The organism is Bacillus sp. REN16 (genome assembly GCF_020731355.1).
GTDB lineage: Bacteria > Bacillota > Bacilli > Bacillales > Bacillaceae_L > Ferdinandcohnia.
In genome coordinates this window covers 1-330,691 of the sequence record NZ_JAJFZK010000007.1, presented here as the reverse complement: position 1 = coordinate 330,691, position 330,691 = coordinate 1, and the positions used below count along the sequence as shown (strand labels likewise).

The window sequence follows — 330,691 nt, the reverse complement described above, 5'->3', positions numbered from 1 at the left end:
TATCCTAATTCTTGCCAAGGAGGATTGTTTTGAAACCTATTTACACAACTTTTTCCGCACCGTCGTACAAGTTACTATTTAATAGTTAAAGTCCATTAAACCTTCTTGTGGGAGCTTGATTTAAGTGGCTCCTCTTCTTTAATTTAAGCAGAAAACTTTGTCCGTTTTTTAATAACAGTTGCTAATTACTTTTATATCTGTTATTATAAATAAGAATTATCTTTGTTCTTTTTCAGATTAAGAATGTATTTTTGTTTTTCGTCTAAGGTATTTGAACAAGATAGTAACACATGTGTGATCGTCACACTAGGAGGCAAATTATTATGGAACAAGGTAAAGTAAAATGGTTTAACGCAGAAAAAGGTTTTGGATTCATCGAGCGTGAAGGTGGAGAAGACGTATTCGTACATTTCTCAGCTATCCAAGGCGAAGGCTTCAAATCTTTAGACGAAGGTCAAAGTGTAACATTTGATGTAGAACAAGGACAACGTGGTCCTCAAGCATCTAACGTTAGAAAAGCTTAATAATAGCCATTAACTGCTAAGAGGTATGCCAATTTCGGCATACCTCTTTTTTAATTTTCGTTGCTGCTAGAGATAAGGGTTGTAAATTATCATAAAAAGCTGGGTGTATTTCCNGTAAATTATCATAAAAAGCTGGGTGTATTTCCCTGCTTAGTCCACTTTCCTTAAAACCACTGTTTGCATAGGTGCCATTCTGGATCCTAAGAGCATAGCCAGTTCATATTTTTCCCCATCAATTATGTATATAATTTTACTATAATAGAATTTGAAATAACGAAAAGGAAGTAAGCGATGAAAAGAAAATTAATAGGTAGTGTTCTCGTATTTTTAATTCTTTTTCTAATGATATTCAGCACGTATAAGTTAATGAATTCAAGGTCATTTCAATTATTTGGAGGGCTCACACAGCAAGTTGAAACTGATCAAAAGGTAGTTGCACTCACATTTGATGATGGTCCAACTGGTAATGTAAATGAAATTCTGCCGCTTCTCGAGAAGCATGATGTGAAGGCGACCTTCTTTTTAATTGGCAAGGATATAGAAAAATACCCGGAAGAAGCCAAAAAAATCGTGGAAGCAGGGCATCAGGTTGGAAATCACACGTATTCTCATAATCGTATGATTTCTAAATCCCCATCCTTTATAAAAGAAGAAATCGAAAAAACGGATCGGCTGATACGTGAAGCAGGGTACGAGGGTGAAATTGATTTCCGTCCACCAAACGGGAAAAAGCTCGTAGGTTTACCTTACTATCTTAATAAACAAAATAAAGACACCATTACGTGGAACATAGAGCCAGAAACGTATTACTCTTCTACCCAGGATAGAGTGAAATATGTAAAAGAATCAATTGAGCCAGGTTCAATTATTCTAATGCATCCAATGTATGATGATATTGAGAAGGTGCTTGCAGAGATTGAAGGAATCATTCAAGTGTTAATTGAAGAGGGATATTCGTTTGTAACTGTTAATGAGCTGCAAGACATGTAGCTCCTTTTGGTAAATTTTATCCAAATACAAAAAAAGAACCACATTCAGATATGAATTGGTTCTTTTTTCCGTTTGTTAGACACCCATTTTTCTGCGGGTATTGCTCGGCTTTTTCGTTTGTTGGCTTTTCATTTTTTTTGTTGAAAGGTCACCATTCATTTTTCCTTTACCAGCTGCTGCCTGGTTCTTTTTGTTTTCAAGTTGCTGCTTCATTGCTTCTTGCAGACTGATTTTCTTTTTTGGTGCTTCGGATTGATTATTCTCGGTCATAGTGATAACCTCCTTATTTATAAAAATGGTCGTTAATACAGTATAATCTATTTTGGCTTGTTAAGAAAGAAGTACAGAAAAAACAAATGCCTCCACTTGAAATTGTAAAGAATACCCAGTATTGATATGTGAAACCTTTTCCGTTTAGTATCGTATATAAGTTATGCCAGAAAACGGAGGGGATTATTTGAAGAAACGTTTTTTAGCCTTTTCTCTAATGGGATTGATTTTTCTTGGGGCATGCTCCATCCTTGAGGATGTTAATAATACTGTAACGTATGTAAATGAGGCAACAGATTACGTTAATGAGGTTAGTACGTTTATTAATGAAGCACCAGCCCTAGCAGAACAGGCAGTTACGGATGAACAGTCAATGGTCGATCTTGAGACAAAGCTTACCGAAATGCAGGATGATATGGTATCATTCAACTCACTAGAGCCGCCAGAAATGGCAGCAGATCTTCATCAGCAAATCGTCGATTACAACCAACAAGCAGAAGAGGGCATAAATCTATATATAGAAAATATTGAGAATGGACAAATTGATCCAGCTCTTTTTGAAAATAGTGAGATGTTTCAAACCTTACAAAACGTAACCAATACAATTGATCAAATTAAACAATTGGGTGAATAAAACAAGGCGCATCTTAATAAAAGGTGCGCCTAAGTTTTGTTTAAAAGGATATTTTCGATCATAATTAGAGTTATTCTTGTTTTTTCTTTTTCCTGAGGATGAACCAAGCAATCAAAATAGCAACAATTGGAAGGATGATTGGTGATAATCCTATAACGAATACGACTAAACCCGATAAAACGGATATGATTCCGTTAATTGTATTTACAAATAAACTTTTTGCTTTTTGCCAAGTATTTAAGGAGCTGTTGTCCTTGATGGAATCAATTTTAACTAATTCCTCTTCTAGATGAATTGTAACGGTTGAATAGTCAACATTATTTTTTAGATAGTTCATTCTTCCTAAAATTTGTTCTTTTTCTTCTTGTACCTTTGAAAGATCATTTGATATTTTTAAAAGGTCTTCTGTTTTTTCCGCCTGATCCATTAAGGTTAACAGTCTTTGTTCCACAGCTTCTTTTGCTTTTAATCGTGATTCAAGGTCCACAAATTCCTCAGTTACATCATTACCCGATATACTTTTTTCAACTACTTTTATACTGTTTTTTTCTACATCATTAATATAGGATTGGAAATGTGACTGAGGTATTTTAATGACAATGGTGCCATTAATCGATTCCGTTCCAGCATCATATGTTGAGGATTCCACCACATATCCGCCAAGATCAATGGCCTTTTGTTGAAATTCCGCTTCTACGGAATGAAACTTTTTTACTTGGATGGACAGATTTGCATGGTATATGAACATGCGGTCGTTTTTAATTGTATCGCTTCCGTTATCACTTGCTTTATATTCAGGCTCTGTGACTGGTTGAACACTCATTTCTTCTTTGCTTGATTCTTGATCCATTTCTGTATGCCGCTCATCCATAGTGGCACGATCTGCTTTGCTTTCTGAACTTTGGTTACTGCATCCAGTTACTAACACTAGAAGTAACACGAGCAATTTAAAGAAAAGAGTGCCTCTTCTCATCCATAGTCCCCCTTTGGTCTTTACCCTATTAGACGGATAATAAAAAAATTTGTTTCACATTGATTTGGAATTTTGCATATCAAACTCTCTATGCAAATAAAAAATGACCTTGCAGCCGCTCTTTGCAAGGTCATTTCATGATGTGTAAAGTGGATTAACATATCGGGTTCCGTTAACTATCACAAACATTAAAAATGTAAGTTAAAATGAGTGCCAATTTGGCATACATTTTATCTTACAAAAGTACTTAGAAACATAAGAAATCCTATCCTTAATTGAATAACCCAGTGATATTTAAAATAAGCGGAGATATTTCCGTTAAATGCAGAATAGAGCTCTTTTCGGGGTTTATAGGGGGAAATTTTCCGCTTATGCAAAGAAAAATCCCCAATTTTTACGTTACTTGAGTCAATAGGGGAAATTTCTCCTCTTATTTACGCTATTTTTTAGCTTATTTACAAATTAAGAGGAATTTCTCCCTCTATTTTTAAAAATCCGGTGCGTAAGCTGCCCCTAACCTCTTTTCCAATCAAAAATGGCTCGGTGAACTGAGCCACCTTATTTTTAATTACAAAAACAGATACAAGAAGCAGTACAAAATGGGCTACATTTTCGGGTTTTGCGACAGGAAACGGAACCCGTTAGGATTAACAACCTCTTTTTAATAAACAAAATAAATCAAAATTGAAGTCACAACCCCAATCCAAACAGCTAGCAAAATACAATATCCCATAATATGACGAATATGAAGACCGACAATGCTTAAGATTGGCAATGCCCAGAATGGTTGAATGAGATTTGTCCATGCATCCCCCCATCCGACTACCATTGCAATAACACCCGGTTCTACTCCTAACTTCATCCCAGCCGGGACTGAAAGCGGTCCTTGAAGTGCCCATTGCCCCCCACCAGATGGGGCAAGCATGTTGACAAGTCCGGCAGTCCAATAGGTAAAGACACCAAATGACTCCGTAATTGAAACGGAAGTTATCCCCTTAATAATGATATCTGCAAGCCCTGAGCTCCCAAGGAGTGCAATGATCCCTGCATAAAAAGGAAATTGTAGGATAATAGGCGAAATGGAACCAGCTGCTTCTTGAAATGCTTTCCCATATTGACTGAGAGAACGATGAAAAATCAAACCTAGTGATAAAAACAAAATATTAATAAGATTTAGATTGATATCAGTGCCATTTGCAAATTGTAAAACCGTATAAATAATGCCTACCAAACCGATTAAAATGCCAAGTATAGGCGTATTTTCTAAGCGAAGGGCGGGCGTATTTTCATCTGCCACCTCTGTTGTAACAGTCAGTTTTTCCTTTTCTTTTACAGTATATGGAATGATATTCTTTTTTGGAGCCATAAGAAGAATGAAAATAGGCATGGTGATAACTAGGGTTAAAAGGATAATGATGGTACCCGGATGAAAAATCGTTTCAGAGGTTGGAATAACCCCCATGACATCGGCAAGAAAATGATTTTCGGTTGCAACCGTTAACCCAATGGAACTTGAGAGACCAGCTGTGTAAAGTGCGGTTGGAGCATATGCACATGCTACCAACAATGGAAAATGAGCATTTTGATTTCGTTTTCCAACCTCACGAGCAACAATCGCCCCAACAATAACAGCTAACCCCCAGTTAATATAATAGGCAGCGGACGTAATTAAAAATGTAAAGAGGTAAGCTTTATTGGCGGTATTAGCTTTTGCAGAAATAGCTTCTAATCCTCTTCTGATAAATGGAACTGAAGCAAGTACCATCCCCGTCATAAGCAAGAGCACCATTTGCATCGTAAAAGCTAGATAAGTCCAAAATCCATCCCCATACGACTGAAACAAATTCATTGGATCAGCCGGAGTTGTAAAGAAGGCTAAAACAAAAACAAACAAAGTCATCAACACAGCAATAACAAATGCATCAGGCAAGTACCGCTGAATGACACGAGAAAATCGTTCTGACAATCTGTTTAACATTTTTTCCCCTCCTTTTATTACAAAAGTATGAGGGGAGGGAATGTATTATGACCAGGTTGTTCATCAACCACCCGTGTAAAATACGCAACCATATTGATATCAAAACATAAACTAGTAGTCTTTAATCATAATTGTTGAATAATAATATTTATAGGTAAAATTGGATTGAAAATGGTCGCTGCAATTAGCCCAACCATACTCAGAAAGCAGAGGTTCAAAGATTAGCGAATCTAGGGAGGGGAAGGTTTGAATCCAATATCAAGTGTCTACATGCCAAGGGCTATTTTTTATGGTTATGATTCCTTTAAACAAGTTGCGGTTGAAACAAGGAAACTAGGAAAAAGAGCACTTATCATAAGTGATAAGGTTATGGAGAATCTTGGGGTTGTCGATGAATGCAAAAGTATGTTAAATGAAGAAGAGATTAATTGTACTACCTATTTAGGAATTGATTCGGAACCGATTGATATATTCGTAAATGAAGCGCTCGAAATATGTAAACAAAATAATTGTGACGTCATAATCGCATTAGGTGGTGGGAGCTGTATTGACACTGGTAAAGCTGTTGCGGTAATTGCGACTAATGGGGGAGATATCAGTGATTTTATGGGGAATAAAAAAATAGCTGATAAAAAGGCAATTCCTCTCATTGCAATTCCAACCACTGCTGGTACTGGCTCTGAAGCAACAGACGTGACCGTTATTACCAATACAAAAAATGATGTAAAAATGATGATTAAGCAACCAACGTTTTTACCGGAAATAGCAATTGTTGATCCAACACTCACACTTTCTTCTCCAAAACACATCACTTCAGCAACGGGGGTTGATGCCCTCACTCACGCCATCGAAGCATACATATCAAGACGTTCACATCCATTCACAGACACACTTGCTTTATCCGCAATTAAATTGATTTACGAAAATATAGAAGAAGTATATAAGAATGGCAGTAATCTGGCAGCGAGAGAAAAAATGTCTTTGGGAGCCTTAAAGGCCGGCATCGCATTTTCAAATGCTTCTGTTTGCTTAGTTCATGGAATGTCACGACCAATAGGAGCCCTCTTTCATGTCCCGCATGGAGTGTCAAATGCCATGTTGCTACCGGCAATTTTGGAATTTAGTAAATCTGCCTGCATTGATCGTTTAGCTAGTGTTGGACTATTTATTAAACCAGAGTTGAGCGGTTATTCTAGTGAAGAAATTGCAAATATAGTTGTCCAAGAAATCAAGAAACTCTGTTTTAACTTGAATATCCCGAACATGAAGGAGTGGGGGATTAAAAAACAAGAATTAGACAATGTTGTAGGAAAGATGGCGAAAGACGCGATTGAAAGTGGAAGCCCCTCAAACAATCCAAGAATTCCAACTGAAGAAGAAATTATTGAATTATATCAAGGTTGTTTTGATTATGATATGGGTGAAGGGATAAATGAATCAAATAATGTAATCCATAAAAACTAGTTCGTAACTTCCGAACTAGTTTTTTTATGTTATATCACTACTTTCATATTACTTTCTTGGGTAAAAAGAAGGATTTTTTGACAAAGGGATGGAAACTATTCAACAATAGACAAAAAATGTCGAGGCGACACTTGAGAAATGCAAAGAAAAACTTATGGTAGAATATTGATAAAAAGATTAATAAAGGGGAATTTGAAATGACTGTTCACCAGAAATTAGTACGTGACCGTATACCTGAAATCATAGAAAACACAGGCAAAAAATTTTCAACACGAGTACTTGCAAATGATGAGTACCTTATAGAACTACGGAAAAAGGGCTTTGAAGAGTTAGAAGAGTATGTTAATGCTTCGGATAAAGAAAATGCTTTAGAAGAGCTTGCAGACCTACTAGAAATCATTCATGCATTAGCAGTTGCACATGAATCTTCATTTAATGAAGTAGAAGCAATACGTGAAAGAAAAGCACAAAAACGTGGTGGTTTTCAAGAAAAAATTTTTTTGATTGAGGTTGAAGATGACTAAAATTGATTTAATTACTAGAAATCTAATAGAACATTTACTTGTTCAGATTGAGAAGTCTTCGAGCATTTTTATTTTGACTTCGTTTGTAATGAAATCAGGTGTTGAAGTCTTAAATGAATCTTTGAGACGTGCTGCCGAACGCGGGGCAGATATAAAAATTTGTACTGGGGATTACCTGTTTGTAACCCAACCAGATGCATTAAAGAATCTAATTGGTATTCATAAAAATATTGAGGTTCGGCTTTGGAGAAGTAACGGGACCTCTTTTCATCCAAAATCCTACATTTTTCAAAATGGAAATGAGGGTGTGTTGGTTGTTGGTTCATCTAACCTGTCTCGTTCAGCATTAACTTCCGGTATTGAATGGAATTTAGCTGTAGATTCTTCCAATAAGAATCATACTTTTCTAAAGGCAATTGATCAATTTTCTTATCACTTTTTACATGAAAATACGGTAAGCGTCAATCCTGAAATCGTAAAATTATATCAAAATGAATATGAGAAGTATCATCAAAAGAATCCTTCTCTAGTAAATACATGGACGCAACTTGAAGAGTTAGATTTAATGCTTCCTAGCCAAAAGCATAAAATTGAAGCTGATAACATAAAAGAAGAAACTGTTGCTTATGGGGATATAAAGCCCAGGTTTGCCCAGGTAGAAGCACTTGAGGAACTAGAGAAAACCCTTGAAGAGGAATATTCAAGTGCTCTGGTAGTTATGGCTACTGGACTAGGGAAAACGTATTTAGCGGGTTTTTTTGCCCGGCATTTTCAACGTGTTTTATTTATTGCCCATAGAGAGGAAATCCTCTATCAGGCGCAAAATTCTTTTAAGAATATCTTACCTAATAGAAAAAGTGGTATTTTTAATGGTAATAGTAAAGAGCGTGAGGCTGATCTGGTTTTCGCCTCAATTTATACCTTGTGTATGAAACATCATCTGGAGGCTTTTTCAATTGATGAATTTGATTTGATAATAGTCGATGAATTTCACCATGCAGCCGCTGACTCCTATCAAAGGGTAATTAACTATTTTAATCCAGTTTTTTTATTAGGTATTACCGCTACACCTGATCGGAATGACAATAAGGATGTATATGCAATTTGTAAGGGAAATGTTGCCTATCGAATTGACTTTTTAGAAGCAATCCAAAGACAATGGTTAGCACCATTTAGTTATTATGGGGTTTACGATGAAACCGATTACTCACAAATAACCTGGTTAGGTAGTAAATATGCTGAGGACGAACTCCTTAAGGTGCAGCTTCGAAAAGAAACTGCAGATAATATACTTCGATCATGGGAAAAATATAAAAAAACTAGAACAATAGTATTTTGCTCATCCATTAAACAAGCAGAATTTCTTGCAACGTATTTTAATAATCATGGCTACCGAACCGTAGCATTACATTCCCAACAGCAATCAATTGGACGAAAGCAAGCTATAAGTATGCTAAAGGATTCAGAATTAGATGCTATCTTTACTGTAGATTTATTTAATGAGGGTGTGGATATTCCTTCGGTAGATACCTTATTATTTGTGCGTCCGACTGAATCATTAACAGTATTCACTCAACAAATTGGTAGAGGACTACGTCTGCATTCCGAGAAAGACTATTGTGTAGTTATAGATTTGATTGGAAACTATCGTAATGCCGATGTTAAACTAAGCCTGTTTGATATAAAAAATGACGATAAAAAGAACACAAAAAATAATATCCACCCTACAATTCCGGAAACGTGTTCAATAAATCTTGATGTTGAAGTTATAGATCTGTTGAGCGAGTTAGTGAATAAAAGAGAACCCAGAAAAGAAAAGCTGCTTTATAGTTATATGGATTTAAAGATCACTCTTGGTATCAGACCAACCTATTTAGACTTGCACTTAAAAGGGCAGGCAGATGCTTCACAATATAGGTCAGAATTTAAATCATTTGCAGGATTTTTATATTGGGCAGACGAGTTATCAGAAAGAGAAAAAGAAACTTACAAAAGGTATGAACCATGGTTAATAGAGGTTGAAAAAACAGGTATGGCAAAGAGCTACAAGATGGTTGTGCTACTTGCTATGTTATCTAGAGGTGACAACAAATGGTTTAAACCCATTACTCCAGAGGAAGTTGCACCATTTTTTCACAGATATTTAACTGAAAAGGAATATCGTAAAAATATTGATTTCTCAGACGGTGAAACAAAAAGGTTATGGGACTATGATGAAGCAAAGGTTGCGAAACTTATCGCCAAGATGCCTATGACCAAGTGGAGTGGTAGTTCAAAAGGACTGGTTAATTTTAGTGATAATCAATTTTTTATCGCGTTTGATGTCCTAGAAGAAGATCTTGAAACCATTTATAAATGGACAATGGAAATCTGTAAATATCGTTTGCATTATCATTTTGAAAGAAAAGCCCAAAGGCGAGAAGAGTCTTAGTGACTCTTCTTTTTTTAGTGATATTACCTATGAATTTATCAAAAATGTAAAATATTGTGATATAATCTAGAAAAATATAGAAAATTGTATTTTTTGGTTTTACATAATTACTAGGGGGAAAGTGATGGGACTACTAATAAGTTTAATAATAATTGCCATTCTAGCCATTCTTGGATTACCTAAAGTTAAAGGTTTTCTAGGTGAAGCGTCCGTACGCATATATTTAAACAAGCTTGATAAAGAGAAATATCAGGTATTTAATGATGTCCTGATACCACTGGGGTGAACATGGGGACGGTTCCGGTGTTCTCCTATTTTTTTCCATATTGGTGTGGCAGAGGGAGGTCCCTCGTCCCAATTTTCAACAATGAAGTTTGCATTTTTTATAGGAAGGAGGAGTTTGGGTGGAGCAGTTATTGCCTTTTATTCACGAGGTGGGCTTTCCCGTTGTCGTGACACTCTATCTATTGCATCGGATCGAAACGAAGCTAGATGGAGTCATCGACTCGATTCAAATGCTGCCACAAAGCATGAAGGCCGACCCGACATATGAAATGAAGAAAAATATATTGTAAAATTTGGGCACCTGACTGTAATATCGTTGGGTGTCCATTTTCATATTCGAGAAAAAAATAAGTATTTTCTTGAGTAATCAGAGATTATTTTATTCTTTTAGCTGCCTAAAATAATATAAGAGTTCTCCATTCTCGGTTTCCGCTATGATTATTCCAGATTTCCCATCGTTTGTATTATAAAGGGCTGTTCCTCTAGGCAATTTGTTTGCCGAAAAATTCCACATGAAGATAAGTGCTTTATTGGCTTCTCCTATTTTCTCTCCTTTTTGAAATTTCCCTTTGTCCTTTTCAAACCACTCCAGTTCTGTTACATTGGAGTACAAATTTCCTTTATATAGCATTATATCCCGATCTTTATTCATAACATCAATTAGCACAGATCCCAACAAAAGCACGAAGCATATTGAAAATAGAACTATTATGATTTTTCTCATGAAAATCCCACCTTTATTCTTGTGGATACAAAAAATTGGTAACTTACTAGTTTTAGGTTAGCAGGTAAAGGTAATATATTAAAGGGAAGTATTGTTGAAAAAACGGAACATTTTCTAGTTATTTAAAAAATTTAGTAATTCCTTATAAAGTGATTATTAATGTTATACAAAATGTATGATTAAATAAGGTGGAACATACTTATTAAAACTGTGAACGGGGAAAGGGGATATAACAATGAGTAACGAGATTAATATCGGGATGATTGGTTACAAATTTATGGGGAAAGCACATAGCCATGCCTATCGCGATCTTTCCCTATTTTTTCCTGACCGGCTTCGTCCTAGGATGAAAGTTATTTGCGGACGAAATGAGAAAGCGGTCTCAGAAGCGGCCTCTCAGTTTGGGTGGGAGGAGTATACGAGTGATTGGAGCACGCTTATCGAGCGTGATGATATTGATTTGATTGATATTAATGCGCCAAGTGATGTACATAAGGAAATCGCGATTGCGGCGGCAAAATCTGGAAAACATATTTTTTGCGAAAAACCATTGGCCCTTTCCTTACAGGACTCTCGTGACATGCTTGAAGCTGCGGAAGCAGCAGGTGTTAAGCATATGATTGGCTTTAATTATCGTTTTACACCAGCCGTGAGACTTGCGAAAAAGTTGATTGATGAGGGTGCATTGGGCGACATCTATCATTTCCGTGCGTGGTTCCTTCAGGATTGGTTAGTGGATCCGAATTTTCCTTTAGCATGGAGACTTCAAAAGGAAATAGCTGGTTCTGGTGCGCACGGGGATTTGGGAGCACATCTCATTGATTTAGCCCATTACTTAATCGGCGATATGACTGAAGTGATTGGGATGAGTGAGACTTTTATAAAAGAAAGACCCATTCCTGAAAAGATGACAGGACTATCTGCAACCGGAAGTAGTCAAGGTGAAAAAGGACCAGTTACTGTTGATGATGCAACATTATTTATGGCTCGGTTTGCAAATGGTGCGTTAGGAAGTTTTGAAGCGACTCGTTTTGCGACTGGTCATCGAAGTACAAATTCGTTTGAGATTAATGGAAGTAAAGGTAGTGTGATTTTTGATTTCGAGCGTTTGAATGAGCTCCAGGTTTATTTTTCAGATGATAGAAAAGATACTCAAGGCTTCCGTAGAGTTTTAGCAACAGAGCCAACCCATGAATATATTGATCGTTATTGGCCAGCAGGACATACGATTGGGTATGAGCATACATTTATCCATGAAATCGTAGAATTGATGGATGCGATTCGAGAAGATCGGCAGCCAGTACCTAATTTCAAAGATGGTGTTAAATGCCAGGCAGTATTAGAAGCAGTCGAACTTTCAATAGAAAAACGTCAGTGGATAAAAATATCAGACTTGTAACTTTATTCAGCATAAATCGCATATTTACTTTTGTAATAGAAATGTAAAATCTAGTATACACTTTATGGGTCTATGACTCTTGCAGAATAAAGTTACAGCCTCCGGCGGATGCCACAATTTTTCAAATGAAACTTTTCGAGCGAGCTCGAAAAAAATCAGGCGCAAATACGCCAAGGCGCATTTGATTACAGGAAGGTGTGTTCATTTATGGAAAAAAAGGCGTTAATCGTATGGGGTGGATGGGATGGTCATGAGCCTGAACAAGTTGCCCACATTTTTAAAAGAATACTTGAAGATGAGAATTTTGATGTAGAGGTGTCAAATTCACTAGATACGTATGCTGATTCTGAAAAACTGCAATCCTTAGATTTACTCGTTCCACATTGGACAATGGGGCAGATTGAGAAAAAATATGTTTCTTTGATTTCGCAAGCAGTTGCGAGTGGAGTTGGCATTGCTGGCTGTCATGGGGGAATGTGTGACTCATTCCGTAATAACGTTGATTGGCAGTTCATGACGGGTGGAAACTGGGTGGCTCATCCAGGAAATGACGGGGTCGAGTATATGGTGAACATCAAACATAGCTCTAGTCCGTTATTAGAGGGATTGACAGATTTTAAAGTTATTAGTGAACAGTACTACCTTCATGTTGATCCTGCGGTTGAAGTGCTTGCCACAACAAGATTTCCAGTTGTTGATGGGCCACACGCGACCAACAAAGCAGTTGATATGCCAGTTGTTTGGACGAAACGCTGGGGACAAGGGCGGGTATTTTATAGCTCCTTAGGTCATCATGCAGATATAATCGAAATGCCAGAAGTTTCACTGATTATGCGCCGGGGCTTTTTATGGGCAGCAGAAGGGAAGCAGAAAGCTAGTCAATTAGCTAAATCTCAAGATGTACGCGCATACACGGGAATGGGAGATAGCCTGTAAGGGAAATATCAAATAAATTCTTAAGCCAATCAAATGGGGGAACAAAATGAGCAAACTTAACGTTGGTATCATCGGCTGTGGGACAATTAGCTCAATCTATATGGAAAATATTCAAAAGTTTGATCATCTGGTTCTACTTGTCTGTGCAGACTTAGATGTGGAGCGGGCAAAGTTGCAGGCAGCGAAATATGGGGTGCCTAAAGCATGTTCTGTAGAAGAGTTATTGGCAGATTCTGAAATACAGTTGGTGATTAATTTAACAATTCCGCGTGCACATGCATCTGTTAGCCTGCAAGCTCTTGAAGCAGGGAAGCATGTCTATACGGAAAAACCTCTTACGGTCTCCCGTGAAGAAGGCAAACAAATCTTAGAAACAGCTAAGAAATATAATCTGCTAGTAGGGGGTGCCCCAGATACATTTTTAGGTGCTGGAATTCAAACAGCGATTCATTTGATTGAAAATGGTGAGATTGGTGTTCCAATTGGAGCATCTGCCTTTATGATCAATCGAGGGCATGAACATTGGCATCCAGATCCTGCCTTTTATTATGATCATGGAGGGGGACCGATGTTTGATATGGGACCCTATTATTTAACGGCATTGGTGGCACTGTTAGGCCCAATGAGGCGAATTTCTGGCTCAACAAGGATTAGTTATCCGATGCGAACCATTATAAGTGAACCGAAAAAAGGGACTAAAATAGAAGTAGTGACTCCAACCCATATTTCGGGGACGATTGATTTTGAAACAGGAGCGATAGCAACGATTACAACAAGCTTTGACGCATTTGGCGGGACATCTCTGCCGCCGATTGAAGTATATGGAAGTGAAGGAACACTCCTAGTCCCAAATCCAAATCATTTTGGGGGACCAGTAAAAATAAGAAGAAAAGACGAAAAAGAATTTGTGGAAGTTCCGCTTATTTTTGAAACACCAAAGAATAATCGTGGGATCGGTGTATCCGATATGGCAAATGCTATTTTACATAATGAACCTTTTCGTGCAAATGGTAAACTTGCCTATCATGTTCTTGAAGCCATGCATGGATTTCATGATTCTTCGGATAATGGCAGGCATTATTTGATGGAGAGTACGTGTAGGAAACCTGTCAAAATGGATCGAATGTAGAGCACAAAACTAAGCTGCCCCAATTGGTGCAGCTTAGTTTCTCTTAATCATTCATACCTTTTCCATCGAGGATTTGTTGCTCGTATTTTTCAATTCTAGCCACACGCGTTTTGGATTGTTTGGCACCTGAAATGAAATAAATGTATGCATTCTGGCGCCCAGGTGTTAACCCTTCAAACGCCGTTTTTAAGGCAGGGTTTTCATCAAATTTCGCTTTTAGTTCCTCTGGAATTACATAATCTGTGTTCTTTTTTAATTCTACTTTCAAACCGGCTTTTTCTACCTCGATAGCCTCAAGAATATACTCTTTAATAAATGGCTCTTGTTCGATGATTTCTTGAAGATTTTTGAATCGAATTTGCCTTGCTGCTTGTACATTTTCCGTTTGCTGAATTAATATTCCGTGAGGATCCTTTAACAAGGACCCTTTATGGAACAGGAGCGCACAGTATTCTTTGAAACCATGCATAAGGACGACGTTTTTTCCCTCATACATGTAACAGGGGTGCATCCACTTAATATCTTCAGTTAGTTCAAATTCAAGGATGATTTCTCTTAACTTCTCAAATTCTACCTTCCATTGCTTGGCCTTTTTGATGAATCCATCAACCTTACGATTCCTATTACTCTCTGTCATTTAGGTACAACCACCCTCTATTATTCTTATTTGCCTATCATAGGATATTCATTGGAATTGTGTCAAGATGGGCGTAAAAAGGGAAAGTGGGGCCAAAATCCGACCCCGCCTTAATTGTTTGTTGCCATTCTGCCAAGTGGTCCATCTTCATCAATAATATCTTGGATGTCATAGACGGAGATTGGAAACATTGGGAAGCCAAAGACATATGGAGTTAGGTCATAGAGTTGAAAATAAATGACAAGTGTTTTATCAGCAATATAAAATTCCTGGTTTGGGCTTATCGTTGTAAATTCAGAGATTAACTCAATCTTACGTTCCTTAATTTGTTCATGAATAAGATCTGACAATCGTTTTACGTAATCACTGCCTGGTTTAAAGAGATCTTTTAGGTCACAACGTCTTCCTTTTTTTAAATCAAACGTTAATGATCGGATAAATGTCATGCCGTGCGCAGCTCTGTCATGGTAGGTGTAGTTCGATTGGGTCAGACTTAGCACCTGTCTTTGATTGTTTTTGATTTCATAAGACCCCAGCATTTCTTTTACGGTAGAGGGCATGTCTCCCACTTGAAATGAAATCAATGACTGTACCTGTTGAATAATCGATTGATTAATAAAATGTTGAAGTTGTTGATTTTTCATTTGATTGGCCTGGGGGTAATAGACCCTTTTCTGTAGTCCGAATCGATATGCTTGTGTGTTTATGCTGACTGGAAATGAAATAGGCATTCGTCACACTCCTTTTTGTCTTATCATATTCCTTTTAACGAAAGTGTGTGAAAGGTTTAAGGACAATATATATTGAGCAAAATTTTGGATCGGAAAAACAAGGCCTCAAAAAATATGAATGAGCTGTCCCCTATCGAGCGGGTGCTTTTATATATTGACCATTCATCTGCTAAAGATGTCTCTTTAGCGGAGGCCGCAGAAAAGGCCCACTTAAGCACGAGCTATTCTTGCAAGTTGTTTAAGAAGGAAACAGGAACAAATTTTAGCGATTATATTGTGAATGTACGTTTACAAGAGGCTGCACGTTTACTTGAACATACCTCTCTGCGAGTATCGGAAATTGCCGCGAGACTGTGATACTCCGATCTGGCATACTTTAGCAATTGTTTTAAAAAACTAAATGGCATGACCCCAAGCCAATTTCGGAAAAACAAATCTAGTTGAAGACAAAGGGACAGGTGCTGTTCCTTTGTTATTTTTTAAAAAGAATGACTTTTGAACCCAGAAAACATCACACCAAGCGCAATATCAGGCAAATTCCCCCAATTTACGACTTCCTATTTCCCTTGTTATATATATTTCGATAAAATAGTACTAATAGATTATTGTAAAGACGTGGGACTAGTTGCTGTGGTCAAAGGAACCCTTGATCCAATCCTGTGTCCCGAAAGGATGATTGTTTTGGACGTTACGATGAAAAAAGTGATAGAGGCTAGTTATTTGACAGCGGATTCTGCTGCTCAATATCGGACTATATTACGATATTTTTATCATCAGCATGAGCGAATGCGAGACTTTATTGCACCGGAAGAAATTTTAGAATATATGCGCTCGATTCCTCATTTTTCTGATTATCAGGAAGATCAGTTGCATCAGCAACTGGCGCAACTTGTGAAGTGGAACAATTTGATTGCCAGACAAGATATGACAAATGCGAAGACGGTTGAAGAATACAAGAAGAAACGTTTTCGCTATCAGTCTACCCCATACACAATTGAGATTGAAAGAATGCTTGTTGTTCTTGAAAAAAAGGTAGGAGATACTTTCCAAGGTTCATTGGAACGATCCCAGTTTGATCGACTACTACAAGCAATTATCGGCTTAGAGCATGAACTCGATCCCCATTTAACAAAAGATGCTGAAGAATATATGAGGATGTGGGAGGATGTTTTTCGTTATTTCCAAACGATCCGTACAAGTACTGCTGATTATATCGCTTATATAAATAGTGAACAAACAGACCAAAGGATGCAAACCGAAGCCTTTCTTGTTTATAAAAATCAGTTTACAACCTATTTGAGGGATTTTATTGTTTCATTACAAAAAACCTCCCTTCAAATTGGTGAGAGATTACATGAGTTATCACCACAAAAATTAAGTCCATTTTTTGAAAAATTAATTGAACATCGTAAGTCTATTCCACGCTTGGAGGATGTTTCATCAGAAGTCGAGGAATGGCGTGTAGAGTACAAAGAATACTGGGATTCCTTACGGCAATGGTTTTTAGGTTCCAGTACCCATGAAAGTGAATTGGACATGTTACAATGGCAAACAAATGAAATGATACGTCGAATGACAAGATATGTTCAACGAATTGGTGAAAGACAACAACATTTTCGAAGTCGGAAAAATGATTACCTGCATTTGGCGAATTGGTTTGCAAATAGTACAACATTAGATGAGGCACATAAGCTATCTTCAGTTGTTTTTGGGGCAATGACGATCCAACATCTTCAACTTGAGGAAGGTACTACCGATAATTTGCATTCCGATACATGGGAAGAGGCGCCAATTCATTTATCCATAAAACCGAGAACAAATCGATATCGGGAAAAGACGAAGCCCGGTGCGATGACTTCTAACACATTAAAGAAAATGCAACAGCGGGAAGAGTATTTGGAAGAGCGCAGGAAAGAACGAGCGCTTATCGATCAATATATGCATGAGGGAGTCATCTTGTTATCAGAAATTTCACAGGTAGATCCCTTTGTTCGTAAGGTGTTGCTTAGTTGGATTGGTAAATCAATGGCAAATAAAAATCGTAAGGTAAAAACAGATTATGGAATGGTTGTAAAGGTAACAATGGATAATAGTAAAAGAATTTTACTAGAATCAGAGGATGGCACATTGAAAATGCCTGATGTACGTTTTGAATTTGAGGAGCAAGGAAGTGAATTGGGATGAGGGAGCAAACGCTTGAGTTTGATGAGAAAGCAAGCCATGGCATGGACCTCTTATTTAATTATTACTGGATTTTACGTGCCGATCATCCGGAATGGTATCAGCTTATTCGCGAACGTGAAAAGGTTATCCGTCGCTATATCAATGAGAAGTTCGGACTAAGACTCATTGTCCATCAGCATTTTATCAAGCTTGAGAAAATCCCCGTTGAACCTCAAGGCTGGATGGGGATAAGTCATTTTCAGGAGCCAATGGATTATGCCATTTTTTGTTGTGCACTGTCATTTCTTGAAGGGAAATCTGTGGATGAACAGTTTTTATTGTCGGATATAAGCCAAGAGATTCAGGCGGATTATCCTGGGGAATTTGCGCTTGATTGGACACTTTATATCCACAGAAAATCGCTTATTCGTGCGATTAAGGTATTACTCGATTTCCAATTAATCCGAACCATTGACGGAGATATTGGTCGATTCGATCACGATGAAGAACAGGAAGTATTATACGAAGCGACTGTTTACAGCCGCTATTTTATGCGTTCATACCCAGATGATTTTGTAAGTTATAAAAATTGGGAAGAGCTATTAAATGAGGACTGGAAACTCAATCAAGAAGATGAACGTAGAAAAAGAGTTTATCGGAAGCTATTCTTTTCACCATCTCTGCATCGTGTTGATCTTCAAGATCCTGACTTTTTATACATTCGTAATTACCGGAACCGATTAGCTGAGGATATTGAAAATCATAGTGATTACAAATTGCATGTCTATAAGAATACAGCCTTTTTATCGGTGGCCGAGCCGAAACAGTACCAGCAAGTATATCCAAATTCAAAGGCGTCAACAGATATTCTTTTACAACTATCTGACTATCTTCACCAACATCTTGATCAGTTTACTCCAAAGGAAAACGGGGAAATTGTGATGACTGAAGGAGAGCTTGATGCCGTTCTAGAAAATCTGCGTCAACAGTATGAAAATGGCTGGGCCAAATATTTCCGCGAAAAAACGACTAGCACTGTTCGATCTGAATTAATAGCCGCCATGAAGAACTGGATGATGGTTGAAATCGAAGAAGAAAGTTCCTTAATTAAAATGAAGCCAATCTTAGGGGTGTTGACAGGCTCGTACCCTGATGATTTTGAAGGAGGAGAAGTCTAAATGGCAACCAATAGATGGGTGATGAATCGGGCAGGTCTATTAAACTTTTGGTACTACGATGAAGAGATTTTTCATTTTGAAGATGGAAAGCTCCTTTTACGAGGTTCGAATGGTTCTGGGAAATCAGTAACGATGCAAAGTTTCCTACCTGTTTTATTAGATGGAAAAAAGACACCAGATCGTCTTGACCCATTCGGCTCTAAGGCTAGAAGAATGGAAGATTATTTACTAGGTGAAAAAGAAGTGGTTGATCGTGATGAACGGACTGGTTATTTGTTTATCGAATATAAAAAAAGAGATACCGAGCAGTATATTACAACCGGGATTGGGATGCAGGCGAAACGAAATAAAGGAATCAAATCTTGGTATTTTTTGATTACAGATAATCGTCGGGTAGGTCACGATTTTCACCTTTCGCAGAAATTTGCCGGGGATATGGTACCACTTTCAGCAAAAGAATTAGACAATCGTATTGGCAATGGTGGCTTTGTTGTTAATACGCAACGCGAATATATGGAGCTTGTGAACAAATACGTATTTGGCTTTAATTCGATAGATGCCTATGAGGACTTAATAAAATTATTAATTCAATTAAGAAGTCCAAAGCTCTCGAAGGATTTTAAACCAACTGTTATCTATGAAATCTTAGAATCAGCTTTACCACCACTTACGGATGATGAGTTAAGGCATTTGTCAGATACGATTGAAAATATGGATCAGGCAGCCCAGCAGCTGGAACAATTAGAAAGAGAATATGATTCTATTGCAAGGGTTGCATCTGTATATGATTCCTATAATAAATTTATTTTAGCAGAACGGGCAAACCAGTGGCAGCGTGCAGAAAAGAAGAGTACATCTGCTAAAAAGCAGGTTGAAGAACTTACGAAACAGCTCGAGGATTATGAAAAGGAAATTACAAAGCTTACCGAAGATAAAACGACATACCTCCAACAAAAATATATCGCTGAGCAGGAGAAAAACTCTTTACAAAAGCATGAGGTATGGTCCTTAGAGGAAAAGAAATCCGAAAAAGAAAAAGATTCTCTTTCGTTAACACAAGAAATAGGTAAGCTAGAAAATAAGTGGGCAGACCAAAATAACAAATTGAATCGGTTCTGGAAGGAAAAAGAAGAAAATGAAACAAGGCTTGTTCAGCAAAAAGGAAGGGCTTCGGAATTACTTGAAGAACTTGATGCAGAGTCCAAAGAATCCGCTTTTGCACAGCATGAGGTCAATGTGAACGACTTTGAACGAGCACAAACCGAATCTTTTGATTTTACTGTTTGGTTAAAGGAAGCAAAAGAACATCGCGCCCTTTTGGTCCAATTGGAAAAACTAGCAGTGGAACAAACAAGGCTGGGGGAGGAATATTCCCGTCTTGGGCGCCAATCCTCGGAAAAGAAGAGAATTGTGGATGAATGCCAAAAAGAAATAGATCACCTCGAGAAGTGGTTTGAGGAACAACAACAACAACTCGAGAGTGCTGTTTTCAAATGGATAGAAGAACGGCCAAAATTAGAATATCCATTAGAAATGCGCCAGGAAATTGCAAGATCCCTGCAAGGTCTCTATGACCGGAATCGTTTCGATCAGGTTCGTGATAAGTTGTATTCAGCGATCCATGATTATGAGGCAGAGGTTAAAAAGAACATTGCCATTACATCAGATAAAATGGACCGTAAGCAAACGGAAATAACGGAAGCAGCAGAAGAATTATCACGTATTAAAAATCAAAAAATGGTTGATCCGGAAAGGGCAGCGGGAACGAATGAATTCCGTGGAAAATTGGAGGAGGAGGGACAAGCTTTTCTACCATTTTATGCAGCTGTTGAATTTCGTGAACATGTTACGGAGGAGCAAAAAGAGCGAATCGAATCGGCCTTGAAAAGGGTAGGTATGTTAGATAGCTTAATTACAGATCACCCATTATCACCTAAACAGGATGCAGTGCTTGTGGCCGAACCACGTCTTTTGGGTTATACACTAGCTGATTATTTAATGCCAGATGTTGACGAAAACAGTCCAATTTCAAAAGAAAAAATTGATGAAGTTCTCAGAAGTATATCACTAGAAAAAGATGGAAGTGGATTTCACGTTGATATTGATGGTTCATACTCTTTAGGCTGTTTAGTTGGTCACGCACCATATGAAGAAAACTCAAAATTTATTGGACGTGCATCAAGGAAACGACATCAAAAGGAACAAATTCAACTTTGGATGGAATTGGTTATTACGCTGGAAACAGAGCTATCTGATTTACAAAACGAGTTAAACAGATTTGTGGTAGAACAACAGCTGATTGATAGATGGAAGAAAGAACTTCCTGATGACAAAGATTTAGCGGAATTGAATGAACAAATCGTAGAAAAGAAACAAGAATTCAAACGTGAACAGGATCTTCTTCGCCAAATTGATGAGGACTGGAAAAATGTATATGATCATCTTAATGATGTAAAGAAACAATTACGTGAACATGGCATTCATCTGAACATATCCTTGACAAAGGCGGATATTTCAACAGCTTTAGAAGCTGCGGAAAGTTATTCCGAACATCTTAACCAGTTTCAAAATGTATCCATCCAAATTTTCTTTACAAAGAAAGAGGTTTCAGATATTCTATCGCGAATCGAAGAAATAGAGGGTGATTTGGATGAGATTGCCGGGGAACAAAATATTCGAAAATCCCAGTTGAATCAAATCAAGGCTGAAATTATTTCAATTGAACAACAGCTTCAATTACAGGGTATTAATGAAGTTAGAAGACGTATCCAAGAGGTTCAGTTAGCATTAAAAGAGGCAGAAAACCAAATTCAACTTATTTCGGATGCTTTACCGCAAACGAAAGCAAACCAAAGTCTATGCTTTGAAAAGCTTCAAGAAGCTAAAAATGATCTTCTTTTTTGGCAGAACATGAATCGTGAGTGGGAAAAAATTGTGGAGAAGGAAAAACAGCAAGGCTTTGTGCCGGTTGATGGAAATGATGCTGCGACTCTTTTTGAACAATTAGAACCCGTATTTACAAAGTATGAACGGTCAAAGCTACTAGAGCAACTAACTAAGGTCTTCTTCAATGAACAAACGCATTTAACTGAATACAGAATGTTTGAATATACAGAAGAAGCAGATCTTCCAGAGTGGTTTCATAACGATTATGGTGACCAATATGAACCATTTAAAGCGGAGTGGATTTCGTTAAAAGGAAGACGCGTGATTCAGATGGAATATAGGGGACAGCGTGTCAATCCTTATTTTGTTTCATCTGCTTTAACGAAAGAACTAGAGGAGCAAAAAGGCTGGCTTGATGAACAGGACAGACAGTTGTATGAAGATATTATTGTAAATACTGTAGGCACAATCCTTCGCAACCGAATCCAAAGAGCACAGCAATGGGTGAAGAAAATGGATAAAATTATGGCGGATCGTGATAATTCCTCGGGATTAATTTTCTCGATAGCGTGGAAACCATTAACTGCGGAATCAGAGCAGGAGTTGGATACGAGCGAACTTGTTCAGCTTTTACAGAGAAACAGCAAATTTTTAAGTGAAGAGGATTTAAACAAAATCACCAAACATTTCCAATCACGGATTGCCAAAGCTAAAGAACTTATTCAATTAAAGAATGAAGGCTCAACACTTCATCAAGTTCTTAAAGAAGTCCTGGATTATCGCAAATGGTTTACATTTGTCCTATCTTTCAGTCGTGTTAACGAACAAAAGCGAGAGTTAACAAACAATGCCTTCTTTAAATTTAGCGGTGGGGAAAAAGCAATGGCGATGTACATTCCTCTATTCACTGCAGCATATTCACGCTATAAAGAAGCTGGTGATATGGCACCATATATTATTTCACTAGATGAAGCATTTGCAGGTGTGGATGAAAATAATATTCGCGACATGTTTGAAGTCGTAGAACAGCTCGGTTTCAATTATATTATGAACTCCCAGGCACTTTGGGGAGACTATGACACGATTTCAAGCCTGTCTATTGCAGAATTAGTACGCCCAAAAAATGCAGATTTTGTGACGGTTATTCGTTATCAATGGGATGGAAAGAAAAAATCCCTTGTTATCGATGAGGAGCAAGGGTTTGCGGAGCTTGTAACCAATGAATAATAGAGTAAATGTATTTAAAGGAGAACGGGGTTTTATTCAGCTTTTTCACTTATTTAAAGAAAAATATCGCTCCCTCGGCAGAATCGGAGGAACCGTTAGAATAAATGGATTTGATCGAAGTGAACTAGAATCAATTGCAGGTTTTTTAGGTAAACCCATAGGGGAAATTTTACAAAAGGGAACCATTTCCTTATTAGACTTTGAAAAAGAGTTAGCAAATACCGGGTTTGAAGATTTTACTTTACTATCTTTACTGGAAGAAGTCCTGCACGAAAAAATCTTAACAAAACAGGAAGAGTTAGAGATTGCCCGAGATCAAGAAGCTGCTTTTTTCAATTCGATAGATTCCCCCGATATGAGCTGGTGGATTGATTGGATTCGGTCTAAACAGCCAGACACAAGATGGATTTGGTCGTTATATAAAATGGACAGGGACAATCTTCGAGAAATGATTCAAACGATTTGTAAGGCGTTCTCAAAACTGCCAAAAGAAGGAGAGTTTGAAAGACTTCCCTTCTTTTCTCAACGGATCACTGGAAATCCACACTACTTTGACAATAATGAAGTAGGAGGCAAACTATTTATTCATTGTTTGTATGTTGATCAACTCCTTCATTGGAGCACGGATTTAGTTATGCCTAAAAGCATCGAGGAATTAAATGATTTATTGGCAGAATATCGATTAATGCGCGATGATTTGTGGAATTTTGTAACTTGTCAAAGTTTACTTGCATCCCGTAATGATGAAGTCCACCCTGTTTGGAAAGCAGCAGCTATGTCCCAAACAGTTATGAACATTCCAATGAAAGAGTTGACGAAAATAGACAGGGTTGTACCTGTCAAAGGGAATAGGGTTTGGGTAGTTGAAAACTCTAGTGTTGCTTCAACTTTAATGGATATAGTTCCTGATGCCCCCATTGTCTGCACACATGGTCAAGTAAGGATGGCAGGCTGGAGATTATTAGACCTATTAGTAGCAGAAAACTGCCTACTATATTATTCCGGTGATTTGGACCCAGAGGGAATATCAATTGCAAATCGGCTCAAAGAACGATATAAGGAAAATGTTCTTTTATGGAGAATGGATAAGAAATCCTATCTAGATTCACTTTCAAATGAAGATATTTCAACTAGACTGAGCAAACTTGACCGAATTTCTTCACCGGAATGGGAAGACGTGATTTCCGCCATGAAGGAAACAAAACTCGCAGGATATCAAGAAGCACTCGTGCGAGAAATGGTTAATGATATAAAGGAAATGTACACATTTAGGAATTAAAATAAATGACAGATGGGCGTGCTACCTGATTTAAAGGTGCATGCCCTTTTTGGTGGCTAATTTGTTCCTCACTCCTCTAGTACTTTTCTCATGCTAAAAACTTACAACTAATTCCCTGTGTCGATTTATGTAAAATATAGTAGAATGATAGATGGAAATAAAAACAGATCGAATGAGGGAAGAGGAATAGCATTGAAGAAGATTATTATCGGGTTGATTCTTATATTAGTGGCGTCCTCTCTATTTTTTACGAGGGAAGCTTTTTCTGATATTTTACAAGAAAGCTATACTTCGATTAAGGAAGTTGTCGTTGGAAAAATTGCTTTAAGTAAAGAAAACGATGAGGAAATCGTGTCGGCACCTGAAACTCAAACAGCAGGTGAACAGACGGAAGTGGCTCCAGAGGATGTGAAACCTGCCATTGATCCAAATGATCCGTTTCTATTATTAGTAAATAAAGAAGTAGGAGTGTTAGATGAAACATATGTACCACAAAATCTTGCGGTTCCCAATGTAGCATTTTCCACTTCCGTAGCTGAGCGTAAGCAGATGGTAAAAGAAGCTGCGGACGCATTGGAACAATTATTTGCTGCTGCAAGTAATGACGGAATTACATTACATGCACAATCTGGCTACCGCTCTTTTGGTACACAGGAATATCTTTATGATTCTTATGTTCGTGCAAATGGAGAAGAAGCAGCGAGTACTTTTAGTGCTAAACCGGGGCAGAGCGAACACCAAACCGGTCTTGCGATGGATGTAACAAGTGATAGTGTCGATAACCAGCTTGTACAAGAATATGGAGAAACGGTAGAAGGAAAATGGCTTGCTGAGCACGCAGAAGAGTATGGATTTATCATCCGCTTTCAACTTGGGAAAGAGGATATCACCGGCTATATGTACGAGCCGTGGCATCTTCGCTACGTTGGTGTCGAACATGCGAAATATATGACAGAACACGGACTTACATTAGAAGAGTATCTAGGAGTCACTGAAAAATAGATTTGAAGAGCTTCTCCTCTACGAGCATGGAATTAGTACAAACTCCTTGCTTGCCTGGCTACAAAATATAACAAACTCCTTTCATTTAAAAAAAGTGGGATGTCATATGAATCGCGACATTCTAAAGCTTGTGCAGGAATCACCACTGTCTGTTGTTAAATCAGAACGATATATGCTTAATGCTATTCACCTTATTTGGGCAAAGCCGGTGGAGTAATAAGGTCAGCATAAAAAAAGGCGAATCGAACTCAAGATTCGTCTTATTTTATTGTAAAAAAATGGGTATTATAAAAGTATTACATATTCGGGAGTGTATTTGATGCACCTAGTCTATAACGCGCTATTCCTTTTTGTCGCCATGAAATGGGGTGATTGGAGAAGGTGGCGAGAGTATTACCCAACCATTTTATTTTTTATTGTGGGGGATCTTTTAAAAAATTTATTGTTTCATGATTATTGGATTTGGACGTATCAGGAAACGATAATTGCAAAAGAGATCCTAAGCAACCATACATTTATTTCTTTATTAATTATGTTTGTGTGCTATCCGTGCACAACATTAATCTTTCTCGGTCATTTTCCCGAAAAAGTGTGGAAAAAGTTACTTTGGATTATGACATGGGTGTTTCTATTTTCAATCGTCGAATTCTTCAATTTGAAGTACCTCCATTTAATCGAACACCATCATGGCTGGTCGTTGGGATGGTCGATTCTTTTTAATTTTGTGATGTTTCCGATGCTAAGGCTCCATCAGAAACAACCCCTAATAGCATGGGGAATCTCGGTTATATGGATAATCTTTCTGTTAAATATGTTTCCGATTCCTATGAAGTATATAAAATAAAAAAATGGTGGTTACGCGAAGTCGGGTATCGGCACCAATTCGGGAATAAAAAAACAAGGGAGAAGCATTCATCCGCTACTCCCTATAACACACTTACGTCCACCACATCTCTCCAATAGAGTCCTTTACCCTTTACCATAACAGGTTTTATGGTTTGAATGGCTTTAGTGAATCCTTCTTCGACTGACATTAAACCGTCTTCATGCTCAATGCTTACGACGTAATCATAGCCAAAGAGACGAAGGGTAATTTAACCGTTTTCAAAAATACAGAATCTGCTTCCGAAGCAATGTGTTTTTGAGGGTGGAGAGGATTCCCGTGACAACTTAAGGCACTAATTGTTTCCTCAGCGCATGCCAGCGAAGTTGACAATTCGCCGAGGTTTATATCATGTACTCCATGGGGCCATTTCTCCAATGGATGGCATAGGTCCTAAGGATATCAAAATACCTCCTCTGTTTGAAATTTTTTCCATGAATTCTTTTTGTTTTTGTTCATTATCTAATAGTTCATCAACTTTACAGTGGGCATCGCCAGGATAACCACCTGTGCCTAATTCAATTGCTTCGATTCCTTTTGCGGCAACATGGTCCAGCATATCGTCAAGACTTTTTTCCGAAAATAAAACCGTGAAAACCCCTAACTTCATAAAGTTTCCCCCTAAAGATAATATATTGTAATCCGTTACATCCTATTATAACAAAAAAAGTAAAAAATCAGTATTCAAAATTATTGAATTATAGGTTCTTGGTTATACCTTGACATAAATATTCAGAATACTTACAATCGTAATTGTAATCGATTACAATTTTCTATCATAGTATTGAAAGCGGGGACCAACAATGGCGAATATTCAACAGGTAGCTCAAAAAGCTGGTGTATCCGTTGCAACGGTTTCAAGGGTCCTTAATAATGCAGCATCTGTTCGTCCAAAAACAAGACTGAAGGTTGAAAATGCGATTAAAGATCTAAATTATGAACCAAGTATGCTTGGAAGAAATCTACGAAACTCCGAAAGTCGACTATTATTAGTCTTACTGCCGAGTATTTCAAATCCCTTTTACACAGAAATCATTAATGGGATTCAAAATACTGCAATCGCCAATAACTACAATATACTTCTTTGTGAAACAGATTCAAATCCAGAGCGGGAAAACATATATTTTAATATGGTTAAGAACAAATTGGCTGATGGAGTCATTTCGATGGATCCAACCGTTAATATGCAAAAGCTGAATGAATTAGCAGAGAATTACTCTGTCATTCTTTGTAGTGAGTACGAAGAGGGAGGGGGTATCCCATATGTCACAATCGATAATGAATTGGCCGCTTATCAGGCCGTTAAGCATTTGATTAAATTAGGTCATCGTAACATCGCACTCATTAATTCAGATGAAAAGTATTTATATGCTAGACAGCGTCGAAATGGTTATGAGAAAGCTTTGAAAGAATTTGGTATCCCGATTCGTGAGCAATGGATCTACCGCTCAAAGGAACTTGAATTCCGGAATGGCGTTCAAGCAATGAGAATCATGTTTCAACTAGAGGAAAAGCCAACAGCGGTTTTTGCTGTTTCAGATACATTGGCAATTGGTGCGCTTAAAGGAATTAATGGATGTGGCTTACATGTTCCGAATGATGTTGCAATCGTTGGGTTTGACAATATTAGCTTTTCAAAAATGACAAATCCAACCTTAACAACGATTTCTCAGCCAATGTATAAAATGGGCTGCTATGCAGCAGATATGCTGATAAATAGAATTCAGGGAGAGAAAGTAGAAAGTGTTGTTTTAGACCATGAATTGATCATTCGTAAGTCAACGATGGGGTAATTTTCTTTTTAGTGAAAAAACAGATGAGGGAGGTTTTCATTCGTGGGTATTAAAGTAGGCATTATCGGCTGTGGTTCAATATCAAGATTCCGACACGCACCTGAGTATAAAGCAAATCCACATGTCGAGGAAATCGTCTTTTTTGACCGTAAACCTGAAAGGGCTGAAAGCCTGGCTAATGAATTTGGTGGGAGAGCTGTCAAAACACTTGAGGAACTCCTCAATGATCCATCCATTGTCGCAATTAGCGATTGTTCTTCTAACGAGGTCCACCATGTTTACACGACTAAAGCATTATTAAGCGGGAAGCATGTTTTATGCGAAAAGCCTTTAGCTATTAGTGTCAAACATGCTGAGGAGATCCTTGCAGCTGAACGGAAATCTGGAAAGAAATTAATGGTTGATCATAACCAGCGCTTTACCAAAGCCCATCGAAAAGCGAAAGAGATTTTAGATAACAAAGAGTTAGGTGAGGCTTTAACCTTTAAAACAACCTTTGGTCATCAAGGACCAGAAAACTGGGGTGTAAATAAATCAAACTCCACTTGGTTTATTAAAAAAAACCGTTCTCACTCAGGTGTTGCAGGTGATTTAGGAATTCATAAAATTGATTTAATCCATTACCTGCTAGATGATGAAATAGAAGACGTTCATTCATTTTATGGTGCATTGGATAAAGTGGATGAAAACGGATCGCCAATTGAGGTTTGCGATAATGTTGTCTGTGCATTAAAGACGAGAAAAGGGCGTTTAGGAACGGCCTCGTTTTCGTGGACATATTACGGTTCAGAAGATAATTCCACAATCATTTATTGTCAAAAGGGAATTATGAAAATCTATCATGATTCTGAAGTGCCGCTAGTGGTAGAAAAAAAAGATGGCACGATAAAAAAGTTTGAACTAGAATCAATTCAGACAAATGATAACCAAACAAATACTGGCGTGATTGATGCATTCATTCATTCAATTATTCATGACGTTACGCCTCCTGTTACAGGTGAACAGGCAATGGTATCACTTCGAGTAGTTGATAAAATAATCGGTTCATAAGTTTCATACACTAATGTGTGGAGAAATTAAGATAATTCCTCCTTTGGAAAAAATGATTATTAATACCTAAAAATAATTGACTGAATATTGTTTATCTTATACTATGAATGTAATGGATTACATTCATTATAAGTATGGCTTTGTATGAATAGTAATCGAAGGGTTGTACTAGGTATTTGTAATCAATTACATATTGGACAGGAGGGTGGACATGCTACGACAGCTTGCGATTAACTCCAATACATATCGTGGCTTTTCAATTGAGGATGCAGTAAAAGGAGCAAGTAAAGCAGGTTTCACACAAATCGAATTAGCGGCAGTTGCACATACTCCCCATGTATTACCTGATATGTCAAGAGAACAGATTAATGAGATTCTTTCATTGCTTCAAACGTATGGGATGAAATGCGTGGGAATTGGTGCCCACAGCAATGTCATGGATGCAGAAGGAATCGATCATTTATTAAAAAGTGTAGACCTTGCTGTAAAGTTTGACTGTAAGTATCTGATTACAGCCACAGGGGATGCACATCATGATGCAAATTTGATTGAGGATGAAGAACTCCTAGTTAGGAATTTAGAACCAGTTCTTTCGAAGTGTGAAAAATTCAACAAGGTGCTATTACTTGAAACACATGGAAATAACTATGCTACCGGGCAATCACTTAAGAGCCTAGCTAAAACTTTAAATAACCGTGTAAAAATCAATTACGATACGGCCAATGTCATGTTCTACGGAAACATTTTGCCATATGAAGATCTAGAATCATCCGCTGATTGCGTGGATTTCATTCATTTAAAGGATAAATTGGGTTCTTTTAATGAATGGAATTTTCCTGCAATCGGAGATGGGGATGTAGATTTTAAGAGGATATTTAAAACCTTAACAAATGCAAATTTTAAAGGTCCGATAAGTGTTGAAATTGAATTTACACCTTCAGGTCCAGCAAATCTTAAAGAAGTAGATGATTCTGTAAGAAAATCCTTCGAATATCTTTCAAGATTACTAGGATAAGAGGAGAAAAGATGAGAAATATTGGGCTTGTTGGTTTAGGGTTCATGGGAAAAACGCATTTAGAGGCCTACCGTCATCTTAAGAATTGCAGAGTAACAGTCATTTGTTCGAGGAATGAGGTAAAGGATAAAGATCTTATTCAAAATTATAACGGGTCTTTTGTTTCAGATTATGAAGAATTAGTTTGGAATAAGGAAATTGATATTATTGATATTTGTGTTCCTACTTTTTTGCATGAGGAATATATTATCAAGGCTGCTAGAGCAGGAAAACATGTTATTTGTGAAAAACCATTAAGCCTCACAATGGAATCTGCAAATCGAATTATGAATGAAGTAAATAAAAATGATGTCAAACTATTTGTCGGTCATGTCCTTCGATTTTGGCCCGCATATAAGGCGATTAAATCTTTGTCTCAAACAGACAAATTAAAAGATATTCAAATCATTCATGCAAAGAGATTAGGTCAAGTACCTAAATGGAGTGATTGGTTTTTATATCCTGAAAAAAGCGGTGGAGCCTTATTTGATCTTCATATCCATGATATTGATTTCGTCTACTATTTATTGGGTGCGGTGGAGTCGGTATATGCTGTTGGAACTAAGAATAAATATGGAGCTTGGGACCATATCATGACCACACTTACTTTTATGAATAAGAGTAAAGCCTTTGTTGAAGCATCTCAGCGAATGCCAACAGGGTATCCTTTTACAATGTCATTGCGGGCACAAGCAATTCAAGGAACTCTGGAATTTAGCTTGATTGCTGGTGAAAATATTGAAGATATTGAAGATGATGCCAATCAATTCATTTATTATCATAGCGAAGAAAGTTCAGTCCTTCCTGTTGAAAGAGGGGATGCCTTTCAAAATGAACTTTCCTATTTTGTGAACTGCATTGACAAGGACGAAGAGAATATTACGGTGCCTTTGCAAGATGTACTATACACATTGAAGCTGCTGCAAGCTATTGAAGAGTCCTTAGAAACAGGAAAACAAGTCTCAGTTTAGCGTAATCCTACATACAACAAGGGTCCTCAAGAAAACACAACATGATATTAACTCCTGGATGAAAGCGCTTATATACTAGTAGGAAATATATTAGGTTTCAATTCTATTTTGAAATAGATTACTAGTTAAAAAAGGGGGTTATTTTTATGAAGAAAGCTTTACGTTTATTATCGTTGCTAGTTTTATTGTTAATTCCAATGTTGAGTGCATGTGGTAATTCAGAGCAAACTGGTGACACAAAAACTGGGGATTCTGGAGATAGTTCAGGCAAAAAGTACAAGGTTGGTATTTTAGCACCAGCTGTAACACACGGATGGGTTGCGGCAGTTGCTTATCATGCGGAAGCTCGTGCAAAGGAACTTTCCAGTGAAATCGAATATCAAATTCAAACAAGTAGTAATGCAGCAGAGATGACTTCGCAATTAGATGATTTAATGACTTGGGGTGCGGAAGCTATTGTTGCGTTCCCACAATGGGAAGGTATGGAAGTACCTATTCAACGTGCACTGGATGAAGGCATCAAGATCATAAACTTTGACATTGTCATCGATGCTGAAGGTGTTTATCGTGTAGCGGGAGACAATAAGGATATGGGCATTCAAGGTGCGAATTATGTTGTTGAAAAAATCGGTAAAGAAGGTAATGTCGTTATTCTAGAGGTTCCAACCTCAGGCTCAGTTTCCGAATTACGCAAGAATGGATTTGTTGAAACAATTGAAGAAATCGCTCCAGATATTAAGCTTCACACGTATGCGACTCAGTTTACAAGAGAAGATGGGTTGAAGGATTTTGCGGATATTTTAACAAGCCTTGATAAAATTGATGCTGTCTATTCCTTAGATGATGAAACATCAATCGGTGTTTTACAAGCGATCAAGGAAGCGGGAAGGACAGATATTAAAGTCGTAACTGGTGGCGGTGGAATGCAGGAATATTTCAACATGATGCCAGAGAATGAAGACATCTGGATTCAGTCTGCACTTTACAGTCCAGCTATGGTTAAAGATGCAGTTGATGTGGCACTTAAGGTTTTAAAGGGTGAAGATGTTGAAATGGAAACTATTATTCCGACAACAATCGTTGACAGAGACAATTACAAAGAATTCCTAGATGAGGGTTCACCTTATTAAGTACTAGTGTTCATAAATCATGGGGGCTATGGCTAAAATGCATAGCCTTTCTCTATACCTTCTTTGTGAGAGTTGTAAGTGATATTAAAGGTTTGGAAGTGATTACATGATAATTGAGATGTCACATATTCGAAAATCCTTTGGAAGCAATGATGTACTTAAGGACGTTTCATTTACCTTAAAGGGCGGTGAAATTTGTGCATTGCTTGGAGAAAATGGCGCTGGGAAATCGACACTCATGAACATATTGGGTGGGGTATTGCAAATGGATTCTGGCTCAATCAATATTGATGGGAACGAAGTGGAATTTGCAGCACCAGCACAATCTCAGGATGCAGGAATTGCCTTCATTCATCAGGAACTGAACTTAATCAATGATTTACCAATTTATGGAAATATGTTCCTCGGGCGTGAGCTAAAAACGAAAAGGGGGAGCCTGGATTTAGAAAAAATGTATCAGGAAACAAAAGAAATATTTAAAAAGATGAACGTTGATCTTGATCCGAATAAATTGGTCCATGATCTTGATGCTTCTTATAAACAAATCATTGAAATATGTCGGGCTATCAATGCAAATGCATCCTTCATTATTATGGACGAACCGACCACTTCTTTAACTGACCAGGAAATTGAAAGGGTATTTGCAATGATGAGAACATTAAAGGAGCATAATGTCGGTATCATTTTTATCTCTCATAAACTAAATGAAGTTATGGAAATTTGCAATCGTTATCTTGTGCTACGCGATGGAAACTTGGTGTCTGAAGGAAATGTGAGTGATGTGACAACAAATGATCTTGCGCGTTATATGGTGGGATATGATGTGAGAACCGAGTCTTTAGTTAGGGAAAAGAGGCATGGAAACGAGATTCTGCGTGTAGAAGGGTTAACTTCAGGTAATATGTTTAAGGATATTAGATTTTCAATAAGAGCTGGTGAAATAGTAGGTTTTACAGGACTGCTAGGAGACGGCAGAAGTGAACTTTTCCAATCTATTTTTGGAGCCAATCAAATTTCATCTGGAAAAATAGTCCTAAATGGAAAAGAAGTTAAAATAACGAGTACTACTAAAGCGATTAAGGAAGGAATTGCGTACCTTCCTAGAAATCGTAAAGAAAATGCAATTATTAAGGATATGAACATTTTAGAAAATGCCTCCATTGTTACATGGCCAACATTTTCAAAACATGGCACGATCAATACGAAAAAACATCAGGAGATCTTTGAAAAGCAGAGGAAAGCATTACGATTAAAAATGGGAGAGCTTAAAGATGGTATCACAAGTCTCTCAGGAGGTAACCAACAAAAGGTTGTCCTAGCGAAATGGTTGGCAGCTAACCCAAAACTTCTGATTTTGGACAATCCTACCCAGGGTGTTGACGTAGGTGCAAAAGAAGATATATATGATATTATCTTGAAACTGGCTGAAGAAAATATTGCTGTTGTCGTTCTTTCCAGTGAAGCGCAGGAAATTATTCGCGTCTGTGACCGGGCAATCGTCATGTACCATGGAAAAATTCAAGGAGAAGTCGCTGGAGAAGACATGAATGAGCATTCCATCATGAGTCTTGCAACTGGTGGGGATTTAACCTAAGGGAGGTGTAAGCAAGTATGAAGCCAAGTATAGATCAGCCAACGATAAAAAATAAGAAAAATTTCTTTGAATGGTTTACATATAAATGGTCAAACGATCCCTTGTTCAGTATTGCAATTGCATTAATTATTATGATTATTTTACAAACATTGGTTCTAGGTTTTGACTACAATTCGTTTGGGGAATGGTTTCAATCATGGACTAACAACTGGATAAATATTTTACGGAACAATGCTGGTACAGCTATTGTTGCTCTTGGGATGACCTTCGTAATTATGACAGGTGGAATTGATTTAGCAGTAGGTTCTACCTTAGTTGTCACGGGTGCGTTCTCGATGATGCTGCTAGATACGGGTACAAAAGGGTTCTTGGGGATAATAGGAATAACTGGTGTGCCGGCATTTATCATCACGATTCTTTTCGTATTATTAGCAGGATATCTTCTGGGTTCACTGATTGGAGTTAGCATTACCAAGGGGAATGTTCCCCCATTTATTGCTACATTAGGAGCCATGATGATTTTTAGAAGTGTTACTCAGCATTTTATGCAAGGGTATAATCCTACTATACCAGTAGAATTTTTACAGATTGCAAGCTTTAAAATTGGAAATTACATGATTATGCCAATTATTTATTGGGCGGTCATTGCCTATATACTTTACTATGTATCGAAAAGAACCACATTTGGCAGGCATATCATTGCGGTTGGATCAAATGAACGAGCTGCAAAGCTTTCAGGTATTAATGTGGAAAAAGTTAAGCTGCGCGTATATGCGTTGATGGGACTGCTCGTTTCCATTGCAGCCATTATTCAGGTTTCACGAATTGGATCAATGGACTTTTCGAATGCAGGAAGAGGAATGGAAATGGATGCAATTGCTGCAGCAGTTGTTGGAGGAACAAATATGATGGGGGGAAGAGGTTTCATCCTTGGAACTGTCTACGGTATGCTCATAATTGCCGTTATGAATAATTTACTTAATCTCTTCGGGGTACCTCCGTTTTTAAGAGAAGCATTTAAAGGCGTGATCGTCATCGCAGCCGTTTTATTGCAGAAAAAAGAGAAAGCCTCATGAAATATTAGAAAAAAGTCAGACTGTAGGCAAACTTGTAAAACTTCAAGTTTAGATGCAGTTAGGCAGAGAATATGAATAAAGTAAATGGATGAAAAAAGGAGAGAATGTTTTGTAACTCAAATTTAATGAGTTGAAATTAAGTAAACCGGCATGCGGGCTTAGAATGGGGAGGGTATGTTAAGCTAGATCAGTTCTCCAAGTTTACTGAAAAAGAAGTGTTAGCTTTACATGGAGTGGGACCAACTGCGATTAACGAGATTAGGAAAGCTCTTGCGGAAAAGGGACTAACTTTTAAAATTGAGACCAAATAGAAAAACGCGGGGGTCATTCCCCGCGATTTTCATGACCATTGCGCTTTTTATTTTGATTATAAATATACCGGATCATCTTCATGGTTCTACTAGCTTGAATCATAATCACAATTGTATAGATGGTCGTTAAAATAACTCCTAAGATTGCAATCCAAAACAGTGTTGTGATTTTCGTAGCTCTACTAAACATATCAATCCCCCTAATCTTTAGTCTATTTGTAGCTTTTACGGCTGAGTTGTAATTATCCATTTTTCTTGGATTTTCAACTTTAAGGAGGATTCTTATCTTTTAAATAGAACTATTTAGGTAGATTTTTTTTCGAGCGAATAAAAGCTTCAGCCGAGTCATCGAGCAATCTTTCACGATTCATGTCTTCGTTAACATCTGAATCAACTTCCATCTCAGACTTAAAAACGCCATCATATGTATCATCTGGCTCAAAAGGATTGGATTTGTCTTTTGTCATTTGCATTCACTCCTTAGTGGTAGTGTAAGCAACTTAACCCAAACATACTCTACTTTCTAATAGGTCTTTCAAGCGTTAAAATTTCGTCATCAAGAGAGGCAAATTGTTGATCAACTACTGCTTTAACATCATGGACGGCAGCATTGTAGATATGTGGAGCTAGTTTTTCTTTCACAAAATGTAAGACTTGTTCTGCCGCAAACTCACTGATTTCCTCCTCTCTTTCAAGTGTGAAAAATTCCTGTATTTCGGAAATCATCATTTGCTGTTGTTCTTTCGTAAGCTTAATAAACATTAAAAACACTCCTTGTAAACTTATTACTTTAAAGATACATATGAAATGTTATAAATGAAAGGCTTTATTTTTAGATATATTTATGGCAAGTGCTTAGAGAAAATGGGAAATGCAAATATAAAAGGATGAGCCCGTTTAAGCTCATCCTTTTCCTATTAATAGATGCGATCTCCGTTGAAGATTGAGTTTTTAACAACTACATAATCAACGTGGCGGATGGAATCTAATTTGTTTCCACCTGAATAAGAGATAGCAGATTGTAGGTCTTGTTCCATTTCTTTTAATGTATCTTTTAATGAGCCTTTGTGCTCAACATAGATTTTCTTGCCTTCTACGTTCTTCTTTTCACCTTTTTGGAACTCTGAAGCTGAGCCGAAATATTCTTTCACAAGTTTACCTTCCACTTCTTTTGTTTCACCAGGTGATTCTTCATGTCCAGCGAAGAGGGAACCGATCATCACCATTTTCGCGCCGAAGCGTACGGATTTCGCGATATCACCGTGAGTGCGGATACCACCATCTGCAATGACAGGCTTAGTTGCAGCCTTTGCACACCAGCGAAGTGCAGCCAGCTGCCAGCCGCCAGTTCCGAAACCAGTTTTGATTTTGGTGATACAAACCTTACCAGGTCCAATCCCAACCTTCGTTGCGTCTGCTCCTGCATTTTCCAATTCTCTTACTGCTTCTGGTGTACCAACGTTACCAGCAATGACAAAACTTTTTGGCAGATGCGCCTTAATATGCTTAATCATTTCAATAACTGAGTTTGAATGACCATGCGCGATATCAATTGTGATGTATTCTGGTACAAGGTTCTCTTCAGCAAGCTGTTCGACGAATGTGTATTCCTCAGGCTTCACACCAACACTTATTGAAGCAATTAAACCACGAGAATGCATATCTTTAATAAAGTCTACACGTTTTTCTGGATTGAAACGGTGCATGATATAGAAATAGCCATTTTCAGCTAAAAACAAAGCGATTTTTTCATCTATTATAGTCTGCATGTTTGCTGGAACAACCGGAAGTTTAAATGTGTGGCCACCAAATTCCACTGTTGTGTCACACTCTGAACGACTGTTTACAATACATTTTGCAGGTATTAACTGAATATCTTCGTAATCAAATACATTATCCATTTAAAAACACTCCTAAAACCGAATATTATTTTCGTTGTTATTTAATAATGTTCGTACATTAGATAATGTACATGATTTTTAAACCGATGTCAAAGCTTTTTTAGTATTTGTATCCGAACAAGATTTAAACAATAAAAAAGCCTGCGATATTCGCAGGCCAGAATCTATAAAATTTCGTCCGATTCTGAATCAGAATACACGGAGATTAATATGACGGCTTTTGTATCTCCTATATTTTTTACAAAATGGGGGACACTGGCATTCCAACTAAAGGAGTCACCTTCTTCGACGATGATGGAATCATCGCCTTGTTCAGCAAGGATTTTACCCTGTAAGACCAAATGGCATTCTTCGCCTTCATGGGCGTTCGGTTCACCCATTGATGTACCAGGTGGACATTCGACTATCATCATTCGCAACCCCCCTTTTGAAGTGAGATGCTCCACTTGCAAATGATTAAAAGTCGTTATTTTACGTGCATCCTTACGAACCACTCGCATATGTTCTTTCTTTTCTAGTAAGAGGTAGGGAAGCGGTACCTCTAGAAAATCTGAAATTGCTTTTAAAGTGTTAATGGAAGGGGATGTATTGTTGTTTTCAACATTGCTGATAAAGCCCTTTGATAGGCCAGTACCTTCACACATTTGGGCAATGGTTATTTTTTTTCGATTTCGTATCGAACGAATTTTTGCACCAATATCCATAATTTGTACCTCACATTTTATCTGGTTGGTTTAATAGTAGCAAATAATAGGTTGACACTCTACTAAGCATTACTTCTGTAATACACGGAGGTAATGCTTTTTTTATTGAAAGCTTACATTTATAGTGACAACCTCAGACCTTGAGCCGAGTCTTAGCGGAGGTCCCCAAGTTCCAAAACCAGAAGATACGATTGAATGTAAATTTCCTTTTTTCAATAGGCCATAATCATTTTCATACAGCATACCGGTAATCAGGTTCCCGGGAAAAATCTGTCCGCGATGGGTATGCCCTGACAGAATTAAGTCGATTCCGTTACCTAAGGCTGCGTCTAATTGATTCGGTTGATGGTCTAGCATAATCATCGGTTTTGCGGAATCAAGTGAAGAAACAAGACTCTCTATATCGTCACGATTTTTATCTGTATCATCATTTCTTCCTATTATAAAGAAGTCATTTTCAATCATGGTCACTTCATCTGTTAAAACCTCAATACCTAGTTTCTCTATTTCTTCGACAATTTTTTCATTATCACTTCCATAGTAATCATGATTTCCGAGGGTGGCGTAGACCCCAAGCGGTGCATCAATTTTTTTCAGAGTTTCACCCATGTTCCCTTTTAAAAAGGGATCAATGTGATCATCAATGAGATCGCCGGGAAGTAACACAATGTCAGGTCGAGTTTCTTCTATTAAATGGACAAATTTTTCAAGGTGTTTTTTGCCTACAATGTTCCCTAGATGGAAATCAGATGCCATTACTATTTTTAGATCATTTCGTTCGACATTTTTGTCGATTGATATATCATAGGTTTTCAATACTGGACTCCATGCATAGAAAGTCCCGAAACTGAAGATTAAGATGTACAAACTGATTACCCCAAATCCAATCATTCGAATGCCTTTCCTTTTTAATAGAAAGAATAATAGGGTTGCAATCGGTAAAAGAATGAGTCCAAATCCTGATAAAATCAACCAAAAATAACCAATAGTCTGAAGGATTGCAGATGAAGCAGCAAAACCAACAATAATGGTTAACGAGAAAATGAGAACGACTGTTATGTATGTCTTTTTTTGTCGAAAATTAAATGAATGTTTAAGCCAAACCCATCCCATATACCCAAAAAAGAAACTCATCCCACAATAAAGCAAAAGAAATAGGAGAATCGCAAGAATAAACATAGTTCCTTAAGCCCTTTCCAATTAAGTTTGTTCCTATTATAGTAGTATAATTGAAACTCATTGTTTCGTCTTGGCTTTTGTTTATTTTAGAAAATAAAGTTGTCATAAATTAGAAAAAAATATCGTATTTATAAATATTTGTGAAACATTGTACAGGCAATGATGTAAAGGATTTCAAAAGTTGAAAGAAAATTTCGGGGTTTTCCAGATCTCTTGACTTTTCAAATAATCGTAGTAAAGTAAGTGAATGTATCGCAAATGTAAATTTTATTAAGCATGTTAATAATTTGTTCATATTTGATTGGTAAAATAGTTTTTAGGATTTTGGTTCTTAAAACTAATTCTTGTTTAGATTGAAGGTAGGTGCAATCAATGAAAAAGAACATTCTAAAACGTAGTCAAAATATCTTCACTGGCTTTTTTGGCTTTTATTTATTAGCGGTGGTATTCCTATGGTTAAAAACATATATTTCGCAATCAACTGAGTTTAACTTAAATATTGATAATACATTACAGACCTTTCTATTATTATTGAATCCACTTGGATCGGCATTATTCTTTTTAGGTTTTGCATTTTTAGGTAAAGAGAAAAAGAGATACAGAAGACTTCTTATTATCTATTTTCTAATGTCTTTCCTTTTATACGCAAATATTTTATATTACCGATTCTTTAGTGACTTTATTACATTACCAACTTTGTTCCAAACTCAAAACTTTGGTGATGTGAGCGGAAGTGTTACTTCACTTTTAAAACCATATGATTTCTTGTTCTTTGTTGACTTTATTGTTTTACTGGGACTAGTATTATTCAAAGTCGTGAAGGTTGAAACGGCAACAAGCGTGAGAGGTATAAAAGTAGCTGCATTATTTGCTTTTGCGATCTTAATTTCAGCTGTTAACCTTACTCTTGCAGAGGCCGATCGTCCACAGCTTTTAACACGTGGATTTGACCGCCACTATATTGTGAAATATTTAGGTATGTACAACTATACGATTTATGATGCTGTGCAAAGTACAAAGGCTTCAACACAAAGAGCATTAGCGGACAGTAATGACAGTATTGAAGTGATTAACTATACAAAAGCAAACTATGCTGAACCAAATCCTGCGTATTTTGGGGCAGGTAAGGGCATGAACGTGATTTATCTTCATCTTGAGTCTATGCAAAATTTCTTAATCAATTACAAGCTGCATGGGGAAGAGGTAACACCATTCCTTAACTCATTAACAAAGGATGAAAATACACTTTATTTTGATAATTTCTTTCATCAGACTGCACAAGGTAAAACAGCTGATGCGGAGTTTATACTTGAAAACTCATTATATGGCCTTCCACAGGGATCTGCTTTTACAACGAAAGGTATGAACACATATCAATCAGCACCAGCAATCCTTGGACAAGAGGGATATACGTCTGCTGTATTCCATGGTAACTCAGGAAGCTTCTGGAACCGAAATGAAATCTATAAATCATTTGGATTTGAACATTTCTTTGATTCAAGTTATTATCAAATGAATCCAGAAGATTTAGCTGAATATGGATTAATGGATAAACCATTTTATGAGCAATCGGCAGATTTACTAGAAACATTACCACAGCCATTTTATACAAAATTTATTACAGTAACGCATCACTATCCATATCGTATTGATGATGAGGATGCAACGATTGCGCCTCATACAACAGGTGACGTTTCCGTTGATCGATATTTCCAAACTGCACGTTATGCAGATGAGGCGTTAGAGCAATTTTTCAATGATTTAAAAGAAAAAGGTTTATACGATAATTCGATTATCGTTATGTATGGTGACCATTATGGTATTTCTGAAAACCATAATAAAGCCATGAAGCAAGTTTTAGAAAGAGAAGAAATTACATCATTTGATAATGCTTCCCTTCAACGGGTACCATTGTTTATCCGTGTTCCGGGTATGGAGGGTGGAGTTCAACACCAATATGGTGGTCAAATCGACCTTCTTCCAACTCTTTTACACTTACTTGGAATTGATACAAAAGATTACGTTCAATTCGGAACGGATTTATTGTCTGAACAACATGATCAAGTCGTTCCTTTCCGTAATGGTGATTTCGTAAGTCCGACCATTTCTGCGATTGATGGTAAGTTTTATGACTCAGCAACTGGTACTGAAATTATAGAAGACGAGCTAGATACTGCGAAAAAGCTCCAAGAAATTGTTGAAGAAAAATTAGCAACATCTGATAAGGTTGTAAATGGGGACTTGTTGCGATTCTATACACCTGAAGGCTTTAAGCCGGTTGTTCGTTCAGATTACAATTATTTGATTGACGGTGAAGAATCAGCTGAATAATAGAAAGGAAGCTACCTAAGCATGGTTCTTAGGTAGCTTTTTTTAATGGATGACTTGATGAAATAGGTGACGAACAACTTAGTTTTGTTCGTTGAGGGATTTTCGGGTAGGATATACATAAGTGAAAAATGGGGAGAAGTAGTGATGGATAAGACTAAATATAAAGGTGATCGCAGATACAAGGTTGCCAAAAAAGAGGCATCGATTGGTATAGGCTTAGCGGTTTTTAACTTTTTGTGGTGGTTTGGCTTTGCATATGGATTAGGTTCGAAGCCTGTTTCAGAATATACATATATTGCTGGTTTACCTAGCTGGTTTTTTTACAGCTGTGTGATTGGATTTCTAGTTGTCGTTTTTTTAGTAATCATTCTTGTAAAAATTGTTTTTAAAGAAGTACCGTTTGATGATGAAGAGGGAGGGGACGCTTTATGAATTGGGAAGTATTAATCCCTTTCCTAGGATTGTTAGTGATCATTTTTATAATTGGTATTTATGCGGCGAGTCGCCTGAAGGATAACGCAGGATTTCTGCAAGATTATTTTTTGGGAAGTCGTGAGCTAGGCGGTTTTGTCCTTGCAATGACAATGGTTGCTACATATGGAAGTGCCAGCAGCTTCATTGGTGGTCCTGGTGCCGCATATAGTATTGGGCTTGGCTGGGTGCTTCTTGCCATGATTCAAGTGGTCACCGGGTATTTTGTGCTTGCTGTTTTAGGGAAAAAGTTTGCGATTGTGGCTCGTAAAATAAATGCTGTAACTCTTATTGATTTTTTAAAAGAGCGTTATAATTCGAAGTGGGTTGTTTTGCTATCATCGGCTAGTATTATCATCTTTCTATTTGCTTCAATGATTGCTCAATGGGTTGGGGGGGGCAGATTAATTGAGTCCTTAACGGGATTGTCTTATACCACTTCATTATTTATTTTTGCCATTTCGATTTTAGTATACGTGACGATTGGAGGCTTTCGTGCCGTTGCTCTCACAGAGACTATCCAAGGGATTATCATGTTTTTTGGTACACTCATCATCTTAATTGGAACAATTATTGCTGGTGGTGGTGTCCCAGCGATTGTTAAGGAGCTAATCGCGGAAAATCCAAATCTTGTTTCACCGTTTGGTCATGATCGTTCACTTACGCCATTATATTTATCTTCATTTTGGATTCTTGTGGGAGTAGGGGTAGTTGGATTGCCGCAGATTGCTGTTCGGGCGATGTCATATCGACATGCAAAAGCCATGCATCAAGCGATGATCATTGGAACAATTGTTGTTGGATTTATCATGCTTGGTATGCATTTATCAGGAGTATTTGCTAGAGCGATCATTCCGGGGGTTGATGTTCCGGATACAGTGATGCCTTTACTTGCAATGGAGGTATTACCACCATGGTTGGCCGGAGTTGTTCTTTCTGCACCGATGGCAGCAATCATGTCTACCGTTAACTCGTTATTATTAATAGTAGGTTCCTCAATTGTAAAGGATGTATATTTGAACTACATAAAGCCGGATGCAACAGACGTTGCTGTAAAAAAAATAAGTATGAGTGTAACGGCAGTCGTAGGTCTAATTGTGTTTTTCCTTGCCATCAATCCACCTGATTTGCTGATCTGGTTAAATCTCTTTGCTTTCGGGGGTCTTGAGGCAGCTTTTATTTGGCCGATTGTGCTAGGATTGTATTGGCAAAAAGGGAATAAGTACGGAGCCATTTCCTCAATGCTAGTTGGGGTGGGAAGCTATATTCTCATCCATACGACTGTTCCAGAAGTTTTTGGCATGCATTCAGTAGTCTTGCCCGTTCTTTTCTCATTCATTACCTATATCGTGGTTAGCTTACTTATTAAGGAGAAAGACCTTGAACATTTACGAAATATTGATGCGAAGTTTTCATAATCTTAATGTTAGTATGGTAAAAAACAATAACCCCACAATCTGTGGGGTTATCGTCTGTAAACACTTTCGCATGTGTTAGGCTGTGGTTCATAATAACAATGATTTTTAAATTGTCCTGCAAATGGTTGACCATACCATGTTGGCGGACATGGAGCATACGGATTAAAGTACCAAAGAGAATACTTGGAAGGATGTTGTCTCCAATGGGTTAAAGTTTGTCTAGCCAACTTTTTTTCAACCTCTCTTGCTGGATTATAAAACAAATTTCCTTTTTGTACGGCCTCAAAGGAAAAATTTCCTCCCTGCACTTGAAAAATCACATCACGTATTGACCTTACATCTTTAAAATCCAAACAATCGGCTACTGCACGATTTACAATGACATTACCAACCATCAGCATCCCTAGTCGTCCTTCGGCTTCTGCCTCTGCCCTCATCATCCTTGCCACTAAATCGACGTCTTTGTCTGTATATTTAACTCTTGCCATTTTTGATCACCTCTAAAAGCATTGTATGAAAATCACCTCAAAAAAAGTCGCTTTTCCCTTCTTTTTTATCATATTCGACTTGTACATCTAATGAATCATGTCCAATTTAGTCGGACAACATCTTTCTTTACACTTTTTTTATACTTTTCTAGTCAGATTTTTTACACCTGATACCTATACTAAGTTTATCAACACCGGAAGGGATGAATAAAAATGGCGGAAACGATCCTAAAAGCAACCAATGTTTCAAAAATATATGGCAAACACAAAGCACTCGATAAAGTATCAATCGAAATAAAGCGTGGGATGATTTACGGCCTAATCGGCGAAAATGGCGCAGGAAAATCGACGTTCATGCGCACCATTATGGGGTTAATCACAATAGAAGAGGGAAATATCGAACTTTTCGGGGAAACCGGTACAAAGGGCTTGCAGCATGCTCGAAGAAAGATGGGGCAATCGATTGAAACACCGGCACTTTATCCAGAATTAACAGCCAGAGACAATCTAAGGGTTCAAGCAGCAAACGGAGGAGTGAGTGACCGAGAGATTGATGAATTGCTTCGCCTGATGAATATTAGTCATACTGGTAAGAAGAAAGCTAAAAACTTTTCACTAGGAATGCGTCAACGTTTAGCGATTGCCGCAACACTAATTACAAATCCCGAGTTCTTAATCTTAGATGAGCCGACAAACGGTCTTGATCCATCAGGAATTGTTGAAATGCGTGAAATTATACAACGTTTAGTGACAGAACGAGGAATTACCGTTCTACTTTCCAGTCACTTACTTGATGAACTTTCACAGATTGCCACACATTACGGAATTTTGCATGATGGAAAACTAATAAGTGAACTTTCAAAAGAGGAGTTGGCACGCCAAACTCGCATGTACATCGAATTAGAAACATTAGAGGTTCACAAAGCAATTGTTGTGCTTGATGAATTAGGAATAACAGATTATGAAGTTATTAATCATAGTGAAATTAATATATTCGAACACTTAGATGATGTGGCGGCAATCAATCGTTCTTTAGTCCTAGCTGATGTGAATGTTTCGCGAATTGGTACAACTAGGCAAAAACTCGAAGATTATTTCTTACAATTAACAGGGGGAAACACGCATGCTTAACCTTTTAACAGCTGAAAGAATTAAATTATTTCGCAGTAAAAAATTATGGATCGTCCTGAGTATTTTATCCTTACTTCCGATTTTTCAAGCCGCAAATAGTAAATTAACCGTGCATTATGGAACAAAACTTGTCCAAGCCATAGATACAGTCATCAATGGATCAACTGGTATTTTGATGATTGATAAAAATGGATTAACGGTTTTACTTGTTATGAGTGCTTTTATCAGTTTTTTTATTGGGGAAGAATTTCAAAACGGGACGATTCGAAATGCGTTGTCATTAGGTCGCAGCCGTACGCATTATTATCTGTCAAAATTGGTGATTGCTGCACTTCTTTCGCTCGTTGGTGTTATCGTCTTAACCATACTAGGTATGATCAGCTACTCAGTGGTCTTTGGCTTTGGTGAAGTAGCTGGGATTAGCGATTATTTTAGCTATGCTCTAAAATCTTTTACTACACTCTATTTATTAATTTTGGCAAACGTATCAATCTATATAATGATCAGTTTTCTGACAAAAAGTAGTGGAATTTCACTTGTTTGGAGTTTTATTTATACGATTGCAACTGGTTTTGTCCCTGGAATTTTCCAGCAGACTGAACATTTTAAGCAAGTCACTTATTGGTTTACGGAATCATTTTTATTCTATTCGAATTTCGCAGCACCTGCGGATATCACAAAATATCCTGAGATGATATTAGTAAGTATCATCACAATCATGGTATCATCAGTTCTAGGAATTCAATTTTTTAAACGAACAGATATTAAGTAGGTTTGATAAAAATGGCAACCATTTTAATTATTGAAGATGATATGGCGATTCATTCACTTATTAGGGAAGCACTAGATTTGAATGGATTTAAAACCCTAAACGCATACTCGGGTACTGAGGGAAAATTGTTATTTGAACAATATCACGTTGACCTAGTCCTCTTAGATTTGATGCTTCCCGGTATGAATGGAGAAGAATTTCTTCAACAGGTTCGGCAGAATTCAACTATACCTGTGATTGTCATTTCGGCAAAAAATGACCAAGAATCGAAATTGGAACTTTTGACGAACGGGGCAGATGATTACATTACAAAACCATTTGACCTAAAGGAACTTCTTGTTAGAATTCAGATTCAATTGCGTCATGCCGCGAAGACTTCTGACAATAATATGAAAGAAATTCATTATAAGAATATCAGTGTCAACCTAGACACGCGTGAAGTGAAGAACAACGATCAAATCCTACATTTGACTGGGAGGGAATACGCTATCCTTCTCCTATTTCTAGAGAATCCACAAAAGGTATTCAGTCGCTCCAATATTTATGAGAGTGTGTGGAATGAACCATTTTTTGATAATGATAAAACGATAAATATGCATATCAGTAATTTGAGAAATAAACTAAACTCGGATGATCAAAGCTATATTAAAACAATATGGGGCATAGGCTTCAAATTTGAATAACGTAAAACGTAAAGGAGCGTAAATGTAATGTGGGGATGGTTTTTTGTCATACTGGCATTGTCGCTCCTTCTTTATCTTTACTTCTTAAAACAAGAATTGAAGAAATTGAAATATGAGCTAAAGCGAATTCCTGCTCGTTCAGGGTTTGGAAGTAGGCTTTCTTTGGATTTTCGTGAGAAGACATTGATGCAATTAGTCGATGAGTTAAATCAAATGATAGATATGTTTGAAGAAAAAAACTGTCAGGCAAAACAGATGGAAGAGAATGTGAGGTTATCAATTGCTGGTCTCTCGCATGATTTACGAACTCCACTTACTTCGATTAATGGCTATGTTCAACTTTTACAAGTGATATCTGATGAGACAAAGAAGATTCATTATCTTAAGATTATCGAACAGTCTGTCAAACGCCTTATTGAAATGACGGATCAGTTTTATGATTTAGCGCGTATTGAAACAAATCAAAAAGAAATTTCATTAACCTCGATTTCACTTTCTAACCTAGTTGAAGAAATCTTTTTAACATATTATGAACAATTCGAAGAAAAGAAAATTGGACTCCAATTTCCCGAACACTTTAAGGACCGACCCGTGATTGCTGATAAAATAATGCTGATGCGCGTGATTCAAAACATTGTTCAAAATATCCTTCGTTACGCTAAAAGTAAAGCGGTTATCAGTTATGGGACGGAAGGTGACTTTTTAACTTTTACGATAAAAAATGATATTCAAACAGAAAGCAAAGTGGCTGTTGAAAAAGTATTTATGCGTTTCTATACAGAGGTAACCAGTCGTACAAATACAGAAACAAGCGGGTTAGGACTGTATCTTTCTAAAAAATTAGTTGAAAAGATGTATGGAGAAATGAGTGCAGAGCTGAATGGGAATTGGTTTGTACTAAAAATCAAACTTCCTGTTAATCGAATACAACCATAATTCTCATTTTAAGAGGGCGCAGATCATCGAATCTAACGCCTTTTTCGTTTGGGAAAAAAACATCTGCTACGCCGATTGTAAAAATATGAAACTTTATAGCAGTTATAACCGTAAAAATATATAGGAAGGTTAGGCAGCATTCCTGAGTCAAACTTAGAAATAATTACACAAGGAGTTGCTTTTGTTGAGTGAGAGTGAAATAAAATTGGAGAATCAATTATCTCCTGCATTTCCTAAAATACGTATGATTAATGAAACTATAACAAACGTAGTAGGTTTTATTATTCTAGGAGTCTTATTTTGGTTGAATCATTATTTTTCATGGCCAAAATGGGCATTTTGGATTTTGATTGCTATACTTGTGTTCGCCGTTCTTGGTACGATATGGTCCTTTATCGAACCAAAATTACTATATCGAACCTGGAGTTATCAATTTAATGATGAATACCTTCAGATAAGCTACGGTGTTTTAACAAAGGAATGGGTAACTGTTCCGATGACGAAAATCCAGTCAGTTTCAACAAGTCAAGGTCCCATTATGAAACGTTATCAAACTAGGTCCATTAAAGTAGAGACAATGGGCTCTTCCCATACCATTCCTGCTTTGGAAGAGGATGTTGCCCTCGAGTTAAGAGAGAGATTGGCAGAATATGCAAAGTTAAAGGAAGTGGATGAATGATGCGCTATCATCCACTAAGTGTCGGCTTTCGAATCTATCAATTTATAAAAAGCAGTTTCATCGTTATTTTGCTTTTATTTGTTTTAAGAAGGGATTCAGATTCTTGGATTTTTGTGTATGGAAGATATGCTTTTCTCTTGTTTGCTGTAATAGGGCTACTTCACATTGTGATAAGTTGGTTTGTCGAAAAATATGAGTGGAAAGGCCGTGCGTTCCATATTCATAAGGGGATTTTTGTCAGACGTAATAGTACCATTCCGTTCTCTAAAATTCAAAATGTGACAAGAAAAACATCTGTATTTCATAAAATTTTTGGATTAACATCCCTTACATTTGAAACCGCTATGGATGGGGAGGATGATGCAGTCAAGTTTGAGGTATTATCAAAGAAACATGCCCATTTTTTAATTAATTTAGTTCAGCCTGCTAAGCAACCAGTAGTCACAGAAGAACATGAAAACAAAGAGGCAGAACAGGCAATTGTTCAAGTACCGAGTCGAACGGTTCATTTTACACCAGAGAAAAGGGACTTGTGGAAAGCGAGTTTTACTTCTTTAAGTTTCCTTGCGATTATTCCGATCGTTTTTGCTTCGCTAGATTATTTGGAGACATTTTTACCAGATGCCGATCAGCTAAACGGCTTATTTGAAGTGGTACTAGCTAGCAAATGGCTGTTTGTCATGATCTTGGTTTTGGCTGTTATCGTTGCCATTAGTTTTGGTGTTGCTAGGACATTTATCCGTTATGGCAAATATGAAATCTCGTCTGATGATCGATATATTTATATTGACCGTGGGGTACTTGATGAAAGTTATTTTGCGATTGAAAAGAAAAAAATTCAGGGATTAGAAATGAAACAAACATTTATGAAGCGTATATTTGGGTTAGCTGAAGTAAAATTAATCAGTTCGGCCAATCCGAATAAAGGGGATGAATCCCTGAATGTCAACTCACTTTATCCGTTTTTACCAGTCAAAAAGGCATATGAGTTAATCAAGGAATTGCTTCCAATCTATCAGTTGAATGAAACTAAATTAGACAGGTTACCACGCAAATCCTTGTGGGTTAAACTATTGAAACCAAGCTGGTTTTGGATACTGGCAACGATTGGATTATGCTATTTTAAGCCTAATGCATTTGGACTTGACCAGATGTGGTGGATCTTATCGCTCGTTTTACTATGTTTGATTATCATTCTGCGAATTCTCGAATTTCTCCATACACGTTATGCTTTGAATGATGACCAAGTACAATGGTGGCATGGTGGACTAACGAGCCGTATGTTTATAACGAAACGAAGACATGTTATTGAAATGTCCTATTCTCAGACACGACTACAAAGGCTCTTCCGTGTTGCCTCTATAACTACGATGAATCGTTCAACACCGACACATATTGAAACCATACAGGATATTCCCCTGCCATTTGCGGTTATCTTTGAAAGCTGGTATTTGGAGCGGCAGGAGGAAGTGGAGATTGTGGAGGGCAACGGTGGTAATCCCATTGTTCCAATTTAGAAACAAGCACGGAATGATTTTCCATGCTTGTTTTAATTGATTTTAATGTAGAGTTTCTTCCTTTTGATCAACGTATAGTGATCCGTCCTGTTGCACTTCTGCATACATCACGTCAGAAGGAGTGATTACACCGGCTTGCTTAAGCTGTTGGTCCAGCCAGTTTTTTGATAAATTGAGTTTCGTTAAATTATTTGTTAACACCCTCCCGTCAGCGATAACTTCTGTTGAGATTGGATAAATTTTTGTCAGAGAAGGAGGAATATTCATATCGCTTTTGGTCATGGTCTGCTTTCCTTCTTTTTTCAGAACAGAAAGCATTCCATTTGTTTCAAATATGGCGTAGTCTACATCTGCCATTGAAAAGACATTTTCTTGTCTTAACATCGCACTTAATGTGTCAAGATCAAGGCGACTTTTTCGAAGTGTCTTATCCATGATTTTCCCATCTTTAATCACGATAAGGGGATCTCCGGTTGTAATTTTTCTTGCCTTTTTCGATTTTATATCGATATAACTCATGAAAAGTGTAAAAAGAGCCCATCCGCTCAGGGCGATAATTCCGTTTAGGATACTTAAATCTTTCGTCGTGATCCAGTTGGCCGCAAGTGAACCAATCGCTATCGCAGACACAAAATTAAAAAATGTCATCTGGCTAATTTCTTTTCTTCCCATTATTCGAGTAAGCGTAAATAAGATAATAAATCCAAGGAAAATTCGTAAAACTAATTCTGGAATGTCCATTTATTTCGCTCCAATCTTTAAATTGCATCATTAACATTTTTTGTTAGTCGTCTTGTCTTTATTCCTTAAATATGGGTTTGAAAAAAACGTAAAACAGTAATTTGATAGTTGACAATTGTATGAAAAAAATGGTAATCTTCAAGAACACTAATAAAAATTTTACAAAGGAGGAAAGGACAATGAGAGAACTAAATGCACGTAACATAAACAATAATTGCATACATTGTCCATACCTTTAATTTGTAGGATTGTAGATTCCGAATACAATAAAAGGTATAGGTACGCCTACTTTACCTTTATAGAGATGCATCCTCTTTTTAGGGTATGCATCTTTTTTGTGTGGAATCCTTTAGTGATAATGGATGAAAGGGAGTAGTGACATGTGGAACAAACGAAGAGTATTGATCTTCAAAAAGGAGTTACTGGATAGTGGGTAGCTTGGGTCTTACAGCCGTGAAAGAGAAAGAGGGTATGGAATATGTTTGATGTATTAGGTAAGCTTGGCTGGTTTTTTAAAAAATATTGGTTGCAATACACAATTGCCATAGTCCTGTTAATGATTGCCACTGTGTTGGAAGTTATTCCGCCATATTTACTTGGCTCAATTATTGATATTTTAACAGCAGGTGAAATGACAAAAGCAGTACTGCTTCAATATATTTTAATATTTGCAGCCATTATTGTAGCTGGCTATTTCTTGAATTTCTTTTGGCAATACCGATTATTCGAAGGTTCTTTAAATCTGGAAAAGTTAATGCGCCGAAAGCTGATGCTTCAGTTTTTAAAAATGACACCAACTTTTTATGAGAAGAACCGTACAGGTGATTTAATGGCACGTGCCACAAATGATTTGAATTCAGTTTCGCTAACAGCGGGTTTCGGAATTATGACCTTAATTGACTCCACCTTGTTTTTGGGAACCATTATTTTTGCAATGGGCATCATGATTTCATGGAAATTAACCCTCTTTTCAATGCTGCCAGTTCCAATTATGGCTGTGCTCATTCAATACTTGGGGAAAATTGTACATGAACGATATATGAAAGCACAGGATTCATTTGGTGAATTGAATGATAATGTGCTAGAGTCTGTTGCAGGTGTCAGAGTCATTCGCGCTTATGTACAGGAAAAAAAGGATGAAAGTTTCTTTGCTGATAAGAGTGAAGAGGTTTACCAAAAAAATATCCACACTGCAAAGATCAATGCCTTGTTTGGGCCGATTACCAAGGTTGGAACGGGTATCAGCTATGTTGTAGCCCTTGGATATGGTGCGTTTCTCGTAGCAAATGGTGAAATGACAGTAGGTCAACTTGTTACCTTTAATGTCTATTTAGGTCTTGCTGTTTGGCCAATTTTTGCGATTGGCGAGCTAATTAACGTCATGCAACAAGGGAATGCTTCACTTGATCGTGTACAAGAAACACTAAATTATGAGGCAGATGTAAAAAACACGAATAACCCTGTTGCTATTTCGACACCGAGTACCATTGGGTTTCAAGATTTATTGTTTCAGTATCCAACAAGCCAGGTGAAAAATTTACAGAAGATAACGTTGGCACTAAAAAAAGGAGAAACACTTGGTATCGTAGGGAAAACAGGTGCTGGAAAAACAACATTTTTACGGCAATTACTACGCGAATATCCATTGCAGGAGGGGCAACTAAGCATTGCTGGAATTGATATCGCGTCACAAACGAAGGAACAAATACTTGATTGGATTGGATATGTTCCACAGGATCACGTGTTATTTTCACGGACGATTCGGGAAAACATTTTGTTTGGTAAAGAAGATGCTACAGATGATGAAATCGATAATGCGATTCACTTAGCATACTTTAAAAAGGACTTAGAAAACTTACCGAGGGGGCTTGAAACTCTAGTAGGTGAAAAAGGAGTATCCTTATCTGGGGGACAAAAGCAACGCGTGTCTATTGCCCGTGCGCTTATAAAAGATCCTGAAATTTTAATCCTAGATGATTCACTATCTGCTGTTGATGCGAAAACAGAGGCACGGATCATCGAAAACATTCAGAACGAGCGAAGCGACAAAACAACGATTATTACAACACATCGTTTATCAGGCGTTCAACATGCTGATCAGATTATCGTGCTGAATGAGGGACAAATTGCAGAGCAAGGTACTCACGAAGAGCTCCTAAGACAAAATGGCTGGTATAAGGAACAATTTGACCGTCAGCAGCTAGAGGGGGACGGCGCATGAGTACAGGTAAACGGTTAATAAAATATGCGATGTATTATAAGAGACCTATTTTTCTTGGGCTATTTTTCTTAACAATTGCAGTCTTTGCAGATCTTGCAGGTCCGTTTATTGCAAAATATATTATCGATGAATATATGGTTGTTGGAAATATTGAAATTAAGCCGATTGCTTGGTTACTCTGCTTATATTTACTATTAGCAATCGCAACAGCGATTCTGCGCTACTTTATGTATATTTATTTACAAATAGGGGCGAATCGGGTGATACAAAAATTGCGGCAGGATGTATTTGGTCATATTCATACATTGCCGATTCAATACTTTGATCAACGGCCAGCTGGAAAAATTGTGGCGCGCGTTACAAATGATACAGAAGCGCTTCGGAATTTATACGTGCAGGTTCTTTCGAATTTTGCGACAAGCTTTATTTCGATTGCGGGAGTATATATTGCACTGTTCATCCTGAATTGGAAAATGGCAATGATCGCATTGCTTATGATTCCGCTCATTTACGTATGGATGATTTTATACAGGAAATATGCATCTCAGTATAATAAAGTGATTCGTAAAAAAATTGCGGACATCAATGCAATGATTAATGAATCTATTCAAGGGATGACCATTATTCAAGCATTCCGTCGTGAAAAGCAAATGACGAAAGAGTTTGATGAAATGAATGATGAGCATTATGCTTATGGGCGAAAATTATTGTTATTGGACTCTGCCACTTCATTTAACTTAGTTAATACATTACGACTGATTATGTTTATGATTTTCATTTTTTATTTTGGAACGCAATCATTATCACTCGGTGAGGTTGCATCAGCGGGTACGTTGTATGCCTTTGTGGATTACTTAACAAGACTATTTAATCCTATAACGAATGTAGTAAATCAGTTTTCTCAATTAGAGCGCTCCCTTGTTGCGGGGAAACGCGTGTTTGATGTATTAGATTTGAATGGGGAAGTGGTATCAGAGGAAACAATGCCTAGATATGATGGCCATGTTTTATTCGATGATGTCACCTTTGCCTATAAAGATGATGAATATGTATTAAAGCATTTGTCTTTTGAAGCAAAACGTGGTGAAACGGTTGCCTTAGTTGGCCATACCGGTTCTGGAAAAAGCTCCATCATGAACCTGCTATTTCGATTCTATGATCCTTCAAAAGGAAAGATTTATATTGATGGAATCGACATTACAACATTGCCAAGACAAACAATCCGTCAACATATGGGGATCGTTTTACAGGATCCGTATTTGTTTACGGGGACGATTGCTTCGAACGTGAGCTTAAATGACCCGAAGATAACACGGGAGAAGGTAGAGAAGGCATTAGAAGCGGTTGGTGCGGAACGAGTCCTTAAGAACCTGGAAAAAGGGATTGACGAACCTGTGATAGAGAAGGGAAGTACACTTTCATCAGGTCAACGTCAACTAATCTCATTTGCTAGAGCACTTGCCTTTGATCCTGCGATCTTAATACTAGATGAAGCGACATCTAATATTGATACTGAGACAGAAGAGATTATTCAACACGCGATGGACGTTCTTAAGCAAGGACGTACAACGTTTATTATTGCTCACCGTCTTTCAACAATCAAAAATGCAGATCGCATTCTCGTATTAGAGCAAGGGGTGATTAAAGAACAAGGTACCCATGATGAATTATTAGCTCATGGCGGCATTTATGCCCAAATGTATCAAATGCAAGCACAATCATTATATGCTTAAATTTTTGGGACCATCCGGCAACAGAGCGCGGGTGGTCCTTTTTATAAGCCCTATTGTTTGATATCTCTTTCTTATCTTGTAATAATAAAAGTAGTACATGTAAGAAAGGGGCCAGATTGATGAGAGTTTGTGTTGTCGGAGCTAATGGACAAATCGGTAAACAGGTAATTAATTTATTAAAGGAAAGTGGTGAGTATACACCACTTGCAATGGTTCGCAAACAAGAGCAAATAGACTATTTTGAACATCTAGGTGTCGAAACTGTCTTTGCAAGTATTGCTGATAGTGTGGGGAAAATAGCTGAAGCAATATCAGGTTGTGATGCGATAGTTTTTACTGCCGGTTCTGGTGGCCACACAGGTCCAGATCAAACACTATTAATTGATCTTGATGGTGCAGTGAAGACGATTGAAGCAGCAGAACAAACCGGTGTAAAGCGATTTGTCATGGTTAGTGCATTAGGAGCCAATAAGCGTGAAAAATGGAATGAGGCCATCCGCCCATACTATGTCGCAAAGCATTATGCAGATCGACTTCTCATGCAAAGTGATTTAACCTACACTATTATTCGACCTGGCGGCTTATTGAATGATGAAGGAACTGGGAAGATTGCAATTGGAGAGAATTTAACTAGAAATACAATTCCTCGTGCGGATGTTGCAAAAGCAGTAGTTGCTTCCTTAACTGAAGAACGTACATACCATCAAGCCTTTGACCTGGTTAGTGGTGATGAACAAGTCGCAGATGCATTGAAAAAATTATAGGATATGATTACGCTTGCGGCTAAAAGTCGCAAGCGTTTTTACTTATCGATCTGCTGGAAACACTAATCCCATTTGGCTTCGGGCTTCATCAAGAATTTCCATCACAGCAAGTGAGTTTTCATATGTGTTGATGTCAGATTCCAAATCCCCATTTTTAATATGTTTAATAAATTCCTTTGCCTCATAATACATTGTGTGCTGATCAGGGAGCTTTGAGATATCCTCGACTCTGCCGTCGCGATAGCGAATTTCCACCTTCTCGGGTGATGAAATTTTATCAATGAGAATGCTGCCATTTTCACCTTGAATTTCCGATGGGATATAGGAATTGGTGATTTTCGAAAACATCATCATGCCCTCCATGTCTTTGTAGTGGGCTAGAATACTCCCTTCGCCATCCACGCCCGAATCAAGCATTAGTCCGCTTGCTTTAATTGCATCAGGTTTCCCAAATAATTGCACCATCGGATATACACAGTACACTCCAATATCCATTAATGATCCATTTGAAAATTCAGGTTTGAAGGCATTTAAAACCGTTCCTTCCTTATAGGCATCATAGCGGGATGAATATTGACAATAGCTTGCGAAATAGCGGCGAACCGGACCGATTTTATGCAAGTTCTCCCGAATACTTGAATATGAAGGGAGAAATCCTGACTTCAGCGCTTCCATTAATAGCACATTGTTTACCTTAGCTGCATGAATCATTTCCTTTAGTTCTCTCGTGTTTGAGGCAATCGGTTTCTCACAAAGAACATGTTTACCATGATTCAATAGAATGATTGCTTGAGAGGCATGGAAGGAAGTGGGACTTGCGATGTAAACCGCATCAAATACATCAGATTGTGCCATTTCTGTGATTGATGAAAAGGTATAGGGTGCTTGATATTTTTCGGCAAATTCCTTTGCGCGTTCCTCTGTTCGAGAATAAACAGCAGTTAGCGAAAAATCATCGATTGCCTTTGCTGCTTCCAAAAATGCATCTGTTATCCAGTTGGTTCCGATTACTCCAAAACGAATCATAAATTTTCCTCCATATGTAAAAATTAAAGCAAATACATTATAACAAACATTCACCTATTGAAAAAAATGATAAAATGATTAATGCGGAATATTTTGGAATGGGATGAGGAAATTGAAAGTATTTTTTAGTTCATTACAATGGCTAGCCTTTATCATAGCTAGTTCGATTGTGGCACCAATCGCGATTGCAGCCCTATATGGGATGGACGCTTCTGAAACGGCAAGCTTCGTTTCGCGGACATTCCTTGTACTTGGATTATCCGGTTTGGTTCAAGTGTATTTTGGGCATCGCTTGCCGATTAATGAAGGTCCAGCAGGTCTATGGTGGGGCGTGTTTATTATTTATGCTGGTTTAGGGCCGACCTTGTACGGATCGGGGGAAGAAACGCTTCGGGCGATAGAAGCGGGGATTTTGGTCAGCGGGATTTTATTTATGCTTTTAAGTGTGCTCGGGATAATTGATCGACTCTCAAAGCTATTTACACCTGTTGTGACAGGGACATATTTAATTTTACTATCATTACAGCTAAGTGGTTCATTTTTAAATGGCATCTTCGGAGTTGGCTACCGTGGCGAAGAAACAGTAAATCTAAAAATCGCGGGTATTTGTCTTTTTATTGTTCTTTTTACGTTTGTTTTTGCAGAAAAAGGACCTCGGGTCTTAAGGCAATACTCCGTACTTATTAGCTTAGCCCTTGGTTGGATCATTTTTGCTGTCTTTGGACTAACAGAGCCAGTCAAGATCACATCAAATAAATTAATGGAAGTTCCACCTGTTTTTGCCTTCGGTAAACCAGTTTTTGATAGTGGAATGATTGCTACATCGATCCTTGTGACTCTGTTACTTTTAACAAATTTAATCGCAAGTGTAAGGGTTGTCGAGCAGGTGCTGCAATCGCAAAACATTAAATTAGCAAAAACAAGATATCGGCCAGCTGGATTTATGGCTGGAATTAACCAAATGTTAGCAGGACTCTTTTCAGCAGTTGCACCTGTACCTATATCCGGGGCTGCAGGTTTCATTGCAACTACGAAAATTAATACTAGGCTGCCATTTATTGTCGGCAGTTTTATTTTAGTCGTAATTAGTTTCTTTCCTAAAATTATGAATTTCGTTTCGGGCTTGCCTGCACCCATTGGTTATGCAACGGTTTTTATTATATTCGCAAATCTTATGCTGCCAGCATTAGCCGGATTTGAAAATCTGGTCAATAAAAGTCAATCCAGAATGATTATTGTGTTTTCGTTGTTCGTTGGGGTGGGTTCAATGTTTGTGCCATCAAGTGCTTTTCAGGATGTACCACCTATTTTAACGTCAGTTTTAAATAATGGGCTTGTTCTTGGAACAGTCGTTGCTATTTTGATCGAACAAACGGTTACAAAACTTGGGGCTAAAAAGAGAGAAAGTGCCTAGTCGAAAGATAGACAACTGTGCTACTATAAAGAAAAATCTGTTAATAGCAAAGTATTTTTCATATACTTTGCTTTTCGCAAACCTGTTGATAGTTGAGTAGAGGTGACCTGATGGATACGGTAAAAATGTATACGGCTTTTACGAAAAAAGCTTTTATGAGATCTGCCGCCTACCGATTTGATGTATGGACAAGGCTGGTTTCAAATATCATCTTTTTGTTAATGTGGATGTCGATTTGGTATGCGCTGTATGCTGGAAAAGAAGAAGCAAGTGGAATATCGTTAACCGCCATGCTTACTTATGTTGTCGTCAGTCAGTTTTTAACAGCAGTCAATGGTGCTGGTACACCTTTGTGGGAGTTACAGGAAAAAGTTCGAACAGGGGATATCGCACTCGAACTAATGAGGCCATTTGATGTGCCTTTACGATATTTGTTTGCGGATTTTGGTAGTGTTGCGTTTTATATGTTGACCGCATTAGTTCCGTTATATATTCTTTTGTTTTTCTTTGTCGATTTGAGCCTTCCAACTTCGTGGGCGACATGGATTTTATTTATTATTTCAGGTTTTTTAGGCTTTTTAATTCGGTACTGTATCGAGCTGACTTTTGGCCTATTTACGTTTTGGCTTATTGAAACAGGAGGAATCGAGGATATTTTCTATTTTTCCGTTTCACTATTATCCGGCTCAGTCATTCCACTGTGGTTTTTCCCGGGATGGTTGCAAACGTTTGCGTCATATTTGCCATTTCAAGGAATCTATTTTATACCGAATGCTATTTTCATAGAAGAAATTTCGGGTAGTGCTGTGTTTCTATCAATTGGGATTCAGTTATTTTGGGTGGCCGTGTCTTACGGAATCCTCCGATTTGTTTGGCGTAAAGCATCAAACAAAGTGATTGTGCAGGGAGGGTAACACATGAATAAAATAATCGATTACATTCAATTATATTTTAAACTTGTAGGGGCGGGGGTCCGTGCCCAAATGCAGTATCGCTTTGCATTTATCATGCGGATTGCCGGAATGGTTGCGGCCTACACGGGAACTGCCGTGACGATGTGGATTATGCTTTATCAATTTAAAGAACTTGGAAAATGGAATTTCTATGAACTACTCTTTTTATTTGCACTTGCTGTTCTATCATGGGGATTTTGTATCATTCTCTTTTTCCATTTTAGAAGCCTGGATACGTATATTGTGAATGGAACGTTTGACCGATTTCTCGTGCGTCCTATCAATCCATTCTTTCATTTTATGGCGATGAAATTTGATATTGGAGCAGCTGGTCAATTCATTTTCAGTATTCTTGTTTTCATCTGGGTGGGCAATGCCCTTGATATTCATTGGCAATTTGGAAAAGTCCTATTTCTATTAGGTGCAATTATCGGTGGGATATTAGTTCAAGGGGGTCTGCTCGTTTTTATTTCAGCTATTGCCTTCTGGACCACAAAATCAGAGCGGTTTTATTGGGTTGTGATGTATCCTGCTCGAAATTTAACAAACTATCCGCTTTCGATTTATCCAAAAATAGTCCAATGGGTAACAGCGTTTGTCGTTCCATTTGGATTTGTGAACTACTTCCCGGCAGCGGTGATTTTAGATAAGGAAACACCCAATTTCCCATCTTATATCGGGTATTTAACACCACTTGTGGGAATCGTATTTTTTTTACTAGCGTATAATGTGTGGATGCTTGGGTTAAGTCGATATAAAAGTGCTGGATCTTGATAAAAAGGGGGTTGTGTCATGGCTATCATTGAGGTTGAAAATTTAAGGAAAGAATTTAAGATTGCAAAAAGGGAGACCGGTTTTGTTGGAGCATTAAAAAGTGTTGTCAATCGGCAATTTGAAACAAAAGAGGCGGTTAAAGACATTTCATTTTCGATTGAAAAAGGGGAAATGGTTGGCTATATTGGACCAAATGGCGCCGGCAAATCAACGACAATAAAAATGCTTACAGGAATTCTTGTGCCATCAAGTGGTTCAATTCGTGTAAATGGGATTGTGCCTTATGAAAATCGTAAGGAAAATGCGAAAAACATCGGGGTTGTATTTGGGCAACGAACCCAGCTTTGGTGGGACCTGCCGACGATTGAATCATTTGAATTACTAAAGGAAATATACCGTGTTCCTGAACCGCGATATAAAGAAAATATGGCTACTTTTTCAAATATATTGGGCCTTGGTGAATTTCTCAACACGCCTGTTCGCCAGCTTTCACTAGGTCAGCGAATGAGAGCGGACATTGCCGCTTCTCTTTTACATGATCCAGACATTCTGTTTTTAGATGAACCCACGATTGGACTCGATGTCGTTGCAAAAGAAAAAATGCGGGAATTTATACAAGAAATCAATAAGCTTCGAAATGTCACGGTGATCTTAACAACCCATGACATGGAAGACATTGAGAAGCTCTGTAAACGAATGGTTCTGATTGATCATGGCCAAAAGGTGTATGATGGAGAGATTGCTGCGGTTAAGTCACGCTACGGAAAAATGCGAACGCTAATAGTCGATGTCGAGGAAAATGGGGTTGATTTACGGGTTTCGAATGGAGAGGTCTGTAAGGAGGAAGGGAATCGAAAATGGATCCGTTTCAATCGAGATAATTTTTCCGCGTCAGATGTGATTTCACAAATTACACAAACCCATAATATTACCGATTTGACGGTAGAAGAGCCTGAAATCGAGTCAATCATCAGTCGAATTTATCAGGAAGGCTTTGTGAAAGAAGAAGTTCCGGTGAAAGTTTGATAAATTGATATGTAAAGGCCCTACGAAGAATCATTTCGTAGGGCTAATTTGTGTGTTATGGCTGATATTTTAATTTTATGGCCAATAGCGGGGGCTTTATGGCCATTATTTCATTTTTATGGCCAATAATTTTATTTTTTGGCTTTTAGCTTAAAAATGACAAGAAATCCTTCAATCTAAAAAAACAAATACGCCATTCCAACTATAATCGGTAAAGTGATAAGTGTACGTTGTAAAAAAATAAGCACTAAGTCCAGGAATGAAACTGGTATTTTGGAGCCGAGTAACAATCCACCGACCTCGGACATATAGATTAACTGCGTTATCGATACACCAGCGATTACAAATCGTGTAAGATCATTCTCGATATCTGCACCGATTATGGATGGCAAGAACATATCTGCAAATCCAATTACCATTGTTTCAGATGCAGCAACTGCTTCTGGCACCTGGAGCAGTGTGAGAATCGGTACAAATGGCGCTCCCAAATATTTAAAGATGGGTGTGAATTCAGCAATAATCAGTGCTATGGTTCCAATCGCCATAACGACAGGAACTACGCCCATCCACATATCCAACACATTTTGTATGCCGCCTTTTAACACTTTGGAAAAGTCACTACTTTTTCTAGCTTGGACAACCGCTTGTTCCATTCCCCATTGGAAGCGACTGATATCGGGTGGAATGGTTTCGTCTGCCTTCTGTGTGGTACCTTCATAATACGTATCTGTCTTTCTCGATAATGGCGGGATTCTTGGCGTTATGATCGCCGCAACCAAGCCTGCAAGTAAAATTGTAAAATAGAATGGGGCAAACATATTTGCTAAACCCATTTGAGCTAAAATAACTACTGTAAATGTAATGGAAACAACAGAGAATGCTGTTGCAACAATGGCTGATTCCCTTTTTGTATAATAACCTTCTTCATATTGTTTACTTGTAAGGAGAATCCCAATGGTACCATCTCCTAACCAAGAAGCGATGGCGTCAACAGAAGAACGTCCAGGTAATCCAAAAAGGGGACGCATCACCTTGGTCAGCAATGCCCCGAATAGCTCCAGAAGTCCAAATTCAAGTAATAATGGTAAAAATAATCCTGCAAATAAAAACACCGAAAACAATACAGGAATTAAATCAAATAATAATGTACCTCCGGTCGAGTCCGACCAAATAGCAGAAGGTCCAACCTTGAATAAGGTCATGATTGCGAATATCATACCGAGAATTCGTGCAATTACCCATACCGGTGCAACGTAAAATAATCCAGATAAAAAAGGGGATCTCGTAATAAATGAAGGTTTTACTAGATAAGAAATGATTGAAATCATCCCGGTAATCGTGATCAAACCAGTCATAATATAAGGAATCGAATCACCTAATAAATTCTGAACAATGCCCGCCAAAATGGCAACAGGGATTGTGAATGTATCTTTATATTGAAATGGGACAATAAATAAAATAATCCCGATTAAGGAAGGAATTATAAATTTTAAATAATCAGTGATTGCTGGTTTTTCTTGATATTTTTGTACTGCCATTGTTGTTTCACCTCAAAGATTCTAAAAAAGTCACAATGAATACTTTATAACAAATTGCATAAGAATGCGAGGACTTTTTAAATAAAAATGCTTCCAATCGTATAAAAATACTATTCTGAAAAAGCGGTTTTTTTTGTAGCATTCCCAACTTATAATGGGACATACTAAAAAGAAAGGAGTGTTTACCTATGAAAAAACGTCAACAAAAGGAACAGGCAACAATCGCAGTTGGTATGGATACAGAGGATGAATTAAGAGAAAATGCGTCAATGGAAGAAATAGAAGAGGGGGATTATACACAGGTTACAACCCTTTCATTTGATGAGAATGATCCAAGCTAAACTGATCGAAAGCATTGTCACATCCGTGATGATGCTTTTCTCATTTTGCGGTAATAAAACCCAAGTTTTTTGATTTCCTTTATAAGACAACCTCTAAAATGCTAAAATTGTAGTATACTTAAAAAATGGTCTTGACTTTATTCAGCTGACTGAATAAAGTCATGCCTCCGGCGGATGCCACGATTTTTTAGGGGTAATTTTTCGAGCTTGCTCGAAAAAAATCGTGCAGCAAATGCGCTTTGGCGCATTTGATAGAAGTAGATTGATAAACTAGGAGAATGATGATGTTACAGAAACTCAACAAAAAATTAGAGAAGCTCATGCCGCTTATTACACCTACCAGTGTAGTATTGGGAGTTTTACTAACTGCATATTTAGCTCCTTTTTCATATTTGGTACCGTGGATTTTTGCATTCATCACTTTTTCAGGAGCATTAAGTTCAAGTTTTAGTTCATTAAAAAAGGCGATCACACATCCATTTCCAATCCTCATAGCCCTGTTTACATTGCATTTGGTTATGCCGGCTTGGGCTTGGATTGTTGGACATTTAACCTTTCCAGGTGACAGTTTTACCATTACGGGATTGATTTTGGCTGTAGTTATTCCAACTGGGATTTCAAGTTTTATCTGGGTTGCCATGAAGCACGGAAATATTGCGCTTACACTATCCATCATTTTAATCGATACTTTGATTTCACCATTCGTTGTACCGTATAGTTTAACATTATTTGTCGGCAGTAATGTTGAAATGGACGTGCTCAGTATTATGCAGGGTCTCTTTTTCATGGTTGTGCTTCCATCAATCCTCGGGATGCTAGTTAATCATTTTACGAGAGGCAAGTGTACAAAAACACTTAGCCCAACGTTGGCACCTTTTTCAAAAATTGGGCTTGGTGTCGTAGTCATGATCAATAGTGCCGAAATTGCACCTTATTTACAAAATGTAACCCCAAAACTGATTAAGATTGGTGTCGTTGTGTTTTTCATTGCATTTTGTGGCTATTTAATCGCCTGGGGAATCGGCCGTTTAATGAAATTAGACCCAGACGTCATAATTGCTCTGATCTTTACTGGTGGTATGCGTAATATAAGCGCAGGGGCTGTCATTGCAATTGCATTCTTCCCAGCGGAAGTTGCCGTTCCAGTTGTTGTCGGAATGCTCTTCCAGCAAATTCTAGCTTCGATTTACGCTCTATTTATCGATCGTGTATATTCATTCGAACGTCTTGAACAAAAATTTACTGCGTGAATTACAAATGTATAATAAGAGAAGAATACTACAAGAAATAAAAAAGGGGACTTACGTATGGAAGATGCAAAGTACTGCAGGGAATCTTTTGTTGTGAAGACAAGCAATGTATTTCCGCCTGATACAAATTATCATGGAACAATGTTTGGCGGAAAGCTCATGGCCTATATTGATGATGTTGCTTCCATTGCAGCAGTAAGACATTCACGCTCTCCAGTTGTTACCGCATCAACAGATTCAGTGGATTTCCTTCATCCGATTCATGAAGGAAGCTCTGTTTGTTTGGAGGCTTATGTAACATACACAGGGCGATCATCGATGGAGGTTTTCGTAAAGGTGATTGCTGAGGATTTATATACGGGAGAACGGAATATTTGTGCATTATCATTTTTAACGTTTGTAGCGTTAGACGAGAACGGAAAACCAAAGCCGGTCCCAAGAGTCATCCCGAAATCTGAGGAAGAAAAGATGCTTCATGAATCCGGAAAAGATCGTGCTGAAAACCGAAAAAGACGCAAAAAAGAGAATGAAAAAATGGCATCGAAGTTCAGCATTTCACTGCCATGGGAGAGTTAAAAAAGGGTTGTCCAGTCGATATCGATTCTGGACAACCCTTTTTCAGTTAGTTCCTTTGTTCTTTCAATAAATCACGAATTTCAGTAAGCAGCTGTTCTTCTTTTGATGGGGTAGGTGTTGCAGGTTTTTCTTCTTCTTTTTTCTTGAAGCGTTGGAAAAAGCGGACAAAGAAAAAAATCGAGAAAGAAATAATTAAAAAGTCCAAAACGGTTTGCATAAAAGCACCATACATAATTTCCTCGCCATTAAAGGGGATGGAAGCCTTTGTTATGTCAACACCGCCAAGCAAAAAACCAATTAACGGCATAATAATATCATTTACGAGTGATGTTACGATTTTTCCGAATGCCCCACCAATAATGACACCGACTGCAAGATCAATCACATTGCCTTTTAAAGCAAACTTTTTAAATTCATTTAACATATTGTTGTTCTCCTTTCAAATACTTCTTTATTTTACTAAAATATGTTTAAAAGAAAATAGTACGAAATGCTTATCATTTGAATCTTTCTAGTTGATGCTGCATGTTTTCACTTTTTAATATTTCAATTTGTCTTTCCCCTAATAAATCAAAATGAGGAAAGCCTGTCCGGTTATGAATGTATGCAGAAGGAATTCCATATTGTTTTCCCCATGCTTTTAGTTTCTCAACGTCGGAACAGCCTACCTTTGTCACGGTACGCATGCCAGGAAAGCGGTCGTCAATCCAATAATGTGTAAGAAAAGCAATTTCTCCTTCGAAAACTTTCTTTTTCCATTCAAGAAGTTCCTTGCGTTTAATCCCAAAAGCCATCTAAAAACCACCTCACCCTAGATCTGTTCTACCCATTATAACAAAAAGTTGTCGGATTCATAATATGTGACAATACATTAACACTTTGTCTTTTTAGTTCTACTACGAATTTTTGCTAATAAAATTGTAACATCATCTTAGAAAAAATTCGTTAGGAGTGGGATTTTGAAAAAGGCTAATCAATTTATCGTACATGCAGACAGAGCAAGTGTTTATTCTGTTTTTATGGATCCAATGAAATTGGGCCCATGTTTCCCGGGCTGCAAGGAAGTCAAACAATTAAGCCCAACTAAGTATGAAACATTGGTTGAGGTAAAGGTTCAATTTGTCCCAATTAAAATTCAGGGAGTAGGGGAACTAAAAGAGTCGATTAAAAATGAAAAAATTGTCGTCGAAATGAAGGGGAAACCGGTTTCACTTGCGGGATCCTTTACAAATACGCTTACTGCACATCTGAAGACCCTTGAACCGGATAAAACATTAGTTGAATATGAAATGGATTTTGAAATGACTGGGAAATTAGCTAAGGTTGGCGAGATTTTGATGAAGGGGTCAAACAATAAACAATCAGAGGAGTTCATGAAAAACGTACAAGAGCTTTTTTAAGGATACCTAACTAGTTTTATGGCTGATAAATCCAAAATACGGCTAATAAATTAAATTTATGGCTAATAGCAGAAAAATACGGCTAATAGCCAAAAAATATAGCCAATAGCCAAATTACAGTCAAAAAAAGAGATTAGTAGAAAACAAAACTCTACTAATCTCCTTACATTTATATCGTCCGTTCAAACGACTCCTGCACAATCCGTTCTGGATGTGAATAGACATTTAGTTTCCCGCCGCGGATAAAGCCCACAGCAGTTATATTAAGTTCCTCTGCCATTTGGATTGCTAAATCGGTAGGCGCTGATTTTGATAACACAATCCCGACGCCGATTTTAGCAGCCTTTAACAAAACTTCAGAAGAAATTCTTCCACTAAAGACAATCACCTTATCACGAACTGGAATTTTATTGTTTAAGCAATATCCGTATATTTTATCAAGGGCATTATGCCGGCCTATATCGGTTCGATTCACAATCATTTCATTTGCAGAGCATAGGGCGGCATTGTGCACTCCGCCTGTATCCCTAAAGACTACGCTATTTTGTTGCATTTCATTCATTAAGGTAATGCATTCTTCCGGTGCAAGGGTTATGGTTGACGTAGATGTTTTTGCCGTTTTTGCATCATTTACAAAGTAGAATTGTCTCCCTTTTCCACAGCATGAGCCAATAAAGCGCTTTGAATAATATTCCTGGCTTGTTGTTACTACTGTGGTCGTATCCACGTATGCATAGCCTTGGCCTTCATCGATATGAAGACTCTTTATTTCGTCCCGGAAACGGATGACACCTTCTGAAGCTAAGAATCCAATCACTAATTCATCTAGCTCTGAGGGGGTACAAACCATTGTCGCAAATTCATGTTGGTTCAAAATAATGGTCAAGGGATACTCAGTGACGATTTGATCTTCTTCGTCAATTAACTGACCATCCTCAAATTTAATAATCCCTTTTCTTACGGTAATAGAATCCACCATCATACACCTCTCTTTCGAATCTAACTTTTGCATTGATGCAATTCCCAAATAGATTACTATTATATAATCATACTTTTTTTGGTAATACAATATTAAAAATTTCCACAAGTCAAAAAAATTAACAAAAATCTATTGTAATATTTTGCTAGGTTTGATACTATCGTAACAAATAGTTCACAATATTGACACACTTTTGTCACAGGATAGCGAACCTGTCTCTGTTGCAAAAGGTGGAATATTGGTAGCGATTACTGTTAATTTTGTAGTAGCGATCCTGCTAAGGAAATTAACCGTCATCATCCTTTTATGCTTATTCAAGCATGGGGCTGCTGGCGGTTTTTTTGTTTATTATGCTACTTCAAGGTTGACCATATTTCAAAATAAAGGAGAGAAGAAATGGAAAAGACAAAAAATCGTTGGCTGATTGCGACCTCGGCAGTAGGGATTCACTTATCAATTGGATCTGTTTATGCATGGAGTGTTTTTACAAAGCCACTTCAATCAGAATTTGGCTGGGATTTGACTGACATAAGCATGACCTTTAGTATCGCGATTCTTTTCTTAGGATTATCTGCAGCCTTCCTAGGGCATTTCGTTGAAAAATACGGCCCTCGTGCATCTGGTATGCTTGCAGCTATTTTCTTCGGCGTCGGTATTACAGGTTCTGGTCTTGCTATTCACTTAGAATCATTGCCATTATTATATTTATTCTATGGTGCTTTAGGTGGAATTGGTCTAGGCGTTGGTTATATTACGCCAGTTTCAACACTTGTAAAATGGTTCCCAGACAGACGTGGAATGGCGACTGGACTTGCGATTATGGGATTTGGATTTGCAGCCTTAATTAGTAGTCCAATCATGCAAAAACTGATTGTTTCCGTTGGAATTGCAAATACGTTTTACATTCTTGGAATCTCCTATTTTGTCATTATGATTGCGGCATCCCTTTACCTTGAACCACCAAAAGAAGGGTGGTTACCAGCAGGGTTTAAGGAGAAGGTTGCGAGTGGAGCAAAACAGGTAAAGCAGGATTTATCACAATTAACAGCAAATCAAGCTATAAAGACAAAACGTTTTTATTATTTATGGCTCATGCTTTTCATTAACACAACCTGTGGAATTGCCATTATTTCCATTGCCTCTCCGCTTGCTCAGGAAAGTATTGGGTTAACAGCTGTAGCTGCAGCGGCATTAGTTGGGGTATTAGGAGCATTTAACGGACTTGGACGAATCGGCTGGGCATCTACATCCGACTTCATAGGAAGACCAAATACGTATACTACATATTTTGTGATTCAAGTGATTGCGTTCCCGTTACTCCCTCATGTATCAAACCCTGTAATATTCCAAATCTTACTAGCGGTTATCTATACATGTTATGGTGGTGGGTTCTCAGCAATCCCGGCATACATTGGTGACTTGTTCGGAACTAAGCAACTTGGTGCAATCCACGGTTATATTTTAACAGCTTGGGCAGCAGCAGGTCTTGCAGGACCATTGTTTACATCTTGGATTCGTGAGACAACTGGAAGTTATGCACAAAGCTTAAATGTTTTTACAGTATTATTTGCAGTTGCTTTGGCAATTTCACTTCTAATCCGGTTGGATATTAAGAAACTGCGAAAACAACAATCAGAAAAAGGTGCTGAGCTTGCTAGTTGACAATTATTCACAATCTTGATTAACTAGTGTTAATAAAGATGAGTTGTAAGAGGGTAGACAAGAATGAATAAGTACGAAGCTGAGTTTAGCAATCTAGTAAGATCTTTTCGAAAGAAACATATGGGGAAAGGTCCAAGCAAAATCACAACAACATTTTGTAAAAATTGGGCCATTTGTGAGATGGAAGGAAACCTGTCTCCAGTGGAAAAATTTATTGCCGGTGCCGATGAAGGAAAACAAATGCTTCGTGCGGCAAGAACCGAAATGGTAAAAGAAATGTATCGAAAAAACAAGCCTGCTGAAATGGAAGAATTTTTAGGTTCAAACCTAGTAGATTTATTTGTCGATATTGATATTGACCGTGATTTCGGAATGTCAGTTTTCGTATTTGATCAAGATCTAGAAAAAAAGTTCTCAAGTAAATAAAAATAACAACATCGTGTTGGCACTTGGTAGCGACCCTGCTAAAGACTAACCACCGTTTCATTTTTCTAACTTCGTAGAAATCTGTTTCGGTGGTTTTTTCTATAAGGATTGATTTTTCAGAAGGATTCTGCAGTTTAAATACCGAAAACTTAGTTAATTTAAGTTAACTTTAACCATACACATAATAGTAACGAGAAGGAAGAGGGGGATTAATCATGGGAGAAACAAAACATCAGGGACCAATCAAATCGACGAAAATGCCGCAACCAAAGCACTGGGTCAGTCCGATTCCCTTTGGTTTAGGAAAAGTGAAGCCTAAGCATATTCGTGACACCATGAAAGTCGCTTGGGAAAATAAGGACAATATTGGATATGCAACGCGAATTTTAACGCAGGGTGTTTGTGACGGATGTGCTCTTGGAGTTTCTGGTTTATATGACCAAACATTGAAGGGTCCTCATATGTGTACAACCAGGCTTAATGTGCTTCGTCTGAGTACGATGCCTGCGATTGACTCAGAGATTCTTCATGAAGACATCGATGAGTTGCGAAAGTATAATAGTACAGAACTGCGAAAGCTTGGAAGAATTCCGTATCCAATGATTCGCAGAAAAGGCGAAAGAAAGTTTTCAAAAATCGCTTGGGATGAAGCGATGGATATCATTGCGAATAAAATGAAGAAGCTTAATCCGCAGCAGTATGCATTTTATCTAACCTCTCGTGGGATTACAAATGAATCATATTATGTAGCCGCAAAGGTTTCACGTTTCTTGGGAACAAATCATATTGATAACGCTTCCCGTATTTGTCACTCACCAAGCAAAACAGCCATGAAACGTTCGGTTGGTGTAGGTGCATCTACTGCCAATTACCAGGATTGGATTGGAACAGATGTGTTAGTATTCTGGGGAAGTGTAGCATCAAACAGTTCGCCAGTTTCTACAAAATACATGCTTGAAGCGAAAAAGCGCGGTACAAAGATTATCGTCATTAATCCCCATAGAGAACCGGCAATGGATAAATATTGGATTCCATCCAATGTAGAATCCGCACTATTTGGAACAAAGGTTGCGGATGATTTCTATCAAGTAAGCATCGGTGGAGATATTGCCTTCATGTTTGGAATTATGAAGCATTGGTTTGATATGGAGGAAAAACAGCAGGGTTCTGCAATCAATCATGAATTCGTGAAAGAACATGTAAATGGATACGAAGAGTTAAAAGCACATGTGAAGGCGCAAAACTGGGAGGAGATTGAGAATTCATCTGGCGTATCGAAAGAAAGAATCATCGAGTTGGCAGAGCTTTTGGCTAAAAGTAAAAATGTGGTGTACACATGGGCTATGGGCTTAACGATGCATTCTTTTGCGACCGATAATATTTCACAGGTAGCAAATCTTGCCCTTCTGCGTGGCCATTTAGGGCGAAAGTATAATGGTTTAATGCCATTCCGCGGTCACTCATCCGTACAAGGTTCAGGTGAAATGGGAGCAGACCCATTTGTTCTCCCTGGTGGGGAATTTGATGAAAAAAATATCAAGCGCCTTGAAAAAATATGGGGCTTTGAGATTGAAAAATGGCAGGGAGATATTGTCGGTGTCACACTTGAAAATATCGTTCTTCCAGACGATCACGAACGAAAAGTAAAGCTCTATTATATGTCCGGCGGGAATTTTCTTGAAACGATGCCAGATCCTGATTTCGTTGAAAAGGCATTGTCTGAGCTTGATATTCGTGTCCATCAAGACATTATTCTAAATACTTCAACACTAGTAGATGCAAAAGAAGCTGTAATAGTCTTACCTGCGAAAACTCGTTATGAACAAGAGGGTGGAGGCACTTCGACGTCCACAGAGCGTATGGTCTATTTTTCTCCTGAAATCGATGGAAATAAAAATGAAATTAAAGAAGCGCGTGCAGAGTGGAAAATCTATATTGATCTTGCTAAGCGGGTTAAACCTGAAACAGCACATTTAATTGATTTTAAGAGTGGACAGGAAATTCGCGATGAAATTGCAATTGCTAATCCAAACTACAACGGAATTCAACATCTCAAGAAAAAAGGGGATGTGTTCCAATGGGGTGGCGCATGGCTATGTGAAGGCGGAATTTGTCCGACTCCTGATGGGAGAGGTAGCTTAATTCCAGTCGAAATTCCTGATTTCGGTAAAAAAGAAGAGCAATTCGTGTTGACGACTCGCCGCGGTAAGCAATTTAATTCGATGATTTATAAAGAGGTTGACCCATTCAATGGAGCAGGTCGTTATGACGTGTTAATCAACCCTGAAGATGCTAAGGAGCTACGTGTTGCAGAAGGTGAAGCAATCGTTGTACACAATGGATTTGGTGTTTTCCAAGGGAAAGCAAAATTTGCAGATATCGCAAGTAAAAATCTTGGCGTATTCTTCCCGGAAGGTAACTTCCTGTTACCTAAAGGCCGCTATGAAAAATATGCAGGTATCCCTGATTACAATATAGCTGTATATGTTGAAAAAGCAGAACGTTTTAATGCGCGAAAAGACACGCAATATCAAGAAAAAGAAATCGAGGATGATTTAGACATTAATCCTCCAGCATAAGAAGAAAAGTGGATGGCGCCTGGAGCTAGACATCAATTAAATGCCCCCAAACATAATTTGGGGGCATTTTTATGGGCAGAAATTGGAAGGATAAAAAGAGGACTGATTTATAGAGGTGTTACTATTGTTTTCATTTCGTGGAGATGCACATAAAATATATCTAAAACTAAAAAATAATGCGCGCAAGGACCGAACCTTTAAACATCTAAAGGAAATGGAAGAAGTGCGTAAAATCCAGCAATTTTACCAAGGAATAGACTCACAAACCTTAAAAATCATTTATTACCGGATGTTAAAAGAAAAAAATGGCTCTGGGATCATTCCCGTTTTAATTACAGCCATTCCATGGTTTTTGTTTCTTTTTTCTAATCAATTGCAAAAATTCCTGTTTGGCAAAGGATATTATTATTTAATTCTTTTCACCATTATTTATTTTTTTCTGCTATTCTTCACAGTCATTTTACACTTTCGTGAAAAAGCATGGGCATCCTTCCATATTCAAATGATTTGCGATATTTTGGAGGAGCGAAAAGAAGTTGGGAAATAGGCTCCCAACTTCTTCTTTAATATAGGATAAGGATGATACTTAACGTTAATATTCCCATCATTACAGATGAAAGTAACCCTACAAATAAAGGGCGCAGACCAACTGATTGAATTTTTTTAAAATCTGTACCAAGACCAACGCTTGCCATAACCATCAGGATTATGAATTTCGCTGCTCCATCCGTTACACTTGTAAGCATAGGCGGAAGAGGGAAAATTGTATTTACAGCAACAGCTCCTGCGAAAAATAAAATAAAGGCAGGAAAGACCTTTCTCATTTTCACCTTGTTTGTTGTAGTCCCTTTTGATTTCATTGAAATAAAGATTGACAGAATAAGAGTTACTGGAACAAGCATGAGAGTACGAATTAATTTGATTACAACAGATGTATCTCCAGCGGCACTACTATAACTATACCCCGCAGCAACTACTGAGGAAGTATCGTGTATTGCGACGCCTGCCCACATTCCAAATATTTGGTCTGACATCGAAAAAAGTTGTCCTAATAGAGGGTAAAATAACACGGCCAACACGTTAAATGCAAAGATGGTATTAATCGCATAAGCCGTTTCTTCCTCTTTGGCGCGAATAATTGGGCTTGTGGTTACAATGGCAGTTGCCCCACAAATCGCGGTTCCGAGTGAAACGAGCATGGGAATATTTCCATCTAATTTAAACAGCTTGGCCAAAACAAACGTAAATAAAATTCCGGCTAATACCGCTATTATGACTAAAAGAATCGCCTCATGGCCGAGCTGAAAGATACTGGCATAACTTAGTCCGAACCCGAGAAGAACAATTGCCATTTTCAATAAAGACTTTAACGTATAAGAGATGCCTTCTGTATACCCGACCGGAATACGTAAAAAATTTCGAACAAGGATTCCGATAATAATGGCAATTACGGCCCCGCCAATAAGCGGGAAATCTCTACCTAAAGAATTTGCCAAAACACCAATAAGAAAAACAAGCGCCACACCAGGCAGCTTATTTCGAAAGGAGAGTGAATGATTGAATAAGAAAGATTTTTTTTCGTAAGTTTGTGATACTTGTAGATTTGCATTCCTCATGTGTTTCATCCTCAACGTAGTTTTCTAAATTTATCTTACCACATGGTGGACACCCTTCCCACCTTTAACTTCTTCCTTTATAATTAAACACAGACCAGAGACTAAGGACGCCACGAATGAGTGGCAAGGTCTTTGTGGGCAAAAAAAGAGGAAGTGATTTCTCACTTCCAAACACGAACAGATAAAGAATAAGGAGCTAACACCACACTTTATAGTATGCACGATGATTCTCGGACATGTGGGGTAGTACACTACGTCAAACGCACATTTTTACCAAATTTAATAAAATAATTTAAAAAGGTGTTTTTTATGATTGAACAAGCAAAGCAAGTTTTACAGTCTTATTTCGGTTATCCGTCTTTCAGACCGGGACAAGAATCCATTATCGAAAACATACTAAACGGAAACGATACGTTAGCCATAATGCCTACTGGGGGCGGAAAATCGTTGTGCTATCAAATCCCGGCACTTATTTTTGAAGGAGTTACGATTGTCATCTCCCCATTAATTTCATTAATGAAGGATCAAGTAGACACTTTGGTCAGTGTCGGTATTCCGGCTACTTCTATTAATAGTAGTATTTCAATACAGGAAATACAGGAAAGACTTCAGGATGCGCGGCTTGGCCGCTATAAAATTATCTATATTGCTCCTGAACGACTCGAATCCACGCAATTTCGATCCCTATTATCTTCCATACCTATTTCAATGATTGCCGTTGATGAAGCACATTGTATTTCACAATGGGGACATGATTTTAGACCAAGCTACCGAAATATTCATTTTATGATTGCGGAACTGCCTTCAAAGCCGGTTGTAGCCGCATTAACAGCAACTGCAACGATTGAGGTAAAAGAAGATATTTGCGGCCAGCTTCAGATTGACCCTTATTCTGTCTTTATCACAGGGTTTGCTAGGGATAATTTAACCTTCAATGTCTTAAAAGGGGAAAACAAGCGAGATTTTGTGAAAAGCTTTTTGCTAGAGAATAAGAATCAATCTGGAATTGTCTATGCGGCAACTCGTCGTGAGGTAAACGAACTCCATTCCTTTTTAGAGAGGGAAGGCTTTTTAGCAGGAAAATATCATGCTGGCCTTTCAGATGAAGAGAGAAAAAATGCGCAAGAGAATTTCCTGTTTGATACTGTGAATGTCATGGTTGCGACTAATGCATTCGGGATGGGGATAGACAAAAGTAATGTAAGATATGTCATTCACTATAATCTTCCGAAAAATATTGAAGCTTACTATCAAGAGGCGGGAAGAGCGGGCAGGGACGGTGAAAAAAGTGATTGTTATTTATTATTTGCATCGCAGGATATTCAGCTCCAAAAATTCTTAATCGAGCAATCAACGATGGATGACGGGAAAAAAGAGCAGGAATATCATAAGCTCCAGCAAATGATTGACTACTGTCATACTGAAAAATGCCTGCAAAGCTATATCTTGGAATATTTCGGTGAGAACGATAACGAAGAATGTGGTCGTTGTTTTAACTGTAAAGATGAGCGTGAAAAAATGGATGTGACAACCGAGGCACTCATGGTGTTTTCCTGTATCAAAAGGATGAAAGAGCGCTATGGGAAGACATTGGTTGCTCAAGTGCTGAAAGGGTCAAGGAATAAAAAGATCCAAGAGTTTGGATTTACAACTCTATCCACATACGGTTTATTAAAGCAGTATTCGGAAAAGCAAATCGTCGGCTTAATCGATTTTTTGGCAGCAGAAGGATATGTCAAATTAACCAACTCCCAATATCCAGTGCTTATTCTTGATGCAAAAGCACTACCTGTTCTAAAAGGCGAAGTTAAAATTTATAAAAAGGAACAGGTGAAGAAAAAGCAGGTTGTTACTGACAATACGTTATTTGAAATTCTTCGTGAGGTAAGGAAAGGTATTTCTACCCGGGATGGCGTGCCGCCATATATCGTCTTCTCGGATAGCACATTACGGGAAATGAGTGAAGTGGCTCCGAAAGATGAAAAAGAGCTGCTTGAAATAAAAGGGGTTGCCACGACAAAACTTGAACGGTATGGTGAGGATTTCCTATTGGCCATTCGGGAATATGTAGAGGAAAAAAATGCAGTTGTAAAATAGTATTCGTAAGGCACCACATTTTTTGCGGTGCCTTTGCTTATGCTTTAAAAAGCTCTTCCAAAGCATGAATACGTTTTTGTTGTTCTTCTTCAGAAGCTAAATCATATTTTTTTAAGAGGTGAAATAATTCATTTAAAGTTAGCTGGATGTGTTCTTTCTCTAAAAATTGAATTGTGTTGTTGTATAGTTCTTTCGGTAGAAAACTTTCTTGGCTTTGAAGCTTTTTGATTACATCCTCTTTTGAGTGATTGATATTACAAGTAGACATTTGATTACCTCCAATTCATATTCTCCTTTCAATTCTAGCATGTTTGGCAGAGGATGAATATGAATAGACGGGCTTTAGGAAATGTTGTGATAAAATGGGAACGAGAAAGGGGGACAGAAAAAGATGGCCTATTATATGTGGATCTTCTTTAATGTACTGCTCGTCATTAGTACGTTTATTTACATATGGATGTTTAGAACCCATGACTCTCAAATCATCACCTTAGGGCAGGTTTTCGCTCAAATCGCAATCATCCTCTTTATCGTCAATGTAAATATGTATTTTATTTTTCTTGTCATCCGCAGGACGAAGGTTAGAAAATTGAAAATAACACTCGCAAAGATGTCACGATATATGATGAAATCTCATATTAAGCTTGCCATTATTGGGACGATTTTGATTGTATTTCATGGGGGAATCATGTTAGTCAATCTTGGGGAAGCAGCAGGGTATATGAACCCAAAGATATTAAGTGGGATTTTAGCCATTCTGAGCCTTGGGGTGACCCTTTTTGCAGGATATCTGCGCCATAAAAAATCTTCAGGATTACGGAGGAAATTTCATTATACGACGGCCTTTATATTCACCATTGTATTTCTGGTCCATTTATTTCTTCCTCTTTAAGACATAAAAAAGACCGCCCACATTTCCGATCTGGTTAGTCCCGCAAACGTTGCGAAGTTGGAAGTAATGGACGGTCTTAGCAATAGTATATGTTTTTAAGTTTATATATTATGCATTTTTTATAGTTGAAATGATGCTATTTTTTATGTCGTTCCAAAGTGTCTCGTCTGTTGTGATACGTTCAGTAAATGATTTAATAAATGCCTTAAATGCAGCTTCGTATTCCGGAGACTCTTTATCAGGAACACTTGCCTTTAATTCATCCGCGATTGCTTGGGCTTCAGGTGCTCTTGGTCCCCATTTTCCAACCTCTTCAAAGTCTTTATTCACGAAAATAATAATTGGAATCGAGCGGGACTTTCCGTTTGTTAGGTATTGATCCATTAGTTCTAAATTTTCATCGCGAATTAAATAACGGGTTTCGAGTAATGCCTCATCCGAAATTCTCATGAGGATTGGGAGATTGACCATCGCATCTCCACACCAATCAGCTGCTAAGATAATTGCTTTTAATTCTTTCTCTTGAAGGGACTGAAGCAATTCTTTATCGGAATCGTCTAAACGAAATTGATTATATACTTTTAATAAATTTCCCTTATGAACTTGCATGCTGTTAATGTAGTCGTATTGGTTCATGCCCTTTTCAAACCATGGTTTTAAGCTTGCCATTATGTATTCCTCCTCAAAATTAGCTATCTGCATTTACTATAATGGAAAAAGGAAATCTATACCACTAAGATGCTTAAGAATAATCTTGAACAGATTCGTAAAATTCATATATATCCTGATCTGGAAATTTTGGTATAATTGGATCTTCTTCAACTAGAACATCGGTTAACACACGATAGTCCCCATGGGCCGACGGCATTTCTGTTTGCTCCCACCTCCAACACGCACCAGTAAAAGCAATATGATTTCCATTCAAAAGTCTAATCTCATGCAGAACACCACCGAGTTCGACAAAGCCAATTCCGTTATTTAATTCAAGTTTTTTTCGTAATTCCTGCTTTGAAATAGTCATTTTCATTCCCCCAATATTTGATAGTTTTGCCCACTGGCATATGAATACGCTATCCAAGTATTGTTAGTTGAAAAGTTCATATTTGGGCGAAAAAAGTCACAAAATAGAGTAGCCAAGGAGAAAAATCTTTTGGTGATAATGGATGGGGAGTTGAGTGCACACGTGAGATGGCAAAGGTCACTAATGGGTTTACTTAAGGATCGAAAAGATAAAAAGATTGCACTTGCAATAGATACTTCTACTAATCAGGTGCGATCAATTTTAATAAACAATATCATAAAGTTTTTCGGAGAAATGATTCCAGAAACACAGCTAGTCCAAGCTGATTTTAAAATAAGAAGCATTACACCCATACAAAACCCTACTATAAAATATTATACTCATGGAAAGTCCTCCTATACGGAGGTTCTGGAGTGGGCTGACCAGGAAAAGATTGATACCTTGTTTTATATCACAGATGTTACAGGCTATTTTTACGAAGAGTTAAAAGTTCAAACTGAAGTGTTTTGGCTCGTTCCGGATGATTATGTACCGAAAGTGCCGTTTGGAAAAGCGATAAAAGTTGCATAGTATGGATAATGACGTATAGAATCAAATGGCTCTAGGCGTTTTTATGTTTTATTACAGAATTTTCTAGATAAAACTATAGAATTTACTGAGAAACCCATCAATGGGTCTCTTCATGGGGCTAAGTATCAACTATGAAAAAGAACCAACCGCATATATTCGGTTGGTTCTTGTCTTGGGCGTAATTCACTTTTCATAATTTTATTGCCGCGGTAGATTTGAAAATCTTAAACAACGAAAGCCCTACCTCTCTTTCGTCCTTTCGGCTCCGAAGCCGGTCCAGTGTGAATAAGTCTTTCTCAAATGTAAAAGATAAAAAACAAACTTGCTTTATCTATATAAAAAAATTATGTTTAAAGTTTTTAGGGAACAAATTATAATTATACTGCAAATTGAACTTGTTGTCAATTGGTTACGGGGTGCTTGTCGTGTTTAAAGAAGTTTTTAAAAAGCGGTTATGGCTCATCTATTTTTTGGCAAGCCTAATTTGGATTACTTTTTCAGAATATGTGATTGATAAATTTCCGTCTATCTACGGTAATTATTTCCAAATAGGAAAAGGGCTAATTTTTGTCATTTTTACTACTGTTCTAATACATCTTATTATTAAGAAACATGACGATTATATTAAAGCATTGGAAGAGCAAAATGAATTAACAACACTTATTAATGCGATGCCTGATTTTGTCTGTTTTAAAGATGGAGAAGGCAGGTGGATCCGCGTAAATAGGTATGCATATGAACTTTTTAACCTCCATTCTGATATTTATAAAAATAATACCGATTTAGAAATAGCGCAGATGTATCCAGAGTTTGAAGAATTTTTGATTCGGAATTTCCAATTAGATGAGGAAACATGGGAAAAGGGAGAAAAGACCCGGAATGAACAATCAATTATGATTCCAAGCGGAGAGGTGAAAACCTTTGATGTCATCCGTGTACCACTATTTGAAGAAGGAAAAAGAACGGGTCTTGTCACGATTGGCAGGGATATATCAAATGTGAAGGCTGCTGAAGAGCTTGCCCTTAGAAGGGAAAAACTCTCTGTTGTGGGTGAATTGGCCGCTGGAATTGCTCATGAAATCCGAAATCCGCTTACCACCATTAAAGGATTTGTCCAATTGCAAAAGGAAAAAAGCGAATCAACCTCACAAATATCAGATATTATCTTATCAGAGCTCGATCGAATTAATCAAATCGTTAGTGAATTGCTCGTGTTTTCGAAGCCGCAAAGTAAAATTCTAAAGGAATTTAAAGTCAAGGAATTGATTGATTATGTAATAAAGCTTACTTCTCACGAAGCAATCCTTCATAATGTTGAAGTAATGGTTGAAAATCACGCTGCAGAAGCCATTCTTTATGGAGATAAGAATGAACTCATTCAAGTATTTGTCAATGTCATCAAAAATTCCATCGATGCAATGCCTAATGGAGGTAAAACAAGAATTCGTACGGTTGTTGCAGACGATAAAATTAAAATTGAAATCATTGACACAGGAGTCGGAATACCGAAAGAAAGATTAGAAAAAATAGGAGAGCCATTTTTTACGTTAAAAGAAAAAGGTATGGGACTTGGTCTTACGATGAGTAATAAGATTATCCAAGACCATAAGGGGACATTCAAAATGATAAGTAAGGTAGGACTGGGAACGAAAGTAATTATCACCCTACCGACTGTCCATCATTAAGGGAATGAGTTGAAATGATTGATTTCTTCGACCTACTCATATAGGATATGGATGGTATGTAAAAGATAAAAGTGGGGAATTAAGATGTCTGACATTATCATATCTAAAGCTTTAAATAATAATGTTATCATTGCAGATCACTCCGACTATGGAGAGGTCGTTATAATAGGAAAGGGCATCGGCTTTAACCGAAAACAGCATGAGGTTCTTGATGTTGCCAGTGTGGAAAAGCTGTTTGTCCTAAAAGATGAAAAAGAGCAAAAAAACTATATTAAGCTACTGCCATATTTAGAGGATGATTTACAGAAAGTGATTATTTCTTCTATAGAATTGATTAAAAGCAGAACGGGCGCATCCTTGAATGAACACATCCATGTTGCCTTGACTGATCACTTGATATTTACGGTTGCTCGGGTTTCACAGGGGATGGAAGTCCGTAATCCCTTTTTAATAGAGACGAAAGCGTTGTATCCGTTGGAATATGGCATCGCTAAAGAAGTAATCGATCTTTTTTGGGAAGAAAGCAGTATACACTTACCTGAGGGAGAAGCAGGTTTTATAGCCCTTCACATACACAGTGCAATAACCAATAAAGAATTATCAGAAGTAAACCAGCATTCCCAACTTGTGACAAAATTGGTCCAGACCGTGGAGGATCAGCTGAAAATAGAGATTGATAAAAATAGCATTGATTATATGAGACTTGTAAGACATTTGAGATTTGCCATTGAACGTGTAAAAGCGGGAGAGAATGTAGAAGAGCCAGAAAAAATCACAACTCTCTTGAAAGAAGAATATCCCTTATGCTATAATCTCTCATGGAAACTCATTAAGATAATGCAACAAACATTGAAGAAACCGGTTTTTGACGCTGAAGCTGTCTATATTACGATGCATTTACAAAGGCTTCAGAAGAAAATTAAATAAAAAACATTGTTTTTAACGTGTCACTGATTCGATCAGGCATGAGTAAAGAGAATGATTAAATTGAGGTTAACAGGATCTAGTGTCTGTGAGCTTCTTTTGATCATACTCCTGCTCATGTCTTTTTTTTGTTTTTTTGGGAAATTCTTAATGAGAGTGAAAAATTATTGGAGGTTTTTAACCGTGTTCAAAAAAGTTTTTGGTGTCCTGCAAAAAATCGGTAAAGCGCTTATGCTTCCAGTAGCCCTTTTACCAGCAGCAGGTCTTTTACTCGGAATAGGAAATGCTATGCAACAAGAAACAATGCTACAATATCTTCCGTTCCTGGATGCTGATTGGATTCAACTTGCTGCATCAGTGATGGAGGATGCAGGTGGAATTATCTTTAGTAACCTAGCCCTTATCTTTGCAGTTGGGGTAGCAATTGGCTTAGCTGGGGATGGTGCAGCAGCACTTGCAGCTTTGGTAGGTTACTTAGTTCTTAATCAGGTTATGAGTTCATGGCAAGGAGTAACTCCTGATATGCTTGCTGATAACCCGGCATTTGCATCAGTATTAGGAATTCCTACATTGCAAACAGGTGTATTTGGGGGAATTATTGTTGGTCTTATTGCTGCTTTCGCCTATAATCGCTTTCATGATATTGAAATGCCTTCATTTCTCGGTTTCTTTGCAGGTAAACGATTTGTACCGATTGCAACAGCCGCATTTTCTTTTATAGCGGGTCTTTTATTATTAATCATTTGGCCGCCAGTTCAAGAAGCGATGAATACTGCTTCTTTATGGCTAATAGAAGAAGGTACGTATTTTGCAGTCTTTTTCTTCGGATTTATAAAAAGATTGCTGATTCCGTTTGGGTTACATCATATTTTCCATGCTCCTTTTTGGTACGAATTCGGTTCTTATACAACTGCAGCTGGTCAAGTTGTTAGAGGAGATATGACAATCTTCTTTGCCCAATTGAAAGATGGGGTCGATATTACAGCTGGTAACTTTATGGCTGGCGAATTTCCAATTATGATGTTTGGTTTGCCGGCTGCTGCGTTAGCAATGTATCATGCTGCGCGTCCGGAAAATAAAAAACTTGTAGCTGGTTTATTAGGATCAGGTGCCCTAACATCGTTTTTAACGGGTATTACAGAACCGCTTGAATTTTCATTTATGTTTGTGTCACCTATTCTTTTCTTAATCCATGCAATCCTAGATGGACTATCATTTGTTTTAATGACGTTTTTAAGTGTTAATATAGGTTACACCTTCTCTGGAGGAGGAATCGACTTTTTCTTATTTGGTATATTACCTGGTAAAGAACCTTGGTGGATTACGATTTTGGTAGGCCTAGTCTTTGCAGTTATCTATTATTTTGTATTCCGATTTGCAATAAGTAAATTTAATCTTATGACACCTGGACGTGAAGTAGCAAAAGGTGAAGAGGATAAGAAAGGGCAGGCTGGAGATCTTGCTTATAACATCCTAAATGCAATGGGCGGACAAGAAAATATTTCACATCTTGATGCATGTATCACTCGACTTCGTGTGTCAGTAAATGATATTAAACATGTCGATAAGGATGAATTGAAAAAACTGGGTGCTGCTGGTGTGCTGGAAGTTGGAAATAATATTCAGGCCATCTTTGGACCGCGTTCCGAAATTATAAAAAGTCAAATGCAGGACGTAATGAGCGGGAAAAAGCCTCGTGGAGCAGAAACGAATCAAACTAAAGAAATAACGAATCAGGAGCAATTGAGTAATGGGGGACAAGGTGTTGAACAATTTGTTTCACCTATCAAGGGTGAAATAAAACCAATTACTGAAGTTCCTGATGCGGTATTTTCTGGTAAAATGATGGGTGAAGGCTTTGCAATTATTCCATCAGACGGTGTAATTGCTTCACCTGTTAATGGAAAAATTATCAATGTGTTCCCTACAAAGCATGCGATTGGTATTCTATCTGATTCGGGCCGAGAAATTTTAATTCATGTCGGAATCGATACAGTTAATCTAAAAGGACAAGGTTTTGAAACTTTCGTGAGTGAAAATGATAAGGTCAAAATAGGTCAGCAGCTTTTAAAAGTTGATTTAGACTATATTAAGGAAAATGCAACGGCAATTGTTACTCCGATCGTATTCACAAACCTAGCTGAAGGAGAAAAGATTGTTCTTACTAAGCAAGGAAACATTAATCTCTCAGAAGAAAATATCATTAAGATTACAAAAGGATAATTAAATGAAACAGACAGGCCATTACTATGGATCTTTCTGGTTTAAGTTAAAGGAACGCTAGAAGGAGAGTAAAAAACTCTCCTTTTTTTTCGTTCGATGATCGTATTAAAGAATTATGTTGGAAAATGCCTATATTTTTGATAAATTTAAATTATTACATTATTACTATTTTTAGCAAAAATGGGAGGCAATTATGTCTGCAAAAGAGAATGTTCAAAAAATCAAAGAGAATATTGGGAAAGTCATCATCGGGAAGGATGATGTTATTGAATTAGTATTAAATTCTCTTATTAATAAAGGTCATATTTTACTAGAAAGTGTCCCTGGTACCGGAAAAACAATGCTTGCGAAGAGTTTCGCGAAATCAATTAGCGGTAATTTTAAGCGGATTCAATTTACACCAGATGTGTTACCAAGTGATATTACAGGAATTCAATTTTTCAACCCGAAGGAGCAGGAATTTCAACTTCGTCCAGGTCCGGTTATGACCAATATCCTATTGGCTGATGAAGTTAACCGTGCGACTCCTAGAACGCAATCAAGTTTACTGGAGGTAATGGAGGAGCGTCAGGTAACAATTGATGGCGAAACATTAAAACTTCCTTCGCCATTTGTTGTAATTGCAACGCAGAATCCAATTGAATCACAACAGGGTACCTTTCCGCTTCCAGAGGCTCAAATGGACCGTTTCTTTGTGCAAATTGATCTGGGCTACCCTAGCTTTGAAGGGGAAAAGCAAATAATGAGAACGTATCGGCAAAATAATCCGATCGAGGAAATTTTAGAGGTCCTAACAAAAGAAGAGATTCTTGCGATGCAGGCTGAAGTTGTGCAAGTAAGGCTTTCTGATGAGGTTGAAGATTATTTATTGCAAATTGTTCATGCCTCAAGAGAGCATGCGGATGTTGAGGTTGGAGTGAGCCCGAGGGGAACTCTGGCACTAATGAAGGCTTCTCAAGGGAAGGCGTATTTAGAAGGACGTATGTTTGTAACCCCGGAGGATATAAAGTTTATGGCCCCATATGTGATTTCACATCGTCTTGTGTTGACGATGGAAGGATCATTAAAGAAGACAAATCGCCAGATTATTCAGGAGCTGCTTCGGGCTGTATCTGTACCGGTTGAAGCTGGAGCTATAAAGTAATGAACTGGCAACGGCAAGTATCCATTGGAAATGAAATGTCGTATATGACATTTCTTTCTTCCGTAATTATTCTAGTCGGAATCCTTTCACAGGTATTTTTGCTTGTGTTTGTTGGTGTGCTATTTCTTTTATTTGTCTTTCTAAACAAATATTATTTAAAACATGTTGGAAATAAAATCGTTGTTTCGGTGGACAAGGAAACGGTTAAACTCTTTCAAGGAGAAGAAAGTGATTTTTCACTTACCTTACGACAAGAGGGGTTATTACCAATTTTTAATGGAACCATCCGGATGACAGTAGACCATGTAATAGGATTTAAAAATGAGAGAAAAGTACTAGAAACAGAACAGGTTGAATTAACTCTGCCACTTACTCTTTTCGGAAGACACGCCTTTACGACAAGGCTACCATTTGAAGGGAAACAAAGGGGAGTTGCAAAAATCAGAACACTTGAACTCAGAATCCCACATTTATTTGGCTTTGGTGACGTATATCTTCATGATATGAAGCCCGTTAGCTTTGAGACGATTATCTATTCTTCACCTGAACCAGTTGGAGGAATTGAAAAAATTATTCCGAAAAATCAAGGGGAATATCCAATCAGGAGTTCATTTTTTGAAGACATGACGTCAATTGTAGGAACGAGAGGCTATGTTTCAACTGATCCATTTAATCGTGTTCATTGGAAAGCTAGTGCTCGTACCAATCAGTTACAGACAAAACTTTTTGATAAAACAGCTCAGTTTTCGTGGACGATTATCATTAATGTCCGTGAACAAAAGCTTGAGCAATATTTAAGCGGGTTAACCTATTTGTTAGAAACGGCAACCGTAAAAAATATTCCGTTCGAGGTTTTTGTCAATTCTAGGAAAGCTGGTAAAACGCCATTTATCCATCTTCCTCTTGGAAAAGGGAAGGAGCATTTAGCGAAAGCACTTGAATTGATAGCAAGACTGAGTAAGCATAGTGTTACAATCCCGTTTCATTACATGATTCATGCAATTGAAAGGCAACAGCAACTTTCACCATATATGATTGTTTTAGGTGAAATTGAAGAAAATGAGCAACTCATTTTAAGAAGCTTTGCAAGGAAGGGTGTCGATTGTTTTAAACTAATCGAAAATGAGGACACGATCTATTTACACAAATCTTCCTTTTCAGTGAAGAGGGGGGATTCCCGTGCGATTTAGTCAATCATTGCTAAAGTCATATCCATATATTATGGAAGTGATCCTTCTATATATTTTATTGATATTGTTGTATATCCACACTGTACAGCTGCCGCCAATTCTGCCATTCCTATTTATTACAGGTGCGGGGGCCGTCCTGATAGGGGTAATCTTGTCGTTAATGAAATCCAATACCCCATATCTTTTTATTATGCTGGTCGTACCGCTGCTTGCTATTGTGAGTAGTAAAATGGGCTTGGCGTTCGGACAGAGTTTAGTAATTGCAGCTGTCGTTTGTTACCGAATAATTATTCATTACCTTAAAAAACCAAAGCTAACAGAAGCGGTAGTGTTAAATGGTAGCTTACTAATTGGTGGGCTTACTTATTTTGCGGCAAAAGTGCAAGGGTATGTCCACAGTGATCTTGTATTGTATTTACTTGTTACACAATTGGTATTTTTCATGATTGGTAAAATATTAAACAGTGTAAGTCAGAACTCGTTTGTAATGAATAATGTTACGGCGAAAAATAACGTATGGTCTGTCATTGGTTTATTTTGCAGCCTGTTTATAGGGGCAATTGCAGTTGCGGTTGTATTTCCAATTCTTTTTGTGAAGGGATTGTCCTTTGTATCTTCAATGATTGGAACAGGCCTTTATTGGGTTTCAAAGCCGCTTTTTAATGCTGTTGAAGATATTGAATCGGTTAGAGGATCGCAAGGAGAAAGTGTTGGAACCCTAAACTGGGAAGAAACAGAAAAGAAAAATCCGTTTTTAGAGATGATTGGAAGTTTTGATATTTGGTTTTATTTAATGATTCTGGGGGCTCTTATTTTAGCGGTGATCCTCTTCATCTTAGCAAGAAAGAGGTTTGTAAAAGAAGTTGCAGTAGTGGGAGATGTCTATCAATACGTATCAGTCACTGAGGGAATTCGGGTACCTGCCGCAAAATGGAGAAAACCGAAACGGCAACCCCCGCAAGCAAAGGTCAGAAGGCTTATTCTTGATTTAGAGGTGCTTTCTGCCCAGCACGGACTTGGTCGCCACCATCATGAAAGTGTGACAGAATGGTTAAGTCGAAATCATTTTCTGGATGATCGTCTTGTTGAGCTCTATGAAAGAGTAAGATATGGGGATGAAGAAATAAGTGCAGACGAGAACTTGGATTGTGAGGAAATGGTGAAGCAAATAAAAGCAAAAATAAAAAGCCTTACAAAGAAAAAATAGCAAAAGAACCTGGTTTCCTCAGGTTCTTCTTTAGCTATTTCAATTAAACACGCTGCTTACTATTCTCTTTTAAAATCATTTCAACCGCTTCAGCAACAGATTCTACTTCGAATTTCGCCTCTTTTTTCACATCGTCATGTGCCGTAGACATTACAAAGCTATAAGGGGTTAAACGGAACATAGGGATATCATTAAAGGAGTCCCCGATACAGGCAATTTCCTCTGGATTTAGAGAAAGCTCAGCCAGTAGCTTTTTAATCGCATTCCCTTTACTGATTTGCTTTGGCATAATGTCTAGGACATGTGTTTCAGAAATGAATAAATCCATCTCATCCTTAAATTCATTTGAAAGCTTTTCATGAATTTCAAAAATATCATTTTCAAAGCCAATCAACGTAATCTTTGATGGTTTAACTTCACTAAATTTCGAACTGATTTCTGGATCAATGATGATTGGATGGAACATTCTTTTTTGAATGTCCTCCACATATTCATTGTTTTCATGTGTGAAATTGGTGTCATAGCTGCAAACAATCGTGACGAATTTTGGATGTAGTACTTCTTTATAAATTTGCTCTGCTATTTCAGTAGTGAAGGTATTGGAAAAAATTGACTTTTCGTCAATAGTCGATGCAAAAGCACCATTTTGGCTAATTCGATGAAATTTTTGTCCAATCGATTTTAATACTTCTTTAATTTCAGTATCCATTCTCCCAGTTGCAATGCTGATTTGAAGGCCTTCCTGAATAGCCAGTTTTAAGGCTTCGGCATCCTTAGATTTAACTGTATTATTATCCTGTAATAGTGTTCCATCTAAATCACTTACAATCAGCTTGATCAATGAAAATACCTCCAACTCTAGTTTGTATATAAAATACAATAATTGTTTATTATACATGATAATCTTTAAGGACTGGTATCAATTTGTTGAAATATGTCTAATCTTTATGCTATACTGTCCTTTGTTAGTGGTTAGATTGTAAAGTCAAGGGCTTAAAATCCGAATTCTATACATTTACATACATGTTTTATTTACGTGTTACTGATTCGATCAGGCATGAGTAAAGAAATAATAAGAGCTATGAGGTAAAGTTAACGTCTTTCGTCCATAGTGTTTTATTCTCTTTCTCGTGCCTTTTTATTTATAAAACTTCAATTTAGAACATGTAACTCTTCTTTACATATCTATCGAAAACGAACAAATACTACAAGTAATCAATTTGATTCTTTAATAACGAAAGGAAGATATAAACATGGCAGAAAAAACATTTAAAATTACAAGTGATTCAGGAATTCATGCACGCCCGGCGACAGTATTAGTACAGGCTGCAAGTAAATATAATTCAGAAATTCAATTAGAATATAACGGGAAGTCCGTTAACCTTAAATCTATAATGGGTGTTATGTCTCTTGGAATTGGACAAGGTGCTGAAGTCAAAATCACAGCTCAAGGTTCTGATGAAGCAGAGGCAATCGCAAATTTATCAGAAATTATGGTGAATGAAGGACTTGGTGAATAATGGCTAATATGATTAAAGGTATTGCTGCATCAGCAGGGATAGCAATTGCAAAAAGCTTTCGATTAGAGCATCCGGATTTAACAGTTGAAAAACAGTCAATCTCTGATAAAGATGCAGAAACTAAACGTTTTGAGGACGCTGTTAATCAATCAAAAGATGAATTAGAAGTAATTAAAAATAGAGCGAATGAAGAGCTTGGGGAAGACAAAGCTGCAATTTTCTCTGCTCATCTTCTAGTATTAAGTGATCCAGAGCTGCTTAACCCAATTAAAGATAAAATTAATTCTGAAGGTGTAAATGCTGAATTTGCCTTGCAAGAAGTTGCAAACATGTTCATTTCAATGTTTGAAGGAATGGAAAATGAATATATGGCAGAACGTGCTGCAGATATTCGTGATGTTACAAAGCGTGTCCTTGCGCATTTATTAGGGGTTACAATTTCAAATCCAAGTATGATCTCAGAAGAAGTAATTATCATCGCGGAAGACTTAACTCCTTCAGATACTGCTCAGTTAAATCGTAATTATGTAAAAGGCTTTACGACTGATATTGGTGGTCGTACTTCTCACTCTGCCATCATGGCAAGATCGATGGAAATCCCAGCTGTCGTTGGAACAAAGTCTGTCACCTCCAATATTCAAAACGGGGTGATGGTGATTGTTGACGGACTTGATGGTGCTGTCATTATTGATCCATCTGAAGAAGTTTTAGCTCAGTATCGTCAAAAGAAAGAACAATATGAAGCACAAAGAGCTGAATGGGCTAAATTGAAAAATGAAAAAACCGTTACAAGTGACGGGGAGCATGTTGAGCTTGCTGCAAATATTGGGACTCCTGAAGATGTCAAGGGTGTCCTTGAGAATGGCGGGGAAGCGATCGGGCTATACCGTACTGAGTTCTTATACATGGGGCGTGACCAGCTTCCTTCAGAAGATGAACAATTCGAAGCCTATAAAACTGTTCTTGAAAAAATGGAAGGTAAGCCAGTTGTCGTTCGTACATTAGACATAGGTGGAGATAAAGAGCTTCCATACTTAAATCTGCCGAAAGAACTAAATCCATTCCTTGGCTTTAGAGCAATTCGTCTTTGCCTGGAGGAGCAGGATATTTTCCGTACGCAGTTACGTGCCTTACTTCGTGCAAGCACATTTGGAAACTTAAAAATTATGTTCCCTATGATTGCAACACTTGATGAGTTTAGGCAAGCAAAAGCAATATTACTTGAAGAAAAAGAAAAGCTTGTGGCAAATGGAACTGCTGTTTCTGAATCTATTGAAATTGGAATCATGGTTGAGATTCCATCAACTGCAGTATTAGCTGATCAATTTGCGAAAGAAGTTGACTTCTTTAGTATTGGAACCAATGATTTAATTCAGTATACAATGGCTGCTGACCGTATGAATGAGCGTGTTTCTTACCTTTACCAGCCGTACTCACCTTCCATCCTGCGTCTTGTTTCAATGGTTATTGAAGCAGCACATAAAGAAGGTAAGTGGGCAGGAATGTGTGGAGAAATGGCCGGTGACACCATCGCGATTCCAATTCTTCTAGGACTTGGGCTTGATGAATTCAGTATGAGTGCGACATCCATCTTACCTGCACGTACTCAAATTAAAAAGCTTTCGAAAGCAGAGATCGCAAGTAATAAAGAAAAAATTCTTTCTATGAGCACAACTGAAGAAGTTGTTGAGTTTGTAAAAGCAAACTTTATGAAATAATAGAAAAAACGAGTCTATGTTAGACTCGTTTTTTTGCATCTATACCAAAAGGGTTTTTCCATTCCATTAGTAATCCATAATTACAGGATTCCTCATCATCAAGATAATTTTCAATCAATTGGACAGGTGTACGTCCACAGCGGAGGAGAAAGGTAATCACCGGATCCTTCAGTTCACCCGCAACAACTTTCTCCATATAGGTTTGAGCACTCATGTCTATTGCATGCTTTGAATACCCGGACATTCGTCCGCCACCCAATAATCGCTCCAGTTTTAAATGAACGACAACCTCATACATCGATTGCATTAACCATTTTCCTAGACCATATTTTCGGAAGGCTGGGCTAATACAAATATCCACAATATACAATGTGTTCCCATCTGTTGTATGATTTTGAATATATCCGTTATCTGTGATTTCCTCCCATGTGTGCTCCGGATGACTCGGGTTAAACTGAACAATTAATCCAGTCATGGATCCGCATATTTTTCCGTCAATTTCAACACAAAGGGCACCTTCAGGAAAAAGGCTAACATGATTATGCAATTGTTCTTTATTCCACCATAATTCAGAAGGAAATGGTGGGGGAAAGCTTTCCCGTTGAACTTGGATTAAGTCGTCAAAATCAGATTCATGATAATTTCGAATCACGCACTTTTTGGGTTTATTTGCATCGAACACAAATAATTCTTTACGAAACAAGCTAATCACCTCACACCACATTTTACGTTAGATTTCATAGGATGAGAAGCATAACTAGTCACATTATTGATTATTTACAAAAAACGATTCAACTACTTTTTCGATTAATGCAGGTTGAGGATGTTCCCCCGTAAAAGTGAAGGGTAATTCTTTAATAAATTCTCCATCTTGATAGACATGGATGGCTCCGTTTTGATTAATCACACTATACTCGGTTTCAAATCGATAACCTTCGCGGTCAATGGCTCCCATTTTAAACACTCCTTCTTTCACACATATTGGTTTTATTATTCCTATTTGTTGTGTAAAATGTACATATTTTTCTTGAAACACGCCAATTTATAGATGAGGAGGTATTAATAATGCCAGATAATGATCGCGACTATCCTGAAAGAGACCCACATTTTGATGGTAGATATGAAGGAGTTATCAATGCCGATATGGCGGGGGATAAAATTGGGATTAGATCCGATATAAACCCTGAAAACATGGTTCAACCGAAAAACCCATTTAATATGAAGCCGAAAGTAGATCAGGAAATGAAGAAATTTCGGGATCTGTTTGATGGAGAATAACATGAAAAAGCCAGCAACCGTTAGGTAGCTGGCTACTCTTTTTTTGTTATTTTAAAACCAAGCAGCGCCAACGATGATTAGAAGAATGAATAATACAACAATCAACGCAAAGCCTCCGCGGTATCCAAAGCCACCACCGTAGCCATAGCCTCCATAACCAAATCCGCCACCGTATCCACAGCAACCCATTTTACATCTCCCTTTCTTTTTTATAATTAATCTTTAAAATCCTTAAAGAATTAGTAACCTACATATGCAGCTCCAACAATGATCAATAGAATGAACAATACAACAATCAAAGCAAAACCTGCTCCATATCCTCCGTGATTTCTTTCACCCATTTAGAACACCTCCATATCTATTTGTTATATCCTATGGAATACGTACAGATTTCGTAAGGTACAAATCCCCAATTTTCCTGGAATTTTATAAAAAAGTTTTTTCGGTCTTCCGATATTTCAAAATATGGTATGATGAAAATAAAAAATGAGGGAGAAAAAGCAATGGTACATACAAATGTCTTAAGTGAAAATACAGTAGTGGGCTTCATCGGAACAGGTGTCATGGGAAAAAGCATGGCTGGCCATATCCTTTCAAAAGGGTACAAGGTTCTTGTCTATACGCGCACGAAAGAAAAAGCAGCAGAGCTTGTCAAACAAGGCGCGAGTTGGAAACAGTCTGCCAGGGAAGTTGCAGACGAGGCAAATGTCATCATTACAATGGTTGGATATCCGCATGATGTAGAGGATATCTACCTAAGTGACAATGGACTCTTGGCACATGCTAAAGAAGGAACTTATTTTATTGATATGACAACTTCAACCCCTTCTTTAGCGATAAAAATTGATCAAGCGTGTAAACAGCATGGTATGTATTCTTTAGATGCGCCCGTTTCTGGTGGAGATGTCGGTGCAAAAGAAGCAAGACTCGCTATCATGGTTGGTGGCGATCACGAGGTATTTGAAGCATGTAAGCCCCTGCTTGAGATAATGGGACAAAACATCGTCTACCAAGGTCAGGCAGGTTCTGGACAGCATACTAAAATGTGTAATCAAATTGCAATTGCATCAAATATGATTGGTGTAGCGGAAGCAATGATTTATGCGAAAAAATCGGGACTTGATCCAGAAACAGTATTAAAAAGCATTTCCACAGGGGCAGCTGGAAGTTGGTCATTAAGCAATCTTGCTCCACGAATGATTGAAGGCAATGATAAACCCGGTTTTTACATCAAACACTTCATTAAAGATATGGGAATTGCTCTAGAGGAAGCAAAAGCAATGGGAATGGAAACACCAGGCCTTGAACTCGCGAAAAGAATGTATGATGACCTAGCCGAAAAAGGAGAAGAAAACAGTGGCACCCAAGCCATCTACAAGCTCTGGGATTAAGCGGTCAGATTGTGGGTCACTCCACCAGCCAATTGTTGAATAGAAATTTCCTTAGTGAAGAAAATAATGATGATAAACACTAAGGGGGTGCATTCAGGCTATGGCAAAACGTAATAAGAAGAATGATCCAGAACAAAAAAATAAAAAAGGCTTTGATTCGGCTGTAACAGATACAGAATTCGGTAAAGAGTTTGGCAGTGCTGCTGCTAACAAAGCACATAAGAAAAAAGCCAAAAAAGAAAAAGCATCTAAAAACGATGGTAAATATGAAGGCGGGCTTTAATTAACGAGAGACAGGATCCAGGTTCCCAAAGAACCTGGCTTTTTTCATTTTTTACAATTGTTGAAAAACATTGGGAATTTTGCCGAATTTTCTTTATAATAGAAATAAAACAGGTCTTTCTGCCTATGGATATGAATTAGCCCCTAAATTAATGTAATAGTATAGTAAAAAAATGGTTACATGAACCAATTTATATATATAAATACATCGAAAATTCATATACAAGATTGATCATAATTATCAAAACAAACGATTAAAGGGAGGGGGTACAATATATGAAAACAGGAAATCATCACAGTGCTCCAGTGCATGTATCAGCAACACCAACAGTTAATCTTGTGTTAACAGTGACTATAAATGGTCAAATTCTTTATATTTCAAACAACTGCAAAGAAATCTTAGGGTATACGAATGACATGCTGATTGGAATGTCGATTAAAAATATCATCCATAAAGATGACCGTTTCATGCTAGAGAGCTATTTTTTCAATAAGCAACAACAATCAGAATGTGCATTAAGAGTGTTGAAATCAAATGATGATATCATTTGGTTCGAGACAACTATTGAACCAATCTATTATTCCGAGTCCGAGTATGAGGAAATATTATTAACAATGAAAGTATTAGTGGAGCCGACAACTAACCGGGTTCATGAGGAAAACAGGCTCGATTCTTTATTATCTTCGTTTATTTCAGATGATCCGCTTGCTCCTGCTAAATTGGTAGATGCACCGATTTTAATAGATGAAGCCCCATTTCCAATAGTGATATCAAAATTGGGTCAGATTGTTTATTTGAACAGGGAAGCAACTTCCTTATTAGAAATTCTGCATCCAAATGAGGTAATTGGAAACTCCATTTATTTGTTTATAGACGAAGAATTCCACGAGGTGGTGGCTAAACGAATCGAGCAACTCCAAAACGGTTTTCGCTTAGGCATTATCGAGCAAAAATGGGTGAAACAAAACAAGGAAAAAATCTATCTTGAAGTGAAGGAAGTTCCAATCTATGTAAAAGATGAGATATATGAGTATATCGTTTTGCATGATATTTCATCGCGCAAGTCCTTCCATGACATCATTCATAGAAGTCGTGAACGCTACCAGCGTATTATCCAAAATTCAATTGATACGATTGCTGTGATTTATCGAAATAATTGGGTATTCATTAATGATTCGGGCGTTAAAATGTTTGGTGCTAACAGCTATACGGAAATGTTAGGGAAAAATATTTATAGCTTTCTTCACCCAGAAGATCATGATCAAGTTAGTGAATTCATCAAAATTGTAAATGAGGAAAAGAAAGAAATTAATTTTAGCAAACAATCGTGGTATACATTCCAAGGAAAGCAGGTTTATACAGAATTAATCGGAATACCGACTACTTATTTCGGGGAATCGGCAGTTCAGGTCATTATTCGTGATATTTCTGACCGAATAAAAGCAGAGGAATTAATGATTAAATCTGAAAAACTATCGATCGCTGGACAGCTTGCGGCAGGAATTGCCCATGAAATCAGAAACCCATTAACCGCTATCAAAGGCTTTTTACAATTGTTTAATGATGATTTCCAAGGGAAACAAAATTACTTTGACATTATTTTTTCTGAATTAAATCGAATTGAATTAATTTTAAGTGAGCTCTTGTTGCTGGCAAAGCCTTCCGAAATTAAATTCAAAAATATGGATATCCGGACCATTTTACGTGATGTTGTGACATTACTTGAAACACAGGCAATCCTTCAAAATATTCAAATCAATATTGATTTTATGAATGAAGATTCAGTGATTACATGTGATGAAAATCAGATTAAGCAAGTCTTCATCAATCTTATTAAAAATTCCATTGATGCGATGGAAAATGGCGGTACTATTACGATTCGCACAATGGTTACAAATGACTCCATTTATATTTTATTTGTTGATGAGGGGTGTGGAATCCCAAAATCCATCCTTGAACGAATCGGTGAGCCTTTTTATACAACTAAGGAAAAGGGAACTGGCCTTGGGCTCATGGTAAGCTATAATATTATCGAAAACCATAATGGGGAAATTAAGGTGGATAGCAAGGAAAATGAAGGCACAACCTTCGAAATTAAACTTCCACGCATCAAGTGAAACGGTGTAGCGCAAAAGGCTGCATCGTTTTTTATAAATGAAAATGGCTAGTGCATCTTGCACTAGCCGATTAATTATTGTAAAAAATTATGTTGTGACAGTAACATATTATATTGTTTTGTAAGTTCCATAAATAATGTTTCATCTCGTTCAATTAGTGATTGGTCAATTTGTTTAAGTAATTGCTCTTTCTTAAAGGAGGCCTGTGATTGGATGAGAACCATTTCTGCTACCTTCTCATACATTTCTTCATCAGGCGTTTGAGGAATAACAACTACTTCATTTTTTTGCTCTTTGTTAAAATGGTCCATTACTTAATCACTCCTTTTAATTTTTCGCTTATTTGTAAATAAAACGTCGTTACCTCATAAGCGCCACTAGAAATATGCTATTCTAAGAAAATAAATGGCATTATCTAGTTGTCTTTCTATTATGAAGGGAAAAAGGCAAAAAGTAAAGTCCTTTTTTAGAAAATTTAGACATGTCAGAACACAGTTGGATAGGTAAATATGGAGATATGTCGCAAGAGAATATGAAAAAATGGGTTACTTTCCTAAATAACGTCATAGTATGAAATGAAGACTTTTTAACTTCATTCAGCCTTACTGAATAAAGTTAAAAGCCTCCGGCGGATGCCACAGATTTTTAAAGGAAATTTTTCGAGTTAGTAAGATCAAAGACTAAAAACGCCACATCCTGTGGCAACGTCTTTATGACCCACTTCCTGTGGGCCTAAAATCTGGGCGCAAATACGCCAAAGCGCATTTGAATAAATAAAAGGGAGGTACCTGCTATGAATCAACCATATGGTGGATATCAAATGAATCCTTATTATCGGACAGTTCCGCAATATTATTACCCATCTTATCCGGTTAACGGCTACCAACAAGCTTATTATATAAATCCCTACGTACAGGAGAATCAAACAAGACAAACGGAAGAATTTCAAAATGTGTGGAAAGAAGTGCGAAAAAATGCAAAGCCCTACTTTGATGAATTAGCAGAATACAATGTCAATAGGAGGGTGTCACAGTATATTGCGATGCAGCTTATCATGTTTACCCTCATGACGCAAAATCAATTTTCGGGTTCCCTTGACCAAAAGGTGAATCAGACCTACCAAGCTTTTCGAAATCAAGCCAATTGGATTTTTGCTGTGCTAACCCCTTACCGAATTCCAGACCGGGTACTTGAAAGGATATTTAAGGGGATTATTCGACTTACCTATGAAAATATTGGCTTCTCTCCTGAAAAGAATTGGAGTGAATGGGAAGACCTTGGAGGATATTTAACATCAGGACCGTCTGTAGCAGTGCCTGGCAGAAACCAATTGGATGTCTACGTACGCGGAAGAAATCGGGTCCTCTATCACCGGATGTGGGATGGATCGAGATGGACAGATTGGGAGAGTCTTGGCGGATCCCTTACTTCATCACCAGCTGCTGTCTCATGGGGGCCAGGAAGGGTAGATGTTTTTGCTCGTGGTGACAATAATCAGCTGATTCATAAGTATTGGAACGGCTCCTCATGGAGTGAATGGGAGGATTTAGGCGGTGTCCTCTCGTCATCACCTGCAGTTGCCTCATGGTCGGAGAATCGTCTAGATGTATTTGGAAGGGGTACAGATCGCCATCTTTATCATAAATATTGGGATGGAGATGGATGGAGCGATTGGGAGGATTTAGGAGGCATTCTTACCTCGGCTCCTGGTGCAGTCTCTTGGGGGACTAATCGTATTGATGTATTTGCACGTGGTGAAAATCGTGCTCTTTATCATAAGTATTGGGATGGGGCGAATTGGAGCAACTGGGAGGACCTCGGTGGCCAATTAACTTCAAGTCCAGCTGTATCTTCAAGAGAATCTAATAATCTAGATGTATTTGTAAAAGGAACGGATGATCATCTCTATTTGAAAAATTGGGATGGAAGCCGTTGGAATGAATGGGAGGATCTTGGCGGAACTTTAACCTCTGAACCATCCTCAGCCTCATGGAGTCGCAACCGAATTGATGTATTTGCAAAAGGAGAAAACAATCAATTAATCCATAAATGGAAATCTTAATCTGACATGCACTAAGGAGTTGTGAATATGCCTAGATATGTGTGGGGAGTGGATTCGGCAGGAACCGCCGATGAAGAATTATATACATGTGTGAAAAGTAAATATGGTAACCCGAAATTTTGGGGCAGATATTTAAGCGAAGTGCCGAATGTTTCACATGGTTTAACAAGAGCGGAAATTTCATTTTTACGAAACCGAGGAATCAAGATTTTGCCTATTTATCATGTTTTTTCCGATGCAACAGGCTTTGAAAAAGGGCAGCTTGCTGCACGAAATGCCATATTCAATGCAAGACGTCTAGGCATTTCCAATAATGTAGCACTGTTTGCAAATATTGAGCGCTTTATTGCTGTAGATGAAGCATGGATTCGCGGGTGGGTGGAGTCCATTTACCCAACTGGCTTCCGGCCGGGTATTTACCATGATCCATCCGAAGGCGATTTTTCCAATGCTTATTGCGAGGCTGTAAGAAAGAATAATCAGATCGCGGTCCAAACAATTCTTTGGAGTTCGGAACCAGAAACAGGTGTAACAAAGGAGCGAAAGGCACCAGTATTTAGACCGCATTCACCAAAATGTAAAGCAAATGTGTGGGTATGGCAGTATGGTAGAGATTCAAAAGACTGCCCAATTGATACAAATTTAGCCGATCAGCGCACCTTAAATTACCTCTATTAAAAAAACCAGGTACATACACCTGGTTTTTTCCATGTTTTCAAAGTCTAGCTCAAGAAGCCCTCCGCTTTTCTACTTAACGATAACTTTCTCCCAGCTTTTTAAATACGGGTTTTTGGTAGGTTCGTTTATTAGGTCGATAAGAATTCTCCGCTTTTTCTTCAATTCCAACGTATTGCTGTAGAAGGCTTTTAGCTAGAGAAAGTGATAGATAGGTTTTTGGATTGCGATATGTCTGATTCAAATTTCCAAGGTGTGGTAGGCGAGAGAAGTCATCCTTTGTGGGAGGCATATGAAAATAATAATCTCCGGCTGAAATTAAGACATCGGATTGCTGTTGACTATTTTTTGGATTTCTGGAAAAATGAAGTCCTTCTTTTTTGGCTTTTCCTTCTGTTAAAAGCTTTTCTAATGCTTTTCTTTTAAGTAAATATAAAAATTTAGGGTTTGTTGCCGTTTTGGCATGTCGGTTTACAACAAAGATGGCACGAGCTAGGTTGTCCACATTTGGTTCGAGCGGGGTTTGATTTACCTGTTTTTTCATACTTTCTCTCCTTTCTATCTTTTATTATACTGGTAGTAGTGAATTTTGACAAATTCAACCTAGTCTGATTTGATTTATTGATAAAATTATCTAGAAAGTTGGAATGAATTCTTGAAAAAATAAAGGTTTTTGTCGATATATGAAGAAAGATTTAGATATTACTTGAATTAAGGAATGGTATCATGAACAGAATGAACAATGTCGTCCTAAAGGATGATCAATTTAGCCTCCGTTTTGATGATAAAATCGAGGCGATCATATTTGAAATTATCCTTAAGCATATCAAGGATTTAATATACGTTATGAAAGTAGAAGAGAACGGCAACTTTTCCTATGTTTTCTTAAATGAAGAAGCCAAAGGTCACGCGAAATTGACCAGTGCCAGTCTTGGGAAAACACTCCATGATGTATTACCACTCGAAACAGCCAATCATCTCCACGAACAATACAACTTAGTTTTGGAGAAAAAAGAACCTGTGTCTTTCCAGGATGAAGTCACTTTATCTGACGAGAGAATCGTACACGGAGAATCGATTTTAACTCCGATATTCGATGATAAGGGTGATATTACTTTTATTGTAAGTGTTACACGTGATATTTCCGCGAGAGTTGCCGATAAAGAATTGATTACTTTCATGGCTTATCACGATCAACTTACAGGTTTGCCAAATCGCAGTTCGTTAAAACAAGACTTAGACAATGCAGTAGAAGAGGCAGAAATTAATAGCCAAAATCTAGCATTAATGTTTATTGATCTTGACCGATTTAAGTTTTTCAATGATTCGATGGGGCATGTTGCTGGGGATCAGCTTCTAAAGGAAGTTGGAAAAAGGTTAGCTTCCATTAGTCAAAAAAGCTATAAAGTGTTCCGCCAAGGTGGAGACGAATTCATAGTTATCCTGCCAAACACTTCAAGGGAACTTTCGAAAACATTTGCGCAAAACGTGAACCAAGCTTTTGAAAAGCCTTTCTTATTAGAAAAAAAGGAATTTTTTATTTCAGCTAGCATCGGTGTTAGCATCTATCCAACGGATGGGAGAGACGGCGATACTTTGATAAAAAACGCGGATACAGCCTTGTATCGTGCAAAGGAATTAGGAAGATCGCTTCATCAATTTTATAGTACTGATTTACAAAAACAAACATCACATCTAATGCAGCTCGAGACAGGTCTTAGAAAAGCAATTGAGAATAATGAACTCGAAATTTATTACCAGCCACAATTGGATCTTAGTTCAGCAAAAGTTACAAGCTTTGAGGCCCTCTTAAGGTGGAGGCATCCAGTGCTAGGGTTCGTGTCGCCTGCAGAATTTATTCCCATTGCTGAGGATACCGGGCTAATTCTATCAATTGGGGAATGGGTTATTCATACGGTATGCCGAAAACTCAAGCAATGGAATGAGAACGGCTACGGTCCTATTTCAATAGCAATCAATTTGTCACCGAAGCAATTCCAGCAGTCTGATCTAGTAAATATTATTCAACAAAATATCGAACAAAATCATATATACCCAGGCAGCCTTGAATTTGAACTTACAGAAGGGGCTATGCAAGACCCGAAGAGAACGTTGCAAACACTTGCTAAATTAAAAGAGATTGGTGTTCGTATTTCCGTTGATGATTTTGGAACTGGTTATTCCTCATTAAGTTATATTAAAGAACTTCCAATTGATACATTGAAAATTGACCAGTCCTTTGTTAAAGATGTGCTTCGTGACGAGAAGGATGCTGCGATTACAACGACCATCATCCATTTAGCACAAAGCCTCGGACTTTCCGTTATTGCAGAGGGGGTAGAAGAGGAACAACAGGTAGAATTTTTCAAAATTATGGGTTGTCATAAAGTGCAAGGTTATTTCTTTAGTAAACCAATTCCGGAAAATGAAATGATTGAACATTATCTAAAAAATAAATAGATGTTGGAAAGAGGATGTCATTTGGACATCCTCTTATTTTGAGACTAATGTAAAAATAGAGATTTCAGGTTTTGCCAAAAAACGTAATGGAAGTCTAGTAGTTCCCAGTCCACGATTTACATATAAGAACATTTGATTTGGCCCAATTAAATGATCTCCCTCATAGTAAATGCTACCAAGTGGAGGAGTTATCAGGGGTCCGAAAAATGGAAGCTGAATTTGGCCACCGTGACTATGTCCTGATAATTGCATATGTGCTCCTACTTCTTCTGCACGATCTGCAATATCTGGCTCATGTGCAAGCAGAATGGTAAAACTAGAGGAATCTACATTTTTAAAGGCCTGTTCAAAATTAGGTCGACCGAGCATAACATCATCTAGTCCTACGATTGTAATTTTAGAATCCTCTATATAAATTTCCTCAGATGTATTCATTAGCAGTGTAAAACCAGTTTGATTCATTAGCGTTTTATATATTTCCGATCCATATCCTCCGTGGTCATGGTTCCCATAAATTGCAAACTTTCCGAGTGGCGCTTCTAACCGTTGAAGAATCGGAATAAGGCGGTTGGCAGCAGCGTATTTATTGGGCTCATCCATTAAATCACCAGTAAAAAACAAAAGGTCCGGTTTAAGTCCATTTATTTTATCAACAATTTTCGTCAACTGCTCCAATGTAAAGTGATGTCCAACATGTGTATCACTAAATTGGACAATCCTTAGATTGTGAAATTTTTTCGGAATGGCGGGATGTTCAATCGTGTGCCTTGAAATTTCGAGCTGTTTCGGTTCAACATAACGAGCATACCAATACCCGAAAGAAGAAGCGATAATAGCTGTTGAGGCAGTGGCAAAAACCCGTTTTATAAATTGTCGTCTTGTAAATTTTTTAGACATCCTAACCGCCAACCTATCTTATCAAATGCGCCTTGGCGTATTTGTGCCCAGATTTTTCGAGCATGCTCGAAAATTTCCTTTGAAAATCTGTGGCATCCGCCGAAGGCTTTAACTTTATCCGGCTATACCGGATAAAGTTAATTCGAGTCATAAGACTAGTGTAGCATATTCATATTCGTTTAATTTTTAAATATGTATTACAGTTATTGAATGTTTAATGTCAAAATTCTTTCTTTTTTTTGTGGAATTTTTAAATTAATTGTTTGTATATCATTTATCGTGTCAAAATCTGCAAATATTTAACGAACGATTCATGTCCATTTGAAACATAGAACTTGCTAAAATGATGGTACTTGTACAATCCAAAGCTAGCAAGGGAAGGGTGATATTTTGAGCAAGCGAATCGTGCTACTACTTATTGTCATTTGTATAATCGGAATCGTTTCTGTTCCAACAGCGACAGCATCATCTACTCAACCACTAACGAAGCAACAGGTGTATGCACTTCTGCAAGAAGCCTTTCAGGCACAATCATCATTAACATTTGAATTTCGTGCCTATGATGAAGTTCAGCAAATCATCGCCCCGTATTTTCATGAGGACTATGCTGCAAGCTTTTTAGAGGAAAATTTGATGAAGGAAGAAGAAGGGTATATTGTATATGGATCTGATTTCGCCCTATATTTTGTTCCGTTTTATACCTATACAGACGAAACGAAAATTTTATTTGATCCGGAAGAAAATAAAATATATGTCTATGAATTATTTAAAGTTCCTGAATCAGGTCCCGTTTCCTATGAAGATCATTATGAGGTTATCACGCTTGAAAAAATAAACTCAAAATGGCTGATCACAGACTTATCCATGGAGAGTGAGGCACCTTCTGTGAATGTGGCTGCCCATCAACCCGAAACGGCTAAAGCGGGGACAGCATTCTTAACATGGAATCCGTTTAAAACGACAATTTATTCCTTACTTGAGATGGACAATCGCACCCCGGTAAAAGCGGGCTGCTTCAGTGAAATCTTTTAATACCATTAAAAAATAGAAATCCAATTAGGATTTCTATTTTCTTTTAAGTATCCAATCAACTATCCCCATCGAACAAACATCAAGGTCAAGCCAAATTATTTCGTAAACCTCATGATTCCTAGGTACATCGCGCTCGTCGAGGTATGCAGAAACTTCCTTTAGTATTAGTTCCTTGATAAATTCCTTGTGCTCACTTGGGTTTGCTGACGGATGTTCTGCAAACGACAGATTCCCAGCATTCACAAAAATAGGCAACCAATATGACAACTGTCTATATACCTCATTCACATTTGACGTCATCCCATAATGACCAAAATAAATTGATGAAACTTGTAATGCTTTTATTCTATCAGCAGATTCGAGCATGGCATCTGGCCTGAATTGATTAGGTGAAGTCGAAGGCAAAAAGAGTTCTATTTGATCTTTAACAAGTTCATGATAATAAACTCCGATTGTATCTCCAGTAAAAATGCCGTTACTGACAGGATCATAAATACTAAAATGATGATTAGCGTGCCCTGGTGAATCATAAAATACTAGTGTACAATTTGGACTAATTGCAAGCTCTGCCAAATCTTCTTTCACAAGTAGTTTTTCCTCAGGGATTGGTACAATTGGGTCGAATAAGGAATCAAATTCCTCACCATAAACAGCCCTTGCACCAGCTATTAAACGGCTTGGCTCAACTAAGTGCCTGGCACCTTTTGGATGAACAACTACTTTTGCATTTGGACAATACCTAAGTAGAAGTCCAACACCTCCTGCATGGTCTAAATGAATATGAGTAACAATGATGTACTCGACATTACTAGGATCAATTTCAAGTTCTTTTAGCCCCTCTAAAATATAAGGGATGGACGGGCTGGCACTTGTTTCAACAATGGTTATTTTATCCTCTTTGATAATGTAAGAACCTGTTCTTGCGACCCTGCCCAAATCATGTGCATCAATTAAAAATATTCGCTCATTTAACCGTGTAAGATTTGCCATATTCTCCTCCCACTTTTTTATTGTTTCAAAGCTAATTTTATTGTATTGTTACATAGTAGTTATGTAAAGGTATTGAAAACAATATTCTGATATTATTGCTCCGTTCGAAAAAATGTGGATAGAAGAATGGATATTGCTCAATCCTAAAAAGAAATAGGCTTTATGCTATGAAAGGAGAGGCACATATGTCACAGTTACAAGGAATCATATCTCGCCTTATAAGCCTTCAGGAAAATGCAAATGGCGGGGAGCCCCCACAACGTTTTTTTGAAGTAAACGGTGAAAGAAAGTGCAGTGTAAAATATTTTAACAAAACAAGTACTTTTGAACTTGAAGTATACCTGCAAGGGGAAAAACCTAAAACATATCAATTCGATAATATTGATATGATTGCAATTGAAATTTTTGATTTAATTAACTAAACATTTAGGTGAAGGTCTGGCGCATTGCCGGACCTTTTTCTATCCGAAAATGTCCTTCAAGCAAACTCTGTTAAATAATACAAGTTCTCTACATGAAATTATGGTAAGATAAAAGAGGAGCTTTAAAAATAGCAAACTGATACTATATGATCAATAATTATGATGTGAGGTTGTGAGGCTTACATGTTTGGTCTTCAAAGTGAAAACATATTTGAAACAACAATTAAAGACTTGCTTATTCCAGCAGATAAGGTAGCCCATGTTCAAATTGGAAATAGCTTGGAGCACGCACTTTTGGTCCTTACAAAGACCGGTTACACCGCTGTTCCGGTATTGGATCCAAAGTATAAGCTGCATGGATTAATCAGCTCAACCCATATCCTAGACTCTATCCTCGGTTTAGAAAGAATTGAATTTGAACGTCTAGAGAAAATGAAGGTTGAAGAAGTAATGAACAGGGAGATTCCACGGTTGAACTTTAATGACAATCTTTTAAAAGGCCTTCATCTAGTCATTGATAACCCATTTGTTTGTGTGGAAAATGATGAATTAGTATTTGAAGGGATTTTTACCCGTCGTGCAATCTTAAAACAATTTAATAAACAACTTAAAATTAAATAAGGTATTAATTCCTCCATATCAAAATGGAGGTTTTTCTATTTATAATGAAAAAGAGCATCATATAAATTATACTATAAGTAAAACTTATGCCTTATTCAGGGAGGAAAAAGTGTGCAATTTTCCGAATTTCAATTATTAGTTGTCCTTGCATCTGAATTAAATATGCGAAAAGCTTCAGAGCGCTTATTTGTAACACAGCCAGCATTATCCCAACGTCTTCAGACGATTGAAAAAGCCTGGAATACAAAAATTTTTATACGTTCTCAAAAAGGGCTCACTCCAACGCCAGCAGGAGAAAAGATTATTGATTTTGCAAAAGAGGTTGTAGAGAAAGAAGAGAAAATCAGGGAGCAGCTTCAAGGGCTTAATCAGGAGGTCCATGGGACTTTAAAAATAGCGTGTGCCTCCATTATCGGTCAAAATTGGCTCCCGAAGGTTTTAAAGAAATTTGTGAATCAGTACCCGCATGCAAAAATTTCATTAATTACTGGCTGGAGCAGTGAAATTTTAAAAAATCTTTATGATGATACTGTACATATTGGAATTATTCGCGGTAAACCCGATTGGAAGGGTGCAAAGCACCATTTATTAACAGATACAATGTATTTGGTTGATAAAGAAATTCAAAAAATTGAACAGGTGTGGGAAACTGATCGACCGTTTATTCAATTTAAAAGTGACTCAACCTATTATCAAGAAATCCAAGAATGGTGGCATCGCACTTTCCAATCTACACCAAAGCGCACATTCGTGGTGGACCAAATTGAAACATGTAAACAGATGACCCTAAATGGAATTGGATATGCGATTTTACCGTCTGTAACATTAAATGATGAGGAGACGAAGAACATCTATAAGATTCCTTTAATGAATGAATACAATGAACCCATGAAACGTGATACTTGGCTAGTTGGCTATGATTACGCATTTGAACTTAAGCAAGTACAAGCATTTGTTGAGTTGATCAAGGAAAACTTGGATACTTGGTAATTTTTGCATTCCATGAATTCTATCCGCAAATATGTAAAGAATAATCACAGTCTGATTGTGACAAATTACATATATGAGGAGGTGGATGATTAATGGCGAAAATTGGAGTTGAAGGCTCTTTAACTAATGTTCAGCAGGCTCTTCAAGAAAAGGGCTATGAAGTTATTCAGCTAAAACAGGAAAGTGATGCTCAAAACTGTGACGCTTGCGTTGTAACGGGCTTAGATACTAATGTGATGGGTATGGCTGATACAGTCATGAAAGGGCCTGTGATTGAAGCGAATGGACTATCTGCTGACGAGGTTTGTCAGCAACTAGAGAGTCGTTTAGGGCAAGCGTAAATAATAATAAACATCGGAAAAAATGAAAAAACTTAAGCTAGAATAAAAATGTTTACAAGACCAGGTTGTTTATAACTTGGTCTTTTTTCGGGCTATCAAAAATATTTAACATTTTCAGAAAATACACTAGTAATTTATTTCGAAAACCGTTATATTATATGTTACGTAGTTTTCATTACTTTTTTGGAACACCAAGGGGGGAGTTAAATGGAGACCTTTAAGAAATTAAAGGAGTTTTATTGGCCGTATCGTAAGTATTTTTTCTGGTCATTATTTGCAATGATTTTTGTAACAGGAATTACAGTTGTTTACCCAATTGTACTTCAGCTAACAATTGATGAAGTTTTTCGCGCGGGTAATTATCAGCTTGTACCATACCTTGCTTTAGGTTTTATCGCCATCATGGTTATTAAGGGGGTAGCTACATACTTCAACCAATATCTTGGCGATTTATTTGGGATAACAGCTGTATATAAAGTAAGAAATGCTTTGTATGAAAAGCTTCAACGATTATCTTTTGGCTACTATGACAATGCAAAAACAGGGGATCTTATGTCACGGCTAACAGCAGATGTCGAAGGGATTCGATTCTTTCTATCCTTTGGCTTTGCGGAATTGCTTCGCTTCACTTTGCTAATTGTATTCAGTTTAATGGTTATGTTTTCATACTCAGTCTCTCTTACTTTTGTGACGATTATGGCATTGCCATTTTTAGCAATTGTCGTCTATCGATTTGATAAACGTGTCCATCCGGCCTTTCGAAAGGTACGAAAAACCTTTGGTCGTTTGAATACAAATGTTCAAGAAAATATTAGTGGAATCAATACAGTTAAATCCTTGTCACGTGAAGAATTTCAAATCAATAAGTTTAATCACTCAAACAAAGGCTATCGTGATGTTTCCTTGGCAACTTCCGAGATTTGGGCAAAATTCTTCCCATTAATGGAGTTTATCGGCAATGTCTGTGTCGTTGCGCTTTTATCATACGGAGGATACTTAGTTATTGATGGTGCAGTTTCACACGGTGAACTTGTCGCCTTTTTTAGTTTAGTATGGTATCTTCTTAATCCAATCATGAACCTTGGATTTATTATTAACATGTTTTCACAAGCAAAAGCATCAGGAGAACGTCTTTTAGAAATCCTTGAGGCAGATGAAAAAATTATCGACCGAAATGATTGTATTACGAAAGAAAAATTGCAAGGACATGTTGAATTTAAGGATGTCACCTTGAATTATACCAAGGATGATGAGGCAGCCCTTGAATCGATTTCATTTACAGCTGAACCAGGTAAGGTGGTTGGCTTAATTGGGGCTACCGGCTCAGGAAAAACTAGTATTACTCAGCTCATGACTAGATTTTATGAGCCAGTAAAAGGGCAAGTTTTTATTGATGGCAGAGATGTATCCGATTACTCGATTCAAACATTAAGAAGTAATATTGGCTTTGTTATGCAGGAGTCCTTTTTGTTTTCATCAACGATTCGTGCAAATATTGCTTATGGAAGACCTAATGCAACAATGGAAGAAATTATTGATGCAGCAAAACGAGCCCAAGCACATGATTTCATCATGGAGCTTCCAAAGGGCTATGATACAATGCTTGGCGAACGTGGTATGGGATTATCAGGAGGTCAAAAACAACGAATCGCAATTGCAAGGTCGATTTGCATTGACCCCAGTATTTTAATTTTGGATGATGCGACAAGTGCGGTTGATATGGAAACGGAATTTAAGATTCAGAAGGACTTAAAGGAAGTTATGAAAGGACGTACAACATTTATCATTGCTCATCGTATCTCTTCCTTGAAACATGCTGATGAAATATTAGTATTGGAAAATGGAGCAATAGTGGAACGAGGGACTCATGAAGAACTATTGAAAAATGAGGGACCATATCAACGTATTTATGAAATACAATATCAGGATCAAAAAGTGGTCCTCGAGTCACAAGTCGGATAGGTAGGTGAGATTAAATGTCCCAGGAAGAAAAACAAGATATTAAACATCGCTTCCATTATTCAACAGATCAAGCAATTGAAAAACCGTTTAACTGGAAGCAAATGCTTAGATTACTAGCATACATGAAACCATATTCTAAGAATCTGTTACCACTTGCAATTATCATGGTTTTACTGACAACCGCGGTTCGGTTAATCGCACCTATTTTAATTGGGAAGTATACGATTGACCATGCGATTGCCAATAAAGATATGAGTTTATTAATCATTTTAGTTGTGACGATTGCTGGGTTATATGCCATCAATTATGTGGCCAATATTTTTAGAATCAAATGGACAAATATGTTAGGTCAAAATATAATTTACGATTTACGAAAGCATCTTTTTTCACATGTCCAAGGGCTTTCACATCGCTTTTTTGATAAGCGATCAGCGGGTTCCATTTTAGTTCGAATATTGAATGATGTTAACTCTCTTCAGGAATTATTTACAAATGGTGTAATTAATCTATTAATGGACTTTGTACTTTTATTTGGGGTTATTTTTATCCTCTTTGGATTAAGTCCAAAGCTTACATTGGCAATCTTGATTATCCTACCATTAATGGTCTTAATTACGACTAAATTAAGAAGAAAAATCAGAAGATCGTGGCAAACCGTACGAATCAAGCAATCTATGATCAACTCGCATTTGAATGAAAGTATTCAGGGAATACGTGTAACACAGGCTTTTACACAGGAACAAGAAAATATCGAATTCTTTGATGGGATTAACGATGAAAACTTTGAAAGCTGGAGAGATGCGACCCAGAAAAATGCCATGTTCCGTCCGTTTGTTGAAATGACAAATGCAGTTGGAACAGCGATTCTAATTTGGTTCGGGGCGATGCTAATTCAGGACAATGGATTAACCGTCGGGGTATTCGTTTCTTTTGCCTTTTACTTAGGGATGTTCTGGGAGCCTATTTCACGACTAGGTCAAGTGTATAATCAACTGCTTGTTGGAATGGCTTCTTCTGAGCGTATTTTTGAATTTATTGATGAAAAGCCAATTGTTGGCGAAAAAGAAGATGCGATTCACTTAACTGATATGAAAGGGAAAGTTGAATTTAATCAAGTTGAATTTTCATATGATGATAGCCGTAAAGCATTAAAAGGGATTTCTTTAACGATGGAAGCGGGTAAAACAGTCGCGCTCGTTGGTCATACCGGTTCAGGTAAAACTACGATTGCAAACCTGATCAGTCGTTTTTACGATGCTACGAGTGGGGAAGTACGAATTGATGGAATTGATATTAAGGAATTATCGCTTCAAAGTGTTCGTTCCCAAATAAGTGTCGTGCTCCAAGATACCTTCATTTTCTCGGGTACGATTAAAGACAATATTCGTTTTGGCAGACCTGATGCAACAGATGAAGAAGTAATAGCAGCTGCAAAAGCGGTTGGTGCTAATCAGTTTATTGAGAAGCTTAATAATGGATATGAGACAGAAGTCGAGGAGAGAGGAAATATCTTGTCAGTAGGTGAAAGACAATTATTATCTTTTGCACGTGCACTTCTGGCCGATCCGAAAATTTTAATTCTGGATGAGGCGACTGCAAGTATTGATACTGAAACAGAGGTAAAAATCCAACAAGCCTTAAAACAGCTATTAAAAGGTCGGACTGCGATCATTATCGCTCATAGACTATCGACGATACGTGAATCTGATACGATATTTGTATTGGATCATGGTGAAATTATTGAACAAGGGAATCATGATGAACTGATGAAACAACGAGGAGAGTATTTTGGCTTAGTAAAAGCGCAATTTAAAATGCTTGAAGCAATGTAAGATTAAGGATGAAAGGACGGCTTTTAAGTTGTCCTTTCATTTTTTATGTAAACAGGAAACGAATAAACGGTTTTATGGTGCTTCCACATTATTCATTATTTATGTTAAAATGGGTGGTATCATCAAATTGATGGGGGAATCGCAGTGAATAAAAAGGAATTTGCGGTCATTGGTCTTGGTCGGTTCGGTGGAAGTATTTGCCGGGCATTGAGTGATGAAGGCATGGAAGTTATGGCCATGGACATTGATGAAGATAAAGTGAATGAATATCAGTCTATTGCTTCTCATGCGGTTGTAGGTGATTCTACGGATGAATCTGTGCTAAAAAGTATTGGGATCCGTAATTTTGACCTAGTCATTGTGGCAATCGGGGATAACCTTAAAGCAAGTATTTTAACAACCATTATCCTTAAGGAATTAGGGGTCAAACAAATTTGGGTAAAAGCACAAAACGATTACCATGAGAAAATTTTAAGTAAAATTGGTGCAGATAAGATTGTCCACCCGGAACGTGATATGGGAAGACGGATTGCCCATAATATTATTTCAAATAATGTATTAGATTATTTAGAGCTTTCTGATGAGCATAGTATCATTGAAATTGTGGCAGGACAGAAAATTAATGGGAAATCATTAATTGAATTAGATGTGCGTGCTAAATATGGGGTAACTATAGTAGCGATGAAAAGGGGAAAAAATATCATCGTATCTCCACAAGCAACCGAGCAAATACATAAAGGAGATATTCTAATCATTATCGGAGCTGATACAGACATCAGCCGTTTCGAAAAGAACCTTATCGAAGAATAACGTCTCATATGAGGCGTTTTTTTGATGAAATTAAAAAACCCACTGAGGAAGGCTCAGTGGGAGATCAACATTGAATATAGGTTTAAATGAGAACGAATTAAACTTCCATGATGATTGGTAAGATCATCGGGCGACGTTTTGTCTTCTCATATAGGAAAGGAGCAAGCGTATCTGTGATTTCATTCTTAATTTCAGACCATTGTGTCGTACGACGCTCCATTACTTTATTTAAATGCTTAGAAATCAGACTTTGTGCATCATTGATTAAATCGCCAGATTCACGCATATACACAAATCCACGCGAAATTAAATCAGGACCTGCAGCAATTTTAAAGTCCTTCATATTAATACTTACAACAACAATAACGAGACCCTCTTCAGAAAGAATACGGCGGTCGCGTAATACAATATTTCCAATATCGCCAATACCACTGCCATCGATATACACATTACCTGAAGGAATCTTACCAGCAACGGCCGCTTCATTTTCACTTAAAGCAAGAACTTCACCATTATCCATAATAAAGCAATTTTCCTTATTTACACCACAATCAACAGCAGATTTTGCATGCATGATTTGCATACGGTATTCACCATGAATTGGCATAAAGTATTTTGGCTGCATAAGGCGAAGCATTAATTTTTGCTCTTCTTGACCACCATGACCGGATGTATGAATATTACTTAATGGTCCATGGATTACATCGGCGCCTGCACGATATAGCATATTGATGATTCGACTAACACTTAGTGTATTCCCTGGAATAGGAGAAGATGAAAATACAACTGTATCCCCAGGAATAATTTGAATTTGTCGGTGTGTGCCATTGGCAATTCTTGAAAGGGCTGCCATTGATTCACCTTGGCTCCCTGTACAGAGAATAACTACTTTATTGGCAGGAAGACGGTTTATTTGGTTTGCATCAATAAAAGTATCCTTCGGGCATTGAATATAACCAAGGTCATACCCAATTGTAATTGCAGATTCCATACTTCTTCCGAAAACGGCAATTTTTCGATCATTTTGAACAGCGGCTTCAACAACCTGTTGAAGGCGATGAATATTTGATGCGAAAGTAGCGAAAATAATTCGGCCATCTACAGTACGGAAAATATCCTGAATACTTTCACCAACACGTCTTTCAGACATTGTGAAATGAGGTATTTCCGCATTCGTACTGTCAGATAGTAAGCATAGAACTCCTTCTTTACCGATTTCTGCCATCTTTTGCAGGTTTGCAGGTTCCCCAACAGGTGTGAAATCAAATTTGAAATCTCCTGTATGTACGATTTGTCCAGGGGGAGTCTTTACGACAATCCCATATGAATCAGGAATACTATGTGTTGTTCTGAAAAAAGTCACCGATGTTTTACGGAACTTTATGATGTCATCTTCTTTAATTTCGATAAGCTTTGCCTGACGGAGTAGCCCGTGCTCTTCTAACTTGTTTCGAATTAAACCTAAGGCAAGTTTTCCGCCGTAGATTGGTACATTAATTTCTCGAAGTAAATAAGGAATACCGCCGATATGGTCCTCATGTCCATGGGTTATAAATAATCCCTTAATTTTATCTTCGTTTTTAACAAGAAAGCTATAATCAGGAATCACATAGTCGATTCCCAACAGCTCGTCCTCTGGAAACTTAATTCCAGCATCGATCAGGATGATTTCATCCTGAAACTGCACGCCATAAGTGTTTTTACCAATTTCCCCGAGTCCACCTAAGGCGAAAACAGCTGTTTGATCGTTCTTAACAAATTTCATAATTCATCAAATCTCCAATACTTTATAATCTTCATTTAGTTTTTCATATTCAAGATAGGCACTTTCCACTTTTTGAATATATTCAATGTTTATTTTCCGTTCCTTTAATTTTTTGCGTACCTCAACTTGAGATTCTGCTTCAATATACATTGTTTTTGTATTTTCTCTTACAGGAACTTCATAAGCATCTTCTTGGTAGTAAACTTTAAAAATCATTGCCAAATCTCTCCTTAATTTCCGAAAGTTAGAGTAACTTTTTCTATTATATAAAAATATAACATGATTTTCATGTTTTTTCTTGCTTTTCCAAAATAATTCTTATCAATGTGTCCTAAATAGGTAAAAAGAGGGGGTAAATTAGAGGCGAATACTTTGATTTTTCGATAAAGCCGATTAAGGATGAAGTTCAAAAAACCGTACACCTAAAGATTAATTATATCATTAATAAGAAGGTTAGTATATAACGAACCCTCCGAATTTCGAAGGGCTCTATATATTTCTTTCTCATGAATTAAGCAATCGACTTCCTTTTTAATAAATCCTGCCACTGCTTAATTAATTTTTCCCGTAACTTTTTTAGCATGACTATCATCTCCCTTTTTTTGATACTTTAAACATTCTATAATCGATGCGATATATGAATTTGTCCTTAGTATGTGAAAAAAAAGGATGGATTATCATGGCAAATAATTGGAAGTAATCATTGAAAAAGCACCGACATGCTTTGCACATCGGTACTTCCTTTACCGTTCAATTGGAATTGCATGATCTGGTTCAGCAAATGGATCTTCTTCATTAATATGGTCATAAAACATAATGCCATTTAAATGATCAATCTCATGCTGGAAACAAATAGCCGCCAGACCCTGAAGTTCCATAAAGACTTCTTCACCATCCAGATTAGTTCCTTTCACCTTGATTTTCGCATAGCGAGGAACAAAGCCTGGTACAGCCCGGTCAACCGATAAGCATCCCTCTCCAGCCGTTAAATAAATCTTTTTAACAGAATGTCTAATAATCTTTGGATTGAACAGAGCATAGCTATAAAGAATATCATTTTCCTTAAGATGAATGGCAATCATTCGCTTCGAAACGTTAATCTGTGGTGCGGCAAGCCCAATTCCCGGTCTGAGCCCATATTGTTCTGCAATTTCTGGGTTCTGACTGTTTTTTACATATTCAATGAGGTCTTTTAAAATTTTTCGGTCTTCTGCTGATGCCGGTAAAGTTACCTCTTTTGCCACTTTTCGTAATGTTGGATGGCCTTCACGGATTATATTTTCCATAGTAATCATTTTGTTATCACTTCCTGATCCTGATGCTTATTTTGTATGTTTAAGTTTACCAAAGGTCCCATCTTTTTAGAATACAAAAGTATGATGGTCAACCTTGTTCTAAAGCCTGGATAGACTAATATATTTAAAAATAAACCAAATTATAAATTTCTGTTATGAAAACATATTATTATATAGTATATTGTAAGTATCTAAGGGGGAGCAGATCTTGAAAAATAAAACAACATTTAAACTTTCAATTGTTTTAATTTGTATGGTTTTTCTCTTAATGGGATGTATGGGCGGACCATCACCTGAAGAACAAATTTATGAGACATTAGAAAAAGTTGTCTCAGTTGAAAGAGACTTTGAAAAACAACAAGATCCATTAGTGGAGTTAGAGAAAAAGGAAAAAGAGCTTTATGATGAAATTTTAACATTAGGTATGAAAGAATTTGATCAAATCGTTTCGTTATCTAATGAGGCTCTAACCATTGTGGCTGACCGAGAATCTAGAATTAACAATGAGCACGAAAGTATAAAGGCCTCCAAAAAAGAGTTTCAAAAAATTGATTCTCTAATTTCCGAGATTAAAGAAGAAAATGTTAAAGAAGAGGCGGATGCTTTAGGTACTTTAATGAATCAGCGTTATGATAGTTATGAGGAGTTATATTCCGCTTACACAGAAGCAATTGGACATGATAAGAAATTATATGAAATGTTCCAAAATGAAGATTTAACATTAGAAGAATTAGAACAACAAATCAATCTGATCAACGAAACCTATGAGAAAGTGGTTTCAGCAAATGAGGCCTTTAATAAATTAACTGAGGAATACAACAAAGCTAAGGTTTCATTCTATAAAAATGCTGGACTGGAAGTTGTCTTTGAAGAGGAATAAAAATACATATGATGAAAGGGCTATCATTACTGGTAGTCCTTTTCTAATGGTTTTTTACCCATTAACAAATTAAAAAAATCGTGAAAACTATATTTCTTATGATACAGATGCAAAGTGTGTACTGATACAGATTTTTAAATTGGATAAAAGTGTAAAATAATAAAAAATATGTACAAGTAATAAAACAGTAAACAAACAATTTGACGACTTTCTATCATTGTTGTAAACTTGGAAATGGATAGAGAGCAGTTGTATTAATTGCTTTACCAAAATAATTAATACAGCTTCATTTAGGAGTCAGAATATCCTTTTCGAGCATAACGATAAGTCATTACATCTTAAAGACTACGTAAGCCAGGATAAAAGATGTCTTTGAAAAGATATATTTGGGTAACCTAATGCTGTATGTTTTGTATTAAAGAAAATAGGGTAAGAAAGGAAGCGAAAAGAAGATGGCTGTAAAAGCAAATGTCTTTGATTTACAAGGGCAACTGAATAAGGTTGCAGAAAACTTTCCTATGTTTCAGATCTTAAATGAAGAAGGAGAAGTAGTAAATAAAGCTGCTGTTCCTGATTTAAGTGATGATCAATTAAAAGAATTAATGAGAAGAATGGTCTATACACGAATCCTTGATCAACGCTCTATTTCATTAAACCGTCAAGGTCGTTTAGGTTTCTATGCTCCGACTGCAGGTCAAGAAGCATCTCAACTTGCGTCTCAATTTGCTTTAGAAAAAGAAGATTTTATTTTACCAGGTTACCGTGATGTACCTCAAATCGTGTGGCATGGTTTACCATTATATCAAGCATTTTTATTCTCACGTGGACATTTCCATGGGAACCAAATGCCTGAGGGAGTTAATGTGATTTCTCCACAAATCATCATTGGGGCACAATACATACAGTGTGCTGGTGTTGCATTAGGTATGAAAAAGCGCGGCAAAAAATCAGTTGCGATTACGTATACAGGTGACGGTGGAACTTCACAAGGTGATTTCTATGAGGGAATTAACTTTGCTGGAGCATTCAAAGCACCGGCTATTTTCGTTGTTCAAAACAACCGTTTTGCAATTTCTACACCTGTTGAAAAACAATCAGCAGCAACTACTTTAGCACAAAAAGCTGTAGCAGCTGGTATTCCTGGAATTCAAGTTGATGGAATGGATCCACTGGCAGTGTATGTAGCTGTTAAAGAAGCTCGTGAGCGTGCAGTTAATGGTGAGGGCCCAACGTTAATTGAGACTATGACCTATCGTTACGGTCCACATACAATGGCTGGAGATGATCCAACAAGATACCGTACATCCGAGCTTGATAATGAATGGGAAAAGAAAGATCCGCTAGTTCGTTTCCGCAAATATCTTGAAGGTAAAGGTATTTGGAATGAAGAATTGGAAAACCAAGTTATCGAAGAAGCAAAAGAAGATATCAAGAACGCAATCAAAAAAGCAGATGAACAACCAAAACAAAAGGTTACTGACTTAATTTCACATATGTTCGAAGTGCTTCCTCAAAATTTAGAGGAGCAAATGGAAATCTATAAAGCGAAGGAGTCGAAGTAAGCCATGGCGCAAATGACAATGATTCAAGCAATCACTGATGCGTTACGCACAGAATTAAAAAATGACCCAAATGTCTTAGTTTTTGGAGAAGACGTTGGTGTTAACGGCGGTGTGTTCCGTGCAACTGAAGGTCTACAGGCTGAATTCGGTGAAGATCGTGTATTTGATACGCCACTTGCTGAATCAGGGATTGGTGGGCTTGCTGTTGGTTTAAGTTTAGAAGGTTTCCGTCCCGTTCCAGAAATCCAGTTCTTTGGATTTGTTTACGAAGTAATGGATTCCATTAGTGGCCAATTAGCTCGTCTGCGTTATCGTTCAGGCGGACGTTACAGTGCTCCAGTAACGATTCGTTCACCATTCGGTGGAGGTGTACATACACCAGAACTTCACGCAGATAGCTTGGAAGGGCTAATTGCTCAACAGCCTGGTGTAAAGGTTGTTATTCCATCAACACCATATGATGCAAAAGGTCTATTGATTGCAGCCATTCGTGATAACGACCCTGTTGTCTTCCTTGAGCATATGAAACTTTATCGTTCATTCCGTCAGGAAGTTCCAGAGGGTGAATACACAATCGAGTTAGGAAAAGCTGAGGTAAAGCGTGAAGGTACAGACCTAACTATGATTTCTTATGGGGCAATGGTACATGAGTGCTTAAAAGCTGCAACTGAGTTAGAAAAAGAGGGTGTTTCTGCAGAAGTTATTGACCTCCGTACTGTAAGCCCACTAGATATTCCGACAATCATTGCTTCTGTTGAAAAAACAGGACGAGCCATCGTTGTTCAAGAAGCTCAAAAACAAGCGGGTATTGCAGCAAACGTAGTTGCAGAAATAAATGACCGTGCAATCTTAAGCCTAGAAGCTCCTGTATTACGTGTAGCTGCACCTGATACAGTATTCGCATTCTCGCAAGCAGAATCAGTTTGGTTACCAAACTTCAAAGATGTAATTGAAACAGCTAAGAAAGTATTGAACTTTTAACTTTATTCAGCAGAAGTCTCCCAATTCTATAAGTGGATGAATGCAACTAAAGAATACAATTCAGTCAGGGTTCAAATTCCGTCTGAATAAAGTTAAAGCCTTCGGCGGATGCCACAGATTTTCAAAGGTAACTTTTCGAGCGAGCTCGAAAAAATCTGGGCACAAATACGCCAAGGCGCATTTGATTTATTAAACGAAAATGGGAACTATAATCCCAATTACAACTAAAAAGCCGTTGGTGTACGGATAACAAAAGTAATAACTTCATGTGTAGAGTCGTGCACCAAGGCATATTTGAATTGAAATAACTTACTATATAGGAGGCGAATACCGTGGCATTTGAATTTAAGTTGCCAGATATCGGTGAAGGTATCCATGAAGGTGAAATCGTAAAATGGTTTGTAAAACCAGGCGATGAAGTAAATGAGGACGATGTTCTTTGTGAGGTTCAAAATGATAAAGCAGTAGTAGAAATTCCTTCACCTGTTAAAGGGAAGGTACTCGAAGTTCTAGTTGAAGAAGGTACTGTTGCAATTGTAGGTGATACTCTAATAAAATTTGATGCTCCTGGATATGAGGACATTCAATTTAAAGGTGAGGAATCTCAAGAGGCACCTAAAGAAGAAGCACAAGTTCAAGCAACAGAGAGTTCGTCTGAAACTTCTCAACCTGCAGCGGATGTGGACGAAAACCGCCGCATAATTGCAATGCCATCAGTTCGAAAATATGCACGTGAAAAAGGAATTGATATTAAAAAGGTTGCAGGAAGTGGCGATAATGGTAGAATAATGAAGTCAGATATTGACGCATTCCTTTCTGGTGGTGCAACTGTTGCGCAAGACAGCCAGGTTGCCCAAACATCACAAGCAGCTCCTGAGGAGACAGCTAAAGCTCCTGCGAAACAACCAATTCCAGCTGGTCAATATCCAGAAACTCGTGAAAAAATGAGTGGAATTCGTAAAGCAATCGCTAAGGCTATGGTTAACTCAAAACATACGGCTCCACATGTTACATTAATGGACGAAGTTGATGTAACTGAATTGGTTGCTCACCGTAAGAAGTTCAAAGCAGTTGCTGCTGAAAAAGGTATTAAATTAACATATCTTCCTTATGTAGTTAAGGCATTAACTTCAGCATTGCGTGAATTCCCTGCATTAAATACATCACTAGATGATGCAACTGATGAAATTATTCATAAGCATTACTTTAATATCGGTATTGCTGCGGATACAGATAGAGGACTTCTTGTACCAGTTGTTAAAGATGCAGATCGTAAATCAATTTTCACAATTTCAAATGAAATTAATGAATTAGCAGTTAAGGCCCGTGATGGTAAGCTTGCTCCTGATGAAATGAAGGGTGCATCATGTACAATAAGCAATATTGGATCGGCAGGCGGACAATGGTTCACTCCTGTTATTAACCACCCTGAGGTTGCAATCTTAGGTATCGGTCGTATTGCGGAAAAACCAGTTGTAAAAAATGGTGAGATTGTTGTAGCTCCGGTACTTGCTGTATCACTAAGCTTTGACCACCGTATGATTGATGGGGCTACTGCTCAAAACGCACTCAACCAAATTAAACGCTTGTTAAATGACCCACAATTATTATTAATGGAGGCGTAATTAAACATGGTAGTAGGAGATTTTCCGATCGAAACAGACACAATAGTTATTGGTGCTGGCCCTGGTGGATATGTTGCGGCGATTCGTGCAGCACAACTTGGACAAAAGGTAACCATCGTAGAGAAAGCTACTGTTGGTGGTGTTTGTCTTAACGTTGGATGTATCCCATCTAAGGCACTAATCTCCGCAGGACACCGTTATGAAACAGCTAAAAATTCTGAATCAATGGGAATCAAAGCTGACAATGTTACCCTTGATTTTTCTAAGGTTCAAGCATTTAAAGATGGTGTTGTAAAGAAATTAACTGGTGGAGTAGCTGGACTTTTAAAAGGGAATAAAGTTGACGTTGTTCAAGGGGAGGCATTCTTCGTTGATGCTAACTCTTTACGTGTAATGAGTGAAAACTCAGCACAAACGTATAACTTCAAAAATGCAATTATTGCTACTGGATCTCGTCCAATCGAGATACCATCTTTTAAATATTCAAAACGTGTACTCGATTCAACAGGTGCACTAGCACTTCAAGAAGTACCGGAAAAAATCGTTGTAATCGGCGGCGGTGTTATTGGTATTGAGCTTGGAGGAGCTTATGCAAACTTTGGCTCACAAGTAACAATTCTAGAAGGTGCTGATGACATTCTTCTTGGATTTGAAAAGCAAATGACTGCACTTGTGAAGAAGAATCTGAAGAGTAAAGGCGCTGAAATCATTACAAAAGCACTAGCTAAAGGTGTTGAAGAAACCGAAACTGGTGTTACCGTGAAGTATGAAGCAAAAGGTGAAGAACAATCCATCGATGCAGATTATGTATTCGTAATGGTTGGACGTCGTCCTAATACTGACGAGCTTGGCTTAGAGCTTGCAGGTGTTAAAATGAACGAAAGAGGCGTTATCGAAATTGATAAACAATGTCGTACTAGCGTAAGCAATATTTTCGCAATTGGCGATATTGTACCTGGACCTCAATTAGCTCATAAAGCTTCATATGAAGGTAAAATTGCAGCAGAAGCAATTGCAGGTGAGACATCTGAAATTGACTACTTAGGAATTCCGGCAGTTGTGTTCTCTGAACCTGAACTTGCTACTGTTGGTTACACAGAGCAACAAGCGAAAGACGAAGGCATTGAAATTGTAGCAGCTAAATTCCCATATGCTGCAAATGGCCGTGCCCTAGCTCTTGAAGCAACTGATGGTTTCGTGAAGCTCATTACTCGTAAAGAAGATGGACTTCTCATTGGTGCTCAAGTAGCTGGAGAAAGTGCATCGGATATTATTTCCGAATTAGGTATTGCTGTTGAAGCAGGAATGACAGCGGAAGATATCGCAATGACAATTCACGCTCATCCAACTCTTGGTGAAATTACAATGGAAGCAGCGGAAGTTGCTTTAGGAACTCCAATTCATATTGTAAAATAATGAATACAAAAAAATCGCTCCAATCGGAGCGATTTTTTTATTTTAATTTTTTGAACTTGCCGTCGAAGAAAGTACATTTTCTAAGGGAGTAATTATTTCATCTTTTTTAACATTACCTTCAATTTTTTTTAGGACTTTGTCTTGTTGGACGATTAATAAAGATGGAGATTCTTCAACTTCATATTTTGTATAAAGTCTATTGTCATCAGAAGATACGACCTTCATATTTGCGATTTCAGTTGGGAATTTGTTTTTTAGCTCCAGTAACGCATCATAGTAGTTACTCTCATTACGTAGATTATCCTCATCTGAAAAAAAGATAATTTGTTTTTCATCGGTTTCCGGTACTGGTGGCTGTGCCTTGTACGAAGAACACGAGGAAAGTATAAAAAAAGAAAGTATGATTAGAATAGATGTCTTCATTTTTATAATCACTCTTCCATAAAATAGTCAAATGTATAGGTCTTTAAAGCTAATCAAAATAATACAAAACACCTATTTTTTCATTCCAGTTTATTTTATCATGTATTCTAAAAATTCTTTCCGATGTAATCGATTTGTTACAAAAATGAAAAATACTACCATCTTTATGTGCATATTAATTAATAAAGTAAATAGAATTTTATAGAAGACGAGCATATGGCCTGAAGGTGTAAAGGGGAGTTTCTTCATGAAGGTATATGTAATTGGTTTGATTCAAATTTTAATTTGGAGTGCTTTTTCATTGGTTACATGGTTATCTGGCTCCGATCGTTTTCTTGCGAAAGGAATATTGTTGATTATCTTTTGTTATGTTGCTTTCTTAATCGCTTTTAAAATCGGTTTGACACGAAAAGGATCTTTGCTTGTAACAGCAATTTCCTTTATTTGCTTTTTCTCATTTGAAAAAGTTTTTTGGGCCTTCACATAAAATAGACCACATCTCAATGATATGGTCTATTTTTATTTCGCTAATAAATGATTTTTGCTATTTTCGTTTGTAGAAATACATCACTCGTTCATTAAATAAGTGTAATTCACCTTCAAGTTTTTTAGCTAGGAACTTACAAAATTCATTTGCTTTTCCTTTGTCACCTGGGGTTGAACTTTCCGGAAGGGTGACTTGGATATAGGTTTGTTCTTTGATTTCATCAATTTCATCTTCAATTTTTTCGTGGCCCACACCAATAACAATTGCGTTATATTTTTGTTGATCTGATTTTAAGTAAAACCAATTTTTTTCGTGATTAATCTCTTTAATTTGGTAGGGGAATGCAGCGTTATTGTAATCCCAATCAAGCTGTTTGCCAGTTTTACCTGTAATTTCTTTGTAATAGTTAAAGAGGTCTTTAACATCATCAAGTGAAATATTTTGTATGTTTGATTTAGAGACGAGCTTTATGTATGCGTTTTCCAAACTTTTCACTCCTACTCCGGATTGTATTCATATGTATCTCTTATTCTAGCATTTAAATGGTAAAACGTACAACTTCAGATTATCTTGGATGCTGATATCCTTGGTTTTTAGTAATTATGCTAAAAATAAATATAAAAAAAATAAAAACGTTATACAATTAACCATTGACTAACCAAATGTGACATACTATTATAAAAGTAACATAACATAAAACGTTTTCAAAATGAGTTGAAGGACATCTACTTTTCGAAAGGGGTTTGAATAATGGGTACAATCATCTGCCAAACATGCAGTGAAACAATCGAGCACTTTGAATACGAGAAGGTTACAACACTTTATTCAACTTGCGACCACTGCGATTGCCATCACGACGAAAATTAATCTCAATAAAAATATGAAAAAAGCATGCAGAAGTTTGCATGCTTTCTTTTTGGCTTCACCGAATCGCCCTATGTTCTTTGATGACACGCAGAAATTTTAACTCATAATCCTCAGGTCCTTGGACAGGAAGACCTGCCTCAATATTTGTATGGATATAAGTTAAGTTCTCTTCTGTAATAATTTCTCCTGGGATAAAAATTGGTATTCCCGGTGGGTATACCATTACGAATTCAGCTATTACTCGTCCAGCAGATTCTTCAAATGGCACCACTTCTGTTTCGGAATAAAAGGCATCCCTTGGTGATAATGCAAGAACAGGAATATCTGGCAGTAATACTTCAGGTATAGTTTTTGATTCTGAAAGATGGGACACTTCATCAGAAAGATTAGCAAGCGCCTCTATTAGTAAATCGGCCTCTCTCCTGGAATCACCAGGAGTCACAATACATAGGATGTTATAGAGGTCGGACATCTCTACTTCAATATTGTATTTTTCACGAAGCCAAACCTCCGCATCTGATCCAGTAATGCCAAGGTCTTTTACGGAAATGACTAGTTTTGTTGGATCAAAATCGAATGTAGCTTTTGAGCCTAAAATTTCACGCCCAACACAATATAGTTTTTCGATTTCATTGATTTTTTCACGAATATAATCGGCTAACATGATTGTTTTTTCAATCAATTCATGGCCTTCAGTCACTAACTGTTTCCTAGCAACGTCTAAGGATGCTAATAACAAATAAGAAGTTGATGTAGTTGTGAGCATACTTAAGATCGATTGTACCCTATTAGCGGATACTAACCCCTCTTTTACATTTAAAATAGAGCTTTGGGTCATTGATCCTCCAAGTTTATGGACGCTTGTAGCAGCCATGTCTGCTCCCGCCTGCATCGCTGATAGAGGAAGACCTTCATGGAAGTGAATATGAACACCATGCGCTTCGTCAACAAGAACCGGAACATCATAGGAATGAGCAATATCCACAATTCTTTTTAAGTCTGCTGCAATGCCGAAATAGGTTGGGTTAATCACCAGTAAGCCCTTGGCATCAGGGTGCTGTTCGAGTGCCTTTTCAACAGAGTCCGTAGTAATTCCATGAGAAATTCCTAATTGACTGTCAATTTCCGGGTGGATGAAGATTGGAACTGCACCGGAAAATACGATGGCTGACATAACAGATTTATGCACGTTTCTTGGCACTATGATTTTATCTCCAGGGCCACAGACAGCCATGACCATCGTCATAATTGCTCCACTTGTACCTTGAACTGAAAAAAATGTATAATCTGCACCAAACGCTTCAGCAGCAAGGTCTTGGGCTTGCTTAATAATTCCTTTAGGTTGATGAAGATCATCTAAAGGTCCAATATTAATTAAATCGATGGATAAGGCGTTATCACCGATAAAGTGTCGAAAGTCAGGATCGATCCCAGCACCTTTTTTATGTCCGGGAATATGGAATTGGGTTGGATTCTTTTTTGCGTGTTCAACAAGGCCAGTAAATAATGGTGTTTCATTTTGTGACAATTGATTACCACACCTCTTTATTTGTCATTTTTCTACATAAAACAAGTGAATTATAGCACTTCTTTCGCCATTTGCATATAAAAATATTTCTCTATTTTAAATTGTCACGTGTAGGGGGGAATTAAACATTTTTTGGATTGTTAAACTTTGCTGTATCTTAGTTAAGGATCAAGTAAGCAAAAAACAATAAAAAAAAGGAATATTGGGCAGTTATCACGAAATGGATATTTGAAAGGTGGGAGTTATATGAATTGGGAAACAAAGGTTTCGTCTTTATTAGGTATTCAATATCCAATTATTCAGGGAGGACTTGCTTACTTAGCTTATTCCGATCTTGCAGCAGCTGTTTCAAATGCAGGAGGACTTGGTCAAATAACTGCAATGTCACTTAGAACACCAGATGAGCTACGGAATGAAATTAAAAAAGTAAAAAAACTTACAAAGAACCCATTTGGGGTTAATTATGCGATAGGACAACACGGAAGGCCGTTTTCAGACATGCTTGAAGTAGCAATTGAGGAGGAAGTCCCTGTAATTACAATGACTGGTGGAAATCCTGCTCCAATTTTTGAACAATTAAAAGGAATAAATACAAAGAAACTTGTTCTTGTTGCAGCTAGAAGGCAAGCGGAAAAAGCGGAGGAATTAGGAGCGGACGCTGTGATGGTTGTTGGTCAAGAGGGCGGAGGGCACCTGGGTAGACAGGATATTGGATCAATGGTGCTTATTCCACAGGTTGTCGATGCAGTATCGATTCCAGTAATTGCTTCTGGAGGTATTGGTGATGGTCGCGGATTAATGGCAGCCTTAAGCTTAGGGGCTGAAGGAATCGAAATGGGAACTCGCTTTATCGCCACAAAAGAATGTGTTCATGCCCATCAGGCCTATAAAGAAGCATTGATTAATGGGACTGAAAATGATACGGTCGTGATTAAACGATCCCTTGGAGCACCTGGTCGAGTGATTTCAAATAAATGGACCTCAAAGATTCTTCAGCTAGAAGAAGCAAACAGCGGATATGAAGGATTAAAGGAATACATTAGTGGTCAAGCTAATATGAGCTACATTTATGATGGAAAAGTAGATGGAGGATATGCTTGGGCTGGACAGGTCATGGGGCTCATTAAGGATGTACCATCAGTTGCAGATCTATTTGATCGAATAATCTCCGATGCGGAGGCAATCAGGAATAAGTGGAGTGAATAGAGGTGAGGTAGTTGGATTATCAATATCCAGTTTCATTAGATTGGAGTACAGATGAAGTAGTTGATGTAATTGCCTTTTTTGAATGCGTTGAAAAGGCATATGAGAAGGGAATTGCAAGAGATAAAATGATGCAGGCATATAAACGTTTTAAAGAAATTGTTCCAAGCAAATCTGAGGAGAAACAGATTTGTGGTGAATTTGAGGAAATGAGCGGATATTCTCCATACCGTGTGATCCAAAAAGCAAAAGAAAATACAGAAAAGATTAAAATGTAAAATTATTCAGTTGGTGTGCATACCCCAACTGAATAATTTTACAGCCTCCGGCGGTTGCCATAGATTTTTAAAAGGATGTCTATTATAAATAGGACATCCTTTTTTACGTATAAGCTTGCCGAAAAATGCATATATCTTGAAACTTATTTTGAACTTTTTTGCGCTAACTGGTATAATGGTATTAACTTTCTGAAAGTTCCATCAATTACTCGTACTAACTCTTCTGGTTTCATATCAATTATTTCATCTCGGGGAATGTTAATTCCACAAAGTATTTCAGCCTTTTTGACAGTTTGGAGTCTTGTAAACATCGCTTCAAGCTTTTGTTCATCTAATTCATGATGGTTAATTGTTTCCGGTTTTGTGTGATCGACTGACCATAGAAAATGGTGAGGGGTATCCTCTTTAATTTTTTCCGAGTGCTCCAACAAAATCTTTCCAAACCCAGCTTTAATCGGTGCCTCATAAATCACTGCAAACCAGACAAAGAGGTGTGTATTCCATAGTCCGATTTGGAAATGGGGCAGCATTTTATATCCCCGCTTATTATTGGCAAAAGCAACCCAGGTATCTTTAGGTGGATTAATTGTCCTTCTCGCATGTTTTGCCACATGTGCAAACATCTCGTCTCCTGTAAGGCTTGAGAGTGTGGGTGCAAAATGATTACCTAAATCCTCTAATTTAGGTCGAACATGTGTAATTAGGGCATCCATTCGGTTTTCAAGTCCATCTATTGTAAATACGTCAAAGTCATCATTTGTAAACCCTGTAAAAGTCATTTTATGTATCCTCCTATTGATATTCCTATTCATATTTTAACAAAAAGTTAAGAAATTCTAAACTAGACTGCTTTAACTTTATTCAACAGAAGTTCTCCATAATTTGGGGATGAATGTAAGAAGCGTATTGGATATTAGAGTTACGGCTTATCTAGGTATACGCACATATTTGTTACAATGCTCCAGTTTTTTCATAAGTTAAGAGTAACAAGTGAAAAAGTCAATAAGGGATAGTGATGATTGAAATAGAGGAAAGGGGTGCGGAAATTGAAACAAGTGATTAATGATTTAAAGCGAAAAGACGGAGAGAAACGCTTGGCAGTGTTACGTTTAGAAGTAGATTATGAATTAGCAACCCTTTATGATGCGATGAATGAAAATGACGAGATGAAAAAGGCTGAATGCAAAAAGAAACTACAGAGATTAAGTAAAGAAATCATAAAATTAGAGGCATAAAATGCGTAATGGCGAACCAATTTTGGTTCGCTTTCCTTATTGCTTGCTTTTCTGTAAATAAGTAAAGTAAGCTTTTAAAGAGTAATACTTAGCGTATACTATCTTGTGAGATAAAAAAGTGAGGTACATACAATGGTAAATTGGAATGAAATAGATTCTTTTGCAAAACAATGGATCAGGGAAGCTGGTAAACGAATAAGAGATTCATTTCAAGAAAAGCTTGTTGTGGAGACTAAATCAAATCCAGATGATCTTGTAACAAATATGGATAAAGAAACTGAGCAGTTTTTTATCGAAAAAATCCATGGAACCTATCCATCACACCAAATTCTTGGAGAGGAAGGATTTGGGGATCAAATCCAGTCATTGAAAGGGATTACATGGATAATCGATCCAATTGATGGTACCATGAATTTTGTTCATCAACAGCGCCATTTTGCAATTTCAGTTGCAGTATACGAGGAAGGGGTAGGGCAAATCGGTCTTATTTACGATGTCGTGCATGATGAACTCTATCACGCACGAAAAGGACAAGGTGCCTATTTTAACTCAACGAAAATTGAACCTTTAGGTGAGGTCCCTCTTGAAAAAGCGATATTTGCCATAAATGCAACCTGGGTAACCGAAAATAAACGAATTGATCCGAAAATTTTGATTCCGATAGTAAATAGCGTTCGTGGAACACGTTCTTATGGTTCAGCGGCTTTGGAACTAGCCTATCTTGTAACAGGCAGAATCGATATATATATAACAATGCGCCTTTCACCTTGGGATTTTGCAGCGGGTGTAGTGCTTTTAAATGAGGTAGGCGGGGTTATCTCTACACTAGATGGAGAGCCGCTAAACTTTTTAAAAGAGAATAGTGTATTTGTAGCTAGACCCAATTTACATAAAGAAATTTTTACCAAATTTTTAAAAAGAAAATAGTAACCAAATGCGATGAAGCTTAAAAATAAAGCGTGGGAAGGCAGAGCTAAATTCTGCCATTCTCACGCATTTTTTTCTTTGTCGTAAATCCTAAACCTGTCACAATAATTACTGCAATAATAGACAGAATAATACCTAACATACTTCTTTCAGCTATCGATACTCCAATTAACATAATACAGACAGCTGTGGCAATCGCAAAGAGAAGCATTGGGATATTCACGTTTTTCATAGAGATTGACCCCTTTCCATAATTTATTTTACAGATAAATATATATTATTTCTACTCTTTGGTATATAATATTTTAGTTGCAGCTTTTTTAAAAAGTAAAAAAATGTAAATGGTGATTAATTTTTATTTTGTCTAGCTCCAGGCGCCATCGGCTCGCGGGTCTAGCCAATCGCTTCGGAAGGTAAAATACACCTTCTGTCAGCGCTCGTCTTATGCTTGTCACCGATAGGCGGGCGCCTTGCGCTTTTCTAATTTAATCTGATAATAGGAGATGTGAAATCGTGACAACACGTAATGACTTACGAAATATAGCAATTATTGCTCACGTTGACCATGGTAAAACAACACTTGTAGACACAATGCTTCATCAATCAGGAACTTTCCGTACTAATGAACATGTAGAAGAACGTGCAATGGACTCAAACGACATTGAACGTGAACGTGGTATCACAATACTTGCCAAAAATACGGCAATTAATTATAAGGATACCCGCATTAATATTATGGATACTCCCGGACATGCTGACTTTGGTGGAGAAGTTGAACGTATCATGAAAATGGTTGATGGCGTACTATTAGTCGTCGACGCATATGAAGGCTGTATGCCGCAAACTCGGTTTGTATTGAAAAAGGCATTGGAGCAAAATCTTAGACCAATCGTGGTTGTAAATAAAATTGACCGTGACTTTGCTCGACCAGAGGAAGTAATCGATGAAGTAATCGACTTATTTATCGAGCTAGACGCATCTGAAGAACAATTAGAGTTTCCGGTCGTCTATGCTTCAGCACTTAATGGAACAGCAAGTACAGACCCTCATCAACAGGATGAGAATATGGAAGCATTATTCGACTGTATCATTGAAAATATTCCTGCTCCTGTTGATAATAGCGAAGAGCCTTTACAATTCCAGGTAGCCTTACTTGATTATAATGACTATGTTGGACGAATTGGAATCGGACGTGTATTCAGAGGAACGATGCATGTTGGACAACAAGTTGCTTTAATGAAATTAGATGGCAGTGTGAAACAATTCCGTTTAACAAAAATCTTTGGTTTCTCAGGATTAAAGCGAATTGAAATCCAGGAAGCAAAAGCTGGAGATCTAGTTGCGGTATCAGGTATGGAGGCTATCAATGTCGGGGAAACAGTTTGTCCAATCGACCACCAAGATGCCTTACCAGTTCTTCATATCGATGAGCCTACATTACAAATGACATTTTTAGTAAATAACAGTCCGTTTGCTGGACGTGAAGGGAAATATATAACTTCTCGTAAAATTGAAGAACGCTTGCGTGCACAGCTTCAAACCGATGTAAGCTTACGCGTTGATAATACGGATTCTCCGGATGCGTGGATTGTTTCAGGACGTGGAGAACTTCACTTATCAATATTAATTGAAAATATGCGTCGTGAAGGCTATGAGCTTCAAGTGTCTAAGCCAGAAGTTATTGTAAGAGAAATCGACGGAGTTCGTTGTGAACCAGTTGAACGTGTGCAAATCGATGTACCTGAAGAACATACTGGTTCCATCATGGAATCAATTGGTGCACGAAAAGGTGAAATGTTAGATATGATTAATAATGGTAATGGCCAAGTCCGACTTATTTTTATGGTGCCTGCACGTGGACTTATTGGATACACTACTGAATTTTTAACCTTAACAAGAGGTTTTGGGATCCTAAATCATACTTTTGATAGTTATAAACCAATGGCTCATGGCCAAGTTGGCGGACGCAGACAAGGCGTTCTAGTTTCAATGGAATCAGGAAAAGCAACCGGGTACGGGATTATGGGTGTTGAGGACCGAGGAACGATTTTTGTTGAGCCTGGAACTGAAGTTTATGAAGGTATGATTGTTGGAGAACATACTCGTGAAAATGATTTAACGGTTAATATCGTTAAAGCAAAACAAATGACAAACATGCGTTCTGCAAACAAGGATCAAACGACAACAATGAAAAAGCCACGTATTATGTCTCTAGAAGAATCACTTGAATACTTAAACGATGATGAGTATTGTGAGGTTACACCAGAATCCATCCGTTTACGTAAAAAGGTTCTCGATAAAAATGAACGTGAAAAAACAGCAAAACGAAAAAAACTTGCCGAAGTGAATCATTAAGGTTGTGAAGCTTGTCTCTTTCTGATACTTTAATGATAGTTAGTGTCAGAAAGAGGGGTATGAATAGTTATGGATGTCTATGAACATATGTGGCCGATTGCAAAAACAATCTATACATCGACAACTCCAAATGTCGGTTCAAATATATTGTACATTGTAATCTTACTCCTAACGATTCTTGTGTTTCGATTGGGATTTGCAAAAAAATTGCCTTTGTTAAAAAATATTGTCATTTATGTATGTCTTGCTCTAGGCTGTACAATTTTAACGTTTTTAGGTGCATTCTTACCAATCTCAGAAGGATTAGCGATTACCGCTGCTATTTTAATTATTTATAAAATTCGCCTTCACCAAACAAAAAAAAGTGAAGCGTAGGAGGTAATCTGATGAAATCCCTGCAGGATGCAATTTATAATTGGTTAACGATCAAAATTGTGGCTGAAGCCAGACCTGATGATAAAGCAGCAAAGGATACATGCGATCTTTTTGAGGATATTTTAGTTAATGAGTTTAAGTTTCAGGATATTGATGTTCAAAAAGATGATGTCATGTATTTTGTAAAGTATACGATTGATGGAGAAGAAAAAAGTGCACGATTTCCAATTGAGTTAATCGAGGTTATGCATGATCAAATTCAAGAACATCCTGAGAGATATCAAAATTACGAATAATACAAAAAAGCCGAGCATATATGTTCGGCTTTTTTGTTTACCACCAATCGTCGTCGGTTTTCTTCTTGCGGTATAGCTTAAATTTATTTGTTGCAATTCGCTCATTTGTCCTTGTTTCAATACGATCATGGCAGTCCTGACACATATATGTATGGATTGGGCGATTTCTAAGTCGTTTAGCGAGGCTCGATTCGTCTTCAATATCCTCGATTTTATCACAAATTACACATTTTACTTTCATTTTATGAACCCCTCTTGTATAATCTTGTATCTATTTTTTTTATGTCTAACTCCAGGCGCCATCGGCTCTATGGTCTAGCCAATCGCAACGTAAGGCTAAAGTGCACCTTCTGTCAGCGCTTGTCTTATGCTTGACTTGCACAGGAAGTGCTGACATCGACGTTCGTCACAGGACGTGGCGGTAGTTAGTCGATGTTCCTCAATACTGCGCCTTGCGTTTTTCTTATTATACAACATTATTTACTTTTCTGACAAAAATCATTATAAAAAGGAGCATTGCAAGGGTATGCAATACTCCATTTCGATTTATCTATTTCCCATTTTATCATTTGACTGATCTTGCTGTTCCTTATCAAATTTTTGTTGTTCTTGCGGATTTAACTGTTTATCATTCGTTTTTGTTGGTTCTGTATTGTCATTATCAATTATATCACTCGGTATATCGGGAACCAATCGACCAACAATTTGTGCTAATTCATCCAAAACACCTGTAACAGGTCTTCCATCTTCAATATGTTTCTTCATTTGCTTCAACCGCTCATAAGTATCGGCATCTGCAATAACGATTGCATTTGCACCATGTGGGTCGTGCTGTAGACTTTCAGCGACCGAATATTTAATCGTTTGTACTCTCGACCGTTCCAGCTTAGAATCTACATCAATCCCAACGACTGCAAACTCTCCTAGTACAACGGCTGTCGCATCATTCACCTTAGGAACACTGCTAGCAAGTTCGACAAGATGACTCGCAATTTCCTGTCCTGTTTTTCTGTCAATATTATTATCGACTGTATTCTGAACCTTTACTCGTGTATCGTTGACATCTTCTCCAGCATTATTATTTGCACCGCAACCAGAAACAATAAATAGTATACTTGCGAACAGAAGGATATAAATATATCTCACCGTTTTGCCTCCCATCGTTCTATGTGTTTTCTTTTTTTATTGTTTAATTATTCTTCTATCTTTATTCATCCATACATATATTTTTATCAACGGTCGTCCTTACATGAACAAAAATGGGATTGACTAATATACTATAATAAAAAAATTTCATAAGAATGGATTTACCTGTTTCACTCCTAAAACAAAAAATTGAAACCCACTTGAGTAGGAGGCGTGATTTTGGGGAAAATTTATGTATTAGACACGAATGTATTACTGCAAGATCCCAGAGCAATATTTTCATTTGAAGATAATGAGGTTGTTATACCCGCAGTAGTGTTAGAAGAGGTAGACTCAAAAAAACGTTATATGGATGAAATAGGCAGAAACGCAAGACAGGTTTCAAAGCTAATAGATAATATGCGTCAAACAGGGAAGCTGCACGAGAAAATTCGCCTTGAAACAGGTGGTAGTCTAAGAATTGAATTAAATCACAGATCCTTTCATGAGCTACAAGAAATCTTTGTTGAAAAAACAAACGATAACCGCATCCTAGCGGTCGCCAAAAATCTTTCATTAGAAGAACAATCAAAGGAAAATGGAAAACAGGTGATTTTGGTTAGTAAGGATGCATTAGTGCGGGTAAAGGCTGATGCATTAGGATTACAATCTGAAGATTTTCTGAGTGACCGGGTTGTTGAGGTTGATCATATTTATTCTGGTTTTCTCGAGATTTATATAAACCGTAACCTTCTCGATCTTTTTTATGAAAAAGGAGAACTTCATGTAACAGAATTAGTCAATCACCCATTTTATCCAAATCAATTCATCCTCTTAAAAGACGCATTAGGTGGTTCTTCATCTGCTATTGGGGTAGTCGATAAGACAGGTAAAGTGGTGAGGAAACTTCATTTTAAACAGGATCATATTTGGGGGATTAAACCGAGAAATGTGCAACAAACAATGGCATTTGAGCTATTATTAAGAACAGATATTCCATTGGTGACGTTAATAGGCAAAGCGGGAACTGGCAAAACATTATTAGCACTTGCCGCTGGTCTCATGCAGACAGAAGATTTGGGACAATATAAAAAGCTTCTAGTCGCCCGCCCAATCGTGCCGGTCGGGAAAGATATTGGATTCTTACCTGGCGAAAAACAGGAAAAGCTTAGGCCGTGGATGCAGCCAATCTTTGATAATCTGGAATATTTGTTCAATACGAAAAAGCCCGGTGAATTAGACGCCATTTTAGCAGGAATGGGTTCAATTGAGGTGGAGGCTCTTACTTATATTCGAGGCAGAAGTATACCAGAGCAATTTATCATCATTGATGAGGCACAAAATTTAACCAAGCATGAAGTGAAGACGATTCTCACCCGAGTAGGGGAAAAGAGTAAAATCGTGTTTATGGGTGATACCGAACAAATTGACCATCCATACTTGGATGAATACAACAATGGATTAACATATGTGGTAGAGAAGTTTAAGGATCAAAAGATTGCAGGTCATATTCGATTAGTAAAAGGAGAAAGATCAGGTCTAGCACAATTAGCTGCTGATATTCTTTAATAAATGAAGCCTGACACCAATTCCTTAAAAAAGAGTCGGTGCCAGGCTCTATTCCCGTGTTATTCAATAATAAAACGGGTAACATTTTTTATTGGGTTATCACGATTGGATCCATCACCGAAATAAACATGGACAGGACCATCTTCACGTAAAGGCTTACCTTCTATGGAGAATCCAAGAACAGCTTCATATGCTTGACTGAGTGGAATAGTTGTTTCTTGATCGGTTTGCACGATTTTTAAGCTATTAGCATCCTCAAATGGTTCTGCATTTTTAATAAAATCTTCAAAAGGGATCCCAAATGTACCAGTTAATATTTGTTCCTTTAAAAACTTTTTCTCTGTCTTTAAAGTAGGGGGATATACCGCACCTTCACGAATTTCTCTATCCCAATGCTTTGAAACTGATTTAGTATATTCAGTTAAATCTTCTTTAATGTTTTGATCCGACTCGAAATATGTAAGTAGATCTACTCTGCGATCATCAAAAATCCACACACTTGGATCAAGTGTAATTTTATATTTTGTTTTACCTTCAATCATTATAATTGAGTTCATCATAATCATTCCTTTCACCCATATTATAGAGGTTTTAAAACGTAATAGGAAGTATCAGATCTTTTCTCATATATTCAAAAGCGATTAAATCAACTGTTTGTTAATGAAATCCAATTCAAAGAATAATAGTCTTATCTATTTATTCTTGCAATTTATTTGTATACAGGTTAATATTTATAGATAGGATTAGGTATAGCTTCGGAAACGGAGGGGTTATGAATTGACTTCAGAGATTTCGGTGAATCATCGTGAAAAAGCATTGTCTTTACTACAAGCGGATGCTGAAAAGATATTAAAACTTATTAAAGTTCAAATGGATAATTTAACAATGCCTCAATGTCCACTTTATGAAGAAGTACTTGATACGCAAATGTTCGGATTATCAAGGGAAATAGATTTTGCAGTAAGATTAGGATTGATAGAGGGGCTTGAAGGAAAAGAACTACTGTCCAAACTTGAGCGTGAATTATCCGTTCTTCATGAAGCTTCAACTCGAAAATAAGTTTTTATAGATAAATCAACTCAAATTATCCTGACCTGAGGGTAATTTGAGTTTTTTTATAAGATGGGTTTACAGCCTATCTTTTTTACAGTACTTTTATTAAAAAGGTTTTTCATGTTATCCATATTATTAACTGTATTTTTAGTATCTTGGAAGATTAGAAGAAAATGTAGGATTTTTACGATACATAACGAAAAAATATAGTACAATAAATAATAATATCCTATATTTTAGAGGAAGATGCCAATGCTTAAGAAAATTTTACAATCTTATGATTATACATTAGTTGTTGCTGTATTTCTGTTATGTTCATTTGGACTAGTCATGGTCTATAGTGCTAGCATGGTCATTGCCTCAGCTCCTAAGTTTGGAGAAAACCCATCCTTCTTTTTTGATAGACAAAAATTAGCATTACTCGTTGGTACAGCTGCATTTTTCTTTACCATGATTTTACCTTATAAAATATATGCATCCAAAAAAATACTTCTCACAATCGTTCTAGGATCAGTCGCTATGCTTTTATTAGTATTTGTTATTGGTCATACCGCAAATAATGCACAAAGTTGGATTATGGTGGGTGCAAGGGGGATACAGCCTTCAGAATTTACTAAACTGAGCGTGATTATCTATCTTGCTGCTGTTTATTCTAAAAAACAAGCCTATATCAACCAATTTGGAATAGCAGTAATGCCGCCAATAGCCTTTACCCTCTTTATATGTATGGCAGTAGCAATCCAGCCTGACTACGGAACAGCTTTTATTATAGGGCTAATTGCTTTATCTATTATTATTTGTTCAGGTATGAGCCTTAAAAGCCTTGGTAAACTAATGTTAGTCGGACTTGTTACCGCAGTACTTTTATCGCCGTTACTATACATACTATCAGGTGGGATTCTATCTGAGGGACGTATGGGGCGTTTCCTAGGATTTATGAATCCTTTTGAAGATGAAAAGAATGGCTATCAATTAGTTAACTCCTATATTGCTTTAGGTGCTGGAGGATGGAAGGGACTTGGGTTAGGGCAAAGCATTCAAAAGTTTAATTATCTCCCAGAAGCCCATACAGATTTCATTATGGCAATAATTGCAGAAGAATTAGGTTTATTTGGAGTCTTATTTGTATTATTATTGTTAGCATATATTGTTTTTCGAGGATTCCAAATTGCAAGAAAATGTACAGATCCGTTTGGAAGCTTACTTGCTATTGGTATTTCTTCAATGATCGCGATTCAAACCTTCATTAATTTGGGAGGTTTAACGGGATTAATTCCGATCACAGGGGTTACATTGCCATTTATTAGCTATGGAGGATCATCCCTATTGCTGCTAATGGCATCGATGGGAATTCTAATTAATGTTTCTATGTTTACAAACTATCATTCTATGTTTCGCACTAAAGAAAAACAACCGGAAAGCCAACCAGCGCGAACATTCCAAAAAAACTATGTCTCTTATAGATAAAAAAATCTATATGTTGATGATAAAATGTATTATAATTTTTAAAATGTTTCATTTTTAGAAGGAGGATTTATATGGACAAGCGCATCAAGAAGGTACTAGTTGCCAATCGAGGAGAAATTGCAATACGTGTTTTCAGGGCATGTACAGAGCTTCATATTCGTACTGTCGCTATCTATTCAAAGGAAGATGCGGGTTCTTTCCACCGTTATAAAGCGGATGAAGCTTATTTAGTTGGTGAAGGGAAGAAACCAATTGATGCATATTTGGATATCGAAGGAATTATAGAGATTGCAAAAGAAAACGATGTAGATGCTATTCATCCTGGATATGGATTTTTATCTGAGAATATTGATTTTGCAAGAAGATGTGAAGAAGAGAATATTATTTTCATCGGTCCGAAATCTTCACATTTAGATATGTTTGGCGACAAGGTAAAGGCGAGACATCAAGCTGAAAAAGCGGAAATACCAGTTATTCCTGGTAGTGATGGACCACTAAAGAGCTTGGAAGAGGCAGTACGATTTGGAGAAGACTACGGCTATCCTGTTATCATCAAGGCATCTCTTGGTGGAGGCGGACGTGGAATGCGGATTGTTCGTAATAAGGCTGGAATTAAGGAGTCGTACGAACGCGCTAAATCAGAAGCTAAGGCCGCATTCGGCAGTGATGAAGTATATATCGAAAAGCTCATTGAAAATCCAAAACATATTGAGGTTCAAATTATCGGTGATAGTCAAGGAAATATTGTCCATCTATATGAGCGTGATTGCTCTGTCCAAAGACGTCACCAAAAAGTGGTTGAAGTAGCACCAAGTGTATCTTTATCTGAACAATTACGCCAAGATATTTGTGATGCTGCGGTTAAGTTAATGAAAAAAGTTCAGTATTTAAATGCTGGAACTGTTGAATTCCTAGTAGCAAATGGTGAGTTCTACTTTATCGAGGTTAACCCGCGTGTACAGGTTGAACATACAATTACTGAAATGGTCACTGGGATTGATATCGTTCAAACACAAATCCAGGTTGCTGAGGGTCATTCCATACACAGTAACGACATTGGCATCCCAGCACAGGAAGATATCAAAACCCTTGGGTATGCAATTCAATCTCGTGTAACAACAGAAGATCCATTAAATAATTTTATGCCTGATACGGGTAAGATTAGCGCATATAGAAGCGGTGGCGGATTTGGTGTTCGTCTGGATGCAGGAAACGGATTCCAAGGTGCAGTTATTACACCGTATTATGATTCCTTATTAGTAAAACTATCAACACAAGCGTTGAGTTTTGAACAAGCTGCATCCAAAATGGTCAGAAACTTGAAGGAATTCAGAATCCGTGGAATAAAAACAAATATCCCTTTCTTAGAAAATGTTGTAAAGCATGAAAAGTTTTTATCAGGGGAATATGATACATCATTTATTGATTCATCACCTGAATTATTTATTTTCCCTAAACCAAAAGACCGCGGTACGAAGATGCTTTCCTATATTGGGACAGTAACGGTTAACGGTTTCCCGGGTGTTGAGAAGAAAAGAAAACCAGTTTTCGACAAGCCTTATACACCTAAAATAAGACATGATGAACCAGTTCCAGCTGGAACAAAGCAAATTCTGGATCAACATGGTCCGGAAGGAGTGGTGAACTGGGTTAAGGAACAAAAACAAGTTCTATTTACGGACACAACATTCCGTGATGCTCATCAATCACTACTTGCGACAAGATTTAGAACAAATGATATAAAACATATTGCAGACCCGACTGCTAGATTATTACCAGAGCTATTCTCACTAGAGATGTGGGGTGGAGCAACATTTGATGTGGCATACCGATTCTTAAATGAGGATCCTTGGGAGCGTCTTGCAACATTAAGAACACAGGCACCAAATATCCTATTCCAAATGCTGCTTCGTGCTTCAAATGCAGTTGGATATAAAAATTACCCAGATAATTTGATCCGTGAGTTCGTTAAAGAATCAGCTGAATCTGGTATTGATGTATTCCGTATCTTTGACAGCTTAAACTGGGTGAAAGGTATGACATTAGCGATTGATTCTGTTCGTAACAATGGAAAAATTGCTGAAGCTGCAATTTGCTACACTGGTGACATTAGTGATCCTACCCGTGGAAAATATGATTTAAAATATTACAAAGAGCTTGCAAAGGAACTTGAGCAATCAGGTGCACATTTACTTGGAATCAAAGATATGGCAGGATTGCTTAAGCCTCAAGCAGCATATGCGTTAATTTCTGAATTGAAGGAGACAGTATCGATTCCAATCCACCTCCATACGCATGATACAAGTGGTAATGGATTATTCACTTATGCGAAAGCGATTGAAGCGGGTGTAGACATTGTTGACGTTGCTGTAAGTTCTATGGCCGGTCTGACATCACAACCAAGTGCAAATTCATTATTATATGCTTTGGAGGGGACTGAACGAAAGCCAGATCTTTCTGTGACAGCATATGAGGAAATTGCACGTTACTGGGAAGGTGTTCGTAAATATTACCTTGATTTTGAAAGTGGTATGAATGCACCACATACAGAAATCTATCAGCACGAAATGCCAGGTGGTCAATATAGTAACCTTCAACAACAGGCGAAGGGTGTTGGCCTGGGTACTAGGTGGGAAGAAGTTAAAGAAATGTATCGTCGGGTAAATGATATGTTTGGCGATATTGTCAAAGTAACACCTTCTTCCAAAGTAGTAGGGGATATGGCACTTTACATGGTTCAAAATAATCTTACAGAAGATGATATATATGAAAGAGGAGAAACACTAGACTTCCCTGATTCGGTCGTTGAGCTATTTGAAGGGTATTTAGGTCAACCACATGGCGGCTTCCCAAGAGAACTTCAACGAATCATTTTAAAAGGACGGGAACCTATTACCGTTCGTCCTGGGGAATTACTGGAACCTGTTAATTTTGGCGAAGTGAAGGATACATTAACCCACAGCCTAAATCGTGATGTAACAAATAAAGATATGATTTCTTATGCGTTATATCCAAAGGTATTCATGGACTATCAAAAAATCTTTGAGCAATTTGGCAATATTTCAGTGTTAGATACACCTACTTTCCTTTACGGAATGAGACTTGGTGAGGAAATTGAAGTAGAAATTGAACAAGGGAAGACATTGATTGTTAAACTTGTATCAGTTGGTCAAGCTCAAGCAGATGGAACAAGAGTCGTATATTTTGAATTGAATGGTCAGCCTCGTGAAGTTATCGTTAAGGATACCAATATTAAATCAACTGTTGTTGCAAAGCTAAAGGCGGATCGTGATAACAAAAGCCATATTGGTGCAACAATGCCAGGAACAGTGATTAAAGTCTTAGTTGAAAAAGGCGAAAAGGTAAGTAAAGGGGACCATCTTATGATTACAGAAGCGATGAAGATGGAGACAACTGTTCAAGCACCATACGCAGGTGTAGTAAAGGATATTCATGTTGCAAATGGCGAGGCAATCCAAACAGGTGACCTATTGCTAGAAATCACGAAATAATAACAAAGAGCCCTAAAGACAAAACTTTAGGGCTCTTTTTATTCAAAAAAACCCCCAAGGATGAGTACCCTTGGGGGTTGATGTTTTATTGAACTGGTATGGTTTGATTTGGTTTAATTCGTTCCTCATTTGTGTTTTGTGCTTCTGCTATTAATGCTAATTCATTTTTCTTACTTCTTGAAGATAATAAAATGAAGTAACTTAAAACACCAAACAAACAAGCAATAAATAACGCATGAGCAAGTGCGATAAAAAGATTTAGTTTGGAGAAAACAATAACAGCTCCTGACATAACTTGTAACGAGATTAATCCCAGAACAATCATCCAACCATGATAGAGAACTTTTTCGTGCTTATAATGCTTAACGATACGAACTGCAAGCAACACTACCCAGATAAATAATATGCCTGCCAGCATTCTATGTCCCATCTGAACCCATTCATGCATTTGGGTAGGGAGGCCAATATTATTATATGAACATACCGGCCAATCCGGACATGCAAGAGAAGCACCAACATGTCGTACCAATGCTCCCGTATATACAACAACTAAACTGTAAATTGTAATTGCGTAAAACTGAATTCGTAGTTTTGGGGCAATCACCAGTGAATCAGCATCAAACTTTTTATCAACTTCAAAAATTAGTAAAGTTAACAATAGCACTGACGCAAAGGATATGAGCGAAATTCCGAAATGTAGAGCTAATACGATATCAGATTGTCCCCACTTAACAGCTGCTGCACCAATCAGTCCTTGTAAAACTAAGAAAAAGAAAGATATAAATGCTAAAAATTTTGTTTCTCTAATGTGACCGATTGCTTTCCATGCACAGATTGATAATGCAAGTACTAAGACCCCGACTACTCCGGAAACAACTCTATGACTTAGTTCAATGACCAATTCAAATGTTATTTCATCAGGAATCAACTGCCCGTGACAAAGTGGCCAAGAATCTCCGCAACCAGCACCAGATTCAGTTTTCGTTACAAGTGCACCACCGATTAAAACAAATAGCATACCGATTGTAGTTAGAACCGATAACCATTTTAATGAACGGCTCAAAAAATCACCTTCTTACTTTGATAAAACCTCTATTTTTTCTAGTATTCTTTTTATATTTCTGCGATATTCATCTTATCTAAATAATAGATAAAATTAAAAAGAAACGTTCTTCTCGATATTACACAATTTACGAATTCTTTACAACCCACCTAAATTTGAAAAAAATTTATTATTGTAGTAAAAAAGGTTGAATATTATGAAGGAGTTTGCTAGAAATAGATATGGGGAAAGAATTAAGTATCGACAAGTTCCCTAAATCATAGGATTAACACTATTATTATAGTGCAAATAGTAATTATATCGCGGTTTTGTCGCCACCTAAAGGTCACAAAAAAGTCATAAATTATTAACGAAATGTTCACAAAAAATCTTGAAAATGTGATTTAATATACAGAAAGGGTAGTTTTTAATATAATTTATACTATCTTCATCTTAGTAACCTTGTTAAGATAAAATTGTACACATTATACATACCTAAAAACCCGAAAACGCTTTATTTTTATTATTGCGTTTTTTAAGACTGAAATAAGTACAAGATGGTTAAAGAGTTTCATAACGGATTTACTTTTTGAAATACATAAAACCATGAGGTTGGAAATATTGTTGCATCCATGCAATGTTCATGTATGAGAAAGTATGGGTTGAAGAAAATAAGGAGGCATCACGATGACGACTACAAGGTCTGTACTTAGTACAGATAAAAAAATACAAAAGGAAGTACGTGATCAGGAATATCGAACTACTGCCTTTAAGGATTTCCTCGCACTAATTAAAATTGGGATTGTAAATTCCAATCTAATTACTGCTTTTACTGGTGTGTGGCTTGCTTTGTTTTTTACAGGAAAAAGCTTTTTACACGAAATAGACATCGTCTTGTATGTGCTTATTGGTTCTGCGCTAGTAATAGCTGGTTCTTGTGCGGTAAACAACTACTATGACAGAGATATTGATCATGTGATGGAACGTACTAAAGTACGTCCAACTGTAACTGGCAGAATTAATCCAAAACATGTTTTAGGATTGGGAATAATACTCATACTAATAGGAACTGGATTTCTGCTTCTCACAACAGTTACTGCTGCGGTCATTGGATTAATCGGTGTTTTTTCTTATATATTTTTATATACAATCTGGTCAAAGCGCAGATATACAATAAATACCGTAATCGGAAGTATATCAGGGGCTGTTCCTCCACTCATTGGGTGGGCAGCGATTGACCCGGACTTACACGTTTTAGCGTGGCTTTTGTTTTTTATTATGTTTATCTGGCAACCACCTCATTTTTTGGCATTAGCAATGAGGCGGGTTGAAGAATACCGTGCGGCAGGAGTTCCAATGCTGCCAGTTGTTCATGGGTTTGCAATGACTAAGAGACAAATTATGATTTGGATTCTTTGCTTGCTTCCACTTCCTTTTTATATGTTTTCTTTAGGCGGCCTGTTTGTTATAATCGCAACCCTCCTAAATATCGGATGGTTAGTCCTCGGAATTAAAGGATTTAAAATGAAGGACGATATCAAATGGGCAAAACAAATGTTTGTATACTCACTTAACTACTTAACGATTATGTTTGTAACAATGATTATCGTTACATTAGTCTAAGAGGGTTTCAAAATATAAATGATTCTTCTATTTAAATAGGGGGATTTAATATCTTTTTCATAAAGATAGCAGCAAAAAATAATTGAAAGAGGGGTTTGATGAAGCTATGAAAAAATGGCTATCAAAAGTGCGCTTATTTACTTTATTTAGTTTCATGGCGCTACTGTTAGCTGGGTGTGGGGAACCATTCGTTTCTGCACTTACTCCAGCAGGGGAAGTTGCAAAAATGCAATACGATCTAATGATTCTTGCTACACTAATCATGGTCATCGTAATGGCAGTTGTAGCAGTAATCTTTGTTATCGCCGTAGTCAAATTTAGACGTAATAAAGTTGGTGAGAATAAGATTCCAAAGCAAGTAGAGGGAAATCACACTTTAGAAATAATCTGGACTACTATTCCTATTCTGTTGCTTTTAATTCTTGCTGTTCCAACTGTTTCAGCTACTTTTAAATTAGCTGACGTTAAGGCCATGGACCAAGATGAAGATGCAGTTGTGGTAAATGTCACTGCAAATCTATACTGGTGGGAATTTGAATATCCTCGAGAAGGTATTGTAACTGCTCAGGAGCTAGTAGTTCCGATGGATGAAAAAGTTTATTTTAACCTGATAGCAGCAGATGTAAAGCACTCATTCTGGATTCCAGCTGCTGGCGGTAAATTAGACACGAATACAGATAACGTAAACAAATTCTGGTTAGAATTTGACTCTGAAAGTACTGAAAAAGCAGGTGGTTTACTATATGGTAAATGTGCTGAGCTTTGTGGCCCTTCACATGCTTTAATGGATTTCAAAGTAAAACCATTACCACGTGCTGAATATGATCAGTGGATTAACAGTATGGTAGCAGCTAAGGATGCAGAACACGTACCAGCAAATGATGTTGCAAAAGCAGGGGAAGAACTATTTACTACAAATGGCTGTATAAACTGTCATGCAATTAATCCTGGTGAAAAACGTCCAACTGCACCAAGTTTAGCTAACTTCGGTGATCGTTCAAGTATCGCTGGTAAATTAGAATTTAGTAAAGATCATCTAAAAGAATGGTTAAAAGATCCTGAATCAATTAAACCAGGTAACAAAATGTCTGGAACTTATGATAATAAAGGTTTATCTGACCAAGATTTAGACGCTTTAGCTGAATATTTAATGGGACTTAAAATTGAAGAATAATGTAATAGATTATTGAATAAGGAGGTCACATTGTGAGTACGTTAACTCAGAAAAAAGGGTTTGGTGCTACTTTATGGGATTTTTTAACTACGGTTGACCATAAAAAAATTGCTAAACTTTATATAATGGCTGGTGGGTTTTTCTTCCTGCTTGGTGGAATCGAAGCCCTTATTATTAGGATTCAGCTTGCTGTACCTGATAATAATTTTGTAACTGCTGGCTTTTTTAATGAAATCATAACAATGCATGGTACTACTATGATATTCTTGGCAGCCATGCCGCTTTTACTAGGATTTATGAATGCGGTCATGCCACTTCAAATTGGTGCACGTGACGTCGCGTTCCCTTTTATTAATGCTTTAGGTTTCTGGTTATTCTTCTTTGGAGGAGTATTCCTGAACTTAAGTTGGTTTATGGGTGGTGCACCTGATGCTGGGTGGACTTCATACGCTTCACTTGCCTTACATTCAGAAGGTCACGGTATTGATTTCTATGTACTGGGTCTTCAAATCTCAGGTATTGGTACTTTAATTGGTGGTATTAACTTCTTAGCAACCATTATCACAATGAGAGCACCTGGTATGACATATATGCGTATGCCATTATTCACATGGACTACATTTGTTGCATCAGCATTAATTCTTTTTGCATTCCCTCCATTAACAGTTGGATTGCTATTAATGATGTTTGACCGTATCTTTGGTACAGCATTCTTCGTTCCTTCAATGGGCGGAAACACAATTATTTGGGAGCATTTATTCTGGATCTTCGGTCACCCAGAAGTGTATATCTTAATTCTCCCAGCATTCGGTATTTTCTCTGAGATTTTTGCTACATTCTCAAGAAAGAGACTATTCGGATATTCATCAATGGTATTTGCAACAGTATTAATTGGTTTCTTAGGATTCATGGTGTGGGCTCACCACATGTTTACAACAGGTTTAGGACCAATTGCGAACTCAATTTTCGCGGTTGCAACAATGGCAATTGCAGTACCTACTGGTATTAAAATCTTTAACTGGCTCTTCACTATGTGGGGCGGTTCAATGAAATTTACAACACCTATGCTATATGCAGTTGCATTCATTCCATCTTTCATCATGGGTGGGGTAACTGGTGTTATGTTAGGTTCTGCACCTGCAGACTATCAATATCATGATACGTATTTCGTAGTTGCTCACTTCCACTATGTTATTGTTGGTGGGGTAGTATTGGCAGTATTCGCGGCTACTCACTACTGGTGGCCAAAAATGTTTGGTAAAATATTAAATGAAACATTAGGTAAAATCACCTTCTGGTTATTCTTAATTGGTTTCCATTTAACATTCTTTATCCAACATTTCCTTGGTCTAATGGGGATGCCACGTCGTGTGTTCACATTCTTGCCTAACCATGGTTGGGAACTTGGAAACTTAATCAGTTCAGTTGGTGCTGCATTCATGGCACTTGGGGTACTTGTACTTCTTTATAACGTTGTAGTTACATCTATTAAAGGAGAATATGTCTCAGGAGATGCATGGGGAGATGGCCGTACACTTGAGTGGGCAATTTCATCACCACCACCTGAATATAACTTTAAGCAGTTGCCACTAGTTCGTGGATTGGATGCTTTTTGGGTAGAAAAAATGCAAGGCAAAAAAGAAATGACTCCTGCTGAACCACTTGGAGACATCCATATGCCAAATAGTTCATTCTTACCTTTCACGATTTCTTTAGGACTATTTGTTGCAGCATTTGGTTTCTTACATCATCCAGATGGTGTAAGTTGGTCAGTTCCAGTTATGATCATTGGAGGAATCATTACTTTCGGTTCTATGTTCTTGCGTTCAATAATTGACGATCATGGATACCATATTCATAAAGCAGATTTAATGGACGATGATGATAAGAAAGGGGTTGAGGCATAATGCATGTAGAAGAAAAATTAACAGCTGAAACTTTTCCTGCTGAGCCTGAAAAAGCGACCCTTGAAGGAAAAAATAAATTTATCGGTTTCTGGCTTTTCCTTGGAGGCGAAACAGTTCTATTCGCTTCTCTATTTGCAACATATTTAGCATTAAATAAAAGTAACGGTACAGGACCATCAACACAGGACTTGTTTGAAATTCCACTTGCTTTTGCAATGACGATGATCCTTTTAACAAGTTCATTAACTAGTGTGTACGCGATGTACCATATGAAAAATTTTAATTTTAAAAAAATGCAGATCTGGTTAGGTCTAACTGTCCTACTTGGAGCAGCTTTCTTAGGATTAGAAATCTATGAGTTTCAGCATTATGTACATTTAGGTCATACTATCACAGGTAGTGCATTTGGTTCTGCATTCTATTTACTCGTTGGAACTCACGGTGCTCACGTACTATTCGGATTATGTTGGGCTCTTACCATTATGATTCGAAATGGCAATCGTGGATTAGATTTATATAACGCACCTAAGTTTTATGTCTTTAGCCTTTACTGGCACTTTATTGACGTAGTGTGGGTGTTCATCTTTACTGTTGTATATCTTATGGGAATGGTGGGATAAACACATGGCAAATAACTCAAATAACACAAATGTTGATTTAGCCTATCGTAGAAGAAAAAGTGCGGAAGAAATGAAACATCATGTTATTTCATTTGCACTCATGATTTTTCTTACTATCATTGCCTTTATTGCAGTTGGATCAGGTCAATTTTCACCTTATGTTGTTGTACCGTTAATCCTGCTTCTAGCTGTTATACAGGTAATCTTACAATTGTTTTACTTTATGCACATGAATCATAAAGGACATGAAGCACCAAAGATGTTCATGTTCTCAGGAATATTAATTGCTGCTGTAACAGTCCTTTGCTTCATGACAATCATTTGGTGGTAAGATTTACGAAAAAGTCGGTGTAAAAACCGGCTTTTTTCAATACTTAAGTACATGAAGTTCGAGTTATTGTGATTTTGTTCTATTGACATGAAATGTTCATAAATGGTTTGTTTGCATGGCGATTTCCCTAGGAGTATAATTAATAGTATGTACATATTGTTTATATTATTAAGAGGGGTGAGATGGAGATGTCTATAGATATCTTTGGTTTTCGGGCATTATGGAGTCCCTATTTTTTAGCGTCACTTTTAATCGTTACGCTTCTTTACTTTATGATTGTTGGTCCAATGAGACATCGATTTGCTCATTCTGAACCTACATCTATTAAAACAAGGATTTTATTTGTGATTGGGATTATCCTACTTTATATATGTAAAGGAAGTCCGATTGATCTATTGGGTCACATGACGATGACTGCTCATATGATACAAATGGCAGTTCTTTACTTAATTGTCCCGGCATTTTTTATATTAGGTATCCCAAATTGGTTGTGGAGGAAGTTTATCAATCTCAAAGCAATCAAGCCAATTTTTAAATTTCTAACAAAGCCTTTAATTGCATTAGTGTTATTTAATGGTTCATTCTCTATGTATCATATTCCACTGGTTTTTGATTTTGTAAAAATAAATGTAATTATTCATGCTTCAACGACGATTTTTATTTTTATTGCTGCTTTCTTCATGTGGTGGCCCCTAATCAATAAATTAGAAGAGTGGAACACATTAAGTGGTCTCAAAAAAGTTGGGTATATTTTTGCAGACGGTATGTTATTAACACCCGCATGTGCCCTAATCATTTTTTCAGATACAGCAATGTATTCAACGTATACAGATCTTAGTTCGTGGATGACTGCTCTTGCACTTTGTGTACCTGCCTCCATGCTAAGCAGTATCAACCTTACTGGTCCAGAGATGTTTAACTTTATGCCACCGCTTGAAGACCAACGTACTGGCGGTGTCATTATGAAAATTATTCAAGAGTTTGTGTACGCGGTTCTACTTAGTAAAGTATTCTTTGAATGGGTTCGTAAAGAACGAGAAGAAGAAAAATTACTAGACGAGCGATTACAAAAAGAACAATTACTTAAACCGCAAACGAATTAAAACGAGTGTAAATAAAGAAAGTAAGTTAGAGAGGTTAAAAATGAGTTTACCGATTCTTCCTACATTGAGCACGACTTTTATCATTTTAAGTGCAGTAACTGTTGCCATAGGTTGGTATTTTATTAAACAGAAAAATATTGCTGCTCATAAAAAAGCGATGACAATTGCTGCTATTTTTGCTTTAATCTTTTTTATTATTTATATGTCCAGAACCGTATTTATTGGTAATACATCTTTTGGTGGTCCAGACGATGTGAAGGTGTACTATACGATTTTCTTAATCTTTCATATCTTTCTGGCAACAACTGGTGCCATATTCGGAGTCGTTACATTATATCTCGGCTATAAAAATAAAATTGCAAAACACCGCAAGGTTGGACCAATTACAAGCATCATTTGGTTTTTCTCAGCCATAACGGGTGTAGCAGTCTACTTCCTGTTGTATGTCTTTTATAAGGGCGGGGAAACAACATCCATGTTGAAAGCAATATTAGGGTTTTGAATGATTCGATATGATTGTTTGTAATATGTATAAGGTGTTCTAGAATACAATGTTCTAGAGCACCTTTTTATTTTGTATTTCGTTTCACATTATCACTAGTAATTTTCATTTTGGTAAGAGGGGAGTGTTAAGGATGATTGAGATCTTTACAGAAAACTTATTATTGGTTCCATGTTCTTTGGATATTGCCAAATCATTAGTTTTTCATCGCAAAGAACTTGAAAAACGATCACCTATAACGATTCCACAAAACTGGCCATCTCCATTAATAACAGGAATTCTTCCGTTTTATATAGAAAAGCTTGAGAAGGACGAGAAATATTATGGATGGGGATTATGGCTAATCATTAATTACGCTGATAAACGGATTATTGGCGATATTTATCTTCATGGGAAACCAGATAAGAAAGGTAACGTCCAATTGACGTATACGATGAATCGTGATTATCAAAAGACGAGTTTAACTTATGAAGCTGTTGATGCTTTAATTGATTGGCTTGTTTCACAAGCCGATGCGAAAAAAGTGTTAATGGAATGCAGTGATAGTAATTATCAGTCAATTCAGTTGTTTGAAAAATTAGGGATGAGATGTACGAAGAAGGATGGTAGATTTTTAACTTGGGAGCTTCGTAAGGTTATCTGAAAAAAGTATGAATAGACTAGTGCCCAATTCATTCCATATTGCATATGGTAGGAGTAACCTTAGTGGTTTTGAAAATGTGAAGGAGTGTGGTTGGGTTGGTTCGAAAGTCATTAGAAAATGGTTCCCTTTATATTAAGAATGATGTGTTGGCGATGATTGCTTCGATTTGCGCTGAGGATATGGAAGGAGTAACGATTGTTTCCGGCTTTAAGGATGGTGTAAGCGGCATTCTCCATCGTAATTTCCATAAAAACGGGATAACTGTTATTGAAGAAGAAGAAGAAATTTCTCTTGAGGTCAAGATTGCGATTGAATATGGTTTGGAAATTAAGAAGACCTGTGAGCTTTTACAGCAAGCTATTTTACATGAGATAAAAAGCATGACTGGTATTAGTCTTTCGAATTTAACAATTAAGGTAGAGGGACTTACAAATTCACATGCACTTGCGACGACATAACAAAAAAGGAACAGCATTGACTGTTCCTTTTTGTATGCATTTTTATCACCTAAAGCTGCGCTTTCCCTTTTCGTAATTATGCATTTACAACGGCGTCGATTTCTTGTTTTACTTTTGCAAGGATGCGATTGCATTGATCCACTAGTGATTTTGGGAAATTTTCATCTTCGCCATATTCAACTCCATGAGGATAATAGTATTTACCTAAAAATGGAGTAAGAAGCTTGATGACTGCATCTGTTGCATTTTCTTCGATAATTCCTTCTACTGCATAGCCTTGAACGCGAAGGTAGTAAATATCACCTTTAATTTCAAACTTTCGATCGTATGTAATTCTTTCATAATCCCACTGACCTGCGAGGATAAATCCTTCTGATCTCATTATGTCAGTTATTCTTGGTAGTTCGATTGTTACGTTTTCAATCCCCGTATTTTCAAATCTCATTTAAATTCCCTCCAAAAACCGTCAACTAACGATTTATATGTTCTCAGTATAATAATAGTACGAAAAGATTCAAGTTGCAACGTTTGACATTAATATGTCACGAAAAATAAAAAATATTTTATGTGAAATTTCTTCATTTATGGTCAAACTAACATGGAAAGGAGGGACAAGATTGAAAAAAATATTGTTATTTATTACGAGTTTACTGTTTGTCTTAAGTAGTCCAATGATTGCAAATGGACAAGGTACAAGTACATATACTGTACAGCATGGGGATTCTCTTTGGAAAATTGCTGTACGTTACCAGGTAGGATTGTCGGAAATTATTTCTGCAAACCCACAATTTCGTAACCCCAACCTCATTTATCCAGGGCAGAAAGTTACGATTCCAATTTTGGAAAATGTCAAAAGCATCGAGAATCAGGTTATCACATTAACCAATCAACAACGTGCAAAATATGGATTGTCAGCATTAAAGATTGATTGGGAGCTGTCACGCGTAGCACGGTATAAATCTGTTGACATGAGGGATCGAAATTACTTTGATCATACATCACCAACTTATGGCTCTCCATTTACGATGATGCGAAACTTTGGTATTTCGTATCGGACAGCCGCAGAAAATATTGCAGCTGGACAAAGAACACCACAGGAAGTCGTAAATGCATGGATGAATAGCCCAGGACATCGTGCAAATATTTTAAAGGCTGATGTTACACATATTGGTGTTGGATATGCAGAAGGCGGATCGAAGAGGCATTACTGGACTCAAATGTTTATTGGAAAATAAAAGAAATAAATTAGGAGGATACAATGGAATTTGTTCGCGATGTAATGAGTACTGATGTTGAATATTGTACTCCCCTAGATAATTTATATGAAGTATCTGTTAAAATGAAGGATTTAAATATCGGTGCGATTCCAATTTTAGAAGATAAGAAATTAATTGGTATGATCACGGATCGAGACCTGGTAGTTCGAGGATATGCGGAAAAAAGATCTGGATCGAATCAAGTTACAAATGTTATGAGTGAAGACTTAGTTACATGTACGCCTGATACTTCTCTTCAAGAAGCGTCCCAGTTGATGGCGAAACATCAAATTAGACGTCTGCCAGTTATAGAAAATGAGCAATTAGTTGGAATGTTATCATTGGGTGATTTATCGACAAACCAAATGTCTGATAACAGTGCTGGAGAGGCATTAAGTCATATTTCTGAGGAAAACCATCTGCATTAAGAACAGGCACCAATCCGGTGCCTGTTTAATTTTTGTCCAAAAACGAATAACACTAGCAAAATTTTAATATACATGATAGAAATACGTTCAATGTTAGGAAGTGATTCTTCTGAAATTAGCTAAGACTGCAGTTATCATCTTACTTTTGGCTTCTAGCATTTATTATATTTCTTTTAAACATGGAAGAACGGAATTCGAAAATAGTGTTGAACATACTTCAGCTGTATTAAAGCATTCGTCCACAACGAAACAAACGATACCTACTCAACAGGAGAACCACCAATTTAGCGGCCTGTTCTCATTTATAGGTATGCAAAGTACAGAAATAAAAGAAAAATTGGGTGAACCCCTTCGAATCGATCGCTCCTCCTATGATTATGACTGGTGGGTGTATAATACAGATCCCCTAAATTATATTCAGGTTGGGATCGAAAATGGTAGAGTCGTCACAGTATTTGGAACGGGGGATGATGTTCTAGTTGAACCTTTTGAAATTGGACAACCTATCTCTGAACTACACTTAAAGGGGTTAATAAAGTCTCAAATTTCATTAAATATCGATAAAAACCGTTACCGTTTTGAATTAACAGAGGAGGAAATGATGACTAGACCATTGATCTCAATGGGTAATGTCTATATTCAACTCTATGTGGACAAATTTACAAATGAGGTATCTAGTGTTCGTTTTTTAGATGGAAAAACCTTAATTAAACTGCGTCCCTATGAATTGGCGTACAGAGGGGAATTACTTTCGGCTAGTGAGGTAACACAAGCCGAATGGAATGAAATTGAACAAGGAAACAAAGCGCAAATTCTTGACTTAACCAATGTGATTCGGATTAGACATGGTATCCATTCGTTAAAAGGTGATGAACGTTTAGCAGAGGTTGCATATTTACATAGTAAAGATATGCGAGAGAGTGATTATTTTGATCATACCTCACCAACAAAAGGAGGTCTTGCGGACAGACTTGCAGATGGTGATATAAGTTACCACTTAGCAGGTGAAAATATTGCAGCTAAATATGTGGACGGGATTGCTGCTGTTGAAGGTTGGCTGAATAGTGAAGGTCATCGTGAAACCCTTCTAAGTGAGGAATACAATTACCTTGGAGTAGGAGTGTATGAAAAATATTACACACAAAACTTTATCCAGAAATGGGATTAGTTAGAAATGTAAGCAATACGAATAGTGTATTGCTTACTTTTATTTCTTATTTTTTTGTTGGTCGATCGATAATAAAAAAGCTCCCTGTTGCATGCGCCATTAATTTTCCGTCATCGCGGAATACTCGACCCTCAACTACACATATTTTTGTTCCTTTATGAATCACTTGTGCAACACAGCGTAACTCTTTTCCGATTCCAGGTGCCACATAATTAATTTTCATTTCGGTAGTTACTGCAGCTTTATCCGGTGGAAGAACATGGTGAACTACTGATCCCATTGCGGAATCAAGTAAAGTTGCCGTAATGCCCCCATGAACGATTTGTAATGGATTTTGAATGAGCTCTGAATTCGGTATGATAATTTCATATGTTTCATCATCAATAACTCGTCTGTTTGTTTGCAATAAGCCACCAATATAGGAACCATTCTGGTTTTTTTGTTTTCGAATTACGGCATCGATGACAAGTTCCATTGCTTGTCTTTCCTCTTCTTTTGCCTCTAGGAAAAATGTCTGTAATTTTTGTAGAATGCGGTCTTCCATTCACCTAACCTCAAATCCATAATATTTTTATTATTCTTATTTTAACAGGATTTAAAGGGTTTTGGCAATTTGGGCGAACCATTCAATTTAATAAAGATAAACTATAGTAGGCAATTGTATACGCCAAGGGCGTATTTGATAAAAGAGGTGATTGAGATGGGAAATAAACTTCATCCATCTGTTCAGGAATTTAAGGCTTTCGTAAAAAAACATCCTGTGTTAGTTCAGGAAGTTCGAAAAGGAAAACTTAACTGGCAGGAGGTATATGAAGACTGGTATATACTTGGTGAGGAAGATGAGAAGTGGAAAAAGTTTAAAGATAAAGATAGCAAAACAGAAGAAAGCAGCAAAGAGGATTTTATCGGAAAGATTTTTACATCGATAAAAAATGCAGATATGAATAACTTACAACAGCATATCTCCCATGTTGGGGAAGCCATTTCAACAATCCAGGCCGTAATTCATCAGTTTCGCGGTGAGGAAAAGTCACAGCAGCCGCAGCCTGCCGGAAAAACTCATCATCCTTTTGCCTTTCGTAAGGATTAGGTGAGAAGGGAGTCTAGGATGCGACAAGAAACATATGAATATCTCAAATCCAAAAAACAATTACGTGCGTTTGTTCGCCAAAATCCAATTTGGTATCGAAAATTAACCCGTAATCCAAGAAATTTTCAAAGCTTGGAAAACGAGTCAAAGATTTATTTCAAGCAAACTCTTCCGCATAAGGTTCAAAAAATTAACCAGTCATTGGAAATGGCCTCATTCATGCTGCAAATGTATCAGGGTATGCGACAAAGTGATTAAATATAAAAGTAAGGAGCCACTTCTTTTGTTGTGGCTCCTTCTTGAATCCACAAGGATATTTGTGAGGTTAAGTGGAAAAGCTAGGAAAAAAGGAGTTGGGAAAATGTGTACCAGGTTTTATTACCCCTTTATTTTCTAAGTATCCTTGTCATTCAAATAAATGAAAAACCAGTTGCAGCTGAGCGAATTTCCTCTCCCGATTTTAGCTTGATAAGCGAGTATGAAATGGAGCGAACCATTCAAGTTGAGCATCATGTAAGAGGTAATAATGTATATCTGGAGTGCGTGATACCTAATTTTACATTCAAACAAAGTGGTGGGCTAAAACAAGATGGAGAAGGCCATCTTAATGTAATAATTGATGGAACGAGAACGGAGAAAGTTTCGACAGCAGCATTTATTATTCATGGGCTTTCTAGTGGAGAGCATACATTAAAGATCCAAGTTGTTCATAATGACTTTACCAAATATCCGCTTGAACATACCATTAATGTTCAAATCCCATAACTTTTATTCGCAGTATTGCCACAGTAGATGCGATTCATAAAAATTCGTGGTATAGTGAATGTGGAGGTGTTTTTATTTTGATAGCTACAATTGAAAAAGTTGAAATACTTGAAGAGGCACAAAGTTTATCATCTATGATACTGCAATCAGAACTAGCAGAGGAATACAGAAGCTGTTTATATACATTACAAAATGATAGGGAAGCACAGAAGCTAATCTCTGATTTTCAAATAATGAAGGAAAAATATGATGAGGTTCAACGATTTGGGAAATATCATCCTGATTTTCGAACCGTTTCAAAAGAGACAAGAGAACTGAAAAGAAGGCTTGATCTTTACGAGACAATCGCTAATTTTAAAAAAGCAGAGGATAACCTTCAAAAGGTACTCGATGAGATTAGTGTGCTGTTAGGCGGAGCCGTATCGAAGCAAATTAAAGTTCCAACTGGGAATCCTTATTTTGACTCCATGTCAAGCTGTGGCGGCGGCTGTGGAAGCGGCGGAGCTTGCGGCTGCAAGTAACCGAATCATCTCACTTTTAAGAAAAAAGATACGTTTTCTACTTTATTTCGTATTGTAAAAATTTAACTTGTTATGCTACACTATTTAAAAGCCTATTGCGATAAGGAGAAAACGCTATGATTGGACAACGCCAAGGAATTATCGTTTGGCTGCATTCGCTAAAGCATTCAAAAATGCTGCGTAAATTTGGCAATATTCATTATGTGTCTAAACGACTTAAATATGTGGTCCTTTATAACGATATGGAAAATACAGATTCAATCGTAGAAAAATTAAATTCCCTAGCCTTTGTCAAAAAGGTTGAACCATCCTATAAACCATTTTTAAAGATTGAATTTGAGAATAAAAAACCAGATCGTGCCAAGGAATACGATTATAAGATTGGCTTATAAAAAGCTTACCAAATCATTTGGTAAGCTTTTTTATTGCATTGGTGGCAGATAGCGGTTCATTCGTAAAATCCCGATTAAATGTTGGTAATAGAGCTCTTTTTCATGAAACATACTAGAAGGCTTTACATCTAGTGTAATGATTTGTAAACCAAGTTCATTTGCTACATCTGCAAAAAGTGTGTAACGTTGATTCGGTTTGACATCAGGATTAGGGATTCCCTCTCTGCAAATATAGATTGCTTGAAAATCTCCGAGTTTTGTTGGCTTAAATGCGACAGCTAAAGAAGCAACCTGCTTATCCTGTATTGTTGTGTGAAATGCAAATAGCTTTGAAACTCTGTGACTATTTCCTTTTGCAAGCTCAAGAAGTTCATATATATCCGAATACCCTTCACCAATCTCTATAAAACGTTGTATCATCTTTAAATTCCCCTTAATCTCATATTTTCCATGTCTACTTTATCATGAATCGATTTGAATTAACAAATTAAAACAAAAAAACCCTGCAATCAACCTGCAGGGTCCTTCCATTCCATGTTTTTCGTTACCGTTCACATGGAAGAAGGCAAAGGGAGAGGAGAAACCGGAGGAAGAACTTATGGGGAAACGTAAGTCTTCTCCGCGGTTGGCAACAACATCCTCGAATGATGTTGTTATTACTAATTATGACCAATTGAACATTGTGTATACATCATGTTACGTATTTTTATTATATAAGAAAAATTTTTCCCAAAGACTGGCCCTTGAATTTTTCGTAATTTATTAACAAACGTTTATGTTTATGGTAGGATAATGATATTCAATTTACCTTTATTCAGCAGAAGTTGGAAACTTCTGCTGAATAAAGGTAAAGCCTCCGGCGGATGCCACAGATTTTTAAAGGAAAATTTTCGAGTAGTAAGATCGAAGACTAAAAACGCCACATCCTGTGGCAACGTCTTCATGACCCACTTCATGTGGGCCTAAAATCTGGGCGCAAATACGCCAAGGCGAATTTGACAAAGACAGTGGTGATAGCAGTGAGAGTTGTGTCGGGATCGAAGAAAGGTCTTCACTTGAAAGCGGTACCAGGAATGTCGACTAGACCTACAACTGATAAGGTGAAGGAAGCCATCTTTAATATCATCGGTCCATATTTTGATGGTGGGAATGGACTTGATTTATTTGGTGGAAGCGGGGGACTTGGGATTGAAGCGTTAAGCCGCGGAATCGATAAAGTTATCTTTGTTGACCGTGATCAAAAAGCAATCCAAACAATTAAAGGAAATTTAGAAATATGCATGTTTTCCGGACAAGCAGAAGTCTATCGGAATGAGGCCTTCCGGGCTTTAAAGGCCATTATAAAGCGTGATATCCAATTTGAGTTAATCCTTTTGGATCCACCATATAAACAACAAAAACTAACAGAGTTAATCGAAGAAATAAGTGACCATCGGTTATTAACGAAAAATGGTTATATTGTAGCAGAACATGATTCAGAGGTTATATTAGACAAATCCATTGGTAACCTTACTTTAGTACGTCATGAAGTGTACGGAGTCATTGGGGTATCGGTATATAGGCATTAAGAGTGATAGAAAGGGGAAATGAAATGACAAGAATTGCCGTCTGCCCAGGTAGCTTTGATCCAGTAACAAACGGGCACCTGGACATTATTAAACGAGGGGCAAAAGTGTTCGATAAAATGTATGTATGTGTATTGAACAATTCTTCGAAACAGCCTTTGTTTACAGTAGAGGAACGAATTCAACTATTACAGGAAAGCACTAAGGATCTACATAATATTGAAGTTGAGTCCTTTAAAGGTCTTTTGATGGATTATGCTAGCCAGAAGAATGCGAATGCAATTTTACGTGGTCTTCGTGCTGTTTCAGATTTTGAGTACGAAATGCAAATTACGTCAATGAATCGTATATTAAATGAAGAAATTGAAACCTTTTTTATGATGACAAATAACCAATATTCCTTTTTAAGCTCAAGCATTGTAAAGGAAGCCGCCAAATATCATGGAGAAATTTCTGAGCTTGTGCCAAAACCAGTTGAATTGGCGCTCAAGGAGAAATTCAAAAGCCCCGCAAATTAAATGCGTGGGCTTTTCATTTTATTTGAGTAAACGAAAAGATAACAGATCAACGAAAAAATGGTAACAAGCGGTCCAAAAGTTAATAATCCGTTCCATATGGCTTCGGCCCATACAGAAGTCTGCTCTGGAATAAATGGCGAGAAAATACCGAATGTTTCTTGTGATTCCGCATTTTTTATGTAAAGTGGCTTCCATAAAAGAAATGCGATTATCCCAGCCAAAAAACCGTGCATAATCCGTGCAATAAAAAATGGTTTAAAGCTCACATCGGTTTCAGCTAAGATACTTGCAACCTGTGCTTGTACAGAAAGTCCGCAAAATCCAAGGATAAAACTGACGGCAATTACCTTAGGAAGTAATTCAATATGCTCTAACTCACTTGTCATCATGGAGCCAGTCGTAATTTCAAATATCCCCGAAATAAGCGGGATGCTGAGTTCTGTTGGCATTTGAAATAGTTTTAATAATATGGATAGTCCTGCTCCGACTAATGCGATTATATTAATTAATGAAAGCAGCTTATTAAAAACAGAAAAAAGAATGATAAATCCGCCAATCATCAGCAATGTATGGATAGAGGTAGTTACCGCGTCACCCAAAATTAATCCAAATGGCCTTTTTTCCTTTAGTCTTGTCCGGTGTAGCTCCTGCAAAGCTTTATAAATAATACTTTTTTTCTCTTCATCTTTAGGTGTTTGTTCATCACCCTTTTTACCGTGGAATCTCATGATTAAACCAACACAAAAATTTCCGACATAATGGCTGACCGCCAGTAAGACTCCTAACCCGGCATTTTCAAAAAAGCCAACAGAAATGGCTGCAAATATAAACAGGGGATTCGAAGCATTAGCGAAGGAAACAAGCCTTTCTGCTTCAACCCTCGTAATCTGTTTCTCCTGTCTAAGCCTTGCAGCTAATTTGGCACCTGCCGGAAATCCAGAAGCCATACCCATGGCCCAAGCAAAACCGCCCACACCTGGAACCCGAAACAAAGGTCTCATTAGTGGTTCAAACAAAACACCGATAAATTTAACGATACCAAAACCTATTAATAACTCTGAAATGATTAAGAAAGGGAGTAGGGAAGGAAATACAATTTTCCACCACATTTCCAAACCAACCCTAGAGGCTTCCAATGATTCCTTTGGAAAATAAATAAGTGCAAGTGTCAATAATGATATTCCTGCTGCAATTGTTACTGTCTTAAATCTAGAACGTATCAATGGTACTCCTCCTACAGAAGTCTTCTTTTCTATACAGATAGTTCAAACGAATGATAGAATAAGAGAGTCCGTAATTTTCGTAATATTCCTTCATTTATTTAAAAACCAAATGAATGGTTTGCATATCTATTTAAATATACGTAAATGGGTGGCAAGTTTAGACCAAAAGAATATACAAGTTTTCAATTCTTTTTTCATATAATGATTAAAAAAGCAGGAAAAATTACCTCAGAAGGATTATGGTTAGGGGATGATTCTTATGAACGAACCTATAATAGGAATGGCACTTGGATCTGGTGGTGCAAGGGGATTTGCCCATTTAGGAGTGATTAAAGTACTTTTAGAAAATAAAATTCCAATCCATCTCATTGCGGGAACAAGCATGGGTTCATTAGTAGCAGGCTTTTATGGGGCAGGTCTGGATATAGATCGCATGTATAAGCTGGCATTAGCTTTTAAGCGGAAATACTATTTGGATTTTACGGTTCCGAAAATGGGCTTTATTGCGGGAAAAAGAGTCAAGGAATTAATCCGGGTCTTTACACATGGTAAAAATATTGAGGAACTTGATATTCCCATTGGTATTGTTGCAACAGATTTATTAACAGGTGAAAAAGTAGTGTTTCGAAATGGACCTGTTGCGGATGCTGTCCGAGCAAGTATTGCCATCCCCGGAATTTTTGTTCCAGAAAAAATAGATGGGCGCATTCTCGTCGATGGAGGTGTAATAGACAGGGTACCGATTTCAGTTGCAAAAGAAATGGGAGCTGATATTGTTATTGCGGTGGACGTCTCACATGTTAAAATAAATGAAGAGGTTACTTCAATATTTGATGTGATTTTACAGAGTATTGATATCATGCAAAAAGAGCTTGTGAAGTATGGAGAATTTTCATCTGATATTATGATCCGACCACATGTAGGACATTATAGTTCACGTGCTTTTACAAATATTGAGGACATTATCCGAATCGGGGAAGAAGAAACAAGAAAACAACTTCCCGCAATCCAAGAGGCAATCGCAAAGTGGAAGGAGTCTATCATTAATGAAGAAAAAGAGAAATAAGGCCTATTTAAAGGCCCTAGCAGTTGGGGTGGTACTAGCCATCCTTGGCACCTTTATCCAGCTTCCTTATTACGTGACAAAGCCTGGAATGGCGACAGAGCTTGATCCAATTATCGACGTGGAGAACGGCTATAAAGAAGATGGCGAATTCATGCTAACAACCATTCGCATGGGGCAAGCAAATATTTTTAGCTATGCTTTAGCTAAATTTCAAAAGTATCATGAAATCTTACCGATTAATCATGTAAGACGTGACAATGAAAGTGATGAGGAATATACAAATCGCCAACTCTTTTATATGGAGGATTCACAAGAATCTGCTATTACGGTTGCATATCAGCATGCGAACAAGCCTGTAACGGTAAAAAACCATGGCATATACATAATGGGTATCGTGGAAGGAATGCCTGCAGAAAAGGAATTAAAAGCAGGTGATCGAATTTTTGAAGTGGATGGCAAACAAATTCAAGAGCATACAGAATTTATGAAGTATGTAGCTGAGAAAAAAGAAAATGATGTCATCAATATTTCAGTTGAGCGAAAAGGTGAAGAGAAAACAGTTTCTGTTCCACTTGCTCCTTTTCCAAAGAATCCGGACAAAATCGGAATTGGAATTGAATTAATAACTGATATTGAAGTAGTGACCGATCCGAAAATTAAAATTGATACAAAAAAAATCGGAGGTCCTTCTGCCGGACTTATGTTTACACTTGAAATCTATAATCAATTAACAGAAGAAGACTTAACACATGGAATGCGTATTGCGGGCACAGGAACGATTAATATCGATGGACAGGTTGGTCCAATCGGCGGGATTGGCCAAAAAATCGTTGCTGCTGATAGCTCAGATGTTGATATATTCTTTGCACCTAATGAAAATGGTGCCAAGGATTCAGATTATCAGCAAGCCCTAGCAACAGCGAAGGATATCAAAAGTGAGATGAAGATTGTACCTGTTGATACATTTGAAGATGCGCTTAACTTTTTAGAGAATCTTGATGTGAAATAGTCATAAAAAACAGTCGCAACCAATTGGTGCGACTGTTTGCATTTAAAGGTATATTCGTTGTTCTTCATGATATCTTATTGGTGGAATTGAATATTCCTGTCTTAGTAATTTAGTACGATGAGGTTCAGGAAATATTGCTAAATAGGTTTGGGCAGCTTTCAAATCAAGCGTGAAGAGTTCATCAGAAATTCCGCTCCCTTTTGAAAGAATGGGCAGCTTGACATCCTTTTTTACATGATTTAAATACGCTTGTCCTTTTTGGGACATTCCAAGCAGGCGAATATATGTTGCAACAGGGTTTTCATTGATTGGTTTTAGCTGTTCCTTTGTTGTGTTTGTTAAGATATGTACACAAAGTCTTTGCAATCTTGTCCATGTGTAGCGTTTTGTTTTAATCTTTTCCATAAAGTCTTGGAAGGAGGCTGCTTCTGTAATAAAAGCTAATAAACGATTTTCAATTCCTTCTTCTGCCTCATATATTTTTGCTAATTCAGAAGGTGGAGTTGTGAGCAGTTTGTATTTTAATAAAGTAAAATATTCTTCCCACCGATGGTAAAGTTGATTTTCCTCATAATAGGAGGTTAACCATTTGGCAGTAGAAGGAGGAAGATAGTCTATTATATCCTCAATCTTTTTTTCGGTCGAAAATAAGGTTTTTCGGATGCTCGTTGCACTTGCGATGGATTCATGGGAAATAGTTTCATCATGGTAGCCAGCAGATGTCCTCATGATGGTTTCTGCTTTTATTGAACTCTTTTGGTCGTGAATGGCTTTGACATAATGATAGCCTAAAATATTATTTGGTTTTGATAAATCGACGTATGTATTATGATTTGAAAGTGAAGAATAAGCTAGAGATGCTGCTTTCGGATAACTATATCCTTCTTTTAAGTATTTTCTTGTTGTGTGATCATAGGATTGTTGATTGTCTTTCATAAAATCAACAGTAGATTCAAAGTCGTTGATTGTCCCATTTTCACTTCCGAAGCAAACTTCTTCACAAAGAATTGCGTCTAGAAGCGAAATCGCACCATTTGCAAAGTTTTGTGCTTTTTGAGTTGCAAATGCGTATGGCAATTCAATGACAATGTCAACACCAGCCTCTAAAGCCATTTTCGTTCTTACCCATTTTGATACTAAGGCAGGTTCCCCGCGTTGTAGAAAATTTCCACTCATGACTGCAATTGTACAGTCGGCATTTGTCTTCTTTTTCGTTTCATCAAGATGGTACCTATGTCCATTATGGAATGGATTATATTCAACAATTACACCAACAGCTTTCATCATTTCACCCTTTAGTAAAGATTATTAATAAAACTCGATTTTTAAATATCATTTTATTGGAAAAGCTGATATAGTAGAAAAGTATTCATACACTAAGTATAGTGTAAAGAAAAAATATTGACAAATGTAATCTGCAAAGCTATAATTACCTTTGTTGCCTTGAGGTGATTTCAATTGAAATGGACAATTAATCAATTAAATCAGTTGGCTCGAAAAGATCTAATGATTGATGAAACTGTTGATGTAAAAGACATAATGGAGCTCGACAAGTCGATACGAGACATTTCACCGGTCCAAGTATCTGGTCGTGTTGATCTAAGTTCTTCAAAAGCGAGCTTTCATATAACAATTTCAGGTTCAATGATTCTGCCTTGCTCTCGAACCTTGGTTGATGTGAAATTTCCATTCGAGATCCGAACAACTGAAACGTTTCTTCTCAAAGAAACATCTGATTATGATCTAGAGTCGGACGATGATATTCATCAAGTTCGGGGAGAAGTAATTGACTTACTTCCTCTAATCAAGGAAAATATTTTACTTGAAATACCTATTCAGATTTTTTGTGATGATTCGAACTCTGAAGATGCTGCACCGCAATCAGGACAAGATTGGGAAGTTATCACTGAGGATGACAAGAAAAACAAGATTGATCCCCGGTTGGCAGGACTAGCAAAATTCTTTGAAGACGAATAAAATCCATCTTTATCTATTTATTTTTTTAAGGAGGTGGGAATAATGGCTGTACCTTTTAGAAGAACATCTAAGACAAGAAAAAGATTACGTCGTACACATTTCAAATTACAAGTGCCAGGTATGGTGGCATGCCCAAACTGTGGTGAAATGAAATTAGCACACCGCGTATGTAAAGAATGCGGTACTTACAAAGGAAAAGAAGTTGTTAGCAAATAATTTTTGTTAACAAGTTAAAAGCGTATTGATAACAGACTTGTTATCAATACGCTTTTTAATTTTTTAAAGGGGTAAAAATCATGTCAAAATACATAGTTAAACGTGATGCTCGTGGGATTGTTTGGTTTACAATCAATCGTCCCGAAAAATGGAATGCGATCGATTACGATGTAATGGATGGACTTTTGCATACCCTCACAGAGGTTGAAAAGAATGAGGAAGATCAGGTTTTAGTCATTACAGGGGCTGGACAAAAATCATTTTGTTCAGGTGGTGATTTATCGATTTTCCAAAACCTGCAAACGGTAGAAGAAGCATATCAAATGCTTATGAAGATGGGCATGATTTTATACAAGCTTGCAACTTTAACGAAACCCACTATCGCTCTATTGAATGGACTAGCAATTGGCGGTGGATGTGAGCTTGCGACAGCATGTGACTATCGACTAGCAACTCAGGGAAGTAGATTTGGCTTTGTTCAAGGAAAACAAGGAATCACGACGGGTTGGGGTGGTGCGACTCTCCTGCTAGAAAGAGTATCTATTGATAAAGCATTCCACCTTCTTTTGGGCGGGGAAATCATTTCTGCTGAAGACGGAAAAGAGCTTGGCTTCATTCAACATGTCTTATCTAAGGACGATGCGATAAAGGATTGTGAGGAATTTATCGCCAATGAATTTTTAATTACTACTAAAGTAGTAAAAGCTTATAAAAAAGTAGTGAATAGAAAATGGCTTGCGACTGGGTTGAAGGAAAGAATCCTTGAAGAAATTGAGGAGTGTTCGGCTTTGTGGGTAACAGATGAACATCTTGAGGCCGTTCAAAAGATCATGCGAAAAGAATAATTATTTTCTTACTAGAGTGTGGATAGTCTATCTTTTCTACTACATGCATATGTATAAGTAAAAAAGTATGGGAGGGAAAGATATGACTTCAACACGTCAAGATGCTTGGTCAGGAGATGAGGATTTATTGCTGGCTGAAGTGGTATTGCGCCACATCCGTGAAGGAGGAACACAATTAGGTGCATTTGAAGAGGTAGGTCGTACACTATCTCGTACCGCAGCAGCATGTGGTTTCAGATGGAATTCATATGTGCGCAAACAATATAAATCTGGAATTGAACTTGCAAAAAAACAGCGTAAAGAATTAAAGAAACAAAATAATGGAGAGCAGCTTCAACAAAATCAACCAGAGCCTGAAACTATTGAACTTACGAATAGCCAGTCGACTGAGCTGCAATTAAGGGATATCATACGATTTCTTGAAGAATATGAGAAAACAGAAAACAAGTTCGACAACGTGGTTAAAGAAAATAAGAGCTTGAACACTGAAGTAACGAAGCTCCAAGATCAAGTTAAAGACTTAAAGGCACAAAATAAGACCTTAGAAAATAATATTCAATTAATTGAGGAAGATTATAAAGCCTTGATTGAAATTATGGAACGCGCCCGAAAAATGGTGGTACTCCAAGAAGATGAGCGAAGTAAAAAAGTTAAATTTCAAATGGACCGAAATGGAAATCTTGAGCGAGTTGAAAAATAAAAAAGAAAACAGCTGACATTGTTCAGCTGTTTTCTTTTTGTATTGTCTAGTTTCATACATATTTGTTTAATCGATTTCATGTACACCTTGTGGAAACCAAAGAAGCGGGTTTTCTCCAAGGTCACGTTCCATATTGTAAGCAGCAGGTGTGAACCCCATTTTTTCCCAAAACTCTGATGATTTCACACGAGGATTTGTTTTAATCGGTAGATTATACGATTTTGCATAATCCACTAGAGCCTTTCCAAATCCTTTTTTCTGATAATTTGGAAGCACTTCTAGCTTCCACAGCTCCAAGTAGTCCTCGGCAGGTTCAAAGTATTTGTTGAATTTTTTATCAACACGATAAAGGCTCATGCGCGCCACTAATTTATCTCCAAAGAATATGCCGTAAAAAGGTGAAACGCTATCATTTTCAATAATATTTGATTCAAGGTCTTCAAGCATCGAAAGTTCCTGAAGGCCATATTCCTTAAATTCTTTAAATTCTTCAAGAGTTTTATAGTTTACTAATAATTTTTCAACCTTTGCCGTATACATTTGATATCCCCCCTGTGATTCTCCTAAGAAAAAACTGTTTTTAAAGCTAATATATTCATTATATAACAAAATTACAAAAAATTCTGTAGAAAAAAATAGAAAGCGTTTCCAATACGGTGCAGGAATATGTAGATAGATGTAGAAATTATATAATGCACCTTTATCTTTTTGCGAAAGGGGAAAAGAGCCTTGAAAAAAGTGTTGATTGCAAACAGGGGAGAAATTGCATCAAGGATCATAAAAACATGTCATGAGATGGGGATTGAAACAGTCGCTGTCTATTCTGATGCGGATCAAGAGCTGCCGTTTGTGAGAAATGCAACCGTAGCCCATCGAATTGGTGAGCCGCCGGTAATGAAATCTTATCTTCAAGCAGATAAAATCATTAAAATTGCCGAGTTGGAACAGGTCGATGCAATCCATCCCGGGTATGGATTTTTATCAGAAAATGCAACCTTTGCGAAAGAGGTCGCAAAAAGTGGGATTGTTTATATAGGACCAACACCATCAATTATCTCATTAATGGGAGATAAAGTTAAAGCAAGACAAACAATGATAGATGCTGGTGTACCGGTAGTGCCGGGGAGTGAAAGTGCCATCCAAACAGTGGATGAAGCTTTGGCACTTGCACAAAATTATGGCTATCCAGTCATGTTGAAGGCAAGTGGCGGCGGGGGCGGAATCGGGATGGTATGCTGCCAATCTGAAGAAGAATTACAAAATGCATTTCAAACAACAAAGACGAGGGCTAAATCGTATTTTGGAAATGATGAAATGTTCATCGAAAAGTTCATTCCAAATGCAAGACATATCGAGGTGCAAATATTCGGTGACCAACACGGTAATATTGTCCATCTTTTTGAGAGAGATTGTTCGATTCAACGGCGCAATCAAAAGGTAATTGAGGAAACACCTTCACCTTTTCTTTCGGAAGAGACACGTGAAAAAATCTGTGATGCGGCAAAAAAGGCAGCAGAATATGTGGACTATACAAATGCCGGAACTATCGAATTCATTGTGGATGCAGAAGAAAATTTCTATTTTCTTGAGATGAATACAAGGCTTCAGGTTGAACATGCCATTACAGAAATGATTACAAATGTTGATCTTGTAAAATGGCAGATCCTAGTCGCAAGGGGAGAAAAATTGCCATTGACCCAAAACGAAATCATGGCAACTGGGCATTCAATCGAATTTCGTGTATATGCGGAAGACCCAGTAAAGTTTTTTCCATCCCCTGGTAAAATAAAAGATTTTGTATTACCGCAAAACAATCAAGGTGTCCGAGTTGATAAGGGATATGAATCAGGATCAACAGTGACACCCTTTTACGACCCGATGATAGCCAAAATCATTGTGAAAGGCAGTAATCGTCCCGAAGCGATTCAAATAGCAAAAGACTATTTTAATAATATTGCTATAACAGGAATAAAAACGAATATCCCTTTATTCCAGGAAATTATTAATGAGGAGTCCTACCTTAAAGGAGAATATACGACAAATTACATTTCTTTGATGAAAAACATAGGGAGGCATTAAAATGAAAGAAATCACAGCAACCATGGCAGGAACCGTTTTACAAGTATTAGTTTTAGAGGGTGATCAAATTACAGAAGGTCAAGTGGTTATCATGCTTGAATCAATGAAAATGGAAATTCCGATTGAAAGCGGGCTAGATGGCAAGGTTGCTAACGTGAATGTAACTATTGGGGATTTTGTAAATGAAGACGATGTCTTACTTGTTCTAGAATAAGGAAAGGAGTGTAATGATGCTTCATACTAAGGATTTAGACCAAAAGCTCGTTGAAAAAGGCAAAGAAATTGAAGCGGGGGGACATGAAAAATATCATCAAAAGCTTAAGGAACAACATAAATTATTTGTTCGAGATCGCCTTGCCCTTTTATTTGATAATGGAATTTACCAAGAGGATGGAAAATTTGCTAACAATGCAGCAGGGGATCTTCCAGCAGATGGAGTTGTTACCGCGATTGGAGAAATAAACGGACAAAAAGTGTGTGTGATGGCGAATGACTCCACTGTTAAAGCTGGATCATGGGGGGCTCGTACGGTTGAAAAAATTATTCGAATTCAAGAAACCGCTGAAAAGCTTCAGGTGCCGCTTTTATATTTAGTAGATTCAGCTGGGGCACGAATAACAGACCAACTTGAGATGTTCCCGAATCGGCGTGGTGCAGGGCGAATTTTTCATAATCAGGTACGATTATCGGGAATGATTCCTCAGGTCTGTATTTTATTTGGTCCGTCTGCAGCGGGGGGAGCATACATACCTGCTTTTTGTGATATTGTCATCATGGTTGAAAAGAATGCGTCGATGTATTTGGGGTCTCCACGGATGGCTGAGAAGGTGATCGGCGAAAAGGTTTCATTAGAAGAAATGGGTGGTGCAAGAATGCACTGTACAGTCAGTGGCTGTGGTGATGTGCTTGCTTCAAATGAAGAACAAGCAATTCAAAGTGCGCGGGATTATTTGAAATTCTTCCCTGCCAATTATTTGAACAAACCTGCTCTAACTGAAGCTGTATTACCAAAGGAAGGGAAGGGTCTGGAAGAGATCATTCCTGTTAATCAAAATGCTCCTTTTAATATGTATGAGGGAATTGACGCCCTCATTGATCAAGGAAGTTTCTATGAGATTAAAAAACTATTTGCGCCTGAAATAATCACGGGTCTTGCCCGTATTGCCGGAAGACCAGTGGGGATAATTGCGAATCAGCCTAAAGTGAAGGGTGGCGTCTTGTTTGTAGATTCCGCAGACAAAGCGGCTAAATTTATCACTTTATGTGATGCTTTCCAAATCCCGTTGGTGTTCTTGGCGGATGTTCCAGGATTTATGATTGGTACGAAGGTTGAAAGAGCCGGAATCATTAGACATGGAGCGAAGTTAATTGCAGCTATGAGCTCCGCAACTGTACCGAAGATTTCGGTCATTGTTCGAAAAGCATATGGTGCAGGTCTCTACGCAATGGCAGGTCCTGCATTTGAGCCTGATTATTGTGTCGCGCTGCCAACTGCTCAAATTGCGGTAATGGGTCCAGAGGCGGCGGTAAATGCTGTTTATTCTAATAAAATCACTGAAATTGAAGATCCAAAGGAACGAATTGCCTATGTGCAGCAAAAGCAAAAGGAGTATAAAGAAGCAATTGATATTTACAAGCTAGCTTCTGAGCTAATCATCGATGATATCGTAACAGCGACTGATTTAAGAAATGTCCTCATCAATCGCTTAGCATTGTATGAAACAAAAGAACTCAACTCTGGACACAAGAAACACCCTGTTTATCCGGTATAAATAATAGTGAAATTATACCCCAAGGGATTATCCTTTGGGGTATAGTTATGGGTAGTAAGTTTTTACATACTTTTCATTGTCCTTATACTAGGCATATTGTCGGACTCTTTGGTAAAATATAGGCAAAGACAAATTGTGGAGTTGGAGTTATGAAAATTGGAATCATTGGGGGAGGTTCCATCGGGTTGCTTTTTGCTGGTTATCTTGCAGAACAACATGATGTAACCATTTATACAAGAACTGAACATCAGGCAAACGAAATAAATAAATTAGGTGTAACAATTGAAAAGAAAAATACGTCAAAAACATATAAGGTACAAGCAGTAGTAGCCTCCGCATCTGTAATAGGAGAAGAAATAATTTTCATTGCTGTAAAACAATACATATTAGCAGAAGTACTATCACAAACTTCAGACCTAGAGAAGGTCCAAACAGTATGCTTCCTTCAAAACGGAATGAGCCATATTAACATGATCGATAAGCTAAAGAACCCTTCGATTCTATTGGGCGTTGTGGAACATGGGGCATTAAAAATAAATGAAAGCACCGTCATTCATACTGGTGTTGGACGAACAAAATTAGGAGTATTCAAAGGAAAAAATGAAGCTATCGATAGTAGACTAACTGATTTTCCATTCGAATTTCATGAAAATTGGTACGAAATCGTAACATCGAAGCTAATCGCCAATGCTGTTATTAATCCTTTAACTGCCCTTTACCGGGTTAAGAATGGGGAATTGCTTGAAAATCGTTATTTTCACAACCAAATGAAAACCTTATTTCATGAAATCACCAGGGTTGTTCCTTCGGGTGGGGAAATATGGGAACTGCTAACAACAATTCTTAAAAATACTGCCGAAAATAAATCATCGATGCTACGTGACATAGAAGAAGGTAGAAAAACAGAAATTGATGCCATTTTAGGATATGTAATAGATGAAGCAAGGAAAAAGAATGAGGGAGTAGTCATTACACAATTCTTATTTGATTCAATAAAAGGGATTGAAAGAAAAGGGGGATAAGGAATGATCGATTTTTTTGCCGGATTAGCTGCAACATTTGTTACAATTCCATTATTAGGTTTCATATTAGTCTACTTGATTAGTAGAATTCTTTTGAAAAACACGCGAAAATCTTTTTTTCTTTCGGTTGATGTGACGACTGTGTTTTTTCTCATCGCAGTTCATTATTTATTACTAGTAATCATAGGAAAAAGCATGCTTTGGCTAATCATTCTAATCCTCATGATGACTATTTTCTTTTTTGGTTATTTAACCTGGAGGACAAGCCATGAAATTGAAACAGTGAAGGTGTTAAGAAAGACTTGGCGATTTGTTTTCCTTGCGTCCACGGTTGCGTATTTTCTGCTGTTGCTCATTGGACTTGTTCAGCGAATCTTTATTACGGCTTAAATTAATTGATTTTAACATGAGCAGTAATTTTTGGTTTCTGAAAAAAGCGTGCTATACTCAACTAAGATATAAACTGGATATGAAAGGAAGAACGAGAATTTATGGAGGTTTTGGATCTCTCATTACCATCTTCAAATCGATTAGTGAACGATTATCTTTCAAGTAAAATGAAAATAGAGAAATTTTTCGATTATGATATACAGTCTCCGCTTGTGTACGAGGTAAGAAAAAAAGATTTACAAAAACGACATTTTGAACGCGAAAAGCTTGTGGATCATTTGCTTTCTTTTAATAAACGATTAAATTATCACACACAAACCATTGATAATATTAACAAACTTTTAGATCCGAGGAGTGTCGTGGTGATTGGCGGACAGCAAGCAGGTGTATTGACTGGGCCACTATATACTATTCACAAAATCGTTTCTATTATTAAACTTGCAAAAGAGCAAGAGGAAAAATTAAATGTACCCGTCATCCCGGTATTTTGGATTGCCGGGGAAGACCATGATTTTGCTGAAATCAACCATCTTTATGTCAATCTTCAAAATGGGATTCGAAAAAGGGCTTTACCACAATATCACAACCGTAAGATGATGGTATCGTCAATAGAAATAGAACAAAATGGCCTTATGGAATGGATTAAAGAAGTGTTTGAGACTTACGGTGAAACTAATTATACGAATGGTCTTCTTGAACTTCTTAATGAATATGTACAAAGATCAAATACATATGTTGAATTCTTCATACAAATTATTAATGAACTATTTGGTGAAACTGGACTTGTCCTTGTTGATTCTGGTTCAAAGGAAATTCGAACCCTTCAATCACAATATCTCAGAAAAATGATTGAAAAAAACCGCGATATCCATGATTCATTGTTGTTGCAGCAGGAGGTATTGTCTACCTATCAATACCCTAAAACAATTGAAATGAATGAATCTAGTGCCAATCTTTTTTTTACGCAAAATAATGAACGTATTTTGCTCGAGTATAATGTAGAGCATGATATTTTTAGCGGGAAAAATAATGAATGCATCCTTTGCGGGGATGAATTACTTGAAATTGCGGAAAAACAACCGGAATTACTGAGTAATAATGTAATAACCCGACCAGTTATGCAGGAGTTCTTATTTCCGACACTTGCTTTTATTTCTGGACCTGGTGAGGTTTCATACTGGGCAGAGTTAAAACAAGTTTTTGCGGTTATGGGCATCAAGATGCCACCGGTCGTTCCGCGGTTAATGATGACCATTGTGGAAAGAGCGATTGATTCTAATATAGATGAAATCGGGTTAACGATTCAGGCTGTGTTAAATGGTGAACTTTCAAAAGCCAGAGAAACATGGCTAGAAAAACAAACGGCTGATGTGGACGGGATGATCTTAGAGGCGAAGAAAGAAGTGGAGAGGATACATAAAAAGGTCCGAAAAGTGGGACTTGAAGTGGATCCAGGGCTGGCGGATCTCTTATTAAAGAACGCCGAAATTATTCAACATCAATTTGAATTTCTTAAGAATACATTCAACCGCAGTATCCTGAAACGCAATGAAATTGAATTGAATCGTTTTAACCGAATTGAAAAATCACTTCTGCCACTTGGCTCCCCACAAGAGCGATTATGGAATGTTTTTTACTTTTTAAATAAATATGGAGACGATTTTATCAAAGATTTATTAGCTCTTCCGTTTGAATTTAACGGAAAACATAAAGTAATAAAGCTTTGAAATTGCTATATTCTATCGAAAATCCTCGGAATTCCGGGGATTTTTTTTATTTGGAAAAAATCTGATAAAATTGGTGGTGGAAAGTGGGGGGATGTGGTAAGATAAATACAGAAAGTGGGGACAATAGATATGTTCATGGGAGAATACCATCATACTGTTGATATGAAAGGCCGAATGATAATACCTGCTAAGTTTCGGGACAATCTTGGTGAAACATTTGTTTTAACAAGAGGACTTGATCAGTGCTTATTCGGTTACCCACAATCAGAATGGAAAATACTTGAAGATAAATTAAAAACACTCCCATTAACTAAAAAAGACGCTCGTGCTTTTACAAGATTTTTCTTTTCTGGAGCCATTGAATGTGAACTTGATAAACAAGGAAGAGTGAATATTGCATCACCGCTTCTTTCATATGCAGGGCTTGAAAAAGAATGTGTAGTGCTTGGAGTATCAAACCGCATAGAAATTTGGAGCAAGGATAAGTGGGAAGAGTACTTTGCTGCTTCTGAGGAATCTTTTTCTGATATAGCTGAAAATATGATCGGTTTTGATATATAACATTATTAGGTTAACCCCACATAATAATGTTATAGCCTCCGGCGGATGTCACGATTTTTCAAAGGAAATTTTTCGAACTTGTTCGAAAAAAATCGGACTGCAAATACGCCATCGCGCATTTGATTTATCTTTTGTGTGAAAGATAATAAGAGTACAACAAAGATGATTATAAGAGGTGTCAGCATGTTCGAACATAAAACCGTTTTATTAGAGGAAGCCGTAAACGGATTAATGATAGACCCAGATGGCATATATGTAGACTGTACACTTGGTGGTGCAGGACATAGTTCATACATAGCTTCAAAGCTTTCAAACAAAGGCAAGCTATATGCATTTGATCAAGACGATATCGCAATCAATAATGCGAAGGACAAGCTTGCTGAATATGGTGAAATTGTAACAATCATCAAAAGTAATTTTGCGAACATAACTGAAAAATTACATGAACAAGGTGTAACTGCCGTTAATGGCATTTTGTTTGATTTAGGTGTTTCATCCCCACAATTGGACACCCCGGAAAGAGGATTTAGTTATCACCACGATGCCCCACTTGATATGAGAATGGATCAGGAAGCATCATTATCTGCCTATGACATTGTTAATCATTGGTCATATGAGCAGATGGTAAGAATCTTTTTTCAATACGGTGAAGAAAAGTTTTCAAAACAAATCGCTAGAAAAATTGAAGCAGCACGTGAAAAGAAACCAATTGAAACTACCGGTGAATTGGTGGAATTAATTAAAGAGGGGATTCCAGCAGCCGCAAGAAGAACTGGCGGACATCCGGCAAAAAGGATTTTTCAAGCAATTCGAATTGCAGTAAACGATGAGTTAAAAGTTTTTGAAAATGCAATTCATCAATCAATTGATCTTCTTGCAACAGGAGGAAGAGTGAGTGTTATTACTTTTCACTCGCTGGAGGACAGAATTTGTAAAGTTTCCTTTAAAAAGGCAAGCGAAGGTCCACCCCTTCCGCCAGGGATTCCAATCATTCCTGATGAATACAAACCAACATTAAAACTTATTACAAGAAAACCGATATTACCTACAGAAGAAGAATTAGAGGTAAATAACAGGGCTCGTTCTGCAAAGCTTAGAATCGCAGAAAAGCTTTAGGCAAAAAATAGGATAGGTACTTAAGGAGGGATATGATGGGTAATTTAGCATACAAAGTAAGACAAACAGAAAACTATCAACCAAATCAGTCACCAAAGACGCAACCAACTAGAAAGAAATTTCGATTTTCATTAGGGGAAAAGGTATTAGGGATTATATTTTTCGCAGCTGTGATATTCTGCGCAATTCATATCATATCTAACCAAGTATCGATCTATCATACAAACATCGAAATCCAGAAAATCGAAGCGTCAATCAATCAACAAACGAAAACAAATAGTGACCTTTATGTACAGGTACAGGAATTGAGCGAATACGAACGTCTTTGGGAAAAAGCGAGAGAGCTTGGTCTTGATTTAAAGGAAAACAACGTGAAAGTTGTTCAAGGGAACTAATTATGAAAATGAAGATTAAAAATACCAATATAAACAGAGGAGCAGCATTTATTAGTATAATATTTGCTTTGCTCTTTTTTACATTGATGGCAAGATTTGTGTATATCCAAGGTAAAGGTAAGGTTGATGGTGTCGTATTAGCAGCATTAGCTGAAGAAAAATATACGAAACAAAGAGCTATTGAAGCACATCGTGGAACGATTTTTGACCGCAATGGAAACCCAATTGCTGAGGATACTTCTTCTTATACCGTAGTGGCGATCCTTGATGAAGATTTAACTGTAAATGAAGATGACCCTCAGCATGTTGTTGATCCTGAAGAAACGGCTCGCAAACTTTCACCATTTTTAAAGATGGATGAGAACGAAATGTATGAGGTTTTAACGAGGGATAAAAAACAGGTTGAGTTTGGTACTTATGGCCGAGATATTAGTACAACTCTCAAACAGGAAATTGAAAGCTTAGAATTGCCGGGTATAGCGTTTAGAAGAGAATTAAAACGCTACTATCCGAACGGGACTTTTGCATCACATGTTGTTGGATATGCCCAAAAGGTGACAGATAAGAAAACGAAAGTGACGGAAACGATTGGCAAGATGGGTATCGAACAAAGTCTTAATAAGTATCTTCATGAGGAAGATGGCTATATGAAATTCCAGAGCGATAGGAAAGGCTATAAATTACCAGACGCCAAAGAGCAGATCGTCGCTCCTGATAATGGAAGCAATGTTTATTTAACAATTGACCAAACCATTCAAACGTTTCTTGAGGATGCCATGAACATGGCGGTTAAGGAATATGAGCCCGAAAAAATAATTGGTGTTGTGGCAAACCCAAAAACTGGTGAAATCTTAGCAATGTCGACAAGACCGAGCTTTGATCCAAATGTAAGAAACATTGAAAATTACTTGAATGACGTGATTGCCTATCCGTTTGAACCGGGTTCAACGATGAAAATTTTCACATTGGCTGCTGCGATTGAAGAGGGAGTGTATAATGGGAATGCCTCCTTTGCTTCGGGAAGTTACAGTGCTGGTGGAGAAACGATTCGGGACCATAATCGGAGCGGATGGGGGACGATTACTTATGATGAAGGTGTGCTTAAATCTTCAAACGTTGCGTTTGCAAAGCTCGCAAATGAACAATTAGGAACAGATAAATTATTGGAGTATTTAGGTCGTTTTGGACTCGATCGACCAACTGGCATCGATTTGGAAGGCGAAGTTCAAAACACGATCAATTTTAAATGGGAGATTGATAGAGTTTCAACTGCGTTTGGTCAAGCATCCTCTGTTACTCCGATTCAGCAGATTCAGGCAGCAACTGCAATCGCCAACGGCGGTAAGATGATGAAACCATATGTTGTTGATAAAATTGTTGACCCTGATACAGATAAAACCGTTGAGGATCACAAGCCTCAGGTTGCGGGACAACCTGTTTCCGAAGATACAGCTAAGAAAGTTTTACAGTTATTGCGCCAGGTAGTAACAGATGGAACAGGAAAAGCTTATAATCTCGAAGGCTATGAAGTAGCTGGAAAAACAGGTACTGCCCAAATACCGAGTCCGACTGGCGGTTATCTAACAGGAAGAGGTAATTTTTTATATTCATTCCTTGGAATGGCACCTTTGGATGATCCAAAATTAGTTATTTATGTTGGCGTTCAACAGCCTAAGCTTAAGGAAACAGATATTGGTCACGAGCCAGTGGCCATTATCTTTAATCATGTGATGAAAAATAGTTTGCAGTATTTAAATATTCAACCGGTTGAACAAAATCCGGAAAATAATGTGAATGTAGATAAAGAGGTTGAAGTAGATTCCTACGAAGGACGTTCAATTGAAGAAGCTAAATCGTCGATTGAAAAACAAAAGCTTAAGGCAACAGTGATCGGAAATGGAAAGAAGATAATCGCTCAAAGTCCAAGGCAAGGTGAAAAAGTTCTGCCTAATGAACAGGTATTACTTCTTACTGATCAGGAAGCAACCTTACCTGATATGACAGGTTGGTCTATAAGGGATGTTATGAGAGTTGCGGATTTAACAAATATTCACGTTTCAAATAATGGGAATGGATATGTTGTGCAACAAAGCTTGGCACCTGGGTCTATTATAAAAGATGGTGATAAATTATCCGTGAATTTAGAACCGCCATACACACCTCAAGAAGAAACAGCTGAAAAAGAGAATAGTGAAGAAGATCAATAAAGGAACTGATTTCAGTTCCTTTTTCTTTTGGAAACAATTGTATATTGTCACTTTCGTTCTATCTATTTCTGTATAAGCATATATTTAGACGAGCCTTGGATTTTGAATATGCTCATGCCTTGGCGCTTACGTTGTTATAGGAGGTACAGCAATATGCGAGTTTCGAATGTGACAGTGCGAAAAAGATTATCATTAGTACTATTTATAGGGTTTTTAATATTTTTGATAATTGATGTTCGCTTAGGCTATGTTCAATTTTTTGTGGGGAATAAGCTAACTGCTCTTGCGAAGGATTCATGGAGTCGGGATATTCCGTTTGAGCCGGAACGAGGGAAAATACTTGACCGGAATGACGTCGTCCTAGCAACCAACCAGAGTGCTCCGACTGTTCTAATTGTACCACGGCAAATTGAGAATCCAGCTGAAGCAGCAGAAAAACTTGCTTCCGTGTTAAATATGTCTAAAGAAAAGGCGTATAAAAAAATTACTGAAAATGAATCAAAGGTCTATATTAACCCTGAGGGCAGAAAGATATCCCATGAAAAAGCCAATGAAGTTCGCGCACTTGGGATAAAGGGTGTATACATCGCGGAGGATTCCAAACGCCATTATCCATTTGGCAGCTATCTCTCACATGTATTAGGCTTTGCAGGAATTGATAACCAAGGATTAACAGGACTTGAGAAAAACTATGATGAAGAATTGAAAGGTGAAAAAGGAAGTGTGCAATTCTATTCCGATGCAAAAGGAAGAAGAATGCCTGATATCGCTGATGATTATACGCCACCTAAAGATGGTCTTGACCTAAGGTTAACGATTGATACGAGAATCCAATCCCTTATCGAACGTGAACTCAATAATGCCCAAGCCCAATACAACCCGGATGGAATAATTGCAATAGCGATGAATCCTAATAATGGCGAAATTTTGGCCATGTCATCAAGACCAGATTTTGATCCAGCAAACTTTCGAAATGTTCCACAAGAGGTGTACAACCGCAATCTCCCGGTTTGGAGCACTTATGAACCTGGTTCTACCTTTAAGATAATAACATTAGCTGCTTCTTTAGAAGAAGGCAAAGTAGATTTAGATAAGGATCATTTTAATGACCCTGGATTTGTAAAGGTGGGAGGAGCAACTTTAAAATGTTGGAAACGCGGCGGTCATGGCCATCAGACATTTCTAGAGGTTGTTCAAAACTCTTGTAACCCTGGTTTTGTTGAATTGGGGACAAGATTAGGCAAGGATACATTGTTTAAGTATGTTCGCGATTTTGGTTTCGGTCAAAAAACAGGAATTGACCTTCAGGGAGAAGGTACTGGCATTCTCTTTAAACCAGAGAACGTAGGGCCAGTAGAATTAGCGACAACAGCATTTGGTCAAGGGGTCGCTGTAACACCGATTCAACAGGTAACAGCTGTGGCTGCAGCTGTAAATGGGGGAACCTTGTATAAACCATATGTGGCAAAGGAATGGGTTGATCCTGTGACAGGAAAAGTGGTGAAGAGCAACACACCTGAAGCAAAGCGAACTGTCATCTCTGAAGAAACGTCAAAACAAGTCAGATATGCACTTGAAAATGTTGTAGCCAGAGGATCAGGTGGTGGGGCTTATGTGGATGGGTATCGTGTAGGCGGTAAAACCGGTACTGCTCAGAAATCCAAAAAAGGTGGGGGCTACCTCCAAAATAATCATATTGTATCATTTATTGGCTTTGCTCCGGCAGATGACCCGCAAATAGTCGTCTATATTGCCGTTGATAACCCAAAGGGGACTGTACAATTTGGTGGTGTTGTTGCAGCACCAATTGTTGGAAATATCATGCGTGAAGCGCTGCCGCTTCTTGGAGTCGAAAAACGCGAAAATCAAATCGAAAAAGAAATGAGATTATGGACGGATAAAAAATATCTTGAGGTTCCAAATTTGATTGGGTTAACAAAGAAGGAATTGCAACAACAATTAATGAATATACAATTGGATATCAGTGGAGAAGGAACTGTCGTTGTTGACCAAGCGCCAAATGCGGGAGAACGGGTACAAGAAGGAACAACATTACGGATCCATCTTGGGGAAGCCACAGATAAAAAAGAACCAAAAGACAAGAATTAAGCAGCCAAAAGGATTCCCCTTTTAGGCTTCTTTTTTCTATAAAAAGGAATACCTTTAATATAGAGGAATAAAATTTTTTGTAAGGTGTCCTTTTTTAGAAGTTTATTAGGAAAATAGGGTACTAGACAATACATATAGACTAGAGTAATATGTTAATCTGATGCCCAATTCTTGAGAATTTTTTTCGAGAGGGAATGGTAAAATTCATGATAAAATTACAGGACCTGTTAGCGAACCTGCATGATTTTACGGAAAAAGGTAATGCCAATCCTTCTATCACGTCTCTTGAAATGGACTCAAGGGAGGTAGTGAAGGGAAGTTTGTTCTTTTGTGTAAGAGGAAATACATTTGATGGTCATCTGTTCGCAACACAAGCCGAAGCAAAAGGTGCTGTTGCGATTATAGCGGAAAAAGCTGTTCAGGTGTCCATACCGGTCATCATAGTGAAGGATACAAGAAGAGCGATGGCTGTTATAGCAGACGCTTTTTATCAGCACCCCACACACAAGCTCCAATTAATAGGGGTAACGGGGACGAACGGGAAAACATCAATAAGCCATATTATTGAAGAAATTTTTAGTGCAGCCGGGGAAAAAACGGGCCTCATTGGAACCATGTATACAAAAATCGGAGAGAAAACGATTGAAATGAAGAATACAACTCCAGAATCTGTTATGCTCCAAAAGTATTTTCATCAAATGATGTCTGCAAAAGTGACTAGAGCTGTAATGGAGGTTTCTTCACATGCTCTCGATATCGGAAGGGTACATGGATGCGATTTTAATATTGCGGTGTTTTCAAATTTGACACAGGATCATTTGGATTACCATCGGACAATTGATGAGTATCGAAGAGTAAAAGGTTTGTTGTTTGCTGGTTTAGGAAATCGTTTTGACAAGGATAATCCGAAATATGCGATTTTAAATAATGATGACCCGGCTTCAGAGGAATATGCAAGATCAACGTCAGCAACAATTGTTACATATGGCATACAACAGACGGCGGATATTATGGCTTCTAATATACGGATGACAGCATCTGGGACAATATTTGAGCTATTAACACCTGTTGGTTCATACGAAGTGAAAATGAAGTTAATTGGACAATTTAGTGTGTATAATGTGTTAGCTTCAATCGCAGCATGTATTGTTTCTCAGATCCCAATTCACACAATTATTAGCGCAGTCGAACAGGTTAATGGCGTACCCGGACGTTTTGAAATTGTGAACGAAGGGCAAAATTTTACTGTAATTGTTGATTACGCACATACCCCGGATAGCTTGGAAAATGTCTTAAAAACGGTTAAACAATTCGCAAAGGGGAAAATAAATGTAATTATAGGATGTGGCGGGGACCGAGATCGGTCAAAGCGTCCAATCATGGCCCGGATCGCAACAACATTTGCGGATGTCCCAATTTTTACATCAGATAATCCTCGCTCAGAAGATCCAATCGAAATTTTAAAGGAGATGGAAGCGGGGGTAGTTGGTGAAGCATATATCACTATCCCAGATCGTGAAAAAGCAATATTTTATGCTATTTCAAATGCGTCTGAGAATGATATAATAATTATTGCTGGCAAAGGACATGAAACCTATCAAATCATTGGGAATAAAACTCATTCATTTGATGACCGCCTTGTTGCAGCTCGTGCAATTAAGGAGTTGAATTAATTGTTATCCAATCAAGATATGTGGAATCTTTTTGAAGAGGCGTATGGCATCAGGAATCAGAATTTTGATTTTGAAGAAGTGGTTACTGATCCAACAATTTTAACAAAAAGAGGGCTATATATTTCACTTGAACAAGAAAAAAGGGATGAATTTTTAAAGCAGGCACTTTATAATGGTGCAATTGCAGCGGTTTGGCCAAAAGATGAAAAATTACCGCTGTTTCTTCCCAATCATTTCCCTGTATTCGTAGCAAAAGATCCACTACCAGTACTTAATAAAATCATAGAATTTTATCTAAAAAAATTGAAGAAAACGGGTTTGATAAAATGACAAAATTTAAACTATTTACAAATGTAGACTTGGGAAAAGACAAACAAACAACAGATCAAATAAAGTTGCTAGAAAAAAAATTAACAATGATTGAAAAAGGGAGGGGATAAAGATGATTGAAGAAGTGGTTATTTATTCGATTGCAATTGGATTTATCATAAGCGTCGTTCTCTCCCCCATTTTTATCCCTTTCTTACGTAGATTAAAATTTGGACAAAGTATCCGTGAGGAGGGTCCTAAATCACATCAAAAAAAATCGGGAACACCTACGATGGGTGGAATCATTATTATGGTTTCGATTTTGCTCACCACGATTTTGGTCTCAAATCGATTAGGGGAACTTTCGGTAACGACATATTTACTTTTATTTGTAACATTAGGATATGGGATATTAGGTTTCTTAGATGACTTTATTAAAGTAGTCTTGAAAAGGAATCTCGGTTTGACCTCCAGACAAAAATTAATCGGTCAAATCGTTATTGCTATCATTTTTTATTTTATTTTTAAACAAAATAATTTTTCAACGGCGATTTCGATCCCTGGGACAGAATTTGAGTTTGATTTAAAAATTCTGTATGTACTCTTTTTAATCTTTTGGTTAGTTGGATTCTCCAATGCTGTCAATCTAACGGATGGTTTAGATGGATTAGTGTCAGGTACATCGGCTATTGCATTTGGAGCATTTGCAGTATTAGCTTGGAACCAAGCTCAATATGACGTTGCTATCTTCTGTGTAGCAGTAGTTGGAGCAGTTCTTGGATTCCTTGTATTTAATGCAAACCCAGCAAAGGTATTCATGGGTGATACAGGTTCACTTGCACTTGGCGGTGCAATTGCAACGGTTGCCATTATGCTTAAGCTCGAAATCCTTCTCATATTAATCGGTGGCGTTTTTGTAATAGAGACATTGTCTGTTATTATTCAAGTTATCTCTTTTAAAACAACAGGAAGACGTGTGTTTAGAATGAGTCCTTTACATCACCATTACGAATTAGTGGGATGGTCCGAATGGCGGGTTGTTGTGACATTTTGGACGGTGGGTTTATTATGTTCGATTCTTGGAATCTATATCGAGGTGTGGATTTAATTGAAAAATACATTGAAATTTACTAACAAACATATTTTAATACTTGGACTTGCAAAAAGCGGCTTTGCTGCTGCTAAAGTACTTCTTGATCTTGGTACCCGCCTTACAGTTAATGACCAGAAGCCATTTGAAGAAAACGAGGCTGCTCAGGAGCTTGAAAAAATGGGAATAAAGGTAGTATGTGGAGGTCATCCAATTGAAATTATGGATGATCATTTTGACTTTATTGTTAAAAATCCCGGGATCCCTTATACAAACCCAATTCTTGTAAAGGCGATAGAGAAAGGAATTCCGGTTATTACGGAAGTGGAACTTGCCTATCATATTACGCCTGCAAACTTTATTGGTATTACAGGTTCTAATGGAAAGACAACAACGACAACATTAATTTTTGAAATGCTTAAATATGGCAAGAAATCTCCATTGATAGCTGGAAATATTGGTACAGTAGCCTGTGAGGTTGCGCAAACAGCGAATAAGGAAAATATTATCGTTACAGAACTTTCCTCCTTTCAATTAATGGGAATTGAAGAGTTCGCTCCGAAAATATCTGTTTTACTAAATATTTTTGATGCGCATCTTGATTATCATGGAACGAAGGAAGATTACGTGAAAGCAAAGGCAAGAATCTTTGAAAATCAAACAGAAGAAGATTATAGCGTTATTAATGTTGATGATAAGGATGTTGTAAGTGCTGCTGAGGGTGGCCGAGGAAAGAAAATTCCATTTTCAACGAAACAGCAACTACTAACAGGTGCTTATATTAAGGACCAAGCTATTTATTTTGATGAAGAAAAGATCATTGAAAGTAAGGAAATTGTTTTACCAGGTGTCCATAACTTGGAAAATATTTTGGCTGCTGTTGCGGTCGCAAAGCTTGTTGATACGCCAAATCGTGCTATTGTCCAAGTACTAACAACCTTTACGGGGGTAAAACATCGCCTCCAATATGTTACTTCGATTCAAAACCGCAAATTTTATAATGATTCAAAAGCAACGAATATCCTTGCAACGAAAAAGGCGATTTCTGCTTTTGAACAACCGATTATTTTGTTAGCGGGCGGGCTTGATCGCGGGAATGAGTTTGATGATCTCATTCCGGAACTAACCCGTGTTAAAGCGCTGGTTCTGTTTGGTCAAACAGCGAAAAAGCTTGAACGAGCTGGGAAACTTGCTGGAATAGAAATTTTAAAAACTGTCGATAATGTTGAAGCAGCGGTTAATACGGCTTATGACCTTTCAAATGAGGGTGACGTTATTTTATTATCACCTGCATGTGCAAGTTGGGATCAACATAAAACATTTGAAGAAAGAGGAGACATTTTTATAAACGCCGTGCATAAGCTTAAGTAAGGGCTTGGACAATCTAGAGCAAGGCTTGTGGTGGAAAACATTACATCCACTTACAGATTGTCACCATAAGCTCTGAATCTAGAATGTAGAGGTGTTTTGATTGTGACCCAAAAAACGACTCCGGATATTATATTAATTATTACAACACTTACACTATTAGCAGTTGGATTGATTATGGTATATAGTGCCAGTGCGATATGGGCTACATATAAATTTGATGATTCATTTTTCTTTGCTAAAAGACAGCTTCTGTTTGCAAGTGTTGGAGTCATTGCCATGTTTTTTATCATGAATGTCGACTATTGGACATGGAGGACTTGGGCAAAGGTCCTTATCATTATTTGTTTTGTTTTATTGGTTGCAGTATTAATTCCTGGAATTGGAATGGAACGTAACGGTTCGCAAAGCTGGATTGGAGTTGGAGCGTTTTCTATCCAACCTTCAGAGTTTATGAAATTAGCGATGATTGCGTTTTTGGCTAAATACCTATCAGAAAATCAGAAGAAAATTACCTCCTTTAAAAAGGGGTTAATGCCGTCCTTAGCGCTTGTTTTTCTAGCATTTGGAATGATTATGTTACAGCCGGATCTAGGGACAGGAACAGTTATGGTTGGTACTTGTGTAGTGATGATTTATGTTGCAGGAGCAAGAATCTCCCATTTTGTCGGATTGGGTTTAATCGGTGTGGTTGGGTTTGTAGCCTTAATTTTATCAGCCCCATATCGAATTAAACGAATTACTTCCTTTTTAGATCCGTGGGAGGATCCGTTAGGAACTGGGTTTCAAATTATCCAATCTCTATACGCAATTGGCCCGGGAGGTTTATTTGGATTAGGTTTAGGTCAAAGCAGGCAAAAGTTTTTCTATCTGCCAGAACCGCAGACCGACTTTATCTTCGCAATCCTGGCTGAAGAATTAGGATTTATCGGCGGATCATTTGTCATTATTTTATTTAGTATTTTACTATGGAGGGGCGTACGAATTGCATTAGGCGCACCTGATTTATATGGAAGTTTTCTTGGAATCGGGATTATTGGAATGATTGCGATTCAAGTGATTATCAATATCGGAGTGGTGACGGGTCTTATGCCTGTAACGGGTATTACTTTGCCGTTTTTAAGTTACGGCGGTTCTTCCCTGACCCTAATGCTCATGGCGGTCGGAGTCCTTTTAAATATTAGTCGGTATTCGAGGTATTAAGCACAAATCACATGAATATATGTTATACTATAAGATGGTTTAACCCTGTTTACATGAACAGGGTTAAACTACTTTTAACTAAATTCAGTCGGGATCAAGCCCCACTGAATTTAGTTAAAGCCTCCGGCGGATGCCTCAGATTTTCAAAGGAAGTTTTCGAGCAGTATGATTAAAGACTAAAAACGCCACATCCTGTGGCAACGTCTTTATGACCCACTTCCTGTGGGCCTAAAAATCTGGGCGCAAATATGCCGAGGCATTTTTGACTTAAATTAAACTTCCAAACGGGAGGAGTTTCCTTGAAAATAGTTGTTAGCGGAGGAGGTACAGGAGGACATATTTATCCTGCACTTGCCTTAATCAAAGAAATAAAAGAGTTAAATCCAGCAGCTGAGTTTCTCTATATTGGCACTGAAAAAGGGTTGGAAAGTGGCATAGTGACGCGGGAAGGGATTTCTTTTAAAACGATTCATATCACAGGGTTTAAGCGAAGTCTTTCCTTTGAAAATATTAAAACAATCACGCGGTTTATAAAAGGGGTCAGTGATAGCAAGAAATTGATAAAAGAATTCGAGCCAGATGTGGTAATTGGTACAGGCGGTTACGTATGTGGACCTGTCGTCTATGCAGCATCTAAATTACATATCCCAACAATTATTCATGAACAAAATAGTATTCCAGGACTCACGAATAAATTTTTAAGCCGTTATGTCGATAAAGTAGCAATTTGTTTTGAAGAAGCCGCGGAATTCTTTCCCAAGGAAAAAGTCATTCTGACAGGAAATCCGCGCGCTTCTGAAGTGATTGGAAAAGACGGCAGTAAGGGAAAAGAATCTGTTGGTCTTAATAGCTCTCAAAAATCTGTTCTATTAGTTGGTGGAAGCAGGGGAGCGAAGCCATTAAATGATGCTTTTTTAAATGCCCTAGCTGAGGTGAAAAACAAGGATTATCAATTTCTATATGTTACAGGCGAGGTTCACTATGAAAATGTACTTAAACAAGTAAAGGCAGTTGGAAATCCTGAAAATGTCATTATCAAACCATTTATTCACAATATGCCAGAAGTACTAGCAGGCGTAGACCTTGTTGTTGCTCGTGCAGGTGCAACAACATTAGCTGAGCTAACTGCTTTAGGACTGCCAAGTATCCTAGTGCCAAGTCCATACGTGACAAATAATCACCAAGAGAAAAATGCCAGGTCCCTAAGTGATAAAGGGGCTGCGATTTTACGCCTTGAAAAGGATCTAACAGGTACCCAGCTTATTAAGGACATTGACTCCATTCTTTTAAACTCAATAAAGCAAGAGGAAATGAAAAAAGCATCCTCACAAATAGGTATACCAGATGCCGCAAAACGGCTATACAAGGTAATGCATAATCTAATCTAATGTCTAGCTCAAGAAGCCATCGGCTCGAGGTCACAAGTCAATCGCTTCGGAAGGCAAAAAGCGCCTTCTGTCAGCGCCTGTCTTCTGCTTGTCGCCGATAGACGGGCTCCTTGCGCTTTTCTTATAGGCAAAAGTACCATGAAGCACACATTGGGCATATACTATTTGTAATATTTGTTCCAAGTGAAAATGCTGATAAAGGAGGTTAATATGGACAATATAGTAAAGGAACTTCAAGAGGCAAATGTTGGGAAGGTTTTAGTGAATGAGCCTTTATCAAAGCATACAACGATTAAAATTGGTGGTCCTGCTGATATATTCATCGAACCAAATAGTATTAAATCATTAAAAGAGACACTAGATATTATTAAAAAGCATGGCATCAAATGGCGAGCAATTGGAAGAGGTTCCAACCTTCTCGTATCTGATAAGGGGATAGAAGGAGCAGTCATCAAGTTAGGTAATGGCCTAAACCATATGGAACTCGACGGTACTACACTTACTGTTGGTGCTGGATATTCAATCGTAAGCCTTGCTGTTCAAATTGCAAGAAAAGGATTATCAGGACTAGAATTTTCCAGTGGGATACCTGGTTCCATTGGTGGTGCTGTGTATATGAATGCAGGAGCTCATGGATCTGATGTATCGAAGGTACTGACAAAAGCACATATATTATTTGATGACGGCAGCTTTGAATGGCTGTCGAACGAGGAAATGGAGTATTCCTACCGTACCTCAATCCTTCAAAAAAAGCGACCGGGAATTGTGGTGGAAGCAGAATTTCAATTAACAGAAGGGGATAAAGCAGATATCTCAGCAGTAATGAAAAAAAATAAAGAATATAGAAGAGAAACGCAGCCATGGGATCTACCTTGTGCCGGCAGTATTTTCCGTAATCCGCTTCCTAATTATGCGGGACAATTAGTTGAAAAATCAGGCTTAAAAGGTTACTCCATTGAAGGAGCAAAAGTTTCTGAAATGCACGGTAATTTTATAGTCAATGCAGGAAACGCAAAAGCGCAGGATGTACTTGATCTAATAGAATTTGTAAAGGAAAAAGTTTATACTTTACATGGTGTGCGAATGGAAACAGAAGTTGAAATAATTGGTCGAATGTAGTCAGTTTCTACACCCATTTCTTAGGAAAATATGATATAATACAATAACATGTATGTGTTACTGTATTTATTAATAAACGGCATGTATACATGCCGTTTATTCTTTCGTTTAAAGCATTTTTATAAATGGTATTTTTCTTATACCAAAAATCATAAATAATTTTGTAATTCTAGGGATGCCTAGAACGGGGTGAATGTAATTGGCAAAGCAAAAGGTTGTTACTATAGAAGACCGAATTCCAAAGCTAAAGCAACGGAGAAAGCAAAAGGCTAATCGACGATTGATTATGTATATCACGTTTTTCTTTTTTTTACTTTCCGGAATTCTTTATTTCCAATCTCCTTTTAGTAAAATTGGCGATATTACCATTACTGGCAACCAAAATATCTCATCCGAACAAATTATTAGCTTAAGTAAATTAGAAGTTGGGACAAGCTTTTGGAAGGTTGATAAAGATATTGTTATGCAAAACATTAAGAAACACCCAGAAATTAAGGAAGTAAAAATTGAAAAAATACTTCCCAATCATATTCAGCTAAATGTTAGTGAATTAATAAGGGTAGGATATATAAGTGGCCAAAATTCTTATTATCCAATCCTTGAAAATGGAAAAATTATTGACAAGCCACAAGAATTCGGTTCAAAATCAATACCCGTTGATGCACCTATTTTAGTTGACTGGGAAGATGAAGCCCTAACATTGCTTGCAAAAGAACTAAAAAAAGTCCAACCGTCAATCTCCAAGCTTATTTCTGAAATTCATCATACCCCCACAGAGTATGATCCTCTTCAGATGACCTTGTTTATGACAGATGGGTATGAGGTAAAAGCCACGGTTAGAAATTTTGCGAAGAATATCACCGCTTATCCGACGATTATTAGTGAATTGGATCCGGCCCTTAATGGATACATTGAACTAGATGTTGTACCAACATTCATTCCATACGAATACGAGAACGAAGATATTGATGAGGAGATGGTAACAGGTGAAGGTGAAGGGTAAGCACGTCATACTCTCATTTGTTTGCTTAGTTCTGGGCTTTATGATTTCATTCTCGTACCAATTTACAAAAGAACAGTTGGAATCAAATCAGGTTACTGAACAACAATGGAACGAAGAATCTAAAATAAGAACTGAATTGAATGATCAAAACGAAAAAAATAATCAACTGCAACTAAAGTTGATTGAAAAACAAAATCAAATTCAAGCAATTGAAGAAGAGCTCGCAAAAGAAGAACAGGAACAAATTTATTTCAATCTTGTCGAAGAAGTAGAAAAGTATCGTATGGTTGTAGGGGAGATTGGTGTAAAGGGTCCGGGAGTTGTCGTTACACTTGAAGATTCTTCTTACGTGCCGTCTGGGCAGGATGTGAATAATTATTTAGTGCATGAAAGTCATTTATTCAAGGTTATAAACGAACTTTATGTATCAGGTGCCCAAGCCGTTTCTGTTAATGGGAAAAGACTTGATGCTAATTCTTATATTTACTGCAATGGTCCTGTTGTTGTCGTAGACGGTAACCCTTTTCCAGCTCCATTTGTGATTTCAGCAATCGGTGATCCAAATGTACTGGTACCTGCTTTGAATATGAACGGAGGAATCACTGACCAATTGATTCAGGATAATATTGTAGTGAAAATTGAAAACAAGGCACAAATTCAAATGGATCCACTAATTAATGCAAAAAAATAATACGTATTTAATGTTTTGCTACAGAAGGCTAGGTGGTTTTGTTGGACAAAAAAACGGGCATTAGCTTCACGGTTATTACTTGTATAATAGGGTTTATGGTTGCTGTCCAATTTCAAACCATTAAAGAACCTGAAGTACGTGATACCCGTGATTTATGGGAATTACGGGAGGATCTAAAACAATCCCAAGAATTATATACAGAGCTTTTAACAAGAATTTATACATATGAAGCAAAGCTGGAGCAATATGAAGGTGAACGAGATGATAGTAAAATAATGATTCTGAAGGATACTCTAGATGAATTGAAGAGAGAAGCTGGGCTTACACAAGTTTCAGGTCCCGGAATCACAATTACAGTTGAGCAATCGTTCAATGAAGCAGGCAAGCAAGCGACAACGATAACACCTAGCTTGTTAAGATGGTTAGTAAATGAATTAAATTCTTATCAAGCAAAGGCAATTTCTATTGATGGTCATCGAGTAATAACAACTACGGTTATCCGTGAAATACAAGGAAGACCGAAAATCGACTCGTATTCCATAGGTTCATTGCCAATTGAGATAAAAGTGATTGCTGATGATGCAGAACGTATTTACAATAAGCTAAAAGCATCGGAAGCAGAGCGGCAGTTTTTCATTGACAATTTGCGGTTAAAAATCTCAAAGCCAAGTAAAGTCGTAACGATTCCAGCGTATGACGACCCAATTAGGATTACAGAAATGCAGCCTAATATGGAACCAGATAAAAAGTGATAAAGGTGGAACATAGTCATGTGGCTCCCAATCTTCGGTTTAATAGTCGGAATCATTCTCGGACTGTTATCGGAATTTAAAATTCCGGCAGAGTATTCAAATTACTTATCAATTGCGGTTTTAGCAGCACTTGATACATTATTCGGTGGTATTCGTGCACACCTGCAAAATATTTATGATCAGTCCGTCTTTGTTTCTGGTTTCTTTTTTAATATTTTATTGGCTGCAAGTTTAGCTTTTCTAGGTGTACATCTTGGTGTAGACTTGTATTTGGTAGCCGTTTTTGCATTCGGAGTAAGGCTTTTCCAAAATATAGCGGTTATCAGACGAATAATTTTATCCAAATGGAGCCTTTCTCGTGATAAAATAGAAAAAAATTGATTTTTTATAAAGGGAAAACCCCTATGGTTGTTGAATATTTTTCATATACGAAAATTCATATGAAAAATTGGCTGTTGTTGTTCGCAATGAATATTTGAAATGTGTTATGTAAAAAAGGAGGTGCCACAGAATGAACAGCAATGAAATATGTGTTAGTCTTGACATCGGTACATCCAGTGTTAAGGTAATCATTGGTGAGATGGTTGATGATTCTCTTAACATAATAGGTGTGGGTAATGTTAAATCAGAAGGTTTGAAAAAAGGTTCAATTGTAGACATAGATGAAACCGTTCATTCTATTAAAAAGGCAGTTGAGCAAGCAGAAAGAATGGTAGGCATTTCTATTAATCAAGTAGTTGTATCTGTTCCAGCAATTAATGTTCAGTTACAGGATGCCCACGGTGTTGTGGCAGTTTCTACTGAATCTCGTCAAAACCGTGAAATTAGCAATGAAGATGTCCTACGTGTAATCGACGCCGCACAATTTATTTCTCTGCCACCAGAGAGAGAAATTATCGATATGATTCCAAAGCAATTTATTGTAGATGGATATGACGAAATTAGTGATCCGCGTGGTATGTTAGGTGTTCGCCTTGAAGTGGAAGGTACTATTATTACAACTTCACGTACAATCCTACATAATCTGCTTCGTTGTGTTGAAAAAGCAGGACTTGATATCGCAGCAATATCTTTACAGTCTCTTGCGTCTGGTTCAATCTCATTATCCGATGATGAGAAAAACCTAGGAGTTGCTCTCGTTGATATTGGCGGAGGATCTACTACGGTTGCTCTGTTTAATCATGGGTATTTAAAAGCAACAAGCGTCCTGCCGGTTGGTGGAGACCATATTACAAAAGATTTAGCAATTGGTTTGAGAACATCTACTGAAGATGCAGAGAAGATTAAAATTAAACATGGACATGCCTTCTATGATGATGCTTCGGATGAAGACGTATTTAACGTTCCAATTATTGGTAGTGATCAACAAGAACAATTTACCCAATTACAAATTTCTGAAATCATCGAAGCAAGACTAGAAGAAATTTTACAGTTAGTTCAAAAGGAAATTAAGAAAATGGGTGTAGGAGATCTTCCAGGTGGCTTTGTTCTTACAGGTGGAGTAGCAAATATGCCTGGAGTACTAGAGCTGTCACAACTTGTATTACGAAGTAATGTTAGAATTGCAAAGCCTGACTATATTGGTGTAAGAGAACCTCAATATGCAACAGGTGTAGGCTTATTGCAGTTCGCTTATGAACAAGCAAGAGTTCAAGGAAGAAAAATTAGCACCACGGTCCAGGTGGAAAGTCCTGAAAAAAGACCAGTTAGACAGCCTCAGGCGAAAAGTCACCCTAAAAACTCAAAAGAAGAACAGAACATTGGGAAAAAGGTTAAGAGGTTTTTTGGTCTCTTCTTTGAATAAACAGTTTACAAGAGAAGTATATTTGCAAATTAGGAGGATCTTATAATGTTAGAGTTTGATACAAATGTTGATCAATTAGCTACAATAAAAGTAATAGGTGTAGGTGGCGGTGGAAATAACGCGGTTAACCGAATGATTGAACATGGTGTTCAAGGTGTTGAGTTTATCGCTGTTAATACAGATGCCCAAGCTTTGAATCTTTCAAAAGCTGAGGTAAAAATGCAAATTGGCGGGAAATTAACCCGTGGATTAGGAGCTGGGGCAAATCCAGAGGTAGGTAAAAAAGCTGCAGAAGAAAGCAGAGAACAAATTGAAGAGGCACTTAAAGGAGCAGATATGGTATTCGTAACTGCTGGAATGGGTGGTGGAACAGGAACAGGAGCTGCGCCTGTGATAGCACAAATATCGAAGGATCTAGGTGCTCTAACAGTAGGGGTTGTAACAAGACCATTCACTTTCGAAGGCAGAAAGCGTCAAACGCAAGCTGCTGGAGGTATCTCTGCAATGAAGGAATCAGTAGACACTTTAATCGTTATTCCAAACGATCGTCTTCTTGAAATTGTAGATAAGAATACACCAATGCTTGAAGCATTCCGTGAAGCCGACAATGTATTACGTCAAGGTGTACAAGGTATTTCTGACCTAATTGCTGTTCCTGGATTAATTAACCTTGACTTTGCTGACGTAAAAACAATCATGTCTAATAAGGGTTCTGCACTTATGGGTATCGGTGTTGCAACCGGTGAAAACCGTGCTGCAGAAGCTGCTAAAAAGGCAATTTCAAGTCCATTACTTGAAACATCCATTGATGGTGCACAGGGTGTCCTTATGAATATTACTGGTGGAACAAACCTAAGCCTTTATGAAGTTCAAGAGGCTGCTGATATTGTTGCATCAGCTTCAGACCAAGAAGTTAACATGATTTTTGGATCTGTTATCAATGAAAACTTAAAAGAGGAAATTGTGGTAACTGTTATTGCTACTGGTTTTCAAGAGACAGTGATTGATCCAGCAGCACGTCCATCACGTCCTTCTTTTGGCACTAAACCACAATCGCAACCACAAGTACAGGCTGCACCAAGAAGAGAAGTGAAGCGTGAAGAGCCAGTACAAGAAGTAAATACACGTGGTTCGGTTCATATTGAAGATGAAATCGATGTTCCAACATTCTTACGTAACCGTAATAGAAGAGGATAATTAAATATCTCAAGAAATAGGAAAAGGCATTTGACAAGGAATTGTTGAATGTCTTTTTTCGTGTTTCCCCCGTTTAATTCTGTTCTTACTTCATTCACAGGTAAACTGACAAAATAAGAACTTATCTTTCAAAATTTCTCTTTTGTTATCGGCATGAAGTGACAGACTTCCATATAAGATGTACTATATACTATTTTTATGCTAACTAGTTTTACGTCAATTGCGTTCGGAAAAGAGCTGTAATTATAGGTGAAAGGAGAAATAGATTGTCCATTTATTTAGATGTCATTTGGTTACTGAACTTTTTCTTTGACGCCCTATTATTACTTTTAACTGCGATGATACTAAAGCGTGAAATAGTTAAATGGCGAATCCTTGTGGCTGCTTTAATTGGATCCTTAGTAGTCTTGATTGTGGTTTCTCCTTTTGCGGCATTTGGGTCACATCCTCTTACAAAACTACTCTTTTCCATCTTGATTGTAGGAGTCGCTTTTGGTTATAAACGTTTTCGGTATTTTATACAGGGGCTCTTAACCTTTTATTTTACTACTTTCATGATTGGGGGTGGAATGATAGGGGTCCATTATTTCTTGGAATTTGATGTCCGAGTATTTGATGGCACAATCCTTACGCAATCTACTGGTTATGGGAATCCAATTAGTTGGGGATTTGTACTAATCGGTTTTCCACTCCTCTGGTATTTTTCCAAAAATAGAATAGATGACATCGAAACGAAACAAGTTTTTTATGATCAGATTGTTGATGTAAAGCTTGAAATAGATGATGTTATTTTACATTTAAAGGGTTTAGTTGACAGCGGAAATCAATTATTCGATCCGATTACAAAAAGCCCAGTTATGATTTTAGACATGACGAAATATGAGGAGTTGTTTCCTAAACCATTAATCGACCAGTCTAAAAATATCGAGTTATTAACAAATGATTCATCAACAGAATCACATAAATGGGAAAGTCGTGTAAGACTTATTCCGTATCGGGGGGTTGGACAAGAGCATCAATTTTTACTAGCCGTTAAACCAGATCAAATTACGATCTACCAGGAAAATGAAGAAAACATTGTGAAAAAGGGACTTGTTGCCTTTAACCATACAACATTGTCGACAGATGGGGATTATGATTGTATTGTTCATCCTAAAATGCTAATTTCATCCTCCATTAAGACAGCTTCTTAATAGGTAAAATGAACGAATTGATTCCTATAAATATCATACTCACAGTTTTTACAAATTAGAAGGGAGAACTTTCCTGTGACAAAATTAAAATTAAAACTTACATATTGGTGGTATAAGCTTTTAATAAAATTAGGCTTAAAAACAGATGAGATTTATTATATTGGTGGGAGTGAGGCATTACCGCCACCCTTGTCAAAGGATGAGGAAGAGGTCCTTTTAAACAAGCTTCCTAGCGGAGATAAGGCTGCAAGGTCAATCTTAATTGAAAGAAACTTAAGACTTGTGGTGTATATCGCACGGAAATTTGAAAACACGGGAATTAATATTGAGGATTTAATCAGTATTGGAACAATCGGTTTAATTAAAGCGGTTAATACATTTAATCCAGAAAAGAAAATTAAACTAGCAACCTATGCATCAAGATGTATTGAAAATGAAATTTTGATGTATTTACGCCGTAATAATAAAATTAGGTCTGAGGTGTCCTTTGATGAGCCATTGAATATCGATTGGGATGGCAACGAATTATTATTATCTGATGTACTTGGAACCGAGGAAGACATCATCACAAAGGATTTAGAAGCAAATGTCGACCGCAAGCTATTAGTAAAAGCTCTCCATCAGCTTAATGACCGTGAAAAACAAATTATGGAGTTGCGTTTCGGATTAATTGGCGGTGAGGAAAAAACACAAAAAGATGTGGCAGACATGCTCGGAATTTCACAGTCATATATTTCAAGATTGGAAAAACGAATCATCAAACGCCTTCGTAAAGAATTTAATAAAATGGTGTAATCAAAAAAAGCTGATAGTTGTTGGTTTATACGTTTTTTTATAACAGTTTTGGAAATAGTTGTGAATTAAAAATGCATATTTTTCCCTCTAACGGAGATACTTAACTTTGTACAGCAACTCCTGTTAGGAGGGAAAGAATTGACTCGAAATAAAGTAGAAATTTGTGGTGTTGATACTTCGAAGCTTCCAGTATTAAAAAATGAAGAGATGCGGCATTTATTTAGACAAATGCAAAGTGGTGAAGATTTGTCAGCCCGCGATAAACTCGTAAATGGAAATTTACGACTTGTGCTCAGTGTTATTCAACGTTTCAACAACAGAGGAGAATTTGTGGATGATTTATTTCAGGTCGGATGTATCGGCCTTATGAAATCAATCGATAATTTTGACCTCGGTCAAAACGTAAAATTCTCCACCTATGCAGTACCGATGATTATCGGTGAAATACGACGCTATTTACGAGACAACAATCCTATCAGGGTGTCGCGCTCACTGCGGGACATTGCCTATAAGGCATTGCAAGTAAGAGAGCGTTTGATGAGTGAAACATCGAGGGAACCAACGGCTGAAGAGATCGCCAAGGTACTTGAAGTACCACACGAGGAAATTGTTTTTGCACTTGATGCAATTCAAGACCCTGTATCATTATTTGAGCCGATATATAATGATGGAGGAGACCCTATTTTTGTAGTAGACCAATTGAGTGACGAGCGAAATCGCGATTCTAATTGGATTGAAGAAATTGCCTTAAAAGAAGGGATGAGACGATTAAATGATCGTGAGAAACTAATCCTTCGCAAGCGATTTTTTCAAGGAAAAACACAAATGGAGGTTGCTGAAGAAATCGGAATCTCTCAAGCCCAAGTCTCACGTCTTGAAAAAGCAGCAATTAAACAAATGAATAAGAATATCCAAAATTAATAATGGAACCAGCCCATTTTGTGGACATGTTATAGCATGAATAACGGAAAGTAATTAGACATTCGGATGATTCGAATGTCTTTTTTAATGTTAAAAATGAACTAGTCTTCCTAACTGTCTATTTTTGTCTCATAAAAAGCGGTGAGATCGTCATATAGTTAAGATAAGGGGGGCGGGGGATATGGTGAAGATTTCTGATTTTCAGGCAAAGGATGTTGTAAGTGTAATAGACGGGAAAAGACTTGGCAATATTGGGGATATCGATATTAACTTAACAACCGGAAAAATCGAATCGATCGTCATTGGCGGTTATGGAAAAGTATTAGGTTTATTTGGTCGCGATGAGGAGATCGTGATTCCGTGGAAAAATATTATAAAAGTCGGCAAGGATGTCATTTTAGTTCGAACGCAAAATAATATAGAATAAGCTTAGCTAAAATTAGACATTTTTCCTAACATATTCTCCTTTCTTTTGCTAAGATGTGATAAAATAGGCAGAAGAAGGGTTCATTTTTCGAAAAAAATAAAATATTGCCGACCTATCTAAAAGGTTGATTATGTGAATATAAGGATGTTGTTATGAAGCTTGAACCATTTATTCAAGATACAGAGCAGGTTTTAAAGGTCACGAGCTGGAGCAAGTTTTCTGATAAGCTTGTAGTTGGATTCACGACTAAAAATGGGGGAGAAAGCAAAGGGGAATTTGAATCCCTTAATCTGGGTTTGCATCTTTATGATCAGGATACATTAGTTCGTTCCAATCGTAAACAACTTGCAGATATACTTGATTTTCCGCCAGAAAACTGGGTATGCTCTGAACAAACACATAAAAATAAAATTGCCAAGGTTTCAAAAAATGATCTTGGCGCAGGGGTTTTTACATACGAAGAGGGCATAAAGGATACGGATGGATTATTTACGAATGAGAAAAATATTCTGTTAACCCTTTGTTTTGCTGACTGTGTTCCACTATATTTCTTTACACCTTCGAAACAAATCATTGGAATTGCACATGCGGGCTGGAAGGGAACTGTCCAAGATATTGCAGGTGAAATGGTTCGTGCTTGGGGAACTGAAGATGTTAAACCAGATGAAATTCAGGCTATCATCGGACCATCAATTGGTCAATGCTGCTACATCGTTGATGATTATGTTATCAATTACGTGAAAGGTTTGGACAATATTAATTCCGCCTCATACGAAAAAATGGCCGATAACAAGTATCGATTGGAATTAAAACAACTGAACTATCAACTTATGGTAAGAGCGGGAATTCCTCCTGAAAATATTCAAGTTTCCTCATATTGTACATCTTGTGAGAATCAGCTTTTCTTTTCACATCGAAGGGATGCCGGGAAAACAGGAAGAATGATGAGTTTTATTGGTTTTAAGGAGGATTAATTTTCAAATGGGTATTCAAGAAAATCTTTTAAACATACAAGAAAACATTGAACAGGCATGTAAGCGATCCAATCGTTCTGCTGATGATGTCTCAATTATTGCGGTTACGAAATATGTTAGTGTTGAAACTGCTAAAGAAGCGATTGAAGCAGGGATCCACCATATTGGGGAAAATCGTGACGCTGGTTTGTTAAAGAAACAAGAGGAAATCGGGGACGCTCCGAATTGGCATTTTATCGGATCGCTTCAAACAAGAAAGGTAAAAAACATTGTTGATAAAGTGGATTATATTCATTCACTTGATCGCATTTCGTTAGCGGAGGAAATACAAAGCCGTGCAAACGGAAAAATAAAATGTTTTATACAAGTTAATGTATCTGGAGAAGAGTCCAAACATGGCATGACACCCGAACATCTTGAGCCTTTCATAATAGAATTGGAAAAACTCCCTAATATAGAGGTTGTCGGATTAATGACTATGGCTCCATTAACTGATGATAAAATCATCATTCGTGAATGCTTCCAAAGACTTCGAAGACTAAGAGATGATGTACAAGCATTTGGTCTCCCATATGCACCTTGTACAGAGCTGTCTATGGGCATGTCCAATGATTACGAAATCGCAATAGAAGAAGGAGCTACCTTCATTCGAATAGGTACTGCATTAGTTGGTAAGGAATTTTAAAGGGGTGAAAACCATGAGCATAAAGTCAAAATTTAAAAGTTTTTTTGCACTAGAAGATGAATATGATTATGATGAGGAAGAATATTTTGAAGAGGAGTTAGAGCCTACAAAGCCTACAAGAACTGCTCCAAAGCAAAATGTGGTAAGCTTGCAAAGTGTTCAAAAATCATCAAAAGTTATTTTATTCGAACCACGTGTGTATGCAGAGGCTCAGGAGATTGCAGATCATTTAAAAAATAGACGAGCAGTTGTTGTCAATCTGCAAAGAGTTCAACATGATCAAGCTAAGCGAATTGTTGACTTTTTAAGTGGAACTGTATATGCAATCGGTGGAGATATCCAACGTATTGGCTCAAATATATTCTTATGTACTCCGGACAATATTGATGTTTCAGGAAATATCTCTGAGATTGTTTCCAACGAAGAATACGCAGAAAAGGGGTGGTAGTCCAGTATGGGTATTATTTTTGGGATTTTAAGTCAATTGATCGTGCTTTATTCGTATGCACTCATCATCTATATATTAATGTCATGGTTTCCAAATGCGCGTGAATCAGGAATTGGTCAATTTTTAGCAAGAATCTGTGAACCATATCTAGAGCCTTTCCGCAGGTTTATTCCGCCACTAGGGATGATTGATATTTCTCCAATTGTCGCAATCCTGGTACTAAATTTTGCTAGCAGAGGAATTCATGCATTGCAATCAATGTTTTAAGAAAAGGACCTTCCATAATAGGTCCCTTTCTTTATTTCAACCTGAGGTAATATACATATGAATTTATATCAACATTTTCGAAAAGAAGAACATGCGTTTATTGATCAAGTTTTGGAATGGAAGCAGACTGTAGAAAACCAGTATAGTCCAAAGCTAACCGATTTTCTTGATCCGCGTGAACAAGAGATAGTAAAACAAGTAATTGGCGCAAATGGAGAAATCCTTGTTTCCTTTTTTGGTGGGAAAGAAGGGCTTGAACGTAAGCGTGCATTACTTTATCCTACCTATTTTGAATCAAATGAAGCTGACTATGAACTATCATTTTTTGAATTGAAATACCCAGTTAAGTTTGTTACGGTTGACCATCGCAAAGTACTTGGTTCATTAATGTCACTTGGTCTAAAACGTTCTAAATTTGGCGACATTTTAACTATTGATGAGAGGATTCAAATCGTGGTTGCAAAAGAGATTGCAGATTACGTCCGTATGAATCTGACTTCTGTTGGAAGAGCAAGTATTTCATTGTCGGAAATTACCACTTCGGATTTACTTGAGGTAAATGAAGAATGGACAGAGCAAACAGTCACTGTCTCTTCATTAAGATTAGATGTGGTACTGTCATCGATTTTGAATGTATCCAGACAAAAAGTCCAAGTGTTAATTGAGAATGGGCTAGTAAAAGTGAATTGGAAAAAAATCGAGCAAACTTCGTTTGAGTGTAAGGAAACCGATGTCCTTTCTGTTCGTGGGTACGGAAGAAGTAAGCTTCATTCGATTGAAGGAAAAACGAAAAAGGAAAAATGGAGAGTTATTGTAGGAAGACAAAAATAATTGAAAAGAATGCAGGAATTTCTTCTTTTTTGTCGAATTGTAAAGTATCATACAGGTATTATTTGAATTTTATTTTTATTAATTTTTGGAGGTGGCATACGTGCCTTTAACGCCATTAGATATTCATAATAAGGAATTTAATAAAGGGTTTCGCGGCTATGATGAGGATGAAGTAAATGAATTTCTTGATCAAGTCATTAAAGATTATGAAATGGTTATTCGTGAGAAAAAAGAACTTGAATCAAAGCTTACAGAGCTAAATGAAAAATTAGGACATTTTACAAATATTGAAGAAACATTAAATAAATCAATATTAATCGCCCAGGAAACAGCCGAAGATGTGAAACGCAACGCTTCAAAAGAAGCAAAGCTGATCGTCAAAGAGGCGGAGAAAAATGCAGATCGTATTATAAATGAGTCATTAGCGAAATCTAGAAAGATATCTATAGAAATTGAAGAATTGAAGAAACAATCTAAAGTATTTAGAAATAGATTTAAAATGTTGATTGAAGCACAGCTAGACATGCTTAATAATGATGATTGGGATCATCTCATGGAATACAATGTTGAGCCAGTTTTTGCTGAATCAGAAGATAACTAATTTCTATACTTGACTCTTTTGTATAATACGCATATAATTTTAAAACAACTAATTAAACTTAAATAAACAACCAGCTGTGAAGGGGACAGTAGTTCTTATAGACTTATCTATGTTTGAAAGCGAGTCAGGGATGGTGAAAGCCTGATATAAGTATTAAGAATGAAAATCACCCCGGAGTTCGATGCTGAACACATAAAAATGGTCTATGATGCTTCTTTTGATCATTTTAAGTAAGCATTTCGCGAATCATTCACGTTACGAATGTCGAGTGGACGAATGATGATTCTTCGTCTATAAGGGTGGTACCGCGAGAGGCCTTCTCGTCCCTTTTTGGGATGAGAAGGTCTCTTTTTATTTTGATTAAAGGTATCCGAAAATTACCATACTGTAACAAGCTGCAAATATTTTAAATGAGTGAATTCAAATCTAGCTCCAGCGCCTAGCCCCTCGAGGTCATAAGCCAATCCGTCAAGAAGGATAAAATACATCCTTCTAGCCAGATTTTCTTATGCTTGTCGTGGCTGATCAAGGCGCTTGCGCTTTATAATTTTAGGAGGAAATGGTAATGGAATACAAAGACACGTTATTAATGCCAAAAACGGAATTTCCAATGAGAGGAAATCTTCCGAATCGTGAACCACAAATGCAAGAGCAATGGGAAAATATGAACATTTATCAAAAGGTTCAAGACCGTACAAAAGGGCGTCCATTATTTGTTCTGCATGATGGACCTCCATATGCAAATGGTGATATTCATATGGGGCATGCTTTAAATAAAATCATCAAGGACATGATCGTTCGATTTAAATCAATGAACGGCTATTGTGCACCATATGTGCCAGGATGGGATACACACGGATTGCCAATCGAAACAGCTCTTACAAAAAATAAGAAGGTCAATCGTAAGGCAATGAGTGTTGCAGAATTCCGTAAGCTATGTGAAGAATACGCATATGAGCAAATTAATAATCAAAGAGAACAGTTTAAACGACTTGGTGTTCGTGGAGACTGGGAGAATCCATATATTACATTAAAACCTGAATATGAGGCACAGCAAATCAAAGTATTTGGAGAGATGGCTAAAAAAGGCTATATCTACAAAGGGCTGAAACCTGTTTATTGGTCTCCGTCAAGTGAGTCTGCTCTTGCCGAGGCTGAAATTGAATATCAAGATAAGCGTTCGCCGTCTATCTATGTAGCATTCCCTGTCAAGGATGGTAAAGATGTGTTGGAGGGTGACGAAAAAATCATCATTTGGACAACAACTCCATGGACAATTCCTGCTAACCTTGGTATTAGTGTACACCCAGACTTAGAATACAGTGTGGTGAGTGTTAACAATCAGAAATATGTTGTTGCTTCAGCATTACTGGAGGCAGTAACAAAAGAAATTGGCTGGGAAGATGTTACAGTAGTGAAAACATTTAAAGGCCGTGAATTAGAAAATGTCGTTGCAGCACACCCAATCTATGGACGTGACTCTCTCGTAATGCTTGGCGAGCATGTTACAACAGATGCAGGTACTGGTTGCGTTCATACTGCACCAGGACATGGGGAAGACGACTTTATCGTGGGTCAAAAATACGGAATCGGTGTTCTTTGTCCTGTTGATGAAAAAGGATATATGACTTCTGAAGCAGAAGGCTTTGAAGGTTTATTCTATGATGAGGCTAATAAGCCAATTACTGAAAAGTTAAATGAAGTTGGGGCATTATTAAAGCTTTCCTTTATCACTCACTCCTATCCACATGACTGGCGTACAAAGAAACCAACCATCTTTAGAGCAACAGCTCAATGGTTTGCGTCAATCAAGGATTTTAGAAATGAGCTAATGGAAGCTGTTAAAGAAACAAAATGGGTTCCTGCATGGGGAGAAACACGACTATTTAATATGGTTCGTGACAGAGGAGATTGGTGTATTTCTCGTCAACGTGCGTGGGGTGTTCCAATCCCAGTGTTTTATGGTGAAAACGGTGAACCAATAATCACGGACGAAACAATTAACCATGTATCAGAATTGTTTAGAGAATTTGGTTCAAATGTTTGGTTTGAACGTGAAGCAAAAGATTTATTACCAGATAGATTCACACATGAATCAAGTCCAAATGGCAGTTTCACAAAAGAAACAGATATTATGGATGTATGGTTTGATTCTGGATCATCCCATCAAGCGGTTCTTTTAGAAAGAGATGAGTTACAACGTCCAGCAGATCTTTATTTGGAAGGTTCAGACCAATATCGAGGCTGGTTTAATTCATCATTATCTACTGCAGTGGCGGTAACAGGAAAAGCACCATATAAAGGTGTATTAAGCCACGGTTTTGCCCTGGATGGTGAAGGTCGTAAAATGAGTAAATCACTTGGAAATGTCGTTGTTCCTGAGAAGGTAATGAAACAACTAGGAGCAGACATCTTACGTCTTTGGGTAGCTTCAGTCGATTATCAATCAGATGTTCGTGTATCTGACGCTATTTTAAAACAAGTTGCTGAGGTTTATCGTAAAATCAGAAATACGTTCCGATTCTTACTTGGTAACTTAAGTGATTTCAATCCGGAAACAGATGCACTTCCAGTAAATGAATTGCGTGAAGTGGACCGTTATATCCTTGTTAAATTAAATAAACTAATTGATAAGGTTAAAACATCCTATGAAAATTATGAATTTGCAGGTGTTTATCACTCTGTTCATAATTTCTGTACAATTGAGTTAAGCTCATTCTATCTTGACTTTGCTAAGGATATCTTATATATCGAGCCAGCTAATCAGCATGATCGACGTTCAATTCAAACTGTTTTATATGAGGCATTATTAAGTTTAACTAAGCTGGTAACACCAATTCTTCCACATACAGCAGACGAAGTATGGTCTCATATCGATTCTGTTAAAGAAGAAAGTGTTCAATTGGTTGATATGCCTAATTCAGTAGAAATTCCAAATGCGGATCAATTAGAAGCAAAATGGGATGCATTCATGGAGCTGCGCGACGATGTTCTTAAAGCGCTGGAAACAGCAAGAAATGAGAAAGTTATTGGAAAATCGTTAGCTGCCAGCATTACATTGTATCCAAACAATGAAACAAAAGCCCTTTTAGATTCTGTTGAAGAAAACTTGAAGCAATTGTTCATTGTATCAGGCTTTGCAATTGGTGGCCAATATGAGGATGCACCTGAGAATGCACAGGCTTTTGATCAAGTTAAAATCGTTGTCGGTGTTGCAGAAGGTGAAACCTGTGATCGCTGTTGGGTTGTTACACCAACTGTTGGGGAAGACAAGGATCACCCTACACTTTGCACACGTTGTGCATCAGTAGTAAAGGAAAATTACGAAAACTAAACTAGGAAAAATGCCATGAATCTTAAGGTTCATGGCATTTTTTTGCAACTGAATGATGTTTTGAAATATTACATTAATATAACTGTAAACGAACAACTTAGCTTGCCAACCGTCAATTTTTCGTGAGAAATACGTATTATGTAATTAGAAACATCCGACAGGAAAAAGTTGTTGGCTTTAACACAAACCTTTCTAGGCAACACTATTCTTACTCACCATTCAAAATGTTCTTATGCATTTAATCAAAAGCATGATAAGGAGGCGTTCTGATGAACGATCAGTATGCAGAGATTAAAGCGGAGTTAGAATTAACAAGGAAGGAACTATTCTCAAGGTTAATGCAGTCAACACAATATGAGGTAAGTCAAGAATTCCTTTTTCAAAATCAGCAATCCGAAAAAGAAAAAATTGTTATCAATCATATTAAGGAAGACTTAAATGATGTTGAAAGAGCATTAAATAAAATGAATTCCGGAATGTTTGGTATATGTGAAGAAACAGGTGCCGAAATTCCTATTGAGAAATTAAGGATCCTTCCAACAGCTCGAACAATTTTTGAATTTTCCTTCACTGATCTATATGACAGAGGCAATTGTCTTTCCCCTAAACGTGAAAACCATCTGTATTTAGTTGAGCAGAAGTAAAGGTCCGCTTTTACTTCTGCTTGCTTCATCTTCATCCCTTAAATACATTGTACACCCGTCCAAACATATGCTAAAATGCAGAAAGGTAAAGTTAGTTAATATGGGGGCGTTTACGTGTATTATTATTTAATAGCTTTGTTTGTGGTTTTATTAGACCAAGTGACAAAATGGATTATTGTCCGTTATATGGAGCTTGGCGATTCATTTGAAATCATTCCTAACTTTTTGTACATAACCTCGCATCGTAATCGTGGTGCAGCATGGGGGATTTTACAGGGGCAAATGTGGTTTTTCTATATTATCACCATAATTGTGGTTGTTATGCTAGTTCTGTATATTCGACGTCTTAAACCAAATCAACGCTTCTTTGGCATTGCGCTTTCATTAATGCTTGGAGGTGCAATTGGTAATTTTATCGACCGTATCATTCGTAAGGAAGTTGTCGACTTTATAGATACATACATTTTCACATATAATTTCCCAATTTTTAATATTGCCGATTCTGCCCTAGTTATTGGCGTAGGTTTAATCTTGATCTTAACGCTTTTTGAAGGGAAATTGGAAAAAGGAGAAAGCAAATGAATCAATTCGAATTAAAACCTGAAGAAGATCAACAAAATGACCGAATTGATAAAGTTGTTTCCGCCTTTAATTCAGAATGGTCCAGAACTCAGGTTCAATCTTGGATTAAGGATGGAAACATCACGGTTAATGGAAATAAAACTAAACCCAATTATAAAGTAAATCTGGGAGACAACATTCGAATAGACATCCCAGAGCCGGAACCGCTTGATGCAGTTCCTGAGGAAATGAATTTAGATATTTATTATGAAGATGCTGACGTTTTAGTTGTTAATAAACCGAAGGGAATGGTTGTGCATCCTGCGCCAGGCCATGTCAGTGGGACCCTTGTAAATGGTCTTATGGCCCATTGCAAGGATTTATCAGGAATTAATGGAATTCTTCGCCCAGGGATTGTCCATCGAATTGATAAAGATACTTCTGGTCTATTAATGGTCGCAAAAAATGATGTTGCGCATGAATCTTTGGTTAATCAATTGGTCGATAAGACGGTAACTCGTAAATATAAAGCAATTGTTCATGGTGTCATACCTCATGACCAAGGTACAATTGATGCACCAATCGGAAGAGATAAAAAAGACCGTCAAAGCATGACAGTTACAGATGAGAACAGTAAAGGAGCAGTCACTCATTTTAATGTAATAGAGCGATTTAAGGATTTTACCTTTATTGAATGTCAGCTTGAAACAGGCAGGACACATCAAATTCGTGTTCATATGAAATATATTGGATATCCGCTAGCTGGGGATCCTAAATACGGTCCTAAGAAAACCTTAGATCTTGGCGGACAAGCATTACATGCTGGACTGTTAGGGTTCGATCACCCCAGAACGAATGAGTATCTTGAATTTGAAGCACCACTTCCAGCATATTTTGAGGAACTTCTAGAAAAACTGCGTCATTAGAATTTTGTCAGATAAAAGGATTGACAAAATTCGATATGGACCGTACAATAAACTTAATTAAATGAGCCCCTTTAAAATCAGTCCCGTGAGGCTGAGAAGGAAACGGAAGTTACATTGGGATAATTCTATCTCTATGTGAAGATTTCTAGGTCCTCTCGCTTACGGTGAGAGGACCTTTTTCGTTATTAAGGGAGTTATCCGAGCAGGTGAGGTGAACATTAATGGCTGAATCCGAGAAAGCTGTGGTACTAGACAATCAGGCAATTAGAAGAGCGTTAACAAGAGTAGCTCATGAAATCATCGAAAAAAATAAAGGTGTCGAGGAATGTGTGATTGTAGGGATTAAAACAAGAGGGATCTACTTGGCCAATCGTATCGCAAATCGAATCGAACAAATAGAAGGCAAAAAGATTGCCATCGGTGAACTGGATATCACTTTATACCGTGATGATTTAACAACAAAAACAGAAGATCGTGAACCAATTGTTAAAGGGTCTGATATTCCAGTTGATATCACAAATAAAAAAGTCATCTTAGTTGATGATGTACTATACACAGGAAGAACAGTCCGAGCTGCGTTAGATGCTCTCATTGATATCGGACGACCCGCACAGATCCAATTAGCCGTTTTAATTGACAGAGGACATCGTGAATTTCCGATTCGAGCTGACTATGTCGGGAAAAATATTCCAACGGCTAACTCTGAACAAATAGTGGTGGAACTAGAAGAAATTGATAAAATCGATCAAGTAACCATTCATAAAAAATAAGACGAAATGCGTAAGCGCCTTGATCAGAAACGAGAAAACTGGAGACTCCGACAAAAGAAGCGTTCTTTGCTTCTGAAGGAGGAGTTGAAGTTTCTTGAGTTTCTAGGCGCTGGAGCTAGACAAATAAATACCCTTTAAATGTAGTCCAGAGAGGCTAACAAAGGGGTAACATTCCTTCTCTTAAGTTAAAGGGATATGTGTACCTCTTTGTGTAAAAAACACAAAGATTTTTTTGTTTTGGGTATGTTAAGACTGAGGAGGAAATAAGGTAATGAAAGATAGCCAAAAAGTTGTTTTAGGCATAAAAGATAAACCGTCAGCAGGTCTCTTTGCAATACTTAGCCTGCAGCATTTGTTTGCAATGTTTGGTGCAACAATACTCGTACCATATCTAGTTGGAATTAGTCCTGGGGTGGCTCTCATCTCCAGCGGGTTAGGTACTCTTGCATTTCTACTAATTACAAAGGGTCAGGTCCCTGCATACTTAGGATCATCCTTTGCATTCATAATCCCGCTTCAGACCGCAATCGCTGCAGACGGTCCAGGTGCTGCAATGATGGCAAGCTTACTTGCCGGTTTAGTATATGGGGTTGTAGCCCTTGTCATCAAAGCAACAGGCCATAAATGGCTTGTACGCATTTTACCGCCTGTTGTAGTTGGCCCGGTCATCATCGTAATCGGATTAAGCCTAGCGGGTACAGCGATAGGAATGGCAATGAATGATGCAAGTGGAGCATATAGCTTACAGCATTTTTCAGTGGCATTAGTAACGTTAGCCATTGTCATTATCGCAACCATCTTCTTTAAAGGTTTTTTAAATCTAATCCCGGTGTTAATCGGAATTATCGGTGGATATGTTTATGCATTGGCCATCGGATTAGTTGATTTTACTCCTGTAAAAGAAGCAAAATTTATAGAAATGCCCGATTTTATTATTCCGTTTGTTTCATACACACCGCATTTTTCAATGGATATGATTGCTTTAATTGTTCCAGTTGCGATTGTGACCCTATCAGAGCATATCGGACATCAAATGGTGTTAAGTAAAGTTATTCACAAGGATTTGATTAAGCAACCTGGATTACATCGCTCTATTATGGGAGATGGTGTTGCAACGATGATTGCTTCACTACTTGGCGGTCCGCCAAATACAACATACGGAGAAAATATAGGTGTCCTTGCTATCACGCGTATCTTTAGTGTATATGTGATCGGTGGAGCGGCTGTAATCGCAATTTTCTTCGGGTTTAGTGGAACAATCAACGCATTAATTAGCTCTGTTCCAACACCAGTTATGGGTGGAGTGTCCATCCTTCTCTTTGGAATTATCGCTTCATCTGGTTTACGGATGTTAGTGGACAGCAAAGTTGACCTTGGTGAAAACAGAAACTTAGTCATTTCATCTGTCATCCTTGTGGTTGGGATTGGTGGAGCCTTCATCAAAGTAATGGGCTTTGAAATTCACGGCATGGCGCTAGCCGCTATCATAGGTGTTTTACTAAACTTAGTTCTTCCAGGTGGAGAAGTGAGTGAGGAAGAAGATATATATGAGACTCATCTTGAAGAAGATGATAACTCTGTTGCATAATGCAACACCTTTTAAAGTAACCCAGAGAGGTTATTAAGGGTGTGGTTTTGCGAAAAAGGAGTATAGCATAGTTATACCCTTTTTTACCAAAACCGTGTTTCTTACACCCTTACCATGTAGGTAAGGGTGTTTTTTTATAGATATATGAATTGGTGTCTAGCTCCAGGTGCCATCGGCTCGAGGTCATAAGCCAATCGCTTCGGAAGGTAAAGAGCACCTTCTGTCAGCGCTCGTCTTATGCTTGTCGCCGATAATCGGGCACCTTGTGCTTTTCTAAATAGGAGGAGAGAAAATGAATCATTTACTTACGATGACTGAGTTAAGTATTGAGGACATTGACCGTATTCTTTTTGATGCAGAGCTATTTGTACAAGGGAGCAAATGGAAGCTTGAAAAACAAACCTTTGTAGCAAATCTTTTCTTTGAACCAAGTACTCGCACACGTTTTAGCTTTGAGGTTGCAGAAAAAAGATTAGGTGCCGAATGTTTGCATTTTGAAGCAATGACATCAAGTGTTCAAAAAGGTGAAAGTCTATTTGACACTGTAAAGACCCTTCAATCAATCGGTGCAAATGCAGTTGTGATTCGTCATCCTAGGGATGAATATTTCAACGAACTAGAGAAAAGCATCAATATTCCAATCATTAATGCAGGTGATGGATGCGGACATCACCCTACACAATCTCTCCTTGATTTATTAACGATAAAACAAGAGTTTTCTAGATTTCAAGATTTAAATGTGTTAATTGTTGGCGACATCAGGCATAGCCGGGTAGCCAGATCAAATGCGGAAAGTTTAACTAGACTTGGAGCAAAGGTTCATTTTTCAGCGCCGCTAGAGTGGCAGGATCATTCAAACCCATATGGTACTTATGTGGACCTTGATCAAGGGCTAAAAGAAGCAGATGTCGTCATGCTGCTTCGCATTCAGCATGAGCGTCATGAGTCATCTATGGGCTTATCCAAGCAAGAATATCATGAACAATACGGTTTAACGATTAAACGAGGTAAAAATATGAAAAAAGGAAGCATTATTATGCATCCAGCTCCAATTAATCGTGGGGTTGAAATTGCAAGTGAATTAGTCGAAGCTCAGAATTCAAGAATATTTAAGCAAATGGAAAATGGTGTATTTGTAAGAATGGCCGTACTTAAAAGAGTTTTACAACAGGTAGAAGGAGGAATTTTAATATGAGCACATTACTAAAAAACGCAAAAATTCTAAATGAACATGGCGAGCTAACAGCAGCCGATATCAAAATTACCGACGGCTTAATCGAAGCCATTGGTGCTGGTCTAGATCAAACCAATTGTGAGGTTATTGATGTAGAAGGTATGTTTGTATCTGCTGGATTTGTTGATGTCCATGTCCACCTTCGAGAGCCTGGAGGAGAACATAAAGAAACAATCGAAACGGGCAGCCTTGCCGCTGCAAAGGGTGGTTTTACAACAATTGCAGCAATGCCAAATACAAGACCAGTTCCAGATACAGTAGAGCAAATGAATTGGCTGCAACAAAGAATCAAGGATACAGCTCACGTCAATGTCCTTCCATATGGCTCGATCACCATTCGTGAGCTTGGCGAGGATCTAACCGACATGAAAGGATTAAAGGAAGCAGGGGCGTTCGCATTCACGGATGACGGTGTGGGAATTCAAACGGCTAGTATGATGCTCCAAGCAATGAAACAAGCGGCAGCAATTGAAATGCCAATCGTTGCCCATTGTGAAGAGAATACTCTCATCAATAAAGGTGCTGTACACGAGGGTGAATTCTCGAAAAAAAATGGGTTGAATGGCATACCTTCGGTTTGTGAATCTGTACATATTGCAAGGGATGTGTTATTAGCTGAGGCTGCTGGTTGTCATTATCATGTATGCCACGTAAGTACAAAGGAATCTGTTCGTGTAATCAGGGATGCAAAGCGAGCTGGTATTCATGTAACAGCTGAGGTTACCCCACATCATTTATTACTATGTGATGCAGATATTCCAAGCCTAGACACAAATTATAAAATGAACCCTCCATTACGTGGGAAAGAGGATTTGGAAGCTCTTGTTGAAGGATTGCTGGATGGAACAATTGATTTTATCGCAACTGATCACGCTCCACATTCAAGTGAAGAAAAAGCACAAGGAATGGCTCTAGCACCGTTTGGTATCGTTGGGTTAGAAACAGCATTCCCACTACTTTATACACATTTTGTAGAGACAAATGTGATCACGTTAAAGCAATTAGTAGACTTTTTAACTAGCAAACCAGCAAATACATTTAAGTTGCCATTTGGAAGCTTAGAAACTGGGAAGATTGCGGATTTAACGGTCATTGATTTAGATGCAAAAGAGACAATTAATCCTGAAAATTTCATATCAAAAGGAAAAAACACACCATTTGCAGGTTGGGAATGTAAAGGGTGGCCAGTCATGACATTCGTAAATGGCAGCATTGTTTGGCAGAAAGGAAGTGTTCTAGCATGAAGCGTCAGCTTATTTTAGAAGATGGAACTGTATTTATCGGAGAAGGTTTCGGAAGTGATATTGAAAACACAGGTGAAGTTATTTTTAATACAAGTATGACGGGATATCAAGAAATCATATCAGATCCATCGAACTGTGGCCATATTGTCACCCTAACTTATCCACTCATTGGGAACTACGGGATTAACAGAGATGATTTTGAATCCATTACCCCTAAAATTAGTGGACTGATCGTAAATGAGGTTTGTGACCATCCATCCAATTTTAGAAGCCAATTAAGTCTTGATGACTATTTCAAAGCTAAGAATATTCCAGGTCTTTCAGGAATTGATACAAGAAAGCTAACAAGAATGATTCGTCAATATGGGACATTAAAAGGAACGATTTGTGGGCTGAATGTCAGTGTACATGATGTTGTTAAACAACTTAACGACATGACACTTCCAACGGACCTGGTAAAACAAGTATCTACATCGAGCGCGTATCCAAGTCCTGGAAGAGGAAATCGGATTGTGTTAGTTGATTTCGGAATGAAGCATAGTATCTTACATGAATTAAATAAGCGCGACTGTGATGTCATTGTTGTTCCATACAATACAAAAGCGGAAGAAATTTTATCTTTAAGCCCAGATGGCATTGTGTTAAGTAACGGGCCTGGTGATCCAAAGGACGTTCCAGAAGCGATTGAGATGATTAAAGGGGTTTTAGGTAAAGTCCCACTCTTCGGAGTATGCCTTGGACATCAATTATTTGCCTTAGCAAATGGGGCAGAAACTGAAAAAATGAAATTTGGTCATAGAGGAGCAAATCATCCTGTTAAGGACCTTACAACAGGTAAAATTGCGATTACTTCACAAAACCACGGCTATACAGTGAATAAAAAATCTCTAGAGAAAGCAAAGCTTGAAGTAACACATATTGCACTAAATGATGACACAGTTGAGGGATTGCGACATCTGGAATATCCGGCATTTACAGTTCAATTTCATCCAGAGGCATCTTCTGGTCCTGACGATACAAAGAGTATATTTAACGACTTTTTACAGATGATTGAAAACTTCAAGAAAGAAGGCGAAGAGCTATGCCAAAACGCTTAGACATTAACAGTATATTAGTAATTGGATCTGGTCCAATTGTAATTGGGCAGGCGGCTGAATTTGATTATGCAGGAACTCAAGCATGCCTTTCGTTAAAAGAAGAAGGATACCGAGTGATTCTCGTTAACTCAAATCCTGCGACCATTATGACAGATGTAGAAATAGCAGATAAAGTATATATTGAGCCAATAACATTAGAATTTGTTAGTAAAATCATTCGCAAGGAAAGACCGGATGCTATCCTTCCAACCCTTGGTGGACAGACTGGTTTAAATATGGCTGTCGAGCTTTCAAATTCAGGTATTCTTGAAGAATGTGGGGTTGAGATTCTTGGAACTACTCTTTCTGCGATTGAAAAAGCAGAGGACCGTGATTTATTCCGTACTTTAATGAATGAACTGAATGAGCCTGTGCCAGATAGTGATATTGTCCATAATTTAGATGAAGCATACCGTTTTGTTGAAAGAATAGGCTACCCTGTTATTGTACGTCCAGCTTTCACGCTTGGAGGTACAGGTGGTGGAATTTGTAACAACGAAGAAGAATTAATTGAAATCGTAACAAGTGGTTTAAAAAATAGCCCAGTTACTCAATGCTTATTAGAAAAAAGCATTGCGGGATTCAAGGAAATTGAATTTGAAGTAATGCGAGACTCAGCAGATAATGCAATTGTTGTATGTAGTATGGAAAATGTGGACCCAGTTGGAATCCATACAGGTGACTCTATTGTAGTGGCTCCATGCCAAACCTTAACTGATCGGGAATATCAATTATTAAGACATACATCATTAAAAATTATACGTGCGCTTGGAATTGAAGGTGGCTGTAATGTTCAGCTAGCACTAGATCCATATAGCTTTAATTACTATATTATCGAGGTTAACCCACGTGTAAGCCGTTCCTCAGCGTTAGCTTCAAAAGCAACTGGTTACCCAATTGCAAAGCTGGCAGCGAAGATTGCAGTTGGTTTAACTTTAGATGAAATGAAAAATCCAGTAACAGGTACGACATACGCAGCGTTTGAACCTGCGATTGATTATGTAGTAACAAAAATCCCACGCTTTCCATTTGATAAATTCGAGTCTGCTAACCGCCGTCTTGGAACTCAAATGAAAGCAACTGGCGAGGTTATGGCGATAGGACGTAATTTTGAGGAATCGATTTTAAAAGCAGTTCGTTCACTTGAGGCAAATGTATCGCATATTGACCTTGAAGATGCAGCAAATGCTGATCTTGCAACAATTGAAAAAAGAATTCGAAAGGCAGGAGATGAACGTCTATTCTATCTTGCAGAAGCAATTAGACGAGGGATTACCATCCAGCAAATTCATGAATGGTGTGAAATTGATTTATTCTTCCTCCAAAAGTTTGAAAATATTATTAAGCTTGAAAACACATTAGGTAAAAATATTGGCGATTTAGAAACATTGCAACTTGCGAAGAAGAAGGGCTTTGCCGATTCCATTATCGCTAAGTTATGGAATACAACAGAAATTGACATCTATGATACTCGCAAACAAGCAGGAATTGTTCCAGTTTATAAAATGGTAGATACATGTGCGGCTGAATTTGAATCAGCAACACCTTATTATTACGGAACATTTGCTGATGAAAATGAATCAATTGTAACAGATCGAAAAAGCGTCATCGTTCTTGGATCGGGACCAATCCGAATTGGACAGGGTGTTGAGTTCGATTATGCTACTGTTCATTCTGTATGGGCAATTCAACAAGCGGGCTATGAAGCAATCATTATTAACAACAACCCTGAAACAGTCTCAACAGACTTTAGTATTTCAGATAAGCTTTATTTTGAGCCATTAACGATTGAAGATGTAATGCATATCGTCGATCTTGAAAAACCTGAAGGTGTTGTTGTCCAGTTTGGTGGTCAAACAGCAATCAATCTAGCCAGTGCCCTAGATGAGCGTGGAGTAAAAATACTGGGAACATCCTTAAATGATTTAGACCGCGCTGAAAACAGAGATAAATTTGAACAAACGGTTATTTCACTTGGCATTCCACAACCAAAAGGAAAAACGGCAACCTCGGTTGAGCAAGCTGTGGTGATAGCAGAAGCAATCGGGTACCCGGTGCTTGTCAGACCTTCATATGTATTAGGTGGAAGGGCGATGGAGATTGTTTATCAAACAGAAGAGCTCCTGTATTATATGGAAAATGCGGTGAAAATCAATCCGCAGCATCCGGTACTTATTGACCGTTATTTAACAGGTAAAGAAATTGAGGTAGATGCCATTTCTGATGGAGAAACAGTGTATATTCCAGGAATCATGGAACATATTGAACGCGCCGGAGTTCACTCAGGGGACTCAATTGCTGTATACCCTTCACAGACGTTAACAGAACATGTAAAACAACAAATTATTGATCACACAATCGCACTTGCAAAAGGATTAAACATTATCGGTCTATTAAATATCCAATTTGTTGTTTATAACGAAGAAGTATTCGTAATCGAGGTAAATCCAAGATCCAGCCGGACAGTACCATTTTTAAGTAAAATTACGGGCATACCAATGGCTAATATCGCAACCAAGGTCATACTCGGACAATCTTTACCATCTTTAGGATATACAACAGGGTTACACCCGGAAAGTGAAGGGGTATATGTGAAGGTTCCAGTCTTCTCATTTGCTAAGCTTCGCAATGTGGATATTTCCCTTGGTCCTGAAATGAAATCAACTGGGGAAGTAATGGGTAAAGACTATACGTTAGAAAAGGCTTTATACAAGGGTCTAGTAGCATCAGGAATCACAATTCCAACTTACGGATCCGTGTTATTAACCGTAGCTGATAAAGACAAGGAAGAAGCCCTTGAAATTGCAAAACGATTCCATACGATTGGTTATCAACTCCTAGCAACAAGTGGAACGGCAAGCTTCATACAAAAGGCAAATATACCAGTTACAGTGGTTAATAAAATTGGTTCAGAAGCACCAAATTTAATTGATGTCATCCGTCAAGGAAAAGCACAGTTCGTTATTAACACATTAACAAAAGGAAAGCAGCCTGCAAGAGATGGTTTCAGAATTCGCCGTGAAACCGTAGAAAATGGAATTGCTTGTTTAACTTCACTGGATACAGCAAAAGCAATCGTAAAAGTTTTAGAATCGATGACATTCTCAAGTGAATCAATGGGTTCTCACGTGCAAAAGCGTGAGGTGGTACATTCATGATTAAAAAGGAGCAAATGATGGTTGTAAGCCACACCCAAATTGCTGAGGATATTTTTGAACTTACATTAGCGGGAGCGTTGGTTCAGGGAATGGGCGAGCCGGGTCAATTTGTCCATGTAAAGGTAAGTGATGGGATTGATCCATTATTAAGAAGACCGATTAGTATTGCAAATATAAACAAAGAAAAACAAGAATGCACACTAATTTACCGAAAAGGCGGGCTTGGAACAAGAGTCCTTTCTAAAAAGAACATCGATCAATCAGTCGATGTCCTCGGTCCCCTTGGAAACGGCTTTCCAGTGGATGAAGTTGGAAAAGGGGAAACCGCATTGCTTGTCGGTGGAGGAATTGGCGTTCCCCCCCTTTATGAACTATCCAAGCAATTGGTTGCAAAAGGAGTAAATGTTATCCATGTTCTTGGATTCCAATCAAAATCATCAGTTTTTTATGAAGAAAAGTTTAATAAGCTGGGCAAAACTTATATCTGCACAGTGGATGGATCTGTTGGAACAAAGGGGTTCGTGACAGATGTTATTACCAAGTACGGAATGACATTTGATACTCTTTATTCATGTGGTCCGACACCGATGCTTAAGGTACTAGAAAATAGGTATCCTGACCGAAATGCGTATATTTCTTTAGAAGAAAGAATGGGTTGCGGGATTGGCGCATGCTTTGCATGTGTATGCCATCTTCAAAAAGATCCGGACGGAACTTCCTATAAAAAGGTTTGTAGTGACGGTCCAGTATTCAAGGTTGGAGAGGTGGTACTATGAACAGACTTCAAGTGGAACTACCAGGATTATCACTAAAAAATCCAATCATGCCTGCATCCGGTTGCTTCGGATTCGGAAAAGAGTACTCGAAATTTTATGATTTAAGTGAGCTTGGCGCGATTATGATAAAAGCAACAACAGCCCAGCCAAGATTCGGCAATCCAACTCCCAGAGTAGCAGAAACGAGTGCAGGGATGTTAAATGCGATTGGATTACAAAATCCGGGGCTAAAGAAGGTTATATCAGAAGAGTTACCTTGGCTTGAGCAATTTGATGTACCGATTATCGCCAATGTCGCTGGTTCACAAATTGAGGACTATGTCGAGGTAGCAAGGGAAATTTCAAAAGCATCGAATGTTCATGCGCTTGAATTAAATATTTCATGTCCGAATGTTAAAACAGGTGGAATTGCCTTTGGTACAATTCCTGAGGTTGCGGCTGAGCTTACAAGCTATGTAAAGGAAGTATCTAGTGTTCCGGTTTATGTAAAATTATCACCTAATGTTTCAAACATTGTTGAAATGGCAAAAGCCATTGAAACAGCGGGTGCGGATGGTTTAACCATGATAAATACATTAATTGGAATGCGGATTGATCTTAAAACAGGGAATCCGATTTTAGCGAATAAAACGGGTGGATTATCAGGTCCAGCAATCAAACCTGTTGCAATTCGCATGATTCATGAAGTGAGCCAGGCAGTATCAATTCCAATCATCGGCATGGGAGGCGTTCAAACAGCTGAAGATGTGCTTGAATATATCTACGCTGGGGCTAGTGCTGTTGCAGTTGGTACAGCAAACTTTGTTGACCCATACGTCTGTCCAACAATCATCCGTAAGCTTCCTAGTTTACTAGATAACTATGGATATAAGCATATATCTGAATGTCAGGGAAGGAGCTGGAAGTAATGCACAGACCACTTATTATCGCACTTGATTTTCCAAGTCTAACTGATGCGAAAGGTTTTCTAAAAGACTTTCAAGAGGAACAGCTTTTCGTAAAGGTAGGGATGGAATTATATTTTCAAGAAGGTCCATCTGTCATTCATTTTTTAAAAGAGCAAGGTCATTCCATTTTTCTAGATTTAAAGCTTCATGATATTCCCAATACCGTATATTCCAGCATGAAGCGTCTTGCGGGGCTGGGTGTTGACCTAGTCAATGTGCATGCTGCTGGTGGATCAAAGATGATGGAAGCAGCTAGAGAAGGATTAGAAGCTGGTACAGTCCTGGGACAATCAAGACCTAAGTGCATTGCTGTCACTCAACTTACGAGTACAACTGAAGACGTGATGAGAAATGAATTATTAATAGAACGAAATCTATTAGATGTAGTAGTTGAATATGCAAGATTAACGAAAAAAAGCGGATTAGACGGTGTTGTATGCTCCTCGCTTGAAGTTCCAGTCATTAACAGACAACTAGGAAACGAATTTATGACTGTTACACCAGGAATCCGCCAGGCAAGTGATGAAGTAGGCGATCAAGCCAGAGTGGTTACACCTGAAAAAGCCCGAGAATTAGGATCAACGGCGATTGTGGTTGGTCGTTCCATTACAAGAGCAATCAATCCATTACAAACATATAAACAAATGAAAGCAGCATGGGAAGGGGTACAAGTATGAGTAAGGAAATAGCAGGACAATTATTAGAGATTGGTGCAGTGTTTTTACAACCAAATGACCCATTTACTTGGTCTTCAGGCTTGAAATCTCCTATATATTGCGACAATCGAATGACCCTTTCATTCCCGGATGTTCGCCAAAATATCGCAAAAGGGCTATCTGAAGTGATTCAAACTTATTATCCTGAGGCGGATGTAATAGCTGGAACTGCAACGGCAGGAATTCCTCACGCAGCTTGGGTAAGTGATGTTTTAGACTTACCAATGTGCTATGTTCGAAGTAAAGCAAAAGCACATGGTAAAGGAAATCAAATTGAAGGTAAAATCGTCAAGGGGCAGAAAGTAGTTGTCATTGAAGACCTTATTTCAACAGGTGGCAGTGCAATTACAGCAGCTGAAGCCCTTCGTGAGGCTGGTTGTGAAGTACTAGGCATCGTGGCCATCTTTTCATATCAGCTTCCGGCAGCGGCAGTTCGTTTAAATGCGGCAAATATTACAGCACATACATTAACAGATTATCCAACATTAATCGAAGTTGCTTTAGAAAAAAATATCGTGTCAGAAAGCGATATCGAAAGTCTTCAACGCTGGCGCGATAATCCAGCTGAATGGTTAACTGCAAAGGCTTAATTAAAAGACAAACCCTAGGAATCAGTTCCTAGGGTTTTCTAAGTTTTACAATTAAATCCTCTTCCGGAGTAACATAAATGGTCTGTTGATTGTCATAAATTACATAACCCGGCTTTGAACCATTTGGTTTTTTAACATGACGTACTAATGTGTAATCTACCGGAACAGAGGATGAATTTTTAGCCTTACTAAAATACGCCGCAATTGTTGCAGCTTCAAGGATTGTTTCTTTTGCTGGTTGTTTACTTTTAATAATGACATGTGAACCTGGAATGTCTTTCGTATGAAGCCAAATGTCATCTCTAGCTGCAAGTTTGTTGGTTAAATAATCATTTTGTTTATTATTTTTACCGACAAGAATCTCTGTCCCATCACTTGCTGCATAATGCTCAATGGATGGTTTTGCAGGCTTCATTTTTTTATTCCCTTTTTGTTGCTTGTTTTTGAGATAACCTTCTTCCATCAATTCTTCCCGAATTTCCTGTAAGTCCTTTGGTGCGGCGGATTCGATTTGCTGTAACAAAGAATCAAAATAAGTAATTTCCTCCCTTGCTTTTTCAATCTCATGATTCACATAGGCAATTGCATTTTTTGCCTTTTGGTATTTTGAGAAATAGCTTTGTGCATTTTCAGATGGCGTTTTCTGGGGATTTAATGGGATTTTTACCATCTCATTGTCTTCTGAATAGTAATTTAATACCTCGATTTCCTTATCGCCACGGGTTGCAGCATAAATATTTGCTGTTAAAAGCTCACCAGAAAGCTTGTATTTTTCAGCTTTTTCCGATTCCAACAAGGTTGCTTGCAGCTTTTTAATTTTCTTTTCATTTTTTGTTTTTTCATTGATGATAAACCGCTCCAGATCGTTGCCTTGTTGTTTAACTCGATCCCGTTCTGCTTTACCAAAATAAAAACGATCAAGCAATTCACTAATCGAAGCGAATTCTTTTGCCACGCCGCCAATATGATGTAGGGGAAGGATATAAAAATAATCCTTCTGATCTTTTGTGATGATTTGTGGTGTAATTTGATTTTGTTTTAAATTCTCAATCATTGAAAAAAATGGATCTGGCAGTGTTTTGCGATTGGCTATTCCAGCCCTAAATATTACTTCCTTTGCAAATAGCGGGGAGATACCCGAAAATTTACTCACAATTTGTTGATCGAGCTTGCCGGCATTAAAGTCGATTTTTTTCAAAAATGATTCTTCATCGACTGTAAAAGGGTCAGCCTTTTCTTGTGAAGGTGGTGCAACATATGTATAGCCTGGTAATACTGTTCGATGTCGATTTACAGCTGGTGAAACATGCTTAATGCTATCTAAGATTGTTTGTTTTTCCGTATCAACGAGGATGATATTACTATGTCTGCCCATAATTTCAATGATTAGTTGTTTTAAAGAGACATCTCCTAGCTCATTACGCCCTTTTATATCAAAGACGATAATTCTGTCCATGTCTATTTGTCGGATACTTTCAATAATGCTCCCTTCAAGATGTTTACGGAGCAGCATACAGAACATAGGTGGTTCATGCGGATTGTCATAAAGCTCATTAGTTACATGAATGCGCGCATAACTTGGGTGAGCAGAAAGCAATAGCTTATGATTCCTGCCATTTGATCGAACTTGAAATATTAATTCGTTTTTATATGGTTGATAGATTTTTGAGATTCTTCCATTTCCAAGTGTTAGTTGTAATTCATTCACGATTTGTTTCGTGAATATCCCATCGAAAGTCATATATATGATCCTCTTTTCTATTTCAATAGATGCTAAGCCTTCTATATGTATTCAATCTTATTGTACCAACAAAACGGTAACTTAGAAAAAGTATAGCATTTTTTTGGACGAGACTGAATAAGCTTTCATAGATAAAGATTTAGCGAGGGGTGTGTAAAAGACGGATGAAGTGGTATGAGCTTAGGTCAGAAGAGGTCGAAAAAAAAGTTAATACAAGCCTTTCCAAAGGTCTTACCGACCAAGAAGTAAAACAGCGACAAAAGCAATTTGGATATAATGAATTGAAGGAAGCAGAACGCCCTTCAGCAATTTTGCTTTTTTTAGCTCAGTTTAAGGATTTTATGGTACTTGTGCTACTAGCTGCAACTCTAGTTTCCGGGTTGTTAGGGGAATACATTGATGCCATCGCCATTATGGCAATTGTTTTAATCAATGGGTTTTTAGGTTTTTTCCAGGAACGAAAAGCTGAAAAATCGCTTCAAGCATTAAAGGAGCTTTCAGCACCTCAGGTGAATGTATTCCGAAATAATGAATGGGTTCGAATTCTTTCTAAAGAACTGGTTATTGGGGATATTATTAAATTCACTAGTGGTGACCGGATTGGAGCAGACATACGATTAGTTGATGTGAAAAGCTTAGAAATTGAAGAATCTGCCCTAACTGGGGAATCTGTCCCGGTTACTAAACAAGTTGAACCGATTCGCGATAATGAGGTTTCACTTGGTGATCAAGAAAATATGGCCTTTATGGGTACGATGGTGACACGTGGCAGTGGTGTCGGTATTGTAGTTGGAACTGGCATGAATACAGCAATGGGTCAAATTGCGGAGCTTCTCCAATCAGCTCAAGCGATGATCACGCCATTACAAAGAAGATTAGAGCAATTAGGGAAAATTTTAATAACAGTTGCATTATTATTAACTCTTTTAGTCGTCGTTGTAGGTGTTATAAATGGACATGAACTCTATGAGATGTTCCTGGCGGGAGTTTCATTGGCTGTTGCTGCAATACCTGAAGGGCTTCCTGCAATTGTTACAGTTGCACTATCTTTAGGTGTTCAACGTATGATTAAGAAAAATGCGATTGTTCGCCGCTTACCTGCGGTTGAAACATTAGGCTGTGCATCGGTCATATGCTCAGATAAGACAGGTACAATGACACAAAATAAAATGACGGTTACACATCTTTGGTCTGGTGGCAAAACGTGGTCTGTTTCAGGTACAGGCTATGATGTAACAGGGAAATTTTTTGCTGGAGAAAAAGAAATCAAACCTTCTGACCACAAAACTCTTCAACAATTATTAACCTTTGGCGTTTTATGTAATAATGCTTCATTAAAAAGAAACGGCGAAGACTTTATTGTTGATGGGGACCCGACAGAAGGGGCACTGCTTGTAGCGGGAATTAAGGCAGGTCTTACGAATGAATTTTTAGCGAGGCAATTTGAAATAGTTGATGAATTCCCATTTGATTCTGCAAGAAAAATGATGAGTGTGATTGTCAAGGACAAATCCGGAAATCAATTTGTCGTGACAAAAGGTGCACCAGACGTTTTACTTGGTGTCAGTAAATCTGTCCTTTGGGATCATAAACAGCAGCTTTTATCAGTGGAGTATGAGAATAAAATAAAAAATGCGATAGAAGGATTAGCTTCAGATGCCCTTCGAACGATTGCGGTTGGTTTTAAACCATTAAGACCTAATCAACAATTAGTATCAGAACGTGAGGCAGAAAGCGATTTAACTTTTATTGGTATTCAAGGGATGATTGACCCGCCACGTCCAGAAGTAAAAGCAGCTGTTAAGGAATGTAAGGATGCAGGAATAAAGACAATTATGATAACAGGTGACCATCTTATTACAGCCAAAGCAATCGCTTCTCAGCTCGGAATTCTGCCAGCTGGTGGTAAAGTTCTAGATGGATATGCCCTTTCAAAAATGAATGTCGAAGAACTGGAAGAAATTGTAGATGATGTCTATGTATATGCAAGGGTATCACCCGAACATAAACTAAAAATCGTAAAGGCTCTTCAAAGCAGGGGACATATCGTTGCGATGACGGGTGATGGAGTAAACGATGCGCCAGCTATTAAGGCATCCGATATCGGAATTGCCATGGGAATTACCGGAACAGATGTTGCGAAAGAAGCTTCATCTTTAGTTTTACTAGATGACAATTTCGCTACAATTAAGGCAGCAATTAAAGAAGGACGAAATATCTATGAAAATATTAGAAAATTTATCCGTTATTTATTAGCTTCCAATGTCGGTGAAATTCTTGTCATGCTGTTTGCGATGCTAATGGGTCTTCCTTTGCCACTCGTACCGATCCAAATCCTTTGGGTTAACCTTGTAACAGACGGATTACCTGCAATGGCTCTTGGACTCGACCAACCAGAAGGTAATTTAATGAAACATGGTCCGCGACATCCAAAAGAAGGAGTGTTTGCAAGAGGACTAGGCTGGAAAATTGTCAGTCGTGGATTTTTAATCGGTATTGCGACGCTAGCTGCCTTTATAGTGGTGTATCATCGAGATCCAAATAATCTAGGTTATGCACAAACAATTGCGTTCGCAACACTTGTTATGGCTCAGTTAATTCATGTATTTGATTGTCGAAGCGAACGTTCCATTTTCCACCGGAATCCTTTCCAAAATATGTACTTAGTTTGGGCGGTTATTTCATCCGTTTTATTAATGCTAGTCGTGATATACTATCCGCCACTACAACCAATATTCAAAACTTATGCGATTGCACCAAGAGATTGGCTCCTAGTGATTGGAATGTCCGCAATCCCAACATTCCTGCTTGCAGGCTCGTTACTAACAAGCAAACGTTCGACTGCTCGTGCATAAAATTTAGGAAGACTTGGAATTTAGATATAAAACTGTGTTATAATTCATGAGGTAATGGAGTTTATACTCTATTACCTTTTTTACGTAGTAAGAACTATTCGGTTTTAGAAAACAATGGTAAAATAAGTATAGTTATTACGAACTTATAGATATACCTGTTATGTAAGATTGGAAGTGTTATTGTGATAGCAAGTATGACGGGTTTTGGACGGGCTAAAAAAGAATCCAATTCTTTTTCCGTAAATGCAGAGCTGAAATCTGTAAACCATCGATTTTGCGAAATCAATATAAGATTACCTAGACAACTGCTGTTTCTTGAGGATAAAATAAAAAAAGCAATAGTTGAACATGTGAAAAGAGGGCGTGTCGAAGTATTCCTTACAATTGAAGGCGATAGTCTGGTATCGAAAACAATCTCCATAGACTGGGATTTTTTAGATGCTTTAGTTACATCAACAAAGCAAATCCAAGAAAAATATCAGCTTTCCGATCAAATCACAACCGGACAGCTGCTTTCTAATGAAAATATTCTCTCCATTGATGAAAAGGAAATGGAGAATCAGGAAGTAGAACCAATCATCCTTGAGGTCATTGAAAGTGCAGCACTTCAATTGAAACAAATGAGGGAAATTGAAGGAAAAAAATTAATCGAAGATATTTTTTCATTTCTTGAACAAATTGAAGAAATTGTACATACCATTAAAGAATATGCGCCAAAAATAGTTACTCATTATCGTGACCGAATCGAAAAAAGAATAAAAGAATATGTGGGAAATGACTTTGATGAAAATCGAATTCTCACAGAGGTTGCATTATTTGCGGAAAAAGCGGATATCAGTGAAGAGCTTACACGTCTTGAAAGCCACATTAGTCAATTTAGGGAAACTACACAATCGAATGAGCCAATTGGCAGAAAACTTGATTTTATAGTGCAGGAAATGAACAGGGAGACAAATACAATCGGTTCAAAGGCAAATGATCCATTAATTGCAAAACATGTGGTGGAATTGAAGAGTTTTCTAGAGAAAATAAAAGAGCAAGTTCAAAATATTGAATAAGCTTGATTATAAAGCCATTTTCGCGGCAAAAATAGAGGGGTACATAATGGGGGAGATTAAGTGCAAATTAAATTAATTAATATCGGATTCGGGAACATTGTCTCGGCCAACAGAATTATTTCAATTGTGAGTCCCGAATCTGCTCCGATTAAACGAATTATTCAAGATGCTCGTGATCGAGGAATGCTCATTGATGCTACATATGGAAGAAGGACTCGCGCCGTTATGATTATGGATAGCGACCATATTATTCTATCAGCAGTTCAGCCAGAGACAGTTGCACAAAGACTATCTAAAGAAGATGAGCTAACAGACGAAGGGTAGGGTTAAGGACGAATGAAAGAAAGAGGTTTACTAATTGTTTTATCAGGTCCATCTGGTGTGGGAAAAGGCACTGTCCGAAAAGCGATTTTTTCACAGCCTGATACGAGATTTCAATACTCCATTTCAATGACGACGAGAAAGCCCCGCGCAGGAGAAGTGGACGGTGTCGATTACTTTTTTAAATCGAAAGAGGAGTTTGAACGATTAATTGAAAACAACAAGCTTCTTGAATGGGCAGAATATGTTGGGAACTATTATGGAACCCCAATTGACTATGTGGAATCAACCTTACAAGAAGGCAATGACGTATTTTTAGAAATCGAGGTACAAGGTGCCCTTCAAGTGAGAAATGCATTCCCAGAAGGTTTATTCATTTTCTTAGCTCCACCAAGTCTAAAGGAATTAAAGAATAGAATCGTTACGAGGGGTACTGAAACTGATGATTTAATTCTTAACAGAATGAAGGTGGCAAAAGAGGAAATTGAAATGATGGACGCCTATGATTATGTTGTTGAAAATGATCAAGTAGAGCGTGCCTGCGACAGAATTAATGCGATCGTTACGGCTGAACATTGTCGCCGTGACCGTGTGGCAAGACGATATAAACAAATGCTGGAGGTTGATTTTTAATGTTAGATCCATCTATTGATTCATTATTAAATAAATTAAATTCCAAATACACACTTGTAACTGTTGCAGCTAAAAGAGCAAGGGTCATGCAAGAAAGAAATGATGGAATGGTACAAAAGCCTGTATCCTTTAAATCAGTTGGTAAAGCACTAGAAGAAATCGATGCGGGTCTTCTTTATTATTCAATTGATAAGAAAGCTGCGATTGATACAGCGTATAAAACTAATGAATAATCGAAAATAACAACCTCTCATGAAGGTTGTTATTTTTTTACAAAGTTAGCTTTTTTTAAGGAGGGGGATTCAAATGAAGGGTAAAAAAATACTGCTTTGTGTAAGTGGTGGGATTGCGGTATATAAGGCAGTGGCCTTAACAAGCAAGCTAACCCAGGCAGGTGCCGAAGTAAAAGTAATCATGAGCGAATCTGCAATGAAATTTGTTACTCCATTAACTTTTCAAGCACTTTCAAGAAATGACGTATACTTTGATACCTTCGATGAAAAAAATCCTGCTGTTATCGCCCATATTGATCTTGCAGATTGGGCAGATCTAGTGGTTGTTGCACCGGCAACAGCGAATACAATCGGCAAGCTTGCAAATGGAATTGCAGATAATATGATTACATCAACATTGCTTGCGACGACTGCTCCTGTTTGGATTGCTCCGGCGATGAATGTTCATATGTACGACCATCCTGCAGTCAAACGCAATATCGATATGTTAGCGGGGGACGGGTACCAGTTTATTGAACCATCTGAAGGGTATTTAGCCTGTGGCTATGTTGGAAAAGGGCGTCTTGAAGAGCCGGAAAAAATTGTTGAACTCATTGCTGCTCATCTCATGGAACGACCATTATTACAAGGAAAAAAGATCCTGATTACAGCTGGACCTACTCGTGAAAAGCTTGATCCAGTTCGTTTCTTTACAAATCGTTCAACTGGAAAAATGGGTTATGCGATTGCCGAAGCTGCAAATAAAATGGGGGCAGAAGTTACTTTAGTATCCGGGCCAACTAATCTCCCAGCACCACCTAATGTAAGAGTGATTTCTGTTGAATCCGCAGAAGATATGTTTATACAAGTTATGACTTTTTACAAACAAAGTGATATTGTCATCAAATCAGCAGCAGTTGCGGATTATCGCCCGAAACAGGTTTATGATGGGAAAATGAAAAAAAAGAGCGGAGAACTAGTTCTGGAGTTTGAGAGAACAACTGACATTTTAAAAACTTTAGGTGAGCAAAAGGATCACCAATTTTTAGTTGGTTTCGCCGCTGAAACAGACAATATTGATGAATATGCCAAACGGAAACTAACATCAAAAAATCTTGATATGATTGTTGCAAACAATGTGACTACACAGGGAGCGGGATTTGGTACGGACACAAATCTTGTAACTATTTATAAAAAAGATGGAACACAGTTGGAATTACCAATGATGACAAAACTTGATGTTGGAAAAGCATTACTTCGTGAAGTGAAAAAGATGATGGATGGCGAAAAGAAATGAAAATTGCCAGCATTATTGTAGATGTGCCTGCAATGCAAACAGATAAACCATATGATTATATCGTTCCTGATAAATGGAGTGATGTGATTGTACCTGGAATGAGGGTCGTCGTACCTTTCGGCCCTCGAAAAGTCCAGGGCTTTGTGATAAATGTTTCGAATAAGGCCGAAGTGAATAAACTTAAGGAAATTCATTCTTTGCTTGATCTCACACCTGCTTTAAATGAAGAGCTTCTTCATATAGGCAAATGGTTAACAGAAAAAACACTTTGCTTTACGATATCTGCTTTACAAGCAATGCTTCCCTCTGCTATGCGGGCGAAATATGAAAAAGAAATAAGACTCCTTGATCCATCGAAAAGAATTGAATTGGAGCCAGCGATTCAAGCTTCCTTTGAACGGAAAGATGATGTTCATTGGGAAGATGCCGAAAAAAATGATTTATTGCATATTTACCAAAAGGATATAAGAAAAGGCCTTCTGGAAGTAGTCTACAAAGTGAAAAATCGCAGCAACAAGAAAACGGTGAAACAAGTGCAGTTGGCACTTTCAGTTGAAGATGCTGAAAAAATGGTTCAAGAGCTGCCCGCGACCGCGAAAAAACAGAAACAAGTACTCGAGTTTTTTCTGAAAAATAATAAGCCATTTCTTTTAAAGGACCTCTTGCGTGAAGTTGGTGTTACCGACAGCACGATTCGTACAATGGTAAAGAAAGACCTTATCATCGAACAAAATATTGAGGTATATCGCGATCCATATGCGGACAAGCAGTTTGAGCAAACGACACCAATGTCATTGACCGCTGAACAGCAGAATGCGATTTCTCCAATTCTTAACTCTATCGAAGATGTCATCCATAAAGTGTTTTTAATGTATGGTGTTACCGGAAGCGGAAAGACAGAGGTTTATATGCAGGCGATTGACGCTGTATTGAAAAAGGGGAAAGAAGCGATAGTCCTTGTCCCTGAAATCTCACTTACCCCACAGATGGTGAGTCGATTCAAGGGTCGTTTTGGTTCTCGTGTTGCAGTGATGCATAGTGGTCTTGGAATTGGTGAGAAATATGATGAGTGGCGAAAAATTTACCGAAAGGAAGTTAGCGTCGTAGTTGGAGCGAGATCCGCAATATTTGCTCCATTTGAAAATTTGGGGATCATAATTATCGATGAAGAACATGAATCAAGCTATAAACAGGAAGATAACCCGAGATACCATGCGAGAGATGTGGCCATTTTCCGTGGTCAGCTCCATAATGCTCCTGTCATCCTAGGAAGTGCAACACCAACTCTCGAATCTTTTGCACGTGCCTCGAAAAAAGTCTATGAACTAATCACACTAAAGGAAAGAGTCAATAATAGGCCATTGCCGACAGTTGAAATTGTCGATATGCGCGAGGAATTGCGTAATGGTAATCGCTCGATGTTTTCAAGTGCCTTATTTGAAAAATTAACAGAAAGACTTGAACGAAAGGAACAATCTGTTTTATTTTTAAATAAACGTGGACATTCTTCTTTTGTCATGTGCAGAGATTGCGGGTATGTTGCAAATTGCCCTCATTGTGATATTTCATTAACGTATCACAGGACAAATCACCGCTTAAAATGCCATTATTGCGGTTATGAAACCTTCATGCCTACTACTTGTAATGAGTGTGGAAGTGAGCATATCAGGTTTTTTGGAACTGGCACTCAAAAGGTTGAAGAAGAGCTTGCAAAGGTGTTGCCAGAAGCAAGGGTTATTCGCATGGATGTTGATACAACAAGCCGAAAAGGTGCGCATGAGAAATTATTGAAGGAATTCGGTGAGCAAAAGGCAGATATTTTATTAGGAACACAAATGATTGCAAAAGGATTGGATTTTCCAAATGTCACATTGGTCGGTGTGCTAACCGCAGATACGATGCTCAATCTGCCGGATTTTCGTTCCTCCGAAAAAACATTTCAGCTTCTGACACAGGTTAGCGGAAGAGCGGGACGGCACAAACTGCCAGGTGAGGTAGTGATTCAAAGCTATACACCTGAGCATTATAGTATTGAGCTTGCAAGTCATCATAATTATGATGGATTCTATCAAAATGAAATGGGCATTAGGAAGGCCCATGCTTATCCACCTTTTTATTATCTGGCATTAGTCACAGTGACACATCCGGAACTCACAAAAACAGTTGATGTTGCTGAGAAAATTGCAATTTATTTACGAAATTCCTTATCAAATCAATCAATCATCTTAGGTCCGGTAACATCACCGATTGCCCGTATTAATAATAGATATCGATATCAATGCATGATAAAATACAAAAATGAGCCAAATCTTACTAAACTGTTAAAAGGGATTTTGGATCGTTACCAGAGGGAAATTGCACAAAACTCCCTCACATTATCAATTGACTTAAACCCATATATCATGATGTAGTTTAAAGTTACGATAAAAGAGAGAGACTAGTAAAAAAGTAGAATGTTGGAGGAACTCGCTTGTCTTTATTACCGATTGTTAAATATCCAAATGAAATACTTGAGGTTGAATGTGAAAAGGTGACAACCTTTGACCGAAAACTATCAAAATTAATAAAAGATATGTATGACACCATGCTAGAGGCGGACGGTGTTGGATTAGCCGCCCCTCAGGTTGGAATTGCAAAACAAATCGCCATCGTTGATATAGGGGACGAGCGCGGACTTGTTGAACTAATTAATCCCATGATCCTGGAACAACGAGGGGAACAGGTGGGTCCAGAAGGCTGTCTCAGTTTTCCGGACCTTTTTGGTGAGGTAACACGCCATGAATACGTTAAGGTTAGGGCTCAGAACCGGAAAGGTAAAACTTTTGTTATTGAGGCAAGAGATTTCTTGGCGCGTGCGATTCAGCATGAAATCGATCACCTTCATGGCATTTTATTTACATCAAAGGTGAACAGTTATTATGAAGAAGGAGAAATTGAAGGGTAGGTAATAATATGGAACGTATTGTTTTTATGGGTACTCCAGACTTTTCAGTACCTGTTTTACGTCAAATAATAGAGGATGGCTACGAGGTTGTAGCTGTTGTAACTCAACCAGACAGACCGGTTGGAAGAAAAAGAGTGTTAACCCCTCCACCCGTTAAGGTTGAGGCATTAAAGCAGAATATCCCTGTCTTACAACCAAATAAAATTAGAGAGAAACAAGAAATTGAACAGGTATTAAGCTATCGGCCAGACTTAATCATAACTGCAGCATTTGGACAAATCCTGCCAAATGAATTATTAGAGGCTCCTAAGTATGGATGTATAAATGTTCATGCATCATTACTGCCTGAGCTTAGGGGCGGGGCCCCGATTCATTATTCAATCCTTCAAGGGAAGGAAAAAACTGGTGTTACCATTATGTATATGGTTGAAAAGCTAGATGCGGGTGATATTTTAACACAAGTCGAAATTCCAATTTTAGAGTCAGACCATGTTGGTTCATTGCATGACAAATTAAGTGTGGCGGGTTCAAAGCTTTTATCAGAAACAATTCCTTTACTTTTAGATGATAAAATAACCCCGATTAAACAGGATGATTCGAAAGCGACCTTTGCCCCAAATATAAAACGCGAACAGGAAAAAATAGATTGGGCAAAAGATGGGGAGGCTATTTATAACCATATTCGCGGGCTTAACCCATGGCCTGTTGCCTATACCACATTAAATGGGGATGTAATGAAAATATGGTGGGGAGATAAGGTACTATCAAGCACATCAAAAAATCCGGGTACTGTTGTTTCGATTGAAAAAGATGGGTTCATTGTTTCGACTGGGAATACTACATGTATAAGAATCACCCAGCTCCAGCCTGCAGGAAAGAAAAAGATGAGTGCTGAGCAATTTTTGCTGGGAACAGATTTACAGGTAGGAACTCAGTTAGGAGACAATTATGACGAAAACTAATGTTCGAGATGTAGCACTTGAAATCTTATTACAAATAGAAAAAAATCAGGCATATAGTAATCTCCTCTTGAACCAAATGATTAAAAAGCATGAGGTAAGAGGAAAGGACATTGGTCTGCTGACAGAGATTGTTTATGGTACAATCCAACGCAGAGACACATTGGACTTTTATTTAGCTCCATTTTTAAAAAAGAGCAAAAAGCTTGATCAATGGGTGAGAATTCTATTGAGGCTTTCGCTATACCAAATGGTCTTTTTGGACCGGGTTCCAGAACGAGCTATCTTTTTTGAAGCAGTTGAGATTGCAAAAAATAGAGGACATAAAGGGACTGCGTCACTTGTAAATGGAGTGCTGCGTTCCATTCAACGGGAAGGCTTGCCATCATTAGACCAACTTACAGATGTAGTGGAGCGACTTGCAATTGAAACAAGCCATCCGATTTGGCTTGTTAAGCGTTGGACTAAGCAAATTGGACTGGAAGAAACGCGAAAAATGTGTGAGGTAAATTGTACTCCCCCGGAACAAACAGCCCGAGTCAATAGGATTGCAACAACTAAGGAAGAGCTTCTTCACTTGCTAAAAAAGGAAGGAATTGAAGTAGAAGAAGGGAGCCTAGCTATTGATGCCATTAAAGCAGTTGGCGGAAATCTAGTAAATGCAAAAGCCTTTAAGGAAGGGTATTTCACTATACAAGATGAGAGCTCTATGCTGGTCGCCCGTGCGCTTGGTGTTGGAAAAGATGATCAGATTCTTGATAGCTGTGCCGCGCCGGGTGGTAAAACAACACATATTGCCGAATTACTGCAAAATACTGGTAAGGTTGTTTCAATTGACCTTCATGAACATAAAATCAAATTAATTAATGAAGCAGTCGAACGGTTAGGGCTTAAAAATGTTGAAACCAAGGCCCTCGATAGTAGAAAATCAAGGGAATTCTTTGAGGCCGGGAGCTTTGATAAAATTCTCGTCGATGCCCCTTGTTCAGGCTTTGGGGTTATTAGAAGAAAGCCAGACATCAAATATTCAAAATCAGAATCAGACAATGAAAAACTAGCAAAAATACAATTAGACATTTTAACAGAGGTTTCATCTTTATTAAAAAAAGATGGTATACTCGTGTATAGCACATGTACAATAGATTATGAAGAAAATGAAGGTGTTATCAAAGCCTTCCTTGAACAAAATAAAGATTATATGCTAGATGAGACAATTGAAAATTACCTGCCTGAAATAGTGAAACCATATATTAAAAACGGACAGCTTCAGCTTTATCCACATTATTTTGGAACAGATGGATTTTATATTGCAAGATTAAGAAAGCAGGTGTAATGTATTGGAAGAAGTACAAACAACTAGAAGAAAAAAACAAAACTTACCAAATTCTAAACCGTCCATTTATTCTCTTCAATTAGAAGAAATTGAGAACTGGCTCATCGAAAATGGTGAGAAGAAATTTCGAGGAAATCAGATTTTTGAATGGCTGTACACGAAGCGAGTTACATCTTTTGATGAGATGACTAACTTATCAAATGAACTGCGACAAAAGCTTGCCGAGCAGTTTACGATTACAACTCTTAAGACCATCATTCAGCAAACATCTGCTGATGGAACGATGAAGTTCTTATTCGAACTCCATGATGGATATTCAATTGAAACAGTTCTTATGAAACATGGCTATGGGAACTCCATATGTGTGACAACCCAGGTAGGCTGCCGCATCGGCTGTACCTTCTGTGCTTCAACGCTTGGAGGATTAAAAAGGAATCTAGAGGCCGGAGAAATTGTAGCCCAAGTTGTAAAGGTTCAAAAGGCACTGGATGAACTTGGCGAAAGAGTAAGCCATCTTGTGATCATGGGGATAGGTGAGCCATTTGATAATTATGACCAAATGCTTTCATTCCTAAAAATTATTAATCATGATAAGGGCTTAAATATTGGTGCCCGTCATATTACCGTTTCAACAAGTGGAATTATTCCAAAAATCTATAAGTTTGCAGATGAAAAATTACAAATAAATTTTGCTATCTCTTTACATGCACCTAATACAGAAATAAGAAGCAGGTTGATGCCGATTAATCGCGCATATAAATTGCCTGATTTAATGGAAGCTGTACGCTATTATATTGAAAAAACAGGTAGACGAATTAGCTTTGAATATGGGTTGTTTGGTGGTGTCAACGATCAAGTTGAACATGCTGAAGAACTAGCAGAGCTACTAAAAGGGATTAAGTGTCATGTGAACTTAATTCCAGTCAATTATGTTCCTGAGCGCGATTATGTGAGAACACCACGAGAGCAAATCTTTGAATTTGAAAAGACATTAAAGAAGCATGGTGTTAATGTTACTATTCGACGTGAACAAGGTCATGATATTGATGCTGCTTGTGGTCAATTACGAGCAAAGGAGCGTAAAGAGGAGACGAGGTGAAACTTATGAAGTCGTTCTTTTTGACTAACCGGGGGAAAGTAAGGCAAATTAATGAGGATAGCTGTGGTGTCTATCTAAATAAGGATGGACAAGTATTAGCTGTTGTGGCTGACGGAATGGGTGGACATTTAGCTGGTGATGTTGCAAGTACAATGACAACATCTCAGCTCCAGTCCTACTGGGAAACAAGTGAAAAAATTTTCACATCTGAATTAGCTGAAAGTTGGCTTAAAGAGCATATTTCAACAATTAATAAAAATCTTTACACACATTCACAAAAAAATGAAGAATGTAAAGGTATGGGAACGACTGTTGTTGCTGCAATTTGTACAGACTTATTTACGACGGTAGCCCATATTGGAGATAGTCGTTGCTATTGTTTGAATGGCCACGGGTTCCAACAAATTACTGAAGATCATTCGCTTGTTAATGAACTTGTTCGTTCCGGGCATATCTCTAAGGAAGATGCAGAGCATCATCCCCGTAAAAATGTCGTTTTACGTGCGTTAGGAACGGAAACACAGGTTCAAATAGACTTAAAAACGTTAATTTTAGATGAAGGCGATATGCTGTTAATATGCTCAGATGGTTTATCCAATAAAGTTTCGGAAGCTGAATTAAAAAGCATACTAGAAAGTGACGATTCTATCGAAATTAAGTGCGAAAAACTCGTTCAAATAGCCAATGATAATGGTGGAGAAGATAACATCACGCTCGTAATCGTCGATTACACGTCTGAAAGTGAGGGCGAATAATTCTATGCTTATTGGAAGACGATTAAGTGGCCGTTACAAAATTCTCGAAGTCATTGGTGGAGGCGGAATGGCAAATGTCTATCTTGCACGAGACGTAATTCTTGAGCGGGATGTAGCTATTAAAGTTCTCCGTTTAGATTTTTCAAATGATGAAGAATTCATCAAACGCTTCAGACGAGAAGCCCATGCGGCTACAAGCTTGGCACATCCGAATATTGTAAGCATATATGATGTTGGGGAAGAAGAGGATATTTATTATATCGTAATGGAATATGTTCCAGGCCAAACCTTGAAGCAATACATACAACGAAATGCACCGCTTCATCCGAAAGAAGCGATTAACATTATGTTGCAGCTAACTTCAGCGATTACACACGCGCACCAAAACCAGATTGTTCATCGTGATATTAAACCCCAGAATATCTTAATTGATCATGATGGAACAGTAAAGGTAACTGATTTTGGGATTGCTGTTGCTCTAAGCTCTACAACAATTACACAAACAAACTCTGTGCTAGGTTCAGTTCATTACTTATCACCAGAACAAGCAAGAGGTGGTATGTCAACAAGAAAGTCTGACATTTATTCTCTTGGTATAGTCATGTTCGAACTTTTAACAGGTCGTGTTCCTTTTGAAGGTGAGTCAGCAGTATCCATTGCTTTAAAGCATTTACAATCCGATACCCCTTCACCAAAACGATGGAATGCTACAATACCACAGAGTGTTGAAAACATTATACTAAAATCAACTACTAAAGACCCATTCCATCGTTATGATTCTGTTGAAGAAATGGAAGAGGATTTGCAGACAGCACTCTTTCCAAATCGGTTAAATGAAGCAAAATTTGTGATACCAGATATGGATGATGAAGTGACAAAAGCAATTCCAATAATCAAGGATAATAGTCCTTTATCAAATGATACAATAATTAGAGACTCTCAGAAGAACGTGAATCAGACTATGCAGGATGAGCCAAAACCAAAGAAAAAGAAGAAGAAAAATAAGCTTTTAGTAACGCTTGCAATTATATTTTTCTTTATTATTGCAGCCGGTGTTGCTGCGGTTACTGTTTTTCCAGCTTTATTTTTGCCGAAGGATGTCGATGTTCCAGATGTTACAAATATGTCCTACGACCGGGCTGTTTCCAAATTGGAGGAAGCAGGGTTTAAAATTGGTGACACGATTGAAATCAGTGATCAAGAAATACAAGAAGGCTATATTGTTCGAACTCACCCTGAGGCAGGAGATTCCGTTAAGGAAGGCGCTAAGATTGATTTATATGAAAGTATCGGTAAAAAGAAAGTGCTTTTCAAAGATTATGTTGGTAAAGATTTCGAGGAAGTTAAAGCCAAATTAGAAAAAGAAAATTATTTATTTGTGTATAAGGAAGAAGAATTTAATGACAGTGCTTATGGAACCATCCTGAAACAATCAATAGATGAAGGTGAAGAGGTAGTTCCAGAAGAAACAGATGTCACCTTTACGATTAGCAAGGGACCTGAAACTATTAAACTTGCTGATTTAAAAGGATATCCGGCAAATGCACTTGCTGAATATGCAAAATCTACTGGGTTGAATATCAATCAAACAGAGGAACAATTTTCAGATGAGATTCCTGCAGGTCAAGCTATTTCGCAATCACCGGAAGAAGGAACTGAATTAACAAAGGGTGCTGAGGTAAAAGTAATTATGTCAAAAGGCCCTGAACCAAAGAAACCGAAGAGTGTGAAGCGTACCATAACGGTTGATTACACACCTGATGAAGAAGGTAATCCACAAGTAGTGAAAATTTATATTCAAGATGCGGAGCATAAAATAACGAATGTATATGATGAAATTAAAATCACGGAAAAATATTCTGTTGATATTACGTTTGTCATTAATCCTGGTGAAACGGCCGAGTACATGGTGTCTATTAATGATGTACCTTCTCAGCGAGTGGAAATTCCGTATTCAGAAGAATAGGTCGTTGCGAATGAACTAAAACAAGGAGTGAAACTATGCCCGAAGGCAAAATCATAAAAGCATTAAGCGGTTTTTATTATGTTCAAATCAAAGATGGAGAACTGATTCAATGTCGTGGCAGAGGGGTCTTTAGGAAAAATAAAGTCACCCCATTGGTGGGCGACAATGTGGTATTTCAGGCAGAAAATAATACTGATGGATATATTTTAGAAGTATTAGAGCGCAAAAATGAATTAGTTCGTCCGCCCATTGCAAATGTTGATCAAGCTATTTTAGTTTTTTCAGCTATTAAACCCGACTTCAGTCCATTGTTATTAGATCGCTTTCTTGTTTTAATTGAATCAAACGATATTGAACCTATTATTTGCATTAGTAAAACGGATTTAATCTCGATTGATGTAGTTCAGAAAATAGAGGAATATGCAAGAAATTATCGGGAAATCGGCTATCGTGTCTTGTTAACATCAACGAAGGAAAGGGAAGGTCTTGACCAGCTCCTGCCGTTATTCGATAATCGGATTTCAGTATTTGCCGGTCAATCCGGAGTTGGGAAATCTTCGTTATTAAATACACTTAGACCGGATTTAAAATTAGAAACAAATGAAATTTCAGCATCATTAGGCCGGGGAAAACATACAACAAGGCATGTTGAATTAATTGAAGTTGGCAACGGGCTTGTGGCAGATACCCCGGGATTTAGTTCGTTGGAATTTCTTACAATTGAAGCAGAGGAACTTTCATATTGCTTCCCGGAAATCTATAAGGCAGGTGCAAATTGTAAATTTCGTGGCTGCACACATATTTCTGAGCCGAAATGCGCTGTTAGACAAGGTGTAGACGACGGGATTATCGAACAATTTCGTTACGATCATTATGTGAGTTTTTATGAAGAAATTAAGGAAAGAAAGCCGAGGTATTAACTATGATTAAAATTGCACCATCCATTCTTTCAGCAGATTTTGCAAAGCTTGGGGAAGAGATCAAGGATGTTGAAAATGGGGGAGCAGACTATATCCATGTAGATGTCATGGATGGTCACTTTGTTCCGAATATTACAATCGGTCCACTTATTGTCGAAGCTATTCGACCGATTACAAAATTGCCATTAGATGTGCATTTAATGATAGAAAATCCTGACCAATACATTCCGTCCTTCGCAAAAGCAGGGGCAGACTTTTTAACAGTACACGTTGAGGCATGTCCGCATCTTCATCGTACCATTCAGTTGATTAAATCTCATGGTGTTAAGGCTGGAGTTGTTTTAAACCCGGCAACCCCTGTTGATACGATTAAGCATGTCATTGAGGATATTGATTTGGTTTTGTTAATGACAGTAAACCCGGGATTTGGTGGCCAAAAATTCATCCAGTCCGTTCTTCCTAAAATCGAAGAAGTTGCCGGGATGGTGAAAGAAAAGAATCTGAATGTTGAAATTGAAGTTGACGGAGGAGTCAACAAGGAGACAGCAAGGCTTTGTGTAGAGGCCGGCGCAAATGTCTTAGTCGCTGGGTCGGCTATTTATAATCAAAAGAATCGGAAAACAGCAATCAAAACAATCCGCGGGCTGTAAAAAGGAGCAGAAATTTCTGCTCTTTTTTATATGCTTTTTTTGCATATTTTTTCTAAGTTAGAACTATCTTTTAGTAATGAACTTTAATTGAATTGTACTTTTTTTATTCAATTTGGCATAAGAATGTTTTAAGTAGGTTTACATGTAATTGCTTTTATTTATATGTTCTTTGGTACTATTTTTTTTCATTTGAATATTATTAATAAGGTAGACCGTATGATTTAATGAAAGTACGTGGATATTGCATTGAGGAGGGAAAGTATGAAATTTTATACAATTAAATTACCAAAGTTCTTAGGCGGTATCGTCCGTGCGATGTTAGGATCATTTAAAAAAGGATAAAAAAAGCACCGAACATAGGTGCTTTTTTTATGCATATTTTTAGCTCTTACATATGTAAGAGCTAAATGCTTTTTATTACACGCGTTCAACTTTACCAGATTTTAAAGCTCTTGCAGAAACATATACGCGTTTTGGTTTACCGTCAACTAAAATACGAACTTTTTGCAGGTTTGCTCCCCATTTACGTTTATTAGCGTTCATTGCATGGGAACGAGCGTTACCAGTGGTAGTTTTTCTACCCGTGATTACACATTTACGTGCCATTCTATTTCCCTCCTTACTTGCACAGCAACAATCAAACATAATCGCTTTCTTATAGAAATACTTATATAATTTATCATAACTAGTGGGATTTTGCAATACTTCAAAGCTAATGCTTCAAGGAAAAATACTTGTCAAGACATAGAAATTTTAAAAAGCTATATAATAAGAGGTAATGAACTCACGGCAAACCTATGAACTACTTTTAATATATGCGACATTATAGTAAAATGACTATAGCCAAGGTGAACAATTTAAAGGGGGAGACTTTCATGTCCATCGAATTAAAAACGAAGTACGGACAAATTGATATATCGAATGAGGTAATTGCAACGGTTGCTGGAGGGGCTGCTATCGATTGTTATGGGATTGTCGGAATGGCTTCCAGAAAGCAAATTAAAGATGGAATTTCTGAGCTTTTACGTAAAGAAAATTTTACCCGTGGTATTGTTGTTCGTCAGGAAAATGATGAAGTGCATATCGACATGTACATAATTGTTAGTTATGGCACGAAAATTTCTGAGGTTGCCCACAATGTTCAATCAAAGGTGAAATATACATTAGACCACACAGTAGGACTTGCTGCTAGCTCGGTTAATATTTACGTGCAAGGAGTTCGTGTAACGAACCCGTAAAGAGGAGGAAATTTGAGTGTCAATTACTATACTAGATGGAAAACGTTTTGCAAAAATGGTGTTATTAGGTGCTGCACACTTGTCTAATAATTCAAAAATGGTAGATGCCCTTAACGTTTTCCCTGTTCCAGATGGTGATACCGGAACGAATATGAATCTTTCCATGACGTCTGGTGCAAAGGAAGTAAAAAATAATGTTAGCCCGCATATTGGAAAAGTTGGTGCATCCTTAGCTAGAGGATTATTAATGGGTGCACGCGGTAACTCAGGAGTCATTCTATCTCAGCTTTTCAGAGGCTTTTCAAAGGCAATTGAACAAAAGGAAACGTTGAGCGCTGCAGAATTTGCCCAAGCGTTTGAATTGGGCGTGGAAACAGCGTATAAAGCTGTTATGAAACCTGTTGAAGGAACAATTTTAACAGTAGCAAAAGACGCTGCAAAACATGCGGTTTCTGTTGCAGAAAATGAGACAGATATAATTGTAGTGATGGAAGAGCTTGTGAAAGAAGCAAGAGCATCACTAAATCGCACACCAGATCTATTACCCGTTTTAAAGGAAGTTGGGGTTGTAGATAGTGGTGGACAAGGATTAGTTCTTGTATATGAAGGATTCCTCTCAGAATTAAAAGGTGAAACAATTGAGAATATGACAATTGCAGCACCATCTTTAAATGAACTTGTTAATGCAGAACATCATAAAAGTGTTCAGAGTCATATGAGTACAGAGGATATCGTCTTTGGTTACTGTACAGAATTTATGGTGAAGTTTGAACAGGAAAAAACAAACAAACATCCATTTTCTGAAGATCAGTTCCGAAATGATTTAAGCCGTTACGGTGATTCTTTATTAGTTATCTCCGACGATGATATTGTGAAAGTACATATCCATTCTGAAAAGCCTGGTGAGGTTTTATCGTATGGCCAACGTTATGGAAGCTTAATTAAAATGAAGATTGAGAATATGCGTGAACAGCATACGGCTATTCTAAATGAAGATGAAGAGCATTCTCCAGTACAAGAGAAACGTAACAAGGAAAAAGAGAAATATGCGATCATCACTGTGGCAATGGGTTCGGGTATCACAGAATTATTTAAGAGTATCGGAGCCCATGTGGTTATTGAGGGTGGACAAACGATGAATCCTAGTACTGAGGATTTTGTAAAAGCAATTGAATCAATACATGCGGAAAATTTTATCATTCTGCCTAATAACAAGAATATTATCATGGCAGCTGAACAAGCAGCTTCTGTTATTGAAGGAAATGTGATCGTTGTTCCTTCTCGAACAGTACCTCAAGGAATGTCAGCTTTACTTGCATTTAACCCAACAGGTGAAATGGATTCAAATCAGACGACAATGACATCCGCATTAAGTAATGTAAAAACGGGTCAAATTACATATGCAGTTCGCGATACCAATATTGATGGAATCGATATTGCTAAAGACGATTTCATGGGAATTTCAGAAGGAAAAATTGTCGTTACAGATAAGGATAAGCTAAAAGCTGCAAAAGATCTTTTAACAAAGATTATTTCTGCCGATGAAGATGAAATTGTTACCGTCATTTATGGTCAGGATGCTTCAGAAGATGAAGTCAAGCAAATTGTTCAATATCTTGAAGAAGAATATGAAGACATTGAGGTTGAAACACATAATGGTGAGCAACCACTTTACGCATTTATTTTCTCAGTTGAATAAGTTTACAAAATAGAAGGGTTTATCCCTTCTATTTTCAACGTTTAGGAACAATTTCCAGTGGCTAAAAACGTCAGATACAAATAGAGTAATATGTAGGAACACAGTTTGCCTTACTCCGCATAAATTAACGTAAGTAAGTAGGGGGGAGCATATATGAAGTATAGAAGTGTTTTTGATATTATTGGACCAGTTATGATTGGTCCATCAAGTTCACATACTGCAGGGGCAGCTCGCATCGGAAGGGTTGCAAGGAGCTTGTTTGGTCGTGAACCAAAATGGGCAAAAATTTCATTCTATGGATCATTTGCCGAGACGTATAAAGGTCATGGGACAGACGTAGCAATTATTGGTGGATTACTTGATTTTGATACATTTGATGAAAGAATTAAAACATCATTGGAAATCGCTAAAGATGCGGGAATGCAGATAAATTTCATCGTTGAGGAAGCTATACCTGAACACCCGAATACCGCTCGTGTCTCGATTGGTGACGATGAAGGGGAATTAGAGCTTGTCGGGATTTCCATTGGCGGGGGAAAAATTGAAATTACTGAATTAAACGGGTTTCAGCTTCGTTTATCTGGAAATCATCCAGCCATTCTTATCGTCCACAATGACCGCTATGGTGCGATAGCAGGTGTTGCTAACGTGCTTGCGAAATACGCTATTAATATTGGACATATGGAAGTGGCACGAAAAGAAGTTGGGATGCAAGCTCTTATGACAATCGAAGTGGATCAAAATATCGATGAACAGGTTTTAGTTGAATTATCTACCTTACCTAATATCTTAAAGGTAGCCAAAATTGTCGACTAAGTATCTATTTAAACGTTTGCAATGTTTATTCGACAGGAGGTTTTTTTATGTTTCGCAATGTTGCTGAATTAGTAGAACTTGCTACTTCTAAAAATATGAAAATAGCAGAAGTGATGATCGAGCAAGAGGTAGAAGTGACCGGGAAAAGCCGAGATGAAATCATTGCTCAAATGGAACGTAATCTTGATGTAATGGAAAAGGCTGTTGAAAGAGGACTAGCTGGCGTTTCATCCCACTCTGGTTTAACAGGCGGAGATGCCGTTTTATTACAAAATTATATACAAAAAGGAAACTTCTTAACTGGTAAAACAGTTTTAGATGCTGTCAGTAAAGCTGTTGCGACTAATGAAGTCAATGCTGCTATGGGAACAATTTGTGCAACGCCTACCGCAGGTTCAGCTGGTGTTGTTCCAGGAACCTTGTTTGCTGTAAAGGAGAAATTGAACCCAACAAAAGACCAAATGATACAGTTTTTATTTACGGCTGGGGCATTTGGATTTGTTGTTGCAAATAACGCATCAATCTCAGGCGCAGCAGGTGGTTGTCAGGCGGAGGTTGGTTCTGCTGCTGGAATGGCTGCAGCAGCAATTGTCGAAATGGCAGGAGGTACTCCCAGTCAATCTGCTGAGGCAATGGCAATTACATTAAAAAACATGCTTGGACTTGTCTGTGATCCTGTCGCTGGACTCGTAGAGGTACCATGTGTTAAGCGAAATGCGATGGGAGCGGCAAATGCAATGGTTGCAGCGGATATGGCTTTAGCAGGCGTTACTAGTCGAATTCCATGTGATGAAGTAATCGATGCTATGTATAGAATAGGTCAAACAATGCCAACGGCGTTAAAAGAAACAGCGCAGGGGGGACTAGCGGCAACCCCAACAGGTCGTGCACTTGAGGCAAAGATCTTTGGGATTTCGCTTAACAAAGGTGAATAGTAATCTACTGCAGCCTGTCACGGAAATTAAAGGAATTGGCGAAGAGACAGGTCTTCAGCTTAATGAGATGCACATTTTTACCGTTCTTGACCTACTTTTGTACTTTCCATATCGATTCGAAGATTATAGTTTACGAGACCTTGCTGAGGTTAAGCATGATGAGAAAATAACGATAGAAGGAAAGGTGCACAGTGAGCCACTGTTAACCTATTACAATCGTAAAAGATCTCGCTTAACCTTCAGGGTTCTAGTAGGTCGCTATTTAATCACAGCGACCTGTTTTAATCGACCTTATTATAAAAGCAAGATCTCATTAAACGACACTATCACCATTTCAGGAAAATGGGATCAGCATCGGCAAACGATTACTGTCAGCGAGATTGTTTTCGGTCCGATGAAAAAAGATAATCGTATCGAACCTGTATATTCGATAAAAGGGAAAATCACTGTAAAAGGGATGAAGCGTTTTATCGAGCTTGCACTTCGGCAGTACGGCAATCAAATTGAGGACAATCTTCCTGAACAATTATTAACAACTTATCGGCTGCTGCCAAAAAAGGATGCAATTAAAATTATGCATCATCCCAAGGGGCATCAGGACTTAAAACAAGCGCGCAGACGTTTTGTGTATGAAGAGTTTTTACTTTTTCAACTAAAAATGCAGGCATTAAGGAAATTCGAACGGGAACAATCAGCAGGTTCAGCAATGGAATTTCAAATGGAAAAGCTAGAGGCTTTCATGAATGGACTGCCATTTCCATTAACAAATGCCCAAACCCGGGTTGTTACTGAAATCATGAATGATCTTTGTTCACCACATCGAATGAATCGATTACTTCAAGGTGATGTTGGTTCCGGAAAAACAGTTGTGGCTGCTATTTCTTTATATGCGGCTATTCTGTCGGGATATCAGGGGGCGTTAATGGTGCCAACAGAGATACTGGCTGAACAGCATGCCCATTCACTTGCCGAGCTATTCTCGGATTACGGTTTAAATATTCAACTATTAACAAGCTCAGTCAAAGGCAAACGAAGAAGAGAAATTCTTGAACAGCTTCAATCCGGTGACATTCATATTTTAGTAGGTACTCATGCGCTTATCCAGGATGAAGTAAATTTCAAGAAGCTAGGTCTTGTCATTACGGATGAACAGCATCGCTTTGGTGTAGAGCAGCGCAGGATTTTAAGGGAAAAGGGCGAAAGTCCGGATGTTCTTTTCATGACTGCAACACCAATACCAAGGACACTTGCAATTACAGTGTTTGGTGAGATGGATGTTTCGGTGATTGACGAGATGCCGGCGGGACGAAAGAAAATTGAAACCTATTGGGTTAAGCATGAGATGCTTGAGCGTATATTGGTATTTATTGAAAAAGAGCTGGCAAAAGGTAGACAGGCCTATGTCATTTGTCCGCTTATTGAAGAATCTGATAAGTTAGATGTTCAAAATGCAATTGATGTTCATACAATGCTCTCGTTTCATTTTCAAAACAAGGCGAAAGTTGGCTTAATGCATGGTCGATTGTCAGCAGATGAAAAAGAGGATGTAATGAGACAATTTAGTGAAAATGAAGTACAAATTCTTGTATCCACAACCGTTGTTGAGGTTGGTGTGAATGTTCCAAATGCAACATTGATGGTGATTTATGATGCAGAACGTTTTGGTCTTTCCCAACTGCACCAGCTGAGAGGACGTGTTGGAAGAGGTAGTGAACAATCATACTGTATACTTCTTGCTGATCCGAAATCTGAGGTTGGAAAAGAAAGAATGCGGATCATGACAGAAACAAATGATGGCTTTGTTCTTTCAGAAAAAGACCTTGAACTACGAGGGCCTGGGGATTTCTTCGGCCGTAAACAAAGTGGTGTTCCTGAATTTAAAGTCGCAGATATGGTCCATGATTACCGTACTTTAGAGGTAGCGCGAAACGATGCTGCAAAACTTATAAATTCTAATGTCTTTTGGGAGGATCAATCCTACAAACACCTGCGGGAGGATCTAGTGCAAACCGGTATTTTAGATGGAGAAAAACTGGATTAACTTTACTATTTTAAGGCGGATTGTGAGAAGTTTTTCTTCTTGCAATCTGCTTTTTTTAATTATATACTTACTATTAGTACCTAGTCTTAAGAGTGCGGACGGTGTATTTTTAATGAGAAGGAATAAAAAAGAACGGCAGCAATTACTTCAGGAAACGATTAAAGTTAATCCTTTCATTACAGATGAAGACTTAGCTGAAAAATTCATGGTTAGTGTTCAAACGATTCGTTTGGACCGCTTGGAATTATCCATTCCTGAACTTCGAGAGCGAATTAAAAATGTTGCTGAGAAAAAACTGGATGATGAAGTGAAGGCTTTGCCAATAGAAGAAGTAATTGGTGAAATTATAGATATCGAACTAGACCAAAGTGCAATTTCAATTTTTGATGTAACAAATGAGCATGTATTTAAACGAAACCAAATTGCACGTGGACATCACCTTTTTGCCCAGGCAAACTCACTTGCCGTAGCTGTTATTAACGATGAGCTTGCTCTTACTGCAAAAGCAAATATACGGTTTACAAGACAGGTTAAAGTAGGAGAACGAGTCGTTGCTAAAGCAAAAGTAAAGGGCTCCCGTGAAAAAGGCAGAACAATCGTTGACGTAAATAGCTATGTTGGAAATGAACTCGTATTTTCTGGTGAATTTATCATGTATCGTTCTAATAAACAAGTAAAAACTGATTCATAATAGTGAACAATACGATTATTCAACTAGCTAAAAGCAAACAAAAGGAATGATACAGTATGAAACTTGCAATAGATGCAATGGGTGGAGATCATGCACCAGGGGAAATTGTAAAGGGAACAATGAATGCACTAAAGCATTATAAAGACCTTGAAGTAACGTTAATTGGTGATGAAGCGAAAATTCGTCCAGACATAACTGAAGAAGAAAGATTAACAATTATACATACAACGGAAATAATTGAAGGAACAGACGAACCTGTCAGGGCTGTCAGGAAAAAAAAGAACGCATCCATGGTTTTAATGGCGAAAGAGGTTAGTGAGGGACGTGCTGATGCATGTATTTCAGCTGGAAATACGGGGGCACTAATGACGGCAGGTCTATTTATTGTGGGAAGAATTGAAGGGATTGACCGTCCAGCACTAGCACCAACTCTCCCAACTTTGGATAAAAAAGGTTTTCTTATGTTAGATGTAGGAGCAAATGTTGATGCAAAGCCTGAGCACTTGCTCCAATATGCCATTATGGGATCCATTTACTCGGAGAAGGTTCGAGGAGTTGTAAATCCAAGAATAGGTTTATTAAATGTAGGAACTGAAGAAAAAAAGGGTAATGATCTTACAAAGCATTCATTTGAATTGATGAAAGCTACAAATCTCAATTTTATTGGAAACGTTGAGTCAAGGGATTTACTAGAGGGAGTGGCGGATGTTGTTGTAACAGATGGATTTACTGGAAATGTAGCCTTAAAAACAATCGAAGGTACGGCCTTATCCATGTTTAAAATGCTTAAAACAGCTTTCACTAGCAACTTAAAGAGTAAAATAGCTGCGGGTCTTTTAATGCCGGAATTAAAGGTTTTAAAAAAGACTCTTGATTACTCAGAATATGGTGGAGCCGGATTATTTGGCTTAAAGGCACCGGTTATTAAGGCACATGGATCTTCAGATGCAAATGGTTTGTTTAGTGCGATAAAACAAACATACGAGATGGTCGAAAAAGATGTTGCAGGAACTATACGTAAAACATTAGAGGATATCAATCCGAAAGCAGATGAATAGGGGGAAGGTAGAATGAGTAAAACTGCATTCGTTTTTCCAGGACAGGGTTCTCAAATTGTAGGGATGGGAAAGGAATTAGCAGATTCTTCAGAAGTAGTTCAACATATTTTTACAAGAGCAAATACAGCTCTAGCAGAAGAGCTTTCTTCACTTATTTTTAACGGACCACAAGAAACGCTCACATTAACAGTGAATGCTCAGCCATCACTATTAACAACCAGTATTGCCATTCTTGAAAAATTCAAGGAAGCAAATATAGTACCGTCATATGTTGCTGGACATAGTTTAGGCGAGTACACTGCTTTAGTAGCTTCCGGTGCACTGAGCTTTGAAGATGGTGTACGTACGGTTCGCAAACGCGGCGAATTTATGGAGGAAGCCGTTCCAGCAGGCCAAGGTACGATGGCAGCTATCCTTGGAATGAATAGTGATGACTTACAGGATGTAACAGATGAAATTTCTGCTTCAGGCCATCCGGTTCAACTTGCAAATATCAATTGCCCGGGTCAAATTGTAATTTCAGGTGCTGCCGAAGGAGTTAAACAGGCATGTGAGTTAGCTAAAGGAAAAGGTGCCAAGCGTGCAATTCCACTTGAGGTTAGCGGACCATTCCATTCATCATTAATGGAACCAGCAGCTGAAAAATTACGGTCAGTTCTAGATCAAATTGAAATTAATGATGCAACTGTTCCTGTCGTAGCAAATGTGAATGCTAGGGAAATGACATCAGCTGATCAAATTAAAGAAAATCTGGTAAAGCAATTGTATTCTCCTGTATTATGGGAACATTCAGTTCAATACATGCTTGACCAAGGTGTAGATACCTTTATTGAAATTGGACCTGGTAAGGTTCTTTCTGGATTAATTAAGAAAATTAATCGTAAAGTTACAACATATGCAATAAGTGATATAGAAACACTTGAAGCAACAGTACGCGCGTTACAGGAGGGAAATTAAGATGGTAAATGGCAAAGTAGCATTGGTTACCGGTGCTTCACGTGGAATTGGCCGTTCGATTGCAATTGAACTTGCTAAAGCGGGTGCAAAAGTTGCGGTAAACTATTCAGGCAGTGAACAAAAAGCCAATGAAGTTGTTGATGAGATCAAAGCGTTAGGGCAAGAAGCTATTGCGATTAGGGCTAATGTATCAGATTCAGACTCTGTAGCTAATATGGTAAAAGAGGTTATCTCTAATTTCGGCAGCCTTGATATTCTTGTTAATAATGCAGGAATTACACGAGATAATTTATTGATGAGGATGAAAGAGGAAGAATGGGACGATGTAATTAATATTAACCTAAAAGGTGTGTTCCTCTGTACGAAAGCTGTAACAAGACAAATGATGAAGCAGCGTTCCGGGAAAATTATTAATATCGCATCTATTGTAGGTGTTAGTGGAAATCCTGGACAAGCTAACTATGTTGCAGCAAAAGCTGGAGTTATCGGTCTAACAAAAACAGCAGCAAAAGAATTGGCAAGTCGCAATATTAACGTTAACGCAGTTGCACCAGGCTTTATTACAACTGATATGACAGATAAACTACCTGAAGATGTGAAAAACGAAATGCTTAAATTAATTCCTCTTGCTAGATTTGGCGAAACTGCTGATATTTCAGGGGTTGTATTATTTCTAGCGTCAGATCAAAGCAAATACATGACAGGTCAAACCCTTCATATTGACGGCGGTATGGTGATGTAACCAGACTGGTTGATAAATGGCACTTGCGCTTTTCTAGTAAAAACAAATATAATACTTTGAGGGGAGGTGAGTGTTATGGCAGATGTTTTAGAGAGAGTAACAAAAATCGTGATTGACCGCTTAGGTGTTGAAGAGTCAGCAGTAAATTTAGAGGCTTCATTTAAAGATGATCTTGGAGCGGATTCACTTGACGTTGTTGAACTAGTAATGGAACTTGAGGACGAGTTTGACATGGAAATTTCAGACGATGAGGCTGAAAAGATTTCTACAGTTGGTGACGCTGTTAATTACATAAAAAGCCAGCTATAATATTTCTTAAAGTAAAAGTCCCGTTATTAAAACGGGGCTTTCTCCTTGGAGGTCAATAAGGTGAAGCGGATAAATAAAGATAAAGGTAATAAGTTTACTCCAAAATTTAAAGCTTTTCAGGAGCGACTAGGGTTTCAATTTCAAGATGAGAGTCTACTTATTCAAGCATTTACACATTCATCTTATGTGAATGAGCATCGAAAAAAGCCGCATGAAGACAATGAACGGCTTGAATTTTTAGGAGATGCTGTTTTAGAGCTAACTATTTCCCAATTTTTATTTAAAAAGTTTCCAATTATGAGCGAGGGTGAATTAACAAAGATGCGTGCAGCCATTGTTTGTGAGCCATCTTTAGTTACATTTGCAAATGATCTAAAATTTGGAGAACTTGTTTTACTAGGAAAAGGAGAGGAAATGACTGGTGGAAGAGAACGGCCTGCCCTGCTAGCTGATGTGTTTGAGGCATTTATTGGGGCTTTATACCTTGATAAAGGTTTGGAGGTTGTAAACCAGTTTTTAGATCAAACAGTGATTCCTAAAATAAATGCGGGTGCTTTTTCTCATGTGATGGATTATAAGAGTCAGCTGCAAGAGCTTGTGCAACGAGATGGTACTGGAATTATCGAGTATAAGGTGCTCCACGAAAAAGGGCCAGCCCATAGCCGTGAATTCGTTTCAAGAGTGTCCTTAAATGGTGAGGAACTTGGGACAGGCACTGGCAGATCGAAAAAAGAAGCTGAACAACATGCAGCAGAAATTGCTTTAAAAAATTTGAAGAGCAAACAATAATAAATTTAACTGGCCCCACGTTTTCGTGGGGTTCATTTGGTTTGCATTGTTCTGCTTGAAAAAGTAATCCAATTAAATACTAGTTTGTGTTAAAATATGTAGGACTTGAATTTCGAATTGAGGGGGAAGTTTATGTTCCTCAAACGTTTAGATATAGTAGGATTTAAATCGTTTGCTGAAAGACTTGCAGTAGATTTTGTGCCTGGTGTAACGGCTGTCGTTGGACCAAATGGTAGTGGAAAAAGTAATATCACGGATGGGATCCGTTGGGTTCTTGGAGAACAGTCGGCAAAATCACTGCGTGGTTCGAAAATGGAGGATATCATTTTCGCTGGAAGTGACAGCCGAAAAGCATTGAATGTGGCTGAAGTAACATTAACATTGGATAATGAAGACCACTTTTTACCAATCGATTATCATGAAGTAAGTGTAACTCGCCGTGTATATCGGTCTGGAGAAAGTGAATTTCTTATAAATAAACAAGCTTGTCGACTAAAGGACATTGTTGATTTATTTATGGATTCTGGACTTGGTCGTGAGGCTTTTTCAATCATCAGTCAGGGGAAAGTAGAAGAAATATTAAGCAGTAAAGCTGAGGAACGCAGAAGCATTTTTGAAGAAGCAGCAGGGGTCTTAAAATATAAAACCCGTAAAAAGAAAGCGGAATATAAGCTTGCCGAAACCCAGGAAAATTTAAATCGCGTTAACGACATTATTCACGAACTCGAATCGCAAATTGAACCATTGCAGATTCAGTCATCAATCGCAAAAGACTATCTAGAGAAAAAAGAAGAGCTTGAAAGTATTGAAGTTGGTCTAACTGTTTTCGAAATAGAGGACCTTCATGAAAAATGGGAGAAGCTATCCAAGCTTGTTGAAGAGCATAAAGAGCAGGAACTTGCTTTAAACACTAAGCTCCAAAACAAGGAAGCAAAAATAGAGGAGCTTAGAACTGGAATTGAGACTACAGATTCTTCGATTCATGAACTTCAACAACTTCTTTTACGGACTAGTGAGGACCTTGAAAAATTAGAGGGTCGAAAAGAAGTTTTAAAAGAACGCAAAAAGAATGCAACACAAAATAGAGCTCAGCTTGAAAATTCGATTCTGGAGTTATCCCAAAAACTTGAAAGCTTAATCGAAAGAAAACAAAAAGAACAACAGGATTTATCCCAGCTGATTGAAGAAGTAAAAGAACTTGAAAAACAGGTAAAAGAAAAACAAATTTTACTTGCATCATTTGATCAAAATATCGAAGAAAAAATTGAGAACTTAAAAAGCGATTATTTTGAATTGCTAAATAAGCAGGCGTCTTATCGGAATGAAGTGGGTTATATTAAAGACCAGCTTTCACAACAAACAGTAAAAGTACATCGTCTAGATGAGTCAAATCAAAAATACTTAATAGAACGCAAGGAAATACTTGATGAAAAAGTACGTCTCCAAACGAAGCTTTCCGTAATTGAGCAAGATATTAATCATCAAATTGTTTCTTTTAGAGACTTACACACTAAGTTAGAAAACAGTAAGAAAAATTATCAGAAGCAAGAAAGCATGCTCTACCAGGCTTATCAATACCTTCAACAAACAAAATCAAGAAAAGAAATGCTCGAAGAAATGCAGGATGATTATTCCGGTTTTTTCCAGGGTGTTAAAGAAGTTTTAAAAGCTAGAAATGAACAGCTCGAAGGAATTGAAGGTGCTATTGCTGAGATTATTCATGTTCCAAAAGAATATGAAACAGCCGTTGAAATTGCATTAGGTGCGGCGACACAGCATATTGTCGTTGATAACGAAAAAAATGCTAGAACGGCCATTCAATATTTAAAGAAAAATTCCTATGGCCGGGCAACATTTTTACCTATGAATGTTATTAAAGAACGCTCAATTCCTTCAGCACAGCTTGCAGCCATCAAGGGGCATCCAGCATTTATTGGTGTAGCTTCCGAATTAGTTACATTTGAAGGAAGATATCACTCTATAATCGCGAATCTGTTGGGTACTATTTTGATTACTGCAGATTTAAAAGGTGCGAATGAACTTGCATCCCTTGTCGGACATAGGTATCGAGTAGTAACCCTTGAAGGAGATGTTGTTAATCCGGGTGGTTCGATGACTGGGGGAGCTGTTAAACAGAAATCAAATTCTCTGCTCAGTCGTGGTCGGGAGCTTGAGGCAATTGTAGAAAAGCTCGCTGATATGGATGCCAAAACGGCTGAACTTGAAAAAACAGTCAAGGATAAGAAAAAACAGATTACCGAACAAGAAGATATGCTTGAAAGGCTTCGTCAAGCGGGAGAAACACTGCGCTTAAAAGAACAAACGATAAAAGGTGAATACCGTGAAGTTGCTTTAAAAGAGCAAAATGTGAACGAGCATTTGGAATTGTATGATGATGAGAAACAACAATACCAAGCAGACCAAGAAAAAATGACTGGTCGTTTAGAAGAATTGAAATCTAAATTAGCTGCTCTTGAAGAGGAACTTCATACATTAGATGAGACCATCACTCAGCTAAATTCTCAAAAATCTGATCAACAAACCTCTCGGGAAACGGTACAAGCAGAAATCACCGATCAAAAGGTTATTTTAGCAAGAAAAAAACAAGCGCTTGAACACCAACAAGAGAAAGTGAATCGCTTAGAAGAAGAAGTAAATGATGCAGATGCTGGACTGACTGAATTGAAAGAGGATTTAGCGTTACTGAATAATGAAATGACTTCAAGCAACTCTGGTGAATTAGAACTTGAAGAGGCAGCAAAACAAAAATCCAATGATAAAAATGAAACAATTCAAATGATCAGTAATAAACGAGAGTATCGCCTAAAAACTCAAAATACACTTGAGGATCTAGAACGTGAGTTAAAAGAATCGAGACGTCAGTCTAAGCAACTTGTTGATATCTTAAAGGATGAAGAAGTAAAGGTGAATCGCTTAGATGTTGAATTGGAAAATTGTTTAACACATCTTCGTGAGGAATATTTATTAACCTATGAAGCTGCAAAGGAACAATATCCTCTTCAAATCGAAGTTTCCGAAGCAAGAAAGAAGGTCAAACTAATAAAGCTGGCAATAGAAGAGCTTGGTACGGTGAATCTTGGTGCAATTGATGAGTATGATAGAGTTTCTGAGCGTTATACTTTCTTGACAGAACAACAAAATGACTTGCAAGAAGCGAAGGATACATTGTTCCAGGTAATTGACGAAATGGACGATGAAATGAAAAAGAGATTTGAAGCTACTTTTACAAGTATTCGCTCCCATTTTGAAACAGTTTTCCAAGCCTTGTTTGGTGGTGGACGAGCAGACCTTCGTCTTACAGATCCTAATGATCTTTTAAATACAGGTGTTGAAATTGTTGCACAGCCGCCAGGGAAAAAACTGCAAAACTTGGGTCTTTTATCGGGTGGAGAAAGGGCATTAACCGCCATTGCGTTGTTATTTTCTATCCTTAAAGTTCGTCCTGTTCCATTCTGTATATTGGATGAGGTTGAGGCAGCACTTGATGAAGCAAATGTATTCCGATTTGCGCAATATTTAAAGAAATATAGCAAAGAAACTCAATTCATCGTGATCACCCACCGAAAAGGTACAATGGAAGAGGCAGATGTACTATATGGGGTGACCATGCAAGAATCAGGAGTTTCTAAACTTGTTTCGGTTCGATTAGAGGAATCGAAAGAATTTGTGTCGCAAACATAGTTTGAAAGGGGATTGGCATGAGTTTTTTTAAGAAATTAAAGGACAAGATTACAAATCAGGCTGATGCAGTTACTGAAAAATTTAAGGATGGTTTATCAAAAACGCGTAATTCCTTTTCTGAACGAGTGAATGATTTAGTTGCTCGTTATCGAAAGGTTGATGAGGACTTTTTTGAGGAACTTGAAGAGATTTTGATTGCAGCCGACGTCGGTGTTTCAACCGTTATGGAGCTGATCGATGAATTAAAAATGGAAGTAAAGAAAAGGAATATACAGGACACAAAAGAGGTTCAAAGTGTTATTTCCGAAAAGCTCGTTGAAATATACCAGAGCGGGGAGGAAAAATCACCTAAACTCAATATTCAGGAAGAAGGACTGACTGTTATTTTAGTTGTCGGTGTTAATGGTGTTGGTAAAACTACATCCATTGGAAAAATCGCAAATCGTCTAAAAAATGAAGGTAAATCTGTCCTTTTAGCAGCGGGAGATACTTTCCGTGCTGGTGCGATTGCCCAGCTTGAAGTTTGGGGCACCCGTGTTGGTGTAGAGACAATCAAACAATCTGAAGGATCAGATCCAGCGGCGGTTATGTACGATGCGGTTCAAGCGGCAAAATCTCGTAATGTAGATGTGTTAATCTGTGATACAGCAGGCCGACTTCAAAACAAAGTTAACCTAATGAAAGAGCTTGAAAAAGTAAAGCGTGTAATCGAACGTGAACTGCCAGGGGCACCGCATGAAGTATTACTCGTTCTTGATGCGACGACTGGTCAAAACGCATTAACGCAGGCAAAAACATTCTCAGCAGCTACCGATGTAACAGGAATTGTATTAACAAAATTAGACGGGACTGCAAAGGGCGGAATTGTTCTTGCGATTCGAAATGAACTAAACATTCCGGTTAAATTAGTTGGATTAGGTGAAAAGGTTGATGATCTCCAAGAATTTGATGCGCAAAACTACGTTTATGGACTATTTGCAGATCTAGTTGAAAACACCGAAGAATAAAACCATCAAAAAGAGCCTTAATAGGCTTTTTTTGCTTTTCGTAAAGTAAAGTAAATTAACTTGACAACCTATTAAAAAATATGTAAACTATTGACTTGTAAAGGTATTTCACTTAACAAGGGGGAGATACTATGCTTGAAAAAACAACGAGAATGAATTATCTCTACGATTTTTATCAATCGTTGTTAACGCCGAAGCAAAGAAATTATATGTCTTTATATTACCTGGATGACTTTTCCCTTGGTGAAATAGCAGAGGAATACGAGATTAGTCGTCAAGCGGTCTATGACAATATCAAGCGCACAGAGACAATGCTTGAGGACTATGAGGAAAAACTGTTACTATTTCAGAAATTTCAAGAGCGCAGAAAACTGATTGCTGAGCTACAACGTATTGCAGATGAATATGATGATAGCTTAGAGCTTCAAAATGTGATACAGTTGCTTGAGAAATTAGAATAGGAGGCGGCAAGAATGGCATTTGAAGGATTAGCCGACCGACTGCAAGGTACACTACAGAAAATTCGCGGTAAAGGAAAAGTGTCAGAATCCGATGTAAAGGAAATGATGCGTGAGGTTCGTCTTGCTTTACTTGAAGCAGACGTTAACTTTAAAGTTGTCAAAGACTTTATAAAGCGGGTTAGTGAGAGAGCTGTTGGACAAGAAGTAATGAAAAGCTTAACTCCAGGACAGCAGGTTATTAAAGTCGTCCAGGAGGAACTCACCGCATTAATGGGTGGCGAGCAAAGTAAAATTGCGGTTGCCAAAAGACCGCCAACTGTTATTATGATGGTTGGTTTACAAGGTGCGGGTAAAACGACCACTACTGGTAAGCTTGCAAATCTATTGCGAAAAAAGCATAATCGTAATCCTCTTCTTGTAGCTGCTGATATTTATCGTCCAGCTGCGATTGACCAATTGCAAACTTTAGGAAAACAACTTAATATGCCGGTCTTTTCTCTTGGAGACAAGATTAGTCCTGTTGAAATTGCAAAGCAAGCAATCGCAAAGGCGAAGGAAGAACATAACGATTATGTTTTAATCGACACCGCCGGTCGTTTGCACATCGATGAAGAACTGATGGATGAGCTTAAGCAAGTCAAAGAAGTTGCACAGCCTGATGAGATTTTCCTTGTTGTGGATGCAATGACAGGGCAGGATGCAGTCAATGTGGCACAGAGCTTTAATGATCTATTAGGGTTAACTGGCGTTGTTCTGACAAAGCTTGATGGAGATACACGTGGTGGTGCAGCTTTATCTGTTAAAGCTGTGACAAATACACCAATTAAATTTGTGGGTCTTGGTGAAAAACTTGATGCGATCGAACCATTCCATCCAGAACGGATGGCTTCACGTATTTTAGGTATGGGAGATGTACTCTCACTCATTGAAAAAGCCCAAGCTTCTGTTGATGAGGACAAAGCAAAAGAGCTAGAAAAGAAATTTAAGTCAATGTCATTTACATTCGATGATTTCCTTGACCAGTTAGCACAGGTGCGTAAAATGGGACCTCTTGATGAGATTCTAGGTATGCTGCCTGGCGCAAACAAAATGAAGGGTCTGAAAAATGTTCAGGTTGATGATAAACAAATTGGCCATGTTGAAGCGATCATCCGCTCCATGACAAAAGCCGAAAGAGAACAACCTGAAATCATTAATTCAAGTCGTAAAAAGAGAATTGCAAAAGGTAGTGGTCGAACTGTTCAAGAAGTAAACCGTCTATTGAAGCAATTCGAAGATATGAAGAAAATGATGAAACAAATGACAAACATGACAAAAGGCAAGAAAAAAGGAATGAAGTTTCCTTTTATGTAGTAAAAAAGTCAAGAAAAGGCATGACTTTTTCTTAAATGAATGTAGTAATAATAACCATTTCATAGATGTAAAGAAAAAACACTTTACAAACAGATGTGGAACAGTTAATATTATATCTTGTTGAAATATTTTCGGAGGTGCTATATAAAATGGCAGTAAAAATTCGTTTAAAACGTATGGGAGCAAAAAAATCTCCTTTCTATCGTATCGTAGTAGCTGATTCTCGTTCACCACGTGATGGACGTCAAATTGAAACACTTGGAACTTATAATCCAGTTGTTCAACCAGCAGAGGTTAAAATTGATGAAGAGTTAGCATTAAAATGGTTACAAAATGGTGCAAAACCATCTGATACTGTTCGTAACTTGTTCTCAAAACAGGGTATTATGGAGAAATTCCATAACGTAAAATACGGTAAGTAATGGGTAATCTACAGATGAAAGAGTTAATTAAAACAATCGTACAGCCGCTTGTTGATCATCCTGAGGAAGTCGAAGTGATTGAGACTTCCGACAACCGTAATATCACGTATTTACTAAGTGTAAATAAAGAAGATATGGGTAAAGTTATCGGGAAACAAGGCCGTGTCATTAAGGCGATTAGAACTGTTGTCTATGCAGCAGGAACTGGCCATAATAAACGAATTCATCTAGAAATTAACGAATGAAAAGAAAAGTGAAGGCGGCTTGATTGAAACGAGGAATCTGACCGACTAAAAGCGCCACGTCCTGTGGCGACGTCGGCACTAGCACATCCTGTGCGTCGAAGACTTCGACGAAGAAGCGTATGTTGCTTCTGCTGGAGGAGTTGAAGATTCTCGAGTTTCTAGCCGCCGGAACTAGACAAAACAAGGGGAAAGGGAGAGGGAAACCTCCCCCTTTTTTTCTATCATAAGATAGGGTTGTGTGCTCTGTGAAAATCATCCAAACAGTTGAAGTAAAACAAATTTTAACGGAAAATAGTAAAGCAAAGCTCATTGGTTCTTTGCAAACGAACAAGGATCAATTTCTAAAAGAGTGTGACCAGCTTAAATTTGAACAAAAAAAGATGGAAAAATTGAAGAAATTTGATCCTGCAAAAATCAAACAATATTTTACAAAAGAAATTGACCTCAGACTGGAAAAAGTCAAACAACTTGAGTTTCAAATCGAACAAATACATATGCTACCACTAGGCAGTGAAATAAAAGAAAAAGAAGTTCAATCCATAATTGATATAAATGTAGGCGACAACTGGGATGAAGCAACATCTGCACGAACAATCGTAATCAAAGAAGGTAGAGTTGAAGAAATTCGTTAGGGGTGAAAAAATGGATAAATGGTATAATGTCGGAAAAATTGTGAATACGCATGGTATCAAAGGCGAGGTTCGCATAATCTCAAGAACGGACTTTCCTGAGGAACGATACAAGATAGGAAATACATTATTTATTTTTGCGGAAGGTAAAGAGCCGCTGGAAGTGAAAGTCGAAACCTACCGAACTCATAAAAATTTTGACTTAGTCACCTTTGAGGGCTATGACAATGTAAATGATGTTGAACACTTTAAAGGAGCACTTGTCAAAGTACATGAAAGTCAGCTTGGGGAATTAGAAGATGGAGAATATTATTTCCACGAAATTATTGGCTGCACGATTCTAACAGATGAAGGCGAAGAACTTGGGGAAATTAAAGAAATTTTGACACCAGGTGCAAATGATGTCTGGGTGGTTAAGGGTGCAAGAAGTAAAGAAATATTAATTCCGTATATTGATGAGATTGTGAAGGAAATTGATACGAACGAAAAAAGAATTATCATTCACCTCATGGAAGGATTAATTTAACATGAAAATTGATATCTTAACCCTTTTTCCAAACATGTTTAATGGTGTACTAGGGGAATCCATTTTAAAAAAGGCACAGGAAAAAGAGAAGGTCTCGTTTCAAGTTGTGAACTTTCGTGATTATACGGATAACAAGCACCAAAAGGTAGACGATTATCCATATGGCGGTGGTGCTGGGATGGTATTAATGCCACAGCCGATCTTTGATGCAGTTGAGGATCTAACAACACAAACAGATTCCACACCAAAGGTGATTCTTCTCTGCCCTCAGGGCGAAAAATTTACCCAACAAAAAGCGGAAAGCTTAGCAAAGGAAGAACACCTCATTTTTATCTGCGGGCATTATGAGGGCTATGATGAAAGAATACGTGAACATTTGAATCCAGATGAAATTTCAATAGGAGATTTCGTCTTAACCGGGGGCGAGCTTGCTGCAATGGTTATCTCTGATAGTGTCGTACGCCTTCTGCCGGGTGTTTTGGGGAATGAGGACTCACCTGTTCTGGACTCCCATAGTACGGGATTATTAGAGCATCCACATTATACAAGGCCCGCAAATTTTAGGGGAATGACTGTGCCGGACGTGTTATTGTCAGGAAACCATATGCATATTGCGGAATGGCGGGAAAAAGAGTCACTTCGTCGAACTTTTAAAAGAAGACCAGATTTACTAGAGAATTATAAGCTATCTCCTAAACAAGAAAAATGGTTAGAAGAAATTAAATTAGATGAAAAGTAGCTATTGCAACGACATCTGGATTATGGTAATATACTCTTTGTGACTTAGGAATTTTTGTCCGTGGTCTTATTAAGATGTTCCGCTGCAATGAATGGATATTGGTAAGAGCATCTGTTGGAAGGAGTTGAAAAGACGATGCAAAACATTATTGAAGAAATCACAAAAGAACAATTAAGAACTGACCTTCCTGTATTCCGTCCCGGAGATACTGTACGTGTACACGTGAAAGTTATCGAGGGTACTCGTGAGCGTATTCAGGTTTATGAAGGTGTTGTGATTAAGCGTCGTGGTGGAGGAATCAGCGAAACATTTACAGTTCGTAAGGTATCTTACGGAGTTGGTGTTGAACGTACATTCCCAGTGCATACACCAAAAATTGCGAAGCTTGAAGTAGTACGCCGTGGTAAAGTACGCCGTGCGAAATTATACTACTTACGCGAACTTCGTGGTAAAAAAGCACGTATTAAAGAAATTCGATAATAAAAATGAAAGGAGCTTGTATAAAAATAACAAGCTCCTTTTACATTTGGGTAGGTAATAATTATAATAAGGGAATAATACATAATACGTCCTATGATAAAAGATTTGGTAGATGAGAAAAGAACAGGTGGAGGAGCAATGATGGCCAAACAAAAAAATGAACTTTGGGAATGGATAAAAGCGTTGGCAATTGCTGTAATTTTAGCGGCTGTTATACGTTATTTTTTCTTTGCACCGATTGTAGTTGACGGGTTATCAATGATGCCGACTCTTCATCACCAAGACCGTATGATCGTCAATAAAATTGGCCATAAGGTCGGTAAACCCGAACGCTTTGATATCGTTGTCTTCCATGCAACAGTAGAAAAAGATTATATCAAGCGGATAATCGGATTACCAGGTGATCGAATAGAATACAAAAACGATATCCTTTACATCAATGGTGAACCGTACGAAGAACCCTATCTTGATGAATATAAGAAAAATCTAATTGATGGCCCGTTAACCGACCCATTTGTTTTAGACGAGGTTCCAGCAGGGCACTTATTTGTAATGGGGGATAATCGCCGATATAGTAAGGACTCACGTCATATTGGCCCAGTCCCAATCAGCGAAGTATTAGGAGAAACAAGCCTAATCTACTGGCCGCTATCAGACTTTGGTATTGTAAAATAAACATAATAACAAGACATAATAAATTTAACCATGTAAGTTGGTGAAGAACTTTGACTATTCAATGGTTTCCTGGCCATATGGCAAAAGCAAGGAGACAAGTTACGGAAAAACTCTCACTCATCGATATCGTATTCGAACTTGTTGATGCCAGAATCCCTGCATCTTCTCGAAACCCGATGATAGATGAAATTATTAAAAATAAGCCCCGACTTCTGCTTTTAAATAAGGCCGACATGGCCGATCCAAAAGTAACGAAGGAATGGATCGAGTACTATAAAGAAAAAGGTGTACATGCTCTCGCCATCAATTCACAAGAAGGTAACGGAATGAAACAAATTGTGAGTGAAGCAAGAGTAATTTTAAAAGAAAAATTTGATAAGATGGCTGCAAAAGGGATTCGACCTCGTGCAATTCGTGCGTTAATTGTTGGGATCCCAAATGTAGGGAAATCAACTTTAATAAATCGTTTAGCTAAAAGAAACATCGCTCAAACTGGTGATCGACCTGGGATTACTAAGGCACAACAGTGGATTAAGGTTGGCAAAGAACTAGAGCTCCTTGATACACCAGGAATTTTATGGCCAAAATTTGAGGATCAAGAGGTTGGTTTCAAACTAGCAACAACCGGTGCAATCAAGGATACAATCTTAAACCTTCAAGATATCGCTGTATATGCTCTTCGATTTTTAGAGGAACACTATCCAGAAAATTTAAAGGAACGATTTGCCCTAGAAGAAATTCCAGATGATATTGTACTGCTTTTTGATGAAATTGCAAAACGTCGTGGCAGTAGGATGTCTGGTGGGATGACAGACTATGATAAAACTGCAGAATTAATTATTCGAGAAATTCGAACTGAAAAATTAGGTAGGCTCACATTTGAAAGACCGTAAAGGTTCGCATTTTCGCGAGCCTTCATTTTTTTCACAAATGCCGATATAAAATACATAGAGCAACCGAAATTGAAGGTGAAAGAATGTCACAGTTAACAATAAAAGAAATCGAAAAGAAACTTGCATCGATACATGATGAGCAGGATATGTTTCTAAAAGTGTGCGAACAAGATAGCAGAAAAGGTGTCCAAGTGTTGTTGCAACGCTGGAAAAGAAATAAGGCCTCAGAAAATGCGCTAGAAGATCAATATAAAGAAATGACTCAATATGAACATGACCTTTATATAAAAGGATTTAGATGTCTTGCTGGGGTTGATGAGGTCGGTCGTGGACCATTGGCAGGACCAGTTGTGGCAGCAGCCGTCATTTTGCCTCAAGATGCCTATTTACCAGGATTAAATGATTCAAAGAAACTATCTGAACAAAAAAGAGAAGAATTATTTCAACAAATAACAGAATGTGCTATTTCCATTGGAATAGGGATTATACCAGCACATGTGATTGATGATGTTAATATTTATCAGGCAACAAAGCTAGCGATGAAAAAGGCTCTATTAAGTTTGTCTGTAAAACCTGATCATCTATTAGTCGACGCTATGGAAATTCCGATCGATATCCCGCAAACGTCCATTATAAAAGGGGATGCAAAAAGTGTGTCAATTGCTGCAAGCTCAATCATAGCAAAAGTAACTAGAGACCGCCTAATGGTACGTTTAAGCCATGCTTTTCCGCAATACGGATTTGAAAAGCATATGGGATATGGGACTGCCTATCATCTTGAAGCACTTAAAAAATATGGTGTTATAAGTGAACATCGTCGTTCATTTGCTCCAATACGGGAATTAATCGAGGCAAAATGATGATGCCAATTCATTTAATCCAAGTGTTAATGAAGAATGAAGCCTTTCAAAAGCTTCACTCTCTTTCGAATGCCAATCGAGGTGAACAAAGGATACAAAATCCTACCGCGAACCTATCAGGCATTTTACCGTCTTTAGATGAAGCAGCATCTGAACATGCAGCACATAAAAGCAGTCCGCTTCAAATGGATACAATAGAACTAACATCGAATGAATCAAATCAATTACTTCAAATTACTTTTCAACATCCAGCTTACACAAACTTTACGTTTCGGTTGGATGGAAGGAAGAAAAACGGTAAAATTGATCCTGAATTTTGTCATCTCCTATTTTCGATCGAGTTAAATTATTTAAAACAGGTGGTACTTGATGTTAAGGTGCAGAACCGTATTTTAACAATTGCTATCTTTAATGATACTGAAGAAATTGGGGCACTAGTTGAAGAACTAAAACACACTATCCAAACCAATTTGGAAAAGCAAGGGTATCTACTTTCATCGATTAAAATTGTAAATACAGGTAGTGATGAACAACCTATGAAAACAGGATTAGAAGGATTTCATGAAAGAGTGGATTTTAAAATATGAAAAAATTACCTGAAGCTAGAGCAATGAAGGCTATTGCTTTGTCATATGATGAAAAGATAGATTCTGAGCCAAAGGTTGTTGCAAAGGGTAAGGGCATCATTGCTGAAAATATAATTGAGATGGCCAAAGCTCATGAGATTCCGATTCAAGAGGATGCTCCGTTAGTTGATTTATTAGAAGAGCTTAAATTAAATGATAGGATCCCCGAGGAATTGTACCAGGTTATTGCGGAAATATTTGCTTTCATCTATAAAATGGAAAAAAGCGTAAAAAAACCATGATAAAAAGTTTTTTGATATAGTATTTTTCTATAATTTGCAGAAAAAAAAACAAATTCATGCTAAATGGTAGACAAGCCGTATTTTCAGTTATAAAATGAAAGCGCAGTCTAATTTTTGTCTAGTTTTCGTCATCGATGTTTGGGAAAAATACCCTCTCGTAAAATGATGTACTTTTCTATGAATATAGATTTTTTCTGAAAAATTTTAATAGTCATAGAAAGATTAATAAAAATGTATAATAACATTTGGACTGACAAAAAATTCTTTGCTTTTTTTACATAAGAATGGAGGATGGGAAATGAATATCCATGAATATCAAGGAAAAGAGATCCTCAGAAAATATGGGGTAGCTGTTCCAAATGGTAAGGTTGCGTTCACAGTTGATGAGGCTGTTGAAGCTGCAAAAGAACTAGGATCCCAGGTTTGTGTTGTTAAGGCGCAAATTCATGCAGGGGGTCGTGGTAAAGCTGGTGGGGTTAAAGTAGCGAAGAACCTAGATGAGGTTCGTACTTATGCCAATGAAATCCTAGGTAAAACACTTGTTACACACCAAACAGGTCCTGAAGGTAAAGAAGTAAAACGTCTTCTTATTGAAGAAGGCTGCGATATTAAAAAAGAGTACTATATTGGTCTTGTACTTGATCGTGCCACTTCTCATGTTGTATTGATGGCATCTGAAGAAGGTGGTACTGAAATCGAAGAGGTTGCTGAAAAAACACCTGAAAAGATTTTCAAAGAAGAAATCGATCCGGTTGTTGGACTATTGCCTTTCCAAGCTCGTCGAATTGCATTTAACATTAATATACCGAAAGAATTAGTGAATCAAGCCGTAAAATTCATGACTGCTTTATACACTGCATTCGTTGAAAAGGATTGCTCTATTGCTGAAATTAACCCTTTAGTTGTAACAGGCGATGGTAAAGTAATGGCACTTGATGCGAAATTAAACTTCGATTCTAACGCATTATACCGTCAAAAGGACGTATTAGAATACCGTGACTTAGACGAAGAAGATGCAAAGGAAATCGAAGCTTCTAAATATGAGTTAAGCTATATTTCACTTGATGGAAACATCGGATGTATGGTTAACGGTGCAGGGCTTGCTATGTCTACAATGGACATCATTAAACACTACGGTGGAGATCCCGCAAACTTCCTTGATGTTGGGGGCGGCGCAACAGCTGAGAAAGTAACCGAAGCATTTAAAATCATTCTATCAGATGAAAACGTTAAAGGTATTTTCGTAAATATCTTTGGCGGAATTATGAAGTGTGATGTTATTGCAGAAGGTGTTGTAGCTGCAACGAAAGAAGTAGGTTTGGAAATTCCTCTAGTAGTACGTCTTGAAGGAACAAACGTAGATTTAGGTAAAAAGATTTTACAAGAATCTGGTCTAAACATTACTGCTGCTGAGTCAATGGCAGACGGTGCACAAAAAATCGTATCACTAGTAGGGTAAGAAAGGCAGGGGACAAACATGAGTGTTTTTGTTAATAAAGATACAAAAGTAATTGTTCAAGGGATTACAGGTGCTACGGCTCTTTTCCATACAAAACAAATGCTTGAATATGGTACTAAAATTGTAGGTGGTACTTCACCTGGTAAGGGTGGATCTGAGGTGGAAGGTGTACCTGTGTTCAATACTGTTAAAGAAGCAGTAGATCAAACAGGTGCAACAGCTTCAGTCATTTATGTTCCTGCTCCATTTGCTGCGGATGCAATTATGGAAGCAGTTGATGCAGAACTTGATCTAGCAATATGTATTACAGAGCATATTCCAGTATTAGACATGGTTAAGGTGAAACGCTATATGGAAGGCAAGAAGACTCGTTTAGTCGGTCCTAACTGCCCTGGTGTTATCACAGCTGACGAGTGTAAAATTGGTATTATGCCTGGATATATCCATAAAAAAGGTCATGTAGGTGTTGTATCTCGTTCTGGTACGTTAACATATGAGGCTGTACATCAATTAACACAAGCTGGAATTGGACAAACAACAGCTGTTGGAATTGGTGGCGATCCTGTTAACGGAACGAATTTCATCGACGTATTAAAAGCATTTAATGAAGATGAAGAAACATACGCAGTTATCATGATTGGTGAAATCGGTGGAACAGCTGAAGAAGAAGCTGCTGAGTGGGTTAAAGCAAACATGACTAAGCCTGTTGTAGGCTTTATCGGTGGGCAAACTGCACCTCCAGGAAAGCGTATGGGCCATGCTGGCGCGATTATTTCCGGTGGTAAAGGTACAGCAGCAGAAAAAATCAAAACAATGAATGAATGTGGAATTAAGGTTGCTGAAACACCATCAGTAATGGGTGAAACGTTAATTTCAGTTCTTAAAGAAAAAGGCTTATACGAAAAATGTAAAACTCATTAAATAGATAAAATGGGGCAGTTCTTAACGAAAGAACTGTCTCTTTCTAGTAAAAAAAGGAGACTATATGGAAAAAAATCGTGAAAATTTAATACATCTTCATCATTGTCGAGGAATTGGCTGGAAATCTATTTTTCGAATCCTACAGCATGATCCTACACTTTCTTCTATTTATAATTACCCTACCACTTTCTATGAAAAAATCCTTCCATTGACTAAAAATCAGATGAAAAACTTTTTAAATGATTTGCATTCTTTATCAATCCAAAGTATGCTAAAACAATATAGCAATAATAATGTGGGGATTATTACCATATTTGATAAAGAGTATCCTCGTCTTCTAAAACAAATTTATGACCCGCCATGGGTGTTATACACTTCTGGAGACAAGGCATTATTAAACAGTGAGAAATTATTAAGCGTTGTAGGGTCTCGAACACCTACTGGATTAAGCAGGCAAAGTATGTCAAAGGTGTTGGTCCCTTTAATTAGGCAAAACTGGGTATTGGTTAGCGGTTTGGCACGTGGAATAGATACAATGGCTCATAAGCTAGCGATCGATCATAATGGCAAAACCATTGCGGTTATCGCTGGCGGCCTTCATCATATTTATCCCCTTGAAAACAAAGAATTGGCTACTACCATCACTCAACATCATATACTTATTTCTGAATATCCCCCTTTTACTAAGCCAGAAAAATGGCAGTTTCCGATGCGAAATCGAATAATTAGCGGATTGGCACAGGGCACAATGGTTGTAGAAGCCAAGGAAAGAAGTGGTTCTTTAATTACTGCAGATCAGGCTTTAAATCAGGGTAGAGAGGTTTTTGCAATTCCAGGTTCCATTTTAGAACAATCTTGTGTTGGAACGAATAAATTAATTCAATCAGGTGCAAAATTAGTGCTTAACAGCGAGGATATTCTTTCAGAATTTCAACCTTTTTCTTAAAAATTGAATTAAAATGTATAAAAATAATCATAACAGTTTGACAAACTGTCCTTGAATATTTAATAATATGGAGGATTTATTATAACTGGAAATTATTTTAACCTCTAAGGAGGAAGCGATACATGTCGGACTATTTAGTCATAGTTGAATCACCAGCAAAAGCAAAAACAATTGAAAGATATTTAGGGAAAAAATATAAAGTGAAAGCATCAATGGGCCATGTTAGAGACCTTCCAAGAAGTCAAATGGGTGTTGATGCAAAAAATGATTTTGAAGTGAAATATATAACAATTCGAGGTAAAGGTCCTGTTCTGAAGGATTTAAAGACTGCCGCGAAAAAAGCAAAAAAAGTTTATCTGGCGGCCGACCCCGACCGTGAAGGGGAAGCAATTGCATGGCATCTTGCTCATTCCTTAGATCTTGATATCAATTCTGATTGTCGAGTTGTTTTTAATGAAATTACTAAGGACGCGATTAAAGAATCATTTAAACACCCACGTCCAATTAATCAATCACTCGTCGATGCTCAACAAGCTAGACGTGTTCTTGACAGATTAGTAGGCTATAATATTAGTCCAATCCTATGGAAGAAAGTAAAAAAGGGTTTAAGTGCGGGACGAGTACAATCCGTTGCTGTCAGACTAATCATTGATCGTGAAAAAGAAATTCGAGATTTTGAGCCTGAAGAATACTGGACAATTAAAGCAGACTTTTTAAAAGGAACCGAACAATTTGAAGGCCAATTTTACGGTGTGAATGGAAAAAAAGTTGAATTAACAAATGAAGCAGAAGTAAACGATATACTGTCTAAAATTGATGGGAATTCATTTACCATTCATTCCGTAACTAAAAAGGAACGAAAAAGAAATCCGTCGCCACCGTTTATCACCTCTTCTTTACAACAAGAAGCAGCTCGTAAGTTAAATTTTCGGGCTAAGAAAACAATGATGCTGGCACAACAATTATATGAAGGAATTGATCTGGGTAAGGAAGGGACAGTTGGTCTAATAACTTACATGCGTACAGATTCCACACGAATTTCTGACACTGCAATTGAAGAAGGAACACAATATATTGAACAGACTTTTGGCAAGCAATTCTTAACAGATACAAAAAGAAAAGAGAAAAAGGGAGCGAATACCCAGGATGCTCACGAAGGGATTCGTCCGACTTCTGTTTTTAGAGAGCCAAGTAGCGTGAAACAGTATTTAGGCAGAGACCAATTACGATTATATAAGCTTATTTGGGAACGTTTTGTTGCGAGTCAAATGGCTTCAGCAATTATGGATACAATGAGTGTTGACCTAAATAATGGCGATGTTGTATTTCGGGCAACAGGCTCAAAAGTTAAATTCCCTGGTTTTATGAAGGTCTATGTTGAGGGCAATGATGATAATGTTGAAGAAAAAGAAAAGATGCTCCCTGGCTTGGCAGAGGGTGACCAAGTATTTTCAAAAGATATTGATCCAAAGCAACATTTTACCCAGCCACCGCCACGTTATACGGAAGCAAGACTTGTTAAAACACTTGAAGAATTAGGGATAGGAAGACCATCAACTTATGCGCCAACATTAGATACCATTCAAAAGAGAGGGTATGTTGCGTTAGATAACAAGCGGTTCATACCGACTGAACTTGGAGAGATCGTGGATGAATTAATGCTCGAGTTCTTTCCGAAAATTTTGGATGTAAAGTTTACTGCTAAAATGGAGCATGACCTTGATGAAATTGAAGAAGGAAAAACAGAATGGATCAATATTATTGATGAATTCTACAAAGACTTCGAAAAAAGATTAGAAATAGCAGAAGCAGAAATGAAGGAAGTTGAAATAAAGGATGAACCTGCAGGTGTAGATTGTGAAAATTGCGGACATCCAATGGTTTATAAAATGGGACGTTATGGAAAATTCATGGCTTGCTCTAATTTCCCTGATTGTCGTAATACGAAACCAATTGTTAAGGAAATTGGTGTTCCTTGCCCGAAATGTGAGAAAGGAAACATAGTTGAAAGAAAAAGCAAAAAGAAAAGAATTTTCTATGGTTGCGACCAATACCCAGAATGTGATTTTCTTTCTTGGGATAAACCACTTCCAAGGAAATGTCCAAAGTGTGAAAACCTGTTAGTTGAGAAAAAGCTCAAAAAGGGAATTCAAGTACAATGTGCCCAGTGTGACTACAAAGAAGAACCTCAAAAATAACTTGTTTGGTGAGTTCATTGTGGCTCACCATTTTCTCTGTTTAAAGAATCATATTAAGCACTGATTTCTTGCGCAATTCAGAATTTTGTAAAAAAATCAGAGTTTTTATTTGCAAGGGCTACTAAATTATGATAATATTTAGTAGCCCTTGTGAGGTGAAAATTATGGAAAATGTGAACAAATCGTTACAATTATTCAAAGAATATTTACAAATCGAGAAAAATTATTCAGAATATACAATTGTGCATTATGAACAAGCGATTGAACATTTTTTCTTATTTCTAAATCGAGAATCCATCTCAAATTTATCAAATGTAACATATTCAGATGTGCGATTGTATCTTACGGAGCTTTATAAGAAACAATATGCAAGACGTACTGTTGCAAAAAAGATCTCAACATTGCGCAGTTTTTTTAATTTTCTGCAAAGGGAAAAACTTGTTTCTCAAAACCCATTTACTTTGGTTTCATTGCCAAAAAGGGAACAAAAGCTCCCGCATTTTTTATATGAGGAAGAATTAGAAAAGCTATTTGAAGTATCAGATGTCTCTACAAGTTTAGGGCAGCGGGATCAAGCTCTACTTGAATTGCTTTATGGAACTGGAATCCGTGTAAGTGAATGCTGTAAGCTAACACTTCAGGATTTAGACTTTTCATTAGGAACTGTGTTGGTTCATGGTAAAGGAAATAAACAACGCTACGTACCTTTTGGAAGTTATGCCGAACAAGCACTTACTAACTATATACAAAAGAGTCGCAAGGAATTGCTCGAAAAAGCATCAGTACATACAAACAATTTATTCCTTAATTTTCGGGGTGGACCTTTAACTTCAAGGGGAGTCCGGTTAATCCTAAATAATATGATCAAAAAGACTTCAGCTACGATACATATTAGTCCACACGTATTAAGACATACATTTGCTACACACCTTTTAAACGAGGGCGCTGATATGAGGTCTGTACAAGAATTACTCGGACACGAAAATCTGTCGTCAACACAAGTTTATACGCATGTCACCAAGGATCATTTGCGAAATATTTATTTATCCTCACACCCACGTGCATAAGGAGGCTGTTCAAAAAATGTCAAATTTTCATGCAACGACAATATTTGCTGTAAAACATAAGGGAAATTCAGCAATGGCTGGAGATGGTCAAGTAACCTTTGGCAATGCAGTTGTTATGAAGCATACTGCCAGAAAGGTGCGAAAGCTGTTTCAAGGAAGAGTTATTGCTGGTTTTGCTGGTTCTGTCGCAGATGCAATTACCCTTTTTGAAATGTTTGAAGGACGCCTGGAAGAATTTAATGGGAATTTACAAAGGGCAGCAGTAGAACTTGCTAAAGAATGGAGAAGTGATAAAGTTCTTCGTAAATTAGAGGCTATGCTGATTGTAATGGATGAGAAGGATTTGCTTCTAATTTCAGGCACAGGTGAAGTTATCGAACCAGATGATGGAATTCTAGCAATTGGATCTGGCGGAAACTACGCTCTTTCTGCTGGACGTGCTTTGAAAAAATATTCTGGTGATCATTTAACAGCTAAAGAAATTGCGAGAGCTGCATTAGAAATTGCAAGTGAGATTTGCGTGTATACAAATGAAAATATTATAGTTGAAGAACTATAAGGAGGGGATTACTTTGAAGACGAATTTAACCCCAAGACAGATCGTTGAAAAATTAGATCAATATATTATTGGCCAGAATCAAGCAAAAAGAGCCGTATCAGTGGCATTAAGAAATCGCTACCGCCGCAGTCTGCTTAACGAAAAGCTTAAAGATGAGATTGTACCAAAGAATATATTGATGATTGGACCAACTGGTGTTGGTAAGACTGAAATTGCAAGACGGCTTGCAAAGCTAGTAGGGGCTCCTTTTATTAAGGTAGAGGCTACTAAGTTTACGGAAGTAGGCTATGTTGGTCGAGATGTTGAATCAATGGTTCGAGACCTAATTGAAACTGCTGTTCGCCTTGTAAAAGAGGAGAAAATGGTAGAAGTATCTGATCGAGCTCAGGAAAATGCCAATAATCGTATTGTTGAATTGCTTGTTCCGGGCTCGAAAAAGCAAACAAACTATAAAAATCCACTTGAAATGTTATTTGGTGGGAATAATAATGAGCCAGAGGTCGAAAAATCATCGGAAGAAGAAAGCTTAAGTGAAAAAAGAAAGAGAATGGCTCATAAGCTTGCACTTGGTGAACTCGAAGATTACTACGTAACGGTCGAAGTTGAAGAGCAGCAGGCATCTATGTTCGATTTACTTCAAGGCTCCGGTATGGAGAATATGGGAATGAATATGCAGGATGCATTAAGCAACCTTATGCCGAAAAAACGCAAAAAGCGTAAATTGACGGTTAAGGATGCTCGCAAAGTCCTGACAAATGAAGAAGCAGCAAAGCTAATTGATATGGATGAGGTTACTCAAGAGGCTGTTAACCGTGCTGAACAATCCGGAATTATTTTCATAGATGAGATTGACAAAGTGGCGGGTAAAAGTCATAATTCTTCTTCGGCAGATGTTTCAAGAGAAGGAGTGCAACGTGATATTTTACCGATTGTTGAAGGATCAACCGTTGTAACAAAATATGGATCTGTTAAAACAGATCACATGTTATTTATTGCAGCAGGAGCCTTTCATATGTCAAAGCCTTCGGATTTAATCCCTGAATTACAAGGTCGTTTTCCGATTCGCGTGGAGCTTACTAAACTAACTGTCGATGATTTTTATCGAATCTTAGTTGAGCCCGATAATGCCCTTTTGAAACAATATTCAGCATTATTAGAAACAGAAGGTATACAACTCGAATTTTCTGACGATGCTATTCGTAAGATAGCTGAAGTTGCCTTCCAAGTGAATCAAGATACGGACAATATTGGAGCGCGTCGTCTACATACGATTTTGGAAAGACTTTTAGAGGATTTATCATTCGAAGCACCCGATATTACAATGGAAAAAATCACGATTACTCCACAATATGTGGATGATAAGTTAAGTACTATCGTTAAAAACAAAGATTTAAGTCAGTTTATTTTGTAAGATTATCAGGAGGAACAAGTAAATGCCATTATTAGAAAGAACACGAAAAATTAATGCAATGCTGCAAAAAGCAGCAGGTAAACCAGTTAACTTTAAAGAAATGTCAGAAACACTACGCGATGTAATTGGAGCAAATATTTTCTTATTAAGTCGCCGTGGTAAACTTCTTGGATTTGCCATCAATCAGCAAATTGAAAACGAAAGAATGATTAAAATGATTGAAGATCGTCATTTCCCTGAAGAATATACACAAAGCCTATTCAACATTCAGGAAACGTCATCGAACCTTGATATTGAAAGTGCTTATACTGCTTTCCCAATTGAAAACAAAGACTTGTTTAAAAGTGGGTTAACAACAATTGTACCAATTATCGGTGGTGGTGAAAGATTAGGTACACTTATCCTTTCAAGACTCGATCAAAGCTTTGAAGATGACGATCTAATCTTAGCTGAATACGGTGCAACAGTTGTTGGTATGGAAATTCTTCGTGAAAAGGCAGAAGAAATTGAAGAAGAAGCAAGAAGCAAAGCGGTTGTACAAATGGCGATTAGTTCATTATCATATAGTGAATTTGAAGCAATTGAACATATTTTTGAAGAATTAAACGGCAATGAAGGATTATTGGTTGCAAGTAAAATTGCCGACCGTGTTGGAATCACAAGATCAGTTATCGTAAATGCATTAAGAAAGCTTGAAAGTGCCGGTGTAATCGAATCTCGTTCATTAGGAATGAAGGGAACTTACATTAAAGTACTCAACGATAAATTCTTAATTGAATTAGAAAAATTAAAATCGCATTAAGCAGAAAAACGAAGATGGTGTAATCCATCTTCGTTTTTTATTTGCAATCGGATAAAATACTTATACTTATCATATATTGTAGAATTTTTATAGTGGAAATAAGTACTTGACGATTTTTGTAAAAAAATGCGTGAAACTTCACGACTAAAATCCTATAATTAAGAGTGGAAACAGTGAGCAATAAGTCCTATATTGTCGAATTTCATCACTTTTTATCGTAAGCTTCATAGACAGATAGATTTAATTTCATTACAATAATAAATAGTTAACACAATACGTTATATTTATTCGAAGGATATATATTTTTTGTGAGGGGATAAGATGAAACTTTTTTCTAATACTATTCATTCGCTAGAAAAAGCTTTAGATTATTCAGCTCTTCGACAGAAGGTTATCTCAGATAATATTGCAAATGTAGATACACCGAATTACAAAGCACAAGATGTTAGCTTTAAGAACCTTCTATCAAATGAAATGAATAGTCAATTGAGAGCAAATCGTACGAATGAGAAACATTTCGAATTTACTAGCAGTAAACGATCAAACAGCTTATTCATTACTAAGAATGATACAGCATTTAACCACAACGGTAATAACGTGGATATCGATAAAGAAATGGCATTATTGGCGGAAAACCAAATTTATTATAATGCCGTCACTGAAAGAATAAGCGGGAAATTTAATACATTAAATACAGTGATTAAAGGAGGGAACTAAGAGTGTCGATTTTTCATAGCCTCAATACTAGCGCTTCTGCCTTAACGGCTGGACGACTTAGAATGGACGTTATTTCTTCTAATATGGCGAATGTAGATACAACAAGGGGAAAACTTGTCGATGGACAATGGCAGCCGTATAGAAGGAAAATGGTTATTCAGCAACCACAAGGTGCTAGTTTTTCCTCCCATTTATCTAAAGCAATGAATCAATCAAATGCAGGAAGTGGGGTTAAGGTAACGGGTATTGTTGAAGACAATACTCCATTTCAGCTTGTATATAATCCTGATCATCCTGATGCAAATGAAGATGGCTATGTAGCTCTACCGAATGTAGACCCTCTAAAGGAAATGGTCGATTTAATTAGTGCCACAAGATCTTACGAGGCAAATGTGACAGTCTTAAATGCGTCTAAAGGAATGTTAATGAAGGCATTAGAAATCGGAAAATAGGTGATAAATCATGATCGATAAAATAAATATTGCTGCACCGCAGGTTTTTTCGAAGCCTAACGTACAGCAAAAGACGGCAAGCTCTGTTCAAACGGAGTTTAGCCATTTTTTAAAAGACGCCATCAATAACGTGAATGAATCGCAAAAGAATTCGGATATCATGACCGAAAAACTGATAAAAGGCGAAAACGTTGATTTGCACCAAGTAATGATTGCTTCTCAGAAAGCGAGTGTTTCATTGCAGGCAACACTTCAAATTCGAAATAAAGTAATAGAAGCATACCAAGAAATCATGAGGATGCAGGTTTAATCTAAAAACAACATCTTGATAGGGGTATGTAAATGAAAGAGAAACTACTTTTATATAAAACGAAGATAAGTGAGTTTTGGAAGAAACAATCTGGTCTTCAAAAAACCACGATACTTGGATTGCCTTTGCTTTTAATTTTGGTTGTTTCACTTACAGTATTTTTCACTACAAAAACAACACTTGTTCCGTTGTATAGCAATCTAACTCCACAGGAAACAGGTCAAATAAAAGCTACTTTAGATTCTAGAGGAATTCAATCAGAAATAGCGGATAATGGATCAACCATTAAGGTGCCAGAGGAAGTGGTCGAAACCTTAATGGTTGATCTTGCAGCAGAAGGAATACCAGACAGCGGGAATATCGATTATTCATTTTTTGGTGAAAATGCTGGTTTTGGAATGACCGATAATGAATTTAATATGCTTAAACTCGAATCCACTCAAACTGAATTAGCCAACCTAATTAAGGGCATCGATGGGATAAACGATGCAAAGGTTATGATTAGTATGCCGAACGATGGTATTTTTGTGAAGGACAGCGAGAAAGAGGCTTCCGCTTCAATCGTTCTTAACACGAAACCAGGATATAGGTTTGAACAACAACAGATAAAATCCTTATATCACTTGGTTTCAAAAAGCATTCCAAATCTACCTACAGATAATATCGTCATAACCAATCAAAACTTTGAGTATTTTGACTTGGAAAATGAAGAAAATATATCTGTTATTGGAAATGTAGCATCACAACTTGAATTAAAGCGTGAAATTGAAAAAGATCTTCAAAGACAAGTCCAGCAAATGCTAGGTACGATGATGGGGCCAGATAAAATCGTCGTGTCCGTTACAACAGATATTGATTTTACACAAGAAAATCGCCAAGAAAACCTTGTTACACCAGTTAATCCTGAAAACATGGATGGCATTGAAATTAGTGTTGAAAGAATTACAGAAACCTTTACTGGAGATGGTGCTGCTGCTGGCGGAGTTGTTGGTACCGGTGAGACAGATGTCCCAAGTTATAATACAAATGGGCAAGCCGGAAATGGGGATTATGAGCGTATAGAAGAACGTGTTAACAAAGATGTGAATCGTATCACAAAGGAGATTGTGGAAGCTCCATATAAAATAAGAGATTTAGGAATTCAAGTTATGGTCGAAGCACCAGATCCTAAAGATCCTGCATCAATGCCACAGGAACGTGTGGACGATATTGAAAGAATCCTAAGTACGATTGTGAGTACTAGTATCAATCAGGATGAGAATAATGAATTAACACAAGAACAAATTCAAGATAAAATTGTTGTTTCTGTCCAAGAATTTAGCGGGAAATCAACAACAGTTGCTGAAACACCAGCAATCGCTAAAGTTCCTTTATGGATTTATATAGTAGGTGGTCTTCTAGTACTTGGTCTTATTATTCTATTATTCTTGTTTTTACGCAAAAAGAGAGACACAGAAATCGAGGATGAACTTCCTCAATCAGAACCTGTATTCTTTGACCATATTCCAGATGTTAATGAGGAAAAAGAATCAGATGCAGTAGTCAAAAGGAAACAATTGGAGAAGCTTGCAAAAGATAAACCAGAGGATTTCGCAAAACTATTACGTTCATGGTTGGCAGATGAGTAGGAGGTGGAGAAATGGCAAAACGAGAAATTCATAATGGACTTACTGGTAAGCAAAAAGCAGCCATTCTCCTGATTTCATTAGGTCCAGATGTTTCGGCATCAGTGTATAAGCATCTGTCCGAAGAAGAAATTGAAAAGTTAACACTAGAAATTTCTGGCGTTCGAAAGGTGGAGGCAAATACAAAGGAACAAATAATGGAAGAATTTCATCAAATTGCGATTGCTCAGGATTATATCACCCAAGGTGGTATTGGTTATGCGAAGACAGTACTTGAAAAAGCACTTGGAGAAGAACAAGCAGGAGTTATTATTAGCCGATTAACATCTTCCCTTCAAGTTAAACCTTTTGATTTTGCAAGAAAGGCCGATCCGGGACAAATTTTGAACTTTATTCAAAATGAACATCCACAGACTATCGCCTTAATATTATCCTATTTAGATTCCAGACAAGCAGCACAAATTTTATCAGAGCTGCCTCAAGAAGTTCAGGCAGATATCGCAAGAAGAATCGCAATTATGGATCGAACTTCACCTGAAATTATTAATGAGGTTGAGCAAATTCTAGAACGTAAGCTTTCAGCTACTGTAACACATGATTATACCCAAACCGGTGGAATAGAAGCTGTGGTAGAAGTGTTAAATGGAGTTGACCGTTCAACGGAAAGAACGATTTTAGACGCGTTGGAAATTCAGGACCCAGAGCTTGCCGATGAAATCAAAAAGAGAATGTTTGTATTCGAAGATATTGTTACTCTTGATAATCGTGCGATTCAACGAGTCATTCGTGATATTGAAAATGAAGACCTCATGCTTTCACTTCGTGTAGCAAGTGAAGAAGTGAAGGAAATAGTTTTTAAAAATATGTCAAAACGGATGGTCGAAACATTTAAAGAGGAAATGGAATATATGGGACCTGTACGATTACGTGATGTTGAGGAAGCCCAATCACGTATTGTAGCGGTTATTAGAAGACTAGAGGAAGCTGGAGAAATTGTCATCGCTCGTGGTGGGGGAGATGATATTATTGTCTAATGTCATAAAATCAAGTTCTGCTGAGTCAAAGGAAATTCCGAAGCGAATCATAGGACTCAAAGTTTTTCAGACCCAAGAACGTAATCAAGACGAAGCTGAGCAGCAAAATTTACAGTTTGTTTCTCAAAAAATACTCGATGAGGCTAAACAACAGGCAGATAAAATTGTCAAAGACGCTATTGCCTATTCCAATTCAATCAGGCAACAAGCATTAGTTGAAAAACGTGAATGGGAAGAAGAGAAACAAGACCTTTACCAGAAAACGTTAGAAGAAGGTTTTCAAGCTGGAATGACTAAAGGAAAAGAGCAGGGTTATCAAGAATATACCGATTTACTTTCTGAAGCTCGCCGAATCATTGAATCATCAAAGTATGATTACGATCAATATCTAGATTCTTCGGAAGAAGATATATTACGGCTTGCCATAACGGTGGCAGAAAAAATTATCGGGATTCAATTGTCTGAGCAACCTGCAGTTTTTTCTTACCTAGTAAAAAAGGCCCTAAAAGAAGTAAAGGAGCATTCCGGTATTACGATTCAACTAAATCCTCGTTTTTACCAAATTGTAATTGAGCAAAAAGAGGAGTTAACTGCTCTCTTAGGCCAGGAATCTAATCTTTTCGTTTTTCCGAATGAAGATTTAGGAGAGGTTGATTGTGTGATTGAATCTTCCTTTGGAAAAATTGATGCTAGTGTAGATACCCAGTTATCTGAGATAAAAGAAAAATTACTATCAATGTTAATGGAGGAATAGGCTTTGAAGGCAATCGAACTTCTTAATGAGATACATTCTATCGATTCATATAAACGGTTCGGTAAGGTAACTAGGGTCGTTGGCTTAATGATTGAATCTCGTGGTCCAGAATGTTCGATTGGAGATTTATGCCATATTTATGTTGGAGTAAATTATAAAAGGTGTATTCAAGCTGAAGTAGTCGGTTTTCGTGAGGAGCATGTTATCCTAATGCCATTTACTAGTGTAAAGGATATTTCTCCGGGAAGCATTGTTGAAGCAACTGGTAAACCACTTGATATAAAGGTTGGAGATGGGTTAGTAGGAAAGGTATTAGACCCGCTCGGACAACCGCTGGATGGAAGTGAACTGCCTAGGGGATTATCTTCTGCACCGACTGAACAAGACCCTCCAAATCCATTGTCTCGCCCTCCAATTGCAAAGCCAATTGAGGTCGGGGTAAAGATGATAGATAGCCTGTTAACCGTTGGAAACGGGCAAAGGGTCGGAATTTTTGCTGGAAGTGGTGTTGGTAAAAGTACACTTTTGGGAATGATCGCCCGTAATACGACAGCTGATATCAATGTAATTGCGCTTGTCGGAGAGCGTGGACGTGAGGTGCGAGAGTTTATTGAAAAGGATTTAGGTGAGGAAGGCCTTAAAAGATCAATTTTAGTAGTTGCTACTTCCGACCAGCCTGCCTTACTTCGCATTAAAGCAGCGATGACTGCGACAGCAATAGCAGAGTTTTTCAGGAATAAGGGTCTAGACGTGATGTTAATGATGGATTCGGTTACCCGTGTTGCAATGGCAAGCCGTGAAATTGGTTTAGCAATTGGAGAACCGCCAACAACAAAAGGTTACACACCAAGTGTTTTTACAACACTTCCGAGACTGTTAGAAAGAACGGGGACGAATCATTTGGGTTCTATCACTGCTTTTTACACTGTTTTAGTGGACGGAGACGACATGAATGAGCCAATCGCGGATACGGTTCGAGGAATACTTGATGGACATTTCGTGCTTGATCGAAATCTTGCCAATAAAGGACAATATCCAGCAATTAATGTTTTAAAGTCAATCAGTCGTGTCATGAACCAAATTACATCAATTGACCATAAATCCTATGCTGAAAAACTGAGAGGAATCATGGCAACCTACCTTAATTCTGAGGATTTAATTAATATTGGTGCGTATAAAAGGGGATCCTCCATTGAGGTTGATGAAGCAATTAGGTATTATCCAAAGATTATATCGTTTTTAAAACAGCAAACAGATGAGAAATTTACTTTCGAAGAAAGTTTACACTTATTGGCACAATTGGCTGAAAAAGGTGAGTAAAAGAAATGACTTACAAGTTCAAATTTCAAAAAGTTATGTCGATAAAAGAAAATGAGAAGAATCAGGTTCTTGCAGATTATAAAACTTCGGTGAAAGAATTTGAAGATGCGGCCGAAGCTTTATATGAAACGTTAAAGAAGAAGGAATTACTTGAGGAAAATCAAAGACAGCAGCTACAAGGTGGCTTATCCATTCAGAGCATTCGGCATCAACAGTCCTTCATAACTGGCTTGGAAAAAACGATTATGTCATACCAACATCTTGTTATTAAAGCAAGAAATAAAATGCAGCAACTGCAAGCATTATTAACCGAAAAAAATATTGAAGTTAAAAAATATGAAGTCATGCATGAGAAGGACTTTGCTGTCTATGAAGGTCATTTAAAAATGCAGGAAAGTCAGATGATGGATGAAATTTCAATCCAACAATATATGTCAAAAGGAAGATAGGTGATCAAGTGGAGCCCAATGAAAAAGAATACAGCAAATTTCAATGGTTTCTGTATGTCATACTTATTCCATCTTTCTTTACTTTGATTGTCGTTATAGTCTTATTATCTGTCACAGGATTTAATCCGCTTGGAATCATGAAAGACTTTGCATCCAAGGCTCCCATTATTTCTTCTCTTTTTAATGACGAAAAAGAAGAATCACAGGTACAGAAAAAGGATGAAGTCTCCGTTTCAGAATTAGAGGCTGAAATACAGGCAAAGGAATCAAAGATTTCGCGACTAGAAAGTGAATTGGAAACAAAGAATGGTGAGATCCACTCTTTAGAGCTTGAAATCGAAAGTCTCTCAGATGAGATTGCCAAACTTCAGGATGAACGTATAGCGAAAAGTAAATCATTAGATGATTTAACCAAAATGTATGAGGAAATGTCTCCGAAAAATGCGGCAAAAATTATTCCAAATCTAAAAGATGAGGAAGCAAGGGAGATTCTTACAAGTATTAATACGGAAAAACTAGCCGCCATCTTTGAAAAAATGTCTCCTGAGGATGCTGCAAGGTTTACCCAATTAATTACCCAATAAAACAATTTCACCACTTGAAAGGAGGTGAAACGAACGTGAACATGGCAGCAAACTTCGATCTATCTATGGGTTCCATCCGAAAGGCTGTCACAAATGGGGCTGTAAGTAATGAGGCTCTACCAGGAATTGGTTCATCGCAATTGTCTTTTCGTGAAAGTTTGGTGGCATTAGCAGGGATAGGTCAGGAACCTATTGTAAATTCCTATGGAGAGGGCTCACCATCTGTGGTTGAGGAAAAAGCAGAAGAAGACCAATCAATAGAATCGATTGAGGAAACTTTAGCAAATATCGAAACCTTTTCGCAGGAAAACCTTGACTTATCTGATTTTGATGACGTATTTCTAACTCTTCCAACCGATTTGGTTGAGCAAATAAAAGCGTTTATAACGGATATTCAAAATGGCGCTAATAAACTCGATTTAAAGAAGGTAACTCAAAACGCGGAACTCATTGGTCTTCTTTTGGTAACTACACATTATGCTGAGGAACACTCATTTACTAATAAGGCAGGACTAATGGATCTGCTCAAACAATTTAAAATGGTTTTTAACGAGAATATTTCTTCTAATCCACAAGAGGCTAAAGAACAGACTGATTTAAGTTTCGATAAAGCTGTTCAGGATTTAATGGAGAAACTAGAAAACAAGCTTTTGGTTAAGCCTTTATTGGAATCACAAACAAGGCATCAATATTTGCAAACAGTCCATGCCAGATATTTCTTAACACCGAAAGGGCTGGATACACCACAAACGGCTATAACCGATAAGCTATTGCAAAAGACAAGCAATCCAACTCAGTCAACAACAACTGCATCAGAGGCCATTCCTTTGGCTGATGTTAGTTCAAACCAATTACCAAAAGTACAGCAATTTTCGTTGTTTGTTGAACAAAATGGAAAACCGTTGCCAAACCAGCAACATTTTATCAAGCAGTTTCAAAATATCCTGGCGAGAAGCAGCTTTTTGAATAGTGGCGGGCAGCAAAAACTATTAATCAATCTATATCCGGAACATCTTGGTTCGTTACGAATTGAACTTCTCAAAGGTGAAGCTGGAATGATTGCTAGAATTATGGCTTCAACGAGTCAAGCAAAGGAATTGGTGGAATCACAGCTATCAAACCTAAAGCTTACATTCGTAGCACAAAACATTTCAGTAGAAAAAATTGAAGTTAGTACTCAACTTCAGTATCAAACTGAAAGAAGCTTACAAAGAGAAAGTGAACAGCAACAAGGACAACATTCAGGAAGACAACAGAAAGAGAATAACCAACAAGAAGCAAATGAGGAACAATCCTTTACATCCGCTTTGCTTGATGAACTTGTTAATTTTAAAGTATAGGTGGTGACTTAGATGGCGACAAAAATTGATTCTAATCTTTACCTTTCAAATGTAAAACCTGAAAGAAAAACGGGTAATGATATTTTGGGAAAAGATGATTTTCTAAAAATATTAATGACTCAGCTTCAAAACCAGGATCCAATGAACCCAATGGAGGATAAAGATTTTATCGCACAAATGGCGACCTTTACTTCCTTGGAGCAAATGACAAATATGAATAGTACTTTAGAAAAATTTGTGAGTGGAATGCAGGGTGAACAACTTTTAAAGTACAGTAATATGATCGGGAAAGAAGTAGAATTCAGCTATAAAACGCAAGATGAGGATGGTAAAGAAATTATTAAAAATGGACAAGGAATTGTCACATCCGTATCGCAAAGAGCAGGATATATTGAGCTAGAGTTAAAAGATGGAACGACGATTTATAGTGATGAAATTTTGAAAGTGAAGGAACCTTCTAACAAAGAAGAATAGGGGGTGGAAACATGGACCATCGAATTTTACAAATACAAAATCATCCATTATCACTGCAAACCAAAAATAAAGTTCAGCATACTGAGCAGCCTAAAGTTTCATTTAAGGAAGCCTTGGAAAAAGAGGCAAACTTGGTTATCAGTAAACATGCACAAAAGCGCTTGGACGAAAGAAATATTAGTATTCAAGATTCTAAATGGAAACAAATACAAATGAAGATTTCAGAAGCTAAGACGAAAGGAATTCGCGATTCATTAGTTGTTACGAATAATGCTGCATTAATTGTAAATGTCCCAAACAACACGGTCATTACGGCAATGAATCGAGAAGAAGCAAGCTCACAGATATTTACGAATATTAATGGAACTATTATTTTAGATTAATTAATAAATACAGGCTGGACCTTAACAGGAAGCCAAGGTGTGCGGACTGACAGAAGCCACCTACATTCGGAAGGGGAAAATGAAATGTTACGTTCAATGTACTCAGGAATTAGTGGAATGAAAAACTTTCAAACGAAGCTCGATGTGATCGGAAATAATATCGCAAACGTAAATACGTATGGATTTAAGAAGGGTAGAACAGTCTTTAGTGACATCATGAGCCAAACAATTAACGGTGCAACTGCTCCTGGACAAACGCTAGGTGGTGTGAACCCGAAACAGGTTGGATTAGGTTCATCTTTGGCGGCTATTGATACAATCCATAACAGCGGGAGCACACAAACGACTGGTAGAATTCTAGACTTAGCGATTGCCGGCGACGGATTTTTCCAAGTAGCGCCATTAGGGGAAGATCCAATGTACACAAGAGCTGGTAACTTCTATATGGATCAGAATGGTTATTTAGTAACAAGTGGGGGTATGTATGTTGTTGGCTTTGCTGCTAATGAATTAGGTGATCATGATGGTGATGCAAATACCCCAGACGGGCTAATTAGTCCAGTGCAAACAGATATTATACCTAATGATTTTGATTTTACAACTACTCCACCTACTTACACAGGTGGGGCAACTCCAACTCCAGAATATAAACCAATCCAAATACCTACTGATGCAAAAAGCATGAGTATCGGACAAGACGGATCGGTTACTTATGTGGATGTAAATGGAACTTTACGCTGGGGTGGTCAACTAGTATTAGCGAAATTTCCGAATTCAGGTGGTTTAGAGAAAGTGGGAGGTAACCTTTTTCAACGAACATCGAATTCAGGAGATCCAGTAATCAATTTTGCGGGAGCATCCGGACTTGGTTCAATCGAATCTGGTGCACTTGAAATGTCAAACGTTGACCTTTCCGAAGAATTTACGGAAATGATCGTAGCACAACGTGGATTCCAAGCAAATACACGTATCATCACAACTTCTGATGAAATCCTACAGGAGCTTGTAAACCTGAAACGTTAAGGGGGTAAGAGGTTTAGTAATTAGCTAAACCTCGATATAACTTGATTACTTTAACGAAATTAGATGATAAAAAATTCACTTTAAATGCAATATATATTGAGCAGGTTGAATCCTTTCCAGATACAACAATTACATTATCGAATGGTAAAAAACTTGTTGTGAAGGAAACAGAAGAGGATGTACACGTGAAGGTTCTTGAATTTTATCAAAAAATAAACGTACTCGGCCTTCGTTAATGCTTGGGGGGAAATAGTGCTATGAAAAATAAGCTGCTTGTGATAATGGTCATCATTTTAAGTACAATAACTTTAGTCGGTACCACTGCTTTTGTTATTTTAACAAAGGTAACTGCAAGTGATAGTGAAAAGGAACCTTCTATTGACCAAGTACTAAAAGCGACCGTTGAGATTCCTGAAATCACAACAAAACTACTTAGTGATGACTATATTCGTATTTCCTTTAGCATACAGACAGATGGTAAAAAAGGGAAAGAGGAATTAGAAAAACGCGGGTTCCAGGTGAGCAATATCATTATTAAAGAGCTTTCCAATATGTCATCTGAGGAATTCAAAGGTGAAGAGGGAATTATAAATCTTGAAAATAGATTAAAGGATCGAATCAATGAATTAATGCAAGATGGAGCTGTCGTGAAAGTCTATGCGACATCCTTTCTTCCGCAGTAACACAATAGAATGATAAGTACTTAAGAATGAGAGTTCAAAGGAGGTTGAAAAGGACCGAGAATTTCAAGGCGGCGCAGTTTTGAGTAGCGGAGCGTATGCACTTAATACGTGAGCAACGGAAAAACAAGACAACGAAGAAATTCGATGTGTCATTTTCGGCCGATTTTTGAACATCCTCTAAAGAGCGGAGGTGGAACCTTGCCTGGTGAAATATTATCCCAAAGCGAAATAGATGCCTTGCTTTCAGCTCTTTCGACTGGTGAAATGAATCCAGAAGAACTAAAAAGAGAAGAAAGTGAACGACGTGTAAAAGTTTACGATTTTAAAAGGGCCCTTCGTTTCTCGAAGGATCAAATTCGAAGTATTACTCGGATCCATGAAAACTTTGCACGATTATTAACAACCTACTTTTCAGCTCAGCTTCGAACATATGTGCAAATCACAGTTGGGACAGCAGACCAAGTGCCTTATGAGGAATTTATTCGCTCCATTCCAAATATGACGATTTTGAATGTGTTTGAAATGCCTCCTTTGGAAGGCAGTATTATCTTGGAGGTAAACCCAAATATTGCCTATGCCATGCTTGATCGGATGCTTGGGGGAAAAGGAACCGGCATAAATAAAATAGAAAATTTAACCGAGATTGAAACAAAAATCATGAGTAATATGTTTGAAAAAGCGTTTGAACAGGCTAGGGAAGCATGGGCTAATTTGGTTGAAGTTGATCCAATTTTAACCGAATTTGAGGTGAATCCGCAGTTCCTTCAAATGGTCTCTCCAAATGAAACTGTGGTCGTCATTTCACTTAATACGCAAATTGGTGAAACAAGCGGAATGATTAATATTTGTATTCCACATGTATTCCTTGAGCCAATTATACCTAAATTATCAGCACATTACTGGATGCAATCAAAACCTAAAAAAGAGCGGAATCATGAAGAGCTTTCTTTTATTCAAAACAATCTAAAGGATACAAAACTTCCGCTTGTTGCGGAATTAGGCACAGCAAATATCGCAATCCAAGAATTCCTGTTATTAGATGTTGGGGATACTATACAACTTGATAAAATGATCCAACATCCAATTGAGCTTAAGGTGGAAGGGATTCCGAAATTTTATGCTCAGGTAGGAAAGGTTAATAAGAAACAAGCCGTACAAATCTTAGAGGAGATTAAAGGGGGGGACAGTGAAGATGAATAACGGAAATATGCTATCACAAGACGAAATTGATGCATTATTAAGAGGTACAGCAGACTTAGACAACAGAGAACCGGTACCAAATAATAAACCCCTTGTAGAAGATTTTTTATCTTTAATGGAACAGGATGCGCTTGGAGAGATTGGGAACATCTCTTTTGGAAGTTCGGCTACTGCACTTTCCACATTACTTAATCAAAAAGTTGAAATTACGACACCAAATGTTTCCCTTGTTCTAAGCTCGGAACTAGCTGATGAGTTTCCGCACCCATATGTGGCAATCTATGTTGACTATACAGCTGGTTTTACAGGAACGAATCTTTTAGTAATTAAACAAAGTGATGCAGCGATCATTGCTGATTTGATGTTAGGTGGAAATGGTCTTGCTGCACCGGAAAGCTTAGGGGAACTACAATTGAGTGCTGTTCAAGAGGCAATGAATCAAATGATGGGTTCTGCTGCAACTTCTATGTCAACTGTTTTTAGTAAGAAAATTGATATTTCTCCACCAAGTATTGACATACTTGATATTAAGCAAGGTGAAGGAGCTGAGAAGCTTCCTGCCGATGATATGTTAGTGAAAATATCATTTCGTTTAACAATTGGTGATTTAATTGATTCTACTATTATGCAGTTAGTTCCAGTTGGTTTTGCAAAAGACCTAGTTGCAGAGCTGCTCTCCCCTCAGTCGGAAAATACAGCGACTGCAATGGAGATTCCTGCCCAACAGGAAGCTGTTATGATGCAAGACCAGCAATCCAGCTATACATTGCCGTATGTTGAACAACAAATGGAAACATCATTTCAAACGACACAGCGGTATCATCAACCTGAAATTACACAAACAGCGACAACCGGCAGTCCACAGCATCTTGGTGGCACTCATGCAAAACAGCCAGAAATTCAACCTGCTGTTTTTTCAGAGTTTGAATCTGTGCATTTACAGGAAGCTGAATCTAGAAACCTTAATATGTTATTAGATATTCCTCTTCAAGTTACGGTGGAATTAGGTAGGACAAAACGCTCTATTAAAGAGATTCTTGAATTGTCAGCGGGTTCTATAATTGAGTTAGACAAGCTTGCAGGTGAGCCAGTTGATGTGTTAGTTAACGGAAAACTCATCGCGCAAGGTGAGGTAGTTGTAATTGAAGAAAACTTTGGTGTCAGAATTACCGATATCATCAGCCAAAGTGATCGAATTAAAAAATTGAATTAATGTAGGGGGCAATTCAAATGGCACATAAAATTCTTATTGTAGATGATGCGGCATTTATGAGAATGATGATTAAGGACATTCTAACTAAAAATGGTTATGAGGTTGTTGCCGAAGCAGCAGATGGATCACAGGCAGTTGATAAATATAAAGAACACCGGCCTGATCTTGTAACAATGGATATTACGATGCCTGAGATGGATGGGATCACAGCTTTAAAAGAAATTAAAAAAGTCAATCCAAATGCAAAGGTCATTATGTGTTCAGCAATGGGACAGCAAGCGATGGTAATTGATGCAATTCAAGCGGGAGCTAAGGATTTTATTGTTAAGCCATTTCAAGCAGACCGCGTAATTGAAGCAATCAGTAAAACCTTAAGCTAATCAATCAGGAGAGTGGCAACAATAGTGAGACAAATAAAAAAAGTTTTTTTAGCACTGATTTTCTTTCATGCCTTGCTTGTCACTTTCCCAGTTCAAGCCCAAGAAGGTCATGTCGATAAAAGTGTTAGTGATGGATTTCTAAATCAAAATGATCAAACCAATGATAATGTAGATACTAACCCTATTGAAAATCAGCAGCCTGCCAATGAATTAACAGCTGGCGATTTTTTCAAAATGATTTTTACAACATTATTTGTTATTGCACTTATTTATTTTTTATTAAAATTTGTTAATAAAAGAAATCGTATGTTTAATCAGCAAAGGTTCATTGAAAACCTTGGGGGTACTAGTTTAGGAACAAACCGTTCTATTCAAATTGTAAAGGTTGGAGAGCGGATCCTAGTCGTAGGTGTTGGCGATTCCATTCAGCTCCTTAAGGAAATCGAAGATACAGAAGAAATTAATGAAATACTCACACAACATAATTCGTCATTGGAATCCATGATTCAACCTAAAGATCTCATTAACCGTTTTCTTGATAAAAGAAAAGTAGCGAAGGATTCAGACCAGTCTCTTTTTTCCTCAATGCTGCAAAAACAATTATCAGAGCTAAAACAAGGGAGAAAGAAAATTGTCGAGCAACTTGAAAATAAGGAGTCTAGCAAAGAATGAATGAGTTTATGGAACTGTTTAATACTAGCGCCCCTGAAAATGTTTCGACATCGGTTAAGCTCCTTCTTCTTCTAACCGTTCTTTCAGTAGGACCTGGTATTTTGATCTTGATGACGAGCTTTACAAGAATTATTGTTGTACTTTCTTTTGTTAGGACTTCCTTAGGAACACAACAAATGCCGCCAAATCAGGTTATGATTGGACTTGCATTGTTTTTAACATTTTTTGTGATGGCACCAACTTTTAGTGAAGTGAATGATCAAGCTTTAACGCCATTGTTTAATGAGGAAATTAATTTAGAGGAAGCCTATTCCCGTGCAGCTGTACCGTTTAAGGAGTTTATGAGTGTACATACTCGGCAAAAGGATCTGGAATTGTTTTTAAATTACTCTGGAGCAGATAGACCAGAAAGCATTCAAGACATTCCATTAACAGCATTAGTTCCGGCCTTTGCGATAAGTGAACTTAAGACAGCATTTCAAATTGGGTTTATGATTTTTATCCCGTTCCTTGTGATCGATATGGTTGTAGCGAGTATCTTAATGTCAATGGGGATGATGATGCTTCCGCCGGTTATGATTTCCTTGCCATTTAAAATACTCTTATTTGTTCTTGTGGACGGATGGTATTTAATCGTTAAATCCTTATTACAGTCCTTCTAAAAAAGTAGGTGAACAGTGTGAATCCTGAGGTAGTCATTTCATTGGCAGAAAAAGGTGTATATACGACTTTAATGGTATGTGGTCCGTTATTATTGGTTGCCCTTGTCGTTGGGCTAATCGTGAGTGTATTCCAGGCGACCACACAGATTCAGGAGCAAACATTGGCTTTTATTCCAAAAATCATCGCTGTCCTTGTTGGTTTGGTGTTCTTTGGGCCATGGATGCTTTCAAAGATGCTTGCGTATACACATGATATTTTTAGTAATTTAACGAGATTTGTAGGTTGAAAAAATGACAGAGGTTTATACCTATTTTCCTGCATTTTTACTTGTTTTAGTTAGAGTAACAAGCTTCTTTGTAACGATGCCGTTGTTTTCCTATCGAACGCTTCCTGCTTCACATCGGATTGGAATTGCTTTTTTAATTTCTTGGATCATGTTCCTGTCAATGGAAAAACCGATTCTCCAAATTGATGGCTATTTTATCATGTTGATTTTAAAAGAAGCGATGGTTGGTCTTCTTATTGGATTAATTGCTTATATGATTTTTGCGGCAATCCAAATTGCCGGTGGATTTATTGATTTTCAAATGGGGTTTGCTATCGCGAATGTAATCGATCCTCAAACAGGAGCGCAAAGTCCTTTAATGGGGCAATACTTATATACATTTGCCCTTCTTTTTTTACTAGCGATCAATGGCCACCATTTATTATTAGATGGGATTTTTTATAGCTATGATTTCATTCCAATGGAGCAAGCAACACTTCCCTTTGGCGATGAAAATGTTCTGGATTTTGTTATTAAGGCATTTAGCACAATGTTTATTATTGCATTCCAAATGTCAATGCCAGTCGTGGGGGCATTGTTTTTGGTGGATATTGCCTTAGGAATTGTCGCTAGAACAGTGCCGCAGTTAAATGTATTTGTAGTTGGTCTACCATTAAAAATAGGGGTTAGTTTCGTTGTAATGTTCATCGCCATGTCGATGATCTTTATGCTTGTCGGGAAACTTGTAGAGAATATGTTATATACGATGAGGGGATTAATGCAACTTTTAGGGGGAAGCTAGATGTATTTTGTTCGTCTTAACCTACAATTTTTTGCAGGTGAAAAAACAGAAAAAGCCACTCCTAAAAAACGTCAAGAAACAAGGAAAAAAGGACAGGTTGCAAAGAGTGCAGATGTTAACACAGCAATCTTATTGTTATCGATCTTCTTTACACTCATGGTTTTTGGAGGCTTTATTTTTAATCGATTATTAACGTTTCTAAAACATTCATTTCTTGATTATTTAACAATTACTCCAACTGAACAGAGTGTACAGGAAATTTTTATCGAGTTATCATTAGAAGCTGCGATTATCTTAGCACCGATCATGATTGTTGCACTTATCGCTGGGATAGCAGCAAACCTAATGCAGGTTGGTTTTTTATTTTCAGCTGAAGCTATTCAGATGAAATTAAATAAGCTTGACCCAATCCAAGGATTTAAGCGAATTTATTCGATACGTGCGCTTGTTGAGATGATAAAATCTATCTTAAAAATAGTCATTGTAGGTGGTGTGACATTTGCGATTCTCTGGTTTCGTTTGGAAGATATTTTATCTCTATCCCAGAAAACTGTTGGGGCAGCGCTGATTGTGTTAGCAAAACTAACTGTTCAGATGGGGTTGTTTGCAGGTGGGGCACTATTATTCTTATCATTCCTTGATTATCTCTATCAACGCTTTGATTATGAAAAAAATATAAGAATGTCAAAACAGGATATTAAGGATGAATATAAAAAGACAGAAGGAGACCCACTAATCAAATCTAAAATAAAGCAGAAACAACGTGAAATGGCAATGAGTCGTATGATGCAAGAAGTACCAAAGGCCGATGTAATTATTACCAACCCAACTCATTATGCGGTTGCGCTCAAATATGATGAGTCAAAAATGGATGCGCCATTTGTTGTCGCAAAGGGTGTAGATTTTATTGCCGGAAGGATTAAGGAAATTGCCAAAGAGCATGAAATTACAACGATTGAAAACAGACCGCTTGCAAGGGCTCTTTTTGCTGGGGCAGAGATCGGGGATGCCATTCCCGAGGAATATTTTAAAGCAGTAGCTGAAATTCTTGCCTATGTGTACCGCCTAAAAGAGAAGGTTTAACCAATTTTTAAAAGATTACCCAGTTATCACCATCACTTTTGCTTTTTTGACTTAAAGGAGAGAAAACAATGCGAGCAAGAGATTTATCCGTTTTATTAAGTGTCATCTTAATTGTTGCGATGCTTATTATTCCATTTCCATCTTGGATGCTTAGTATCCTCATTATCATTAATATTTCTCTTGCATTGTTGGTCCTTTTAACTTCAATGAATATGCAGGAACCACTTCAATTTTCAATCTTTCCATCTTTATTACTTCTTCTTACTCTATTTAGATTAGGCTTAAATGTTTCAACAACAAGGTCGATTCTGTCAACAGGGGATGCCGGTGGAGTTGTTCATACCTTTGGTACCTTCGTTGTCGGCGGAAATATTTTGGTTGGATTCGTTGTCTTTCTAATCCTCGTTGTTATTCAATTTATCGTTATTACAAAAGGTTCTGAGCGTGTCTCTGAAGTTGCCGCACGTTTTACACTAGATGCAATGCCAGGAAAGCAAATGAGTATCGATGCTGATTTGAATGCTGGGATGATTTCTGATACTGAAGCACGCACCCGCCGTGACAAAGTAAGTAGAGAAGCCGACTTTTACGGAGCAATGGACGGGGCGAGTAAATTCGTAAAAGGAGATGCGATTGCTGGTATTATCATTGTTCTTATCAACTTAATTTTTGGCTTCATTATTGGAATGACACAGCATGGACTAGGCTTTCAAGAATCTCTGTCAAAGTTTACATTATTAACAATTGGGGATGGACTCGTGAGTCAAATTCCCGCATTATTAATTTCTACCGCAACTGGGATTGTTGTTACTCGTGCTGCATCAGAAGGGAATTTAGGAGCGGATATAACAAAGCAATTATTTGCTTATCCTAAAATGCTATATGTGACGGCAGGTACAATTTTCCTATTAGGTTTATTTACACCGATTCATGATTTATTAACCATATCTATTTCAAGTTTTTTAGCTCTTGGTGGATTTATGATTTCAAAAGGTAAGGACCAGGAGATACAGTTAGAACCAGATACGGAAGAAGAAGTGCAAGTTGAGGATCTGAAAAGTCCTGAAAGTGTTGTTAATTTATTAAATGTTGATCCGATCGAGTTTGAGTTTGGATACGGTTTGATTCCGTTGGCTGACACAAATCAAGGTGGAGATATTTTAGACCGAATCGTCATGATCAGAAGACAATTAGCGATTGAATTAGGTTTAGTCATACCAGTCGTTAGGATAAGGGATAATATTCAATTACAGCCTAATGAGTACCGCTTGAAAATAAAAGGCAGTGAAATGGCAAGAGGCGAACTGTTGCTTGACCATTTCTTGGCGATGAGCCCTGGCTATGATGATAATTCGATTGATGGAATTGATACCATAGAGCCATCATTTGGATTGCCAGCAAAGTGGATTTCAGAAGATATGAAGGACCAGGCAGAAATGCAGGGATATACAGTAGTTGATCCTCCATCGGTTGTATCCACACATATTACGGAAGTCATTAGAAGAAATGCTTTTGAATTACTTGGAAGACAAGAAACGAAGCAATTAATTGATCATTTAAAAGAATCATACCCAATTTTAGTGGATGAAGTTACACCAAATCCACTTTCAGTTGGTGATGTTCAGAAGGTATTAGCAAAATTATTAAAGGAAAATGTTTCAATTCGAAACTTACCGATTATTTTCGAAACCTTAGCTGATTTTGGCCGAATGACCACCGATACTGATTTATTAACAGAATATGTAAGACAAGCCCTTGCTAGGCAGATAACAAATCAATACATTGTCCAAGGAGAAACAATGAAGGTTGTGACCCTCTCTGGTAGGGTTGAAAAGTTCGTTGCAGATGGTGTTCAACAAACAGAGCATGGAAACTATTTATCAATCGACCCAAGTGTGTCCGGGTCCATCATTGAATCCATTGCCAAACAAATCGAAACGGTTAGCATCCAAGAGCAGACTCCGATTTTATTATGCTCACCTGCTGTCAGAATGTATGTAAGACAATTAATTGAACGATATTTTCCGCAGGTTCCTGTCCTTTCCTATAATGAGCTTGAGGCAAATGTGGAAGTTCAAAGTGTTGGGGTGGTGAATGTAGATTGAAGGTGAAAAAGTACATTGCGCCTTCCATGCCGGAAGCGATGAAAATGATCCGTTCCGAATTAGGTAGTGAAGCAGTAATATTAAATTCAAAAATTGTTCAAACACAAGGTTTTTTCGGTCTTTTTCGGAAAAAGAATTTTGAAGTAATTGCGGCTATTGATCCAGAGATTCCAAGAAAGCAAATGTTGCAGCCTAAAGAAAAGGAACGAAAAGTACCTGTAACCGACAACCCAATCGTGCAATCTAAACCGGTGGTTAGTGAGCCCATTACAAAATATGAAGCAAAGGAGTCTCATGATCCTTCTCCAGAACTACTAAAAGAAATTAATGAGCTAAAAGCTGCTGTGAAGGAAATATCCTCTGATATTAACCCATATACGGGACCCCTTCAGGAAATAAATCAATTACTTCAACAACAAGAAGTTGAAGCGTCGGTTCGAAAAGAAATCATGTCGAGACTAATGGAAAAATGGTACCTTACATCCGAAAAAGCTTCATTTGAAGACATAAAAAATTGGACTAAGGAATGTATTATTTCAAAAATTTCTAACGTTAATTACGGTGGTTTAACCTATCAAAAAAAATATATAAATGTGGTTGGACCGACTGGTGTTGGTAAAACAACAACCATTGCAAAAATAGCTGCAGATTGTATGTTAAAGGATAAAAAAAGGATTGCTTTTATTACAACCGATACATTTCGGATTGCCGCCATTGAGCAATTAAAAACGTACGCGAAAATCTTAGGTGCACCTGTTGAGGTATGTTATTCCTTTGAGGACTTTAAAAAGGCAAAGGAAACCTATAAGAATTATGATGTTGTTTTTATTGATACAGCCGGTAGAAACTTCAGGAATGAAAAATATATTGATGATTTAAATGATCTAATTCATTTTTCAAATGATATGGAGACGTTTTTAGTTCTTTCCTTAACCTCAAAAATGAATGACATGAAAATGATTTATAATCAATTTTCCAAAATTACGATCTCTAAATTTATCTTTACAAAAGTGGATGAAACAGCAAACTATGGAGCAATGGTGAATTTAATAGTCGATTCTGGCATTGGTGTTGCATACTTAACAAATGGACAAAATGTGCCAGATGATATTGTCAAAGCTTCACCTTCCTTAATTGCTAATACTACCCTTGGAGTCGATGAATCATGATAGACCAAGCTACAACTCTTCGTAAAAAGCTAGCATCGATGAATGACGAACAAGATCAACCGAAGACAATAGCTGTAATCAGTGGTAAAGGCGGGGTTGGAAAATCTAATCTCTCCCTAAATTTTTCTATTTCTTTATCGCAATTTGGCAAGAAAGTCTTGCTTTTTGATATGGATATCGGGATGGGAAATATTGATATTTTGATGGGAATTACCGCTCACCATACGATTGTTGATTTATTTGAAAATAATCTTACGATTAAAGATTTGCTTATCAAGGGACCTGAAGGAATTGATTATATTGCAGGCGGAAATGGGTTACCAAATCTTTTTAAGCTTGATGAAAAGAAATCAGAGTTTTTGACGGAACAATTGCAAATCGTTCTCAATGATTATGACTACGTTATTTTTGATATGGGTGCAGGAATGACAGAGGAGAATGTAAAATTTCTCATGGCCATGGATGAAATTTTTGTAGTAACTACACCTGAGCCAACGGCAATTACAGATGCATATTCAGCGATGAAATATATCTGTATGTTTGACCAATCTATTCCTTTATACTTACTTGTTAATCGTGCAGAAAATGAAACCGAAGGCATGCAAACCCTTAAAAGATTAAAGCAAGCTGTCTTCCAGTTTCTGGTTAAGGAAGTCATGGTATTGGGTGTTTTACTTGATGACAAAACCGTCCAAAAAGCTGTGAGTCATCAAGAGCCGTTTTTGATATATGCCCCAAAATCCGTAATCAGCAAAAACTTACATGATATTTGCAAAAACTATTTATATAAAAATAACGGACAAAATCACGACAAGAATCAACACACATCCTTTATATCAAAGTTACAGCGTTTTTTCGTACGTGGTAGATAGGAGCTTTGTGATGAAAAAAATTAATGTTCTTATTGTAGACGATTCAGCATTTATGCGGAAACTCATTTCAAATTTCCTTCAGGAAGATTCAAGGATTCATGTTGTTGGCACTGCAAGAAACGGAATCGATGCATTGACTAAAATTAAAGAGCTTAATCCTGATGTCGTAACATTAGATATAGAAATGCCTGAAATGAATGGTATAGAAACATTGCGGCGAATTATGAATGATGCCCCTCGTCCGGTTGTAATGCTTTCAAGTACAACTAAAGAAGGCGCAGAAAACACATTACTTGCGATACAGTATGGTGCAGTTGACTTTATTCAAAAACCATCAGGTCCAATATCCATTGATCTTCATCTTATTAGGAATGAAATTGTGACAAAAGTGCTAAATGCTGGAAAAATTAACGTGGTTAAGCTTAAAAATCCACTAAAAATTCAAGAAACGTTTACAAGAAGAAATGAAGAATATAGTAAAATAGTACTAGAGCCAAATAGAAACTATAAAAAAATAGTGTGTATGGGTACCTCTACTGGGGGACCGAGAGCATTACAACAAGTTCTCCCTGATTTTCCAAAAAATTATCCTGCACCAATTGTTATTGTTCAGCACATGCCAGCGGGATTTACGAAATCGTTAGCTGATAGACTAAATAGTTTATGTGAGATAACGGTTAAAGAAGCTGAGAATGGAGAATTTTTAAATGCTGGAACAGCTTATATCGCTCCTGGTGGCCATCATATGAGAATAAAAAAGATTGGCACCTCATTAGCTGTGAATATTGATGAAGGTGAAAGTCGAAATGGTCATAGGCCATCTGTTGATGTCTTATTTGAATCAATTGGTGAAATTAAAGGGATTCAAAAAATATCCGTTATTATGACCGGAATGGGTACTGATGGATCATATGGACTGAAGAAACTGAAAGAGAGCGGACAAGTTGTTTCCATTGCTGAATCACAAGAAACATCCATCGTTTTTGGTATGCCAAAGTCGGCAATCGAAACACATTTGATTGATAAAGTCGAAAATTTAGAGAATATAGCAGGTACTATACTTAGCCTTACATAAGTAAAGGGGTGTTAGCTGATGGATATGGATCAATATTTAGAAGTGTTTATCGAAGAAAGCAAAGAACATCTTCAGGCTTGTAATGAGCATTTATTAGAATTGGAAAAAGACCCTGAAAATATTTCTATTGTTAATGAAATTTTTCGCTCGGCACATACATTAAAGGGAATGTCAGCGACAATGGGATATGATGATTTGGCAAGTCTCACACATCAAATGGAAAATGTCCTTGATGGTATTCGAAATAATAAAATAAACGTATCTCCATCACTTTTAGATATTGTTTTCAAAGCAGTTGATTATTTGGAGGAAATGATTTTTTCAATTGCAGACGGTGGAGACGGTAAAAAAGATGTTTCAGATGTCGTGTATTTATTGAAGAAAATTGAAAGTGGAGAAGATATTAAGGTTGAAGATACAACTGTCTCAGTAGAGATAATAACAGATGAAAATCATGCGCCGGGTAAAAATACTTACGATGATTTTGAGTTAACAGTTATCCAACAATCAAAGGAACAAGGCTTTAACTGTTATGAAATTACAATTATTCTTAGAGAGGATTGTTTATTAAAAGCCGCTCGTGTATTTATGGTATTTGAGGTCCTTGAACAAGTTGGGGAAATCATTAAATCTATTCCTTCTGTCGATCAATTAGAGGAAGAGTTGTTTCAAAATGAGTTTGCAGTAACACTTGTTTCAACCGAAATGGCTGAAAATGTCAAGAAACGAATTATGAAAGTATCTGAAATCGATAGAGTAATAGTTCAAGAATTCCAACTGGATTCATACAAGAATGAACCACAAGAACAAATTCAAGCAAAAAAGGAAGTTGCCACTACACTTGTTGTTCCAGATGAACAGTCAAAACTTGAAAAGGAAGAAAATCATTCTGCCAAATCAAATAACAAGAATGGTAATCATAAGACAATCAGGGTCAATATTGAACGACTTGATATCCTTATGAATCTATTTGAAGAATTAGTTATTGATAGAGGACGATTAGAGCAAATCTCCAGGGATCTAAATCATTCTGAGCTAAATGAAACGGTTGAAAGAATGTCGCGAATTTCAGGAGATTTACAAAACATAATTTTGACCATGAGAATGGTTCCTGTTGAAACTGTCTTTAATCGTTTTCCACGTATGGTACGCCAGTTGGCGAAAGATCTGCATAAAAAAATAAATCTGCAAATTATTGGAGCGGAAACGGAATTAGATCGTACTGTAATCGATGAAATTGGTGATCCACTTGTACATCTTTTGCGTAATGCCCTTGATCATGGGATTGAAACCCCGACTGTCAGAGTACAAAATGGAAAACACGAAGAAGGTACAGTTATCCTGCGAGCCTATCACAGTGGAAATCATGTTTTCATTGAAATTGAAGATGATGGTGCTGGAATTAGTCGTGAAAAAATCATTCAAAAGGCTATAAACAAAGAAATAATTACAGCGAAATCCGCGGAAACCTTAACGGACAGCCAAGTATTTGACTTTATATTCTCTTCAGGTTTTTCTACCGCTGAAAAGATTTCGGATGTGTCTGGACGTGGTGTTGGGCTGGATGTGGTAAAGAATACAATTGAATCACTAGGCGGCTCAATTACGATTCGTTCTGCGGTTGGAAAAGGCTCTGTATTTTCAATTCAACTACCTTTAACATTATCAATTATATCTGTCATGCTAGTTGAAGTACAAAATGAAAAATATGCAATACCACTTTCCTCGATTATCGAAACAGCAATCATCAAAAAGAGTGAGATCCTTCATGCTCATAATCAAAAGGTTATTGATTTTAGAGGTAAGGTTATACCATTGGTAAATTTAAAGGGAATTTTTGAAGTCCCATCCTCAACCGATGAGGATGAGTACGTTTCTATTGTAATTGTGAAAAAAGCTGATAAATCAGCTGGGCTTATTGTCGATTCTTTCATAGGGCAACAGGAAGTTGTATTGAAATCGCTAGGAAACTATTTATCAAATGTGTTTGCAATTTCTGGAGCAACCATACTAGGTGATGGTCAAGTTGCTTTAATTGTCGATTGTAATGCGTTAATCAAATAAACAATAGTCGGTAAAGGGGGAGAAAAAATGTCTGAACAAGCAACAATGTTAAAAGTAATTGTATTTTCACTTCAAGATGAAGAATACGGAATTCCGGTTTCTCAAGTGCGGTCCATTGAAAAAGTACAGCATATAACCCGTGTTCCAAGAACAGCATCATTTGTTAAGGGTGTAATTAATCTAAGAGGGGTCGTTACTCCGATTATTGATTTAAGAACACGCTTTGGAATGGATGAAACAGAATATACGGACAGTTCAAGGATCATTATTGTAGCGACAGAAGATGTAGAGGTCGGATTAATTGTCGATACGGCAAATGATGTTATGGATATTCCAGTTGATGCAATAGAGCCACCACCAGAGATTGTCGGTAGTGTTGAAGTGGAATACTTAGAAGGAGTAGCAAAACTAGAGAAAAGACTGCTCATCTTACTAAATCTAGAAAAAGTTCTTAATCCAAGGTTAGTAATGGATAAGATGGAAGGGTAATTGTTATGTCATTTTTCGGGCGTATTAATTCCACACATTTAGATATTTTAAAAGAGATTGGAAATATTGGAGCTGGACATTCAGCTACGGCTTTGTCGAAACTTCTAAATCGAAAAATTGATATGAAAGTTCCGAATGTGAGAATCGTTTCATTTGACGAAATGATGGAGTTTGCTGGAGGTGCTGAAAATATTGTTGCCGGTATTTTCCTAAGGATTGAAGGAGACCTAACTGGAAATATGTTCTTTATTTTGCAGCTCCCACAAGCAACAAAATTAATACAGGATTTAATTTTTGATAAAAGCTTCTCATTTGAGAGTGACTCCCAAAATGAAATGGGGATATCAGCTTTTCAGGAAGTTGGAAATATTTTGTCAGGCTCTTATCTCACATCATTATCAGATTTTACACAGTTAAATTTGTATCCCTCTGTGCCCGGCTTTTCAATAGATATGGTGGGTGCAATTATCGGTTATGGCTTAATAGAACTTTCGCAGGAAAGTGATTTTGCAATAGTCATTGAAACAGAAATTAATGAAAATGAAAATCCTACTAACAACAATATAAATGGGCAGTTTTTGCTGTTGCCGGATCCTGATTCATTTGAAAAAATATTCGCTGCTTTGGGAGTTCAAATAGATGATTGAGTCGTCACAAGTCATTAAGGTTGGGATAGCTGACATGAATGTCATTACTGCACCAGACTTAATCCGAACATCTGGATTAGGTTCCTGCGTTGGAGTTGTCATTTATGACCAGGCAAAAAAGGTAGCAGGACTAGCCCATATCATGCTGCCAAACTCGGCATTGACAAAAGCGGAAAACATGAATATTGCCAAATATGCCGATACTGCAATAGAAGAACTTATTCATAAAATTATTAAAATCGGCGGCCGTGCAATAAGCTTAAAAGCCAAAATTGCAGGCGGAGCCCAAATGTTTCAATTTCAATCCGGCAGTGATATTATGAGAATTGGCCCGCGGAATGTTGAGGCGGTTGAAGCAGAGCTTAAGCGCTTTAATATCATACTTGTTGCATCAGATGTTGGCGGAAGCAATGGTCGAACAATCGAATTTGACCCGGTGACAACGATTTTAAAAATCCGCACAGTCAATAAAGGAATTAAAGAGATATAAAAGAGTAAAAAATATCAAAAAGTAAACGTAAAGGAGGAGCAGAATGACCAGGTTATCATCGGCAGATCATCAGGAATATTGGCAGAAATGGACCGACTCAAGAGACGTAGAGGCAGGGGATGCCCTAGTTAGAACATACATGCCACTGGTTTCATACCATGTACAACGCATCTCAGTCACGTTGCCGAAAAGCGTGAACAAAGATGAGTTAAAAAGTCTCGGGATGGTTGGTCTGTATGATGCTCTGGAAAAATTCGATCCTTCCCGTGACTTAAAGTTCGATACATATGCCTCCTTTCGAATTCGAGGAGCGATATTAGATGGCCTTAGAAAGGAAGACTGGTTACCTAGAAGCTCAAGAGAAAAAACAAAAAAAGTGGAAGCTGCTATCGAAAAACTTGAACAAAAACTAATGCGAAACGTGTCAATTTCAGAAATCGCTGTTGAAGTTGAGATGAGTGAAGAGGATGTTTATCATACAATGAATGAAGGCTTCTTTGCAAATGTACTTTCTATGGACGACACTCCTCTTGAAGACGATGGCAGTGAAAAATCGCACCTTTCGATAAAGGATGAAAAGACCTTAACACCAGAAGAACATATCATAAAAAAAGAAGTACTCAATCAATTAATCGATGTCATCCAACAATTAAATGAAAAAGAGCAGTTAATCATTAGTTTATTTTATAAAGAAGAGCTTACATTAACTGAAATTGGACAGGTTATGGGTTTGTCTACATCAAGAATATCACAAATTCACTCAAAAGCCCTCTATAAGCTGAAGGCTATTTTACAAAAGCACATTCATTAAAATTGTTCATTCAAAAGGCGGGAGGACTGTGGCTGAAATCGAACTTCTAATATCCAAAGATAAATTAACTGTTCACCTCAACGTCATTAAAGAATCTGCACCTCATAAAATTGAAGAGTCCGACGTTTATTCTTTGCTGTCCAAAAACGGAATTTCGTTTGGAGTAAAGAAAGAAGTCATTTCAAATATGATTGCGGATTTGGATGACATAGCTTTTCCATTATTAATTGCCGAGGGCGAGGCTCCCCAAAAAGGGGAAGACGGTTTTATAAAGCTAGAATCAGTCGAAATAAAACAGGATATTCAATCTAATGAGGTATTTAATTTTCGAAATGTAAGGCAAATACCATCCGTAAAAGCCGGGCATCTTGTGGCGACGATTTATCCAAGCAAGCCTGGAATTCCCGGAAGAAATGTATTAGGACAGCCTATATCAGCTATAAAGGGAAAACCATTTCCGCTAACATTAGGTAAAAACATTGCTGAAACAAATGGGAAGCTCTATGCCACGGCCGACGGACAACTTAGTCTATTGGGAAAAAAGATTAATGTTCTTCCTGTATATGAAGTAAATGGGGACTTAAACCTAAAAATCGGGAATATTGATTTTATTGGGAATGTGACTATTAGAGGGAATGTACCAAGCGACTATGTCGTCAAAGCAGGAGGTGACATTTCGATCTATGGCCTAGTTGAAGGAGCGCAATTAGAGGCAGGGGGCTCCATATATATATCAGGCGGGATTGTCGGGTTTGCAAAAGCATCGATCCATGCCAAAGGAGACATCATTGCATCATATATAAATCAATGCCAAGTATATGCAGGAAAGAATATCGAAGCAAATGGTACAATTTTACATAGTGTCTGCATCGCCGGAGAAAATGTTCAATCCTTGACCGGGAGCATTATTGGTGGACTCATATCAGCTGGCACACATGTTAGGGCTAAGGACATCGGAAATGCATTACATACGAAAACAGAGATTCAAATTGGAACTAATAATAATCTTTTCGAAGAAGAAAAACGGATTCGTAAGGAAATGGATACAATAAAAGCCCAACTTCAAAAAGTTTTACTTATCCTTCAGAAATTAGCAGAAAAATACAAAAGGACATCAACTCTATCAGAAGATGAAATATTACTACTAAAAAGAGATAAACTCACCCAAACCGAACTAACAAAGAAATTAGAGTTACTTGAATCTGAATTAAGCGAACTTTCATCAAAACAGAAGGAAACTGCTGCAAATAATATAGTTGCTATTGGCAATCTGTATCCAAATGTCTATGTACAATTTGGAAAATATAAAAGGATCATAAATCAACTCTTTCACCAAGTTAAAGCGCAACTAGTTAACAATGAGATTTCAATAGACATCTATTCTGAAAATTAAAAATCGGAAGAAGTGAAAATAATTGAGTCTAAAATTAATTGAATTACAAGTTGCCATTCCAAGAACTCTAGATGCAGGGAAGATTCATGAACAACTGATGATGCGTGGACAGCATATGCAAGACCATATTTCTTCGGAAAATGAAAAGTTGGAGAAAAGAAATCGAACAAAAGTGAACGAAAACAATAAAACCGAAAACGCGCAAATACATAAGGATGACTCATCAAACCCTTTTGCAAAACAGCCTTCGCAAAAAACGCAAAATCCTGATGAAGAGAAGGAGCAACATCCATACAAGGGTAATTTTATTGATATAGTGGGATAGAGGGAATGGAATGACTACCATATTATTTATACTTAGCTTTGCGTTACTTGCAGTCGCCTTTTTTTTAATTATTTTTTTATACCTGAAGATTACGCAACTAAAAGATGTTGAAATGAAACAAGAACGCTTACTTAAAGAATTTGAAAATGTAATTACCTCATATGTAATGGAAATCAAAGAGGAAAATGAAGTCTTTTTATCTCGAATCAAAGATGTGAAACATACACCAGAGGCTAATAGTAAGGCATCAATCCATATTATAGAGCCCGAATTAACCTCTGATGATCTAAATGACCTTCTGCCTTCTTTTCAGGATAAGGAAAAAGCGATAATGATAGATATAGCAGAAAATGAAAAAATTCAAAAAACACAAGTGAAAGATGAAAATAATAAAGACTCCATTGTTAAAGATATCGATCACCTTATAAAGCTTGGCTTGTCTTATGAGGAAATTGCAAGAAAATTAAATAAGGGGAAAACTGAAATAGAACTTTTACACAAATTTCGTCAAAACAACTAATTTTTCTTGACCCCTATGTTTCGATTATGTTATATTAATTTTTGGTGTTAATACACACGTTCATAGATTTAAGCATTGGTGCTGTTATGACAGTTTTGCTTAAAGATGATATGAACGGAGGACAAGAAACCATTAGGAGGATTTACCATGTCAGTAATTTCTATGAAGCAATTGCTTGAAGCTGGTGTTCACTTCGGTCACCAAACACGCCGTTGGAACCCAAAAATGAAGCGTTACATCTTTACAGAGCGTAACGGAATCTACATCATTGACCTTCAAAAAACAGTTAAGAAGGTTGAAGAAGCATATAATTTCGTTAAGGAATTAGCAGGTAACGGTGGAACAATGCTTTTTGTTGGTACAAAAAAGCAAGCTCAAGATTCTGTTAAAGAAGAAGCTGAGCGTTCTGGAATGTACTTTGTTAACCAACGTTGGTTAGGTGGTACTTTAACAAACTTTGAAACAATTCAAAAGCGTATCAAGCGTCTTAAAGACATTGAAAAAATGCAAGAAGACGGTACTTTTGATGTTTTACCAAAGAAAGAAGTTGTTCAGCTTAAGAAAGAATTAGAACGTCTTGAGAAATTCTTAGGCGGAATTAAAGATATGAAGCAATTACCAGATGCTTTATTCATTATCGACCCTCGCAAAGAGCGTATTGCGGTTGCAGAAGCTCATAAGTTAAACATTCCGATCGTAGGTATCGTTGATACAAACTGTGATCCAGATGAAATTGATTATGTAATCCCTGCAAACGATGATGCAATTCGTGCGGTTAAGCTTTTAACAGGAAAAATGGCAGACGCTATCCTAGAAGCTAAACAAGGTGAAGAAACATCTGCTTAATGAGCGAAAGGTGATAAGAGGGTTATGCCTTTTATCACCTTTTTTAAGAATTAATATTAACTTTATTCAGTAGAAGTCCCTTACTCCACCAAGTGGGGGATGAATAAAAAATTACTATTCAGTCAAAGTACAAAATTTGTCTGAATAAAGTTAAAGCCTCTGGCGGATGCCACGATTTTTCAAAGGAAATTTTTCGAGGCAAGCTCGAAAAAAATCGGGCGCAAATACGCCATTGCGCATTTGATTTTGTTTTTTAAGTCATAATAGAAACAGTATGTCTAAGCTATTAATTTGTATAATTGGAACTAATACATAGTGGCAAATAAGGAGGAAAACATAATGGCAGTTACTGCACAAATGGTAAAAGAGCTCCGTGAAAAAACTGGAGCAGGTATGATGGACTGTAAGAAGGCTCTTACAGAAACTGATGGAGATATGGAAAAAGCAATTGACTACCTTCGTGAAAAAGGTATTGCAAAGGCTGCGAAGAAAGGCGATCGTATTGCTGCTGAAGGTTTAACTTCTATTGAAGTTTCAGGTAATGAGGCAGTTATCTTGGAAGTTAACTCCGAAACAGACTTCGTTGCAAAAAATGAAGGTTTCCAAACTCTAGTAAAAGAATTAGCTGCTCATCTTTTAGCGAAAAAGCCAGCGAATGTTGAAGAAGCATTAGAACAAAAGATGGACAACGGTTCAACTGTTTCCGAATATATTAATGCTGCAATCGCAAAAATTGGTGAAAAACTATCACTTCGTCGTTACGAAATTGCAACTAAAGAAGATGGTGACGCATTTGGTGCTTACCTTCATATGGGTGGACGTATTGGCGTACTAACCGTACTTGGCGGCACAGCAGATTCTGATATCGCTAAGGATGTAGCAATGCACGTAGCGGCTGTAAATCCTAAATATGTAACACGTGATCAAGTTTCTTCTGAGGAAGTTGAACGTGAACGCGAAGTATTGACACAACAAGCATTAAATGAAGGTAAGCCTGAAAATATCGTAGCGAAAATGGTTGAAGGCCGTTTAAGCAAGTTCTTCGAAGACATTTGTCTTCTTGACCAAAGCTTCGTTAAAGACCCAGATCAAAAGGTTCGCAAATTTGTTGAATCTAAAGGTGCAACAGTGAAGAGCTTCGTTCGCTACGAAGTTGGTGAAGGAATCGAGAAACGTCAAGATAACTTTGCTGAAGAAGTAATGAACCAAGTTAAGAAGTAAAAAGAAAACAGGGAACACGCTATGTGTTCCCTATTTTTTGAAATGTATAAAATTGCGCTATAAAGAAGGCGCCTTGTACTTTTCTTAAAAGATGGAGGTTTTATATTAAATGAGCGGTGCCAAATATAAACGTGTAGTGTTAAAATTAAGTGGAGAAGCATTAGCGGGTGAGCAGGGATTTGGCATAAATCCATCTGTAATCCAGTCTGTAGCTAAACAAGTGAAGGGAATTGCTGAATTAGGAGTCGAAGTTGCTGTTGTAGTTGGCGGCGGAAATATTTGGCGAGGCAAGATCGGTAGCGAAATGGGAATGGACCGTGCTAATGCTGACTATATGGGAATGCTTGCAACGGTAATGAATTCCCTGGCTTTGCAAGATAGCTTAGAAAACTTGGGTATACAAACTCGTGTCCAAACTTCCATTGAAATGCGTCAAGTCGCTGAACCGTACATAAGAAGAAAAGCAATTCGTCATCTTGAAAAGAAACGAGTTGTTATTTTTGCAGCAGGCACAGGGAATCCATATTTCTCAACAGATACTACTGCTGCTCTACGTGCTGCTGAAATCGAAGCAGAGGTTATTTTAATGGCTAAAAATAATGTTGATGGTGTCTACAGTGCAGACCCAACAAAAGATAAAACTGCTGTGAAATATGAGACATTGTCGTTTCTGGATGTTATAAAAGAAGGATTAGCTGTTATGGATTCAACTGCATCTTCACTTTGCATGGACAATGATATTCCGTTGATTGTCTTTTCAATTATGGAAGAAGGAAATATTAAGCGTGCGGTACTAGGAGAAAATATCGGAACAATTGTAAGGGGGAAATAACTTTATGGCAAATAACACATTAAACCAAGTGAAAGATAAAATGTCTAAAGCAGTCCAAGCATTGTCTCGTGAACTAGCCACTGTTAGGGCTGGTAGAGCAAATCCGGCGATCCTTGATAAGGTTTCACTTGATTACTATGGTGCGCCAACACCATTAAATCAGCTAGCTTCTATCAATGTACCTGAAGCAAGAATGCTTGTTATTCAACCATATGACAAGTCTGTTTTAGGTGATATGGAAAAAGCGATCCAGAAGGCTGATTTAGGCTTAAATCCAACAAACGATGGGTCTATTATTCGTATTTCAATCCCGCCACTTACAGAAGAAAGACGACGTGAGTTAGTGAAGCTTGTAAAAAAATACGCGGAAGAGTCTAAGGTTGCGGTTCGTAATGTTCGTCGTGATGGCAATGATGAATTAAAAAAGCTTGAGAAAAATGGTGAAATCACTGAAGATGAATTACGTAGTCTATCTGACGATGTTCAAAAAATCACAGATGAGTCTATTAATAAGATTGATTCAGTTGCAAAAGAAAAAGAAAAAGAAATCATGGAAGTCTAATCCATTTCAATGTACAATATATTGTAAAAAGACCCTCTAACGTTTACAGGGGGTTTTTTTGTTAATACTGACTACTAATTAGTTACCGTGAACGTATAAAAATGGTAAAATGAAACTGGTCTGGGTGCAAAAACGCCAAGGCTCATTTGATTCGGGTGTTGGAGGACTTGTGAATGTTTGAAAAATTTAAAAAAGCGAAGAATAAGTCAGTTTCTATTTCGGAAGAAGAAATATTAAAAGGGCCAATTCCTAATCACATAGCAATTATCATGGATGGAAATGGGCGATGGGCTAAAAAAAGAGCACTACCACGTACTGCGGGTCACCATGAAGGAATGAAGGTAGTTAAGAGAGTAACAAAGCTAGCAAGTAGACTTGGGGTTAAAACTTTAACCGTCTACGCATTTTCAACAGAAAATTGGAAGCGTCCAGAGGATGAGGTTAATTATTTATTAAGGCTTCCTGAAGAATTTATGGGAACGTTCCTGCCGGAATTAATTGAAGAAAATGTACAGGTTAGAATCATGGGGGATAAAGATGCTACACCTGCGCATACTCAAAAAGCAGTGGATAAAGCTGTAAATGAAACGAAAAACAATACCGGGCTAATCCTAAATTTCGCACTTAATTATGGGGGACGTGCAGAAATTATCGATGCGGTCAATCATATTCTTTCGGATTCTAAAGAGGGCAATCTACATGAAAAGATAGACGAAGAAATATTTGACCAATATTTAATGAGTGCTGGATTACAGGATCCCGATTTATTAATCCGTACCAGCGGGGAAATAAGATTAAGTAATTTCATGCTCTGGCAGCTTGCATATACAGAATTTTGGTTTACTAATGTATTATGGCCTGATTTTAAAGAGCAGCATTTATTAGAGGCTATCTACGCATTTCAACAGAGAGGCCGACGATTTGGGGGGGTATAGTAAATAGAAACCAAATCGCATTTGAAAAAGGAATGATAAGATGAAACAAAGAATCATAACGGCAATAATTGCAGCCGCAATCTTTCTACCAATCGTAATTATTGGAGGCATCCCGTTTACCATTTTAGTCTATTTAATGGGTGCTATCGCCATTTTTGAGCTTTTACGGATGAAGCATATTCATATTGCAACAATCCCTGGCATAATTTCCATTATTTTATTATGGATTATATTAATACCAAGCAAATACAATGATATATTTACAACCCTTAAACTTTCGAAAATCGAAATAGTTCTTTTAATCGTACTGTTAATTTTAACTTATACTGTTATTTCCAAAAACAGCTTTAACTTTGATGATGCTGGACTAGTAATCCTGTCAGCTCTCTATATAGGTTTTGGTTTTTATTATATGATTGAAATAAGAACCATGTTAGGATTAGCATATATATTCTATGCATTCGTTGTAATTTGGACTACCGATTCAGGGGCTTATTTTGTTGGTAGAAAGCTTGGTAAGAAGAAACTTTGGCCAGAAATTAGTCCAAATAAGACCATTGAGGGCTTTGTCGGTGGTATTGTAACGGCTATTGTATTTGCGTTTATTTTTAACATGATCACAGATTTGTTTGATTCCCTCTTTTCACTCATTATCGTAACATTGTTTGTCTCTATTTTTGGACAAATCGGGGATTTAGTAGAATCTGCTTTGAAAAGACATTATAATGTGAAGGATTCGGGAACATTGTTACCTGGACATGGAGGAATATTAGACCGTTTTGATAGCATGATATTTATCCTGCCGATTCTTTATTTTTTAAGATTAATTATTTAGAAGTGGTTGCATATTGGGAGTGAGTTTGTGAAAAAAATTAGTTTATTAGGGGCTACCGGCTCGATTGGGCAACAAACATTAGATGTGATTGAACAGCATCCGGAAAAACTAAGGCTTGTCGCTATGTCTTTAGGCGAAAATGTGACATTAGGTCGTAAAATTATACATAAGTTTTCACCAAAGCTTGTTTCTGCGAGATCAAAAGAAACATGTGAATTGTTAAAAAGTGAATTTTCTGGGGATATTCAGTTTGTATATGGGGATCAAGGTTTAATCGAAGTTGCTACATTCGAGGAAGCGACTATCGTTCTTAATGCTGTGGTTGGGAGTGTAGGGTTATTACCTACATTAAAAGCAATTGCAGCAAGAAAAACCATTGCACTTGCTAACAAGGAAACCCTTGTTACCGCAGGTCATCTTGTAATGGAAGCTGCGAAGCGACATGGTGTTGCAATTTTACCAGTAGATAGTGAGCACTCTGCTATTTTTCAATGTCTTCAGGGTGAAAAAGAGAAGAATGTGGAGAAAATTATTCTTACTGCTTCAGGAGGAAGTTTCCGTGATCGAACTCGTGAAGAACTTAAGGATGTTACCATTGAAGATGCACTTAATCATCCAAACTGGTCAATGGGAGCGAAAATTACGATTGATTCAGCAACCATGATGAACAAAGGGTTAGAAGTAATTGAAGCCCACTGGTTATTTAATCTTCCATATGAACAGATTGATGTTCTTCTTCATAAAGAAAGCATTATCCATTCCATGGTTGAGTTCCATGATAGTAGTGTTATTGCACAGCTCGGAACACCAGATATGAGAGTGCCCATTCAATATGCGTTTTCATACCCAGACCGTTATCCAATGCCCGCATCTAAAGAAAGGTTACAACTTTGGGAAATCGGAAAACTACATTTTTCAAAACCGGATTTTGACAGATTTAGATGCCTTGGATTTGCATTTCATGCTGGTAAAACAGGCGGGACTCTGCCGACAGTATTAAATGCTGCAAATGAGGAGGCGGTTTCAGGATTTTTAAATGGGAAAATCACGTTCTTAGAAATCGAAGATATCATCGAAGGAACATTAGAGAAACATGCTGTCATTCAAAATCCTAGTTTGGATATCATCCAGCAGGTAGATAAAGAAACACGGGAATTTGTACGTGAAATCGTAGAGAAAAAATAGAATTTACAGCTAGCTTGAGGCGCCATCGGCTCTAGGTCATAAGCCAATCGCTTCGGAAGGTAAAGGGCACCTTCTGTCAGCGCTCGTCTTATGCTTGACTTGCACAGGATGTGCTGACATCGACGTTCGCCACAGCACGTGGCGGTAGTTAGTCGATGTTCCTCAATCCGGGCGCCTTGCTTTTGAGTTAATCTAACAAAAGGTGGTTAAATATGTGGAGACTGTGATAGCCTTTATCATTATATTTGGTGCACTCGTATTTTTTCATGAATGGGGACATCTTGTTTTGGCAAAGCGAGCAGGAATTCTCTGTCGTGAATTTGCAATTGGGATGGGACCAAAGGTATTTACCTTTAGAAAAAATGAAACACTTTATACGATTCGTCTCCTTCCGATTGGCGGATATGTTAGAATGGCTGGCGAAGATCCAGAAATGGTTGAAATTAAACCTGGTCATAATATCGGGTTATTATTTGATAAAAATGGGAAAGTCGAAAAGATTATTTTAAATAACAAGGATAAATATTCAGATTTAAAGGTAATAGAGGTTGAGGAAGTGGATTTAGAGCATCATCTTTTTGTTTCTGGCTATGAAGATGGAGAAGATGAGGTTCTAAACAGATATGAAGTTAGCGAGACAGCTTTTTTTGTTGCTGATGGACAGGAAACACAAATCGCACCATATAATCGTCAGTTCTCTTCAAAAACTTTAATGCAACGGACATTGGCCATTGCTGCCGGTCCAGCAATGAATTTTGTACTAGCTTTTATTATTTTAATTGCAATTGGTTTATTACAAGGTACTCCCATTGATAAACCCATCCTTGGAAAACTTACTGAAGATGGAGCTGCTCTTCAAGCAGGGCTCCACGAAGGTGATATTGTTCGTGAGATTGATAATGAACAAGTTTCTACTTGGAATGATATTGTAAATATTATTCGCGCAAATCCTGAAGAAGAAATCGGCTTTGTGGTTGAGCGTAATGGGGGCCTTCATGAAATATCTGTAACCCCGAAAGCTCAGGAGCTTGAGGATCAAACTATTGGTGTTATTGGCGTTTATGGACCAGTTGAAAAATCGGTTTTACCATCCTTAAAATATGGGGTTATGGAAACCTTTATGTGGACAAAGGAAATTTTACTTGGCCTAGGAAAGCTTGTTACGGGACAATTTTCAATTGATATGCTTTCCGGACCAGTTGGAATATATGATGCAACCGATACAGTTGTTAAGTCAGGAATTTTTTATGTAATGAAATGGGCAGCAATACTAAGTATCAACTTAGGAATTGTCAACCTTTTACCATTACCAGCTCTTGATGGAGGACGACTAGTATTCTTTGCTTTGGAAGCCGTTCGGGGAAAACCAATTGATAAGCAAAAAGAAGGTATGGTTCATTTTATAGGCTTTGCCTTACTAATGCTGTTGATGTTGGTAGTAACATGGAACGATATTCAAAGAATCTTTTTATAAAAATAAGCTCAATAATTGAACGAGGTGCAAGATATGAAACAAAGTATGACGCTTATACCTACACTGCGAGAAGTACCATCAGATGCCGAAATTAAAAGTCATCAGCTTTTAATCCGGGCAGGTTTTATTAGACAAAATGCGAGTGGGGTTTATAGCTATCTTCCATTAGCAAAACGTGTTTTACAAAAAATTGAAAACATTGTTCGTGAAGAAATGGAGCGTGCTGGTGCTGCTGAGCTGCTTATGCCTGCATTAACAGCAGCGGAGCTCTGGCAAGAATCAGGTCGCTGGTATTCATACGGTCCAGAGTTAATGCGCCTACACGACCGTCATGAACGTGACTTTGTCTTAGGTCCAACTCACGAAGAGGTGATTACGAGCCTTGTCCGTGATGAGATTAAATCATATAAACGACTGCCAATTACTCTTTATCAAATTCAAACAAAGTTCCGTGATGAAAAAAGACCACGATTCGGGTTATTAAGAGGTCGTGAATTTATCATGAAGGATGCATACTCATTCCATGCCAATCAGGAAAGCCTTCATGAAGTATATGAAAAAATGTATACTGCTTATTCAAATGTATTTGCTCGTTGTGGACTAAACTTTCGTGCTGTTATTGCGGATTCTGGAGCAATGGGCGGGAAAGATACCCATGAATTCATGGTGCTTTCAAAAGTCGGGGAGGATACAATTGCATATTCTGATACTTCCTCATTTGCGGCAAATATAGAAATGGCACCGGTTGTCATGGAATATCCCAAAAGTGATGAACCAATGAAAGAGTTAGAAAAAGTAGAAACAATCGGGAAAAAAACAATTGAAGAAGTTGCTGATTTCCTTGACACTTCAAAAGATAAATGCATTAAATCACTTCTCTTCGAGGTTGACGAAAAATTTGTTCTTGTATTAGCACGCGGTGACCATGAAGTAAATGATATTAAAGTGAAAAATCTTCTAGAAGCTACAAACGTAGAATTAGCAAGTACTGAGGATACTGAACGAATTATGGGTTGTACAGTTGGTTCCCTGGGGGCTATTAATATAGCTAAGGAAATCTCTATTATTGCAGACCATGCCGTATCATCCGTTGTCAATGGGGTTTGCGGTGCAAATGAAGAGAACTATCATTTTGTAAATGTTAACCCAGATCGTGATTTTGAAGGCATTCAATATGCAGACCTCCGCTTTATCATGGAAGGTGACCCATCACCAGATGGTCAGGGTAAGATTGTTTTTGCTGAAGGTATTGAAGTCGGTCATATCTTTAAGCTAGGTACAAGATATAGTGAAGCAATGGGTGCAACTTTCCTTGATGAAAATGGAAGAACACAGCCAATGATTATGGGCTGCTATGGTATAGGAGTGTCAAGAACTTTATCGGCTGTTGCAGAGCAATCAAATGATGAAAATGGTCTAATCTGGCCAGAAAATCTAGCACCATATGATTTACATCTTATCCCTGTAAACATGAAAAATGAAGAACAAAAAGCGCTATCTGAATCGTTATATGTAACCCTTCAAGAAAGTGGCTACGACATTTTATTTGATGATCGTATTGAACGTCCAGGTGTGAAATTTGCAGATTCTGATTTAATCGGTTTGCCAATACGAGTCACCGTTGGCAAACGTGCCAGTGAAGGTATTGTTGAGGTGAAGATTCGTAAGACAGGGGAAACATTGGAAATAAATATTGAAAATCTTATCGAGACAATTAAGAAATATGTAGTAAAATAAATAATAGAAAAGAAAAGGGTACCTCGATAAAATGGGGTACCCTCGTTATTCTGTCTGAAGAGGGGGAACGAGGATGGAATTATCGCCACAGCAAAAAGAACGTTTTAGCGTATTGCTGCAGCAGTTGGAACTAACTGACGATGCAATGGTAACACATTTTGCAAATGCAGGAATTGTAAAGCTCATGATTGATAAAGAACAGAAAGCATGGCATTTTGTATTTTCTTTTGAAAAAGTGCTGCCGGCAGAAATCATGAGAATTTTTTCTGCACAATTGCAAACAAAATTTGCCCATATAGCTTCTGTTACCTTCTCTTTAAATGTCAGGTCACAGCAAGTGACAGAGGATTTAGTGCAAGCCTATTGGCCACTATGTTTACAAGAATTAGATGGAATCGCACCACCAATTCTATCTTTATTGCATAGCCAAGCACCAACACAACTGGGTCTTAAGCTTCATATCAAAACAAGAAATGATACAGAATCCATTGCTATTAAGAAGAAATACGGCCAATTAATAGGAAATGTGTATCAATCCTATGGTTTTCCAATGTTTACTCTCGAAACAGAGGTTGAGGTTTCTAAGAAGGAGTACGAAGAGTTTATAGAGAAAAAACAACAAGAAGACCAAGAAAAAGCATTGTTAGCCGTTGCTGATATGCAGAAGAAAGAGAAAGCACAAGATAACACGGTTTCAGGGCCGATTACTATTGGTTATACCATCAAGGATGATGAAGATTTTAAAGAAATTAGTTCAATCCTAGACGAAGAGCGCAGAATTGCAGTTCAAGGGTATATTTTCTTTGCAGAGACGAGAGAGCTGCGCAGTGGAAGAACTCTTCTAACTTTCAAAATAACCGATTATACTGATTCAATTTTAGTAAAAGTATTCTCTCGTGATAAAGAGGATGTTCACTTATTACAAGCCATTAAAAAAGGTATGTGGGTACGGGTTCGCGGAAGTATTCAGAATGATACTTTTGTAAGAGATCTTGTTATGCTAGCTAATGATATCAATGAAATCAAGCCTATGAATGAAAGAAAAGATACTGCTCCTGATGGAGAAAAACGTGTCGAGCTTCATTTGCACTCACCTATGAGTCAGATGGATGCTGTAACATCAGTCAGTCAATTAGTCGGACAAGCTAAAAAATGGGGTCACACGGCTATTGCTTTAACAGACCATGCGGTTGCTCAATCATTCCCAGAGGCTTATTCAGCTGCTAAGAAAAATGGGATTAAGATGATCTATGGAGTTGAAGCTAATTTAGTCGATGACGGTGTCCCAATTGCTTATAATTCACAGCATCGTAATTTAGAAGAAGATACGTATGTTGTTTTTGACGTTGAAACAACTGGGTTATCAGCGGTCTATAATACAATTATTGAGCTGGCTGCCGTTAAGGTTAGAAATGGTGAAATCATTGATCGGTTTGAATCATTCGCTAACCCACATCACCGTCTAAGTGCGACAACAATCGATCTTACTGGAATTACAGATGATATGGTACGTTCAGCACCTGAAGTAAGTGAAGTTCTATTGAAGTTCCATGACTGGGCTGAGGATGGAATATTAGTTGCGCATAATGCGAGTTTTGATATGGGCTTTTTAAATGTAGGTTATAAAAAGGCCGGTCTAAAACCAGCAGCTAATCCTGTCATAGACACACTTGAACTTGCTAGATTTTTGCATCCAGATTTAAAAAACCATCGTTTAAACACATTATGTAAAAAGTTCGATATTGAACTTACTCAGCATCATCGTGCGATTTATGATGCGGAAGCAACGGGGTACTTAACCGTTAAACTATTAAAAGACGCAGCTGAAAAAGAGATTGTCTACCATGATCAATTGAATGATTATATGGGCCAAGGTAAAGCTTACCAACGATCAAGACCTTACCATGCGACATTACTTGCCCAAAATGATGTAGGTTTGAAAAATTTATTTAAATTGGTTTCAATTTCACATATGAATTATTTCTATCGTGTACCTCGTATCCCACGCTCACAGCTTCAAAAATATCGTGAAGGTATTTTAGTTGGTTCAGCTTGTGACAAAGGGGAAGTATTTGAAGGGATGATGCAAAAATCACCTGAGGAAGTTGAGTCAATTGCCGGGTTTTATGACTATCTAGAAGTGCAGCCACCTTCTAACTACAAGCATTTAATAGAATTAGATTTGATTCAAAATGAGCGTGAATTAAAGGATATATTAAGGAATATTGTTAGTCTTGGAGAAAAGCTGAATCTACCGGTTGTTGCTACTGGAAATGTGCACTATCTAAACCCTGAGGACCATATTTATCGAAAGATATTAGTTAGATCCCAGGGTGGGGCAAATCCTATGAATCGACACTCGCTTCCAGAGGTTCATTTCCGAACTACAAATGAAATGTTAGATTGTTTCTCTTTCCTTGATAAAGTGAAAGCAAAGGAAATTGTCGTTACAAACACTCAAAAAGTTGCAGATATGATAGGCGATGTGAAGCCGATCAAAGATGATCTATATACACCTAAAATCGAAGGTGCTGAAGATGAAATAAGAGATATGAGCTATGTTATGGCAAGAAGCATCTATGGCGAGGAATTACCTGATATTGTAGAAAAGCGCTTGGAAAAAGAGCTAAAGAGTATCATTGGGCATGGATTCGCGGTAATTTATTTGATATCCCATAAACTTGTTAAAAAATCACTTGATGATGGGTATTTAGTAGGTTCTCGTGGGTCGGTTGGTTCCTCGTTGGTTGCAACTATGACGGAAATAACAGAAGTAAATCCATTGCCGCCACATTATGTATGTCCGGATTGTAAGCATTCTGAGTTCTTTAACGATGGATCAGTCGGATCAGGTTTTGACCTGCCAGACAAGGTTTGCCCAAATTGCGGGGCAAATTATAAGAAGGATGGACATGATATTCCCTTTGAAACGTTCTTAGGCTTTAAGGGAGATAAGGTGCCAGATATTGACTTAAACTTCTCTGGTGAGTACCAGCCACGGGCCCATAACTATACAAAGGTTCTTTTTGGTGAGGATTATGTATATCGTGCTGGAACAATTGGAACAGTAGCGGAAAAAACAGCCTATGGGTATGTAAAAGGCTATGCAAATGATCATAATTTAACCATGCGCGGTGCCGAAACAGATCGTCTGGTTGCTGGTTGTACTGGTGTAAAGCGAACAACTGGACAGCATCCTGGCGGGATTATCGTAGTACCAGACTATATGGATATCTTTGATTTTTCACCTATACAATTTCCAGCTGATGATACAAACTCTGAATGGAAGACAACACATTTTGATTTCCACTCAATCCATGATAACGTGTTAAAGTTAGATATTCTTGGGCATGATGATCCGACGGTAATCCGGATGCTTCAAGATTTAAGCGGAATTGATCCAAAAACTATTCCGACAGACGATCCTGAGGTAATGAAAATTTTTAGTGGAACTGAATCCCTTGGTGTAACTGAAGAACAAATTATGTGTAAAACGGGTACACTGGGGATTCCTGAATTCGGTACCCGATTTGTTCGTCAAATGCTCGAGGATACAAAGCCAACTACTTTCTCCGAACTCGTTCAGATTTCGGGTCTATCACATGGTACAGATGTTTGGTTGGGGAATGCGCAGGAACTCATTCATAATAGTATTTGTACGCTGAGTGAAGTAATTGGTTGTCGTGACGATATTATGGTTTACCTTATCTATAAAGGGCTAGATCCTTCTTTAGCATTTAAGATCATGGAATCAGTTCGTAAAGGTAAAGGACTAACAGATGAATTTATTGAAGAAATGAAGAAAAATGATGTCCCTGATTGGTATATAGATTCATGTTTAAAAATTAAATACATGTTCCCGAAAGCCCATGCTGCCGCGTATGTATTAATGGCGGTAAGGATTGCGTACTTTAAAGTTCATTTGCCATTACTCTATTATGCTGCATATTTCACTGTACGTGCAGATGATTTCGACGTTGATGCAATGGTTCGCGGATCCAGCACGATTCGAGCAAGACTCGAAGAAATCAATGCTAAAGGACTGGATGCTTCACCTAAGGAGAAAAACCTTTTAACAGTTCTTGAACTTGCTCTTGAAATGTGTGAACGCGGGTTTTCATTTAAGAAGATTGATCTGTATCGTTCCAGTGCGTCAGAATTTATTATCGATGGAGATGCTCTCATTCCTCCATTTAATTCAATTCCAGGACTAGGGACAAACGCTGCTATTAATATTGTGAAAGCAAGAGAACACGGTGAATTTTTATCAAAAGAAGACCTGCAAAAACGTGGTAAGGTATCGAAAACAATCATGGAATACCTTGAAAACCATGGTTGTCTCGAAGATATGCCAGAACAAAATCAATTATCATTGTTCTAGTTTCTCGTTGTCTAGCTCAAGGCGCCATCGGCTCGAGGTCATAAGCCAAACGCTTCGGAAGGTAAAAAGCACCTTCTGTCAGCGCTCGTCTTATGCTTGTCACCGATGGGCGGGCGCCTTTCGCATTTCTATAGACTTTTATTTGCATATAAATAGCGATTATGTTATAGTTTTTATGGAAATGCTATGTATATTACTGTTAAAAGAGTGGGGCTTCCCACTCTTTATTCTTTGGCCGAGGCTAAAAATGTGCATCAACTTTCTTTAGATGGAACTTCTCTATATTTTCCAACTGCCTCCCTGCTATTATAGCAGGGTGTTTTTACACTACTTAGGAAATACTAACGTATAAAAACAGAATTCCTTATCAGCTTAGGAGGAAAAACATGAGTAAAAAGGTAACACAAATAGTGGAGGAATTAGTGATACCTATATTAACTGATTTACAAATGGAACTTGTTGATGTTGAGTATGTAAAGGAAGGAAAAGACTGGTTTCTGCGAGTCTTCATCGATTCTGAAAAAGGTGTTGATATCGAAGATTGTGGTACAGTTAGTGAAAAATTAAGCGAAAAGCTTGATGAAATAGATCCTATCCCTTATAACTATTTTCTTGAAGTATCAAGTCCAGGTGCTGAACGTCCACTGAAAAAAGACAACGACTTCGAAAAGGCAATTGGAAAACAGGTGTATGTAAAAACATATGAGCCAATCGATGGTGAAAAGATTTTTGAAGGTGAGCTTACATCGTTTGATGGAAGCACAATTACAATCAACATAATGGTCAAAACACGCAAAAAGTCTGTGGAAATTCCGTATGACAAAATTGCAAATGCAAGGCTTGCTGTGACATTTCATTAATTTGTAAGAGTACTTAAAGGGGGATTAGAAAGCGAATGAGTAGTGAACTACTAGATGCCTTAACATTGCTCGAGAAAGAAAAAGGCATTAGCAAAGATATAATTATTGAAGCAATTGAGGCAGCATTAATTTCTGCATATAAGCGGAATTTTAACCAGGCTCAAAATGTAAGAGTTGATTTAAACTTAGCAAATGGTTCAATGCGTGTGTTTGCTAGAAAAGATGTAGTAGATGAAGTGTTTGACCCGCGCTTAGAAATCTCCATTGATGAAGCTAGAACCATTAATCCAAATTACCAAGTGGAAGACGTTGTTGAAATTGAAGTAACTCCAAAAGATTTTGGAAGAATTGCTGCTCAAACTGCAAAGCAGGTTGTAACGCAACGTGTGCGTGAAGCGGAAAGAGGAGTAATCTATTCGGAATTTATTGACCGCGAAGAAGATATCATGACGGGAATTGTTCAGCGTCTTGATTCCAAATTTATCTATGTTGGCTTAGGTAAAATTGAAGCATTACTTCCTGTAAACGAACAAATGCCAAATGAAAGATACAAGCCACATGACAGAATTAAAGTCTACATAACAAAGGTTGAAAGAACTACAAAAGGACCACAAATCTTTGTTTCTAGAACACATCCAGGATTATTAAAGCGTCTTTTTGAAATTGAAGTTCCTGAAATCTATGATGGAACAGTTGAAATAAAGTCAGTTGCAAGAGAAGCGGGAGATCGTTCCAAGATTTCTGTTCACTCCGATAATCTGGAAGTAGACCCAGTCGGTTCTTGTGTCGGTCCTAAGGGACAACGTGTTCAAGCAATCGTGAACGAATTGAAGGGCGAAAAAATTGATATTGTCAAATGGTCAGATGATCCAGTTGTCTTTGTAGCAAATGCATTAAGCCCATCTAAAGTTCTCGACGTAATTGTAAAAGAAGATGAAAAAGCGACAACTGTTGTTGTTCCTGACTATCAATTATCATTAGCAATTGGAAAACGGGGGCAGAATGCTCGGTTAGCAGCTAAATTAACTGGATGGAAAATCGACATTAAGAGTCAAACAGAAGCCGAGCAAGCGGGAATTTATCCAAGAGACGGCTTTGGCTTATTCGACGATAATGATGAAGAAGAACCCGAGGATGAAGCATTCGATTTGCATACTGAAGAAATCGAGTGAGGTGAAGGATTTTGGTTGGGAATAAAAAAATACCATTACGTAAATGCATAGTTAGTGGTGAAATGAAACCAAAAAAGGAACTTGTAAGAATTGTACGTTCCAAGGAAGGCGAAGTATCAATTGACCTTACTGGAAAAAAGTCTGGTCGTGGTGCATACCTCAGTAAAGACAAAGAATGTATTTTACTTGCAAAGAAAAAGAATACTCTTGCAAGTCAATTAAAAGCTACAATTGATGATTCAATCTACGAAGAATTGCTTCAGTTGGTAGATAAGGAGTAGCTTTATAGATGGAAAACAAGGAATGGACGTCGTTATTGGGTCTTGCCAATCGAGCGAGAAAAGTCATTTCAGGTGAAGAACTTGTTGTAAAGGAAATCCGCAATGGTAACGCAAAGCTTGTTCTTTTATCTGAAGATGCGTCAGCAAACACTACAAAGAAAATTACGGATAAAAGCACGTATTATCAGGTTCAACTTCGTACTGTTAGCGACCGTTATACACTGGGACATTCAATTGGTAAGGATGCCAGAGTAGTTGTCGCGATAACAGAAAGTGGGTTTGCAAAAAAGATTAGTCACTTGCTCGATTAACATATTTGGGGGTGAACATATGAGTAGAATGCGTGTATACGAATATGCAAAAAAACAAAATATCTCAAGCAAAGAAGTAATTACTAAGCTTAAAGAGATGGACATTGAGGTAAAAAATCATATGGCAACAATTGAGGGAGATATTTTGAATAAATTAAATCAATCATTTGGAAAGAAATCAGAACAGGTTAAGCCTGCAAAAGAACAAAACCAAAATAGCACAACAAAACCACCTGTTAATGAAGATACCAAAGTGGTTGACAAAAAAGAAACGAAGAAAAAGCCTGTGACTCCTAAAAATCGTGACGGGAAAAAGTCGGATAATCAGGGTCAGAAAAAGGCATTTCAACCTAGGAATAATAAGGGAAATAACAACAAACAAAAAGGCAATCATCGACCTAACAATCACCAACAACCGGTTCAACCAAAACCTGAAAAGAAATTGCCTGAAAAAATTACTTTTGTTGGATCATTAACAGTTGGGGAATTAGCAAAAAAACTTGGTAAAGAGCCTTCAGAAATTATTAAGAAGCTTTTCATGTTAGGTGTTATGGCTACAATTAACCAAGAACTTGATAAGGATTCAATTGAACTAATTGCATCAGAATATGGTGTAGAGGTAGAAGAAGAAATTGTCTTTGAAGTTACAGAATTTGAACAGTATGTCGAGGAAGATAAAGAAGAAGATCTTATTGAAAGACCTTCAATCGTAACAATCATGGGACATGTTGACCATGGTAAAACAACTACTCTAGATTCAATCCGAAACACTAAGGTTACGGCTGGTGAAGCTGGTGGTATTACACAGCATATTGGTGCATATCAAGTTGTTGTTAATGATAAGAAAATTACCTTCTTGGATACTCCGGGGCATGCTGCGTTTACAACAATGCGTGCAAGAGGTGCCAAAGTAACTGATATCACTATATTAGTTGTTGCAGCAGATGATGGTGTAATGCCGCAAACAGTTGAAGCGATTAACCACGCAAAAGCGGCTGAGGTCCCAATCATTGTAGCTGTGAATAAAATGGATAAACCAACAGCAAATCCTGATCGTGTTATGCAGGAATTAACAGAACATGGCCTAATTCCGGAGGATTGGGGTGGAGACACCATTTTCGTTCCAATTTCAGCGTTAACAGGAGAAGGCATCGACAATTTGCTTGAAATGATTCTTCTCGTGGGTGAAGTAGAAGAATATAAAGCAAATCCGAAACGAAGAGCAACAGGAACTGTAATTGAAGCACAACTTGATAAAGGCAGAGGATCAGTTGCGACATTATTAGTTCAAAATGGAACTCTTCGTGTGGGTGACCCAATTGTGGTTGGAAACACGTTTGGTCGTGTCCGTGCAATGGTTAATGATGTTGGCCGTCGTGTCAAAGAGGCTGGTCCGTCTACACCAGTTGAGGTTACAGGATTAAATGATGTACCACAGGCTGGCGATCAATTTGTTGTATTTGAAGATGAAAAGACGGCACGCCATGTTGGGGAAGCTAGAGCGCAAAAGCAATTAGTGGAACAACGCGGCGATAAAGTAAAAGTTAGTCTTGAGGATTTATTTGAACATATTAAGCAAGGTGAAATGAAGGAAATTAATCTTATTGTTAAAGCTGATGTTCAAGGGTCAGTAGAGGCTTTAGCAGCGTCTCTTCAAAAAATTGATGTTGAAGGTGTTAAAGTTAAGATTATTCATACTGGTGTCGGTGCTATTAATGAATCGGATATTACTCTTGCATCAGCATCAAATGCGATTGTAATCGGCTTTAATGTCCGACCTGATGTGAATGCAAAGCGTACTGCTGAGGCAGAGGAAGTTGATGTCCGTCTTCACCGTATTATCTATAAAGCGATAGAAGAAATTGAATCTGCAATGAAGGGTATGCTTGACCCAGAATTTGAAGAAAAAGTAATTGGGCAAGCGGAAGTAAGAACTACGTTCAAAGTATCTAAGATTGGTACAATTGCTGGCTCTTATGTTACAGACGGTAAAATCACTCGTGATAGCGGAGTGCGCATAATTCGTAATGGTGTAGTTATTTTTGAAGGGGTAATTGATACATTGAAACGCTTCAAGGATGATGTTAAGGAAGTAGCACAAAATTATGAGTGTGGTATAACAATTGCGAAATACAACGATATTAAAGAAGGAGACGTCATTGAAGCATTTGTGATGGAAGAAGTTGATCGTCATTGATCGGCTATGTGGAGTGCGAATGCATTATCTATGATGCAAATTCTTTAAAAGCAAAACGCTCCGTTTTACAAAGTGTCATGACACGACTCAAACAAAAGTTTAATGTTTCAGTTGCGGAGGTAGACTATCAAGATACATGGCAAAGAACGAAAATTGCAATTGTTACAGTATCATCAAGTCGAAAGCAATCTGAACTCGAATTAAACAATGCCCTAAAGTTTATTGATTCGTTCCCAGAATTAGATCGAACAATAACCGACTTTGAGTGGTTATAAGAGGTGATAACAAGATGAGTTTACGACCTAATCGTGTTGGAGAACAAATGAAAAAGGAATTAAGTGACATCATCGGCAGGAAGATCAAGGATCCTCGGATTGGATTTGTTACTGTAACCGATGTTCAAGTTACAGGAGATCTTCAACAAGCAAAAGTTTTTATTTCGGTATTAGGTGATGAAGAGCAAAGACAGAATACGTTAAAGGGTCTTGCGAAAGCAAAAGGCTTTATCCGCTCAGAAATCGGGCAGCGTATTCGTTTACGGAAAACACCTGAAATTCTATTCGAATTTGATGAATCAATTGATTATGGGAATCGAATTGAAACGATTCTTACTGAAATTAATAAACAATCAAATCAAGAATCAAATCGAGAATAAGGGAGAGGATAGACTTTTATATAAAGTCTATCCCTTTTTTTCAGTCGTTTTTTTAAAAATGGAACATATAAAACCATAATAGAAAAAATGTTAGAGGAGGCGGCTCTAAGTGGATGGAATTTTACTTCTAAATAAACCAAAAGGGATGACTTCCCATGATTGTGTTTTTAAGGTTCGGAAGCTAGTAAAAATGAAAAAAGTTGGCCATACTGGAACCTTAGACCCTGATGTATCGGGAGTTTTACCAATTTGCCTAGGAAGAGCAACGAAGATCGTTGAATACGTAACGGCTGCCAACAAGACCTATGAAGGGGAAGTGACAATAGGTTATTCAACGACTACCGAAGATGCATCCGGTGAAAAGGCAGAAGAAAAAGAAATAGACCGGCAAATTACGAAAGATGAAGTCTTAGACGTACTCCATTCATTAACCGGTGAAATCATTCAAACACCACCTATGTTTTCGGCAGTAAAAGTAAATGGAAAGCGCCTCTATGAATACGCTAGACAAGGAATGGTAATCGAAAGACCATCACGAAAAATAACCATTCATAAATTAGACCTTCTCGGTGACATCTTTCATAAGGATGGGGTTGTCTCCTTTCGTTTCCGTGTAAACTGCAGCAAAGGAACGTATGTGAGAACTTTAGCTGTGCAAATTGGCGAAAAACTAGGGTTTCCATCACATATGTCTGATTTACAAAGGACATCTTCAGGCGACTTTACTCTCGATCGATGCTTGACATTACAAGAAATTGAACACCATGTTCAAGCTGGAACTGTTGAAGAACAGCTTCTCACGATTGAGGATGCTCTTTCCCATTTGCGCAAAATTTTAATTAATGATAAAGTAGCAGAGAAAGTAAAAAATGGGTCTGTCCTCCCGGTTCCACAAGAGTTACAAGAGTTACCGGACGGGGAACCAGTTGCTCTCCTACATAATGGAGAAATCCTAGCAATATATCAACGACATCCAGAAAAATCACAATTGATAAAACCTATTAAAGTATTAGTTAATAACCAAGAATTAAAGTAGGTTATTCATAGTAGAAAAAAGGTGAAATAGAAGTGAAAACGATTCATATCACACACCCGCATTCATTTAATCAAACAGATTTACCACCAACTGTCTTGGCTTTGGGGTATTTTGATGGTGTTCATCTAGGTCATCAAAAAGTAGTTGAAACTGCAAAGAAGGAAGCAGAAAAACAAGGCATAGCATGCTCTGTCATGACATTTGATCCTCATCCATCTGTTGTCCTTAAAAAGGGTGTTACAAAAGTCGAATATATTACGCCGTTGCATCACAAAGAAAAACTATTTGAAGAAATGGATATTGACTACTTATTCATAGTAAATTTCTCCTCTGAGTTTGCAAGTTTATCTCCACAGCAATTTGTGGATGAATACATTTTCGGTCTAAATGTGAAGCATGTTGTTGCAGGGTTTGATTTTACATTTGGACGATTTGGAAAAGGAACGATGGAAACACTCCCTCAACAAGCAAATGGACGATTTACTCAAACAACTGTAGAGAAATTAACCTTTAATAATGAAAAGGTGAGTTCTACGGTTATCAGAGACTTGATTCAAAAGGGAGAAATGGACCAACTGCCACCGTTATTAGGAAGATTCTATACAGTAAAAGGGATTGTGGTAGATGGTGATAAACGCGGCAGAACTATCGGCTTCCCGACGGCAAATGTCAAAACGATTGACGACTATATTATCCCTAAAATGGGAGTTTATGCAGTTCGTTTAAAAGTTGGTTCGAAATGGCATAGTGGTGTTTGTAACCTTGGTGTTAAACCTACTTTTAATGAAGACGAGACTGTACCATCAATTGAGGTTCATCTATTTGATTTTAATGAAGACATTTATAAAGAGGAAGTAATTGTTGAATGGCATAAAAGAATCCGCTCTGAAAGAAAGTTTCCTTCCATTGATAAATTAATTCAACAAATTGGACAAGACAAGGAAGAAGCGAAGCAATACTTTGAAAAAATAAACGAACATACTTGCTTTTTATCATAAAAAGTTGTATTCTAGTTAAGTATGAAAAAGAACCATTGCGTGGCAGATCGAATCACCAACGGCTGCTAGGTAATTGGGGATACTATAATAGGAGGTGAATAGGATGGCAATCACACAAGAGCGTAAGAACGAAATTATCAGTGAGTATAAAACTCATGAGAATGACACTGGTTCACCAGAAGTTCAAATCGCTGTCCTAACTGAGCAAATCAATAAGCTAAATGATCATTTACGTACACACAAGAAAGATCATCATTCACGTCGTGGTCTATTAAAGATGGTTGGTAAACGTCGTAATTTATTAACATATCTTCGTAATAAAGACGTAACTCGTTACCGTGAATTAATCAACAAGCTTGGACTACGTCGATAATCTACGAAAAAGCGGGAGCATTCCCGCTTTTTTATTAGGTTAAAATAGAGGGATTTATTTCCTTCTTTTGATGTCTAGCTCCAGGCGCCATCAGCTCGCGGGTCTAGCCAATCGCAACGTAAGGCTAAAGTGCACCTTCCGTCAGCGCTTATCTTATGCTTGACTTGCACAGGAAGTGCTGACATCGACGTTTGCCACAGGACGTGGCAGTAGTTAGTCGATGTTCTGCTATCCGGGCGCCTTGCGCTTTTCTATCAAATTTGAACAAAATTTCACTTTACATAATGAGCAAGTATTGATATGTTCGAATAAATTAGTTCATACTATTAATACATAATATACATTTGAATGTGATTTAGAGAGGGGCATTAATATATGGAACAAGGAAAGCAAGTTTTCTCCATGGAATGGGCTGGTAGGCAACTGACCGTAGAAGTTGGTCAACTAGCGAAACAAGCTAGCGGAGCTGCATTAGTTCGTTATGGTGAAACAGCTGTCTTAAGTACAGCAACCGCATCAAAAGAGCCAAAACCATTAGATTTCTTTCCGCTAACTGTAAACTATGAAGAGCGATTATATGCAGTAGGAAAAATACCTGGAGGTTTTATTAAACGTGAAGGTAGGCCAAGTGAAAAAGCAATTCTAGCAAGTCGTTTGATAGACCGTCCAATTCGACCGTTATTTGCTGATGGATTTAGAAATGAAGTACAAGTTATTAGCATCGTAATGAGCGTGGACCAAGACTGTTCATCTGAAATGGCGGCAATGTTCGGGTCCTCATTGGCACTTTCTGTTTCAGATATCCCATTTGAAGGTCCAATTGCAGGTGTTACAGTAGGTAGAGTTGATAATCAATTTATCATTAATCCTTCAGTACAAGATCAAGAAAAAAGTGATATTCATTTAGTTGTTGCTGGAACAAAAGATGCGATCAACATGGTTGAAGCTGGTGCTGATGAGGTTCCAGAAGAAGTGATGCTTGAAGCAATTATGTTTGGACATGAGGAAATTAAACGTTTAATCGCATTCCAGGAAAAAATCGTTGCAGAAATTGGTAAAGATAAAAGGGAGATTGTCCTTTATGAGCTTGATCAAGAGTTAGAAGCACAAATTCGAGCAAAAGCCGAAAAGGACATCAACAAGGCTGTACAGGTCGTAGAAAAGCATGCAAGAGAAGATGCAATTAATGAAGTGAAATCAGCTATTGTTGCAGAATACCAAGAACAAGAAGCAGATGATACTACTCTTAAGCAAGTTAAGGAAATTTTAAATAAACTTGTAAAAGAAGAGGTTCGCCGCTTAATTACAGTTGAAAAGGTCCGTCCAGATGGAAGACAAATCGATGAAATTCGTCCACTTTCATCAGAAGTAGGATTACTTGCTCGTACCCATGGTTCAGGTTTATTTACACGTGGACAAACCCAAGCATTAAGTATTTGTACACTTGGCGCATTAGGTGACGTGCAAATTCTTGATGGATTAGGAATTGAAGAGACAAAACGCTTTATGCATCACTATAATTTCCCACAATTCAGTGTTGGTGAAACTGGGCCAATGAGAGGACCGGGTCGTCGTGAAATTGGACATGGTGCGTTAGGTGAGCGTGCATTAGAGCCTGTAATTCCATCCGAGAAAGATTTTCCATATACAATACGTCTTGTTTCAGAAGTGTTAGAATCAAATGGTTCTACTTCACAAGCCAGTATTTGCGCAAGTACACTTGCCATGATGGATGCAGGTGTTCCTATTAAAGCACCAGTAGCTGGTATTGCAATGGGACTTGTAAAATCAGGAGAACATTATACGGTGTTGACTGATATTCAAGGTATGGAAGACCATCTAGGAGATATGGACTTTAAGGTTGCAGGAACTTCAAAAGGTGTTACAGCCCTTCAAATGGATATAAAAATCGAAGGCCTTTCTCGTGAGATTCTTGAAGAGGCATTACAACAAGCGAAAAAAGGTCGTATGCAGATTCTTGATTCTATGTTGGCAACATTAACAACACCAAGAACAGAGCTTTCTAAATATGCACCAAAGATTTTTACAATGGCAATTAATCCAGATAAGATTCGTGATGTTATTGGACCAAGCGGTAAACAAATCAATAAGATCATTGATGAAACTGGCGTGAAAATTGACATCGAACAAGACGGCACAATCTTTATCTCTTCTGTTGATGAAGCAATGAATCAGAAAGCAAAGAAAATCATTGAAGATATTGTTCGTGAAGTGGAAGTTGGCCAAATGTACCTTGGTAAAGTAAAACGCATTGAAAAGTTCGGTGCTTTTGTTGAAATTTTCAGTGGTAAAGACGGACTTGTTCATATTTCTGAGCTTGCTGAAGAGCGAGTTGGAAAAGTTGAGGATGTTGTCTCCATTGGCGATGAAATCCTTGTGAAAGTAACAGAAATTGATAAGCAAGGTCGTGTAAACCTTTCTAGGAAAGCTGTTTTACGTGAACAAAAGGAACAACAAGAAAAACAGCAACAAAAATAATTTTCTCCAAAGCCTGGTATACCGGGCTTTTTAGGTTTTCTAAAGCTTTTCTTTAAAATTGTGATTTATGTTCTACCTTGTCCCTCCTTTACATATTTTCTAGTAAAGAGGGGGATAGCTATGAAAAAACAATACATACATTTTTTTGTTTTTATATGCATTTTATTGATTTCCATTGGTTCATTACATAATCCATTTACAAATGATTACATTGCAGGATTAAAAAAGAGCGTTGAGGCAATCCCTGTTAGTACGAAAGGTGATCAGCTACTAAATGAAATTGAAAAAAGGGCAATCGAGTATAGCATTCCAGCAGAAGATGCTAAGATAGACCCTGTTTGGAAAGCAACACCTGGCTTAAATGGCCTTGAGGTTGATATTCCAGCTTCCTATAAAAAGATGAAAAAAGAGGGTACCTTTGATCAGAACAAGTTAGTGTATAAGCAGGTTTCACCTAAAGTTCATTTAGAAGATCTCCCGTCTTCAGCGATTTATCGCGGAAATCCGAATAAACCGATTGTTTCTTTTTTAATAAATGTAGCGTGGGGCAATGAATATATTCCAGATATGCTTGAAACCCTAAAGAAACATAATGTAAAAGCTACATTTTTCTTAGAAGGCAGATGGGTCAAGGAAAATCCGGATTTAGCCAAAATGATTGTTGATGCTGGGCATGAGGTTGGCAATCACTCCTATACACATCCAAATATGAAAACATTGTCTGCGGAGCTTGTCAGGGAGCAATTAATCAAGACAAATCAAGTTATTGAGGCAGCCACAGGTAAAAAGCCAACTCTTTTTGCACCTCCGAGTGGAAGTTACCGTGACGAAGTTGTTAAGATAGCTGATGAGCTCGGGATGAAAACAATCATGTGGAGTGTTGATACAATCGATTGGCAGCGTCCACAACCACATGTATTAGTTCAAAGAGTATTGGGAAAAGTTCATCCAGGGGCTCTTGTTTTAATGCATCCAACATCACCAACTGCTCAAAGTCTCGAAAGATTAATTCTATCAATTAAACAAAAAGATCTTGCAATCGACAATGTTTCTACATTATTAAACGAAGAACGTATAATACTAAAGAAAAAGTAATTGGTGTTTAGAGAACAGGAGGAATACAGCCTTGATCAAAAAGTATACTTGTCAAAATGGTGTAAGAATTGTATTAGAAAATATCCCAACTGTTCGATCAGTTGCAATAGGTGTCTGGATTGGGACAGGATCACGAAATGAGAGTCCAGAAAACAATGGTATTTCGCATTTTCTTGAGCACATGTTTTTCAAAGGAACAAAAACAAGATCTGCCAGAGAAATTGCAGAGTCTTTTGATAGTATAGGTGGTCAGGTAAATGCATTTACATCTAAGGAATATACTTGTTACTATGCAAAGGTATTAGATGAACATGCAAAATTTGCATTAGATATCCTAGCAGATATGTTTTTTAATTCAACATTTGATGAAGAGGAATTGAAAAAAGAGAAAAATGTCGTCTTTGAAGAAATCAAAATGTATGAAGATACCCCTGATGATATTGTCCATGACTTATTAAGTAAAGCTAGCTATGAGAATCATCCATTAGGTTATCCTATACTTGGAACCGAAGCAACATTGGAAACCTTTAATGGAGATATGCTGCGACAATATATGAATAGTAAGTACACTCCTGATAAAGTGGTTATATCAATTGCTGGCAATATTGATGAAGCTTTTACATCTGAAGTTGAAGCGTATTTTGGCAACTATTCTGGACATCAGACTAATCAAGATTTAAAAAAGCCATCATTCCATACAAATAAAATTACCCGAAAAAAAGAAACCGAACAATCCCATCTTTGCTTAGGATTTAATGGCTTGCAAATCGGTGATAAAGATGTCTATGACTTAATTGTTTTAAATAATATTCTTGGTGGCAGCATGAGCAGTCGATTATTCCAAGATGTTCGTGAGCAAAAAGGTCTGGCATATTCTGTTTTTTCCTATCATTCCTCATATAAAGATACAGGGATGGTGACAATCTACGGAGGAACAGGAAGCAAACAATTAAATCAGTTATTTGAAACGATTCAGGATACGTTAGCAAAGCTAAAAGCAGAAGGTATTACTGAAAAAGAATTAAAAAATAGCAAGGAACAAATGAAGGGCAGCCTTATGCTTGGCCTTGAAAGTACCAATAGCAGGATGAGCCGAAACGGAAAAAATGAATTATTATTAAAAGAACACAAGAGTCTTGATGAGATATTAAATGAAATTAATACCGTCAATGAAAACAGTGTAAACGCTATGGCAACACGAGTATTTACAGATGATTTTTCACTTGCGCTAATAGGACCAACAGAGGGTTTGCCTGATAAGCTTAATAACTGATTTTGCTTCTAAAAAATTGGACTACTCCATAAACTGTATTAAGGACAGTGAAGGGGTGGTCTTTTTTGAGGCTAAGTGAATTAAGTGGAAAAGAAATTGTCGATGTTAAACGTGCTGAGAGACTTGGTGTTTTAGGCCAAACGGATTTAGAAATTGATGAAAGAACAGGTCAAATTAAGGCTCTTATTATACCTTCTTTAAAATGGTTTGGATTAAAAAAACAAGGAAATGAAGTTTGTGTGTCATGGCAGCATATTCGTAAAATCGGAACAGATATGATTATCATAGATATTCCGGATGAGTATGACTCAGAAGAAATTGAATAGACTTTAGTCAAACTCGCGGGATTAATCCGCGAGTTTTTTTATTTCTATAAAGATGTTATTCTGAGCAAATTTCATTTTGCTCATTCACCTATTTTAACAATGGCTCATAGTATGGTGGAGTAGATAAAATTTGGTGATTTTATTAAACGATTGTGGGAGTTTTCCCTCAAAAATTATAGGAAGAAGAAGCCGAATTTCGCTATTATGAGGCATTATTTACTCTTGATAATTCGGATTCATTTTAGGTAAAAGAAGGTGATAAATCGTATGTTAACCGAAATGCATGTTGCGATCATTGGTGGAGATGCACGACAGTTAGAAGTAATTCGAAAACTAATTGAATTAGATGCAAGACTTTCTTTAATTGGATTTGATCAATTAGACCATGGATTCACAGGAGCTTCAAAGGAACGATTAGACGAAATCGACTTTACAGATATAGATGCAATCATTTTGCCGGTCTCTGGAACGAACAGTGAAGGCCAGGTTGAGACGATTTTTTCAAATGAAACGGTTGTCTTAACTGAAGAAATCCTATCACAAACACCTGAACACTGTGTTGTATATTCGGGAATTAGCAATTCGTATTTAGATGGAATAATAAATGCCTCTAATCGAAATATAGTGCGTTTATTTGAAAGAGATGATGTGGCAATCTATAATTCAATTCCAACTGTTGAAGGTACAATTATGATGGTCATCCAAAATACGGATATAACGATTCACAATTCAAATGTCGCAGTGCTTGGACTGGGAAGGGTAGGAATGAGTGTAGCAAGAAGCTTTGCTGCATTAGGAGCAAACGTTAAAGTAGGTGCAAGAAAAACAGAACATATTGCAAGAATTACAGAAATGGGATTAACACCTTTTCATCTATCTAACCTTGCTGAAGAAGCTAAGGATATTGATGTATGTATTAATACTGTTCCATATTTAATTGTTACGGCCAGTGTCATTTCAAAAATGCCTGCTCACACATTGATTGTTGATCTAGCCTCTAAACCTGGAGGAACTGATTTTAGATATGCCGAAAAAAGAGGGATAAAAGCATTATTAGCACCTGGATTACCCGGTATTGTCGCTCCAAAGACGGCTGGGCAAATCGTTGCAAATGTGTTATCCCAACTGCTTCTTGAGTTATTACAACAAAGAGAGGAGAACGAATAATATGACTTCATTAAAGGGGAAAAGAATCGGATTTGGTGTTACGGGTTCCCATTGTACGTATGATGCAGTAATGCCTGAAATTATTAAACTTGTAGATGAGGGTGCTGAAGTAATACCAGTCGTATCCTGGACAGTACAGTCCACAAATACACGTTTTGGTGAAGGTGCAGATTGGATTGAAAGAATCGAAAAAGCTACAGGTAATAAAGTGATAGATTCAATTGTAAAAGCAGAGCCATTAGGCCCTAAAATTCCACTTGATTGCATGGTAATTGCACCGCTTACAGGAAATTCCATGAGTAAATTCGCAAACGCCCTAACGGATTCTCCTGTTTTAATGGCCGCTAAAGCAACATTGCGTAATCAAAATCCAGTTGTATTAGGAATTTCTACAAATGATGCCTTAGGGTTAAATGGTGTAAACCTAATGAGACTCATGGCTACAAAACATATTTATTTTATCCCATATGGTCAGGATTCACCAACAAAGAAACCTAATTCGATGGTTGCTCGTATGACCATGCTTCGCGATACTGTTGTAGCCGCGATTGAAGGAAAACAATTACAGCCGGTCATTGTAGAAAGATTCCGTGACGACGAAAACTAATTAACTTTATTCTGCTGGGGTTAAACCCCGCCAGAATAAAGTTAAAGCCTCCGGCGGATGCCACGATTTTTCAAAGGAAATTTTTCGTGCAGTAAGATCAAAGACTAAATACGCCACTTCCTGTGGCAACGTCTTTATGACCCACTTCATGTGGGCCTAAAAATCGGGCGCAAATACGCCAAGCCGTATTTGAAAATTCATAATAAAGGAGAAAGAATGAAAATTCTTCTCTCCTTTAGTACTTGTATGTGGTAAAATATATATCATTAAACGTAAATTAGACGTTCTAGTATTACTTGGAAGGGGAATATCAAATGACAGTCAAAAAAGAATTACATGTTGCAGTTGTGGGTGCTACAGGTGCAGTAGGAATGCAAATGATTAAAACACTCGAAGAAACAAATTTTCCATTAACAAAACTAACTTTATTATCATCAGAACGCTCTGCTGGTAAAAAGATTACGTATAAAGGTAAAGAAGTAACAGTTGAGGTTGCAACACCAGAAAAATTCGAAGGTGTTGATATTGCTTTATTTAGTGCAGGTGGCGGCGTATCGAAAGAGCTAGCTCCAGAGGCTGTAAAACGCGGTGCTATTGTAGTAGATAACACAAGTGCATATAGAATGGATGAAAATGTGCCTTTAGTTGTTCCAGAGGTTAATGAAAATGACCTACTTAATCACAATGGTATTATCGCAAATCCAAACTGTTCAACGATTCAAATGGTTGTAGCCTTAGAGCCAATTCGTCAAGCCTATGGTTTATCAAAGGTCATTGTCTCAACTTATCAAGCTGTCTCAGGATCTGGTGTAGCTGCCATCTCAGAAATGAATGAGCAAACAAAAGATATCATTGAAGGAAATGAATTTACTCCGCAGGTTTTACCTGTAAAAGGTGATAAAAAGCATTATCAAATTGCCTTTAATGCAATTCCACAAATTGATAAATTTGAGGAAAATGGATTCACTTTTGAAGAAATGAAAATGATTAATGAAACAAAGAAGATTATGCATCTACCTGATCTTCATGTTGCTGCTACTTGTGTTCGTTTGCCGGTTGAAACTGGACATTCTGAATCTGTTTATTTTGAAACAGCTCAAACTGGTGTTACTGCACAAGAAGTAAAAGAATTAATAGCATCTGCACCAGGAATTGTATTGGAGGATAATCCGGCTGAGCAGGTATATCCAATGCCAATTCATGCAGTGGGTAAAAAAGATGTGTTCGTAGGAAGAATTAGAAAAGACTTAGACCAAGATAATGGATTCCACATGTGGGTTGTATCTGACAACCTATTAAAAGGTGCTGCATGGAACTCAGTACAAATTGCCGGCAGTCTGTTAAAGCTAGGTTTAGTTGCAAAATAATCGTTTCAACCAAACATGAGGTGGTTTCATGAATATCGTTGTACAAAAATTCGGCGGAACATCAGTTCGTGATGAAGAATCACGAGAACGGGCAAAAACACATATTGAGAGTGCAGTTTCAGATGGATATAAAGTTGTTGTGGTTGTATCTGCAATGGGGCGAATGGGCGACCCCTATGCAACAGACACACTGTTAAGCCTAGTTGGAGATCATAACTCAAACATAAGCAACAGGGAAATGGATATGCTAGTCTCTTGCGGTGAGATTATTTCCAGTGTTGTTTTTACCAATATGTTGAACCAGTCTGGACTTTCCGCTGCAGCTTTAAACGGTGGGCAGGCTGGCTTCCGTACAAATAATGATCATTCAAATGCGAGAATTACTGAAATGAAGTGCGAAAGATTACTTCAAACGCTTGAAGACCATGATGTAGTAGTAGTTACTGGCTTTCAAGGAATATCTAAAATAGGGGATATCACGACACTAGGCAGAGGTGGAAGCGATACATCTGCAGCGGCACTTGGTGTTGCACTGCAAGCTGATTGGATCGATATTTTTACAGATGTAGAGGGTGTTATGACCGCAGATCCGCGCATCGTTGGGGATGCAAAGCCTTTATCAGTGGTCACATATAACGAAATAGTAAACCTCGCATACCAAGGGGCGAAAGTCATTCACCCACGTGCTGTTGAAATTGCAATGGAGGCAAAGGTACCGATAAGAGTCCGTTCAACTTATAGTGACGCTCCGGGTACACTTGTGACAACAATAGAAAAGCGCAGAGTTGTCGAGGTCAAGGAAAGATTGATCACGGGCATTGCTCATGTCACAAACGTAACTCAGCTAAAGGTTCAAGCTAAAAAAGGGCAATACAATCTTCAAACTGAAGTCTTTAAGGCCATGGCAAATGAAAAAATTAGTGTAGATTTCTTTAATATCACGCCTAATGGGGTTGTCTATACCGTTTCAGGTGATATGACAGCACGTGCTGTTAATAAACTGAAAGAAATGGGATATGAGCCACAAGTGACTAAAGAATGTGCGAAAGTTGCAACAGTTGGAGCGGGAATGAATGGTGTACCTGGTGTAACCGCACGAATCGTAACAGCACTTTCGGAAAAGGGAATCCAAATCTTACAATCCGCAGATAGCCTATCAACAATTTGGGTACTTGTAAAAGAATCCGAAATGAAAGAAGCGATTAATGCCCTGCACAAAGCATTTCATTTATCCGATGGACCTGTTGGAGCAGAAGTGGTAGACTATTAAAATGAAGAAGGCAGGGAGCCTCTGTTTAAGGGGGTGTCCCTTTCTAATTAGTCAATATGAGTTTTTAAGTTTTTTGATCAAGCCTGCGTGTATGATATTTTCATGCTAGGCGTATTTGATGGGAGTAGGTGTGAAGCATGATTGATTTTGGAAGAATCTCTACGGCGATGGTGACACCATTTGATAATAAAGGAAATATTGATTTCGGTAAAACAACTCAGTTGATCAATTATTTATTAAATAATGGAACAGAATCACTGGTTGTAGCAGGAACAACAGGTGAATCCCCCACATTATCATCTGAGGAAAAAGTAGCACTTTTCCGTCACGTTGTAAAAGTAGCGGACGGTAGAGTTCCAGTCATCGCTGGAACAGGCAGTAATAATACGTACGCATCAATGGAGCTTAGTAAAAAAGCACAAGAAGCTGGTGTAGACGGAATTATGCTTGTTGTACCTTACTATAACAAGCCAAATCAAGAAGGGCTTTATCAGCATTTTAAAACAATTGCTGAAAGTACAAGTTTACCTGTGATGCTCTACAATATTCCAGGTAGATCGGTTATTAATATGTCGGTTGATACTATTATTAAATTATCCAAGATTCCGAATATCGTTGCTGTGAAAGAAGCGAGCGGAAGCTTAGAGGCAATGACCGAAATTATAGCAAATACAGATGATAATTTTGAATTATACAGTGGTGATGATAGTATTACCTTACCTGCACTTTCAATTGGTGCAAAAGGTGTCGTATCGGTTGCTGCACATGTAATAGGCAAGGAGATGCAGCATATGGTGCAATCATTTTTAGCTGGTAATATAACAGAAGCTGCCATTAAGCATCAGAAACTCTTACCTATCATGAAGGGATTATTTAGGGCTCCAAATCCTGTGCCTGTAAAAACGGCTCTGCAAATCAAGGGATTAGATGTTGGATCTGTTCGTTTGCCACTTGTCCCATTAAACGAGCAAGAACGAATTCAATTATCAAATTTAATTTCTCATTAATAGCAAGCATTGAAAAGTCAATCATAAGATTGGCTTTTTTTCTTTCTCCTATATTTCAGAATGAAAAGGGGGCATGTGTTTATACTAAGAAGTAAATGGGTTGAAAGGAGATTACGATGGATAATAATCAATACATAAATGAAGAACAACCACAAGGGGATCAAGATAAAAATGAGTCAAAGGGCTCATCTTTAGTTGAAAAAATACAGCAATTAGGACAAACGAATGTCCCTCAAATGTCAAATGACAGTAAGATACATTGCCTGACAATTGTCGGTCAAATTGAAGGTCATATTCAGCTGCCACCTCAAAATAAAACAACAAAATACGAACATGTTATACCCCAAATTGTTGCGATTGAACAAAATCCTAAAATTGAAGGACTGCTCGTTATATTAAATACAGTAGGAGGGGATGTGGAAGCGGGGCTTGCCATTTCTGAAATGCTTGCTTCACTCTCAAAGCCAACAGTTTCAATTATTTTAGGAGGGGGACATTCAATTGGTGTGCCAATTGCTGTGGCTTGTGATTATTCCTTTGTTACCGAGACCGCTACGATGACAATACATCCAGTTAGACTGACAGGTCTTGTTATTGGAGTGCCACAGACGTTTGAGTACCTTGATAAAATGCAAGAACGTGTAGTAAATTTCGTAACGAGTCATTCAAATATTTCAGAAGATAAATTTAAGGAATTAATGTTTTCAAAAGGTAATTTAACACGGGATATTGGGACAAATGTTATTGGTTCGGATGCAGTTGAATATGGACTCATGGATGAGATAGGTGGAGTTGGTCACGCCTTAAAGAAATTAAATGAGTTAATCGACGAGAAAAATCTTACGAACGAAAGCGGGCAGATGATCCAATGATTTTATATACGATGATGCCACAGGAGCTAATCTATCCACAAACCGAAACGGAAGATAATCAATTCAAATATATTAATGTAAATGGCGTTTCCTTAGCTGTCAGTCCTTCCCAAAGCGGTGAATATACTATTGAAAGAGTTATGAGTACAAATCCTCAGCATTTTCTGGATGGCAGATACTCACCGGGGCAGAAAATAAGATTTTGAGACAGTTTGGTATAACTTTATTCATAATAAAGTTAGCCTCCGGCGGAGACATGCGATTTTTAAAGGAAACTTTTCGAGCAAGCTCGAAAAAATCTGGGCGTAAATGCGCTTTGGCGCATTTGATTGTGTTATAATTTAATTAGATTTTCATTAGTAAGGCAGCCATAATATGGCTGCCTTACTGTTATTGATTGGTAGAGTAGGTGTAGTATGGCAAAACGTAAACGTAGACAGTCGAAGCGCAAAGATGAGTGGAAAAGAACTCTTAAATTTGAATTGCTAGGATTATTATTATTGGCCTTAGCCTGTATTGGATTAGCTAGACTTGGAACAGTGGGGACGGGGCTCGTCTATTTATTTCGATTTTTCCTTGGGAATTGGGACATTCTCGGATTAATTGGGCTATTGATCGTTTCACTGTATATCATTTGGAACCGCACATGGCCAAGCTTGATTTCTAGACAGTTAATTGGGGTCTACTTAATCATTAGCGCAATGCTGCTTTTAAGTCATATTCCATTATTTAATTTACAAACAAATGAGGGTAAATTTACGGACCCTAGTGTCATAAAAAATACATGGAGTATGTTTTGGGCAGTCGTAAATGGCGAAACAAGTACAACAGATTTAGGTGGAGGCATGATCGGTTCAATCCTATTTGCGGCCTCTTATTTCTTATTTGATGAAACGGGCACAAAAATCATTTCTGTTTTTTTAATCGTGATTGGTGGAGTACTAGTTACAGGTAAATCACTCCATGATACTCTAGCGAAAATGTTTACTCCAGTTGTTACATTTTTTATGAATCAATGGACTGCATTCGTGGAGGATATAAAAGATTGGTCACAGCAACGAAAAAATCAGCCTAAAAAAGAAAAAAATAAGAAAAAGATAGAGACTCAAAAACCAGATGTTCATGCTTCACAAGAGGACTCAATAGCAGAAGAACCTGTTGAGATTCCAATTGAGCCGATTATCTCAAACTTTGCGGATAAGGCTTATACTCGAGACCAAGAGGTCAAACATGAAAAACATGAGCAAAAACATCAAGCAACTGATGATGACCATGATGAAAAAATACCAATTACCTTTACAGAAGGTGAGTTGGAAAATGTAGATTATAGATTACCGCCAATTGACCTTCTTCATCCTCCAAAACAAACAAGTCAAAGTGCGGAGCATGAAAATATCTACGAAAATGCTAGAAAGCTAGAAAAAACATTTCATAGCTTTGGGGTAAAGGCTAAAGTGACAAAAGTTCACCTCGGTCCAGCAGTTACAAAATATGAAGTGTACCCAGATGTTGGGGTTAAAGTAAGTAAAATTGTTAATTTAAGTGATGATTTAGCGCTAGCGTTAGCAGCAAAAGATATTCGAATTGAAGCGCCAATTCCTGGTAAATCAGCAGTCGGGATTGAGGTTCCGAATTCCGAAATTGCTGTTGTATCGCTACGTGAGGTCCTAGAGGATATAGAGACTAAAGACTTAGATGCCAAGCTATTGATAGGACTTGGCAGAGATATCTCAGGAGATGCAAAATTTGCTGAGCTAAATAAAATGCCTCACTTATTAGTTGCTGGTGCAACAGGTAGTGGTAAAAGTGTATGTATTAACGGCATAATAACAAGTGTCCTTATGAGAGCGAAACCTCACGAAGTAAAAATGATGATGATTGACCCGAAAATGGTTGAATTAAATGTGTATAACGGAATTCCTCATTTATTAGCACCAGTTGTGACAGACCCAAAAAAGGCATCACAAGCTCTGAAAAAAGTTGTTAATGAAATGGAACGAAGATATGAACTATTCGCACACACACATACGAGAAACATTGAGGGATATAATGAATATATTCGCCGCCATAATATAGAAGAAGAGGCGAAACAACCGACTCTTCCTTACATTATTGTCATCGTTGACGAGTTAGCAGACCTAATGATGGTTGCTTCTTCAGACGTCGAAGATTCTATCACACGTTTAGCTCAAATGGCTCGTGCTGCTGGTATTCATTTAATAATCGCTACTCAACGTCCTTCAGTTGACGTTATCACTGGGGTCATTAAAGCAAATATTCCATCTCGTATTGCTTTTAGTGTGTCATCTCAAACGGATTCTAGGACCATTTTAGATATGGGTGGAGCCGAAAAATTGTTGGGTCGAGGCGATATGCTATTTTTACCTGTCGGTGCTTCTAAGCCTGTTCGTGTCCAAGGTGCGTTTTTATCAGATGATGAGGTTGAAGAGGTAGTTAATTTCGTTATTTCACAACAAAAAGCACAATATCAAGAGGAGATGATCCCGACTGATACAGTGGAAACGGTTGAGGAAGTGGATGATGAATTATTTGACGATGCAGTCCAACTTGTTATTGAAATGCAAACAGCATCTGTTTCGATGCTTCAACGCAGATTTCGGATTGGTTACACTAGAGCTGCAAGACTAATCGATGCGATGGAATTAAGAGGTGTAGTTGGTCCATATGAGGGTAGCAAACCAAGAACAGTTCTAGTTTCAGCGAAAAATGAAGATGTTGGAAGTTGATATATTTGACAGAGAAGGGCGGATACC

The 330,691-nt window shown here is 37.6% G+C and carries 335 protein-coding genes, 3 pseudogenes and 1 other annotated feature; of the genes and pseudogenes, 285 read left to right on the top strand and 53 right to left on the bottom strand.

The window, feature by feature from the left end:
* Positions 1–323 precede the first annotated feature (323 nt).
* Both LKW28_RS12395 and LKW28_RS12390 read left to right on the top strand, forming a co-directional pair.
* Positions 324–524, top strand: coding sequence for a cold-shock protein (locus LKW28_RS12395; protein ID WP_136381765.1), 201 nt, complete (start codon positions 324–326; stop codon positions 522–524).
* Positions 525–815: 291 nt separating this feature from the next.
* Positions 816–1,514, top strand: a complete 699-nt coding sequence (locus LKW28_RS12390) for a polysaccharide deacetylase family protein (protein WP_229140670.1) — start codon at positions 816–818, stop codon at positions 1,512–1,514.
* 75 nt (positions 1,515–1,589) lie between these two features.
* Here the strand turns inward: LKW28_RS12390 and LKW28_RS12385 are convergent, their stop codons facing one another.
* Positions 1,590–1,784 (bottom strand): hypothetical protein, encoded by a 195-nt coding sequence (locus LKW28_RS12385; RefSeq protein ID WP_229140669.1) that lies wholly within the window; start codon positions 1,782–1,784, stop codon positions 1,590–1,592.
* Between the two features lie 187 nt (positions 1,785–1,971).
* Here LKW28_RS12385 and LKW28_RS12380 point away from each other — a divergent pair, with 187 nt between their 5' ends.
* Positions 1,972–2,418 (top strand): DUF6376 family protein, encoded by a 447-nt coding sequence (locus LKW28_RS12380; protein ID WP_229140668.1) that lies wholly within the window; start codon positions 1,972–1,974, stop codon positions 2,416–2,418.
* A gap of 70 nt (positions 2,419–2,488) precedes the next feature.
* Here LKW28_RS12380 and LKW28_RS12375 read toward each other — a convergent pair whose 3' ends face one another.
* Positions 2,489–3,391, bottom strand: a complete 903-nt coding sequence (locus LKW28_RS12375) for a DUF4349 domain-containing protein (protein WP_229140667.1) — start codon at positions 3,389–3,391, stop codon at positions 2,489–2,491.
* A 661-nt stretch (positions 3,392–4,052) separates the two neighbouring features.
* Entirely contained in the window at positions 4,053–5,369 is a 1,317-nt protein-coding gene (locus LKW28_RS12370) for a short-chain fatty acid transporter (RefSeq protein WP_229140666.1), read from the bottom strand.
* Positions 5,370–5,639: 270 nt separating this feature from the next.
* Between LKW28_RS12370 and LKW28_RS12365 the strand changes: the two genes are divergently transcribed.
* The 5 genes from LKW28_RS12365 (at position 5,640) to LKW28_RS12345 (ending at position 10,363) form a co-directional block, all read left to right on the top strand.
* Positions 5,640–6,833: an iron-containing alcohol dehydrogenase gene (locus LKW28_RS12365; RefSeq protein ID WP_229140685.1), complete on the top strand. Its 1,194-nt coding sequence runs from the start codon at positions 5,640–5,642 to the stop codon at positions 6,831–6,833.
* 197 nt (positions 6,834–7,030) lie between these two features.
* The gene (locus tag LKW28_RS12360; RefSeq protein ID WP_229140665.1) at positions 7,031–7,357 is read left to right on the top strand and encodes a nucleoside triphosphate pyrophosphohydrolase; all 327 of its coding nucleotides are present in this window, start codon (positions 7,031–7,033) and stop codon (positions 7,355–7,357) included.
* Positions 7,350–9,788 (top strand): DEAD/DEAH box helicase family protein, encoded by a 2,439-nt coding sequence (locus tag LKW28_RS12355; RefSeq protein ID WP_229140664.1) that lies wholly within the window; start codon positions 7,350–7,352, stop codon positions 9,786–9,788. Before LKW28_RS12360 ends, LKW28_RS12355 begins: the two co-directional genes overlap by 8 nt.
* Before the next feature lie 124 nt (positions 9,789–9,912).
* Positions 9,913–10,074 carry a hypothetical protein gene (locus LKW28_RS12350; protein ID WP_229140663.1) on the top strand — a complete coding sequence of 54 codons (162 nt, stop codon included), beginning with the start codon at positions 9,913–9,915 and terminating at the stop codon, positions 10,072–10,074.
* A gap of 118 nt (positions 10,075–10,192) precedes the next feature.
* Positions 10,193–10,363 carry a YvrJ family protein gene (locus LKW28_RS12345; RefSeq protein ID WP_229140662.1) on the top strand — a complete coding sequence of 57 codons (171 nt, stop codon included), beginning with the start codon at positions 10,193–10,195 and terminating at the stop codon, positions 10,361–10,363.
* 89 nt (positions 10,364–10,452) lie between these two features.
* On the opposite strand, the gene LKW28_RS12340 is transcribed toward LKW28_RS12345, so the two are convergent.
* A complete protein-coding gene (locus LKW28_RS12340; protein ID WP_229140661.1) occupies positions 10,453–10,797 on the bottom strand; it encodes a hypothetical protein in 345 nt (114 codons plus the stop codon).
* 235 nt (positions 10,798–11,032) lie between these two features.
* Here LKW28_RS12340 and LKW28_RS12335 point away from each other — a divergent pair, with 235 nt between their 5' ends.
* From LKW28_RS12335 to LKW28_RS12325, 3 genes are all read left to right on the top strand, one after another.
* Entirely contained in the window at positions 11,033–12,196 is a 1,164-nt protein-coding gene (locus tag LKW28_RS12335) for a Gfo/Idh/MocA family protein (RefSeq protein WP_229140660.1), read from the top strand.
* A 207-nt stretch (positions 12,197–12,403) separates the two neighbouring features.
* Entirely contained in the window at positions 12,404–13,132 is a 729-nt protein-coding gene (locus LKW28_RS12330; protein ID WP_229140659.1) for a ThuA domain-containing protein, read from the top strand.
* A gap of 46 nt (positions 13,133–13,178) precedes the next feature.
* A complete protein-coding gene (locus tag LKW28_RS12325) occupies positions 13,179–14,261 on the top strand; it encodes a Gfo/Idh/MocA family protein (RefSeq protein WP_229140658.1) in 1,083 nt (360 codons plus the stop codon).
* 43 nt (positions 14,262–14,304) lie between these two features.
* Here LKW28_RS12325 and LKW28_RS12320 read toward each other — a convergent pair whose 3' ends face one another.
* Together LKW28_RS12320 and LKW28_RS12315 are read right to left on the bottom strand one after the other, a co-directional pair.
* Positions 14,305–14,898 (bottom strand): YdeI/OmpD-associated family protein, encoded by a 594-nt coding sequence (locus tag LKW28_RS12320; RefSeq protein WP_229140657.1) that lies wholly within the window; start codon positions 14,896–14,898, stop codon positions 14,305–14,307.
* A 110-nt stretch (positions 14,899–15,008) separates the two neighbouring features.
* Positions 15,009–15,629 (bottom strand): DUF3298 and DUF4163 domain-containing protein, encoded by a 621-nt coding sequence (locus LKW28_RS12315; RefSeq protein ID WP_229140656.1) that lies wholly within the window; start codon positions 15,627–15,629, stop codon positions 15,009–15,011.
* 72 nt (positions 15,630–15,701) lie between these two features.
* On the opposite strand from LKW28_RS12315, the gene LKW28_RS12310 reads away from it, so the two are divergent.
* From LKW28_RS12310 to LKW28_RS23130, 8 genes and pseudogenes are all read left to right on the top strand, one after another.
* Positions 15,702–15,986 (top strand): helix-turn-helix domain-containing protein, encoded by a 285-nt coding sequence (locus LKW28_RS12310; protein ID WP_229140655.1) that lies wholly within the window; start codon positions 15,702–15,704, stop codon positions 15,984–15,986.
* A 6-nt stretch (positions 15,987–15,992) separates the two neighbouring features.
* Positions 15,993–16,073, top strand: a pseudogene (locus LKW28_RS23255) (hypothetical protein); the annotation flags it as partial.
* 237 nt (positions 16,074–16,310) lie between these two features.
* Positions 16,311–17,813, top strand: coding sequence for a TIGR02677 family protein (locus LKW28_RS12305; protein ID WP_229140654.1), 1,503 nt, complete (start codon positions 16,311–16,313; stop codon positions 17,811–17,813).
* Positions 17,810–18,970, top strand: a complete 1,161-nt coding sequence (locus tag LKW28_RS12300) for a TIGR02678 family protein (RefSeq protein ID WP_229140653.1) — start codon at positions 17,810–17,812, stop codon at positions 18,968–18,970. The genes LKW28_RS12305 and LKW28_RS12300 overlap by 4 nt, the downstream gene beginning before the upstream one ends.
* Positions 18,971–23,083, top strand: a complete 4,113-nt coding sequence (locus LKW28_RS12295; RefSeq protein ID WP_229140652.1) for a TIGR02680 family protein — start codon at positions 18,971–18,973, stop codon at positions 23,081–23,083. It abuts the gene before it with no gap.
* Positions 23,076–24,362, top strand: coding sequence for a TIGR02679 family protein (locus LKW28_RS12290; protein ID WP_229140651.1), 1,287 nt, complete (start codon positions 23,076–23,078; stop codon positions 24,360–24,362). Before LKW28_RS12295 ends, LKW28_RS12290 begins: the two co-directional genes overlap by 8 nt.
* A 192-nt stretch (positions 24,363–24,554) precedes the next feature.
* Positions 24,555–25,364, top strand: coding sequence for a M15 family metallopeptidase (locus LKW28_RS12285; protein ID WP_229140650.1), 810 nt, complete (start codon positions 24,555–24,557; stop codon positions 25,362–25,364).
* Positions 25,365–25,683: 319 nt separating this feature from the next.
* Positions 25,684–26,208, top strand: coding sequence for a CBO0543 family protein (locus LKW28_RS23130; protein WP_324255033.1), 525 nt, complete (start codon positions 25,684–25,686; stop codon positions 26,206–26,208).
* A gap of 93 nt (positions 26,209–26,301) precedes the next feature.
* On the opposite strand, the pseudogene LKW28_RS12280 reads toward LKW28_RS23130, so the two are convergent.
* Positions 26,302–26,452, bottom strand: a pseudogene (locus LKW28_RS12280) (sugar phosphate isomerase/epimerase); the annotation flags it as partial.
* A gap of 133 nt (positions 26,453–26,585) precedes the next feature.
* On the opposite strand from LKW28_RS12280, the pseudogene LKW28_RS12275 reads away from it, so the two are divergent.
* The 8 genes and pseudogenes from LKW28_RS12275 to LKW28_RS12235 all read left to right on the top strand — a co-directional run.
* Positions 26,586–26,672 (top strand): annotated as a pseudogene (locus LKW28_RS12275) (recombination protein RecR); the annotation flags it as partial.
* A 378-nt stretch (positions 26,673–27,050) separates the two neighbouring features.
* A complete protein-coding gene (locus LKW28_RS12265) occupies positions 27,051–28,040 on the top strand; it encodes a LacI family DNA-binding transcriptional regulator (RefSeq protein WP_229140649.1) in 990 nt (329 codons plus the stop codon).
* 42 nt (positions 28,041–28,082) lie between these two features.
* Complete coding sequence (locus LKW28_RS12260) at positions 28,083–29,090, top strand: Gfo/Idh/MocA family protein (RefSeq protein WP_229140648.1); 1,008 nt, start codon at positions 28,083–28,085, stop codon at positions 29,088–29,090.
* 211 nt (positions 29,091–29,301) lie between these two features.
* Positions 29,302–30,105 (top strand): sugar phosphate isomerase/epimerase family protein, encoded by an 804-nt coding sequence (locus LKW28_RS12255; RefSeq protein ID WP_229140647.1) that lies wholly within the window; start codon positions 29,302–29,304, stop codon positions 30,103–30,105.
* A gap of 11 nt (positions 30,106–30,116) precedes the next feature.
* A complete protein-coding gene (locus tag LKW28_RS12250) occupies positions 30,117–31,115 on the top strand; it encodes a Gfo/Idh/MocA family protein (RefSeq protein WP_229140646.1) in 999 nt (332 codons plus the stop codon).
* A gap of 146 nt (positions 31,116–31,261) precedes the next feature.
* On the top strand, positions 31,262–32,245 hold the full coding sequence (locus tag LKW28_RS12245) for an ABC transporter substrate-binding protein (RefSeq protein ID WP_229140645.1): 984 nt from the start codon (positions 31,262–31,264) through the stop codon (positions 32,243–32,245).
* Between the two features lie 106 nt (positions 32,246–32,351).
* Entirely contained in the window at positions 32,352–33,839 is a 1,488-nt protein-coding gene (locus LKW28_RS12240) for a sugar ABC transporter ATP-binding protein (RefSeq protein ID WP_229140644.1), read from the top strand.
* 17 nt (positions 33,840–33,856) lie between these two features.
* The gene (locus LKW28_RS12235) at positions 33,857–34,915 is read left to right on the top strand and encodes an ABC transporter permease (protein ID WP_229140643.1); all 1,059 of its coding nucleotides are present in this window, start codon (positions 33,857–33,859) and stop codon (positions 34,913–34,915) included.
* A gap of 324 nt (positions 34,916–35,239) precedes the next feature.
* Here LKW28_RS12235 and LKW28_RS12230 read toward each other — a convergent pair whose 3' ends face one another.
* The 6 genes from LKW28_RS12230 to LKW28_RS12205 form a co-directional block, all read right to left on the bottom strand.
* The gene (locus LKW28_RS12230; RefSeq protein WP_229140642.1) at positions 35,240–35,416 is read right to left on the bottom strand and encodes a hypothetical protein; all 177 of its coding nucleotides are present in this window, start codon (positions 35,414–35,416) and stop codon (positions 35,240–35,242) included.
* Between the two features lie 109 nt (positions 35,417–35,525).
* Positions 35,526–35,693 (bottom strand): hypothetical protein, encoded by a 168-nt coding sequence (locus tag LKW28_RS12225; protein ID WP_229140641.1) that lies wholly within the window; start codon positions 35,691–35,693, stop codon positions 35,526–35,528.
* Between the two features lie 49 nt (positions 35,694–35,742).
* Positions 35,743–35,988: a DUF2164 domain-containing protein gene (locus tag LKW28_RS12220; RefSeq protein WP_229140640.1), complete on the bottom strand. Its 246-nt coding sequence runs from the start codon at positions 35,986–35,988 to the stop codon at positions 35,743–35,745.
* Between the two features lie 155 nt (positions 35,989–36,143).
* Complete coding sequence (gene guaC / locus LKW28_RS12215; RefSeq protein ID WP_229140639.1) at positions 36,144–37,127, bottom strand: GMP reductase; 984 nt, start codon at positions 37,125–37,127, stop codon at positions 36,144–36,146.
* Between the two features lie 164 nt (positions 37,128–37,291).
* The gene (locus LKW28_RS12210) at positions 37,292–37,831 is read right to left on the bottom strand and encodes a helix-turn-helix domain-containing protein (RefSeq protein WP_229140638.1); all 540 of its coding nucleotides are present in this window, start codon (positions 37,829–37,831) and stop codon (positions 37,292–37,294) included.
* A gap of 102 nt (positions 37,832–37,933) precedes the next feature.
* Positions 37,934–39,010, bottom strand: coding sequence for a metallophosphoesterase (locus tag LKW28_RS12205; RefSeq protein WP_229140637.1), 1,077 nt, complete (start codon positions 39,008–39,010; stop codon positions 37,934–37,936).
* Between the two features lie 372 nt (positions 39,011–39,382).
* On the opposite strand from LKW28_RS12205, the gene LKW28_RS12200 reads away from it, so the two are divergent.
* From LKW28_RS12200 to panF, 3 genes are all read left to right on the top strand, one after another.
* The gene (locus LKW28_RS12200) at positions 39,383–41,341 is read left to right on the top strand and encodes an LTA synthase family protein (RefSeq protein ID WP_229140636.1); all 1,959 of its coding nucleotides are present in this window, start codon (positions 39,383–39,385) and stop codon (positions 41,339–41,341) included.
* A gap of 144 nt (positions 41,342–41,485) precedes the next feature.
* On the top strand, positions 41,486–41,773 hold the full coding sequence (locus LKW28_RS12195) for a YhdT family protein (protein ID WP_229140635.1): 288 nt from the start codon (positions 41,486–41,488) through the stop codon (positions 41,771–41,773).
* Positions 41,770–43,230, top strand: coding sequence for a sodium/pantothenate symporter (panF, locus tag LKW28_RS12190; protein ID WP_229140634.1), 1,461 nt, complete (start codon positions 41,770–41,772; stop codon positions 43,228–43,230). The genes LKW28_RS12195 and panF overlap by 4 nt, the downstream gene beginning before the upstream one ends.
* Before the next feature lie 47 nt (positions 43,231–43,277).
* Here panF and LKW28_RS12185 read toward each other — a convergent pair whose 3' ends face one another.
* The gene (locus LKW28_RS12185) at positions 43,278–43,718 is read right to left on the bottom strand and encodes a cell wall hydrolase (RefSeq protein WP_229140633.1); all 441 of its coding nucleotides are present in this window, start codon (positions 43,716–43,718) and stop codon (positions 43,278–43,280) included.
* Positions 43,719–43,931: 213 nt separating this feature from the next.
* Here LKW28_RS12185 and LKW28_RS12180 point away from each other — a divergent pair, with 213 nt between their 5' ends.
* The 6 genes from LKW28_RS12180 (at position 43,932) to LKW28_RS12155 (ending at position 49,436) form a co-directional block, all read left to right on the top strand.
* Positions 43,932–44,849 (top strand): ATP-binding cassette domain-containing protein, encoded by a 918-nt coding sequence (locus LKW28_RS12180; protein ID WP_229140632.1) that lies wholly within the window; start codon positions 43,932–43,934, stop codon positions 44,847–44,849.
* The gene (locus LKW28_RS12175) at positions 44,842–45,621 is read left to right on the top strand and encodes an ABC transporter permease (protein WP_229140631.1); all 780 of its coding nucleotides are present in this window, start codon (positions 44,842–44,844) and stop codon (positions 45,619–45,621) included. Before LKW28_RS12180 ends, LKW28_RS12175 begins: the two co-directional genes overlap by 8 nt.
* 11 nt (positions 45,622–45,632) lie before the next feature.
* Positions 45,633–46,304, top strand: coding sequence for a response regulator transcription factor (locus LKW28_RS12170; RefSeq protein WP_229140630.1), 672 nt, complete (start codon positions 45,633–45,635; stop codon positions 46,302–46,304).
* Positions 46,305–46,331: 27 nt separating this feature from the next.
* Entirely contained in the window at positions 46,332–47,240 is a 909-nt protein-coding gene (locus tag LKW28_RS12165; RefSeq protein WP_229140629.1) for a sensor histidine kinase, read from the top strand.
* A gap of 184 nt (positions 47,241–47,424) precedes the next feature.
* Positions 47,425–47,919, top strand: coding sequence for a PH domain-containing protein (locus LKW28_RS12160; RefSeq protein ID WP_324255032.1), 495 nt, complete (start codon positions 47,425–47,427; stop codon positions 47,917–47,919).
* Complete coding sequence (locus LKW28_RS12155) at positions 47,916–49,436, top strand: PH domain-containing protein (protein WP_229140628.1); 1,521 nt, start codon at positions 47,916–47,918, stop codon at positions 49,434–49,436. The genes LKW28_RS12160 and LKW28_RS12155 overlap by 4 nt, the downstream gene beginning before the upstream one ends.
* 42 nt (positions 49,437–49,478) lie before the next feature.
* Here LKW28_RS12155 and LKW28_RS12150 read toward each other — a convergent pair whose 3' ends face one another.
* Positions 49,479–50,177, bottom strand: coding sequence for a DUF421 domain-containing protein (locus tag LKW28_RS12150; RefSeq protein ID WP_229140627.1), 699 nt, complete (start codon positions 50,175–50,177; stop codon positions 49,479–49,481).
* Between the two features lie 478 nt (positions 50,178–50,655).
* Between LKW28_RS12150 and LKW28_RS12145 the strand changes: the two genes are divergently transcribed.
* The 3 genes from LKW28_RS12145 (at position 50,656) to LKW28_RS12135 (ending at position 54,895) form a co-directional block, all read left to right on the top strand.
* Positions 50,656–52,398: an ABC transporter ATP-binding protein gene (locus LKW28_RS12145; protein WP_229140626.1), complete on the top strand. Its 1,743-nt coding sequence runs from the start codon at positions 50,656–50,658 to the stop codon at positions 52,396–52,398.
* Positions 52,395–54,131, top strand: a complete 1,737-nt coding sequence (locus LKW28_RS12140) for an ABC transporter ATP-binding protein (protein WP_229140625.1) — start codon at positions 52,395–52,397, stop codon at positions 54,129–54,131. Before LKW28_RS12145 ends, LKW28_RS12140 begins: the two co-directional genes overlap by 4 nt.
* Positions 54,132–54,250: 119 nt before the next feature.
* Positions 54,251–54,895, top strand: coding sequence for an SDR family oxidoreductase (locus LKW28_RS12135; RefSeq protein WP_229140624.1), 645 nt, complete (start codon positions 54,251–54,253; stop codon positions 54,893–54,895).
* Positions 54,896–54,937: 42 nt separating this feature from the next.
* Here LKW28_RS12135 and LKW28_RS12130 read toward each other — a convergent pair whose 3' ends face one another.
* Positions 54,938–55,921 (bottom strand): Gfo/Idh/MocA family protein, encoded by a 984-nt coding sequence (locus tag LKW28_RS12130; protein WP_229140623.1) that lies wholly within the window; start codon positions 55,919–55,921, stop codon positions 54,938–54,940.
* Positions 55,922–56,033: 112 nt separating this feature from the next.
* Here LKW28_RS12130 and LKW28_RS12125 point away from each other — a divergent pair, with 112 nt between their 5' ends.
* From LKW28_RS12125 to LKW28_RS12110, 4 genes are all read left to right on the top strand, one after another.
* Positions 56,034–57,335 (top strand): purine/pyrimidine permease, encoded by a 1,302-nt coding sequence (locus tag LKW28_RS12125; protein WP_229140622.1) that lies wholly within the window; start codon positions 56,034–56,036, stop codon positions 57,333–57,335.
* A 110-nt stretch (positions 57,336–57,445) separates the two neighbouring features.
* Entirely contained in the window at positions 57,446–58,249 is an 804-nt protein-coding gene (locus LKW28_RS12120; protein WP_229140621.1) for an ABC transporter permease, read from the top strand.
* A 3-nt stretch (positions 58,250–58,252) separates the two neighbouring features.
* Positions 58,253–59,062, top strand: a complete 810-nt coding sequence (locus LKW28_RS12115) for an ABC transporter permease (protein WP_229140620.1) — start codon at positions 58,253–58,255, stop codon at positions 59,060–59,062.
* A gap of 18 nt (positions 59,063–59,080) precedes the next feature.
* Positions 59,081–60,088: an ABC transporter ATP-binding protein gene (locus tag LKW28_RS12110; RefSeq protein ID WP_229140619.1), complete on the top strand. Its 1,008-nt coding sequence runs from the start codon at positions 59,081–59,083 to the stop codon at positions 60,086–60,088.
* Between the two features lie 176 nt (positions 60,089–60,264).
* Here LKW28_RS12110 and LKW28_RS12105 read toward each other — a convergent pair whose 3' ends face one another.
* The gene (locus tag LKW28_RS12105) at positions 60,265–61,626 is read right to left on the bottom strand and encodes a YjiH family protein (RefSeq protein ID WP_229140618.1); all 1,362 of its coding nucleotides are present in this window, start codon (positions 61,624–61,626) and stop codon (positions 60,265–60,267) included.
* A 188-nt stretch (positions 61,627–61,814) separates the two neighbouring features.
* Between LKW28_RS12105 and LKW28_RS12100 the strand changes: the two genes are divergently transcribed.
* The 3 genes from LKW28_RS12100 (at position 61,815) to LKW28_RS12090 (ending at position 63,793) form a co-directional block, all read left to right on the top strand.
* Positions 61,815–61,967, top strand: a complete 153-nt coding sequence (locus LKW28_RS12100; RefSeq protein WP_229140617.1) for a hypothetical protein — start codon at positions 61,815–61,817, stop codon at positions 61,965–61,967.
* A gap of 284 nt (positions 61,968–62,251) precedes the next feature.
* Positions 62,252–63,217, top strand: coding sequence for a bile acid:sodium symporter family protein (locus tag LKW28_RS12095; RefSeq protein WP_229140616.1), 966 nt, complete (start codon positions 62,252–62,254; stop codon positions 63,215–63,217).
* Between the two features lie 57 nt (positions 63,218–63,274).
* Entirely contained in the window at positions 63,275–63,793 is a 519-nt protein-coding gene (locus tag LKW28_RS12090; RefSeq protein WP_229140615.1) for an acyl-CoA thioesterase, read from the top strand.
* Positions 63,794–63,839: 46 nt separating this feature from the next.
* On the opposite strand, the gene mscL is transcribed toward LKW28_RS12090, so the two are convergent.
* Both mscL and LKW28_RS12080 read right to left on the bottom strand, forming a co-directional pair.
* Positions 63,840–64,217 (bottom strand): large conductance mechanosensitive channel protein MscL, encoded by a 378-nt coding sequence (gene mscL / locus LKW28_RS12085; protein WP_229140614.1) that lies wholly within the window; start codon positions 64,215–64,217, stop codon positions 63,840–63,842.
* A gap of 73 nt (positions 64,218–64,290) precedes the next feature.
* Positions 64,291–64,587, bottom strand: a complete 297-nt coding sequence (locus LKW28_RS12080; protein ID WP_229140613.1) for a hypothetical protein — start codon at positions 64,585–64,587, stop codon at positions 64,291–64,293.
* 165 nt (positions 64,588–64,752) lie between these two features.
* On the opposite strand from LKW28_RS12080, the gene LKW28_RS12075 reads away from it, so the two are divergent.
* Positions 64,753–65,193: a CoxG family protein gene (locus LKW28_RS12075; protein ID WP_229140612.1), complete on the top strand. Its 441-nt coding sequence runs from the start codon at positions 64,753–64,755 to the stop codon at positions 65,191–65,193.
* A 169-nt stretch (positions 65,194–65,362) separates the two neighbouring features.
* On the opposite strand, the gene fdhD is transcribed toward LKW28_RS12075, so the two are convergent.
* The gene (gene fdhD / locus LKW28_RS12070; RefSeq protein ID WP_229140683.1) at positions 65,363–66,172 is read right to left on the bottom strand and encodes a formate dehydrogenase accessory sulfurtransferase FdhD; all 810 of its coding nucleotides are present in this window, start codon (positions 66,170–66,172) and stop codon (positions 65,363–65,365) included.
* Positions 66,173–66,568: 396 nt separating this feature from the next.
* On the opposite strand from fdhD, the gene LKW28_RS12065 reads away from it, so the two are divergent.
* From LKW28_RS12065 to LKW28_RS12050, 4 genes are all read left to right on the top strand, one after another.
* Entirely contained in the window at positions 66,569–67,834 is a 1,266-nt protein-coding gene (locus LKW28_RS12065) for an OFA family MFS transporter (protein ID WP_229140611.1), read from the top strand.
* Positions 67,835–67,897: 63 nt separating this feature from the next.
* Positions 67,898–68,260, top strand: a complete 363-nt coding sequence (locus LKW28_RS12060; RefSeq protein WP_229140610.1) for a DUF2294 domain-containing protein — start codon at positions 67,898–67,900, stop codon at positions 68,258–68,260.
* Between the two features lie 215 nt (positions 68,261–68,475).
* On the top strand, positions 68,476–70,839 hold the full coding sequence (locus LKW28_RS12055) for an FdhF/YdeP family oxidoreductase (RefSeq protein ID WP_229140609.1): 2,364 nt from the start codon (positions 68,476–68,478) through the stop codon (positions 70,837–70,839).
* A 124-nt stretch (positions 70,840–70,963) separates the two neighbouring features.
* The gene (locus LKW28_RS12050) at positions 70,964–71,386 is read left to right on the top strand and encodes a hypothetical protein (RefSeq protein ID WP_229140608.1); all 423 of its coding nucleotides are present in this window, start codon (positions 70,964–70,966) and stop codon (positions 71,384–71,386) included.
* 16 nt (positions 71,387–71,402) lie between these two features.
* Here LKW28_RS12050 and LKW28_RS12045 read toward each other — a convergent pair whose 3' ends face one another.
* Positions 71,403–72,455 (bottom strand): YeiH family protein, encoded by a 1,053-nt coding sequence (locus tag LKW28_RS12045; RefSeq protein WP_229140607.1) that lies wholly within the window; start codon positions 72,453–72,455, stop codon positions 71,403–71,405.
* A 309-nt stretch (positions 72,456–72,764) separates the two neighbouring features.
* On the opposite strand from LKW28_RS12045, the gene recQ reads away from it, so the two are divergent.
* The gene (gene recQ, locus LKW28_RS12040) at positions 72,765–74,552 is read left to right on the top strand and encodes a DNA helicase RecQ (RefSeq protein ID WP_229140606.1); all 1,788 of its coding nucleotides are present in this window, start codon (positions 72,765–72,767) and stop codon (positions 74,550–74,552) included.
* Between the two features lie 37 nt (positions 74,553–74,589).
* Here recQ and LKW28_RS12035 read toward each other — a convergent pair whose 3' ends face one another.
* A complete protein-coding gene (locus LKW28_RS12035; RefSeq protein ID WP_229140605.1) occupies positions 74,590–74,820 on the bottom strand; it encodes a group-specific protein in 231 nt (76 codons plus the stop codon).
* A 123-nt stretch (positions 74,821–74,943) separates the two neighbouring features.
* On the opposite strand from LKW28_RS12035, the gene LKW28_RS12030 reads away from it, so the two are divergent.
* Positions 74,944–75,444, top strand: coding sequence for a hypothetical protein (locus LKW28_RS12030; protein ID WP_229140604.1), 501 nt, complete (start codon positions 74,944–74,946; stop codon positions 75,442–75,444).
* A 108-nt stretch (positions 75,445–75,552) separates the two neighbouring features.
* Here LKW28_RS12030 and LKW28_RS12025 read toward each other — a convergent pair whose 3' ends face one another.
* Both LKW28_RS12025 and LKW28_RS12020 read right to left on the bottom strand, forming a co-directional pair.
* Positions 75,553–76,113: a thioredoxin family protein gene (locus LKW28_RS12025; protein WP_229140603.1), complete on the bottom strand. Its 561-nt coding sequence runs from the start codon at positions 76,111–76,113 to the stop codon at positions 75,553–75,555.
* Positions 76,114–76,186: 73 nt separating this feature from the next.
* On the bottom strand, positions 76,187–76,465 hold the full coding sequence (locus LKW28_RS12020; RefSeq protein WP_229140602.1) for a hypothetical protein: 279 nt from the start codon (positions 76,463–76,465) through the stop codon (positions 76,187–76,189).
* A gap of 162 nt (positions 76,466–76,627) precedes the next feature.
* Between LKW28_RS12020 and LKW28_RS12015 the strand changes: the two genes are divergently transcribed.
* The 7 genes from LKW28_RS12015 (at position 76,628) to LKW28_RS11985 (ending at position 85,408) form a co-directional block, all read left to right on the top strand.
* Positions 76,628–77,035 (top strand): VWA-like domain-containing protein, encoded by a 408-nt coding sequence (locus LKW28_RS12015; protein ID WP_229140682.1) that lies wholly within the window; start codon positions 76,628–76,630, stop codon positions 77,033–77,035.
* 425 nt (positions 77,036–77,460) lie between these two features.
* A complete protein-coding gene (locus tag LKW28_RS12010; protein ID WP_229140601.1) occupies positions 77,461–78,720 on the top strand; it encodes an ATP-binding protein in 1,260 nt (419 codons plus the stop codon).
* Positions 78,721–78,804: 84 nt separating this feature from the next.
* Positions 78,805–79,647 carry a glucose PTS transporter transcription antiterminator GlcT gene (gene glcT, locus LKW28_RS12005; protein WP_229140600.1) on the top strand — a complete coding sequence of 281 codons (843 nt, stop codon included), beginning with the start codon at positions 78,805–78,807 and terminating at the stop codon, positions 79,645–79,647.
* Between the two features lie 180 nt (positions 79,648–79,827).
* Positions 79,828–81,867: a glucose-specific PTS transporter subunit IIBC gene (gene ptsG, locus LKW28_RS12000; RefSeq protein ID WP_229140599.1), complete on the top strand. Its 2,040-nt coding sequence runs from the start codon at positions 79,828–79,830 to the stop codon at positions 81,865–81,867.
* Positions 81,868–82,060: 193 nt separating this feature from the next.
* A complete protein-coding gene (locus LKW28_RS11995) occupies positions 82,061–83,011 on the top strand; it encodes an AAA family ATPase (RefSeq protein ID WP_229140598.1) in 951 nt (316 codons plus the stop codon).
* Positions 83,011–84,201 (top strand): DUF58 domain-containing protein, encoded by a 1,191-nt coding sequence (locus LKW28_RS11990; RefSeq protein WP_229140597.1) that lies wholly within the window; start codon positions 83,011–83,013, stop codon positions 84,199–84,201. Before LKW28_RS11995 ends, LKW28_RS11990 begins: the two co-directional genes overlap by 1 nt.
* Complete coding sequence (locus LKW28_RS11985; RefSeq protein WP_229140596.1) at positions 84,191–85,408, top strand: DUF4129 domain-containing protein; 1,218 nt, start codon at positions 84,191–84,193, stop codon at positions 85,406–85,408. Before LKW28_RS11990 ends, LKW28_RS11985 begins: the two co-directional genes overlap by 11 nt.
* A 43-nt stretch (positions 85,409–85,451) precedes the next feature.
* Here the strand turns inward: LKW28_RS11985 and LKW28_RS11980 are convergent, their stop codons facing one another.
* Positions 85,452–86,249 carry an HAD family hydrolase gene (locus tag LKW28_RS11980; protein WP_229140595.1) on the bottom strand — a complete coding sequence of 266 codons (798 nt, stop codon included), beginning with the start codon at positions 86,247–86,249 and terminating at the stop codon, positions 85,452–85,454.
* Between the two features lie 412 nt (positions 86,250–86,661).
* Between LKW28_RS11980 and LKW28_RS11975 the strand changes: the two genes are divergently transcribed.
* Together LKW28_RS11975 and ptsP are read left to right on the top strand one after the other, a co-directional pair.
* Positions 86,662–86,928: a phosphocarrier protein HPr gene (locus tag LKW28_RS11975; protein ID WP_229140594.1), complete on the top strand. Its 267-nt coding sequence runs from the start codon at positions 86,662–86,664 to the stop codon at positions 86,926–86,928.
* An 8-nt stretch (positions 86,929–86,936) separates the two neighbouring features.
* Positions 86,937–88,646 (top strand): phosphoenolpyruvate--protein phosphotransferase, encoded by a 1,710-nt coding sequence (gene ptsP, locus LKW28_RS11970; RefSeq protein ID WP_229140681.1) that lies wholly within the window; start codon positions 86,937–86,939, stop codon positions 88,644–88,646.
* Positions 88,647–88,665: 19 nt separating this feature from the next.
* Here the strand turns inward: ptsP and LKW28_RS11965 are convergent, their stop codons facing one another.
* Positions 88,666–89,349, bottom strand: coding sequence for a GNAT family N-acetyltransferase (locus LKW28_RS11965; RefSeq protein WP_229140593.1), 684 nt, complete (start codon positions 89,347–89,349; stop codon positions 88,666–88,668).
* A 63-nt stretch (positions 89,350–89,412) separates the two neighbouring features.
* Entirely contained in the window at positions 89,413–89,601 is a 189-nt protein-coding gene (locus tag LKW28_RS11960) for a DUF5370 family protein (protein ID WP_229140592.1), read from the bottom strand.
* Between the two features lie 110 nt (positions 89,602–89,711).
* On the opposite strand from LKW28_RS11960, the gene LKW28_RS11955 reads away from it, so the two are divergent.
* The gene (locus tag LKW28_RS11955; RefSeq protein ID WP_229140591.1) at positions 89,712–89,924 is read left to right on the top strand and encodes a hypothetical protein; all 213 of its coding nucleotides are present in this window, start codon (positions 89,712–89,714) and stop codon (positions 89,922–89,924) included.
* 51 nt (positions 89,925–89,975) lie between these two features.
* Here the strand turns inward: LKW28_RS11955 and LKW28_RS11950 are convergent, their stop codons facing one another.
* Together LKW28_RS11950 and LKW28_RS11945 are read right to left on the bottom strand one after the other, a co-directional pair.
* Positions 89,976–90,113: a YjcZ family sporulation protein gene (locus LKW28_RS11950; RefSeq protein ID WP_229140590.1), complete on the bottom strand. Its 138-nt coding sequence runs from the start codon at positions 90,111–90,113 to the stop codon at positions 89,976–89,978.
* Between the two features lie 50 nt (positions 90,114–90,163).
* The gene (locus tag LKW28_RS11945) at positions 90,164–90,265 is read right to left on the bottom strand and encodes a YjcZ family sporulation protein (RefSeq protein ID WP_229140589.1); all 102 of its coding nucleotides are present in this window, start codon (positions 90,263–90,265) and stop codon (positions 90,164–90,166) included.
* A gap of 162 nt (positions 90,266–90,427) precedes the next feature.
* On the opposite strand from LKW28_RS11945, the gene LKW28_RS11940 reads away from it, so the two are divergent.
* The 3 genes from LKW28_RS11940 (at position 90,428) to LKW28_RS11930 (ending at position 93,715) form a co-directional block, all read left to right on the top strand.
* Entirely contained in the window at positions 90,428–91,315 is an 888-nt protein-coding gene (locus LKW28_RS11940) for an NAD(P)-dependent oxidoreductase (protein ID WP_229140588.1), read from the top strand.
* A 100-nt stretch (positions 91,316–91,415) separates the two neighbouring features.
* A complete protein-coding gene (locus LKW28_RS11935) occupies positions 91,416–91,598 on the top strand; it encodes a hypothetical protein (protein ID WP_010282879.1) in 183 nt (60 codons plus the stop codon).
* A 275-nt stretch (positions 91,599–91,873) separates the two neighbouring features.
* Entirely contained in the window at positions 91,874–93,715 is a 1,842-nt protein-coding gene (locus tag LKW28_RS11930) for a PAS domain S-box protein (RefSeq protein ID WP_229140587.1), read from the top strand.
* A 74-nt stretch (positions 93,716–93,789) separates the two neighbouring features.
* Here the strand turns inward: LKW28_RS11930 and LKW28_RS11925 are convergent, their stop codons facing one another.
* On the bottom strand, positions 93,790–94,026 hold the full coding sequence (locus LKW28_RS11925; protein ID WP_229140586.1) for an IDEAL domain-containing protein: 237 nt from the start codon (positions 94,024–94,026) through the stop codon (positions 93,790–93,792).
* 482 nt (positions 94,027–94,508) lie between these two features.
* Between LKW28_RS11925 and LKW28_RS11920 the strand changes: the two genes are divergently transcribed.
* Both LKW28_RS11920 and LKW28_RS11915 read left to right on the top strand, forming a co-directional pair.
* The gene (locus tag LKW28_RS11920) at positions 94,509–95,777 is read left to right on the top strand and encodes a DUF346 domain-containing protein (protein WP_229140585.1); all 1,269 of its coding nucleotides are present in this window, start codon (positions 94,509–94,511) and stop codon (positions 95,775–95,777) included.
* 27 nt (positions 95,778–95,804) lie between these two features.
* Entirely contained in the window at positions 95,805–96,455 is a 651-nt protein-coding gene (locus tag LKW28_RS11915) for a glycoside hydrolase domain-containing protein (protein WP_229140584.1), read from the top strand.
* A gap of 73 nt (positions 96,456–96,528) precedes the next feature.
* Here LKW28_RS11915 and LKW28_RS11910 read toward each other — a convergent pair whose 3' ends face one another.
* Positions 96,529–96,996: a YkyB family protein gene (locus tag LKW28_RS11910; RefSeq protein WP_229140583.1), complete on the bottom strand. Its 468-nt coding sequence runs from the start codon at positions 96,994–96,996 to the stop codon at positions 96,529–96,531.
* Between the two features lie 182 nt (positions 96,997–97,178).
* Here LKW28_RS11910 and LKW28_RS11905 point away from each other — a divergent pair, with 182 nt between their 5' ends.
* Complete coding sequence (locus tag LKW28_RS11905; RefSeq protein ID WP_229140582.1) at positions 97,179–98,912, top strand: GGDEF and EAL domain-containing protein; 1,734 nt, start codon at positions 97,179–97,181, stop codon at positions 98,910–98,912.
* A 33-nt stretch (positions 98,913–98,945) separates the two neighbouring features.
* Here the strand turns inward: LKW28_RS11905 and LKW28_RS11900 are convergent, their stop codons facing one another.
* Positions 98,946–99,809 carry a metallophosphoesterase gene (locus tag LKW28_RS11900; protein WP_229140581.1) on the bottom strand — a complete coding sequence of 288 codons (864 nt, stop codon included), beginning with the start codon at positions 99,807–99,809 and terminating at the stop codon, positions 98,946–98,948.
* Positions 99,810–100,199: 390 nt separating this feature from the next.
* On the opposite strand from LKW28_RS11900, the gene LKW28_RS11895 reads away from it, so the two are divergent.
* Positions 100,200–100,841, top strand: a complete 642-nt coding sequence (locus LKW28_RS11895) for a DUF3993 domain-containing protein (RefSeq protein ID WP_229140580.1) — start codon at positions 100,200–100,202, stop codon at positions 100,839–100,841.
* A 33-nt stretch (positions 100,842–100,874) separates the two neighbouring features.
* Here LKW28_RS11895 and LKW28_RS11890 read toward each other — a convergent pair whose 3' ends face one another.
* Positions 100,875–101,831 carry an MBL fold metallo-hydrolase gene (locus tag LKW28_RS11890; RefSeq protein ID WP_229140579.1) on the bottom strand — a complete coding sequence of 319 codons (957 nt, stop codon included), beginning with the start codon at positions 101,829–101,831 and terminating at the stop codon, positions 100,875–100,877.
* 185 nt (positions 101,832–102,016) lie between these two features.
* Between LKW28_RS11890 and LKW28_RS11885 the strand changes: the two genes are divergently transcribed.
* The 7 genes from LKW28_RS11885 (at position 102,017) to LKW28_RS11855 (ending at position 108,809) form a co-directional block, all read left to right on the top strand.
* Positions 102,017–102,253: a YkuJ family protein gene (locus LKW28_RS11885; protein ID WP_229140578.1), complete on the top strand. Its 237-nt coding sequence runs from the start codon at positions 102,017–102,019 to the stop codon at positions 102,251–102,253.
* A gap of 183 nt (positions 102,254–102,436) precedes the next feature.
* Positions 102,437–102,874 carry a cyclic-di-AMP-binding protein CbpB gene (cbpB, locus tag LKW28_RS11880; protein ID WP_229140577.1) on the top strand — a complete coding sequence of 146 codons (438 nt, stop codon included), beginning with the start codon at positions 102,437–102,439 and terminating at the stop codon, positions 102,872–102,874.
* 111 nt (positions 102,875–102,985) lie between these two features.
* Complete coding sequence (locus tag LKW28_RS11875; protein WP_324255031.1) at positions 102,986–103,864, top strand: LysR family transcriptional regulator; 879 nt, start codon at positions 102,986–102,988, stop codon at positions 103,862–103,864.
* Between the two features lie 92 nt (positions 103,865–103,956).
* Positions 103,957–104,205: a YkuS family protein gene (locus tag LKW28_RS11870; RefSeq protein ID WP_229140576.1), complete on the top strand. Its 249-nt coding sequence runs from the start codon at positions 103,957–103,959 to the stop codon at positions 104,203–104,205.
* A 207-nt stretch (positions 104,206–104,412) separates the two neighbouring features.
* The gene (locus LKW28_RS11865) at positions 104,413–106,167 is read left to right on the top strand and encodes an ABC transporter ATP-binding protein (protein ID WP_229140575.1); all 1,755 of its coding nucleotides are present in this window, start codon (positions 104,413–104,415) and stop codon (positions 106,165–106,167) included.
* A gap of 14 nt (positions 106,168–106,181) precedes the next feature.
* A complete protein-coding gene (locus tag LKW28_RS11860; protein ID WP_229140574.1) occupies positions 106,182–107,999 on the top strand; it encodes an ABC transporter ATP-binding protein in 1,818 nt (605 codons plus the stop codon).
* A 144-nt stretch (positions 108,000–108,143) separates the two neighbouring features.
* Positions 108,144–108,809 carry a potassium channel family protein gene (locus LKW28_RS11855; RefSeq protein WP_229140573.1) on the top strand — a complete coding sequence of 222 codons (666 nt, stop codon included), beginning with the start codon at positions 108,144–108,146 and terminating at the stop codon, positions 108,807–108,809.
* A 97-nt stretch (positions 108,810–108,906) separates the two neighbouring features.
* Here LKW28_RS11855 and rnjA read toward each other — a convergent pair whose 3' ends face one another.
* The 3 genes from rnjA to def (LKW28_RS11840) all read right to left on the bottom strand — a co-directional run bounded on the left by rnjA (position 108,907) and on the right by def (LKW28_RS11840) (position 111,869).
* Positions 108,907–110,574: a ribonuclease J1 gene (gene rnjA, locus LKW28_RS11850; protein WP_229140572.1), complete on the bottom strand. Its 1,668-nt coding sequence runs from the start codon at positions 110,572–110,574 to the stop codon at positions 108,907–108,909.
* Positions 110,575–110,580: 6 nt separating this feature from the next.
* Positions 110,581–110,790 carry a DNA-dependent RNA polymerase subunit epsilon gene (locus LKW28_RS11845; protein WP_229140571.1) on the bottom strand — a complete coding sequence of 70 codons (210 nt, stop codon included), beginning with the start codon at positions 110,788–110,790 and terminating at the stop codon, positions 110,581–110,583.
* A 527-nt stretch (positions 110,791–111,317) separates the two neighbouring features.
* Positions 111,318–111,869, bottom strand: a complete 552-nt coding sequence (def, locus tag LKW28_RS11840) for a peptide deformylase (RefSeq protein WP_229140570.1) — start codon at positions 111,867–111,869, stop codon at positions 111,318–111,320.
* A 208-nt stretch (positions 111,870–112,077) separates the two neighbouring features.
* Here def (LKW28_RS11840) and LKW28_RS11835 point away from each other — a divergent pair, with 208 nt between their 5' ends.
* The 5 genes from LKW28_RS11835 to lpdA all read left to right on the top strand — a co-directional run bounded on the left by LKW28_RS11835 (position 112,078) and on the right by lpdA (position 118,333).
* Positions 112,078–112,749, top strand: coding sequence for a YkyA family protein (locus LKW28_RS11835; RefSeq protein ID WP_229140569.1), 672 nt, complete (start codon positions 112,078–112,080; stop codon positions 112,747–112,749).
* Positions 112,750–113,201: 452 nt separating this feature from the next.
* On the top strand, positions 113,202–114,311 hold the full coding sequence (pdhA, locus tag LKW28_RS11830; protein WP_229140568.1) for a pyruvate dehydrogenase (acetyl-transferring) E1 component subunit alpha: 1,110 nt from the start codon (positions 113,202–113,204) through the stop codon (positions 114,309–114,311).
* Positions 114,312–114,314: 3 nt separating this feature from the next.
* Entirely contained in the window at positions 114,315–115,292 is a 978-nt protein-coding gene (locus tag LKW28_RS11825) for an alpha-ketoacid dehydrogenase subunit beta (protein WP_229140567.1), read from the top strand.
* A gap of 332 nt (positions 115,293–115,624) precedes the next feature.
* A complete protein-coding gene (locus LKW28_RS11820) occupies positions 115,625–116,917 on the top strand; it encodes a dihydrolipoamide acetyltransferase family protein (RefSeq protein WP_229140566.1) in 1,293 nt (430 codons plus the stop codon).
* A gap of 6 nt (positions 116,918–116,923) precedes the next feature.
* Positions 116,924–118,333 carry a dihydrolipoyl dehydrogenase gene (lpdA, locus tag LKW28_RS11815; RefSeq protein WP_229140565.1) on the top strand — a complete coding sequence of 470 codons (1,410 nt, stop codon included), beginning with the start codon at positions 116,924–116,926 and terminating at the stop codon, positions 118,331–118,333.
* A 42-nt stretch (positions 118,334–118,375) separates the two neighbouring features.
* Here the strand turns inward: lpdA and LKW28_RS11810 are convergent, their stop codons facing one another.
* Positions 118,376–118,756 (bottom strand): hypothetical protein, encoded by a 381-nt coding sequence (locus LKW28_RS11810; RefSeq protein ID WP_229140564.1) that lies wholly within the window; start codon positions 118,754–118,756, stop codon positions 118,376–118,378.
* 247 nt (positions 118,757–119,003) lie between these two features.
* On the opposite strand from LKW28_RS11810, the gene LKW28_RS11805 reads away from it, so the two are divergent.
* Positions 119,004–119,243 (top strand): hypothetical protein, encoded by a 240-nt coding sequence (locus tag LKW28_RS11805; protein WP_229140563.1) that lies wholly within the window; start codon positions 119,004–119,006, stop codon positions 119,241–119,243.
* A 57-nt stretch (positions 119,244–119,300) separates the two neighbouring features.
* On the opposite strand, the gene LKW28_RS11800 is transcribed toward LKW28_RS11805, so the two are convergent.
* Complete coding sequence (locus LKW28_RS11800; RefSeq protein WP_229140562.1) at positions 119,301–119,729, bottom strand: DUF1885 family protein; 429 nt, start codon at positions 119,727–119,729, stop codon at positions 119,301–119,303.
* A 264-nt stretch (positions 119,730–119,993) separates the two neighbouring features.
* Between LKW28_RS11800 and LKW28_RS11795 the strand changes: the two genes are divergently transcribed.
* Positions 119,994–120,110, top strand: a complete 117-nt coding sequence (locus LKW28_RS11795) for a GapA-binding peptide SR1P (RefSeq protein WP_229140561.1) — start codon at positions 119,994–119,996, stop codon at positions 120,108–120,110.
* Positions 120,111–120,165: 55 nt separating this feature from the next.
* Here the strand turns inward: LKW28_RS11795 and LKW28_RS11790 are convergent, their stop codons facing one another.
* On the bottom strand, positions 120,166–121,638 hold the full coding sequence (locus LKW28_RS11790) for an aminotransferase class I/II-fold pyridoxal phosphate-dependent enzyme (protein WP_229140560.1): 1,473 nt from the start codon (positions 121,636–121,638) through the stop codon (positions 120,166–120,168).
* 246 nt (positions 121,639–121,884) lie between these two features.
* On the opposite strand from LKW28_RS11790, the gene LKW28_RS11785 reads away from it, so the two are divergent.
* Positions 121,885–122,844 (top strand): NAD(P)H-dependent flavin oxidoreductase, encoded by a 960-nt coding sequence (locus LKW28_RS11785; protein ID WP_229140559.1) that lies wholly within the window; start codon positions 121,885–121,887, stop codon positions 122,842–122,844.
* A gap of 11 nt (positions 122,845–122,855) precedes the next feature.
* Positions 122,856–123,119 carry a UPF0223 family protein gene (locus tag LKW28_RS11780; protein ID WP_229140558.1) on the top strand — a complete coding sequence of 88 codons (264 nt, stop codon included), beginning with the start codon at positions 122,856–122,858 and terminating at the stop codon, positions 123,117–123,119.
* Positions 123,120–123,262: 143 nt separating this feature from the next.
* Here the strand turns inward: LKW28_RS11780 and LKW28_RS11775 are convergent, their stop codons facing one another.
* Positions 123,263–123,898: a YktB family protein gene (locus tag LKW28_RS11775; protein ID WP_229140557.1), complete on the bottom strand. Its 636-nt coding sequence runs from the start codon at positions 123,896–123,898 to the stop codon at positions 123,263–123,265.
* Between the two features lie 267 nt (positions 123,899–124,165).
* On the opposite strand from LKW28_RS11775, the gene LKW28_RS11770 reads away from it, so the two are divergent.
* Positions 124,166–124,354: a hypothetical protein gene (locus LKW28_RS11770; RefSeq protein ID WP_229140556.1), complete on the top strand. Its 189-nt coding sequence runs from the start codon at positions 124,166–124,168 to the stop codon at positions 124,352–124,354.
* 132 nt (positions 124,355–124,486) lie between these two features.
* Positions 124,487–125,281, top strand: coding sequence for an inositol monophosphatase family protein (locus LKW28_RS11765; protein ID WP_229140555.1), 795 nt, complete (start codon positions 124,487–124,489; stop codon positions 125,279–125,281).
* Positions 125,282–125,327: 46 nt separating this feature from the next.
* Here LKW28_RS11765 and LKW28_RS11760 read toward each other — a convergent pair whose 3' ends face one another.
* Positions 125,328–125,513, bottom strand: a complete 186-nt coding sequence (locus LKW28_RS11760) for a YlaF family protein (protein ID WP_229140554.1) — start codon at positions 125,511–125,513, stop codon at positions 125,328–125,330.
* A 281-nt stretch (positions 125,514–125,794) separates the two neighbouring features.
* On the opposite strand from LKW28_RS11760, the gene typA reads away from it, so the two are divergent.
* The 3 genes from typA to LKW28_RS11745 all read left to right on the top strand — a co-directional run bounded on the left by typA (position 125,795) and on the right by LKW28_RS11745 (position 128,307).
* Positions 125,795–127,636, top strand: a complete 1,842-nt coding sequence (gene typA / locus LKW28_RS11755) for a translational GTPase TypA (protein WP_229140553.1) — start codon at positions 125,795–125,797, stop codon at positions 127,634–127,636.
* A gap of 69 nt (positions 127,637–127,705) precedes the next feature.
* Entirely contained in the window at positions 127,706–128,011 is a 306-nt protein-coding gene (locus LKW28_RS11750) for a YlaH-like family protein (RefSeq protein WP_420708866.1), read from the top strand.
* Between the two features lie 11 nt (positions 128,012–128,022).
* Entirely contained in the window at positions 128,023–128,307 is a 285-nt protein-coding gene (locus LKW28_RS11745; protein WP_229140552.1) for a hypothetical protein, read from the top strand.
* 37 nt (positions 128,308–128,344) lie between these two features.
* On the opposite strand, the gene LKW28_RS11740 is transcribed toward LKW28_RS11745, so the two are convergent.
* Positions 128,345–128,548 carry a YlaI family protein gene (locus tag LKW28_RS11740; protein WP_229140551.1) on the bottom strand — a complete coding sequence of 68 codons (204 nt, stop codon included), beginning with the start codon at positions 128,546–128,548 and terminating at the stop codon, positions 128,345–128,347.
* A 305-nt stretch (positions 128,549–128,853) separates the two neighbouring features.
* A complete protein-coding gene (locus LKW28_RS11735; protein ID WP_229140550.1) occupies positions 128,854–129,468 on the bottom strand; it encodes a YhcN/YlaJ family sporulation lipoprotein in 615 nt (204 codons plus the stop codon).
* 204 nt (positions 129,469–129,672) lie between these two features.
* Between LKW28_RS11735 and LKW28_RS11730 the strand changes: the two genes are divergently transcribed.
* A complete protein-coding gene (locus LKW28_RS11730) occupies positions 129,673–131,001 on the top strand; it encodes a PhoH family protein (RefSeq protein ID WP_229140549.1) in 1,329 nt (442 codons plus the stop codon).
* Positions 131,002–131,060: 59 nt separating this feature from the next.
* Here the strand turns inward: LKW28_RS11730 and LKW28_RS11725 are convergent, their stop codons facing one another.
* The gene (locus tag LKW28_RS11725; protein ID WP_229140548.1) at positions 131,061–131,558 is read right to left on the bottom strand and encodes a peptidyl-prolyl cis-trans isomerase; all 498 of its coding nucleotides are present in this window, start codon (positions 131,556–131,558) and stop codon (positions 131,061–131,063) included.
* A gap of 220 nt (positions 131,559–131,778) precedes the next feature.
* On the opposite strand from LKW28_RS11725, the gene LKW28_RS11720 reads away from it, so the two are divergent.
* From LKW28_RS11720 to pyc, 3 genes are all read left to right on the top strand, one after another.
* Positions 131,779–132,060, top strand: a complete 282-nt coding sequence (locus LKW28_RS11720) for a YlaN family protein (protein ID WP_229140547.1) — start codon at positions 131,779–131,781, stop codon at positions 132,058–132,060.
* 246 nt (positions 132,061–132,306) lie between these two features.
* Positions 132,307–133,521, top strand: a complete 1,215-nt coding sequence (gene ftsW, locus LKW28_RS11715) for a putative lipid II flippase FtsW (protein WP_229140546.1) — start codon at positions 132,307–132,309, stop codon at positions 133,519–133,521.
* A gap of 71 nt (positions 133,522–133,592) precedes the next feature.
* Positions 133,593–137,033, top strand: a complete 3,441-nt coding sequence (gene pyc, locus LKW28_RS11710; protein ID WP_229140545.1) for a pyruvate carboxylase — start codon at positions 133,593–133,595, stop codon at positions 137,031–137,033.
* An 85-nt stretch (positions 137,034–137,118) separates the two neighbouring features.
* Here pyc and LKW28_RS11705 read toward each other — a convergent pair whose 3' ends face one another.
* Positions 137,119–138,096 carry a COX15/CtaA family protein gene (locus LKW28_RS11705; RefSeq protein ID WP_229140544.1) on the bottom strand — a complete coding sequence of 326 codons (978 nt, stop codon included), beginning with the start codon at positions 138,094–138,096 and terminating at the stop codon, positions 137,119–137,121.
* A 705-nt stretch (positions 138,097–138,801) separates the two neighbouring features.
* Between LKW28_RS11705 and cyoE the strand changes: the two genes are divergently transcribed.
* From cyoE to LKW28_RS11660, 9 genes are all read left to right on the top strand, one after another.
* Positions 138,802–139,698: a heme o synthase gene (gene cyoE, locus LKW28_RS11700; protein ID WP_420708868.1), complete on the top strand. Its 897-nt coding sequence runs from the start codon at positions 138,802–138,804 to the stop codon at positions 139,696–139,698.
* A 106-nt stretch (positions 139,699–139,804) separates the two neighbouring features.
* Complete coding sequence (gene coxB, locus LKW28_RS11695; RefSeq protein ID WP_229140542.1) at positions 139,805–140,872, top strand: cytochrome c oxidase subunit II; 1,068 nt, start codon at positions 139,805–139,807, stop codon at positions 140,870–140,872.
* A gap of 32 nt (positions 140,873–140,904) precedes the next feature.
* Complete coding sequence (gene ctaD / locus LKW28_RS11690; RefSeq protein ID WP_420708865.1) at positions 140,905–142,779, top strand: cytochrome c oxidase subunit I; 1,875 nt, start codon at positions 140,905–140,907, stop codon at positions 142,777–142,779.
* Complete coding sequence (locus tag LKW28_RS11685) at positions 142,779–143,399, top strand: cytochrome (ubi)quinol oxidase subunit III (RefSeq protein WP_229140541.1); 621 nt, start codon at positions 142,779–142,781, stop codon at positions 143,397–143,399. Before ctaD ends, LKW28_RS11685 begins: the two co-directional genes overlap by 1 nt.
* A gap of 4 nt (positions 143,400–143,403) precedes the next feature.
* A complete protein-coding gene (gene ctaF / locus LKW28_RS11680) occupies positions 143,404–143,730 on the top strand; it encodes a cytochrome c oxidase subunit IVB (RefSeq protein WP_229140540.1) in 327 nt (108 codons plus the stop codon).
* A 182-nt stretch (positions 143,731–143,912) separates the two neighbouring features.
* Entirely contained in the window at positions 143,913–144,833 is a 921-nt protein-coding gene (ctaG, locus tag LKW28_RS11675; protein WP_229140539.1) for a cytochrome c oxidase assembly factor CtaG, read from the top strand.
* Positions 144,834–144,873: 40 nt separating this feature from the next.
* Entirely contained in the window at positions 144,874–145,335 is a 462-nt protein-coding gene (locus LKW28_RS11670) for a DUF420 domain-containing protein (RefSeq protein WP_229140538.1), read from the top strand.
* 133 nt (positions 145,336–145,468) lie between these two features.
* Positions 145,469–145,978 (top strand): GNAT family N-acetyltransferase, encoded by a 510-nt coding sequence (locus tag LKW28_RS11665; RefSeq protein WP_229140537.1) that lies wholly within the window; start codon positions 145,469–145,471, stop codon positions 145,976–145,978.
* Between the two features lie 95 nt (positions 145,979–146,073).
* Positions 146,074–146,436 carry an Asp23/Gls24 family envelope stress response protein gene (locus LKW28_RS11660; RefSeq protein WP_229140536.1) on the top strand — a complete coding sequence of 121 codons (363 nt, stop codon included), beginning with the start codon at positions 146,074–146,076 and terminating at the stop codon, positions 146,434–146,436.
* 76 nt (positions 146,437–146,512) lie between these two features.
* Here LKW28_RS11660 and LKW28_RS11655 read toward each other — a convergent pair whose 3' ends face one another.
* A complete protein-coding gene (locus LKW28_RS11655; RefSeq protein ID WP_229140535.1) occupies positions 146,513–146,881 on the bottom strand; it encodes a YugN family protein in 369 nt (122 codons plus the stop codon).
* Between the two features lie 226 nt (positions 146,882–147,107).
* Here LKW28_RS11655 and safA point away from each other — a divergent pair, with 226 nt between their 5' ends.
* The 3 genes from safA (at position 147,108) to LKW28_RS11640 (ending at position 149,288) form a co-directional block, all read left to right on the top strand.
* On the top strand, positions 147,108–147,671 hold the full coding sequence (gene safA / locus LKW28_RS11650; RefSeq protein WP_229140677.1) for a SafA/ExsA family spore coat assembly protein: 564 nt from the start codon (positions 147,108–147,110) through the stop codon (positions 147,669–147,671).
* 23 nt (positions 147,672–147,694) lie between these two features.
* Entirely contained in the window at positions 147,695–148,120 is a 426-nt protein-coding gene (locus tag LKW28_RS11645; protein ID WP_229140534.1) for a CBS domain-containing protein, read from the top strand.
* A 100-nt stretch (positions 148,121–148,220) separates the two neighbouring features.
* Positions 148,221–149,288, top strand: a complete 1,068-nt coding sequence (locus LKW28_RS11640; RefSeq protein WP_229140533.1) for a CAP domain-containing protein — start codon at positions 148,221–148,223, stop codon at positions 149,286–149,288.
* 46 nt (positions 149,289–149,334) lie between these two features.
* Here the strand turns inward: LKW28_RS11640 and LKW28_RS11635 are convergent, their stop codons facing one another.
* Complete coding sequence (locus LKW28_RS11635; protein WP_229140532.1) at positions 149,335–149,832, bottom strand: PaaI family thioesterase; 498 nt, start codon at positions 149,830–149,832, stop codon at positions 149,335–149,337.
* Positions 149,833–149,988: 156 nt separating this feature from the next.
* Between LKW28_RS11635 and LKW28_RS11630 the strand changes: the two genes are divergently transcribed.
* From LKW28_RS11630 to LKW28_RS11610, 5 genes are all read left to right on the top strand, one after another.
* Positions 149,989–150,378 (top strand): YlbD family protein, encoded by a 390-nt coding sequence (locus LKW28_RS11630; RefSeq protein WP_229140531.1) that lies wholly within the window; start codon positions 149,989–149,991, stop codon positions 150,376–150,378.
* Positions 150,379–150,396: 18 nt separating this feature from the next.
* Complete coding sequence (locus LKW28_RS11625; RefSeq protein ID WP_229140530.1) at positions 150,397–150,636, top strand: YlbE-like family protein; 240 nt, start codon at positions 150,397–150,399, stop codon at positions 150,634–150,636.
* Between the two features lie 105 nt (positions 150,637–150,741).
* A complete protein-coding gene (locus LKW28_RS11620) occupies positions 150,742–151,143 on the top strand; it encodes a hypothetical protein (RefSeq protein ID WP_229140529.1) in 402 nt (133 codons plus the stop codon).
* Positions 151,144–151,220: 77 nt separating this feature from the next.
* Complete coding sequence (locus LKW28_RS11615) at positions 151,221–151,664, top strand: YlbF family regulator (RefSeq protein ID WP_229140528.1); 444 nt, start codon at positions 151,221–151,223, stop codon at positions 151,662–151,664.
* Between the two features lie 116 nt (positions 151,665–151,780).
* Entirely contained in the window at positions 151,781–152,056 is a 276-nt protein-coding gene (locus tag LKW28_RS11610; protein WP_229140527.1) for a YlbG family protein, read from the top strand.
* A gap of 30 nt (positions 152,057–152,086) precedes the next feature.
* On the opposite strand, the gene LKW28_RS11605 is transcribed toward LKW28_RS11610, so the two are convergent.
* Positions 152,087–152,476 carry a DUF7147 family protein gene (locus LKW28_RS11605; RefSeq protein ID WP_229140526.1) on the bottom strand — a complete coding sequence of 130 codons (390 nt, stop codon included), beginning with the start codon at positions 152,474–152,476 and terminating at the stop codon, positions 152,087–152,089.
* A 599-nt stretch (positions 152,477–153,075) separates the two neighbouring features.
* On the opposite strand from LKW28_RS11605, the gene rsmD reads away from it, so the two are divergent.
* Both rsmD and coaD read left to right on the top strand, forming a co-directional pair.
* The gene (rsmD, locus tag LKW28_RS11600; RefSeq protein ID WP_229140525.1) at positions 153,076–153,624 is read left to right on the top strand and encodes a 16S rRNA (guanine(966)-N(2))-methyltransferase RsmD; all 549 of its coding nucleotides are present in this window, start codon (positions 153,076–153,078) and stop codon (positions 153,622–153,624) included.
* A 23-nt stretch (positions 153,625–153,647) separates the two neighbouring features.
* Positions 153,648–154,139, top strand: coding sequence for a pantetheine-phosphate adenylyltransferase (coaD, locus tag LKW28_RS11595; protein WP_229140524.1), 492 nt, complete (start codon positions 153,648–153,650; stop codon positions 154,137–154,139).
* On the opposite strand, the gene ylbJ is transcribed toward coaD, so the two are convergent.
* The gene (gene ylbJ, locus LKW28_RS11590; RefSeq protein ID WP_229140523.1) at positions 154,136–155,362 is read right to left on the bottom strand and encodes a sporulation integral membrane protein YlbJ; all 1,227 of its coding nucleotides are present in this window, start codon (positions 155,360–155,362) and stop codon (positions 154,136–154,138) included. The genes coaD and ylbJ overlap by 4 nt on opposite strands.
* Before the next feature lie 259 nt (positions 155,363–155,621).
* Here ylbJ and LKW28_RS11585 point away from each other — a divergent pair, with 259 nt between their 5' ends.
* Both LKW28_RS11585 and LKW28_RS11580 read left to right on the top strand, forming a co-directional pair.
* Positions 155,622–156,428, top strand: coding sequence for a patatin-like phospholipase family protein (locus tag LKW28_RS11585; RefSeq protein ID WP_229140522.1), 807 nt, complete (start codon positions 155,622–155,624; stop codon positions 156,426–156,428).
* A complete protein-coding gene (locus LKW28_RS11580; RefSeq protein ID WP_229140521.1) occupies positions 156,409–157,437 on the top strand; it encodes a SepM family pheromone-processing serine protease in 1,029 nt (342 codons plus the stop codon). Before LKW28_RS11585 ends, LKW28_RS11580 begins: the two co-directional genes overlap by 20 nt.
* Before the next feature lie 42 nt (positions 157,438–157,479).
* Here the strand turns inward: LKW28_RS11580 and LKW28_RS11575 are convergent, their stop codons facing one another.
* On the bottom strand, positions 157,480–158,721 hold the full coding sequence (locus LKW28_RS11575; RefSeq protein ID WP_229140520.1) for a nucleotidyltransferase: 1,242 nt from the start codon (positions 158,719–158,721) through the stop codon (positions 157,480–157,482).
* 174 nt (positions 158,722–158,895) lie between these two features.
* Here LKW28_RS11575 and LKW28_RS11570 point away from each other — a divergent pair, with 174 nt between their 5' ends.
* The 4 genes from LKW28_RS11570 to LKW28_RS11555 all read left to right on the top strand — a co-directional run bounded on the left by LKW28_RS11570 (position 158,896) and on the right by LKW28_RS11555 (position 161,175).
* Positions 158,896–159,414: a YceD family protein gene (locus tag LKW28_RS11570; RefSeq protein WP_229140519.1), complete on the top strand. Its 519-nt coding sequence runs from the start codon at positions 158,896–158,898 to the stop codon at positions 159,412–159,414.
* A 42-nt stretch (positions 159,415–159,456) separates the two neighbouring features.
* On the top strand, positions 159,457–159,630 hold the full coding sequence (gene rpmF / locus LKW28_RS11565) for a 50S ribosomal protein L32 (protein ID WP_116350684.1): 174 nt from the start codon (positions 159,457–159,459) through the stop codon (positions 159,628–159,630).
* Positions 159,631–159,710: 80 nt separating this feature from the next.
* Positions 159,711–160,475, top strand: coding sequence for an enoyl-CoA hydratase/isomerase family protein (locus LKW28_RS11560; protein ID WP_229140518.1), 765 nt, complete (start codon positions 159,711–159,713; stop codon positions 160,473–160,475).
* A gap of 82 nt (positions 160,476–160,557) precedes the next feature.
* A complete protein-coding gene (locus LKW28_RS11555) occupies positions 160,558–161,175 on the top strand; it encodes an RsfA family transcriptional regulator (RefSeq protein WP_229140517.1) in 618 nt (205 codons plus the stop codon).
* Positions 161,176–161,241: 66 nt separating this feature from the next.
* Here the strand turns inward: LKW28_RS11555 and LKW28_RS11550 are convergent, their stop codons facing one another.
* Positions 161,242–161,715 carry an N-acetyltransferase gene (locus LKW28_RS11550; protein WP_229140516.1) on the bottom strand — a complete coding sequence of 158 codons (474 nt, stop codon included), beginning with the start codon at positions 161,713–161,715 and terminating at the stop codon, positions 161,242–161,244.
* A 189-nt stretch (positions 161,716–161,904) separates the two neighbouring features.
* Here LKW28_RS11550 and LKW28_RS11545 point away from each other — a divergent pair, with 189 nt between their 5' ends.
* The 48 genes from LKW28_RS11545 to pyrE all read left to right on the top strand — a co-directional run bounded on the left by LKW28_RS11545 (position 161,905) and on the right by pyrE (position 212,916).
* On the top strand, positions 161,905–163,254 hold the full coding sequence (locus LKW28_RS11545; RefSeq protein WP_229140515.1) for an acetyl-CoA carboxylase biotin carboxylase subunit: 1,350 nt from the start codon (positions 161,905–161,907) through the stop codon (positions 163,252–163,254).
* 1 nt (position 163,255) lies between these two features.
* Positions 163,256–163,468: a biotin/lipoyl-containing protein gene (locus LKW28_RS11540; RefSeq protein ID WP_229140514.1), complete on the top strand. Its 213-nt coding sequence runs from the start codon at positions 163,256–163,258 to the stop codon at positions 163,466–163,468.
* A 16-nt stretch (positions 163,469–163,484) separates the two neighbouring features.
* Complete coding sequence (locus LKW28_RS11535) at positions 163,485–165,026, top strand: acyl-CoA carboxylase subunit beta (protein ID WP_229140513.1); 1,542 nt, start codon at positions 163,485–163,487, stop codon at positions 165,024–165,026.
* Positions 165,027–165,175: 149 nt separating this feature from the next.
* Entirely contained in the window at positions 165,176–166,048 is an 873-nt protein-coding gene (locus LKW28_RS11530; protein ID WP_229140512.1) for a 2-dehydropantoate 2-reductase, read from the top strand.
* Between the two features lie 3 nt (positions 166,049–166,051).
* Complete coding sequence (locus LKW28_RS11525) at positions 166,052–166,438, top strand: DUF3397 domain-containing protein (RefSeq protein ID WP_229140511.1); 387 nt, start codon at positions 166,052–166,054, stop codon at positions 166,436–166,438.
* Positions 166,439–166,539: 101 nt separating this feature from the next.
* On the top strand, positions 166,540–168,165 hold the full coding sequence (gene bshC / locus LKW28_RS11520) for a bacillithiol biosynthesis cysteine-adding enzyme BshC (protein ID WP_229140510.1): 1,626 nt from the start codon (positions 166,540–166,542) through the stop codon (positions 168,163–168,165).
* 129 nt (positions 168,166–168,294) lie between these two features.
* Positions 168,295–168,726 (top strand): division/cell wall cluster transcriptional repressor MraZ, encoded by a 432-nt coding sequence (gene mraZ / locus LKW28_RS11515; protein ID WP_229140509.1) that lies wholly within the window; start codon positions 168,295–168,297, stop codon positions 168,724–168,726.
* A gap of 183 nt (positions 168,727–168,909) precedes the next feature.
* A complete protein-coding gene (rsmH, locus tag LKW28_RS11510) occupies positions 168,910–169,842 on the top strand; it encodes a 16S rRNA (cytosine(1402)-N(4))-methyltransferase RsmH (protein ID WP_229140508.1) in 933 nt (310 codons plus the stop codon).
* A 35-nt stretch (positions 169,843–169,877) separates the two neighbouring features.
* Positions 169,878–170,237, top strand: coding sequence for a cell division protein FtsL (gene ftsL / locus LKW28_RS11505; protein WP_229140507.1), 360 nt, complete (start codon positions 169,878–169,880; stop codon positions 170,235–170,237).
* Between the two features lie 2 nt (positions 170,238–170,239).
* Positions 170,240–172,444: a penicillin-binding protein gene (locus tag LKW28_RS11500; RefSeq protein ID WP_229140506.1), complete on the top strand. Its 2,205-nt coding sequence runs from the start codon at positions 170,240–170,242 to the stop codon at positions 172,442–172,444.
* 153 nt (positions 172,445–172,597) lie between these two features.
* Positions 172,598–174,553 (top strand): stage V sporulation protein D, encoded by a 1,956-nt coding sequence (locus tag LKW28_RS11495; protein ID WP_229140505.1) that lies wholly within the window; start codon positions 172,598–172,600, stop codon positions 174,551–174,553.
* Between the two features lie 209 nt (positions 174,554–174,762).
* Entirely contained in the window at positions 174,763–176,226 is a 1,464-nt protein-coding gene (locus LKW28_RS11490) for a UDP-N-acetylmuramoyl-L-alanyl-D-glutamate--2,6-diaminopimelate ligase (RefSeq protein WP_229140676.1), read from the top strand.
* Positions 176,227–176,556 (top strand): hypothetical protein, encoded by a 330-nt coding sequence (locus LKW28_RS11485; RefSeq protein ID WP_229140504.1) that lies wholly within the window; start codon positions 176,227–176,229, stop codon positions 176,554–176,556.
* Between the two features lie 112 nt (positions 176,557–176,668).
* A complete protein-coding gene (gene mraY, locus LKW28_RS11480; protein WP_229140503.1) occupies positions 176,669–177,643 on the top strand; it encodes a phospho-N-acetylmuramoyl-pentapeptide-transferase in 975 nt (324 codons plus the stop codon).
* Positions 177,644–178,996: a UDP-N-acetylmuramoyl-L-alanine--D-glutamate ligase gene (gene murD, locus LKW28_RS11475; protein ID WP_229140502.1), complete on the top strand. Its 1,353-nt coding sequence runs from the start codon at positions 177,644–177,646 to the stop codon at positions 178,994–178,996. It abuts the gene before it with no gap.
* A gap of 99 nt (positions 178,997–179,095) precedes the next feature.
* Positions 179,096–180,196 carry a stage V sporulation protein E gene (gene spoVE, locus LKW28_RS11470; protein ID WP_229140675.1) on the top strand — a complete coding sequence of 367 codons (1,101 nt, stop codon included), beginning with the start codon at positions 179,096–179,098 and terminating at the stop codon, positions 180,194–180,196.
* 299 nt (positions 180,197–180,495) lie between these two features.
* On the top strand, positions 180,496–181,584 hold the full coding sequence (gene murG, locus LKW28_RS11465) for an undecaprenyldiphospho-muramoylpentapeptide beta-N-acetylglucosaminyltransferase (protein WP_229140501.1): 1,089 nt from the start codon (positions 180,496–180,498) through the stop codon (positions 181,582–181,584).
* Positions 181,585–181,794: 210 nt separating this feature from the next.
* A complete protein-coding gene (murB, locus tag LKW28_RS11460) occupies positions 181,795–182,703 on the top strand; it encodes a UDP-N-acetylmuramate dehydrogenase (protein ID WP_229140500.1) in 909 nt (302 codons plus the stop codon).
* A gap of 199 nt (positions 182,704–182,902) precedes the next feature.
* The gene (locus LKW28_RS11455) at positions 182,903–183,706 is read left to right on the top strand and encodes a cell division protein FtsQ/DivIB (RefSeq protein ID WP_229140499.1); all 804 of its coding nucleotides are present in this window, start codon (positions 182,903–182,905) and stop codon (positions 183,704–183,706) included.
* Positions 183,690–184,397: a DUF881 domain-containing protein gene (locus LKW28_RS11450; protein ID WP_229140498.1), complete on the top strand. Its 708-nt coding sequence runs from the start codon at positions 183,690–183,692 to the stop codon at positions 184,395–184,397. Before LKW28_RS11455 ends, LKW28_RS11450 begins: the two co-directional genes overlap by 17 nt.
* 41 nt (positions 184,398–184,438) lie before the next feature.
* Entirely contained in the window at positions 184,439–185,149 is a 711-nt protein-coding gene (locus LKW28_RS11445) for a DUF881 domain-containing protein (protein ID WP_229140497.1), read from the top strand.
* 18 nt (positions 185,150–185,167) lie between these two features.
* Positions 185,168–185,530, top strand: a complete 363-nt coding sequence (locus tag LKW28_RS11440) for a small basic family protein (RefSeq protein WP_010282644.1) — start codon at positions 185,168–185,170, stop codon at positions 185,528–185,530.
* Positions 185,531–185,660: 130 nt separating this feature from the next.
* Entirely contained in the window at positions 185,661–186,953 is a 1,293-nt protein-coding gene (gene ftsA / locus LKW28_RS11435; protein WP_229140496.1) for a cell division protein FtsA, read from the top strand.
* Between the two features lie 45 nt (positions 186,954–186,998).
* Positions 186,999–188,150, top strand: coding sequence for a cell division protein FtsZ (gene ftsZ / locus LKW28_RS11430; RefSeq protein ID WP_229140495.1), 1,152 nt, complete (start codon positions 186,999–187,001; stop codon positions 188,148–188,150).
* A 266-nt stretch (positions 188,151–188,416) separates the two neighbouring features.
* Positions 188,417–189,343, top strand: coding sequence for a sigma-E processing peptidase SpoIIGA (spoIIGA, locus tag LKW28_RS11425; protein WP_229140494.1), 927 nt, complete (start codon positions 188,417–188,419; stop codon positions 189,341–189,343).
* A gap of 75 nt (positions 189,344–189,418) precedes the next feature.
* Complete coding sequence (gene sigE / locus LKW28_RS11420; protein ID WP_229140493.1) at positions 189,419–190,138, top strand: RNA polymerase sporulation sigma factor SigE; 720 nt, start codon at positions 189,419–189,421, stop codon at positions 190,136–190,138.
* 138 nt (positions 190,139–190,276) lie between these two features.
* Entirely contained in the window at positions 190,277–191,059 is a 783-nt protein-coding gene (gene sigG / locus LKW28_RS11415) for an RNA polymerase sporulation sigma factor SigG (protein WP_229140492.1), read from the top strand.
* A 181-nt stretch (positions 191,060–191,240) separates the two neighbouring features.
* Positions 191,241–191,486 carry a YlmC/YmxH family sporulation protein gene (locus LKW28_RS11410; RefSeq protein ID WP_229140491.1) on the top strand — a complete coding sequence of 82 codons (246 nt, stop codon included), beginning with the start codon at positions 191,241–191,243 and terminating at the stop codon, positions 191,484–191,486.
* 152 nt (positions 191,487–191,638) lie between these two features.
* Positions 191,639–192,460 carry a peptidoglycan editing factor PgeF gene (gene pgeF, locus LKW28_RS11405; protein ID WP_229140490.1) on the top strand — a complete coding sequence of 274 codons (822 nt, stop codon included), beginning with the start codon at positions 191,639–191,641 and terminating at the stop codon, positions 192,458–192,460.
* Between the two features lie 7 nt (positions 192,461–192,467).
* The gene (locus LKW28_RS11400) at positions 192,468–193,145 is read left to right on the top strand and encodes a YggS family pyridoxal phosphate-dependent enzyme (RefSeq protein ID WP_229140489.1); all 678 of its coding nucleotides are present in this window, start codon (positions 192,468–192,470) and stop codon (positions 193,143–193,145) included.
* 13 nt (positions 193,146–193,158) lie between these two features.
* On the top strand, positions 193,159–193,593 hold the full coding sequence (locus tag LKW28_RS11395) for a cell division protein SepF (protein ID WP_229140488.1): 435 nt from the start codon (positions 193,159–193,161) through the stop codon (positions 193,591–193,593).
* 6 nt (positions 193,594–193,599) lie between these two features.
* Positions 193,600–193,860, top strand: a complete 261-nt coding sequence (locus tag LKW28_RS11390; RefSeq protein ID WP_229140487.1) for a YggT family protein — start codon at positions 193,600–193,602, stop codon at positions 193,858–193,860.
* Between the two features lie 57 nt (positions 193,861–193,917).
* The gene (locus tag LKW28_RS11385; RefSeq protein WP_229140486.1) at positions 193,918–194,691 is read left to right on the top strand and encodes an RNA-binding protein; all 774 of its coding nucleotides are present in this window, start codon (positions 193,918–193,920) and stop codon (positions 194,689–194,691) included.
* Positions 194,692–194,791: 100 nt separating this feature from the next.
* The gene (locus tag LKW28_RS11380; protein WP_229140485.1) at positions 194,792–195,292 is read left to right on the top strand and encodes a DivIVA domain-containing protein; all 501 of its coding nucleotides are present in this window, start codon (positions 194,792–194,794) and stop codon (positions 195,290–195,292) included.
* A gap of 67 nt (positions 195,293–195,359) precedes the next feature.
* Positions 195,360–195,623, top strand: a binding site (T-box leader).
* 234 nt (positions 195,624–195,857) lie between these two features.
* Complete coding sequence (gene ileS, locus LKW28_RS11375) at positions 195,858–198,626, top strand: isoleucine--tRNA ligase (protein ID WP_229140484.1); 2,769 nt, start codon at positions 195,858–195,860, stop codon at positions 198,624–198,626.
* A 269-nt stretch (positions 198,627–198,895) separates the two neighbouring features.
* Positions 198,896–199,270 (top strand): TraR/DksA family transcriptional regulator, encoded by a 375-nt coding sequence (locus LKW28_RS11370; RefSeq protein ID WP_229140483.1) that lies wholly within the window; start codon positions 198,896–198,898, stop codon positions 199,268–199,270.
* Positions 199,271–199,384: 114 nt separating this feature from the next.
* Positions 199,385–199,852, top strand: a complete 468-nt coding sequence (gene lspA, locus LKW28_RS11365) for a signal peptidase II (protein ID WP_229140482.1) — start codon at positions 199,385–199,387, stop codon at positions 199,850–199,852.
* Positions 199,849–200,757: an RluA family pseudouridine synthase gene (locus LKW28_RS11360; RefSeq protein WP_229140481.1), complete on the top strand. Its 909-nt coding sequence runs from the start codon at positions 199,849–199,851 to the stop codon at positions 200,755–200,757. Before lspA ends, LKW28_RS11360 begins: the two co-directional genes overlap by 4 nt.
* 221 nt (positions 200,758–200,978) lie before the next feature.
* Positions 200,979–201,527 carry a bifunctional pyr operon transcriptional regulator/uracil phosphoribosyltransferase PyrR gene (gene pyrR, locus LKW28_RS11355; RefSeq protein ID WP_229140480.1) on the top strand — a complete coding sequence of 183 codons (549 nt, stop codon included), beginning with the start codon at positions 200,979–200,981 and terminating at the stop codon, positions 201,525–201,527.
* A gap of 271 nt (positions 201,528–201,798) precedes the next feature.
* Positions 201,799–203,115: a solute carrier family 23 protein gene (locus LKW28_RS11350; RefSeq protein ID WP_229140479.1), complete on the top strand. Its 1,317-nt coding sequence runs from the start codon at positions 201,799–201,801 to the stop codon at positions 203,113–203,115.
* Between the two features lie 292 nt (positions 203,116–203,407).
* Positions 203,408–204,310, top strand: coding sequence for an aspartate carbamoyltransferase catalytic subunit (locus LKW28_RS11345; RefSeq protein WP_229140478.1), 903 nt, complete (start codon positions 203,408–203,410; stop codon positions 204,308–204,310).
* Entirely contained in the window at positions 204,307–205,593 is a 1,287-nt protein-coding gene (locus LKW28_RS11340; protein ID WP_229140477.1) for a dihydroorotase, read from the top strand. Before LKW28_RS11345 ends, LKW28_RS11340 begins: the two co-directional genes overlap by 4 nt.
* A complete protein-coding gene (locus tag LKW28_RS11335; RefSeq protein WP_229140476.1) occupies positions 205,590–206,690 on the top strand; it encodes a carbamoyl phosphate synthase small subunit in 1,101 nt (366 codons plus the stop codon). Before LKW28_RS11340 ends, LKW28_RS11335 begins: the two co-directional genes overlap by 4 nt.
* Positions 206,675–209,887 carry a carbamoyl-phosphate synthase large subunit gene (gene carB, locus LKW28_RS11330; protein WP_229140475.1) on the top strand — a complete coding sequence of 1,071 codons (3,213 nt, stop codon included), beginning with the start codon at positions 206,675–206,677 and terminating at the stop codon, positions 209,885–209,887. The genes LKW28_RS11335 and carB overlap by 16 nt, the downstream gene beginning before the upstream one ends.
* Positions 209,884–210,663, top strand: coding sequence for a dihydroorotate dehydrogenase electron transfer subunit (locus LKW28_RS11325; protein ID WP_229140474.1), 780 nt, complete (start codon positions 209,884–209,886; stop codon positions 210,661–210,663). Before carB ends, LKW28_RS11325 begins: the two co-directional genes overlap by 4 nt.
* Complete coding sequence (locus LKW28_RS11320; RefSeq protein WP_229140473.1) at positions 210,660–211,571, top strand: dihydroorotate dehydrogenase; 912 nt, start codon at positions 210,660–210,662, stop codon at positions 211,569–211,571. The genes LKW28_RS11325 and LKW28_RS11320 overlap by 4 nt, the downstream gene beginning before the upstream one ends.
* On the top strand, positions 211,571–212,287 hold the full coding sequence (gene pyrF / locus LKW28_RS11315; RefSeq protein ID WP_229140472.1) for an orotidine-5'-phosphate decarboxylase: 717 nt from the start codon (positions 211,571–211,573) through the stop codon (positions 212,285–212,287). Before LKW28_RS11320 ends, pyrF begins: the two co-directional genes overlap by 1 nt.
* Positions 212,284–212,916 carry an orotate phosphoribosyltransferase gene (gene pyrE / locus LKW28_RS11310; RefSeq protein ID WP_229140471.1) on the top strand — a complete coding sequence of 211 codons (633 nt, stop codon included), beginning with the start codon at positions 212,284–212,286 and terminating at the stop codon, positions 212,914–212,916. Before pyrF ends, pyrE begins: the two co-directional genes overlap by 4 nt.
* A gap of 28 nt (positions 212,917–212,944) precedes the next feature.
* Here the strand turns inward: pyrE and LKW28_RS11305 are convergent, their stop codons facing one another.
* A complete protein-coding gene (locus LKW28_RS11305) occupies positions 212,945–214,657 on the bottom strand; it encodes an Rqc2 family fibronectin-binding protein (protein ID WP_229140470.1) in 1,713 nt (570 codons plus the stop codon).
* A gap of 164 nt (positions 214,658–214,821) precedes the next feature.
* Between LKW28_RS11305 and LKW28_RS11300 the strand changes: the two genes are divergently transcribed.
* The 16 genes from LKW28_RS11300 to spoVM all read left to right on the top strand — a co-directional run bounded on the left by LKW28_RS11300 (position 214,822) and on the right by spoVM (position 232,001).
* Positions 214,822–217,512, top strand: a complete 2,691-nt coding sequence (locus LKW28_RS11300; protein WP_229140469.1) for a calcium-translocating P-type ATPase, SERCA-type — start codon at positions 214,822–214,824, stop codon at positions 217,510–217,512.
* A gap of 182 nt (positions 217,513–217,694) precedes the next feature.
* A complete protein-coding gene (locus LKW28_RS11295) occupies positions 217,695–218,570 on the top strand; it encodes a YicC/YloC family endoribonuclease (RefSeq protein WP_229140468.1) in 876 nt (291 codons plus the stop codon).
* Between the two features lie 60 nt (positions 218,571–218,630).
* Positions 218,631–218,894, top strand: coding sequence for an extracellular matrix/biofilm regulator RemA (gene remA, locus LKW28_RS11290; RefSeq protein WP_010282579.1), 264 nt, complete (start codon positions 218,631–218,633; stop codon positions 218,892–218,894).
* Between the two features lie 12 nt (positions 218,895–218,906).
* Entirely contained in the window at positions 218,907–219,524 is a 618-nt protein-coding gene (gene gmk, locus LKW28_RS11285; RefSeq protein WP_229140467.1) for a guanylate kinase, read from the top strand.
* On the top strand, positions 219,524–219,757 hold the full coding sequence (gene rpoZ / locus LKW28_RS11280; protein ID WP_229140466.1) for a DNA-directed RNA polymerase subunit omega: 234 nt from the start codon (positions 219,524–219,526) through the stop codon (positions 219,755–219,757). The genes gmk and rpoZ overlap by 1 nt, the downstream gene beginning before the upstream one ends.
* Positions 219,758–219,830: 73 nt before the next feature.
* Positions 219,831–221,033 (top strand): bifunctional phosphopantothenoylcysteine decarboxylase/phosphopantothenate--cysteine ligase CoaBC, encoded by a 1,203-nt coding sequence (gene coaBC / locus LKW28_RS11275; RefSeq protein WP_229140465.1) that lies wholly within the window; start codon positions 219,831–219,833, stop codon positions 221,031–221,033.
* Positions 221,030–223,444, top strand: a complete 2,415-nt coding sequence (gene priA / locus LKW28_RS11270; protein WP_229140464.1) for a primosomal protein N' — start codon at positions 221,030–221,032, stop codon at positions 223,442–223,444. The genes coaBC and priA overlap by 4 nt, the downstream gene beginning before the upstream one ends.
* 59 nt (positions 223,445–223,503) lie before the next feature.
* Complete coding sequence (gene def, locus LKW28_RS11265) at positions 223,504–223,977, top strand: peptide deformylase (protein ID WP_229140463.1); 474 nt, start codon at positions 223,504–223,506, stop codon at positions 223,975–223,977.
* An 8-nt stretch (positions 223,978–223,985) separates the two neighbouring features.
* Positions 223,986–224,939 (top strand): methionyl-tRNA formyltransferase, encoded by a 954-nt coding sequence (gene fmt / locus LKW28_RS11260; protein WP_229140462.1) that lies wholly within the window; start codon positions 223,986–223,988, stop codon positions 224,937–224,939.
* A complete protein-coding gene (gene rsmB / locus LKW28_RS11255; protein ID WP_229140461.1) occupies positions 224,926–226,269 on the top strand; it encodes a 16S rRNA (cytosine(967)-C(5))-methyltransferase RsmB in 1,344 nt (447 codons plus the stop codon). The genes fmt and rsmB overlap by 14 nt, the downstream gene beginning before the upstream one ends.
* Positions 226,270–226,273: 4 nt before the next feature.
* Positions 226,274–227,368, top strand: a complete 1,095-nt coding sequence (rlmN, locus tag LKW28_RS11250; RefSeq protein ID WP_229140460.1) for a 23S rRNA (adenine(2503)-C(2))-methyltransferase RlmN — start codon at positions 226,274–226,276, stop codon at positions 227,366–227,368.
* Between the two features lie 5 nt (positions 227,369–227,373).
* Positions 227,374–228,123: a Stp1/IreP family PP2C-type Ser/Thr phosphatase gene (locus LKW28_RS11245; RefSeq protein ID WP_229140674.1), complete on the top strand. Its 750-nt coding sequence runs from the start codon at positions 227,374–227,376 to the stop codon at positions 228,121–228,123.
* Between the two features lie 4 nt (positions 228,124–228,127).
* Entirely contained in the window at positions 228,128–230,089 is a 1,962-nt protein-coding gene (pknB, locus tag LKW28_RS11240; protein ID WP_229140459.1) for a Stk1 family PASTA domain-containing Ser/Thr kinase, read from the top strand.
* Between the two features lie 35 nt (positions 230,090–230,124).
* A complete protein-coding gene (gene rsgA / locus LKW28_RS11235) occupies positions 230,125–231,009 on the top strand; it encodes a ribosome small subunit-dependent GTPase A (RefSeq protein WP_229140458.1) in 885 nt (294 codons plus the stop codon).
* Positions 231,010–231,011: 2 nt separating this feature from the next.
* Positions 231,012–231,659, top strand: a complete 648-nt coding sequence (gene rpe, locus LKW28_RS11230; RefSeq protein ID WP_229140457.1) for a ribulose-phosphate 3-epimerase — start codon at positions 231,012–231,014, stop codon at positions 231,657–231,659.
* Positions 231,660–231,920: 261 nt separating this feature from the next.
* Positions 231,921–232,001, top strand: a complete 81-nt coding sequence (gene spoVM, locus LKW28_RS11225) for a stage V sporulation protein SpoVM (RefSeq protein ID WP_010282530.1) — start codon at positions 231,921–231,923, stop codon at positions 231,999–232,001.
* 75 nt (positions 232,002–232,076) lie between these two features.
* Here spoVM and rpmB read toward each other — a convergent pair whose 3' ends face one another.
* Complete coding sequence (gene rpmB, locus LKW28_RS11220; RefSeq protein WP_229140456.1) at positions 232,077–232,265, bottom strand: 50S ribosomal protein L28; 189 nt, start codon at positions 232,263–232,265, stop codon at positions 232,077–232,079.
* A 269-nt stretch (positions 232,266–232,534) separates the two neighbouring features.
* Here rpmB and LKW28_RS11215 point away from each other — a divergent pair, with 269 nt between their 5' ends.
* From LKW28_RS11215 to LKW28_RS10715, 101 genes are all read left to right on the top strand, one after another.
* On the top strand, positions 232,535–232,897 hold the full coding sequence (locus tag LKW28_RS11215; protein WP_229140455.1) for an Asp23/Gls24 family envelope stress response protein: 363 nt from the start codon (positions 232,535–232,537) through the stop codon (positions 232,895–232,897).
* Positions 232,898–232,913: 16 nt separating this feature from the next.
* Entirely contained in the window at positions 232,914–234,596 is a 1,683-nt protein-coding gene (locus tag LKW28_RS11210) for a DAK2 domain-containing protein (protein ID WP_229140454.1), read from the top strand.
* 153 nt (positions 234,597–234,749) lie between these two features.
* Positions 234,750–235,412, top strand: coding sequence for an L-serine ammonia-lyase, iron-sulfur-dependent subunit beta (sdaAB, locus tag LKW28_RS11205; RefSeq protein ID WP_229140453.1), 663 nt, complete (start codon positions 234,750–234,752; stop codon positions 235,410–235,412).
* Between the two features lie 47 nt (positions 235,413–235,459).
* Positions 235,460–236,347 carry an L-serine ammonia-lyase, iron-sulfur-dependent, subunit alpha gene (gene sdaAA, locus LKW28_RS11200; RefSeq protein ID WP_229140452.1) on the top strand — a complete coding sequence of 296 codons (888 nt, stop codon included), beginning with the start codon at positions 235,460–235,462 and terminating at the stop codon, positions 236,345–236,347.
* The gene (gene recG, locus LKW28_RS11195; RefSeq protein WP_229140673.1) at positions 236,340–238,388 is read left to right on the top strand and encodes an ATP-dependent DNA helicase RecG; all 2,049 of its coding nucleotides are present in this window, start codon (positions 236,340–236,342) and stop codon (positions 238,386–238,388) included. Before sdaAA ends, recG begins: the two co-directional genes overlap by 8 nt.
* A 112-nt stretch (positions 238,389–238,500) precedes the next feature.
* A complete protein-coding gene (gene fapR, locus LKW28_RS11190) occupies positions 238,501–239,079 on the top strand; it encodes a transcription factor FapR (RefSeq protein ID WP_229140451.1) in 579 nt (192 codons plus the stop codon).
* A 56-nt stretch (positions 239,080–239,135) separates the two neighbouring features.
* Positions 239,136–240,137: a phosphate acyltransferase PlsX gene (gene plsX, locus LKW28_RS11185; protein WP_229140450.1), complete on the top strand. Its 1,002-nt coding sequence runs from the start codon at positions 239,136–239,138 to the stop codon at positions 240,135–240,137.
* 12 nt (positions 240,138–240,149) lie between these two features.
* Positions 240,150–241,094 (top strand): ACP S-malonyltransferase, encoded by a 945-nt coding sequence (gene fabD / locus LKW28_RS11180; protein WP_229140449.1) that lies wholly within the window; start codon positions 240,150–240,152, stop codon positions 241,092–241,094.
* A gap of 1 nt (position 241,095) precedes the next feature.
* Positions 241,096–241,836 (top strand): 3-oxoacyl-[acyl-carrier-protein] reductase, encoded by a 741-nt coding sequence (fabG, locus tag LKW28_RS11175; RefSeq protein WP_229140448.1) that lies wholly within the window; start codon positions 241,096–241,098, stop codon positions 241,834–241,836.
* Positions 241,837–241,911: 75 nt separating this feature from the next.
* Entirely contained in the window at positions 241,912–242,145 is a 234-nt protein-coding gene (locus LKW28_RS11170; protein WP_057997007.1) for an acyl carrier protein, read from the top strand.
* Positions 242,146–242,205: 60 nt separating this feature from the next.
* On the top strand, positions 242,206–242,934 hold the full coding sequence (gene rnc / locus LKW28_RS11165) for a ribonuclease III (RefSeq protein ID WP_229140447.1): 729 nt from the start codon (positions 242,206–242,208) through the stop codon (positions 242,932–242,934).
* A gap of 132 nt (positions 242,935–243,066) precedes the next feature.
* The gene (smc, locus tag LKW28_RS11160; protein WP_229140446.1) at positions 243,067–246,636 is read left to right on the top strand and encodes a chromosome segregation protein SMC; all 3,570 of its coding nucleotides are present in this window, start codon (positions 243,067–243,069) and stop codon (positions 246,634–246,636) included.
* A 17-nt stretch (positions 246,637–246,653) separates the two neighbouring features.
* Positions 246,654–247,643 (top strand): signal recognition particle-docking protein FtsY, encoded by a 990-nt coding sequence (gene ftsY / locus LKW28_RS11155; protein ID WP_229140445.1) that lies wholly within the window; start codon positions 246,654–246,656, stop codon positions 247,641–247,643.
* A gap of 131 nt (positions 247,644–247,774) precedes the next feature.
* Positions 247,775–248,104: a putative DNA-binding protein gene (locus LKW28_RS11150; protein WP_229140444.1), complete on the top strand. Its 330-nt coding sequence runs from the start codon at positions 247,775–247,777 to the stop codon at positions 248,102–248,104.
* Positions 248,105–248,116: 12 nt separating this feature from the next.
* A complete protein-coding gene (gene ffh, locus LKW28_RS11145) occupies positions 248,117–249,457 on the top strand; it encodes a signal recognition particle protein (protein ID WP_229140443.1) in 1,341 nt (446 codons plus the stop codon).
* 149 nt (positions 249,458–249,606) lie between these two features.
* On the top strand, positions 249,607–249,879 hold the full coding sequence (gene rpsP, locus LKW28_RS11140; protein WP_010282498.1) for a 30S ribosomal protein S16: 273 nt from the start codon (positions 249,607–249,609) through the stop codon (positions 249,877–249,879).
* Positions 249,880–249,893: 14 nt separating this feature from the next.
* Positions 249,894–250,124: a KH domain-containing protein gene (locus tag LKW28_RS11135; protein ID WP_229140442.1), complete on the top strand. Its 231-nt coding sequence runs from the start codon at positions 249,894–249,896 to the stop codon at positions 250,122–250,124.
* 245 nt (positions 250,125–250,369) lie between these two features.
* Positions 250,370–250,756 carry a YlqD family protein gene (locus LKW28_RS11130; RefSeq protein ID WP_229140441.1) on the top strand — a complete coding sequence of 129 codons (387 nt, stop codon included), beginning with the start codon at positions 250,370–250,372 and terminating at the stop codon, positions 250,754–250,756.
* Between the two features lie 10 nt (positions 250,757–250,766).
* Positions 250,767–251,279, top strand: a complete 513-nt coding sequence (gene rimM / locus LKW28_RS11125) for a ribosome maturation factor RimM (protein WP_229140440.1) — start codon at positions 250,767–250,769, stop codon at positions 251,277–251,279.
* A gap of 1 nt (position 251,280) precedes the next feature.
* Entirely contained in the window at positions 251,281–252,018 is a 738-nt protein-coding gene (gene trmD / locus LKW28_RS11120) for a tRNA (guanosine(37)-N1)-methyltransferase TrmD (RefSeq protein WP_229140439.1), read from the top strand.
* 135 nt (positions 252,019–252,153) lie between these two features.
* A complete protein-coding gene (rplS, locus tag LKW28_RS11115; protein ID WP_010282490.1) occupies positions 252,154–252,498 on the top strand; it encodes a 50S ribosomal protein L19 in 345 nt (114 codons plus the stop codon).
* A 141-nt stretch (positions 252,499–252,639) separates the two neighbouring features.
* The gene (lepB, locus tag LKW28_RS11110) at positions 252,640–253,173 is read left to right on the top strand and encodes a signal peptidase I (RefSeq protein WP_229140438.1); all 534 of its coding nucleotides are present in this window, start codon (positions 252,640–252,642) and stop codon (positions 253,171–253,173) included.
* A 50-nt stretch (positions 253,174–253,223) separates the two neighbouring features.
* Positions 253,224–254,066 (top strand): ribosome biogenesis GTPase YlqF, encoded by an 843-nt coding sequence (gene ylqF, locus LKW28_RS11105; protein ID WP_229140437.1) that lies wholly within the window; start codon positions 253,224–253,226, stop codon positions 254,064–254,066.
* Positions 254,067–254,149: 83 nt separating this feature from the next.
* Positions 254,150–254,926, top strand: coding sequence for a ribonuclease HII (locus LKW28_RS11100; RefSeq protein ID WP_229140436.1), 777 nt, complete (start codon positions 254,150–254,152; stop codon positions 254,924–254,926).
* Positions 254,926–255,513 carry a hypothetical protein gene (locus tag LKW28_RS11095; protein ID WP_229140435.1) on the top strand — a complete coding sequence of 196 codons (588 nt, stop codon included), beginning with the start codon at positions 254,926–254,928 and terminating at the stop codon, positions 255,511–255,513. The genes LKW28_RS11100 and LKW28_RS11095 overlap by 1 nt, the downstream gene beginning before the upstream one ends.
* Positions 255,510–255,794 (top strand): EscU/YscU/HrcU family type III secretion system export apparatus switch protein, encoded by a 285-nt coding sequence (locus tag LKW28_RS11090; RefSeq protein WP_229140434.1) that lies wholly within the window; start codon positions 255,510–255,512, stop codon positions 255,792–255,794. The genes LKW28_RS11095 and LKW28_RS11090 overlap by 4 nt, the downstream gene beginning before the upstream one ends.
* Before the next feature lie 298 nt (positions 255,795–256,092).
* Positions 256,093–257,253, top strand: coding sequence for an ADP-forming succinate--CoA ligase subunit beta (sucC, locus tag LKW28_RS11085; protein WP_229140433.1), 1,161 nt, complete (start codon positions 256,093–256,095; stop codon positions 257,251–257,253).
* An 18-nt stretch (positions 257,254–257,271) separates the two neighbouring features.
* Positions 257,272–258,174, top strand: a complete 903-nt coding sequence (gene sucD / locus LKW28_RS11080; protein ID WP_229140432.1) for a succinate--CoA ligase subunit alpha — start codon at positions 257,272–257,274, stop codon at positions 258,172–258,174.
* Positions 258,175–258,238: 64 nt separating this feature from the next.
* The gene (gene dprA / locus LKW28_RS11075) at positions 258,239–259,120 is read left to right on the top strand and encodes a DNA-processing protein DprA (protein WP_229140431.1); all 882 of its coding nucleotides are present in this window, start codon (positions 258,239–258,241) and stop codon (positions 259,118–259,120) included.
* A 122-nt stretch (positions 259,121–259,242) separates the two neighbouring features.
* Positions 259,243–261,318: a type I DNA topoisomerase gene (topA, locus tag LKW28_RS11070; protein ID WP_229140430.1), complete on the top strand. Its 2,076-nt coding sequence runs from the start codon at positions 259,243–259,245 to the stop codon at positions 261,316–261,318.
* Between the two features lie 164 nt (positions 261,319–261,482).
* Positions 261,483–262,385, top strand: coding sequence for a tyrosine recombinase XerC (xerC, locus tag LKW28_RS11065; RefSeq protein WP_229140429.1), 903 nt, complete (start codon positions 261,483–261,485; stop codon positions 262,383–262,385).
* A 16-nt stretch (positions 262,386–262,401) separates the two neighbouring features.
* Positions 262,402–262,944, top strand: coding sequence for an ATP-dependent protease subunit HslV (gene hslV / locus LKW28_RS11060; RefSeq protein ID WP_229140428.1), 543 nt, complete (start codon positions 262,402–262,404; stop codon positions 262,942–262,944).
* Between the two features lie 13 nt (positions 262,945–262,957).
* Positions 262,958–264,355: an HslU--HslV peptidase ATPase subunit gene (hslU, locus tag LKW28_RS11055; protein ID WP_229140427.1), complete on the top strand. Its 1,398-nt coding sequence runs from the start codon at positions 262,958–262,960 to the stop codon at positions 264,353–264,355.
* 22 nt (positions 264,356–264,377) lie between these two features.
* The gene (gene codY / locus LKW28_RS11050) at positions 264,378–265,157 is read left to right on the top strand and encodes a GTP-sensing pleiotropic transcriptional regulator CodY (protein ID WP_229140426.1); all 780 of its coding nucleotides are present in this window, start codon (positions 264,378–264,380) and stop codon (positions 265,155–265,157) included.
* A gap of 321 nt (positions 265,158–265,478) precedes the next feature.
* The gene (flgB, locus tag LKW28_RS11045) at positions 265,479–265,874 is read left to right on the top strand and encodes a flagellar basal body rod protein FlgB (protein WP_229140425.1); all 396 of its coding nucleotides are present in this window, start codon (positions 265,479–265,481) and stop codon (positions 265,872–265,874) included.
* A gap of 2 nt (positions 265,875–265,876) precedes the next feature.
* Positions 265,877–266,326 (top strand): flagellar basal body rod protein FlgC, encoded by a 450-nt coding sequence (flgC, locus tag LKW28_RS11040; protein WP_229140424.1) that lies wholly within the window; start codon positions 265,877–265,879, stop codon positions 266,324–266,326.
* A gap of 10 nt (positions 266,327–266,336) precedes the next feature.
* A complete protein-coding gene (gene fliE, locus LKW28_RS11035; RefSeq protein WP_229140423.1) occupies positions 266,337–266,636 on the top strand; it encodes a flagellar hook-basal body complex protein FliE in 300 nt (99 codons plus the stop codon).
* A gap of 32 nt (positions 266,637–266,668) precedes the next feature.
* The gene (gene fliF, locus LKW28_RS11030; protein WP_229140422.1) at positions 266,669–268,264 is read left to right on the top strand and encodes a flagellar basal-body MS-ring/collar protein FliF; all 1,596 of its coding nucleotides are present in this window, start codon (positions 266,669–266,671) and stop codon (positions 268,262–268,264) included.
* Positions 268,265–268,275: 11 nt separating this feature from the next.
* Positions 268,276–269,295 carry a flagellar motor switch protein FliG gene (gene fliG / locus LKW28_RS11025; RefSeq protein WP_229140421.1) on the top strand — a complete coding sequence of 340 codons (1,020 nt, stop codon included), beginning with the start codon at positions 268,276–268,278 and terminating at the stop codon, positions 269,293–269,295.
* The gene (gene fliH / locus LKW28_RS11020) at positions 269,288–270,049 is read left to right on the top strand and encodes a flagellar assembly protein FliH (RefSeq protein WP_229140420.1); all 762 of its coding nucleotides are present in this window, start codon (positions 269,288–269,290) and stop codon (positions 270,047–270,049) included. The genes fliG and fliH overlap by 8 nt, the downstream gene beginning before the upstream one ends.
* Positions 270,050–270,052: 3 nt before the next feature.
* A complete protein-coding gene (fliI, locus tag LKW28_RS11015) occupies positions 270,053–271,369 on the top strand; it encodes a flagellar protein export ATPase FliI (protein WP_229140419.1) in 1,317 nt (438 codons plus the stop codon).
* Positions 271,370–271,374: 5 nt separating this feature from the next.
* The gene (gene fliJ, locus LKW28_RS11010) at positions 271,375–271,818 is read left to right on the top strand and encodes a flagellar export protein FliJ (protein ID WP_229140418.1); all 444 of its coding nucleotides are present in this window, start codon (positions 271,375–271,377) and stop codon (positions 271,816–271,818) included.
* Positions 271,819–271,826: 8 nt separating this feature from the next.
* A complete protein-coding gene (locus LKW28_RS11005) occupies positions 271,827–272,402 on the top strand; it encodes a MotE family protein (protein WP_229140417.1) in 576 nt (191 codons plus the stop codon).
* 41 nt (positions 272,403–272,443) lie between these two features.
* Entirely contained in the window at positions 272,444–273,742 is a 1,299-nt protein-coding gene (locus tag LKW28_RS11000) for a flagellar hook-length control protein FliK (protein ID WP_229140672.1), read from the top strand.
* A 12-nt stretch (positions 273,743–273,754) separates the two neighbouring features.
* Positions 273,755–274,216 carry a flagellar hook assembly protein FlgD gene (flgD, locus tag LKW28_RS10995; RefSeq protein ID WP_229140416.1) on the top strand — a complete coding sequence of 154 codons (462 nt, stop codon included), beginning with the start codon at positions 273,755–273,757 and terminating at the stop codon, positions 274,214–274,216.
* 11 nt (positions 274,217–274,227) lie between these two features.
* On the top strand, positions 274,228–274,599 hold the full coding sequence (locus tag LKW28_RS10990) for a TIGR02530 family flagellar biosynthesis protein (RefSeq protein WP_229140415.1): 372 nt from the start codon (positions 274,228–274,230) through the stop codon (positions 274,597–274,599).
* An 84-nt stretch (positions 274,600–274,683) separates the two neighbouring features.
* Entirely contained in the window at positions 274,684–275,622 is a 939-nt protein-coding gene (locus LKW28_RS10985) for a flagellar basal-body rod protein FlgG (protein ID WP_229140414.1), read from the top strand.
* A 41-nt stretch (positions 275,623–275,663) separates the two neighbouring features.
* Positions 275,664–275,858 carry a flagellar FlbD family protein gene (locus LKW28_RS10980; RefSeq protein ID WP_229140413.1) on the top strand — a complete coding sequence of 65 codons (195 nt, stop codon included), beginning with the start codon at positions 275,664–275,666 and terminating at the stop codon, positions 275,856–275,858.
* A 21-nt stretch (positions 275,859–275,879) separates the two neighbouring features.
* Positions 275,880–276,305, top strand: coding sequence for a flagellar basal body-associated protein FliL (fliL, locus tag LKW28_RS10975; protein WP_229140412.1), 426 nt, complete (start codon positions 275,880–275,882; stop codon positions 276,303–276,305).
* A gap of 198 nt (positions 276,306–276,503) precedes the next feature.
* Entirely contained in the window at positions 276,504–277,505 is a 1,002-nt protein-coding gene (gene fliM, locus LKW28_RS10970; RefSeq protein WP_229140411.1) for a flagellar motor switch protein FliM, read from the top strand.
* Positions 277,498–278,718, top strand: a complete 1,221-nt coding sequence (gene fliY / locus LKW28_RS10965) for a flagellar motor switch phosphatase FliY (protein WP_229140410.1) — start codon at positions 277,498–277,500, stop codon at positions 278,716–278,718. The genes fliM and fliY overlap by 8 nt, the downstream gene beginning before the upstream one ends.
* Positions 278,719–278,735: 17 nt before the next feature.
* Positions 278,736–279,098: a response regulator gene (locus LKW28_RS10960; protein ID WP_229140409.1), complete on the top strand. Its 363-nt coding sequence runs from the start codon at positions 278,736–278,738 to the stop codon at positions 279,096–279,098.
* A 24-nt stretch (positions 279,099–279,122) separates the two neighbouring features.
* Positions 279,123–279,770 carry a flagellar biosynthetic protein FliO gene (gene fliO / locus LKW28_RS10955; protein ID WP_229140408.1) on the top strand — a complete coding sequence of 216 codons (648 nt, stop codon included), beginning with the start codon at positions 279,123–279,125 and terminating at the stop codon, positions 279,768–279,770.
* Positions 279,767–280,432: a flagellar type III secretion system pore protein FliP gene (gene fliP / locus LKW28_RS10950; protein WP_229140407.1), complete on the top strand. Its 666-nt coding sequence runs from the start codon at positions 279,767–279,769 to the stop codon at positions 280,430–280,432. Before fliO ends, fliP begins: the two co-directional genes overlap by 4 nt.
* Positions 280,433–280,449: 17 nt before the next feature.
* A complete protein-coding gene (fliQ, locus tag LKW28_RS10945) occupies positions 280,450–280,719 on the top strand; it encodes a flagellar biosynthesis protein FliQ (RefSeq protein WP_229140406.1) in 270 nt (89 codons plus the stop codon).
* Between the two features lie 4 nt (positions 280,720–280,723).
* Positions 280,724–281,500, top strand: a complete 777-nt coding sequence (gene fliR, locus LKW28_RS10940; RefSeq protein ID WP_229140405.1) for a flagellar biosynthetic protein FliR — start codon at positions 280,724–280,726, stop codon at positions 281,498–281,500.
* Positions 281,501–282,583, top strand: a complete 1,083-nt coding sequence (gene flhB, locus LKW28_RS10935; RefSeq protein WP_229140404.1) for a flagellar biosynthesis protein FlhB — start codon at positions 281,501–281,503, stop codon at positions 282,581–282,583. It abuts the gene before it with no gap.
* A gap of 68 nt (positions 282,584–282,651) precedes the next feature.
* The gene (flhA, locus tag LKW28_RS10930; protein ID WP_229140403.1) at positions 282,652–284,688 is read left to right on the top strand and encodes a flagellar biosynthesis protein FlhA; all 2,037 of its coding nucleotides are present in this window, start codon (positions 282,652–282,654) and stop codon (positions 284,686–284,688) included.
* Positions 284,685–285,857 (top strand): flagellar biosynthesis protein FlhF, encoded by a 1,173-nt coding sequence (gene flhF / locus LKW28_RS10925; RefSeq protein WP_229140402.1) that lies wholly within the window; start codon positions 284,685–284,687, stop codon positions 285,855–285,857. The genes flhA and flhF overlap by 4 nt, the downstream gene beginning before the upstream one ends.
* A complete protein-coding gene (locus LKW28_RS10920) occupies positions 285,854–286,729 on the top strand; it encodes a MinD/ParA family protein (protein ID WP_229140401.1) in 876 nt (291 codons plus the stop codon). Before flhF ends, LKW28_RS10920 begins: the two co-directional genes overlap by 4 nt.
* Positions 286,730–286,739: 10 nt before the next feature.
* On the top strand, positions 286,740–287,804 hold the full coding sequence (locus tag LKW28_RS10915; protein WP_229140400.1) for a protein-glutamate methylesterase/protein-glutamine glutaminase: 1,065 nt from the start codon (positions 286,740–286,742) through the stop codon (positions 287,802–287,804).
* A gap of 18 nt (positions 287,805–287,822) precedes the next feature.
* Entirely contained in the window at positions 287,823–289,868 is a 2,046-nt protein-coding gene (locus tag LKW28_RS10910; protein WP_229140399.1) for a chemotaxis protein CheA, read from the top strand.
* A 27-nt stretch (positions 289,869–289,895) separates the two neighbouring features.
* Positions 289,896–290,357, top strand: a complete 462-nt coding sequence (locus tag LKW28_RS10905) for a chemotaxis protein CheW (protein WP_229140398.1) — start codon at positions 289,896–289,898, stop codon at positions 290,355–290,357.
* A gap of 5 nt (positions 290,358–290,362) precedes the next feature.
* A complete protein-coding gene (locus LKW28_RS10900) occupies positions 290,363–291,004 on the top strand; it encodes a chemotaxis protein CheC (RefSeq protein ID WP_229140397.1) in 642 nt (213 codons plus the stop codon).
* Entirely contained in the window at positions 290,997–291,494 is a 498-nt protein-coding gene (locus LKW28_RS10895; protein ID WP_267497977.1) for a chemotaxis protein CheD, read from the top strand. The genes LKW28_RS10900 and LKW28_RS10895 overlap by 8 nt, the downstream gene beginning before the upstream one ends.
* Positions 291,495–291,537: 43 nt before the next feature.
* On the top strand, positions 291,538–292,305 hold the full coding sequence (locus LKW28_RS10890; RefSeq protein WP_229140396.1) for a FliA/WhiG family RNA polymerase sigma factor: 768 nt from the start codon (positions 291,538–291,540) through the stop codon (positions 292,303–292,305).
* A 28-nt stretch (positions 292,306–292,333) separates the two neighbouring features.
* On the top strand, positions 292,334–293,698 hold the full coding sequence (locus tag LKW28_RS10885) for a DUF342 domain-containing protein (protein ID WP_229140395.1): 1,365 nt from the start codon (positions 292,334–292,336) through the stop codon (positions 293,696–293,698).
* 22 nt (positions 293,699–293,720) lie between these two features.
* Complete coding sequence (locus LKW28_RS10880) at positions 293,721–294,023, top strand: hypothetical protein (protein ID WP_229140394.1); 303 nt, start codon at positions 293,721–293,723, stop codon at positions 294,021–294,023.
* A 10-nt stretch (positions 294,024–294,033) separates the two neighbouring features.
* Positions 294,034–294,543, top strand: a complete 510-nt coding sequence (locus LKW28_RS10875) for a hypothetical protein (protein WP_229140393.1) — start codon at positions 294,034–294,036, stop codon at positions 294,541–294,543.
* A gap of 147 nt (positions 294,544–294,690) precedes the next feature.
* Complete coding sequence (gene rpsB, locus LKW28_RS10870) at positions 294,691–295,389, top strand: 30S ribosomal protein S2 (protein ID WP_010282364.1); 699 nt, start codon at positions 294,691–294,693, stop codon at positions 295,387–295,389.
* A 339-nt stretch (positions 295,390–295,728) separates the two neighbouring features.
* Positions 295,729–296,610: a translation elongation factor Ts gene (gene tsf, locus LKW28_RS10865; protein ID WP_229140392.1), complete on the top strand. Its 882-nt coding sequence runs from the start codon at positions 295,729–295,731 to the stop codon at positions 296,608–296,610.
* 109 nt (positions 296,611–296,719) lie between these two features.
* Positions 296,720–297,442, top strand: a complete 723-nt coding sequence (pyrH, locus tag LKW28_RS10860) for a UMP kinase (RefSeq protein ID WP_229140391.1) — start codon at positions 296,720–296,722, stop codon at positions 297,440–297,442.
* 4 nt (positions 297,443–297,446) lie between these two features.
* On the top strand, positions 297,447–298,004 hold the full coding sequence (gene frr / locus LKW28_RS10855) for a ribosome recycling factor (protein ID WP_229140390.1): 558 nt from the start codon (positions 297,447–297,449) through the stop codon (positions 298,002–298,004).
* 173 nt (positions 298,005–298,177) lie between these two features.
* A complete protein-coding gene (locus LKW28_RS10850) occupies positions 298,178–298,939 on the top strand; it encodes an isoprenyl transferase (RefSeq protein ID WP_229140389.1) in 762 nt (253 codons plus the stop codon).
* A gap of 40 nt (positions 298,940–298,979) precedes the next feature.
* Positions 298,980–299,774, top strand: a complete 795-nt coding sequence (locus tag LKW28_RS10845; protein WP_229140388.1) for a phosphatidate cytidylyltransferase — start codon at positions 298,980–298,982, stop codon at positions 299,772–299,774.
* Between the two features lie 27 nt (positions 299,775–299,801).
* Positions 299,802–300,959: a 1-deoxy-D-xylulose-5-phosphate reductoisomerase gene (locus tag LKW28_RS10840; protein ID WP_229140387.1), complete on the top strand. Its 1,158-nt coding sequence runs from the start codon at positions 299,802–299,804 to the stop codon at positions 300,957–300,959.
* 214 nt (positions 300,960–301,173) lie between these two features.
* Complete coding sequence (gene rseP, locus LKW28_RS10835; protein WP_229140386.1) at positions 301,174–302,433, top strand: RIP metalloprotease RseP; 1,260 nt, start codon at positions 301,174–301,176, stop codon at positions 302,431–302,433.
* 33 nt (positions 302,434–302,466) lie between these two features.
* Positions 302,467–304,170, top strand: a complete 1,704-nt coding sequence (locus tag LKW28_RS10830) for a proline--tRNA ligase (RefSeq protein ID WP_229140385.1) — start codon at positions 302,467–302,469, stop codon at positions 304,168–304,170.
* Positions 304,171–304,243: 73 nt separating this feature from the next.
* Positions 304,244–308,551 (top strand): PolC-type DNA polymerase III, encoded by a 4,308-nt coding sequence (locus tag LKW28_RS10825; protein WP_229140384.1) that lies wholly within the window; start codon positions 304,244–304,246, stop codon positions 308,549–308,551.
* A 386-nt stretch (positions 308,552–308,937) separates the two neighbouring features.
* Positions 308,938–309,411 carry a ribosome maturation factor RimP gene (rimP, locus tag LKW28_RS10820; RefSeq protein WP_229140383.1) on the top strand — a complete coding sequence of 158 codons (474 nt, stop codon included), beginning with the start codon at positions 308,938–308,940 and terminating at the stop codon, positions 309,409–309,411.
* Between the two features lie 35 nt (positions 309,412–309,446).
* The gene (nusA, locus tag LKW28_RS10815) at positions 309,447–310,583 is read left to right on the top strand and encodes a transcription termination factor NusA (RefSeq protein WP_229140382.1); all 1,137 of its coding nucleotides are present in this window, start codon (positions 309,447–309,449) and stop codon (positions 310,581–310,583) included.
* 11 nt (positions 310,584–310,594) lie between these two features.
* Positions 310,595–310,864 carry an RNase P modulator RnpM gene (gene rnpM, locus LKW28_RS10810; RefSeq protein ID WP_229140381.1) on the top strand — a complete coding sequence of 90 codons (270 nt, stop codon included), beginning with the start codon at positions 310,595–310,597 and terminating at the stop codon, positions 310,862–310,864.
* An 8-nt stretch (positions 310,865–310,872) separates the two neighbouring features.
* Positions 310,873–311,175 carry a YlxQ family RNA-binding protein gene (locus LKW28_RS10805; RefSeq protein WP_229140380.1) on the top strand — a complete coding sequence of 101 codons (303 nt, stop codon included), beginning with the start codon at positions 310,873–310,875 and terminating at the stop codon, positions 311,173–311,175.
* Between the two features lie 19 nt (positions 311,176–311,194).
* Positions 311,195–313,372 carry a translation initiation factor IF-2 gene (infB, locus tag LKW28_RS10800; RefSeq protein ID WP_229140379.1) on the top strand — a complete coding sequence of 726 codons (2,178 nt, stop codon included), beginning with the start codon at positions 311,195–311,197 and terminating at the stop codon, positions 313,370–313,372.
* Positions 313,369–313,647 (top strand): DUF503 domain-containing protein, encoded by a 279-nt coding sequence (locus tag LKW28_RS10795; protein ID WP_229140378.1) that lies wholly within the window; start codon positions 313,369–313,371, stop codon positions 313,645–313,647. Before infB ends, LKW28_RS10795 begins: the two co-directional genes overlap by 4 nt.
* Before the next feature lie 14 nt (positions 313,648–313,661).
* The gene (gene rbfA / locus LKW28_RS10790) at positions 313,662–314,027 is read left to right on the top strand and encodes a 30S ribosome-binding factor RbfA (protein WP_229140377.1); all 366 of its coding nucleotides are present in this window, start codon (positions 313,662–313,664) and stop codon (positions 314,025–314,027) included.
* Positions 314,028–314,136: 109 nt separating this feature from the next.
* Positions 314,137–315,063: a tRNA pseudouridine(55) synthase TruB gene (gene truB / locus LKW28_RS10785; RefSeq protein WP_229140376.1), complete on the top strand. Its 927-nt coding sequence runs from the start codon at positions 314,137–314,139 to the stop codon at positions 315,061–315,063.
* Positions 315,064–315,095: 32 nt separating this feature from the next.
* Complete coding sequence (gene ribF, locus LKW28_RS10780; protein WP_229140375.1) at positions 315,096–316,061, top strand: bifunctional riboflavin kinase/FAD synthetase; 966 nt, start codon at positions 315,096–315,098, stop codon at positions 316,059–316,061.
* Positions 316,062–316,164: 103 nt separating this feature from the next.
* The gene (gene rpsO, locus LKW28_RS10775; RefSeq protein ID WP_010282323.1) at positions 316,165–316,434 is read left to right on the top strand and encodes a 30S ribosomal protein S15; all 270 of its coding nucleotides are present in this window, start codon (positions 316,165–316,167) and stop codon (positions 316,432–316,434) included.
* 375 nt (positions 316,435–316,809) lie between these two features.
* Positions 316,810–318,933: a polyribonucleotide nucleotidyltransferase gene (gene pnp / locus LKW28_RS10770; protein ID WP_229140374.1), complete on the top strand. Its 2,124-nt coding sequence runs from the start codon at positions 316,810–316,812 to the stop codon at positions 318,931–318,933.
* Positions 318,934–319,053: 120 nt separating this feature from the next.
* A complete protein-coding gene (locus tag LKW28_RS10765) occupies positions 319,054–320,028 on the top strand; it encodes a polysaccharide deacetylase family protein (protein ID WP_229140373.1) in 975 nt (324 codons plus the stop codon).
* Between the two features lie 31 nt (positions 320,029–320,059).
* Positions 320,060–321,301: a M16 family metallopeptidase gene (locus LKW28_RS10760; protein WP_229140372.1), complete on the top strand. Its 1,242-nt coding sequence runs from the start codon at positions 320,060–320,062 to the stop codon at positions 321,299–321,301.
* A gap of 65 nt (positions 321,302–321,366) precedes the next feature.
* Entirely contained in the window at positions 321,367–321,627 is a 261-nt protein-coding gene (locus tag LKW28_RS10755; RefSeq protein ID WP_229140371.1) for a YlmC/YmxH family sporulation protein, read from the top strand.
* 267 nt (positions 321,628–321,894) lie between these two features.
* On the top strand, positions 321,895–322,794 hold the full coding sequence (gene dpaA / locus LKW28_RS10750) for a dipicolinic acid synthetase subunit A (protein WP_229140370.1): 900 nt from the start codon (positions 321,895–321,897) through the stop codon (positions 322,792–322,794).
* 1 nt (position 322,795) lies between these two features.
* Positions 322,796–323,401, top strand: coding sequence for a dipicolinate synthase subunit B (locus tag LKW28_RS10745; protein WP_229140369.1), 606 nt, complete (start codon positions 322,796–322,798; stop codon positions 323,399–323,401).
* A 314-nt stretch (positions 323,402–323,715) separates the two neighbouring features.
* A complete protein-coding gene (asd, locus tag LKW28_RS10740) occupies positions 323,716–324,768 on the top strand; it encodes an aspartate-semialdehyde dehydrogenase (RefSeq protein ID WP_229140368.1) in 1,053 nt (350 codons plus the stop codon).
* A gap of 28 nt (positions 324,769–324,796) precedes the next feature.
* Positions 324,797–326,038 carry an aspartate kinase gene (gene dapG / locus LKW28_RS10735; protein WP_229140367.1) on the top strand — a complete coding sequence of 414 codons (1,242 nt, stop codon included), beginning with the start codon at positions 324,797–324,799 and terminating at the stop codon, positions 326,036–326,038.
* 137 nt (positions 326,039–326,175) lie between these two features.
* Entirely contained in the window at positions 326,176–327,045 is an 870-nt protein-coding gene (dapA, locus tag LKW28_RS10730) for a 4-hydroxy-tetrahydrodipicolinate synthase (RefSeq protein ID WP_229140366.1), read from the top strand.
* 116 nt (positions 327,046–327,161) lie between these two features.
* Positions 327,162–327,917 (top strand): ClpP family protease, encoded by a 756-nt coding sequence (locus LKW28_RS10725; protein ID WP_229140365.1) that lies wholly within the window; start codon positions 327,162–327,164, stop codon positions 327,915–327,917.
* On the top strand, positions 327,914–328,123 hold the full coding sequence (locus LKW28_RS10720) for a YlzJ-like family protein (protein WP_229140364.1): 210 nt from the start codon (positions 327,914–327,916) through the stop codon (positions 328,121–328,123). The genes LKW28_RS10725 and LKW28_RS10720 overlap by 4 nt, the downstream gene beginning before the upstream one ends.
* A 210-nt stretch (positions 328,124–328,333) precedes the next feature.
* On the top strand, positions 328,334–330,664 hold the full coding sequence (locus tag LKW28_RS10715; RefSeq protein ID WP_229140363.1) for a DNA translocase FtsK: 2,331 nt from the start codon (positions 328,334–328,336) through the stop codon (positions 330,662–330,664).
* The last annotated feature ends 27 nt before the right edge of the window (positions 330,665–330,691 follow it).

Bases quoted from the DNA above. Each gene is read 5' to 3' on its own strand.
- LKW28_RS12395 (WP_136381765.1), top strand. From the start codon at position 324: ATGGAACAAGGTAAAGTAAAATGGTTTAACGCAGAAAAAGGTTTTGGA.
- LKW28_RS12390 (WP_229140670.1), top strand. From the start codon at position 816: ATGAAAAGAAAATTAATAGGTAGTGTTCTCGTATTTTTAATTCTTTTT.
- LKW28_RS12385 (WP_229140669.1), bottom strand. From the start codon at position 1,784: ATGACCGAGAATAATCAATCCGAAGCACCAAAAAAGAAAATCAGTCTG.
- LKW28_RS12375 (WP_229140667.1), bottom strand. From the start codon at position 3,391: ATGAGAAGAGGCACTCTTTTCTTTAAATTGCTCGTGTTACTTCTAGTG.
- LKW28_RS12370 (WP_229140666.1), bottom strand. From the start codon at position 5,369: ATGTTAAACAGATTGTCAGAACGATTTTCTCGTGTCATTCAGCGGTAC.
- LKW28_RS12365 (WP_229140685.1), top strand. From the start codon at position 5,640: ATGCCAAGGGCTATTTTTTATGGTTATGATTCCTTTAAACAAGTTGCG.
- LKW28_RS12360 (WP_229140665.1), top strand. From the start codon at position 7,031: ATGACTGTTCACCAGAAATTAGTACGTGACCGTATACCTGAAATCATA.
- LKW28_RS12355 (WP_229140664.1), top strand. From the start codon at position 7,350: ATGACTAAAATTGATTTAATTACTAGAAATCTAATAGAACATTTACTT.
- LKW28_RS12350 (WP_229140663.1), top strand. From the start codon at position 9,913: ATGGGACTACTAATAAGTTTAATAATAATTGCCATTCTAGCCATTCTT.
- LKW28_RS12340 (WP_229140661.1), bottom strand. From the start codon at position 10,797: ATGAGAAAAATCATAATAGTTCTATTTTCAATATGCTTCGTGCTTTTG.
- LKW28_RS12335 (WP_229140660.1), top strand. From the start codon at position 11,033: ATGAGTAACGAGATTAATATCGGGATGATTGGTTACAAATTTATGGGG.
- LKW28_RS12330 (WP_229140659.1), top strand. From the start codon at position 12,404: ATGGAAAAAAAGGCGTTAATCGTATGGGGTGGATGGGATGGTCATGAG.
- LKW28_RS12325 (WP_229140658.1), top strand. From the start codon at position 13,179: ATGAGCAAACTTAACGTTGGTATCATCGGCTGTGGGACAATTAGCTCA.
- LKW28_RS12320 (WP_229140657.1), bottom strand. From the start codon at position 14,898: ATGACAGAGAGTAATAGGAATCGTAAGGTTGATGGATTCATCAAAAAG.
- LKW28_RS12315 (WP_229140656.1), bottom strand. From the start codon at position 15,629: ATGCCTATTTCATTTCCAGTCAGCATAAACACACAAGCATATCGATTC.
- LKW28_RS12300 (WP_229140653.1), top strand. From the start codon at position 17,810: ATGAGGGAGCAAACGCTTGAGTTTGATGAGAAAGCAAGCCATGGCATG.
- LKW28_RS12295 (WP_229140652.1), top strand. From the start codon at position 18,971: ATGGCAACCAATAGATGGGTGATGAATCGGGCAGGTCTATTAAACTTT.
- LKW28_RS12290 (WP_229140651.1), top strand. From the start codon at position 23,076: ATGAATAATAGAGTAAATGTATTTAAAGGAGAACGGGGTTTTATTCAG.
- LKW28_RS23130 (WP_324255033.1), top strand. From the start codon at position 25,684: ATGCACCTAGTCTATAACGCGCTATTCCTTTTTGTCGCCATGAAATGG.
- LKW28_RS12265 (WP_229140649.1), top strand. From the start codon at position 27,051: ATGGCGAATATTCAACAGGTAGCTCAAAAAGCTGGTGTATCCGTTGCA.
- LKW28_RS12255 (WP_229140647.1), top strand. From the start codon at position 29,302: ATGCTACGACAGCTTGCGATTAACTCCAATACATATCGTGGCTTTTCA.
- LKW28_RS12250 (WP_229140646.1), top strand. From the start codon at position 30,117: ATGAGAAATATTGGGCTTGTTGGTTTAGGGTTCATGGGAAAAACGCAT.
- LKW28_RS12245 (WP_229140645.1), top strand. From the start codon at position 31,262: ATGAAGAAAGCTTTACGTTTATTATCGTTGCTAGTTTTATTGTTAATT.
- LKW28_RS12240 (WP_229140644.1), top strand. From the start codon at position 32,352: ATGATAATTGAGATGTCACATATTCGAAAATCCTTTGGAAGCAATGAT.
- LKW28_RS12235 (WP_229140643.1), top strand. From the start codon at position 33,857: ATGAAGCCAAGTATAGATCAGCCAACGATAAAAAATAAGAAAAATTTC.
- LKW28_RS12230 (WP_229140642.1), bottom strand. From the start codon at position 35,416: ATGTTTAGTAGAGCTACGAAAATCACAACACTGTTTTGGATTGCAATC.
- LKW28_RS12225 (WP_229140641.1), bottom strand. From the start codon at position 35,693: ATGACAAAAGACAAATCCAATCCTTTTGAGCCAGATGATACATATGAT.
- LKW28_RS12220 (WP_229140640.1), bottom strand. From the start codon at position 35,988: ATGTTTATTAAGCTTACGAAAGAACAACAGCAAATGATGATTTCCGAA.
- guaC (WP_229140639.1), bottom strand. From the start codon at position 37,127: ATGGATAATGTATTTGATTACGAAGATATTCAGTTAATACCTGCAAAA.
- LKW28_RS12210 (WP_229140638.1), bottom strand. From the start codon at position 37,831: ATGGATATTGGTGCAAAAATTCGTTCGATACGAAATCGAAAAAAAATA.
- LKW28_RS12205 (WP_229140637.1), bottom strand. From the start codon at position 39,010: ATGTTTATTCTTGCGATTCTCCTATTTCTTTTGCTTTATTGTGGGATG.
- LKW28_RS12200 (WP_229140636.1), top strand. From the start codon at position 39,383: ATGAAAAAGAACATTCTAAAACGTAGTCAAAATATCTTCACTGGCTTT.
- LKW28_RS12195 (WP_229140635.1), top strand. From the start codon at position 41,486: ATGGATAAGACTAAATATAAAGGTGATCGCAGATACAAGGTTGCCAAA.
- panF (WP_229140634.1), top strand. From the start codon at position 41,770: ATGAATTGGGAAGTATTAATCCCTTTCCTAGGATTGTTAGTGATCATT.
- LKW28_RS12185 (WP_229140633.1), bottom strand. From the start codon at position 43,718: ATGGCAAGAGTTAAATATACAGACAAAGACGTCGATTTAGTGGCAAGG.
- LKW28_RS12180 (WP_229140632.1), top strand. From the start codon at position 43,932: ATGGCGGAAACGATCCTAAAAGCAACCAATGTTTCAAAAATATATGGC.
- LKW28_RS12175 (WP_229140631.1), top strand. From the start codon at position 44,842: ATGCTTAACCTTTTAACAGCTGAAAGAATTAAATTATTTCGCAGTAAA.
- LKW28_RS12170 (WP_229140630.1), top strand. From the start codon at position 45,633: ATGGCAACCATTTTAATTATTGAAGATGATATGGCGATTCATTCACTT.
- LKW28_RS12165 (WP_229140629.1), top strand. From the start codon at position 46,332: ATGTGGGGATGGTTTTTTGTCATACTGGCATTGTCGCTCCTTCTTTAT.
- LKW28_RS12155 (WP_229140628.1), top strand. From the start codon at position 47,916: ATGATGCGCTATCATCCACTAAGTGTCGGCTTTCGAATCTATCAATTT.
- LKW28_RS12150 (WP_229140627.1), bottom strand. From the start codon at position 50,177: ATGGACATTCCAGAATTAGTTTTACGAATTTTCCTTGGATTTATTATC.
- LKW28_RS12145 (WP_229140626.1), top strand. From the start codon at position 50,656: ATGTTTGATGTATTAGGTAAGCTTGGCTGGTTTTTTAAAAAATATTGG.
- LKW28_RS12140 (WP_229140625.1), top strand. From the start codon at position 52,395: ATGAGTACAGGTAAACGGTTAATAAAATATGCGATGTATTATAAGAGA.
- LKW28_RS12135 (WP_229140624.1), top strand. From the start codon at position 54,251: ATGAGAGTTTGTGTTGTCGGAGCTAATGGACAAATCGGTAAACAGGTA.
- LKW28_RS12130 (WP_229140623.1), bottom strand. From the start codon at position 55,921: ATGATTCGTTTTGGAGTAATCGGAACCAACTGGATAACAGATGCATTT.
- LKW28_RS12120 (WP_229140621.1), top strand. From the start codon at position 57,446: ATGGATACGGTAAAAATGTATACGGCTTTTACGAAAAAAGCTTTTATG.
- LKW28_RS12115 (WP_229140620.1), top strand. From the start codon at position 58,253: ATGAATAAAATAATCGATTACATTCAATTATATTTTAAACTTGTAGGG.
- LKW28_RS12110 (WP_229140619.1), top strand. From the start codon at position 59,081: ATGGCTATCATTGAGGTTGAAAATTTAAGGAAAGAATTTAAGATTGCA.
- LKW28_RS12105 (WP_229140618.1), bottom strand. From the start codon at position 61,626: ATGGCAGTACAAAAATATCAAGAAAAACCAGCAATCACTGATTATTTA.
- LKW28_RS12100 (WP_229140617.1), top strand. From the start codon at position 61,815: ATGAAAAAACGTCAACAAAAGGAACAGGCAACAATCGCAGTTGGTATG.
- LKW28_RS12095 (WP_229140616.1), top strand. From the start codon at position 62,252: ATGTTACAGAAACTCAACAAAAAATTAGAGAAGCTCATGCCGCTTATT.
- LKW28_RS12090 (WP_229140615.1), top strand. From the start codon at position 63,275: ATGGAAGATGCAAAGTACTGCAGGGAATCTTTTGTTGTGAAGACAAGC.
- mscL (WP_229140614.1), bottom strand. From the start codon at position 64,217: ATGTTAAATGAATTTAAAAAGTTTGCTTTAAAAGGCAATGTGATTGAT.
- LKW28_RS12080 (WP_229140613.1), bottom strand. From the start codon at position 64,587: ATGGCTTTTGGGATTAAACGCAAGGAACTTCTTGAATGGAAAAAGAAA.
- fdhD (WP_229140683.1), bottom strand. From the start codon at position 66,172: ATGGTGGATTCTATTACCGTAAGAAAAGGGATTATTAAATTTGAGGAT.
- LKW28_RS12065 (WP_229140611.1), top strand. From the start codon at position 66,569: ATGGAAAAGACAAAAAATCGTTGGCTGATTGCGACCTCGGCAGTAGGG.
- LKW28_RS12060 (WP_229140610.1), top strand. From the start codon at position 67,898: ATGAATAAGTACGAAGCTGAGTTTAGCAATCTAGTAAGATCTTTTCGA.
- LKW28_RS12055 (WP_229140609.1), top strand. From the start codon at position 68,476: ATGGGAGAAACAAAACATCAGGGACCAATCAAATCGACGAAAATGCCG.
- LKW28_RS12045 (WP_229140607.1), bottom strand. From the start codon at position 72,455: ATGAGGAATGCAAATCTACAAGTATCACAAACTTACGAAAAAAAATCT.
- recQ (WP_229140606.1), top strand. From the start codon at position 72,765: ATGATTGAACAAGCAAAGCAAGTTTTACAGTCTTATTTCGGTTATCCG.
- LKW28_RS12035 (WP_229140605.1), bottom strand. From the start codon at position 74,820: ATGTCTACTTGTAATATCAATCACTCAAAAGAGGATGTAATCAAAAAG.
- LKW28_RS12030 (WP_229140604.1), top strand. From the start codon at position 74,944: ATGGCCTATTATATGTGGATCTTCTTTAATGTACTGCTCGTCATTAGT.
- LKW28_RS12025 (WP_229140603.1), bottom strand. From the start codon at position 76,113: ATGGCAAGCTTAAAACCATGGTTTGAAAAGGGCATGAACCAATACGAC.
- LKW28_RS12020 (WP_229140602.1), bottom strand. From the start codon at position 76,465: ATGACTATTTCAAAGCAGGAATTACGAAAAAAACTTGAATTAAATAAC.
- glcT (WP_229140600.1), top strand. From the start codon at position 78,805: ATGTCTGACATTATCATATCTAAAGCTTTAAATAATAATGTTATCATT.
- LKW28_RS11995 (WP_229140598.1), top strand. From the start codon at position 82,061: ATGTCTGCAAAAGAGAATGTTCAAAAAATCAAAGAGAATATTGGGAAA.
- LKW28_RS11990 (WP_229140597.1), top strand. From the start codon at position 83,011: ATGAACTGGCAACGGCAAGTATCCATTGGAAATGAAATGTCGTATATG.
- LKW28_RS11975 (WP_229140594.1), top strand. From the start codon at position 86,662: ATGGCAGAAAAAACATTTAAAATTACAAGTGATTCAGGAATTCATGCA.
- ptsP (WP_229140681.1), top strand. From the start codon at position 86,937: ATGATTAAAGGTATTGCTGCATCAGCAGGGATAGCAATTGCAAAAAGC.
- LKW28_RS11960 (WP_229140592.1), bottom strand. From the start codon at position 89,601: ATGGGAGCCATTGACCGCGAAGGTTATCGATTTGAAACCGAGTATAGT.
- LKW28_RS11955 (WP_229140591.1), top strand. From the start codon at position 89,712: ATGCCAGATAATGATCGCGACTATCCTGAAAGAGACCCACATTTTGAT.
- LKW28_RS11950 (WP_229140590.1), bottom strand. From the start codon at position 90,113: ATGGGTTGCTGTGGATACGGTGGCGGATTTGGTTATGGAGGCTATGGC.
- LKW28_RS11945 (WP_229140589.1), bottom strand. From the start codon at position 90,265: ATGGGTGAAAGAAATCACGGAGGATATGGAGCAGGTTTTGCTTTGATT.
- LKW28_RS11940 (WP_229140588.1), top strand. From the start codon at position 90,428: ATGGTACATACAAATGTCTTAAGTGAAAATACAGTAGTGGGCTTCATC.
- LKW28_RS11935 (WP_010282879.1), top strand. From the start codon at position 91,416: ATGGCAAAACGTAATAAGAAGAATGATCCAGAACAAAAAAATAAAAAA.
- LKW28_RS11930 (WP_229140587.1), top strand. From the start codon at position 91,874: ATGAAAACAGGAAATCATCACAGTGCTCCAGTGCATGTATCAGCAACA.
- LKW28_RS11925 (WP_229140586.1), bottom strand. From the start codon at position 94,026: ATGGACCATTTTAACAAAGAGCAAAAAAATGAAGTAGTTGTTATTCCT.
- LKW28_RS11920 (WP_229140585.1), top strand. From the start codon at position 94,509: ATGAATCAACCATATGGTGGATATCAAATGAATCCTTATTATCGGACA.
- LKW28_RS11915 (WP_229140584.1), top strand. From the start codon at position 95,805: ATGCCTAGATATGTGTGGGGAGTGGATTCGGCAGGAACCGCCGATGAA.
- LKW28_RS11910 (WP_229140583.1), bottom strand. From the start codon at position 96,996: ATGAAAAAACAGGTAAATCAAACCCCGCTCGAACCAAATGTGGACAAC.
- LKW28_RS11905 (WP_229140582.1), top strand. From the start codon at position 97,179: ATGAACAGAATGAACAATGTCGTCCTAAAGGATGATCAATTTAGCCTC.
- LKW28_RS11900 (WP_229140581.1), bottom strand. From the start codon at position 99,809: ATGTCTAAAAAATTTACAAGACGACAATTTATAAAACGGGTTTTTGCC.
- LKW28_RS11890 (WP_229140579.1), bottom strand. From the start codon at position 101,831: ATGGCAAATCTTACACGGTTAAATGAGCGAATATTTTTAATTGATGCA.
- LKW28_RS11885 (WP_229140578.1), top strand. From the start codon at position 102,017: ATGTCACAGTTACAAGGAATCATATCTCGCCTTATAAGCCTTCAGGAA.
- cbpB (WP_229140577.1), top strand. From the start codon at position 102,437: ATGTTTGGTCTTCAAAGTGAAAACATATTTGAAACAACAATTAAAGAC.
- LKW28_RS11870 (WP_229140576.1), top strand. From the start codon at position 103,957: ATGGCGAAAATTGGAGTTGAAGGCTCTTTAACTAATGTTCAGCAGGCT.
- LKW28_RS11865 (WP_229140575.1), top strand. From the start codon at position 104,413: ATGGAGACCTTTAAGAAATTAAAGGAGTTTTATTGGCCGTATCGTAAG.
- LKW28_RS11860 (WP_229140574.1), top strand. From the start codon at position 106,182: ATGTCCCAGGAAGAAAAACAAGATATTAAACATCGCTTCCATTATTCA.
- rnjA (WP_229140572.1), bottom strand. From the start codon at position 110,574: ATGAAATTTGTTAAGAACGATCAAACAGCTGTTTTCGCCTTAGGTGGA.
- LKW28_RS11845 (WP_229140571.1), bottom strand. From the start codon at position 110,790: ATGATTTTTAAAGTTTACTACCAAGAAGATGCTTATGAAGTTCCTGTA.
- def (WP_229140570.1), bottom strand. From the start codon at position 111,869: ATGATTACTATGGAAAATATAATCCGTGAAGGCCATCCAACATTACGA.
- pdhA (WP_229140568.1), top strand. From the start codon at position 113,202: ATGGCTGTAAAAGCAAATGTCTTTGATTTACAAGGGCAACTGAATAAG.
- LKW28_RS11825 (WP_229140567.1), top strand. From the start codon at position 114,315: ATGGCGCAAATGACAATGATTCAAGCAATCACTGATGCGTTACGCACA.
- lpdA (WP_229140565.1), top strand. From the start codon at position 116,924: ATGGTAGTAGGAGATTTTCCGATCGAAACAGACACAATAGTTATTGGT.
- LKW28_RS11810 (WP_229140564.1), bottom strand. From the start codon at position 118,756: ATGAAGACATCTATTCTAATCATACTTTCTTTTTTTATACTTTCCTCG.
- LKW28_RS11805 (WP_229140563.1), top strand. From the start codon at position 119,004: ATGAAGGTATATGTAATTGGTTTGATTCAAATTTTAATTTGGAGTGCT.
- LKW28_RS11795 (WP_229140561.1), top strand. From the start codon at position 119,994: ATGGGTACAATCATCTGCCAAACATGCAGTGAAACAATCGAGCACTTT.
- LKW28_RS11785 (WP_229140559.1), top strand. From the start codon at position 121,885: ATGAATTGGGAAACAAAGGTTTCGTCTTTATTAGGTATTCAATATCCA.
- LKW28_RS11775 (WP_229140557.1), bottom strand. From the start codon at position 123,898: ATGACTTTTACAGGGTTTACAAATGATGACTTTGACGTATTTACAATA.
- LKW28_RS11765 (WP_229140555.1), top strand. From the start codon at position 124,487: ATGGTAAATTGGAATGAAATAGATTCTTTTGCAAAACAATGGATCAGG.
- LKW28_RS11760 (WP_229140554.1), bottom strand. From the start codon at position 125,513: ATGAAAAACGTGAATATCCCAATGCTTCTCTTTGCGATTGCCACAGCT.
- LKW28_RS11750 (WP_420708866.1), top strand. From the start codon at position 127,706: ATGGATGTCTATGAACATATGTGGCCGATTGCAAAAACAATCTATACA.
- LKW28_RS11745 (WP_229140552.1), top strand. From the start codon at position 128,023: ATGAAATCCCTGCAGGATGCAATTTATAATTGGTTAACGATCAAAATT.
- LKW28_RS11740 (WP_229140551.1), bottom strand. From the start codon at position 128,548: ATGAAAGTAAAATGTGTAATTTGTGATAAAATCGAGGATATTGAAGAC.
- LKW28_RS11735 (WP_229140550.1), bottom strand. From the start codon at position 129,468: ATGGGAGGCAAAACGGTGAGATATATTTATATCCTTCTGTTCGCAAGT.
- LKW28_RS11725 (WP_229140548.1), bottom strand. From the start codon at position 131,558: ATGAACTCAATTATAATGATTGAAGGTAAAACAAAATATAAAATTACA.
- ftsW (WP_229140546.1), top strand. From the start codon at position 132,307: ATGCTTAAGAAAATTTTACAATCTTATGATTATACATTAGTTGTTGCT.
- pyc (WP_229140545.1), top strand. From the start codon at position 133,593: ATGGACAAGCGCATCAAGAAGGTACTAGTTGCCAATCGAGGAGAAATT.
- coxB (WP_229140542.1), top strand. From the start codon at position 139,805: ATGAAAAAATGGCTATCAAAAGTGCGCTTATTTACTTTATTTAGTTTC.
- LKW28_RS11685 (WP_229140541.1), top strand. From the start codon at position 142,779: ATGCATGTAGAAGAAAAATTAACAGCTGAAACTTTTCCTGCTGAGCCT.
- ctaF (WP_229140540.1), top strand. From the start codon at position 143,404: ATGGCAAATAACTCAAATAACACAAATGTTGATTTAGCCTATCGTAGA.
- ctaG (WP_229140539.1), top strand. From the start codon at position 143,913: ATGGAGATGTCTATAGATATCTTTGGTTTTCGGGCATTATGGAGTCCC.
- LKW28_RS11670 (WP_229140538.1), top strand. From the start codon at position 144,874: ATGAGTTTACCGATTCTTCCTACATTGAGCACGACTTTTATCATTTTA.
- LKW28_RS11665 (WP_229140537.1), top strand. From the start codon at position 145,469: ATGATTGAGATCTTTACAGAAAACTTATTATTGGTTCCATGTTCTTTG.
- LKW28_RS11655 (WP_229140535.1), bottom strand. From the start codon at position 146,881: ATGAGATTTGAAAATACGGGGATTGAAAACGTAACAATCGAACTACCA.
- safA (WP_229140677.1), top strand. From the start codon at position 147,108: ATGATTGCAAATGGACAAGGTACAAGTACATATACTGTACAGCATGGG.
- LKW28_RS11645 (WP_229140534.1), top strand. From the start codon at position 147,695: ATGGAATTTGTTCGCGATGTAATGAGTACTGATGTTGAATATTGTACT.
- LKW28_RS11635 (WP_229140532.1), bottom strand. From the start codon at position 149,832: ATGGAAGACCGCATTCTACAAAAATTACAGACATTTTTCCTAGAGGCA.
- LKW28_RS11630 (WP_229140531.1), top strand. From the start codon at position 149,989: ATGGGAAATAAACTTCATCCATCTGTTCAGGAATTTAAGGCTTTCGTA.
- LKW28_RS11625 (WP_229140530.1), top strand. From the start codon at position 150,397: ATGCGACAAGAAACATATGAATATCTCAAATCCAAAAAACAATTACGT.
- LKW28_RS11610 (WP_229140527.1), top strand. From the start codon at position 151,781: ATGATTGGACAACGCCAAGGAATTATCGTTTGGCTGCATTCGCTAAAG.
- LKW28_RS11605 (WP_229140526.1), bottom strand. From the start codon at position 152,476: ATGATACAACGTTTTATAGAGATTGGTGAAGGGTATTCGGATATATAT.
- coaD (WP_229140524.1), top strand. From the start codon at position 153,648: ATGACAAGAATTGCCGTCTGCCCAGGTAGCTTTGATCCAGTAACAAAC.
- LKW28_RS11585 (WP_229140522.1), top strand. From the start codon at position 155,622: ATGAACGAACCTATAATAGGAATGGCACTTGGATCTGGTGGTGCAAGG.
- LKW28_RS11580 (WP_229140521.1), top strand. From the start codon at position 156,409: ATGAAGAAAAAGAGAAATAAGGCCTATTTAAAGGCCCTAGCAGTTGGG.
- LKW28_RS11575 (WP_229140520.1), bottom strand. From the start codon at position 158,721: ATGAAAGCTGTTGGTGTAATTGTTGAATATAATCCATTCCATAATGGA.
- rpmF (WP_116350684.1), top strand. From the start codon at position 159,457: ATGGCTGTACCTTTTAGAAGAACATCTAAGACAAGAAAAAGATTACGT.
- LKW28_RS11560 (WP_229140518.1), top strand. From the start codon at position 159,711: ATGTCAAAATACATAGTTAAACGTGATGCTCGTGGGATTGTTTGGTTT.
- LKW28_RS11555 (WP_229140517.1), top strand. From the start codon at position 160,558: ATGACTTCAACACGTCAAGATGCTTGGTCAGGAGATGAGGATTTATTG.
- LKW28_RS11550 (WP_229140516.1), bottom strand. From the start codon at position 161,715: ATGTATACGGCAAAGGTTGAAAAATTATTAGTAAACTATAAAACTCTT.
- LKW28_RS11540 (WP_229140514.1), top strand. From the start codon at position 163,256: ATGAAAGAAATCACAGCAACCATGGCAGGAACCGTTTTACAAGTATTA.
- LKW28_RS11535 (WP_229140513.1), top strand. From the start codon at position 163,485: ATGCTTCATACTAAGGATTTAGACCAAAAGCTCGTTGAAAAAGGCAAA.
- LKW28_RS11530 (WP_229140512.1), top strand. From the start codon at position 165,176: ATGAAAATTGGAATCATTGGGGGAGGTTCCATCGGGTTGCTTTTTGCT.
- LKW28_RS11525 (WP_229140511.1), top strand. From the start codon at position 166,052: ATGATCGATTTTTTTGCCGGATTAGCTGCAACATTTGTTACAATTCCA.
- bshC (WP_229140510.1), top strand. From the start codon at position 166,540: ATGGAGGTTTTGGATCTCTCATTACCATCTTCAAATCGATTAGTGAAC.
- mraZ (WP_229140509.1), top strand. From the start codon at position 168,295: ATGTTCATGGGAGAATACCATCATACTGTTGATATGAAAGGCCGAATG.
- rsmH (WP_229140508.1), top strand. From the start codon at position 168,910: ATGTTCGAACATAAAACCGTTTTATTAGAGGAAGCCGTAAACGGATTA.
- ftsL (WP_229140507.1), top strand. From the start codon at position 169,878: ATGGGTAATTTAGCATACAAAGTAAGACAAACAGAAAACTATCAACCA.
- LKW28_RS11500 (WP_229140506.1), top strand. From the start codon at position 170,240: ATGAAAATGAAGATTAAAAATACCAATATAAACAGAGGAGCAGCATTT.
- LKW28_RS11495 (WP_229140505.1), top strand. From the start codon at position 172,598: ATGCGAGTTTCGAATGTGACAGTGCGAAAAAGATTATCATTAGTACTA.
- mraY (WP_229140503.1), top strand. From the start codon at position 176,669: ATGATTGAAGAAGTGGTTATTTATTCGATTGCAATTGGATTTATCATA.
- murB (WP_229140500.1), top strand. From the start codon at position 181,795: ATGGACAATATAGTAAAGGAACTTCAAGAGGCAAATGTTGGGAAGGTT.
- LKW28_RS11440 (WP_010282644.1), top strand. From the start codon at position 185,168: ATGTGGCTCCCAATCTTCGGTTTAATAGTCGGAATCATTCTCGGACTG.
- ftsA (WP_229140496.1), top strand. From the start codon at position 185,661: ATGAACAGCAATGAAATATGTGTTAGTCTTGACATCGGTACATCCAGT.
- ftsZ (WP_229140495.1), top strand. From the start codon at position 186,999: ATGTTAGAGTTTGATACAAATGTTGATCAATTAGCTACAATAAAAGTA.
- LKW28_RS11410 (WP_229140491.1), top strand. From the start codon at position 191,241: ATGGTGAAGATTTCTGATTTTCAGGCAAAGGATGTTGTAAGTGTAATA.
- pgeF (WP_229140490.1), top strand. From the start codon at position 191,639: ATGAAGCTTGAACCATTTATTCAAGATACAGAGCAGGTTTTAAAGGTC.
- LKW28_RS11400 (WP_229140489.1), top strand. From the start codon at position 192,468: ATGGGTATTCAAGAAAATCTTTTAAACATACAAGAAAACATTGAACAG.
- LKW28_RS11395 (WP_229140488.1), top strand. From the start codon at position 193,159: ATGAGCATAAAGTCAAAATTTAAAAGTTTTTTTGCACTAGAAGATGAA.
- LKW28_RS11390 (WP_229140487.1), top strand. From the start codon at position 193,600: ATGGGTATTATTTTTGGGATTTTAAGTCAATTGATCGTGCTTTATTCG.
- LKW28_RS11385 (WP_229140486.1), top strand. From the start codon at position 193,918: ATGAATTTATATCAACATTTTCGAAAAGAAGAACATGCGTTTATTGAT.
- ileS (WP_229140484.1), top strand. From the start codon at position 195,858: ATGGAATACAAAGACACGTTATTAATGCCAAAAACGGAATTTCCAATG.
- LKW28_RS11370 (WP_229140483.1), top strand. From the start codon at position 198,896: ATGAACGATCAGTATGCAGAGATTAAAGCGGAGTTAGAATTAACAAGG.
- LKW28_RS11360 (WP_229140481.1), top strand. From the start codon at position 199,849: ATGAATCAATTCGAATTAAAACCTGAAGAAGATCAACAAAATGACCGA.
- pyrR (WP_229140480.1), top strand. From the start codon at position 200,979: ATGGCTGAATCCGAGAAAGCTGTGGTACTAGACAATCAGGCAATTAGA.
- LKW28_RS11350 (WP_229140479.1), top strand. From the start codon at position 201,799: ATGAAAGATAGCCAAAAAGTTGTTTTAGGCATAAAAGATAAACCGTCA.
- LKW28_RS11345 (WP_229140478.1), top strand. From the start codon at position 203,408: ATGAATCATTTACTTACGATGACTGAGTTAAGTATTGAGGACATTGAC.
- LKW28_RS11340 (WP_229140477.1), top strand. From the start codon at position 204,307: ATGAGCACATTACTAAAAAACGCAAAAATTCTAAATGAACATGGCGAG.
- LKW28_RS11335 (WP_229140476.1), top strand. From the start codon at position 205,590: ATGAAGCGTCAGCTTATTTTAGAAGATGGAACTGTATTTATCGGAGAA.
- carB (WP_229140475.1), top strand. From the start codon at position 206,675: ATGCCAAAACGCTTAGACATTAACAGTATATTAGTAATTGGATCTGGT.
- LKW28_RS11325 (WP_229140474.1), top strand. From the start codon at position 209,884: ATGATTAAAAAGGAGCAAATGATGGTTGTAAGCCACACCCAAATTGCT.
- LKW28_RS11320 (WP_229140473.1), top strand. From the start codon at position 210,660: ATGAACAGACTTCAAGTGGAACTACCAGGATTATCACTAAAAAATCCA.
- pyrF (WP_229140472.1), top strand. From the start codon at position 211,571: ATGCACAGACCACTTATTATCGCACTTGATTTTCCAAGTCTAACTGAT.
- pyrE (WP_229140471.1), top strand. From the start codon at position 212,284: ATGAGTAAGGAAATAGCAGGACAATTATTAGAGATTGGTGCAGTGTTT.
- LKW28_RS11305 (WP_229140470.1), bottom strand. From the start codon at position 214,657: ATGACTTTCGATGGGATATTCACGAAACAAATCGTGAATGAATTACAA.
- LKW28_RS11300 (WP_229140469.1), top strand. From the start codon at position 214,822: ATGAAGTGGTATGAGCTTAGGTCAGAAGAGGTCGAAAAAAAAGTTAAT.
- gmk (WP_229140467.1), top strand. From the start codon at position 218,907: ATGAAAGAAAGAGGTTTACTAATTGTTTTATCAGGTCCATCTGGTGTG.
- rpoZ (WP_229140466.1), top strand. From the start codon at position 219,524: ATGTTAGATCCATCTATTGATTCATTATTAAATAAATTAAATTCCAAA.
- coaBC (WP_229140465.1), top strand. From the start codon at position 219,831: ATGAAGGGTAAAAAAATACTGCTTTGTGTAAGTGGTGGGATTGCGGTA.
- priA (WP_229140464.1), top strand. From the start codon at position 221,030: ATGAAAATTGCCAGCATTATTGTAGATGTGCCTGCAATGCAAACAGAT.
- fmt (WP_229140462.1), top strand. From the start codon at position 223,986: ATGGAACGTATTGTTTTTATGGGTACTCCAGACTTTTCAGTACCTGTT.
- rsmB (WP_229140461.1), top strand. From the start codon at position 224,926: ATGACGAAAACTAATGTTCGAGATGTAGCACTTGAAATCTTATTACAA.
- LKW28_RS11245 (WP_229140674.1), top strand. From the start codon at position 227,374: ATGAAGTCGTTCTTTTTGACTAACCGGGGGAAAGTAAGGCAAATTAAT.
- pknB (WP_229140459.1), top strand. From the start codon at position 228,128: ATGCTTATTGGAAGACGATTAAGTGGCCGTTACAAAATTCTCGAAGTC.
- rsgA (WP_229140458.1), top strand. From the start codon at position 230,125: ATGCCCGAAGGCAAAATCATAAAAGCATTAAGCGGTTTTTATTATGTT.
- rpe (WP_229140457.1), top strand. From the start codon at position 231,012: ATGATTAAAATTGCACCATCCATTCTTTCAGCAGATTTTGCAAAGCTT.
- spoVM (WP_010282530.1), top strand. From the start codon at position 231,921: ATGAAATTTTATACAATTAAATTACCAAAGTTCTTAGGCGGTATCGTC.
- rpmB (WP_229140456.1), bottom strand. From the start codon at position 232,265: ATGGCACGTAAATGTGTAATCACGGGTAGAAAAACTACCACTGGTAAC.
- LKW28_RS11215 (WP_229140455.1), top strand. From the start codon at position 232,535: ATGTCCATCGAATTAAAAACGAAGTACGGACAAATTGATATATCGAAT.
- sdaAB (WP_229140453.1), top strand. From the start codon at position 234,750: ATGAAGTATAGAAGTGTTTTTGATATTATTGGACCAGTTATGATTGGT.
- sdaAA (WP_229140452.1), top strand. From the start codon at position 235,460: ATGTTTCGCAATGTTGCTGAATTAGTAGAACTTGCTACTTCTAAAAAT.
- fapR (WP_229140451.1), top strand. From the start codon at position 238,501: ATGAGAAGGAATAAAAAAGAACGGCAGCAATTACTTCAGGAAACGATT.
- plsX (WP_229140450.1), top strand. From the start codon at position 239,136: ATGAAACTTGCAATAGATGCAATGGGTGGAGATCATGCACCAGGGGAA.
- fabD (WP_229140449.1), top strand. From the start codon at position 240,150: ATGAGTAAAACTGCATTCGTTTTTCCAGGACAGGGTTCTCAAATTGTA.
- fabG (WP_229140448.1), top strand. From the start codon at position 241,096: ATGGTAAATGGCAAAGTAGCATTGGTTACCGGTGCTTCACGTGGAATT.
- LKW28_RS11170 (WP_057997007.1), top strand. From the start codon at position 241,912: ATGGCAGATGTTTTAGAGAGAGTAACAAAAATCGTGATTGACCGCTTA.
- smc (WP_229140446.1), top strand. From the start codon at position 243,067: ATGTTCCTCAAACGTTTAGATATAGTAGGATTTAAATCGTTTGCTGAA.
- ftsY (WP_229140445.1), top strand. From the start codon at position 246,654: ATGAGTTTTTTTAAGAAATTAAAGGACAAGATTACAAATCAGGCTGAT.
- LKW28_RS11150 (WP_229140444.1), top strand. From the start codon at position 247,775: ATGCTTGAAAAAACAACGAGAATGAATTATCTCTACGATTTTTATCAA.
- ffh (WP_229140443.1), top strand. From the start codon at position 248,117: ATGGCATTTGAAGGATTAGCCGACCGACTGCAAGGTACACTACAGAAA.
- rpsP (WP_010282498.1), top strand. From the start codon at position 249,607: ATGGCAGTAAAAATTCGTTTAAAACGTATGGGAGCAAAAAAATCTCCT.
- LKW28_RS11135 (WP_229140442.1), top strand. From the start codon at position 249,894: ATGAAAGAGTTAATTAAAACAATCGTACAGCCGCTTGTTGATCATCCT.
- rimM (WP_229140440.1), top strand. From the start codon at position 250,767: ATGGATAAATGGTATAATGTCGGAAAAATTGTGAATACGCATGGTATC.
- trmD (WP_229140439.1), top strand. From the start codon at position 251,281: ATGAAAATTGATATCTTAACCCTTTTTCCAAACATGTTTAATGGTGTA.
- rplS (WP_010282490.1), top strand. From the start codon at position 252,154: ATGCAAAACATTATTGAAGAAATCACAAAAGAACAATTAAGAACTGAC.
- lepB (WP_229140438.1), top strand. From the start codon at position 252,640: ATGGCCAAACAAAAAAATGAACTTTGGGAATGGATAAAAGCGTTGGCA.
- LKW28_RS11100 (WP_229140436.1), top strand. From the start codon at position 254,150: ATGTCACAGTTAACAATAAAAGAAATCGAAAAGAAACTTGCATCGATA.
- LKW28_RS11095 (WP_229140435.1), top strand. From the start codon at position 254,926: ATGATGCCAATTCATTTAATCCAAGTGTTAATGAAGAATGAAGCCTTT.
- LKW28_RS11090 (WP_229140434.1), top strand. From the start codon at position 255,510: ATGAAAAAATTACCTGAAGCTAGAGCAATGAAGGCTATTGCTTTGTCA.
- sucC (WP_229140433.1), top strand. From the start codon at position 256,093: ATGAATATCCATGAATATCAAGGAAAAGAGATCCTCAGAAAATATGGG.
- sucD (WP_229140432.1), top strand. From the start codon at position 257,272: ATGAGTGTTTTTGTTAATAAAGATACAAAAGTAATTGTTCAAGGGATT.
- dprA (WP_229140431.1), top strand. From the start codon at position 258,239: ATGGAAAAAAATCGTGAAAATTTAATACATCTTCATCATTGTCGAGGA.
- topA (WP_229140430.1), top strand. From the start codon at position 259,243: ATGTCGGACTATTTAGTCATAGTTGAATCACCAGCAAAAGCAAAAACA.
- xerC (WP_229140429.1), top strand. From the start codon at position 261,483: ATGGAAAATGTGAACAAATCGTTACAATTATTCAAAGAATATTTACAA.
- hslV (WP_229140428.1), top strand. From the start codon at position 262,402: ATGTCAAATTTTCATGCAACGACAATATTTGCTGTAAAACATAAGGGA.
- codY (WP_229140426.1), top strand. From the start codon at position 264,378: ATGCCATTATTAGAAAGAACACGAAAAATTAATGCAATGCTGCAAAAA.
- flgB (WP_229140425.1), top strand. From the start codon at position 265,479: ATGAAACTTTTTTCTAATACTATTCATTCGCTAGAAAAAGCTTTAGAT.
- fliE (WP_229140423.1), top strand. From the start codon at position 266,337: ATGATCGATAAAATAAATATTGCTGCACCGCAGGTTTTTTCGAAGCCT.
- fliF (WP_229140422.1), top strand. From the start codon at position 266,669: ATGAAAGAGAAACTACTTTTATATAAAACGAAGATAAGTGAGTTTTGG.
- fliG (WP_229140421.1), top strand. From the start codon at position 268,276: ATGGCAAAACGAGAAATTCATAATGGACTTACTGGTAAGCAAAAAGCA.
- fliJ (WP_229140418.1), top strand. From the start codon at position 271,375: ATGACTTACAAGTTCAAATTTCAAAAAGTTATGTCGATAAAAGAAAAT.
- LKW28_RS11000 (WP_229140672.1), top strand. From the start codon at position 272,444: ATGGCAGCAAACTTCGATCTATCTATGGGTTCCATCCGAAAGGCTGTC.
- flgD (WP_229140416.1), top strand. From the start codon at position 273,755: ATGGCGACAAAAATTGATTCTAATCTTTACCTTTCAAATGTAAAACCT.
- LKW28_RS10990 (WP_229140415.1), top strand. From the start codon at position 274,228: ATGGACCATCGAATTTTACAAATACAAAATCATCCATTATCACTGCAA.
- LKW28_RS10985 (WP_229140414.1), top strand. From the start codon at position 274,684: ATGTTACGTTCAATGTACTCAGGAATTAGTGGAATGAAAAACTTTCAA.
- fliL (WP_229140412.1), top strand. From the start codon at position 275,880: ATGAAAAATAAGCTGCTTGTGATAATGGTCATCATTTTAAGTACAATA.
- fliY (WP_229140410.1), top strand. From the start codon at position 277,498: ATGAATAACGGAAATATGCTATCACAAGACGAAATTGATGCATTATTA.
- LKW28_RS10960 (WP_229140409.1), top strand. From the start codon at position 278,736: ATGGCACATAAAATTCTTATTGTAGATGATGCGGCATTTATGAGAATG.
- fliP (WP_229140407.1), top strand. From the start codon at position 279,767: ATGAATGAGTTTATGGAACTGTTTAATACTAGCGCCCCTGAAAATGTT.
- fliR (WP_229140405.1), top strand. From the start codon at position 280,724: ATGACAGAGGTTTATACCTATTTTCCTGCATTTTTACTTGTTTTAGTT.
- flhB (WP_229140404.1), top strand. From the start codon at position 281,501: ATGTATTTTGTTCGTCTTAACCTACAATTTTTTGCAGGTGAAAAAACA.
- flhA (WP_229140403.1), top strand. From the start codon at position 282,652: ATGCGAGCAAGAGATTTATCCGTTTTATTAAGTGTCATCTTAATTGTT.
- LKW28_RS10920 (WP_229140401.1), top strand. From the start codon at position 285,854: ATGATAGACCAAGCTACAACTCTTCGTAAAAAGCTAGCATCGATGAAT.
- LKW28_RS10915 (WP_229140400.1), top strand. From the start codon at position 286,740: ATGAAAAAAATTAATGTTCTTATTGTAGACGATTCAGCATTTATGCGG.
- LKW28_RS10910 (WP_229140399.1), top strand. From the start codon at position 287,823: ATGGATATGGATCAATATTTAGAAGTGTTTATCGAAGAAAGCAAAGAA.
- LKW28_RS10905 (WP_229140398.1), top strand. From the start codon at position 289,896: ATGTCTGAACAAGCAACAATGTTAAAAGTAATTGTATTTTCACTTCAA.
- LKW28_RS10900 (WP_229140397.1), top strand. From the start codon at position 290,363: ATGTCATTTTTCGGGCGTATTAATTCCACACATTTAGATATTTTAAAA.
- LKW28_RS10895 (WP_267497977.1), top strand. From the start codon at position 290,997: ATGATTGAGTCGTCACAAGTCATTAAGGTTGGGATAGCTGACATGAAT.
- LKW28_RS10890 (WP_229140396.1), top strand. From the start codon at position 291,538: ATGACCAGGTTATCATCGGCAGATCATCAGGAATATTGGCAGAAATGG.
- LKW28_RS10875 (WP_229140393.1), top strand. From the start codon at position 294,034: ATGACTACCATATTATTTATACTTAGCTTTGCGTTACTTGCAGTCGCC.
- rpsB (WP_010282364.1), top strand. From the start codon at position 294,691: ATGTCAGTAATTTCTATGAAGCAATTGCTTGAAGCTGGTGTTCACTTC.
- tsf (WP_229140392.1), top strand. From the start codon at position 295,729: ATGGCAGTTACTGCACAAATGGTAAAAGAGCTCCGTGAAAAAACTGGA.
- pyrH (WP_229140391.1), top strand. From the start codon at position 296,720: ATGAGCGGTGCCAAATATAAACGTGTAGTGTTAAAATTAAGTGGAGAA.
- frr (WP_229140390.1), top strand. From the start codon at position 297,447: ATGGCAAATAACACATTAAACCAAGTGAAAGATAAAATGTCTAAAGCA.
- LKW28_RS10850 (WP_229140389.1), top strand. From the start codon at position 298,178: ATGTTTGAAAAATTTAAAAAAGCGAAGAATAAGTCAGTTTCTATTTCG.
- LKW28_RS10845 (WP_229140388.1), top strand. From the start codon at position 298,980: ATGAAACAAAGAATCATAACGGCAATAATTGCAGCCGCAATCTTTCTA.
- LKW28_RS10830 (WP_229140385.1), top strand. From the start codon at position 302,467: ATGAAACAAAGTATGACGCTTATACCTACACTGCGAGAAGTACCATCA.
- LKW28_RS10825 (WP_229140384.1), top strand. From the start codon at position 304,244: ATGGAATTATCGCCACAGCAAAAAGAACGTTTTAGCGTATTGCTGCAG.
- rimP (WP_229140383.1), top strand. From the start codon at position 308,938: ATGAGTAAAAAGGTAACACAAATAGTGGAGGAATTAGTGATACCTATA.
- nusA (WP_229140382.1), top strand. From the start codon at position 309,447: ATGAGTAGTGAACTACTAGATGCCTTAACATTGCTCGAGAAAGAAAAA.
- LKW28_RS10805 (WP_229140380.1), top strand. From the start codon at position 310,873: ATGGAAAACAAGGAATGGACGTCGTTATTGGGTCTTGCCAATCGAGCG.
- infB (WP_229140379.1), top strand. From the start codon at position 311,195: ATGAGTAGAATGCGTGTATACGAATATGCAAAAAAACAAAATATCTCA.
- rbfA (WP_229140377.1), top strand. From the start codon at position 313,662: ATGAGTTTACGACCTAATCGTGTTGGAGAACAAATGAAAAAGGAATTA.
- rpsO (WP_010282323.1), top strand. From the start codon at position 316,165: ATGGCAATCACACAAGAGCGTAAGAACGAAATTATCAGTGAGTATAAA.
- pnp (WP_229140374.1), top strand. From the start codon at position 316,810: ATGGAACAAGGAAAGCAAGTTTTCTCCATGGAATGGGCTGGTAGGCAA.
- LKW28_RS10765 (WP_229140373.1), top strand. From the start codon at position 319,054: ATGAAAAAACAATACATACATTTTTTTGTTTTTATATGCATTTTATTG.
- dpaA (WP_229140370.1), top strand. From the start codon at position 321,895: ATGTTAACCGAAATGCATGTTGCGATCATTGGTGGAGATGCACGACAG.
- LKW28_RS10745 (WP_229140369.1), top strand. From the start codon at position 322,796: ATGACTTCATTAAAGGGGAAAAGAATCGGATTTGGTGTTACGGGTTCC.
- asd (WP_229140368.1), top strand. From the start codon at position 323,716: ATGACAGTCAAAAAAGAATTACATGTTGCAGTTGTGGGTGCTACAGGT.
- dapG (WP_229140367.1), top strand. From the start codon at position 324,797: ATGAATATCGTTGTACAAAAATTCGGCGGAACATCAGTTCGTGATGAA.
- dapA (WP_229140366.1), top strand. From the start codon at position 326,176: ATGATTGATTTTGGAAGAATCTCTACGGCGATGGTGACACCATTTGAT.
- LKW28_RS10725 (WP_229140365.1), top strand. From the start codon at position 327,162: ATGGATAATAATCAATACATAAATGAAGAACAACCACAAGGGGATCAA.
- LKW28_RS10720 (WP_229140364.1), top strand. From the start codon at position 327,914: ATGATTTTATATACGATGATGCCACAGGAGCTAATCTATCCACAAACC.
- LKW28_RS10715 (WP_229140363.1), top strand. From the start codon at position 328,334: ATGGCAAAACGTAAACGTAGACAGTCGAAGCGCAAAGATGAGTGGAAA.